The sequence below is a fragment of the Brevundimonas sp. GW460-12-10-14-LB2 genome (assembly GCF_001636925.1).
GTDB lineage: Bacteria > Pseudomonadota > Alphaproteobacteria > Caulobacterales > Caulobacteraceae > Brevundimonas > Brevundimonas vesicularis.
In genome coordinates, this window is record NZ_CP015511.1 from 2,186,685 (window position 1) to 2,631,579 (window position 444,895).

Annotated in this window: 443 protein-coding genes, 6 tRNA genes, 1 pseudogene and 1 riboswitch (2 of these 451 only partly in view); of the genes and pseudogenes, 223 read left to right on the plus strand and 227 right to left on the minus strand. The window is 66.5% G+C overall.

The window, feature by feature from the left end; translation table 11 throughout:
* Positions 1 to 705, plus strand: partial view of a TonB-dependent receptor plug domain-containing protein gene (locus A4249_RS10875; RefSeq protein WP_066552579.1) — the 3' end only. The gene continues 1,365 nt to the left of window position 1, outside the view; only the last 705 of its 2,070 coding nucleotides appear in the window; the start codon falls outside the window, past its left edge; it ends in the stop codon at positions 703 to 705.
* 70 nt (positions 706 to 775) lie between these two features.
* Here A4249_RS10875 and A4249_RS10880 read toward each other — a convergent pair whose 3' ends face one another.
* Positions 776 to 2,710 (minus strand): peptide MFS transporter, encoded by a 1,935-nt coding sequence (locus A4249_RS10880; protein ID WP_066552580.1) that lies wholly within the window; start codon positions 2,708 to 2,710, stop codon positions 776 to 778.
* A 281-nt stretch (positions 2,711 to 2,991) separates the two neighbouring features.
* Between A4249_RS10880 and A4249_RS10885 the strand changes: the two genes are divergently transcribed.
* Positions 2,992 to 4,143, plus strand: a complete 1,152-nt coding sequence (locus A4249_RS10885) for a hypothetical protein (protein WP_066552581.1) — start codon at positions 2,992 to 2,994, stop codon at positions 4,141 to 4,143.
* On the opposite strand, the gene mscL is transcribed toward A4249_RS10885, so the two are convergent.
* From mscL to aroA, 7 genes are all read right to left on the minus strand, one after another.
* The gene (gene mscL, locus A4249_RS10890; RefSeq protein ID WP_066552583.1) at positions 4,144 to 4,566 is read right to left on the minus strand and encodes a large-conductance mechanosensitive channel protein MscL; all 423 of its coding nucleotides are present in this window, start codon (positions 4,564 to 4,566) and stop codon (positions 4,144 to 4,146) included. It abuts the gene before it with no gap.
* Between the two features lie 23 nt (positions 4,567 to 4,589).
* On the minus strand, positions 4,590 to 4,880 hold the full coding sequence (locus A4249_RS10895; protein ID WP_039244165.1) for an integration host factor subunit beta: 291 nt from the start codon (positions 4,878 to 4,880) through the stop codon (positions 4,590 to 4,592).
* A gap of 328 nt (positions 4,881 to 5,208) precedes the next feature.
* Complete coding sequence (gene rpsA, locus A4249_RS10900) at positions 5,209 to 6,912, minus strand: 30S ribosomal protein S1 (protein WP_066552585.1); 1,704 nt, start codon at positions 6,910 to 6,912, stop codon at positions 5,209 to 5,211.
* Positions 6,913 to 7,110: 198 nt separating this feature from the next.
* Positions 7,111 to 7,755 (minus strand): (d)CMP kinase, encoded by a 645-nt coding sequence (cmk, locus tag A4249_RS10905; protein WP_066552586.1) that lies wholly within the window; start codon positions 7,753 to 7,755, stop codon positions 7,111 to 7,113.
* Positions 7,756 to 7,855: 100 nt separating this feature from the next.
* Positions 7,856 to 8,137 carry a hypothetical protein gene (locus A4249_RS10910; RefSeq protein ID WP_156494700.1) on the minus strand — a complete coding sequence of 94 codons (282 nt, stop codon included), beginning with the start codon at positions 8,135 to 8,137 and terminating at the stop codon, positions 7,856 to 7,858.
* A complete protein-coding gene (locus A4249_RS10915) occupies positions 8,134 to 8,403 on the minus strand; it encodes a hypothetical protein (protein WP_066552589.1) in 270 nt (89 codons plus the stop codon). Before A4249_RS10915 ends, A4249_RS10910 begins: the two co-directional genes overlap by 4 nt.
* On the minus strand, positions 8,400 to 9,722 hold the full coding sequence (gene aroA / locus A4249_RS10920; protein WP_442854499.1) for a 3-phosphoshikimate 1-carboxyvinyltransferase: 1,323 nt from the start codon (positions 9,720 to 9,722) through the stop codon (positions 8,400 to 8,402). The genes A4249_RS10915 and aroA overlap by 4 nt, the downstream gene beginning before the upstream one ends.
* A gap of 122 nt (positions 9,723 to 9,844) precedes the next feature.
* Here aroA and A4249_RS10925 point away from each other — a divergent pair, with 122 nt between their 5' ends.
* Positions 9,845 to 10,306 carry a TIGR02300 family protein gene (locus A4249_RS10925; protein WP_055752793.1) on the plus strand — a complete coding sequence of 154 codons (462 nt, stop codon included), beginning with the start codon at positions 9,845 to 9,847 and terminating at the stop codon, positions 10,304 to 10,306.
* A gap of 289 nt (positions 10,307 to 10,595) precedes the next feature.
* Positions 10,596 to 10,671, plus strand: a tRNA-Ala gene (locus tag A4249_RS10930).
* A gap of 164 nt (positions 10,672 to 10,835) precedes the next feature.
* Here the strand turns inward: A4249_RS10930 and A4249_RS10935 are convergent.
* Entirely contained in the window at positions 10,836 to 11,159 is a 324-nt protein-coding gene (locus tag A4249_RS10935) for a hypothetical protein (protein WP_055803275.1), read from the minus strand.
* A gap of 80 nt (positions 11,160 to 11,239) precedes the next feature.
* Positions 11,240 to 12,316, minus strand: a complete 1,077-nt coding sequence (rsgA, locus tag A4249_RS10940; protein WP_066552591.1) for a ribosome small subunit-dependent GTPase A — start codon at positions 12,314 to 12,316, stop codon at positions 11,240 to 11,242.
* Between the two features lie 175 nt (positions 12,317 to 12,491).
* On the opposite strand from rsgA, the gene A4249_RS10945 reads away from it, so the two are divergent.
* Positions 12,492 to 12,743: a DUF2171 domain-containing protein gene (locus tag A4249_RS10945; protein WP_055805252.1), complete on the plus strand. Its 252-nt coding sequence runs from the start codon at positions 12,492 to 12,494 to the stop codon at positions 12,741 to 12,743.
* 18 nt (positions 12,744 to 12,761) lie between these two features.
* Here A4249_RS10945 and A4249_RS10950 read toward each other — a convergent pair whose 3' ends face one another.
* Complete coding sequence (locus A4249_RS10950) at positions 12,762 to 13,433, minus strand: DUF1345 domain-containing protein (RefSeq protein WP_231868693.1); 672 nt, start codon at positions 13,431 to 13,433, stop codon at positions 12,762 to 12,764.
* Positions 13,434 to 13,562: 129 nt separating this feature from the next.
* On the opposite strand from A4249_RS10950, the gene A4249_RS16625 reads away from it, so the two are divergent.
* Positions 13,563 to 13,706: a hypothetical protein gene (locus tag A4249_RS16625; RefSeq protein ID WP_156494701.1), complete on the plus strand. Its 144-nt coding sequence runs from the start codon at positions 13,563 to 13,565 to the stop codon at positions 13,704 to 13,706.
* Between the two features lie 189 nt (positions 13,707 to 13,895).
* Positions 13,896 to 14,558 (plus strand): DNA polymerase III subunit epsilon, encoded by a 663-nt coding sequence (locus A4249_RS10955; RefSeq protein WP_231868694.1) that lies wholly within the window; start codon positions 13,896 to 13,898, stop codon positions 14,556 to 14,558.
* Between the two features lie 52 nt (positions 14,559 to 14,610).
* On the opposite strand, the gene A4249_RS10960 is transcribed toward A4249_RS10955, so the two are convergent.
* Both A4249_RS10960 and cpdR read right to left on the minus strand, forming a co-directional pair.
* A tRNA-Val gene (locus tag A4249_RS10960) sits at positions 14,611 to 14,685 on the minus strand.
* A gap of 134 nt (positions 14,686 to 14,819) precedes the next feature.
* The gene (cpdR, locus tag A4249_RS10965; protein ID WP_017506825.1) at positions 14,820 to 15,176 is read right to left on the minus strand and encodes a cell cycle two-component system response regulator CpdR; all 357 of its coding nucleotides are present in this window, start codon (positions 15,174 to 15,176) and stop codon (positions 14,820 to 14,822) included.
* A gap of 112 nt (positions 15,177 to 15,288) precedes the next feature.
* Here cpdR and A4249_RS10970 point away from each other — a divergent pair, with 112 nt between their 5' ends.
* Positions 15,289 to 16,113 (plus strand): N-formylglutamate amidohydrolase, encoded by an 825-nt coding sequence (locus tag A4249_RS10970; protein ID WP_066552594.1) that lies wholly within the window; start codon positions 15,289 to 15,291, stop codon positions 16,111 to 16,113.
* 259 nt (positions 16,114 to 16,372) lie between these two features.
* Here A4249_RS10970 and A4249_RS10975 read toward each other — a convergent pair whose 3' ends face one another.
* Positions 16,373 to 17,056 carry a DUF599 domain-containing protein gene (locus A4249_RS10975; protein ID WP_055803258.1) on the minus strand — a complete coding sequence of 228 codons (684 nt, stop codon included), beginning with the start codon at positions 17,054 to 17,056 and terminating at the stop codon, positions 16,373 to 16,375.
* Between the two features lie 139 nt (positions 17,057 to 17,195).
* Between A4249_RS10975 and ppa the strand changes: the two genes are divergently transcribed.
* Positions 17,196 to 17,756, plus strand: coding sequence for an inorganic diphosphatase (gene ppa, locus A4249_RS10980; protein WP_066552596.1), 561 nt, complete (start codon positions 17,196 to 17,198; stop codon positions 17,754 to 17,756).
* A 65-nt stretch (positions 17,757 to 17,821) separates the two neighbouring features.
* Here the strand turns inward: ppa and A4249_RS10985 are convergent, their stop codons facing one another.
* On the minus strand, positions 17,822 to 18,352 hold the full coding sequence (locus tag A4249_RS10985; RefSeq protein ID WP_066552597.1) for a GNAT family N-acetyltransferase: 531 nt from the start codon (positions 18,350 to 18,352) through the stop codon (positions 17,822 to 17,824).
* A gap of 136 nt (positions 18,353 to 18,488) precedes the next feature.
* On the opposite strand from A4249_RS10985, the gene hslU reads away from it, so the two are divergent.
* Complete coding sequence (hslU, locus tag A4249_RS10990; RefSeq protein ID WP_066555104.1) at positions 18,489 to 19,790, plus strand: ATP-dependent protease ATPase subunit HslU; 1,302 nt, start codon at positions 18,489 to 18,491, stop codon at positions 19,788 to 19,790.
* Here hslU and A4249_RS10995 read toward each other — a convergent pair.
* Positions 19,780 to 21,084, minus strand: coding sequence for a YihY/virulence factor BrkB family protein (locus A4249_RS10995; RefSeq protein WP_231868695.1), 1,305 nt, complete (start codon positions 21,082 to 21,084; stop codon positions 19,780 to 19,782). The two genes, hslU and A4249_RS10995, sit on opposite strands and share 11 nt — an antisense overlap.
* A gap of 62 nt (positions 21,085 to 21,146) precedes the next feature.
* Here A4249_RS10995 and prmC point away from each other — a divergent pair, with 62 nt between their 5' ends.
* A complete protein-coding gene (gene prmC, locus A4249_RS11000) occupies positions 21,147 to 22,058 on the plus strand; it encodes a peptide chain release factor N(5)-glutamine methyltransferase (protein WP_066552598.1) in 912 nt (303 codons plus the stop codon).
* A gap of 479 nt (positions 22,059 to 22,537) precedes the next feature.
* Here prmC and A4249_RS16350 read toward each other — a convergent pair whose 3' ends face one another.
* From A4249_RS16350 to A4249_RS11015, 4 genes are all read right to left on the minus strand, one after another.
* Positions 22,538 to 22,975: a DUF488 domain-containing protein gene (locus A4249_RS16350; protein WP_082854134.1), complete on the minus strand. Its 438-nt coding sequence runs from the start codon at positions 22,973 to 22,975 to the stop codon at positions 22,538 to 22,540.
* On the minus strand, positions 22,932 to 23,561 hold the full coding sequence (locus A4249_RS11005; protein WP_066552601.1) for a DUF488 domain-containing protein: 630 nt from the start codon (positions 23,559 to 23,561) through the stop codon (positions 22,932 to 22,934). The genes A4249_RS16350 and A4249_RS11005 overlap by 44 nt, the downstream gene beginning before the upstream one ends.
* Before the next feature lie 755 nt (positions 23,562 to 24,316).
* Positions 24,317 to 26,905 (minus strand): ATP-dependent chaperone ClpB, encoded by a 2,589-nt coding sequence (clpB, locus tag A4249_RS11010; RefSeq protein ID WP_066552603.1) that lies wholly within the window; start codon positions 26,903 to 26,905, stop codon positions 24,317 to 24,319.
* Positions 26,906 to 27,025: 120 nt separating this feature from the next.
* Entirely contained in the window at positions 27,026 to 29,317 is a 2,292-nt protein-coding gene (locus A4249_RS11015) for a TonB-dependent receptor domain-containing protein (protein WP_066552605.1), read from the minus strand.
* Between the two features lie 160 nt (positions 29,318 to 29,477).
* On the opposite strand from A4249_RS11015, the gene A4249_RS11020 reads away from it, so the two are divergent.
* The 3 genes from A4249_RS11020 (at position 29,478) to A4249_RS11030 (ending at position 33,630) form a co-directional block, all read left to right on the plus strand.
* Positions 29,478 to 31,379, plus strand: coding sequence for a BCCT family transporter (locus A4249_RS11020; protein WP_066552607.1), 1,902 nt, complete (start codon positions 29,478 to 29,480; stop codon positions 31,377 to 31,379).
* A 46-nt stretch (positions 31,380 to 31,425) separates the two neighbouring features.
* Complete coding sequence (locus A4249_RS11025) at positions 31,426 to 33,066, plus strand: serine hydrolase (RefSeq protein WP_066552608.1); 1,641 nt, start codon at positions 31,426 to 31,428, stop codon at positions 33,064 to 33,066.
* A 222-nt stretch (positions 33,067 to 33,288) separates the two neighbouring features.
* Entirely contained in the window at positions 33,289 to 33,630 is a 342-nt protein-coding gene (locus A4249_RS11030; RefSeq protein ID WP_231868696.1) for a hypothetical protein, read from the plus strand.
* Here A4249_RS11030 and A4249_RS11035 read toward each other — a convergent pair.
* The 4 genes from A4249_RS11035 to A4249_RS11050 all read right to left on the minus strand — a co-directional run bounded on the left by A4249_RS11035 (position 33,627) and on the right by A4249_RS11050 (position 37,534).
* A complete protein-coding gene (locus A4249_RS11035; RefSeq protein WP_197458380.1) occupies positions 33,627 to 34,370 on the minus strand; it encodes a DUF4893 domain-containing protein in 744 nt (247 codons plus the stop codon). The genes A4249_RS11030 and A4249_RS11035 overlap by 4 nt on opposite strands.
* Positions 34,371 to 34,430: 60 nt before the next feature.
* Entirely contained in the window at positions 34,431 to 35,105 is a 675-nt protein-coding gene (locus tag A4249_RS11040) for a DUF4893 domain-containing protein (RefSeq protein WP_066552611.1), read from the minus strand.
* Positions 35,106 to 35,144: 39 nt separating this feature from the next.
* Complete coding sequence (locus tag A4249_RS11045) at positions 35,145 to 36,443, minus strand: hybrid sensor histidine kinase/response regulator (RefSeq protein ID WP_066552612.1); 1,299 nt, start codon at positions 36,441 to 36,443, stop codon at positions 35,145 to 35,147.
* Between the two features lie 71 nt (positions 36,444 to 36,514).
* Complete coding sequence (locus A4249_RS11050; protein ID WP_066552613.1) at positions 36,515 to 37,534, minus strand: DUF4167 domain-containing protein; 1,020 nt, start codon at positions 37,532 to 37,534, stop codon at positions 36,515 to 36,517.
* Between the two features lie 353 nt (positions 37,535 to 37,887).
* On the opposite strand from A4249_RS11050, the gene A4249_RS11055 reads away from it, so the two are divergent.
* Together A4249_RS11055 and A4249_RS11060 are read left to right on the plus strand one after the other, a co-directional pair.
* Positions 37,888 to 39,120, plus strand: coding sequence for an NAD-dependent epimerase/dehydratase family protein (locus A4249_RS11055; protein WP_066552614.1), 1,233 nt, complete (start codon positions 37,888 to 37,890; stop codon positions 39,118 to 39,120).
* An 8-nt stretch (positions 39,121 to 39,128) separates the two neighbouring features.
* Positions 39,129 to 40,019: an NAD(P)-dependent oxidoreductase gene (locus A4249_RS11060; RefSeq protein WP_066552616.1), complete on the plus strand. Its 891-nt coding sequence runs from the start codon at positions 39,129 to 39,131 to the stop codon at positions 40,017 to 40,019.
* Between the two features lie 52 nt (positions 40,020 to 40,071).
* Here the strand turns inward: A4249_RS11060 and A4249_RS11065 are convergent, their stop codons facing one another.
* The 7 genes from A4249_RS11065 to A4249_RS11095 form a co-directional block, all read right to left on the minus strand.
* Positions 40,072 to 40,683, minus strand: a complete 612-nt coding sequence (locus A4249_RS11065) for a DUF1134 domain-containing protein (protein WP_017506335.1) — start codon at positions 40,681 to 40,683, stop codon at positions 40,072 to 40,074.
* Positions 40,684 to 40,807: 124 nt separating this feature from the next.
* Positions 40,808 to 42,148 carry an APC family permease gene (locus A4249_RS11070; protein WP_066552618.1) on the minus strand — a complete coding sequence of 447 codons (1,341 nt, stop codon included), beginning with the start codon at positions 42,146 to 42,148 and terminating at the stop codon, positions 40,808 to 40,810.
* Positions 42,149 to 42,192: 44 nt separating this feature from the next.
* Positions 42,193 to 44,616, minus strand: a complete 2,424-nt coding sequence (gene pheT / locus A4249_RS11075; RefSeq protein WP_066552619.1) for a phenylalanine--tRNA ligase subunit beta — start codon at positions 44,614 to 44,616, stop codon at positions 42,193 to 42,195.
* Positions 44,613 to 45,008: a hypothetical protein gene (locus A4249_RS11080; protein ID WP_052689542.1), complete on the minus strand. Its 396-nt coding sequence runs from the start codon at positions 45,006 to 45,008 to the stop codon at positions 44,613 to 44,615. The genes pheT and A4249_RS11080 overlap by 4 nt, the downstream gene beginning before the upstream one ends.
* Positions 45,005 to 45,418 carry a hypothetical protein gene (locus A4249_RS11085; RefSeq protein ID WP_066552620.1) on the minus strand — a complete coding sequence of 138 codons (414 nt, stop codon included), beginning with the start codon at positions 45,416 to 45,418 and terminating at the stop codon, positions 45,005 to 45,007. Before A4249_RS11085 ends, A4249_RS11080 begins: the two co-directional genes overlap by 4 nt.
* A 12-nt stretch (positions 45,419 to 45,430) precedes the next feature.
* Positions 45,431 to 46,507 (minus strand): phenylalanine--tRNA ligase subunit alpha, encoded by a 1,077-nt coding sequence (gene pheS, locus A4249_RS11090; protein ID WP_066552621.1) that lies wholly within the window; start codon positions 46,505 to 46,507, stop codon positions 45,431 to 45,433.
* 41 nt (positions 46,508 to 46,548) lie between these two features.
* Positions 46,549 to 47,523, minus strand: a complete 975-nt coding sequence (locus A4249_RS11095; protein ID WP_066552623.1) for a polysaccharide deacetylase family protein — start codon at positions 47,521 to 47,523, stop codon at positions 46,549 to 46,551.
* Positions 47,524 to 47,691: 168 nt separating this feature from the next.
* Here A4249_RS11095 and A4249_RS11100 point away from each other — a divergent pair, with 168 nt between their 5' ends.
* Complete coding sequence (locus A4249_RS11100; RefSeq protein WP_066552625.1) at positions 47,692 to 49,287, plus strand: ATP-binding protein; 1,596 nt, start codon at positions 47,692 to 47,694, stop codon at positions 49,285 to 49,287.
* Between the two features lie 91 nt (positions 49,288 to 49,378).
* Here the strand turns inward: A4249_RS11100 and rplT are convergent, their stop codons facing one another.
* From rplT to A4249_RS11125, 5 genes are all read right to left on the minus strand, one after another.
* Positions 49,379 to 49,732 (minus strand): 50S ribosomal protein L20, encoded by a 354-nt coding sequence (gene rplT / locus A4249_RS11105; RefSeq protein ID WP_017506327.1) that lies wholly within the window; start codon positions 49,730 to 49,732, stop codon positions 49,379 to 49,381.
* A gap of 55 nt (positions 49,733 to 49,787) precedes the next feature.
* Positions 49,788 to 49,985, minus strand: coding sequence for a 50S ribosomal protein L35 (gene rpmI, locus A4249_RS11110; protein ID WP_003166435.1), 198 nt, complete (start codon positions 49,983 to 49,985; stop codon positions 49,788 to 49,790).
* Positions 49,986 to 50,147: 162 nt separating this feature from the next.
* Positions 50,148 to 51,452, minus strand: coding sequence for an MFS transporter (locus A4249_RS11115; RefSeq protein WP_066552626.1), 1,305 nt, complete (start codon positions 51,450 to 51,452; stop codon positions 50,148 to 50,150).
* A gap of 84 nt (positions 51,453 to 51,536) precedes the next feature.
* Positions 51,537 to 52,058 (minus strand): translation initiation factor IF-3, encoded by a 522-nt coding sequence (infC, locus tag A4249_RS11120; RefSeq protein ID WP_055752751.1) that lies wholly within the window; start codon positions 52,056 to 52,058, stop codon positions 51,537 to 51,539.
* A 125-nt stretch (positions 52,059 to 52,183) separates the two neighbouring features.
* Entirely contained in the window at positions 52,184 to 53,146 is a 963-nt protein-coding gene (locus tag A4249_RS11125; RefSeq protein ID WP_066552627.1) for a glycosyltransferase family 9 protein, read from the minus strand.
* A gap of 71 nt (positions 53,147 to 53,217) precedes the next feature.
* Between A4249_RS11125 and A4249_RS11130 the strand changes: the two genes are divergently transcribed.
* The gene (locus A4249_RS11130; RefSeq protein ID WP_066552629.1) at positions 53,218 to 53,958 is read left to right on the plus strand and encodes an alpha/beta fold hydrolase; all 741 of its coding nucleotides are present in this window, start codon (positions 53,218 to 53,220) and stop codon (positions 53,956 to 53,958) included.
* Between the two features lies 1 nt (position 53,959).
* On the opposite strand, the gene aguB is transcribed toward A4249_RS11130, so the two are convergent.
* The 5 genes from aguB to A4249_RS11155 form a co-directional block, all read right to left on the minus strand.
* Positions 53,960 to 54,823 (minus strand): N-carbamoylputrescine amidase, encoded by an 864-nt coding sequence (gene aguB / locus A4249_RS11135; RefSeq protein WP_066552633.1) that lies wholly within the window; start codon positions 54,821 to 54,823, stop codon positions 53,960 to 53,962.
* Positions 54,820 to 55,839 (minus strand): agmatine deiminase family protein, encoded by a 1,020-nt coding sequence (locus A4249_RS11140; protein WP_082854137.1) that lies wholly within the window; start codon positions 55,837 to 55,839, stop codon positions 54,820 to 54,822. The genes aguB and A4249_RS11140 overlap by 4 nt, the downstream gene beginning before the upstream one ends.
* A 132-nt stretch (positions 55,840 to 55,971) precedes the next feature.
* On the minus strand, positions 55,972 to 59,283 hold the full coding sequence (locus A4249_RS11145; RefSeq protein ID WP_066552635.1) for a TonB-dependent receptor: 3,312 nt from the start codon (positions 59,281 to 59,283) through the stop codon (positions 55,972 to 55,974).
* Positions 59,284 to 59,450: 167 nt separating this feature from the next.
* On the minus strand, positions 59,451 to 60,581 hold the full coding sequence (locus A4249_RS11150; RefSeq protein WP_082854242.1) for a capsular biosynthesis protein: 1,131 nt from the start codon (positions 60,579 to 60,581) through the stop codon (positions 59,451 to 59,453).
* Positions 60,582 to 61,100: 519 nt separating this feature from the next.
* Entirely contained in the window at positions 61,101 to 62,255 is a 1,155-nt protein-coding gene (locus tag A4249_RS11155) for an OmpA family protein (RefSeq protein WP_066552637.1), read from the minus strand.
* 154 nt (positions 62,256 to 62,409) lie between these two features.
* On the opposite strand from A4249_RS11155, the gene A4249_RS11160 reads away from it, so the two are divergent.
* Together A4249_RS11160 and A4249_RS11165 are read left to right on the plus strand one after the other, a co-directional pair.
* Entirely contained in the window at positions 62,410 to 63,318 is a 909-nt protein-coding gene (locus A4249_RS11160; protein ID WP_066552639.1) for an SDR family NAD(P)-dependent oxidoreductase, read from the plus strand.
* 148 nt (positions 63,319 to 63,466) lie between these two features.
* Positions 63,467 to 64,669, plus strand: coding sequence for an acetyl-CoA C-acyltransferase (locus A4249_RS11165; RefSeq protein WP_066552641.1), 1,203 nt, complete (start codon positions 63,467 to 63,469; stop codon positions 64,667 to 64,669).
* Between the two features lie 160 nt (positions 64,670 to 64,829).
* Here the strand turns inward: A4249_RS11165 and A4249_RS11170 are convergent, their stop codons facing one another.
* Genes A4249_RS11170 through A4249_RS11180 form a run of 3 tightly spaced genes read right to left on the minus strand, consistent with a single transcriptional unit; the run spans position 64,830 to position 66,558 of the window.
* Positions 64,830 to 65,393: a demethoxyubiquinone hydroxylase family protein gene (locus A4249_RS11170; protein ID WP_066552642.1), complete on the minus strand. Its 564-nt coding sequence runs from the start codon at positions 65,391 to 65,393 to the stop codon at positions 64,830 to 64,832.
* 4 nt (positions 65,394 to 65,397) lie between these two features.
* Positions 65,398 to 65,943 carry a disulfide bond formation protein B gene (locus A4249_RS11175; RefSeq protein ID WP_039246047.1) on the minus strand — a complete coding sequence of 182 codons (546 nt, stop codon included), beginning with the start codon at positions 65,941 to 65,943 and terminating at the stop codon, positions 65,398 to 65,400.
* A 39-nt stretch (positions 65,944 to 65,982) separates the two neighbouring features.
* The gene (locus tag A4249_RS11180; protein WP_066552647.1) at positions 65,983 to 66,558 is read right to left on the minus strand and encodes a YqaA family protein; all 576 of its coding nucleotides are present in this window, start codon (positions 66,556 to 66,558) and stop codon (positions 65,983 to 65,985) included.
* An 87-nt stretch (positions 66,559 to 66,645) separates the two neighbouring features.
* Between A4249_RS11180 and A4249_RS11185 the strand changes: the two genes are divergently transcribed.
* The 11 genes from A4249_RS11185 to A4249_RS11235 all read left to right on the plus strand — a co-directional run bounded on the left by A4249_RS11185 (position 66,646) and on the right by A4249_RS11235 (position 75,413).
* The gene (locus A4249_RS11185) at positions 66,646 to 67,290 is read left to right on the plus strand and encodes an exopolysaccharide biosynthesis protein (protein ID WP_066552649.1); all 645 of its coding nucleotides are present in this window, start codon (positions 66,646 to 66,648) and stop codon (positions 67,288 to 67,290) included.
* Positions 67,291 to 67,372: 82 nt separating this feature from the next.
* Positions 67,373 to 68,965, plus strand: coding sequence for a hypothetical protein (locus A4249_RS11190; protein WP_066552651.1), 1,593 nt, complete (start codon positions 67,373 to 67,375; stop codon positions 68,963 to 68,965).
* A 115-nt stretch (positions 68,966 to 69,080) separates the two neighbouring features.
* Entirely contained in the window at positions 69,081 to 70,190 is a 1,110-nt protein-coding gene (locus tag A4249_RS11195) for a DUF5694 domain-containing protein (protein WP_066552653.1), read from the plus strand.
* A 141-nt stretch (positions 70,191 to 70,331) separates the two neighbouring features.
* Positions 70,332 to 71,456 (plus strand): 4-hydroxyphenylpyruvate dioxygenase, encoded by a 1,125-nt coding sequence (gene hppD, locus A4249_RS11200; RefSeq protein ID WP_156494702.1) that lies wholly within the window; start codon positions 70,332 to 70,334, stop codon positions 71,454 to 71,456.
* Positions 71,457 to 71,642: a hypothetical protein gene (locus A4249_RS11205; protein ID WP_066552655.1), complete on the plus strand. Its 186-nt coding sequence runs from the start codon at positions 71,457 to 71,459 to the stop codon at positions 71,640 to 71,642. It abuts the gene before it with no gap.
* 120 nt (positions 71,643 to 71,762) lie between these two features.
* Positions 71,763 to 71,960, plus strand: a complete 198-nt coding sequence (locus tag A4249_RS11210) for a hypothetical protein (RefSeq protein ID WP_066552657.1) — start codon at positions 71,763 to 71,765, stop codon at positions 71,958 to 71,960.
* 263 nt (positions 71,961 to 72,223) lie between these two features.
* The gene (locus A4249_RS11215) at positions 72,224 to 73,288 is read left to right on the plus strand and encodes an isoaspartyl peptidase/L-asparaginase family protein (RefSeq protein WP_066552659.1); all 1,065 of its coding nucleotides are present in this window, start codon (positions 72,224 to 72,226) and stop codon (positions 73,286 to 73,288) included.
* Positions 73,289 to 73,344: 56 nt separating this feature from the next.
* Positions 73,345 to 73,611: a hypothetical protein gene (locus A4249_RS11220; RefSeq protein WP_066552662.1), complete on the plus strand. Its 267-nt coding sequence runs from the start codon at positions 73,345 to 73,347 to the stop codon at positions 73,609 to 73,611.
* Positions 73,612 to 73,654: 43 nt separating this feature from the next.
* Positions 73,655 to 74,674, plus strand: coding sequence for a fumarylacetoacetate hydrolase family protein (locus A4249_RS11225; protein WP_066552664.1), 1,020 nt, complete (start codon positions 73,655 to 73,657; stop codon positions 74,672 to 74,674).
* 63 nt (positions 74,675 to 74,737) lie between these two features.
* Positions 74,738 to 75,274 (plus strand): CcdC protein domain-containing protein, encoded by a 537-nt coding sequence (locus A4249_RS11230; RefSeq protein WP_066552665.1) that lies wholly within the window; start codon positions 74,738 to 74,740, stop codon positions 75,272 to 75,274.
* Between the two features lie 54 nt (positions 75,275 to 75,328).
* Positions 75,329 to 75,413, plus strand: a tRNA-Leu gene (locus A4249_RS11235).
* A gap of 12 nt (positions 75,414 to 75,425) precedes the next feature.
* On the opposite strand, the gene A4249_RS11240 is transcribed toward A4249_RS11235, so the two are convergent.
* Positions 75,426 to 76,277, minus strand: coding sequence for an alpha/beta hydrolase (locus tag A4249_RS11240; RefSeq protein WP_066552667.1), 852 nt, complete (start codon positions 76,275 to 76,277; stop codon positions 75,426 to 75,428).
* A 61-nt stretch (positions 76,278 to 76,338) separates the two neighbouring features.
* Positions 76,339 to 78,309 (minus strand): AsmA family protein, encoded by a 1,971-nt coding sequence (locus A4249_RS11245; RefSeq protein ID WP_231868697.1) that lies wholly within the window; start codon positions 78,307 to 78,309, stop codon positions 76,339 to 76,341.
* Positions 78,310 to 78,551: 242 nt separating this feature from the next.
* On the opposite strand from A4249_RS11245, the gene A4249_RS11250 reads away from it, so the two are divergent.
* Complete coding sequence (locus A4249_RS11250) at positions 78,552 to 78,857, plus strand: hypothetical protein (RefSeq protein WP_066552669.1); 306 nt, start codon at positions 78,552 to 78,554, stop codon at positions 78,855 to 78,857.
* A gap of 76 nt (positions 78,858 to 78,933) precedes the next feature.
* On the opposite strand, the gene A4249_RS11255 is transcribed toward A4249_RS11250, so the two are convergent.
* Positions 78,934 to 81,045 (minus strand): S9 family peptidase, encoded by a 2,112-nt coding sequence (locus A4249_RS11255; protein ID WP_066552672.1) that lies wholly within the window; start codon positions 81,043 to 81,045, stop codon positions 78,934 to 78,936.
* Positions 81,046 to 81,114: 69 nt separating this feature from the next.
* Positions 81,115 to 83,214, minus strand: coding sequence for a S9 family peptidase (locus A4249_RS11260; protein ID WP_066552674.1), 2,100 nt, complete (start codon positions 83,212 to 83,214; stop codon positions 81,115 to 81,117).
* A 115-nt stretch (positions 83,215 to 83,329) separates the two neighbouring features.
* On the opposite strand from A4249_RS11260, the gene A4249_RS11265 reads away from it, so the two are divergent.
* The 8 genes from A4249_RS11265 (at position 83,330) to A4249_RS11300 (ending at position 93,642) form a co-directional block, all read left to right on the plus strand.
* Positions 83,330 to 84,184 carry a GNAT family N-acetyltransferase gene (locus tag A4249_RS11265; protein WP_066552676.1) on the plus strand — a complete coding sequence of 285 codons (855 nt, stop codon included), beginning with the start codon at positions 83,330 to 83,332 and terminating at the stop codon, positions 84,182 to 84,184.
* Positions 84,181 to 84,639, plus strand: a complete 459-nt coding sequence (gene tsaE, locus A4249_RS11270; RefSeq protein ID WP_066552678.1) for a tRNA (adenosine(37)-N6)-threonylcarbamoyltransferase complex ATPase subunit type 1 TsaE — start codon at positions 84,181 to 84,183, stop codon at positions 84,637 to 84,639. The genes A4249_RS11265 and tsaE overlap by 4 nt, the downstream gene beginning before the upstream one ends.
* The gene (gene amgK / locus A4249_RS11275; RefSeq protein ID WP_066552679.1) at positions 84,632 to 85,723 is read left to right on the plus strand and encodes an N-acetylmuramate/N-acetylglucosamine kinase AmgK; all 1,092 of its coding nucleotides are present in this window, start codon (positions 84,632 to 84,634) and stop codon (positions 85,721 to 85,723) included. The genes tsaE and amgK overlap by 8 nt, the downstream gene beginning before the upstream one ends.
* Positions 85,724 to 85,752: 29 nt before the next feature.
* Positions 85,753 to 86,463 carry an N-acetylmuramate alpha-1-phosphate uridylyltransferase MurU gene (gene murU / locus A4249_RS11280; RefSeq protein ID WP_066555115.1) on the plus strand — a complete coding sequence of 237 codons (711 nt, stop codon included), beginning with the start codon at positions 85,753 to 85,755 and terminating at the stop codon, positions 86,461 to 86,463.
* Positions 86,460 to 89,513 carry a double-strand break repair protein AddB gene (gene addB, locus A4249_RS11285; protein WP_066552681.1) on the plus strand — a complete coding sequence of 1,018 codons (3,054 nt, stop codon included), beginning with the start codon at positions 86,460 to 86,462 and terminating at the stop codon, positions 89,511 to 89,513. Before murU ends, addB begins: the two co-directional genes overlap by 4 nt.
* On the plus strand, positions 89,510 to 92,938 hold the full coding sequence (gene addA / locus A4249_RS11290) for a double-strand break repair helicase AddA (RefSeq protein ID WP_066552682.1): 3,429 nt from the start codon (positions 89,510 to 89,512) through the stop codon (positions 92,936 to 92,938). The genes addB and addA overlap by 4 nt, the downstream gene beginning before the upstream one ends.
* A gap of 116 nt (positions 92,939 to 93,054) precedes the next feature.
* A complete protein-coding gene (trxA, locus tag A4249_RS11295; RefSeq protein ID WP_017506226.1) occupies positions 93,055 to 93,384 on the plus strand; it encodes a thioredoxin in 330 nt (109 codons plus the stop codon).
* A gap of 72 nt (positions 93,385 to 93,456) precedes the next feature.
* On the plus strand, positions 93,457 to 93,642 hold the full coding sequence (locus A4249_RS11300) for a hypothetical protein (RefSeq protein ID WP_066552684.1): 186 nt from the start codon (positions 93,457 to 93,459) through the stop codon (positions 93,640 to 93,642).
* A gap of 124 nt (positions 93,643 to 93,766) precedes the next feature.
* On the opposite strand, the gene A4249_RS11305 is transcribed toward A4249_RS11300, so the two are convergent.
* Positions 93,767 to 95,053, minus strand: coding sequence for a bifunctional folylpolyglutamate synthase/dihydrofolate synthase (locus tag A4249_RS11305; RefSeq protein WP_066552687.1), 1,287 nt, complete (start codon positions 95,051 to 95,053; stop codon positions 93,767 to 93,769).
* A 36-nt stretch (positions 95,054 to 95,089) separates the two neighbouring features.
* On the opposite strand from A4249_RS11305, the gene A4249_RS11310 reads away from it, so the two are divergent.
* Complete coding sequence (locus A4249_RS11310; protein ID WP_066552688.1) at positions 95,090 to 95,533, plus strand: DoxX family protein; 444 nt, start codon at positions 95,090 to 95,092, stop codon at positions 95,531 to 95,533.
* On the opposite strand, the gene accD is transcribed toward A4249_RS11310, so the two are convergent.
* The 10 genes and pseudogenes from accD to A4249_RS11360 all read right to left on the minus strand — a co-directional run bounded on the left by accD (position 95,488) and on the right by A4249_RS11360 (position 102,771).
* Positions 95,488 to 96,378 carry an acetyl-CoA carboxylase, carboxyltransferase subunit beta gene (gene accD / locus A4249_RS11315; RefSeq protein ID WP_066552693.1) on the minus strand — a complete coding sequence of 297 codons (891 nt, stop codon included), beginning with the start codon at positions 96,376 to 96,378 and terminating at the stop codon, positions 95,488 to 95,490. The two genes, A4249_RS11310 and accD, sit on opposite strands and share 46 nt — an antisense overlap.
* Positions 96,379 to 96,388: 10 nt before the next feature.
* Positions 96,389 to 97,231 (minus strand): tryptophan synthase subunit alpha, encoded by an 843-nt coding sequence (gene trpA / locus A4249_RS11320; RefSeq protein WP_066555120.1) that lies wholly within the window; start codon positions 97,229 to 97,231, stop codon positions 96,389 to 96,391.
* Entirely contained in the window at positions 97,228 to 97,695 is a 468-nt protein-coding gene (locus tag A4249_RS11325) for a hypothetical protein (RefSeq protein WP_066552695.1), read from the minus strand. The genes trpA and A4249_RS11325 overlap by 4 nt, the downstream gene beginning before the upstream one ends.
* Positions 97,692 to 98,894 carry a tryptophan synthase subunit beta gene (gene trpB / locus A4249_RS11330; RefSeq protein ID WP_442854500.1) on the minus strand — a complete coding sequence of 401 codons (1,203 nt, stop codon included), beginning with the start codon at positions 98,892 to 98,894 and terminating at the stop codon, positions 97,692 to 97,694. The genes A4249_RS11325 and trpB overlap by 4 nt, the downstream gene beginning before the upstream one ends.
* 77 nt (positions 98,895 to 98,971) lie before the next feature.
* Positions 98,972 to 99,610, minus strand: coding sequence for a phosphoribosylanthranilate isomerase (locus A4249_RS11335; protein ID WP_066552698.1), 639 nt, complete (start codon positions 99,608 to 99,610; stop codon positions 98,972 to 98,974).
* Positions 99,607 to 100,020 carry a type II toxin-antitoxin system VapC family toxin gene (locus tag A4249_RS11340; RefSeq protein ID WP_066552706.1) on the minus strand — a complete coding sequence of 138 codons (414 nt, stop codon included), beginning with the start codon at positions 100,018 to 100,020 and terminating at the stop codon, positions 99,607 to 99,609. Before A4249_RS11340 ends, A4249_RS11335 begins: the two co-directional genes overlap by 4 nt.
* Entirely contained in the window at positions 100,017 to 100,280 is a 264-nt protein-coding gene (locus tag A4249_RS11345; protein WP_082854140.1) for a type II toxin-antitoxin system Phd/YefM family antitoxin, read from the minus strand. The genes A4249_RS11340 and A4249_RS11345 overlap by 4 nt, the downstream gene beginning before the upstream one ends.
* A gap of 18 nt (positions 100,281 to 100,298) precedes the next feature.
* On the minus strand, positions 100,299 to 101,033 hold the full coding sequence (locus A4249_RS11350) for a pseudouridine synthase (RefSeq protein ID WP_066552709.1): 735 nt from the start codon (positions 101,031 to 101,033) through the stop codon (positions 100,299 to 100,301).
* A gap of 32 nt (positions 101,034 to 101,065) precedes the next feature.
* Positions 101,066 to 101,965: a class I SAM-dependent methyltransferase gene (locus A4249_RS11355; RefSeq protein ID WP_066552717.1), complete on the minus strand. Its 900-nt coding sequence runs from the start codon at positions 101,963 to 101,965 to the stop codon at positions 101,066 to 101,068.
* Between the two features lie 4 nt (positions 101,966 to 101,969).
* Positions 101,970 to 102,771, minus strand: a pseudogene (locus A4249_RS11360) (undecaprenyl-diphosphate phosphatase).
* Positions 102,772 to 102,910: 139 nt separating this feature from the next.
* On the opposite strand from A4249_RS11360, the gene A4249_RS11365 reads away from it, so the two are divergent.
* The 3 genes from A4249_RS11365 (at position 102,911) to queG (ending at position 105,986) form a co-directional block, all read left to right on the plus strand.
* Positions 102,911 to 103,897, plus strand: coding sequence for a cation diffusion facilitator family transporter (locus tag A4249_RS11365; RefSeq protein WP_066552720.1), 987 nt, complete (start codon positions 102,911 to 102,913; stop codon positions 103,895 to 103,897).
* Positions 103,898 to 103,958: 61 nt separating this feature from the next.
* Positions 103,959 to 104,645, plus strand: coding sequence for an FtsZ-binding protein FzlA (gene fzlA / locus A4249_RS11370; RefSeq protein ID WP_066552722.1), 687 nt, complete (start codon positions 103,959 to 103,961; stop codon positions 104,643 to 104,645).
* Positions 104,646 to 104,876: 231 nt separating this feature from the next.
* On the plus strand, positions 104,877 to 105,986 hold the full coding sequence (gene queG, locus A4249_RS11375; protein WP_066552724.1) for a tRNA epoxyqueuosine(34) reductase QueG: 1,110 nt from the start codon (positions 104,877 to 104,879) through the stop codon (positions 105,984 to 105,986).
* Between the two features lie 44 nt (positions 105,987 to 106,030).
* Here the strand turns inward: queG and A4249_RS11380 are convergent, their stop codons facing one another.
* On the minus strand, positions 106,031 to 106,546 hold the full coding sequence (locus tag A4249_RS11380; RefSeq protein WP_066552726.1) for an FKBP-type peptidyl-prolyl cis-trans isomerase: 516 nt from the start codon (positions 106,544 to 106,546) through the stop codon (positions 106,031 to 106,033).
* Positions 106,527 to 107,729: a threonine ammonia-lyase gene (locus A4249_RS11385; RefSeq protein WP_066552728.1), complete on the minus strand. Its 1,203-nt coding sequence runs from the start codon at positions 107,727 to 107,729 to the stop codon at positions 106,527 to 106,529. The genes A4249_RS11380 and A4249_RS11385 overlap by 20 nt, the downstream gene beginning before the upstream one ends.
* Before the next feature lie 173 nt (positions 107,730 to 107,902).
* Between A4249_RS11385 and A4249_RS11390 the strand changes: the two genes are divergently transcribed.
* Both A4249_RS11390 and A4249_RS11395 read left to right on the plus strand, forming a co-directional pair.
* A complete protein-coding gene (locus tag A4249_RS11390; protein ID WP_066552729.1) occupies positions 107,903 to 108,418 on the plus strand; it encodes a hypothetical protein in 516 nt (171 codons plus the stop codon).
* Positions 108,419 to 108,534: 116 nt separating this feature from the next.
* The gene (locus A4249_RS11395; RefSeq protein WP_039244035.1) at positions 108,535 to 108,732 is read left to right on the plus strand and encodes a hypothetical protein; all 198 of its coding nucleotides are present in this window, start codon (positions 108,535 to 108,537) and stop codon (positions 108,730 to 108,732) included.
* 16 nt (positions 108,733 to 108,748) lie between these two features.
* Here A4249_RS11395 and A4249_RS11400 read toward each other — a convergent pair whose 3' ends face one another.
* The 5 genes from A4249_RS11400 to A4249_RS11420 form a co-directional block, all read right to left on the minus strand.
* Positions 108,749 to 109,282 carry a GNAT family N-acetyltransferase gene (locus tag A4249_RS11400; RefSeq protein WP_045810625.1) on the minus strand — a complete coding sequence of 178 codons (534 nt, stop codon included), beginning with the start codon at positions 109,280 to 109,282 and terminating at the stop codon, positions 108,749 to 108,751.
* Between the two features lie 167 nt (positions 109,283 to 109,449).
* Positions 109,450 to 109,737, minus strand: coding sequence for a 50S ribosomal protein L27 (gene rpmA, locus A4249_RS11405; RefSeq protein ID WP_066552731.1), 288 nt, complete (start codon positions 109,735 to 109,737; stop codon positions 109,450 to 109,452).
* 99 nt (positions 109,738 to 109,836) lie between these two features.
* Positions 109,837 to 110,391 (minus strand): 50S ribosomal protein L21, encoded by a 555-nt coding sequence (gene rplU, locus A4249_RS11410; RefSeq protein ID WP_066552734.1) that lies wholly within the window; start codon positions 110,389 to 110,391, stop codon positions 109,837 to 109,839.
* A gap of 160 nt (positions 110,392 to 110,551) precedes the next feature.
* Positions 110,552 to 111,085 (minus strand): phosphoribosyltransferase, encoded by a 534-nt coding sequence (locus A4249_RS11415; RefSeq protein ID WP_055754434.1) that lies wholly within the window; start codon positions 111,083 to 111,085, stop codon positions 110,552 to 110,554.
* Complete coding sequence (locus tag A4249_RS11420) at positions 111,078 to 112,016, minus strand: MJ0042-type zinc finger domain-containing protein (protein ID WP_066552737.1); 939 nt, start codon at positions 112,014 to 112,016, stop codon at positions 111,078 to 111,080. Before A4249_RS11420 ends, A4249_RS11415 begins: the two co-directional genes overlap by 8 nt.
* A gap of 71 nt (positions 112,017 to 112,087) precedes the next feature.
* Here A4249_RS11420 and A4249_RS11425 point away from each other — a divergent pair, with 71 nt between their 5' ends.
* Genes A4249_RS11425 through A4249_RS11445 form a run of 5 tightly spaced genes read left to right on the plus strand, consistent with a single transcriptional unit; the run spans position 112,088 to position 115,903 of the window.
* A complete protein-coding gene (locus A4249_RS11425; protein WP_066552740.1) occupies positions 112,088 to 112,798 on the plus strand; it encodes a cell division ATP-binding protein FtsE in 711 nt (236 codons plus the stop codon).
* Positions 112,795 to 113,709 carry a cell division protein FtsX gene (locus tag A4249_RS11430; protein ID WP_082854141.1) on the plus strand — a complete coding sequence of 305 codons (915 nt, stop codon included), beginning with the start codon at positions 112,795 to 112,797 and terminating at the stop codon, positions 113,707 to 113,709. The genes A4249_RS11425 and A4249_RS11430 overlap by 4 nt, the downstream gene beginning before the upstream one ends.
* Complete coding sequence (locus tag A4249_RS11435; RefSeq protein ID WP_066552742.1) at positions 113,706 to 114,350, plus strand: YdcF family protein; 645 nt, start codon at positions 113,706 to 113,708, stop codon at positions 114,348 to 114,350. The genes A4249_RS11430 and A4249_RS11435 overlap by 4 nt, the downstream gene beginning before the upstream one ends.
* Complete coding sequence (locus A4249_RS11440; RefSeq protein WP_066552743.1) at positions 114,351 to 115,088, plus strand: lysophospholipid acyltransferase family protein; 738 nt, start codon at positions 114,351 to 114,353, stop codon at positions 115,086 to 115,088.
* 35 nt (positions 115,089 to 115,123) lie between these two features.
* Positions 115,124 to 115,903, plus strand: coding sequence for a MipA/OmpV family protein (locus A4249_RS11445; RefSeq protein WP_066552744.1), 780 nt, complete (start codon positions 115,124 to 115,126; stop codon positions 115,901 to 115,903).
* 47 nt (positions 115,904 to 115,950) lie between these two features.
* On the opposite strand, the gene hisC is transcribed toward A4249_RS11445, so the two are convergent.
* The 5 genes from hisC to A4249_RS11470 are packed head-to-tail and all read right to left on the minus strand — an operon-like array spanning position 115,951 to position 122,176.
* On the minus strand, positions 115,951 to 117,054 hold the full coding sequence (gene hisC, locus A4249_RS11450; protein WP_066552746.1) for a histidinol-phosphate transaminase: 1,104 nt from the start codon (positions 117,052 to 117,054) through the stop codon (positions 115,951 to 115,953).
* Between the two features lie 14 nt (positions 117,055 to 117,068).
* On the minus strand, positions 117,069 to 117,755 hold the full coding sequence (locus tag A4249_RS11455) for a hypothetical protein (protein ID WP_066552749.1): 687 nt from the start codon (positions 117,753 to 117,755) through the stop codon (positions 117,069 to 117,071).
* On the minus strand, positions 117,755 to 118,813 hold the full coding sequence (locus A4249_RS11460) for a DUF2125 domain-containing protein (protein ID WP_066552752.1): 1,059 nt from the start codon (positions 118,811 to 118,813) through the stop codon (positions 117,755 to 117,757). The genes A4249_RS11455 and A4249_RS11460 overlap by 1 nt, the downstream gene beginning before the upstream one ends.
* Positions 118,814 to 118,845: 32 nt before the next feature.
* The gene (ybaK, locus tag A4249_RS11465; protein WP_066552755.1) at positions 118,846 to 119,319 is read right to left on the minus strand and encodes a Cys-tRNA(Pro) deacylase; all 474 of its coding nucleotides are present in this window, start codon (positions 119,317 to 119,319) and stop codon (positions 118,846 to 118,848) included.
* A gap of 1 nt (position 119,320) precedes the next feature.
* Positions 119,321 to 122,176, minus strand: a complete 2,856-nt coding sequence (locus A4249_RS11470; RefSeq protein ID WP_066552758.1) for an ATP-dependent DNA helicase — start codon at positions 122,174 to 122,176, stop codon at positions 119,321 to 119,323.
* A 151-nt stretch (positions 122,177 to 122,327) separates the two neighbouring features.
* Between A4249_RS11470 and A4249_RS11475 the strand changes: the two genes are divergently transcribed.
* From A4249_RS11475 to A4249_RS11485, 3 genes are all read left to right on the plus strand, one after another.
* The gene (locus tag A4249_RS11475; protein WP_231868813.1) at positions 122,328 to 124,742 is read left to right on the plus strand and encodes a ligase-associated DNA damage response DEXH box helicase; all 2,415 of its coding nucleotides are present in this window, start codon (positions 122,328 to 122,330) and stop codon (positions 124,740 to 124,742) included.
* A complete protein-coding gene (pdeM, locus tag A4249_RS11480; protein WP_066552764.1) occupies positions 124,739 to 125,491 on the plus strand; it encodes a ligase-associated DNA damage response endonuclease PdeM in 753 nt (250 codons plus the stop codon). The genes A4249_RS11475 and pdeM overlap by 4 nt, the downstream gene beginning before the upstream one ends.
* 93 nt (positions 125,492 to 125,584) lie before the next feature.
* Positions 125,585 to 126,046 (plus strand): hypothetical protein, encoded by a 462-nt coding sequence (locus tag A4249_RS11485; protein WP_066552773.1) that lies wholly within the window; start codon positions 125,585 to 125,587, stop codon positions 126,044 to 126,046.
* Between the two features lie 398 nt (positions 126,047 to 126,444).
* Here A4249_RS11485 and A4249_RS11490 read toward each other — a convergent pair whose 3' ends face one another.
* Complete coding sequence (locus A4249_RS11490) at positions 126,445 to 127,776, minus strand: ATP-binding protein (RefSeq protein WP_035308677.1); 1,332 nt, start codon at positions 127,774 to 127,776, stop codon at positions 126,445 to 126,447.
* Positions 127,773 to 128,426, minus strand: coding sequence for a response regulator (locus tag A4249_RS11495; RefSeq protein ID WP_035308676.1), 654 nt, complete (start codon positions 128,424 to 128,426; stop codon positions 127,773 to 127,775). Before A4249_RS11495 ends, A4249_RS11490 begins: the two co-directional genes overlap by 4 nt.
* A gap of 62 nt (positions 128,427 to 128,488) precedes the next feature.
* Between A4249_RS11495 and dsbD the strand changes: the two genes are divergently transcribed.
* The 10 genes from dsbD (at position 128,489) to A4249_RS11545 (ending at position 138,508) form a co-directional block, all read left to right on the plus strand.
* On the plus strand, positions 128,489 to 130,387 hold the full coding sequence (gene dsbD, locus A4249_RS11500; protein ID WP_231868698.1) for a protein-disulfide reductase DsbD: 1,899 nt from the start codon (positions 128,489 to 128,491) through the stop codon (positions 130,385 to 130,387).
* The gene (locus tag A4249_RS11505) at positions 130,384 to 131,178 is read left to right on the plus strand and encodes a TlpA disulfide reductase family protein (RefSeq protein WP_035308673.1); all 795 of its coding nucleotides are present in this window, start codon (positions 130,384 to 130,386) and stop codon (positions 131,176 to 131,178) included. Before dsbD ends, A4249_RS11505 begins: the two co-directional genes overlap by 4 nt.
* Before the next feature lie 23 nt (positions 131,179 to 131,201).
* Positions 131,202 to 131,876, plus strand: coding sequence for a DsbA family protein (locus tag A4249_RS11510; protein WP_035308672.1), 675 nt, complete (start codon positions 131,202 to 131,204; stop codon positions 131,874 to 131,876).
* A gap of 8 nt (positions 131,877 to 131,884) precedes the next feature.
* Positions 131,885 to 133,312 (plus strand): bifunctional metallophosphatase/5'-nucleotidase, encoded by a 1,428-nt coding sequence (locus A4249_RS11515; RefSeq protein ID WP_035308671.1) that lies wholly within the window; start codon positions 131,885 to 131,887, stop codon positions 133,310 to 133,312.
* Between the two features lie 11 nt (positions 133,313 to 133,323).
* On the plus strand, positions 133,324 to 133,941 hold the full coding sequence (locus A4249_RS11520; protein ID WP_035308670.1) for an SAM-dependent methyltransferase: 618 nt from the start codon (positions 133,324 to 133,326) through the stop codon (positions 133,939 to 133,941).
* Between the two features lie 29 nt (positions 133,942 to 133,970).
* Positions 133,971 to 134,495 carry a DsrE family protein gene (locus tag A4249_RS11525; protein ID WP_052005017.1) on the plus strand — a complete coding sequence of 175 codons (525 nt, stop codon included), beginning with the start codon at positions 133,971 to 133,973 and terminating at the stop codon, positions 134,493 to 134,495.
* A 99-nt stretch (positions 134,496 to 134,594) separates the two neighbouring features.
* The gene (locus A4249_RS11530) at positions 134,595 to 135,245 is read left to right on the plus strand and encodes a peroxiredoxin (protein WP_054764173.1); all 651 of its coding nucleotides are present in this window, start codon (positions 134,595 to 134,597) and stop codon (positions 135,243 to 135,245) included.
* A 64-nt stretch (positions 135,246 to 135,309) separates the two neighbouring features.
* Positions 135,310 to 136,209 carry an MBL fold metallo-hydrolase gene (locus tag A4249_RS11535; protein WP_052005015.1) on the plus strand — a complete coding sequence of 300 codons (900 nt, stop codon included), beginning with the start codon at positions 135,310 to 135,312 and terminating at the stop codon, positions 136,207 to 136,209.
* Complete coding sequence (locus tag A4249_RS11540; RefSeq protein WP_066552777.1) at positions 136,209 to 136,982, plus strand: substrate-binding domain-containing protein; 774 nt, start codon at positions 136,209 to 136,211, stop codon at positions 136,980 to 136,982. The genes A4249_RS11535 and A4249_RS11540 overlap by 1 nt, the downstream gene beginning before the upstream one ends.
* Before the next feature lie 35 nt (positions 136,983 to 137,017).
* The gene (locus A4249_RS11545) at positions 137,018 to 138,508 is read left to right on the plus strand and encodes a L,D-transpeptidase family protein (RefSeq protein WP_066552780.1); all 1,491 of its coding nucleotides are present in this window, start codon (positions 137,018 to 137,020) and stop codon (positions 138,506 to 138,508) included.
* A gap of 3 nt (positions 138,509 to 138,511) precedes the next feature.
* Here A4249_RS11545 and A4249_RS11550 read toward each other — a convergent pair whose 3' ends face one another.
* From A4249_RS11550 to A4249_RS11560, 3 genes are read right to left on the minus strand one after another with little or no spacing between them, the layout of a single operon-like run.
* A complete protein-coding gene (locus tag A4249_RS11550) occupies positions 138,512 to 138,907 on the minus strand; it encodes a cupin domain-containing protein (protein ID WP_054764176.1) in 396 nt (131 codons plus the stop codon).
* Positions 138,908 to 138,932: 25 nt separating this feature from the next.
* Positions 138,933 to 139,352, minus strand: a complete 420-nt coding sequence (locus A4249_RS11555) for an ArsR/SmtB family transcription factor (RefSeq protein WP_054764177.1) — start codon at positions 139,350 to 139,352, stop codon at positions 138,933 to 138,935.
* The gene (locus tag A4249_RS11560; RefSeq protein ID WP_054764178.1) at positions 139,349 to 140,008 is read right to left on the minus strand and encodes a peroxiredoxin; all 660 of its coding nucleotides are present in this window, start codon (positions 140,006 to 140,008) and stop codon (positions 139,349 to 139,351) included. Before A4249_RS11560 ends, A4249_RS11555 begins: the two co-directional genes overlap by 4 nt.
* Positions 140,009 to 140,112: 104 nt before the next feature.
* Here A4249_RS11560 and A4249_RS11565 point away from each other — a divergent pair, with 104 nt between their 5' ends.
* From A4249_RS11565 to A4249_RS11635, 14 genes are all read left to right on the plus strand, one after another.
* The gene (locus A4249_RS11565; protein ID WP_054764179.1) at positions 140,113 to 141,054 is read left to right on the plus strand and encodes an MBL fold metallo-hydrolase; all 942 of its coding nucleotides are present in this window, start codon (positions 140,113 to 140,115) and stop codon (positions 141,052 to 141,054) included.
* Between the two features lie 12 nt (positions 141,055 to 141,066).
* Entirely contained in the window at positions 141,067 to 141,501 is a 435-nt protein-coding gene (locus A4249_RS11570) for a YeeE/YedE family protein (RefSeq protein WP_054764180.1), read from the plus strand.
* A complete protein-coding gene (locus A4249_RS11575) occupies positions 141,498 to 141,917 on the plus strand; it encodes a DUF6691 family protein (RefSeq protein ID WP_197273334.1) in 420 nt (139 codons plus the stop codon). The genes A4249_RS11570 and A4249_RS11575 overlap by 4 nt, the downstream gene beginning before the upstream one ends.
* 29 nt (positions 141,918 to 141,946) lie before the next feature.
* Positions 141,947 to 142,369: a TIGR01244 family sulfur transferase gene (locus tag A4249_RS11580; RefSeq protein ID WP_054764181.1), complete on the plus strand. Its 423-nt coding sequence runs from the start codon at positions 141,947 to 141,949 to the stop codon at positions 142,367 to 142,369.
* On the plus strand, positions 142,366 to 143,643 hold the full coding sequence (locus tag A4249_RS11585) for an NAD(P)/FAD-dependent oxidoreductase (RefSeq protein ID WP_054764182.1): 1,278 nt from the start codon (positions 142,366 to 142,368) through the stop codon (positions 143,641 to 143,643). Before A4249_RS11580 ends, A4249_RS11585 begins: the two co-directional genes overlap by 4 nt.
* An 8-nt stretch (positions 143,644 to 143,651) precedes the next feature.
* Positions 143,652 to 144,446 carry a sulfite exporter TauE/SafE family protein gene (locus A4249_RS11590; RefSeq protein ID WP_054764183.1) on the plus strand — a complete coding sequence of 265 codons (795 nt, stop codon included), beginning with the start codon at positions 143,652 to 143,654 and terminating at the stop codon, positions 144,444 to 144,446.
* A gap of 9 nt (positions 144,447 to 144,455) precedes the next feature.
* Positions 144,456 to 145,883: a cytochrome ubiquinol oxidase subunit I gene (locus A4249_RS11595; RefSeq protein ID WP_054764184.1), complete on the plus strand. Its 1,428-nt coding sequence runs from the start codon at positions 144,456 to 144,458 to the stop codon at positions 145,881 to 145,883.
* Positions 145,873 to 146,874, plus strand: a complete 1,002-nt coding sequence (cydB, locus tag A4249_RS11600; protein ID WP_054764185.1) for a cytochrome d ubiquinol oxidase subunit II — start codon at positions 145,873 to 145,875, stop codon at positions 146,872 to 146,874. Before A4249_RS11595 ends, cydB begins: the two co-directional genes overlap by 11 nt.
* On the plus strand, positions 146,874 to 147,002 hold the full coding sequence (locus tag A4249_RS16630) for a DUF2474 family protein (protein ID WP_137721941.1): 129 nt from the start codon (positions 146,874 to 146,876) through the stop codon (positions 147,000 to 147,002). The genes cydB and A4249_RS16630 overlap by 1 nt, the downstream gene beginning before the upstream one ends.
* Positions 146,999 to 147,484, plus strand: coding sequence for a methyltransferase family protein (locus A4249_RS11605; protein ID WP_054764186.1), 486 nt, complete (start codon positions 146,999 to 147,001; stop codon positions 147,482 to 147,484). Before A4249_RS16630 ends, A4249_RS11605 begins: the two co-directional genes overlap by 4 nt.
* A gap of 315 nt (positions 147,485 to 147,799) precedes the next feature.
* A complete protein-coding gene (locus tag A4249_RS11610; protein ID WP_054764187.1) occupies positions 147,800 to 148,342 on the plus strand; it encodes an alginate export family protein in 543 nt (180 codons plus the stop codon).
* Between the two features lie 179 nt (positions 148,343 to 148,521).
* Entirely contained in the window at positions 148,522 to 149,163 is a 642-nt protein-coding gene (locus A4249_RS11615) for a TnsA endonuclease N-terminal domain-containing protein (RefSeq protein WP_066552783.1), read from the plus strand.
* Positions 149,150 to 150,721 carry a Mu transposase C-terminal domain-containing protein gene (locus A4249_RS11625; RefSeq protein WP_197458382.1) on the plus strand — a complete coding sequence of 524 codons (1,572 nt, stop codon included), beginning with the start codon at positions 149,150 to 149,152 and terminating at the stop codon, positions 150,719 to 150,721. The genes A4249_RS11615 and A4249_RS11625 overlap by 14 nt, the downstream gene beginning before the upstream one ends.
* A gap of 55 nt (positions 150,722 to 150,776) precedes the next feature.
* A protein-coding gene (locus tag A4249_RS11635) for an IS3 family transposase (RefSeq protein WP_165906610.1) occupies positions 150,777 to 151,966 on the plus strand; the annotation gives its coding sequence in 2 pieces (ribosomal slippage) (positions 150,777 to 151,029 and positions 151,029 to 151,966; 1,191 coding nt in all).
* A gap of 10 nt (positions 151,967 to 151,976) precedes the next feature.
* On the opposite strand, the gene A4249_RS11640 is transcribed toward A4249_RS11635, so the two are convergent.
* Positions 151,977 to 152,183, minus strand: a complete 207-nt coding sequence (locus A4249_RS11640; protein WP_066552787.1) for a hypothetical protein — start codon at positions 152,181 to 152,183, stop codon at positions 151,977 to 151,979.
* Positions 152,184 to 152,569: 386 nt separating this feature from the next.
* Positions 152,570 to 152,977 (minus strand): MerR family transcriptional regulator, encoded by a 408-nt coding sequence (locus A4249_RS11645; protein WP_045318677.1) that lies wholly within the window; start codon positions 152,975 to 152,977, stop codon positions 152,570 to 152,572.
* A 77-nt stretch (positions 152,978 to 153,054) separates the two neighbouring features.
* Between A4249_RS11645 and A4249_RS11650 the strand changes: the two genes are divergently transcribed.
* The 5 genes from A4249_RS11650 to merA all read left to right on the plus strand — a co-directional run bounded on the left by A4249_RS11650 (position 153,055) and on the right by merA (position 157,161).
* The gene (locus tag A4249_RS11650) at positions 153,055 to 153,450 is read left to right on the plus strand and encodes a mercuric transporter MerT family protein (RefSeq protein ID WP_021696242.1); all 396 of its coding nucleotides are present in this window, start codon (positions 153,055 to 153,057) and stop codon (positions 153,448 to 153,450) included.
* A gap of 12 nt (positions 153,451 to 153,462) precedes the next feature.
* Positions 153,463 to 153,792, plus strand: a complete 330-nt coding sequence (locus A4249_RS16355) for a cation transporter (RefSeq protein WP_021696243.1) — start codon at positions 153,463 to 153,465, stop codon at positions 153,790 to 153,792.
* A 153-nt stretch (positions 153,793 to 153,945) separates the two neighbouring features.
* On the plus strand, positions 153,946 to 154,188 hold the full coding sequence (gene merF / locus A4249_RS11660; RefSeq protein ID WP_021696244.1) for a mercury resistance system transport protein MerF: 243 nt from the start codon (positions 153,946 to 153,948) through the stop codon (positions 154,186 to 154,188).
* Between the two features lie 65 nt (positions 154,189 to 154,253).
* Complete coding sequence (locus A4249_RS11665; protein WP_021696245.1) at positions 154,254 to 155,609, plus strand: dihydrolipoyl dehydrogenase family protein; 1,356 nt, start codon at positions 154,254 to 154,256, stop codon at positions 155,607 to 155,609.
* Between the two features lie 67 nt (positions 155,610 to 155,676).
* The gene (merA, locus tag A4249_RS11670) at positions 155,677 to 157,161 is read left to right on the plus strand and encodes a mercury(II) reductase (RefSeq protein WP_066552789.1); all 1,485 of its coding nucleotides are present in this window, start codon (positions 155,677 to 155,679) and stop codon (positions 157,159 to 157,161) included.
* 544 nt (positions 157,162 to 157,705) lie between these two features.
* Here merA and A4249_RS11675 read toward each other — a convergent pair.
* From A4249_RS11675 to A4249_RS11690, 5 genes are all read right to left on the minus strand, one after another.
* Positions 157,706 to 157,930 (minus strand): hypothetical protein, encoded by a 225-nt coding sequence (locus tag A4249_RS11675; protein WP_156494703.1) that lies wholly within the window; start codon positions 157,928 to 157,930, stop codon positions 157,706 to 157,708.
* 433 nt (positions 157,931 to 158,363) lie between these two features.
* Complete coding sequence (locus tag A4249_RS11680) at positions 158,364 to 158,957, minus strand: 7-cyano-7-deazaguanine synthase (RefSeq protein ID WP_066552799.1); 594 nt, start codon at positions 158,955 to 158,957, stop codon at positions 158,364 to 158,366.
* Positions 158,957 to 160,150 (minus strand): PfkB family carbohydrate kinase, encoded by a 1,194-nt coding sequence (locus A4249_RS11685; protein WP_066552802.1) that lies wholly within the window; start codon positions 160,148 to 160,150, stop codon positions 158,957 to 158,959. Before A4249_RS11685 ends, A4249_RS11680 begins: the two co-directional genes overlap by 1 nt.
* Positions 160,147 to 160,413: a hypothetical protein gene (locus A4249_RS16635; RefSeq protein WP_156494705.1), complete on the minus strand. Its 267-nt coding sequence runs from the start codon at positions 160,411 to 160,413 to the stop codon at positions 160,147 to 160,149. Before A4249_RS16635 ends, A4249_RS11685 begins: the two co-directional genes overlap by 4 nt.
* Complete coding sequence (locus A4249_RS11690) at positions 160,410 to 161,318, minus strand: endonuclease III domain-containing protein (protein ID WP_174086660.1); 909 nt, start codon at positions 161,316 to 161,318, stop codon at positions 160,410 to 160,412. The genes A4249_RS16635 and A4249_RS11690 overlap by 4 nt, the downstream gene beginning before the upstream one ends.
* A 483-nt stretch (positions 161,319 to 161,801) precedes the next feature.
* Here A4249_RS11690 and A4249_RS16640 point away from each other — a divergent pair, with 483 nt between their 5' ends.
* The 3 genes from A4249_RS16640 (at position 161,802) to A4249_RS11715 (ending at position 164,957) form a co-directional block, all read left to right on the plus strand.
* The gene (locus A4249_RS16640) at positions 161,802 to 162,896 is read left to right on the plus strand and encodes a lasso peptide biosynthesis B2 protein (RefSeq protein ID WP_156494706.1); all 1,095 of its coding nucleotides are present in this window, start codon (positions 161,802 to 161,804) and stop codon (positions 162,894 to 162,896) included.
* A 64-nt stretch (positions 162,897 to 162,960) separates the two neighbouring features.
* Positions 162,961 to 163,917 (plus strand): hypothetical protein, encoded by a 957-nt coding sequence (locus tag A4249_RS11710; protein ID WP_156494707.1) that lies wholly within the window; start codon positions 162,961 to 162,963, stop codon positions 163,915 to 163,917.
* A 2-nt stretch (positions 163,918 to 163,919) separates the two neighbouring features.
* Complete coding sequence (locus tag A4249_RS11715; protein ID WP_054764192.1) at positions 163,920 to 164,957, plus strand: hypothetical protein; 1,038 nt, start codon at positions 163,920 to 163,922, stop codon at positions 164,955 to 164,957.
* 443 nt (positions 164,958 to 165,400) lie between these two features.
* On the opposite strand, the gene A4249_RS17125 is transcribed toward A4249_RS11715, so the two are convergent.
* Complete coding sequence (locus A4249_RS17125; protein ID WP_082854143.1) at positions 165,401 to 165,712, minus strand: HAD hydrolase-like protein; 312 nt, start codon at positions 165,710 to 165,712, stop codon at positions 165,401 to 165,403.
* On the opposite strand from A4249_RS17125, the gene A4249_RS11720 reads away from it, so the two are divergent.
* Entirely contained in the window at positions 165,621 to 166,940 is a 1,320-nt protein-coding gene (locus A4249_RS11720) for a strawberry notch C-terminal domain-containing protein (protein WP_066552810.1), read from the plus strand. The two genes, A4249_RS17125 and A4249_RS11720, sit on opposite strands and share 92 nt — an antisense overlap.
* Positions 166,941 to 167,110: 170 nt before the next feature.
* Here the strand turns inward: A4249_RS11720 and A4249_RS11725 are convergent, their stop codons facing one another.
* The 11 genes from A4249_RS11725 to A4249_RS11770 all read right to left on the minus strand — a co-directional run bounded on the left by A4249_RS11725 (position 167,111) and on the right by A4249_RS11770 (position 178,720).
* Complete coding sequence (locus A4249_RS11725; protein WP_035307824.1) at positions 167,111 to 167,416, minus strand: hypothetical protein; 306 nt, start codon at positions 167,414 to 167,416, stop codon at positions 167,111 to 167,113.
* Positions 167,417 to 167,531: 115 nt separating this feature from the next.
* Entirely contained in the window at positions 167,532 to 167,969 is a 438-nt protein-coding gene (gene copM, locus A4249_RS11730; RefSeq protein ID WP_035307825.1) for a CopM family metallochaperone, read from the minus strand.
* A 30-nt stretch (positions 167,970 to 167,999) separates the two neighbouring features.
* Positions 168,000 to 170,561, minus strand: coding sequence for a heavy metal translocating P-type ATPase (locus tag A4249_RS11735; protein WP_035307827.1), 2,562 nt, complete (start codon positions 170,559 to 170,561; stop codon positions 168,000 to 168,002).
* 11 nt (positions 170,562 to 170,572) lie between these two features.
* A complete protein-coding gene (locus A4249_RS17060) occupies positions 170,573 to 170,704 on the minus strand; it encodes a hypothetical protein (RefSeq protein WP_255347087.1) in 132 nt (43 codons plus the stop codon).
* A 7-nt stretch (positions 170,705 to 170,711) separates the two neighbouring features.
* Positions 170,712 to 171,323: a methyltransferase family protein gene (locus tag A4249_RS11740; protein WP_035307829.1), complete on the minus strand. Its 612-nt coding sequence runs from the start codon at positions 171,321 to 171,323 to the stop codon at positions 170,712 to 170,714.
* Positions 171,320 to 171,925: a cation transporter gene (locus A4249_RS11745; RefSeq protein WP_035307831.1), complete on the minus strand. Its 606-nt coding sequence runs from the start codon at positions 171,923 to 171,925 to the stop codon at positions 171,320 to 171,322. The genes A4249_RS11740 and A4249_RS11745 overlap by 4 nt, the downstream gene beginning before the upstream one ends.
* A complete protein-coding gene (locus tag A4249_RS11750; RefSeq protein ID WP_035307833.1) occupies positions 171,922 to 175,146 on the minus strand; it encodes an efflux RND transporter permease subunit in 3,225 nt (1,074 codons plus the stop codon). The genes A4249_RS11745 and A4249_RS11750 overlap by 4 nt, the downstream gene beginning before the upstream one ends.
* 8 nt (positions 175,147 to 175,154) lie before the next feature.
* Complete coding sequence (locus tag A4249_RS11755) at positions 175,155 to 176,357, minus strand: efflux RND transporter periplasmic adaptor subunit (protein ID WP_035307835.1); 1,203 nt, start codon at positions 176,355 to 176,357, stop codon at positions 175,155 to 175,157.
* The gene (locus A4249_RS11760) at positions 176,357 to 177,610 is read right to left on the minus strand and encodes a TolC family protein (RefSeq protein ID WP_035307836.1); all 1,254 of its coding nucleotides are present in this window, start codon (positions 177,608 to 177,610) and stop codon (positions 176,357 to 176,359) included. The genes A4249_RS11755 and A4249_RS11760 overlap by 1 nt, the downstream gene beginning before the upstream one ends.
* Positions 177,611 to 177,666: 56 nt before the next feature.
* Positions 177,667 to 178,023: a hypothetical protein gene (locus A4249_RS11765; RefSeq protein WP_197019742.1), complete on the minus strand. Its 357-nt coding sequence runs from the start codon at positions 178,021 to 178,023 to the stop codon at positions 177,667 to 177,669.
* A 28-nt stretch (positions 178,024 to 178,051) separates the two neighbouring features.
* A complete protein-coding gene (locus A4249_RS11770; RefSeq protein ID WP_054764212.1) occupies positions 178,052 to 178,720 on the minus strand; it encodes a cation transporter in 669 nt (222 codons plus the stop codon).
* A gap of 116 nt (positions 178,721 to 178,836) precedes the next feature.
* Between A4249_RS11770 and A4249_RS11775 the strand changes: the two genes are divergently transcribed.
* Positions 178,837 to 179,220 (plus strand): MerR family transcriptional regulator, encoded by a 384-nt coding sequence (locus tag A4249_RS11775; RefSeq protein WP_442854486.1) that lies wholly within the window; start codon positions 178,837 to 178,839, stop codon positions 179,218 to 179,220.
* Here A4249_RS11775 and A4249_RS17190 read toward each other — a convergent pair.
* A complete protein-coding gene (locus tag A4249_RS17190) occupies positions 179,117 to 179,536 on the minus strand; it encodes an NRDE family protein (protein ID WP_368664386.1) in 420 nt (139 codons plus the stop codon). The genes A4249_RS11775 and A4249_RS17190 overlap by 104 nt on opposite strands.
* 15 nt (positions 179,537 to 179,551) lie before the next feature.
* Here A4249_RS17190 and A4249_RS11780 point away from each other — a divergent pair, with 15 nt between their 5' ends.
* From A4249_RS11780 to A4249_RS11800, 5 genes are all read left to right on the plus strand, one after another.
* Positions 179,552 to 179,917: a single-stranded DNA-binding protein gene (locus tag A4249_RS11780; RefSeq protein ID WP_035307841.1), complete on the plus strand. Its 366-nt coding sequence runs from the start codon at positions 179,552 to 179,554 to the stop codon at positions 179,915 to 179,917.
* A gap of 37 nt (positions 179,918 to 179,954) precedes the next feature.
* Complete coding sequence (locus tag A4249_RS11785) at positions 179,955 to 180,380, plus strand: single-stranded DNA-binding protein (protein WP_066552814.1); 426 nt, start codon at positions 179,955 to 179,957, stop codon at positions 180,378 to 180,380.
* 125 nt (positions 180,381 to 180,505) lie between these two features.
* Entirely contained in the window at positions 180,506 to 180,913 is a 408-nt protein-coding gene (locus tag A4249_RS11790; protein WP_066555132.1) for a GcrA family cell cycle regulator, read from the plus strand.
* Positions 180,914 to 181,225: 312 nt separating this feature from the next.
* The gene (locus A4249_RS11795; protein WP_035307847.1) at positions 181,226 to 182,164 is read left to right on the plus strand and encodes a DUF2493 domain-containing protein; all 939 of its coding nucleotides are present in this window, start codon (positions 181,226 to 181,228) and stop codon (positions 182,162 to 182,164) included.
* 310 nt (positions 182,165 to 182,474) lie between these two features.
* Entirely contained in the window at positions 182,475 to 183,722 is a 1,248-nt protein-coding gene (locus tag A4249_RS11800; RefSeq protein ID WP_035307850.1) for a DUF3363 domain-containing protein, read from the plus strand.
* Between the two features lie 13 nt (positions 183,723 to 183,735).
* Here the strand turns inward: A4249_RS11800 and A4249_RS11805 are convergent, their stop codons facing one another.
* The gene (locus tag A4249_RS11805) at positions 183,736 to 184,314 is read right to left on the minus strand and encodes an SOS response-associated peptidase family protein (RefSeq protein WP_035307852.1); all 579 of its coding nucleotides are present in this window, start codon (positions 184,312 to 184,314) and stop codon (positions 183,736 to 183,738) included.
* A 198-nt stretch (positions 184,315 to 184,512) separates the two neighbouring features.
* Here A4249_RS11805 and A4249_RS11810 point away from each other — a divergent pair, with 198 nt between their 5' ends.
* Positions 184,513 to 185,271, plus strand: a complete 759-nt coding sequence (locus tag A4249_RS11810) for an ImuA family protein (protein ID WP_035307855.1) — start codon at positions 184,513 to 184,515, stop codon at positions 185,269 to 185,271.
* Complete coding sequence (locus A4249_RS11815) at positions 185,186 to 186,706, plus strand: Y-family DNA polymerase (RefSeq protein ID WP_054764214.1); 1,521 nt, start codon at positions 185,186 to 185,188, stop codon at positions 186,704 to 186,706. The genes A4249_RS11810 and A4249_RS11815 overlap by 86 nt, the downstream gene beginning before the upstream one ends.
* Before the next feature lie 12 nt (positions 186,707 to 186,718).
* On the opposite strand, the gene A4249_RS11820 is transcribed toward A4249_RS11815, so the two are convergent.
* From A4249_RS11820 to A4249_RS11830, 3 genes are read right to left on the minus strand one after another with little or no spacing between them, the layout of a single operon-like run.
* A complete protein-coding gene (locus tag A4249_RS11820) occupies positions 186,719 to 188,776 on the minus strand; it encodes a DUF3732 domain-containing protein (RefSeq protein WP_035307860.1) in 2,058 nt (685 codons plus the stop codon).
* Positions 188,777 to 188,779: 3 nt separating this feature from the next.
* On the minus strand, positions 188,780 to 189,274 hold the full coding sequence (locus A4249_RS11825; protein WP_035307862.1) for a three component ABC system middle component: 495 nt from the start codon (positions 189,272 to 189,274) through the stop codon (positions 188,780 to 188,782).
* Entirely contained in the window at positions 189,264 to 190,445 is a 1,182-nt protein-coding gene (locus tag A4249_RS11830; protein WP_035307863.1) for an ABC-three component system protein, read from the minus strand. Before A4249_RS11830 ends, A4249_RS11825 begins: the two co-directional genes overlap by 11 nt.
* A gap of 185 nt (positions 190,446 to 190,630) precedes the next feature.
* Here A4249_RS11830 and A4249_RS11835 point away from each other — a divergent pair, with 185 nt between their 5' ends.
* The 3 genes from A4249_RS11835 to A4249_RS11845 all read left to right on the plus strand — a co-directional run bounded on the left by A4249_RS11835 (position 190,631) and on the right by A4249_RS11845 (position 195,554).
* Positions 190,631 to 191,260 carry a hypothetical protein gene (locus A4249_RS11835; protein ID WP_035307865.1) on the plus strand — a complete coding sequence of 210 codons (630 nt, stop codon included), beginning with the start codon at positions 190,631 to 190,633 and terminating at the stop codon, positions 191,258 to 191,260.
* 68 nt (positions 191,261 to 191,328) lie between these two features.
* Positions 191,329 to 194,565 carry an error-prone DNA polymerase gene (locus tag A4249_RS11840; protein WP_054764215.1) on the plus strand — a complete coding sequence of 1,079 codons (3,237 nt, stop codon included), beginning with the start codon at positions 191,329 to 191,331 and terminating at the stop codon, positions 194,563 to 194,565.
* Between the two features lie 83 nt (positions 194,566 to 194,648).
* Positions 194,649 to 195,554, plus strand: a complete 906-nt coding sequence (locus A4249_RS11845; protein WP_052005029.1) for a hypothetical protein — start codon at positions 194,649 to 194,651, stop codon at positions 195,552 to 195,554.
* 18 nt (positions 195,555 to 195,572) lie between these two features.
* Here A4249_RS11845 and A4249_RS11850 read toward each other — a convergent pair whose 3' ends face one another.
* Both A4249_RS11850 and A4249_RS11855 read right to left on the minus strand, forming a co-directional pair.
* Positions 195,573 to 195,794: a hypothetical protein gene (locus A4249_RS11850; protein ID WP_035308709.1), complete on the minus strand. Its 222-nt coding sequence runs from the start codon at positions 195,792 to 195,794 to the stop codon at positions 195,573 to 195,575.
* Positions 195,795 to 195,892: 98 nt separating this feature from the next.
* Complete coding sequence (locus A4249_RS11855; protein ID WP_054764216.1) at positions 195,893 to 196,279, minus strand: hypothetical protein; 387 nt, start codon at positions 196,277 to 196,279, stop codon at positions 195,893 to 195,895.
* 359 nt (positions 196,280 to 196,638) lie between these two features.
* On the opposite strand from A4249_RS11855, the gene A4249_RS11860 reads away from it, so the two are divergent.
* A complete protein-coding gene (locus tag A4249_RS11860) occupies positions 196,639 to 196,923 on the plus strand; it encodes a hypothetical protein (protein WP_035308711.1) in 285 nt (94 codons plus the stop codon).
* Between the two features lie 57 nt (positions 196,924 to 196,980).
* Here A4249_RS11860 and A4249_RS11865 read toward each other — a convergent pair whose 3' ends face one another.
* The 4 genes from A4249_RS11865 to A4249_RS11880 form a co-directional block, all read right to left on the minus strand.
* Positions 196,981 to 198,216, minus strand: coding sequence for a tyrosine-type recombinase/integrase (locus A4249_RS11865; RefSeq protein ID WP_035308713.1), 1,236 nt, complete (start codon positions 198,214 to 198,216; stop codon positions 196,981 to 196,983).
* Between the two features lie 175 nt (positions 198,217 to 198,391).
* The gene (locus A4249_RS11870) at positions 198,392 to 198,952 is read right to left on the minus strand and encodes an HNH endonuclease (RefSeq protein WP_026108602.1); all 561 of its coding nucleotides are present in this window, start codon (positions 198,950 to 198,952) and stop codon (positions 198,392 to 198,394) included.
* A 141-nt stretch (positions 198,953 to 199,093) separates the two neighbouring features.
* Positions 199,094 to 199,753, minus strand: a complete 660-nt coding sequence (locus tag A4249_RS11875) for a trimeric intracellular cation channel family protein (protein ID WP_066552818.1) — start codon at positions 199,751 to 199,753, stop codon at positions 199,094 to 199,096.
* Positions 199,750 to 200,400, minus strand: coding sequence for a DNA-3-methyladenine glycosylase family protein (locus tag A4249_RS11880; RefSeq protein ID WP_066552820.1), 651 nt, complete (start codon positions 200,398 to 200,400; stop codon positions 199,750 to 199,752). Before A4249_RS11880 ends, A4249_RS11875 begins: the two co-directional genes overlap by 4 nt.
* A gap of 78 nt (positions 200,401 to 200,478) precedes the next feature.
* Between A4249_RS11880 and gluQRS the strand changes: the two genes are divergently transcribed.
* Positions 200,479 to 201,342: a tRNA glutamyl-Q(34) synthetase GluQRS gene (gene gluQRS, locus A4249_RS11885; protein WP_066552822.1), complete on the plus strand. Its 864-nt coding sequence runs from the start codon at positions 200,479 to 200,481 to the stop codon at positions 201,340 to 201,342.
* Here the strand turns inward: gluQRS and A4249_RS11890 are convergent.
* The 3 genes from A4249_RS11890 to A4249_RS11900 all read right to left on the minus strand — a co-directional run bounded on the left by A4249_RS11890 (position 201,326) and on the right by A4249_RS11900 (position 206,026).
* Positions 201,326 to 202,135, minus strand: a complete 810-nt coding sequence (locus A4249_RS11890; RefSeq protein WP_039244008.1) for a TIGR02186 family protein — start codon at positions 202,133 to 202,135, stop codon at positions 201,326 to 201,328. The genes gluQRS and A4249_RS11890 overlap by 17 nt on opposite strands.
* Positions 202,135 to 203,058 carry a sulfite exporter TauE/SafE family protein gene (locus A4249_RS11895; protein WP_066552824.1) on the minus strand — a complete coding sequence of 308 codons (924 nt, stop codon included), beginning with the start codon at positions 203,056 to 203,058 and terminating at the stop codon, positions 202,135 to 202,137. The genes A4249_RS11890 and A4249_RS11895 overlap by 1 nt, the downstream gene beginning before the upstream one ends.
* Before the next feature lie 97 nt (positions 203,059 to 203,155).
* Positions 203,156 to 206,026: an SEL1-like repeat protein gene (locus A4249_RS11900; RefSeq protein ID WP_231868700.1), complete on the minus strand. Its 2,871-nt coding sequence runs from the start codon at positions 206,024 to 206,026 to the stop codon at positions 203,156 to 203,158.
* Positions 206,027 to 206,242: 216 nt separating this feature from the next.
* Between A4249_RS11900 and A4249_RS11905 the strand changes: the two genes are divergently transcribed.
* The 3 genes from A4249_RS11905 (at position 206,243) to A4249_RS11915 (ending at position 207,790) form a co-directional block, all read left to right on the plus strand.
* The gene (locus tag A4249_RS11905) at positions 206,243 to 206,461 is read left to right on the plus strand and encodes a hypothetical protein (RefSeq protein ID WP_045810644.1); all 219 of its coding nucleotides are present in this window, start codon (positions 206,243 to 206,245) and stop codon (positions 206,459 to 206,461) included.
* 60 nt (positions 206,462 to 206,521) lie between these two features.
* The gene (locus tag A4249_RS11910; protein ID WP_066552826.1) at positions 206,522 to 207,019 is read left to right on the plus strand and encodes a pyridoxamine 5'-phosphate oxidase family protein; all 498 of its coding nucleotides are present in this window, start codon (positions 206,522 to 206,524) and stop codon (positions 207,017 to 207,019) included.
* Positions 207,020 to 207,112: 93 nt separating this feature from the next.
* Positions 207,113 to 207,790, plus strand: coding sequence for a hypothetical protein (locus A4249_RS11915; protein ID WP_066552828.1), 678 nt, complete (start codon positions 207,113 to 207,115; stop codon positions 207,788 to 207,790).
* A gap of 116 nt (positions 207,791 to 207,906) precedes the next feature.
* On the opposite strand, the gene argF is transcribed toward A4249_RS11915, so the two are convergent.
* From argF to A4249_RS11940, 5 genes are all read right to left on the minus strand, one after another.
* Positions 207,907 to 208,821 (minus strand): ornithine carbamoyltransferase, encoded by a 915-nt coding sequence (gene argF, locus A4249_RS11920; protein WP_017506612.1) that lies wholly within the window; start codon positions 208,819 to 208,821, stop codon positions 207,907 to 207,909.
* Positions 208,821 to 209,996 (minus strand): aspartate aminotransferase family protein, encoded by a 1,176-nt coding sequence (locus tag A4249_RS11925; RefSeq protein ID WP_055754412.1) that lies wholly within the window; start codon positions 209,994 to 209,996, stop codon positions 208,821 to 208,823. Before A4249_RS11925 ends, argF begins: the two co-directional genes overlap by 1 nt.
* 109 nt (positions 209,997 to 210,105) lie before the next feature.
* Positions 210,106 to 210,630 carry a YcxB family protein gene (locus A4249_RS11930; protein ID WP_066552831.1) on the minus strand — a complete coding sequence of 175 codons (525 nt, stop codon included), beginning with the start codon at positions 210,628 to 210,630 and terminating at the stop codon, positions 210,106 to 210,108.
* A complete protein-coding gene (locus tag A4249_RS11935) occupies positions 210,627 to 211,637 on the minus strand; it encodes a M28 family metallopeptidase (RefSeq protein ID WP_066552838.1) in 1,011 nt (336 codons plus the stop codon). Before A4249_RS11935 ends, A4249_RS11930 begins: the two co-directional genes overlap by 4 nt.
* Positions 211,638 to 211,679: 42 nt before the next feature.
* Positions 211,680 to 212,510, minus strand: coding sequence for an ABC transporter permease (locus tag A4249_RS11940; RefSeq protein WP_066552840.1), 831 nt, complete (start codon positions 212,508 to 212,510; stop codon positions 211,680 to 211,682).
* Positions 212,511 to 212,812: 302 nt separating this feature from the next.
* Between A4249_RS11940 and gcrA the strand changes: the two genes are divergently transcribed.
* Positions 212,813 to 213,349: a cell cycle sigma 70 cofactor GcrA gene (gene gcrA / locus A4249_RS11945; protein ID WP_017506617.1), complete on the plus strand. Its 537-nt coding sequence runs from the start codon at positions 212,813 to 212,815 to the stop codon at positions 213,347 to 213,349.
* 215 nt (positions 213,350 to 213,564) lie between these two features.
* On the opposite strand, the gene apaG is transcribed toward gcrA, so the two are convergent.
* Complete coding sequence (apaG, locus tag A4249_RS11950; protein ID WP_017506618.1) at positions 213,565 to 213,972, minus strand: Co2+/Mg2+ efflux protein ApaG; 408 nt, start codon at positions 213,970 to 213,972, stop codon at positions 213,565 to 213,567.
* A gap of 81 nt (positions 213,973 to 214,053) precedes the next feature.
* Here apaG and A4249_RS11955 point away from each other — a divergent pair, with 81 nt between their 5' ends.
* Positions 214,054 to 215,079, plus strand: coding sequence for a 2'-deoxycytidine 5'-triphosphate deaminase (locus A4249_RS11955; protein WP_055754408.1), 1,026 nt, complete (start codon positions 214,054 to 214,056; stop codon positions 215,077 to 215,079).
* A 162-nt stretch (positions 215,080 to 215,241) separates the two neighbouring features.
* Here the strand turns inward: A4249_RS11955 and A4249_RS11960 are convergent, their stop codons facing one another.
* Positions 215,242 to 216,450, minus strand: coding sequence for an MFS transporter (locus A4249_RS11960; protein WP_066555136.1), 1,209 nt, complete (start codon positions 216,448 to 216,450; stop codon positions 215,242 to 215,244).
* Positions 216,451 to 216,542: 92 nt separating this feature from the next.
* On the minus strand, positions 216,543 to 217,019 hold the full coding sequence (locus A4249_RS11965; RefSeq protein ID WP_066552842.1) for a cupin domain-containing protein: 477 nt from the start codon (positions 217,017 to 217,019) through the stop codon (positions 216,543 to 216,545).
* A 42-nt stretch (positions 217,020 to 217,061) separates the two neighbouring features.
* Here A4249_RS11965 and dapE point away from each other — a divergent pair, with 42 nt between their 5' ends.
* Positions 217,062 to 218,249, plus strand: coding sequence for a succinyl-diaminopimelate desuccinylase (dapE, locus tag A4249_RS11970; protein WP_066552844.1), 1,188 nt, complete (start codon positions 217,062 to 217,064; stop codon positions 218,247 to 218,249).
* Positions 218,250 to 218,443: 194 nt separating this feature from the next.
* Here the strand turns inward: dapE and A4249_RS11975 are convergent, their stop codons facing one another.
* Both A4249_RS11975 and A4249_RS11980 read right to left on the minus strand, forming a co-directional pair.
* Positions 218,444 to 219,313, minus strand: coding sequence for a DUF5677 domain-containing protein (locus tag A4249_RS11975; protein WP_156494709.1), 870 nt, complete (start codon positions 219,311 to 219,313; stop codon positions 218,444 to 218,446).
* Positions 219,314 to 219,376: 63 nt separating this feature from the next.
* Positions 219,377 to 220,678, minus strand: coding sequence for an amidohydrolase (locus A4249_RS11980; protein WP_066552846.1), 1,302 nt, complete (start codon positions 220,676 to 220,678; stop codon positions 219,377 to 219,379).
* 90 nt (positions 220,679 to 220,768) lie between these two features.
* Here A4249_RS11980 and A4249_RS11985 point away from each other — a divergent pair, with 90 nt between their 5' ends.
* Together A4249_RS11985 and A4249_RS11990 are read left to right on the plus strand one after the other, a co-directional pair.
* Positions 220,769 to 221,125 carry a hypothetical protein gene (locus A4249_RS11985; RefSeq protein ID WP_066552848.1) on the plus strand — a complete coding sequence of 119 codons (357 nt, stop codon included), beginning with the start codon at positions 220,769 to 220,771 and terminating at the stop codon, positions 221,123 to 221,125.
* A 46-nt stretch (positions 221,126 to 221,171) separates the two neighbouring features.
* Positions 221,172 to 221,612: an SRPBCC domain-containing protein gene (locus A4249_RS11990; protein ID WP_066552850.1), complete on the plus strand. Its 441-nt coding sequence runs from the start codon at positions 221,172 to 221,174 to the stop codon at positions 221,610 to 221,612.
* On the opposite strand, the gene A4249_RS11995 is transcribed toward A4249_RS11990, so the two are convergent.
* From A4249_RS11995 to A4249_RS12035, 9 genes are all read right to left on the minus strand, one after another.
* The gene (locus A4249_RS11995; RefSeq protein WP_066552852.1) at positions 221,609 to 222,586 is read right to left on the minus strand and encodes a type II secretion system F family protein; all 978 of its coding nucleotides are present in this window, start codon (positions 222,584 to 222,586) and stop codon (positions 221,609 to 221,611) included. The genes A4249_RS11990 and A4249_RS11995 overlap by 4 nt on opposite strands.
* A 10-nt stretch (positions 222,587 to 222,596) precedes the next feature.
* Positions 222,597 to 223,574: a type II secretion system F family protein gene (locus A4249_RS12000; RefSeq protein WP_066552854.1), complete on the minus strand. Its 978-nt coding sequence runs from the start codon at positions 223,572 to 223,574 to the stop codon at positions 222,597 to 222,599.
* A 4-nt stretch (positions 223,575 to 223,578) separates the two neighbouring features.
* The gene (locus tag A4249_RS12005) at positions 223,579 to 225,252 is read right to left on the minus strand and encodes a CpaF family protein (protein ID WP_231868702.1); all 1,674 of its coding nucleotides are present in this window, start codon (positions 225,250 to 225,252) and stop codon (positions 223,579 to 223,581) included.
* 3 nt (positions 225,253 to 225,255) lie between these two features.
* A complete protein-coding gene (locus tag A4249_RS12010; RefSeq protein WP_066552855.1) occupies positions 225,256 to 226,842 on the minus strand; it encodes an AAA family ATPase in 1,587 nt (528 codons plus the stop codon).
* A gap of 2 nt (positions 226,843 to 226,844) precedes the next feature.
* The gene (locus A4249_RS12015) at positions 226,845 to 227,522 is read right to left on the minus strand and encodes a CpaD family pilus assembly protein (protein ID WP_066552857.1); all 678 of its coding nucleotides are present in this window, start codon (positions 227,520 to 227,522) and stop codon (positions 226,845 to 226,847) included.
* A gap of 8 nt (positions 227,523 to 227,530) precedes the next feature.
* Positions 227,531 to 229,066: a type II and III secretion system protein family protein gene (locus A4249_RS12020; protein WP_045810662.1), complete on the minus strand. Its 1,536-nt coding sequence runs from the start codon at positions 229,064 to 229,066 to the stop codon at positions 227,531 to 227,533.
* Between the two features lie 11 nt (positions 229,067 to 229,077).
* The gene (cpaB, locus tag A4249_RS12025; RefSeq protein WP_066552859.1) at positions 229,078 to 229,995 is read right to left on the minus strand and encodes a Flp pilus assembly protein CpaB; all 918 of its coding nucleotides are present in this window, start codon (positions 229,993 to 229,995) and stop codon (positions 229,078 to 229,080) included.
* Positions 229,996 to 230,113: 118 nt separating this feature from the next.
* The gene (locus A4249_RS12030) at positions 230,114 to 230,632 is read right to left on the minus strand and encodes an A24 family peptidase (RefSeq protein ID WP_066555139.1); all 519 of its coding nucleotides are present in this window, start codon (positions 230,630 to 230,632) and stop codon (positions 230,114 to 230,116) included.
* 100 nt (positions 230,633 to 230,732) lie between these two features.
* A complete protein-coding gene (locus A4249_RS12035) occupies positions 230,733 to 230,909 on the minus strand; it encodes a Flp family type IVb pilin (RefSeq protein WP_066552864.1) in 177 nt (58 codons plus the stop codon).
* Positions 230,910 to 231,146: 237 nt separating this feature from the next.
* Between A4249_RS12035 and A4249_RS12040 the strand changes: the two genes are divergently transcribed.
* The 3 genes from A4249_RS12040 (at position 231,147) to A4249_RS12050 (ending at position 232,672) form a co-directional block, all read left to right on the plus strand.
* Entirely contained in the window at positions 231,147 to 231,572 is a 426-nt protein-coding gene (locus tag A4249_RS12040; RefSeq protein ID WP_066552867.1) for a pilus assembly protein N-terminal domain-containing protein, read from the plus strand.
* A gap of 78 nt (positions 231,573 to 231,650) precedes the next feature.
* On the plus strand, positions 231,651 to 232,121 hold the full coding sequence (locus A4249_RS12045; protein ID WP_231868703.1) for a TadE/TadG family type IV pilus assembly protein: 471 nt from the start codon (positions 231,651 to 231,653) through the stop codon (positions 232,119 to 232,121).
* The gene (locus A4249_RS12050; RefSeq protein WP_066552871.1) at positions 232,118 to 232,672 is read left to right on the plus strand and encodes a TadE/TadG family type IV pilus assembly protein; all 555 of its coding nucleotides are present in this window, start codon (positions 232,118 to 232,120) and stop codon (positions 232,670 to 232,672) included. The genes A4249_RS12045 and A4249_RS12050 overlap by 4 nt, the downstream gene beginning before the upstream one ends.
* Before the next feature lie 2 nt (positions 232,673 to 232,674).
* Here the strand turns inward: A4249_RS12050 and A4249_RS12055 are convergent, their stop codons facing one another.
* The 7 genes from A4249_RS12055 to A4249_RS12085 form a co-directional block, all read right to left on the minus strand.
* On the minus strand, positions 232,675 to 233,982 hold the full coding sequence (locus tag A4249_RS12055) for an anthranilate synthase component I family protein (protein ID WP_066552874.1): 1,308 nt from the start codon (positions 233,980 to 233,982) through the stop codon (positions 232,675 to 232,677).
* The gene (locus A4249_RS12060) at positions 233,979 to 234,758 is read right to left on the minus strand and encodes a tyrosine-protein phosphatase (RefSeq protein WP_066552875.1); all 780 of its coding nucleotides are present in this window, start codon (positions 234,756 to 234,758) and stop codon (positions 233,979 to 233,981) included. Before A4249_RS12060 ends, A4249_RS12055 begins: the two co-directional genes overlap by 4 nt.
* Positions 234,759 to 234,779: 21 nt before the next feature.
* Entirely contained in the window at positions 234,780 to 235,082 is a 303-nt protein-coding gene (locus A4249_RS12065) for a winged helix-turn-helix domain-containing protein (RefSeq protein WP_066552877.1), read from the minus strand.
* Positions 235,083 to 235,084: 2 nt separating this feature from the next.
* The gene (locus A4249_RS12070) at positions 235,085 to 235,708 is read right to left on the minus strand and encodes a hypothetical protein (RefSeq protein ID WP_231868704.1); all 624 of its coding nucleotides are present in this window, start codon (positions 235,706 to 235,708) and stop codon (positions 235,085 to 235,087) included.
* A gap of 140 nt (positions 235,709 to 235,848) precedes the next feature.
* Positions 235,849 to 236,028, minus strand: coding sequence for a DUF1328 domain-containing protein (locus A4249_RS12075; RefSeq protein ID WP_039243970.1), 180 nt, complete (start codon positions 236,026 to 236,028; stop codon positions 235,849 to 235,851).
* 97 nt (positions 236,029 to 236,125) lie between these two features.
* Positions 236,126 to 236,536, minus strand: coding sequence for a hypothetical protein (locus tag A4249_RS12080; protein WP_066552882.1), 411 nt, complete (start codon positions 236,534 to 236,536; stop codon positions 236,126 to 236,128).
* Entirely contained in the window at positions 236,536 to 236,880 is a 345-nt protein-coding gene (locus A4249_RS12085) for a DUF883 family protein (protein ID WP_017506144.1), read from the minus strand. The genes A4249_RS12080 and A4249_RS12085 overlap by 1 nt, the downstream gene beginning before the upstream one ends.
* Before the next feature lie 137 nt (positions 236,881 to 237,017).
* Between A4249_RS12085 and A4249_RS12090 the strand changes: the two genes are divergently transcribed.
* From A4249_RS12090 to A4249_RS12100, 3 genes are all read left to right on the plus strand, one after another.
* A complete protein-coding gene (locus tag A4249_RS12090; protein ID WP_066552884.1) occupies positions 237,018 to 237,686 on the plus strand; it encodes a fumarylacetoacetate hydrolase family protein in 669 nt (222 codons plus the stop codon).
* Positions 237,683 to 238,318 carry a maleylacetoacetate isomerase gene (maiA, locus tag A4249_RS12095; RefSeq protein ID WP_066552886.1) on the plus strand — a complete coding sequence of 212 codons (636 nt, stop codon included), beginning with the start codon at positions 237,683 to 237,685 and terminating at the stop codon, positions 238,316 to 238,318. Before A4249_RS12090 ends, maiA begins: the two co-directional genes overlap by 4 nt.
* 95 nt (positions 238,319 to 238,413) lie before the next feature.
* Positions 238,414 to 239,334 (plus strand): aldo/keto reductase, encoded by a 921-nt coding sequence (locus A4249_RS12100; protein ID WP_197458384.1) that lies wholly within the window; start codon positions 238,414 to 238,416, stop codon positions 239,332 to 239,334.
* On the opposite strand, the gene A4249_RS12105 is transcribed toward A4249_RS12100, so the two are convergent.
* On the minus strand, positions 239,318 to 241,141 hold the full coding sequence (locus A4249_RS12105; RefSeq protein ID WP_066552895.1) for a TonB-dependent receptor plug domain-containing protein: 1,824 nt from the start codon (positions 241,139 to 241,141) through the stop codon (positions 239,318 to 239,320). The genes A4249_RS12100 and A4249_RS12105 overlap by 17 nt on opposite strands.
* Positions 241,142 to 241,288: 147 nt before the next feature.
* A riboswitch (cobalamin riboswitch) is annotated at positions 241,289 to 241,470 on the minus strand.
* A gap of 154 nt (positions 241,471 to 241,624) precedes the next feature.
* Here A4249_RS12105 and mutS point away from each other — a divergent pair.
* Positions 241,625 to 244,243, plus strand: coding sequence for a DNA mismatch repair protein MutS (gene mutS / locus A4249_RS12110; RefSeq protein WP_442854501.1), 2,619 nt, complete (start codon positions 241,625 to 241,627; stop codon positions 244,241 to 244,243).
* A gap of 60 nt (positions 244,244 to 244,303) precedes the next feature.
* Here the strand turns inward: mutS and lpdA are convergent, their stop codons facing one another.
* Both lpdA and A4249_RS12120 read right to left on the minus strand, forming a co-directional pair.
* Positions 244,304 to 245,710 (minus strand): dihydrolipoyl dehydrogenase, encoded by a 1,407-nt coding sequence (lpdA, locus tag A4249_RS12115; RefSeq protein ID WP_066552900.1) that lies wholly within the window; start codon positions 245,708 to 245,710, stop codon positions 244,304 to 244,306.
* Between the two features lie 178 nt (positions 245,711 to 245,888).
* Positions 245,889 to 248,738, minus strand: a complete 2,850-nt coding sequence (locus A4249_RS12120; RefSeq protein WP_066552903.1) for a TonB-dependent receptor — start codon at positions 248,736 to 248,738, stop codon at positions 245,889 to 245,891.
* Between the two features lie 241 nt (positions 248,739 to 248,979).
* Here A4249_RS12120 and A4249_RS12125 point away from each other — a divergent pair, with 241 nt between their 5' ends.
* On the plus strand, positions 248,980 to 250,080 hold the full coding sequence (locus A4249_RS12125) for a phytase (protein WP_066552911.1): 1,101 nt from the start codon (positions 248,980 to 248,982) through the stop codon (positions 250,078 to 250,080).
* Positions 250,081 to 250,121: 41 nt separating this feature from the next.
* Here the strand turns inward: A4249_RS12125 and A4249_RS12130 are convergent, their stop codons facing one another.
* Positions 250,122 to 251,081 (minus strand): hypothetical protein, encoded by a 960-nt coding sequence (locus A4249_RS12130; protein WP_156494710.1) that lies wholly within the window; start codon positions 251,079 to 251,081, stop codon positions 250,122 to 250,124.
* 235 nt (positions 251,082 to 251,316) lie between these two features.
* Between A4249_RS12130 and A4249_RS12135 the strand changes: the two genes are divergently transcribed.
* Positions 251,317 to 252,006: a response regulator gene (locus A4249_RS12135; RefSeq protein WP_066552922.1), complete on the plus strand. Its 690-nt coding sequence runs from the start codon at positions 251,317 to 251,319 to the stop codon at positions 252,004 to 252,006.
* Entirely contained in the window at positions 252,003 to 253,058 is a 1,056-nt protein-coding gene (locus A4249_RS12140; RefSeq protein WP_066552924.1) for an ATP-binding protein, read from the plus strand. Before A4249_RS12135 ends, A4249_RS12140 begins: the two co-directional genes overlap by 4 nt.
* A 77-nt stretch (positions 253,059 to 253,135) precedes the next feature.
* Here the strand turns inward: A4249_RS12140 and A4249_RS12145 are convergent, their stop codons facing one another.
* The 5 genes from A4249_RS12145 to A4249_RS12165 all read right to left on the minus strand — a co-directional run bounded on the left by A4249_RS12145 (position 253,136) and on the right by A4249_RS12165 (position 256,638).
* Positions 253,136 to 253,408 carry an HPr family phosphocarrier protein gene (locus tag A4249_RS12145; RefSeq protein WP_017506134.1) on the minus strand — a complete coding sequence of 91 codons (273 nt, stop codon included), beginning with the start codon at positions 253,406 to 253,408 and terminating at the stop codon, positions 253,136 to 253,138.
* Positions 253,405 to 253,809 (minus strand): PTS sugar transporter subunit IIA, encoded by a 405-nt coding sequence (locus A4249_RS12150; protein ID WP_017506133.1) that lies wholly within the window; start codon positions 253,807 to 253,809, stop codon positions 253,405 to 253,407. The genes A4249_RS12145 and A4249_RS12150 overlap by 4 nt, the downstream gene beginning before the upstream one ends.
* Before the next feature lie 120 nt (positions 253,810 to 253,929).
* On the minus strand, positions 253,930 to 254,358 hold the full coding sequence (locus A4249_RS12155) for an HPr kinase/phosphorylase (RefSeq protein WP_082854144.1): 429 nt from the start codon (positions 254,356 to 254,358) through the stop codon (positions 253,930 to 253,932).
* Positions 254,355 to 255,965: an ATP-binding protein gene (locus A4249_RS12160; RefSeq protein ID WP_066552927.1), complete on the minus strand. Its 1,611-nt coding sequence runs from the start codon at positions 255,963 to 255,965 to the stop codon at positions 254,355 to 254,357. Before A4249_RS12160 ends, A4249_RS12155 begins: the two co-directional genes overlap by 4 nt.
* Complete coding sequence (locus tag A4249_RS12165) at positions 255,934 to 256,638, minus strand: response regulator transcription factor (RefSeq protein WP_039243953.1); 705 nt, start codon at positions 256,636 to 256,638, stop codon at positions 255,934 to 255,936. The genes A4249_RS12160 and A4249_RS12165 overlap by 32 nt, the downstream gene beginning before the upstream one ends.
* A gap of 255 nt (positions 256,639 to 256,893) precedes the next feature.
* Between A4249_RS12165 and A4249_RS12170 the strand changes: the two genes are divergently transcribed.
* Positions 256,894 to 258,612 carry a hypothetical protein gene (locus A4249_RS12170; protein ID WP_066555152.1) on the plus strand — a complete coding sequence of 573 codons (1,719 nt, stop codon included), beginning with the start codon at positions 256,894 to 256,896 and terminating at the stop codon, positions 258,610 to 258,612.
* 6 nt (positions 258,613 to 258,618) lie between these two features.
* Here A4249_RS12170 and A4249_RS12175 read toward each other — a convergent pair whose 3' ends face one another.
* The 3 genes from A4249_RS12175 to ahcY form a co-directional block, all read right to left on the minus strand.
* Positions 258,619 to 258,996, minus strand: coding sequence for a TFIIB-type zinc ribbon-containing protein (locus A4249_RS12175; RefSeq protein ID WP_066552933.1), 378 nt, complete (start codon positions 258,994 to 258,996; stop codon positions 258,619 to 258,621).
* Between the two features lie 456 nt (positions 258,997 to 259,452).
* The gene (locus tag A4249_RS12180) at positions 259,453 to 260,610 is read right to left on the minus strand and encodes an NAD(P)/FAD-dependent oxidoreductase (protein WP_066555155.1); all 1,158 of its coding nucleotides are present in this window, start codon (positions 260,608 to 260,610) and stop codon (positions 259,453 to 259,455) included.
* Positions 260,611 to 260,706: 96 nt separating this feature from the next.
* Positions 260,707 to 262,098: an adenosylhomocysteinase gene (ahcY, locus tag A4249_RS12185; RefSeq protein WP_017506126.1), complete on the minus strand. Its 1,392-nt coding sequence runs from the start codon at positions 262,096 to 262,098 to the stop codon at positions 260,707 to 260,709.
* Positions 262,099 to 262,233: 135 nt separating this feature from the next.
* Between ahcY and A4249_RS12190 the strand changes: the two genes are divergently transcribed.
* Positions 262,234 to 262,629, plus strand: a complete 396-nt coding sequence (locus A4249_RS12190) for a Tat pathway signal protein (protein ID WP_066552936.1) — start codon at positions 262,234 to 262,236, stop codon at positions 262,627 to 262,629.
* Positions 262,630 to 262,633: 4 nt separating this feature from the next.
* Here the strand turns inward: A4249_RS12190 and A4249_RS12195 are convergent, their stop codons facing one another.
* Complete coding sequence (locus tag A4249_RS12195) at positions 262,634 to 264,811, minus strand: primosomal protein N' (protein WP_066552939.1); 2,178 nt, start codon at positions 264,809 to 264,811, stop codon at positions 262,634 to 262,636.
* 30 nt (positions 264,812 to 264,841) lie between these two features.
* Between A4249_RS12195 and fsa the strand changes: the two genes are divergently transcribed.
* The 3 genes from fsa to A4249_RS12210 are packed head-to-tail and all read left to right on the plus strand — an operon-like array spanning position 264,842 to position 267,157.
* Positions 264,842 to 265,495 carry a fructose-6-phosphate aldolase gene (gene fsa / locus A4249_RS12200; protein WP_026108568.1) on the plus strand — a complete coding sequence of 218 codons (654 nt, stop codon included), beginning with the start codon at positions 264,842 to 264,844 and terminating at the stop codon, positions 265,493 to 265,495.
* Between the two features lie 37 nt (positions 265,496 to 265,532).
* A complete protein-coding gene (locus A4249_RS12205) occupies positions 265,533 to 266,246 on the plus strand; it encodes a DUF484 family protein (protein WP_045810688.1) in 714 nt (237 codons plus the stop codon).
* Positions 266,228 to 267,157, plus strand: a complete 930-nt coding sequence (locus A4249_RS12210) for a tyrosine recombinase XerC (RefSeq protein ID WP_066552941.1) — start codon at positions 266,228 to 266,230, stop codon at positions 267,155 to 267,157. Before A4249_RS12205 ends, A4249_RS12210 begins: the two co-directional genes overlap by 19 nt.
* Here A4249_RS12210 and A4249_RS12215 read toward each other — a convergent pair.
* Positions 267,154 to 267,498, minus strand: coding sequence for a hypothetical protein (locus A4249_RS12215; RefSeq protein ID WP_066552944.1), 345 nt, complete (start codon positions 267,496 to 267,498; stop codon positions 267,154 to 267,156). The two genes, A4249_RS12210 and A4249_RS12215, sit on opposite strands and share 4 nt — an antisense overlap.
* 202 nt (positions 267,499 to 267,700) lie before the next feature.
* Between A4249_RS12215 and A4249_RS12220 the strand changes: the two genes are divergently transcribed.
* Positions 267,701 to 268,648, plus strand: a complete 948-nt coding sequence (locus A4249_RS12220) for a retroviral-like aspartic protease family protein (protein WP_156494711.1) — start codon at positions 267,701 to 267,703, stop codon at positions 268,646 to 268,648.
* Here A4249_RS12220 and A4249_RS12225 read toward each other — a convergent pair whose 3' ends face one another.
* Complete coding sequence (locus A4249_RS12225; protein ID WP_055754369.1) at positions 268,649 to 269,440, minus strand: SDR family oxidoreductase; 792 nt, start codon at positions 269,438 to 269,440, stop codon at positions 268,649 to 268,651.
* 135 nt (positions 269,441 to 269,575) lie between these two features.
* Here A4249_RS12225 and A4249_RS12230 point away from each other — a divergent pair, with 135 nt between their 5' ends.
* Genes A4249_RS12230 through uraH form a run of 3 tightly spaced genes read left to right on the plus strand, consistent with a single transcriptional unit; the run spans position 269,576 to position 271,010 of the window.
* The gene (locus A4249_RS12230) at positions 269,576 to 269,953 is read left to right on the plus strand and encodes a hypothetical protein (protein WP_066552955.1); all 378 of its coding nucleotides are present in this window, start codon (positions 269,576 to 269,578) and stop codon (positions 269,951 to 269,953) included.
* A 53-nt stretch (positions 269,954 to 270,006) separates the two neighbouring features.
* A complete protein-coding gene (locus A4249_RS12235) occupies positions 270,007 to 270,561 on the plus strand; it encodes a lipocalin family protein (RefSeq protein ID WP_066552958.1) in 555 nt (184 codons plus the stop codon).
* 50 nt (positions 270,562 to 270,611) lie between these two features.
* Positions 270,612 to 271,010, plus strand: coding sequence for a hydroxyisourate hydrolase (uraH, locus tag A4249_RS12240; RefSeq protein WP_082854147.1), 399 nt, complete (start codon positions 270,612 to 270,614; stop codon positions 271,008 to 271,010).
* Positions 271,011 to 271,365: 355 nt separating this feature from the next.
* Here uraH and A4249_RS12245 read toward each other — a convergent pair whose 3' ends face one another.
* Together A4249_RS12245 and A4249_RS12250 are read right to left on the minus strand one after the other, a co-directional pair.
* Complete coding sequence (locus A4249_RS12245) at positions 271,366 to 272,550, minus strand: class I SAM-dependent methyltransferase (RefSeq protein ID WP_197458385.1); 1,185 nt, start codon at positions 272,548 to 272,550, stop codon at positions 271,366 to 271,368.
* A 273-nt stretch (positions 272,551 to 272,823) separates the two neighbouring features.
* Positions 272,824 to 272,899 (minus strand) — tRNA-Ala (locus A4249_RS12250).
* 163 nt (positions 272,900 to 273,062) lie between these two features.
* Between A4249_RS12250 and A4249_RS12255 the strand changes: the two genes are divergently transcribed.
* The 6 genes from A4249_RS12255 to A4249_RS12280 all read left to right on the plus strand — a co-directional run bounded on the left by A4249_RS12255 (position 273,063) and on the right by A4249_RS12280 (position 279,106).
* On the plus strand, positions 273,063 to 273,368 hold the full coding sequence (locus A4249_RS12255; protein WP_017504977.1) for a YggT family protein: 306 nt from the start codon (positions 273,063 to 273,065) through the stop codon (positions 273,366 to 273,368).
* Positions 273,369 to 273,472: 104 nt separating this feature from the next.
* On the plus strand, positions 273,473 to 274,354 hold the full coding sequence (locus A4249_RS12260) for a 3-hydroxybutyryl-CoA dehydrogenase (protein WP_045809911.1): 882 nt from the start codon (positions 273,473 to 273,475) through the stop codon (positions 274,352 to 274,354).
* Entirely contained in the window at positions 274,351 to 274,908 is a 558-nt protein-coding gene (locus tag A4249_RS12265; protein WP_066552963.1) for a phthalate transporter, read from the plus strand. Before A4249_RS12260 ends, A4249_RS12265 begins: the two co-directional genes overlap by 4 nt.
* Positions 274,909 to 274,965: 57 nt before the next feature.
* A complete protein-coding gene (locus A4249_RS12270; protein ID WP_066552965.1) occupies positions 274,966 to 276,210 on the plus strand; it encodes a DUF418 domain-containing protein in 1,245 nt (414 codons plus the stop codon).
* A 41-nt stretch (positions 276,211 to 276,251) separates the two neighbouring features.
* Positions 276,252 to 278,135, plus strand: a complete 1,884-nt coding sequence (gene cobT / locus A4249_RS12275; protein WP_066552974.1) for a cobaltochelatase subunit CobT — start codon at positions 276,252 to 276,254, stop codon at positions 278,133 to 278,135.
* Positions 278,132 to 279,106: an esterase-like activity of phytase family protein gene (locus A4249_RS12280; protein WP_066552977.1), complete on the plus strand. Its 975-nt coding sequence runs from the start codon at positions 278,132 to 278,134 to the stop codon at positions 279,104 to 279,106. The genes cobT and A4249_RS12280 overlap by 4 nt, the downstream gene beginning before the upstream one ends.
* Positions 279,107 to 279,109: 3 nt before the next feature.
* Here the strand turns inward: A4249_RS12280 and A4249_RS12285 are convergent, their stop codons facing one another.
* From A4249_RS12285 to otsB, 3 genes are read right to left on the minus strand one after another with little or no spacing between them, the layout of a single operon-like run.
* Positions 279,110 to 280,522 (minus strand): alpha,alpha-trehalose-phosphate synthase (UDP-forming), encoded by a 1,413-nt coding sequence (locus A4249_RS12285; RefSeq protein ID WP_066552980.1) that lies wholly within the window; start codon positions 280,520 to 280,522, stop codon positions 279,110 to 279,112.
* A gap of 42 nt (positions 280,523 to 280,564) precedes the next feature.
* Positions 280,565 to 282,349, minus strand: coding sequence for a glycoside hydrolase family 15 protein (locus A4249_RS12290; RefSeq protein WP_066552982.1), 1,785 nt, complete (start codon positions 282,347 to 282,349; stop codon positions 280,565 to 280,567).
* 4 nt (positions 282,350 to 282,353) lie between these two features.
* On the minus strand, positions 282,354 to 283,112 hold the full coding sequence (gene otsB / locus A4249_RS12295; protein WP_231868705.1) for a trehalose-phosphatase: 759 nt from the start codon (positions 283,110 to 283,112) through the stop codon (positions 282,354 to 282,356).
* Between the two features lie 168 nt (positions 283,113 to 283,280).
* Between otsB and A4249_RS12300 the strand changes: the two genes are divergently transcribed.
* The 9 genes from A4249_RS12300 to truA are packed head-to-tail and all read left to right on the plus strand — an operon-like array spanning position 283,281 to position 290,374.
* Positions 283,281 to 284,273 carry a KpsF/GutQ family sugar-phosphate isomerase gene (locus A4249_RS12300; protein WP_066552996.1) on the plus strand — a complete coding sequence of 331 codons (993 nt, stop codon included), beginning with the start codon at positions 283,281 to 283,283 and terminating at the stop codon, positions 284,271 to 284,273.
* Position 284,274: 1 nt separating this feature from the next.
* Entirely contained in the window at positions 284,275 to 285,558 is a 1,284-nt protein-coding gene (locus A4249_RS12305) for a glycosyltransferase family 4 protein (protein ID WP_066552999.1), read from the plus strand.
* Positions 285,559 to 285,588: 30 nt separating this feature from the next.
* Complete coding sequence (locus A4249_RS12310; protein ID WP_066553000.1) at positions 285,589 to 286,761, plus strand: polysaccharide biosynthesis/export family protein; 1,173 nt, start codon at positions 285,589 to 285,591, stop codon at positions 286,759 to 286,761.
* 4 nt (positions 286,762 to 286,765) lie between these two features.
* A complete protein-coding gene (locus tag A4249_RS12315) occupies positions 286,766 to 287,344 on the plus strand; it encodes a hypothetical protein (RefSeq protein WP_066553002.1) in 579 nt (192 codons plus the stop codon).
* A 32-nt stretch (positions 287,345 to 287,376) separates the two neighbouring features.
* Entirely contained in the window at positions 287,377 to 287,778 is a 402-nt protein-coding gene (locus A4249_RS12320) for an acyl-CoA thioesterase (RefSeq protein ID WP_066553004.1), read from the plus strand.
* Positions 287,779 to 287,835: 57 nt separating this feature from the next.
* Positions 287,836 to 288,411, plus strand: coding sequence for a peptide deformylase (def, locus tag A4249_RS12325; RefSeq protein ID WP_039243916.1), 576 nt, complete (start codon positions 287,836 to 287,838; stop codon positions 288,409 to 288,411).
* Complete coding sequence (locus A4249_RS12330; RefSeq protein ID WP_082854149.1) at positions 288,411 to 288,689, plus strand: hypothetical protein; 279 nt, start codon at positions 288,411 to 288,413, stop codon at positions 288,687 to 288,689. Before def ends, A4249_RS12330 begins: the two co-directional genes overlap by 1 nt.
* Before the next feature lie 18 nt (positions 288,690 to 288,707).
* On the plus strand, positions 288,708 to 289,631 hold the full coding sequence (gene fmt, locus A4249_RS12335) for a methionyl-tRNA formyltransferase (RefSeq protein WP_066553006.1): 924 nt from the start codon (positions 288,708 to 288,710) through the stop codon (positions 289,629 to 289,631).
* Entirely contained in the window at positions 289,631 to 290,374 is a 744-nt protein-coding gene (gene truA / locus A4249_RS12340; RefSeq protein WP_066553007.1) for a tRNA pseudouridine(38-40) synthase TruA, read from the plus strand. The genes fmt and truA overlap by 1 nt, the downstream gene beginning before the upstream one ends.
* A 9-nt stretch (positions 290,375 to 290,383) precedes the next feature.
* Here truA and A4249_RS12345 read toward each other — a convergent pair whose 3' ends face one another.
* The 4 genes from A4249_RS12345 to A4249_RS12360 all read right to left on the minus strand — a co-directional run bounded on the left by A4249_RS12345 (position 290,384) and on the right by A4249_RS12360 (position 294,220).
* On the minus strand, positions 290,384 to 291,427 hold the full coding sequence (locus A4249_RS12345; protein ID WP_066553012.1) for an aspartate-semialdehyde dehydrogenase: 1,044 nt from the start codon (positions 291,425 to 291,427) through the stop codon (positions 290,384 to 290,386).
* 333 nt (positions 291,428 to 291,760) lie between these two features.
* Positions 291,761 to 292,978 (minus strand): beta-ketoacyl-ACP synthase I, encoded by a 1,218-nt coding sequence (fabB, locus tag A4249_RS12350; protein ID WP_066553015.1) that lies wholly within the window; start codon positions 292,976 to 292,978, stop codon positions 291,761 to 291,763.
* 66 nt (positions 292,979 to 293,044) lie between these two features.
* Complete coding sequence (gene fabA / locus A4249_RS12355; RefSeq protein ID WP_055754351.1) at positions 293,045 to 293,578, minus strand: 3-hydroxyacyl-[acyl-carrier-protein] dehydratase FabA; 534 nt, start codon at positions 293,576 to 293,578, stop codon at positions 293,045 to 293,047.
* Between the two features lie 69 nt (positions 293,579 to 293,647).
* The gene (locus A4249_RS12360) at positions 293,648 to 294,220 is read right to left on the minus strand and encodes an SH3 domain-containing protein (protein ID WP_231868706.1); all 573 of its coding nucleotides are present in this window, start codon (positions 294,218 to 294,220) and stop codon (positions 293,648 to 293,650) included.
* A 67-nt stretch (positions 294,221 to 294,287) separates the two neighbouring features.
* On the opposite strand from A4249_RS12360, the gene A4249_RS12365 reads away from it, so the two are divergent.
* Positions 294,288 to 295,274 carry a 2-hydroxyacid dehydrogenase gene (locus A4249_RS12365; RefSeq protein ID WP_066553016.1) on the plus strand — a complete coding sequence of 329 codons (987 nt, stop codon included), beginning with the start codon at positions 294,288 to 294,290 and terminating at the stop codon, positions 295,272 to 295,274.
* On the opposite strand, the gene A4249_RS12370 is transcribed toward A4249_RS12365, so the two are convergent.
* Complete coding sequence (locus A4249_RS12370; protein ID WP_066553018.1) at positions 295,271 to 296,479, minus strand: DUF6880 family protein; 1,209 nt, start codon at positions 296,477 to 296,479, stop codon at positions 295,271 to 295,273. The two genes, A4249_RS12365 and A4249_RS12370, sit on opposite strands and share 4 nt — an antisense overlap.
* A 119-nt stretch (positions 296,480 to 296,598) precedes the next feature.
* Here A4249_RS12370 and A4249_RS12375 point away from each other — a divergent pair, with 119 nt between their 5' ends.
* Positions 296,599 to 296,850 carry a hypothetical protein gene (locus tag A4249_RS12375; protein ID WP_055754349.1) on the plus strand — a complete coding sequence of 84 codons (252 nt, stop codon included), beginning with the start codon at positions 296,599 to 296,601 and terminating at the stop codon, positions 296,848 to 296,850.
* A gap of 3 nt (positions 296,851 to 296,853) precedes the next feature.
* Here the strand turns inward: A4249_RS12375 and A4249_RS12380 are convergent, their stop codons facing one another.
* Together A4249_RS12380 and A4249_RS12385 are read right to left on the minus strand one after the other, a co-directional pair.
* Complete coding sequence (locus A4249_RS12380; RefSeq protein ID WP_066553020.1) at positions 296,854 to 297,588, minus strand: HesA/MoeB/ThiF family protein; 735 nt, start codon at positions 297,586 to 297,588, stop codon at positions 296,854 to 296,856.
* A 54-nt stretch (positions 297,589 to 297,642) separates the two neighbouring features.
* On the minus strand, positions 297,643 to 298,014 hold the full coding sequence (locus A4249_RS12385) for a BLUF domain-containing protein (protein ID WP_066555160.1): 372 nt from the start codon (positions 298,012 to 298,014) through the stop codon (positions 297,643 to 297,645).
* A 164-nt stretch (positions 298,015 to 298,178) separates the two neighbouring features.
* Between A4249_RS12385 and hslV the strand changes: the two genes are divergently transcribed.
* Positions 298,179 to 298,739 (plus strand): ATP-dependent protease subunit HslV, encoded by a 561-nt coding sequence (hslV, locus tag A4249_RS12390; RefSeq protein ID WP_017504950.1) that lies wholly within the window; start codon positions 298,179 to 298,181, stop codon positions 298,737 to 298,739.
* 13 nt (positions 298,740 to 298,752) lie between these two features.
* Here hslV and A4249_RS12395 read toward each other — a convergent pair whose 3' ends face one another.
* Together A4249_RS12395 and A4249_RS12400 are read right to left on the minus strand one after the other, a co-directional pair.
* Positions 298,753 to 299,334 (minus strand): ClpP family protease, encoded by a 582-nt coding sequence (locus A4249_RS12395; RefSeq protein ID WP_066553022.1) that lies wholly within the window; start codon positions 299,332 to 299,334, stop codon positions 298,753 to 298,755.
* Positions 299,334 to 299,540: a hypothetical protein gene (locus tag A4249_RS12400; RefSeq protein WP_055754345.1), complete on the minus strand. Its 207-nt coding sequence runs from the start codon at positions 299,538 to 299,540 to the stop codon at positions 299,334 to 299,336. The genes A4249_RS12395 and A4249_RS12400 overlap by 1 nt, the downstream gene beginning before the upstream one ends.
* A gap of 152 nt (positions 299,541 to 299,692) precedes the next feature.
* On the opposite strand from A4249_RS12400, the gene hisS reads away from it, so the two are divergent.
* Positions 299,693 to 301,183 (plus strand): histidine--tRNA ligase, encoded by a 1,491-nt coding sequence (gene hisS, locus A4249_RS12405; protein WP_066553024.1) that lies wholly within the window; start codon positions 299,693 to 299,695, stop codon positions 301,181 to 301,183.
* Between the two features lie 365 nt (positions 301,184 to 301,548).
* On the opposite strand, the gene A4249_RS12410 is transcribed toward hisS, so the two are convergent.
* Positions 301,549 to 303,672, minus strand: coding sequence for a M13 family metallopeptidase (locus A4249_RS12410; RefSeq protein WP_066553026.1), 2,124 nt, complete (start codon positions 303,670 to 303,672; stop codon positions 301,549 to 301,551).
* Between the two features lie 156 nt (positions 303,673 to 303,828).
* Between A4249_RS12410 and A4249_RS12415 the strand changes: the two genes are divergently transcribed.
* Together A4249_RS12415 and A4249_RS12420 are read left to right on the plus strand one after the other, a co-directional pair.
* Complete coding sequence (locus A4249_RS12415; protein WP_066553028.1) at positions 303,829 to 305,664, plus strand: cation:proton antiporter domain-containing protein; 1,836 nt, start codon at positions 303,829 to 303,831, stop codon at positions 305,662 to 305,664.
* Between the two features lie 191 nt (positions 305,665 to 305,855).
* Positions 305,856 to 306,497 carry a TetR/AcrR family transcriptional regulator gene (locus tag A4249_RS12420; protein ID WP_066553030.1) on the plus strand — a complete coding sequence of 214 codons (642 nt, stop codon included), beginning with the start codon at positions 305,856 to 305,858 and terminating at the stop codon, positions 306,495 to 306,497.
* Positions 306,498 to 306,563: 66 nt separating this feature from the next.
* Here A4249_RS12420 and A4249_RS12425 read toward each other — a convergent pair whose 3' ends face one another.
* Genes A4249_RS12425 through A4249_RS12435 form a run of 3 tightly spaced genes read right to left on the minus strand, consistent with a single transcriptional unit; the run spans position 306,564 to position 308,011 of the window.
* Positions 306,564 to 307,145 carry a Smr/MutS family protein gene (locus tag A4249_RS12425; RefSeq protein ID WP_066553033.1) on the minus strand — a complete coding sequence of 194 codons (582 nt, stop codon included), beginning with the start codon at positions 307,143 to 307,145 and terminating at the stop codon, positions 306,564 to 306,566.
* On the minus strand, positions 307,142 to 307,381 hold the full coding sequence (locus A4249_RS12430) for a helix-turn-helix domain-containing protein (protein WP_017504942.1): 240 nt from the start codon (positions 307,379 to 307,381) through the stop codon (positions 307,142 to 307,144). The genes A4249_RS12425 and A4249_RS12430 overlap by 4 nt, the downstream gene beginning before the upstream one ends.
* A gap of 24 nt (positions 307,382 to 307,405) precedes the next feature.
* Positions 307,406 to 308,011 (minus strand): DUF2975 domain-containing protein, encoded by a 606-nt coding sequence (locus A4249_RS12435; RefSeq protein ID WP_082854151.1) that lies wholly within the window; start codon positions 308,009 to 308,011, stop codon positions 307,406 to 307,408.
* A 453-nt stretch (positions 308,012 to 308,464) separates the two neighbouring features.
* Between A4249_RS12435 and rdgB the strand changes: the two genes are divergently transcribed.
* Both rdgB and hemW read left to right on the plus strand, forming a co-directional pair.
* Positions 308,465 to 309,067 carry an RdgB/HAM1 family non-canonical purine NTP pyrophosphatase gene (gene rdgB, locus A4249_RS12440; RefSeq protein WP_066553036.1) on the plus strand — a complete coding sequence of 201 codons (603 nt, stop codon included), beginning with the start codon at positions 308,465 to 308,467 and terminating at the stop codon, positions 309,065 to 309,067.
* Positions 309,060 to 310,220, plus strand: coding sequence for a radical SAM family heme chaperone HemW (hemW, locus tag A4249_RS12445; protein WP_066553043.1), 1,161 nt, complete (start codon positions 309,060 to 309,062; stop codon positions 310,218 to 310,220). Before rdgB ends, hemW begins: the two co-directional genes overlap by 8 nt.
* Here hemW and A4249_RS12450 read toward each other — a convergent pair.
* Positions 310,217 to 311,872 (minus strand): GNAT family N-acetyltransferase, encoded by a 1,656-nt coding sequence (locus tag A4249_RS12450; protein ID WP_082854152.1) that lies wholly within the window; start codon positions 311,870 to 311,872, stop codon positions 310,217 to 310,219. The genes hemW and A4249_RS12450 overlap by 4 nt on opposite strands.
* 153 nt (positions 311,873 to 312,025) lie before the next feature.
* Here A4249_RS12450 and A4249_RS12455 point away from each other — a divergent pair, with 153 nt between their 5' ends.
* Positions 312,026 to 312,514, plus strand: coding sequence for a hypothetical protein (locus tag A4249_RS12455; RefSeq protein ID WP_066553045.1), 489 nt, complete (start codon positions 312,026 to 312,028; stop codon positions 312,512 to 312,514).
* 143 nt (positions 312,515 to 312,657) lie between these two features.
* Here the strand turns inward: A4249_RS12455 and A4249_RS12460 are convergent, their stop codons facing one another.
* Positions 312,658 to 312,912 (minus strand): GlsB/YeaQ/YmgE family stress response membrane protein, encoded by a 255-nt coding sequence (locus A4249_RS12460; protein WP_039243891.1) that lies wholly within the window; start codon positions 312,910 to 312,912, stop codon positions 312,658 to 312,660.
* Positions 312,913 to 313,100: 188 nt separating this feature from the next.
* Here A4249_RS12460 and A4249_RS12465 point away from each other — a divergent pair, with 188 nt between their 5' ends.
* The 3 genes from A4249_RS12465 to A4249_RS12475 all read left to right on the plus strand — a co-directional run bounded on the left by A4249_RS12465 (position 313,101) and on the right by A4249_RS12475 (position 314,983).
* Positions 313,101 to 313,481 (plus strand): helix-turn-helix domain-containing protein, encoded by a 381-nt coding sequence (locus A4249_RS12465; RefSeq protein ID WP_066553047.1) that lies wholly within the window; start codon positions 313,101 to 313,103, stop codon positions 313,479 to 313,481.
* Positions 313,482 to 313,552: 71 nt separating this feature from the next.
* A complete protein-coding gene (gene hisN / locus A4249_RS12470; RefSeq protein WP_066553051.1) occupies positions 313,553 to 314,338 on the plus strand; it encodes a histidinol-phosphatase in 786 nt (261 codons plus the stop codon).
* Between the two features lie 75 nt (positions 314,339 to 314,413).
* Positions 314,414 to 314,983, plus strand: a complete 570-nt coding sequence (locus A4249_RS12475; protein ID WP_066553053.1) for a hypothetical protein — start codon at positions 314,414 to 314,416, stop codon at positions 314,981 to 314,983.
* Positions 314,984 to 314,987: 4 nt separating this feature from the next.
* Here A4249_RS12475 and A4249_RS12480 read toward each other — a convergent pair whose 3' ends face one another.
* From A4249_RS12480 to A4249_RS12490, 3 genes are all read right to left on the minus strand, one after another.
* Positions 314,988 to 316,022 (minus strand): alpha/beta fold hydrolase, encoded by a 1,035-nt coding sequence (locus A4249_RS12480; protein ID WP_066553056.1) that lies wholly within the window; start codon positions 316,020 to 316,022, stop codon positions 314,988 to 314,990.
* Positions 316,019 to 316,939 (minus strand): class I SAM-dependent methyltransferase, encoded by a 921-nt coding sequence (locus tag A4249_RS12485; RefSeq protein ID WP_066553058.1) that lies wholly within the window; start codon positions 316,937 to 316,939, stop codon positions 316,019 to 316,021. The genes A4249_RS12480 and A4249_RS12485 overlap by 4 nt, the downstream gene beginning before the upstream one ends.
* Before the next feature lie 95 nt (positions 316,940 to 317,034).
* Complete coding sequence (locus tag A4249_RS12490) at positions 317,035 to 317,841, minus strand: class I SAM-dependent methyltransferase (protein ID WP_197458386.1); 807 nt, start codon at positions 317,839 to 317,841, stop codon at positions 317,035 to 317,037.
* 271 nt (positions 317,842 to 318,112) lie between these two features.
* Between A4249_RS12490 and A4249_RS12495 the strand changes: the two genes are divergently transcribed.
* Positions 318,113 to 318,592 carry an Hsp20 family protein gene (locus A4249_RS12495; protein ID WP_026108379.1) on the plus strand — a complete coding sequence of 160 codons (480 nt, stop codon included), beginning with the start codon at positions 318,113 to 318,115 and terminating at the stop codon, positions 318,590 to 318,592.
* Positions 318,593 to 318,641: 49 nt separating this feature from the next.
* Here A4249_RS12495 and A4249_RS12500 read toward each other — a convergent pair whose 3' ends face one another.
* Together A4249_RS12500 and A4249_RS12505 are read right to left on the minus strand one after the other, a co-directional pair.
* Positions 318,642 to 319,118 carry an RNA pyrophosphohydrolase gene (locus tag A4249_RS12500; protein ID WP_066553060.1) on the minus strand — a complete coding sequence of 159 codons (477 nt, stop codon included), beginning with the start codon at positions 319,116 to 319,118 and terminating at the stop codon, positions 318,642 to 318,644.
* Complete coding sequence (locus A4249_RS12505) at positions 319,118 to 320,308, minus strand: divergent polysaccharide deacetylase family protein (protein WP_066553062.1); 1,191 nt, start codon at positions 320,306 to 320,308, stop codon at positions 319,118 to 319,120. The genes A4249_RS12500 and A4249_RS12505 overlap by 1 nt, the downstream gene beginning before the upstream one ends.
* 202 nt (positions 320,309 to 320,510) lie before the next feature.
* On the opposite strand from A4249_RS12505, the gene ppc reads away from it, so the two are divergent.
* On the plus strand, positions 320,511 to 323,210 hold the full coding sequence (gene ppc / locus A4249_RS12510) for a phosphoenolpyruvate carboxylase (RefSeq protein WP_066553066.1): 2,700 nt from the start codon (positions 320,511 to 320,513) through the stop codon (positions 323,208 to 323,210).
* On the opposite strand, the gene A4249_RS12515 is transcribed toward ppc, so the two are convergent.
* Positions 323,211 to 324,176: a magnesium and cobalt transport protein CorA gene (locus tag A4249_RS12515; protein ID WP_066553069.1), complete on the minus strand. Its 966-nt coding sequence runs from the start codon at positions 324,174 to 324,176 to the stop codon at positions 323,211 to 323,213. It abuts the gene before it with no gap.
* Positions 324,177 to 324,390: 214 nt separating this feature from the next.
* On the opposite strand from A4249_RS12515, the gene A4249_RS12520 reads away from it, so the two are divergent.
* The gene (locus tag A4249_RS12520) at positions 324,391 to 324,678 is read left to right on the plus strand and encodes a UrcA family protein (RefSeq protein WP_055754326.1); all 288 of its coding nucleotides are present in this window, start codon (positions 324,391 to 324,393) and stop codon (positions 324,676 to 324,678) included.
* Positions 324,679 to 324,779: 101 nt separating this feature from the next.
* On the opposite strand, the gene A4249_RS12525 is transcribed toward A4249_RS12520, so the two are convergent.
* Positions 324,780 to 326,966 (minus strand): M3 family metallopeptidase, encoded by a 2,187-nt coding sequence (locus A4249_RS12525; protein WP_066553076.1) that lies wholly within the window; start codon positions 326,964 to 326,966, stop codon positions 324,780 to 324,782.
* Between the two features lie 129 nt (positions 326,967 to 327,095).
* Here A4249_RS12525 and A4249_RS12530 point away from each other — a divergent pair, with 129 nt between their 5' ends.
* Complete coding sequence (locus A4249_RS12530; RefSeq protein WP_066553078.1) at positions 327,096 to 327,953, plus strand: glutamate racemase; 858 nt, start codon at positions 327,096 to 327,098, stop codon at positions 327,951 to 327,953.
* Positions 327,954 to 327,957: 4 nt separating this feature from the next.
* Here the strand turns inward: A4249_RS12530 and A4249_RS12535 are convergent, their stop codons facing one another.
* The 5 genes from A4249_RS12535 to argH all read right to left on the minus strand — a co-directional run bounded on the left by A4249_RS12535 (position 327,958) and on the right by argH (position 332,653).
* A complete protein-coding gene (locus A4249_RS12535; RefSeq protein ID WP_066553080.1) occupies positions 327,958 to 328,926 on the minus strand; it encodes a cation diffusion facilitator family transporter in 969 nt (322 codons plus the stop codon).
* Positions 328,927 to 329,004: 78 nt separating this feature from the next.
* Positions 329,005 to 329,661 carry a hypothetical protein gene (locus A4249_RS12540; protein ID WP_066553081.1) on the minus strand — a complete coding sequence of 219 codons (657 nt, stop codon included), beginning with the start codon at positions 329,659 to 329,661 and terminating at the stop codon, positions 329,005 to 329,007.
* Between the two features lie 49 nt (positions 329,662 to 329,710).
* On the minus strand, positions 329,711 to 330,985 hold the full coding sequence (lysA, locus tag A4249_RS12545; RefSeq protein WP_066553088.1) for a diaminopimelate decarboxylase: 1,275 nt from the start codon (positions 330,983 to 330,985) through the stop codon (positions 329,711 to 329,713).
* A 1-nt stretch (position 330,986) separates the two neighbouring features.
* Positions 330,987 to 331,217 (minus strand): hypothetical protein, encoded by a 231-nt coding sequence (locus A4249_RS12550; protein ID WP_055807399.1) that lies wholly within the window; start codon positions 331,215 to 331,217, stop codon positions 330,987 to 330,989.
* Positions 331,214 to 332,653 (minus strand): argininosuccinate lyase, encoded by a 1,440-nt coding sequence (gene argH / locus A4249_RS12555; protein ID WP_442854487.1) that lies wholly within the window; start codon positions 332,651 to 332,653, stop codon positions 331,214 to 331,216. The genes A4249_RS12550 and argH overlap by 4 nt, the downstream gene beginning before the upstream one ends.
* Between argH and A4249_RS12560 the strand changes: the two genes are divergently transcribed.
* A complete protein-coding gene (locus tag A4249_RS12560; protein WP_066553093.1) occupies positions 332,652 to 333,317 on the plus strand; it encodes a TlpA family protein disulfide reductase in 666 nt (221 codons plus the stop codon). The two genes, argH and A4249_RS12560, sit on opposite strands and share 2 nt — an antisense overlap.
* Before the next feature lie 6 nt (positions 333,318 to 333,323).
* On the opposite strand, the gene A4249_RS12565 is transcribed toward A4249_RS12560, so the two are convergent.
* Positions 333,324 to 333,635 (minus strand): 50S ribosomal protein L7/L12 domain protein, encoded by a 312-nt coding sequence (locus tag A4249_RS12565; protein ID WP_066553096.1) that lies wholly within the window; start codon positions 333,633 to 333,635, stop codon positions 333,324 to 333,326.
* Positions 333,636 to 333,770: 135 nt separating this feature from the next.
* Between A4249_RS12565 and A4249_RS12570 the strand changes: the two genes are divergently transcribed.
* The 3 genes from A4249_RS12570 (at position 333,771) to A4249_RS16655 (ending at position 335,244) form a co-directional block, all read left to right on the plus strand.
* On the plus strand, positions 333,771 to 334,238 hold the full coding sequence (locus A4249_RS12570) for a hypothetical protein (RefSeq protein ID WP_066553099.1): 468 nt from the start codon (positions 333,771 to 333,773) through the stop codon (positions 334,236 to 334,238).
* A gap of 77 nt (positions 334,239 to 334,315) precedes the next feature.
* Positions 334,316 to 334,624 (plus strand): hypothetical protein, encoded by a 309-nt coding sequence (locus tag A4249_RS16650; RefSeq protein WP_156494712.1) that lies wholly within the window; start codon positions 334,316 to 334,318, stop codon positions 334,622 to 334,624.
* Positions 334,625 to 334,887: 263 nt separating this feature from the next.
* Positions 334,888 to 335,244, plus strand: a complete 357-nt coding sequence (locus A4249_RS16655) for a hypothetical protein (RefSeq protein ID WP_156494713.1) — start codon at positions 334,888 to 334,890, stop codon at positions 335,242 to 335,244.
* A 186-nt stretch (positions 335,245 to 335,430) separates the two neighbouring features.
* On the opposite strand, the gene A4249_RS16660 is transcribed toward A4249_RS16655, so the two are convergent.
* From A4249_RS16660 to A4249_RS12590, 3 genes are all read right to left on the minus strand, one after another.
* On the minus strand, positions 335,431 to 336,243 hold the full coding sequence (locus tag A4249_RS16660) for a hypothetical protein (RefSeq protein WP_156494714.1): 813 nt from the start codon (positions 336,241 to 336,243) through the stop codon (positions 335,431 to 335,433).
* 434 nt (positions 336,244 to 336,677) lie between these two features.
* Positions 336,678 to 337,040 (minus strand): hypothetical protein, encoded by a 363-nt coding sequence (locus A4249_RS16665; RefSeq protein ID WP_156494715.1) that lies wholly within the window; start codon positions 337,038 to 337,040, stop codon positions 336,678 to 336,680.
* 769 nt (positions 337,041 to 337,809) lie between these two features.
* Positions 337,810 to 337,886: transfer RNA gene (locus A4249_RS12590), tRNA-Met, on the minus strand.
* Positions 337,887 to 338,074: 188 nt separating this feature from the next.
* On the opposite strand from A4249_RS12590, the gene A4249_RS12595 reads away from it, so the two are divergent.
* From A4249_RS12595 to A4249_RS12610, 4 genes are all read left to right on the plus strand, one after another.
* On the plus strand, positions 338,075 to 339,310 hold the full coding sequence (locus tag A4249_RS12595; RefSeq protein WP_066553110.1) for a PQQ-dependent sugar dehydrogenase: 1,236 nt from the start codon (positions 338,075 to 338,077) through the stop codon (positions 339,308 to 339,310).
* Positions 339,311 to 339,368: 58 nt separating this feature from the next.
* On the plus strand, positions 339,369 to 339,590 hold the full coding sequence (locus A4249_RS12600) for a hypothetical protein (protein ID WP_066553113.1): 222 nt from the start codon (positions 339,369 to 339,371) through the stop codon (positions 339,588 to 339,590).
* 204 nt (positions 339,591 to 339,794) lie between these two features.
* Positions 339,795 to 341,000: an acetyl-CoA C-acetyltransferase gene (locus A4249_RS12605; protein ID WP_066553116.1), complete on the plus strand. Its 1,206-nt coding sequence runs from the start codon at positions 339,795 to 339,797 to the stop codon at positions 340,998 to 341,000.
* Between the two features lie 17 nt (positions 341,001 to 341,017).
* On the plus strand, positions 341,018 to 343,210 hold the full coding sequence (locus tag A4249_RS12610; protein ID WP_066555169.1) for a 3-hydroxyacyl-CoA dehydrogenase NAD-binding domain-containing protein: 2,193 nt from the start codon (positions 341,018 to 341,020) through the stop codon (positions 343,208 to 343,210).
* Positions 343,211 to 343,615: 405 nt separating this feature from the next.
* On the opposite strand, the gene recA is transcribed toward A4249_RS12610, so the two are convergent.
* The 7 genes from recA to A4249_RS12645 form a co-directional block, all read right to left on the minus strand.
* Positions 343,616 to 344,698 (minus strand): recombinase RecA, encoded by a 1,083-nt coding sequence (gene recA / locus A4249_RS12615; protein ID WP_055807377.1) that lies wholly within the window; start codon positions 344,696 to 344,698, stop codon positions 343,616 to 343,618.
* Between the two features lie 169 nt (positions 344,699 to 344,867).
* Positions 344,868 to 346,508, minus strand: coding sequence for an MHYT domain-containing protein (locus A4249_RS12620; protein WP_066553118.1), 1,641 nt, complete (start codon positions 346,506 to 346,508; stop codon positions 344,868 to 344,870).
* Positions 346,509 to 346,587: 79 nt separating this feature from the next.
* Positions 346,588 to 348,438 carry a M20/M25/M40 family metallo-hydrolase gene (locus A4249_RS12625; RefSeq protein ID WP_066553120.1) on the minus strand — a complete coding sequence of 617 codons (1,851 nt, stop codon included), beginning with the start codon at positions 348,436 to 348,438 and terminating at the stop codon, positions 346,588 to 346,590.
* 66 nt (positions 348,439 to 348,504) lie between these two features.
* On the minus strand, positions 348,505 to 349,455 hold the full coding sequence (locus tag A4249_RS12630) for a right-handed parallel beta-helix repeat-containing protein (protein WP_066553125.1): 951 nt from the start codon (positions 349,453 to 349,455) through the stop codon (positions 348,505 to 348,507).
* A gap of 1 nt (position 349,456) precedes the next feature.
* Positions 349,457 to 350,254: a phosphatase PAP2 family protein gene (locus A4249_RS12635; RefSeq protein ID WP_066553128.1), complete on the minus strand. Its 798-nt coding sequence runs from the start codon at positions 350,252 to 350,254 to the stop codon at positions 349,457 to 349,459.
* Positions 350,251 to 350,748 (minus strand): hypothetical protein, encoded by a 498-nt coding sequence (locus A4249_RS12640; protein WP_066553131.1) that lies wholly within the window; start codon positions 350,746 to 350,748, stop codon positions 350,251 to 350,253. The genes A4249_RS12635 and A4249_RS12640 overlap by 4 nt, the downstream gene beginning before the upstream one ends.
* A gap of 93 nt (positions 350,749 to 350,841) precedes the next feature.
* A complete protein-coding gene (locus A4249_RS12645) occupies positions 350,842 to 351,102 on the minus strand; it encodes a ribonuclease (protein WP_066553134.1) in 261 nt (86 codons plus the stop codon).
* A 102-nt stretch (positions 351,103 to 351,204) separates the two neighbouring features.
* Between A4249_RS12645 and A4249_RS12650 the strand changes: the two genes are divergently transcribed.
* Positions 351,205 to 352,209, plus strand: a complete 1,005-nt coding sequence (locus tag A4249_RS12650) for an LLM class flavin-dependent oxidoreductase (RefSeq protein WP_066553136.1) — start codon at positions 351,205 to 351,207, stop codon at positions 352,207 to 352,209.
* On the opposite strand, the gene A4249_RS12655 is transcribed toward A4249_RS12650, so the two are convergent.
* On the minus strand, positions 352,206 to 353,177 hold the full coding sequence (locus A4249_RS12655) for an alpha/beta fold hydrolase (RefSeq protein ID WP_066553138.1): 972 nt from the start codon (positions 353,175 to 353,177) through the stop codon (positions 352,206 to 352,208). The genes A4249_RS12650 and A4249_RS12655 overlap by 4 nt on opposite strands.
* Positions 353,178 to 353,224: 47 nt before the next feature.
* Between A4249_RS12655 and A4249_RS12660 the strand changes: the two genes are divergently transcribed.
* The gene (locus A4249_RS12660; RefSeq protein WP_055754301.1) at positions 353,225 to 354,061 is read left to right on the plus strand and encodes an aldo/keto reductase; all 837 of its coding nucleotides are present in this window, start codon (positions 353,225 to 353,227) and stop codon (positions 354,059 to 354,061) included.
* Here the strand turns inward: A4249_RS12660 and A4249_RS12665 are convergent.
* On the minus strand, positions 354,058 to 354,459 hold the full coding sequence (locus A4249_RS12665; RefSeq protein WP_442854502.1) for an HIT domain-containing protein: 402 nt from the start codon (positions 354,457 to 354,459) through the stop codon (positions 354,058 to 354,060). The genes A4249_RS12660 and A4249_RS12665 overlap by 4 nt on opposite strands.
* A complete protein-coding gene (locus tag A4249_RS12670; RefSeq protein WP_066553142.1) occupies positions 354,456 to 355,358 on the minus strand; it encodes an SIMPL domain-containing protein in 903 nt (300 codons plus the stop codon). The genes A4249_RS12665 and A4249_RS12670 overlap by 4 nt, the downstream gene beginning before the upstream one ends.
* Before the next feature lie 139 nt (positions 355,359 to 355,497).
* Between A4249_RS12670 and mdh the strand changes: the two genes are divergently transcribed.
* On the plus strand, positions 355,498 to 356,460 hold the full coding sequence (gene mdh, locus A4249_RS12675) for a malate dehydrogenase (RefSeq protein WP_066553143.1): 963 nt from the start codon (positions 355,498 to 355,500) through the stop codon (positions 356,458 to 356,460).
* An 85-nt stretch (positions 356,461 to 356,545) separates the two neighbouring features.
* Here mdh and A4249_RS12680 read toward each other — a convergent pair whose 3' ends face one another.
* Together A4249_RS12680 and zapE are read right to left on the minus strand one after the other, a co-directional pair.
* Complete coding sequence (locus A4249_RS12680) at positions 356,546 to 357,046, minus strand: YbjN domain-containing protein (protein WP_066553144.1); 501 nt, start codon at positions 357,044 to 357,046, stop codon at positions 356,546 to 356,548.
* A gap of 35 nt (positions 357,047 to 357,081) precedes the next feature.
* Positions 357,082 to 358,173 carry a cell division protein ZapE gene (gene zapE / locus A4249_RS12685; RefSeq protein ID WP_066553146.1) on the minus strand — a complete coding sequence of 364 codons (1,092 nt, stop codon included), beginning with the start codon at positions 358,171 to 358,173 and terminating at the stop codon, positions 357,082 to 357,084.
* A 142-nt stretch (positions 358,174 to 358,315) separates the two neighbouring features.
* On the opposite strand from zapE, the gene A4249_RS12690 reads away from it, so the two are divergent.
* The 3 genes from A4249_RS12690 to A4249_RS12700 all read left to right on the plus strand — a co-directional run bounded on the left by A4249_RS12690 (position 358,316) and on the right by A4249_RS12700 (position 361,965).
* Positions 358,316 to 359,362, plus strand: coding sequence for an aspartate-semialdehyde dehydrogenase (locus A4249_RS12690; RefSeq protein WP_066553148.1), 1,047 nt, complete (start codon positions 358,316 to 358,318; stop codon positions 359,360 to 359,362).
* Positions 359,363 to 359,498: 136 nt separating this feature from the next.
* Entirely contained in the window at positions 359,499 to 360,425 is a 927-nt protein-coding gene (gene rarD, locus A4249_RS12695) for an EamA family transporter RarD (RefSeq protein WP_066555171.1), read from the plus strand.
* Positions 360,426 to 360,450: 25 nt separating this feature from the next.
* Positions 360,451 to 361,965, plus strand: coding sequence for an MFS transporter (locus A4249_RS12700; protein WP_066553151.1), 1,515 nt, complete (start codon positions 360,451 to 360,453; stop codon positions 361,963 to 361,965).
* Here the strand turns inward: A4249_RS12700 and A4249_RS12705 are convergent.
* From A4249_RS12705 to A4249_RS12735, 7 genes are all read right to left on the minus strand, one after another.
* Positions 361,950 to 363,083 (minus strand): serine hydrolase domain-containing protein, encoded by a 1,134-nt coding sequence (locus A4249_RS12705; protein WP_066553153.1) that lies wholly within the window; start codon positions 363,081 to 363,083, stop codon positions 361,950 to 361,952. The genes A4249_RS12700 and A4249_RS12705 overlap by 16 nt on opposite strands.
* Before the next feature lie 45 nt (positions 363,084 to 363,128).
* Positions 363,129 to 363,932, minus strand: a complete 804-nt coding sequence (locus tag A4249_RS12710) for a hypothetical protein (protein WP_066553154.1) — start codon at positions 363,930 to 363,932, stop codon at positions 363,129 to 363,131.
* Between the two features lie 76 nt (positions 363,933 to 364,008).
* The gene (locus tag A4249_RS12715; protein WP_039243854.1) at positions 364,009 to 364,278 is read right to left on the minus strand and encodes an ATP synthase F1 subunit epsilon; all 270 of its coding nucleotides are present in this window, start codon (positions 364,276 to 364,278) and stop codon (positions 364,009 to 364,011) included.
* Positions 364,279 to 364,280: 2 nt separating this feature from the next.
* On the minus strand, positions 364,281 to 365,816 hold the full coding sequence (atpD, locus tag A4249_RS12720; RefSeq protein ID WP_066553156.1) for a F0F1 ATP synthase subunit beta: 1,536 nt from the start codon (positions 365,814 to 365,816) through the stop codon (positions 364,281 to 364,283).
* 37 nt (positions 365,817 to 365,853) lie between these two features.
* Positions 365,854 to 366,732, minus strand: coding sequence for a F0F1 ATP synthase subunit gamma (locus A4249_RS12725; RefSeq protein WP_045809980.1), 879 nt, complete (start codon positions 366,730 to 366,732; stop codon positions 365,854 to 365,856).
* A gap of 32 nt (positions 366,733 to 366,764) precedes the next feature.
* Positions 366,765 to 368,297, minus strand: coding sequence for a F0F1 ATP synthase subunit alpha (gene atpA / locus A4249_RS12730; RefSeq protein ID WP_066553159.1), 1,533 nt, complete (start codon positions 368,295 to 368,297; stop codon positions 366,765 to 366,767).
* A 72-nt stretch (positions 368,298 to 368,369) separates the two neighbouring features.
* On the minus strand, positions 368,370 to 368,924 hold the full coding sequence (locus A4249_RS12735) for a F0F1 ATP synthase subunit delta (protein ID WP_066553163.1): 555 nt from the start codon (positions 368,922 to 368,924) through the stop codon (positions 368,370 to 368,372).
* A 344-nt stretch (positions 368,925 to 369,268) separates the two neighbouring features.
* Between A4249_RS12735 and A4249_RS12740 the strand changes: the two genes are divergently transcribed.
* Complete coding sequence (locus A4249_RS12740; RefSeq protein ID WP_055807309.1) at positions 369,269 to 370,096, plus strand: TerC family protein; 828 nt, start codon at positions 369,269 to 369,271, stop codon at positions 370,094 to 370,096.
* 5 nt (positions 370,097 to 370,101) lie between these two features.
* The gene (locus A4249_RS12745) at positions 370,102 to 370,875 is read left to right on the plus strand and encodes a glutaminyl-peptide cyclotransferase (protein ID WP_082854155.1); all 774 of its coding nucleotides are present in this window, start codon (positions 370,102 to 370,104) and stop codon (positions 370,873 to 370,875) included.
* A gap of 68 nt (positions 370,876 to 370,943) precedes the next feature.
* On the opposite strand, the gene katG is transcribed toward A4249_RS12745, so the two are convergent.
* Positions 370,944 to 373,214 carry a catalase/peroxidase HPI gene (katG, locus tag A4249_RS12750; RefSeq protein ID WP_066553169.1) on the minus strand — a complete coding sequence of 757 codons (2,271 nt, stop codon included), beginning with the start codon at positions 373,212 to 373,214 and terminating at the stop codon, positions 370,944 to 370,946.
* Positions 373,215 to 373,360: 146 nt separating this feature from the next.
* Between katG and A4249_RS12755 the strand changes: the two genes are divergently transcribed.
* The 3 genes from A4249_RS12755 (at position 373,361) to A4249_RS12765 (ending at position 376,051) form a co-directional block, all read left to right on the plus strand.
* Positions 373,361 to 374,260, plus strand: coding sequence for a hydrogen peroxide-inducible genes activator (locus A4249_RS12755; protein ID WP_066553170.1), 900 nt, complete (start codon positions 373,361 to 373,363; stop codon positions 374,258 to 374,260).
* Between the two features lie 72 nt (positions 374,261 to 374,332).
* Positions 374,333 to 374,584, plus strand: coding sequence for a hypothetical protein (locus A4249_RS12760; RefSeq protein WP_066553171.1), 252 nt, complete (start codon positions 374,333 to 374,335; stop codon positions 374,582 to 374,584).
* A gap of 93 nt (positions 374,585 to 374,677) precedes the next feature.
* On the plus strand, positions 374,678 to 376,051 hold the full coding sequence (locus tag A4249_RS12765) for an NAD-dependent succinate-semialdehyde dehydrogenase (protein ID WP_066553176.1): 1,374 nt from the start codon (positions 374,678 to 374,680) through the stop codon (positions 376,049 to 376,051).
* Between the two features lie 77 nt (positions 376,052 to 376,128).
* On the opposite strand, the gene acnA is transcribed toward A4249_RS12765, so the two are convergent.
* On the minus strand, positions 376,129 to 378,855 hold the full coding sequence (acnA, locus tag A4249_RS12770; protein ID WP_066553178.1) for an aconitate hydratase AcnA: 2,727 nt from the start codon (positions 378,853 to 378,855) through the stop codon (positions 376,129 to 376,131).
* A 208-nt stretch (positions 378,856 to 379,063) separates the two neighbouring features.
* On the opposite strand from acnA, the gene ccmA reads away from it, so the two are divergent.
* The 6 genes from ccmA to A4249_RS12800 are packed head-to-tail and all read left to right on the plus strand — an operon-like array spanning position 379,064 to position 382,257.
* Positions 379,064 to 379,687, plus strand: coding sequence for a heme ABC exporter ATP-binding protein CcmA (gene ccmA, locus A4249_RS12775; protein WP_066553181.1), 624 nt, complete (start codon positions 379,064 to 379,066; stop codon positions 379,685 to 379,687).
* Positions 379,684 to 380,394, plus strand: a complete 711-nt coding sequence (gene ccmB, locus A4249_RS12780) for a heme exporter protein CcmB (RefSeq protein WP_156494716.1) — start codon at positions 379,684 to 379,686, stop codon at positions 380,392 to 380,394. The genes ccmA and ccmB overlap by 4 nt, the downstream gene beginning before the upstream one ends.
* A 39-nt stretch (positions 380,395 to 380,433) precedes the next feature.
* A complete protein-coding gene (locus A4249_RS12785) occupies positions 380,434 to 381,153 on the plus strand; it encodes a heme ABC transporter permease (protein WP_066553183.1) in 720 nt (239 codons plus the stop codon).
* 4 nt (positions 381,154 to 381,157) lie between these two features.
* Entirely contained in the window at positions 381,158 to 381,376 is a 219-nt protein-coding gene (ccmD, locus tag A4249_RS12790) for a heme exporter protein CcmD (RefSeq protein WP_066553186.1), read from the plus strand.
* A complete protein-coding gene (locus A4249_RS12795) occupies positions 381,373 to 381,933 on the plus strand; it encodes a DsbE family thiol:disulfide interchange protein (RefSeq protein ID WP_066553188.1) in 561 nt (186 codons plus the stop codon). Before ccmD ends, A4249_RS12795 begins: the two co-directional genes overlap by 4 nt.
* A gap of 45 nt (positions 381,934 to 381,978) precedes the next feature.
* Positions 381,979 to 382,257: a hypothetical protein gene (locus tag A4249_RS12800; RefSeq protein WP_066553196.1), complete on the plus strand. Its 279-nt coding sequence runs from the start codon at positions 381,979 to 381,981 to the stop codon at positions 382,255 to 382,257.
* On the opposite strand, the gene A4249_RS12805 is transcribed toward A4249_RS12800, so the two are convergent.
* The 3 genes from A4249_RS12805 to A4249_RS16365 form a co-directional block, all read right to left on the minus strand.
* On the minus strand, positions 382,258 to 383,013 hold the full coding sequence (locus A4249_RS12805) for a M48 family metallopeptidase (RefSeq protein ID WP_066555174.1): 756 nt from the start codon (positions 383,011 to 383,013) through the stop codon (positions 382,258 to 382,260).
* A gap of 68 nt (positions 383,014 to 383,081) precedes the next feature.
* Positions 383,082 to 384,620 carry a cryptochrome/photolyase family protein gene (locus A4249_RS12810; RefSeq protein ID WP_066553198.1) on the minus strand — a complete coding sequence of 513 codons (1,539 nt, stop codon included), beginning with the start codon at positions 384,618 to 384,620 and terminating at the stop codon, positions 383,082 to 383,084.
* Complete coding sequence (locus A4249_RS16365; RefSeq protein ID WP_082854156.1) at positions 384,563 to 384,988, minus strand: thiol-disulfide oxidoreductase DCC family protein; 426 nt, start codon at positions 384,986 to 384,988, stop codon at positions 384,563 to 384,565. Before A4249_RS16365 ends, A4249_RS12810 begins: the two co-directional genes overlap by 58 nt.
* A 95-nt stretch (positions 384,989 to 385,083) precedes the next feature.
* Here A4249_RS16365 and A4249_RS12815 point away from each other — a divergent pair, with 95 nt between their 5' ends.
* Positions 385,084 to 385,548, plus strand: a complete 465-nt coding sequence (locus tag A4249_RS12815; protein ID WP_066553200.1) for a DUF3429 domain-containing protein — start codon at positions 385,084 to 385,086, stop codon at positions 385,546 to 385,548.
* Between the two features lie 74 nt (positions 385,549 to 385,622).
* Here A4249_RS12815 and A4249_RS12820 read toward each other — a convergent pair.
* Both A4249_RS12820 and A4249_RS12825 read right to left on the minus strand, forming a co-directional pair.
* Positions 385,623 to 385,697, minus strand: a tRNA-Gly gene (locus A4249_RS12820).
* Between the two features lie 118 nt (positions 385,698 to 385,815).
* The gene (locus tag A4249_RS12825) at positions 385,816 to 386,598 is read right to left on the minus strand and encodes an SDR family NAD(P)-dependent oxidoreductase (RefSeq protein ID WP_066553203.1); all 783 of its coding nucleotides are present in this window, start codon (positions 386,596 to 386,598) and stop codon (positions 385,816 to 385,818) included.
* A gap of 55 nt (positions 386,599 to 386,653) precedes the next feature.
* On the opposite strand from A4249_RS12825, the gene A4249_RS12830 reads away from it, so the two are divergent.
* On the plus strand, positions 386,654 to 387,052 hold the full coding sequence (locus A4249_RS12830; RefSeq protein ID WP_066553206.1) for a YkvA family protein: 399 nt from the start codon (positions 386,654 to 386,656) through the stop codon (positions 387,050 to 387,052).
* A gap of 1 nt (position 387,053) precedes the next feature.
* On the opposite strand, the gene A4249_RS12835 is transcribed toward A4249_RS12830, so the two are convergent.
* A complete protein-coding gene (locus tag A4249_RS12835; RefSeq protein WP_066553210.1) occupies positions 387,054 to 388,055 on the minus strand; it encodes an NADPH:quinone oxidoreductase family protein in 1,002 nt (333 codons plus the stop codon).
* A gap of 144 nt (positions 388,056 to 388,199) precedes the next feature.
* On the opposite strand from A4249_RS12835, the gene A4249_RS12840 reads away from it, so the two are divergent.
* Positions 388,200 to 389,069 (plus strand): isoaspartyl peptidase/L-asparaginase family protein, encoded by an 870-nt coding sequence (locus A4249_RS12840; protein ID WP_066553213.1) that lies wholly within the window; start codon positions 388,200 to 388,202, stop codon positions 389,067 to 389,069.
* Here the strand turns inward: A4249_RS12840 and A4249_RS12845 are convergent.
* Positions 389,066 to 390,787, minus strand: a complete 1,722-nt coding sequence (locus A4249_RS12845) for an ATP-binding protein (RefSeq protein WP_066553215.1) — start codon at positions 390,785 to 390,787, stop codon at positions 389,066 to 389,068. The two genes, A4249_RS12840 and A4249_RS12845, sit on opposite strands and share 4 nt — an antisense overlap.
* A gap of 247 nt (positions 390,788 to 391,034) precedes the next feature.
* On the opposite strand from A4249_RS12845, the gene A4249_RS12850 reads away from it, so the two are divergent.
* A complete protein-coding gene (locus tag A4249_RS12850; protein WP_066553217.1) occupies positions 391,035 to 393,899 on the plus strand; it encodes a M16 family metallopeptidase in 2,865 nt (954 codons plus the stop codon).
* Between the two features lie 333 nt (positions 393,900 to 394,232).
* Here A4249_RS12850 and A4249_RS12855 read toward each other — a convergent pair whose 3' ends face one another.
* From A4249_RS12855 to A4249_RS12870, 4 genes are all read right to left on the minus strand, one after another.
* A complete protein-coding gene (locus A4249_RS12855) occupies positions 394,233 to 395,066 on the minus strand; it encodes a S1 family peptidase (protein WP_066553224.1) in 834 nt (277 codons plus the stop codon).
* 12 nt (positions 395,067 to 395,078) lie between these two features.
* Complete coding sequence (locus A4249_RS12860; RefSeq protein WP_017506264.1) at positions 395,079 to 395,519, minus strand: DUF350 domain-containing protein; 441 nt, start codon at positions 395,517 to 395,519, stop codon at positions 395,079 to 395,081.
* 111 nt (positions 395,520 to 395,630) lie between these two features.
* Complete coding sequence (rlmN, locus tag A4249_RS12865; protein ID WP_066553234.1) at positions 395,631 to 396,791, minus strand: 23S rRNA (adenine(2503)-C(2))-methyltransferase RlmN; 1,161 nt, start codon at positions 396,789 to 396,791, stop codon at positions 395,631 to 395,633.
* A gap of 81 nt (positions 396,792 to 396,872) precedes the next feature.
* On the minus strand, positions 396,873 to 397,172 hold the full coding sequence (locus A4249_RS12870) for a DUF6356 family protein (RefSeq protein ID WP_055807241.1): 300 nt from the start codon (positions 397,170 to 397,172) through the stop codon (positions 396,873 to 396,875).
* A gap of 173 nt (positions 397,173 to 397,345) precedes the next feature.
* On the opposite strand from A4249_RS12870, the gene A4249_RS12875 reads away from it, so the two are divergent.
* Positions 397,346 to 398,677 (plus strand): trypsin-like peptidase domain-containing protein, encoded by a 1,332-nt coding sequence (locus A4249_RS12875; protein WP_197458387.1) that lies wholly within the window; start codon positions 397,346 to 397,348, stop codon positions 398,675 to 398,677.
* Positions 398,678 to 398,997: 320 nt separating this feature from the next.
* Positions 398,998 to 399,333 (plus strand): DUF2794 domain-containing protein, encoded by a 336-nt coding sequence (locus tag A4249_RS12880; protein WP_066553255.1) that lies wholly within the window; start codon positions 398,998 to 399,000, stop codon positions 399,331 to 399,333.
* Between the two features lie 53 nt (positions 399,334 to 399,386).
* On the opposite strand, the gene A4249_RS12885 is transcribed toward A4249_RS12880, so the two are convergent.
* The gene (locus A4249_RS12885; protein WP_066553258.1) at positions 399,387 to 400,136 is read right to left on the minus strand and encodes a Bax inhibitor-1/YccA family protein; all 750 of its coding nucleotides are present in this window, start codon (positions 400,134 to 400,136) and stop codon (positions 399,387 to 399,389) included.
* A gap of 130 nt (positions 400,137 to 400,266) precedes the next feature.
* Between A4249_RS12885 and thpR the strand changes: the two genes are divergently transcribed.
* From thpR to mmcB, 4 genes are read left to right on the plus strand one after another with little or no spacing between them, the layout of a single operon-like run.
* Complete coding sequence (gene thpR, locus A4249_RS12890) at positions 400,267 to 400,806, plus strand: RNA 2',3'-cyclic phosphodiesterase (RefSeq protein WP_066553261.1); 540 nt, start codon at positions 400,267 to 400,269, stop codon at positions 400,804 to 400,806.
* A complete protein-coding gene (locus tag A4249_RS12895) occupies positions 400,803 to 401,387 on the plus strand; it encodes a GNAT family N-acetyltransferase (protein ID WP_082854158.1) in 585 nt (194 codons plus the stop codon). Before thpR ends, A4249_RS12895 begins: the two co-directional genes overlap by 4 nt.
* 57 nt (positions 401,388 to 401,444) lie before the next feature.
* A complete protein-coding gene (locus A4249_RS12900; RefSeq protein WP_066553264.1) occupies positions 401,445 to 401,969 on the plus strand; it encodes a lipocalin family protein in 525 nt (174 codons plus the stop codon).
* A gap of 45 nt (positions 401,970 to 402,014) precedes the next feature.
* Positions 402,015 to 402,458: a DNA repair putative endonuclease MmcB gene (mmcB, locus tag A4249_RS12905; protein ID WP_066553266.1), complete on the plus strand. Its 444-nt coding sequence runs from the start codon at positions 402,015 to 402,017 to the stop codon at positions 402,456 to 402,458.
* Here mmcB and A4249_RS12910 read toward each other — a convergent pair.
* Positions 402,455 to 403,237 carry a C40 family peptidase gene (locus A4249_RS12910; RefSeq protein WP_066553269.1) on the minus strand — a complete coding sequence of 261 codons (783 nt, stop codon included), beginning with the start codon at positions 403,235 to 403,237 and terminating at the stop codon, positions 402,455 to 402,457. The genes mmcB and A4249_RS12910 overlap by 4 nt on opposite strands.
* Before the next feature lie 142 nt (positions 403,238 to 403,379).
* Here A4249_RS12910 and A4249_RS12915 point away from each other — a divergent pair, with 142 nt between their 5' ends.
* Positions 403,380 to 403,901, plus strand: coding sequence for a hypothetical protein (locus tag A4249_RS12915; RefSeq protein ID WP_066553271.1), 522 nt, complete (start codon positions 403,380 to 403,382; stop codon positions 403,899 to 403,901).
* A gap of 3 nt (positions 403,902 to 403,904) precedes the next feature.
* Here A4249_RS12915 and A4249_RS12920 read toward each other — a convergent pair whose 3' ends face one another.
* Positions 403,905 to 405,290: a leucyl aminopeptidase family protein gene (locus A4249_RS12920; protein ID WP_066553273.1), complete on the minus strand. Its 1,386-nt coding sequence runs from the start codon at positions 405,288 to 405,290 to the stop codon at positions 403,905 to 403,907.
* Positions 405,291 to 405,375: 85 nt separating this feature from the next.
* Here A4249_RS12920 and A4249_RS12925 point away from each other — a divergent pair, with 85 nt between their 5' ends.
* The 7 genes from A4249_RS12925 (at position 405,376) to A4249_RS12950 (ending at position 411,759) form a co-directional block, all read left to right on the plus strand.
* Positions 405,376 to 406,212 (plus strand): tetratricopeptide repeat protein, encoded by an 837-nt coding sequence (locus A4249_RS12925; RefSeq protein ID WP_066553275.1) that lies wholly within the window; start codon positions 405,376 to 405,378, stop codon positions 406,210 to 406,212.
* A 42-nt stretch (positions 406,213 to 406,254) separates the two neighbouring features.
* Positions 406,255 to 406,914: an HAD-IA family hydrolase gene (locus tag A4249_RS12930; RefSeq protein WP_066555178.1), complete on the plus strand. Its 660-nt coding sequence runs from the start codon at positions 406,255 to 406,257 to the stop codon at positions 406,912 to 406,914.
* A gap of 56 nt (positions 406,915 to 406,970) precedes the next feature.
* Positions 406,971 to 407,426 (plus strand): iron-sulfur cluster assembly scaffold protein, encoded by a 456-nt coding sequence (locus tag A4249_RS12935; protein ID WP_066555181.1) that lies wholly within the window; start codon positions 406,971 to 406,973, stop codon positions 407,424 to 407,426.
* 79 nt (positions 407,427 to 407,505) lie between these two features.
* The gene (gene yidD / locus A4249_RS16370; RefSeq protein WP_039243812.1) at positions 407,506 to 407,736 is read left to right on the plus strand and encodes a membrane protein insertion efficiency factor YidD; all 231 of its coding nucleotides are present in this window, start codon (positions 407,506 to 407,508) and stop codon (positions 407,734 to 407,736) included.
* Positions 407,737 to 407,739: 3 nt separating this feature from the next.
* Positions 407,740 to 409,668, plus strand: a complete 1,929-nt coding sequence (thrS, locus tag A4249_RS12940) for a threonine--tRNA ligase (RefSeq protein WP_066553277.1) — start codon at positions 407,740 to 407,742, stop codon at positions 409,666 to 409,668.
* 99 nt (positions 409,669 to 409,767) lie between these two features.
* Positions 409,768 to 410,268 carry a YciE/YciF ferroxidase family protein gene (locus A4249_RS12945; protein WP_066553279.1) on the plus strand — a complete coding sequence of 167 codons (501 nt, stop codon included), beginning with the start codon at positions 409,768 to 409,770 and terminating at the stop codon, positions 410,266 to 410,268.
* 153 nt (positions 410,269 to 410,421) lie between these two features.
* A complete protein-coding gene (locus A4249_RS12950; protein ID WP_082854160.1) occupies positions 410,422 to 411,759 on the plus strand; it encodes a sensor histidine kinase in 1,338 nt (445 codons plus the stop codon).
* Here A4249_RS12950 and dapD read toward each other — a convergent pair whose 3' ends face one another.
* From dapD to A4249_RS12975, 5 genes are all read right to left on the minus strand, one after another.
* The gene (gene dapD / locus A4249_RS12955) at positions 411,760 to 412,629 is read right to left on the minus strand and encodes a 2,3,4,5-tetrahydropyridine-2,6-dicarboxylate N-succinyltransferase (RefSeq protein ID WP_066553292.1); all 870 of its coding nucleotides are present in this window, start codon (positions 412,627 to 412,629) and stop codon (positions 411,760 to 411,762) included.
* A complete protein-coding gene (locus tag A4249_RS12960) occupies positions 412,626 to 413,246 on the minus strand; it encodes a pyrimidine 5'-nucleotidase (RefSeq protein WP_066555182.1) in 621 nt (206 codons plus the stop codon). The genes dapD and A4249_RS12960 overlap by 4 nt, the downstream gene beginning before the upstream one ends.
* Positions 413,247 to 413,296: 50 nt before the next feature.
* Positions 413,297 to 414,226, minus strand: coding sequence for an acetylglutamate kinase (gene argB / locus A4249_RS12965; RefSeq protein WP_066553295.1), 930 nt, complete (start codon positions 414,224 to 414,226; stop codon positions 413,297 to 413,299).
* Positions 414,227 to 414,513: 287 nt separating this feature from the next.
* Positions 414,514 to 416,475, minus strand: a complete 1,962-nt coding sequence (locus A4249_RS12970; protein ID WP_197458388.1) for a glycosyltransferase family 61 protein — start codon at positions 416,473 to 416,475, stop codon at positions 414,514 to 414,516.
* Between the two features lie 117 nt (positions 416,476 to 416,592).
* Positions 416,593 to 417,033 carry a hypothetical protein gene (locus tag A4249_RS12975; protein WP_066553308.1) on the minus strand — a complete coding sequence of 147 codons (441 nt, stop codon included), beginning with the start codon at positions 417,031 to 417,033 and terminating at the stop codon, positions 416,593 to 416,595.
* A 334-nt stretch (positions 417,034 to 417,367) separates the two neighbouring features.
* On the opposite strand from A4249_RS12975, the gene gmd reads away from it, so the two are divergent.
* From gmd to A4249_RS13045, 15 genes are all read left to right on the plus strand, one after another.
* A complete protein-coding gene (gene gmd / locus A4249_RS12980) occupies positions 417,368 to 418,351 on the plus strand; it encodes a GDP-mannose 4,6-dehydratase (protein WP_066553309.1) in 984 nt (327 codons plus the stop codon).
* Positions 418,352 to 418,390: 39 nt separating this feature from the next.
* Entirely contained in the window at positions 418,391 to 419,383 is a 993-nt protein-coding gene (locus A4249_RS12985; RefSeq protein WP_066553310.1) for an NAD-dependent epimerase/dehydratase family protein, read from the plus strand.
* Positions 419,376 to 420,194, plus strand: a complete 819-nt coding sequence (locus A4249_RS12990; protein ID WP_066553312.1) for an ABC transporter permease — start codon at positions 419,376 to 419,378, stop codon at positions 420,192 to 420,194. The genes A4249_RS12985 and A4249_RS12990 overlap by 8 nt, the downstream gene beginning before the upstream one ends.
* 42 nt (positions 420,195 to 420,236) lie before the next feature.
* A complete protein-coding gene (locus A4249_RS12995; protein WP_066553315.1) occupies positions 420,237 to 421,400 on the plus strand; it encodes a chain-length determining protein in 1,164 nt (387 codons plus the stop codon).
* Positions 421,397 to 422,077 (plus strand): ABC transporter ATP-binding protein, encoded by a 681-nt coding sequence (locus tag A4249_RS13000; protein WP_231868707.1) that lies wholly within the window; start codon positions 421,397 to 421,399, stop codon positions 422,075 to 422,077. The genes A4249_RS12995 and A4249_RS13000 overlap by 4 nt, the downstream gene beginning before the upstream one ends.
* On the plus strand, positions 422,059 to 422,979 hold the full coding sequence (locus A4249_RS13005; protein WP_066553318.1) for a hypothetical protein: 921 nt from the start codon (positions 422,059 to 422,061) through the stop codon (positions 422,977 to 422,979). The genes A4249_RS13000 and A4249_RS13005 overlap by 19 nt, the downstream gene beginning before the upstream one ends.
* A 65-nt stretch (positions 422,980 to 423,044) precedes the next feature.
* Positions 423,045 to 423,956: an FkbM family methyltransferase gene (locus A4249_RS13010; protein ID WP_082854164.1), complete on the plus strand. Its 912-nt coding sequence runs from the start codon at positions 423,045 to 423,047 to the stop codon at positions 423,954 to 423,956.
* A 56-nt stretch (positions 423,957 to 424,012) separates the two neighbouring features.
* Positions 424,013 to 424,411 (plus strand): hypothetical protein, encoded by a 399-nt coding sequence (locus A4249_RS16670; protein ID WP_156494717.1) that lies wholly within the window; start codon positions 424,013 to 424,015, stop codon positions 424,409 to 424,411.
* 202 nt (positions 424,412 to 424,613) lie between these two features.
* Entirely contained in the window at positions 424,614 to 427,508 is a 2,895-nt protein-coding gene (locus A4249_RS13015; RefSeq protein WP_066553324.1) for a glycosyltransferase family protein, read from the plus strand.
* Positions 427,505 to 428,416: an NAD-dependent epimerase/dehydratase family protein gene (locus A4249_RS13020; protein WP_066553327.1), complete on the plus strand. Its 912-nt coding sequence runs from the start codon at positions 427,505 to 427,507 to the stop codon at positions 428,414 to 428,416. The genes A4249_RS13015 and A4249_RS13020 overlap by 4 nt, the downstream gene beginning before the upstream one ends.
* Positions 428,417 to 428,472: 56 nt before the next feature.
* Positions 428,473 to 430,275, plus strand: coding sequence for a hypothetical protein (locus A4249_RS13025; RefSeq protein ID WP_066553330.1), 1,803 nt, complete (start codon positions 428,473 to 428,475; stop codon positions 430,273 to 430,275).
* A complete protein-coding gene (locus A4249_RS13030) occupies positions 430,272 to 431,387 on the plus strand; it encodes a glycosyltransferase family 4 protein (protein WP_066553333.1) in 1,116 nt (371 codons plus the stop codon). Before A4249_RS13025 ends, A4249_RS13030 begins: the two co-directional genes overlap by 4 nt.
* Positions 431,384 to 432,052 carry a hypothetical protein gene (locus A4249_RS13035; protein WP_156494718.1) on the plus strand — a complete coding sequence of 223 codons (669 nt, stop codon included), beginning with the start codon at positions 431,384 to 431,386 and terminating at the stop codon, positions 432,050 to 432,052. The genes A4249_RS13030 and A4249_RS13035 overlap by 4 nt, the downstream gene beginning before the upstream one ends.
* A 15-nt stretch (positions 432,053 to 432,067) precedes the next feature.
* Positions 432,068 to 432,910: an FkbM family methyltransferase gene (locus A4249_RS13040; protein ID WP_082854165.1), complete on the plus strand. Its 843-nt coding sequence runs from the start codon at positions 432,068 to 432,070 to the stop codon at positions 432,908 to 432,910.
* A 43-nt stretch (positions 432,911 to 432,953) separates the two neighbouring features.
* Complete coding sequence (locus A4249_RS13045) at positions 432,954 to 434,276, plus strand: glycosyltransferase family 4 protein (RefSeq protein WP_156494719.1); 1,323 nt, start codon at positions 432,954 to 432,956, stop codon at positions 434,274 to 434,276.
* Between the two features lie 145 nt (positions 434,277 to 434,421).
* Here the strand turns inward: A4249_RS13045 and putA are convergent, their stop codons facing one another.
* Complete coding sequence (gene putA, locus A4249_RS13050) at positions 434,422 to 437,553, minus strand: bifunctional proline dehydrogenase/L-glutamate gamma-semialdehyde dehydrogenase PutA (protein ID WP_066553345.1); 3,132 nt, start codon at positions 437,551 to 437,553, stop codon at positions 434,422 to 434,424.
* 109 nt (positions 437,554 to 437,662) lie between these two features.
* On the opposite strand from putA, the gene A4249_RS13055 reads away from it, so the two are divergent.
* The 7 genes from A4249_RS13055 to A4249_RS13085 form a co-directional block, all read left to right on the plus strand.
* Positions 437,663 to 438,124, plus strand: a complete 462-nt coding sequence (locus A4249_RS13055; protein WP_039243792.1) for an Lrp/AsnC ligand binding domain-containing protein — start codon at positions 437,663 to 437,665, stop codon at positions 438,122 to 438,124.
* Positions 438,125 to 438,238: 114 nt separating this feature from the next.
* Positions 438,239 to 440,455 (plus strand): AGE family epimerase/isomerase, encoded by a 2,217-nt coding sequence (locus A4249_RS13060; protein ID WP_231868708.1) that lies wholly within the window; start codon positions 438,239 to 438,241, stop codon positions 440,453 to 440,455.
* A gap of 92 nt (positions 440,456 to 440,547) precedes the next feature.
* Entirely contained in the window at positions 440,548 to 441,633 is a 1,086-nt protein-coding gene (locus tag A4249_RS13065; protein ID WP_066553348.1) for a glycosyltransferase family 4 protein, read from the plus strand.
* A 39-nt stretch (positions 441,634 to 441,672) separates the two neighbouring features.
* Positions 441,673 to 443,172: a phosphomannomutase/phosphoglucomutase gene (locus A4249_RS13070; protein ID WP_066553351.1), complete on the plus strand. Its 1,500-nt coding sequence runs from the start codon at positions 441,673 to 441,675 to the stop codon at positions 443,170 to 443,172.
* 69 nt (positions 443,173 to 443,241) lie between these two features.
* Entirely contained in the window at positions 443,242 to 443,502 is a 261-nt protein-coding gene (locus A4249_RS13075) for a DUF6894 family protein (protein ID WP_066553353.1), read from the plus strand.
* Complete coding sequence (locus tag A4249_RS13080) at positions 443,502 to 444,245, plus strand: Crp/Fnr family transcriptional regulator (protein WP_066553357.1); 744 nt, start codon at positions 443,502 to 443,504, stop codon at positions 444,243 to 444,245. Before A4249_RS13075 ends, A4249_RS13080 begins: the two co-directional genes overlap by 1 nt.
* 52 nt (positions 444,246 to 444,297) lie before the next feature.
* On the plus strand, positions 444,298 to 444,895 hold the 5' portion of the coding sequence (locus A4249_RS13085; protein ID WP_066553360.1) for a Crp/Fnr family transcriptional regulator. 71 nt of this gene lie beyond the right edge of the window; only the first 598 of its 669 coding nucleotides appear in the window; it begins with the start codon at positions 444,298 to 444,300; the stop codon falls past the right edge of the window.

Here is a 444,895-nt window from a genome sequence, read left to right on the forward strand (position 1 = left end):
CAGCTGGACTTCGGCGACTTCGCCGCCTCAGCTGAGCTGAGCGACGGCACGGTGTTCGGCGGCAACGTGGATCTGGAGCCGGAACAGCGCTGGATTTCCGAGCTGTCCTACGAACGCCGCTTCTGGGGCGAGGGCGTGGTCTCGATCGGCTATCGCCACGACCGCATCATCGACGTGATCGACCGCCTGCCCCTGCCCGGCGGCCTGTCGGCGACCGGCAACATCGGCGACGGAACGCTGGATCAGCTGTCGCTGAACGTGGTCGTGCCGCTGGACAAGGTCGGGATTTCCGGCGCCCGCTTCACCTTCAGGAACGACTGGAACAAGACCAGCGTCAACGACCCGACCACGGGCGAGGACCGCCGAATCTCGGGCGTGCGCCCCAGCCAGGCCAATGTCGGCTTCCAGCAAGACATCACCTCGTGGAAGACCCAGTGGGGGATCAACTGGCTGCCGCGTCTGGGCCAGGCGACCTACGATCCGGACCAGACCTTCGCCTGGCGCGGCGCGGACTATCTGGAGGCCTTCGTCGAATACAAGCCCAGCCCGACCCTGTCGCTGCGCGCCCAGCTGAACCTGTGGGACGACTTCACCCAGCAGCGCACGGTCTACGCCACACGCAATCCGCGCACCGTGGCCTTCGTCGAGGAGCGCTCCATCGACCCGCGCACCTTCGTCTCGTTGCGGGTCCGCAAGACCTTCTGAGGTCGCGCTTCACGCAGCAAAAAGCCCCGGCGGATCGCTCCGCCGGGGCTTTTCCATGATCAGGCGTCGATCAGTGGCTGGGCGTCGAGGCCGCAGGACGGGCGACGTTGCCGTCTTCCTGACCGCGATCGTTCAGCGCAGGGCCAGGGTGGTTGTCCCCGTCATTGGCGCCGTGCGACCAGCCCTTGATGAAGTGGCTGATGACAATGAAGGCCACGCCGATACCCATGCCCCACAGGCCCAGCAGCTTGAACACTTCAAGCGAGGTCTGAAGCGCAAGGCCCGGGTTCAGCACCTGGCCGCCGACCGTCTCCGTACCCGCCAGGCCGGCGATCCAGCCGCCGACATATTGGGCGATGGAGCTGGCCAGGAACCAGACGGCCATCATGAAGCTGACCACCTTGGCGACGGACAGTTTTGTGATTTCTGACAGGCCCACCGGCGACAGGAACAGCTCGCCGGTCGTGTGGAACAGATAGAGCAGACCCAGCAGGAGCAGCGGCATCTGGAAGGCCGAGTTGGCCATGCCGGCGCCCCACACCACGATCATGAAGCCCAGTCCGACTTGGAGAAGGCCGAGGCCGAACTTCAGCGTGGGGTTGGGGTCCAGGTTGCGCTTGCCCAGGAAGGACCAGAGCGCGGCCATGATCGGTGCGAAGATCAGGATGAAGCCCGCATTGAACGACTGGGTCTGGGCCGCCGTGATGGTGGCGTCGATCCAGGGACCCGACGTGCTCAGACCAGCGGCGGCGATCTGGGCCGGGGTGCCGACGGTGACGCCCAGAAGCTGGAACGCCTGCGGGGTGATGCTGAGATCGACGTTACGGTCGGCGAACAGGTTCAGCGAGGTGCCGGCCTGTTCGAACAGGGTGAAGAAGACGACCGACCCGAAGATCAGCACCAGGGCCAGCATCATCCGCTCACGCTGCGCCTTGTTCTCGCAAACCTTGATGATGACGTAGAGGATGAACAGCAGCGACGCGACGGTGGCGGCGCCCAGAACCCAACCCACCAGGGCGTTGCGCTGAACCATGAACCAGACGACGCCGACGCCCAGGATGCTGAGCAGGTAGATCGACCATTCGCGGTTGATCGGACCCAGCATGGGCTTGCTCAGATTGGCTTCGGCCGGAGGCTCGCCCTTGCCTTGCAGCAGGGGTTTGCCCAGTACGAAGACCACCCAGCCCAGCGCCATGCCGACGCCGGCCAGGCCAAAGCCTGCCCACCAGCCGACGGTCTGACCCAAAAGGCCGCACAGCACCGCCGCCCAGAAGGCGCCGAGGTTGATGCCGTAGTAGTAGAGGGTGAAGCCGGAATCACGCCGCGGGTCACCTTGCGGATAGAGCTGTCCGACGATGGTCGAGATGTTGGGCTTCAGGAAGCCGACGCCCATGATGATGAAGGACACCGCCAGATAGAAGACGTTCACGCCCGCCATATCGCGGGTCGCGTCGATCTTGTATTCGCCGGTCGGCAGAACGGCCGGCAGCGGCGAGGCGGCGGGCAGGTTCTCGATCGCCAGGCCGTTCTCGGCGGCCTCGAAGGCGTATTTCTGGCCGCTGACGACGATCGACACTTCACGCGCCGCGCCGCGGCCTTCGGCGTCGATCTGATAGGTCTGACCGGCATAAGTCAGGGTTTCGGTCGCGGGACGGCCCTCGAAAGCCATCATGCCGTGACCTGCGACCAGGAGCAGGGCGCCGAAGGCGACGGCCTTGCGCGTGCCGATGAAGCGGTCGGCCATGATGCCGCCCAGCAGGGGCAGCAGATAGACCAGCGAGGTGTAGGAGCCGTAGGTCGACCCCGCCATGGCGTCGTCGAACAGGAAGTGTTGCGTCAGGAAGAAGATCAGGATGCCGCGCATGCCGTAGTAGGAGAACCGCTCCCACATCTCGGCGAAGAACAGGATGATCAGTCCGCGCGGGTGGTTTTTGAGGATCTGCATCAGCACCGGCACGCCCGTGGCGAAGGTGATGATCAGTCCAAGGGCGACGACGATGTTCATGCGCGCGTCCCCCTAATCGTCTTCACGCGTCGTGTAAGTCGCGCCTTCCCCAAATCCGTCCTCAACGGCTCACTCCCAACTGCCGCGCCGCTTATCGGGCGCGCGAAAGGCGCATACCCAGCACAGCGGGCGAATCCGAACAAGTGTTAAGGCTGTCGCGGGGGCGGCCAGGCGACGCGTGAAGGAAGCGAAAGACAACCCTGAGTGATGTCTGGTGGCGTATATCCTGCTAGGTCGTTCGTCAGAAACGCCCACGGTTTCATAATGGGAAGGAGCGCCAGATGTCTGTCCGACCGATCGACGCTCCCGACCATGCGGCGCTGAACCGGCTGCATCGTCAGGTTGGCTGGCCCGAGCGGTCGCCGGCCGGATGGCGCTGGCTCGAGGCCAATCCTGCGCGATTGATGCTTGGCGCGCCGGCCGGCTGGGTGGTCGCCGACGAGAACGACAACGCCGTCGCCATGCTGGGCAACTTCATCCAGCGGTTTCGCTACGGCGCCCAGGACCACTTCGGCGCCACCGGCTTTTCGATCATCGTGCCGCCCAGCCAGAAGGGCGCCAGCCGCCCGCTGATCCGCACCTTTTTGAAACAGCCAGGGCTGTTCGCCCGCTACACCTTCAACGCCAATGCTCGCTCGGCGCCGCTGTACTGCCTGTTCGACATGAAGCCCTGGCCGGCCGAAAGTCATGGACTGAAGCTGTCATGGATCACCGACCGTCTGGCCTGCGCTCAGGGTCGAGGGCTGCGCCTGCTGCTGGGCCGCACCTCCGCCGAGACCGCCGCGCGACTGGGCGAACGGCTGATGAACGGGCGCGTGTTTCGCCAGACGCCGCTGGTGCTGCCGGCAGGGGTGACGGTGCTGCGCGATCTGTCGGACGTCTCGCCCTATGCGGACTTCTGGCGTCGGCTGTCGCAAGAAGATCGTCTGCTGGCGGATCGCAGTCCGGACATCCTGCGCTGGCGGTTGGCGGACCCCGACCTGACCCTGCCGCCGGTCATGCTGGCCTGCGTCAGGGATAGCCGCATCGTCGGGATGGCGATGGCGCAGATGACCAAGACCAGCCTGATCGAGCCGCCCTATCTGGATATTCTCGATCTGATCGCGCTGGAGACGGCGCACGAGGCGATTGGGCTTCTGACCCAGGCGCTAATCGACAACGCCCGCGCGTTGGGGGCCGCCAAGGTGCGGCTGCAGGTGGTGACGCCGCGCCTGCTGGCGCAGTTGGGCGATCTGGCGAAGACGGCGCGGCGCGAAGGCGGCTGGGGACACTGCCACGCCATCATCGACGATCCTGCGCTGGCGGCCGCCTGGGCGCCGACACCGTTCGACGGCGACTACGGCATCTGTTCGCGCACGCCGCCGATGCCTAAACCCTTGGCTGACGCCGCAATCACGCGCCCGACCTTGGGCGGGCGCGTGTCCAAGGCCTGATCAGGCGTTGGGGCGGGCCTTCAGCTCGTCGCGGATCTCGGCAAGCAGCGCTTCGGTCGCCGACGGCGCGGCGGGCGCCGGATCGGGCTTGGCGGCTTCCTGACGACGCAAGGCGTTGATGCCCTTGACCACAAGGAAGACGACCCAGGCGACGATCAGGAACTGGATCACAGTGTTCAGGAAGGCGCCGTATTGGATCGCCACCTTCTCGACGGCCTCGGTCGCAGGGTTCTCAGCCCTCAGCACCCATTCCAGTTCCGAGAAATCGATGCCGCCGGTGATCAGGCCGATGGGCGGCATCACCACCTGATCGACCAAGCTTTTGACGATGCCGTTGAAGGCGGCGCCGATGATCACGCCGACCGCCAGGTCCACGACATTGCCCTTGACCGCGAACTCGCGAAACTCCGACAGCAGGCTCATGAGATTTCCTTGAGAAAGTTAGATCAGGCGTCGCCCGAGGCGTTCAGCCGCTCGCGCAGCTCCTTGCCGCTCTTGAAGAAGGGGACGGCCTTGGCGGGCACCTCGACGGTTTCGCCAGTACGCGGATTGCGACCCGCGCGCGCCGGGCGCGAGCGCACAGACAGGGCGCCGAAACCGCGCAACTCGACCCGGCCGCCTTCGGACAAGGCCGAGGTCATGGTGTTGAGGATCACATTGACCAGCCGCTCGACCTCGGCGTGGGTCAGGTGGGTATTTTCCGCTGCAAGCTTCTCGATCAGTTCGGACTTGATCATCTGCGCCCCCGCGAGCTCGGAATGACGGGCTGTTTCGCCCGCCGTCGATCCAGAGCCCACACCCTAACCTTCGACAGGCTCTGTAAAAAGCCCTTATCCGACAATGATGCGCGCCATTCTCAGGAAAAATGTCCGGAAGTGCACACAGCAGTGTGCCAGACAGAGAAAAGGGCGACGGGATTGCTCCCGCCGCCCTCATTCGTTGTCGCTATCGCAGAGCGCGCGGCGCTCTGCTGCTTGAGCGAGATTGCCGCTATCGCAGAGCGCGCGGCGCTCTGCTGATTGAGCGAGGCGACCGAAGGACGCGATGCGCCCTTCGGCTTGAGCCTTACTCCTTGGTGCCGGCGTTCTTCAGCGCGGCACCCAGGATGTCGCCCAGCGAAGCGCCCGAATCGGACGATCCGAACTGTTCGATGGCTTCCTGCTCGTCCTTCATTTCCAGCGCCTTGATCGACACCGAGACGCGGCGCGAGGCCTTGTCCACGGCGGTGATCATGGCGTCGACGCGGTCGCCGACGGCGAAGCGTTCCGGACGTTGCTCGTTGCGGTCGCGCGACAGGTCCGACTTGCGAACGAAGGCCGTGACCGGCGCGTCGTCTTCACCGAACTTGACCTCGATGCCGCCCGACTCGATCGCCGTCACGGTGACGGTGATCTGCTGGCCGCGACGATAGGTGTCGCCCTCGCCGATCGGATCGCCGCCCAGCTGCTTGATGCCCAGCGAGACGCGTTCCTTCTCGACGTCGACATCCAGGACCTTGGCCTTGACCATCTCGCCCTTGCGGTAGCGCTGGATGGCTTCTTCACCCGACACCGACCAGTCGAGGTCGGACAGGTGCACCATGCCGTCGATGTCGTTGTCCAGGCCGATGAACAGGCCGAACTCGGTGGCGTTCTTGACTTCGCCCTCGACGGTCGAGCCGATCGGGTTGTTGGCGACGAAGGCGTCCCACGGATTGTCCTGAGCCTGCTTCAGGCCCAGCGAGATGCGGCGCTTGGAGGCGTCGACATCCAGAACCACGACGTCGACTTCCTGCGAGGTCGAGACGATCTTGCCGGGGTGGACGTTCTTCTTGGTCCAGGACATTTCCGAGACGTGCACCAGGCCCTCGACACCGGCTTCCAGCTCCACGAAGGCGCCGTAGTCGGTGATGTTGGTGATGCGGCCCGTGTACTTGGCGCCGACCGGATACTTGGCTTCCACGCCGTCCCAGGGGTCCGACTGCAGTTGCTTCATGCCCAGCGAGATACGCTGGGTGTCCGGGTTGATCTTGACGATCTGGACCTTGACGGTGTCGCCAACGGCCAGAACCTGGCTCGGGTGCGAAACGCGCTTCCACGACATGTCGGTGACGTGCAGCAGGCCGTCAATGCCGCCCAGGTCGACGAACGCGCCGTAGTCGGTGATGTTCTTGACGACGCCTTCGCGGACTTCACCCTCGGCCAGCTGACCGACCAGTTCCGTGCGCTGTTCGGCGCGGGCTTCTTCCAGGATGGCGCGACGCGACACGACGATGTTGCCGCGCGGACGGTCCATCTTCAGGATGGCGAAGGGCTGTTCCTTGCCCATCAGCGGGCCGACGTCGCGGACCGGACGGATGTCGACTTGCGAACCGGGCAGGAAGGCCGAGGCGCCGCCCAGGTCGACGGTGAAGCCGCCCTTGACGCGACCGACGATGGCGCCGTTGACCGGCTGGCCTTCGGCGAACACGACTTCCAGACGGGTCCAGGCTTCTTCGCGGCGCGCCTTGTCGCGGCTGATGACGGCTTCGCCCAGGGCGTTCTCGACGCGCTCCAGGTAAACCTCGACGTTGTCGCCGACCTTGGGCAGGGCGCCGTCGTCGCCTTGGCCGAACTCGCGCATGGCGATGCGGCCTTCGGTCTTCAGACCAACGTCGATGATGACGATGTCTTTTTCGATGCCGACGACGCGGCCGTGAACGACCTGGCCTTCGCCGAAGTCGCGACCCGACAGTTGTTCGTCGAGCAGCGCCGAGAAGTCGTCGCGCGTGGGGTTGAGAGTATCAGACATGAAGCTCTGGTGTTTCCAGTGGGGCTGTGGCGCGTGACCGAAGAACGATCCCACGCGAGGTGGACCCCTGACGCAGCGAAATGCGGCGCGCGGGGCGATAGGAAAAGATGGAATCAGGTCGTCGGGATGCGAGGCCGTTCAGAACGATCAAAACGCCCGCGGAAGCCGAGGATGGGAGCGTTGGATTTGCGAAGTTGGTCAGAAACCGTGTTTCGCGCGCGCCGCCTCGACGATACGGCGGGCCGCATCGAAGGCGGCCTCTATACCCATATCGGTCGTGTCCAGCAAGACCGCGTCGTCGGCCTGGACCATCGGCGCCGCGCCCCGCCCGGCGTCGCGCTCGTCGCGGCGCTGGATATCGGCCAGCATGGCCTCGAAGGCGATGTCCGATCCGCGCGCCGTCAGTTGCTTCCAGCGGCGCGTGGCCCGCACCTCGGGCGTCGCGGTGACGAACAGTTTGGCGTGAGCGTTCGGCGCAATCACCGTGCCGATATCGCGTCCGTCGAGAACCGCGCCGCCCGCCTGGGCCGCGAACGCCTGCTGCAGCTCCAGCAGAGCCGCCCGCACGCCGGCGAAGCTGGCGACACGGCTGGCGGCCTCGCCCGCCTCGCCTGTCGTCAGGCGCGGATCGTCCGACAGACCCGCCGCGTCGAGGCCCCGCGCCGCCTGCGTCGCCGCCGCCTCGTCATCCAGCGATCCGCCGTCCGCCAGCACCTTTGCGCCCACGGCCCGATACAGCAGCCCCGTATCCAGATGCGGCAGACCATAGGTCTGGGCCAGACGCGCGGCGATGGTCCCCTTGCCAGAGGCGGCCGGTCCGTCGACGGCGATGATCAGGGTCAAGCAGGTCTCCGCAGCGCGTGGCGCATTTCAATCTCGATCCCAAACGCACGGGAGGCCGAACCTGATAGCGAGGATCGCCCGACCAATCCAGCCGCAGGCCTCAGTCTCGGCGTCCGACCAAATCACGAATTGCAAGGCCGGCCAGCAGGACCGCCAGGCCCGCCCCGGCCGCAACCGACGCCACATAGAAGCCGACCACACTCCAAAACAGCAGAGGTCGGTCCGCCAACAGAACGTCCGGCCCCTTTCGGTTGTTCAGCACCCCGGCATCCAGGCTTTGGACGATCTCTCGGGCTCCGATCACGCAGAACCAGCCGATCAGGATCGCGATCGCCAGCGTCAGGATCGGCTTGATCCAGCCCGACTTCTCCGGCCGGTTCACGACCATGCCTTCCAACGCGCCAGAACCACGACCGCGAAGGCCGCCAAACCCAGCCAAACCAAACAGGCGACGCCGCTCAGCGCCACGGTCGAATAGAAGAAGGCGTCGCCCTCGGCCCTGAGATGCACTGCGCCATGCTTGCCCGAGACCCGGCCTGTCGTCACCCCTTGCCAGACGATCCAGGCCGTCCAGCCGGCTCCGCCCAGACAGGTCAGAAGACCGAGGACCGCGATGCCCCGACCGAGGACGTCGCGCGCGGGCTTCACGCGATCCGCCCGCCCAGCCCGTTCATCATCTCGACGAAGCCGGGGAAGCTGGTGGCGATCATCCCAGGCTCGTCGACCGAGACCGGCTGTTCGGCGGCCAGGCCCAGGACCAGATGGCTCATGGCGATGCGGTGGTCGTGGGCGGTGTGGACCAGGCCGCCTCCACGCACCGACCCGCCCTGGCCGGCGCCGGTGACGATGAAGCCTTCCGGCTCCTCCTCGACCTGAACGCCGCAGGCGCGCAGCCCCTCGACCATCAGCGAAATCCGGTCACTTTCCTTGACCCGCATTTCACCCACGCCGCGCATGACGGTGACGCCGTCCGCAAAGGCCGCCGTCGCCGCCAGGATCGGATATTCGTCGATCATGGAGGCGGCGCGATCCTCGGGCACGACCACGCCCTTCAGGGACGAGTGACGGGCGGTGATGTCGCCGACCTCTTCGCCCCCGGCCTCACGCCGGTTGGTGGTGGTCAGGTCGGCGCCCATCTCGATCCAGGTTTCGAACAGGCCGGTGCGAAGCGGGTTCAGCATCACGCCCTCGACCGTGACCTCCGACCCCGGCACGATCAGCCCCGCCGCAAGGGGAAACGCCGCCGAGGACGGATCGCCCGGCACGGCGACGAAGGTCCCGGTCAGGGCCTGACCGCCCTTCAGCGTCACCTTCCAGCCCTCGCCCCTCTCCTCTACGCTCACCTCGGCGCCAAAGGCCCGCAGCATCCGCTCGGTGTGATCACGGCTCTTTTCGGGCTCGACCACCGAGGTGACGCCCTCGGCGTTCAGCCCCGCCAGCAGGATGGCCGACTTCACCTGGGCCGAGGCCACCGTCTGCACATAGTCGATCGCCTTCAGCGCGCCGCCGGTCAGGGCCACAGGAAGCCGATCCTCGGCCGCCTGCCAGTCGAACGCCGCACCCATGTCCGCCAGGGGTCCCGTGACCCGCTTCATCGGCCGCTTTCTCAGCGAGCCGTCGCCATCGAAGGTCGCCGTCAGCGGATAGCCGGCCGCCGCGCCCATCAGCAGCCGCACCCCGGTTCCGGCGTTGCCGCAGTCGATCACCGACGCCGGCGTCTTAAAGCCCCCCGCCCCCTCGATCCGCCATCTGCCGTCGCCGGTCCGCTCGACCTTGGCGCCGAAGGCCTCGACCGCGCGGGCGGTGGCCAGGACGTCGTCGCCTTCCAGAAGACCCTCGACCTCAGTCACGCCCGACGCCATTCCGCCCAGGATCATCGACCGGTGCGACATCGACTTGTCGCCCGGTGCGCGGACCTTTCCGGTCAGGGCGGATGCGCGGCGCGAAGTCAGTTGGGACGGCATGATCACCCGCTTCAGGCTGTATTGTGCGAAGGGCCGCGCGGGCGGCGCGAAAGACAGCTTTTGACAGCGGGTCAAAGGGGTGGCAAGGGACCGCCCCGAATTCAACCCGTTGAAAGCATCCAAACGTGGCCAATCCCGAACTGGGCGCCAAACAGGTCTGCCCCAACTGCCAGGCGAAGTTTTACGACCTGAACCGTCGCCCTGCACACTGCCCCAAATGCGGAACCGACTTCGATCCCGAAGAGGCGATGAAGCTGCGCAGCCGCCGCGCCCGTCCCGGCTATCCGTCCGACGATGAGGACACGGAAGATCAGGTCAAGGACAAGAAGGTCGACGGCGACGAGGACGAGGAAGACGACGTCAAGACGCCGGAAATCGACGAGGAAGGCCACGAGCCGATCCTGACGCCGGACGACGAGGACGAAGACTCCCCGGCTGACGCCTCGGAAGAAGCCGGCATGGGCTCGACCGACGGCGACGACGATCTGCTGGCCGACGACGATGACGACTCCGTGCCGTTCATCGAGGACGAAGACGACGACTCGATCGATGACGAGATCGCCAAGCCGTCGCGCGACGACGACTAAATTCTTGAGCCCATCGCGCATCGCGCGACTTGAAGCCCAACTTGCTGTGGGCTTCTCGCGATCTGGCTCAGATTCTTGTTGCACCCGCCGCATTTCCCGTTAGGGAGACGCGGCGGACAGCAGGCCTTTCACACCTTTCGGTTTGAAAAATCTGCGTATTTTTACCTTTGGGAACGCGGTGAAAATAAATCTCGAAACGGGCTTGATCGCAGAAAAAGCCTGACCTAGTTTCCGCCGCCTCGCCGGGGGCCATCGCAAGATGAACCGGGCGATCCAGACCGACAGGTCCGGGGCTTTAGCTCAGTTGGTAGAGCGCTTGCATGGCATGCAAGAGGTCAGCGGTTCGACTCCGCTAAGCTCCACCATCGTCACCTCCGAGCACCGCAAGGTGTTCGGAGGGACGGCCATCCTCCCCCACATTTCGATCCGCAGAAGTCGCCAGTCGGCGCGCGACCAGGTGCCCGTCTCTCGTCCGATGACCGACGCGGCAGGCGGCTCGATCCGAACCTCCCGCCGCGATAGTCGCCGATCAGTTCTCGACTTCGGTCGATCCCTGGCGGAACTCTTCGGCCGGCACGAAGGCCGAGCCTTCTTCATCCAGCACCCAGACGCCGATCAGGGCGGGGTGATCCGGGGTGACGTCTTCGTCCAGCAGGTCGCCCTCATAGACGCCGACATTGCTGTAATCGAAATCCAGCAGCAGCTGATCGGCCATGTCGATCATTTCGTCGGCCATGCGGCGTGCATAGCCCACCGCCTCGCTGGCGTCGGAAAAGTCGTCCGTCAACGTGTTGACCTCTGCGGCCTCGCTGCCCTGAACGGCGCTGGTGGTGACGATGGTGAATGCGGACATGGTGATCTTTCTTAAGTCTAAGGACTTCACCTAGCCCGTTTGGCCCCGCAACACGTCGAAATTCGGTTGCGCCATCGACGCTATCGATCGGCCCCGCCCCGGTCGTTGCGCTTCGTCGCGCGATAGACCTTCTGCAGGCCGCCCAGCCGCCGACGTTCCGCAGCCTTGGCGATCCGTTCCGCCTTGTCCCCCGCCGCCGCCAGTTCCGACTTCAGCTTCTGGAAATGCGCCCAGCGCGATCCCTCCAGCGCGCCGTCCGCCAGGGCCGCCTGGACAGCGCATCCCGGCTCGCTCACATGGCCGCAGTTGGTGAAGCGGCACTCCTGCATCAGGTGTTCGATATCGTCGAAGACCGCTTCCACACCCTCTTCGGCGTCGATCAGGCCCACTTCGCGGATGCCGGGCGTGTCGATGATGAGACCGCCGCCGGGCAGCGGGATCAGCTGGCGGTGGCTGGTGGTATGGCGTCCCTGGTCGTCGGATGCGCGGATCGCCTGGGTCGCCATCCGATCCTCGTTCAGGAAGGCGTTGACCAGGGTGGACTTGCCGACACCCGACGAGCCGATCAGGACACAGGTCTCGCCCGGCTTCACCTGAAGACGCAGCGCCTCCAGGCCGACGCCTTCGCGCGCCGAGACGGTCAGGACCAGGGTCTGCGTCTCCAGCGCCGCCACCTGAGCGGCCTCGGCTTGGGGGTCGGCGCTGAGATCCGACTTCGTCAGAACGAGAACGGGCCGCGCTCCGCTGTCCATCGCGGCAGCCAGGAAACGCTGTATCCGGCGCGGATTCAGATCCGCATTCATTGAGGTGACGACGAAGGCCACGTCGATATTGGCCGCCAGGATCTGGGTTCGACGTACGCTGTCCGCCGCCCGCCGCACGAAGGCCGTGCGGCGAGGCAGGACGGCATGGATGGTGGCGGCGCCGTCCTGCGGGTTCGGCGACAGCGCCACCCAGTCGCCCACCGCAGGGGGCCCAGTCTCCTGGGCTTCGTGCCGCAGTCGGCCGGACGCCTTGGCCTGAAGCTCGCCCGCATCCGTGGCGACCAGATAGCCGTTGCGATGCTGGAGGATGACGCGGCCCGGCGTGTGACCGGCATGGGCATGCGGCGCAAACGCCATCGCCCAGACCTCGGACCATCCATACTGTTCGATCAAATCAACGGCATCCCTGTCGCTCGCGCTCCTCAGCCGGCTTGTGCTGAACACTGTCCCAAAGCCTTGCCAGTCGGCGGGGCCGCGAACAAGCATGCTCGCCGTCCCAGCGCCTCGGGAACGAAATGTCGGTCGGCGGCGCTCCGCTATCGAGACGATGTTCAGCGAGGAAACAGCGATGAGCGAGATCAAGGAAGGCATGGAAGTCATCGGAGCCGACGGCGTGCACGTCGGCGTCGTGGATCGGGTCGAGAGCGACCGAATCAAGCTGACTCGGCGCGAGAACACCGGCGCCCACGCCGATCACCACCATTATATCGAGAACGGCTTCGTCGCCGGCGTCGAGGGCGATAAGGTGCGCCTGTCGGCCAACGCCGATGTCGCCGTCACCCTTGAGGAAGAAGAGTCCGGCCGCCCGGTCGATCTCTGACCGAACGGCTGCGCGTGCCTAAAGCAGCGTGGCGGCCAGATTGACCGTCAGCGCCAGGATAACGGCGTTGAAGAACCAGGCGATCAGGCTGTGAAACGTCGCCAGGCCGCGCAGCTTGCGGCTGGAGATCTGCACATCGGCCGTCTGGTTCGCCACGCCGATGATCAGGGCGAAGTGTAGAAAGTCCCAGTAGTCCGCGTCCTCCTCACCCGGAAAGATCAGCCCGCCCTGATCACCCGTGCCGTCGTCACGCGGGGCGTAGAAGCCGTGGGCGTAATGCAGGGCGAAGATGATGTGCACGTACAGCCACGACAGGCCGACGGTGCACACTGAAAAGACCGCCTGCCCGACGGTCGGCTTGCCGTCGCTGGCCACCATGGCGAGGACGAGGACCACGACGCTGGCCACGGCCGCCGCCATGCTGAGCGGCAGGACCAGAACGCCCGCCTGATCCAGTTCCGCCGCGCGACGCCGCATCGCCTCCTGAGAACGCGCGCGGAAGATCCGCACAAAGGTGGCGACGAGAAAGGTCGCCACGCCCGCGTCCCAGCCGGCCGCCAGTCGCATCGGCCAGCCGACGCTGGCCGGCGCCAGCGCCGCCACGGCCGCCATGACCAGCAGCCCGAGCCATAGCGACAAATGCAGACGGAACAGGCGCGCGACAGATCCCATGCCTGCGAGATTGCGCATTCCTGACCGCACGTCCAGCGACCACGCGGCCGGCGAAGCGGCTACGACGAAATGGATTTCGTCTCATTGAGGGACACGTCTGTCGGCGACGTCATAGAAGTGTCGCTTATCGTTTCGGGGGAAACGCGAATGCTGGTGTCGATCGTGATCGGCGAGGTTCTTTATCTGGCGCATCGCTGTCGGCGGGCGCTGATCGCCTCGCCCGTGGTGCTGGTCGGTCTGTGGGCCGTGATGACCGTCATGCCGCACGGGTCGGTGCACTTGCCGAACTGACGACACGCCGTCGGCGGTCGTTCCAGGCGCCGGACCGAATCTGGCGTCCCAGGCGTTGTCAGGTGTGAACCCCACGCCGAGGACGCCCTGACCGACTTCACGCCATCACCCCAACGCATCCGCGTCATCGACCTGGAGACGGCCGGATCCGGCCCTCAGGACGTCTGCGAGATCGGCTGGCAGGACGTGGTGCGTGACGGGGCCGGCCCATGGCGTCTGGATGCGACGCGCGGCGCCCGTTTCGTAAATCCCGGCCGGCCGATTTCGCCCGACACCATGGCGGTCCACCACATTCTGGACGAGTGGCTTCAAGACGCCGGCTATTGGAAGGCCGTCGCGCCGCCCATCCTTCGTCCGGAAGCGGGCGTGATCGCCCTGGCGGCTCACCGGGCCAGCTTCGAGCAGCGGTATTGCACCCCTGCCCTGTCAGGCGGCGCAAAGTGGATCTGCACGTGGAAATGCGCCTTGCGGCTGTGGCCCGACCTGCCGCGCTTCTCCAACCAGATGCTGCGCTATCTGCGTCGACCCGAAGGTTTGGTGCATGAGCTCGGCCTGCCGGCGCATCGCGCCCTGCCCGACGCCTATGTCACCGCCCATCATCTGCGCGACATGCTGAACCAGACGACCGTCGAGCAGTTGCTGGCCTGGAGCCGCGAACCGGGACTGTTGCCCCGCGTGCCCGCGGGCCCCGAACGCGGCAAGGCGTGGAGCGCGGTCGATGCCGACCGCCTTCAGGTCCTGGCGTCGGGACGCGACATCGACATCGCCTTCACCGCCGCGACCGAGCTTCGCCGCCGCGGCCTGATGACGGAAACGACCGTCCGGACGTCGGATCAGAGACGGCTGCTCTAGCGCGCAAACACCAGCCAGAGCTGATGGCGACTGATCTGAAAAGAAAAGAAAATGGTGGACGCGACAGGGATTGAACCTGTGACCCCCTCGATGTCAACGAGGTGCTCTCCCGCTGAGCTACGCATCCGCCGTAGGGCTCCGAAAAACGTCTTCGGAGCGGGAAGAGCGGTCGTATAGCGGCGAGGCCGGTCGGCATCAAGCCGATTTAGCGGCAAGAATGCGATTTCTCGCCGAACGCCGCTCGGCCCACGCAGCGAAGGTTCAGGCGGCGACCATCCGCTCGACCTCATTGACCAGATCGCGCAGGTGGACGGGCTTGGACAACACCTTCGCGTCCGGCGTGGCCTGGGCGGCGGTCAGGGCCACGGCGGCGAAGCCGGTGATGAACATGATGCGCAGGCCGGGTTGGCGAGCGGCGGCAACGCGGGCGACCTCGATCCCGTCGGCGCCCGGCATGACGATGTCGGTCAGCAGCAGGTCGTAGGGACCGTGTTCCAGGGCGTCGATGGCGTCGTCGCCGTTCTCGCAGTCGATGACCTGGTGGCCTGCCCGCTCCAGCGCGCGCGTCAGAAATCCGCGCAACGAACCGTCATCTTCGGCCAGGAGAATACGCGCCATTCGAGAAACACCCTTGAAACAGATCGCAAACCTAGAGCCCGAACGGTAAACCGCCGATGAAATTCGCCGATCAGCCGACTTCCTTCCACAGCGAAACGCGCTAAGCGGAAGCATGACCGACGGCGGCGACAGCTTTTCGATCACCGCCCCGGCGGCGGACGCGCCCGCGACGGCGCTGGTGTTCGCCTCGCCTCACTCTGGCGACCTGTATCCCGACGACATGGGCGCCGCGCCGGGCCTGTCGCGCGCCAGCCTGAAAAGCGCCGAGGACGCCCTGGTCGGGCGCTTGGTCGCAGAGGGACCGCTCAGAGGCGCCGCGCTGATCGAAGGGCGGATCGGCCGGGCCTATGTCGATCTGAACCGTGATCCGTCCGAGCTTGACCCGGCCTTGATCGAGGATCTGGAGGGGCCGGTGGGAGCCAAGACGGCCGCCGGTTATGGCGTGATCCCCCGATTGGCCGGCGACGGGACGCCGCTTTACGCGCGCCGGCTGACGTTGGCGGAGGCCACGCACCGCATCGCCAGGGTCCACGCCCCCTATCACCAAGCCTTGGGCGAACGGATGCAGACGACGCGCGCGACGCACGGACGGGCGGTGCTGATCGACTGGCATTCGATGCCGGCGCGCGCCGTCGGGGCCGAAGTCGTGCTGGGCGATCGTTACGGCTCGGCGTGCAGTGCGCGGCTCAGCCGGCGGCTGCGCGAGTTGTTCGAGGGCTTGGGCTGGCGCGTTGCGCAGAACCATCCCTACGCCGGCGGTTGGTCCACCCAGCGCTGGGGACGGCCGGACGAGGGCTACGAGGCCATCCAGATCGAACTGAGCCGCAAACTCTATCTGGACGAGACGACGCTGGCCCCCAACGCGACCTACGCCAGGACGCAAAAGGCCCTATCCCGCGTGATCGCCGCCCTGTGCTCAGACGCGTGGTCGGCCTGACTGATCGCTGATCAGATCAAAAAAAAGCCGCACCCGAGGGTGCGGCATTAAAAGTCTATAGGGAGGAAACGCCCAGGAAGGGCAAGACGCCCGGAGGCGTCAGAGGTCAACTTAGGTTGCGATGCACAATGGGTCAAGACCCATGACCGCCCGCATGGTCACGCCTTGTTACGCACATATGGCGATTCGCCTGACAAGACGGCGCTCTTTCGACGAAAGTCGGACGGGCGCTCAATCTCGCAACTGCGAAAGGATCGGTTCAGTTGTCCAACAACCGCCGTGCGTTGCGAATGGCGCGGGCGGCGGGTGACGCCTCCTGGCGATAGATCAACAGACCGAACGAGGACGCCACGCCCAAGGCCAGCCACAGCGGTCCGAACAGCCAGGCCGCCGCCGCCAGGGCGAAGTAATAGCCGCGCACACCCTGACTGAAGGAACTGAGCGCCGGGTTCAAAAGCTGGCCCGCCGCCTCGCTGAAGGCCTTGCGGTCGGTCTTGGTGTGGATCTCCGGCGCCGCGCCGATCAGCGCCAGGGCGTAGTTCATCTGACGCAGCGCCCAGATGAAATCCAGAAAGCCGCGCGCCAGGCAGATCAGGACCAGCGCAAGCTTTGCCTCCAGAATCTTCATCGGCACGTTTTCGGCGCCGACGGCGGCGAACCCCTGAAGCGCGCTCTCGCCGCCGAACAGGATGCCTGCGACCGCCGCGATCAGCAGCAAGTTGGTGGAGGCGAAGAAGGAGGCGGAGTTGATCGAATGACCCATCAGCTGGCTGTCGATCAGCTTCATCTCGCGATGGGTCATGGACTGCATCCAGGCCGCGCGGACATGCTCCATGTCTTGGTTCAGCGAGCCGCCCCGTCGGCTGATGAAAGCCAGGATGGGGCTGTATCCCAGCCAGCAGATGAAGAAGAGGGCCAGCGCCGCCCAATCGGTCCAGGTCATGATCCAGATGTCCGCGATGATGCGCCGCGACGCAAGTCCGCCGGGCCCGTGTTCGCCACATGTCGCCCTTGCCGTGACGGGCCGGGGAGCCTATCACCCTTCGCCTTTCAAAGTTTCGCAGTCGCAGCAAAGACCCGCCATGAACCTCGACGCCATTCCCGTCGGCCCGAACGCTCCCTGGGACATCAACGTCATCATCGAAATTCCACAGGGCGGCCTGCCGGTGAAATACGAGATGGACAAGGCCTCGGGCGCCCTGTTCGTCGACCGCTTCCTGCACACCGCCATGTACTATCCGGGCAACTACGGCTTCGTGCCGCACACCCTGTCGGACGACGGCGACCCCTGCGACGTGATCGTGCTGAACCCGACCCCTGTCGTTCCGGGCTGCGTCATCCGTTCGCGTCCTATCGGCGTGCTGAAGATGACAGATGAGGCCGGCGGCGACGAAAAGATCCTGGCCGTGCCGGTCGACAAGCTGAACCCCTACTACACCGAGATCGCCAGCTATCGTCAGCTGCCCGCCATCCTGATCGAGCAGATCGAGCACTTCTTCACCCGCTACAAGGACCTGGAGAAGGGCAAGTCGGTCAAGGTCGAGGGCTGGGGCGACGCCGGCGAGGCCGCCGACCTGATCGCCAAAGGCATGCAGGCCCACCAGGACAAGCTGGCCAAGAACAAGGCCGCCAACGCCGCCTGATCCGGGCGACAAGCGCTTGAAGCCTCAAGGCGTCCTCCGATCAGGGGACGCCTTTTTGCTGACCGTCAGGCTCGCCACTCGTGTCGTAGAAGGGCGTACTGACACGTGTTGACGTAGATGGGCTGGCCCGCGGCGTCGTTCACGAACGAGATGAACTCGCAGAACAGCCCTTCGCGCCGCATGCCCAGCCGTTCGCAAAGCCTCTGTGACGCCAGATTGTCGTCCTCGACATAGGCGTACAGGCGACGAGCCGCCTTGTCCGCGAACAGATGGTCGACCAGGGCGCGGGCCGCCTCGGACGCATAGCCGGCGCCCGCATAGGCGCTGTTGAAGTTCCAGCCGATGGACCAGGTGTCCGGCGCCTCGAACATTGCGAAGACATCACCGATGACATGGCCGTTGGCCTTGGACTGGACGGCGATATATTCGCCCTCGGCTCCGCGCTTGAGCACTTCCGCCTCGGCCGCCGCCATGTCCTGAAGCGTCATCGCGGCGAAACAGGCGGCGCGCGGCTGGTGAAGGTAGGCGAACAGGTCTGCGGCGTCGCCGGCCTGAAAGCGTCGAAGGGTCAGACGATCCGTTTGCAAGGGGGTCATCGTTAAGCCTGTCGTGCAGCGTGCGCGGTTCTGACGATCGGCATGACGCCTTTTCGCCGATGACGATAGGATTTTGTGCGCGCTGCGACGCCCCGCCCCTCTCCCGCAACGGTTCGGCCTCTCCTATCTGCGTCGCATGACCGAACTGACCCCCCGCGAGATCGTCTCCGAACTGGATCGCTATATCGTCGGCCAGAACGACGCCAAGCGAGCTGTCGCCGTGGCCCTGAGGAACCGTTGGCGCAGGAAGCGCGTGCCGGCGGATCTGCGCGACGAGGTGACGCCCAAGAACATCCTGATGATCGGCCCCACCGGCGTCGGCAAGACCGAGATCGCGCGTCGCCTGGCGCGGCTGGCGGGCTCGCCTTTCCTGAAGGTCGAGGCGACCAAGTTCACCGAGGTCGGCTATGTCGGCCGAGACGTGGATCAGATCGTGCGCGACCTGGTCGAAAGCGCGCTGATCATGGTGCGCGAGCGCCGGCGCGGCGACGTGCGGGCCAAGGCCGAGGCCGCCGCCGAGGACCGGATCCTGGACGCCCTGGTCGGACCGGGCGCGGGGCCCGCGACGCGCGACAGTTTTCGAAAGAAGCTGCGCGCCGGAGGGCTGGACGACAAGGAGATCGAGATCTCGCTGGCGGACACCGCCTCGCCGATCCAGGGCCTGGACATTCCGGGCGGCGGCAACGTCGGCCTGCTGAACCTGTCCGAAATGCTGGGCAAGATAGGGGGCGGGCGCACCAAGACGGTCAAGCTGGCGGTGCGCGATGCGACAACACCCCTGATCGCCGAAGAGGGCGACAAGCTGCTGGATCAGGACAGCCTAACGCAGGAGGCGCTGAAACTGGCCGAGAACGAGGGCATCGTCTTCCTGGACGAGATCGACAAGGTGGCGGCTCGCCAAGGCGCGTCCAGCGCCGACGTGTCGCGTGAAGGGGTGCAGCGCGACCTGTTGCCTCTGATCGAGGGCACCACGGTCTCGACGAAATACGGGCCGGTGAAGACCGACCATGTGCTGTTCATCGCCTCGGGCGCCTTCCACGTCGCCAAGCCCAGCGACCTGCTGCCCGAGCTTCAGGGGCGGTTGCCGATCCGGGTCGAGCTGAAGGCCCTAACGCGCGACGACTTCAAGCGCATCCTGACCGAGCCGGAAGCCAATCTGATCCGTCAGAACCAGGCCCTGCTGGCGACCGAGGACGTGACCCTGACCTTCACCGACGATGCGGTCGAGGCGATGGCCGATGCGGCGGTGGCGGCCAACAGCGCGGTCGAGAACATCGGCGCGCGCCGGCTTCAGACCGTGATGGAGCGGGTGTTGGAGGAGACCAGCTTCAAGGCCTCGGACCTGTCGGGCCAGACCGTGACCTTCGACGGCGACGCGGTGCGCGAGAAGATGGACGCCCTGACCAAGGACGTCGATCTGAGCCGCTTCATTCTGTAGCGACGCGCTCGGCGGCCTTGCGGTTCTGGCGGCCGCGCAGGCGATCCGCCACCCGTTCTGCCTGGCGCTGGGTGAAGGCCAGGGCCGCGGGATTGCCGCGCCGGGCGCCGATGCTGTCGGCGACCTTGGCGCCGCGCTCGCCGATCGGCAGGGGCTTGCCGGTCGTGGTGTCCACGGCGGTCTGGTGCTCGATTTCGGCGTTCAGCTCGGCGCCCATCAGGATCACCTGCACCGACAGCCAGGTCCACAGCAGGAAGCCCATCATAGCCGCCAGCGGGCCATAGCTGTCGGTCCGCACGAAGTTGGACAGATACCAGCTGAACAGGAAGGAGACGGTCAGGCTGAGCACCGCCGCGAAGATCGCGCCCGGCGTGACCCAGCGCCAGCGCGCGCGCTGACGGCAGGGGCCATAGCGGTAGATGACGGTCAGGGCCGCGATATAACCCGCCAGCAGCAGCGGCCAGCGCAGCGGGGCGATCAGGCCCCATTCCTCCTCCAGCCCGAACAACCGCACCACCACCGGCACTCCGACGACCAGGACCGAGGTCAGCAACACGGCGATGATGGCCCCGACGGTGAAGGCCATGCAGATCAAATTGTAGCGCACGATGTTGCGGCGTTCGACCTCGTGGTAGGCGACGTTAAGGCCGTAGAACAGCACCTTGACCGCCCCGTTGGCCGTCCACAGCGACAGGGCCAGGGTCCAGGCCAGGGTGAAGGTCAGCTGGCTATTGGAGTTCTCGGCCAGCCGCTGCATCTCCCCGCCCAGGAACTCGGCGATGCTGTCGGGCAGCAGGGCGTAGAGGAACTGCAGCCGGCCCCAGGCGTCGGCCGGATCGGCGAACAGGCCGTAGAGGGTGACGAACGTCCCGAGGAGCGGGAACAGCGACAGCAGGGTGAAGAAGGTCACGCCGCCGGCGACGAAGCCGACCCGGTCGCCGAAATAGGAGCCGCCGGTGCGCCAGACGATGTCGGACCAGCCTCTGTGCGGAATGTGCTCGGGCCGTTTGGCCATGCGGCCGCGACCGGGCTCCTGGGCTTCATAGTCCTCGGGCGTGGGGACCTTGGGCGGCAGGGGCTCGGGGCGGGGGGCGCGCAGCTCGACCCCGACCTTGTGTCCCTGGCTGTAGAGCAGGTGGGCGGCGCCGGCCCCGGCGGCCAGACCCCCGGCGGCGGCGGCCAGGAACTTCCACACCCGACCCCGCTCAGACGGCGCGGGCGCGCGGGCGAACAGGTTGCGAAGCGGGGCGAGGCGGGAGGGGCGGCGCGCAGTCATCCCGACGCGAACGGTCAAGCTGGCCTCGCGTTCCTCCCGTCGCGCTTGAAATCGGCGCCGGGCCGGGCCAATCAACGCCCATGACCGACCCCATCACGCCCAAGTCCGACACCGACGCCCCGACCCTGCTGACCGCCTGGAAGGCGGCGCAGGCCCGGCTGAAGACCGGCCGCATCGACAGCCCCGCCATCGACGCCCGCCTGCTGCTGGAGGCCGCCGCCGGCGCCAGCCGCATGGACATCCTGACCGACCCCTATCGGCCCATCACCGCCGACCAGCTGAGCGCCTATGAGGCCATGGTCGAGCGCCGGCTGAAGCGCGAGCCCGTCTCGCGCATCGTCGGCAAGAAGGGCTTCTGGAAGATCATGCTGAACGTCACCCCCGACGTCCTCAGCCCCCGCCCCGACACCGAGACCCTGATGGACGTTTCCATGCTGGCCTTCGGCAAGACCGAAGCCTTCGACGCCATCGACCTGGGCACCGGCTCGGGCGCGATCCTGCTGGCGCTTCTGGCCGAGCGGCCGGCCGCGCGCGGGGTCGGCACTGACATCTCGTCCGAGGCCCTGGCGGTGGCCAAGGAGAACGCCGCCAACCTGGACCTGAACGACCGCGCGACCTTCCTGCGCACCGAATGGGCCGCGGGCTTCGGCGACGCCAGCTTCGACCTGGTCTTGTCCAACCCGCCCTATATCCCGACCGACCATATCGCGACCCTGGACCCGGAAGTGCGCGACCACGATCCGCACCTGGCCCTGGACGGCGGGCCCGACGGCTTGCAGGCCTATCGCGACCTGGCGCCCGAGGTGAAACGCATCCTGAAGCCGCTGGGCGTCTTCGCCGTCGAGATCGGCTTTGATCAGGGCGCGCAGGTCAAGGAACTGTTCGAGGCCGCGGGCTTCACCGACGTCAAGATCATCAAGGACCTGGGCGAACGCGACCGCGTCGTCACCAACGGCCCGGACCCACGCACCAATCCGATCCCGCAGGACTGACCGACTTCAGACGGTCGGCGGACAAAAACACCGTCTAATTCGTCTAATTCGTCTGAATTGCCCCTCCCCGGCCGTGCGACGCGTCCCCTGCGGACGAACCGAGACAGGATCGCACGGTTTGAGGGCGTGGGCAGGAGGATGACGCTGGCGGGCGGCAGGGTGTTGAAATCGTTCGCGATGTGCGTCGCAGATGCGCGGGTTGGCGGCCTTGATAAGGGTCTGTCAGCGGGGGCCGAGCGTGAGACCTGCCGTCTGACGCCACGCTCGCGCAGACCACGCCAAAGCGGCGGTCTGGCCGACGATCGATAGGGGCGCGGCTGCGCGGCGACGAGGAGACCGGAGGCCCCTGTGGAGACGAGGGAGTCTGCTCCTTTGCCTATCCGGGCGATGGGGTGAAGCGCCACCGACTCGTAACAAGGAATACGTTGGCGGCTTTCAATTCGGTAGCGCGGGGTCGAAGGTCCCACTGAACAAGAACACTAAAGGTGGAGCGCTCGGACTCCACCCCATTCTGAATCTAAATATTCGCATACTAGTCGACGGTGGCAACGATGAGGCTTGTCTTCAGAACAAAGTAGGCATGAATCAGCCATGCTGGATCTATCTAGCAACTTCTCCACTTTGCGGCCTCGAATGAGATCAATGTATCGCTTTTCATACTCATTCCACGACATTGATCCCTTTCGATATGCACTAAGTATTTCGTCTGTGGGAGATAGACCAGGAAGATGTTGATAGTCGACATCCAAAATTTCTCTAAGAAAGTACTTTAGATCAGCCGCCTTAGCGAATCCAGAAAGCTGAGAAGTGTTGTTGAGACGAACGTCAACAATCTTTCGAACTCCAGCTTTGCGGACTCGTTCAAAAAATCCTTCAGCCGAAGTTTTCGTAAAACCGATCGTATAAATCTTTGTCATTCGTTTCTCTCCGCTTTTCTCGATAAGCGACTTGCTCCGAACGCTTGCGATACGCAGTGGCAAGATCGCAGTCGCGGATAAACATATCTCGGTTGTTATCTTGGCATTTCGAGAGCAGTGTTTCAGCCAGCTCTGATTGGGTGGTGAGGCTGCCGTCGTGGCGAATGTGGTGAACCGCGTAACCGCTTTCACACATAGACCGACCGACCAAGAGGCAGCGGTGGCAATCTAGCGGATCACGTTCCGAGCATACGAGCGCAATCCTGTAGGCCTTCGCCCCTTCAACCAGGCGCCGGATGCCCTGCCGATAATTTGCTGTGACCGCCATCTTCTCGTAGTCAGCAACTCCGGCCGTTAACAGTCGCGTGTCGCGAGGCCGCCCGCCTAGTTCCTTCCCGAGAAACACGTAATGCATTCCAGCCTGCTTCAACGCCGCTTTCAGATCGGGCTGGTTGAAGTGTGGTGACCTTCCGCTGAAAGGCGAAGAGCGGACGTCTGCAACAGCCTCAATCTCGCAATCACGCAACAGATCGATGAACCGTGCGATTGGCAAGTTCGAGTGACCAAGGGAATAAATCGGGTTCATGGATTCTAGAGGATCGGAAACGCACCGTTGATTTGAGCATGGCACCTTCCTTGCGGAAATTCACGTGCCAAGCCGACTCTCAAGTGGATCCTGGTCGCATTCGCGAATTGAGCTCGAACTGCAGCCAACCCGCCAGCCCTGTGCAGAGCCCGCAGCTCTGAGCTTGTAATGCTGAGGTCATATGTTGCTAGGCCATCGACTACCATAGCTCGAAGCTTAGGCGGCTTGTCTCGATATTGATCCGTGTAGAAATTCACCGATTGGATTGGCAGCGTGACGCCGCCCAACGATGGGCATTGCGTGCCAGGTACCACGTAAGGCTTGGCACCAACTTGGAGGGCTCCGCCATAGGCTGCCCCGACCGACGGCGCTGAAATTTGCAAAGCAAGCTGCGAGAATTCGGCCGCAGGCATGACCCTGACTCGGTTGAGCGTATTCAAGCGCACTACCAAATCCTCGGTGAGATGCGGGAATTCTGTAGGGGGATTTGGACGGTCGGCCTCGAAAGACACCTCATGAGACGGCCAGAACACAGAGCCCGGACCCACGTAGGCTTTTTGCCAGAACGCAGCGGGACCTGGTTCTGGCCTAACCATCCTACCTGCATCCAAATCCCAACCCGCGACGCAGTGCAGTGAGGCTCCGAAATCGGTAACTTCCGTAATCACTACACGATATGGCATCTCAGTCCCCAGAAACTGCCGTCGCATCAACGTGCGGCTGCGAGTAGCATATATCTGGAATAGAATTCTCTGCTAGTGCACCCGCATCTTCCCGATCTCCAACCCGCCCTCGCCGGCGGTGACAGCGATCACGCCGCCGTCCTCGATCTCGCCGGCCAGGAGTTTGCGGGCGATCGGGTCGACCAGGTCCTTCTGGATGACGCGTTTCAGCGGCCGCGCGCCATAGGCGGGGTCGTAGCCGCGGTCGGCGAGCCAGGCCAGGGCGCTGTCATCCAGGTCCAGGGTCAGGCGGCGGTCGGCGAGCAGCTTCTCGAAGCGTGACAGCTGGATGCGGACGATTCCGCCCATCTGGTCGCGGCCCAGGCGGTGGAACAGGATGATCTCGTCGATCCGGTTCAGGAACTCCGGCCGGAAGTGGGCGCGCACGGCGTCCATGACGAAGGGGCGCACAGCCTCCACATCATCGCCCTCGCCCTGATCGGCCAGATACTGGCTGCCCAGGTTGGAGGTCATGATGATCAGGGTGTTCCTGAAATCGATTGTGCGGCCCTGGCCGTCCGTCAGGCGGCCGTCGTCCAGCACTTGCAGCAGCACGTTGAAGACGTCGGGGTGGGCCTTTTCGACCTCGTCGAACAGGACGACCTGATAGGGGCGACGACGCACGGCCTCGGTCAGGGCGCCGCCCTCGTCATAGCCGACATAGCCGGGAGGGGCGCCGATCAGGCGCGAGACGCTGTGTTTCTCCATATATTCCGACATATCCAGGCGGGTGATGGCCGCCTCGTCGTCGAACAGGAAGTCGGCCAGGGCCTTGGTCAGTTCGGTCTTGCCCACGCCGGTCGGGCCCAGGAACAGGAAGCTGCCCAGCGGACGGTTGGGGTCGTTCAGGCCGGCGCGGGCGCGGCGCACGGCGTCGGACACGGCGGCCAGCGCCTCGTCCTGACCCACCACACGACCGCCGAGCGCGGTCTCCATCTGGAGCAGTTTCTCGCGTTCGCCCTCCAGCATCTTGTCGACGGGCACGCCGGTCCAGCGGCTGACGACGGCGGCGATCTGTTCGGCGTCGACGACCTCCGGGGTCAGGGGGCCTTTCCCGCTGGTCTCGTTCGCCTCTGCTTCTTCGAGCTGCTTTTCGATCTGGGGGATCTGGCCGTAGGCGATCTCTGACGCCCGGCCCAGGTCGCCGGCGCGCTGGGCGTTGGCGAGTTCCAGGCGCAGGCGGTCCAGGGTTTCGCGCAGCTGGGCGCCCTGCCCCACCTTGTCCTTTTCGGCCTTCCACTGGGCGGTCAGGTCGTCGGACTGGCCTTCCAGATCGGCGATCTCGTCCTCCAGCTTTTCCAGACGGTGTTGGGAGGCCTGGTCGGTCTCCTTCTTCAGGGCCTCGCGCTCGATCTTGAGCTGGACCAGGCGGCGGTCGATCTCGTCCAGGGCCTCGGGCTTGGAGTCCACGGCCATGCGCACGCGGCTGGCGGCCTCGTCGATCAGGTCGATGGCCTTGTCCGGCAGGAAGCGGTCGGTGATGTAGCGGTTCGACAATGTGGCGGCGGCGACGATGGCGCTGTCGGAAATGCGCACGCCGTGGTGGACCTCGTACTTCTCCTTGAGGCCGCGCAGGATGGAGACGGTGTCCTCCACCGTCGGTTCGGCGACGAAGACCGGCTGGAAGCGGCGGGCGAGCGCGGCGTCCTTTTCGACGTGCTTGCGATATTCATCCAGGGTCGTGGCGCCGACGCAGTGCAGCTCGCCGCGCGCCAGGGCCGGCTTCAGCAGGTTGGAGGCGTCCATGGCGCCGTCGCCTTTGCCCGCGCCGACCAGGGTGTGCATCTCGTCGATGAACAGGATGATGCCGCCCTCGGCCGCCGTAACCTCGGACAGCACGGCCTTCAGCCTCTCCTCGAACTCACCGCGATATTTGGCGCCGGCGATCAGGCTGCCCATGTCCAGCGCCATCACGGTCTTGTCGCGCAGGCTCTCGGGCACGTCGCCGTTGACGATGCGCAGGGCCAGGCCCTCGACGATGGCGGTCTTGCCGACGCCGGGTTCGCCGATCAGGACGGGGTTGTTCTTGGTGCGGCGGGCCAGGACCTGGATGGTGCGGCGGATCTCTTCGTCACGGCCGATGACCGGGTCGATCTTGCCGTCGCGGGCGGCCAGGGTCAGGTCGCGGGCGTAGCGTTTCAGGGCGTCGTAGCCGTCCTCGGCGCCGGCGCTGTCGGCGGTCTTGCCCTTGCGCACCTCGGCGATGGCGGCCTCCAGCTTGTCGGCCGTGACGCCCGAAGCCTTAAGCACCTCGGCGGCGACCCCGCCTTCCTTGGCCAGGGCGGCCAGCAGGCGTTCGGTGGTGACGAAGGCGTCGCCGGCGGTCTTGGAGGCCTCCTCGGCAGTGGCGAAGACGCGGGCGGTGTCGCCGTCCAGATAGAGCTGGCCCGAGCCGCCCGAGACCTGGGCGCGCTTCTTCAATGCGGTTTCGACATCGGCCTCGGCGCGTCGGGCGTCGCCGCCGGCGGCGGTGATCAGGTTTCTGGCCAGGCCGTCGCGTTCCTCCAGAAGCACCTTGAGCAGATGCTCGGGCGCGAACTGCTGGTGACGGCGGGCGAGGGCCAGCGACTGGGCCGACTGGACGGCCTGTTTGGCGCGGTCGGAATAGAGTTCGAGATTCATAACGGTCCCCTCATCAGGCGGATTTCGCCCGCGACGCCCTTTCAGGAAGCGACGCCGCGGGTCTGTGAAACCGAGATGGTGTGGCCAATCAGGCACACAAGGGGTCGAGGACCGGAGTTTTCAGCCCCCGGTCGGGCCGGTCGAGAAGTCGAACTGTTCCGGCTGGCGGCGCGGACCGCCGAAGTTCCAGGTCAGGCCGATGTAGAAGGCCCGCAGCTTGATGTCCTGCTCCGAGCGTTCGCGGAACTGCGGCGTCTCGTAGATGGTCGTGGTGTTGAAGGTGTTGAACAGATCGCGCGCGGTGAAGTTGAACGACAGCTGCTCGCTCAGCTTCCGGCGGTAGCCCAGATTGACCATGCCGCCGGCCTCGCGCCGGCCCTGGGCCAGCAGGCTGTCGCCCTGCCAGAAGCTGGAAACCTGGACGAAGTCCTTGGCGGTCGGCTGCCAGTTCAGGCTGAGACGGCCGCTGGCCAGGGTCGCCTCGCGGTCGCCGCCGCCGACGACGGCGCCCGAGTCGATCTCCTGACGGAAGACGTTGACGCTGGCGCTGTAGCGCAGGGTCGGATGCAGACGCCCGTTCGCCGTCGCCTCCACGCCCAGGTCGCGACGCGAGCCCAGGTTTTCCGGACGGGTCAGGAAGACGCCGCCGCCGATGTCGGACGCCACATCGGTGAAGGCCTTATCGGTGTTCCGCAGATAGGCGGTGGCCTGATAGAAGCTCTGTCCCTTTCGCATCTGCCACATGGCCTCGAAGCTGTCGGTCTCCTGCGGCTCCAGATCCGGATTGCCCGAGCGGACGTTCAGCGGGTCCTGATAGACGACGAAGGGATTCAGCTGGCTGGGCTGGGGCCGCTGGATGCGGCGCGAATAGCTGGCGCGCAGGGTCTGTTCGGGCGTCAGCTGATACTGGACGTGGGCGGTCGGATAGGCGCGGAAATAGTCCTGGGACGCCGAGGCGCCGCTGGTCAGATCCTTGATCTCGATGTCCGCCTGCTCCAGCCGCAGACCCAGCTGGGCCGACAGCTTCTCGCCTAGCGGCCGCTCATAGGTGGTGTAGAGGGCATGCACCGTCTGGGTCGCTTCGAAGCGGTTGTTCAGGGCCGGGACCGGCGCCAAGGCCGCCTGCGAGGGACCGCGCAGGAACTCGGCGTCCTGCTCGGGACGCTGGGCGTTCAGCTCATAGCCCAGGCGCAGCTTGCCGCCGTCGGACATCGGGCGGGTGTAGGCGCTGGTGAAGCCCCAGGTCACCTGATCGACCGCAGTCCTGGTCCGCTCATACAAAGCCGCGCCCGCCGGGATCAGGAAGGTGGTCAGGGTCTGGCTGGTGGTGTCGTTGGCGTTGGAATCGTAGCGCAGCTCGTTAGACCACTCATGGCCGTCGCCGTCGAAGCGGCGCAGCACGCGCGCCGTGGCGCCCCAGTTGTTGAAGGTGAAGTCGGAATCGCCGACCCGGCGATAGGCGCTGGTCACCGCGCCGGCGGCGTTGCGGGTTTCATACAGGCCGTCGCCCGACCCGGTGCCGTCGAAGGCCACGCCGCGCAGTTCGCCGGTCAGCTGGGTCTTGTCGTCCAGTTTGTATTCGGCGGTGAAGCGGGCGAAGGCGCCGTTCTGCTCGGACTCCACCGGCTGTTCGACGGTCGTGGTGGAAACCACCGCGCCGGTGACCGGGTCCAGCTGTTCACGGACGCGGTTGAAGGTCAGTTCGGTCGGATCGGAGCGATAGCTGGCGTCGCCGGACAGGGTCAGGCGATCCTTCTGGTACGAACCGCTGAGGCCCGCGTTCCAGCGGCCGTTGTCGCCGACGTTGACGCGCAGCGAGCCGGTCGTCTGGGTCCCCGGCTTGGGCGCCGTGGGCTTGGTGATCAGGTTGATGACCCCGCCCGAACCCTCGGGGCTGTAGGCGGCGGATGGATTGGTCATGACCTCGATGCGGGCGTACTGGCTGGCCGGCAGCTGGATCAGGGCCTGACCGCGACCGGGGCCGGTCAGGATGCCGGACGGGCGGCCGTCGACCAGGATGGTGACATTGGCGTCGCCGCGAAGCGACACATTGCCCTCAGGGTCCACGTCCACCGACGGCACGTTGCGGAGCGCGTCGGCCAGGCTGCCCGTCGTCGCCTGAAGGTCATTGGCCAGGCTGTAGCTGACCGAGTCGATCGAGGTGCGCACGTCATTGGCGCGGGCGTTGACGACCACGTCGCCGACGCTGGCGGGCTGCTGTTGCTGGGCCGGTTCGGTCGTCTGAGTGCGCGGCGCGGGCGTCTGCGCCGTCGTCGCCGGGGTCTGAGCGGCCGGCTGGCTCGTCGTCGCCGGCGGCGGGGTCTGAGACGGCGTTTGAGTCTGGGCCAGAGCGGCGCCGGGCAGGGCGACGGCGGCCGCACCCAGCATGAGAACGAGTTTGGAAGAGGTCATGCCCCGGCGATCCTGAAAGAGTGCGCGGGCGTCTGTTTGCGCCCGTCGATAAGCCTGACTATCGACGTTACTTTGAATCGCAAAGTTACATCTTCTTCATCGAGACGGCGCGGTTGTGGCCAAGCTGGGAACTGTCAGCTTCGCCATACGCTTTGACCCGATGCTGACCACGAAGATGAACCCCCGCGTGTTCTGGGGCGCGAGCGCCATCATCGCGCTGCTGCTCCTCGTCGCCATCGTCGCGCCGGGCGAATCCGACCGCCTGTTCCAGAGTGTTCAGGCTTGGGTGATCGACACCTTCGGCTGGCTCTATATCGCCTCGGTCGCCGCCTTCGTGGGGCTGGTGCTGGTGCTGGCGATCGGCCCCACGGGTGCGCTGAAGCTGGGGCCGGACGACGCCGAGCCGGACTTTCCCTATCTGTCCTGGCTGGCCATGCTGTTCGCCGCCGGCATGGGGATCGGCCTGATGTATTTCGGCGTCGCCGAGCCGATCCAGCACTATATCAATCCGCCCGAGGGCGCCGGCCGCACCTTCGACGCCGCGCGTCAGGCCATGGGCATCACCTTCTTCCACTATGGGGCGCACGCCTGGTCGATCTATGCGCTGGTGGGCCTCAGCCTGGCCTTCTTCGCGCACCGCAAGGGTCTGCCGCTGACGCTGAGGTCGGGCCTGTCGCCCTTGCTGGGCAAGCGCGTCAACGGGCCCATCGGCGATGCGGTCGATATCTTCGCTATCTGGGGCACGGCGTTCGGCATCGCCACGTCTCTGGGTTTCGGCGTGTCGCAGATGAACAGCGGCCTGACCTATCTGCTGGGCATTCCCAACACCGCCTGGGTTCAGGTCGGGCTGATCGTCGTGGTCATGGCGGCGGCGACCGCCTCGGTCATGAGCGGGGTCGGCAAGGGGGTGCGCCGTCTGTCGGAGCTGAACCTGGTTCTGGCGGTGCTACTGATGCTGTTCGTGCTGGTGGTCGGGCCGACCGGCTTCCTGTTCAAGGCGCTGGTCCAGAACTTCGGCTTCTATCTCAGCCATTTCGTCGAGCGGACCTTCACCCTCTACGCCTATGAGCCGCGCGCCTGGATGGCGGACTGGACCCTGTTCTACTGGGCCTGGTGGATCGCTTGGTCGCCGTTCGTAGGGATGTTCATCGCGCGGATTTCGCGCGGGCGAACGGTGCGTGAGTTCCTGCTGAACGTGCTGCTGGTGCCGGCCGGCTTCACCTTCCTGTGGATGACCGTCTTCGGCAATACGGCGATCAGCCTGGACATGGGTCAGGCGGCGGGCGCGATTTCCAACGCCGTTTCGGCCGACCTGTCGACCGCCCTGTTCTACTTCCTGGAGCAACTGCCGGGCGCGGCCTTCACCTCGGGCCTGGCCATCCTGCTGGTGGCGGTCTTCTTCGTCACCTCGGCCGATTCCGGCGCCCTGGTGATCGACACCATCGCCTCCGGCGGCGCCGACGACACGCCGCGCTGGCAGCGGGTCTATTGGTGCCTGCTGCTGGGCCTGATCGCCGCGACCCTGTTGCTGGCGGGCGGGCTGGGCGCGCTGCAGGCCGCGACTTTAGCCGCCGCCCTGCCCTTCGTGCTGATCATGATCCTGCTGTCGATCGGCCTGGTGCGCCAAATGACCGCCGACGTCGCCGGCCGCAGCCTCGAGACCGAAGGCCCGCCCTTGGCGCAGCAGCTGAAACGCATCCTGGCCCCGGCCAGCCGCAGCGATATCAACGATGAGATCGAGCGCCACGGCCTGCCCGCGCTGGAAACGGTTCACGCGGCCCTGGAAGCCGAGGCGGCTGACTCCGAGATCGGGCGCGACGACGGCGTCGCCTGGCTGACGGTCAAACAGGGCGAACGCACCTTCATCTATCGCCTGGGCGCCCGCTCGCGTCCCCGTCCCGCCGTGACCCAGCGCGAGACGCCCGAAGGCCGCCGCCTTCTGGAATGGCGACTGACCGCCCAGACCGGCCAAGGCGAACGCCCCCACGACATCACCGGCTTCACCCGCGACCAAATCGTCGCCGACGTACTGGAAAAGCTTCAACGCTGGCGACTGGCCTAGACGACGAAGGGGCGCTAGCGTCCGGCGGTCTTCGCTGGAGTTCGCCATGTCCCTTCGTCTGTCGCGCCGCACCCTGTTCGCTTCCGGAGGCGCGGCGGCGCTGGCGGCGGGACCCGTGTTCGCCCAGACCGCGCCGGCGAACGACGATGCGTCGCTGGCGGCGGCCGTGGACGCCTATGTGGCCAAGTGCATGGCGGCCTGGCCGGATCAGCCGGCGCTGGGCGTCGCAGTGGTCAAGGACGGCGCGACCGTTCTGGCGCGCGGTTATGGCGTCAAGGTTCAGGGCAAGCCGGTGCGGGCCGATGAGCACACCCTGTTCGCCATCGCCTCCAACACCAAGAACGTCACCGCCGCCGCCCTGGCCATCCTGGTCGACGAGGGCAAGGTGAAGTGGGACGAGCCGGTTCGGACCTATCTGCCCGGCTTCACCCTGTCCGATCCCTATATCGGCGAACACATCACGGTGCGCGATACGCTGAGCCATCGGGCCGGGTTCGGCCTGGGCGCCGGCGACCTGCTCTTCTGGCCCAACTCGGACCGCACCCGCGCCGAGGTGCTGGCCCAGGCCGCCTTCGTGCCGATCGAGGACGGATTCCGGGCGCGCTATCACTACTGCAACCTGATGTTCGTGGTCGCGGGCGCGGTGCTAGAGGCCGTGTCTGGCATGAGCTGGGAGGCCTTCATCCAGACGCGCATCCTGGACAAGGTCGGGATGACCGAGACCGTGCCGCTGGCGCGTCTGGCGGATGCGTCCAAGTCCGCCCTGCCCCACGGCCGGGTCGGGCCGCCGCTGCGCTATCAGGGGGCGATGACGCCCATCGCCACGTCCATCGTCGAGGTGTGGAACTGGGATTCGGCGGCGGCTGCGGGGGGCATATGCACCACCCCGACCGACTGGGCCAAATGGATCGCCGTGCGGCTGAACGAAGGCAAGCTGCCCGACGGGACGCGGCTGTATTCCGAAGATGCGGCGCGCGAGATGTATCGCCCCAACATCATCGTAGGCTCGTCGGCCGGACCGACGGCCGAACTGCCCAACCGATCCATCGCCTCGACCTATGCGATGGGACTTCAGGTTCAGGACTATCGCGGCGAGCGGATCGCCAGCCACGGCGGCGGCTCGCCCGGCGGCATTTCCGCCACGGTGCTGATCCCCGGCCGCAAGACCGGCTTCAGCGTCTTCTCCAACGCCGAGGAGAGCTTCCTGCTGCGCGCCTTGCGGTCCGGCATCACGGACATCTGCATGGGCAAGGTCGATGTGGACTGGATCGCGGACTCCAAGAAGCTGGAGGCCGAGGGCAATGCGAAATCCATCGCCGCCGCCGCCGAAATCGACGCCAAACAGGCGGCCGGCGCGCCCCCGTCCATGCCGCTGGACGCCTACGCCGGCACCTGGCGCGATCCGTGGTACGGCGACATCGTCATTGCGCCCAAGACCGAGGGACGCGGCCGCAACCGCAAGAGCGGCCTGTGGCTGAGCTTCACCCACACGCCCGCCCTGCAAGGCTGGTTGGAGCCGTACGACGGCGAGACCTTCCGCACCCGTTTCCCGGACAAGCGCGAGGAGGACGCCTTCGTCACCTTCTCGATCCTGACGGCCAAACCGGCGACCGCGACGGTGAAGGGGGTCAGCCCCGACATCGACTTCAGCTACGACTATCAGGACCTGAGACTGACGCGCGTGTGACCTCGGACGACCCTGTGACCCAGGGTCGCAAACCGGAACGGCCCTGGCGTCCTGACGCTGTCTTCCCATCAATGGAAAGGGAGACCGTCATGTCCAAGACCCCAAACCCGCGCGCGCTGGATCGCGACGAGGCGGATATGGTCGAACAGACGAAGGCGCTGGCCGAGCGTTCGCCAGCGGAGCTGCGCGACCTGATCGGGCGGCTGCGCGCGGCGCGACCGGGTGCAGCGTCAGATCCGAGGACGCGTTCGTGCGGGAGAGAGCGGCCCGGATGCGGGCGCGCGCGAGAAAAAAGCGCTGCTGACGGACGCCATCGCTCGCGTCGCCGATGAGATGGACCGGCGTAAATCCGGCCCTAAATCCGGCGGCGCGTCCGCGGCCGCGACCGACAATCTGCGCGAGGCCGTTCGTCGCAAGGCCGAAAGCCCGACCTGGACCGGGCCGGACGATCGCACCGCCGATCTGGGGCCCAGCGAAACGCCGAACACCAAGATCGCCCCGTCAGGCGCGCTTCACGCCGAGGGCATGCGCGCCGCGATCGCCCGCTCGACCGGCGCGCGCTAGCCGGTGATCTCCAGCAGCTCCAGCTTGGCTTCCTGCTTGGGCCACGGCAGGACCAGGCGCCAGCGGTTCTGGCCTATGCGTTCGATGACGCCGACCTGATCGCGTTCTGCCTTGTCGCCATAAGCGGGGAAGGTCTTCTCGTCGGCGCCCCAAGCTTGGGCGCCGACATAGACGGCGCGGCGGTCGGTGTCGGGATAGATCAAGCCGCGCGTGCGCTGCGATCCCGTCGTCTTGGTCAGGACCAGGTCGCCGCCCGGCGTCAGCTCGACCGAGCAGGCGAACCAGGGATATTCGACATAGGCCAGTCCTTGGCCCTCGACACGGCGGCCCATCTTGATGGTGCGGCAGCGATAGGTTCCGGGGCCGGGTTGGATGCGGCCCGTCTGGGCGGCGTTTGGGTCGGCGAGCGGCCCCAGAGCCTCCACCTGACGCGAGAAGCCGCCGTCCTCCGCCTCGGCGCGGGCCATGCGCCAGGCCTGATCCAGCCGGCCAAGCAGGCTGGCGTCGGCGGCCTTGGCGATCTGACGCCAGGAGTCGGTTCCGCCCTGCATCCCCTCGGCGGGGGTCGTCTGAGGTTGCGGCGTCGCCGTCGCCTCAGATGCAGCCTGGGCCGGCACGCCGGGCGCGGGCGTCGTGACGGCGGGCGAGGCCTCGGTCGGGGCGGCGGGACTGTTGTCGCCACAGGCCGCCAGGGCTGTCGTGGTCATCAGGGCCAGAACGGCCAGAGGGGTGCGGCGCATCAGCGTCTCCATCGGTTGCCCTGACCGAACGTGACAGGGCGCCCGAGGTTCAGCCGAACCTTAGCCGCGCGGCGCCGGGACCAGCTCGATCAGGTCCAGATTGGATTCGGTGTTGGGCCACGGCAGGACCAGGCGCCAGCGCGCCTCGCCGATGCGTTGCAGGATGGCGACCAGATCGCGGTCGGGGTTGCGGCCATAGGTGTTGGCGGCGGACTCCTGCGCCAGGGCCAGCGAGCCGAGCATCACCATATGGCGGTCGTCTTCGGGAAAGAGCAGGCCGGAGGGGCGCTGCGAGCCGGTCAGCTTGGAGAACTTCAGGCCTTTCGGCGTCTGTTCGATGCGGCAGGCGAACCAGCCATAGACGACGTAACCGAGCCCGTCCTCACCGCCCTGGGTGCCCAGTTTGACGGTGCGGCAGCGATAGTCGCCGGGCGGCGGCGAGACGCCGGGCCGGTCGGCCTTGGGGTCGATCAGATCGCCCAGGCTGTTCAGGTCGCCGGAGCCGCGCTGACGCTTGGCCTGTTGCAGGGCCAGGGTCCAGGCGGCGTCGACGCGGCGGTAACGGTCCCGGTCGCCGGCCGTGATGACGCCGCGCCAGTCCATCAGCGCGCCCGATGCGCCGGACGGCGGCGGGGGCGGCGGCGGCGGGGTCGAGGCGCAGGCGGCGACGGCGCACAGGACGGCCAGCGGCGCCAGACGACGCGTGAGCGAGCGGAACGAGACGAACGGGGACATCGACGCTTCCCTTGGGGCGACCAGGCGAACTTAAGCCTCTTAGGCCCTCTCGCGACCGTCGGCGTCAACCTCCGGGCCGTCCAGCGCCGTATTCAGCGCCGCCGCCAGGGCCGCCAGATCCAGCGGCTTGGCCAGCCAAGCGTCGAAGCCGGCGGCGCGGCCGCGCGCCCGGTCCGGCGCCGATACGGCCGCCGTCAGCGCAAGGACCGGCACATGGCGCGTCAGGGGATCGACGTCCAGTCGCGCCTTGACCTCATAGCCGTCCATGTCCGGCAGGCCGACGTCGAGCAGGATGACGTCGGGTCTGAGCGCACGCGCCAGATCCAGCCCCTCCGGTCCCGTCGTCGCGGCGTGCAGCGTCAGGCCCAGTCCGCTCGCCGCCCGGCGCATCAGGGCGATGTTGGCGGGATTGTCCTCGATATAGAGCACCACCGCCTGACGCGATGACGCCAGACCCGGCGCGGGGGCTGCCGGCAGGCTGAGTGAGAAGATGGCGCCCGCGCCGGGGCCGCGCGCCATGGTCAGGGCGCCGCCCATCCGCTCGGTCAACCGCTGGACCGAGGCGACGCCGAGGGCGGTGCCGCCTCTGGCGTCGTGACCATCCAACGGGCGGAACGGTCGGTCGTCGCCCGCGCCGGCGGGGATCATGCTGGCGTCATGAATGGCGATGACGATCCGGTCCTCAGCGCGCGACATCTCCATGCGCACCGTGCTTCCGCCGGGTGAATGACGCAGGGCGTTCTCGACCAATCGGCGCAGGATCCGGCGGATCTGGCCCGGATCGGCCATGACGCACAGGCCGTGGGCAGGCGGCGGACAGGCCAGCGTTACCCCTGCCTCTCGCGCCTGCGCCTCCAGCCCATCGCAGACCTGGCGCAGCGCCAGACGCAGATCGACGCGGTGCAGCGAAGGCGAACCGCCGCCGTCACCGCCGGTCATGAAGGCTTCGGTTTCCTCGATCAGGGCCAGCAAGACACTGGCCGCGGCCTCGATCTGACGCACGGACTGTGCCTGGCGCGCCGTCAGGGGATTGGCCGGGTCGTCGGAGCGCAACAACTGGGAGAAACCCATGATCGTGGTCAGGGGGTTGCGCAGTTCGCGCCCCAGTGCGTGCATGACCTCGCCCCGCGTCCGAAGCTCGGCGGTCAGGCGGTCGACCTCGCCCTCGGCCGTCGTCAGGGCGCGGCGCAGGCCTTGGGTCTGCTGGGCGATGCGGGCTTCGAGCCGGGCGTTCTCTCGACGCAAGCCCTCGGTGACCCCGAGCGCTTGAAGCCAGAGCCAGATCCCCGCGCAGGTTCCCGCCAGCGCCAGGGACAAGACAAGCAAGACGAAATCCATGACGCCCCTCCGACGCGCCATATTGACGCGTTGGAGTTGCAGTCAAGTAAACGTACCCGCTTGGGTTGTTATCAGTCTTCGCTGGCTGCGGCGGCTTCGGGTTTGCGACGCGGCGCACGGCGACGCGGGGCCGCCTCGCCTTCGGCTTGCTCCGCCGGGGCCGACGACACCGGCGCACGGGTCAAGAAGCCCGGCAGGGCGGTGGGGGCGTCGCCCTCGTCAGCCGCAACAGCGGCGGCGGTGCGGCGCGGACGGCGTGCGGGACGCTCATCGGCAGCCGGCGCCTCGACGCTCGGGGCTTCAGCGACAGGCGCATTGACCGGCGTCTCGACGACGGACGCTTCGCTGACGGCTTCGGCGCGGTCGGCCTCGGCGTAGGCAGGGGCGGCGCCCTCAGCGCCATCTTGGGCGCCGTCCTGATTGTCGAAGCGGCGATTGCGTTCCTCGCGGCGACGCTCCCAGCGTTCGCGGCGGCTTTCGCGACGACCGCCGCCCTCGCCCTCGGCGCGGACCTCGTCGCCTTCGCGCGGCTCGCGCGGTTCGCGCGGCTGCTGGCCGTCGCGGTTCTGGTCACGGTCACGGTTCTGATCGCGGTCGCGGTCGCGGTTGTCACGGTCCCGGTCCCGGTCGCGATTGTAGTCGCGGTCGCGGTTCTGATCGCGGTTCTGGTTCTGCTCGGCGCGCTCTGCAGCCTCCGCGGCCTGACGGTCGGCGGCGTGCTGGGCGGCGACGAAGGCGGCGGCCTGGGCGCCGGATTCGTCCTCGAAATCGATGTCGAAGCCCTGGTTGGACTGTTCGCGCGCGGCGATGTCCGAGAAGGACCGCTGCGGCTGGAGCGCGCGCAGGACGCGATAATAGTGTTCGGCGTGCTGCTGATAGTTTTCGGCCAGCACCCGGTCGCCGCTGGAGGCCGCATCGCGGGCCAGCTGCTGATAGCGCTCATACACCGTCTGGGCGTTGCCCCGGACCTTGATGTTCTCGGGGCCTTGCGAATCCCACGAACGATTCGGATTGGCGTTGTTGGCGTTATTGGCGCCCGCCTTGTTCCGATTGCGTCCGCGCTGACGCTTCATGCCCTTGAAATCTCTCATTCGCGCTACCGTGTGCAGGGGCGGACCAAAGCCTGAAGGCCGGTTCCGTCCGTTTCGTGGTTCCGTCTCGCTCGGGGCCGATCCCCGATTGTCGAACTGTCGGAATGCCTTGTCGCCCGCATGGTGCGCCGGTCCTTTCGGGACCGACCGTCATGGCCGGCTCAAGCCGCGAACAGCCGGGTATGCGCCCGTAAAGCTGCGATTGAGTGGGAGACGGCAGAGACTTAACCCGAGTGGGCGGCCTTTCCAAGCGATATTCGTCAATGCGTCGCACCGAACCGTGCACAGCGCCGCTTTGCCAAGCGCGACGGCTGGGCTAGGCATGACCTTTGAGACGACGACGAGGCTATCCCATGCGCGTGCTGGTTCTGGGCGGCGACGGTTTTTGCGGCTGGCCCACGGCCCTGCATCTGTCGGCCGAAGGGTGGGACGTGACCATCGTCGACAACCTGAGCCGCCGCAACATCGACAACGAGCTGGAGGTTCAGTCCCTGACGCCGATCCGCACCATGGGCGAGCGGATCAAGGCGTGGAAAGAAGTCTCCGGCCGCGACATCGGCTTCGTCAACATGACGGTGGGCAAGGAATTCGACCGTCTGGTCGCCCTGGTCCGCGACTTCGCCCCCGACAGCGTGGTACATTTCGCCGAGCAGCGGGCGGCCCCCTATTCGATGAAGTCGGCGCGGCACAAGCTGTACACCGTCGACAACAACATCAACGCCACCAACCATCTGCTGGCCGCCATCGTCGAAAGCGGCCTGGACGTCCACCTGGCGCACCTGGGGACGATGGGGGTCTATGGCTACGGCACGGCGGGCCTGCGCATTCCCGAGGGCTATCTGAAGGTGACGGTGGATACCGACAACGGCCCCGCCGAGCAGGAAATCCTGTTCCCGCCCAATCCGGGCAGCATCTATCACATGACCAAGACGCAGGACGCCCTGCTGTTCCAGTTCTATGCCCGCAACGACAATCTGCGCATCACCGACCTGCACCAGGGCATCGTCTGGGGCACCCAGATCGAACAGACCAAACAGGACGAACGACTGATCAACCGCTTCGACTATGATGGCGATTACGGCACGGTGCTGAACCGCTTTCTGATGCAGGCGGCGGTCGGCTATCCGCTGACGGTGCATGGATCGGGCGGCCAGACGCGGGCCTTCATCCATATTCAGGACACGGTGCGCTGCGTCGAACTGGCGCTAAAGAACCCGCCCAAACGCGGCGACCGGGTCAAGATCCTGAACCAGATGACCGAGAGCCGCCGCGTGCGCGATCTGGCGACCATGATCGCCGACAAGACCGGCGCCGAGATTCATAACGTCGCCAACCCGCGCCAGGAGGCCGACGAGAACGACCTGGTCGTCGCCAACGACCAGTTCCGGGACCTAGGGTTGAAGCCGATCACCCTGGCGCAGGGTCTGATGGACGAGGTTACGGACATCGCCCGCCGCTATGCCGACCGGGCCGATCTGGGTCGGGTGCCGTGCGTCTCCGCCTGGAACCAACGCCGGGCGGAGGCGCTGGAAAATGAGGCGCGGCCGACAGTTGACGCGCCGCCTTCCCAAGTTCTGACGGCCTGAGTTTCGTAATGCCTATCGCCTCCCCTCCCCTCGATCTGCTGGTCTTCGGCGGCGGCTATCTGGGACGGGCGGCGGCGCTGGAGGCCATACGCCGCGGCGGACGGGCGACCGCCACATCGCGCGACCCCGAGCGACGCCGCGCCCTGGCGTCCGACGGGATCATGGCCATCGATCCCAGCGATACGGCGGCCGTGAGAACGGCGCTGGAGGCGGCGACGGCCGTGCTGATCACCGCCGCGCCGGACGCCCAAGGCTGTCCCGGTCTGCGGGCCCTGGGGCCTCTTGCGGGCGACGCTTGGCCCGACTGGATCGGTTATGTCTCCTCCACCTCCGTCTATGGCGACCGGGCCGGCGGATGGGTGTTCGAGGACGGGCCGCTGAACGCCGCCAATCTGGAGGGCGCACGCCGCGTCCGGGCCGAACGCGATTGGCTGGATGGGGCGCAGGGGATGGGGCTGACCGTCCAGATCTTCCGCCTGCCCGGTTTCTACGGGCTGGGGCGCAGCGTGGTCGAGCGGCTGAAGGAAGGCACGGCGAAGCTGGTCAGAAAGCCCGGCCAGGTCTTCAACCGCATCCATGTAGATGACATCGTCTCGGGCCTGTTCGCCTCGATGGCGCAGCCGCGACCGGGCGCCGCCTACAATCTGACTGACGACGAACCGTCGCCCGCCGATGTGGTGATGGAATGGGCGGCGGATCGGATGGGCCTGCCCCGCCCGCCAGAGGTGGACTGGACCGACGACAGCGTCAGCGAGGCGATGCGTCGCTTCTATCTGGATTCCAAGCGCGTCTCGAACGCCCTGGCCAAGGCCGAGCTCGGCTGGCGGCCCGCCTATCCCAGCTGGCGCGAGGGGCTGGCGACGCTGATGGACGCGCCGCCGCTGCGATTGGTGAGCTAGGGCGCAGTCACGCGCCCTAGCCGCGAGCGACCGCGTCGCGAGCCTAGCGCGCTTAGAAGGGCAGCAGATTGCGCTGGCGGCTATAGCTCATGGTGCCGACGTTGGCGCCCAGGCGCAGGCCGACGCCGGTGCGGATGGGGGCCAGGACGATGCCGTCGGCGCGCTGATAGTTCACGCCCAGGCCTGCGACCAGATAGGCCGAGCCCTCGATGCCGGGATAGCGGCGATAGATCATGTCGGGGTGGTACAGGCCATAGACCAGGGTGAAGACGCGGCTGGCGTTGCCGCCCCAGTCCCAACCCACCGACGCGCCCTGCCAGAACACTTCCTGGGAGGCCGACAGGTCCTTCATGTGCAGGGCGCCGCGGCCGTAGCGGGCGCCGACAACGACGGCGCCGGAGCCTTCCTCGCCCGCGATATAGGCGGTCGGGCGGTCGCCCTGGTCGGCGAAGACGCGCTCGATCGCGCCGCCCACGACCTCAGCCGCGATGCCCAGCTCGCGCGAGCCGGCCGAAACCAGTTCATCGAAGCTGTAGGCCTGGGCCGTCTGGTCCGAGCGGATCGGATAGTTGGGATCGCGCGGCGGCGCCGAGGCGCAGGCGCCCAGCGACGAGGCGCCGGCGGCGGTGGCGAGGCCCGAAAGGATCAGTTGGCGGCGATGCATGGAGGGCGCTCCGAAAGGCGACGAGAGGACGGCCGGCTGGCGCGCCGGTCTTGGCCTCACCGTCCCCGACCTTTGCGGCAGCCTTGCGGCTTCAAGGTTAACGGGGTCTTACCGGGCGCGCCGATCAGGCCGCAGCGCGCTTTCGCCGGACCAGCACCCAGGCGAGCCCGATCAGGACGGCGAGGGTTCCGAACGCCTTGGCGGCCGTCAGCGGGTCCTCGACCACGAAGATCACGAACAGGGTCGTATTGATCGCCAGGGCGATGATCGCCGGCAGGGGATAGAGCGGCATCTTCCACGGCCGTTCCAGATCCGGTTCGCGCACCCGCAGAACGATGACGGCGGCATTCACCAGAACGCTCATCAGCGCCAGCAGCGACGTCGAGAAGGTCAGCAGGGTCTCATAGACACCGATGGTCGCCAGCAGCCCGCCGGCCAGCACGGTCGCGATCAGGGCCAGACGCGGCGTGCCGTTGGCGGCGACCCGGGTCAGGGCCGAGATCTGATACTCGCGCGCCATGGCGAACAGGACGCGCGGAAACACCATGACCATCGCATTGATGATCGTCACCAGCGACACCAGCGAAATGGCCGTGACGATGGGGCCGGCGACATCGCCGAACACCCGACCGGCCGCATCCGCGGCGACGAGGTTCGAGCCGGCCATCTCGGCTGGCGTCAGGACGTTCAGATAGGCCAGGTTGGCCAGCACATAGATCACCGTCACCACGGCGATGCCCGAGAAAGTGGCCCGCGCGATCGTCCGGCCCGGATCCACCACCTCTTCGCAGAAGTAGGAGGCGCTGTTCCAGCCGTAATAGGTGCCCGAGATCGCCCGCAGGGCCATGACGATGCCGCCGAAGGTCAGGGCCGCCGCCGTCGCCGGCGCGATCTCGGTGGCCACAGGCGCGCCGCGCGGCGCCAGGAACAGGCCGATGATCAGCACGGTGAACAGGGCCGCCTTGACCGCGCTGCCGATCTCCTGCGAGCGGCCGCCGACCTTGGTGCCCAGCCATTGGACGCTGCCCACCACGACCACGATCAACAGGGCGAGGACGCCGATCGGCACGCTGGTCGCGACGCCCAAGCGATGCAGATATTCGCCGAAGACCACAGCGATGAAGGCGATGCCGCCCATATTGCCCAGCCAGTCGCAAACGCCGACGGCGAGGCCGGTCAAAGACCCGAAGGCGCGACGGGCGAAGATATAGGGGCCGCCCGTCTTGCGGATCGAGGCGGCCAGTTCGACAGTCGACATGGCGTCGATCCAGGCGACCAGACCGGCGACGCACCACAGGGTGATGATGATCGTGGGGTTCTGAACCCCCTCGGCGACCACGCCGGGGGTGCGCAGTATGCCCTGACCGATGACGCCGCCGACCACGACGGCGACGCCGAACGTCACGCCCAGGACGCGCAGCAGATGGCCGCGATCCGGTTGGGCCGCCTGAGGTTCCGTCGTCATCGCCTATGTCCCCCGCGCCGCCCGAAAGACGGCGCTGCGCTCCCTCAAGCCCGCAGCTTGCCGCCCTGCTTTTCGACTGCTCCAACGACCTTGGCGGTCAGGGCCTCGATCTCGGCTTCGGTCAGGGTGGCTTCGCGCGGCTGGATCATGACCTCCAGGGCGACGGACTTGAAGCCCTCGTCCACGCCCTTGCCGCGATAGACGTCGAAGACGTGCACGTCGGCGATCAGGGCCTTGTCGGCGCCCGTCGCGGCCCGGACCAGATCGCCGACCGGCTTGGCGTCCTCGACCACGAAGGCGAAGTCGCGCGTCAGGGGCATGAGGGCCGACAGATCGGCGGTTCCCCGCGCCTTGCCCGATTTTCCGCGTGGCTCGGGCACGTTGTCCAGCACGATTTCGAAGCCCAGCATGGGGCCGTCGGCGTCCAGCGCCTTCAACACGCGCGGATGGAGTTCGCCGAACTCGACCATCACATTCTTGGGGCCGAGTTGCAGCCGGGCCGAACGGCCAGGGTGCCACCAGTCGCGGTTCTGGCCCTGGACCAGTTGCAGGGAGGCGACCGGGGCGCCGATCTCTTCCAGCAGGGTGGTCAGGTCGCCCTTGAGCGTGAACAGGGCGTCCTCACCGGCGCCCGCCCAGTGACGGGCGGCGTGCGGGGCGACAAGGCCGGCGATGACCGTGCGCTGATCGGCCGGACCGTCGCCCAGATAGATGGGGCCGATCTCGAACAGGGCGGCGTCGGCGAAACCGCGCGCGGCGTTCCGCGCCGCCGCCTGGACCAGGTTCGGCAGGGCGGAGGGCCGCATGCAGTCCAGATCGGCCGCGATGGGATTCTCCAGCACCAGCCGATCATCCCCGCCGCCGAACAGGGCCGCGGTCGATTGTTTGGTGAAGGACCAGGTGACGGCCTCGGCGTAACCGAGGGCCGCCAGGGCGCGACGCGCGGTGCGGACGCGGGCCTGACGGGGGCTCAGCACGCCGCCGGCGGGGCGGGCGACCTCGGGCAGGGGCGTATCGGGCAGGCTGTCGAAGCCCTCGATCCGCGCCACCTCTTCCACCAGATCGGCCGGGCCTTCGACGTCGCGCCGCCACGAGGGCGGGGTGACGAGCCAGGCCTCGGCCTGACCGGCCGGCGCGGCCTGAACCAGGAAGCCGAGCTGGCCCAGGATGGTCCCGATCCGGTCGTCGGCCAGATCCATGCCGCTGAGACGCTTCACATAGGCGGGGTCAAAGGCGAAGGGCGCCGGGCTGGCAGGCGGTTCGCCGACGAAGACGATTTCCGACGGCTCGCCGCCGCACAGGTCCAGGATCAGGCGCGTCGCCAGTTCCAGCCCCGGCGTGACCGAGACCGGATCGACGCCACGCGCGAACCGGTACTGGGCGTCGGAATGGATGCCCAGGCTCCGCCCCGTCTGGGCGATCACAAGCGGGTCGAACCAGGCGCTTTCCAGAAAGACGTCGGTGGTGGTCTCGTCGCAGCCGGTCGATTCCCCGCCCATGACGCCGCCCAGGCCGATGGGGCGCTCGCCCCCGGCGTCGGCGATGACGCATTCGGCCGCGGACGCGGCGTAGGTCTTGCCGTCCAGGGCGATCAGATGTTCGTGCTCGCCGGTCGCGGCCGAAACCTGGCCTGCCCGCACCACGATCTCGGTCCCCGACAGCTTGGCGACGTCATAGACGTGCAGCGGGCGAGCGCGGTCATAGGCGATCAGGTTGGTTACATCGACCAGACGGTTGATCGAGCGCAGGCCGATGGCCGTCAGACGCTTCTGCAGCCAGGCCGGCGACGGGCCGTTCTTGACGCCGCGAATGACGCGACCGGCGAAGACCGGGCACATCTCGGGAGACTCCAGCCGCACGCTGATCGGCGAGGGGAAGGCCCCGCGCACCACGGCGATGTCGAAATGCTTCAGCTTGCCGACGCTGGCGGCCGCCAGATCGCGCGCGATGCCGGCGACGCCCAGCCAGTCGGGCCGGTTCGGCGTGACCTCGAAATCGATGACCGGCTCGGCGCCGAACAGGCCGGCGACCGGCGTGCCGACGGGGATCTCCGGCGGCAGTTCCTGAATGCCGTCGCTCTCGTCCGACAGCTCAAGCTCGGAGGCCGAGCACAGCATGCCGTTCGACACCACGCCGCGCACCGGCTTCTCGACCAGGGTCACGCCCAGACCCGGCACATAGGCGCCGATGGGGGCGTAGATGGTGGTCAGGCCCGCCCGCGCGTTCGGCGCGCCGCAGACAATCTCCTTCATCCCGTCGACCGTCTCGACCTGGCAGACCTGCAGCCGGTCGGCGTTGGGATGCCGCTCGGCCGAAACGATCTTGGCCACGGTGAAGGGCGCCAGTTTGGCGGCGGGGTCGAGCACCTCCTCGACCTCCAGCCCGGCCATGGTCATGGCCTCGGCGATCTGATGAACATCCGCCTCGGTTTCGAGGTGGTCCTTCAGCCAGGACAGGGTGAACTTCATGCCGTCGGCCCCGCCACCGTCGGAACGGCCGCCAGTTGCTCTAGAATCTCGGCAGCTCCGGTGAAGCCGACATTGTAGAACTCGCAGCCCACGAAGGTGCAGTCATGCATCGGGATGGTGCCCAGCGCCTTGTCCCCCATCGGCTGAAGCAGAAGGTTCTTCATGCCCCCGCGCGAGTCGCCGAAGTTCGTCTCATCGAACGTCGTGCCGGGTCCGACCAGAACGATCGCCGGGCCATCCAGCCGGCAACCGGTGAAGGTGCGCCCCACGACCGCACCCTTGTCACGGCAGTGCTGATAAAGATCGTGCAGGTTCAGATCGACGTTCTCGAACGTGGTCTGGGTCAGGTCGCGCGCAAGATTGACGGGACGGTTGATCGGAAGCCGGCTCATGCTTGGTTCTCCCGTGCGCTGAGGAGGTCGGCCTCGATCTGCTCAAGCAGATCCGGGGCGCCGGTGAAGCCCACCTGAACGAAGCGGCAGCGGACAAAGCGGCAGTTGGACATGCCCACGACGCCCGCGATCATATCGCCCATCGGCTGAAGCAGCAGCGTGCGCGGATTGGACGCCACGCCCATGTTGCAGCTGTCGAACGTCGTGCCGTTCATGACCGCCATGACCGCCGGTCCTTCGATCAGACAGTTCGTGAAGGTCTTGTCCTCGATGAACGTCTTGCCGGCGTTCATGTGATGAACGGCCAACGACGGCAGCCACACGGCCTCCTTTTCGAAGGTCGTGCGGGCCACCAGTTCTCGGCCGAATTTTTCTTCGGCCGACATCGGCGTTTCAGTTTGATCGGTCATCTTGAAACTCGTTCAGCTCAGGCCCGAGGCCGGGTTGGGGGCGGCGAAGGCCGAGAAGCCGTAGTGGGACAGCCAGCGGGTGTCGGCGTCGAACATGGGGCGCAGGTCGGGCACGCCGTATTTCAGCATGGCCAGCCGATCCACGCCCATGCCGAAGGCGAAGCCCTGATATTCGTCCGGGTCGATGCCGCAGTTCCCGAGCACATTGGGATGCACCATCCCGCAGCCCAGGATTTCCAGCCAGTCGTCGCCGGTGTTGAACACCAGTTTCCCGCCCGAACGGTCGCAGCGGATGTCCATTTCCGCCGAGGGTTCGGTGAAGGGGAAGTGGTGCGGACGGAACCGCGCCTGGATCGCGTCCAGTTCGAAGAAGCGGGCGATGAAGGTCTGAAGCGTGGTCTTCAGGTGGCCCATGTGGATGTCGCGGTCGATCACCAGGCCTTCGATCTGATGGAACATCGGCGTATGGGTGGCGTCCCAATCCTTGCGGAAGGTGCGGCCCGGCGCGACGATCCGGATCGGCGGCTTTTGCGATATCATGGTGCGGACCTGCACCGGCGACGTGTGGGTCCTCAGCACCTTGCGCTCGCCCGTCTCGGGGTCCGGCTTTAGGAAGAAGGTGTCGTGCATTTCCCGCGCCGGGTGTTTCGGCGGGAAGTTCAGGGCGGTGAAGTTGTGGAAGTCGTCCTCGATGTCCGGACCTTCGGCCACGGCGAAGCCCATCTCGGCGAACAGGGCGATCATCTCGTCCATCACCTGCATGGTCGGGTGGACCCCGCCCTTTCTGCGCGGACGCGCCGGCAGGGTCAGGTCGATGCGTTCCGACAGCAGCCGGGCGTCCAGTTCGGCGGCTTCCAGCGCGGTCTTCTTTGCGGCGATGGCGGCGGCGACGCGGTCGCGCAGGCCGTTGATCATCGGCCCCTGTTCACGGCGTTCGTCGGGGCTCATCGCCCCCATGCCCTTCAGCAGGCCGGAGACGGAGCCGGACTTGCCCAGGGCGGCGACGCGCACCTCCTCCAGGGCGGCGACGGTTTCCGCGCCGCCGATGGCGTTGATCAGGTCGAGTTCGAGTGTGGCGAGATCGGTCATTTGCCCCGTGCCTTAACGGGTGGAAGCCGTTTCGTCACCCTTCAAGGGGCCGATGCGATGGCCTGAAGTTCCGACGCCGGCGCCTTGTTGGCCGCAACGATCCAGGCGGGCGGTTCGGGCTCCCAGCGTATGGGCCGGCCGTCGGTCTGCATCCAGCGATGCAGCCACGAGATTCCGTTGGCGCGGACATAGGTGTCGGCATGGCCGTAGATCGGATCGGCCAGCGCCTCTTCCAGCGGCACGAAGCGATAGCCGCGCGCCAGATACAGGGCGTGGATCTGCGGATAATAGGCCTGGTTCAGGCTGTTGGCGTGCAGCAGTAGCACCTGCGCCGGTTCACGCCCGCCCGCCACCTCTGCGCTGTAGGGTTCGTAGAAGTCCAGCACCGTCGCCATATGCGCCACATAGGCCTGACCGATGCGCTGCATCAGCGCTTGGTCGCCGATCTGCTCGGCCTTGCGATAGACGTCGGCGAACATCCAGTCGTTGTTGTCGAGGGTCACAGGCGCGACCGTATAGCCGCGCTGGGCCAGGCCGGCGGCGATGGCGTCGTGCTTTTCCTGCGTCTCGCCGGTGAACAGATAGGGGTGGCGGAACCAGCGCAAGGACTGGCCCCGCGCCGCCAAAACGTCGCGCAAGATCGGCGCCCCGGCGTCCACATCGGCCAAATAGGCCTCAACCGTCGTCGAGTGGATGTTCAGATGGGTGTTGGTGTGGTTGCCCAGGTCCAGACCGGCGTCCAGCCAGATGTCCAGCACGCGCGGCAGGATCGTGGCGCGCTCGGCCTCGCAGACCTTGCCCGCATTGACGAAGGCGACGCCGTGCGTGTCCAGCGGCTTCAGCATGGCGACGAAATCCTGGGTGATCGTCATCAGCCGCGCCGGATCGCACAGGGTCGCTGCATCCGTCTGGAACGGCAGATCGTCGAAGGTCACGGCGACGCGTCGATCCTGCGCGGCGGCGGGAGTGACAAGAACGAGGGCGGCAGCCAGGCCGCAGATCAGGGTGCGCATCATGCGGCGAGGCTATCGAAGTCGCGTGCGCGAGGGAATATCGCGCGCAATACGGACTTTCCATCCGCCCACGGATCGACTGTCGAAAACCCGCCGCGAAAGGTTCATGAACGGCAAAGCTGGCGTTAAATATCAGCGTCTAATCAGGCCTCCGGACTTGCGAGGACCTTGATGCCGCTGATCGGTGATTTCGTCGACTTGATCGCGCCTGTGGCCCCGTCCACGCCGGGCGCCGATGTGTTCGAACGGTTCCAGACCGAGCCGAACACCCTGGCCCTGGCCATCGTCGATGACGATGGCCGCCCCCTCGGCATCATCGAACGCAACGCCTTCACCCTGAGGATGGCGGCCGAGTTCGGACGCGCCCTGTATGCCCGAAAGCCCGCCGAAAGCCTGATGGACCGCAATGCGCCGGTGGCGGAGGCGGCGACCAGCGCCGAGGCCTTCTTCCACGCCTATGGCGCGGCGGAACTGGGCGCCTTGCTGACGGGCTTCATCGTGGTGGCGGACGGCCGCTACGTCGGCGTCGGCACGGCGCTGCAGGTGGTGCAGGCCGGCGCGGCCCTGCACCGCCAGCGGGCGGAGGAAATGAGCGCCCTGGCCCGCGACCTGGCGCTGGCCGAGGCCGAGGCCGTCGCCTCCAGCCGGGCCAAGTCCGAGTTCCTCGCGGTGATGAGCCACGAGATCCGCACGCCCCTGAACGGCGTGCTGGGCGTCGCGGCCCTGATGGACAAGAAGCTGGAGCAGGAAGAACTGCGCCCCTACGTCCGCACCGTGATCGATTCGGGCCAGAGCCTGCTGCGGCTGCTGACCGACGCGCTGGACATGTCACGCGCCTCGGCCGGCATGATGACGCTGGAGGAGGAGCCGCTGGACCTGTCGGCGGTCGCCTTCGACATCGACGCCCTGTGGCGCGCGCGGGCCGAGGAGAAGGCCCTGGCCCTGACCGTCCGCATCGACCTGGCCGTTCCTTGCGTTCGGGCCGACGGGATGCGCTTGAAGCAGCTGCTGAACAACCTGATCGGCAATGCGCTGAAGTTCACCCTGACGGGCGAGGTCGTCGCCCTGATCGAAAGCCACTCTGACGGCGAGGTGATCTTCACCGTGGACGACAGCGGCCCCGGTGTGCCCGAGGCGGCGGCCGCGACCATCTTTGATCCGTTCAACACCGGAAAGGCCGGGCGCGAGGGCGCGGGCGCGGGCCTGGGCCTGGCCATCTGCCGACAGATCGCCGAACGGATGGGCGGCGCGATCTCGCTGGGCGCCTCGCCCCAGGGCGGCGCGCGCTTTCAGGTGCGCCTGCCGTTGCGCGTCGCGAGCGAGAGCGCTGCGCCCGCCCCCGCCATGGCTGAGCCGACCCCGCACGACACCCTGCATGTGCTGGTGGTGGACGACAACGCCACCAACCGCTTCGTCGCCGGCAAGCTGCTGGAGATGTTCGGCTGCACCTGCGAGATGGCCGAGAACGGGCACGAGGCGGTGGACGCCGTAATGGCCCGTCCATTCGACCTGGCCCTGATGGACATCAAGATGCCGGTGATGGACGGCGTCGCCGCGACGCGGGCTATCCGCGCCCTGCCTGGCCCGGCCCACGCCCTGCCGATTCTGGCCCTGACGGCGAACGCCGACGAGCGCGACGAGCTGGACTATATCGCCGCCGGCATGAACGGGGTGGCGCAAAAGCCCATCCAGCCCGACGCCCTTCTGAACGCCATCCGCATGGTGCTGGCGCAGAGCCAAGCATCGCATGTCCCCAAGGCGGCCTGAAACGAACAACGCCCGCCCCGGAAACCGGAGCGGGCGTCGTTCTTGTTGCGCTACACTCGCGACGCGGTCGCTCGCGGCTTGAGCACAGCTCTTACGCCAGGGCGGCGCGGACCTTGTCGGCGACAGCCTTGAAGCCGGTTGCGTCAGCGGCGATCGCGGCCAGAACCTTGCGGTCCAGTTCGATGCCGGCCTTGTTCAGGCCGTTGATGAACTGGCTGTAGGTGAAGCCTTCCAGACGGGCGGCGGCGTTGATGCGCTGGATCCACAGGGCGCGGAAGTTACGCTTCTTGGCGCGACGGTCGCGATAGGCGTATTGCCCGGCGCGGTCGACGGCGGCCTTGGCCGTACGGATGGTGTTCTTGCGGCGGCCGGAGAAGCCCTTGGCCTGCTCCAGAACCTTCTTGTGCTTGGCGTGCGAGGTTACGCCACGTTTAACGCGAGCCATGTCGCTATTCCTTCAAATTCTTTGGGATGGAGATCAGTCGTACAGCGCGCGCCGATCAGGCGTACGGCATGTAGGATTTGATCTTCTTGGCGTCGGCGTCGGCCATGACCGAGGTGCCGCGGTTCTGGCGGATGTATTTCGAGTTGTGGCTGATCAAGCGGTGACGCTTGCCCGCAACGCCGGCCTTAACCTTGCCAGTGGCCGTGAATTTGAAGCGCTTCTTGGCGCCCGACTTCGTCTTCAGTTTCGGCATTTCAGTCTCCTTTTTGGAGGGCTACCGTCCTTTGGACTACTTGAGCCCGTGGGGAGGTGTCTCTCCAGAGTTTAAGAACCGCCCAGGCATGCCTGTTCGCCTGGCGGTTCGGTACGCGAAGGCGCGGCTTCTACGTGAAGAGCGCCGCCATTGCAAGACGAGTCAGGCCGGGGCTTTGACGCCGCCCTCTCCGCTGCGAATGACGCGTCCGGCGTTGATCGCCATCAGGGCCGCCGGGATGGTCAGCAGCGCCCCGATCACGAAGGGCCAGTCATGCCCCAGCCCCGAGAACAGCGCGCCCGCGATCATCGGCCCGAAGATGCGCGCCACCGAGCTTGAAGCCATGTTCAGACCCAGCATGGCCCCCTGCCGATCAGGCGGCGAGGCGCGGCTGATCATGGCCGAGATGTTGGGCATGGCCAGCGACATGCCGCACGCGCCGATCGCCATCACGATCGGAATGATCCAGCCCTGGACGACCGGGATCGTCAGGGCGCCCAGCTCGAGCCGCGTCGCAGGGAACCACGCGACCGGCGCCAGCACCTGCAACACCAGCGAAGTTCCAAACAGCAGCATGCCGGTGGCCAGCACGCGCGATTCGCCGAACCGTCGCGCCAGCCGCCCGGCGAAGAACCCCTGGTTCAGCGTGGAGACGATGCCCACGATCATGAAGCTGAGCCCCACTTCGCGCGCGCCCCATTGATAGCGGCTCTCGGACCACAGGCCGAACACGCTCTCCATCGCCGAAAACCCGGCCATATAGATCAGGGTCACGACCAGCACGCGCGACACCACCGCGTTGTCGCGCGCATCCTTCAGGCCCGCCAGGAAGGCCGGACGCGGCGCGGCGGGATCGGCCTTGGCCCGGCTCTCGCGCAGAAAGACGACGACGCCGACCGCCGCGACCGCCGCCAGCGCCGCCGCCAGGAAGATCGGCAGCTGATAGCCCAGCCGTCCCAGCTGCGGCTGCGTCAGCAATCCACCCAAGCCCGGTCCGACGATGAAGCCCAGGCCGAACGCGGCGCCGATCAGACCCATCCGCCCGGCCCGCTGCTCGGGCGGGGTCACATCGGCCACATAACCCTGGACCGTCGAGATATTGCCTGCGCCCAGGCCGGTGAACAGCCTGACCGCGATCGCCAGCCAGATGTTGGGCACGAAGGCCAGCATCAGATAGCCCAGCGCATTGGCGATCAGGGTCATCAACAGCACGGGCTTTCGACCGATCCGATCCGACAGCCGCCCCCAGAACGGCTCGGCGAAGAACTGACCGAGCGAATAGGCCGAGAACATCAGCGTGATCTGCCACGCCTCTGCCTTCAGGCTCTGGGCGAAGAACGGCAGCAACGGCACCACCAGCCCAAACCCGACCAGATTGATGAACACCGTCGCAAACAACACAGCCAGCGCCGGTGTCTTAAGCTTGGGCGGCGGGGTGCGCGCAGCGACCGTATCGGCGTTCGTCATTCCCAACGCTTAGCCGTTTCTCCAGCAAAGAAAAACGCCCCGGTCGCGGGACCGAGGCGTTTCATATTCAGCGATGGATCGCGATCAGCGCGGGGCCAGGATCATAATCATCTGGCGGCCTTCCATCTTGGGCGAGAACTCGACCTTGGCGACCTCGTCGAAGTCGGCCTGGACCTTGTTCAGCAGCTTCATGCCCAGTTCGGGGTGGGCCATTTCACGACCGCGGAAGCGCAGGGTGACCTTGACCTTGTCGCCTTCCTCGAAGAAGCGGTGCATGGCCTTGGCCTTCACCTCATAGTCGTGGGTGTCGATGTTCGGACGGAGTTTGATCTCCTTCAACTCGACGACCTTCTGGCGCTTGCGCTGCTCGGCCTTCTTCTTCTGTTCCTGGAAACGGTGCTTGCCGTAATCGAGGATCTTGGCCACCGGCGGCTCGGAGGTGGAGACGATCTCGACCAGGTCCATCCCGGCTTCCTCGGCGGCTTCCAGAGCAGCGGAGGTGGGCATGACGCCCTGTTTTTCGCCGTTCTGGTCGATGAGCAGAACGCGAGGGGCGCGGATATCCTGGTTCATACGCGGCCCGTCTTTCACGGGTGGCGCTTGCATGGGACGGCGAATGGGCGTCGTTTCCTTATGTGGTCAGAGAAGGCGTATGTCGTGATGAGCGAATGCACGCGGCGATCGCCACGTTCCCCTCAAGGCCGGCAATATGCGCCGCGAGCCCCGATTTTTCAAGGGTTCGCAGGCGTTTCGACGATGTAGACGTCATGCAGCGCCAGCACCGCGTCGAAGACGTGATCCACCGTTAGGTCCTCGATCGGCGCGAACTGGCCGCGCGTCTCGTTGGACGCCGCCGTACGCGTCTTGGGTCCCCAAGGACCGTACAGCCACCACTCGGTCGGACCGAACAGACCCAGGGTCGGCCGGCCCAGCGCCGCCGACACGTGCATCAGACCCGAATCGTTGCCGACGAACAGATCGGCCCGGTCGATGGCGGCCGCCGAGGCCAGGATGTCGCCCTTGCCGACGAAGTCGATGCCGCGCGGCCCCGCCGACTCCAAGGCCGGGGTCGCCGGCGGCCGGTCGCCCGGTCCGCCCACCGGCATGAAGCGCCAGCCGTCGAAGCGCGGCTCGGCTTTCAGCTTCTCGACCAGCGCGCCCCAGCGATCGGCGGGCCAGCTCTTGCCCGGCTGATGCGCGATGGGGGCCAGGGCGATTATCGGGCCGGGACCCGCGCCGCCCGCCAGCTGCGGATCGATCACGGCGGCGGCCTCGGCCCGCGCCTGATCGTCCAGGAAGATTTCGGGATCCAGCGGCGTCGGCGAACCCATCAGCCGCGACACCATCTCGACCTTGCGCAGGCCCGTCTCCCACGAGCGGTTATAGACGATGCGCCGCTTCGCCGGGATCAGATAGCTGAGCGCCGAACCCCGGATGTCGATGACCAGGTCCCAGCGCGTGCCGACGACCTGTTTCCACAGATCGAGCCAGTGGCCGGACAGCTTCTTCTTGTCGAGCACGATGGTGCGCACCACGCCGGGCGCATTGCGGAAGAAGGGCGCGGGCGGCCGGCCGCAAGCGACGGTGATCTCGGCCCCCGGGACCTGACGCGCGATCTCGCGGATCACGCCGGACGAGATGACGCAGTCGCCGATGCGGTTGGAGGTGACGAACAGGACCTGGGGTGCGGACATGGGTCTGTGTTTCGCCATCGCGCGTCGCGGTCAAGGGTGACGACGGCGGAAAGTCGGGGCAGAACGGCGCCATGACCGACATCCAGCACCTGTGCCGCCCCGACGGCGAAACCCTGGCCTTCAAACGCGTCGAAGGCGGCGGCCCGACCGTGATCTGGGTGGGCGGCTTTCGTTCGGACATGGAGGGGACCAAGGCCCTAACCCTGGACGTCGCCGCGCGCGAACGCGGCTGGAACTTCGTCCGCTACGACCATTTCGCCCATGGCCAGTCCTCCGGCGACTGGAGAAAAGCCACCATCGGCCGCTGGCGCGAGGACGCCATCGCCCTGATCGACAGCCTGTCCGGCCCGGTCATTCCGGTGGGTTCCTCGATGGGCGGCTGGGTCTCGCTGCTGGCGACCCTGGCGCGGCCGGATCGGATCAAGGGCCTGGTTCTGGTCAATCCGGCCCAGGACTTCACCGAACGGCTGATGTGGCCCGGCCTGGCGGACCACGAGCGTCAGGCCATCCTGCGCGAGGGCGAAACCCTGATCGTCGAGGAGGGTCTGGGCGAATATGTCCTGACGCGGCGCATGTTCGAGGAGGCGCGCGACTGGCTGCTGCTGGACGGCGTGATCGACATCGCTGCGCCGGTTCATGTCCTGCAAGGCCGCGCCGACGACGTCGTGCCGTGGCGACATCAGGTCGAACTGGTCGAACGGCTGACGGGCGGCGACGTGCGGCTGGACCTGATCGAGGGCGGCGATCACCGGCTTTCGACGCCGGCGGACCTCGACCGACTGGTCGCGGCGGTCGAGGCGATGCGGGGCTAGATCAGCCCTTACCCGCCAGCGCCCCATACAGGTCCGTCCGCCGATCGCGGAAAAAGCCCCAGGCCGCGCGATATTTGTCCAACTCGTCCAGATCGAAGCGGTGCACCAGCACCCCCTCCTCCTCGGCGCCCAGTTGCTCGACCAGTTCGCCCTGCTGATCGGCGATGAAGGAATGGCCGTAGAAGGTCTGGCCGACCTCGGTCACGCGCTCATGCCCGATCCGGTTGGCGCCGACGACCGGCACGGCGTTGGACACCGCGTGTCCCTGCATGGCCCGCCGCCAGGGCTCGGCCGTGTGCAGGGTCGCATCATGCGGCTCGGTGCCGATGGCGGTCGGATACATCAGGACATCGGCGCCCATCAGCATCATCGCCCGCGCCGCTTCCGGGAACCACTGGTCCCAGCAGATGCCGACCCCGACCTTGCCGAAGCGCGTCTTCCAGACCTTGAAGCCCGTATCGCCCGGCCGGAAATAGTATTTCTCCTGATAGCCGGGGCCGTCGGGGATATGGCTCTTGCGATAGACGCCCAGAGCCTCGCCGTCGGCGTCCAGCATGACCAGCGAGTTGTAATACTGCGGCCCGTCCTTCTCGAAGATCGAGACTGGGATGGCCACGCCCAGCTCCTTGGCGACCGGCGAAAGGGCGGTGACGCACGGATGCTCGCGCCATTCATAGGCTTCTGTGAACCAGTGCTCCTCCTGCGAAACGCAGAAATACGGTCCCTGGAACAGCTCCGACGGCAGGATCACCTGCGCGCCCTTCGCCGCCGCGTCGCGCACCAAGGCGATGGTCTTGTCGATGTTCGCCTGCATGTCCTCGCCGTACGAGGTCTGGATGCCGGCGACGGTGATGTTGCGGGTCATGCTGGCTCCTGCTGGGAGATGCAGTGGAACGAGCCGCCGCCGGTCAGGATGGCGTTGGACGGCAGCGGAATGATCTCGCGATCGGGGAAGGCGTCCTTCAACGCCTGGCAGGCCATGTCGGCGGCGCGCACATCGCCATAGGTGGGCACGATCACCGCGCCGTTGGCGATCAGGAAGTTCATGTGGCTGGCCGGGATCGGGCGCTCGTCCTCGTCCAGCACCAGGCCCGGCGACGGGATGCGCACGACCTTCAGCCGACGACCCGCCGCATCGGTCACGGCGGCCAGATCACGCGCCGTCGCGTCATAGACGTCAGCGTTGACGTCGTTCGTCCCCCAGGCGACCGGGCAGGCGACCACGCCCGGCGCGACGAACCGCGCCAGGTTATCGACGTGCCCATCGGTGTGATCGTTCAGCAAACCGTCGCCCAGCCACACCACCACCTTGGCACCGACCGCCTTTTCCAGCGCCGCCGCCGCGACGGATTCATCCTGGTTCCAGGCGGGATTGCGGTTCGGGTTCAGCAGGCACTGGCGCGTGGTCAGGACGGTCCCCTCCCCGTCGTGATCCAGCGATCCGCCCTCCATGACGAAGTCGTTCCACGTCAGCGGCACGCCTGAATGTTCGCCGATCTGACCCGCGACCAGATCGTCGCCCGGCATGTCGTACTTCCCGCCCCAGCCGTTAAACTTGAAGGCGGCGGCCGTTTTGGACCCCGCGCCGAAGATCGGCCCGGTGTCGCGCAGCCAGACGTCGCCGAACTCGCCGGCCACGATCTCGACATTCGCCACGCCCGTAAAGCGCGCCTGGGCGTCGGCCAGAGCCTCGGCCTTGCCGACCATCAGCTTGACCTGCTCGCGGCCCGGGCCAGCCAGAGCCCGCACCAGACCCTCGACCTCGTCCTGCGCTTGATCCAGCGCTTCGAACCAATATTCCGCATGGCTGGGCCAACCCACCCACATGGCGCGGTGCGGCGCCCATTCTGCGGGGATAGCGGCAGCAGTCGGATCGGTCATGCGGGCATCCTCAAGAAGGGCCGAACTGGGAGCCGCGCCATATGGCCCCAAGCGCCCCCGACTTCAACGTCAGCCACGAAAAAGGGCGGCCCGCGAACGGACCGCCCTTCGTCGTTTCAGTCAGACGTACCCTTAGAAGGAGTAGCGGACGCCGACCTTGATCTGCCAGACCGAGTTCGTGCCGAAGGTTGCCGGCGTACGGTCCTGGAAGCTGTTGTAGGTATAGAACTGGTTGCCCGTGCGCGTCGCCGTGATGTTGTTCGACGTATAGGGGAACGGGATCTGTTGGATCACGCCCCATTCGTCGTTCAGCAGGTTGCCCAGGTTTTCGATGTCCATATAGCCGACCAGCTTGGCGCCGCCGGGGAAGAAGGCCGGCAGTTCCTGCTCGATGTGCATATCGACGGTGGTCACGTAGGGCGACTTGAAGGCGTTACGCGGGGCAATCGAGCCCGCATAGTCGATCAGACCCGTACGCTTCAGGAAGGCGTTGAACGCGGCAAGATCGAAGGGCACGCCGTTCGATGCGCCGAAGCGAACGAGAGGGTCGCTGGTCGCCGTCACGTTTCCGGTGGAGTCGACTTGCGGCACGTAGAGCAGCTGACGCTGGGTGGTGATGTACTCGCCAGTCAGCGACGCCGGGCTGGTGCCGAAGGTGTAGCTGAACGGCAGACCCGAACGGCGCTGTGCATACATGTTGATGCGGGTGCGGTAGTCGCCGAAGAAGGCGCGCGAATAGCTGACGTTTAGCTTCAGCGCGTGCTCGATCTCATAGTTCGAGGTCGTCAGGGCCGGGTCGTTCGGGTCCGACAGGGCGATGTTGCCGTAGTTGGAGCTGGCGGTCGACGACGTAGCCGGCGAACGGTCGGTTACATCCAGGTAGGTGTAGGACAGGTTGAAGCCCGCACCTTCCAGCAGACCGTCGTACCAGTCTTTGCCCAGAGCGACAGCGAACTGATCCGTCTTGCCGCCTTCGAAGTTGGTCATCATCAGGACCTGCTGACCGGTACGGACCGGGTTCGGACCGAAGACCGGGCGACCGTCAGGAGCCGTGCCGTTCTGGGTGCGCGCCAGCGACAGATCGACCCAACCAATCGCGTCCTGCAGTTCCGAGTGCACATATTCGGCCGTCAGGTTCCAGCCCTCGCCCATACGGAAGCGGCTGAGATCGAACGCCTTGGTCGCCCCGATCGAGGTCTTCCAGATCGAAGGCGTCTTGAAGGCCGGATCGATCAGATTGATGTTGCCGGTGCCCTGATTGGCGCTGGCGGTCACGGCAGTCTGGGCGACAGGCTTGACGGCCAGACCATCGACATTCGTCAGCGCCGCCTGTTGCGCCGCATTACAGACACTGAAACCGCCAGCGAACTGCGACTGATAGGTCGAGCTGATCTTGCACTGGAACGAGCCGATCAGGTTGCCGGGGTTCGAATAGGAGTTCGAAATCCAGACGTTCGGCGAACCGCCCTGGAAGCGACCGAAGCCGCCATACACGGTCACATCCCACGGCGCGCGCCAGTTGAAGGCGAAGCGCGGCTGCAGAATGCCGACGCCGTCCAGGTTCTTGTCGTTGCCAAAGCCGAAGCGCTGGACAAACCCGGGGTTCAGGAGCGGCTTGTCATCCGACGTATAGAGGTCGTAGCGCAGGCCGGCCGTGACCGTCAGGTTCGGCGTCGCCGTCCATTCGTCTTGGAAGTAGAAGCTGTTCTGAGCGTAGCTGAACGAGGCGGCGCCATCGGCCTTGTTGTTCGTGGCGGCGTTCGAATATCCGATCGAGGCGGCCTGACGCGCCTGGAAGCTGGCGATCGAGTCGAACTCGTATTCAGCGTTCGCGACCTGCACGAACAGGTTGAAGATATCCTGTTCTTCACGCTCAATGCCCGCCGTGAAGCGGTGGCCGAAGCCGGCGTCATACTTGCCTACGAAGCGGTATTGCGTCGTGTCGACCGTTAGGGCGTTGGCGTGGCGCGAGCGCTCCGGTCCGAAGCGGATCGAGCGACGAACGCCGGTCTGGGCGCCGTAGGGGGAGTCCAGATAGACCTGCATGGCGGCGAAGTCGTTGCCGGCCAGGCCCTGCGAGATGTTTTCGACTTCCTTGCGCGTGAAGGAGAACTCGGTCGAGAAACGGTCGGTCCAGTCGGAGAACAGCTGAGCCTTGTAGGCCTTCAGGTTCGTGACGATCTCATAGGCCGAGGACAGCAGACCGACCGAGATGTTGTTGCCGCTGGTCGTCGTATTGTTCAGGCGCAGGTCGCTGCCTTCGGTCTGCTGGTAGGAGACGACGGCGCGATGGCGATCGTTGATGTTCCAGTCCAGCTTGGCGAAGTACTTCTCGTCATAGGTTTCCAGCGCGCCCGCACGCCAGTCCAGCGGATCATAGCCATAGACGGTCGTGGCGATCTGACGAACCTGATCGATCTGAGCCTGGGTGATGCCCTGGGCCTCGTTGGGCAGGCCAGCGCCTTGCGGGCCGGACAGAACGGGCGTGGCGCTCTCGAACTTTTCGTAGTTCAGCAGGAAGAACAGGCGGTCCTTGATGATCGGACCGCTGAGCGTGGCGCCCCAGGTCTTTTCTTCGAACTCGCCGACAACCGAGCGGTTCTGACGTTGGCCGGTGACGAAGTCTTCGTAGCTGAAGGTCTCGCCGCGCAGGTCCTGGTCGGTCTTCTCGTAGAAGAGTTCACCGTGGAAGTCGTTGCCGCCGGACTTGGTGACCGAGTTGACCACGCCGCCGGTGAAGGAGCCGTATTGAACGCCGTAAGGCGCCACATCGACGCTGACCGCCTGGATGACCGAACGCGAGATCGGCGAACCCAGCGTGGGGTAGCCGTTCTGGTTCAGACCGAAATCGTCGTTCTGGCGCACGCCGTCGATCAGGATGGCGTTGAAACGCGTGTTCTGGCCGCCGATCGACAGGGCGTCGTTGTTGGTCGGATCGACCGTGGCGAACGGGGTGGTGCGAACAATGTCCTTGATGTCGCGACCGATCGACGGAAGCGTCTCGATGTCCGCCAGGTTCAGGTTGCTGCGCGGCGAGGTGCGCAGACCGCCAGAGCGGACGCCCGTAACCACGACATCAGCCACTTGGGCGGCGCTGTCCGCAGCGCCGGCGACAACCAGCTCAACCGATGCCGGAGTACCGATCCCGATGGTCGCGACCTGGGCGACCGCATCGCCCGCCGACGAGGTGCTGCGAACGGTGTAGGGGCCGCCGACGCGCAGACCGCGCGACGAGAACGAGCCGTTCTGATCCGTAACGGTCGTCGAAGTGGTGCCCGACGGCTCGTGTGTCACCGTCACGGTCGCGCCCGCGACCGGCGCGCCGGCCGCATCATAGACAGCGCCCGAGATGCCGCCCGTCGTTTCTTGGGCATACACCGCCGTCGAGGCGGACATCATGATGGCGACGGCCGAAGCGCCGTACGCCAGTTTGCGGAAGGTCATTAAGCTATCCCCAGCTGGTGGACCGAAAATGGTCGAGGACATGTTCCGGACATGTCGCAATCCAGCCCCTCTAGGGCGGATGTCAGAACCTAGGGCGACAGTTATGTAACGGTAATATGACAGCGACAGAGGGTGGTGTCGGCGCCACACTGCTTAGGGATTGCGCCCTAGTCCGTCGCGCGTTCGAACACGTCGGCGATCCCGTTGGCGGTCGGAATGATCGCATGGGGCTCGTGATAGTTGCCGTTCACCTGGCTTTGGGCGATCACGTGAGCGCGGAAGCGCGTGAAAAGCCGGCTGTCCGGAGCTTCGGGATCGGTCCAGAAGACATCCAGCGGCTTCTGATCGGTCAACCCCTCGAAATCGAAGAAGGCGTCACCCAGCACCTTGACCGGCGTGTGGAAACCCAGCGCCGACAAGGCGGCGCTGGAGTTGTTGACCACCATGCCCTGCGAGGCGCGGCACAGTGCCGCCAGATTGCCGCCATCGATGAAATCGACACGGCCGGCGACGCCATGCTGCTCAGCAAGACGCAAGGTGATGGCGCGCAGATTGACCAGGCCGGGATCAAGCGGATGGTTCTTCACGACCAGACGAGTCTTCGGCGGCGCCTTTGAGGCGAAACTGGCGATCACCGCCGTAAGGAAGGCGCGGTTGTCGCAATAGCGCGAATAGCGCAGCAGCTGCGCGTCGCCCTCGCGCTGCAGGCACGCGATGAAGAAGTCGCCCTTCGCCTTTATGACGTCGGCGTCACAGTTTTCAGCCCGTCTGAACGCCAGGCTCAAATAGCGCCGGATATGACCGAGGCATTGGTTCAGCGGCGAGAAAACGTAAGGCGCGGTGTAGTTCGGGAACAGGGCTTTTCCCGCCACCTGCACCGTATGGTAGGCGCTGATATTGGCGACGTGATGCGGCAGGATTTTTCCGACCGTAAAGGGTTCAGGTAGCAGTGGCGCAGGCTCGGGATAGCCGCCCTTGAACCGCGGCAGGGCGCTCGAGCCATTGACGCCGTTTCGCTCGACCGTGATCCAGTCGGGACGAAAATAGCCGTTCTCCAAAACCCAGACGCGCGCATTCAAACGGTCAGACGCCGCCAGGACCGCGCGGTTGTAGTCTCCGGCCTCGCCAAACAGGATGATGTCGGTGAACGCCGAGGCGAAATCGATCACCCCTTCGGTCCATGCCTTCGCCGTGTCCTTGAACACAATGCCCCCGGACCGACGCCAGTTCATCGCGTCGCCGGCATTGAAGATCATGCGATTCACAAGGGCGCCCCGCGCCTCAAGAACAGACGCCATCACCGGACCGAATCGCCCGAACGGTGCCGAAACGATCAGGAAGCGACGCCCCGACAAGGCGGTCGGGCCAAACTTTCTTTTGCCCGGGAAAGCGGAAATCGTCGCCGACTGCGAAGGCCGCGACGTCTGCAATCTCGGGCGGACCTCGGGCCGCACCGCATCGCCACGAAGCCGATATCTGCGCCGACGCCTTGCCGACAGAAGTCTGGAGGATGATCGCAAATCCACCATCACGCCCATCCTCTATCCGCCACCGAGGCGTGCATTGCTGCGCTCCGGCTGCGACCAAGATGTCTGTGATTACGGATCATCGCCATGCTTGTGTCCCGCAGTTTGGACGCGATCAATTGAAATCGCTCAAGTCCCGGGGATTTTGAAACGCAGGACGGTTGGCGTTGCTTTATGGCACCAAAACCGCCGCCGCCCAAAGGGCGACGGCGGCATGATGTTGTCATATCGACGACCTTCATGACCTTGAGAGCGCCGGGCCGGACGAACCGCACCGGCGCTCCGAAAGTCTTAGAAGTTGATGTCGATGGTCGCGCGGCGGTTGAGCGGTTCGCGCACACCGTCGGCGGTCGGCTTGGCCAGGTTGGTCTCGCCCTTGCCATCCAGGGCGATGACGCCGCCGTTGACGCCCGAGGCGACCAGGGCGTCCGCGACGGTGCGCGAACGACGGTTGGACAGGCCCAGGTTATAGGCGGCCGAACCCGAGGTGTCGGTGTAGCCGACGATCAGGACGCGCGTCGGACGACCCGACTTGGCGTAGTTGGCGGCCTGCGTCACCACCGAACGGGCTTCCGCGGTCAGGTCCGAGCGATCCCAGTCGAAGTAGACCACGAACTGGCGAGCGACCGGGGTCTGAGCGACCGGCGGCGGAGGCGGCGGGGGCGGCGGGGGCGGCGGGGGCGGAGGCGGCGGGGGAGGCGGCGGCGGGGGAGCGTCTTCCGCACCGAAGCTGTAGCGCAGACCCAGGGTCACGGTGTGCGACTGATCGTAGTCGCCGTCCCATTCGCCGAACTGCGTGGCGCCCACGCCCGTACCGGCCGTCGTCGAGGCGAAGTTGGCGTCGCCCGTCAGGTAGCGGTAGGTCAGGTCGATGTTGGCGCGGTCGCCGATGGCCCAGGCCAGACCCGCGATCGCCTGAGCGGCGAACTTGGTCGAGGTGTCGTCGGCGGCGAAGGTGGCCAGACGGTTGGCGCGCAGGGCGCCGATCGTGTTGGTGTCGACGCGGTTCACACCGGCGCCGAGACCGACGAACGGACGAACGCCCCAGTATTCGAAGCCGAAGTCATAGATGACGTTGGCCATCAGGGTGGCGGATTCGATGTCGCCTTCGGGCGAGAAGCAGCCGCCCGTCGCCGGGGTCAGGTTGCACAGGCCTTGCGTGCCGGTGACGGCGCGAACCTTGCCGATATCGCCCGAGCGGTAGCCGCCTTCCAGTTCAACGCGCCAGTTCGGGTTGAAGCGATAGCCGAGGCGAGCGAACGCCGCCCAGCCGTCGTTCACTTCCCAGTTCCAGTTGGCGCCGGTCGTGGACGATTCAGCGTTGATATCGTCGATCATGTGGTAGCCGGCGTCGATGGCGCCGTACCAGCCATTGGGTTCTGCCGATGCGGCGCCAGCTGCGAACAGCCCGGCTGCGGCGACAGAGGCGAGAAGTTTAAGCTTCATAGCTTCCTCACTGTGTGAATTGCGCGAAGCTGCGCACTGGCACAGCGTTCCCGAGCCGAACGGCGTGGCTGGCGCGCGGTTCCGCTCTGGGATTAGGATTGTGTCGACTGTGGCGCCGTTTCAACACATTGGGCGCCTGCGAAAGGAAACGATTATGGTGATGCGGTTTGACGGACAAGTGGCGATCGTGACGGGGGCCGGGGGCGGCTTAGGGCGCGAACACGCTCTGGCTCTGGCGGCGCGCGGGGCCAAGGTGGTGGTCAACGATCTGGGCGGAGCGCGCGACGGTTCAGGCGGATCCGCCAGCGCGGCCGACGCAGTCGTCGCGGAGATCGAGGCGGCGGGCGGCGAGGCCATCGCCAATGCCGCCTCCGTCACGGATTATGCGGCGGTCCAGGCCATGGTCGACCAGGCGATGACGAAATGGGGCCGGATCGACATCCTGGTGAACAACGCCGGCGTCCTGCGTGACAAGACCTTCGCCAAGATGGACATCGAGGACTTCCGCTTCGTCGTCGACGTCCACCTAATGGGGGCGGTCAACTGCACCAAGGCGGTGTGGGAGATCATGCGCGGGCAGAACTACGGCCGGATCGTGATGACGACCTCGTCGTCCGGCCTGTACGGCAACTTTGGACAGTCGAACTATGGCGCGGCCAAGATGGCGCTGGTCGGGCTGATGCAGACCCTGTCGATCGAGGGAGCCAAAAACGATGTCCGCGTCAACTGCCTGGCGCCCACCGCACACACCCGCATGACCGAGGATCTGGGCGCCGCCCTGCCGCTGGAGGCGCTGGCCCCGGCCCTGGTCACGCCCGGCCTGCTTTACCTGGTCAGCCAGGATGCGCCGAGCCGCGCCATCCTGGCCGCCGGCGCCGGCGGCTTCGAACGGGCCTATGTCACCCTGACGCAAGGCGACTTCGTCACCGGCGACGATGCGCCCGAACAGGTCGCCGCCCGCTTCGACGCCATCTCGGACCGCAGCGGCGAGATCGTGCCGGACATGGGCGCCGCCCAGGGCATGATCGAACTGACGAAAGCCCAGAAAGCCCACGGCGGTTGAACAACAAGGCGCCTTGCGTTGACGCGACGTGAGGCGCCTAACTTCGCGTCAGAGGAAACCGGCCTCAAGCAGCGCGAAAGCGCGGTAGGCCAAACAGGAACGGCCTCAAGCAGCCCGAAGGGCGATAGGCCAAGCGAAGAGAGCATCCATGCGCGAAGCCGTCATCGTCTCCACCGCCCGCACCCCCATCGGGCGCGCCTATCGCGGCGCCTTCAACGACACCCAGGCGCAGCAGCTCGGCGCCCATGCGGTCAAGCACGCGGTCCAGCGCGCCGGGGTCGATCCGGCCGAGATCGAGGACGTGATCATGGGCGCGGCCCTGCAGCAGGGTTCGACCGGCACCAACGTCGCGCGCCAGATCGCGCTCGCCGCCGGCCTGCCCTCTTCCGTTCCGGGCATGAGCCTGGATCGTCAGTGCGCGTCGGGCCTGATGGGCATCGCCACGGCGGCGAAACAGGTCGTCTTCGATCAGCAGAAGATGGCGGTCGGCGGCGGGCTCGAAAGCATCTCCCTGGTCCAGAACCAGAATATGAACCTGTACCGGATGAAGGATGAGGCGCTGCTGAAGCTGTCGCCCCACATCTATATGTCGATGCTGGAGACGGCCGAGGTGGTGTCGCGCCGCTACGGCGTCAGCCGCGACCGCCAGGACGAATATGCGCTGAAATCCCAGCAGCGCACGGCCGCCGCTCAAGACGCCGGTCGGTTCGACGCCGAGATCGTGCCCATGACCACCACGATGCTGGTCATGGACAAGGCCACCGGCCAGACCTCATCGAAAGAGATTACCCTGTCCAAGGACGACGGCAACCGTCCCGATACGACGCTGGAAGGCCTGAAGGCCTTGAAGCCCGTGTTCGGCGGCGGCGAGGAGATCCAGACGGGCGAGTTCATCACCGCCGGAAACGCCTCGCAGCTGTCGGACGGCGCCTCGGCCTGCGTCGTCATGGAGGCCGGTGAGGCGGTGAAGCGCAATCTGCAACCGCTCGGCGCCTATCGCGGCATGGCGGTCGCTGGCTGCGAGCCGGACGAAATGGGCATCGGCCCGGTCTATGCCGTGCCCAAACTGCTGAAGCGCCACGGCCTGACGATGGACGACATCGGCATCTGGGAACTCAACGAGGCCTTCGCGGCCCAGGTTCTGTATTGCCAAGACACGCTGGGCATTCCCGACGACCGCCTGAACGTCTCGGGCGGCGCCATCTCCATCGGCCACCCCTACGGCATGTCCGGCGCCCGCATGACCGGCCATGTCCTGATTGAAGGCAAGCGTCGCGGAGCCAAATACGGCGTCGTCACCATGTGCATCGGCGGCGGCATGGGCGCGGCCGGGCTGTTCGAGATTTACTGACATTCACGTCCCCTCCCTGGCGCGCAGCGACGGGGAGGTGGCGCGGCGCTCCTTTAGCGCCGCGCCGGAGGGGTTCTGCGACGCCTACAGGAGACAGTGGGACTTCAAGAGCCCCTCCCCGCTTCGCGGTCCCCCTCCCCACAGGTGGGGAGGAGACGCGTCAGACCCGCTCGCTGATCTTGATCGCCGCCTTGCAGCCCACCTTGATCACACCGGACAGTAGGCGATAGGCCGGCGCTTCGCGGCTGCCGTGTTCGATGGCGTGGTCGTGGTGGGCCAGCTCCTCGTCGCGGAACTGTTTCAGCTCGGCGGCCAGGGCCGGGTCGCGGTCGCCGATCTCGGCGATCTGGTCGGCATAGTGTTTCTCGATCACGCTCTCGACCGCCTCGGTGCAGGCGTGCGCCGCCTTTTCACCCATCAGGGCCGTGCCGGCGCCCAGGGCCGAGGCGGCGATGCGCCACAGGGGCGTCATGACCGTGGGGCGCACCTGCCGCTCGTTCAGCAGCCGTTCGAAGCGCGCCAGATGCACCGCCTCTTGGTCCTGCATCTCCGAGAGGTCGCGGGCGATGCCGTCACGCCCCTTGCGCCCCTCGAACACCGCCTTCTGGGCGCGATAGATCAGGACGGCCGCATATTCCCCGGCGTGGTCGACGCGCAGGATTTCTTCCATCCGCGCCTTGTCTGCGCCTTGGCCAGGACGAGGGAGAGGAATGGAATGGCTCATCGCATCAGGCCTTTTCGATCCGGGGCGCACGGGCGTCCTTGGGACGTTTCGCCGCCAACAGGCTGAACACCGCAAGCGCCGAGGCGATGATCGCGTTCCATCCTGCCATCGACAGACCCAGCCAACTCCAGGCCACATCGCCGCAGCCGATCACCTTGGTCACCGGCCCCGTGCCCATGGCGAGCGCCGTCAGGCTGTCCATATCGACCGAGCCGCCGACGGACGAACAGGTCGCAGGCAGCGCCCACCATTTGTATTCGCCGCCCATGTGGAAGATGGCCGTGATGGCGCCTGTGGCGAACACGGCCGCCAGCAGGAAGGCGGCGATGCGCGGCGTGCCCCGGCGTCCGCCGCTGAACAGGGTCCAACCCGTGGCCAGCACAGCGACGACGACCGCGCCCCAATAGACCTCGCGCTGCTTCAGACACAGGTTGCAGGGCGCAAGGCCGCCGAACCGTTCGAACGCATGGGCCGCGCCCAGCATGGCCAACGACGCGGCCAGGGCGAAGGCGGTCCACCAACGGGTCAGAAGGCGATAGACATCGATCATCTTGAAACGGTCTTACCCCGCCCCGAACGCGGCGTCGACTTACAGAAGCTTCAGGACGACGATCAACGCGACCAGCGCGACCAGGCCGATCACGCACCACATCGCCAGCCGCTTTTCCACCTGCGCCAGCATGGCCGGCCCCCAGCGCTTCAGGATCCACGCTTCCAGGAAGAACCGCCCGCCCCGCGTCACGACCGACGCGGCCATGAAGACCGGAAAGCTGAACGCCGCCAGGCCCGAAGCGATGGTCACCAGCTTGTAGGGGATGGGTGTCAGCCCCTTGATCAGAATGACCCACAGGCCCCACTGATCGAACCAGGCGCGGAACTGCTCCAGCCCGTCCGAATGGCCCAGCATCCGCATGATCGCCAGGCCCAGATCGGTCAGGAAATAGCCGATCGCATAACCGAGAATCCCGCCCAGCACCGACGCCACGGTGCAGACGGCGGCGTAGAAATATGCCTTCTGCGGCCGCGCCAGGATCATCGGCGCCAGCATCACATCGGGCGGGATCGGAAAGAACGAACTCTCGGCGAAGGAGACGACCGCCAGGGCCTTGGTCGCATGGCGGCTGCGCGCCAGGTCGAAGACGCGGTCATAGAGTTTGCGCAGCATGGCGATCCTTCAGGCGGCACGGCGCGTTAGCACCCCTGCGGCGTTGCGTCATCCTCGGCCGTCACGTCCACCTGCTAGAGCGCCTGCATGACGACCTCCGCCTCTTCCCCGTCCACGGTCCAGCAGGACGACGTCAGCCATAACGTCACCCGGCTGCTGCGGCGGCTGGCCGACGACGGCGGCGACGCCGGCCTGACCCTGCACGAAATCCGCGACCGGCTGGACGAGCGCGCCTATGGGCTGTTGATCCTGCTGCTCTCCATCCCCTGCCTGGTGCCGGGCCTTTACGGCGTGCCGCAGGTGGTCGGGCTGATCGTCATCCTGCTGGCCGGCCAGATGCTGGTCCGGCGCGAGGAGCCCTGGCTGCCGCGCTGGTTCCTGAACCTGCGGTGCAAGGGATCGTGGCTGAAGGCCATGGCCGATTTCGCCGAAACCAAACTGGGCTGGATCGACCGGCTGTCGCGCCCCCGCCTGCGCCGCTTCGCCGATGGACCGGGCGAGAAGTTGGCCGCCGTCTTCATGATCCTGGCGACCGTCACCATCGTCATGCCCCTGACCAACACCATCCCCTCCATCGCCCTGGCCCTGCTGTCAGTCGGCCTGATCCAACGCGACGGCCTGTTCGTCCTCGCCGGATGCGCCGTAACCGCCGTGTGGCTGACCATCCTGGGCGCGCTCGGGACCGGCCTTCTGATGGGCGCCGAATGGGCCACGCGCTGGCTGCCGGGCTGACACAACCGCAAGGTATTGGTCGTCAAATCGCCTCAGTTGTTTTAGTCAGTATGCTCACGCTTGGTGGTGGGAGCCCGAAGACTTGACCTCGAATCTGATCGGCCTCGTCGCCGCACTCGGCCTCGCTTTCGCAGCCGCCGCCCCCGCCTCGGCTCAACAGGCCGCGACGATCGAGGCGCGCGCCGCGCCGGGCGGCGTTCTGGTGACCTGGAAGCTCGCCCAGCCGACGACTGAGGTCGCGTTTTTGGATCAGGACATCGTTCGAACCCTGTGGACGGTCAGAACGCCGGGCCTGTCGATGTCGGACGGCGTGGTGAAATCCGACCAGCCGTTCGATACCTTCGACATTCTCATCGCGCCTGACGCGGCCGAGGTGGACCGCGTCTATATCAGCCTGGTGCGGGTCGGATCAGGCCAGAGCCTTTATGGACCCGCGCTGGCGCTGAAGGACATGGACGCCGAACTGACCGTGAGGGCCGCCGCAGGCGAAACCGTCACGCCCCAATCCAACGCGATCCAAAGCTATGTCTATGTCGGACCGACCTCGGCCGTGACACAGGATGACGGCGGCGTGGTCGTCGTCGGGGAAACCGTTCCCGCATCACTGCGCACCGCGATGAGCGAAGGCTTTCTGGCGGCCCAGGGATTCTATGGCGCTCGCCTCGGCCGCGATCTGCCCTATGCGCCGACCCTGATCGTCACTACCGACAGCCCCGGCCCGACGACATTTCGGGGCGATGTGACCGACAATGGCGTCATCTCCCTGCGCTTTCATGGTTCGGACTGGTCCGCACCCCCGCCCGATGTGACCGAACAGCTCTCGACCTTCGTCTGGCACGAGACCCTGCATCTGTGGAACAGCCATGCCGTGACGACCAAGGACGGAGCCAGCGCGCCTTGGCTGCATGAGGGCGGGGCCGAATACGGCGCATTGATCGCCGCCCTATCCACAGGAGCGATCGACGAGGCCCAGTTGAAGACCTCGCTAGCGCGACGGCTGAATGGTTGTCGCGCCGCCCTTGGCGACCGCCCTAACGCCGAAGAGCGCCTGCGCACCGGAAACGCCATCTACAACTGCGGCGTCGTCGTGCAGTGGATTGCGGACCTGGAGAGCCGCCGCGCCTCCGACGGCCGCGCCGACATCTTCGACATCTGGAAGGCCATGCTCCAGTCCGGTCGCGCGGGAGACGGCTATGGGGTGGCGGACTTCCGCAACCGCCTGACGCCCGACACCGCTGTCGCCGTGCTGCTGGACGGTCCGGGGCCGGACCGTTGGGCCGGCGTTCAGACCCGCTTTGCCGCGCTGGGCGTCACCTTGGTCAATCGGCCCAGCCCGCGCGACCTTCGTCAGGCCGCTCTGTTCCATATGGTTGATCAGAACTGCGGCGGCGAGGGCGGCTTTTCCATCGACAACGGCCGGATCAAGCTGGACTCCGGCGACCGGTGCGGCACCCTGTCCGGCGATCCCGTCGTCATCGCGATCGAAGATCTGGACCCGATGTCGAACGGTCAGGGCGTCTTCCAGGCCGTTCAGGCCCGTTGTGCCGAAAACCTGCCTATCCGTTACACACTGGCGGACGGCAAGACGGTCGAGGCGGTCTGCAGGGCCCCGCTTCGGGCCCCCGATCTCTGGGCTGTCGATGCGATGCCGGATCTCATGGCGCGACGCATTTGACGGGCAAGCGCCGCCCTAGATGTCCAAGATTTAACGGGCGCCGAGCCGATATCCAGTGGAAGGTGGCGTGACCGACCGACGGTCGATCCTTCTCAAATTCCTTTCACGGCGTGTCATGGCCTTACCTCTTCGTTCCTCCCGCATCCTGTTCGTCGCCGTCGGCGCGCTGCTGGCCGTCGCCCTGCCCGCAGCCGCGCAGGACTACCGCCAGCCTTTCCATCCCGATCAACTGAAGGGACCGCCCGCCGGCGCGCTGAACGAGGTTCTGGTCTTGGGCACGCCGCACCTGTCGAACATGGGCGACGGCTTCAAGGTCGAAAGCCTGTCGCCGCTGCTGGATCGGTTGGCGGCGTGGAGGCCGACCGCCATCGCGACGGAGGACCTGTCCGGCCTGCAATGCGACAGTCTGCGTCGCTATCCGTCGCGGTATGCCGAGACGGTCGAAACCTATTGCTGGGATCCCGCCCCCGCCGCCCTGGCGACCGGCCTGGACGTGCCGGCCGCCAACGCCGAGGCCGAGCGGCTGCTGGCAGAATGGCCCGATCAGCCCACGACGGCCCAGCGGCGTCATCTGGCGGCGGTCTTCCTGGCGGCCGGCGAGCGGGGATCGGCCTTGGTCCAATGGCTTCGCCTGCCCGCCCAGGACCGCACTGCGGGCGACGGCCTGAACGACGCCCTCGTCGCCGTACTGAACCGGATCAAGGACCGGGCCAACGAGACCTATCTGATCTCCGCGCCGCTCGCCGCACGGCTAGGGCTGGAGCGGCTGTGGAGCGTCGATGACCACTCCGCCGACACGCCCGACCCGACCGATCCCGTCGAGAAGAAAGCCTATGCCGACGCCATCATGGGCGCCTGGAACAATCCCGCCAGCCAAGCCCGCCGAACGCAAGATACGGAACTGGGCGCCGCCCTCGATCAGCCCGACGGCCTTCTTGAGATGTACCGCGCCTACAATGCACCGACCGTCCCGGCCATGGCCTATCAGTCCGACTTCGGCGCCACCCTGGTCGAGCCGTCGCCCCAGGCCTTCGGCCGCCGCTACCTCGGCTATTGGGAGACGCGCAATCTGCGCATGGTCGCCAATATGCGCGATGTTCTGGGCCGCTATCCGGGCACGCGGATGCTGACCATCGTCGGCGCCTCGCACAAGGGCTACTACGAGGCCTATTTGGATCAGATGCACGACGTCCGGCTGGTCGATCCCGAACCCGTCCTGCGCTGATCGCGTGATGCAAGCGCGCTCGCCCGTCATCACGACCCCGTGGCTTCGTCTTGGCTCCGTCGTCTTCTGTGACTAGGTTCCGCGCCAATCGGCGGCCCCTTTCGGTTAAGCCCGCCTCAAAAGCTACGCGGGAGACGCGCCATGAACGACATGACCCAGCCCCAGGATCTGGCTACGCCGGAACAGATGGACCTCGAAAACCCCCTCGGCGTCGACGGTTTCGAGTTCGTCGAATTCACCGGCCCCGAGCCCGAGGCGATGATTTCGCGCCTGGAGCTGATGGGCTTCACCCAGACGCACGTGAACCCCAAGACCGACGTGGTGCGCCTGAAACAGGGCGATATCAGCTTCTTGGTCCATCGCTCTCCTCGAGCTTATCCGGGGAGCCAAGCGGAAATCTTCGCCCGCGATCACGGCCCATCCGCCAACGGCATGGCCTTCCGCACCAACGATGCAAAGGTCGCCTATGAAGGCGCAGTCGCTCGTGGAGCCAAGCCGGCCGAGGGAGTGGACGGCGGCGCGCTGGGCGACGACTACCCCTACATCCTGCAAGGCATCGGCGGCTCGCTGCTGTATGTCATCGACCAGTACGGCGACGCCGGCTCGCTCTATGACGCCTGGGACGAGATCGAGGGCTGGGAAGAGGCCGAGCGCAAGAACTCGATGGGCCTGGAGATCCTGGACCACCTGACCCACAACGTTCGTCGCGGCCAGATGCGCACCTGGTCGGGCTTCTACAACTCGATCTTCAACTTCGAAGAGCAGAAGTATTTCGACATCAAGGGCAAGGCGACGGGCCTGTTCTCCCAGGCCATGATCGCGCCCGACCGCGCCATCCGCATCCCGCTGAACGAAAGCCAGGACGAAAACTCCCAGATCGAGGAGTTCATCCGTCGCTACAACGGCGAAGGCATCCAGCACATCGCCCTGACGACCGAGAACATCTTCGAGACGGTCGAGGCGATGAAGGAACGCGGCGTCGCCTTCCAGGACACGATCGAGACCTATTTCGAACTGATCGACAAACGCCTGCCCAACCATGGCGAGGACGTGGAGCGGATGCGCAAGAACCGCATCCTGATCGACGGTTCGGACGAGGAAGGCCTGCTGCTGCAAATCTTCACCCAGGACACCTTCGGCCCGATCTTCTTCGAGATCATCCAGCGCAAGGGCAACGAAGGCTTCGGCAACGGCAACTTTCAGGCCCTGTTCGACTCCATCGAGCTGGACCAGATCCGTCGCGGCGTCATCAAGGTCGACGCCTGAATGACGATGCGGCCGCCGACCTGGCTGCCCTGGCTCGGCCCGGTCCTGGCGGCCGGCGCCGGGGCCTTGGCCGGCGAATACTGGCTGGGCGGCGGCTTCTGGATGGTCTTGATCGCCGCCCTCCTCTGCGGCTTCGCCCCCATCGTCGGCTATCAGATATGGAAGCGGCTGCACCACAGGGGGTGAGGCGAGCCAGGCATGAGTCTTTTGCGGGAACAGAGTTTACTCCGCGCGGATAGCGCTCTTTGGGTGGACAACTTCAGGAAAGTTTGGTCAGACTTCAGGCGCAACCTTGGATAGCCTCAAATGACCCGCGATCCAGTTTTAATTGTCGCCTACGCCACTCTCTCGCTCTCGACGCTGGCGACAGTCATCGTCGCCTTGCTTGTCCATTTTGGGAGCAGCGGCGAACAGTATCAGCCGTGGATTGTGCCAATGTGCTTGTTGACGTCCAGCGGAGCGATGCTGGTGGACCGCTTGAAAAAGTCACGCAGCCGCCGCTGAGTCCCTCGGCCGGTGAGGCCCGAGCTTGTTTGATTAGCGCCCCATCCGTTTGGCCGAAAGCAGCCCTGCGGCACAGCAAGCTCCGTCCCTCAGCTGCAACCATCCTATCGCCGGCAACCAACCCACTGATCTCCCGATCTTTCCGATTTTCTTCGACCAATCGACCTGACACGCCCGAACACGGCGTTACACTGCGATCTACTAGCGTCGTTGGGTTGAAGTGCACCCATTGCACTCTGTTTTCGGCGCGGAGGAGTTTCACGATGCGCATCGCCTGTTCGGCACTGATTGCACTCTTTGCACTGTCTTTTTCCTCGGCGCACGCCCAGACCAACGCCCAGAACGCCGCGCCGCAATGGTCGCTGGCGATCCACGGCGGGGCGGGCGTGATCGAGCGGGCCAGCCTGACGCCTGAGCAGGACGCGGCCTATCGCGCGGCGCTGAAAGGCGCGCTGGACGCCGGTTCGGCCGTGCTGAACAGCGGCGGCACCGCGCTGGATGCGGTCCAGGCCGCCGTTCAGGTCATGGAGGACGATCCCCTGTTCAACGCCGGGCGCGGAGCGGTCTTCACCGCGGCCGGCCGTAACGAACTGGACGCCGCCGTCATGAACGGATCGGACCTGACCGCCGGGTCGGTCGCCGGCCTGACCACCACCCGCCACCCCATCGCCGCCGCCCGCGCCGTGATGGAACGGTCGCCCCACGTCATGCTGATCGGACCCGGCGCCGACGCCTTCGCCGCCTCGGCCGGGCTGGAACAGGTCGACCCGGCCTTCTTCTTCACCGAGCGCCGCTGGCAGGGGCTGGTCAAGGCCCTGACCGAAGCTGGACAGCCGATCCCCGAACGCCCCGTCGGCGCGCCTCTACCGGGCGCCCAAGCCGAAATCGCCCCGCCCCTGAACGAGAAGAAGTTCGGCACGGTCGGCGCCGTGGCGCTGGACAGCCAGGGTCGTCTCGCCGCCGCCACCTCGACCGGCGGCATGACCGCCAAACGCTGGGGACGGGTCGGCGACGTGCCGATCATCGGCGCCGGGACCTACGCCTCCAACGCCGACGGCTGCGCAGTGTCCGCCACCGGCGACGGCGAATATTTCATCCGCGCCACCGTCGCCCGCGACATCTGCGCCCGGATGGCGGCAGGCGCCGGGACGCAGGCCGCTGGTCAGTCCGAGATCGCCGACGCCGATCGTCTGGGCGGCAAAGGCGGCGTCATCGTCATGGGCCTGGATGGTCGCCCCGCCTTCGCCATGTCCACCTCGGGCATGTATCGCGGCGCGGCCTCCTCGACCGACCCCGCCCGCGTCGCCATCTACGCCGACGAACCCTGAGCGCCCGTTCAGACCAATTAGACGAATTAGACTCTCTTTTTCCCAGACCGAGACCCATGCCTGCATCCGATGACGAACTGACCGTGATGGCCAACGAGGAGCTGGACGCCGCCTGCGCCATGCCCTTCGTCGAGGTCAGGAAGATCACCCCTTGGGGCGACAGTTACGAAGGCTTCGCCCCGTCCGGCCGCACGGTCGAGGTCGAGCGTCGCTACCTGTGGGCCGTCGAGCCTGAGGGCGGCGTCATCGTCGAGGTCGAGGTCCGCGACCGCGCCGCCCGCACCGGCGCCGAGGCCCGCGCCCTGCTGACGACCGCCGACTGATTCCGCCGTTCCCAACATCGCAAATCCGGTCTAGGCCTTGGTCATGAAACTCGCCTCGCTCAAGCACGGCCGCGACGGCCGCCTCGTTGTCGTCTCGCAGGACCTGAACTGGTTCACCGACGCCTTCCTGATCGCCCCGACGCTGCAGGCGGCGCTGGATGACTGGGACCGCTGCGGTCCTCGCCTCGAGGCCTTGGCCGAAAGCCTGGAGCATGAGGCCGTGCCGCGCGGCCGCTTCCATGAGCGCGACGCCGCCTCCCCCCTGCCCCGCGCCTATCAATGGGCGGACGGCTCGGCCTATGTGAACCACGTCGAACTGGTTCGTAAGGCGCGCGGCGCCGACATGCCCGAGAGCTTCTGGACCGACCCGCTGATGTACCAGGGCGGCTCCGACAGCTTCCTGTCGCCGCGCGATCCGATCCCGCTGGCCGACGAGGCCTGGGGCTGCGACCTGGAGGCCGAGATCGTGGTCGTCGTCGGCGACGTGCCTCAGGGCGCGACGCGCGAACAGGCGCTCGACGCCATTCGCCTGGTCGGCCTGGTCAACGACGTGAGCCTGCGCAACCTGATCCCTCCCGAACTGGCCAAGGGGTTCGGCTTCGTCCAATCCAAGCCCGCCAGCGCCCTGTCGCCGGTTCTGGTCACGCCCGAGGCGCTGGGCGACCGCTGGAAAGACGGCAAGCTGCACGGCGCGCTGAACGTTCAACTGAATGGCCAAGACTTCGGCAAGGCCGACGCCGGCGTCGACATGACCTTCGACTTCGGAACCCTGATCGCCCACCTGGCCAAGACCCGGTCGCTGGGCGCCGGGACCATCATCGGTTCGGGCACGGTGTCGAACAAGGACGCTGACGGCGGCCCCGGCAAGCCGGTCGCGGAAGGCGGCCTGGGCTACTCCTGCATCGCCGAGGTCCGCACGGTCGAGACGATCCTGCGCGGCGCGGCCGAGACGCCCTTCCTGAAACACGGCGACACGGTGCGGATCGAAATGCTGGACGCGCGTCATCATTCGATCTTCGGCGCCATCGAACAGACGGTCGCGCCGCTATCCAGCGCGGATTGACGCCGCTAGGGTGCTGACAGCGGCCTCGGGGGAGGCCGCATCCGGTCTTTGGGGAGAGACGACGTGCCGCCTGAAAAACTGATCCCGCTGCTCATGATCCCGATCATGCTGGTGGTCGTGCTGCTGAAGAACCGCAGGAAGCGCGTGCTGAAGCCGCAACTGCTGTGGGTCATGCCGGCCATCGTCCTACCGCTGATCGGCCTGGGCCTGTGGGGCACAGCCCAGAACCCGAACATGGCCCATGCACCGTTCGGTCCTGACGCCTGGACGGTTCTGGCCATTGGCGGGATCCTGGGCGGCGTCGCCGGCTGGTATCGCGGCAAGACCGTCACCATCGAAAAGGAGCCGGACGGCTCCCTGATGGCCCAGGCCTCGCCTTTGGGCCTGATCCTGCTGGTCGTGCTGTTCGCCGGCCGGTCCCTGCTGCGCGACCTGATCGAAAGCCACGCCGCCGCCTGGCATCTGAACGCCCTGGCCGTCACCGACGCCTTCCTGGTCTTCGCCATGGGCCTGATCGTGATGCAGCGCGTCGAAATGTACATCCGCGCCCGCCGCATCCAGTCCGGCGGCACGGACAGCCATGTGGAAGTCGCGGCCTGACGCTTCGGGCTGGACGCGGCCTTCGCCTCTGTGGCATGAGGCGGTCCTTCCGCTGCGGGCGTGGTGGAATTGGTAGACGCGCTGGACTCAAAATCCAGTTCCGAAAGGAGTGCCGGTTCGACCCCGGCCGCCCGCACCACTCTTCGTCGGTTCAGCCCAGCTGCCGGTGGAAGAACCCCGTCACATCGGCCAGCACCGTCGCCTTCTTGCGGAACAGGGGCGAGAAGGTCGCGATCAGGTCGGCGTGGTCCAGGCCGGGATAAAGCTTGGCTTCCGAGCGCCCGCCCACCGCGCGCATCCGATCATCCAGAATGACCGTGTCCTCGTCGTGGACCACTGTGTCGGCCGTGCCGTGGCCCAGCCAGATCGGCGGGGCGTCGGCGCGCACGAAGGTGACGGGCTGGGTCAGGGTCGGATCCGGCGCGCGACCGAAGGCGTTCTGCGACGCCGCCACGTCGAACGGCAGGAAGTCGTAAGGGCCCGCGAGACCTGCGGCCGCCTTGATCAGATCGGGCCGGCCGACGGCGGCCATATAGCGTCGGTCCAAGGCGATCATCATCGCCAGATGCGCGCCCGCCGAATGGCCCAGCACGCCAAGCCGCGCGGGATCGCCGCCATATTGACCGACCACCTCGGCCGCCTTGGCCGTGGCGGCGGCGGCGTCCTCGATGAAAGCCGGGAAGACGACCTGGGGCACGACGCGGTAGTCCGGCAGCGCGACCACAAATCCGCGCGCCGCCAAGGCTTGCGCCGCCCAGCCATACTGGCTGCGTGAGCCCGAATCCCAGCCGCCGCCATAGAAGAAGACCAGTGTCGGATAGGGGCCAGGCGCCGTCGGCGCGTAGAGATCCATCTGCTGGCGCGGATCGTCGCCATAGGGAATATCGCGCGCGACGCGTCGCACGCCGCCGTCCCTCGGTCCCAGGGTGTTCAGCAGGCTCAGCGGCGAGCAGGCGGCGGCGAGAAGCCCAAGGGCAGGCGCGAACAGTCCACGGCAGGTCATGCAAAAGGCTCCATCACCCACAATACGCTCGGATCGCCGGATCGGTCGTCGTCATCAACTATCAGCGGGCGTTGGCGATCAGCCGGCCGCAATCGGCGTCCTCGGCCAGGCCGGGATCGACGAAGGCGAACAGGGCCGTCACCGGCGCCACGACCGCGCCCAGCAGGCCCGCCAGACCGCCCTGCGACACGACCGAACCGACATCGACCCCGACCTTGGGCGCGGTCAGGGGGCCGGACACGGTGATCGGCGCCCAAAGGCGCAACAGCCGCGGCTTCTTGGATTCGCCTTCGATCCGCAGGTTCATCGTCTCGGCGCCCAGATTGATGCTGCCCTTGCCTTGGGCCAGCACCACATCGGTGTCGATGACGAAGGTGCGGGCGGTCGCCGTGCCGCCGCTGACGTTGAAATCGGCGACGGCGCAGCGGATCTGGCTTTCGGACTTGTCTCCGCTCAACAGCTTCAGTAGCCCGGCGCTGGCGTTGATGCCCAGCAGTTCGGCGAAGGCCGCCCGCATCTTGCCATTCGGCACCACCAGACTGAGCGAGCCTTTCGACGCGGCGGCGAAATCGTGGATCGAGGCGCCTGGCCCGTCCAGCTTCGCCCGGCCCAGCGCCCTGCCGGTGACGGGCGCCGAGCCGTTGCGCGCCGGGATGATGGACTCCAGTGGATAGCCGGCCAGACGCAGATCGACCGTGCTGTAGGGGGTGTCCTTGGTCGCATCGATCCGCGCCGTGCCGTTCAGTGCGCCGCGATTGAAGTCGAAGCTGATCGGATCCAGCTTCAGGATGCCGTCCTTCAGGTCGGCGCCCAGGTTCACCTGACGCACGTCGAAGGCGTTAGCCTTCACCGATCCGGCCCGATAGGACAGGGTACCGTCCATGGTCTGCAGACGCTCGGTCTGCAGCTTGGCGTCCGGCAGCAGCTTGCCGCCGACCAAGACCGGCGCCTCGGTGTCGGTGCCCGCCGCATTGGTCCGGGTCCGCGCGCCCAAGACGGCGGCCAGGTCGTCGATGTCCAGACGACGCGAGGTCAGGTCGGCGTCGACGCGTAGACGCTGGCCCGACTGGACCTTCACCTCGCCCGACAGATCGGACGCGCCGACACGTCCGTCGAAATCCTTGAAGGTCCAGATCCGTCGATCGCGGTTCAGCGCGCCCGACAGCCGGTAGGGCGGCGTATTTGGCAGGGCGACGCCGGTCAGCAGATAGAGGTCCGACATGTTGCGTCCCTGGATCGTCATGGTCGCATCGAACCGCCCCAGATCGAACGGGCGAGTGATCGCCCCCTTGGCGACCAGGGACGAGTCCGCGCCGGTCACATCCGCCTCGAACCGATAGGGACGGTCGCGCCGGATGTTGATGAAGGGACCGCCCTCGATCCTGACGGTCATGGGTGCGCCGCGCACATCGCCGCGCCCGTCCAGCACGAAACCGGCCTGGCCGCTGGACGCCTCACGCGCATTGACCGCCGCCTCCAGCGTCAGTCCGCGCCGCTGTTCCTCGAAGGTCAGCTGCCCGTCCTTGATGACCAGTTGCTGGATGACCGGCAGGTTCAGCCCTTCGCCATTGTCAGGTTTGTTGGGATTCAACTGCCAGCTCTTGCGGCCGTCCTTGGTGGAGATCAGCACGACCCGGGGCCGGGTGAAGCTCAGCAGGGGCATCTCGACCTGACCGGCCAGCAGCTTTCGAAGGCGCACCGAAGCCTGGACCTCATCGACGTCGGCCGTGTCGCGATCGCGCGCCCAGTCGGGACCGCCGATCTTAAGCCCCCGCACCACGGCGGACGGCGTCCAGCTGAACAGATTGACGTCCAGATCGCCGGTCAGGGCGATTTCGCGATCGTATTTGACCGAGGCCCAGCGGCCGATCGGCCCGCGCAGCATGTTCCAATCGAACAGGGCCAGGAAAAGAACGATGGCCGCCACGACGACCAGCACCACGCCCGCTGCCCATTTTTCCGCCGTCCCCGGTCGTCGAGCCGCCGCATAGACGGGATCGTTGTCGCGCACCCAGTCGCGCCAGGTGCGCAAACGCGCCCCGGCCGGAGCCCACGCCCGCTGGTTCAGGTCGGCCCGAAAAGTGCGCCAATTCCGTGGGTTCGACAATCGCTCGTCTCCGTCAGCCAAAGGAAACGCACCAGCCCCGGTTTGGCGCCGCGGGGTCAGCTTGTCGTCGATTTGACGCGAAGTTGTCGCATAAACTTTACAAACTCCAGGATCGGCGCATAATTCGTCAGAGTCCTGATCTTAATTCAGGCCGTGGAGGACTGCCGATGACCCGTTTCCTGACCCCCGCCCTGATCGCTGCAGCGTGGGCGGCCGCAACGACGCCGGTGCTGGCGCAAAGTCCGCGCCCCGCCGAGCGCGCAGCCGTGCTGCAAACCGTCAAGGTTTGCGGCACCGACGTGGCCTCACGCACAGCCTATCAACGCGACCATGGCGCAACGCCCACCTTCGTCACGGCTCAACAGGCCGTCTCCGCCTATCAGTCGGGCCAGCGCTGGGCCGCGCCGCGCTGCATGACGGCGCATCAGTATGACCGCCTGGCCGGCGCGCCGATCCAGCGCGCCGCGCTCTGATCCCGACCAAACGCGCATAAAGAAGGGGCGCGGTCGTCGGACCGCGCCCCTTTTTTTTCGTCTGGACGGACGCCTCTTACTGCCTCGGCGTCAGATATTTGTTCAGCCAGCCGAACACTTCATTGTGCCATTGCAGGCTGTTGGCCGGCTTCAGCACCCAGTGGTTTTCGTTGGGGAAGACGATCAGACGGCTGTCGATGCCGCGCCGCTGCAGGGCGGTGAAGGTGGACAGGCCTTGGGCGGTCGGAATGCGGAAGTCACGGTCGCCCTGAACCACCAGCATCGGCGTCTTCCAGTTATCGACGTGGTTGGCCGGGTTGAACTTCTGATAGCCCTCAGGCTTGTCCCACGGCGTGCCGCCGTATTCCCATTCGGTGAACCACAACTCTTCGGTCGAATAGCCCATGCCGAAGGTGTCGAAGACGCCGTCGTGATTGACCAAGCACTTGAATTCGTTCGACCAGTTGCCGGCGATCCAATTGATCATATAGCCGCCGTAGGACGCGCCCAGCGCACAGGCGTTGTCGCCGTCCAGGAAGCTGTATTTCGCCTGAGCCGCCGCCCAGCCCTTCTGCAGGTCTTCCAGCGGGCGGTCGCCCCAGTGCTGGCTGATCGCATCGGTGAAGGCCTGGCCGTAGCCGGTCGAGCCGTGGAAATCGATCATCACCACCGCATAGCCCGCGCCCGCATAGGTCTCGGGGTTCCAGCGATAGGACCAGCCGTCCCCGAACGAACCTTGCGGCCCGCCGTGGATCAGGAAGGCGACCGGATATTTGCGGCCCTCGACATAGCCGGCCGGCTTGATGACATAGCCGTGGACCGTCTCGTTGTTCCAACCGGGGAAGCTGAACTGCTCATACTCGCCGAATTGCTTGGCGGCGAAGGCGGGGTTGGACTGTGTCAGGCGGCGCGGCATTTCGCGACCCAGATAGGTCTTGAAATACAGGTCGCCCGGCTCGCGCAGGGTGTCCTGGGCGAAGACGAAGCCCGAGGGCGTCTGCTGGAAGGCCGAGACGTGGCCCGCGCCCGTGATCGGCGTCACCACGCCGTTGCGCGTATCCACCGAAAACAGCTTGGTCGAGCCGACGTCGCCCGCCGTCGTGTACAGCGTCTGGCCATCGCGCGACCATTGCAGCGTGTCGGCCGAGCGATCCCAGTTCGAGGCGATCTCGCGCTTCTGGCCCGTTTCGACGTCCATCAGCACGATCTGATAGCGATCGGCCTCGAAGCCCGGCCGCGCCATAGCGCGATAGGCCAGGGTGCGGCCGTCCGGCGAGAAGACCGGCCCGGTGTCCCAGGCGTCGTTGCCGTCGGTCAGGTTGGTGAAGGTGCCGTCGCCCGACAGCCCGTTGGTCTTCCACAGGTCGAAGTTGGTGCTCCACGGCTCGGTCTGACCGGCGAGACGCGCAGAGAAGACCACGGCGTCGCCCGCCGGCGTGAAGACGAACTCGCTCTCGTCGCCGAAGGGCTTGGAGGGCGTATCGCCGTCAAAGCCCTTGGTGATCCAGGTCGGCGTGCCCGTGGCCTTGCCGTCGCGGCCGATCGACTGGACGAACAGGTGGTTCTGGGTGTGGTCGTTCCAGGTGTCCCAGTGACGCACGAACATGCGGTCATAGACCTGGCCTGTCGTCTTCTGCTCGGCGATGGCCTTGCCCTGTTGGACCGAGGCGTTCAGGTCGGCCACGTTCGGATAAACGGCAAGCGACACCGCCACCTTGTCGCCCGACGGGCTGATCCGATAGGCGTTCACGTCGGTGGGCAGGTTCGTCACCTGAACCGGCGCCGACGTCGGCGAGGCCACGCGCCAGACCTGGCTCGCGCCCGACTTGCCCGACAGGAAATACAGATTGCCGTCCCCGCCCCAGCGCGCGGTGTTGGCGCCCTGATCCGAGATGGCCAGGCGGCGCGGCGCCGTGTCCGGTGCGTTCAGGTCTAGGATCCACAGGCTGCCGGCGCGGCTGTTGGCCTGAACATCGGTGGTCGTGACCGAATAGACGACATAGCGGCCGTCCGGCGACACCTGCGGATCGCCCAGCCGATTGGCCGAGATCATGTCCTGATAGGTGAAGGCGTCAGGCGTCGCGGGCGCGGCCGGAACCGGCGCGGGCGGCACCTGGGCCAGGGCAGGCGCGGCGCTCATCAGCGCAACAGCCGCGCAGGCGGCGGACAGAAGGGAACGGTGACGCATCAAGATCTTCCTCGCGAAGCTTTCTGGCCGCGAGGCGTAGCACCCTGCCAAGGCGCGTCAATGGGTCGCTCAGCCCGCCGGCGCCGTATAGCGACCGACCCAATCCAGGATTTCCTGCTGCCAGTCGACCCAGGTCCGGGGTTTCAGCACCCAGTGGTTCTCGTCCGGCACATGGACGAAGCGGCTGGGCACGCCCTGACGCTGAAGCGCCGAGAAGGTCGCCAGCCCCTGCTCCATCGGCACGCGGAAGTCCTTGGAGCCATGCAGCACCAGCATCGGCGTCTTCCAATCACCGGCGTAGGTCTCAGGGTTGAAGGCGTCATAGACGGCCTTGCGCTCCCAGCTTGGTCCTCCGAACTCCCAGATGAAGTTGCCGATATCCATGGCGTTCATCAGCTGCGGCACGTCGAAAACCCCGGCGTGGTTGACCAGGCAGCGCCACGGCCCATTCCACTTTCCGGCGATCATATTGACCATATAGCCGCCGTAGGAGGCGCCCAGCGCACAGGCCCGGTCGCCGTCGATCCACGGATTGTTCGATAGCGCCGCCGCCCAGCCCTTCTGCAGATCCTCCAACGGCCGGTCGCCCCAGTGATCGTTGATCGCGTCGGTGAAGGCCTGGCCGTAACCGGGCGAGCCGTGGAAGTTGATCATCACCACCGCATAGCCCGCGGCCGTATAAACCTGCGGATTCCAGCGGTAGGACCAGTTTTCGGTCCAGGGCGATTTCGGCCCGCCGTGGATCAGATAGACCGCCGGATAGCGCCGACCCTCGACCGCGCCCGCCGGTTTGAACACCCAGCCCTGCACCGGCTCATTGTTCCAGCCGGCGAAGGTGAAGGCCTCGCCCTTGGGCAGGTCCATCTGCGCCAGCACCTCGGCATTCTGGCGGCTGATCTGGCGGGGTTCGCCGCGCGTCTGAACAAAGATCTGGGTCGGGGCGACGAAGCTTTCGTGGGCATAGGCCAGGACCCCGGCCTTCTCCTCATAGGCGCCGACCGTGCCGTTTCCGGTCAGGGGCGTGATCCGGCCGGTGCGGGCGTCGACCGAGAACAGCCGGTTCTGGCCCTCGTCCGCCGCCGAGACCAGCAGCGACCGGCCATCAGTTCGCCATTGCAGGCCGCCCGCGCCGCGATCCCAGTCGGTCAGTTTCCTGGCGCCGGAGCCGTCGGCCTCAGCCACCCAGACCGCCGCCTGATCCCCGCCGACATTCTCGCGCGGCGCCGACAGCCAGGCCAGCTGGCGACCGTTCGGAGAGAAGACCGGATTGCCGTCCGATCCCTTGTTCGCTTCGGTCAGATTGACCGGCGCGCCGCCGCCGAGCGTCACGCGGAAGACGTCGCTATTGTTGGTGAAGGCTTCGCCCGCCCCTTGCGTCTGCGTGCCGTAGACCAGGGTCCGGCCGTCCGGTGAAATGTCGAAGCTGGAATCGCCCGCCGAGACGTCGGCGTCCAGGCCCGCCATCAGATCGCGCGGTTCGCCGCCACTCAAACCCGACCCGTTCAGCGGCTGGACGAACAGATGCGTGCGGCGCGTATCGACCCAGTGGTCGAAGTCGCGCAGCGGCAGACGGTCATAGGACTGGAGCGTCGATTTACCCCGGGCATCCAGCCGCGTCTTGGTGCAGGCCAGGGTGTCGCAATCGATGAAGACCGAGACGGCCAGGACCAGCGACTTGCCGTCCGGCGCGATGCGGAAGCCCGAGACGTCGAAAGGCAGGGTCGTCACCTGGGCCGCCGCCATGCCGGCCGCATCCGTGCGCCAGACCTGGTTCGATCCGCCCCGCGACGACAGGAAATAGATGGCCCCGCCGTCCGGCGCCCAGCGCGCGCCCGAGGCGCCGCCTTCCGAGATCGCCAGCTTACGCGGCTCGCCGGAATGTTGACCGGGGGCGACGTCGGCCAGCCACAGGCTGTTGACGCCCTTGTTGCCGTCCCAGTCGGTGGTGCGCACGGCGTAGAGGATCTGGCGGCCGTTCGGCGAGATGCGCGGCTCGCTGACCCGCTCCATCATCGCCAGATCCTTCAGCGACAGGCCGCGCGGCTGAGCTTGGGGCTGGGCTGCCGGCGGCTCTGCAGCGGTAGGCGACGTCTGCTGGGCGAAGCTCGGCGCAGCGGCCAGGATCAGGCTTCCAAAGGCGACCGCCGCCATCCAGCGTGTACGCGTCATGTCTTCATTCCCCACAGCTTTTCGACAGTGATAGGGGCCGCCCGTCCGATCGCCAAGCGTCCACGACGCCGCGCATCTTGCCCCCTCCGACCGAACCGGCGACAAGCGATCTTTCATGACCGCCGCCACCCTTCCCGCCCGCCGTCAGCCCCACATCGTCGATGTGCTGATCGCCGAACGCGCGCCACGCCTGACCGCCTCGCCGCTGTGGCCGGTCGTGCGGCCAGCGCTCTACGGCGTGCTGGGCTATGGGGCGGCGGTGCGAATGGCCGACGCCATCCGCGACCTGTCTGGGACCGAGACCTTCGGCTACGTCTCGGACCTGCTGAGGCTGAAGGTGACAACGATGAACCTGGACCGTCTGCCGGCGAGCGGCCGCTGCGTCGTCGTCTGCAACCACCCCACCGGCATCGCCGACGGGGTCGCCGTGTTCGACGCGATCAAGCAGCGGCGCAGCGACATGATCTTCTTCGCCAACGCCGACGCCATCCGCGTCTCGCCCCGGCTGGACGAGACCATCATCCCCGTCGAATGGGTCCACGACAAACGCACCCGCGAAAAGACCCGCGCGACCCTGAATGCCGCCAAGGAGGCGTTCGAGGCCGAACGCTGCGTCGTCATGTTCCCCGCCGGCCGTCTGGCGCGCGAGAAAAACCGCGTCCTGACCGATCCCGAATGGGCCCCGACCGCCGCCTCTATGGCGCGTAAATACGATGCGCCCGTCGTGCCCATGCACGTCACCGGCCCCTACAGCCGCCTGTTCCATCTGTTCGACAAGGTCTCGCAGGAGCTGCGCGACGTGACCCTGTTCCACGAGTTGCTGAACAAGGAAGGCAAGCCGTTCGGCGTCGATGTCGGCCTGCCCATTCCCGCAGACCGGCTGGACGTGGACGCGGCCAAGGCCACCGAGGCGTTGAAAACCTTCACCGAACGCACCCTGGCCGCCGATCCTGACGCGGTGTTTCCATGAAGATCGCCCTACCTGACGCCGAGGCCACCACCGCCCTGGGCCAGGCCATCGCCCCCCTGCTGGCGGCGGGCGACAGTCTGCTGCTCTACGGTCCGCTGGGCATGGGCAAGTCGACCCTGGCGCGCGGCCTGATCCGCGCCCTGACCACGCCGGACGAGGACGTGCCCAGCCCGACCTTCACCCTGGTCCAGTTCTACGAAAGCGACCCGCCGGTCGCCCATTTCGACCTCTATCGCCTGACCCGACCGGAAGAGGCGTTCGAGATCGGCCTGGACGAGGCTCTGGACGAGGGGTGCGCCGTCATCGAATGGCCCGAGCGTCTTGGTGACGATCCCGGCCGGTTCCTGGGGCCGGATCAGCTGGTTATCGAAATCTCCGAACAGGGCGACGGCCGCCTTGCGACCGTTTCCGGCGTAGGCCGATGGGAAACGGGGCTGAAGGAACTGCATGTCTGACCGCGAAACCCTCCGTCTCGACTTCCTGAAGGCCGCCGGCCTGGCCGACGCCGTGCGCGCGCCCCTGCCCGGCGACGCCTCGACGCGGCGGTATGAGCGGCTGACGCCGACGACCGGTCCGACCTTGATGCTGATGGATCAGGCGCCCGCCGCCGAAAGCCAGCCGTGCGATCCGCGCTGGACGCCCGAGCAGCGTCACGCCGCCGGCTGGAACGCCGTCGCCCGCCTGTCCGCTGGCCGGATCGAGGCCTTCGCCGCCGTCGCCGCCCATCTGAAGTCCTTGGGCCTGTCCGCCCCCGAAATCCCGTCGCTGGACGCCGCCAACGGCCTGGCCGTGCTGGAGGATTTCGGCGACGACCTGTTCGCCCGCGTGATCGAAGACGGCGCCGACGAGACGCCGCTTTATCTGGCCGCCATCGAGGCCATGGCCGTTCTGCACGAGGCCGGCGCTCCGCCCGAAACCCTGCACGGTCCCGGCGGCGATTGGCCCCTGCTGACCTATGACGAGACGGCGCTTCAGGGCGGGGCCGATCTGTTCGTCGAATGGTTGCCGAAGCTCGACGATCGGGTCAGCTTCGACGCCGCCGCCATCGCCGACTGGCGCGCTTCCTGGGCTCCCATTGTCGCCTCCGGCGCGGCCGGGGCCTCGGTCATGGCCCACCGCGATTATCATGCGGAAAACCTGATCTGGCTGCCCCAGCGCGACGGCGCCGCCCGCGTCGGCATGATCGACTTCCAGGACGCGGTGCGCGCCCACCCTTCGTGGGACCTGCACTCTCTGTTGCAGGACGCTCGCCGCGACGTGTCGCCTACGCTGGAGGCCGAGGCTCTGGACCGCTATTTCGCCCTGCGTCCCGACGTGGACCGCGCTGCCTTCATGGCCGACTACGCCGGCCTCGCCGCCCTGAACGAGGCGCGGATCATCGGTATCTTCGCCCGGCTGATCGCGCGCGACGGCAAGCCGCGATACCGCCAGTTCCTGCCGCGCATGTGGCGACACCTGAACGCCAATCTGGACCAGCCGGCCCTGGCGCCCGTCGCCCGCTGGTTCGACCGTCACGTTCCTGCCGAGGTGCGCGCATGACCGCTCCGAAGACGGCCCCCAAGACCGCAATGGTGCTCGCCGCCGGCCTGGGCACGCGCATGCGCCCCCTGACCGACGACCGACCCAAGGCCTTGGTCGAGGTGCAGGGCCGCGCCTTGATCGACCATGTGCTGAACCGTCTAGCGGAGGCCGGCGTCGAAAAAGCGGTAGTGAATGTCCACTGGTTCGCCGACCGGCTGGAAGCGCATCTGGCGGCGCGCGGCCAAAATTCTAAAAATCGGGGCCCCGCAATCCTGATTTCCGACGAACGCGCCGAACTGCTGGAGACCGGCGGCGGGCTGAAGAAGGCTCACGCCCTGCTGGGCGAGGAGCCCGTCTTCGTCGCCAATATCGACAGTGTGTGGATCGACCGAGGCGACGCCCTCGCCGACCTCGTCCGCCTGTGGAACCCTGAGACGATGGACGCCGCCCTGCTGCTGGCCCGCCGCGAAGGCTCCATCGGCTTTGAGGGCGACGGCGATTTCTTCATGGCCGACGACGGAAAGCTGACCTTCCGTGGCGACGCCCCGTCCGCGCCGTTCGCCTATATGGGCGTCCACATCACCCGGCCGGGCTATGCAGATCGCGGCCCCGACGGCCCCTTCTCCCTCAGCCCCCTTTGGCGCAACTCCGCCGCTGAGGGACGTCTGTTCGGCTGTGTCCTGGACGGAGACTGGATGCACGTCGGCGACCCGCAGGCGCGGGATGAAGCCGAGGCGAAACTGGCGGGAGAGGCGTGAGCGTCTTCGATCCCTTCCTCGGCGACACGCCGCGCTGGTACGCCATCCCCGCGCACCGGCCGTTCCTTGAAGACCTGGCCGCCGGCGTCCTGGCCTGGCTGGGCGATCTGCCGCCCGAAACCCTGTCGGACGCCACCATCCTGTTGCCCAACCGCCGGGCGGCGCGCGCCTTCACCGGCGCCCTCTCCAAGCTGTCGCAGGGTCGCCCCGTTCTGCTGCCTCAGGTGCGGCCGCTAGGCGATCTGGAGGAGGACGAGCCGCCGTTTACGCCCGGCGCCCTGGGTCTGGACCTGCCGCCCGCCATCCCCGCCCTGACCCGCCGGTTCGAGATGGCGCGGATGATCGTCGAACAGTTCGATGCGTCCCTGAGCCCGATGCGCGCGCTGGACCTGGCCGACGCGCTGGGCGGCTTCCTCGATTCCTGCCAACTGGAAGAGATTCAGAACCCCGAGCGGATCGCGACCCTGGTCGACGGCGAAATGGCCGAACACTGGGAACGGTCGGCCGAGTTTCTGGGTCTGGCGGTCGAGGCCTGGCCGAAGCGTCTGGCCGAACTGGGTCTGGTCGATCCGGCCTGGCGTCGCGCGACCCTGCTGCGCCGCCTCGCCGAGCTGTGGGACCGCGAGCCGCCGCGCCAGCCCGTCATCGCCGCCGGCTCGACCGGCACGGTTCCCGCCGCCGGCGACGTGCTGAAGGCCGTGGCCAGGGCGCCGCTGGGCTGCGTCGTCCTGCCCGGCCTCGACCTGGATCTGGACGCCGGCGTCTGGGACCGGCTGGACGAACAACATCCGCAAAGCGCGATGAAGCGGCTGCTGGACCGCTGCGACATCGTGCGCGAAAGCGTCCGCCCCTGGTTTCGTCCCGCCGTTCCTGCGGCCGTCGAGGCGCGCGGATTGGCGCGCCAGCGGCTGGTCAACGAGGCGCTGCGACCCGCCGAGGCCACCGACGACTGGCGCCGCGCCATCCGCGACATCCGCTCGGCCGCCGCTGCGCGCAGCGAGGCGCGTGATCCGATCGCCGAGGGCTTGCAGGGCCTGTCCCTTCTGTCCGTCCGCGCGGAGGAAGAGGCCGCCGCCGCCATCGCCCTGATGATGCGCGAGACGTTGGGAACGCCGGGCAAGACCTGCGCCCTGGTCACGCCGGATCAGGCCCTGGGCCGCCGCGTCGCCGCCCGGCTGGAGCGTTGGGGGGTCATCCCCGATTCGTCCGCCGGCGCCCCCCTGTCGCGCCTGCCCGCCGGCGCCCTGGTCGATCTGTGCGCGCGCTGGATCGCCGATCCGGTCCAGCCCCATCTGCTGCTCGCCGTGGTCAAACATCCGCTGGTCCGGTTCGATCTGGGCGACGCTCCTCAGGCCGCCGCCGTCGCCGCGCTGGAGGAACACGCCCTGCGCGGTCCCCGCCCGCGCGACTTCGCCGCCATCCACCGCCGCCTGCTGGAGGCGGTCCAGCCCGACCGGCGCGGCAAGGCGCCGCCGGAATGGAAGCAGGCCAGGCTGTCGGGCGCGACCCGTTTGGTCGATCAGCTTCAGGCCGCAGTCGAAGCCGCGACCGCCGTTTTCACCCCCGACGCGGATCTGAACGTCGCCGCCTCGGCCCTGACCCGGCTGATCGAAACCCTGGCCGGCCAGAACGCCTGGGCCGGCCCCGACGGCGAGGCCGCCGCCGCCCTGTTGTCCGGCCTGATCGAGGGCGGGGCGTCGTTGGGCCGCATCCGCCGCGGGGAACTGGCCGAACTGGTTACATCCTTGATCAAGGAAAACGTCGTGCGGACCGGCGGGGCCACCCATCCGTCGCTGCGCATTCTAGGGGCCATCGAGGCGCGTCTGGTGCGCGCGGACCGGATGATCCTGGCCGGGCTGGAGGAGGGCGTCTGGCCCCAGGCGGCCCCGACCGATCCCTTCCTGTCGCGCCCGATGCGCAAGGCCCTGGGCCTGCCGCCGCCCGAACGTCGCCTGGGCCAGACGGCGCAGGATTTCGTCCAGGCCGCCTGCGCCGACGAGGTCATCCTGATCCACAGCGAGCGGCGCGGCGGACAGCCCGCCGTCCGCTCGCGCTGGCTGTGGCGGCTTGAGATGTTGACGCGCGGGGCCGGCGTGGCGTTGCCGCGTCCCACGACCGTGCTTGACTGGGCCCGCGCCCTGGACGCGCCCCCGCCCGGCCCGCCCCGGTTCGCCAAACGGCCGGAGCCGCGCCCGCCGGTGCATCGCCGTCCGCGCAGCCTGTATGTCACCCGCATCGAACGCTGGGTGCGCGACCCTTACGCCATCTACGCCCTGTGGGTGCTGGGGCTGGAGGCGATGGAGCGGCCCGGCGCATCCGCCGAAGCGCTGGCGCGGGGCAACGCCGTCCACGCCGCCATCGAGCGGCTGACGCTGGACTGGCCGAACGACCTGCCTGACGACTGCGAGGCCATCCTACATGACCATCTGCTGCGCGAACTGGGCGCACGCGGCTTCGAGGATGCGGCCATGGCCCGCGAGGCGCCGCTGGCCCGCAACTGCGCCCGCTGGCTGACCGAGTTCGAGCGCCGGCGTCGGGCGCGCGGCGTCGATATCCTGGTGGAACAGCAGGGGACGATGATCTTCGACGCCCCCGCTGGCCCCTTCACCGTCAAGGCCTTCGCCGACCGGATCGAACTGGCGTCCGACGGCGCGGCGGTCATGGACTTCAAGACCGGGGCGGCGCCGTCCGCCAAACAGGTCAAGTCCGGCTTCGCGCCGCAACTGACCCTGACCGCCGCCATCCTGGCCGACGGCGGGTTCAAGGACACCAACGGCCCGGTCACGCCCGACGAACTCACCTATGTCCGCGTGGTCGGGCGAAAAACGGCGGGCGAAGTCGTCACCCGCGCCTCGGGTCTTGAGGCCGCCGACCTGGCCCAGGCGGCGCTGGAGGGGCTGAAGCGCCGGGTCGCTCGTTTCGACGACGAGAACACGCCTTACGTCTCTTGGGCCGCGCCTCAGTTCATGGGCAATCAGGGCGGCAACTACGACCATCTGGCCCGCGTCTGGGAATGGTCGGTGATCGGCGACGGCGAGGACAGCGAATGACCGCCCCCTCCCCTCAGATCATCGCGGCCGATCCGCGCCTGACCGTCTTCGTCACCGCCAACGCCGGTTCGGGCAAGACCACCACACTGGTCAACCGGGTGGCGCGACTGCTCTTGGACCAGGTCGATCCCGGCGCCATCCTGTGCGTCACCTACACCAAGGCCGCCGCCGCCGAGATGCAGGCCCGGTTGTTCGACCAACTGGGCGGCTGGGCCGTGCTGGACGACGAAGAGCTGTCCAAAAAGGTCGCGAAACTGGACGACGGCGACCCAAAAACTCTCGACGGCCAAGCCCTGTCCCGCGCGCGCAAGCTGTTCGCCCGCGCGCTGGAGACGCCGGGCGGCCTGAAGATTCAGACCATCCACGCCTTCTGCGAAAAACTGCTGCGCCGGTTCCCGCTGGAGGCCGGGGTCTCGCCCCGCTTCACCGTGCTGGAAGACCAGGCCGCGACCGCCCTCAGCCACGCCGCGCGCGAGGACCTGGCCCGCGCCGCCGTCGCCGATCCGGACGGCCCCATCGGCCAGGCCTACAGCCATTTCGCCGTCGAACTGGACTGGCAGCGATTCCAGGCCCTGCTGTCGATGATCGAGGCCAAACGCGCCGACCTGCTGGACTATATCGACCGCGCCGAGGCCGGGACCGCGCCCGATCCCTGGGCCCTGACCGGCGCCGAGCGCGACCGCAGCCCGGAGGATCTTGAACAGGACTTTATCGCCTGGATCGACTGCGCCGAATGGAACCGCATGGCCGAGGCCATGGAAACCGGCTCGGCCAATGACAAGAAGATCGCCGACGCCATGAGCGTCGCCGCTCCGCCCTACGCCGGGTTCGCGGCCTTGGCCGGCGTCTTCTGCACCCAGGCGGGCGAACCGCGAAAGAGCATGGGCACCAAGTCGGCGCCGCAGGGCGCGGTCGGCTGGCTGCTGGACCTCCAGGCCAAGTTCCTCGCCACGCGCGAAGCCCTGCGCAAGGCCAAGGTCGCCGACGATACGGTCAAGGTCCTGACCCTGGCCCGCGCCCACGCCGCCTTTTACGAAGCGGCCAAGGCCCAGCGCGGGGCGTTGGACTTCCCCGATCTGGTCGCGCGGGCCGCCGCCCTGCTGACCCAAAGCGGGGCCGCCGCCTGGGTGCTGTACAAGCTGGACGGCGGGGTCGATCACGTCCTGATTGACGAGGCCCAGGACACCGCCCCCGAACAATGGGCCATCGTGCGCGCCCTGACCGGCGAGTTCTACTCCGGCGAAAAGTCCGGCCGCACCGTCTTCGCCGTCGGCGACGAGAAACAGTCGATCTACTCGTTCCAGGGCGCCCGACCCGAACGGCTGCGCCAGGAACGCGGCGCCTTCCTCGCTCTGGCCGAGGGCGCCGGCGAACCGTTCGCCGGGCCGGAACTGAACACCTCCTACCGCTCGACCGAAGAGGTGCTGGCTTTCGTGGACGCCGTCTTCGCCGACCCCGACCGCACTCGCGCCCTGACCGGCCCGCAGGGCGATATCGCCCGACACCTGCCCGCCCGCATCGGCCAGCACGGCGCCATCGACCTGTGGCCCCTGTTCCTTGACGAGCCCGCGCCAGAAACCGACGCCTGGGACGATCCGGTCGATCAGGAAGGGGCCGGCAGCGCCAGAAAACGCCTGGCCCGCGACCTGGCCCGCGAGATCCGCCGTCAGGTCGAAAGCGGCGTCGCCGTCTTCGATCGCAGCACCCGCGACCTGCGCCCCGCCGGCTATGGCGACTACATCGTCCTGGTCCGCCGCCGCGACGCGACCTTTGAAGAGATCATTCGGGCGCTGAAGACGGAAGGGCTGCCCGTCGCCGGGGCGGACCGGCTGAAGCTGTCCAGCCATATCGTCTTCGACGACCTGATCTCGCTGGCGCGTTTCGCCCTCTTCCCCGACGACGACCTGTCCCTGGCCGAGGTGCTGCGCAGCCCGCTGTGCGATGTGGACGAGGACGGCCTGTATGCGCTGGCCGGGCGCGAAAACCGCAAGGCCGGCCAGCTGTGGCGCGACCTGCGCGACCGGGCGCACGAACGCCCCGAATGGACCCGCGCGCGTGATGCGCTGCAGGCCGCCATCGGCGCGCGCGGCGGCGATCCCTTCGCCTTCTTCTCCCAGGCCCTGAACCGGGTGGACGCCACCGGCCGTTCCGGCCGCGCCCGCATCCTGGCCCGGCTGGGGCGCGAGGCGGAAGAAGCCATCGACGAAACCCTGAACCAGGTGCTGGCCGCCGAAAATCGGGGCGCGATCGATCTGGAGACCTGTCTGGCCCAGTTGGAGGCCGCAGACGTCGAGGTGAAGCGCGAACTGGAGGGCGCGCGCGGCGAGGTCCGCGTCATGACCGTCCACGGCGCCAAGGGTCTGGAGGCGCCCATCGTCATTCTGCCCGACACCACCATGAAGGCGAAGGCGCAAGGTCCGTCCCTGATGCCTGCGGTCACGCCGGAGGGCGAAGGCGGGGCCTGGCTGATGGCGCCCGGCTCGGCGAAGGACGACTGCCAGGCCTCGGCCGACGCCCGCGCCGCGCGCCAGGCCCGCACCGACGACGAGACCCTGCGCCTGCTCTATGTCGCCCTGACCCGCGCGCGCGACCGCGTCATCGTCATGGGTCGCGCCTCAAGCCGGGGGGCCGAGGCCGGCAGTTGGTGGTCGATCCTCGAGGAAACCTTCGACCGCTTGGGCGATCAGGTGCGCGAAGTCGAAAACGGCGTGCGTCGCTATGGCGTCGACCCCGAGCGTCGCCCGGTCGCCGTCGATGAAATCCGGCTCGCCGCCGCCCTGCCCTCTTGGGCCGCCTCGCCGCCGCCGGCCGACGCCGCCGCCCGCTTCGCCTCGCCGTCGCGGATGGAGGGCGGCGCGATCCGCATCCCCGCCCCCTCGCCTTTGGCCAACCGCGCGGCCGGCGGGGCATCGCTGGGGCGGTTCCGGCGCGGAGACCTGGTCCACCGGCTGCTGGAACGCTTGCCCGAGATCGCGCCCGCCGACCGCCCCGATGCCGCCCGACGCCTGCTGGCCCGCGAGACCGATCTGGACGAGGCCCAGCGCGCCGAGATGATCGCCGCCGCCTTCTCTGTGCTGGACGACGCCCGTTTCGCCCCCGTCTTCGGTCCCGGCTCCCGCGCCGAGGTGGCCCTGACGGGATCAGCGCCCGACCTGCCGCCCGGCGTCGCCATCAACGGCCGCATCGACCGGCTGGTGGTCACGCCCGAGAAGGTTCTGGTCGTCGATTACAAGACCAACCGCCCTGCGCCAGACGCCGTCGAGGCGGTCGATCCCGCCTATGTGCTGCAGGCCGCCGTCTATGTCGCCGTGCTGAAGCGCCTCTATCCCGATCGCTCGGTCGAGGCCGCCCTGGTCTGGACCGACGGACCCAAGCTGATGCCCATTCCGGAAACCCTGCTGGCGGCGGCGCTCGCCAGCAGTTGAATTGCCCGCGATTCGCTCCCACATCTGCGACCGAACCCGGACGCTCCGGCCAACATCAACCTGCGCTCAAGCAGCGAGGCGCCGCGCGCCGAGCGATAGCGCCCAAGGAGCCATTCATGGCGACTGTAAAAGTTACCGACGAAAGCTTTGACGCCGACGTCCTGAAATCCTCGACCCCGGTCCTGGTCGACTTCTGGGCCGAATGGTGCGGCCCCTGCAAACAGATCGGCCCGGCGCTGGAACAGATCGCAGACGAATTGGGCGGTCAGGTCACCGTGGCCAAGATCAACATCGACGACAGCCCCATGACTCCGTCCAAGCTGGGCGTGAAGGGCATTCCGACCCTTATGCTGTTCAAGGACGGCCAGATGGCTTCGATGAAGGTCGGCGCCATGCCCAAGGGCAAGATCGTCGAATGGCTGGCCGAGGCCGGCGTCAAGGCCTAAGCCTTTTCGGCCCTGTCAGATCAAGCGCCCGCCGGTCCGACCGGCGGGCGTTTTTCATGCTAGGATGGCGCCATGAGCGACGAAGACACCCCGAACCCGGCTGACGACATTCCCGGCGAGACCCCGGTCCAGAAGGCCCTGCGACTGAAGAACGCCCGGCTGGATGCGCGCGCCAAGCCGCCGCGCGGCGGTCGATTCCAGCGCGAACAGGCCGCCCGCATCGCCGCCGGCAAGTCCAAGCCCTGGATGACGCGCTAGACCGAACTCTGGGTTTGGTCGGACGCAGTCCATCCGAACCCAGAGTTCGGTCCAGCATGACTCTGGAGCCTGATTCACGGCATCGATGAAATCGCGAAGCGATTCCATCTCAACCGATCAGGCTCTAGACCGGCCAGGTTTCCTCGCTGGCGCCCAGGACCTCGCCGGCCAGATACAGCGATCCGCAGATGGCGACCCGGCCCGCGCCCAGGCGTAGCGCCAAATCCAGCGCCTCGCCCACCGATCCCGCCGGGGTCGCCGCCAGCCCATGCCCGCGCGCCACGGCCGCCAGGGCCGCAGGCTCTGCCGCCGCGCCGTCGAAGCCGACGGTGAATACCGTCGCCTGACTGTCCTTCAGCGCAGCGAAGAAACCGCCCGCGTCCTTGTTGTTCAACATGCCGCAGATCAGGGCCAGGGGACGCGGCGCCCGCGCCTGACGCTCAGCCAGAAACGCCGCCAGCGCCCGCGCCGCGTGAGGATTGTGCCCCCCGTCCAGCCACAGCTCCGCCTCCGCCGCCTTGGCCGCAGCGCCGTATGGACCCGCCGAAACCCTCTGAAGCCGGGCGGGCCAACGCACGCGCTTCAGCCCCTCGGCGATCGCAGCCTCGGGCAGGTCCAGTTCGACCGCCGCCGCCACGGCCAGGGCCGCATTGTCGATCTGGTGCGCGCCCGCCAGGGCCGGCGCCGGCAGGTCCATGAACAGTTCGGCCGTCTGGAACGCCAGGCCGCCCCGCTCTGCCCAGGCGTCGAAGTCGACCCCCAGCACGTTCAGCCGCGCGTGGACGTCGGCGGCGCGCCGTTCAATGGCGTCCATCGCCTCTTCCTTCTGTCGCGCGATCACGGCCGGCGCCCCGGCCTTCAGCACTCCCGCCTTTTCCGATGCGATGGCGGCCAGGTCCGTGCCCAGGAACTCCGCATGGTCGTAATCGACCGGGGCGATAACGCTGAGCAGCGGCAGCTCGATCACATTGGTCGCGTCCAGCACCCCGCCCAGACCCACTTCGATGATGGCCAGGTCGGCGGGCGTCTCGGACATGGCCAGAAAGGCGGCGGCGGTGGTGCTTTCGAATACCGTGGCCTCGCTGTCCGTCTCGGCCATGACCGCCTCGATCCGGTCCAGGATCGCGTTCAGATGATCGTCCTCGATCAGCGTTCCGGCTAGTCGGATCCGCTCGTTGAACCGGACCAGATGGGGCGAGGTGTAGGCGTGCACCTTCAGCCCCGCCGCCTCGGCGATGGCGCGGATCAGGGCCACGGTCGATCCCTTGCCGTTGGTGCCCGCCACATGGATCACCGGCGGAAGCTTGTGCTGCGGATCGCCAAGGGCCGCGCACAGCACGCGCATTCTTTCCAACGAAAGGTCGATCCGCTGGGGGTGGCGCGCGCGTAGTCGTTCGGAGACGGGATCCATCCGCCTCCTTTACCCCCTGATTTCGAGAACCGCGACATGACTTCCAGGCCGCAGATCAGAACCGCGGCGCGCCTCGTCCTCGCGGCCGTCTTCCTGGGCGCGGGCGTGCTGCATCTGATGGTCCCCGGCCCCTTCGCGCGGATCACGCCGGCGTGGATTCCGCAGCCGGCCCTGGTCGTGGCCCTGACGGGGATCGCCGAACTGCTGGGAGCGGCGGGTCTGACGATCCCGCGCCTACGGGTCGCCGCTGGCTGGGCGCTGGCCGCCTACGCCGTCTGCGTCTACCCGGCCAACATCCAGCATGCCGTGAACTTTATGACGTCGGGCGCAGGGTTAGGCTGGGCCTATCACGGCCCGCGCCTGCTGTTTCAGCCGGTCATCGTGTGGTGGTGCCTGTGGGCCTCGACCGCGATCGACTGGCCCTTCAGGCGGTCTCAGGCGGCGGCGCGCGTGCCGCCCATCAGAATGGACAGGATCTGACCCAGGGTGCGCGGCAGGTCGGCGCGGGTCACGACCCGGTCCACCATGCCCTTTTCCTGCAGATATTCGGCGCGCTGGAAGCCGGGCGGCAGCTTCTCGCGGATGGTCGCCTCGATCACACGCGGTCCGGCGAAGCCGATCAGGGCGCCCGGCTCGGCGATGTGGACGTCGCCCAGCATGGCGTAGGAGGCCGTCACCCCGCCCGTCGTCGGGTCCGTCAGGACCACGGCGTAAGGCAGTCTGGCATCCTTCAGCTCTTCAACGGCCAAGGTGGTGCGCGCCATCTGCATCAGCGACAGGGCGCCCTCCTGCATCCGCGCGCCGCCGGCGGCGGTGAAACAGACCAGCGGAACCTTGCGGCTCACCGCCTCGCGCGCCGCCTTGATGAAGGCCTCGCCCGCCGCCATGCCCAGCGACCCGCCCATGAAGGTGAAGTCCTGGACGATCACGACCGCGTCCTGACCGCCGACCGAACCATAGCCGATGGCCATGGTGTCCTTGCGGCCCGCCGCCTTGCGCGCCGCATTCAGGCGATCCTTGTAGGATTTGCCGTCCGAGAATTTCAGCGGATCTTCCGGCACGTCCGGCGTGTCGATGGACTGGAAGACGCCGCCGTCGAAGGTGGCCTTCAGGCGGGTCGGCGCATCGATGCGCATATGCCGGCCCGACGGCGTCACCCAAAGGGCGGCCTCCAGGTCCGAGCGATACAGCATCTCGCCGCTGTCGGGATCCTTGACCCAGAGATTGTCCGGGGTGTCGCGGCGCGACACGATCTTGCGGACGCCGGGCGCAAAGCGGCTCAGCCAGCCGCCGCGCTTTTCCTGAGGCTTGGTCTTGTCGTTCATCCGCGCGCTCTTAGACGGTTTCCGCCACGGAAGCACTAGCGGCGACGGATCGAACCGCATCGCCCAGCGCCTTCACCCGGGCCAAAACGCGCGCCGCGACGGGTTCGTTCGCCTCCAGCGCCGCCGCCACCTCGTCCACCAGGGCCGAGCCCACGACCACCGCATCGGCGACGCGGGCGATCTCGGCGGCCCGTTCCGGCGTCTTGACCCCGAAGCCGACCGCGACCGGCAGGCCCGAGGCCTTGCGCACCCGCTCTACGGCCGGCGCCACCACATCCGCGTTCGCTTCCTTGACGCCCGTCACGCCCGCGACGGCGACATAATAGACGAAGCCCGACGTGCCCTGGACCACGATCTTTAGCCGCTCGTCATCCGAGGTCGGCGTCGCCAGGCGGATCAGCGAGATCGAAACCTTGTCCAGCGCCTCGATCAGAGGCCCGGCCTCTTCCGGCGGGCAGTCCACCACGATCAGCCCGTCGATGCCGCAGTCGGCGGCATAGGCGGCGAAGGCGTCATAGCCCAGGCTCTCGATCGGGTTCAGATAGCCCATCAGCACGATGGGCGTGGCGTCGTCGCCCTTACGGAATTCCTTGGCCAGATCCATGGTCGAGCGCAGGCCGAAACCCGCCGCCATGCCCCGGATCGCCGCCCGCTGGATCGGCGGCCCCTCGGCCATCGGATCGCTGAACGGAAAGCCCAGTTCGATGATGTCCGCGCCCGCAGCCGGCAGGCCGTTCAAGATCGCCAGCGCCTCTTCGCGCGACGGATCGCCGCCCATCACATAGGGAATGAAGGCCGCACGGCCCTCGGCCTTTAGCGCCTTGAAGCGCGCGTCGATACGGGCGGTGGTCATTGTTGCGGCGATCCGGCGGCGGCCGGCGGTGTCGCGGCCGCAGAAGCCGCGCACACGTCGCCCGGAATGGTGGCGAAGCCCAGATAGCCGGGCAGTTCGGCGACGGCGGTCTTGGTGGTGTCGTAGAAGGCGACCATCTGCATGCCGTCGCAGCCGCCGGCCTCGCGGCGCTTGATGAAGACGACGCGGTTGTCGTCGCCGCCGGCGGCCAGCCAGTTCTTGGTTTCCAGATCGGCGATATAGGCGTCGGCCAGAGCGCCGATCTGGCCCAGTTGCGCGGTCACGCACCAGGCCCGCCCGGTCAGATTGTTCAGCCCGCCGCAATCGGGCGACAGCTCCGCGCCCGGCAACAGGCCGACGTCGGCCGGACCGCCTTGCGGCGCAGCGGGGGCCGGCGTTTGGGCCTGCGCAACGGCGGCGGACAGGCTCAGGACGGCGGTCGCCGCAACAAGAGTACGGATCACAGGTTCACTCCCAGATGTTTGGCGACCTGGAAGATGTCCTTGTCGCCGCGCCCCGACATCAGCAGGACGACGTCGCCGCCCTTGCCGACTTCGCGCGCCACTTCGCCCGTCCGCGCCAGAGCGTGGGCCGGCTCCAGCGCCGGAATGATGCCTTCCAACTTGGAGCACAGCTGGAACGCTTCCAGCGCCTCATTGTCTGTCGCCGAGCGGTATTCGGCCCGGCCGATGTCGTGCAACCAGGCGTGTTCTGGCCCGATGCCCGGATAATCCAGACCAGCCGAGATCGAGTGCCCCTCGACGATGTTGCCGTCTTCGTCCTGAAGCAAATAGGTCCGATTGCCGTGCAGCACGCCCGACCGCCCGCCCTTAAGCGAGGCCGCATGATCCGGTGTATCCAGCCCATGGCCGGCCGCTTCGACGCCGATCAGGCGCACGCCCTCGTCCTCGATGAAGGGGTGGAAGGCGCCGATGGCGTTCGAACCGCCGCCGATGCAGGCGACCACGGCGTCCGGCAGCCTGCCCATCCGGGCCATCGACTGGCTCTTGATCTCCTTGCCGATTACAGACTGGAAATCGCGCACCATGGCCGGATAGGGGTGCGGACCCGCCGCCGTGCCGATGATGTAATAGGTGTCCGAGACGTTGGTGACCCAGTCGCGCATCGCCTCGTTCATCGCGTCCTTCAGGGTCGCGGCCCCGGCCGTGACAGAGAAGACTTCCGAACCGAGCAGACGCATGCGGAACACGTTCGGCTGCTGCCGCTCCACGTCCACCGCGCCCATATAGACGGTGCAGGGCAGGCCGAAGCGCGCCGACACGGTCGCCGAGGCGACGCCGTGTTGCCCCGCGCCGGTCTCGGCGATGATGCGCGTCTTGCCCATGCGGCGCGCCAGCAGGATCTGGCCCATACAGTTATTGATCTTGTGCGCGCCCGTGTGGTTCAGGTCCTCGCGCTTCAACCAGATGTTGGCCCCGCCGAAATGTTCGGTCAGGCGCTCGGCGAAATACAGCGGGCTTTCGCGACCGACGTAATGCTCCAGATAACCGTCAAGCTCGGCCTGGAAACTGGGGTCCGCCTTGGCCGCCTTGTAGGCCGCGTCCAGCTCGTGGATCAGCGGCATCAGGGTCTCGGCCACAAACTGACCGCCATACGGACCGAAGCGACCCTGCGCGTCCGGCCAGGCGTAGGCGTTCGACAGCGGCTGGGTGGAAGCGGCGGCTTGAATGGGGGTCTGGGCGTTCACGGTTTCGACTTTCACGCGGAGAGGCGTCGCAATTACGACCGGCGCGCGTTTTGGATGAAGGTTGCGATCCGGTCGGCGTCCTTAACACCCGGCGCGCTTTCCACGCCAGAGGACACGTCGACCATGGGCGCGCCCGTAATCCTCAGCGCCTCGGCCACATTGTCCGGGTTCAGACCACCCGCCAGGAACCACGGACGGCGGACGGCGCGGCCGGACAGCAGGGTCCAGTCGAAAGCCACCCCATGCCCTCCACTGTAGAATGCCCCCTTGGGCGCTTTGGCGTCCAGCAGCAGGTGGTCTGCCGCTTCCATCGCTTCCAGTCCGACCAGGTCTTCTGCGCCGGACACCCCCACCGCCTTGATCACTGGAATTTTCCAGTCGGTCCGTGCGTTGCGAATCTGAAGCGGCGTTTCGCGACCATGTAGCTGAATCATGTCGGGCCGAAGATCATGAACCAGATCGTCCATCTCAGGACCGACCATGTCGGCAAACAACAATACGGTTTTCGCTCGGCCGCGCGCCCGATTTACCAGCCGCTTCGCCAAGGCCGGCCCGGCGTACCGCGGACTGGCCTTAACCATCACGAAGCCAACAAAGTCCGCCCCCGCATCCAGCGCGGCATCCAGCGTGTCCGGCGTGGTCAACCCACAAATCTTGATCTTCGTCGTCATGGCACGATCACCGACAGGCCGATGTCGCGCGCGACTGCGGCCATATCTTCATCAAGCGTCGCCAGAACACAGCCATGCCGCATGACGAGAGCTAGGTGGACGCCGTCCGGAGCACGCAGTCGAACGTCGTTTCTCACCAATCGACGCGCAGCAACTATATCGGCGTTTAGAACGTCAAGAACGACTCTCGTCGATAACCAATGATCGAGATCGAGTTCGAGCCTTCGTCGGTCACGATCGATCAGTCGTCTCATCCGCGACTGCACAGAGAGTGCGGATGTGAATTCGGTCGCGGTCCAAGCGCTCAAGACAATCGCATCGACACCTCCTGCCCAATCCAGGACACGGTTGGTGTGATTATCCTCGTGCAACAGCGACACCAGCACGCTGGTGTCCAGATAGACCGTCAAATCTCTTCGTCCCGCATCATCCGCACCAGCGTGACGGAATCCATTGGCACGGTCGGTTTCACGCGAACGCGCTTGAACCATTCGACGTCGATGGGTCCGGATGTCGGGACGATCTCCTGCGCTGGCTCCAGCCGTGCAATGGGCACGCCGCGCCGCGTGATGGTCACGGCCTCGCCCGCCAGCATGCGATCCAGCAGCTTGGGCAGGTTATTCTTGGCTTCGGCTACGGAATAGCTGGACATGGCCATCAAGATAGCCATCGGACCGCCCGATGTCCATCAGGCGAAGATCGAGGCGACCTCGTCCGCCGTCGCCAGCCGCCACTGACCGGGCGCCAGATCGGCGGGCAGCGCCAAGCCGCCCAGCCGTTCGCGATGCAGGGTCTCGACGTGGTTGCCGGCGGCGGCGAACATCCGGCGCACCTGATGATAGCGCCCCTCCGTTACCGTCAGCAGGGCCTCGGTCGGCGTCACGACCTCCAGCACCGCCGGCGCCAGCGGCTTGTCTTCGCCCTCCAGCACCAGTTCGCCCGAGGCGAACAGCGCGCCTTCCGTTCCGGTCAACGGCCGCGCCAGACCGGCCCGGTAAACCTTGGCCACATGGCGTTTGGGACTGATCACCCGGTGCAGCAGATCGCCGTCGTCGGTCAGCAGAAGCAGGCCCGTCGTCTGCTTGTCCAGCCGTCCGATGGTCGAGATGGCGGGATCGCGCGCCCGCCAGCGTCTCGGCAGGATGTCATAGACCAGCGCCCCTTCTTCCTTGTGCGAGCAGGTCATGCCCAGCGGCTTGTTCAGCAGGATCACCAGCCCTTGCACGGGGTCCAGCGGCTCGCCGTCGATCTCCATTCGCGTGGGCAGGTCCGGCGTCACCGCAATGCGTTTGGACACGTCCGTCAGGTCCGCCCCGTCCAGCACGATGCCGCCCGCCTTGGCCATCCGCGCCATTTCGGCGCGTGATCCATAGCCCATCGAGCCCAGCAGACGATCGACCCTCGACGTCGGGGTTTTCTTCATGCGCTACCGCCCTTCGGACTGCTTGAGCGCGGTCACTTCACCGCCTCAAACAGCTTGTAGCCGCCCGCCTCGGCGACAAGCCGCACCCGCTTGAACGCCGTGTTCAACTCGGCCTCATAGGGAAGGTGCCGGTTGGCGACGACCCAGGCGACGCCGCCCTTTTTGAGCAGCTCGGCCGCCTTGCGGATAAAGGCCTGACCCAACCGCCGGTCCTCGGCCCCGCCGTCGTGGAAGGGCGGATTGCTGACGACGAAATCCTTGTCGCCCTTGGCTTCCAGGGTGCGGGCGTCCGACCACCAGACCTTGGCGCGGTCGTCCTCGATATTGCGTCGAGCGGCCTGGATGGCGCGGCGATCCAGATCGACCATCTTCAGTTTGCTCACGGCGGGAGAGCGCAGCACCACGATCGACAGCGCGCCGTAGCCGCAGCCCAGATCGACCCCCTCGCCCTTCATCGCCGGCAGATGTTCGGCCAGCAGCGCCGAGCCCGGATCGATCCGGTCCCAGGCGAACACGCCGGGCTGCGACCAGGCCTCCAGCCCCGGCACGATCTGCGGCTCGCCCGCGGCGATGGCTTCGTCCAGCCCCTCGACCGTTTCGGGCCGAATGACGATGCAGCGGCGATGGTGCGCCTTGGCCGTCTCGGCGACCTCGACCCCAAACGCCTTCAACTCCTTGGCCAGGCGCGATCCGCCCTTGTCCTTGGGCGCCATGACGTCCAGCCGTCCGCCGACCTTCAGCGCCTTCAGCGCCAGGGCCAGCACATAGCGCCGCTCCAGCACGCCGGGCGGGGCGTAGATCATGACGCTGTCGGCCGAGCTCGGTTCCTGCGCCTCCAGCGCAGCCGAGTCCGGGATCAGGGGCGAGGTCTGGGTCGCGTCGCCGGGCGGATCGAAGACGACCGGCGGGCGGCCGTACAGAAGCGTGGTCATGGTCTCAGAACCCCGCCTGCAACAGCACCAGACCCACGACCCCGACCACGATCCGCCACCAGGCGAAGACGCCGAACCCGCGCTTGGACACGAAATCCAGCAAGAAGCGCACCACGGCCAGGGCCGAGATGAAGGCCACGACGAAGCCCACGACGATCAGGCCGACGTCGCTGAAATCCAGCGTCTTGTGGTTCTTCAACAGGTCATAGGCCACCGCCGCCCCCCATGGTGGGCAGGGCCAGGAAGAAGCTGAACTCAGCCGCCGACCGCTTGTCGGTCTTCAGCAGCAGTCCGCCGGCGATGGTGGCGCCGGACCGCGACACGCCGGGGATCATGGCCAGGCACTGGAACAGGCCGATCAGGAAATAGATGCGCATCGGATAGGCCTCGGCGTCCAGCCAGCGGGGCTTCTTGTCCATCCGGTCCAGCAGCAGCAGGATCACTCCACCGACGATCAGGGCGATGCACACCACCTGGGGCGTCTCGAACAGCACCGTCTTGATGAAGTCATAGGCCAGGAAACCGATCACGACGGCCGGCGCGAAGGCGACCAAAAGCCCGATCAGGAACCGGCGCGCCTCGGCGTCGAAGGGCCAGCGCGTCGCCAGGGTCCACAGCTTTTTGAAATAGACGCTGACGATGGCCAGCAATGCGCCCAGCTGGATCACGATCTCGAACGTCTTGCCCGCGCTCTCGAAGCCCATGAAATGGCCCAGCAGCAGCATATGGCCGGTCGACGAGACCGGAATGAACTCGGTCAGCCCCTCGACCAGACCCAGAATAATGGCGGCAAGCCAGTCCGACATGAGACCCTCGAAAACCAATGCGCCCGGAACGCGCCGCGCCCGGATGCCTTCCCCCCTAGAGCATGATCGTTTCTGACGAAACGACCCGTTTGGGCCAGCGGTTGGCTTTCAGCCACGATTGCGCGAGAAGAAGCCGACAATGACGACGCCCGCCCCCGCCCCCGCCTCGCTCGACGACGCCCATCTGGCCACCCGCCGCATCACCCGCCTGTCGGTCGGGGTCGCGGTGGTACTGATCGCCATGAAGGCCTTTGCGCTGGGCGCCTCAGGATCCGTCTCCATCCTGGCGACCCTGGCGGATTCGGTTCTGGATCTGGCGGCGTCACTAACCACGTTCTTCGCGGTGCGCTGGGCCGCCGCGCCGGCTGACGAGGACCATCGCTATGGCCATGGCAAGGGCGAGGCCCTGTCCGCCCTGGTCCAGGCCGGGCTGGTTTTCGCCTCGGCTATCTTCATCGCCTGGGAGGGGGTTCAGCGCATCTTCGACCCCCGTCCTGTGACCTCCGGCGTCTGGGCCACGGGCGTCATGGTCGCGGCCATCGCCATCACCGCCTGGCTGGTGTGGATGCAGACCCAGACGCTGAAGAAGACCGGCTCCCTTGCCGTCGCCGGCGACCGCGCCCATTACGCCGCCGACCTGGCCGCAAACGTCGTTGTGCTGATCGGGGTGATTTCGGGCGCCTTCCTCGGCGCGCCAGGGCTGGATGCAGCGGCGGGCATCGTCGTCGCCGTCTGGCTGTTCTGGGGCGCGACGGGCATGTTGAAGGCCGCCGCCGATCACCTGCTGGACCGCGCCGTGCCGGAGGCCGACCGCGCCGCCATCACCAAGGCCGTCCTCGCCGACCCACAGGTCTTCGGCGTGCACCAACTGCGCACCCGCATGTCCGGTCAGGTGATGATGGTCCAGATGCATGTCGACCTGGACGCGCACCAGACGCTGGACGCCGCCCACGCCATTGTCGTCGCCGCCGAGAACCGGGTGCTGGCCCAGTATCCCGCCGCCGACATCCTGATCCACGCCGACCCGCGCGGCCACGCCGGTCCGCAGCCCGCGATCCCGGCTGCGGCTCCCGCCGAGCCGCAAGCCGCCTCGACCGGCCCAGCGCCCAAGGGGCCGTGGTCCTGACCTTGCGTCCAATTTCAATGCAGTAAACGCGCATTAACGGGTCCGGGCGCATCACCCTTAGATGGCCGACCCTTGCGTTCTTTTCCACTTCGCCTTCCAGCCCGCCTCGCGCGCCGCGCGACTGGCGCTGGGAGAGGCGCGGATCGAATGGACCGACACCCCGGTTCGTCCGTGGGAGAACGATTGCCCGGTCAATGACTTCAATCCGTCCGGCCTGCCGCCGGTGATCCAGACGATGGATCGCGGCCGTCCGCTGGTGCTGTGCGAACTGCCCGCCATCCTGGGGTGGATCGAGGATCAGCAGAAGGGGCCGGTGCTGCTGCCCGCCGATCTGGCCGAACGGGCCGAGGCGCGCCGTCTGACCGGCTGGTTCGAGCGCCGCTTCATGGACGAGGTCGATGCCGTCCTGCTGCACGAGCGGATGGAAAAACCCCTGCTCAAGCTGGGCCCGCCTGAAGCCCGCGCCCTGCGCGACGGGCGCGACGCCCTGAAATCCCACCTCGCCATGCTGGAAGACCTCATCGCCGCGCGCGACTGGCTGGCCGGCCGCCGCCTGTCCCAAGCCGACCTGATCGCCGCCGCCCACCTGTCGGTGCTGGACTATTTCGGCGAGATCCAGTGGAAGACCTGGCCCGGACTGAAGACCTGGTACTCCAAGCTTAAATCCCGCCCCTGCTTCCGCCCCCTGCTCGCCGACCGCTTCGTCGGCGTGCCGCCCTCGGCCTGGTACGCAGATCTGGATTTTTGAGGCGATAGCGCAAATCTTTTCCCTCCCCGTCCGGGGAGGGTGGCCGAGCGCAGCGAGGTCGGGTGGGGGCGGCAAGGCGACGTCCCACGATATGTCTTCATTCCAAGTACGTGCGGCCCAGCCGGGCCGTCCCCACCCCGTCGCTGCGCGACGACCCTCCCCGGACGGGGAGGGAGAAGCGTTTGCCCTTTGCGTCGGGCGGTGAAGAAAATACGTGCTATCCCCCGCCCCGTGTCCGACCGCCTGAAAACCTTCATCCGCCAGCGCGCGGCCGAGCTGGGCTTCGATGTCTGCCGGTTCGCCTCGGCGGCCGACGCCTGGCCGGCGGGCGAGCGGCTGCGGCGTTTCGTGGACGAGGGCCGGCATGGCGCCATGGAATGGATGGAGACGACGCTGGATCGCCGCCAGCATCCGACCGCCATGTGGGACGAGGCTAGGACCGCCATCGTCCTGGGCATGAACTACGGCCCTGAGCAGAACCCGCTGGATCAGCTGGCTGACCGTTCGGCCGGCTACATCTCGGTCTATGCGCGCGGCGACGACTATCACGAGGTCATCAAGGGCCGGCTGAAACAGCTGGCCGGCCAGATCGCCGCCCGCAACGGCGCGGACATCAAGGTCTTCGTCGACACCGCCCCCCTGATGGAAAAGCCGTTGGCCCAGCGCGCCGGCCTGGGCTGGCAGGGCAAGCACACCAATCTGCTCAGCCGCACCCACGGCAACTGGCTGTTCCTCGGGACCATCCTGACCGCCGCCGAGATCGCGCCGGACGCGGCCGAGAGCGAACACTGCGGCCGCTGCACCGCCTGTCTAGACGCCTGCCCGACGAACGCCTTCCCCGCCCCGTTCCAGCTCGACGCCCGGCGCTGCCTGTCCTACCTGACCATCGAGTTCGCCGGTCCCTGGCCGGTCGAGTTCCGCACCCTGACCGGATCGCGCATCTATGGCTGCGATGACTGTCTGGCGGTCTGCCCGTGGAACAAGTTCGCCCAGGAAGCGCGTGAGATCAGGCTTTTGCCGCGTGAGGCTTTTGAAAGCCCGCACCTGCACGACCTGCTGGCGCTGGACGACGCCGCCTTCCGCGCCCTGTTCACCAAGAGCCCGGTCAAACGGATCGGCCGTGACCGCTTCCTGCGAAACGTCCTCTACGCCGTCGGCAACTCGGACGACGCCTCCCTGATCGCCCCGACGAAAGCCCTGCTGGCCGACCCCTCGCCCCTGGTGCGCGGCGCGGCGGTTTGGGCCCTGTCGCAACTCACGCCGCCCGACGACTTCGCGGCCCTGGCCAAGGCGACGACCGAGACCGATCCTAAGGTTCTAGGCGAATGGCGGCGCTCTTGAGGTCTAGGTCCCGCTTCGCAGCGAATCGACGAATTGCGTGAGGGTCACCCCATGGCCGTGCCGACGCCCGATCCGCCGCCGGGCACCTTGGCCACGTCGAGCAGCTTCAGGCGGAAGATCAGCACGGAGTTGGCGGGGATCTTGGGATTACCCTGCTCGCCATAACCCAGCTCGGGCGGGACATAGAGCAGCCATTCGTCGCCGACGCGCATCTTCTGCAGCGCCTCGGTCCAGCCCTTGACCACTTCCTCGGGCGTGAACACGGCCGGCGCCCCACGCGCGAAGGAGCTGTCGAATACGCTGTTGTCGACCAGCTTGCCTTCGTAGTCGACCTTGACCAGGTCGTTGCGGTCGGGGCTGACGCCGCCGGCCGGCCCCGCCTGCACCACCTTGTATTGCAGGCCGCTGGGCAGGGTCTGAACGCCCTCTTCCTTGGCGTTCTGGGCCATGAAGGCGGCCGCCTCGGCCTTGCCCGCGTTCGGATCGACCGGCTCGGCCTGGCCGCAGCCCGACAGCAAGAAGGCCGCGACGATCGCCGCCCTACCCCATCCGAAGTTCATAACCGCGTTCCTTCAAGGCCTCGCCGATCTCGTCGGCGTGGGCGCTATCGCGCGTTTCGACCATGATGTCGAACTCGGCGCCCTTGGCCGGCACGTCCAGCGCCAAGCGGTTGTGGACCACGTCGATGATGTTGCCGCCCAGGCCGCCGATCACCGCCGCCATGGCCGACAACATGCCCGGCCGGTCGTCGCCCAAGATGCGATAGACGATCAATCTCCGCTCACGGACCATCTCGCGGTTCAAGACGACCGCCAGCATCCGCGCATCGATGTTTCCGCCGCACAGCTCCAGCCCGACCTTCATCCCCTTGAACCGGTCGGGATAGGCCAGAAGGGCCGCCAGACCGCCGGCGCCCGCGCCTTCGGACACCGTCTTCTCATAGGTGACATAGGTGGCGACGGCCCGTTCGAAGTCGGCCTCCTCGCAGACGAAGACCTCGTCCACCAATGGGTCGGCCAAGGCGAAGGGAATGTCGCCAACCGCCTTGATGGCGATGCCCTCGGCGATGGTCTGGCCGGTGCAGACCGGCGGCTTACCCGCCCGTTTGGCGGTGAAGGAGGGATAGCGCGCGGCCTCGACGCCGAAGACCTTGATGTTCGGCTTCATCGCCTTGGCCGCGATGGCGCAGCCCGCAATCAGCCCGCCGCCGCCGATGGGGATGATCAGGGCCTCGACCTCGGGCGCATCCTCCAGAAGCTCGATCGCGCAGACGCCCTGGCCCGCCACGATGCCTTCGTCGTCGAAGGCCGATACGAAGACATAGCCCTTTTCGGCTTCCAGCCGCTTGGCCGCCTCGGTCGAACCGGTGAAGTCCAGCCCCTCGATCACCACGGTCGCCCCGTGCGAGCGGGTGCCGTTGATCTTGGCGAAGGGCGTGCCCTCGGGCATGACGATGGTCACCGGCACGCCCAGCCGTCCGCCGTGATAGGCCAGGGCCTGGGCGTGGTTGCCGGCGCTGGCGGCCACCACGCCGCGCTTCATCTCCTCGGGGCTCAGCATCAGCAGCCGGTTCAGGGCCCCGCGCTCCTTGAAGCTGCCGGTGAATTGCAGATTGTCGAACTTCACCCAGACCTCGGCTCCGGTCAGCTGCGACAGCTTTCTGGAATAGCGGGTCGGGGTGCGGTCGACCGCGCCGGCGATCCGGGTGCGCGCGGCTTGGATATCGGCGAAGGTGACGGTCATACGGGGCGTTTCCGAGCTGTCGCGCCTCGACGACTGGGCGCGTTGCCGGGCCTGTTTCGCGCGTTGTCGGGTCCGGGTCCAGAGGGGGAATCTTGAGCGTGGAAGTCGCCCGGCCTGTCGTGCGATAGTGAGGCCGTCGTCCCCCACGACCCCGAAATCCCGGAGGAAGCCCCATGTCGATCCGTTCGTTCGCCGCCCCTGGCCTGGCTCTCGCCCTGACCGCCGCAGCGCTCTCCGCCTGTGCGCCCACTGCCGGCGGCGGACTGCCGAACGGGGGCCCGGCCGCCTTCAACGAGGCCGATTTCGGCTGGTCCCAAATGCCCGGTCGCAACAGCATCCAGGGCCAGATCGCCTTCGCCCGGGACGGCAAGGCCTTCGATTGCGTCGCCAGTGTCGGCCTGACGCCGGACACCCCCTACACGCGCGCGCGCATTCGCACCCTGTACGGTTCGACCCAGCGCGCAGCCGTGCCTGCCGCCGTCGTCCGCGCCCGCACCGTCGCCGACGCCAACTCCGATTATCGCACCTATGTCCGCGACACGCGCTGCGAGAACGGTCGTTTCCGCTTTGACGGCCTACCGGACGGCGGCTGGTTCCTGATCGTGCCGGTCACCTCGGGCGATGCGCCTGTGGTGCTGATGCAGTCGGTGCAGACGCGCGGAGGCCGGGTCGTCTCCATCACCCTGTGACCCGCACGCCCCGTCTCACGAAGATGCGACCCCGGTAACGCGGATCGCCATCTTCTGACCACGAGCGCCCCGGACTGATCGCTGCTTCTGTGCGAGAGTTCGGGGAGCTTTTTTTCTTGTCCCAACACAACATCATAGGATCCGAGGCCTTTACGCGAGGGCCGTCGGTCATCATTCGCAAGTACAAGGCGGGCGGCATGCGGCGTCGCCGGTCCAAGACCATCGCCACCTTCATCGCCGGCGCAGGCGCCATGCTGGTGGTGGGCGCCGTCGCCGTCGCCGCCGTCTATGGCCCCGCCCTGGCGGGCGGCTGACATTGCGGGCTGGCCGTCAGGCCAGCCACACCATCATGCGCGTATCGGCCTCGGCCCGACGCGCCCGGCTCCACGCCCGGCGCGTCTCGCCGGTGTAGAGGAAGCCCGCCTTTTCCAGCACGCGGCCAGAGGCCGGATTGTCGGCGAAATGCCCGGCGACCAGCGCCCGGCGCTTCCACTTGCGGCTGGCCCAGACCAGGGCGGCGTCCAGCGCCTCGGTGGCGAAGCCCCGACCCCAGTATTCACGCCCGATCCAGTAGCCGGTTTCCGGCACCCGATCCTCGCCCTCGAACAGACCGATGACGCCGATGGGCCCCACGTCCTCATGGTCGATGACGAAGGTGTTGGCTCGCCTGGGATCCTGCGAGGCGACCTGCAGCACGAAGTCGTCGGCGTCGCGCATCTGAAACGGATGCGGCATCCGCTTGGTCATGCGCGCGATGTCCAGGTCATTGGCCAGGGCGGCGATGCGCGGCGCATCCTGGGGCGCGGGCGCGCGCAGGATCAGGCGCCGCGTTTCGACGACAGGAGAGGTTTCGATGACGCACATGGGCGTTGCCTCGGATTGTCGACTATCTCCTTGAAGGGCTCGGACGGTCTTCGAGGCGGGGAAACGCAAACGGGGAGCCTGGTGATCCAGACTCCCCGCGGATTATCATCCCTGGTCCGGATCGGCTGCTGGCAGGAGCAACGCGATCCGGGAAGGTCCAGACTGCGTTACTCGGCGGCCATCGCCTGAGCGGCGTCGTCATTGGCCGCGAGGATCGACACGTAACAACGGCCGCCACGTTTGGTGGTGAATTTCACAGCGCCGTTCGTCAGGGCGAACAGGGTGTGGTCGCGGCCCATGCCCATGTTCTCACCGGGGTGGAAGGTGGTGCCGCGCTGGCGCACGATGATATTGCCGGCCAGCACGCGCTCGCCGCCATACTTCTTCACACCAAGGCGCTTCGACTCGGAGTCGCGACCGTTACGCGACGAACCACCGGATTTCTTGTGAGCCATCTTGCCGCTCCGTACTTTCTTGAGGGTCCTACCGGCCTTTCGGCCTACTTGAGGACGTCTCTCTTAACTGGTCTGGCGCGGTGAGCGCCGGTGAATGTCTTAGGCTTCGTCGCCGGCGGCTTCAGCCTTGGGCGCAGCCTTCTTCTTGGCCGGGGCCTTCTTGGTGGGAGCCGAGCTCTCGACCACGACGCCCTTGACCTCGGCGCCGTCCACGTCGGTCACGACCGTCTCGGTCGAACCCAGCGAGGACGCAGCGTCACGAGCAGCCAGGTTGCGAGCGCGAAGGTTGATCTCGGCCTTGGTGGTCAGATCGACCTTGCCGTCCCACTTGGCGGTCTCGCCGGCACCTTCGATGCCGGTGATGCGCAGGACCGATTCCATCTGGCGATGGCCGTTCGTGCGGCGATAGCCCTGGCGACGGGTCTTCTTGAAGATCTTGATCTTCTCACCCTTGCGGGTCTCGACCAGGGTCGCGCCGACGAAGGCGCCGTCGATCAGGGGGGCGCCCAGGGTCACGCCCTTGTCGCCGCCCAGCATCAGGACGCTGTCGAACTTCAGCTCAGCGCCGGCGTCGCCGTCGAGCTTTTCGACGACGATGGTGTCGCCCGGTTGGACCCGGTACTGCTTGCCGCCGGTCTTGATCACCGCGTACATGTTGAAGCCTCAGCGCAAACGCAAAAAAAGATACGCCCCCGGAGAGGGCCCCGGCGGCGAAGAGCGGCGACATATACGGAAGGGTGTCGGAGAGTCAACGCCGAACCGGGCGGAAATTCAGCCCCGGACGGATTATCCCCGCTGTCGCCGCGCCTTGAACTCAGTCCAGGGCGCAGATGTCCGGCAAGCCCCTCAGCGTGCCGGCATGGTCCAGGCCATAGCCGACCAGGAAGCGGTTCGGCGCCTCCCAGCCGACGAAGTCCGGCTCGGGCGCGCGGGGCTTGGGCCAGGGCTTCCTGGCGAAGACGCAGGTCAGGACTTCGGACGCGCCGGCGTCCTTGGCGATGCGCACGGCCTCGGCCAGCGACAGGCCGGTGTCGAACACGTCGTCCAGGATCAGGACGCGGCGTCCCGCGATCGGGCGCTGGAACGGCGCATAGACGTCGATCCGGCCCCGGCTGGTCTGCTCGTCGCCATAGGAGGCTAGCCACAGGGCGTCGAAACGGACGTTGCGGCCGACGCGCGACAGGGCGCGGGTCAGGTCGGCGGCGAACCACAGGCCGCCGGTCAGCAGCACGGCGGCGACCGTGTCGTCGTCGATGACGGGCGCGATGCGCTGGGCCAGGTCGGCGACGATGCGCGCCACCTCGGCCTCGGACAGAAGAACGGTCGGCGTCGGGGAGGGATCAGCCATGATGCGAGGCCGATACCGCCTCACCATGCCCCTTGTCCACAGCCCCGACCGGTCGCGCGTCGATCGGCGCGGCCGTGTTCGGCGCCTCGGCGCCGGGCGCCGTCGCCGAGCGCAGCCCCTGCGAGGTTTCGGCGGCGGGCTGCGCTGCATGCGCGGGCGCGGCTTTCGCATCCTGTCCGCCGTGTTCAGCTGGGGGTTTGGCAGGCGCAGGGCTGGCCGGCGCGAAGTCGACGCCGATCCCGGCCCCGTGGCCGCCCGGATCGGGGATCAGGGCGGCGAAACCCTGGACCTTGCCCGGCAGGACCGGCGCCGCGTCGATCTTTACGATCTTGAACCCGACCTCGGCGCCGGCGGCGTCCAGCAGGGCCACGCGAATCGGCGGCGAGACGATCTCGACGTCGCGCACATTGCGGATGGCGCCGGACACCACGACCATGCCGGGATGGTTCGGCGCACCCTTGGCCGTCAGGGCCTCGAAATCCAGCCCGACCGGATTGACCGGCGCGCCGAAGAATTTGTAGGCCGAAGCCGCCCGAGGGAAGGCCTGGACGATCTCGACGCGGAACAGGAATGCCGAAACGATCAGGCCAATGAAGACGCTGGCCAGACCCGCCCAGATCACGCCCTGGGTGGCGGCGCGGCGCAGCTTCTTCTGGCGATCGGCGCGGGCGCGGAACGCCCGGGGCAACTCCGGCGCCGGCGTTTCGGCCAGGCTGGCCGCGGTCGGCGCGGGATCGGGTTCGGGCGGGGTTGCAGACGTGGCGGCGGCAGCGACCGCCGGGTCGGGCGTTAAGGTCAGTTCCAGCGGCTCGTCGGGTGTCGCGCGCCAGACTTCGCCGCACGATTGGCAGCGCACCTTGCGGCCTTCGGGGCCTATGGCTTCGTCACGAATGAAATAGCTGGTGGCGCAGGCGGGGCAGGTCAGTATCATGTGGCTGACTGCGAGGCTGTCGCCCCCTCCCGTAAGGCGCGACGCCGCGCCCTGTTCCTGAAACACATACCATGCCGTCCTCGTCCGCCGAACCCGCCGCTATGACCGAGACCGTTCGCCTGTCTGGCGTCGGCTTCGGCTATGTCGGCGCGCCCGACGTGCTGCGGGACGTTAACCTCATTTTGCCGCGCGGCTCTTTCCACTTTCTTACCGGGCCGTCCGGGGCCGGAAAGTCTTCATTACTGCGTCTGCTGACGCTGGCGGACCAACCCCGAACGGGAACCCTCCGCCTGTTCGGATCGGATGTCACGCGCATCGATCGTCGCGACATCCCGGCCTTTCGACGGCGGATGGGCGTGGTGTTCCAGGATTTCCGCCTGCTGGACCACCTGTCGGCCTTCGACAACGTCGCCCTGCCCTTGCGGCTCGCGGGCGGATCCGAGGCCGAGTACGCCGACGACGTGCGCGAGATGCTGAAATGGGTGGGCCTGGGTCGCCGGATGGAGGCCCGTCCCCCCGCCCTGTCCGGCGGTGAGAAGCAGCGGCTGGCCATCGCCCGCGCCGTCATCACCCGCCCCGGCCTGATCGTGGCGGACGAACCGACCGGCAGCGTGGACGCCGTGATGGCTGACAAGCTGCTGCGGCTGTTCCAGTCGCTGAACAAACTGGGCGCCACCGTCCTGATCGCCAGCCATGACGAGGCCCTGGCCCAGCGATCCGGCGCGCGCGTCTTGAGGCTGGAGGCCGGACGGCTCAGCGAATCCTCGCGGGCCACCGCATGATCCGTCTGTCCGATTTTAGTCTCTCCAGCCGCCGGCCCGGCCTGCTGCCGCCCGCCGCAGCCGGCGAGCCGTGGCTGATGACCGTCATCGCCGTCCTGTGCTTTTTGGCCTGCCTCGCCGCCGTCGCCGCCTCGGCCGCCGACCGCGCCGCGCACGGCTGGGCCCGACAGCTGGGCGCCGAGGCCACCGTCCAGGTCCGCCCCCGCGTCGGCGAAACCGGCGACACCGCCGCCGCCCGCGCGGCCGAGACCCTGTCCGGCGTCGATGGGGTGGAGGAGGCCGCCGCCCTCAGCCGCAAGGCGGCCGAGGATCTGCTGCGCCCCTGGCTCGGCGACGCAGTCCTGCCCGATCTGCCCCTGCCCCATCTGGTGACCGTGCGGCTGAACCGCGACGCCCCCGCCAGCGCCGTCACCCTGAGCCGCGCCCTGGCCGAGGCCGGACTGGACGCTACGGTGGACGATCACAGCCTGTGGCGCGGCGAGGTCGAGCGGTCCGCCGGCATGATCACGGTCCTGGCCGGCGCCGCCTTCCTGGCCGTCGCCTTCGCTGCGGCCGCCGCCATCGCCTATGCGACCCGGGCGGGGTTGGCGGCGGGTCAAGGCGTGATCGAGACCCTGAGCCTGAACGGCGCGACCGACGGGACCATCGCCTGGCTGTTCCAGCGACGGTTCGGCCTGATGGCGGCCGGCGCGGGTGCGATCGGTGCCGGACTGGCGGCGGTCCTTCTGATCCTCCTGCGGTTCATCGGCGGATCGGGCGGCCTGACGGCGGCCCTGCCCATCAGCTGGAGCGACCTGGCGTTGCTCTCGCCTTGCCCGCTGCTGGCGGCTACGGTTGCGGTTCTCGCGGCGAGATTCGCCGCCATGCGAATGCTGGCTTCAGGACGGCCGACAGAGGGAGGGGGCGCATGAGACTGTTGAGCGTCATCTTCATCGCCGGTCTGATCTGGCTAGTCGGCCTGTTCGCCTTCGCCCACCGGGTGCGCGAACTGACGCCGGCCGACGACCCCGCCCGCGCCGACGCCATCGTGGCCCTCACCGGTCCGTCGTCCGAGCGGGTCAACACCGCCATCCGCCTGCTGGAACAGGGCAAGGGCGAGCGGGTGCTGATCTCCGGCGTCAATCGCGAGGTGCGCCGTCAGGAGCTGCGCGAGCTGACCCCCGGCTCCAGCCGCCTGTTCAACTGCTGCGTCGATCTGGGTTTCGAGGCCGAGGACACCGTCGGCAACGCTCAGGAGATCGCCGCCTGGAGCCGCGCCAAGGGCTATCGCAGCCTGATCGTCGTGACCTCCGACTATCATATGCCGCGTTCGCTGGTCGAAATCCGGGGCCAGCTGCCGGGCGTGAAACTGACGCCCTACGCCATCTCCACCCCGTCGCTGGACAATGCGCGCTGGTGGCGGGCGGCGGTGACCGCGCGTCGGATGACGCTGGAATATATGAAATACCTCGCCGTCCTGGGCCGTGAGGGCGTGCGCCGCATCACCCTCGACCGGCCCGCCGCCGTACCGGCCGAGAGCGAAACCGCCCCTGACGAAAAGGCCGCGTCCTAAGTGAACACCCTGCGTTCCCTGATCTTCACCGCCTGGCTCTATTTGTCGATGCCGATCATCGCCATCGGCCTGTCGCCGGTCCTGCTGCTGCCGCACCGCTATGTGCAGGGCGTGTGCAAGCTGTGGGCGAAGATCGTCCTGTTCGGCCTGCGCTGGATCGCGGGGGTGAAGGTCGAGGTGCGCGGGTTGGAGCACGCCCCGTCCGGCGCCGCCCTAATCGCGTCCAAACACCAGGGGATGCTGGACATCGTGGCCCTGCTGGCCGTCCTGCCCGACGCCTGTTTCGTGATGAAGAAGGAGCTGATGCCCCTGCCTTTCTTCGGCTGGTTCGCCTGGAAGGCCAAGATGATCGCCGTGGATCGCGCGGGCCACGCCAAGGCGCTGAAAGACATGACGCGACAGGCGCGCGACCGCCTGTCCGAAGGCCGCCAGATCGTCATCTTCCCCGAGGGCACTCGCAACGATCCGGGCGTGCCGGGCGACTACAAGCCCGGCGTCGCCGCAATCTATCGCGATCTGGAAGGCCCCTGCTGGCCCGTCGCCACCAACTCCGGCGTCCACTGGCCGGCTCATGGTTTCCGCCGGTATCCCGGCACGGTCGTGTTCGAATTCCTTGAGCCGATCCCGGCCCAGCTGAAGCGCGGGGCCATGATGGCGTTGCTGGAAAGTCGCATAGAGACGGCGTCGTTGGCGCTGCTGGAGCCAAAGGCCCAGCTTGCGCATTCTGAACCGGCCTGACCTCCCCGCTCGGGCGCCACCCATGGAAACGCCCGATGCTTCGTCCCCTTCTGCTCTCCGTCGCCTTCGCCGCCGTCGCCGGCTCCGCTCTGGCCCAGTCGCAACCGTATGAGCAGATCCGGCCCGCCCCCCAGAACTGGACCGTCGATCTCGGCGCGGGCGTCCTTTATCGCAACGACTCCAACGGCGACACGGGCTCCAAGACAACGGTCGCCCCGTGGGTTTCGGCCAACTATCGCGACCTAGTCTATCTGAACCCGATCGACGGCCTGGGCTGGAACGCGATCAAGACCGACGACTTCCGCGCCGGCCTGCAACTGCGCCCGCGCTTTTCGGCCGATGATATCGAAGGCCTGACGCTGGATCGTCCGGGCTTCGGCGCCGACCTGGCCGCCTACGCCTACAAGCGTCTGCCCGGCAATGTGGTGGTCGGCGGTCGGATCAGCCGCGACGTGTCCGACGTCAGCGAGGGCACGGAATACTATGCCTCCGTCGGTCATCAGCGCGTGACGTCGGTCGGCCTGCTGAACGCCTCGGTCTATGTGCGCGGCGGCGATTCCAAACTGGCCGATGCCTACTATGGCGTCAGCACCGCCGAGGCGGCCGCCAACGGCATCAGCGCTTATTCCCCCGGCGGCGGCCTGCAGGGCGCGGGCGCCAGCCTGGTCCTGCTGGTCCCGATCGGCGACAAATGGGGTGCGGGCGGCCTGATCAACTACGAACGCCGCCTGGGCGACGTGGCCGACAGCCCCCTGTCGCAGACCGACGACGCCGTCCGCACCGGCGTCTTCATCGCCCGTCGCTTCGGCGGCTGATAGCAAGGCGGCGGCTGCGGATGCGGCCGCCGCTTCTTGCCCTTTGATCAGGTGGCCGCGAACTCACTCAGCGCGTCGATGACGGCGCGGTTCTGGTCTTCGGTGCCGATGGTGATGCGCAGGGCTTGCGGCAGGCCATAGCCGCCGACGGGGCGGACGATGATGCCCTTGGTGTTCAGATAGTCGTTGGCGGCGGCGGCGCGCTTGGCGCTGTCGAACAGCACCAGCACGAAATTGCCGGCGCTGGGCAGGACGTTCAGCCCAAAGCCGCGCAGGGCCTGGGTCAGGCGCGGCTTCCAGTTCGAGATCAGATCGCGCGACGCCGTCTGGTGCGCCTCGTCCGACAGCGCGGCCGTTGCGGCCTCAAGCCCCGGCACCGAGACGTTGAACGGCAGTCGAATCCGGTCGATGGCTTCGGCGACCTTCAGCGGCGCATAGCCGAAACCGATACGCAAACCGCCCAGGCCGTGGATCTTGGAGAAGGTGCGGGTGACGACGATGTTCTCGGCGTCCTTGGCCAGCGGGAAGGCGGTCTCCCAGTCGGCCTCGGTCACATATTCCGCATAGGCCTCGTCCACGACCAGGATGATGTGGGCCGGCAGGGCGGCGTGCAGGCGGCGGATTTCCTCGCCCGTATTGTAGCTGCCGGTCGGGTTCGACGGGTTGGAGACATAGACGATCTTGGTGCGTTCATCGATCTGGGCCAGGAGCGCATCGACCTCGGCCTTGAAGTTCGGCTCGGGCGCCAGCTTGACCTGGGCTTCGCAGCCCAGGGCGCTGATGCGGTAGGCGAGGAAACCGTACTGGCCGCAGACGATGTTGTCGCCCGCCGTCAGATAGGTCTGGTTCAACAGGGCGAAGACCTCGTCCGAGCCGTTGCCGAAGATCAGCCGGTCAGGCTTCAACCCGTGCAGTTCCGCCACCGCGTTCCGCAGCTTGGTCGCCCGGCCGTCGGGATAGATGTGGATATTCTTGATCGCCGCCTCATAGGCCGCACGCGCCTTTTCGCCCGCGCCCAGCATGTTCTCGTTGGACGACAGCTTCATCGGTTCGGCGACGCCGGCGATGGACGACTTGCCGCCAACATAGGGGGCGATGTCGAGGATGCCGGGCTTGGGGGCAGGGCCGTGTGGCGCGGTCGCGTCGGTCATGGAAAGCCTTGATCTCAGAAGATGGGGGCGGCGCCGATCACGCCGCTCATTCGTCCGGGCGCGCCCTTCAGCCGCCCGTCATCGACCTGCACATAGCCCGTCAGCATGAACAGCTTCAACCCGCCCGCCGCCGCCAGCGGGTCGGCGACCAGTCCCGCGTCGCTCAAAGCGTCCACGATCTTGGTCTCGGACCAGCCGCTGTCGGTGACCCAGAAGCTGCGGTCGTCGCCCGTGGGGCCGGACATCTCTTTGGACACCACGAAGGCCTGGGGCCGTCCGCGCCGGTCGTCCGGCAGGGCGGCGACGATCTTCAGTTCGGGCCGCGCCAGCAGGCGGCCCCACCACGGCCGGTCGGGCGACAGGTCGATCATGGCGCGAGAACCCGCCTCGGCCGCCTTCAACGCCTCGTCGGCAAACAGGGGCCGCGACCGCAGGCCATAGCGATCTGTGGCCAGGGCCTGGGCCACGCCGCCACACACGACCAGCGCGGGTCCGGTCGCCGCCTCGATCCGGCCCCACACCGCCTTGACCGCAGCAGCCTCATCGGCCGAGGCGCCGTCCAGCAGTTGACGCAGGGCGATGGCCGAGGCGTCGGCTCGGTCGCGCGGACCGGCGGCGACCCGCGCCCGCACCGCCTCGACCAGGGCGCGATCCAGCGCCAGCAAAGCGTCGTCGGCTTCGGGTTCGTCCAGCAGGGTCATCAGAACAGCTTTGGCGCCGGGGCCAGCGGGAAGGGGCCGAGCCAGGTTCGGCCGTCGCGGAAGACCAGCGTCAGCGGCAACTGCTCCTTGCCCGTCGCCTCGGCCGCGCCCGCTGCTGCGGCGGCCCCGGCCGCGCCGATGCGGTTCACCGGCCCCTGTCGGGTCGCCATCAAACCAGCCAGGGCGGGCAGAGGCTTTTGCGCCTGAAGCTGGACCTGGCCGGTCAGCCGGCCGTTCGCATCGGCTCGCAACACATCGCTGGAGAGGGTCGCGCGGCTGTCGCCGGCCTGCAGATCCCCGCGCACATTGCGGAACGTGCCGCCCGCCTTCGTCCACGCGGAGAAGACGCCCGCCGCGTCGCCGCCGGTCTTCAGCAGGCTGGCCTGGCCGATTTCGGCCTCCAGCTGGGTCGTCAGCCGGCCGTCCTGGGCGAAGCCTTCGACAGGGCCGTCCGCCCGCCCCTGTCCGTCCACCAGACGGAACATGACATCGACGTCGTCGGTCGGCGCGGTCGAGCCCTCCAGATGCGGACGGGCGTAGAATTCGATCCGCGCGGCCCGGGCGATGGGGAAGGGTTCGGCGCCGGTCTGGGCGGTGAAGACCGGATTGACCATTTCCAGCGCCAGGTTGGGCCAGCGTTGATCGATGCCGCTGGCGCTCATGCGGATGGCGTCGCCCTTGACCGCGACCTCGCCTTTGCCGGCGCGGGTCAGCATCAGGCCTTGCGGAGCCACCACCACCCATTTGGTCGGCTGATAGGCGTTGGCCTCTGCGGTCAGTTCGGTCGCCTTGATCGCATGGCCCGACGGCGCCTGAACGATCAGGTTCGTCAACGCCACATGTGTGCGAAACGGCCAGCCCTTAATGGATTTGTCGGCGAACCGGATGTCCCAGCCGTCCTGACGCAGGGTCTGGACCTGGGCCTCCAGCCGCGTATCGATCTGGCGCGTCAGAAAGATCCACCATCCCGTCCAGGCCGCCAGCGCGATCAGCACCAGCATGAAGGGCGCATACAGGCCCTTGCGGCTGTGTCGATTGGTCGTCGAGGCGTCGGTCATGCCGGACCTATAGCGCGCCGCACCTGGCGCTTCTAGGCGGTCAGATCGGCCAGCACCGCCTTGGCCGCCCGACGCGCATCCTCCGGCGCCAGGCCCAGCAGCAGCCCCCGCTGACCGCCGTTGATCAGGACCTGATCGAACAGGATGGCGGTTTCGTCCATCGCAGTAGGCACGGCCTTTCGCTGGCCGAACGGGCTGACCCCGCCGACCTTGTAGCCGGTCAGCCGTTCGGCGTCGGCCGGCCTCATCATCTGGGCCGACTTGGCCCCCAGCACCGCCGCCAGCTTCTTCATGCTGACCTCGCAGTCGGACGGCACGATGACGCAGGCCGGGGCCCCATCGACCAGGACCATCAGCGTCTTGAACACCTGCTCAGGCGCCACGCCCAGCGCCTCGGCGGCCTGCAACCCCACGCGCGGCGCGTCGGGATCATAGTCGTAGGGAAACAGAGCGAAGGCGACGCCGGCCTTGGTCAGGGCGACGGTGGCGGGCGTGGTCTTGGACATCCTACGTCGTCTCGGGGTTCAGGAAGCTGCGGGTCAGTTCGACCGCATCGGCCAGGCCCATGCGCTGGACCTCGGTCCCAGGCGGCAAACTGGCGAACAGGCGGGTGGGGGTGGCGGCGTCCAGCATTAGGAAGACACCCTTGTCGTCGCCGCGCCGGATCAGCCGGCCGAACGCCTGGGCGATGCGGGCGCGGGCCAGGGCATCGTCATAACCCTTGCCACCCAGCCGTTCGCGCCGCGCCTTGTGCAGCAGGTCCGGGCGAGGCCATGGCACACGTTCGAAGGCGAGCACCCGCAGCGACCGTCCCGGCACGTCCACCCCGTCGCGCACGGCGTCGGTGCCCAAAAGGCAGGAATTCTCCTCGACCCGGAACATGTCCACCAGCGCCCCGACCTCAAGCGGATCGACGTGCTGGGCATACAGAGGCACGCCCGACTTGGCCAAATCCGGCCCCAGCCGCTCATAGACCGCCTTCAATCGGCGAATGGCGGTGAACAGGCCCAAGCCCCCGCCGCCCGCCGCCAGGAACAGCTCCCGCATCGCCGCCGCCGTCTGGCGCGGATCGTCCTTGACCAGATCGTTGACGACGATGACCCGGCTGTTGGCCGCATAATCGAACGGGCTTTCAACCTTCAAAGTGCGGGGGGGCTCGATCAGACGTGCCGAGCCGGTCCGCATCCGCGCCAGGTCGAACGGGTCTTCCTGCAAGGGATCGGACAGGGTGGCCGATGTCACCAGCACCCCGTGCGACGGCACGATCACGGCGGCCTCCAGCGGGACGGTCGGGTCGATCCAGTGGCGACGCAGGGCCACGTCGTGGATGCGGCCGAACGCCGTCTCGGCCGACAGCCAATCGACGAAATCAGGATCGGGCTGATCGCCTCCGTCCTCCAGCGCCGCCAGCATCGACCGCCATCCGGGAAGCGTCATGCGCGCGCGCCTGTCCAGGCCACGCAACGCCCCCTCGATCCGTGATCGCTGCGACCCATCAAGCTCGGCCGCCTCGTCATCGAGGATGTCTTCCAGATGTCGCGACAGGGCCAGCAGCGGCGCCTCGATGGCGGCCAGGGCCTGGGCCGCCGCGCGGGCCGTCTCGGCAACCGGATCGGTCACCGGCTTCAGCGCGCACTCCATGCCGAACTCGGGACCGCCATAGGTGTTGGTCTCGGCGGTGCGCGCCCGAAGCTGATCCAGGGCGGCGGCCAGGAAAGCCTCGATCGGGCCGATGGGGTTGACCTCGCCCGAGGCTGGCGCGACGCGGCCCGACACGCCTTCGCCCGGCAGGGCGGCCGAGGCGCGGATGGCGTCCTGCAACGCCTTCGTCGCCGCCTCATTGTCGTTGACCATGTCGCCCAGCCGCTGTTCCAGCCCGCGACCGCGACGCCCCCGCCCCTCCGGACCCCGGATCCAGCGCCGCAGCTCAGCCGCCTCCTGGCCCGACAAGCAGGCGGAAAAGGCGCTGTCGGCGGCGTCGAACAGGTGGTGGCCCTCGTCGAAGACGATCCGCTTCAGCGCCGCCGTCTCACCATCCTGCTTCTGGCCCCGCGCCGAGCGCGCGCCGTCGAACGCCGCCTGGGTCAGGACCAGAGCGTGGTTGGCGATGACCAGATCCGCGCGGCGGCTGGCGCGGATCGTTTTTTCGACGAAACAGGTGCGGTAGTGCGGGCAGGCGGCGTGGACGCACTCGCCGCGCCGATCCACCAGATTGGCCGCCCCCGCCGCATGGGCGGCCGGCATGGCGAACAGGCCGGGCAGCCAACCGGGAAAGTCCCCGCCCGTCATGTCGCCGTCGCGCGTATGCAGGGCCCAACGCCCGGCCAGCGCCAGGCCGATCAGGTCGCCATTCCCCAGCTGGGCCGCCTGCACCATGTCCTGCAGGTTCAGGACGCACAGATAGTTCTCGCGCCCCTTGCGGATCACCGCCTTCTTCTTGCGCTCGGCCGGATCGGGCCACAGCGAATGGCTTTCACGGTCGATCTGGCGTTGCAGCGCGCGGGTATAGGTCGAGATCCACGCCGCTCCCTGGTTCCGCTCGGCCCATAGGGAGGCGGGCGCCAGATAGCCCAGGGTCTTGCCCGTGCCGGTCCCCGCCTCGGCCAGCAGCATGCGGGGCCGCCCCTCTTCATTCCTCGGCGAAAAGGCGAAGGCGGCTTCGGCGGCGTAGTCCGATTGGGTGGGCCGCGTCTCGTCCAGGCCTGAGGCCTGAAGCAGCTTCTCCAGCCGGATGCGGGCGCTCTCGCTGTCGACCGGCGTCGATCCCGCCTCGCCGCGCGGCGCCTCGTCTTCCCATTCGGTCAGCCGCGACCAGACATCCATCCCCGACCCGCGATGCTGGCGCGCCCGTACGCCGCCGGCCTCCAGCGCCTGAACCACCCGCTCGCCCCAGGCCCAGCCCGCCCGCTGCATCGTCAGCGCCAGGACATAGGCCGCCTCGCGCTCCGGATAGGCCGGATCGGTCAGTTCGCGCAGCAGCAGTCCCGCCGCCTCACGCAGGGCCGCCGCCTGTTCCTCCGCCGACTTCGGCTCGGCTGAGCCCAGCGAAAGCGCCAGCCCCGTCGGCGACGGCGCACAGAAGCGCGCCGGCCGCACGAAGGCGTAAAGCTCCAGCACGTCCATCAGATCAGTCGATCGCGGCGGCGGCGTCAGCCCCAGCCGGCGCGCCGTTAACGAGGCATGCGCCACCATCACCGGCCCGGTGCTGAAGAACCCCTCGGCCGCCCCGCGCCCGATCTTCCTGGCCCCCGCCTCGTCGCACACCGCACCTGCGCCCGGCGGCGTGGCGAGCGCCGGCGGCAAGTTCGCCCACGGCTGGGCGCCAGTCAGGCGGGTTTCGGAAAGGACGGATTCGTCGGACACGTCCGATAGATAGCGAGCCTGGGGCTGAAACGGAACGGGAACATGCTATATCCCGTCCGTGACGACCGCCGCCGCTCCCGCAACGCTTCCGCCCCTGTTCGCCGACTGGTTCGCGTCGCGCGGCTGGTCGCCCCGGCGGCATCAGCTGGAGATGGTCGCGGCGGGGGAGGCCGGCCACCACGCCCTGCTGGTCGCGCCCACCGGCGGGGGCAAGACGCTGGCGGGCTTTCTGCCCAGCCTGATCGACCTGGCCGAGCGCGGACCGAAGCCAACGACCGGGCCGGGGTCGGGGGTGCATACGCTTTATCTGTCGCCGCTGAAGGCGCTGACGACGGACGTCGAGCGCAATCTGATGACCCCGATCCGCGAGATCGGGCTGAACATCCACGTCGAGACGCGCACCGGCGACACCAAACAGTCCAAACGCCAGCGACAGCGCGACTTCCCGCCCGACATCCTGCTGACCACGCCCGAGCAGCTGGCCCTGTTCTGCGCCTGGGAAGGTGCCCGGTCCTATTTCGCAGATCTGAAATGCGTCGTTCTGGACGAGGTTCATGCGATCTGGAGCGGCAAGCGCGGAGACCTGTTGTCACTCGGGCTGGGCCGGTTGCAGAGCTTCGCTCCCGATATGCGCCGGGTGGGGCTGAGCGCGACCATCGAAGATCCCGATCTGATCCGGGGATGGCTCAGTCCCTCGCCCCGAGTGAAGGACGTGACGCTCGTCCGCGGCGACCCCGGCGCGCCCGCCGTCATCGAAGTCCTGATCTCCGAGGGCAAGGTGCCGTGGGCGGGCCATACGGGCCAGCACGCCATCCCGGAGGTCTATGCCGCCATCCAGCGTTCGACCCTGGCGCTGATCTTCGTCAACACCCGTTGGCAGTCGGAGTTCGTGTTCCAGCAGCTGTGGGCCATCAACGACGAGAACCTGCCCATCGGCCTGCACCACGGCTCGCTGGCCGCCGAGCAGCGGCGCAAGATCGAGGCGGCCATGGCGCGCGGCGACCTCAGGGCCGTGGTCTGCACCTCGACGCTGGATCTGGGCATCGACTGGGGCGACGTGGATTTGGTCATCCAGATGGCGGCGCCCAAGGGCTCCAGCCGCCTGGTCCAGCGCATCGGCCGCGCCAATCACCGGCTGGACGAACCGTCGCGCGCGCTTCTGGTGCCCGCCAGCCGGTTCGAGATGCTGGAGTGCCAGGCGGCGCGCGAGGCCGTCGCCGACAATGCCTTCGACTGGGAGCCGGTCCATATCGGCACGCTCGACACCCTGGCCCAGCACGTAATGGGCGTCGCCTGTTCCGGCCCGTTCGACTTGCAGGTCCTGTATGACGAGATCACCGGCTGCGGCCCCTATCGCGCCCTGACGTGGGAGCAGTTCGAGGAGGTGGTCGATTTCGTCGCCACCGGCGGCTATGCGCTGCGCACCTACGACCGGTTCGCCCGGATCGTGCGCACGCCGGATGGCCGCTGGAAGGTCCGCAACCAGCACATCGCCCAGCGGCACCGCATGAACGTCGGCGCCATCGTCTCGGCAGGAACGCTGAACGTTCGCGTCGCCAGCCGTCGCGGCGGCGCCTCGCGCCAGCTGATCGGCGGCCGCAAGGTGGGCGAGGCCGAGGAGTGGTATTTCGAACAGCTGACACCCGGCGACACCTTCCAGTTCGCCGGCCAGACCTGGGCGTTTCAGGGCATCACCGGGACCGACGCCCTGGTCACCCACGCCAATGACAGCGACCCCAAGATTCCGTCATGGGGCGGATCGAAGTTCCCGCTGTCGACCTCGCTGGCCGATCGGGTGCGCACCATGATCCACGACCGCGACCACTGGCGCGTCCTGCCGCCCGACGTGCAGGAGTGGCTGGAGTTGCAGGAAACCCGCTCGGTCATTCCCGACGCCGAATCCATGCTGGTCGAAACCTTCCCGCGCGGCAGCCGGCATTTCCTTGTGGCCTATCCGTTCGAGGGCAATCTGGCCCACACCACCCTGTGCATGCTGCTGACCCGGCGGCTGGACCGGATGGGCGTCGGGCCGCTGGGCTTTGTCGTCACCGACTATTCGCTGGCGATCTGGTCGATCAAGCCGATGGACACGATCGATCTGGACGCCCTGTTCCAGCCGGACATGCTGGGCGATGATCTGGAAGCCTGGCTGGAGGAAAGCTTCATGATGAAGCGGTCCTTCCGCAATTGCGCCCTGATCTCGGGCTTGATCGAACGCCGCCAGCCCGGCGCCGAAAAGACCGGCCGGCAGGTGACCTTCTCCACCGACCTGATCTACGACGTGCTGCGCCGCCACCAACCCGACCATCTGCTGCTGAAGACCGCCCGCGCCGACGCCGCATCCGGCCTGCTGGACGTGGCGCGCCTGGGCCAGATGCTGGCGCGTATCGAGGGACGCATCCGCCACCAACCCCTGAACCGCGCCTCGCCCTTCTGCGTGCCCGTTCTGGTCCAGATCGGACGCGAGCGGGTCAGCGGAGACGCCGCCGAAATGATCTTGGACGAAAGCGCCGACCTGCTGATCGCCGAGGTCATGGACGACGCCGAGCCAGAAGCCGCCGCATGAACGCCGCCCTGCGCCAAACCTTGTCCCCGGCCCGAAAGATCTGCGGTTCGCTGAGCGTACGGATCGCGGGCGAGGCCTGCGTATTGCGCTGTTCCGGAGCGATGTGGGTGCCGGCCCACGGCGCCCTGATCGTCGCGGACCTGCATCTGGAAAAGGGGTCAGCCTTCGCCGTGCGCGGCCAGCTTCTGCCGCCCTATGACAGCCGCGCCACGCTGGACAGGCTGGAAGCCGAGATTGTCGAACTGAACCCGTCCATGGTCGTGCTGCTGGGCGACAGCTTCCATGACACCAAGGCCATTCCCCGCATGGCGGCCGACGACCGGGCGCGGCTGGACCGTCTGGCGGCGGGGCGCGGCTGGCTGTGGCTGGAGGGCAATCACGACCGCGAGGCGCTCGCTCGCGATGCGGACACGGCGTCCCGCTTGCCCGGCCGGATCGTCGGCGATATGGCCTTGGGCGCGTTGCGCCTGACCCACGAGCCGGAGGCTCTGACCGCCGACGACGACCGGCATGGCGAGGTCGCAGGCCACCTTCACCCCGCCGCCAAGGTCGCCGCCTATGGGCGCGGCGTGCGCCGTCCTTGCTTCGTCACCGACGGATCGCGCATCGTCCTGCCCGCCTTCGGCGCCTTCACCGGCGGGCTGAACGTTCTCGATCCCGCCATCGCCGACCTTTTCGCCACCCCGCCGCTGGCCGCCGCCCTGGGACGAGACCGTGTCCACGCCCTGGATTGGGCGATCCTGCGATAGTCTGTTCGTAAAGCGTTCAGCACGTCGCTTCACCGCATCTTGGCGGAAGGCGATGCAGGATGACGGCGGATCAAGGTCACGGACACCCGCCTCATGCTCACGCCCCGCCGCATCGTCATGGCCGCCCGCCTCGGCTTCGCCCTGGCGGCTTTGGGCATGGCCGTCTTGATGCTGGGACCGTTCCAGGGTCTGGAACAGGTCTTCGGCCTGAACGACAAGGCCGCCCACGTCATCGCCTTCTATGGCTTGGCCAGCGGCCTGTTCCTGATCGCGCCGAACCAGCGCCGCGACGACCTGGCGCTGTATGTCATCGCCGCCGCTTTCGGGGCCGAACTGCTTCAGGCCCTGACCGGCCGCAGCGTCTCCGTCATCGATTTCCTGGCGGGCGCGGCCGGCGTCGCCGCCGCCTGGGCGCCCGGCCGGATCGAACAGTTGCGCCAAGCCTTCCGCCGCTATCCGGACATGACTCTGGCCGAGATCGACCGTCTGGATCGCCGACTGCGCCGTCGCCGCGTCGAAACCAGCCGCCCGAGCGTCGCCGTCCTGCGCCCTTAAGGTTCGAGCTCTATGTCCCAGTACAGGATATTCGATGCCGCGAACTCTCGTTCTATCCTATTGATAAAGCTGATTTTTCTAAGAACTTAGGAAATCTCAGCGACGATTGGTCACCATATGGTCACCAGAAGAGGGGAAGAGCCAGCAATCTGGATCAATACCCACTTCCTGAAATCCCATAGCAGAAACCCGGTCGGAAATCTCCCGACCAGCGGCCGCTGAGCCGCCGAAAGCCCTAGCCCAACTTAGTGAGCCAGCAGTGGGGTGCGTGCGGGCTATCCTCGCTGTGCGACCAGCAGCCGTTTGCATCAGCAGACGCTGGAGGTGAGAACATCTAATGTCCGCCTCCGATCCGCGATCGGCCCCGAGCTCACCCTTTCGGCGTGCCGAGATCGTTGTTAGTCGGTCAGCGTGCTAGGCTTATGCATCGACCCCGAAGCCTCAATAGCAACTATCACCTCGACACGGAGACCGCCTCCTGGTGAGCGCAAGAACTGCACCTGTCCCCCATGGGCCTTCACTGTGGCGAGGACGATAGAGAGGCCCAGACCGCTCCCTCCGGAAGGTGCATTGGCCGCACGGAAGAAGCGCCTACCCAGCCGATGCAGATCCGAGAAGGCCACGCCCGGGCCGTCGTCCTCGACGATTAAACGCCCGGAAGTCGGGTCGTAACTGATCACGACTGAGGATGCCGCATGCGCCTGCGCGTTGGCGAGGAGATTGGCAGCCGCTGCCTCGAAGCGATCTGGATCCACGTTAAGCAGCGCGTCACCTTCAACGATCGACACCCGATCATCGCCTTCCGCTCCTGCAAACAGCGACCGAAGCGTCACCCAGCGGCGATCTTCGTCGCTAACCGGCATCTCGTCCTCGCGCGCCAAGACGAGAAGACCTGTGACGAGGCGGGCAGTGCGATCGACAGAGGTCTGGATCTGCTCCAGCGCGCGTCTTCGAACGGCCGTATCCGAAGACGACGCCGCAATCTGCGCCTGGACGCGCAGGCCTGCCAGAGGCGTACGCAATTCGTGCGCGGCAGCGGCCGTGAACTCGGCCTCGCGACGTCGCGCTGCGCCAAGGCGTGACATCAAGTCGTTCAGCGCCAGGGCGAAGGGACGGAGTTCGCGGGCGTCCGGCGATACGTCCAACGCCGTCAGATCTTCCGCATCCCGTACCGCAAGGCTGCGGGTCATTTGTCGAATAGGGGTCAGCCCCCGCCCTACCGACCACCAGATCAATACGCCAAGCACCAGCAGACCAAGGACCGCCGGACCGATCAAAGCGGTGACGACATTGCCGACCAGGTGCTCGCGAACGGCCAGATTGTCCCCGACCATGACCCTGAAACCGGCATCACGATCATGCACCGTGTAGACGCGCCAGCGCTCGCCCCGGATCGTGCGTTCTGAAAAACCGTCGCCCCCTTCCGACAACCGCTCCGCAGGCGCGCTTTGGGACCGACCAATCAGATCGCCTTCCAGCGACCAGATCTGGCAGGAGAGCTGACGGTCGTAGACATCGGCGGCCCCGCTTTCCGGAGCCTGCATCGCCGGGCGCACGCTGCCGGCCTGCATCAGGGACGAGACCATGCGGGCCGACTCCATCAGGCGCCGGTCCAGCACCCGTTGCACCTCGGCCCGGGTCTGGATCTCGACCCAGACGACCGCGCCGCCCCAGACGAGGGCGGTCACGAGCGCGAGGGTGGCGAACAGACGCAGGCGGATCGAGCTCATTGCAGGGTGTATCCTACGCCGCGGACGGTGCGGATGAAGCCGGCTCCCAACTTGGCCCGGAGATAGTGGATGTGCACTTCCACCGCGTTAGAGCCGATCTCCTCCTGCCAACCGTACAGGCGTTCTTCTAGCTGACTGCGCGAGAGGACCTGTGCAGGCCGTTCCATCAGGGCCTCCAGGATGGCGAACTCACGTCTCGAAAGGGGCAGGTCCCCCTCTTCACGCCAAGCCAGACGCGACTGGGGATCAAGGGTCACCCCGCCGTGGCGCAAGGCGGGCGCCGAGCGCCCAAGCAGGCGACGCCGCACCGCGCGCAGTCGCGCCGCCAGTTCGTCGAGATCGAAAGGCTTGCCGACATAGTCGTCCGCGCCGGCGTCCAGACCCACAATGCGGTCCCGACTGTCATCGCGCGCCGACAAGACCACCACGCCGACATCCATGTCGCGCTCGCGAACGAAACGCAGCACCGAAAGGCCGTCGCCATCAGGAAGACCCAAATCCAGCACGACCGCATCGAACGCCGAGCTTTCCAGCGCCGCGAGGGCGTCCTCGACCCGCCCGACGACTTCGACCGTCCAGCCGCAGGCGCTGAGCCCGACCTGGAGGCCGTCGGCGAGAACGGGATCATCTTCTATGGCGAGCAGTCTCATGCGGCGTGAGGTGGAAGTTGCGGCTTAAGCCTGACTTAAGCTCGTTTGCCGACGAGATGGCCATGAGGTTTTTCCGCCGACTGTTGCCCGCCGCTCTCGCGATCCTGTCCTTCACCCTTCCGGGTTCGGCATTGGGTCAGGCTCCGCTATCGCCTGACAAGGCCTTCTCCCTGACGGTGACGCATGAGGCTGACGGCGACCTGGCCTTCGCCTGGGACATTGCGCCCGGCCATTATCTCTATCGTGACCACACCGTCGCCAGCACGCCGGGCGGGAAAGCATCGCTGCCTCTGGAGCTTGCGACCGGCGAAACCAAGGACGATCCGGGCTTTGGCGTCGTCGACGTCTGGCATGACGAGGGTCGCGCGACCCTATCGGCGCAGACCCTGACGCAGGTTGGCGGCCCGACGTCGGTCAACATCACCTACCAGGGGTGCCTCGAGGACTCGATCTGCTACCCGCCGATGACGCGGACAGTGGACGTGCCGACCCGGCCGCAGTCCGAGGTTGCCGCTCGGGAGGCCGATGCGCAGACCGCTCAGGCCGCCGCTCTGCTGGCGATCCAGGCGCCGGGCGCTGCACCCACACCCGCACTCGCGAGTGATGAGGGCGCGTTGGCGCCTCCGCCGGTCGCGCCATCGCCGGCGGTCATCCCGGACCCCAGCCCGGGCTTCGTCGATCGCTTGGCGCTGCAGGGCGGGGCCACCTGGGTCCTGCTCGCCTTCTTCGGTTTCGGCGTGCTTCTGGCCTTCACGCCCTGCGTCTTTCCCATGTACCCGATCCTGGCCGGCGTCATCGGACGCGGCGTGGACGGGCGCGGTACGCGCCGAGGCCTGATGCTCTCGGTCGCCTATGTGCTGGGCCTTTCCGTCGCCTTCGCCCTGCTGGGCGTCGCGGCCGCCTGGTCCGGACAGAACCTGCAGATGGCGCTCCAGTCGGTTTGGGCGATCGGCGCTCTGGTTGTCGTCTTCGTCGTTCTCGCCGCGTCCATGTTCGGCGGCTTCGAGTTGCAACTGCCCTCGGCCTGGACCAGCCGCCTGTCCCGCGACAGCGGTGACGGACGGCGGTCCCTGCCCTCAGCCGCAGGTCTGGGCTTCGTCTCCGCCCTCATCGTGGGCCCTTGCGTCACCGCGCCCTTGGCGGGCGCCCTGCTCTATATCGCACAGACCGGCGACGTTGGGCTGGGCGCGGCGGCCCTGTTCTTCCTGGGCCTGGGCAAGGGGGTGCCCTTGATCGTGTTCGGCACGGTCGGCGCGCGCTTCCTGCCCAAGGCTGGGCCGTGGATGGACCGGGTGAAGATGCTGTTCGGCTTCATCTTCCTGGGCATGGCCTGGTGGCTGGCCGGCCGCATCCTGCCGCCGAGCGCGACGCTGGCTTTCGGCGCGGCGCTGGCGCTCGGTCTGGCGGCGGCTCTCGGCCTGTTCCAGCCGCTGAGCCCGAATCTGAGAAACGGCGTCGCACGTGTCGCTGGCCTGGCGGCCGCGACCTGGGGCCTGTTGCTGCTGGTCGGCCTCAGTCTCGGGGCGGACGACCCGTGGCGTCCGCTTGAGCCCCTGGCGCGGCCCGCTGGAATCTCAGCCGCCGCGCCGGTCGAAACCGCAGCGGTCGTGCTGGATCAGACGGCGCTCGACCGCGCCGTCGCCGATGCCGCCGCGCGCGAACGTCCCGCCCTGGTCTATTTCACCGCCGACTGGTGCGTCAGCTGCAAGGTGATCGAGCGGACGGTGTTCGAGGACCCCGCGGTCATCGCCGGCCTTTCGAACACCGACCTCATCAAGGTCGACGTCACGCGCAGCACGCCCGAGGCGCGCGCGCTTCTTGAGCGGCACGGAGTGATCGGACCGCCGACGATGATCTTCCTGTCGCCCTCGGCGACCGAAGCGCCGGGCAGCCGACTGATCGGAGAGATGTCGGCCCAAGACGTCGCCTCCGCCCTGCAGAGCGCCGGAGCCGCCGCATGAACGCCATCACCCTGGGCCCGCTCGTCCTGTCGGGCGAGCGGTTCGCCATCATCGCCGGCGTGTTCGTCTTCATGATCGGCGTCGGGCTGTTGGCCAGCCGGGTCAGCCCGCGCTTCAACCTGTGGAGCACGGTCCTAGTCTTCGGCGGTCTGGCGGTCGCCCGCCTCGGTCACGTGGCGACGCACTGGGAGTATTTCGGGGCTGACCCGTGGCGGGCGCTCGCGGTCTGGCAGGGCGGATTCAGTTGGATCTGGGTCGCGCCGGTCGTGATCCTGGCCACCATTCTGCTGCTGCGCACGACGCGCGAACGCGCCTGGGCCATTGCGCCTGTGCTGGCCAGCGCCTTGGTTTGGACCACCGCCCATCAGTTGGCCTCGGCGACGCAGCCCATGGCGCCGCCCGCCCTGACGCTGGCCGCGATGGACGCACCGGCGATCGACCTTTCGGCGCCGATCGATCGGCCTACGGTGATCAATCTCTGGGCCACCTGGTGCCCGCCCTGCCGGCGCGAGATGCCGGCTTTGGCCCAGGCCGAAAAAGCCCATCCGAATGTGCGCTTCCTCTTCGTCAACCAGGGCGAGGGCGAAGCCGGCGTTCGGGCCTTTCTGCAGAGCCAGGGGCTGGCCCTCGACCATGTGCTGTTCGACGAGGCCATGGCGCTGCCCCGCCACTACGGTACGGCCGGCATTCCGGTGACCCTGTTCCTCCACGCCGACGGCCGTCTGGCCAAGGCCCACATGGGGGAAATCGCCCCCGAACAGATCGCGACCGAAATCGCGCGTCTGCACTGACCCCCTCGCCTCACGGAGCTTCCATGAACCGCACCTTCGCCCCTGCCTTCGCCGCCGTCCTGGCGCTCGCCGCCTGCGGCCCGGCCGACGCCGACAACGGCGCGGCGCCCGCCAGCCCTTCCGCCGCCTCCGGACAAGACATGCCGCCCATCGCCCAGGTCGGCTTCAATGACCTGCTGCGCGATCCCGCAGCGCCCTTCATCGGCGCCGAGAACGCCGATGTGACCATCATCGGCTTCGTCGATTACAACTGCCCCTACTGCAAGAAGATGCAGCCTGAGATCGACGGCCTGCTGAAGGCGGACACCAAGGTGCGCGTCCTGTACAAGGATTGGCCGATCTTCGGCGACGTCTCGGAGACCGCCGCCCGGACCGCCCTCGCCGCCGCCTATCAGGGCAAGTACGAGGCCGTCCATAACGCCTTCATGCTGTCGCCGTCGCGCATCGGCGACCAGGCGGACATCACCCGTCTGGTCCAGTCGGCCGGCGTGGACATGGCGCGCCTGAATCAGGACCTGGCCGAACACCGCGCAGACATCGACGCGGTGCTGGACCGAAATGGTCGAGAAGCGGCGGCCCTGGCCCTGCAGGGCACGCCCGCCTTTATCATCAACGGCAATCTGATCCCCGGCGGCATGCCCCAGGCGCAACTCGAAGCGGTGATCGGTCGTATCCGCTCCGGACAACCGCTGCGCTGAAGCCGACCATGACCACCCTGACCCTGCTCCAGCTGAACGACCTCCACGGCTATCTCGAGCCGCATCCCGAACTGGTGCGCACCGAAGGCGGCTGGCGGTTCGAACGGCTGGGCGGGGTCGCCCGCATCGCGCGCCTCTTCGAAGAGGCGCGCGCCGAAGGTGCATGCCTGACCCTGGACAACGGCGACACCTTCCATGGCACGCGGGTCGCCGTCGCCAGCCGGGGCGAGGCGCTGGTTCCGATCATGAACGCCCTGAAGATCGACGCCATGACGGCGCACTGGGAGTTCGCCTATGGCCCGGCGGGGTTCAAGGCGTTGGCGGCGGGACTGGATTATCCCGTCCTGGCCGCCAATGTCTTCCGCAAGGATGACGGCGCGCCGGAGTTCGACGGGCGGTGGGTGTTCGAGCGCGGCGGTCTGAGGATCGGCGTGATCGGCCTGGCCTGCCCCATCATCGACAAGACGATGCCCCCCGCCTTCTCTGAAGGCGTGCGGTTTGAAATGGGTGTGGCCGAAGCCCGCGAGCAGCTGCACCAGCTCCGCGAGGAAAAGGTCGATCTGGTCGTCCTGCTGTCGCACCTGGGCTTTCCGCAGGATCTGAAGCTGGCCGCCGAAACGCCGGGCATCGACGTGATCCTGAGCGGTCATACCCATAACCGCCTGCACGAACCGGCCCGCGTCGGCGACACCCTGATCATCCAGTCCGGCTGCCACGGCGCCTATATCGGCCGGCTGGATCTGGAGATTGCAGAGGGCCGCGTGTGCCTGCGGCGCCATCGGCTCATAGCCGTGGACGCTGGCCCCGAAGACGATCAAGTCGCCGGCTTGGTGGAGATGGCCCTGGCGCCCGAGCGCGAGCGTCTGGCGCGCATCGTCGGCCGCACCGCCATCCCCCTTCACCGCTACGCCATGGCCAGCGCGCCGATGGACGACGTCCTGCTGGCGGCGGCGGCGCAGGCGGCGGGCGTGGACATCGCCTTCTCCAACGGCTGGCGCTACGGCGCGCCCGTCGCGCCGGGTCCGGTCACTCTGGGCGACCTCTACAATATGGCGCCGATGAATCCGCCGATCTCACGCACGACGCTGACCGGGGCCGAGTTGCAAGCGATGCTGGAAGAAAATCTGGAGCGCACCTTCGCCGCCGACCCGTATGAGCAGATGGGCGGCTACATCAAACGTTGCCGGGGTCTCACGGCCTTCGTGAAGCTTGAGAATCCCAAGGGGCAGCGCCTCGACCGCCTGCTGGTCGGAGACCGCCCTGTCGAGCCGGAGGCGGACTATCTGGTGGCCTTCGTCACCGCCCAAGGGGTGCCCGAACATTACGGGCGAGACCGCCGGACGCTCGACATCGACACTGTGGGCGCGCTTGAATCCTGGTTCGCCGACCATACGCCTGGCGAGACCGATCTGCCCGTCAGCGTCCTCATCATCTGAAGGAACACCTTATGGACTCCGTCGCCGCCCGCGACTTCTGGAACAGCCGCTATGACCGCCAGGACTATCTGTTCGGCGAGACGCCCAACGCCTTCCTGGCCGCTCAGATCGCGCGGCTCCAGCCCGGCATGACCGCTCTGGCGGTCGCCGACGGCGAGGGCCGAAACGGCGTGTGGCTCGCCGAACAGGGCCTGGCCGTCACCACCACGGATATCGCCCCGCGCGCGGTCGAGAAGGCCCTCGCCCTGGCCGAGCGACGTGGCGTCACACTGGACGCCCAGGTGGCGGACTTCGAGACCTGGGGCTGGCCGCAGGGTGCGTTCGACGTCGTGGTCGCCGTCTTCATTCAGTTCGCCCCGCCTCCCCAGCGCGACCGACTTTTCGAGCGTATGAAGGCGGCCGTGAAGCCTGGCGGCCTGGTCCTGTTGCAGGGCTATCGGCCGGAACAGATCGCCTATGGCACCGGCGGTCCGGGGCAGGTCGAGAACCTCTACACCGAGGCGCTGCTCCGCGACGCCTTCGCCGACTTCGACATCCTGCATCTGAAAAGCCACGACAGCGACGTCTCCGAAGGCGCCGGCCACAGCGGCCGGTCCGCCCTGATCGATCTCATCGCCCGCCGTCCCTGACCCCCAGCGCCCGCACACCGGAACCCGCCATGAAAACCCTCGTGATCGCCCTGTCCTTGGCCGCCTCCCTGGCGGCCTCCCCGAGCTTCGCCCAGGCTGTCTCAGGCTTCGGCGGCTTCAAGCCCCTGCCCGAGGCCGGCGAACAGCCGGATCCGTCGCGCATCTATCGGGTCATCTTCGACGTGTCCCAGGGCGGTGCGGACGACAGGCCGCTGAAGGGATTGGATCGCGTCGCGCGGCTGGTGAATATGCTGGCGGCGGGCGGCGTGGACGCCGACCACCGTCAGATCGTGGTCGTCCTGCACGGCGCCGCCACCCCTGCAGTTCTCTCCGACGCCGCCTGGACCGCGCGCGGCAAGGGCGACGCCAACCCCAACAGCGCCCTGATCCGCGCCCTCATCGCCGCCGGCGTCCAGGTTCGACTGTGCGGCCAGGCCATGGCGGGGAACGGCATCGCGCAAGCCGATCTCGAAGCGGGCGTGAGCGTTGATCTCGCCGCCCTGATGACGGTCATCCACCTTCAACAGGCCGGATACGCCCTGGTTGTGAACTGACGGCTCGGCATAGGCGGAACCTTTCCTGAGCATAAGAACTATTAGTTTGCGTAAGTATGTATGTAATTGTTCATTGGGGCGTCTGAAGGAGATATCGACATGACCGGACTGCCCCGCCTCAACGAACCCGCCCCCGACTTTCACGCCCGCACCACGCACGGGGATCGCAGCTTGGCCGATTACCGCGGCAAATGGCTGATCCTCTTCTCGCACCCGTCGGACTTCACCCCGGTCTGCACGACCGAGTTCATCGGGTTCGCCAAGCATGCGAATGAGTTCGCCGCCATGAACTGCGAGCTCCTGGGCCTCTCGATAGACAGCATCTTCTCGCACCTAGCCTGGACCCGGAACATCAAGGAGAAGTTCGGCGTCGAAATCCCCTTCCCCATCATCGAGGATCTGAAGATGGAGGTGGCCCAGGCCTACGGAATGATCCACCCCGGGGCGGCCGACACCTCGGCTGTTCGCGCCACCTTCCTGATCGATCCGGAAGGCAAGCTGCGCGCCATGGTCTACTATCCCATGAGCAATGGCCGCAGCATCGAAGAGTTCGTTCGGCTGCTCACCGCGCTCCAGGCGTCCGACGCCAACGGGGTCGCGACGCCTGAGAACTGGCGCCCTGGCCAACCGGCCATCGTCCCCCCGCCCAAGGCCGCCGAGGCGGCCGAGGCTCGCGCTTCCGAGGGTTACGTCTACACCGACTGGTATTTCTCGACGCGCGACCTCCCCGACGCCCCGAAAGCCGCCTGATCGGATTCCGGCCGGACCTCGCAAGCGGTCCGGCCTTTTTCTTCGCAAACCAAACGGAGCCTTCATGCAGATCATCGACCACGGCGGAGCGCGCATCGCGGCGCTCCACGACAAGAAGACCGGCAGTTGGCAGTATGTCGTCTCCGACCCGGTCAGCCGCAAATGCGCGATCATCGATCCGGTCTGGGATTTCGACGAGAAGGCGGCGGCGACCTCGACCCGCAACGCCGACGCCATCCTGGACTACGTCAAGGCGGAGGGCCTGACCGTCGAGTGGCTGCTGGACACCCATCCCCACGCCGACCACTTCTCCGCCGCGCCCTTCCTCAACGAGAAACTGGGCGCGCCGACCGCCATCGGCGAAAAGGTCATCGGCGTCCAGAAGCTGTGGAAGGACATCTACGGCCTGGACGACGACTTTCCGGCCGATGGTCGCCAGTGGGACCGACTCTTCAAGGCTGGCGACACGTTCGCTGTTGGCGACCTGCCGGCGCGGGTGATGTTCTCACCGGGGCACACCATGGCCTCCATCACCTATGTGATTGGCGGCAACGCCTTCGTCCACGACACCCTGATGATGCCCTATGCCGGCACCTCGCGCGCCGACTTTCCGGGCGGCGACTCGAAGACTCTCTTCCGAAGCATCCAGGACATCCTGGCCCTGCCTGAAGAGACCGCCGTCTTCGTTGGCCACGACTATGGCCCGGATGGCCGCGAGCCCGCCTGCTTCAGCACCGTGAGAGAGCAGAAGGCGGACAACATCCATGTCGGCGGCGGACGCGGCGAGGCGGATTTCGTGCGGCTCCGCGACGATCGGGACGCCACCCTGCCCTTGCCGAATCTGATGCTCTACGCGCTTCAGGTGAACATCCGCGGCGGGGTGCTGCCGCCGGCCGCGCCGGACGGGCGCGTCTATTTCAAGATTCCCGCCAATCACTTCGCCCCACCCCAGGAGAATTCTTGATGCGCCCGTCCGCACTGACGCTGGCCGCCCTCCTGAGCGCAACGGCCCTGGCCGCCCACGCCCAGACGCCCGCCGATCCACTTCATGTCTACGGTCCCGGCGGCCCCTCCCCCGCCATGCGCGACGCCGCGAAGGCCTATGAGGCGCGCACCGGTCGCGCCGTGGCCGTCGTCGCCGGACCCACGCCCCAATGGCTGGACCAGGCCAAGGCGGATGGCGACCTGATCTTCTCAGGCTCCGAGACGATGATGACCGACTTCGTCAGCGCCCTGGAGGGCCGCATCCGCGCCGAGGCGGTCGAGCCGCTCTATCTGCGCACCGCCTCCATCCTCGTTCGGCCGGGAAATCCGGACGGCATCGGCGGCCTTGAGGATCTTTTCCAGCCCGATCGCCGGGTCTTGGTTGTCAACGGCGCGGGCCAGAACGGCCTGTGGGAGGACATGGCCGGTCGCACCGGCGACATCGCCAAGGTGCGCGCCCTGCGTCGCAACATCGTCGTCTACGCCCGCAACAGCGCCGAGGCCCGACAGGCCTGGATCGACGACCCGACGCTGGACGCCTGGATCATCTGGGGCATCTGGCAGGTCGCCAATCCGGACCTCGCTGATGTGGTCGAGGTCAAAGAGCCCTATCGCATCTACCGCGACGCCGGCGCCGTTGTGACCGAGACCGGCCGCCAGGACGCCGACGCCCAGCCCTCCCTAGACTTTTTGAAGTCCGACGAGGGGGCCGCCATCTTCGCGCGGTGGGGCTGGCGGACCGGCCAACCTTAAGCCTGCCTTAAGGTGAACCCTGCGGTGTCGGCGGCATGGCCAACCGTCGCTCCTTCACCCTGAACCGCCGACACCTGCTGGCGGCCGCGGCGCCGCTCTGGCTCTCGACGACCGCGCGAGCCGCGTCGGCGCCCGCGACATCGAACATCACCGCCCTGACCGCAGCCTTTTACGCCGCCCGCGGCGGACGCCCCGCCTGGGCGGGGCCAGCGCGCCGGCAAGCCATGGACGCCCTGGCTCTGGCGGACCGCCACGGCCTATCAGCGCCCGACGGCCTCGCCCTGGGCGAAGCCGAGCTGACACAGGCCGTCCTGACCCTGGCCGAGGCGCTCGCCCATGGCCGGGTCGACCCGGCAACGGTCGAGACCCTTTGGGAGATGGATCGCAACCAGGTCGACACGCCGCCGCTGTTGGCCAAGGCCGTCGAGGACGGAACGTTGGCCGAGACGATGGCGGGCCTTGCGCCCCAGGACCGCGGCTTTCAGGGCTTGTGCGACGGCTTCCTCCGCTATCGCGCCATCGCCGACCGCGGCGGCTGGCCGCCCTTCGCCATGGGCGCGACGATCGAACCGTTTGCGTCCGACCCCCGCCTTCCCGCCCTCCTGCCGCGCCTTCGGGTGGAAGGCGATCTCAGCGACGCCGCCGCCTCCATGATCGGCCCGTCTGGCGGTGACTACGGCTCTGTTCTGCAAGAGGCCGTTCGGGCGTTCCAGGTGCGCCACGGTCTGGAGGCGGACGCCCGCATCGGCCCGGCGACCCAGCGGGCGCTGTCGATTTCGGGCGAGGCCCGTGCTCGCCAGATCGCGCTCAATCTGGAACGCCGCCGTTGGCTAAAGAGAGACGTCGCCCCGGAGCGGATCGAGGTGAACACCGCCGCCTCCATCATGGTCTACTGGAAGGACGGCCGGCCCGTGCATTCGATGCGGGTCGTAACGGGTGACGCCGACAATGCGACGCCCAGCCTCGAACGGCCCTTCGCCTCGGTCGTCGCCAATCCGCCCTGGACGGTGCCGACCTCCATCGCCCAGCGCGAGATCCTGCCGCGCGGCGCCGCCTATATGCGGGCGAACAACATGACGATTCAGAATGGCATGGTGGTTCAGCGCGCCGGCCCGAACGCCGCCCTGGGCCAGGTCAAGTTCGAACTTCAGGACAGCTACGCCATCTTCCTGCACGACACCCCGTCGCGGGGTGCGTTCGAGCGGAGCTTCCGCCATCTCAGTCACGGCTGCGTGCGGGTGCAGGACGCGGTCGGCTTCGCTCGGCTACTGCTCGCGCCCGACCCCGCAAGGCTCGCCCGATTCGACGCCGCGCTGGACAGCGGCGAGACCGTCCGGGTGGCGACCGGTCGGCCGATCGACGTGCGCCTGCTGTATTGGACGGCCTTTCTGGACGGCCAGGGCCGCGTCGCCTTTCGCGATGACATCTATCGTCGCGACACCCGTCTGGCGGAGGCGTTGGGTATCGCCTTGCAGCTGCCGCGGCCCGACGACCGGCGCGCCGATGCGGACGACGTCGGCCCCTGACGGTTATTCGGTCGTGCGGCCGTCGAAATGCTCGTGGTCGGCGGAGGCCTCTTCCACCGTGGCGTGAACCGTACCGTCGCGATGCTCCGGCGGACCATAAAGGGTGTAGAGCCGAAGCGGTTCGGACCCCGTGCTGACCACATTGTGGCGGGCGCCCCGAGGGACGATGACCCCGTCGTCCGCCTTCACGGCATGACGAACGCCGTCGATCCAGATTTCGCCCTCGCCCGCCTCGATGCGGAAGAACTGGTCGCGGTCGTCGTGGACCTCTTCGCCGATCTCCTGGCCGTGCGGAATGGCCATGAGGACGAGCTGCAGATTGTGGCCGGTGTAGAGAACGCGGCGAAAGTCTGTGTTCTCTTCCGTCAGACGTTCGATATTGTCGATGAAGCCCTTCACGAGAGTCTCCTGTGCGGGTTTGCCGTCAGCGCCGTGCGACGGCGGTGATGCGGGCGAATTGCGCCGTGTCGCCGCGCGCCGGCGTCGATGTGCGGGGCGCCGGGGCGGCGGCTCGCGCGCCGACCGCCTTCGCATCGCCGCAGAAGATTTCGTAGAGCATGCCCATGACCGCCTGGGCCCGGTCGTCGGCGATCGAATAGAAGATCGAGCGGGACTGACGGCGGGTCTTGACCAGGCCATACTGGCGCAGCTCAGCCAGTTGTTGGGATAGCGCCGGCTGCTTGATGCCAAGGTCCGCCTCGAGCTGGCCCACCGAGCGCTCCTCTTCGGCGATGTGACACAGGATCAGCAGCCGGTTGGCGTTGGCCAGCTGGCGTAACAGCTCTGCGGCCTCCGGCGCCTTTTCCTTCAACCGCTCCATGGCGGCCGCTTGATCGTCGGTCATGCGCGGCGCTCGCGATAGTACCAGGGCGCATCGCCGTCACCGTCGGCGATGGCGGCGTCCAGAGTGGTGGCGGCCGGCTCCAGCAGGGCGTCGCCGGGCGTCCAGCCCGCCGGCGTGGAGGCCGCCTCACGGTCAGACGTCTGCAAGGCGGTGACGAGACGCAGCAGCTCATCAACCGAGCGGCCGATGTTCATCGGGTACCAGCTGATGGCGCGCACCACGCCTTCGGGATCGATCACGAAAGTGGCGCGCACCGTCGCGCTGTCGCTTGAGCCGGCGTCCACCATGCCGAAGGCGTGGCCGATGGCCATGGAGGGATCTTCGATGATCGGGAACGGCACCTTCACGCCGAAGCGGCGGTAGATGTCCTTCAGCCAGGCCAAGTGCGAATACAGACTGTCGACTGACAGGGCCATCAGATCGCAGTCGATCGCCGCGAAGGCGTCGGCCTGTCGGGCCAAAGCCACGAACTCGCTGGTGCAGACCGGGGTGAAGTCCGCCGGATGCGAGAACAGCACCAGCCAGCGTCCACGGTAGTCGCTGAGGCGCTTTTCGCCCTGGGTCGTGCGCGCGGTGAAATCCGGCGCCGTGTCGTTGATGCGCAGGGCGCGCATCGCGGCGGTGTCGACGGTCGGCGCAGTGTCTGTCGTTTCCATGGCGGCAAGCTAAGCGCTTCACGCCCTTTCCGCTACATTAAAATACATACTTGTATGAACTATGAATGGGTATATGTGTTGAGTCACCGAAACGGAGACACGCCATGTCCTCGCCCATCCCCGATCCCGCCCGCGACCACGCCGCCGACATCGTGCGCGCCGCGCTCGCCGATCCCGCTCAACGCCCCTTGGTCAAATCATTCTTCGACGAGGCCACCTTCACCGTCAGCCATGTCGTGCGCGATCCCGGCTCCGATGTCTGCGCCATCATTGACAGCGTGCTGGACTACGATCCGGCTTCGGGCCGCACCACGCACGCTTCGGCCGATGCGCTCATTGATTACGTAAAATCCGAAGGTCTCACGGTTCAGTGGCTGCTCGAGACGCACGCCCATGCCGATCACCTGTCGGCGGCGCCCTATCTTCAGGAAAAGCTCGGCGGTCAGCTCGCCATCGGCCATGAGATCCTCACCGTCCAGGCGGTCTTCGGCAAGATCTTCAACGAAGGAACCGACTTCCGCCGCGACGGCAGCCAGTTCGACCATCTGTTCAACGACGGCGACCGGTTCGAGATCGGCGGGTTGAAGGCCACGGTCCTGCATGTGCCCGGCCACACCCCGGCCTGTCTGGCCTATGTCATCGGCGACGCCGTCTTCCCCGGCGACACCATGTTCATGCCCGACTACGGCACGGCGCGCTGCGACTTCCCTGGCGGCGACGCCCGGACCCTGTATCGCTCGATCCATCGCCTGACCTCCCTGCCGGACGAGGCGCGGGTCTTCCTGTGTCACGATTACAAGGCGCCCCCGGGCCGGACCGAGTTCGCCTGGGAGACCACCATCGGCGCCCAACGCACCGGCAATATTCATATCCGCGACGACGTCAGCGAGGACGAGTTCGTGGCCATGCGCACCCAGCGCGACGCCACCCTTCCCATGCCCAAGCTGATCCTGCCGTCGGTTCAGGTGAACATGAACGGCGGCCGCCCGCCCGAGCCCGAGGACAATGGGGTGCGCTACCTCAAGGTCCCGCTCAACGCGCTGTGAGACGAGCCCCCGATGCTTGAGCCCCTCCCCTTCATCTGGCCGCTGGCCGGCGGTCTGCTGGTCGGCCTGTCGGCTGGCCTCTATCTGCTGCTCAACGGGCGCGTGGCCGGGATTTCCGGCCTGACCGCCGCAGCGACCGGCCTGTCAAAAGGCGCGCCGCGCATTCTGGGCCTGCTTTTCATCGCCGGCCTGCTGGGCGGCGCGGCCCTGGCCTCGGCGCTGATCCGCAGGCCCGAGGTGCAGATCACTTCGGAGGTCTGGCTGCTGGTGCTCGGCGGCCTGATCGTCGGCTTCGGCACCCGCTGGGGCTCGGGCTGCACCAGCGGCCACGGCGTCTGCGGCCTGGCCCGCCTGTCGCCCCGCTCCATCGTGGCCACCGGCGTCTTCATGGCGGTCGCGGCGCTCACCGTCTTCATCACCCGACACCTGTTGGGAGGCCTGGCGTGAACCGGCTGATCGTCGCAGTCCTGTGCGGCCTGCTGTTCGGCGCCGGCATGGTGGTGTCCGACATGATCAACCCGGCCCGCGTCCTGGCCTTCCTGGATGTGACGGGCGCCTGGGACCCCTCGCTGGCCTTCGTTATGGGCGGGGCGCTGATCCCCTCCGCCATCGCCTATCTGATCCGCCGGCGCATGGAGGCTCCGGTCGCGGCTGACACCTTCCATGTGCCTGAGAGCCGCAACATCGACACCCCCTTGGTCGGCGGGGCCGTCCTGTTCGGCCTGGGCTGGGGCCTGGTCGGTCTGTGCCCCGGCCCCGCGCTGGCGGCCCTGACGACCGGCGCCTGGCAGGCCTTCGTCTTCGTGGGCGCCCTCGTAGCCGGCATGGCGCTGTTCCGCCTGACGCTCGACCGAAACGCCTGAACCAGAAAAGACCCTAGGGAGACAAAGCCATGGATATCCGCCCCCTGGACGAGGCCCTGTCCGCCTCGCCCCAGATCGCCCCGGAAGACCTGCCCGCCATCGCGGCCCAGGGTTTCCGGTCGGTGATCTCCAACCGACCCGACGGCGAAGAGCCCGGCCAGCCCAGCGCCGAAGATCTGCGCCAGGCCGCCGAGGCTGCGGGACTGGCTTTCGCCCATGTCCCCGTGGTCGGCGGCGCCATCTCCGACCAGGACGTGGCGGACTTCCGCGAGGCTCTGGCCAACCTGCCCCAGCCTGTGTTCGGCTTCTGCCGCACCGGTACGCGCACGACCACCCTGTGGGCGCTGGCGAACGCCGGCGCACAAACTCCTGAAAATCTGATCGCCCGCGCCAAGAGCGCCGGCTACGACCTCGGCGCCCTGCGTCCCCGTCTTGAAGGAGCCGCATCATGAGCGCCCAGTACGCCCCCTTGGAGTCCTGCGATGTCCTGATCGTCGGCGGCGGATCCGCCGGCATCGCCACAGCCGCCAGCCTCCTGCGCCGTCGCCCGGGTCTCGACGTCCGCATCGTCGAGCCGTCCGAGCATCACTACTATCAGCCTGGCTGGACCATGGTCGGCGCCGGCGTCTTCACGCCCGAGCGGACCCGGCGCCGCACCGAGGACCTGATCCCCCGAGGCGCCCAGTGGGTGCGGGGTTCGGTCGCGGCTTTCGACCCCATCCACGATCGCGTCGAACTGACCGACGGCCGCTGGATCGGCTATCGCATGCTGGTCGCGGCGCCGGGACTGAAGCTGGACTGGGGCGCCATCCCGGGCCTGGCGGAAACGCTCGGGCGCAACAACGTCACTTCCAACTACGGCTATGAGACGGCGCCCTACACCTGGAAGCTGGTGCAGGCGATGAAGAGCGGCCGGGCGATCTTCACCCAGCCGCCCATGCCGATCAAATGCGCCGGCGCCCCGCAGAAGGCCATGTATCTGTCGGCCGATCACTGGCGCGACCACGGCCGAAACGACATCGAGATCGAATTCCACAACGCCGGGCCCGTGCTGTTCGGGGTCAAGGACTACGTCCCGGCCCTGATGGAATATGTTCGCAAATACCGCATCGACCTGAACTTCGGATCGAAACTGGTCGCGGTGGATGGTCCTGCCAGGACGGCGACCTTCGCCGTGACGAACGCGGAAGGCGAAGTCAGTCAGGTTCGGCGCGAGTTCGACTTCCTGCACGTCTGCCCGCCGCAGACCGCGCCGGACGTCATTCGCGAAAGTCCGCTGGCCGCCGAAAGCGGCTGGATCGAGGTGGATGACGCCACCTTGCGCCACAAGCGGTTCGAAAACGTCTTCGGTCTGGGCGACGCCTGTTCGGCGCCCAACGCCAAGACTGCTGCGGCCGCCCGCAAACAGGCGCCCGTGGTGGCCGAGAACATCCTGTCGCTGCTGGACGGCCAGCCGATGCGGGCGGTCTATGACGGCTATGGCTCATGTCCGCTCACGGTCGAGCGCGGCAAGATCGTGCTGGCCGAGTTCGGCTATGGCGGCAAGCTCCTGCCCAGCTTCCCGAAATGGATGCTCGACGGGACCAAGCCGACCCGTCTGGCCTGGCATCTGAAGGCCCAGGCCCTGCCCGAAATCTACTGGCTTGGGATGTTGCGCGGTCGCGAATGGCTGGCCGGCCCCCACCACATCGAACCCGCCCCCCAGCTTCGCCCTGCTGTCGCCTGAGCCTGATCATGGACCTGTCTCCGCTGCAGTACGGCCTCGGCGCCGGCGCCGGCTCGCTCGTCGGCTTCACCCTGGGCCTGGTCGGCGGCGGCGGGTCCATCCTGGCCGTGCCGCTGATCGTCTATCTGGTCGGGGTCAAGGAGCCGCATCTGGCGATCGGCACCAGCGCCTTCGCCGTGGCCGCCAACGCCTTCGCCAATGTGATCAATCATGCCCGCCACGGCACGGTGAAATGGAAAATCGCCAGTCTGTTCGCGGTCGCTGGGGTGCTCGGAGCCTTTCTGGGTTCGAGCCTGGGCAAGGCCGTGGACGGTCAGAAGCTGCTGGCCCTTTTCGCCGTCCTGATGCTTGTCGTCGGGGTGCTGATGTTGCGGGGCCGCTCCGCCGGCGGTGACCCGAACGTCCAGCTTGATCGCCGCAATGCACCCAAGCTCGTCGGCACGGGCCTGGCCACGGGCGTGATGTCGGGCTTCTTCGGCATCGGCGGCGGCTTCCTGATCGTGCCCAGCCTGATGTTCTCGACCCGGATGCCGATCTATTATGCGGTTGGCTCATCGCTTGTCGGCGTCACCGCCTTCGGCCTGACCACGGCCTTCAACTACGCTCTGGACGGCTGGGTCGACTGGCCCCTGGCGGCGGTGTTCATCGGCGGCGGCGTTTTGGGGGGCCTCGTCGGCGCGCGGTTGGCCAAGGCGCTGTCGGGACAAAAAGGCGTCTTGAACACCGTCTTCGCCGGGCTGATCTTCGTCGTCGCCTTCTATATGCTTTACCGCAGCGCCGGCGCGCTCGGCCTGATCGGGTGAGACCACACCATGGAACTTGACGCCCTGATCCTGGCGCGGATGCAGTTCGCCTTCACCGTCGCCTTCCACATCGTCTTCCCGGCCTTCTCCATTGGCCTCGCCAGCTATCTGGCCGTGCTGGAGGCCCTGTGGCTGAAGACGGGGCGAGACCTCTATCTGAACCTGTTCAAATATTGGCTGAAGATCTTCGCCGTCGCCTTCGGCATGGGCGTCGTCTCGGGCCTGGTCATGTCCTACCAGTTCGGCACCAATTGGTCGGTCTTTTCCGACAAGGCCGGTCCGGTCATCGGCCCCCTGATGGCCTATGAGGTGCTCAGCGCCTTCTTCCTGGAGGCGGGTTTCCTGGGCGTGATGCTCTTCGGCCTGAACCGCGTGGGCAAGAAACTGCACTTCCTGGCCACCCTGATGGTCGCAATCGGCACCTTCGCCTCGGCCTTCTGGATCCTGTCGGTGAACAGCTGGATGCAGACGCCGCAAGGCTACGCCATCAACGAGGTCGGCCAGTTCGTACCGGCCGACTGGTTCAAGATCGTCTTCAATCCCTCCTTCCCCTATCGCCTCGCCCACATGCTGCTGGCGGCCTATCTGACCACCGGCCTCGTGGTCGGCGCGGTCGGGGCCTGGCACCTGATGAAGGAGCGGACCAACAAGGGGGCGCGTAAGATGTTCGCCATGGCCATGGGCATGATCCTGGTCGCCGCCCCGGTCCAGATTTTCATCGGCGACATGCACGGGCTGAACACCCTGGAGCATCAGCCCGCCAAGGTCATGGCGATGGAAGGCCATTTCGAAAGCCACCCGGACGGGGCGCCGCTGATCCTGTTCGGCATTCCTGACCGAGAGGCGGCCACCGTCCACGGCGCGGTCGAGATCCCCAAGCTGTCGTCCCTGATCCTGAAGCACGATCCGAACGCGCCCCTGGCGGGTCTGGACACCATCGATCGTGCAGACTGGCCGCCGGTGGAGATCGTCTTCTGGTCCTTCCGCGTCATGGTTGGCCTCGGCATGGCCATGCTGATGCTGGGGCTGTGGGGGCTGTACGCCCGGCTGCGCAAACGCCTTTACGACGCCCCCTGGCTGCACCGCTTCGCCCTGATCATGGGACCGATGGGCTTCGTCGCCGTGCTGGCGGGCTGGATCACCACCGAGGTCGGCCGCCAGCCCTGGACCGTCTATGGGCTGCTGCGCACCGCCGACAGCGCTGCGCCCCTGGCGGCGCCCGCCGTCGCAACCTCCCTGGCCGCCTTCGCCGTGGTCTATTTCACCGTCTTCGGCGCCGGGGTCTTCTACATCCTGCGTCTGATGAGCCATGCGCCGCACCGGGACGAGCCGGGCGTGGCGGAAACCCCGATCCGCACGGCGGGCATCACCCCCGCCCCCGCCATCGACCCGGACCGCCCCATCCCGACCGGCGAGGAGACCGATCATGAGCGTTGATCTGACCCTGGTCTGGGCCGGCCTGCTGGCCTTCGCCGTCTTCGCCTATATCGTCATGGACGGGTTCGACCTGGGCGTCGGCATCCTGTTCCCGACACTGAAGGCCGGCGATCAGCGCGACAAGGCGATGAACTCGATCGCCCCGGTGTGGGACGGCAACGAAACCTGGCTGATCCTGGGCGGCGGCGGTCTGTTCGCCGCCTTCCCGCTCGCTTACGCCGTGTTGATGCCGGCGGTCTACACGCCGATCATCGCCATGCTTCTGGGGCTGGTCTTCCGGGGCGTCGCCTTCGAATATCGCTGGCGGACGGTGCGGGCCAAGCCCATCTGGGATGTCGCTTTCTTTGGCGGCTCCCTGCTGGCCGCCTTCTCCCAGGGCGTGACCCTCGGGGCCATTCTGCAAGGGGTCGAGGTGTCCGGTCGCGCCTACGGCGGCGGCTCGTGGGACTGGCTCAGCCCCTTCAGCCTGCTGACCGGCGCCGCCGTCGTCGTCGGCTACGCCCTATTGGGCGCCACCTGGCTGAACATGAAGACGGAAGGCGCGCTCCAGACCCACGCGCGCTCGCAGGCCTGGAAACTGGGTCCGGCGACCCTGCTGATGATCGGCGCGGTCAGCCTGGCCACCCCGTTCCTCGACGGCGAATACGCCCGCCGGTGGTTCGACTGGCCCGGCGTGCTTCTGACGGCCCAGGTGCCGTTGCTCGTCCTGATCGTCGCGGCCGCCTTCTTCTGGACCATGCGTCAGAAGCGTGAGGTCTGGCCCTTCCTGCTGTCGCTGGGCCTGTTCGCGGTGACCTTCGCCGGGCTGGGCGTCAGCGTCTTCCCTTACGCCGTACCCGACGAGATCACCCTCTGGCAGGCCGCAGCTCCCGCCTCCAGCCAGCTGTTCATGCTGGTCGGCGCCCTGATCCTGATCCCGATCATCCTAGCCTACACCGCCTACGCCTACTGGGTGTTCCGCGGCAAGGTCGGCGACGACGGTTACCACTGATGCGTCGCGGCTCCACAAACGGGCTCCGGCAGGGCCTCTGGTTCGTCGCGCTCTGGGCGCTGGGCGTGGGCGTCCTGGGCATCGTCGCCTATCTGCTGCGCGGCGTTCTCAAGCTGGCCGGGGGGTGAGCCCGCAGGCGCCGAACCGCTGGCCCTGGCCGCCGCTCATCACGGGCGGCGCCGTCCTTGTCGCGCTCATCACGGCGCGTCTGTGGTCCCCGCCCGCTCTCTTCCCCGGCGCCTTCGCCGCTGGCGGCCTCCTGGTCGGGCTCGCCCTTGGTTTGGACCTCTGGGCCATGCTGGTGATGCGGCGGTGGCGCGCCAACATCCTGCCGCACCGGGCGGCGACCGCTCTGGTCACGACCGGTCCGTTCGCCTGGAGCCGCAACCCGATCTATCTCGCCAACGGCCTGCTGCTGCTCGGCCTCGGCGGCCTGTTCGACAACGCCTGGTTCTTCGTGGCCGCCCCCGTCGCCGCCTTCGCCACCGACCGCCTCGCCATCCGGCGCGAGGAACGACACCTGACGGCCCTCTTCGGGCCAGCCTGGTCCGCCTACGCCGATCGCGTGGACCGCTGGTTTGGGCGGCGGATGCCGTCGCAATCACCTTAAGGCTGGCTTAAGCTTGGCCCGGCCTGTTGCGACAAAACGCAGCAGGAAACGACGATGGGAGACATCAAGAGGCCCGCGCCAACCACGGGAACGCTTGTCCGGTGCTGATGGGCCTCCTCATGAGCGGTGCGATCGCCGCCGCCGGGCAACCCACGGACGCCCAGGATAGCTGGCGCGTCTCCGGATCGGCGCGCGCGCGGGGAGAGACGCTGTCAGGCCAGTTTTGTCCGATGGCGGAGCCAAGCGACGCCGTCCTGACGACGCGGCTGACGCTGGCCGTCGAGCGGGATGTGGGTCACGTGACGTTCGGGCGAGGTGTTCGATTCGCGGGCGTTCGGGCAAGGTCCGCTGTCGTCGGTCGGCGTTGGCGAGGTCAATGCGCTGGAGTTGGTTCAGGCCTACGCCAAGATCCGTCTCGGCGCGCGACGTGAGCGGACACTGAAACTCGGCCGCTTCACCATGGATCTGGGTTCCAAGCGTTTCGTTTCTCGCCAGAATTTTCGCAACACCACCAACGCCTATACCGGCGCCCGTTTCGACACGCCCCTGGCCGACGGCGCGCTGACGGCCTTCTGGGTCATGCCGCAGGTGCGGTTGCCGGACGACAGGGCCGCCATCGAGGACAATCGGATCGCGTGGGATCGAGAGAGTTCCAACCTGCAGTTCGCCGGCCTGTTTTGGACTCGCGACCTCGGCCAGCGGCGGTCGCTCGACCTCTATGTCTACGGCCTGACCGAAAGCGATGACGCGGACCAGCAGACCCGAAACCGCCGGCTGGCGACGCCCGGCGTCCGTTGGCGCCATTCGCCGGCGGCCGGGGCGTGGGATGTCGAGGTCGAGGCGGCGGCCCAGGTGTGAGTTCCGGCACCCGGTGCGACAAACCAAGCCTGAAATGACCCGTTAGCGGTGCCCAAAGCTCCGATTTCATCCACCAAAAACTGCGACAAAATCTAGGACTTTGGCAAATAATGCGACAAGATACCGAAGTGCATAAGCGCCGACGCATTCCGCCGGGCCGCCGCTCAGTGACAGGGCAGATGCCCTCGCGCTATCCGAGCGGACCGCTTCTTTACGAGTCCAAACTGGAACGCGATTTCCTGATGTCGCTGGAGGTGGACGGCCACATCCGCGACGTGGTCACTCAGCCGATGACGATCAGTCTTACGGTCGATGGCCAGGCGCGTACCTATACGCCCGACATCATGGCGGTCTGGCAGACACGCTCGCCTTGGCCTCACGGCTTTCGACGCGTGGTCTTCGAGGTGAAACCGCTGGCGATCCTACGCTCGGGGTATGGAACACTGGCGCCGAAGTACCGCGCCGCTCGCCGGTATTTCGCCGAGAGAGATGTCGGCTACCGCGTGGTGACCGAACGCACCATTCGCACACAGCGTCAGGTGAACGCCGAGCTGATCGCCCCGACCCTGCGAGGCAGCGTAGATCAGGAAATGGTGCGTCGGGTGCAGGCGATTGTCCTCGCCAAGGGGACGCACCGACTAGGCGACATCCGTTTCCGGCTGGAGGAGGAAGGGGCCATTCGCGGCGTCGTTATGGAAGCCCTCTATTACATGCTGGGTGCGGAGCTTCTGATTGGCGACCTCAACAAGCCTCTCACCGACGATACGCCTCTGACGTGGTGGGTGAATGCGAAAATCGGAGCATTGCTTGAAGGGACTTAGGTTAGACGCCGGCGTCAATGTCACGATCGGCAAGCGCCCTGCCACTATCGTTCGCGTACTCGACCTGGACAGTTATCTGGTCCGCTTCGAGAGCGAGGAACATCGCCTCGTCGGGCGTAAGGACATCGACGATCCACGAAGCGTAAGCGCACCGATCCGCACTCTGGACGACTATAGCGCTAAAGAGACCGAGGAAGCTTACCGTTGGTGGGAAGTCCTCAAACCCCTTCTCACCGGCGCCATCTCGCGTGGTGAAAAGTCGGACTTCATAATCGAAGCCGGCAAGGTGCTCGGGGTTGATCGAGCGACCGTCTATCGCCGTGTGAAAGGCTACACCGGCTCGGTCATGAGCTTGCTTCCCAAGGGCGGGCAAGGCGCGCGCGGACAGCGGCGTATGAGCGCCGAGCGAGACGCCCTCCTCGATGCCATCATCAGGAAGCATTACCTGGTCAAAAATCAGCCCGCCCCTATGACGGTGTACAAGGAACACCTCGAAATCGAATTCGCAAAGGCCGGTTTACGCCCTCCGGTTCTCGCCACCTTCTACGCTCGCATCGCGGCGCTAGACCCGATCGAGGTCATCGAGGCGCGCCAGGGCAAGCGGGCATCGCACGACGCTAAGAAGCGCCTGATGGGCAGCTATCCTTTCGCTGAGGCGCCGCTCAGTTCAGTCCAGATCGATTATTGGGATTACGATCTCGAAGTGGTGGACAGCGTTGATCGCCTCCCCATCGGCCGACCTCGGCTGACGATGGTGATCGACACATTCAGCTTCATGCCCATCGGCTACTATCTCTCTCTGGATCCTACCGGCGCCTCCAGCGCCGGTCTCGCGATTTTCCATTCGATCACACGCAAAGAACGATGGCTCGCCGACCTGGGCGTGGAGATGGAGTGGCCCGTTTGGGGCTTCCCTAAGATGATCCATGCGGACAATGCCAAGGAGTTCAGGGGCTCCATGCTTCGACAGTTCATGGCCAACGTGGACGGGGAGCTGATGAACCGGAAGGTCAAGACGCCTCGATATGGCCCCCACATCGAACGCTACTTTGGCAAGCTAGCGTTCAGCGTGAAGCACCTCCCTGGCGCGACCGGATCGAATATTCGCGAGCGCGCAAAGCTTCCCGACCCGAGGAAGTCCGCCAGCCTCACGCTTGGGGAGCTTGAACTCTACCTCCTCAGCGTCATCAAGGAACACATCAACACCAAGCATTCCACGCTCGGCATGACCCCGCTGGAGAAATGGCGCTCGTACTTCTTCGAAGGGACCAGGCAGATCAACAAGCTGCCTGACGAAGTCGACAATCTCGATTTCTGGCGCAAGGAACTGATGCCGAAGACCGAGCGGACGCTACAAAGCTATGGTGTTCAGTGGGATCTCTTCCACTACGATTCCGACGGCTTGGTCGCCCTGCGTCAGCGACATGCGAAGACGCCAAGCAAGACCTTCACTGTCCGCCGCGACCCTCGCGATGTTTCGGAGGTGTACGTCTGGGATCCGGACAACAAGGTCTATCTGACCGTCCGCTACAGAAGCCCCATGAGCATCGTGACGTGACCCCCTGAAACTCCTCCAGGAATAGCTAGAGTCCGCCCAACGAAGGACGGACAGAATGAAGCGATCGAGGTTCACGGAAGAGCAGATCATCGGGATCCTGCGGGAGCAGGAGGCCGGTGTAGCGACGGCGGAGGTGTGCCGACGCCACGGGGTCAGCTCGGCGACCTTTTACAAATGGAAGGCCAAGTTTGGCGGGCTCGACGTGTCGGAGGCTCGGCGGCTCAAGGCGCTCGAGGATGAGAACGCCCGGCTGAAGCGGATGCTGGCGGACGCGATGCTGGACAACGTGGCCCTGAAGGACCTGCTGGGAAAAAAGTGGTGACGCCCGCCGGCTATCGCGAGGCGGCTGGCCATCTGCAGGCCGCCTACGAGATGAGCGAAAGGCGGGCGTGCCGTGTTCTGGGCGTCGATCGGACGAGCGTGCGCTATCAGGCGACGCGCCCGGACGACGGCGCTCTGCGCGACCGGCTGAAGGCCCTGGCCCAGGAACGTCGACGGTTCGGCTATCGTCGCCTGCACGTGCTGCTGCGGCGCGAGGGCCATGCGGTCAACAGGAAACGGGTCCAGCGGATCTATCGCGACGAGCAACTGACGGTGCGCCGGCGCGGCGGCCGGAAGCGAGCGATGGGCACGCGGCGACCGCTGGACCTGCCGCTGGCGCCCAACCAGCGCTGGTCGCTGGACTTCGTCGCAGACCAGCTGACGGACGGGCGGCGCTTCCGCATCCTGACGGTGATCGATAACTGTACGCGCGAGTGCCTGGCGCTGGTGGCCGACACCTCGCTGTCGGGCGCGCGGGTCGTGCGGGAGTTGGACGCCGTCATCCGGCAGCGAGGGCGGCCCGACACCATCGTCAGCGACAACGGCACGGAGTACACCTCGAACGCGGTCCTGGCCTGGGCCGACGACACCGGCGTCGGCTGGCACTACATCGCGCCGGGCAAGCCCCAGCAGAACGGCTTCAACGAAAGCTTCAACGGGCGGCTGCGTGACGAGCTGCTGAACGAGACGCTGTTCCGCTCGCTGCCGCACGCTCGCGCCGTGCTGGAGGCGTGGCGACGCGATTACAACGAGCAGCGTCCGCACTCGAAGCTCGGGTGGCTGACGCCGCAGGCTTATGCAGAAGCGCTCACCGGACACATCGGCCGGCCTGCTGCGCTGGTTGATGGCTGCGCAGACCGGCCTCTTGCCAACCCAGCCGATCACAGCTCAGATCAACCTAGGACTCTCGTTATGGCTGGATGAGAAACGGGGGTCACGTCACCCGGCGCAGCAGGCGCATCTGTGGCAAAGGCTGTGAGCCTTCTCTGAAGCGCCAGCGCCAATCCGCCAGCAGCACCTCACCCATCCAAGCGACAGGGGTGGAATCCACGGTGCCGTACATCACCACTTCCCAGACGGCGTCGTCCTCGGGGAAGTCATCGAACGCATAGGCGGGGCGCCTGCAGGGAGGCTGTGACAACGCTAAACTCGCACTAAGGCCTATTTTCGGAACGGCCGAACATCCAGGGACATCACAACCGGAAGCTTAACGGCTGTGCGATTTCCAGTGGCTGAAATGGGATTGGCCTCTGAAGTAGGGGGGGAGATGCCCCCGCCTTTTGGAAGACAATAGCGGACGAGGCGCCGCTGTCTGTGTGGAGCCAAACAATTGGGTGCCTCTGGTCAGTTCGTGTGGACGGCTTGCGCCAAGCTGGACACGGCATCGGTAAGAGTTGTGGGGCGACAGAGCTATTCAACCAAGCGCCGTCGCCCCACAACGGAACTGACCCGCAGCAATCGGTCTATCTAGAACTAACTGTCGGCTGATGACTCATTTCAGACCTTACCAGGGTCCGCTCTGCGCCCTCAGTCTGACGTAAGCGCCTCCAGAACCGGGCATTCCGGTACTTCCCCGCCCGAGCATTTCGCGGCGGCGTTGGCGAGGATCCGTTCCATCCGCCGCAGATCGGCAATCTTGGCGCGCACATCCTCCAGCTGCACTTCGGTCTTGTGTTTGACCTCGGCACAGGTCTGGGTCCCGGTGTCTGTCAGCGCCAGCAGCGAGCGGGTCTCCTCCATCGAGAAGCCGATATCCCGCGCACGCAGGATGAACCGTAACCGCTGCGTCAGGTCTGGCGAATAGACCCGGTAACCGTTGGCCGAACGAGGCGGCGGGGGCAGCAGTCCGACCTTCTCGTAATAGCGGATGGTTTCGAGGTTGCACCCGGTCAGCTTCGCCAATTGGGCCCGCAACAAGCCCGTCTGAAGCACCATGAAAAAAGCCCTTGTGTCTGTAGCAACTACAGGGATTACGCTGAAATCAGTCAGAAAGAAATCGAGAGAACTTATCGATGTTTTCAGCACCGGAGCCGGAGCCACCGGCATCAACGCCGGACGAGGGCGCGAAGCAGGGCCGATGGATCGCGGGCGGCGCGCTGATCGGCGCGGTGCTGGCGTCGGCCTGCTGCATCGTTCCGCTGGTGCTGGTCATGCTTGGCATTTCAGGGGCGTGGATCGCCAACCTGACGGCGCTTGAGCCGTACAAACCCTATGTCGCCGCCGTCACCCTGGCCCTGCTCGGCTACGGGTTCTGGCACGTCTATTTCAAGCCGAAGCCGCCCTGCGAGGACGGGACCTACTGCGCTCGCCCGCAATCGGCGCGGACCACGAAACTGGCCCTTTGGTTCGGGTTGGCCGTCGTCATCATCGCGCTCACCCTCAACTGGTGGGCTCCCTATTTTTACTGAGAGGAAAGACCCATGAAAAAGACATTTCTGATCGGCCTGGCCGTTGTGGCCGTGGCTGGCGTCGGTGCCGCCGTCGCGTTTGATGGACCGGCACAGAACCGTCCGGCGGCGACCGCCGCTGCCCAGCAGCAGACGACTTTCGCCATTGAGCACATGACCTGCGCCACCTGCCCGATCACGGTGCGCAGGGCGATGGAGAGCGTGCCGGGCGTCAACTCGGTCGAAGTGGACTTCGCCGCAAAGACGGCCCGCGCCACCTACGACCCGGCGCGCGCCACGGCCGCGCAGATCGCGGCCGCCTCGACCAATGCCGGCTATCCCGCCCGCGTCGTACAAAACTAGGCCCCGCAGGCAACAAGACGGCCTTCATCGGCGCCAGAGCTCCCGCCCCCCCGCATGGGGGTGGGACCAGGCCACCAACGCAATGCATCGCGTGCATCCCGGCCTCGGGCTGCAGCCGGGGAAGGCTGCGCGTCTTCAGGATCAAACGGCGTTATGGCTGACAAGGCTGACAAGACGGACGGGACCGACAGCCTGCTGCTGCGGATGGGGGTGATCGGCACCGTCATTGTGGCGCTGTGCTGCTTTGCTCCGGTGCTGGTGGTGCTGCTGGGCGTCGTCGGGCTTTCTGCGCTGACGGGCTGGCTCGATGTTGTGCTGCTGCCCGCGCTGGCCGTGTTCGCCGCGTTGACGGTCTATGCCGTCTGGCGGCGTCGGCGGCGGATGAAGACCACCTGATCGACGGCCCACCGGACAGCGCCGATCGTCAGAGGCTGCAGGCCCCCGAAATGGAGAAGACTGACATGACCGACACATATGACTACGACCTGATCGTGATCGGGGCCGGGACCGGCGGCAACGGCGTCGCCCGGATGACGGCGGCGGCGGGGTGGAAAGTCGCCAGCATCGACAGCCTGCCCTACGGCGGCACCTGTGCGCTGCGGGGCTGTGATCCCAAGAAAATGCTGATTGCCGTCACCGAAGGCGTGGACTGGGCCCACACCATGGCCGGCAAGGGCCTGGAGGCGCGGCCCTCGGTCAACTGGCCCGAGATGATGGCGTTCAAGCGCACCTTCACCGACGCCATGCCGTCGCGCATCGAAGCGGGCTTCCGCAAGGCCGGAATCACCCCGCTGCATGGCGAAGCACGCTTCATCGGGCGCGATACGATCACGCTAAACGGCGAGACCCTGCGCGCGAAGCATTTCCACATCGCCACCGGCGCACGGCCGATGACGCTGAACATTCCCGGCGAGGACCTGCTGACGACCAGCACGGAATTTCTGGAGTTGTCCGAGCGCCCCGACAGGATCGTCTTTGTCGGCGGGGGGTTCATCGCCATGGAGTTCGCCCATATCGCCCAACGCGCCGGAGCCAGCGCCGTCACGGTTCTGGAAATGGCCGGGCGGCCGCTCGGGCCCTTCGACGCCGATCTGGTGGCGATGCTGGTGGAGGCCTCGACCGAACTGGGCATCGACGTGCAGACCGAGGCGAAAGTCCTCAAGGTCGAGAAGCAGGGCGACGAATTCGCCGTGTCCTATGAAACGCCGTCCGGCATCCAGGTGCTGACCTGCGATCTGGTGGTCCATGCGACCGGTCGCGTGCCCAATATCGACCATCTGAACCTGCCGGCTGCAGGGGTGGACGCCGGGAAGCGCGGAATCAAGGTCGACGCCGCCATGCGTACCACCAATCCCGCCATTTTCGCCGCCGGGGATTGTGCCGACAGCGGGCTGAACCTGACCCCGGTCTCGGCCTATGAAGGGCGGATCGCGGGCAAGAACCTTCTGGCCGGGAAGGACGCACGGCTCGTGTCCTATCCGCCGATACCCAGCGTGGTCTTCACCCTGCCGCCGGTCGCGACCGTGGGGCTGTCCGAGACGGCGGCGACGGAAAAGGGTCTGGAGTTCGATACGCATTTCGAGAAGACCTCCGGCTGGTATTCGTCGATGCGGGTCGGGGCGACCACGAGCGGATTCAAGGTGCTGGTGGAACAGAAAACCGGCTTGATCCTCGGCGCGCATCTGATCGGGCCGGGGGCCGAGGAACAGATCAATCTGTTCGCCATGGCCATGGGCGCGGGGCTCACCGCCAACCAGATCAAGGCCATGATTTTTGCCTACCCCAGCTTCGCCTCGGACATCGGATCGATGGTCTGAGGCCACTCACGCGCGCGTCGGCTGAACCCATGACACTACTGGCCCACCCAACAGAACGGACTGCACGATGAACAAGCCCGCAAAGGACCTCGACTGCTGTTCGGGTACCGCGAAAAAATCCGGCCATGCGAGTTTCGACGTCGCCGTCATCGGCGCGGGGTCGGCGGGATTCTCCGCCGCGATCACCGCAGCCGATCTGGGTGCCCGGGTGGCGCTGGTCGGCCATGGGACGATCGGCGGCACCTGCGTCAATGTCGGCTGCGTCCCGTCCAAGACATTGATCCGGGCCGCTGAAGCGGTTCATGCCGGCCAGGCTTCCCGTCGGTTTCCCGGCCTGGGGGGCAGCCTCAAGCTGGAAGACTGGGCTGCGCTCGCGGCCTCGAAGGATGAGCTGGTCGCGGGTCTGCGGCAGAAGAAATATGTCGACCTGCTGCCGGCCTATCCGGGCGTGACCTATGTCGAAGGCCGGGCGCGCTTTGTCGACGGCAGGTTGCTCGTCGATGATGCACCGATGCCGGTCGGCAAGATTATTCTGGCGATGGGCGCGCGCGCCGCCGTTCCCGAAATTCCGGGGCTGGATAGCGTCCCGTGGCTCACTAGCACTTCGGCGCTGGCGCTTGAACGTTTGCCCCGGTCGCTGCTGGTGATCGGCGGTGGGGTAGTCGGTGTTGAACTGGGACAGATGTTCGCCCGGCTTGGCGTGGCCGTCACGATCTGTTGCCGCAGCCGGCTGTTGCCCGACATGGACCCGGAGTTCAGCGTCGCCCTTAAGACCTATCTGGAGGCGGAGGGTATCAGGGTGTGCACCGGGGTCGGCTACCAGCGGATTGTGCACGCGAAGCACGGGATCGAACTCACCTGCGACCGTCCGCCCGGCAAGGGCGCGGCGCGCGACCGGGATACGGCGGTCGAGGTCATCGCCGCAGAGCAGGTGCTGATCGCGACGGGCCGCCAGCCGAACAGTGACGGCATGGGACTGGAGTCACGGGGCGTCGCATTGTCCCGCCATGGCGGGATCGTCGTCGATGCCCATCTCGAGACCACGGCCCCAGGCGTCTACGCAGCCGGGGACGTCACCGGGCGTGACCAGTTCGTCTATATGGCGGCCTATGCCGCGAAGCTGGCCGCGCGCAACGCCGTCGGCGGCAATGACCATCGCTACGACAACAGCACCATGCCGGCGGTGGTATTCACCGACCCGCAGGTCGCGAGTGTCGGCCTTACTGAAACGGCGGCGAGGGCGCGCGGACTGGATATCAAGGTGTCCTTGCTCGCACTCAATCAGGTGCCCCGGGCACTGGCAGCGCGCGACACACGCGGGCTCATCAAACTGATCGCCGACAAGACGACGGACCGCCTTCTCGGCGGGCAGATCATGGCCCCCGAAGGCGCGGACGCAATTCAGACGATGGTGCTGGCGATCAAACACGGCATGACGGCCGCCGAGCTGGGGGCGACGATCTTCCCCTATCTGACCACGGTCGAAGGTCTGAAACTCGCCGCACAGACCTTCGACATGGATGTAGCAAAGCTCTCCTGCTGTGCGGGGTGAAGCGAGCAATTTGGGCCGCTGCCTCACCCCCGAGCATCAGGTGACGGTCGGGTAGTGCATCGCGGCGGAGAATGTTGTTGTCCGCAATAGAGCGGATTCCCGTGTTTGGCACTCGGAGAGGTCACAGGCATTCGATAGCCCGGAGCCTCGATTGGAATGTCGTCTTGTTGGCGGGCAGTTGGTGTCCGCTCTTGGCGCATCAGCGACGGCGCGCGAGTCGGGAACCTTGATCCGTCGGTCGCGCCGCTCGGCGCGGCGAGCCGCCTATGCCGCCTTATCTTGAGCGTCATTCACTGGCCGCGAGAACGTCGGCGCATGGCGATAGAGAACGGCCAGCCCGCCCGTCATGATAAGACCACCAGCCCCATGGCCCCGCCCCAACGCACGACATCGTCGGGACCCGTCGAGACGAGCGCCGCTGTTAGTGACAGCACCGAAAGCACCAGGAACGTGATGATCGCCGGCCAGTTCGTCCGCCTGCGGAGTCCGCCACTGACCGGCGCGCCTGTCATCGGGTGCCCAGAATTGTGGCCCCCTCTAGCTGTCAGGCTTGTTTGGCTGACAACTGAAAGCCGCCGGCTCCAATAAATCGCTCAGAAGGCAGGCCGATCACATTAAGGAAAGCGCCGCCCATGAACCCGAGAGGGCAGGCAAGCAGATCGAGCCATTCGGCCAGCATGCCCGCCACGGACAAGATCGCGCCCGCGTCGCGAAGAATGAGAGTTTCAGGATTGCGGTAGGCGGCGGAAACCTTGGCGGCGTCGATCACGACGCGAACCGTAACGCCAGGAGCGGAGCCCAAGATCTCCGACACCTCTCTATGATTCAGACCGTACAGGTCGTGATTAGAAACAGCCATCGGCATGAAGGCGTGGGTGGCCGGGTCGTAGAGGAGGGCGCGACGGTCCTCGTCTCCGATGCATAGGAAGCTATAGGGGTGAAGACCTCCGGCGGACGGTGTGATCCTCCGATGGACTGGAATACCCGCGCGGCCGACGAGCCTGTCGTCGGCATCTTTTGTCAGATGGTGAAGAAGGTTGCCGGCGGGGCCAAGGCCAATACTCTCGCCGACGGCTGAGCGGCGGGACCACGCCACATCGGCAAACAGCCGATCAGCGCCGGGCCAGGGCGCCGCGCATGGCTCCGACGGTCCAACGGGCCATTCGAATGGCGACCATTCTCCGGTCGCGTTCGGCTTCGGTTCAGTGGGGTGTCCAGCCAAGGGCTTCCCACGTCTCGAAATGTTTGACGCAGCCTCTGCACTGCCCGCAGGCAAGGTTGCCCGTATGGCATGAGTGAGCCCACGCTAGGACGCTTTGCGGAATCTGGGAGACCTCGACCAACTCAGGTGCGGAGTAGCCGATCGCTGGCGCGCTCACCCTTAGTCCGCCTTCCTGCATTTCCATTAGCGAAGAAATCTTCCCGATGAATTCTGGTCGTCCGTCCGCGTGGTGGCCGTCCGTCCTGAGCGCCCCGATCATGAGTTCGGTTTCACCGAACTGGAGCGCCGCCGTTCCCGCCAGCGTCAGGATCAGCTGGTTGCGGAACGGCCACCACTCGCTCGCCGGTGCCACGGCTGACGCCGGGCGCCCCGCCAAGTCGCCTGAGCCCAAGGCGGAGCAATCCGCCCGAACGACCTCACACCGCAGCCCCATCGCTTCGGCAGCGGCCCGACCAGCAGCCTCTTCGGCCTGGGCGGGCTTCTGTCCGTAATCGACGAAAATCGAGATCGTCGGTCGTTTCCACCAAGCGATGCTGACCGAGTCCATTCCGCCTGAAAGCAGAAGGGCGGCCATCAGGCGGGCAAGGCCCAGATGGCTCTATAGATGGCCGACGCGAAATCGCTGTGTATTTCACACCCGGTACCTTCCATCATTTTCAGGTCTTCGAGGCGGACGTTCTGGGCCAGGCCGACAACGGGGATGCCCTTCTTCACAGCGTACCCGACCTCGAAAATGGTGCCGGGATCCATGCCGTTGAGAATGGCAAACACCACGTCTGATCTCTCCAGGCCTTTAATGTCCTCCGGAGCGACGATGTCCGCCGGGCCAGGCCCCACCTCGTGAACAGGCGAAAACACGTTCGCCCCCATTTCCAAGAGATAGTCGTTTGCCTCTTCGACGAGCCACCGCTGGCCGATGTCGAAGAACGGTCCGGCGAGATAGACGGTGCCCTTGCCTGGCGTCAGAGGCTCGAAGCTCTGTTGACGCAACGCCTCCGGATCGGGCGGAGGCAGGCTGCGGTTTTCGCAATAATAGGCCGTTGCTCGGGAGGCGATGTCTGCTGCCTCGAAGGGGTCGAGCCCCTGAACGCCCCAGAGCGCAGCGAAAGTCGAAGAGAAGACATCCCCAGAACCGATCTTGAAGACGCTGGCTGATTTGTAGAGCGGAACCCGCTGAACCCTGTCGGCTGTCATCACCAGGGCGCCCAGGGGGCCCATCTTCAACACCACCACTTCGACGCCATCGCCGAGCAGCGATTTAGCGGCGATTTCGGGATCTTCGATCCCGGTCATCGACTTCGCTTCCGCCTTGTTGAGGACTATGGCCAGGCGCTCCGCCGTGGAACCGTTCGCGCCGAATGGCTGGGTTCCGAACGAGGATTGAGGGTCGTAGATGGCTTTCTTGGCGTGGACGACGGCGTCGCCTTCGAGCATCCCGTAGCGCAACACCACGTCACCGGAGACGGTGATGGGCTCGTTGGTCACGGTCCCTGGTTGAGGGTTGATCCGGGGCGCGGCCAACGGGTGCAGATAGTCGAAACACACGCTGGCGGGTGTTGGGTGACCTTCGAACGTGGCGCCGCAATCGTCAGCCAGGGCTTGAGCACCGGTCGCCGTGGCGGAATCGACATAGGAAACCAGACGAGCCCCAGGGGCGATTTGCGTGGTCGCGGCCAGCGCTCGGCCTGCCGAACCATATATGGCGTCCCACAGCGGCTCGACGCATCGTTCGCGGTACACGCCGCCGACAATCGTGAACGTGGTCATACGCGGGCAATCCGCACGTCGTAGATGCCGCCGTTGATGGTCATGATGGTGGCTTCATAGTCGAAGCCACGGTCGATGCAGGTGATGACGCTAAGGTAGTTGGCCATTGTCAAAGACCCGGCCCGAACACCAGGTGTTCTCTCCACGACCAGTACGGGGGCGGCGCCTGTCCTATCGACTGCGACCTGCAGGGTATTCCCCGGAACCATGCCTGCAAGAATGGCTGCTTGCGGGCTGTTAATCGGCCCGCGCAGCACGATCATGCATGAATCCGCCGCCCCCCCACCGGCTCCGCCCGCCTGCGCGCCGCCTGTTTGACCCGACCCATAGCTTCTGGAGTCGCTACGCGTTCCGCCACTACCTGACATTGATTCTCCCCCCATTCGAGTAGGGGCAGACGCTCGTCGATCGGCGTTTCACCGTCAATCAGTAGTTTCATCAGTGAGCGGTCCAGTCGCCGCATCGTCCCCCACATGATGGCGTCGATAAGCGATGCCTTGGCGCCGGCACCGATGCAGAAGTCCAGGAAGCGGCGCTCCAGATCCAGGTAATGACGGGCGGGATCGGCCTTGTCCGGGAACACGCCCATGTGGACGCAGGCCCGCACGATATGAACGTCGAGAATGGCGACCGCATCGCTACCGCGCCGGTTCCGAACAATCCACGATGCCGTCTTGGGGCCAATGCCTGGTAGCCCGCACAAGGCGTCTCGCAGCTCCAGATCGCCGAGGTCGTCCTCGTCGATCTCGTTCAGGCCGGCGAGTGTGCCAGCTAGATACTTCGCTCTTTGGGAGGCGAACCGATAGCGGATTTGACGGCCGTGTACGGTCAGGGGCTCTGTCAACAAGCGCTCCGCCCACGCCAGATCGTGCGCGCCTTCCGGATCGGCGTTCAACGCATCGATCACTCGCTCGGAGGCAGCAAGCCCAACTTCCGCCGGGGCGCCATGGCCGCCCAGCAAACACGTCACCACTTCTTCGACCAGCGTGTTGCAGAGCTGGAACCCTTCCGCCGGCGTTCCTTCGAGCCAAGCTTGGCTGACCCAGAACGCCGGGGTTAGGGCGTGTTCGAAAGCGCCCCAGCGGACCCCTGGCATGACCCACTCGTCAGCGTCTGGAAGATCCAGAAAGCGATAATTTCCGTCCGAGCCGCCGATGATGCGTTGCAAGGTCCGAAGCTCCATGTAATGCATACAATTTGTATGCATTACATGGTGTTTGGTCAACCGAAATATGCTCGATACGGACGCTATCAGGCGGAGGATTTCGGAGCTGGGCTTAAGCCAGGCGCAGGTCGCGATCGCCTGCGGAATGACCCAGCCACACCTCAGTAAAATCCTCTCGAACGCCGTCAAGCCGGGGAAGAAGGCCACGTCCGCATTGGAGGCGTGGCTCAGTGGGGAGAAGGCGACATCCACCGTCGATCAGCTCGGGAGGCTCGCTGCACGCCTAGAGGCGACCACGCCTGCAAAACGTATGCATGTCATGCAATTTCTAGCGACGCTTGAGCGCCTTCTCTAGGCGAAAGGCGCCTAGAGAAGGCGGGAGGCAAAGCGGCGGCTTGCCGGCTTCGTTGCCGATGGCGAGATCAGGCAAATACCTTCGACTTAAACCTTGGCGTGCCGATATCCGGGGGTCCTCGATGTTTGGCCATGGCCGAATCCGAAGGCGAGGTCGTCGGTCTGATCGACGAGGTCGTGGCATGGCTGGCTACGGAAGACCCCACGCCGCTGGCGATCCTCGGCGGTTACGGGGCCGGCAAATCGAGTTTCGCCAAACGCCTCGTGACGCAGCAGGCGGCGCAGGCTCTGACGGATCCCAGCGCTCGCCGTCCGATCCTGATCAAGCTCGGCGGGCTGTCCCGCTACAGCGATCTGGAGGGCTTCCTCGGCGCGATGCTGACGAGTCAGCACAATGTCCGGGGATACAGGCGACCATGTCCTCTACGGGATCGGCCCGCCCCTCGAACACGAGGAAATGCCGTACGACGGCGGGGCCTGACGGCCTCGGGGACGAACGCCTTTTGCGGCGCTCGTCCCCAGCCGCCGCGCGCGTGCCTCATGGAGAACCAGACCTTCGATTCCCCCACGCCCTTCGTCGCCGAGCCGGGGAGCGCTCTCGCCCACCTTTGGGAGCATCTGCATTTTGCTGTCGTCGATGAAGACGTCATTGTGCTCGATGAACGGACGGACGCTTACAGCTGCCTGCCCGGCGCCGGAACGGTGATACAAGTCCGTGGCGACCTTATCGTCGCCCCCGAACCCGTGCTGGAGCAACTTCGGGACGGCGGGTTTCTCGGCCCCTCGGGTGAGACCCGGGCCGTCGCGCCGCCGGCGCCGACCCGAGCCCTTCCCCTGCCGCCGTCGCCTGCGATCGATGTGGTTGCGACCACGCGGTTCTGGTGGTCCTGGTGGCGCGAGGGACGGAATTTCGAATCCCGATCCCTCGCGAGTCTGCTCGCCACGCACCGCCGGCGCTCCCCCTCCTCGAGCCTGTCCGAAGAGGAGGTCGCCCGTCTGACGGCGGCCTTCGTGCGCCTCCTGCCTTGGGCGCCGGGACAGGGCGCCTGCCTCTACCGGGCGCACCTGCTGAGGACCTTGATCCGGGACGCAGGCGGAGACGTGCGATGGGTGTTCGGGGTTCGCACCTGGCCATTTTCCGCCCACTGCTGGCTGCAGGTCGGCGACGCGGTGCTCGACGACGAGCCGGACCGGGTCGCCGTCTACACCCCGATCATGGTCGTCTGAGGTGGGGCATTTTCTGCATCTCGCCTGGTCCGACACCAGCAACCTTGCTCTCGCCGAAGGCCTTGTGGCTGAAGCCCAGGCCCGAGGGTTTGTCCCGGTCCAGGTCATGGAGCAGGCGTGGCTCGGCACGAAGGGGCCGAGGCCCCTGGCGGTCCACCATCCCGCCGGCGAGCATCTGCTCGTCCTCGGCGACCTGTTCGATGCCCTCGACGGGGATCGAACCCCTATCCCGACGCACGGCGACGACGCCGACCGCGCACGCGCCCTGATCCGGCGGTACTGGGGGCGGTACATCGGGATGTTCAGGACGCCGCGAGGCCAGGTCCGCCAGATCCTGCGGGACCCTTCCGGCGCCCATGAATGCGCGGCCTGGCGGTACGAAGGTGTCCAGGTCGTCACCTCCGAACTCTCCGACTGGCTGCTGGAAAGCGCCGCGCCGCCGGTCCAGATCGACTGGGACGTGGTGGGCGGTCTGCTGCGCGACCCCATCAATGCGACCGCGGCCAGTCCGTTGATCGGGATCAGGGTCGCCGAGGCCGGCGACCTGACCGATCTCAACGCCCGGCGAACGACTCCGCTGTGGCGTCCGGTAGACTTCACCGCCTCGGTCACCTCCGATCCCCGCGAAGCCGCAGCCTGGCTGAGAGGCCGGATCGACGGCTGCCTCGCCTTCTGTGTTCGGACCGAGGCCGGGGAAGTCGTCACCCTTCGTGTGACCTCGCCCTACGACTACAAACGCATCAAGGCCGGTGAAATGGTTCGGCCCGGCTTCCGCATCATCGCGGAAGAATATCGCAAGCCCGGTCTCGCCCTCGCTTCAGCCACCGTCCAGGACAAGCAGGCTTTGTGGCGACAGTTCCTCGCCTGGGCCCAGCAGGAGCAGCTCGACCCTGCGACCTTCCAGGCCGCCAAGAAAGACAGCAACGCCCTGGCCCGGTTCCTCGCCGCCCAGCCTTCGGACATTATCGGCCGCATCGTCATTCCGGCCGATATCGCAGAGATGCTTCTTCGGCGGAGCTAGGCGTGGCGGGGAAGGTCAAGACCAAGGCGAAGCCTGTTTCGCGAGCGAAGACACGCGGCGTCGCCGGCCGAGCGCCGCTGCTTGTGCTCGCGGGCTTGCCGCAAGCCAGCGCCGCCGCCGCCGCGAACACGATCAACAACGACGGAAGGACGCCGTGGCGGGCGACTACGGTCGCCTTCCCGGATCGCGACCCCGTTTACGACGTCGCAGCCGTCGAGGAGCTCGCTGCTCAGGTTCTCGCCTATGCCAGGGAGAACTATCAGGGCGAAGAGAACCCGGTGAACCCGACCCGCATCGTTCTCGCCTATGTCGACGATGAGTGGACCCAACCGTTATGGGAGGTCTTCGGCAGCGCCGTCTTCCCGATACGCATGGCGGACCCTGGCTGGGAGTGGCCGGACGGTCGCCCATGGCGTTTTGACGCTGATGCCGTGCATGCAGCCGTGAACCGCGCACGCGTCACCGCCGAAAGTGAGGAGGTGAACGGCACCCGGCGAAGGCTCGAAGCCCATCGTCGCGACGATCCGTTGCTTCTGCCGGCCCGAAACTTCGAGCTGGCCCGAAATGCGGTGTTTCATGACCGCTTCCTCGCCCTGCTGGAGAGCGGGATCGCACCTGCGGACATCGCCGCGATCGACGAGGACGTCGAGCGCCGCAAGTTCCCGTTCAAGCATCTGCCGAAATTCTACGCCAAGACAGGCGGGCAGAATAAGAGCTTCGCAATCGACCGACGCGACCTCGTCTTTGCGAAGGCTCATGTGGGCCAGGACGGAGGGGTCCACGATATCCCTGCGGACGCCGAAGAGGACCTGACCGCGGCCAGGCTGCGTCGGGAACTTGAAAGCCGCTTCCGGTTCGGGACCCCGCTTCAGCCCCCCGGCTTTCAGCACGATGTTCAGAGGGAGTTCGGCACCCCTCTGGTCCGGGAGCGCATGTTCTGCATCGATCGCGGCCCGGTGCATGTGTTTGGGGATCACGCCAACGTCTTCGGCAGCGACATGATCACCGCACACCGGATCGAAGACGCCCAGAATGAGTAAAGGGCGGGTGCTGGTGCACCCGCCCGATACATAGTCGCGTTATCTTCGTTTACCGCCGATTCAGTTGAGGTCTCAACTGCGTCGGCCCCAAAGCTCCAAGGCCCTATGTCCCCAGTGCCCGGTTTCAACGGATCCAAGATCCTCGGCGACGGCGAGAGAGGTGTTATCCCCTCGTCAGTCCCGTGCACTTCCACCAAAAATGGCTCAGGTGCGAATTAGGATAACGCAAAAACCTGCGTACTATTTAGGCGCAAACCGCCTTCACGACAAGCCGCACGCTTTAAAGCGCGCTGTGGAGGTGCGCCGGGCGTTGAGAACATGTGAGATTCGCATGCGCTCACGCCTTTAGCCGAAGCCTGTACATACGCGTGAGCCGCACCGGGCGGCGCCATTCTAACGTAGAGACAGGCCGACAGGTAGGTCGCGGCGATCGTGAACCGTCGTCAGGCCAAGAGCACAGCGGCAGCCTCGGCCGGCGTATGGACCATGTAGTCCGGCACGGCGGCGCTGAGAGCCGAGGCCGCTCCGTATCCCCAGGACACGGCCATGGCGGCCACATGAACGTGGTGCGCCGCTTCGATGTCCCGCACCTCGTCGCCGACGGCGCAGACGCGGGCCGGTTCGACATCCAGTTTACGGATCAGGGAAGAGAAGCGCGCCCCCTTGCCGAACAGCGACCTGATCGAGAAGATGGCGCTCCTGCCCGCCGTGCCCGGCGTTCTGGACGCCCTTCTGGACACCTTCACCTCGACCATCGCTCGACGGCTGGATTCGCTGGGAGCCCTGACGCGCGGCGAACGCCGAACGGCCGGGGCCGGTCTGTTCCGGGCCGAGGACAATCTGGAAAGCCCGTGGGCGCGACGCGCCTTGCTCGTCTTCTATGGCGCGCTCGGCTTTGGCGAGCTGTCGTCCATGACGCTGGAGGACTTCGAGACCAGGACCGGCCTGAAGCTGCGCGACGCCGACGGGGGGCTCAAGCTCTCCGACGACCTGCCGCCGATCCACACCTTCCTGAACCGGCTGCTGGCGTTGCGCATCGCCGACCAGAACGCCCTGTTCGCCGACTTCGACGGCATCCTTTCAGGCATTCTCGAAAGGGCCGCCGCCTCGGCCGACCTGGACCGCGGGCTGGAGGACATCGAGGCTGAGGAGTTGGCCGTGGTGGAGGAGGAGACCATCCGGACCGACGTCTCGACCGGGGCGGAAACCGCACTCGTCACCTTCGAACTCAAGGTGCGGCGTGAACTCGTCAGCTCGGACGCGGCGTTGGCAGGCGCTGAAGGCTCGGCCTTCCGCCTGGTCGTCAACGACCGTTCCGGCCGCGCCGCCCTGGCCGAGTTCGGGTTGACCACCACGACCGATGACGACCGGCTTGTTCCGGCGGTGCGCCTCTTGCGGCCTGACCAGCATCAGGTCACGCCGGAGAAGACGTTCGAGGAGTCGGCCTGGGCCCAGACCGATGAGGCGGCGTGGCGGGCGGTCTGGGACGCCGAAGTCGCCGCGACCGATCCGTGGCGGACGCGCCGCCTGACCCTGGCGACCGGCCTTCTGTTGCCAATCTGGGGAAGGCTGCCGTCCAAGGGCTGTTCGGTTCGCCGCGTACGCGCGCCGGACGGTCGGCGTTGGCTGGGCCGCGTGCTGGACGAGGTTCAGGCCGCCAGCCTGAAGACGGCGCTGGGCCTGACCGAGGTCGGCGACGCCTGGGCCGATGGCGGGCGCACCGCTGCGGCCGTACTCGACCGCAATGTCCAGCTCGCCCTTTCGGGCGGCCTGTGGCTCAAGCGATCGCGGGTCATGGACCGCTGGCGGCTGGAAGTGGTCGGGGGCCGCACCGACCGTGACGCCCTGGTCTCGCTCGGCTGCTTCGTCGAGATCATCGCCTATGCCCCACGGGTCTTCGTTCCGGTGGACCGGCCCGATGTCGTGGAGGGGGTGCTGCGCCGCCATCCGGTCCAGTCGATCCTGGAGGGTGCCGCAGCCTAGCGAAACAGCGACTTACGCTTGCCGGCTCACTGCGGGTCGCCGGGCGCGATACCGACAAGTCCGGCGACTGGAATCAACAGCGGCAGCGCGCCGACGATTACCAAATGGGAAGAGCGACACCGTCCCGCGAAACCCAGACCGGCTGCGGCCTGGCGGTCTGCGCTGCAGTCTCAAGGCCGTGCCGCTTCGGCCACTCCGGGGTGATCGTGATGACGCGGACCGAACTGCAACTGATCTCGCGTCAGAACAAGAAGGCCGAACCCCAAGAGACATACAGTCGCCATGGCGGCGGTCATGACCCGTCCAGCCTGCCCCTTCCGCCCGAGACGATAGGTCATGATCGCCAGGAGCGACATGAGAACGCCGAAGGACACGAACACCGGGATGCGGTAGGTCGCCGCCAGCGGTACGGCGAGACAGACGACGATCGCGCCGGCGACGAGGCTCGCGCCAATCGCGATCAGTGTGTCCTGCACCGGCCGGAACGGCTCTGGCCTCCCGTATAGCTTGGACCGGCCGCGCCCCTTGTAGCGCCCTGGACGCCATCGAGGAGCCTTGCTCCGGATCGGGGATCGCTTGCCCCCCATGGCTTCAGCCCTGCGCGTCCGCCGGGCGAGCCGCGCGGTTGGCCAGCCACACCCGCATACGGACAATTTCAGCTTCCTGAGTCCGAATGATCTCCTCCGCGAGGCCCTTGACCTCGGGATCCGAACCTTGGTCGAGCGCAATCCTTGCCATGGCGACCGCCCCCTCGTGGTGGGCGATCATCCCGCGCATGAAGTCGACATCGGCGTCGCCGCTGTAGTCGATGTTCATAGCGGCGTGCATCCGCTCGTTCGCCTCCTTGTAGGAACGGGTGGCGGGATTATCCGAGGCGGCATCGCCGTGCCCGGCATGCTGGTCGATCGGGCGTGCATCGACTGCCGTCGGCTCCGGCGCCGGGCGACCCTGCCGCGAGAGCATCCCGAAGCCGAAGACCGAGATCAGGAGAAAGGCGGCGATGACGCCAACCCAGCCGAGACGTTTCATTGGACTATCCTTTGCTTTCCTGAAGGCGGGTCATTCGACGCCGCGCGGACCGCGCCACGCCAGAAGGCGAAGCGCGTTGAAGACGACCAGCAGGGTGGAACCCTCGTGGAGGGCGACGGCAGGGCCGATGCCGAGACCGAGGATCGTCGCCGGGACGAGGAACGCCACGACCCCGAGGCTGACGAACAGGTTCTGGCGGATGATGCGGCGGGTTTGACGGCTGAGACCCACGGTGAAGGGCAACTTCGACAAATCATCCGCCATCAAGGCTACGTCGGCGGTCTCCAGGGCGACGTCCGATCCCGCCGCACCCATGGCGACGCCGACCGTCGCGGTGGCCATCGCCGGAGCATCGTTGACGCCATCGCCGACCATGGCGACCTTGGTCTCCGCCCGGAGTTTCTTGATGGCGTCGACCTTGTCCTCCGGCATCAGGTCGCCCCACGCCTCGGTCAGCCCGACCTGACCGGCCACCGCCTGGGCCGCCTTCTGGTGGTCGCCCGAGATCATGATCATGCGGCGAATGCCGAGCGCGCGGAGCGCGGTAAGGGTCTCGCGCGCCTTGGCCCGAGGCGTGTCGAGAAGGCCGATGACCCCGAGATCCTTTGTCCCGCGGCGAACCACCATGAGCGTCCGTCCCTGGTTTCGAAGGCCCGCGACGGCGATCTCGGTGTCCGGTGCGAGCGGAGCGATGGCGTCCGAACCGAACATCTCCGGTTTGCCGATCCAAACATCCTGGTCGTCCAGGCGTGCCGTGACGCCCTTGCCAGTCAGGCTACGCAAATCCGTTGCGGTTCGAACGGGGGCGGCGACCAACCGCTGGCTTCCGTCGCGGACGATCGCTTCCGCCAAGGGGTGATCGCTGAGCCGTTCGACCGCGACAGCAATCTCCAGGAGCTCGCTCTCTGTCGTCTGGCCGAACGGAACGACATCGGTGATCCGCGGCCGCCCCTCGGTCAGCGTCCCGGTCTTGTCAAACGCGATGGCGTCGAGCGCTCCCAGGTTTTCGAGCGGCGCGCCACCCTTGACGAGAACCCCGGCGCGGGCCGCCCGGGCGACCCCGGACAACACCGCGCTCGGCGTGGCGATCGCGAGAGCGCACGGACTGGCGGCCACCAGCACGGCCATCGCCCGATAGAAGCTGTCGCGGAACGGCTCGTCGACGACAACCCATGCAAACAGGAGGACGAAGGCCAGACCGAGCACGAGGGGCACGAAGACGCGCTCGAAGCGATCGGTGAAGCGCTGGGTCGGCGACTTTTGGGTCTCGGCCTCACTCACCATCCGGACGACCTTGGCCAAGGTGGTGTCGTTGGATCGACGCGTCGTTTCGATCTCGATGGCGCCGCCGCCGTTAATGGTGCCGGCGAAGACCACCGACGCCGCCGAGACATTCGCCGGCTTGGCGCGGGCCTCCTCGGGGTTCAGGACAGGCTGCTTGTCCACCGGAATGCTCTCCCCTGTCACGGGAGCCTGGTTCACGCTGGATGTTCCCTTCACGACGAAGCCGTCGGCCGGGAGACGCTCGTTCGGCCGGACGACGACGAGGTCGCCGACTTCCAGCTCTTCGACCGGAAGTTCGACGACGGCCTCTCCTCGCCGCACATGAGCGGTGCGCGGGGCCAAGGCGGCCAGAGCCTCGATCGCCTTCTTGGCGCGACCCATCGCGAAGTGTTCGAGGGCGTGCCCGAGGCTGAACAGGAACAGTAGCAGCGCCCCTTCCGCCCAGGCTCCGAGCGCCGCGGCGCCGGCTGCGGCCACCAGCATCAGGGTGTCGATCTCGAAACGCTTGCGCCGCAGATTCCCGACAGCCTCGCCGACCGTGAACCAGCCGCCCAAGGCATAGGCGATCAGGAAAAGGCCGAAGGGCAGCCATCCCGGCACGCCCGGAATGAATTTCTCGATCAGCCAACCAATCGTGAGCGCGACACCGCTGCCGACCGCGAAAATGAGCTCCGTGTTGGGTCCGAGGAAGCCGCCATGACCATGGTCGTGCCCGTCGCCTTCGGAATGTCCGTGGTCATGGCCATCGCCATCGAAGTGGCCATGGCCGTGACCGTCATCGGGCGTATGACTGGCCTCGTCATCGGATGGCGCAGTCGGCTGCGCATCAGGGCGCTTTGCAGTGGCTGAAGCAGCGTCCTCCGTCGCTCCGACCAGTGCGAGGCCGTGGCTCGCAAGGCGATCGACAAGCGTCTCACGGTTCGTGATCTGCCGGTCGAACTCCAGGCGCAGAGCGCCAGCCGGATCCAGCACCGCCTCGATCACGCCGGCTTCTTCGCCGAGCGCGGCCGCGAGCGTGCGGGCGTGCCGGGCGTGGCGGACACCCTCCACTCGCCCGACGAGATGCCCGAAACGCTCACTGACCTCGGCTCCGGCCTGACGCGCACGGCGACGGACCTGAGCCAGCGACAGCTGGTCGGGGTCGTAATGGATGCAAAGCTCTGGGCCTCCCTCGCCTTCGGCGACATGCGCCTCAGAGACGCCGGGTTCGGCCCGCAACAGCGCGATCAGCCGTCCAACGCAGCCGTCCTGCACATCGGGCGCATGAGGCAGGAGGACGGGAATGTTGAGGCGGAGGGTCTTGGGCATGATCGGGCTCCTCAGGAGACATCACGGGTAGGGATCGAGCGGTCAGGCACGAACATCCCGGCGCGCTGGGCGACGGCTCCAGCGACGAAGGCGGCGATCGCCAAAGCCGCACTCAGGAGGATGACCAGTCGCTTGCGGTTCATCTCGACCTCACGGTAGGGCGATGAGAGCGTCGAGCCAGCCGAGGTTCTGGAGGTGCTCCAGTCCCTCGAACACGGGCAACGCCAGAAGGAAGACAAGGCCGTCGCGGACAGTCCGGAGGAAGAAGGCCGGCCGGACGGACAGTTCCGCCTCATCACGCCAGAGGCGCAGGTTCGGAACGAAGCGGGGGGTGCGCACGACGTAGCTGCGGTAGGTGTCGCCGAAGGCCGACGTCAGGAAGCTTTCCTCTCGGCTCGCGACGATGCGGAACACGATCCAGCAGGCGACGGCGAAGGTGGCGCCGACGGTCAGGCTGCCCGTCTGTGCGCCGATCCCGAATGCGCCGATGAAGCTGAAAACATAAAGCGGGTTTCGACACAGCGAATAAGGCCCGCTGGTGACGATCTCCTGCTTCTTTCGGCCGCCGATGTAGAGCGAGCACCAGGCGCGCCCCAAGACGCAAACCATGATGGCGATCAGCCCGAGATGTTCGACGGGATGCTCGAGCTGTGGCTGGGCCTTCACGAGAGCGGTCCAGGCCAGCAGGGCGAACAACCCGGCGGCGATGAAGAGTTTGCGCCAGCGCTGGACGGAGGCGATGTCGATCAACGGCGGGCTCATGTCACCGAGCTCTCCGCGTCGCGTCGCGCAAGGCGCGCATCGCGTAGAATGTCGAAGCCGCCCTTGGCGGCTATGGCGGCGACCAGCACCCCCACCAGCAGGTCGGGCCACGACTGGTCCAACCACATCACCAGGCCGCCTGCGACGAGGATGCCGCCGTTCGAGGCGAAATCGTTCAGGCTGAATGTCTCGGCCGCCTTCATGTTGACGTCGCTGCTCTGCTGACGACGGATCAACAGCAGGCAGATCAGATTGATAACCGCCGCTACGACAGCGAGCACCATCATGGTCGGTCCGACCGGCTCGGTTCCCGTCAGCGTCCGGCGCAGGGCGTCGAGCAGGACGAGGACCGAGAAGATCAGCAGCATCACGCCGGAGACCTGAGCCGCCCGCGTCTTCCAGATCAGCGCGCGCCCGACGGCGAGGAAGCTGATCAGATAGACGGCCGCGTCGGAGCCGTTGTCGACGGCGTTCGCGAGCAGAGCGCTGGAGTCGGCGGCGAGGCCGCCGACTCCCAGGCCCACGAACAGCAGAGCGTTCAGGAACAGCACCACCAGGAGGGTGCGGCGCTGGACCTGCTCTGTTTCGTGGGCCCCGCTCATTCCTCGATCCCTTCCGCCTTCCGGTGTTTCACGGCCTTGGCCGCGAAGGTCGGAAGGACAAGGAGCGTCAGCGCGGTGGCCGTGAGCAGGCCTCCGATGACCACGGTGGCCAGCGGCTTCTGCACTTCGGCGCCGGCGCCGTGAGCGAATGCCATCGGGATAAACCCGACGATGGCGACGAGAGCCGTCGTCAGGACGGCGCGAAGCCGGCTTGTCGCGCCTTCGATGGCGGCAAGACGCGGCGCCGCTCCGCCCGTGAGACGCTCCCGAATGGCCTGCATCAGCACGAGACCGTTCAAGGTCGCGACGCCGGACACGGCGATGAAGCCGACCGCTGCGGAAACCGAGAACGGCATCCCCCTGAGGACAAGCGCCAGGGCGCCGCCGACCAGAGCCAACGGAACGCACGCGAACACCAGGCCCGCCTCGGCGAAGGATCCCAGAGCCATGAAAAGCAAGACCCCGATCAGGATGAAGACGATCGGAATGACCAGCCCCAGACGCTGTTCGGCCCGCTTCAGGTTCTCGAACTGGCCACCCCAGGTCAGGGAGTAGCCGGTCGGAAGATCGACGTCGGCCTCCACCTTGGCCTGGGCCTCGGTGACGAAGCCGCCCAGGTCGCGCCCGCGAACGTTGGCCTGCACCACCATCCGCCGGCTGCCGTCATTGCGGCTGATCTGGTTCTGTCCTTCCGCGACCTGAATCCGGGCGACGGAGGAGAGCGGCACGGTCACGCCTGTGGCGGTCGTTACCGGCAGAGCCGCAAGGGCCGCCGGATCATTCCGTGCATCATCCGCGAGACGGACGACGACGCTGAAGCGACGATCGCCTTCGAAGATTTGCCCGGCCTCGGCGCCGCCGACCGCGGCCGAAACCGCCTCGGAGACATCGGCGGCCGACAAGCCGTAGTTGGCGGCCGCGAAACGATCCACGCTGACGGTCAGGGTGGGCAGCCCGGACGCCTGTTCGACGCGAACGTCGGCAGATCCGGGCGTTGCGCGCAGGGCGGCGGCGACCCGGTCCGCAGTGGCCTGCAGCTGGGTGAAGTCGTCGCCATAGACCATCACGGCGAGGTCGGTCCGAACCCCCGAGATCAGCTCGTTGAAGCGCAGCTCGATGGGCTGGCTGAACTCGAAGCTGTTGCCGAGTTGTCCGGCGGCGAGCTCTTCGAACCGTTCGATCAGCTCCTCTTTCGGAAGGTTCGGATCGGGCCACTCCTTGCGGTCTTTCAGGACGATGACCGCGTCCGAAATGTTCGGCGGCATCGGGTCCACCGCCGCCTCCGCCGTCCCGGTCCGGGCGAAGACAGTCTTCACCTCGGGCTGGGCCTTGATGACGCGTTCGAGGGCCATCTGCATCGCCAGCGATTGTTCCAGCGAGGCGGACGGCACGCGCAACGCCTGCATGGCGATATCGCCTTCATCCAGGGTCGGAATGAACTCCCGCCCCAAAGAACTGAAGGCGATGCCGCCAATGACGAGGGCGCCGAGCGCGGACGCCAGGACGACTTTGGGCCGGTCGACGGCGGCGCGGATCGCCGGTTCGATCCAGCGCCGCGCGTATCGGAGGATGAAGGTCTCGTGCTCGTGGGCGTGGCCGTGCTCATCGACCTCGACCTTCTTCGGATCCCGGACCAGCAGGGCCGTCATCGCCGGCACGAAGGTGAAGGAGAAGATGAAGGCGCCGACGAGGGCCAGCATCACCGTTGCGCCCATGGGGATGAAGGTCTTGCCCTCCACGCCCTCAAGCATCAGCAGCGGCGTGAAGACCAGGAGGATGATCAGCTGGCCAAAAGCAGCCGGTTTGACCATCTGACGCGCCGCGGCTCCAGCAACCTCGAGCCGCTCCCGGCGTGTCAGCATTCGACCGGCTTCGGCCCGCCGCTGGCTGAGCATCAGCAGGGTATTCTCGACCACCACGACCGCGCCGTCGACCAGAAGGCCGAAGTCCAGCGCGCCGAGGCTCATCAGGTTTCCGCTGATGCCAAAGCGGTTCATGCCGATGACCGCGAACAGGAAGCTGATCGGGATCATCAGGGCGGTGATCGAGGCCGCACGGATGTTGCCGAGCAGCAGGAACAGCACCACGATCACCAGCAGAGCGCCTTCGATCAGGTTCTTGGCGACGGTTGAGATGGTCTTGTTGACCAGCGAGCTGCGGTTCAGGACCGGTTCGGCGACAACGCTCGGCGGCAGGCTCGCGGAAACCTCCTCGAGACGTTCGGCTGCGGCTTGGGCCACCGTCCGGCTGTTGCCGCCGGCCAGCATCAGCGCCGTACCAACCACGGCCTCGTGGCCGTCGCGGCTGGCGCCGCCGAGACGCGGCGCCTGGCCAATCTCGACGGTGGCGACGTCGGCGACCCGGACAACCAGTCCGTTGCGGTTGACGACGGGGGCCTGGGCGAGATCCGGGATGGTCTGCGCCAAGGCGTCGGTCCGCACGGTCAAGGCTTCGCCGGACCGCTGGACATAGCCAGCGCCAGCCTGGGTGTTAGCCCGTTCCAGCGCGACGACGAGATCGTTCAGGCTCAGACCGTAACCCGCCAGACGCGCGGCGTCGGGTCGGACCGCATACTCCTTCACATAGCCGCCGTTCACATCAACGCCGGCCAGTCCCTTCGCGGTCCGCATGCGCGGGGCGATGATCCAGTCCTGAACCGTGCGGAGATAGGTTGCGCGGGCCTGGGGCGTGGTCAGGAGTTCGCCTTCGGGCGTCAGATAGGCGCCGCCCGCCTGCCAGCCGGGCTCACCCGGTTTGGCGAGGTTGGCGCTGTTGAACGGCTTGAAGTCGACCGTCCACATCAGCACCTCGCCCAGTCCCGTGGTGATGGGCGCAAGCGCCGGCTCCACGCCTTCGGGCAACCGTTCGCGCGCCTGGGCCATCCGTTCGGCCACCTGCTGGCGGGCGAAGTAGATGTCCGTGTTGTCGGAGAAGATGACCGTGACCTGGCTGAAGCCGTTTCGGCTCAGCGACCGCGTGGTCTGGATGCCAGGAATACCCGCCATCGCGGTTTCGAGCGGATAGGTGACCTGACGTTCCATCTGCTCGGGCGCGAGCGCTGGCGCGATGGTGTTGATCTGAACCTGCCGGTTGGTGATGTCCGGCACGGCGTCGATGGGTAGCTGCGTCAGGTTGTAGAGGCCGAAGGCGGCGACGATCGCCGTCGCCAGGACCACGAACCATCGGAAGCGGACCGAGGCTTCGATAAGTGCTTTGAACATGACGCCCCCTAGTGCCCGTGCTCGGCTTCGCCCTTGGCCATTTCGGCCTTGAGCAGGAAGGCGTTGGCGGACGCCACGCGTTCAGATCCGGTGAGCCCGCGCAGGATCTCGGTGCGGCCCGCGGCCTGGCGGCCTGCGAGCACTTGCACGGCTTGGAAGCCGCCCTCGACCTGCACGAAGACCACGGTGTTTCCATCGACGGTCTGGACCGCCTCGGTGGGCACGGTCATCCCGCCAGTCGCCTCGCCGGTCACGATGGCGCCAGTGACGGCCGAACCGGCTGGCGGCAGAGACGCGCCAGAGGGTCGGGCCCGGATCACGGTCGCGCCGCTTTCGCTGAGACCGGCGTCGGCGGCGACGCCGGTGACGACGGCGTCGAACTCGCCGTTCGGCCCGGTCACGCGCATTGGCGCACCGGCACGCACATTGGCCGCAAGGGCAGGCGGTGCGTTGAAGACCATCTCGACACGAGCAGGATTGCTGACTTCCGCCACCACGCCGCCCTGGGCGACGAACCCGCCCGGACCGACCTGGACGCTGCTGACCACGCCCGAGATCGGACTGGTCACGCTGAGCCTGCCCGAAGCGTTCGGAGAGCCAGCGGCCGCCGAGCGGGCGCGAGCGGCGCGGGTCGCCGCCTCGGCGCTCAGGAACTGGGCGCGTGACGCTTCGACCTCCTGCCGCGCGACGATGCCCTGATCCGCCAGACTGCGATTTCGCTCATAGGCCTGGCGCGCCGCTTCAGCGGATGCCCCGGCCGCGTCGGCGTCCGCGCGGAAGGTCGCCGCCTCGCCGCTGACAAGGCTCACAAGCGGCTGACCGGCGCGGACCGACTGACCCGGCGCGACGAGAACGCGCTCGACGCGACCTCCGACGGCAGCGCCCACGGCAGCGCGAGAATCGACCATCGGCTCTACGCGGCCGGCGAGCCGGGTCTCCCCTCCTCCTCCGCCGCCGACGCCGACGACCGTGATGCCCGCTGCCTGGATCTCTGCTGTGGTGAGTTCAATCCGACCTTCGGTCTCTGCCCCGGCGGCCTCCCCCTCGGCGTGTCCCCCCTCTTCCTCGGCATGGCCGGCTTCGCCTTCGGCGGCAGCCGGCGCGGCGGGTTCGGAGGACCGGGTGGCCAACCAGAGGCCGCCGCCTCCGAGAATGACCAGGGCGGCGACGCCGCCGATCAGCAGGGTCTTGTTCGATGTGCGCTTGCGCATCACTGGGCTCCTTCGAAGGGGGCGCGGCCATCAAGGCGCGCGAGATCGATCTCGGCTCGGACGCGCGCGAGACGCGCGTCGACCGCTGCAGACCGGGCGTTGACGAGGGCGGTGCGGGTCACCCGCAGTTCGACCTGGGAAATGCGGCCGGACTCAAAGCCGATGCGGGACAGGCGATAGGCTTCCTCTGCGGCGGTGACGCCGCCGTCAGCAGCGTTGACGCGACTGACCGAGGCCGAAAGGCGAGCGACCGCGGCAGCGCGGTCCGCCTGGGCTTCCTGCCGCGCACTCATCAGCCGGGCGTCGGCAGCGCGAAACTCGGCTTGCGCCGCTTCGATGTTTCCCCGGTTCCGGTCGAACAACGGCAGCGGCATGCTGACGCCGAAAGTCAGCGCCGTCGCATCTTCCGCCTCGAAGCGGCGGATGCCGATACTGGCGTTGATGTCGGGGCGGGCCTGAACCCGTTGAACATCGATGCGTCGTTCGGCGGCGGACCGTTGGGCTTCGGCGACGCGGACCGTCGGCGCATCCTCGATCACGGATCCGATCGTCGTCGGCGCCTCGTCGAGAAGGCTGTCTTCGATCTGCGTGACCGGAACCGGGATCATGGCGACAGCCGTGAGACGGGCATAGGCCGCGTCGCGTTCCGCGACAGCTTCATCCCGCGTCGCGCGCGCCGAGGCAGCCTCGGCCTCCCCCTGAATGCCGCGGAGGAGAGGTTCGCGACCTTCCTCCACGAGGGTCAGGGCCGCGCGGGCATCCGCGACGGTCAGCGTGAGGGTTTCTTCCGCGAGCGTGGCTCGCCTCTGCGCGGCCTCCGCTTCGGCATAGATCAGGGCCAGGCGGCCTGCGGCGTCGATGACCGCAAGGTCTCGTTGAAGGCCCACTGCGCCGGCCTCGGCGCGAGCGGCGGCGATGCGCGTCGAACGACGTCCCCACAGCTCGAGATCCTGACTGATCGCCAGGGTCATGTCCGCGTTGTTCAGACCCGAATAGGGGCCTGAGCCATAGGCGTTCTCGACATCGAAGCCGAGGACAGGGTTGGGACGCACCCGTGCCTGACGGACACGGGCTTCCGCTGCGTCGTAGTTGGCGCCCGCCTCAAGGGTCGCAGGCGCATTCCCGAGTTGAGCGAGGAGTTGGGCATAGGTCGGAGCTGGGTCAGCCCATACGGGACTGGCCAGGGTCGCCGCGATCGCAGCGAGGGCGCAGCCGACCGCGTAACGCGGCCGCCTGCGAGATGTGGGAGACATGATTCATTTCCAGAGTTTCTGAGGACGAAGAGGCGCGCTAAGGCGCAGGTCTTCGGTCAGACTCTGGGAGGACGCTTCAGGCCGTCAGGCGTGATGGACGCCCGGAAGTCATCCTGTCGGCCGCTTTGCAGAGGAGGCTCGCCGAACGACGGAGCAAAGGCGTCCACGGCAGGACCGCGCGCCGTTGAGGTGTGGTGGCAGTGGCCGTGCGAGCAGATCCCGTGACCGCCGCTCTTGCCGCTGTGGTCGCCCTCGCTTTGATCATGATCGACGACCGCGTGAGCCGCAGGCGGTTCCGGCAGACAGGTCGCGGCGTCGACGGCGGGCGCAAAGAAGAAGGCGGCGAAGACAAGAGTCATCGCCACGATCAGCTTCGCCCATGTCGTCATCGACCAGGTCATCGCGCGCTGCATACTTTCGTTCTCGAAGTTAGGCAATGCGTTACAAAGTCCGAACAGCGGCGTGGGCTGCGCGGCTCTCCGCCCTAGCCTGCACCAAGATCGAAATGGCGGACTGGAGGAAGACGCCGCCCAGCAGAAGGCCCGCCAGCAAGTCCGGCCACCGGGATCCAGTCAGCCAGACCAGCCCGCCGGCCGCGGCGACGCCCAGGCTGTGGATCAGATCGTTCCGTGTGCAAAGCCAGACGGAGCGCACGTTGGCGTCACCGTCACGGAAACGCACGAGCAGCAGGGCGGCGATTAGATTCGCGGCGAAGCCGACCAGTCCCAGACCGGTGATGACGACGCCTTCGGGCGGCTGCCCCGTGACCGCTCTCCAGACGGCGTAGCCGAGAATGCTCACGGCCATGACGAGGAGGCTTGCGCTTTTGAAGACTGCGGCACCGGACCGCACCCGCACGGACTTGCCGATGGCCCAGAGGCTGACGGCGTAGGTGGCGCTGTCGGCCAGGAAGTCCATCGCATTGGCGGCGAGAGCCGCCGATCCCTGCATGAGACCGCCCGCGGCGACCGCGAAGAACCCACCCAGATTAAGGGCGATGACGGCCATCAGCACGCGCCGATAGGCGGGCGAGGCCCCGTCGAACCGGACCTGATGGCCGCAGCAGCCTCGGGCCGGGGCGCAGGATTCTGTCGGAGCGGGCGTCGTCATGCACCCTTCATGCATCCTCTAGCCACTAGAGGATCAAGCCCTATATTTCGAGCATGGCCAGAGACCCATCCCCTCCCCCGCTCCGGACGATCGGGCGCCTTTCGGCCGAGACCGGCGTGAAGGTTCCGACGATCCGGTTCTACGAGAAGATCGGACTGCTGGAGGAGCCGCCCCGCACCGCGAGCGACCGACGCCTTTACGACGGCGCTGCGACGCGGCGGCTCGCCTTCATTCGCCACGCGCGGCAGCTGGGGTTCGAGATCGACGACATCCGCGCCCTGCTGGCGCTGTCCAACGAACCCGACCAGCCCTGCACGGAGGTCAACCGGATCGCCGAACGCCAGCTTGCGGCGGTTGAGACTCGCATCGCCGGGCTTCAGGCGCTGCACGCCGAACTCACCCGTATTCAGGCGGCGAGTTGCTCAGGTGGGCGGATTTCCGACTGCCGAGTGATTGAGGCGCTTGGAAACCATGCGCACTGTGACGGTCTCCACGCATGACGACGGCCCTTCGCGTTCCGTCACTCCAAACAACCTTGGCCGTATCGGTCAGGTGAACGACCCGGCGGAGCACCAGTGGTTCCGAAAGTCGAGCGTACTCTTCGTCGCGGTTGCCGGCCGCCACGAGCGGCCAGTCCGGGTGGATATCCCAGGCGAGGGTGAGAACGCACATGCCCCAGCATCGCGCGAAAGCGGATCGATAGCGACAGTCCAGGCGGTCACGCCCGGGGCGAAAGCGCCCGGCCGGGAGCTGAGGAGGAAGGGAGGTCTCGGGCGAAGCGGGATTGGGGAGATCGGCTCCCCGGCGGCTTCGCATCAACAGGAGACTGATATGCAGACCATGGTGTTCACGGGCCGCCTCGCGGCCGACCCCCAGATCAGCGACGACTTCGGCAAGGCGGTCTTCCGCCTGCTCGAACAGCGCGGGACCGACAATGCCGGCAAGGCCCGGCTGGTCGGCGTCAACTGCGTCAGCTGGTCGAAGGGCCTCAACGAGAAGGTCATCGCGCGCGGGCTGGCGCAAGGGTGCGAGGCCGTCGTGATCGGCGCCTTCATCGACACCGCCTACACCGCCCGCGACGGGTCGGAGCGGACGGCCAAGGAGCTGGTGATCAATCGGCTCACCGTCCTCGACTGGGCGGAAGACCGCCAGGCCGATGCGAGCGCAGACGCGGCGGACGACCGCGCCGCCGCCTGATCCTCAACCGCTCATCCTGATTTCAAGGAGACTGACCATGCAAACCCTGACCCTCGAAGGCTACCTGGCCGCAGACCCTTCCATCCTGTCGGCGCAAGGCTCCGGCAAGAAGCGCGCGAGCTTCCGCGTGGTGGAAACCACCCGCTTCCGGCGCGCCAACGGTGAACCCGGCGAGCGGACCACCGGCTTCAACTGTATCTGCTTCAACGAGGCGACGGCTGAAAACTACATCCAGCCCTATGCCCGAAAGGGCAGCCGCGTCGTGATCCAGGGCCATGTCGAAAACGACACCTGGACCGGCAAGGACGGGGTGGAGCACTACGACCTTCGCCTCGTCGTCAGCGACATCCGGTTGAAGAACCGGCGCGTCGTCGGCGAACCGTCCGAAGACCGCTCCGGCGTCGCCGATCGCGGCCTCGAGGCGGGCGGCGGCTACGATCTCAACGACGACATCCCGTTCTGATCCGAAGGGGAGATTTGAAGGGCCCGGGCGCGCTGCGCCTCGGGCCCTTCTTCGTGCTGGCGACGGAAAGGCCGGAGGAAGGGCGCGGTCGGACGAGCCATCGGGGCTCGCCGAAGGAGACCGCCATGTCCGCATGGACCCAAGCCCGTATCAATCTGCTGAAGCGCCTGTGGCCCGAAGGGCGGAGCGCCGAGACCATCGCCCTGGAACTCGGCGGCGGCCTCACCCGCAACGCCGTCCTCGGCAAGGTCGCTCGCCTCGGCCTCTCGGAGGGGCGCACAGGCGCCCGGACTCGTCGCGAGGCGGCGCATCACGTGGCGCCCGAGCCGCCGCCCGATGGCGTTGCGACCATTCTGTCGGTGAGGCGGATGGATTGCCGTTGGCCGTATGGCGAACCGGGCGACGCCGCCTTCAGCCTCTGCGGTCGTCCGTCTGAACGCGGCGCCTTCTGCGCCGCCCATGCAGCGATCGCCTATCGGCCCACACCGCTGTCGGTGGAGGGCCTTATGCGCCTCGCGGGCGTGGCGCCTTGAGGACGGCTCGCTCGCCTGGAGATGCGCCGCCGGCCCGCCGGCGTCGAGGGACGAGAAGATCGACGCCTTCTCGTCCGTATCGGCGCGACGGCGCCGAATGGAGTCGTCGTCGCGAAGGGCGACGACGACTTGCCCCCACACAACGCCCTCCGACTTTGTCACGGCACCCCGGAAGTCAACGGCTGCGCCGTTCCCCTCCACGGAGGGCAAGCGGCCCTCCGCTCCGGTGACTGCCGAGGACCCCGCCGTGGCCAAAGCCGGGGTCGTTGCGCATGGGGCGCTTCGACAGTCTCTTTTCAAAGGAATGGTTCGATGACCCACTTCAACACCGCCTTCTCCGCCTCTTCGAAGACCGACTCCGCCTTCGACGACCTGACCGCGTCCTTGGGGGATGCGCGTCCGCACCCCACCGAGGACGCCCTGATCCAGCTGGGGCGCGCGCTCATGACCGAGCTCGTGGACGTGATCTCCGACACCGCTCTGGAGGACTATCAGACGATCCTCGGCGAAGCGCTTATCGGCGCCTTCCACTCGGCCGCGGGACGGATTGAACGGGACGCCGACCGCGCCCGTGACGCGATGCGCGCCCTGGATCGGGATTTCGACGGATCGGAAGCGGCCGATGTCGAACTTCAGGACGCAACGGCGAAAGCGAGATCCGGAGATGCGGCGACGCAGGCCTGCGAACTGATCCGGGATGCGGCCTCCGAAACCTGGACGATCGCGACCGGGGAGGTCTGGACCGCCTGGCGGGGATCACGGCGCGGCACCCATCTGACGGCGGCGCAGCTGGAGGCGAAACAGGCGATCCGGGCGATCCGGAATCGTCGGTCCGGAGAGGCCGATCCGGGCGGTCCGGTCGTCGCCTTCCGGGGCGCGCCGATGGCGGACACGGCCGAGGACGCCGGGCGGATCTTCGACGCCCTCAACTGGGCTAAGGGGGAGTGGCCGGACATGGCTCTGGCGACGACCGGGGCGAAAGGCTCCGAGAAGCTGGCGATCAAATGGGCCCAGCAGAAGGGGGTGAAGCTGATCCTCGCCCGGGCGGATTTCGACAGGAACGGAAAGGCGGCTCCCTTCCGGGCGAACGACGAGTTGATCGCGCTGGAGCCGGAGGTCTGCCTGACCCTGGTCCATTCGCTGGCCGGGGTGCGGGAGGATCAGCGGCCGTTCGGACCGGCGCTCAACCTCGGCCAGAAGGCGATGGAGAACGGGCTGCGGCACGTGCCCATCAAGGCCCGGGCCGCCTGAGACATCACGATCTGGATCAATGACCCGCTCGGCTTCGGCCGGGCGGGATTTTTCTTGTCATCCGGCGGACCCGAAGCGGTCTGAACGCCGGGGTCGCCTGGGTCTTGCCGAGGTTTGATCGGCTGTGTTCACTGTTGGAGAGGCTGGTTGGAAATCGTCAGATTGAGGGCTTAGGGCAAGATAAAAGAGGGGTTTTGGCCTTCTGTTTTCCTGAGCCCGGGCAGACACTTGCGAGGATTGCGGAGACCGACGTCGACTTGCGCTGAGTTGACGCCTGATTCCGCGACGACGACAGGCCGGAGCCCCGATCATGCAGGTCCGAACCGCCATTGAGGTACGCCTCGCCCAAGCGTCAAAGGATGACGTCTCGACCTTGAAAGTGCGCCTTCCGCAGAGGTTGAAGTCGGACAAGACCAGCGTCCGGATCGCCATGTTCCAGAGGCTCGCGGCCTCGCGCCTGTTCGCCTACGGGGACCGCGCCGGGTGTCTGCGCGCGGCCCAGAACCGCTCGGGTCGTCCCTTCCGTCTCGACGTCCGGCAGCGCGTCACGGTCAAGGCGCTGGTGTCCCGGCACATGGGCAAGGGGTTCGCCCGGGGCGCGGCGCTCGCCGCCCATATCGCCTATCTCGGCCGCATGGGCGCGGGCGAGGACGGCGAGCGCGCGGCCTTTTTCGGACCGGTGCGTGAGAGGGTCGATCCGACCGGCGCCACGGAGTGCTGGGCGAAGGACAGGCACCATTTTCGCTTCATCATTTCACCCGAGCACGGCGATCGGATTTCGGACCTCCAGGGCTTCGCCAGGGAGGTCATGTCGAGGGTCGCCGACGACCTTGGAGAACCGGGTCTGAACTGGATCGCCGTCTGCCATTTCGACACCGACCAGCCGCACGCCCATGTGCTTGTGCGCGGCCGGAGAAGCGACGGCCGGGACCTCGTGATTCCGCGCGACTACATCGGCTACGGCTTTCGCGCCCGGGCCCAGGAAGTGGCCCAGGAGCGGCTCGGCGACCTCAGCCGTCAGGACGCCGAACGGCGGGTCTGGCGTGAGACCGAGGCCGACCGGTTCACCGCCTTCGACCGCCGTCTCCTGGCAGCTGCGGACAACAACGGCTGTGTCGATGACGGGATCGGGGGCACTGACGCCTGGACGGCGCTGACCCGGGGACGGTTGCGCCATCTGGAGACCCTGGGCCTCGCCGAACGAACAGGGCGGCGCTTCCGGCTGGCCCCGGATATGGAAGCCCGACTTCGGAGGCTGCAGCTCTCGAAGGACGTCATTCGCACCCTCAACCAACGGCGTCTTGACGGCGCGCGGTCGGCGGAACAGCTGGGCAAGGCGCCGGTCCAGGGCAAGGTCGTGAAGACCGGCTTCCACGACGAACTGGGCGGCTCCGCCTATGTGGTGGTGCGCGCCGCTGACGGCTCCGAACACTATGGGCGGCTGGGTGTCGGCGAGACCCCGCCAACCGTGGGAAAAGCGGTCACGCTTTCGCTCGATGCGCGCGGCTTCGCCCAGGTCCTCAGCGGCAAGCATCTGGGTCAGGATCTGGGTCGGTGACGATTTGCCGAACTCATGCCGCTTCCGGGAAGACCTTCTCGACAGACAGGCTGCCTTCCGGCAGGGGGCGCAGCAGCTCGGCCTCGGGTTTGCGCAGGTCCAGCCAATCGAGGGCCGCATCGGGTCTCAGCAGGACGATCTGGCGGTCGTGGTAGGGGGCGATGTCCGGTCCCGGCTCGGTGGTCAGCATGGCGAAGGCGCCGTCTCGAACCAGGCCGGCGACCCAGAAGATCGGCGCGTCGGCCATGGTGAACCGCCACTTGGTCTTGCGCTTCTGACCCGGCTCGGCATCGGTGAACTCGAAGAAGCCGTCGGTGGGGATCAGGCAGCGGGTGACGCCGTCGAAGGATCGACCGTCGGATCGGAAGTTGAACACGGGTCTTCCCTGTGGCGACTTCCAGGCCCAGGGCGACACGATCAGCTGCGAGCCATCGGGGCCTCGCGTGATGATGGGCGCCCGGTCGCCGATACGGATCGAGGCCATGGGTCCGAAGTTGGGCATGCCGCCGGGAAAGACGAGACGGTCGCCGGTTCGGTTGAAGGTCTCGATCACCTCGTCGAACGGCAGGATGAGCTGATACTCGTTGCACATGCGGACCTCCGTCTACCGCCCCATTGATCGCCGACTTCGCTGAAAAAGCCAGCGGCGACCGTCCCTGGCCGTCCTGGCGCGCGGTCCACAGGTCGTCCGGCGAAGGGGATAAGAGATGAGCGAAGGTTGACTCTTCGCATCATACAGAACCAGAACATTACAGGAACATTCGTCAGCCTTGGGAACAGGAGGCTTCTCATGCGCGCCCGCCTGCCTGCCGGGCTCGACATCCTGCGCGATCGGATCCGCGCCCTTGAACAGGGCGGCCGGAACACCACCGGGGTGTTGCCCTTCGGCGTGAAAGATCTCGATCGCCATCTCCCCAGCGGCGGTCTTTCACTGGGCGCCGTTCATGAGATCGCAGGCGGCGGCGAGGAGGCCGTGGACGGCGCCGCAGCCGCCCTGTTCGCCGCAGGCATCGCCGCCCGGCGGCCCGGCCAGGTGTTGTGGTGCGTAACCCGCCCCGACCTCTTCGCACCGGCCCTGCGTCAGGCCGGTCTGGGGCCGGACCGGGTGATCTATGTCGAGGCCGGGGACGAGCCTTCCCTTCTCGCCTGTTTCGAGGAAGGCCTTCGTCATCCCGGTCTGGCCGCCGTCGTGGCCGAGACCGCCCGCCTCAGTCTCGTCGCGTCCCGACGGCTGCAACTGGCCGCCGAAGACTCGGGCGGCCTGGGTCTGGCGGTGCGCCGATGGCGACGGGCTTCGGAAGCCGCCGACTTCGGTCAGCACACCGCCTCCGCCACGCGCTGGCGCATCAGCCCGGCCCCCTCCTCGCCCTTGCCCGTGCCCGGCGTGGGGCGGGCGCGCTGGTTCGTCGAACTCATCCGTTGTCGCGGCGCCGAGGCCGCGGATTTCACCTTGGAAGCCTGTGATGAGACGGGTCGTCTCGCTCTACCTGCCGAACTGGTCCGTCGATCGTCTGCGACGCGGACTGGCGGACGTCGCGCCGCCGCCTGAGCTTCCCCTGATCCTCGCGGGTCGGTCCGGGCGCCGTCGGATCGTGCTCGCCGCCAACACGGCGGCGCTGGCCCAGGGCGCACGCGTCGGCATGGCGGCGACCCAGGCTCAGGCCCTCATCCCCGGCCTCGACGTTCGGGTGGCGGATCCGGCGGGCGACGAGGCCGCGCTCGGTCGTCTCGCCGTCTGGGCCATGCGCCGGTACGCCCCCGTCTGCCAGCCCGATCCGCCGGATGGCCTCGCCATCGACGCCACCGGGGCCGCCCACCTTCAGGGCGGGGAGGCCGCCATGCTGGCGGACATGATCCTACGCCTGAAGGAGGAAGGCATTGAAGCCGACGCCGCGATCGGTCCGACCTATGGCTCCGCCCATGCCGTGGTCCGCTTCCGACGCGCGCACCGTATGATCGCGCCCGACGCCGTCGACGCCGCCATCGCAGGATTGCCGCTGGCGGCGCTGCGGCTTCCGGAGGCGTTGATCGCGCATCTGCACCGGATGGGCTTCGACCGGATCGCCGACGTCGCACATCGGCCTCGCGCGCCTCTCACGCTCCGGTTCGGTCATGACCTCGGCCGTCGCATCGACCAGGCCTACGGGCGTGTGGACGAGCCGCTCGTCCCGGTCGAGGCGCCGGAGATCCCGACGGTGTCGCGGGTGTTCGGGGAGCCGATCGGCGCGCCGGAGACCCTCGAGCGCCATGTCACGGCGCTCGCCTCGGAACTGTGCGCGGCGTTGGAGATCCTGAGCCTGGGAGCCAGACGGCTGGACTGGTTGTGCGTCCGTGTCGACAACCGGGTCGAGGCGCAGAGGGTGGGCCTGGCCCGACCGACCCGGGATGCGGCCCGGCTGTCGCGCCTGCTGACCGACCGGATCGAAAAGATCGATCCGGGGTTCGGCATCGAGCGCATGACCCTGTCCGCAGTCCAGGCCGAACCCCTCGATTGGCGGTGGGGCAAGAGCGCCTTGGGCGAGACCGAGGGGCCAGACCTGTCGGATCTCGTCGATATGCTGTCCAACCGCATCGGCGCCCAGCGCCTGTATCGACTGGTCCCGGTCGAGAGCGACGTGCCCGAGCGCTCCGTCGGCAAGGCGCCGCCCCTTTCTGTCGCTCCGGTTCTGGACTGGACGCCGGATTGGCCGCGTCCCGCACGCCTGTTGAAGCGGCCCGAGCCCGTCGAGACCATGGCCCTGCTGCCCGACAATCCCCCGACCCACTTCACATGGCGAGGCGTACGGCGTCGGGTAGTCCGCGCGGACGGCCCTGAAAGGATATTCGGAGAATGGCGACGGCGGGACGCCGAGGTCTGGGCCGTTCGTGACTACTTCCAGGTTGAGGATGAGGTGGGGCGGCGGTTCTGGTTGTTCCGGGCTGGCGACGGCGAAGATGGTCGGACGGGGTCGCAAGCCTGGTTTATCCATGGACTGTTCGGGTGATCGATTGTCGCGTCAATCCGGGGTCACCTCGTTGGGCGCGTCGGGAGCGGCCTCGTCGGCCAACCAGTGCGAGGGGATGAGGAAATCGGCCTCGCCGCGCCAGTTGGCCACCTCTTTGACGCCCTCGATGTCGCCCCATGCATGATGGTCCGCATGATCCAGCACGATGATCTGCAGGCGGGAGTTGAACGACCCGTGCGCGCGAGCGAGGCTCGCGAAAATCTTGCGCGTACTCTCCAGATCGCCGAGCCGACCTTTGCGCCCACGAGCGGCGCCAATCGACTCTCCAGGCTCGTCAAGATCGGCTTCGCCGGTGACGATCTGTTCGAAGGTGTCGCTCGGGAAATAGACCTGGCTCGGCTGATCTATGACGAGGAAGGTCGGCACCGGATTGTTCTGGAGACGATTGAGGAAGACCCCGTGAAGCGCGAGCAGGGCGGCGAGATGGTAGGCCATCCAGTTCTCGCCGCTGCCGATTTCCCAGAGAAAATCCGCGCCCTTGGCGCCCTCGCGTTCGAACCGGAGATTCAGCTCGCGCTCATCGAGCATGGGCCGGCCTTCGGCGCCTTCGATCCCGAGATGCTCGATGAAGCGGACGATGTAGCTTGAGATACGGGCATGGACGTCCGAAGCGCGGCGGCGGCGTTCTTCGTCGTTGCCTTGCCGCTCGATATCCCGGATGTCGCCGCGAAGTTTGGCGACCTGGGCCTCCAGACCCTCGTCACCCTGGATATCCCCGAGCATGCGCAAGGCCTGTTCGGTCGATCCGATAAATCTGAAGATGTTCTCCAGGCTCTGCGACTGGCCGCGTTCCTTATCGACCTGCGCCTCGAACTCGCGTCGGGTGCGTTGCAGGGCCTGAAGATCGTTTTCCGCCTGAAGCAGGGAGCCCTGAACAGCGATAAGGTCACGATCAACCATAGGCCGAGCGGTCGTCGCGCCAGTCGAGAGGCTCTGCAGCTCAGCGATCGGGTCGTTCAGTTCCTCCAGGGCGTCTTTCGCCGCTTCGGTGTCCGATCCACACAGAACGCAGGACTCTCCCGCGACATGAGCCTTGAACCAGCCGACACCTTTCACGCTCGCCGACTGCTCAGCCAGCACATCGGCATAGTCGACCACCGCTCGGGAAAGGCTGCGCAGCTTGCGTAGGCGACGCCGTTCGGCGCCGATCTTCTGGTCGAGCGCCTGCTCCTGACGACGAATGTCGTCCAGCCGGGTCACCGCAGCCGTGACCCGGCCAGGAGCGGCGACAGATTGACCGCCGGCGGCGACCACCTCGGCGAGCACCGAGAGCAGCCCGCGCAGGTCTCCGGGCGGCTCTCCGGGCGGCACGAGACTGAGCTCCTGGGCGCGGAAGAAGGCGCCGCGTGCGTTTGCGCTCCAGTTGTCGATGGCGTTGCGCCGGGTCCGCAGCTCTGTCTCGACCTTGCGTAATTCGTCACGCAGCAGCCGAAGGCGATGGAGTCTCACCAAGTCTTCGTTGGTCACGATCCCCAAAGCGAGAGGCAGCACGTGGCGCAAGGTCTCGCGATGCTCCGAAGAGTCCGCCTTGAAGAAGAGCGTGTAGGGATTGGCCACGACATGTTGTGGCAGAAGGTTGAAGGCCGCCAGATCGCGGAAACTCGCCCGCCCGCCGAAGCCTTTGTCCTTCTCCGGATCGAGCGCCAGATTGGACAGGCCGGAATAGATGTCGAGCAGCGCTTTAAGACGCGCGACGTTGGAGTTCGCCGCCGGGCGCATGGGCAGGGGCTGCTCCACCTCAGGCCCCTGTTGCAGCCATATCTCCTCGGACACCTGACGCGCCGCCGGCTTAGGGCGGGCGATCCTCATAAGGCCGGCGTCGGTTTCGATGGTTAGTCCGAACCAAGAAACCGCGTTGCGGATCACACCGACAGCGATCGAGCAGGAGCCCGACCCGAGCACATAGTCGATGATGTTGACGATCGAGGATTTGCCAGTGCCGCTCCATCCGGTCACCACCGACACCGCGCCCGGGTCGAAGGTCAGCGTCCGGGGTTCGAAGCGAACGTCTTCCGGCCAGATGATGATTTCGCGGATGAAGAGCTTCATGGGTCAGAACTCGATGTTCAGCTGTCGCTGGGCGGCTTCAAAGCCGTCCATGGCGAACCAGGTCCCGAGCCGCTTGGCGGCGCTCAGGACGTGAGAGACCGGGGGGTCGAGATCCCGGATAGCTTGCGGAAGATCGGCGCCGCTCATCGCCCTGAAGCGAGGAAAGCCTTCTCCGCCTTCGCGGATCAGAAGGCCCGAGGCGACACCCACCTGCAGCGCCTTGAGCGCGGTGTCGGCATGCGCCTCCACACGGCGTTGCAGGCCGGCGAGCAAGTCGGGCCGCTCCACGACGGCTTTGAGGAACCCGCTGTCGAAATTCATGCCGTGGACCTTGTCCACCGTCGCGCGGTGAAGAAGCAGGGCGGCGCTGACCACAAAGATGGGCAGGATCGGCGGCGCGCCATGGGCTTTGCCGGCGTGGCGCTGGGCGACATGCCAGAAGGCGCTGGCCATCAGAGCCGGGTTTCTGGCCAGCAGTTCCTCGTGATCAATCTTCACCGGAGGGCTCCGGGGAATAGTTAGGGTCCCACCAGACCTGATTCTCGTCTGCCAGGCGGTGGTAGTGGCCGGACGTCATGTAGAGCTCGCCGCAGGGCTGACCATCCAGCGGTTCCTGGTGATCATAAGTGGCGTCGGCGAGCACGGCTTGTCCGATCTCCGTCGGCGGCTTGGGCTTCATCTCCCGGGTTCGGCGCCGCATCAAATTCTGCCATCGGGTGCGCAGGCGGTCACCCCGATCGCGCCATTCCCCGTCGGCGACCTCGCCCTCGATGACGAGCCGGTGCTTTTCGGCATTGAACTTCAGGAAATGATCGACGGCGTCGACAACATCCTCATCCTGGGCTTCGATCCGGCCGAGGTGCTCGACAAACGTCCGCGACAAGGCGCCGGCACGATCGGCGTCGGACACCCGTACATCCGAGGCCGCCCTCGGAAGAAGGCGGCTCCGCGCCTGGCGAGCCTGGAGGGCATCCTTCTGGAGTAGAATCGCGGCACGCGACACCATTCCGGGACGCCCGGCATTCCATTCCTCACGCACCAGCCGCGTCAGCCATCCGAGCAGGCCGTCCAGAATGTCCTCCGCATTCGCCCTGGGGCTCAAACCGAGGCCGTTCGCCATGGCGGCGCGATCCTCTGCCGGGTCGCCGGCCTCGACGATCTCGATGCGTCCGATCAGGTCGAGCAGTTCGTCGTCGGAGCGTTGTAGCACCCGGTCGATCAAGGCCTGCGCCTGTGTGACCTTGGTCGTTTTCTTGGACGGCGCCGTGCCTTCGGCTCGCAGGGCGACCAACACCTGCGCCGCGCTCGCCTCGCCAAGCTTGCGCTTCTTCAAGAGGGTGGAAATGGCCGTCTCCACAGGCCGATTGACGAAGAAGAGATATCGCTCGCAGGCGATCGCCTCAGGCGTCTCCTGCTGGAGCAACCAGATTTCCAGCGTGCGCCAGATCGCCTTGCTGCGGTCAGAGAGCAATCGGGCGCTGGGCGTCGCCGTGCTCTTGTCCTGTTCCTGAACGACGGCCTTACCATCCTTGAGGACGACCACGTCGTCCAGATGTTCCACGGCGATCACGGCCCCCACACCGGCATGGGCCAGATGGTGAAGCGCCCTTTCGAGTTGAAGGATGTAGCCGGCCGCCTGCGGCGCCGCCGTGTTGTTTATCGCCGCCAACCCCGACCCTAACTTCAACGGCGTTCCGCTTCGCCGGACAGCGGTTAGTTGTACGGATTCCTGCAAGAACGCCAATAGCTGGCTGGAACGAAGACTTTTTAATCCCGGCAGCCTCGACAGTTGGGATAGCGTCGGTCTGCGTTGCACGTCTAGATTATCGATCGGGCCGGAAGGGAGCGAGGGACGTGGAGCATTACACCAGCCGGGTGCGCGACAGCATCCTGCCCCTGTCCATCGCCAAAACCCTGCCTGCGGCGTTCCGCGAATGGCGGTTCACCGAGCGGACCGAGGACCACGGCGCGCCGGTCGAGACCTGTCGCCTCTGCGGTCAGGAAGGGCTCCGCTACCACTTCGAGATCGGCAACGAGCGGACCGACGAGACCCTTTGGGTCGGGTCACACTGCATTCTGAAGTTCGACGTCGCCATCGTCCAGGAAGGACGCCGACTGACGCCACAGGAGGCCAAGCGGCGACTGACCGAACTGACCAATGAGATGCAGCTCAAGGCCTGCATCGCCGCGCTGGAGAAGCTGGCTGCTGCGGAGAACAACGCGATCCTTGAAGGCGCGTTGGAATACTACAAGCGGCACGGGACATTGACGCCGAAATACGCAAACGTGGTCTTCTGGCGTCTGAAGACCAATGGGATCGACCACCAGCCCAGCTTCTTCAAGGTCGAGCTCAAACGTCAGCAGCACATCGACGATTTACAGTCGATGCCCACTGGACGCGTGCACAGGTTCTGGGCAGCGCTTAGTCCTGCCCAGCGAAAGAAGGCCATCGCCCTCGGTCACACGCCACCGCCCCCTGAATAAGAAAGTGATCTCGCTTTCCTGGCGTCGAAGAATGTGAACATAACGGGAACAAACCTCCCGTTGGGCCCATGTCGTACGTCGAACTCCAATGCGCGTCCCACTTCTCGTTCCTGAGAGGGGCGAGTTCTTGCGAGGAGCTGTTTGCCCAGGCGGCCGCCTGTGGGCTCGACGCGCTGGCGGTGACGGACCGGAACAGTCTGGCGGGCATCGTCCGGGCGCACGAGGCAGCGCGGGCGACCGGGGTTCGGCTGATCGTGGGCTGCCGTCTCGTGCTGGAGGATGGGGCGGAGATTCTCGTCTATCCCCGGGACCGGGCGGGCTACGCCCGGCTCTGTCGCCTGCTGACGGTGGGCAAGCGGCGGGCGGGCAAGGGCGGATGCCGGCTCGGGTGGGACGACCTGGAGACTTGGGGCGAAGGATGGATCGCCGTGCTGGTCCCCGACGGCCTGACGGCGGCGCGTCGGAACCTGGTGCATCTGGTCGAAGTCTTCGGCGACGACGCCCATCTGGCCCTGACCCTGCATCGGCGGCCGCGCGACCAGATGAGACTGCATCAGCTCTGCGAAGCCGCGAGGGCCGCGGCGGTGCGGACGGTGGTGACCAACGACGTTCTGTTCCACCATCCCGACCGCAGGATCCTGCAGGATGTCGTCACCTGTATCCGGGAAGGCTGCACCATCGACGACGTGGGCTTTCGCCGGAGCCGGACGGCCGACCGGCACCTGAAGCCGGTGGGCGAGATGCACCGACTGTTCGCGCGCTATCCGGAGGCCCTAGCGCGCACGGTCGAGATCGCCGATCTCTGCCGCTTCAGCCTGGACGAGCTGGCCTACCAGTATCCGCGCGAGGCGGCGGCGGGACAGACCCCGCAGGAGGCGCTGGAGGCCCTGACCTGGGCGGGGGCGGCGGACCGGTATCCGGAAGGCTTGCCTGACAAGGTGCGGGCGGCGCTGAAACACGAGCTCGGACTGATCGAGACCCTGGGCTATGCGCCCTACTTCCTGACCGTTCACTCCATCGTCCGCTTCGCCCGCAGCCGGGACATCCTGTGTCAGGGGCGAGGGTCGGCCGCCAACTCGGCGGTCTGCTTCGTGCTGGGCGTCACCTCCATCGATCCGGGGCGCAACGACCTCCTGTTCGAACGCTTCGTCAGTCAGGAGCGCAAGGAGCCGCCGGACATCGACGTCGACTTCGAGCACGAGCGCCGCGAGGAGGTGATCCAGTGGATCTATGACACCTATGGGCGGGACCGGTCCGCCCTGTGCGCCACCGTCATCCGCTACCGCTCGCGCGGCGCCCTGCGCGATGTCGGCAAGGCGCTGGGCCTGACCGAAGACCTGATCAAGACCCTCTCGTCCCAGGTCTGGAGCTATTCGTCGGAGGGGGTCGAGGATCGGCACGCCGAGGAGCTGAACCTCAATCTGGAGGACCGGCGTCTGAGGTTGGCGCTGGACCTGTCACGACAGCTGATCGGGTTTCCGCGCCACCTGTCCCAGCATCCCGGCGGGTTCGTCCTGACCGACGACCGGCTGGACGATCTCGTGCCCATCGAGCCGGCGGCGATGAAGGATCGTCAGGTGATCGAATGGGACAAGGACGACATCGACGCCTTGAAGTTCATGAAGGTCGATGTCCTGGCGCTGGGCATGCTCAGCTGCATGCGGCGCGGTCTCGACCTGTTGCGCGATCACAAGGGCATGGATCTGGACCTGGCCTCCATCCCGGCCGAGGATCCCAAGACCTACGCCATGATCCGCAAGGCCGACACGCTCGGGGTCTTCCAGATCGAAAGCCGCGCGCAGATGGCCATGCTGCCGCGCATCAAGCCGCGCACCTTCTATGACCTGGTGATCGAGGTCGCCATCGTGCGACCGGGCCCCATTCAGGGCGACATGGTCCATCCTTACCTGCGGCGCCGCGAGGGGAAGGAGCCGGTCGTCTTTCCCAAGCCGGAACTGGAGGAGGTTCTGGGCAAGACGCTCGGCGTGCCCCTGTTCCAGGAGCAGGCGATGCGGGTGGCGATCGAATGCGCCGGATTCACCGCGTCGGAAGCCGATCAGCTGCGCCGCGCCATGGCGACCTTCAAATTCACCGGCGGGGTCAGCCACTTCAAGGACAAGCTGGTCGGAGGGATGGTCGAGCGGGGCTATACGGCCGAGTTCGCGGAGAAGACCTTCAGCCAGCTGGAAGGCTTCGGATCCTACGGCTTCCCGGAAAGCCATGCGGCGTCGTTCGCCCTGATCGCCTACGCCTCCTCCTGGCTCAAGTGCTGGCATCCCGATGTCTTCTGCGCCGCCCTGCTCAACGCCCAGCCGATGGGGTTCTACGCGCCGGCCCAGATCGTGCGGGACGCCCGCGAGCACGGGGTCGAGGTGCGGCCGGTCTGCGTCAATGCCAGTCGCTGGGACTGCACCCTGGAGCCCACGGAGCGGGAGGACCGGTTCGCGGTGCGGCTGGGACTGCGCATGGTGCGGGGCCTGGCCAACGGGGACGCGGCCCGGCTGGTGACGAACCGCGGGGATCGGCCCTTCGCCGGCATCGACGATCTGTGGCGACGGGCCATGACGCCCGTCGGGGCCCTGACGCGACTGGCCGAGGCCGACGCCTTTCTGGAGGGGCTCCGCCTGTCCCGCCGCGACGCCCTGTGGTCGATCAAGGCGCTCCGCGACGATCCCCTGCCGCTGTTCGCGGCGGCCTCGGCGGAGGCCGGCGAACTCGTGCCGGAGGTGGATGAGCCTGATGCTGCCCTGCCGGCCATGCCCGCCGGTCAGGAGGTGGTGGAGGACTACACCCATGTGGGCGTGACGCTGCGGGACCACCCGCTGGCCTTCCTGCGCGACGAACTCCAGGTCCGGCATGTGATGACCTGCGCCGACGGGACGGCCATGCGCGACCGCCGCCTGACCCGGGTCGCCGGCCTCGTTCTGGTCCGTCAGAAGCCGGGATCGGCCAAGGGGGTGATGTTCATCACCATCGAGGACGAGACCGGTGTGGCCAATCTAGTGATCTGGCCGAGCCTCTACGAGCAGCAGCGGCGGGTGGTGCTGGGCGCCAGCCTGCTGGTGGTCGACGGCAGGGTGCAGCGCGAAGGCGAGGTGGTGCACATCGTCGCCGAGCGGCTGCACGACGGCTCGGACCTCTTGGCGTCGCTGGGCCGGAGGGGCGAGTTCCGGTTGCCGCATGGGCGGGGCGACGAGGTCTATCGGGGCAGTAAGCCGGACGCCCGGACACCCAAGGCCCGGGACATCTACATTCCGGACCTGTCGCTCGAGGGCATTCGAGTCAGGACGCGGGACTTTCGGTAGGCATGAGATCGCACCACTTTCCCAGCCGCCTACGGCATCCTAAAGCTCCGCATTAAGGACGAGACCAACCCCGGGGCTATTTGATGGACAAGATGGAGTGGGCAGTCGAGAGCCTGGAGTATCTTCGTAAAGCCCGCATCGCGATCGACGATGAGTTTCGCGGCGCCATGCAAGATGCGAAGGGCTACCCAGGGTCCTGGAAGGATCCATGGCATGGCACATCGCGCGATATCATTTCCAATCTCTACCACTACTCCGAGGAGTTTGTGGCGGACGTCCGGATCCCAAATGAGATGTTCGCCTCACCTGAGCGATTTGAGCAGGGGCTCGTAGCGTACCGGGCTTTCGTGCAGGCAATGGTCGACGACCTCGACGAGGAGCAGGCCGCCTACGAACTCAAGCACAAGATCGTCGGCGCACCACACATCGTCGACGTCGCCCGCCGGCAGGTTTTCCACGTTCTCGGAGCCATTGATTACACCTTGGCACGCAAACCCTCGCCACCCGCTGCCACAGTCAGTTCCGAAACCGCGGATCTGGACCTGATCGTCACACTTGCCCGCCGTTTCCACGAGAGTGTCCTTGCTTTGAAGACCCACCCGCACGGTGGAGCGGTTTATGCCATCAAGGACGAGTGGGACTGCCAATACCTGTTCCGCTCGATCCTCGCCGCCTACTTCCCGGATGTGCGTGAAGAGGAATGGAGCCCATCCGTCGCCGGCAGCGCGTCGAGGTGCGAGTTCTTTCTCAAACCGCTGCGGGCGATGGTGGAACTCAAATACGTCCGCAAGTCCGACACGACCAAGATCAAGAAAGAACTCGCCAACGACTTTGTCGATTACGGCGGTAACAGCGAAGTCGACCGGCTCATCTGCCTCGTTTACGATCCCGACAACCACCTGAAAAACCCTGCAGGCTTCCAGTCCGATCTGTCTAAACCACGGACCGGCCTGATTGACGTGAAGGTCATCGTCTCTCCACCGCGATGAGGGGTGATGCCGCAGGCGTCAGTGCATTTCGGACCGATGCATGGGCGGTGGCGGCTCGGTCATATCCAGGCTGTCGATCATGATGTCGATTTCCGCCTGCACAACATCGAGGTCACGCCCTTCGAACATCTGTTCGGCGGCCTCACGCCAAGCCGCTCGGAGCAACTCTCGGGCATCGTCGGGTAACATATCCTCGAGATAGTGGAGGCCGCGCTCCGCGAGCAGGCGCTGGGCGACCACGCCGGCGCGCGTCGCAATATCTCCTGCGGGGGCCGCGTCGCCGGCCGCACCTCGCTTCAGTGACTTTGTGCGCCTTGGCATGACGAAGGATGTCCCGGCTAGGCGTGTCCGCGCACAGCCGCGTCGGCCAGCACGCGCGCGCGGAAAGACTCGAGATCGAATCCGACTGTGTGATCATCGATCGCCAGAAGCGGCTCAACTGCCGCGGCAGCCACTACGTCGGCATGTATGTAGTCAGCGCCTTCGGCGTCCCCCGGAAGCGTCCAGGCTCGCAGACCACGATCATCATGCAACCGCGCGAGCGCCTCCAGCCGAAGCTGAATGGCAAAGGCATTAAGCGCTGCCTCATCCGCTTCGTCACGCTCCTCGAGTAGTCTGAACAGGCGGAAGGCGCGACCTTCGAACGAACCACGTTGATCCGCAGGCAGTTCGCCGATGGCTTCCAACGACGCCGCAAAAAGCTCGGGCGATACCTCGGCGCTCATGGCTCGATCCGTGAAGCTAGACATGCAGTTCCCCTGAACGGCTGTGGTTCACCAGTATGGGCGTAAAAGCCCGCTCGACTATGTCCGCACTCGAGGGCAACGCCAAGGCCACCTTCATTCACCACCGCTTGATGTCTTGCTTCTCCGCGGGATCCAAGAAAAACCGAAGTTCATAAGCGACCCATCTCACAAGGCTGTGATCGATTTCCTTACTCAGAACCAGATCGGAACAGGCCGAAACAGATCGAACAGGTCACCTATTCATTCCGTCCATCAGTTCTCTACGTCCGCCGGTTGCGGTTTATTTCCGTCGATGCTTGCTTGGTTGCAGTTCTGGTTCAGACGGAAAGGAGCGCCACATGGCCGGTCTACATCTTCACGGAACTGAGGAAATGCTGCTGACCCGCAAGGAAGCGTCCACCGAGCTTCTACGTATGGGCATCCGCCGGTCACCGTCGACACTGGCGAAGGTGTTCTGCACCCGGTCTGACGGACCGCCCTGCACCCACCTCGGGCGGACCCCCTACTACCCCAAGAGCCTGCTGCACGAGTGGGCGCGCAGCCAGCTCTCGGGCCTCCGGTCTTCGTCGAGCCAGCCTCGCCAGGCCGGACATTGGGGCGAGGCCGCTCACGAGGGCGCCTAGCTCCCCAGTCCATCGCGACAACTTCGGCCGCCCGGCGACCCGCCGGGCGGCCGTCTTTCAATGGGCCGTCTGTCCGTCTTCAACCGACCAGCCCGCGAGAGAGGCGGCGACGCTCTCGCTGATCCTGTCGGCGGCGGCACGGACCGGGTCGTCCGCCAGGTGGGCGTATCGACTTGTGGTGCTGACGTGACTGTGGCCGAGCAGCTTGCCGATGAGCTGAAGCCCTTCGCCGCCGGCCAGCCCGGCGCTCGCGAAGCTGTGCCGAAGGTCATGGATCCGCAGGTCTTCCATCCCGGCGCGTTTGCGGATGCCGACCCAGGCCCAGTCGAGATTGGCGATCGGACGCTTGGGATCCTTCCGATCCGGGAACACGTAGATGCTCCCGTTCGAGAGCAGGCCCTCGATCAGCTTCAGCGCCGCGCTCCCGAGACGGATCACCTTCGCCCCGGTCTTGGAATCCTCCAGCCGGAGCATCCCCATGGTGCGGTCGATCTCCGACCACTTGAGCCTGGCGATCTCGTTCTTGCGGGCGCCGGTCAGCGCCAGCAGGCGGATGATGTTGATGTGGCGCGGATCGCCCCCATGCTTCTCGAGCTCCGCCAGGACATCGCCGAGCCGGGCCAGTTCGGCCGGGGAAAGGAAGCGGTCCCGACGGTTGTCCTTGTAGCGTTTCACCCCTCGCGTGGGGTTGGTCTTCACGAACTCCCGCTCAACGGCGAACGTGAAGATACCGCCCAGCAGTCCGACCGTGCGCGAGGCGGCATGAATACCGCCGCGAGTGTGCGGCGTCGCCTCTCCACGAATGCGTCCCGACCCGACATCGACCATCAGCCGCTCGATGTCCGCTCGGCCGATATCGGTGACCTTCATCTTGCCCAGGCGGGGTTTGATGTGGCGGGCGATGCGGATGCGATCGATCCGAAGGGTCGTCGCTTTCTTCATCGTCACGCCCTCCTTCATGTAGAGGTCGCAGAGCTCCGACATGGTCAGTTCTTCGCGTCGTTCGACTTTGGTCCCCTGAGGGTCACCACCTGACGCGACTTCGGCCAGTACAGCGGCCGCTCGTTCGCGGGCTTCCTCGGCGGTCACGACGCCATGGCGAGCGATGTGAAGGAGGCGGTCAGCGCCGCCGATCGTCCTGTATCGAACGACGTAGGTTTTGGTATCGCTGACGGCGACGCGCACCCCGAAACCCTTGAGCTGCGTGTCCCAGAGGGTGAAGCGCACCCCTTCAGACGTCAGGGCGTCGACCAGGCGTTTGGTGATCTTTCCGGACCTCGGGTTCTGAACCATTCGATCTCTCCTCGGGCCCACGAGGGGTCCCGTTTCTGGTCCCGGTTTTGGTCACCACATGGTCACCAGCCGGGAGGATTTCGGAGGATAATCGAGAAATCAGCGGTAAAAGAACGAACCCTGAACCTGCCCACCACAAGGGTGTTTGAGCCATTTCGAGCAACTGAAAAGAACCCTAAGGTTCGAGCTCTATGTCCCAATAAAGGTAGTCCAGCCAGCTCTGGTGCAGATAGTGCGGCGGGAAGCGTCGGCCGGCGTCCTGAAGCTGCCAGGCGTTGGGGCGATAGGGTTCGCGGCGGATCGGCATCATGGCCTGGCGCGGCGTTCGCCCGCCCTTGGCCAGATTGCAGGGGCTGCAGGCCGCGACGATATTGTCCCAGGTCGTGCGTCCGCCCTGTGAGCGCGGGATGACGTGGTCAAAGGTCAATTCAGCCGACTGACCGCAGTACTGACAGGCGAAGCCGTCTCGCAGGAAGACGTTGAAGCGGGTGAAGGCGGGGCTGCGGTCCTGATCCACATAGCTGCGCAGCGCAATCACGCTGGGAAGCTGCATCTCCATCGACGGGGAGCGGACGACCTTGTCATACAGGGACACCACGTCCACGCGGTCCTGATAGACCGCCTTTACCGCCTCCTCCCACGGCCACAGCGACAGCGGATAGTACGACAGCGGCCGGAAGTCGGCGTTCAACACTAACGCGGGAAAACCGGAGGGCGGTCGATGGAGAACCTGCATCAGGCCCTCCCGCGCGGACGGGGGGATTTTGAGGCGACAGAGGTGAGGACACGTCTCCTTCCCTAGTCTTGTGAGATCAGCCTACCCCTGATTCCCGCTCATCGCCATGACCAGTGTGCAGCGTTTTCGTGACGTCCTGCCTCAGACCCGGCGCGCGTGGGTCGGAAACCCCGGCAGGGTCCAGCCCCAGCGCAAGGCGGCCGCGCGCAGTAGGAAGCCCGACAGCGCCGCAACGATGGCGGCGGGCCAGACGCCGACGCCCGGCGCCCTCAAGACCATATAGACCGTCGCCGCCAGGATCGCGGCCGTGACGTTGATCTCTCGCCGCAGCAGGATCGACGGCTGACCCGCCAGGGTGTCGCGCACCACCCCGCCGAAACAGGCCGTCAACGTGCCCATGACGATGCAGATCAGGGCCGGCGCCCCGGCCGCCTCGGCCTTGGCCGCCCCCATCACGCCATAGGCCGCAAGACCCACCGCATCCAGCCACAGCAGGGCGCGGAAACGCCAGTCGCGCTGCCCCACCAGCCACAGGGCCGTCGAGGCGAAAAGGCAGACCGCCAGATAGCGCCAGTCCTGCACCCAGAAGACCGGCAGGCCGAGCAACAGGTCACGCAGCGTCCCGCCGCCCACGCCGGTGATGGCGCCGAAGAAGGCGAAGGTGACGACGTCGTGCTTCTCGCGCGCGGCGGCCAGGGCGCCGGTGGCGGCGAAAACCGCCACGCCGGCGAAATCCAGCGCGGTCAACACGGTCTGCGGATTGCGCAGCGGTTCGGTCAGAGCGGGATCGAGCGGGGTCATGCCGGCGCATCCAGCGCGATCTCGCCGCGCTTCACGCCCGTGTACCAGGCCCACAGCATATGGGTGGCGACCGCACGATAGGGCCGCCAGATCTCGGCGCGGGCATAGGCCCCCTTCTGATCGGGCCGCACCTCTGCGCCGTCCGCCCAACGGATCGCCTCCTGCAAGGCCACGTCGCCGCCGGGGAAGACATCCAGCCGCCCCTCGCACATCATCAGATAGGCCTCGGCCGTCCACAGGCCCACGCCCTTCAGCGCCGTCAGGGACGCGATCGCCGCCTCGTCATCCAGGTTGGCCAAATGCTCCAGATCGATCTCGCCCGCGATCTGCGCCCGCGCGATCCCCTGACCATAGGTCGCCTTCTGTCGCGACAGGCCCATGCCGCGCAGCTGCTCCAGATCGTGCGCCAGCAACAGCTCGGGCGTGATGTCGCCCATGCCTTCACGCAGCCGCGCCCAGACCGAAGCGGCCGAGGCCACCGACACCTGCTGCTCCACGATCATGCGGAACAAGCCTTCGAACCCGCCCACTCTCAACCGCCATTCCAGCGGCGGCGTCTGGGCGTCCACGCGCACGAGCGCCGGATCGGCGGCGACCAGCGCGCGACGCGCGGCGGCGATATCATCAGGCGTGGGTGCGAGCGGCATACGCCATGCTTACGGCCCGTCGCGCTTGTCGGAAAGAGCGGGGGCGCCGTTGAGGGCCGCAAACCGCTAAGGAGCGTCGTGATGTTCACGACCCGCTTCGCTCCATCGCCTACCGGCCGCCTGCACAAGGGCCACGCCTTTTCCGCCCTGACCGCCTGGACGGCGGCGAAGGCGGCGGGCGGGCGGTTCGTGCTGCGTATCGAGGATATCGATCCGACGCGATGCCGGCCGGAGTATGAGGCCGACATTCTACAGGACCTGGCCTGGCTGGGTCTGGACTGGGAAACGCCGGTCCGGCGCCAGTCCGATCATCTGGGTGACTACGCCTCCGCGATCGAGAATCTGCGGGCGCGCGGCCTGCTTTACCGGTGTTTCCGCACGCGCAAGGACATCCTGAACGCCATCGGCGACGCGCCGCACGGGGCGATGGAGGCGGCGAGGCCCGGTCCGCATTCAGCGGACGAGGAGGCGCACCTTCTGGCCTCGGGTGCTGCTTTCGCTTGGCGGCTGTCGCTGGACAGGGCGCGGGAAACTCTGGGCGAGCCGGCCTGGAACGGCCTGAGTTTCATCGAGCAAGGCGAGGGTCCGAACGGCGAAACCGGCGTCGTCACCGTCGATCCCCAGGGGGCGGGCGATGTCGTCCTGGCGCGCAAGGATACGGGCGTCGCCTATCATCTGGCCGTGACGCATGACGACGCCTTGCAGGGGATCACCCATGTGATCCGGGGCCGGGACCTGTTCGAAGCTACGCACGTGCAGCGGCTGATCCAGACCCTGATGGGCTGGCCGGCGCCGACCTATCGCCATCACCTGCTGCTGGCGGGGCCGGACGGGCGGCGTTACGCCAAGCGCGATCGCTCGATCACCCTGGCCGAGCTGAGGGCCGGCGGATTGACGGCCGAGGGCCTGCGCGCCGAGCTGGGCTTCAGCTCCGCCGGCTGAAGATGCGCGAGGCGCCATAGCCGGTCAGGGCGGCCAGCACGACGCACAGCACGCCGTACAGCCATGGCCGACGGTGGGCGAACTCATAGATGTCGCGCTCCAGCCCGACCTTTTCGACCGTCAGCGTCAGGTTCGACACCGACTGCGGCTCGCCGTCCTGAAACAGCCAGACCTCGGCGTAGTATTTTCCGGTGGGCGCGACGGTCGGCAGTTTGACCTCGGCGCGGAACAGGCCCCGGTCCACGAACTCGACCCCTTCGGAATCGGTGTCGTAGAGGGCGGCGGCTTCCTTCAGCCGGATCACCGCGCGGCGCCAGTCCAGATAGTCGTCGCCCAGACGACTGACCACCACATCGCGCACGCCGTAGCGGGTGACGGTGCGGCTTTCCTCGGGCGCGTCGATGCGCAGGTGATCGACGCCGACGCCCAGCCGGCGCAGCTGGCCGAAGTCCGCGATGTCGCTGAGCGGGCGCGTCGAGGCGGTCATGTAGAAGCCGGGCGCACCCTCGAACAGCACCGGCCGGCTGTTCAGCCAGACACCGGACGTGCGGGTCTTCTTGACCAGGCGGATCGGCGCGTCCGGCCCCCGCACCACCACCACGACGTCCGCCGGCTCTGGCGTCGGATTGAACACCGCGCCGTAGAGGACGATGGACGCGCCCCGGAAACTGCTGTCGACCCGGACCTGGGCGTCGGTCAGGGCGGCGGCGACACGCAGGTCGCCGGTCGTCGCTTCGGACCGATCGAGCGGCGGGGCCGCGACAGCGGGCGGAGGGGGAGGAAGCGCCTGCATCAGTCGGCGATCCCCGGCGCGATCATGAAGATGTCATTGGGCCGCACGAACAGATCCAGCCCCATCTGTATCCCGACCAGCAGAACGATCAGGCCTAGCGCCGCCCGCAGTTCCTCGGCGCGGAACCGCCCGGCGAAGCGCGCGCCGATCTGGGCGCCCACCACGCCGCCCAGCAGCAGGATGGTGGACAGGACGATGTCGACCGTCTGGTTGCGCCCGGCCTGAAGAATGGTGGTGATGGCGGTGGTGATGATGATCTGGAACAGGCTGGTGCCCACCACCGCGCCCGCCCGTATGCGCAGGATATAGAGCATGGCCGGCACCAGGATGAAGCCGCCGCCCACCCCCATGATGGCCGACAGGACGCCTGCGAAGACGCCCAGGCCGAACGGCGGCAAGGCGCTGATATAGAGGCCCGACTTGGGGAACTTCATCTTCAGCGGCAGACCATACAGCCACATCGGCCGCCGACGCTGCTTGTGCGGCGCAGGCAGCCCCCGGCGGCGGCGCAGGATCTCGGTCAGGCTCTCGTTCAGCATCAGAATGCCGATCGCGCCCAGGAAGACGAGATAGGACAGGGCCACGACCAGATCGGCCTGGCCCAGCAGGCGCAGGTAGCGAAACAGCTCGACCCCCGCCAGGGCGCCGGCCGCGCCGCCTGCCGCCATCACCGACCCCATCTTGAAATCGACCGAACCCGCCCCGGCATAGCGGATGACGCCCGACGTCGAGGAGGCAACCACGTGGCTGGCCTGGCTGGCGACGGCGACGGTCGGTGGGATGCCCAGGAACACCAGGATCGGCGCCATCAGGAAGCCGCCGCCGATGCCGAACAGGCCGGACACGAATCCGACCACCGCCCCCAGGATCACCAGGGTCGGCCAGTTCACCGAAACCTCGGCGATCGGCAGATAGATGTCCAAAGGACGCGCCTTCGGCTGGAGCGGACACAAGAATCGCCGTCAGGCGGGCGAGGTCGGGGACGACCGGGCGACCGATAGCCGCCCGGCGCCTAGGAATCTAGCCTGTCGCCTGGGTTTGGGCCTGAGACTGACCCTGCGACTGGGCCACGAAGGCGTCGGCGGCGGTGCGGGCCGCGCGCTGGGCCGTGGCGCTGGCCGTCGGACGCAGGCGCGTCACGGCGGCCTGGGCCTCCGCATCCCCGCCGCGCGCGGCGATCATGTACCATTTCAGCGCTTCGGTCGGATTCTTGGCCACGCCGTCGGCGCCGGTCTCATAGATGCGCGCGACATTGTACTGGCTGTCCGGCAGACCGCGCTCGGCCGCGTTCAGCAGCCAGGTCAGGGCCTCGGCCTGATTGGTCGCGCCACCGTCGCCTTCATAGAGCTGCATCCCATACAGATGCATCCCGCGCGGATCGCCGCCCTCGGCCGCGCGACGGCCCCACTGACGGCTTTGGGCCGGATCGGCGGGCACGCCATTGGCGCCGTCCAGATACAGCTGACCCAGATAGGTCTGGGCGGGGGCGTAACCCAGGTTAGCGGCGCGCTTCATGCCGTCCAAGCCAGAGTTGTCGCCGGCCTCCAGCTTGCCGATCGCCGCCTCATAGTCCGCCGCGCCGGGGCCGCCGATGTCGAAGGTCGCTTTCGGACCGGTCGGCGTCACCGCCGACGCGGCCAGCGGCATGGCGCCGTTTGTCGTCGAGCCGCCGCCGAAGCTGGGCATCTCGAAGTCCGGGGCGTCGCCGTCGGTCAGGGACAGATAGCCATATACGCCGCCGGTCAGGGCGACCGCCGTAACCGAAGCCAGAAACGCCTTCTTGACCGTCGATCCGTCCTTGGACGCCTGTCGGTCCAGCCGTTCCTGCAGCTTGGACTTGCCGCCGCGCTTCAGGCCGAAGCCTGACCGGGGCGCAGGTTCCGGTTCAGCCGGCGCGGTGATTGCAGCCCGGGCGGCGTCGATGGTGCTGCGGGTCGAGGCGGCGCGGCCGGCGGCGGCGGCGGCTTCCATGCTGGAGCGCAGCCGGCGCGGATCCACGAACTCGGTCTCGCCGCCGAAATCGTCGTCGTCCGCGTCCAGGGCGGCCGCGTCACGCTTTTCGGCCGGTGCGGTCGAGAAGCCCGGCGACGTCGCCTCCAGCGCATCCTCGACATCGGCGCCGCCGAAACCGCTGAAGGGCTGGATGATGGGTTCGACGCCGTCGGGATCGACCTGGCGCATCGGCATGTCGTCGGCCAGCGCCTCGACGGGCTCGGCCTCGGTCTGGACGACGGGCGCCGACGGGAAGGGCGCAGCGGTCGCGACTTCGGGCGTCACCGGATCGCTGGACCAGGCGTCATGGTCGGTGAAGGTCTCATCGGGGAAGGCGGCGGCGCGCCAGTCGCCTTCGATGGATGCGGACTGGATCGGCGCCTGTATGGTCGCCGAGGCGGCGCGTTCCAGCACCTGTCGCGCCGGGGTCCACGCGGGCTCATTGTCCAGCGGCTTGTCGCGGATCGGCGTCGGCGCGCGGGCGTCGATGCTTTCGCGGGCCTCGGCCAGCAGACGGGCGGTGCGCTCCTCGCTCAGACGCATCCGCTCGGCCAGTTCGCCCGAGGCGCGATCGTAGCGCTGCTCGATCTTGTCCGAGCTTTCCGACAGGCGTCGGCCGATGTCTTCGAGCGCCTGCTGCGAGCGGCGCTCGGACTGGGCGATGCGATCGCTGAGTTGGTCCGAGATGCGGGTGATCTCACCGCCCAGCTTCTCCAGCGCGATGGCGTGGCGATCGTCGCTGGCGGTCAGGCGTTGGTCGACGCGGTCGACGTGGCGGGCGAACTCCTGATCCAGACGCCCTGCGCGGCGGGCGACCTCGGTTTCAATGGTCTGGCTGACGACGTCGGCGGCGGCGCGGGCGACGGCTTCGGTGCGACCGTCGTTGTCCGTCTCGACCTTCTTGACCCGCGCATTCAGGTTGCGGGCGATGCGCAGGACCTCGCGGCCCATGGCTTCAAGACCGATGGCGCCCTTCTCTTCGGACGCCTTCAACTGATCGCCGACGGCCTGGACGGCGCGTTCGATGCGGTCGATGCGCGCGCCGGTTTCGGCGGCGTCCAGACGCTGCATCATTTCGGCGCGATTGTTGTCGATCTGACGCGACAGGCTTTCGGCCAGCTTCTCGAAACGGGCCAGGTCGCGCGCGCTTTCCGGCTCGACGCGGCTTTCGGCCGTCCGCATCCGCTGGTCCAGTGCGGCGAACGAGCGTTCCAGCGTCTTCAGGGCTTCGGTCGTGCGGTTCTGGGCCTCGTCCAGACGCGCGCTGACCTGGGCCAGCATTTCCGTGCCGACGCCGGGGCCGGCGGCCTTCTCGACCGCCTCCATCCGCTCGCGCAGATCGCTGACCCCCAGACGCTGGCGTTCCTCGATGTCGTACAGGCGCCCGGTCAGCGCGCCCAGGGAGGTCTCGATCTTGCCGAAGGCTTCCTGGGTCGACGGGCCGGTGTCGCGTTCGAAGGCGCGCAGGCGGCGATGCCCTTCGCGCAGTTCCTCGGCGATGTCGTCGATGCGGCGGGCGGCGCCCTGGGCCTCGGCCTCCTGGCCGTCCAGCCGGCGCATCAGGCCCGCGACGGCCTGATCCACGCCCTGAATGGCGACGGTCGAGCGACGTTCGGCGGCTTCCAGCCGTGCGGCGATCACATCGATGGAGGCGCTGATCCGCTGCTGGCTGTCTTCGACCTCATAGGCGTCGTCCAGACGACGGCTGCGGTTGCGGCGTTCGTATTCGGCGGCCTGGGAGCGACGCGGCAGGGTGGCGTAACCCTCCTCCTCGTCTTCCATGATCATGGAGTTGAGCCATTCGCCCAGCGTCATGCCGGACCGGCGCGCCAGATCCTTGGCGACCTCGCGTGCTTTGGGATCGATTCCCTTAACGCTCCACGGCGCTGCAGCGCTCACTGATTCGTCTCCCGGCCCATGCGACGAAGGCTATACCGTCAATATCGAGGGTGTAAACTGATGGTTAACCGCAATATCTAGCAGCGATATCCCAATCCTGTGGACATCACGCCAGACAGCCGGATTTGTGAATCATCTCGGTTAACGCGGCATGAAGATTAACCTCCCAGCAAGGGTTCGCTTGCCAAGCGGCGCGGCTTTCGTCACCTGCGGCGCATGAGCCTGACCACCACCCTCGTCCTGCTGGGCGTCGCCCTCGCCGTCATGGTCTTTTGCGGATGGCGCGGCGCCCGGCCGCCAGATCCGTTCAAGGGACCGCGCCTGATGCCGTGGCGGTTCCTGATGGTCGGCGCGGCGGCGATCGCCATGCTGCTACTGATCCACCTGGCGACGCTGTTCGGCGCCGAGCGTGCGCCTTGGATACCCGGCGCCTAGAGCGGGAACCCGATTACGGCCGGTCGGTTGAACCTTGCGAACCACTCAAGGAGAGACCACGTGTCCGACAAACTGACCCCCGCCGAGGCCGAGAAGGAATTCTGGAAGAGCCTGAAGGAGTCCAACACCGGCATGCTGGGCATCGATCGCCCCGGCTATCACCACCAGCCCATGACCGGTTTCGGCGAGGACGAGACGGGTACCATCTGGTTCTTCACCCGCGACGACACCGATTTCGCCCGCGACGTCGCCGGCGGCGGCCAGAACGGCATGTTCTGCTATCAGGCCAAGGACGGCAAGGTTCAGGCCTGCATCCACGGCCGCCTGGCTATCGATCAGGACCGCAGCCGCATCGAGAAATACTGGAACCCCGTCGTCGCCGCTTGGTACCCCGACGGCAAGGACGACGCCCACCTGACCCTCGTCCGCTTCGACGCCGACGACGGCCGCGTCTGGGTGTCCGACAAGGGCGCTCTCGGCTTCGGCTATGAAGTTCTCAAGGCCAACCTGACCAAGAGCGTCCCGCATGTCGGCGGCGTGTCGGACGTGAAGCTGTAAGAAGACTGACGCCAATAAGCAGTCCCAGCGCACCACAATTCCGCCCTCAAGGTTGCGTCTTTCGCAACTCGATAGCTTCAGGGGGATGTGAGAATGCTGGGACTGCTGAGTGCGGCCATCATGGCCTGTTCGCCGCCGGATGGGACGACCGCGCTCTTGGAAAGGCCCGAACGGGTCATCATGATCGGCGAGTTACACGGTACGGAAGAGGCGCCGCGCGCCGTCGGCGAAATCGCCTGCGCTGCTGCGGAGCAAGGGCCCGTGGTTGTCGCACTGGAACTTGAAGACACGCTCCAACCCACTCTGGATGCGTTCATTTCACAGCCGGACGAGGCGAGTGCACTGGCCACGTTGAGCGGCAGCTCTCTTCTGAACCGCGCGCGTCAGGATGGACGCACCAGCAAGGCTCTTCTGGCTCTGTTGCAAAAGGTGCGGATGCTCAAGGCGTCGGGACGCGATATCTCGGTCCACCTTTTCCAGCCCAGCATGACCCGAGGGCAAGAACTCGATCAGGCGTGGTATGAGCTGAATATGGGCCAGCTTCTCAGCGAGGCGCGTCAGAACAGACCCGATGCGCGCGTGATCGGACTGGCGGGCAATATCCACGCCCGCAAGACGCCTCTCGCCAGATATCCGGACATAGGCATGCCCGCAGCCGGACATTTGCCCCACGAGAGAGACGTTAAGCTTGAGGATCGCCCAGCAGGGCGGCTTTGCTTGGAACTGCGGGCGGGATGCCTGCGGCGTGAATCCTTCGTTCGTCAGCGATGACGACCAGATGAAAGGCGTCGTTCTGACCCCAGTAGAGGACGGCGCCTACGACGGCCTGCTAGCGCTGGGACCATCAACAGCCTCGCCGCCGATCAGCGACGAGGATTGAGCGTAGATCATCCCCCGAAGCACCAGGCCAGAACGGCCTTCTGGGCGTGGATGCGGTTTTCGGCCTCGTCCCAGACCAGAGAGCGCGGCCCGTCGATGACGGCGTCGGTGACTTCCTCGCCACGGTGGGCGGGAAGGCAATGCAGGAAGACCGCTTCGGGATCGGCGAGATCCATCAGGGCTTCATCGACGCCGTAATGTTCGAACGCCGCCAGCCGCGCCTCATAGTCCTGATCCCCCATGGAGACCCAGGTGTCGGTGACGACGACGTCGGCGCCCTTGACCGCCTCGCGCGGATCGCTGGTCAGGGTGACGGCGTCGCCGCCCTTGGCCAGGTCGCGAAGGTCCGGGTGGTATTCCGCCGGGCAGGCGACGTTCAGATGAAAGCCGAACTTGGGCGCCGCGTGCATGAAGCTGTGGCAGACGTTGTTGCCGTCGCCGATCCAAGCGATCGTCTTGCCGGCGATCGGCCCACGATGCTCCTCGATCGTCTGCAGGTCGGCCAGGATCTGGCACGGGTGCGACCTGTCGGTCAGGCCGTTGACCACCGGCACGGTCGAGACGCGGGCGAACCGCTCGACATCCTCGTGATCGTTGGCGCGGATCATCACCGCATCGACCATGCGCGACAGGACGCGGGCGGTGTCCTCCACCGGCTCGCCGCGCCCCAGCTGCATGTCCGAGGCCGTAGCGATGATGGACGAGCCGCCCAGCTGGCGGATCGCCGCGTCGAAGCTGAACCGCGTGCGGGTAGAGTTCTTCTCGAAGATCATCGCCAGAACGCGGTCCTTGCCCGGCGCATCGGCGTCGGCGCGCCCCTGGGGCCAGCCCTTGCGGGCGGCCTTGCGGGCATGGGCGTCGTCCAGGATGGCGCGCAGATCCGCCGCGTCCAGCCGGTGGATGTCGAGGAAGTGCCGGACCATCAGGCCGCCAGCTTTTCGCGGGCGACCTCGCAGGCCGCCTCGAAACGGGCCACGGCTTCGCGGGCCTCGTCCAGCGTCAGGTTCAACGGCGGCAACAGCCGCACGCAGTTGTCGCCGCCGCCGGCGATCAGCAGCTGCTGCGTATCGCGCGCCAGGGCCATGAACTCGCGATTGTTCGGCACCATCTTGATGCCGATCAGAAGGCCCTTGCCGCGCACGTCGGCGATCACATCGGGGAAGCGTTCCTGAAGGCCCGCGAACTGCTGCTTCAGATAGCCGGCGACCTCGTTGACGTTGTTCAGCGTCTCGGGGCTGTTGATCAGGCTCAGCGCCTTCTGGCCCACGGCCATGGCGAGGGGGTTGCCGCCGAAGGTCGAGCCGTGAACGCCGACCGTCATCCCCTTGGCCGCCTTGGCCGAGGCCAGGCAGGCGCCGATGGGGAAGCCGCCGCCCAGGGCCTTGGCCACAGCCATGATGTCCGGCGCCATGCCCGCCCATTCGTGGGCCCACAGCTTGCCGGTCCGGCCCATGCCGCACTGGACCTCGTCGAAGATGATCAGGACGCCGTGTTCGTCGCACAGGTCGCGCAGGCCCCGCAGGCATTGTTCGGGCATGGCGCGGCAGCCGCCCTCGCCCTGCACGGGCTCGACGATGATGGCGGCGGTCGTGGGGTTGGCGATGGCGGCCTTGATCGCCTCGTGGTCGCCCCACTTCAGCTGGTGGAAGCCCTGCATCGGCGGGCCGAAGCCCTCGGTGTAGCTGGGGTTGGCGGCGGCGTTGATCGCGCCATAGGTCCGACCGTGGAACGAGCCGTCGAAGCCGTAGATGTCGATCCGCTCAGGCGCGCCGTTGGCCGAGTGGTATTTGCGCGCCGTCTTCAGCGCGCACTCGACGGCTTCAGTGCCCGAGTTGGTGAAGAACACCACATCGGCGAAGCTGGATTCGCACAGGGCGTCAGCCAGCGCTTCCTGTCCTGGAATGCGGAAGATGTTGGAGACGTGCCACAACTTCTCGGCCTGATCCTTGACCGCCTGGACCAGTTCGGGGTGGGCGTGGCCCAGGCCGTTGGTCGAGATGCCGGCGACGCAGTCGAGATATTCGGTCCCGTCCGTCGCCCACAGACGCGCGCCTCGGCCGCGTTCCACTTCCAGCGGCGCGCGATTGTAGACACCCATCAGATGTTCAGTGGACACGGGACCAAGACCTCCAAAAGCGAGACGGCCCCGGCGCGAGCGCGACGGAGCCGGATCAATACGGTCAGGCGTTGTCGGCCGCGCGCGGGTCTTAGTCAACACCGGCGCCGAGGACGCCTCGCGCTCGCACATCGGCGATCAAGACGCGCAACGCCTGCCGTTGATCCGTCTCCATCACGTGCAGGGGCAAAATGAAGTTGGTGTTGGGCGAGGCCGCGAAGATCAGGCGATCCCTCTCCTCCACCACCGCGACCAGATTGCGCCAGCCGATGCGGGTTTCGAAATCCGCCCCCGACAGGGCCAGACCGCTGTCATCGATGCGCCAGTCGGTTGGCTTCTGCGCGATCGGGGACCGGCGCGCCGCCGCCATGACCCTGTAATGCGCCAGGGCCGACAGCCCGATAAAGCCGTACAGCCCGACCAACTGCAGGCCGACGATCCAGCCCGTCCGCTCCAGGGGCAAACCAACGCAGATGGCGATGGTCGCCAGCATGGCGCCGCCGAGAAACAACACGGGCAGATTCGCCCAGCGCCGGACGACGGGCCACGCCTTGACGGCCGCCCGACCTTCCTTCGGCGTCGGCTGGACGCCGCGAACCTCGATGACCGCCGTCACTCGCCGCCGGGCGTCGTCGCCGGGGCCGCCGGAGCGGTTTCAGCGGCGACGGCCGCGTCCTTGGCCTGGATTTCGACCAGCTTCTTGTCCAGCGCCAGGCCCAGGTCGGCGATGAACAGGCCGAAACGGGCGACGTCGACGCCCTTCAGATACGACAGCTTATCTTCGGTCGAGTGGATGCGCTGGAAGACGGGCGGGACGAAGCCTTCCTTCAGGCCGTTGTCGTTGCCGCCGTTGAAGGCCAGCCACATCTGGTGGGCGCCGACCGCATCTTGAGTACCCATCGACACCACCGGAACGCCCGCGGCCGAGAAGGCGCGGTCGTCGCTGGGCGGATAGGTCGGATAGGGCATGCAGTCGAAGCCGCGTTCGGCGCACAGGCCGCGAAGCGTCTCCAGCACGAAGGCCGACTGCGGCCCATTGTTCTCGCCATACATGACCATCTGACCATAGGCGGCGACATCGGCGTTGATGACAGCGGCGATCCGATCCTTGCCGTGTTTCTCAAGGAAGGCCTTGGCGCCCAGAAGGCCCAGCTCTTCCTGGTCGGTGAAGACGAAGACGAAGCGGTGGGCGACCGGCTGGCCTTCCAGCGCCATGTCCAGCGTCTTGGCCGCCTCCATCATCGCCATGACCGAGCCGACGTTGTCGACGATGCCCTGCGACAGCGTCCCATCGCGCAGCTTCACCGCGTCATAGTGGGCGGTCAGGACGATGTCCTTGTCGCCCTGACCGACCGTCACGACGACATTGGCGCCTTCCATCGGGCCGGTGGCCTGGTTGCCGCCTTCGAAGGTCTGGATTTCGGGCGTGAAACCCAGCGTCGTCAGGAAGCCGACCAGAACCTGGGTCCGCTCGGCGTTGGTGGGCTTGATGAACTGGGCGGCGCCGGCAGCGATATCGGGGCGATCGCCGGCCTGGGGCGTCGCTTCCTGAGCAAAGGCGGGCCCAAAAGCGGATGTGGCGGCGAACAGGGCCGTGGCGGCGACGAGCGAACGAAACAGCATGAAGCGGACCTCTCGGGGGAGCGATCCGCAACAGGTAGCGATCTAGCTCTTAAGACGCCAGCCCGAGCGGAACACCAGCCAGCAGACCACGCCCATGACGGCCATCAGCACGGCCGACCCTATGACGCCGACCGTCAGATTGCTTTCGGCATGGCCGATGAAGCCGTAGCGGAAGCCGTCGATCAGATAGAAGAAGGGGTTGTAGCGGCTCAGCGCCCGGAACGGCTCGGGCAGGTTCTCGACCAGATAGAAGGTGCCTGACAGGAAGGTCATCGGCATGACGATGAAGTTCTGGACCGCCGACAGGTGGTCGAACTTCTCGCTCCACAGCCCCGCCAGCACCCCGGTCATGCCCATGATGAAACAGGCGGCCAGGGCGAACCAGACGATGGCGAGGATGTTGGCGATCCCCAGCGGCGCGAACGGCAGCACGCAGATCGCCGTCACCAGACCGACCGCCAGGCCGCGCGTCGCGGCGCCCAGCGTAAAGCCCAGCGTCAGCTCCAGCGGGCTGAGCGGCGGGGTCAGGAAGTCGGTGGCCGTGCCCATGATCTTGGCCTGGATCAGGCTGGACGAGGCGTTGGCGAAGGCGTTGTTCAACATGGCCATCATGATCAGGCCGGGCGCGACGAACAGGGCGAACGGCGTGCCGTGCAGCGGCGGCCGCGCGTTCTGAAGCGCCACCACGAACACCAGCATATAGAGCAGCGTCGTCACCACCGGCGCCGCCACCGTCTGGGCGCCTACCTTCCAGAAGCGCCGCACCTCGCGCAGATACAGGGTCTGCACCCCGATCCAGTTGATCCCCGGATAGCGACGCGGCTGCGGCAGGCCGGCAGGCCGGGTGGAGATCAGATCGGGCGTATCGGTCATGGCCCGCCAGATGCGCTTTGAAGCCTTGCTACGCAAGGTGTGGCGAGTGGTTAGTGGCGAGTGACGAGAAGGAAACCATCAGCCCGCCGCATCAGGCGTCGCCACTCGCCACTCGCCACTCGCCACTCGCCACTCGCCACTCTCTCGCTAACCTTAACGATGATTCAATATCTGGTTTCTGTGGACAGGATGATTCGCACATCTTGCGTCTCTTAACGGCTGGTTTACGATTAGTTGTAGGTCAAGACCCCGGAGGGGGAGCCTGGACCTAGATATTGAATCCAAACTCGCTGGAGGGTGGCATGACCGCAGGCTGGACCGACGACCGCGTAGGCGCGCTAAAGAAGCTCTGGCTTGAGGGCCAGTCCGCGAGCCAGATCGCCAAACAACTGGGCGGCGGGGTCACCCGCAACGCCGTGATCGGCAAGGTGCACCGTCTGGGCCTGTCGGGCCGGGCCGCCCCATCGCAACCGGCGCGCACTGTCGCCGCGACCTTCCGCACCGCACGTCCGCGCCCGGCGCCGGCCGCTCCGGCGCAGCAACCTTCGGCCCCGCGCCGCCTCGAAGCCGTCCAGCCCAAGCCGGTCGAACCCGCCGCCCCCGTCCCCGCGCCGATCCCGGACCTGCCGGGCACGGCGACCGTGATGACCCTGGGCGCCCACATGTGCAAATGGCCGATCGGCGACCCGTCGTCGCGCGAGTTCAGCTTCTGCGGCCGCCGCTCTTCGGAAGGCGTCTATTGCGTCGAACACGCCCGCGTCGCCTACCAGCCGCAAGTCCGTCGCGGCTCCAAGGAAAGCGGCTCCGACCTGGCCCGCAGCCTGCGGCGTTACATTTAGGGGCGCTACCGCGCTTCGCGCTGCTTGAGCGCGGCGCTTCGCGCAGGGCGCACGACTGCGCTCAAGTCGTGCGCGACCGCGTCGCGAACGTAGCGCCAAAAAGATGCTCCTTAGGGAGCCGCCTTCCCCCTCGCCGGTGCGCGCAAGCGGCCGGCGAGACTTCAGGGGCGGGGCTGCGGTTCATCCGGGTTGACGCAGCCCCATCCGCCCTTCGATCAGTTCAGCACCCGCCGCGCATCCGGCGTATCAAGCGAAAACGCCGGAATCTGCGCCTCGAAACTGCGCCCGTCCGCATCCGTCATATAATAGGCGCCCACCATCGAACCGCTGTCGGTGCCCAGCGGACAGCCCGAGGCGTAGGCGTAGCTGCCGCCCGGTTCTATCACCGGCTGTTCGCCGACGACGCCCGGCCCGCGCACCTCTTCCACATGGCCGTGGCCGTCGGTGATGGTCCAGCGACGCGCCATTAGTTGCACCGTCGAGCCCGTCAGGTTCACGATCTCGATCTGGTAGGCCCAGACCCAGCGGCCTTCGTCGGGATCGGACTGGCCCGCCAGATAGCTGGGGCGCACCCGGATCAGGATGCCGTTCGTCTCGGCGGTATAGGCAGGACCATCGTGCATGGGCTATATGCTCGCCCCGCCGCGCGCGGGCTGCAAGCGCGACTTGGAGACAAGTCGTGAAAACCGTGTGAGACAGACGCCATGAGCTCCTTCCAAGCGCCCCGTCCCGGCATCCTGCCCGCCCAGTCCATCGAGACGTTGATCGCCGCCGGCGCCGTCACCTCCGACACGCCCTTCGACCACGACCAGGTCCAGCCGGCCAGCCTGGATCTGCGGCTGTCGGATCAGGCCTGGCGCGTGCGCGCCTCCTTCCTGCCCGGCCGGCGCAAGGTCGAGGACCGCATCGCCGACGTGGCCATGCACGCCATCGAGATCACCGAGGCCGGCGTCGTGCTGGAAAAGGGCTGCGTCTATATCGTGCGCCTTCAGGAGCGGCTGAAACTGCCCCAAGGCCTGATCGCCCGCGCCAATCCGAAAAGCTCGACCGGCCGCGTCGATGTCTTCGTGCGCCTGCTGACCGATCAGGGCGCCAGCTTCGATGACGTCGCCGAAGGCTATGACGGCCCCCTCTATATGGAGGTCGCGCCCCAGACCTTCTCCATCCTGGTCCGTCCCGGCACGCGCCTGAACCAGCTGCGGCTCAAAGCCGGCGATCCGCCCAAGCTGGAGACCCGCTCGGTCGGCGTCGATCTGCAGGGCGGCGACATCGTCGGCTTCCGCGGGCGTCGCCATGCGGGCGTGGTCGATCTGGACCACATCGACGGCCACGATCCGCGCGACTTCTGGGAGCCGCTGAGCCTGCGCCGTGGCGAACTGCTGCTGGATCCGGGCGAGTTCTACATCCTGGCCTCGTCCGACGACGTCGAAATCCCGGTCGACCAGGCCGCCGAGATGACTCCGATCGATCCGTCGGTCGGCGAGTTCCGCGTCCACTACGCCGGCTTCTTCGATCCCGGCTTCGGCACCGACGAGGCGCACGGCGCGGGCTCTAAAGGCGTGCTGGAAGTCCGCACCCACGATACGCCGTTCCTGTTGGAACACGGCCAGATCGTCGCCCGCCTGGTCTATGAACCCCTAACAGAACGCCCCAGCCGCCTGTATGGCGAAAGCGGCAGCCACTACCAGAACCAGGGCCTGAAGCTGTCGAAGCATTTCAAGGCGTGGTGAGCAGTCCTGACCGTCTCCTCCCCATCTGATGGGGAGGTGGCTCGTAGCGCAGCGGAGAGACGGAGGGGCTTTTTACCGCATCGCTAGAGCCTGCGGGACTTTAAGAGCCCCTCCACCGCTGCGCGATCCCCCTCCCCACTTTGTGGGGAGGGGACGCGATCGTCACGTCAGCTTGTCCGCCTTCCTCAGCCCCGGGAACATCGTCGCCCAGGCCCCGGTCGCGGCCAGGGCGCCGAATCCGCCGAACACCGCCGCGCCGACCGCGCCCAGCAGCCGGACCATGACGCCGGAATAGGCCTCGCCCAGTTCATTCGAGGCGCCGATGAACAGCATGGACACCGACGACACCCGGCCGCGCATGTGATCGGGCGTGGCCAGCTGGATCAGGGTCTGGCGCACATTGACGCTGATCATGTCCGCCGCCCCGCCAATGAACAGGGCCGGGCCCGACAGCCAGACGATGCGCGACAGGCCGAAGGTGATGGTGCACAGGCCGAACACCGCCACCGCCGCGAACATCCAGCGCCCGCCGTTCTGACGGATCGGATAGCGGCTCAGATAGATGGCCATGACCATGGCCCCCACGCCGAACGACGCCCGCAACAGGCCGAACCCTTGCGGTCCGACATGCAGGATGTCGCGCGCGAAGATCGGCGTCAGCAGCGCCACGCCCGCCAGCAGCACCACCACCAGATCCAACGAAATGGCGCCCAGCACGATCTTGGTCTTCCACACATAGGCCAGCCCCTCTTTCACCGAGTCGACCGGCGACAGCGGATTGGCCTGGGGCGCAGGTCTCCCGCTGGTGCGGATCAGGATGAAGGCCGCGACGGCCAGAAGGAACATCCCCAGCGACACCGCATAGGCCAAGGGCACGTTCACCCCCACGATCACCCCGCCCAGGGCCGGGCCGGCGATGGCGCCGGTCTGAAACGCGATGGACTGGGCCGCGATGGCCGGCGGCAGGGCCTTTCGACCCACCACCATCGGCAGAAACGCCTGGCTGGCCGGCGCCAGAAACGCCCGCGCCGCGCCGAACAGGGCCGCGACCACCAACAGACCCCACAGCGGCGGATTCCCATGCAAGGCCATGGCCAGGAACGATCCCGCGCAGGCCGCCTCGACCAGGATCGAGATCCACACCGTGCGCTTTCTGTCGCGCCGATCCGCCATCGCCCCGGCGGGCAGGGTGAAGGCCAGCAGCGGCAGGAACTGACACAGCCCCACCAGCCCCAGATACAGGCTGGCCTCCTCGATCGGATGATCGCGCCGGGCGATCTCATAGACCTGCCACAACAGGGCCGACGACTGGATCTGGATCGCCAGCACCGCCACCACACGCCCGAACCACAACAGGCGGAAGTCGCGAATGCCCCACGGGCTGGACGGGCCTTCTGGCCCCCCAGATGATGGAGACGGCGGAACGGATGGGGCGGCGGGGCCGGCAGCGATGGATTCTGTGGTCACGTTCTTCTTGGGTATTTCGGATAGGGCGAGCCGTCGCGGTGGAAATAGCCGTCGACGCCGGCGTGCAGCACCATGTCGATGTCGGGATAGTCGGCGGGGGTGATCGTCGGGCTGCGCGTGCCGACTTCCAGCAGAACCGCCTCGCGGCCGGATCGGTTCTCCAGCTTATGGCCGTTCGGCACGCCAGCCTTGAACCCGGCGCAGTCGCCGGCGCACAGGATCGTTTCGCCATCGTCCTCGATCAGCACCACCTCGCCCTCGAGCACCATGACGAACTCGTCCTCTTCGGCGTGCCAGTGGCGCTGGCTGGACCAGGCGCCGTCGGGCAGGCGCAGCAGGTTGACGCCGAACTGGCTCAGCCCCGCCGCATCGCCCAGCCGCCAGCGGCGGCGCGGCTTGCACGGCTCCGCGAACTCTTCGGGATAGGTGGTGCCGAAGCTTGTCGGCGCGCTGTCGATGTCGATCTTGGGCATGGGCCTTCTCGCCTTCGCGCGATTTCCGTAAAGCATAGCCGCATGAACCGCGCATCAACTCCCGTTATCGATCCTGTCGAACTGACCCGCGACCTGATCCGCATCCCCTCCGTCACGCCCGCCGACGAAGGGGCGATGGATGTGCTGGAACGGCATCTGACGGCGCTGGGCTTCACCTGCCGCCGGCTGGCCTTCGAGGGACCGGGGGGCGAGGGCGTCCATGCGCGGATCGAGAACCTGTACGCCCGGCGCGGGACCGCTTCGCCCAACCTCTGTTTCGCCGGCCATACGGACGTGGTCCCGACCGGCCCGTCGGATCAGTGGTCGTCGCAACCCTTCAACGCCGAGGTCAAGGACGGCGTCCTGTACGGTCGCGGCGCGGTGGACATGAAGGGCGGGATCGCCGCCTGGGTCGCCGCCGTGTCCCAGGTCATCGCGGACGGTGAACCCGCAGGCTCCCTCTCCTTCCTGATCACCGGCGACGAGGAAGGTCCGGCGCTGCACGGCACAAAACGGGTGGTCGAAGCGCTGGCCGCCGAGGGCGAAATCATCGACGCCTGCGTCGTCGGCGAACCCTCCTCGTCGCAGCAGCTGGGCGACATGATCAAGGTCGGACGGCGCGGCTCTTTGAACACCTGGATCACCGTCCACGGCAAACAGGGCCACGTCGCCTATCCCGAGCGCGCCGCCAACCCGGCCCCGGTGATCGCGAAGCTGATGGCCCGCCTGAACGATCACGTTCTGGATGAAGGCTACGAGAATTTCCCCCCGTCGAACCTCGAAATCACCACCATCGACATCGGCAATCCGGCCACCAACATCATCCCGGCCCAGGCGACGGCGCGGCTGAACATCCGCTTCAACCCCAGCCATACGGGCGACGCCCTGATCGACTGGCTAAACCGCGAGGCCGGCGCAGTCCAGGCCGAGACCGGGCTGCAGATCACGCTGGAGCATCTGTGCTCGGGCGAGGCCTTCCTGACCGAGCCGGGCGCCTTCGTGGAGGCGGTTCAGGACGCTGTCGAGGCCGTGGCGGGCCGTCGCCCCGAGGCCTCGACCACCGGCGGCACCTCCGACGCCCGCTTCATCCGCGCGCTTTGCCCGGTGCTGGAACTGGGCCTGGTCGGCCAGACCATGCACCAGATCGACGAACGCGTGCCGACGGCGGAGTTGGAAACCCTGACGGCTGTGTATCGCCGGGTGATCGAGACGGTGTTCGAGCGGCTTTAGGCCGGCTTTCGATGGTCGTGTCAGGCTAGAAGGTCACTGTACTCGGTGCGCTCTAAACGCGACATCCCTAGAGTCCGATGAGAGTGGCTATCAGACATCGCCGCAGCCAACCGCCTCTCACTGTAAGAGTGCGAAGGTTCTGTCGGGCGGCGGCTAGATCGGCCGCGTTCGCGATCTCTCGCACCTCAACTGGTCTAAACCATCGCCATCAATAGTCGGTCGCGTTCGGCGCGGATCCCATTCAGATGCTCTTCTGTGTCGTCCATGTCGTTGACGATGGCGAAGAAACCGAGCCCCCAGAGGTGGGCGTTGACGGTGTTCATGAGCGCGAACGGAATGCCGTCTTCATCTGGGCCGACATTGAAACTAAGAAGGCCGTCTTCGTTGACCTTTATGAACCTGTCCAAAGACGAAATCGACGGGTGCGCCGACACTGCACAAAGGGTCCGATAGTAGACGTATTGATCGGCAAGATTCGCGCGTTCGGCCAGCTCTTTGATCCGGATTTTGTTCGGTCCCTTCGCATAAGCCGCGTCGGCTTCGGCCGCGATCTTGACGAAGTGCGCCGCCGCCTCGGGTTCCATGAGCTTGGCCAGCATCTTGGCGCGCTCGGAACTCGACTTGTGTTCTTCGGCCATGAACAGAGCCGCTGCTTCTTCCGGTTTCTTCGCGAGGTAGCCAAGCCAGAATGTGATCTCCAGGCATGTCCGCGCCAGCGTTTCGGCTTCGGCTGTCATTCCGCGTTGGGAGAGCAAGACGGCGCCTTGGAGCGACTGGTTGCTTTTCAACATAAGCCGGACCGAGATTGGCTTCGGATCGTCGCGCTTCCCATCGATGATGGCGTTGTTGACGATCTTCTGCGCCAGCCGGTTCAAGCGGTCACATAGGGCGAACCACTCAGCGTTGTTTGGGACCAGATGGTTGATCAACACCGTGGACATCGGGGAGAGAAACCCCTCTTCCAAGAGCCCACGATCGACCGTCTTGTTGGCGATGTCCTGCGCTACGTCGGGCGGAAGCATATGGAGGACGCTTTCGAAGTCATTAGTCATGGCGAAGCTCACTCAGTTATCGATGGTGTGGTTGGACGTCAGGACCATCGCCTCACGCGCCATCGCTCGCCTCTTCTAGCTCCGCTCCAGGAACCGCAGCACTGTCAGCACATGCGTCTTCACCCCCAGCGGCAGAACGTTCTCGTTCGGTGAGAACTCCGGCGAGTGATTGGGCGCGGAGGTCGCGGGATCGACGCCGTCGGGACTGGCCCCGAGATGGTAGAAGACGCCGGGGATGACCTGCTGGAAATAGCTGAAGTCCTCGGCCACCGTGGTGGGGGGCGTGGCGGGGTTCACGTTCCCCTCGCCCGCCGCCTCGGTCAGGACCGGGGCCAGCCAGGCGGACAGATCAGGGTCGTTGAACACTAGGGCGGCGTTCTGTTTGACGCCGAACTCGGCGGTGGCGCCGTAGGCCTCTGCGACATGGTCGATGGCAGTCTCGGCGCGGGCGACCAGGGCGTCGCGCTGGGCCGTATCGAAGGTGCGCAGCGTACCCGACAGCGTCGCGCTGTTGGGGATGATGTTGTAGCGGACGCCGGCGTTGATCGTGGCGATGGTGAAGACGGTCGGGGTCGTGGTCGGATCGACCGTCCGGGCAGTCAGGGTGTTGACCGTCTCGACCACCTGACCCGCCACCGCGATCACATCGACCCCGCGCCAGGGCCAGGCGCCGTGCGTCTGCTTGCCCTTCAGGCGGATATCCACGCGGTCCGAGGCCGCCATAAACCCCTCGGGCCGATAGAAGACGCTGCCCGGACGGCCCGGCACGACGTGCAGGCCGAAGATGGCCTCGGGCTTGGGATCGTTCAGCGCCCCTTCGGCGATCATCAGGGCCGCCCCGCCCTTGGGCTCTCCCGGAGGCGCGCCCTCCTCGGCCGGCTGGAAGACGAAGACCACCGTGCCGGCGATCCGGTCCTTCATCCCCGCCAGCACCTCGGCCGCGCCCATCAGCATGGCCATATGCATGTCGTGGCCGCAGGCGTGGGCCACCGGCACCGTATTGCCCATATAGGTCCCGGTCGCGCTCGAGGCGAAGTCGAGGCCCGTCGCCTCCTGCACCGGCAGGGCGTCCATATCGGCGCGCAGGGCCACCGTCCGGCCCGGCCGTGCGCCGCGCAGCACGCCGATCACCCCGGTCTTGCCGACCCCGGGGCGCACCTCCAGCCCCAGCGATCGCAGATGCTCGGCGATCACCCCGGCGGAGCGGGTCTCGGCGAAGCCCAGTTCCGGATGCTGGTGGAAGTCGCGCCGCCAGGCGACGACCTCGGGCATGACGCGCTGCACGGCGGCGTCCACGCTGGCCGTATCGACCTGAGCCTGAGCGGCGCCGGCGGCAAGCAGCAGCGCCATTGTGGAGGCGGCGAACAATCGGCGCATGTGAAGGTCCCGTGAAATTTTCAGCCCGACGACAGGTGATGGCGCCGCACTCGCTTGTGCAAGCCGTCGCGAACGGCGATTTCTGTCCGCATGGGTGAGAAGGCCTTCAAGAGCGCAAAGACCGAATGGCGCGACGTCGTTCTGGTCTGCCGCAAATGTTCGAAAAAGCTGGACGGCGGCTTCGGTCCCGGCGGGGATCTGACGCTGAAAAAGGCGCTGCGAAAATATCTGCACCTCAAGAAGGGCAAGCAGGGTCGCAAGGGCGAGCTGACAGTCGTCGGCGCCGACTGTTTCGACATCTGTCCCAAAGGGGCCGTCGTCGCCGTCAACACGGCCCAGCCCAAGAAGCTGCTGATCATTCCGGCCGGCGCCGATCTGTTCGAGGTCAAGACGCGGCTGGGGCTGGATGACGGACGGCGGTTGAAGCGGGTCGACGCCGCCCACTGAGGCTCGGCGCCTTTCTTCCGGCGGCCAGCCGTGTCAGAGCGAAACCATGGATGACACTCGCATCGAAAAACGCGTCGGCGTTCAAGCGACCTCGGACCGCATCTGGGATCTGGTCGCGGACCTGTCCGGCTGGGGCGTCTGGAACCCGATCGACAGGGACGTCTCGGGCGCCATCGCCTATGGCGGCCGTCTGACCATGACCGAGGCCTGGCCCGACATGGCCGAACGCCAGTCGGCGGCCCAAGTGGTGGAATGGCAGCCGCGCGCGCGGCTGGTCTGGGCCGAACGGCGCGGCTTCCTGTTCCAGAGCCTGCGCTATATCCAGATCGAGGAGCTGGCGCCCGGCAACTGCATCGTCGCCATCGGCATTCGCTTTTCGGGCATTCGCGGCGAGCTGTTCCACGACAAGCACCGCCCGGCGATGAAGAAGGCGCTGGAAAGCGCCGCCGAGGGTCTGAAGGCGGCGGCGGAAGCTGGAGCGGCTTAACCGCCCTTCATCATGTCCATGACGTTCAGGATCGCCGGTCCCAGAATGACGACGAACAGCACCGGCAGGAAGAACAGGATCATCGGCACGGTCAGTTTGGCAGGTAGGGCCGAGGCCTTCTTCTCTGCGGCGGACATCCGCAAATCGCGATTTTCCTTGGCCATCACGCGCAGAGCGGTCGCCAGCGGCGTGCCGTAGGTTTCGGCCTGGGTCATGGCGGTGGCCACGGACTTCACGCCCGGATGATTGGTGCGCTTGCTCAGGTTTTCATAGGCCATGCGACGGTCAGGAAGATACGACAGCTCGGCCGAGAGCAGCGACAGCTCCTCCGCCAGATCGATCGACGACGGACCCATCTCCTGGCTGACCTTGGCGATCGCCGCCTCAATGGACATGCCCGCTTCGACACAGATCAGCAACAGGTCCAGTGCGTCGGGAAACGCCTGCATGATCGAGGTGCGGCGCTTGTCGATCCTGTTCTTGAGATAGAGGTTCGGCGCATAGAAGCCGGCCACCGCCGCCGCCATCGTGGCCGTCAACTTATTCATCGTGGGCCAGTCCACGACCTTGAGAATGAACAGGTAGAAGGCCGCCACCACCATGAAGATGAAGGGCGAGGCGAAGCGGAAGAAGTAGAAGGTCGTCAGCGGACGCGGCCCGCGATAACCGGCCTGCACCATCTGACCCGCGACCTTGGGATCCTCCAGCAGCTTGCTGAGGTTCAGCCGATCCACGATCCGCTTCTTGAAACCGTCATCGGTGTGACGCAGCGCGCCCTGACCGCCGGCCATGTTCGCCCGCGACCGGCGTTTCAGGTCGTCGCGGCGTTCCGCGACGGCCTTCATCCTCTTGTCCAGCGCAACCCCGCCCGTCATCGACGACATCAGGGTGAGGACGGTGGCGAAGACCAGCACGCCCACGCCGATGCTGAGCAGGTTCTGCGGATCGGTGATGAAACGGATGAAGCTTTCCATGATCCCGGCCTCAGAACTTGAACGAGATCATGCGTTTCATCACGAAGATGCCGGTCGACATCAGCACAGCCGCGATGAGCAGGAGGAAGTTGCCGCGGAAGTCATTGAATAACGGCATCATATAGCCGGGCGTCGTGAACATGACCATCGTCATCACCGCCGGCGGCAGGGACGCGATGATTCCCGCCGAGGCCAGCGCTTCGGACGACAGCGCCTTGATCTTCTCGCCCATCATCCGACGGGCGCGCAGAACGGCCGACAGATTGCCCAGCGCCTCGGCCAGATTGCCGCCGGTTTTCTGCTGAATGGCGATGACGATGGTGAAGAAGCGCAGTTCGGACGTCGGCATCCGGCCGTACATCTTCTCCAGCGCCTGCTCCAGGGTCAGGCCGACGCCCAGGCCCTCGACCAGCGTCTGAAACTCCGGCCCGAGCGGAGCCGGGCTCTCGCGGGCGATGATCTTGAAACATTCGTGGACCGGCAGGCCCGACTTGATGCCGCGCACGATCACATCGACGGCGTTGGGGAACTCCAGCGAGAACTTCTTCATCCGCGACTTGCCGAGGAAGCCCACGATCCAGCGCGGCAGTCCCAGACCGAAGATCAGCGCGATGCCTACAACCACCAGGATCGGCAAACCGAAGATCAGCGCGCCTAGGCCGGTCGCGAGCCCGACCACAGCTGAGATGATGTAGAAGGTCGTCACGCTCAGGCTCAGCCCCGCCTGTTTCAGGCGCGACGCCAGGGTCGTGCGCGCCTTGCGCTCGCGCCGGTCGGCGTCCTGCAACTGAACCAGGATCTGCTTGCGGCGCGCCTCGGGCGTATTGGCGGCGGCCGCCTTGCGGGCGAGCGCAGGGTTCTTCTTGCTCTCGCCCATGCTCTGGGCGCGCTTGACGGCCTGGGCCGAGGAATCGTCTCCGCCGACGAAGACCCAACCCAGGCCGCCGATGGTGATGAAGGCCAAAACGGCGGCGAGAATCGGAAGCATCGTCCTACTCCGCCGCGTCCAGGGCGTCGGCCAGCTCGCGCTCCAGCCCGTAGTATCGAGCGCGGTCCCAGAAGCGGGGACGGGCGATGCCGGTCGAGCGGTGCCGGCCGATGATCTTGCCGTTCTCGTCCTCGCCGGTGATGTCGTAGACGAACAGGTCCTGCGTCACGATCACATCGCCTTCCAGGCCCACGACTTCGGTGATGTGGGTGATGCGGCGCGAACCGTCGCGCAGGCGGGCGGCCTGGATGATGACATCGACCGAGCCGACGATCATCTCGCGGATCGTCTTGGACGGCAGGCCGTATCCGCCCATGGTGATCATGGACTCCATCCGGCTGATGGCCTCGCGCGGACTGTTGGCGTGCAGCGTTCCCATCGAGCCGTCGTGGCCCGTGTTCATGGCCTGCAACAGGTCGAACGCCTCAGGTCCGCGCACCTCGCCGACGATGATCCGCTCGGGACGCATCCGCAGACAGTTCTTGACCAGATCCCGCATCGTGATCGTGCCCTGGCCTTCCAGGTTCGGCGGACGGGTTTCCAGACGCACGACGTGCGGCTGCTGCAGTTGCAGCTCGGCGGCGTCCTCGCAGGTGATGACGCGTTCGGTCGGGTCGATGAATGCCGTCAGGGTGTTCAGCAGGGTCGTCTTGCCCGAGCCGGTGCCGCCCGAGATGACCAGATTGCATCGCGAGGCGCCGATGACGCCCAAGACGCGCGCGCCTTCGGGACTGATGGAGGCGTACTCCACCAGATTCTTCATCGTCAGCTTGTCTTTCTTGAACTTCCGGATCGTCAGCGTCGGGCCGTCGATCGCAAGCGGCGGAGCGATGACGTTGACGCGCGAGCCGTCCGGTAAGCGGGCGTCGCAGATGGGGCTCGATTCGTCCACGCGGCGGCCGACCTGGCTCACGATCCGCTGGCAGATGTTCATCAGCTGGGTGTTGTCGCGGAAACGGACATTGGTCAGCTGGACCTTGCCCGCGACCTCGATGAAGACGCGGCCTGCGCCATTGACCATGATGTCGGCGATGTCGTCGCGGCTCAGCAGCGGCTCAAGCGGACCATAGCCCAGAACGTCGTTGACGATGTCCTGGACCAGATGCTCCTGCTCGGCGACCGACATGGAGACGTTCTTGATCGCCACCAGTTCGGCGACGATGTCGCGGATCTCTTCCGACGCCGCCTTCTGGTCCAGATGCGCCAGTTGGGCCAAGTCGATGGTGTTCATCAACGCGTTGAAGATCGTCGTCTTCGTGGCGTGATAGTAGTCGCTCTGTTCCCGGACGATCTCGGCGACCGCCTGGGCCTTCTTTAGCTGTTCAAGACCCGCCGTGGCCTTCGGGCCCGTGCCGGCGACATTGCCGGTAGGACGCGGAGCCTCAGGCGCCGGCTTGGGTTTGGGACGCGAGGCTAGGGCGTCCAACCGATCGGCCGGCGCGGGCTGGGTCGGGGCAGACGCTCGGTCGAAGGCGTCGGCCGCCGGCTCCAGATCCTCGTCGGCATAGGCATAGGCCGGCGTCTTGGCCGCCGCCGCCATCGGCGCGGCGGTCGCCTGCATGCTGAACACGGACACAGGTTCGCCGCCGGGCGCGGATGCCGGAGCGGGGGCCGGGGCCGGAGCCGGCCGCAGGGGCGCAGGGGCGGCGCCCGGTTGACCTGTGCGTTTGCCGAACATGCGTCAGCGCTTCTTGAACATATTGGCGAACAAGGATTTCGACGCCCCATCGGCCGGCTTGGCCTTCTCCGCCTTGCCGGCCTTTGCCGGCTTGGCCTTGGGTCCCGCCACCATCGGCAGTTCGCGCCGCGACACGATTTGGGCCAGGGTCTGGAAGGCTTCGGCCGATTTGGTCTTCGCGCCTGCGTCCAGAATCATCTGGCCATTGTTGGCGGCCGCGCCGAAGGTCTTGGCGTCAAACGGAATGATCAGGCTGGGGTGAACGCCGAGCGCCGCGCCGAAGTCCTTGGCCGGGATCTCGGGGCGTCCCGGCACGCCGACCTGGTTCAGCACCAGGCGCGGCGGCGCGTCATTGGGGCGGCCCTGACGGATCAGGTCGATCATGTTCTTGGCGTTGCGCAGGGACGCCAGATCCGGCGTCGCAACGACCACCACCTCGTCGGCGCTGATCAGGGTGCGGCGCATCCACGGCGACCACAGGTGCGGAAGGTCCAGCACGACGAAGGGCGCCGTGGCGCGGATCTGGTTGGTGACCTCCTCGAACGCCTCGGTCGAGATGTCCCAGTCCGTGTCCAGGCTGGCGGGCGCCGCAAACAGGCTCAGCTTGTCGGTGCAGCGGACCATCATCCGGTCCAGCAGGGTCGAATCCAGCCGGTCGGGTTGGCCCAGCGCGTCGGCGACGCCGTTCAGCGGGTCCTGATTGAAATCCAGACCGGCGGTGCCGAACGGCAGGTCGTAATCGACGATCACCGTATTGGCGCCGATCCGCTCGGAAATCGCATAGGCGGTGTTGTGCGCCACGGCCGAGGCCCCCGCCCCGCCCCGCGCGCCGACGAAGGCGATGGTGCGACCGACGAAGGGCTGGGCCGGGTCGTTGAACAGGCCGCCGATGGCCGCGATCAGCTGCAGCGGCTGCAAGGGCGCGACCAGATACTCACTGACCCCGCGCCGCATCAGTTCGCGGAACAGGATGATGTCGTTCGTCGCGCCGATCACCACAACCTTGGTGCCGGCGTCGCAGACCTCAGCCAGCTGATCGACTTCCCACAGCAGGGTCTGGGGGTCTTTCAGGCACTCGACGATCATCAGCGGCGGTGTCGGCTCGTGCTGATAGGTCTCGACGGCCGCAGCGACGCCGCCGACACGAATCTGGGTCGTGGCGCGCGACAGGCGGCGGTCCTGGGCCGCCCGCTCGGCCGAGGCCAGGGTGTCCTGCCGTTCGGCGAAAACATGGATGGCGATGCGCGGCACCGACACTTCGCCGATGTTGCTGGCGGGGGCCAGACCGGTGAACGCCAGACCCGTATCCATCAGGCTGGCTTGCGCCTGGGCGACCACGTCACCGACCGGATTGAAGCCGGCGGCGTCGGGCGCATAGGCCGGGGCGGCCGGGACCGGCGCTAGAGGCGCGGCCTGAAGCGGCGATTGGGGCTGAGGCGCCGCGCTGGCCGGCATCGCCGACGCCGCAGGCGTGAACTGAAGCGGGCTGCGCGGCGCGGCGACGTCGTCAACCGGAGGCGCGAACTCCATATCGACATCGAACGCGTCGTCGAAGGTGTCGAACTCGCGAGGGGCTGGGGCTGTGCTCATGATCAGTTCACCGCACGGGACACGGCGGTATCCCGGATCAGGTCTTCACGATCCGCCGACGTCGGCTTGCCGCCGCGATAGGCATCGAACACTACGGTTCGCCGCCCGGCGTCCGCTGGCGTCATGGCGCGTGGCCGCTGGATGTCGCGTGGATCCTCAATCTGGGCCGCCAGATTGGCCGTCACGGCGCATCCAAAGTTCGATGCCGACTGATTGTCGCCGGTCCGGCTCAGATTGCCCCAGGCGGTTCCGCACTGCGGCACGGCGGCGCGGATCGTCTGATAGCCGACGACCACGGGCGCACGCGGATCCGGCGCGGCGTAGCTGACCAAGGTGATGCGCTCCGGCGCGACGCCGTAGGCCGCCAATGCCGATTGAACGTCATAGGCGATCTTCAGGGCCACCGGATCGTTTCCGGCGGGGGCTTCGATGACCATCGGCACGGCGTCGACGTAGCGATAGCGCCTGACCAACTCTTGCAGCGCGCCGTTTTGCGTTGGTGACAGGCCGCTGTCGTGAACCGCGAGGGCGATCCGATCCAGATTCGGCTCGACCTGGAGTTGATAACGCGAGGTCGGCGTCAGCGGCGGCTCGCCGCCCAAGCTGGCGGGGCCGCCGACACAGGCGCCCAGCGCCAGGGCCGTGGTCGTCAGAAGTGTAGCAATCAGGGTGCGAGTCATGGATGTGCTCACTCGATCACATAGCCGACCGAACCGGCCGGGGGCGCATTCGGCAGCCCATAGACCTGGTTCAACTGGCCAAAGAGGATGGTCTGGCTATCCTCGGCGATCCGCAGGCCGTCCGCCGGCGTCTGCATTCGCGACGGCGACGTCGGGCTGACGATATAGGGCTCGACGATGACGACCAGTTCGGTTTCGCCCATCAGATAGTCGCGCGACCGGAACAGCGATCCCAGCACCGGCAGGTTCGTGACGCCCGGCAAAGAGTCCACCGTCTGGCGGCTGTTTTCCTGAAGCAGTCCGGCGATCATCATCGACCCGCCCGAGGGGATCTCGATCGTGTTCTCGCTGCGGCGGACCGTCAGACCCGGCAGGGTGATCGACGAAGGCGTCCCGGCGCCGATCGTCAGGCCGCCTTGCGACGACAGTTCGGACACCTCGACCTTGACCTGCAGGCTGATGCGCCCTCCGGACAGAACCACCGGGCGGAAAGAAAGGCCGACCCCATAGGGTTTGTACTGGACGGTGATCTGACCTTGCGAATCCCGGCTGGCCGGCACGGGGAACTCGCCCCCGGCCAGGAAGCTGGCGGCTTCGCCGTTGACGGAAGTAAGGTTTGGCTCGGCCAGGGTGCGCAGCAGGCCCACACGCTCAAACGCCTTGAGGGTAGCCTCGCCCTTGTTCAGGCCATCCGATCCAGGCCCCGTGCCGGGTTGGGCGGTATCCCAGTTCACAGAATCCTCCGGGCCTCTGACCGTGAACGGGCACAGGGCTCCGGGCTGCCAGCCCGCTCCAACGCATGGACGCTGCATCTGATAGTTTTTCGTCGTATCGATCGACGTTCCAGCGCTGATACCGCCTAGCAGGGCGCCATTGACGCCCCAGGTCGCGGCATTGCCCAGCAGCCACTGCGCGTCGCCCAACTGCCCCAGCACCGCCGAGGTATTAAAGCCCAGTTGCTTGATGACGTTGCGTTGAACCTCGACAACACGAACCTTCAGCGTCACCTGATCCGAGCCCGGTACGGTGATCAGGTTCAGAACCTTCTCGGGCGCCGAAACGAAGGCGGCGGCGATGCGGCTGGCCTGCGTCGATTGCGCAGGGTTTTCGGCGACCCCGCTCAGGATGATGCTGTCGTTGACAGCCTCGGCCCTAACGCCGCCCCCTGGGATCATGCGATCCAGCGTGTCCTGAAGCGCGCTGGTGCCGGCGTCCACGCGGACCCGCAGGCTCAGGATGGTGCGGCCGGCTGCATCCAGAAACACGGCGTCGGTCTCACCCGGCGCGATACCGATGACGGTGATGCGGCGCGGCGAGTGCAGCATGGCCTCGGCCACCTGCGGATTGGAGACAATCACGTCGCGGGCATCGGCCGGCAGATCGACCGCGAACGAAGTGCCGCGCGGCAGGTTGATCAGTCTCTGCGCCGCACCCGTCGAGACGGCGGCGCGGGTCTGGGCGACGCCGGCCGGCGCGGCGGCCAGGGTGGCCAGAAGGGCGCAGGCTGCGGCGGCGGCGGCTTTGCGCATCGTGGGTCGGCGCATCGGTTGAGTTCTCATGGCACGGCCACCACTTCGGGCGCGCCGCCGCGATAGATGCGCACGGCCTGGGGTTGGGAAACGGCTGCAACGGGGCGGCGCGTGGCGCCGGACGGCCCGGCGGTGTCGGCGTAGGATCGCAGCGACAGCGACAGTTCGCCCTCGGACTTGGCCTGTGCCAGCAGAACCGAGTCCTGGGGTCTGACCTCGAGGGTGGCTGTCGCGCCGACCACCGCTTGGGCGTCGTCGCCGACGCGGGTCGCCTGGTCAATGGCCAGGACCTTGATGTTCTGCAGCACGACGCCCGAGGCGAACTTTGACTTGGTCGCGCCCTCGACGGCGCCGTCGCGGTTTGTTTCGGCGGTCAGCACCACATCGACGCGATCGCCCGGCAGGATAAAGCCGCCGGCGGCGGATTCGACCGTCACAGCGATGGCCATGGCCCGCATGCCGGGCTCCAGATAGGCGGCCAGATAGCCGCTGTCGCCGGCGCGCACGATTTTGCGCGACACGATGGGCTCTCCGGCCAGAATGGGTTCGCGGACCACCGAGCCGATGTAGTCGGACTTGGCGCCGGTCGTGGCCAGTTCCGTCGCCGCCTTGGCGACGCGGTTCACGGCGTCCGTCGCCTTCGCCGCTGCGCTTTCCGCAGCGGGCTTGGCGGGCACCGGCGTGGAACCGTCAGTGATGAAGACGGGATTGACCTCATCGACGGGCCAATCTTTCCATTCAAGGTCAGCCTCCACCAGACGCTTGCCGGGTTCGAGGTCCTTGGCGGCGACCAGCACCTTGGCCATCGGGCGGACTTCGACGGGAGCGGCAGCGGCGGGTGTCGTGGGTTCGTTCGACGACGACCCCATGGCCCGGACCACCAGGGCCAGGCCGATGGCCGAGACGGCGGCGATACAGATGACGACGATGCGGGCGGGCTTCATCCAGGATGTCTCCAGCAGGCGCTGTGTTTCGGATTCATCCCCCGACGCCTACCGTTAACGATCATGGGCCTTGCGGGTTAACGCTTCCTAAGCGCCGCGAACGCCGGTCAACGGGGTGTCAGCGACCGGAGGCGAAGGTCAGCAGCAGCCCGCTCTCCGGGAGGGCCAGCAGGGCGCCGATGGCGATGGCGACGCCGTAGGGAATGTCGCCCTTGGGCTGCATCAGATTGATGACCCAGCCTTGCGACACCGAAGGGGCGACCATCGGAAAATACTGACGCGCGGTCATCAGCAGCAGGCAGAAGGCGCCGCCCGCGATGCCAGTGTAGATCAAAAAGGGCGCGACGCCGCTCATCCCCATCCACAGACAGCTGGCGGCCAGCAGCTTGGCGTCGCCTCCACCGATCCAGCCGGCGGCGAACATGCCCATGCCGACCAGCAAGGCCGCGAACCCGATGCCGACATGGATAGCGACATCCATCGGCGCGGCGCCGATCAGAAAGGCGATGGGGAAGAAGGCGCCGACAAGGGCCAGGGAGATCCAGTTCGGGATCTTCATGGTGATTAGGTCGTGCAGACCCCCAATGATGACCAAGGCCGGAAAGACGCCGAGCAGGGTGAGCAGCAGAGTATCCATGACGTCCATTTTCTTCGGCAGGGCTTAAGTTTGGGTTGCCAACAGAAAAGGGCCGGAGCTTTTCAGCTCCGGCCCCGTCCCTGCGTCGATTACTCGATGATTAGGCGTTCGCTTTATTAAGTTCGGTGGAAACCTTGGTGAAGGTCGCCTTCAGGCTGCCGCTCATCGTGGTCAGAACAGTGATCAGGGCGACGGCGACCAGGGCGGCGATCAGGCCGTATTCGATGGCGGTGGCGCCCGATTCGTCTTTGGCGAAGCGCGAGATGAACTTGGTCATGGGTAATTCCTCTTTCAAATGGTCTAGCGAGCAACTTGGCGGGGGGAGCCGGTAGCCCGCTTGACCCCCAAACGCAGGATCAAAATGCACCAGGGCCGTTAAATCGGAGTCACGAGGTTTGGTTACGCGCAGATTTACCAAAGAAAATTCTCATACCAGCGCTTCAGCCTTTGTTGAGGATCACGGCTGCATTATGCGCGCGTCCGCGTTTGCACGCGCCACTATCAAGAGCCGCCGATGTCCCGCATCCCGTCCTTCCTGATCGCCGCCGCCCTCTTCGCGGTCCCCTTGGCCGCCCCCGTGGCCGCTGACGCCCAGGACGGTGCGCTGAACGTCGAGATCGATCGCTCGGCGCGCGTTCAGCTTCGTGGCGCCGCGGCCTCCATCATCGTCGGCAACCCTCAGATCGCCGACGTCTCGCTGGTGGACGCCAACACCATGTTCATTGTCGGCAAAGGGTATGGCGTTACAGAGGTTGTCGCCGTCGACGGCGTGGGCCGCACCCTATTCAAACGCGAAATCGTGGTGACCGGCGGCTCTACCGGCTCGGTTCGAGTGTGGCGGGGCGCCCAGGCGACCGAAATGGCCTGCGGCGCCTCCTGCATCCCCAGCGTCCGATCCTCATCCTCGTCGGCGGCCGCCGCAGCGCCCACCGCACCCTGATTTCGGCCGATGCCCGCCCTGAGATCATCGCCGTCACGAACGGCGCGCTCGAAGCGCAGGCGTGAAGGCGCGGCCGCCGTGGAATTCGCCATGGTCGCCATCCCCTTCTTCCTGATGATCTTCTCCATCCTGGAGCTGGGCGTCGTCTTCGTGCTGGACTCGGTCCTGGAGACGGCGACGATGGAAAGCGGCCGCTTGATCCGCACGGGTCAGGCCAAGGAACAGAACTTCGACAAGGAGAAGTTCAGGACCCAGGTCTGCGACAAGATGGTGGTCTTCAAGTCCGACTGCGCGAACCGAATGACGGTAGACGTGCGCGTCATACCGAAGTTTTCATCTCCGAACGTACCGGACCCCATCACCAACAACGCCATGGACCCCTCCAAGACCACCTATGACGGCGGTCAGGCAGGGTCGTTGATCCTCGTTCGCGTCTGGTACACCCACCCTCTGGTCACGCCCTTGCTGAGCCAGGCCGTTTCGCGTGTCGGTCCAGGCAAGGTGTTGATGACCGCGACGACCGCCTTCCGCAACGAGCCGTGGCAATGATGCGCGGGCTGGATCGCTTCTGCCCGCATCTTCGGGCGCTCCGGCACGATGTCCGCGGTGTCGCCGCGGTCGAGTTCGCCTTCCTCGCGCCGATCCTGATCCTGTTCTACTTCGGCATGGTGGAGTTCTGTCAGGGCTATATGGCCCTGAAGCGCACGGGCCACGTCTCGTCCATGGTCGCCGACCTGGTGTCTCAAAGCGACAGCGTGACCAAGACCGATCTGACGGATGTCTTCGCCATCGGCGACCTGATCATGGCGCCCTTCGCCGCCACGCCTCTGACCCAGCGCGTCAGCAGCGTCACGCGCGTCAACGCCACGACCTACAAGGTGGATTGGAGCGTTGGTAAGGGCGTCGCGTCCAAACTGACCGTCGCCGAAGCGAAAATTCCTTCGGACATGCTGCAAGATGGTGAGTCCGTTATCGTCGCCGAAGCCTTCTACGACTACAGTTCGCCTTTCGATCAAGTCGCGCCGTATGTGACCAAGTTCAGCCGCATGTCCTATCTGCGACCACGCACCGTGGACAGCATCACCTGCAGCAACTGTTGAGCTCAGACACCGGCCAGCGCCTGTCGCATCGCTGAAATCTTGACGTTCGTTTCGGCCTCCTCGGCGGCCGGATCGCTGTCCGCGACGATGCCTGCGCCGGCGAGCGTGCGATAGTTCCAGACGCCGTCGTTCAGTTCGAAACCGGCCGTGCGGATCAAGACCGATGCGGTCAGGGCGCCGCCGTCCGCGATCAGGAACAACGACCCGCACCAAGGACCGCGCGGCGGCTCGTGCGCGGCGATCACCTTCATCGCCTGGTGTTTGGGCGCGCCGGTGATCGAACCGGGCGGAAAGGTCGCCTCCAGCAAGTCGGCCGGACCGACCGCAGACATGGCTTCGCCCGTCACGGTCGAGACCAGATGATGCACCGTCGGATGGTGTTCAACCTCGAAAAGCGCCTCGACCTTGACCGACCCCGGCTGCGACACGCGGGCCAGGTCGTTACGCATGAGGTCCACGATCATCAGGTTCTCGGCGCGATCCTTGGCGCTGCCGCTGAGTTCGTCCGCCATGGCCGCATCCTCTCGAGGCTCTTCCGCCCGCGCGCGCGTGCCCTTGATCGGACGCGCCTCGATGCGGCGACTGGCGGGATCGAAGGCGAGGAACAGTTCGGGGGAGTTCGACACCAGCGCCCGATCCCCGACCCGCCAATAAGCCCCGAACGGTGACGCCCGCTCCTTTTGCAGCCGCAGGAAGACCTCGAACGGATCGCGGCCAGGCTTCAGCTCGCCGGACCAGGCCCGGGCGATATTGGCCTGGAACAGCTCCCCCGCGCCGATGCGCTCCACCACATTCGCGACCGCGTCTCGGTAGGCGCTCGCCGGCGCCTCGGCCTCGAACCGCTCGGCCGGCGCGGAGGGCGTCACGACCGGCGCGGCCGTCGCCAGCCAAGTCAGAGCGCGGTCGGCCGCCGCGCTCGCCTTCTCCGCCGTCGCGCCTCTTCCCGTAGCGCACACTGCGCGCTCAAGATGATCGAAACTCAGCATGGCGGGATAGCGAGCCAGCATCAGATCGGGCCAAACCGTCTCGCGCGGTCCGGTGGCCGGCCGGGCGCCTGCGTCATAGGCGGCCAGACCCACCACCCCGGCGGCAAATACCGGATCACGCAGCGCCTCGAACGGCGCGGCGTCATCCACCGGGCCGACCTGCACAACGTCCGGCGCCTGGGCGACGTGAGACCAGCGACCGCCCGGCCCGCCGTCCGACAGCAGGGCCAGCGCGCCGTCGCAACCGCCGAGACCCGCCGCCACCTCGACCGGATCGACCCAAGGCGCGTGGCGCGTGACGGTGTGGCTGAAAAATTCGCTCACGCGGTCAGCCGCTCCAGGATCCGATCACGGCGCGCCGCATCGACGCCCAGCGCCTCCTTCAGATAGGCATCCACCGATCCATGCCGCGCCTCGACCTCGGCAAGGGCGGCCTCCAGATAGGCGGCCTCGACCCCCAGAAAGGCCACGATCGCGTCGTCCGAGGCCACCCGACCCGTCATCTTGTGCAGTTGTTTGGCGATGCCGGGCGCCCGGCCCGCCAGATCGACGGCGGTGTTGGTCAGCAGATAGTCCTCGACCATGTCGTCGCGCGACACGCCCAGCAGATGGTGGGTCAGGGCGGCGAGAAAACCCGTCCGGTCCTTGCCCGCCGCGCAATGGATCACCACCGTCCGGTCCTGATCCGCCAGCGCCTGGAAATATCGGCCGAACACGTCCTGATGCGAGGCGTCGAACGGCAGGCTGCGATAGGTCTGGGTCATGAAGCGACGCCCGGAGTCCGGCGTCAGGTCGGCGGTCTTCAGAAAGGTGAGGTGCGGCGCCTCGGCCCCGTCGTCCACGCCGCCCTCAATGACCTCCCCGCTGAAGCCTTCAGGCCGACGCGACGGCTGATCGCGGCGCTCGCCCGGTCGCCGCAGATCAACCACGGCTCCGATGTCCAGCGCCTTCAGCCGCTCCAGATCGGCCTCGCTGGCCCGGGCGTGGTGGGCAGAACGTAGCAGACGGCCGGGCTTCACGCGCCGCCCGGCCGCCGTGGCGTAGTCGCCATAGTCCCGAAAGTTGTCGATGGCCTCGAAGGCGTGAAGGCGGTCGGTCATGACCGCGCTTCTAGCCTATGTTCACCGCTCTGGCAGCAGGCCCGCCATTGCATCCAGATAGGCGACGAAGGCGTCGCGTCCCTGATCGGTCAAACTGGCCTCAGTCAGCGGCTTGCGACCGTTGAAACTCTTGGAGACGGCGACGAACCCCGCCTCTTCCAGCTTTCGCAGATGGACCGACAGATTGCCGTCCGTGGTCTGCAACCGGGTCTTCAGGGTGGTGAAGTCGGCCGATCCGGCCCCGGACAGAAAAGCCATGATCCCCAGCCGGATGCGCCCGTGAATGACGTCGTCGATCCGGCTGATGTCGAAGTCGTCGGCCATGCTCAGACGACCTCCGACGGTTCCTGACGCATCAGGACGATGCCCGGGACCAGCGCCACGGCCAACAGGATCACGGCGAAGACCGGATAGATCGTAGCGCTGCCCATGAACCAGGCGACGGCGACCGCACCAACGTAGGCGGCCAAGGCCGTGTAGGACATCCAACGTGTGCGCGTCATCGCCGCCCCGATCATCCAGGCGGAGCCATAGGCGACCAGGACCACTGTCGGCATCACCGCCATCCAGGACCACTGTCCGGTCTTCAGGGACAAGGCCACCAGCGCCAACCAGGTGACGAAGATGCCGTAACCCACGCCTTCCCAGGCCGCGCTGACCGCCTTGTTGCCGGCGGAGTTGACGCCGGGCTTGGTCTTGATGCGGCCGATCAGGACGGTCAGGGCGACGGCGAACACGACGGCTGCGACGATCCACACCCACAGCTGGGACCAAGGGTTCAGCCGAACGAGGCCCGACTGGATGGCCCATTGGATCAGACTGGTGGTTCCGAACACGATGCCGGCTGTCACCAGAATCGGGCCGGCCAGAAGCGGCGCATGCCGCCCCTCGTGGGCCAGGCTGCGCATATAGGCGATGTCGTCCTGAATGGCTTGGGTCTCGCGGGTCATGATGCTCTCCTCCTCGAACCGTTGAGACAACATCACCCATTTGCTTTGTGTTGTAAAGTTCTTTCTTATTGGGCCGCGTTGCGCATGAAAAAGGGGCGAAGCCTTCGGCTCCGCCCCTCGTTCGACTTTATGTATTTAGCCTAAAGTCGTGGCGCGCCGCGTCCACGCAGTCCGCCGGCCACCAGGGCGATGACGAACAGGATAATGGCCACGACGGCGACGAACTTCGCGATCTCGAACGAGAAGTTCGCAATGCCGCCGAAGCCGAGAACGGCCGCGACGAGGGCCACGACGAGGAAGATAATTGCCCAGCGCATCATGGGTTTAGCTCTCCTGAGTTGATGTTGCCGTCGGCGACCCGGGAGCCGTTCGTCGGTCTGCATCATCAACGCCAGGGTCGCCTCGCCGTTCCATCGCCTATCGACGGCGACGACGCGAATAGCCGCCCTGATCCATCTTGCGATCCGCGACCATGCTGGCGACGATCGCCGCCAGAGCCGGGTTGCGCAGCAGCAGGAAGGCCGCGCCCAAACCGCCCACGGCGCCCACGACCGGACGCTCGCGCACGATGTGGATGATCTTGCCCAGCAAGCCTTCCGGCTCGTCCTCTTCGTCCGCCTCGTCGTGCTTGTCGCCCTTCAGGAAGACCAGCGCCACGATTAGGGCGACCAGGGCGAACAGACCAAAGGTCACGGCCGCCGCGCCGAGCGGCGTCAGCGTCAGGCTGAGCGCATAGAATATGGCCACGCCAAGGAAGACGACGGCCAGGAAAGCACTGGCGGCGACGACAGCCGTCGCCACCAGTTTTTTGACGATGCCCTTGAACATCAGCGACGGCGGCCGGCCAGCAGCATGCCGAGGATGACGCCGACGCCGAGCGCCACGGCGGTCGATTGCAGCGGACGCTCCTGCACGCGCTCGACGACATAGCGTTGCGCCTCATCGAAGCGTTCGGCCGCGTCGTCGTAATATTCGCGACCCTTCACGCGGGCCTCGTCGTAATAGCTGCGGGCCTGCTCGCGAACTTCGTCGCTCTTGGCGCGCAGCTTGGCCTCGGCCTCGGCGGCCTTGTCGCGCAGGCGTTGGGTCTCTTCGCGGGCGCCGGTCTTCAGATCCTCCTTGAGGGTCTTCAGGTCGGCCTTGATATCTTCTCGAGCCTTGGTGGTGGCCATGGTGCGCGCTCCGTTGAAAGCTTGGCGGTAGAATAGAGAACCCCGTGTTGCAACGCCACATGCGCAACGAGGTTCCTTTAGTTGGGAAGGGCGCGCGCCTCTCGCCACGGGCTATTCGCCGCACTAGAACGGTCGCCATGACTCAATGGCTGTTCGCGCCCCGCCCCGTCCCGTCCTTGCCGATCGTCGGATCGGACCAGCGGTTCCCCGTTCGCCGCATCCTGTGCGTGGGCCAGAACTACGCCGCCCATGCGCGCGAAATGGGGTCGGACCCCGACAAACAGACGCCCTTCTTCTTCACCAAGCCAGGCGACGCCATCGTCTCGGACGGCGCAAACCCATCCTACCCGTCGGCGACCGCAAACCTGCACTACGAGGCAGAACTGGTCGCCGCGATCGGGCCGGGCAAGGATGGCGGCGTCGCCATCGTCGGCTGGGCCGTCGGCTGCGACCTGACCCGCCGCGACCTTCAGGCCGAGGCCAAGAAGGCCGGCCGTCCCTGGGACGCCGCAAAGGGGTTCGATCAGTCCGCGCCGTGCGGCCGCCTCACCCTGGGCGATTTGCCATCGCCCGACGGCGCCATCCGCCTGAGCGTCAACGGCGAAACGAAACAGGACAGCGTCCTCAACGACATGATCCTGAACCCCGACCGCATCGTCGAGGCCGCCGCCGCCCTGTGGTCGCTGCAACCCGGCGACCTGATCTTCACCGGCACGCCGTCCGGCGTCGGCCCGGTCAAGCCCGGCGACCGCGTGGTCGTGACCATCGACGGGCTTGAGAAGCTGTCGTTCGAGATCCAGCCATGATCCTGCACGGCTATTGGCGTTCGGGCGCCAGCTACCGCGTCCGCATCGCCCTGAACCTGAAAGGGCTCAGCTACGAAAACGCCGCTCACGACCTGCGCAAGGGCGAACAGAAGACGCCCGACTATGTGGCGCTGAACCCGCAGGGCATGGTCCCCGCGCTTCAGGACGGCGATCTGGTCCTGACCCAGAGCCCGGCCATTCTGGAATGGCTGGAGGAAACCCACCCCGAACCGGCCCTGCTGCCGAAGGGGGCGAACGAGCGGGCGACCGTGCGCGCCATGGCCGCGCTGATCGGCTGCGACATTCACCCGCTCAACAATCTGCGCGTGTTGAAGGCCATCCGGTCTGAGTTCAACGCCGATCAGGCCGCCGTGGATGCCTGGGCGGCCCGGTGGATCGCACCGGGCTTCGACGCGCTGGAGGCTTTGGTCGCCCGCCACGGCGCCGGCTGGAGCTTCGGCGACGCCCCGACCCTGGTCGATTTTTATTTGATTCCGCAGATGTATTCGGCGCGGCGCTTCAACATGGACCTATCGCCCTGGCCGCGTCTGCTGGCGGTCGAACAGACCGCCTTGGCTCACCCCGCCTTCGCCTCGGCCCACCCGGACTTGCAGCCTGACGCCGACGCCTGATTTTCGCCTCAGTGCGCATATCAGCGGTGGATAAGTAGGGTTCGCTTAAGGTCTCGCTCAGCGTCCCTTAAGCATTGGCGATCATAGTGTCGGGCGTGTCGTATTCCCCCGCCACACCTTCGGCGTCGTCGCCCATCCATCGCCTGGCCCTCGCCGTGGTGACCGAGCCCGAGCGCGCGCCCGGCGCCTTCATGAGCGCGCCGTCCGGCGCCCGCGAAGAAGCCATGCGTTTTCTGCTGCAAACCGGAGCCGACGCCGGGGTCAAGCTGATCGCCACCCGGCCCGAGGGCGACGGCGAACGCCTGCTGGGTCAGGCCTGGCCCTTCCCCTCGCCTTTCCAGGTTACGGTCCGCACCGTGCCGCTCAGCGAAGGTCTGGACCGGGTCGAGGCCCGCGCTCGTCGCTCGCTGGAACGGATGGGCCTGCCGCGCGGCGATGTTCTGCTGATTTCCAACGCCGCCGATCTGGCCGGCGCCGAGGGCCGCGCTCTGTGGGATCGCGCCCGCAGCCTCAAGGATCGCGGCTTGTTCCGCCGCATCGGTTTCTGCGCCACGATCGAGGATGGTCCCGCGCTTCTGGCCCGCCGTCTGGAAGCCGACGTGGTCCAGGTGCCGTGCAGCCTCTTGGACCAGCGCGCGGCGCAGGACGGCGTGCTGGAAGCCATCGCCGACACAGGCGCCTCGGTTCATCTGTCTTCGGTCTTCGCCGGCGGCCTGCTGTTTGCAGGCGGCGACGATCTTCCGGCCGAACTGGCCAGTCATGCCCAGGCCCTGTCGCGCACGCGCCGGCGTCTGGCCGAGCAGCGCTGCGATCCGATGCAGGCGGCGTTGGGTTACGCCCTCGCCCTGCCCGGCGTCGACAAGGTCGTGGCCAGCGTCGCCTCCGCCGCCGAACTGCGCGCCATCCTGGCCGCCGCCCACGCCCCCTGTCCCAATCTGGACTGGTCGGCCCTGGCGCTCGAGGCGCCGGCGGCCTTCACCGCCGACGCCCGCGCCCGGATCAGTAGCGCAGCCTGATCCCGACATAGCCGGACCGTCCCGGCTCGCCGTATCCGAACACCTGCTGATAGTGTTCGTCGCCCAGGTTCTCGATCCGCGCCGTCAGGGTGACCTTGTCGGTCAGTTCATAGGCCGCGTTCAGATTGGCGGTGACGAAGCCGTCGCGCGCCACCGTCGAGAAGCCACCCGAATCGTCCTGATCGCCTTCCGCCCGCACCGTCAGCGCGCCGGACAGACGGTCGCCCGTCCAGCCCAGGGTCGCCGAACCGGCGTGTTCCGGCACGCGCAGCAGGCGCGCGCCCGTCGTGCGGTCCGTCGCGTCGGTCCAGGCATAGGCCAGCGTCAGGTCGAAGCCGCCGCCCAGCAGGGCGCGGCCTTCCAGCTCGAACCCGTCCGAACGCGTCTTGGCGACGTTGATATAGCGACCGGCCGAATAGGTGATCTGGTCCTCGACGTTCAGGCGATAGAGGGTCGCCCGCCCATCGAACCGACCGTCGGCCGAGGCCCAGCCCAGGGCGATCTCGACGCTGTCGGCCGTTTCCGGCTTCAGCTCGGGATAGGGCCGAGGCGCAAAGCAGAAGTCGCAGACCGCCTGGCTGACCGTCGGCGACTTGAAGCCCGTGCCGTAGGCGCCCGACAGGATGAAACCCCCGGCCAGATCATAGGCCGCCGACACCCGCCCCGTCGTCTTGGAGCCGAAATCGTCGGTGTCGTCGTAACGCAATCCGCCGGTCAGGTTCAGCGCGCCGACATCGTACTGGGCCACGCCGAACACCGAGGTGATCGACAGGTCGCGCGACAGGCCCGACGACAGGGCCGCCGAGGCCTCGTTCCGCTCGACGCCGAACGCATAGTCGATGTCCTGCGCCTGGCCGTTCGCCTGCCAGCGATAAGCCTGACGGTCGCCGGTGAAGGTGGAGCCGAAGCCGCCGCTGACCGAGCTGCGATCCAGGTCCGACGCCGAGACGCTGAACTGATGCGTCAGGCCGAACGCCTTGGCCGTCACGCGGCCAAAGCCCGACCATTGCTCGCTTTCCTGGGTGTCGGCGGTGTCGGCCAGAATAAAGTTCGGCGCCGGGAAGCCGTCGATATCGGCCTTGGACTTGTTCCAGCGCACCGATCCATCGACCTTGACCGCATCGGACAGGACATATCGCCCCTTGGCGCCGAGCGTCGTGCTGCGGAAGCCGTCGGCTTCCGTGTTGCCGTCCGCCTCGTCCGCCGCCGAAATCCCGTCGGTGTCGAAGCGCGAGGCATAGGCGCTGAAGGCGTAGGTCTCGTTGGCGACGCCCGTCGACACGCGGCCCCGCACGGTGTGGAAGCTGCCGGCCTCGGCCTCGGCGCGCAGGCCGTCGATCTCTTGCGTCGTGAAGGAAATCACCCCGCCGATGGCGTCGGATCCCCACAGCGACGACTGCGGCCCGCTGAGCACTTCGATCCGCGCAATATCGGCCAGTTCGAAGCTGGAGAAGTCATAGGCTCCGTTCGGCTCGGCCGCATCGTTGACCGGCGCGCCGTCGACCAGGACCAGGGTCTTACCCGGCGTCGCGCCGCGCATCCGCACCTGGGCTACACCGCCAAAGGCGCCCGAACGCGTCACCGACAGACCCGGCACATCGGCCAGGATGTCGGCGGCGAAGATCGCGCCGCGCTGTTCGATGGTCTTGGCGTCGATGACGCGGGCGCCGGGCGTGTCGGCGACGATGGCCGGGATGCGGGTGGCGGTGACGATCACCTCGTCCAGCTGGGTCGCGTCCTCGGCAAAGGCAGGCGCGGCGAAGGTGACCGCAATCGCGGCCGTCGAGAGAAGAATGGAACGCTTCATTGAGCGATACCCCCGTGTTCGGTCCCGCGAATGCGCGCGAGAGACCGTCATGAGCGAACCGACCCGCCAGACCGCTTAGGGGTCTGGACGGCGCAAGGTCGGGTCGCTTCCACGGAGAAACCGCGCTGCTGTCTGGTCCCGGACAGAAGCGAGCGACGTCGGCGGCCAGGTCTCCTGGCTTGCGGGTCGTAAACCGCCGTCCTCGCCTTCCCAGTTTCCCAGTGGCGCCGGGATCGAAACCCCGGACGGACGACGCTCTCGCCGCCTACAGTTGCGGGCACAGCCACGGCGTCACACCGTGTTCCCTTAACCGCCTGGCGCTGTCTATCGCAATGGCGACAAGACTGTGCAAGGGCCGTTCAACGGCCTTGAGCCGCCGGGCGCGATCCGTCACCCTGTGGCCACATGAACGCGCCCGCCAAATTCCCCGATAATGGGCATCCCCCGGAAATCGCCGCCTCGCTGGAAGGCGCGACGCCGTTCATGGCGCAATATCTGACGGCCAAGGCGGGCCAGCCGGACGCCATCCTGTTCTTCCGCATGGGTGACTTCTACGAGCTGTTCTTCAAGGACGCCGAGGTCGCGGCGGCGGCGCTCGGCATCACCCTGACCAAGCGGGGCAAGCATCAGGGCGAGGACATTCCGATGGCCGGCGTGCCGGTCCATGCGATGGAGGGCTATCTCGCCCGCCTGATCCGCATCGGCCACAAGGTCGCCATCTGCGAACAGCTGGAAGACCCGGCGGAGGCCAAGAAGCGCGGCGGCAAGGCCGTGGTGCATCGCGGCGTGGTCCGGGTTGTCACCCCCGGCACCCTGACCGAAGACAGCCTGCTGGACGCGCGCGGCGCCAATCGTCTGGCGGCGGTCGCGGTGCGTAAAGGTCGGGCGGCCGTCGCCGTGGTCGAACTGTCGTCGGGCGCGGTCGACAGCGTCGCCTGCGCCATCGAGGATCTGGGCGCGGCCCTGGCCGCCTTCCGCCCGTCCGAAGTCCTGGTCACCGACCGGATGTATTCGGACGAGGCGACGCGTGACGCCCTGGACGGATCGGGCGGCGTGGTCCAGGCGCTGGCCGGCGCCATCGCCGAACCCCAGGCCGCGCGCGCCCGCGTCGAACGGCTGTACGGCGTCTCGGCGCTCGACGGCTTCGGCGCCTTCGAAGAGGCCGAGGTCTCGGCGCTGGGTCTGATCGCCGCCTATCTGGAGACGACCCAGGCCGGCAAGGTACCTGCCCTGGCCCCGCCGCGCCGTCTGGGCGAAAGCGGCTTCCTGGCCATCGATCCGGCGACCCGTGCCAGCCTTGAGATCGATCGCACCCAGCGCGGCGAGCGTGAGGGCAGCCTGCTCGCCTGCATCGACCGCACCGTCACCTCGGGCGGCGCCCGGGCCCTGGCCGAACGCATCGCCCGGCCCTTGCGCGATCCCTTGGCCATCAATGAGCAACTCGACGCTGTCGAATGGCTGCTGGAGCGTCGCGACCTACGCCGCGACCTGCGCGACGCGTTGAAGGCCTCCTCCGACATCGCCCGCGCCGTCGGGCGATTGGCGCTGGGTCGCGGCGGCCCGCGCGACCTGGCGGCCGTGCGCACCGGCCTGTCGATCGCCGAGGGCGTCGCCGGCCTCTTCGTCGGGCAAGTCGATCCTCTGACCGGCCAGCCGCGCCGCATCGCCTCGGCGCTGGACCGCCTAACCCTGTCGCCCGACGTTTCGCGGCTCAAGGCCGACCTGATCGACGGCCTGGTGGACGAGCCGTCCCATCTGGCGCGCGACGGCGGCTATGTGCGCCCCGACTATCGCCCCGAACTGGACGCCGCCCGCACCCTGCGCGACGACAGCCGTCGCGTCGTCGCCGATCTGGAGGCCCGCGCCGTCGCCGAGTCCGGCGTGCCGTTCAAGATCAAGCACAACGCCGTCCTGGGCTATTTCCTCGAAACCAGCGCCAAGGCCGCCGAGGGCCTGCTACGCGCCGGGCCCGACAGCCCCTTCATCCACCGCCAGACCCTGGCTGCCCAGGTCCGCTTCACCACCGTCGAACTGTCGGAGCTGGACGCCAAGATCAGCCAGGCCGGCCACCGGGCTCTCGCCATCGAAGGCGAGACCTTCGAGGGCTGGCGACGCGAGGCCGCCCGCCTGGCCCAGCCGCTGCAGGCCGTCGCCGAGGCCCTGGCCGAACTGGACGCCCACGCCGCCCTGTCGGAATGGGCGCAGGAGGTCGGCGCGACCCGGCCCGTGGTGGACGACACCCTGACCTTCTGGGTCGAGGCCGGCCGCCATCCCGTCGTCGAGGCGGCGGTCAAGGCGGGCGGGGATCCCTACACCCCCAACAACGCCCGGCTGGACGGATCGGGCCAGGACGGATCGCGCCTCGCCATCGTCACTGGCCCGAACATGGCCGGTAAATCGACCTTCCTGCGCCAAAACGCGCTTCTGGTGATCCTGGCCCAGGCCGGCGCCTTCGTGCCCGCTCGGTCCATGCGGCTGGGCGTGGTGGACCGTCTGTTCAGTCGCGTCGGCGCCGGCGACGACCTGGCGCGCGGCCGCTCCACCTTCATGATGGAGATGGTCGAGACCGCCGCCATCCTGACCCAGGCCACGCCGCAAAGCTTCGTCGTTCTGGACGAGATCGGGCGCGGCACCGCCACCTACGATGGTCTGGCCATCGCCTGGGCCACGGCCGAGGCCCTGCACGAGACCAATCGCGCCCGCACCTTGTTCGCCACCCATTATCACGAGTTGGCCCAGCTGGAGACGCGGCTGGACCACGTCTGCAACCTGTCCATGGTCGCGCGCGAATGGAACGGCGAACTGGTCTTCCTGCACGAGGCGGCGCCCGGCGCCGCCGATCGTTCCTACGGCGTTCAGGTCGCCAAACTAGCCGGCGTCCCAGCCTCCGTCGTCGCCCGCGCTCGCTCGGTGCTGAACCGGCTGGAAGGCGAAAAGGCCGCCGCCGCCCGACTGGACGACCTGCCCCTGTTCGCCGTCGCCGAGCCGGAACCGATACGCGGCCCCTCCCCCGTGGAACTGGCCCTGCGTGACGTGGACCCCGACGACCTTACCCCGCGCGAGGCGCTGGAGGCGCTTTATCGGCTGAAGGGTCTGGCCTGATGTGACGAAGGCCCGGACGTCGCCATCCGGGCCTTGCTTGGAGTCTCGAGCCGTTTCGGATCAGGCCTGCATCATCCAGCCTTCGACATCCATGGCCGCCTGACGGACGGCTTCCGAACGGGTCGGGTGGGCGTGGCAGGTACGGGCGATGTCTTCCGACGCGCCGCCGAAGCTCATGGTGATGGCCGCCTCGTGGATCATCTCGCCGGCCTGCGGGCCCATGATGTGGACGCCCAGCACCTTGTCAGTCGCCGCGTCGGCCAGAACCTTCACGAAGCCGTCGGTCTCGTGATTGATCTTGGCGCGGCTGTTGGCGGTGAAGGGGAATTTGCCCTTCTTGTACTGAACGCCGGCCGCCTTCAGCTGGTCCTCGGTCTGACCGACCCAGGCCACTTCGGGGAAGGTGTAGACGACGCTGGGCACCAGGGCATAGTCGACGTGGCCGTATTTGCCGGCGATGGTGTCGATCACGGCGACCGCGTCTTCTTCCGCCTTGTGGGCGAGCATCGGACCGTGGGTCACGTCGCCGATCACCCAGACGCCATCGGCGACTTTGAAGTGGTCATGGTCGATGAAGCCGCGCTTGTCCGGCGTCACGCCGACGCTCTCCAGGCCCAGACCGTCCGTGTACGGACGACGGCCGATGGCGACCAGCACCACATCGCCCTTGATCGTCTCGGCGGCGCCGCCGGCCGACGGCTCGACGGTCAGCTCCACCCCGTCCTTGCCCGATTTGGCGCCGGTGACCTTGGCGCCCAGTTTGAAGCTCATGCCCTGTTTGGTCAGGGTGCGCTGGAAGGCGGTGGCGACCTCGGTGTCCATGCCGGGCGTGATCCGGTCCAGGAACTCGACCACCGTGACCTCGGCGCCCAGACGGCGCCAGACCGAACCCAGCTCCAGGCCGATGATGCCGGCGCCGACCACGATCAGCTTCCTGGGCACGGCCGGCAGCGACAGGGCGCCGGTGGAATCGATGACCTTGCCGTCCTCGAAGGCGACGCCCGGCAGCGGGGTCGGCTCCGAGCCGGTGGCGATGACGATGTTCTTGGCGTCCAGCGTCTGGACCGAGCCGTCGGCGGCGGTCACCTCGACCTTGCCTTTGCCGACGATCTTGCCCTTGCCCTTGATCCAGTCGGCCTTGTTCTTCTTGAACAGGAACTCGATCCCCTTGGTCAGGGCGGTGACGCTGTCGTCCTTGGCCTTGTGCATCTGGTCTAGGTGCAGCTTGGGCTGGACCTCGATGCCGATCTTGGCGAATTCGGTATTGGCGGCGTTCCACAGTTCCGAGGCATGCAGCAGAGCCTTGGATGGCATGCAGCCCACGTTCAGGCAGGTGCCACCCAGCGTCGAACGCATTTCCACGCAGGCGACCTTCAGGCCCAGCTGGCCCGCCCGGATCGCGGCGTTATAGCCGCCAGGGCCTCCGCCGATAATGACGACGTCGTAGGCGGCGGTGGCTTCGGCCATGGTATCCTCTGGTCTTCTGGCGCGCGGGGAAAGGCGCGCGGACACTAGCGCCGACCCCGCACGGGTCAACCGCTGGACCCCATATGGGGCCGCGTTTCGAGCAATTGCAGAGGCGGAAACCATGAAAAAGGGCCGGACGTCACCGCCCGGCCCCTTCGATCATGTCTGAACCGCGCGCTCAGAGCTTGAAGCGCACGCCCAGGAAGACGTTGTAGCCGAACTTCTCGTACTCGTAGGTCCGCTCTTTGACGCCGTAGTAGCGGACGCCCGCGCTGTCGGTCAGGTTCTTGGCCTCGCCGAACACTTCCACCCCATTGCCGAAGTCATAGCTGGCGGTGAAGTCCAGCTGGCCGCGACCCTCGACATAGAGGTCTTTGCCGGGGTTGGTCGCGTCGATCGCCTCCAGGAAGTCGCTGCGATGCGTGTAGGAGACGCGGGCGCTGAAGCCGTACTGCTCGTAGAACAGGGCCGCGTTGTAGGTCTCGTCCGACTGACCCGGCAGAACGAAGGTGTCGCGACCGGCGAAGGCGCGGTTGGTTTTGATCTCCGCATCCGTGAGGGTGTAGTTGGCGAAGACGCCGAAGCCCGAAGCCCAGCCCGGCAGGAAGTCGAACGTCTGCTGCCAGTTGAACTCGATGCCGGCGATATGGCCGTCAGGGGCGTTGCGGGCCTCGGTGACCTGGGCGACCGTGGTGGTCGGGGTGACATAGGGCACGCCATCCGTCACCAGAGTGAAGCGGTAGTTCGACAGGTCCTTGTAGAAGGCGTTGGCCGAAATCACGCCCAGCGGACGCAGATAGTATTCCAGTCCCGCATCGATGTTGTTCGACAGGGTCGGCTTCAGATCGGGATTGCCGCGCGTGACCGTCGTGCGGCCGCTGTCGGTGGTTTCCAGAACGCGCGGAACGATGTCGGTATAGTCCGGGCGCGAAATGGCGCGGGTCAGGGCGAAACGACCGACCAGCTGATCGCTGAAGCTGTGGCGCAGCGTCAGGTTCGGGAAGAAATCGGTTTGGTCGCGATCAACCTTGACCAGACTCTGGGCGCCCGACAGAGCCACACTGGTCGCCGAGCCTTCGAAGTCGGTCTTCTCGACACGCAGGCCGACCAGCACATTGGTCGCGCCGACATCAAACCGGGCCTGGCCGTAACCCGCCAGAATGTCTTCCTGGGCGGTATAGTCGGCTGTGATCGACTGAGGAATACGACGCACGCCGGCGGCCGGATCAGGGTTGGTCGAGCCGGTCCGCACGCGGTCGAAATAGTCCGTCACCAGACCCGCATCGAACTTGAAGCCGAGGTTGTAGTCGTAGTTTTCCGAGCGACGGTCGCTGAGCAGCGGCGCCAGCGCGCCGGAGTTGGCGGCCGCCGTCCGGTCGCGGAACCGCTCTTCGTCCGCCGTCACGTCGCGGGTGCTGTATTTGGCGCCGAACTTCAGCTCGACTTCGCGACCGCCGATGACCGTCGGCAGTTCGAAGTTGGTCTTGAAGGCGACATCGTCCTGCTCGGTCGTGTTCGAGCGGAAGGTGTTTTCGCGGAAGCTGTAGTTGTTGGCGTTCAGATAGAAGCCCGTCGGCTCGCTGAAGGCCGAATAGGTCGGCTGATAATGGTCGGCCGTGTTGTAGGACAGGGTCGTCGCGCTGGAGCGATAGACCAGCTCGTCGCGGTGCGGATAGGTCTGTTTGCTGTTGGCGAACGACAGGGCGCCGTCCCAGACCGCTCCATTGCCGAACGTCTGCTCGCCCCCCAGCACCAGGGTGGAGATGTCGTTCTCCTGAGTGCGGTGACGCAGCTGCTTGTAGATGCGGGCGTTGTTGAAGGTCGCGCTGGTGTCGGTCGAGCCCGGCTGCAGCGTGCCGTCGCTGTAGGTGAAGTTCAGCGTGTTGCGGAACTCGTCGTCCCGGAACTGGGCGTAGGAGCCCTTGACCCACAATCGGATGGCGTCGCTGGGCCGCCATTCCAGCGCGCCGGTCACGGCCTTGCGGGTCCGTTCGGTCTCGTAGTCCTTGAACAGGGTGTTCTCTAGACCCCAGATCTGGCCGCCGCCTTGCGCGGCGTTGCGGTTGATCAGAACCCAGCCGTTTTCGACGTTGTCCGGCCGGCGGTTGGTCTCGGAATAGCTGACGGACACCAGGGCGCCGAAGGTCTCGTTGGGGCCGAAGACGTTGGACGCCGTGGCGCCCGCGCGTGTGTCCGAACCGCCGTAGTCGTTGTAGCTGCCGCCCGCATAGCCGCTGACGGCCAGGCGGCGCTTGTCGAAGGGCGAGCGGGTCTTGATGTCCACGGCCCCGGCGATGGAATCGGCGTCCTGGGCCGGCGTCAGGGTCTTGGACACCTCGACGCTGGAGACGATGTCCGAAGGCAGGGTGTCCAGATCGACCGCGCGGGTCGTGGGCGACACGGCCGGAATGGCGACCCCGTCCACGGACACGGCGGTGAAGGCGGCCGGCGCGCCGCGCACATTGATGTAGCGCCCTTCGCCCTGGTCGCGCTGGATGGCGATGCCCTGAACGCGTTGAAGCGATTCCGCCACATTGGGGTCGGGATAACGACCGATGGCGTCGGCCGACAGGACGTTGACCGTGCCGTCGGCGTTCTTCTGCTGGTTCAGCGAGCGGGCGACGCCGTCGGTGATGACGCCGGTCACGATCACATCGGCCACGTCCGTCGCAGACTGGGCGCCCAGGACGATGGCGACATTGGCGTCTTCGCCCGGCGTCGTCACGACCGTCTGGCTGGTCGAGGGCAGGCCCAGATAGTTGACCTCCAACACCATGGCGCCGCTGGCGGTCGGCAGGGTGAACTCGCCCTGGGTGTTGGTCACGGCCCGCTGGCTTGTGCCGCGCACCAGAACCTCGGCGCCCGGCAGGGGCGCGCCGGCGGCGTTGGTCACCTGGCCGTAGATCACGTCGCCGGCGACCGCAGCTGATGCCGAGGCCACGGCGTCCACATCGGCGTAGGCGGGCATGGCCAGCGGCGCCAGGATCATCGGCGCCAAGGCAGCGCCCATCAGCAGGTTCAGTTTCATGTCAAATCCCCTTCGGCGAGCGACGTTTCGCTTCAGCCGATGGAGGGGCCGCTTAACCTTTGGGGGCGACGCGACCGCGACGATTCCACGACGCCCAGTTCGCGGTTTTCCGACGGAACGGCGACGCTTGATCCCTTGACGGCACATCAGTCATCGAACCGACGCTGAACCGTCACGCCCGCGCCGTTGACCCACACGCGGCTTGGCCACAGGGACGCGTCCAGATCGTCCGGAGACCGACATGCGCCCTTCCCTCGCCCCCTCGCTGAGCGCCTGCGCCGCCTTGGCTCTGCTCGCGGCCTGCGCCACGCACGAGGTCGATTATCAGGGCGAGGGCGCGGGCTTCGTCGGTCCGGGCGCCCCGGTTATGGCCGTGCTGGAAACCCCGTCGGTCGGCACGGCGGGTCAGGACGCCGCCGACGACCCCGCCGTATGGGCCAGCGCGGTGCCCGTCACGATCATGGGCCAATCGACCCCGGGCTTCGTCGCCGGCACGGACAAGAAGTCCGGCCTCTACATTTACGGCTTCGACGGCAAGATTTTGCAGTTCCTGCCCGAGGGCCTGCTGAACAATGTCGATGTGGTCGAGGGCCTGTCGGTCGGCGGCCGTCCGCAGGTGGTGCTGGGCGCCAGCGACCGCACGCCGGGCAAGACCGGCATCTCCCTCTACACTTTCGACCCGGCCGGGACCGGCCAGAATGGCGTGCGCTATTGGGGCGCGGTCGCCACCGACGTGGTCGAACCCTACGGCTTCTGCTTTGCGCGGCGCGGAGCCGAGGTTCACGCCATCCTGGTCGGGCACGAGGGCGAGCTTCGCCAGTTCATCCTGGGCGTGGACGCCGCCGGCCAGCCCACGGCGCGTCTGGTCCGCACCGCCGAGATCGGAACCATCTCCGAAGGCTGCGCCGCCGACGAGGCCACCGACGCCCTCTATATCAATGAGGAGAATGTCGGCCTGTGGCGCTATAGCCTGAACCCGGCCTCGGGCGCGGCCCGCACCCTGATCCAGCCCATCGCCAAGGACATCCTGGTCGCCGACGCCGAAGGCCTGACCACCATCACCGACGCCTCGGGCCGCTACCTGATCGCCTCCAGCCAGGGCGACTCCACCTTCCCCGTCTGGCGCATCGACGGCCCGGCGCCCGAGTACAAGGGCCGGTTCAAGGTCGTTGACGGCGCGGTCGACGGCGTCACTGGCACCGACGGTCTGGCGGCCGCCAGCGGTCAGGTCGGCCCCTTCCCCGAAGGCCTCGTCGTCATCCAGGACGACGTCAACGATGTCGGCACCCAGAACTTCAAATATGTTGACTGGCGCGACATCCGACGGGCGCTGGGGCTGTAGCGGCCCCTCGGCGGCGGCCGCCCTCGATCACGTCTCTTTCATCAAGATCCTACGGCATTCAGCGCCGTGCGGGTGCAGTCGGCCATGTCCCTGACGACGTGTCGGCCGATGCAGAACATGTCTTCATAGCTGGGCTTGGCGGCGGCCAGACACTGGAACAGGTTCAGCTTGGACATCTGCAGACAGAAGGTGGCGTTCGGATCCTGCAGGACACCGTCATTTCCATCGTCCTTGACGCTTTCGCCCAGAAGCGCCCGCGCGGCGACGGACAAGGATCGGGCCACCGCCGGTTTATAGGGAGCCGCCAGAGGCGACGTCGGGATCCGAGAGGGTTCGGCGTGGGCAACCTTCAGCAGCGTCTCGCTCTCGACGTCCGACGCCAGCTGCATTGCAGCCGAGGCGGCCTTCGCACGCTCCAGTCGCCCCTGTCGGTCCGCGATGGGCTGGCCCGCCCATCGACGGCGCGGATCGCTACGCGCCTGGATCGTATAGGCATCCGCCTCCACCCGATCCGCTTTGGCTTCGATGGCTGCGGCGCCCTCCTCCATGACCTCGGCGATCAGCCCGGCCGCGACGTCTGCGCCAGGCAAGGTCACGGCATAGGCGGGGTCGGCCGTCAGACGGTCCAGGATTTCGCGGCGCTGCGTAGGATCGGCGGCATAGGACCGCACCCCCGCAACGAAGTCCGGCGACTGCATCGCCAGCACCGCTCCATAGGCTACCAGCCCCCGCGCCAACTGCTCGGCGTTGGAAGTCGCTCCGCGCTGCAACGCCGCCTGCACCGCCTCCGCATCGACGAAGCCGCCCTCGAATGTGGCGACATCCCGCATGAAGACCAGATAGACCGACGCCGTCTGCGCCACGCTGTCGTCCAGCTGAATCGAAGGCGGCGGAGGCGGGGGCGGCGCAGGCGGTTCGACCGGCTTGGCGCACCCCGCGATGAGCGCGATCAGGCTCGCGGCCGCCGCAACCCGCGCCCAATGCCAATCCATGCGCTTCACAGCATCGCCAGGATGAACACGCCACAGGCGGCCAGCACGGCGACGTTCACGGCGGTCATGGCGGCGACGAAGATCTGGTGGGCGCTGAACTTCATTGGATCCCGGAGGCAGTTTCGGTTTGGGGCCGCTTCGCATGGGACCATGGGGCCTGGGTGTGGACTTGATGGAGAAATCGTGGAGACACCCCATCTGGTCTGGATCGCCGTCCATCGCTGGGCGATGTCGTGGAGACACCATGAGCGCCTTGGTCATCATCGCCGAAGACGAACCCGAGATCGCCGCCGTGCTTGACGCCTATCTCGTGCGCGAGGGGTTTCGCACGGTCCGCGCCATGGATGGCCAGATCGCGCTGGACCTGCACGCCGCCCTTCGGCCCGATCTGGTCCTGCTGGACGTACGCATGCCGCGCGTCGATGGGTGGAGCGTGCTGGGCGAACTGAGGCATAGAGGCGAGACGCCCGTCATCATGCTCACTGCGCTGGATCAGGACATCGACAAGCTTCAGGCGTTGCGCATCGGCGCGGACGACTATGTCGTCAAACCGTTCAATCCGGTCGAGGTCGTGGCGCGCGCCCACGCCATACTGCGACGCAGCGGCGGCTCGGGCCAAGGCGGCGTAATCCGCCTGGGTCCGCTCGAGATCGATCTGGAGGCGCACATCGTCCAGTGGTGCGGACTGGACAAACCGCAGCGCCTGCCCCTGACCCTGACCGAGTTCCGCATGCTGGCCCACATGGCGCGCTATCCAATGCGGGTCTTCTCTCGCGCCGAGCTGGCCGACGCCTGCTTGAAAGGCGATGAGGTGCTTGATCGCACGGTGGACAGCCATCTCAGCAAGCTGCGGCTCAAGTTACGAAACGCAGGCGCCGACGGCGTTCTCGTTGGCGTTCGTGGCGTGGGTTATCGCCTCGAGGTCCTGACGTGAGGGCCGCCCGCGTCCTCGGCCGTCGCATCGCCGTGCGTACGGCTCTGGTCATCCTGGGGGTGCTTGGACTTAGCGCCGCCGGCGCATTCGCCCTGTACGGGTGGGTCTTCGAAAATTATCCCGATGCGGTGGCCTCGCCCCAGGCCTGGCGACCGCAGTCCGTGGATTATGTCGCTCTGGCGTCAGCCGCCGTCGTGGCCCTGATCGGCGCGACCGTGGCCGGGCTGCAGTTGGCCCGCCGCCTTGTCATGCCTCTCACCTCCTTGTCCGGCGCCGCGCGTGCGATCGCCGATGGCGACCTGTCGGCGCGCGCCATGGCTGGCGATCGGTCTTTTTCCGAGACAGCCGACCTTGTGGACGACTTCAACCTGATGGCTGCGCGGCTGGAGACGCTCGCCGCCGACATGACGACTTGGAACGCCTCGATCGCGCACGAACTGCGAACGCCCGTCACGATCGTCAAAGGCCGCCTGCAAGCGGCCGCCGACGGCGTCCTGCCGCTGGACCGCGAGATGATCCTGACTTTGCTCAAGCCGGTCGACGCCTTGGGCCGCCTGATCGAGGATCTGCGTGTCGTCAGCCTGGCCGATAGCGGCCGTTTGCAACTGCGCCTGACGCCCCAGGACCTGGGTAAGCGATTGGACGATGTCCGCGCCTTGGTCGATGTGGAAGCCGAGGCGGAGGGCTATCCAATCGGCTGGACGACGCCGGCCACTGTGGTCGTTTGCGACGGCGACCGCATTCAGCAGGCTGTCCTGGCTCTGCTCGACAACGTGCGCCGCCACGCCGATCCCGGCCCTGTCTCGGTCAGCTTGAGGGCCGATGAACGCTTCGCGGTCATCGCCGTGGAGGACAGCGGTCCAGGCCTGCCCGACGCCATGACGCGATCCGTTTTCACCGCCTTCAAACACGGTTCAGGCGAGAATGGCGGGACCGGCCTGGGCTTGGCCGCGGTCCGCGCAATCGCCGAGGCCCATGGCGGATCGGCGCGTTACTTGACCGGCGCTCGCCTGGGATCCCGCATCGAGATCTGTATCCCCGTCGTCTTATAGATTCGTTTTGAAATCAGCCGCCTGGCAATGGACCTCTCAAAAATCGAAGCGGTTCAATATCCGGGGATGACGACGCCCTACTGATCCTCGTCGAACTTGCGCGCCACCAGGTCGGTCAGGGCTTCCATGGCCTCTTCGGCGTCCGGGCCTTCGGCGGAGACGTCGATGCTGCAGCCGATGCCGGCGCCCAGCATCAGCAGGCCCATGATCGAGCGGGCGTCCACCGTCACGCCGTCGCGGGTGACGTGGATCTCGCTTTCGAAGCTGGAGGCCAGTTTGACGAACTTGGCCGAGGCGCGGGCGTGCAGGCCGCGCGTATTGCAGATGTTCAGGGTCGCGGTGACGGTCATTTTTCGCCTGCGAGCACCCAGGACGCCACAGAGATGTATTTGCGCCCGGCGTCCTGCGCATGGGCCACGCAGGATTCCAATGTCTCGCGCCCACGCACGCTGGCCAGTTTGATCAACATGGGCAGGTTCAGCCCGGCGATGACCTCGGCGCGGGTCTGTTCCATTACCGAGATGGCCAGGTTCGACGGCGTGCCGCCGAACATGTCGGTCAGCAGGATGACCCCTTCGCCGTCGTCCACGGCCGCGGCCGCATCGACGATGTCGCGACGCCGACGCTCCATGTCGTCGTCGGGGCCGATGCAGATGGCCGCGACGCCGCGCTGCGGGCCGACCACATGCTCCATGGCGGAGAGAAACTCGGACGCCAACCCGCCATGGGTGACGATCACCAGACCGATCATGAGGACTTCACTCGCATCCCGCCCCGAACCGTCCCAGGCATTCCCCCGCCCGGCAAGGGAGGCCGGACGCCGCCCTCTATGGACCGCAAGGGGCGTGTCATAGACCCGTCTTTCGGGGTTTCAAAGCGTCTCCAACGCCGCTGCGACCACATCGACGGCCGAAGCCGGTCGGGGATCAAGCGCCAGCAGGGGCAGATCGACTCCCGCGAAAGCCCGTGTTCGCGGCTCCGGAAGCCGTTCGACCCCTTCCGCCACACAGGCGACGGCCAGCGCCACGCGACAGACCGGGCGTGTTCTGGCGGCCACGATTCCCAGGCCGCGCACCTCGATCCGACCCGCGATGGAGGCCGGCGCCGAGGCATGAACGGCTCCGTCCGAGGCCCAGACCTGGGTGTAATCGTCGCTGACCAGCCGCCAACCCCGCCCGATCAGCCGCAGCGCCAGATCGCTCTTGCCCGCGCCCGGCGGCCCCAGGATCATCACACCTTGCCAGACCCCGCCCCGGCGCACGGCGACGGTGGTGGCGTGGACCGGCTGGCCAGGGCTCACGACCAGCGGCCGACCGACGGGAAGACGATCTCGAACCGCGCGCCGCCTTCGGATTTGTTTTCGGCGTGGACGCGGCCCCCGTGCGCCTCGACGATCTGACGCACGATGGACAGCCCGAGGCCCGAGTTGGAACCGAAAACCGCCCCCTTGGGCCGCGAGGTGTAGAACCGCTCGAACACCGTCTCCAGGTTCTCGGCCGGAATGCCCGGCCCCTGGTCTTCGACCCGCACGCGGATCGGCAGATCGTCCCCGATGTCCTCCAGCGCCACCCGCACCACGCCGCCTGGGGGGCTGAACGAGCGGGCGTTATCGATCAGGTTGCGGAACACCTGCCCCAACGGCCCGTCGCGCCCCATGACCCGCAGGGCCTGTTCGGGCGCCGTAAGCACAACCGGAATGTCGCCGGGCTTGGCGGTCGCCTCATAGACGCCGACGATATCGACCAGCAGACGGTTCAGATCGACCGGCCGCGGACGATCCCGCGACAACTCCGCATCCAGCCGCGAGGCGTTGGAGATGTCGGTGATCAGCCGGTCCAGCCGACGCACGTCCTGCTGCAACAGCGCCGTCAGCTTCTCGCGGTGCGCATCGGTCTTGACCAGCGGCAGGGTCTCCAGCGCCGAACGGATCGAGGTCAGGGGGTTCTTGATCTCGTGCGACACATCGGCCGCGAACCGTTCGATGGCGTCCATCCGCGTCGACAGGGTGTCGGTCATGGATTCCAGAGACCGCGCCAGATCGCCGATCTCGTCCTTGCGATCCTCCAGATCCGGCAGGGAGATGGCCCGCGCGCGTTGCAGCTTCACCTGATCCGCCGCCGCCGACAGCCGCATGATCGGTCGCGCCACGAACAGATGCAGCAGCAGCGATCCCAAGAGATTGACCCCCAGCGCCACCAGGGCGAACGGGAACAGCGCCTGCCGCTGAGCGCCCAGGATTTCGTCCACGTCCCCGGACTCGACGGTCAGCACGCCCAGCACCTGGCGCACATGGCGCACCGGAATGGAGACGGAGACGACGCGGTCGCCGGACTCGTTGCGACGCAGGGTCGATTGGGGCGAGCCGTCCAGCGCCGCCGCCACCTCGGCCGCCAATTCGCTGTCGGCGCGGGCGACCCGGCGCTCGGACAGCAGATTGGCCCTGGCGGCGTCCTCGGTCGCCGTCCCCGCCGGCTGCGCGTCGGGCAGGGGCCGCCCGCCGATGGCCTCGGTCACCTGATAGCTGTCGACCAGCAACAGGCCGTTCACATCATACAGCCTCACCCGTTGGCCCGCCGGGATGAACCGGTCGGTCAGCCAGATCGACGCGCGGATGGGGTCTAGTTCGGGCGTCGGCTCCCCCCGCGTCACGCCTTCTTCGCGCAACACATTGGCCAGCAGCTCGGCCTGGACCGTCAGCGATTCCTGACGCGCCTCGATCAGGCCCGGACGCCATTCGTTGATCGCCAGCGCCCCGCCGAACAGGATCAGCAGGCTGAGCAGATTGAGCACCAGGATGAAGCCGCCCAGCCGCGATCCGCCGAAGCGGAACAACGGCCGGCGCTGGGGCTCCTCGTCGGGCTCGCGCCCGCCCGGTTCAGCTCTCGCGGTAGCGGTAGCCGACGCCATACAGGGTCTCGATCGCGTCGAACTCATTGTCCACGGCGCGGAACTTCTTGCGCATCCGCTTCACGTGGCTGTCGATGGTGCGGTCGTCGACATAGACCTGATCGTCGTAGGCGGCGTCCATCAGGTTGTCGCGGCTCTTCACGAAGCCCGGACGCTGCGCCAGGGCCTGCAGCAGCAAGAACTCGGTCACGGTCAGCTTGACGGGCTTGCCGTCCCAGGTCGACTCGTGGCGCGCCGGGTCCATCGACAGCTTGCCGCGCTTGATCGCCCGGCCCGAGACTTCGGCGGCCGATTCCGGTTCGCCGCCATCGGCGCCCGTGCGGCGCAGCAGCGCCTTGACCCGCTCGATCAGCAGACGCTGGCTGAATGGTTTGTGGATATAGTCGTCGGCGCCCAGGTTGAAGCCCAGGATCTCGTCGATCTCCTCGTCCTTGGACGTCAGCATGATGACGGGGATCTGCGAGGTCTGGCGCAGACGACGCAGCACCTCCATCCCGTCCATGCGGGGCATCTTCACGTCCAGGATCGCCAGATCGGGCGGCGAGGATTCCAGCGCGGCCAGACCCGAGGCCCCGTCGTGATAGGCGGTGATCTTGTGGCCATGGCTTTCCAGCGCCAGCGAAACGGACGCCACGATGTTCTCGTCGTCATCGACCAGAGTGATATTGGCCAAGGGTGTCTTCTCCTGAACTTTACGTTCCCGCGAGCAAGAACGCACAGCAAGCGTAACCGTTCGATCTCGGTCACATTAGGGCTAGAGCGTTTCGGGCCGAATGAAAATCGCCTGCAACCCGAAAGCGGTTTGGTGACAGTCAGATGGTCACGGCGCCGCCTCGATTCAACGCGCTCGCACCGTCGCTCCGGCGTGCGCATAAACATTCCGGCTTCGAAAACCTCGCCTTAAAGGCTTGGGATGCAGGATCGGCCCATGGCGGGTCCGATCCATTACGAAGTCTATGTCCGCAAGAGCGCTCCGTCGTCGTGGACGCTGCTGATCGCGACCGAAGACCGCAAACACGCCATCGAGACCGCCGAGGAACAGCTTCGAGACCGTCTCGCCATCGCCTCGCGCGTGACCAAGGAGACGCTGGACCCAGAGACCATGGAGTTCAGCTCCCTGACCATCCTGACGCTGGGCGCGCCGGAGGAGCGAAAGAAGAAGGTCGCCGACAAGGCGGTCCCGCCGGCCTGCAGCAGTCCGGCCGAACTCTATTCGCCCCATGCCCGCGCCCTGATCGGCCGGGTGCTGGAAGACTGGCTGAAACGCGAGGGCGTGACCGCCTTCGAACTGCTGCATCGTCCCGATGTGGCCGAACGGCTGGAGGCGGCCGGGGTCGAGCTCCAGCACGCCATCCAGAAGGTCGCGGTCCCCGAAAGCCAGGCCACGGGCCAGGAGGTGCACGGGGTCGTGCGCCACTATCAAAAGCTGATCGAACAGGCGATGGCCCGCCTGCGCAAGGCCGGACGCGACGGCCTGTTCCCCGCTCTGGACGACCGCTCCATCGCCGATCTGGCGCATCGGCTGACCGGCGCGCCGGATCGGGCGCTGCGCATGGGCGGGGTGGTCGCCGGCGCGCTGAAGGATCGGCGCGGCGCCCGCGATCGCCTGACCGTCCTGATGGATTTGATGGACGCCGCGCCCGCCGACGGCCCGCCGCGCGCCCTGGTCGTGGTGGTGGTCGAGCAGATTGTCGCCGAAATGCTGGCCGTGCGCACCAACCTGACCGAGATTTTGGGCCCGTCGCTGGATCAGGGCGCCAATCTGGCGGCCATCGTGCGCATGGTCGCGCCGGACGAGATGGACGCCCTGTTACGGATGGACCCGCGCCTCGCCCTGATGATGCCCCAGGTCGAGGGACCGGCCGCGCGCCTGGGCCTGCATCTGGCCTCGGGTGAGTTTCCGCTTCTCGCCGCGTCCTTGGCTCGCCTTGTCACCCGCGAACTGACCAGCCAGCGCCGCCTCCGCCCCCAAGATCCGGTCGGAGAGATCGACATCCTGCGTCTGCTGGCCATGGCCCTGACGGCCTCGGCCGGGCGACTGCTGACGCTGGAAGAGGTTCAGACCGCCTTCGTCGAACGCTCCAAGAGCCTGGTCACGGCCGATTTCGTCGGCGCCTACGTCAACCCCTGCCCGACGGTCTTGGCCGAGGCCGAGCAGCTGACCCGCCTTTGCGAGAACGTGACCGGCGGGGCCAACAAACGCGCCGCCGCGCGGTGGCTCAGCGCCTGCATCGGCTCGCTGCGTTTCGAAACCGAGATCCGCCAGTCCGTCCCGGGCGGCCCCAGCGCCTCGCACAAACTCGCGACCCTGGCCCGGCTTCAACGCTCGGTTCAGGCCGCGCATCTGGCCGATCACGACCAGGCCCAGATCATGGACGCCATAGGAGCGGTCGGGGCCAATCTGGAGGCCGACGCCCATCTGGTCGCCCAGATCGTCCGCGCCCAGGCGGCTGCGCCTCAAAAGCTGACGGCCCTGCTGAAACTGGCCACCGGTGAAGCCGGCCCGCTGGGCCCCGTGGCCGACCGCGCCCGCGCCGAGGCCATCAAGCTGCTGCGTTCGCCCGACGTCCGCACCGCCCTGACCGCCGCGCCGCAAAACGTGGCGGCGTTGAGAGGCCTGATGCAGCAGGCGGGCCTGGCGGCCTAGCCGACCTCAGTCGAAGATGTCGAAGATGCTGTCGCGCTTCTTTTTCTTGTAGCGATAGTCGTCGTCGCGATGCCGGTCGTCGCGATATTTGTCGCTTCGGTAGCCTCGATCGTCGCCGCGATACGGCTGTGACGCCCCGCCGCCCCAGGGTTGGGCTGGGGGCTGGGCATAGGGCTGAGGCTGCGGCGGCGGCGCATAGGCCTGCGGCGCGGGCGCGACCGGGGCTGTGGCGCGGCCCTCCTCGACGGCGGCGGCCATCAGCTTTTCCAGCTCGCCGCGATCCAGCCAGACGCCCCGGCAGTCGGGGCACATGTCGAACTGGACGCCATTGCGCTCCAGCGTCTGCATGGCGGCGTTGTCGTTGGGGCACATCAGAAGGGGCATGTCGGGCTCCGATCGAAAAAGAATGGGCGGTCGATGCGACAGGCCAGGAGGGGAAAGCTTCGCCGCATCGACACGCCCGTGCGGTCCGACATCGCGTCGCACGATCCGGCGCAAGGAAGGGGGACGCCGGACCGCGAGAACGCCAGAGGGGCCCGTTCCGCCTCTTCAAGCTAGGCGCCGTCGCCGCCCGCCGCCATGCGTCGCGGGGCCGCAGGGGGCTTGGGCCGCTCCTGCCATCCTATCGGCGACGACGATTGCGCGCCTTTACCGTGCCTTACGACCGACCAGCGACCCTTCGCCTGTCATGGCCCTGAACCGTGTTAGAATGGCGCCCCGGTCTTTGACATCTTCACGCCCCGCCAGAACGCGCGCCGAATTAGACAGATTAGACGAATTAGACGGTGTTTTTTGTCAGCGGACCCGCCGGCTGAAGTGCACGGACTGCACTCGAAAATTCTAGCAGACCTGCCCGGCGGCCCAGCCCGACGACCAGGCCCACTGGAAATTATAGCCGCCCAGCCAGCCGGTCACGTCCACCGCCTCGCCGATGAAATACAGACCCGGGATCGCCTTGGCCTGCATCGTTTGCTGGTCGAGCGCGGCCGTATCGACCCCGCCCAGCGTCACCTCGGCGGTCCGATAACCCTCTGTCCCCACAGGCTTGACCGCCCAGGCGTTGACCGCCTGATCCAGCCGCCGCAGCACCTTGTCCGACAGGTCCGCCAGATTGCCCGACGCCCCTTCGCGCTGGCACAGGCTCTCGGCCAGACGGCGCGGCACGATATGGCCCAGCGCGGTGTGCACCGCCTGTTTGCCGTTCGACGCCTTGGCAGCCTTCAACTCCTCGAACACGTCGCGGCCCGGCGCCATCGAGGCCACCACCGCCTCGCCCTCGCGCCAGTAGGAGCTGATCTGAAGAATGGCCGGACCCGACAGGCCCCGGTGGGTGAACAGCATGGCCTCGTGGAAGCTGGCCTTGCGCGCCTTGGCCCCTTCGGGCGCCGAGGCGACCGAGGCGTCGACCGCCACCCCCGCCAGCGGCGTCAGCGTCTCCAGCAGCCCGGCCTCGAACGTCAGCGGGACCAGCGCCGGCCGGGTCTCGGTGACGCGAATGTCGAACTGGCGCGCGACCTCATAGGCCCAGCCGGTGGCCCCCATCTTGGGGATCGACTTGCCGCCCGTCGCCACGACCAGCGACGCCGCCGTGACCTGCGACCCGTCCGACAGGATCGCCGTGAAGCCGTCGCCGGATCGTTCGATCCGCGTCACGCCGGTTTTCAGGCTCAGGGTCACGCCCGCCGCCGACATGTCGTCGGTCAGCATACGGACGATCTGCTTGGCGCTGTCGTCGCAGAACAGCTGACCCAGCGTCTTCTCGTGCCAGGCGATTCCGGCCCTATCGATCCGCTTGACGAAGTCGTGCTGGGTGTAGCGGCGCAGGGCCGAGGTCGCGAACCTGGGGTTCTCGCCCAGGAAGTTCGCCGGCCCGCAGCCCAGATTGGTGAAGTTGCAGCGTCCGCCACCCGAGATGCGGATCTTCTCGCCCGGCCGGTCGGCATGGTCCACGACCCTGACCCGCCGCCCGCGTCGCCCGGCCTCGATGGCGGCCATCATCCCGGCCGCGCCGGCCCCGACCACAAGGACGTCGACGAGGGCGTCCGAAGACGCCCTCGTCACTTGGAACCTCGCGGTTCCAGCCTCGGGGAGAGCTTAGTAACGGTAGTGATCCGCCTTGAACGGGCCTTCGACCGGCACGTTGATGTAGTCGGCCTGGTCCTTGGTCAGGACGGTCAGCTTGGCGCCCAGCTTGGCCAGGTGCAGCATGGCGACCTTCTCGTCCAGGTGCTTGGGCAGGGTGTAGACCTTGTTCTCGTACTTGTCGGCGTTGGTCCACAGTTCGATCTGGGCCAGCGTCTGGTTGGTGAAGGACGCCGACATCACGAAGGACGGGTGGCCCGTGGCGTTGCCCAGGTTCACCAGGCGGCCTTCCGACAGCAGGATGATCTTCTTGCCGTCCGGGAACTCCACGTGGTGGACCTGCGGCTTGATCTCGTCCCACTTGAAGTTCTTCAGGCCGGCGACCTGAATCTCCGAGTCGAAGTGGCCGATGTTGCAGACGATGGCGTTGTTCTTCATCTGCCGCATGTGGTCGACGGTGATGACGTCCTTGTTGCCGGTCGTCGTCACATAGATGTCGGCGCGGCCGGCGGTGTCGTCCAGCGTCTGGACCTCATAGCCTTCCATCGCGGCCTGCAGGGCGCAGATCGGGTCGATCTCGGTCACGATCACGCGGGCGCCGCCCTGGCGCAGCGAAGCGGCCGAGCCCTTGCCCACGTCGCCGTAGCCGCAGACCACCGCGACCTTGCCCGACAGCATGACGTCGGTGCCGCGACGGATCGCGTCGACCAGCGATTCCCGGCAGCCGTACAGGTTGTCGAACTTGGACTTGGTGACGCTGTCGTTGACGTTGATGGCGGGGAAGGGCAGCTCGCCCTTTTCGGCCATCTGATACAGGCGGTGCACGCCCGTGGTCGTCTCTTCCGACACGCCGCCGATGGCGTCGCGGATGGCCGAATAGAAGCCCGGCTTCTCAGCCAGATAGCGCTTCATGACCTTGAAGAGGGCCTCTTCTTCTTCGTTCTGCGGGTTCGCCAGGACCGAGATGTCCTTCTCGGCCTTCGGACCCAGCACGCACAGCAGGGTCGCATCGCCGCCGTCGTCCAGAATCAGGTTTGGATAGCCGCCGTCGGCCCATTCGAAGATCTTGTGGGCGTAGTCCCAGTACTCTTCCAGCGTCTCGCCCTTGGTGGCGAAGACCGGCGTGCCGTTGGCGGCGATGGCGGCGGCGGCGTGGTCCTGGGTCGAGAAGATGTTGCACGAGGCCCAGCGCACTTCGGCGCCCAGGGCTTCCAGCGTCTGGATCAGGACCGCCGTCTGGATGGTCATGTGCAGGCTGCCGGCGATGCGGGCGCCCTTCAGCGGCTGGCTGGCGCCGAACTCGTCACGCAGGGACATCAGGCCCGGCATTTCGGTTTCAGCGATCTCGATTTCCTTGTTGCCCCAATCGGCCAGGGTGATGTCGCGAACGATGTAGTCGGTCATGGCTTGGGCTCCCGGCCGCAATGAGTTTGGGCCCTCATAGCCCGGCGCGCGTCGAGTATCAACAAACACATAAAGATATCCTTATGCGATCCAGGCTCAGCAGTTTCTTAAATCCTGGCCGGTAGAGACCTCATCATGGAACGCCGCGCTCTTCTCGGTCTCGCCGTCGTCGCGACGGCCGCCTCAACCTCCGCCCGCGCTTCGAGCGGCGGCGCGGCGCCGTCGGCCGACACCTATATCCGGCTGCCAGTCATCACCGCCTCGATCCTTCAGGCGAACGGTCGTCGGGGCGTGCTGACCATCGAAACCGGCGTCGATGTGCCCGATGCGAACCTTCGCACCCGCGCCCAGCAGTCCGCGCCGCGCCTCCGCGCCGCCTACAACACCGCCGCCCAGCGCTTTGCCAACGGCTTGCGTCCCGGCGTCGTGCCCGACATCGACCAGCTGTCGGCCCAGCTTCAGGCGGCGACCAACGCCACCTTGGGCCGCCCCGGCGCCCGCCTGCTGCTCGGCACAGTGATGGCCGTCTGAGGCTTCATAAGAACGAATAAGGATCGACGTCGACCGTCAGGCGGACGGAGCCCGGCACCTTCACCCGCTGAAGCCAGGCCCGCAGGAAGGCCTGGAGGTTCACGTCCCGATCGGCTCGCACCAGCAGCCGTTTGCGCCGGCGTCCCCGCACCAGGGCGAGCGGCGCATCGGCGGGGCCATAGACCTCCAGCCGTTCGGCGTTGGGAATGGCCTGGGCCAGGTCGTTCGCCGTCTTCTCGACTGCGGCCGCATTCTCGCTGGACAGAATGATCGCCGCGAGCCGGCCATAGGGCGGCAGGGAAGCGGCCTCGCGCTCGGCCATCTCCGCCTCGACGAAGGCGTCGCGGTCGCCGGCCGCCAGCGCCATCAGCACCGGATGCTCGGGGGTCCAGGTCTGAAGCAGCGCCCGCCCCGGCCGATCCGCCCGCCCCGCTCGCCCCGTCGCCTGGGCCAAGAGCTGATAGGTCCGCTCGGCCGCGCGCAGGTCGCCCCCGCGCAGGCCCAGGTCCGCATCCACCACGCCCACGAGCGTCAGGCGCGGAAAGTTGTGGCCCTTGGCCGCGGCCTGCGTCGCCACCAGAATGTCGATCTCGCCGTCGGTCATCCGCTGGATCAAAGCGCGGGCTGATCGGGCGTCGGGCGCGGTGTCCGAGCTGAACACCGCCGTGCGCGCCTCGGGGAACAGCTGGCGCACCTCCTCCTCGACCCGCTCCACGCCCGGCCCGACCGACACCAGCGAATCCTCGGCCCCGCACGACGGGCACAGTTTCGGGCGCGCCATGGAAAAGCCCGTGAGGTGACAGACCAGCCGCCCGGTATAGCGATGCTCGACCAGCCAGCTGTCGGTGTCCGGCGCGGTCAGCCGATGGCCGCAGGCCCGGCACAGGACGACGGGCGCGTATCCGCGCCGGTTCAGGAACAGCAGGGTCTGTTCGCCCCGCAGCAAGGTCTCGCCGATGGCCAGACGCAGCGGCTGCGACAGCCAGGTCTGGGGGTCGGGTGTATTCTGGCGAAGGTCCAGCAGGGCGATGTCCGGCAGGACCGCCGTCCCGTGCCGCGCGCCCAGCTTCAGCCAGTCGTAGCGCCCGCTCTGGGCGTTCCATAACGTCTCCAGCGACGGCGTCGCCGAGGCCAGGACCACCGCCGCCCCCTCGATCCGCGCCCGCGCCACCGCCAGGTCGCGGCCATGATAGACTAGGCCTTCCTCCTGTTTGAACGAACCGTCGTGCTCCTCGTCCACCACGATCAGGCGCAGGTTCGTAAAGGGCAGGAACAGGGCCGAGCGCGCCCCGACCACGATGTTGCAGCGCCCGGCGACGACCGCCTCCCACACCTGGCGGCGGCGCGGCGGGGCGACGCCGGAATGCCATTCGGCCGGGGCGGCGCCGAACCGGGCCGCGATCCGCTCGATCAGGGCCTGGGTCAGGGCGATCTCGGGCAGCAGGATGAGGATTTGCGCCGCCGCATCGGCCCGCAGCACCCGCGCGATCGCCTCCAGATAGGCCTCGGTCTTGCCCGACCCCGTCACCCCATCCAGCAGGAAGGGGCGGAAGCCGCCGCCCGCCACGCCCTCCGCCATCGCCGTCGCCGACGCCGCCTGGTCGCCGTTCAACGCGGCGGGCGCATGGTCGGGGTCGGGCCGGTCGAACGCCGCCTCGGCCGCGATCTCGATGATCTCCAGCACGCCCTCATCGATCAGGCCCTTGACCACGCCCGACGACACGCCCGCCGCCCGCGCCAGGTCGGCCGGCGGCATGGCGCGATCGCAAAGGGTCTCCAGCACGCCCGTCCGCGCCGGGGTGGCGCGCGACGGCGACCGCTCGCCCACGCGTCGCACCCGGCGTTCCGGCCGGGGCCGGGGCGCGCGCAAGCCCTTCAGCGCCGTCGCCGCCATCTCACCCGGCGCCGACAGGGTCCAGCGTCCGGCCCATTCGACGAAATCCATGACGCCCGCAGGCAGCGGCGGATCGTCCAGCACGCTGTCGATCGCCTTCAGTCGCCGGTTTGAGCCTGTGGTTTCGAACACCTCGGACACCACGCCCCGGATCAGGCGCGGCCCCAGCGGCACGGCGACCTGATCGCCCCGCGCCAAATCTCCGTGGGCCAGGCTCAGCGCCTCGGGAACCTCGTAGTCGAAGGCCTCCGGCACCGGCAGGGGAATGAGGACCGAGGCGACTTTCACCGAACTGCGCCCTCGGCTATGAAGCCGCCCATGAAACTCTTTCTCGATACCGCCGACGTCGCCGTCATCAAGGACATGGTCCCCACCGGAATGGTGGATGGCGTCACCACCAATCCGTCGCTGATCGCCAAGTCGGGTCGGAACATCGCCGAGGTCATCGCCGAAATCTGCGCCCTGGTCGAGGGGCCGATTTCCGCCGAGGCCGTCTCGCTCGATTTCGAGACCATGGTCAAGGAAGGCGACAAGCTGGCCGCCATCGCGCCGAACGTGGTGGTGAAACTGCCCCTGACCTGGGATGGCCTGCGCGCCTGCCGCGTCTTCACCGACAAGGGCATCAAGACCAACGTCACCCTGTGCTTCTCGGCCGCCCAGGCGCTGCTGGCCGCCAAGGCCGGCGCCACCTTCGTCTCGCCGTTCGTCGGACGTCTAGAAGACAACGGCGCCGACGGCATCGGCCTTCTGGAAGAAATCCGCGTCCTGTATGACGTGCACGGTTTCGAGACCCAGATTCTGGCCGCGTCCCTCCGCAATGTCGGCCATGTCGCCGCCGCCGCCGTCGCAGGATCGGACGCCGCCACCTTCGGCGCCGACACATTCAAGGCCTTGGTGAACCACCCGTTAACCGACAAGGGTCTTGATGCCTTCGTGGCGGACTGGGCCAAGACGGGTCAGTCTATTCTGTAGCATTGCGGTTTCCGGAGAGGTCTGTTTGAGCGGCTCATTGGACCTTTTCGAAACGTCGGAATCGGACGCAACGCCCCATATCGGCGACGGCTTGCATTGGCCCGACGTGCGCGGCTGGCTGCAGACCCACCCTCAGACCCTGCTGGACGACCGCTCTCTGCTTGAAGAGATCGGTCTGCGGCCGCACGGCCGCAACGTGGTCGAGTTCGGCGCCGCCGCCCTGACGCGACTGGAAGCCGTGGTCGAGCGCGAGACCGGCGCCCGGCGCGAGATCGAACTGATCGCCCGCGCCAACTTCGCCGCCCAGACCCAGACGCATGTCGCGACCCTGGACCTGATGGAGGCCAAGAACCATTCCGACCTGGCACGGCGGCTGGATGCGGCGGCGCAGGGGCGGTTCGGCTTGGCCGGCGCCGCCATCGCTCTGGAAAAACCCGGCGGCGTGCCCTTCGGCTGGCGCGCGCTGGAAGAAGGCGACGTCGACAACCTGCTGGGCGAGCATGGCCTGACCTGGCTCGGCCCGATGATATCGGGACTGAATTTCTTCGGCGCGGCCGAGGATCAGGTGCGGTCCATCGCCCTGGTCCGCATGGCCCCGCACCTGACACCGGGCGGCCCGCCGCGCCCCTGCATTTGCGCCTTCGGCTCGCCCGAGCCCGAGGGCTTCACGCCCAACATGGGCTGCGAACTGGCCGCCTTCCTGGCGCGGGTGACGGAGCGGATGGCCGAGCGATGGCCGGTACTGAACTGACCGCCTCCGACGCCCTGCGCGCCTGGCTCGATCACTTGGCGCACGAACGTCGGCTGTCGCCCCGCACGCTGGAGGCCTATGGCCACATCGGGCGGCTCTATGTCGCCTTCCTCGAACGCCATCGCGGCGAGGCGCTATCACTGAAAGACATGGGCACGATCACCGCCGCCGAGGTCCGCGCCCACATGGCCGAGCGACGCTCAGGCGAGCACCCGCTGGCAGCCCGGTCACTGAGCCAGAGCCTGTCGGCCATTCGCGGTTTTCACGCCTTCCTCGACCGGCGGTTGGACACGCCCTCCCCGCAGCTGGCCCTGGTGCGCGGTCCCAAGGTCAAGCCGTCCCTGCCCCGGCCGGTGACCGAGGATCAGGCGCGCGGCCTGCTGGCCGAACCGGACGCCGATCCCGACGCCGAACCGTGGGAGGCCGCGCGCGATCGGGCGGTGCTGACCCTGCTCTACGGCTGCGGCCTGCGGATCTCCGAGGCCATGTCCCTGACCCGCGCCGATGCGCCGCTGGGCGAGACGTTGCGCATCGTGGGCAAGGGGTCCAAGACGCGGATCGCGCCGATCCTGCCCGCCGTGCGCGCGGCGGTGGACGCCTATCTGGCCCTGCTGCCCTTCCCGCTCCAGCCCGCCGACGCTCTTTTCCGCGCGCGACGCGGCGGCCCCTTAAGCCCCCGTCACGTCCAGGCCTCGGTGCAGAAGTTGCGCGGCCGCCTGGGCCTGCCCGAGCGCACGACGCCCCACGCCCTGCGCCACAGTTTCGCGACCCACCTGCTGGGCGCCGGCGCCGATCTGCGGTCGATCCAGGAACTGCTGGGCCACGCCAGCCTGTCGACGACCCAGAAATACACCGGCGTCGATGCCGATCGCCTTTTGAGCGCCTATGCGGCCGCCCATCCCCGCGCCTAGCGACGTGGCGCGGGCGGAGCGGGTGGCGCGCCGACTTCGGGCTGGGCCGGCATCAGGTTTCGACCCAGCGCCCGTTGATCCGGCACGGCGTAGCTGATCGGCAGGGGGCAGTTGTTCTGATCGCGCCGGTCCAGCAGCAGATAGCGCCGGACCTGTCCGTCATCGAGCGATCGATCCAGCGTCATGGCGCCGACGCCGCTTTGCCGAGCCTGGATCAGCGGATCGCCGCAACGCTGCGTGTCCTCCCTTGGTGCGGAAACAACGACAGGATCACGGCCGGTGATCGCGCTGGAAGACGCCGCCGTAGGGTCGGACAAGGCCAGCATAAGCAAGGTCAGCATCGCATCCTCCTGTTTCGGCTAGGACGATACGCCGACAACCCCCGATTGGCTAGACGGCGCCGAACGCCGGGCGCGCAGGCGCAGCCGCTATGAGACACGACGGACAAGAATATGTCTCAGGCTCTTCGCCAAATGCGCGTAGCGTGCCCTGCCCTGGCGGAGGCCCGAGGAGGACAGGCGGGTGGGTGTCGAAGGATCGAGCGTGAAGACGTCGCGGCGCAAGACGCTGGGCCTGCTGGCGGCTGCGCCGTTCGTGTCCGCCCAGACTGACGTCCCGGCAGACCCGCCCGATCAGGTCCGGCTGGTGCAAAATCTGCTGACGCGAATGGGCGTCGGCGTGCGTCTGAACGGAAGCGTCCAGCAGGTCTTCGTCATTGACACCGGCGCCGAGCGCAGCGCGGTTTCGGCCGAGTTGGCCCAGGCCTTGGCCCTGCCGCCCGGCCGCCCGGTCGTGGTGCACGGGATCACGGCGGCCGAGGTCACGCCGACCGTCGAACTGGCGCAGATCGAGATCGGACGCCGACGCTTCACCGATCTGACCCTGCCGGTCTTTCCACGCGACGCCCTGGGCGCTGGCGGCCTGTTGGGGCTGGACCTGCTGTCGCGCTTTCGCCTGACGCTGGACGTCAATGCCCGCCAGGTCGCCCTGTCGCCATCGGGTACGACCGGCATCGCTTTGACGACCAGCGCTGACGCCACGCGGCTTCGTCAGCAGGACGTGCTGGTTGCCGGTCGTCGCGGCCGATTTGGTCAGTTACTCCTGACCCGGATCAATGTCGCCGGCGTGGAGGTCGCCGCCTTCATCGACAGCGGCGCGCAATATTCGATCGGCAATCTGGTCCTGATGCAGGCGGTCGAGATGGGCCAGCCCCCCGCCTCATCCGAGCCCGTGCGCATGATCGGCATCGTCGGCGGCGCGGTGACGGCCCGCACCGGCACGACGCCCGCCCTGCATATCGCGGGACGATCGCTGGGACCGACCCCGCTGCTGTTCGCTGACCTGCATGTGTTTCAGGTCATGGACCTGATCGACAAACCGACCCTGCTGCTGGGCGCCGATATCCTGAGCCGGTTCAGCCGCATCACTCTGGATTACGGGCGCAGCCGCGTGGCCTTCGGCGGCGTGCTGCGCCGTCGTGCGCCCGGCTGATCAGATCGCCTTGATCGCTCCGCCGTCCAGTCGGATCAGCGAGCCGGTGACATAGGCCGCCAGCGGACTGGCCAGGAAGGCGGCGGTGGCGCCGAACTCCTCGGTCGTGCCGATCCGGCCGACCGGGATCGATTTGACGGATTCAGCTCGCGCCTCTTGCGGCGTCGTGCCGGTGCGCTCAGCGGTCGCCTGGTCCAGCCTTTCGATCCGCGGCGTATCGATCCGCCCCGGCAGCAGGGTGTTGACCGTCACCCCGTCTGGTCCGACCTCATTGGCCAGGGTCTTGGCCCAGGCCGCGACCGAGGCCCGCAGGGTGTTGGACACGCCCAGCGCCGCCGACGGCTCGACCACCGTGATCGAGGCGACGTTCAGGATGCGCCCCCAGCCGGCCGCCCGCATGGCCGGCAGCACCCGGTCCGTCAGGCGGAAGATCGACAGCACCATCGACTCGAAATGATCGCGCCACACCGCCGGCTCAAGCCCCGACACGCCCGACGGCGGCGGCCCCCCGGTGTTGTTCAACAGGATTTCGATGTGCCCGCCCAGCAGATCCTCGGCCCGGTCCGTCGCCTTCAACAGCGCCTCATGGTCCGCCAGGTCCGCCGTCACTACGACCGCCTTGCCCGGCCCGGATGCGTTCAGTGTGTCCGCCACGGCCTGAAGCCTGCCTTCGTCGCGCGACAGCAGGGCGACGTGCGCGCCCTCCGCGACCAGGGCCGTCGCCACGGCGCGGCCAAGGCCGGATGAGCCGCCGCAAATCAGGGCGCGCTTGCCGTTGAGTTTCAGGTCCATGGTCTTCTCCGATCCCGTGTGGCCCCGATATCGGATGCGCGGGTCCCCAACGCAACGCGGCGTTAACCGAGACGGCGCACCTTCTTTGTCGAGCGGCCGCCTAGACCGCCAGGACAGGCCGGGGAGGGCTCGCCCATGTCGACCAAGATGACGTCCAGCACCCGCCGCCACAGCGATCATTTCGAACCGCAGGACACCGATCCGCACGAACAGCGTCGCCTGCGCGGGCAGTTGGAGCAGATCGACTACGCCGCCTACGTCGCCAACAAGGAGGTGATCGGTCACGCCCTGACCGGCGTGGACGCCGCATCGCTGCAAAAGCTGGCGGTCATGACGGCCACGGCGCGCGCCAAATGGGTGGCGGAATCGCTGCGCCTCGCTCACTCCGGCTCGGCCGTCACGCCGGACCAGGTCGCCCGCCTGACCGCCGCCCGCACGGCCTACGACGAACTGGCCGAAGCCTACGAGGCTCTGCGCCGAGTCATCGAACGGGGCTACGTCGCCCTGCGGTGATCTGACGAGACCGAGTGTCCGGAACCGGGCGTCCTCATCATCGTTCTGCGGCCATGAAAATCGCTCGCACCGCTTCCATCGCCCTGATCGCCGGCGCCGCCCTGGCGCTGGGCGCCTGCGCCACTCTGCAACGCGGTCCCGTCGGCAACGCCGCCGTGCCTCAACCCGCCAAGCCGATCGACCTGAACCGCTACGCCGGCCTGTGGTATGAGATCGGGCGCTACGAGAACGGGTTCGAGCGCGGCTGCGAAGGCGTGACCGCCCAATATACGGTGCGCGACGACGGTCTGGTCGGGGTGCTGAACACCTGCCGCCGGGGCGCGGTCGATGGTCCGGCGAAGACCTCCGAGGGTAAGGCGAAGATCGTCGAGGGCAGCGAAAACGCCAAGCTGAAGGTGTCCTTCTTCGGCCCCTTCTACGTCGGCGACTATTGGGTGCTGGACCACGCCGACGACTATTCCTGGTCCATCGTCGGCGAGCCGTCGGGCCGTTACCTCTGGCTGCTCAGCCGCACCGCGCAACCCGCGCCGTCCGTCCGCGACACGATCCTGACCCGCGCCCGCGCCCTGGGCTATGACCTGACGCTGGTCCGGCCGACCCAGCACTGATCGCTCGCCTCGCGCCGCGCCGACGCCAACCCGCCTTCAAGGATTATTCCATGCGTATCGCAGCGCTTGCCGCCCTGTCCGCCTTCCTGATCTCCGCAGGATCGGCCTCGGCCGAGACCATTTCGACCCACGTCCTGGATTTGGCGCGCGGCGTCGGCGGCCGTGACGTGCCGGTCACCCTTGCGATCAAGGACAGCGACGGCGGCTGGCGACAACTGGCGACCGCGCGCACCGACGACAACGGCCGCGTCCGCTCGTTCGGCGATCAGGTCACGACCCAGGCGGCGACCTACAAGCTGACGTTCGACATGTCGCAATACGGCGACAAGGACGCCCAGCCCTTCTTCCCCGAGATCGACGTGGTGTTCCAGGTCCGCGACCCCAGCATCCACTACCACGTCCCCGTCGTCGTCAGCCCCTACGGCTACAGCACCTACCGCGGCAACTGAGCCGGAGATTGAACGGGCTGACCCCATTTCCATCAGGTCTTGGAAGCCCGACAGAAAACAGCACTAGCAAACGACAGGTTAGATCAAGCTCCCTAAGACCCGCCATCTTGCCCTGAACCCCCTGTTTCAAACTTATTCGGGGAAATAACTGAGCTACGGCTTGGCGGGTGACGCAGACGATCAAGAGCGTGGCGCTGCTGAAAGCGTGCTAGGCCATTGCCTATCAGTGCGCGGTCTGCGTGAGCAGATCGTAGAAAGCTGTGATGGCTTGTATGTTATCTACCTAATAATCGCTGGCATTCCTGCCAAAGTACAGACCGACAAGGGTGTCCAACCGACGCAGTTGCAATAGTTCTTAGCTCGCCAACAGCCGCAATCTCCGATTACCCTCGTCGAAGGCCAGCAGTAATGCTGAGATGCGATCTAGCTGATTCAGACGCAAAACTTCGCGGCTAACTTCGGGTCGGGGCTTTTCGAGGCTTAAGAAAAATTCGAACTCATCCTCAGTTGTGGGATGAAAATCTTTGATCATAAAATCGAACAGACGGAGGTCGCAAAGACCTCGCAAGAGTAGAAGGAATGCGCGTGGCGTGAAGGCCCAGCAGTGGCTGTCATAATAGTCGCCAGAAAGCGACCTAACAGCCTGATCGTAAGCCAACTGACTTGCAATCTCACCTGAGAATGATGGCGTGGAAGCCAAATCTACATCTCGCCGCCACGGCTCGCCCGGATCAACTGCCTTACCATAATAGCAGCTGTCGAAAATCTGGCGTGGGCTTGGCCGCGAATAACTCAGCAAGTCAGCCTCAATCAGTTCACCGAGGCTGCTCGGCGGACAGGCAATGTCGAATGTGAACCGCTGATCTGGAATGGCGAGGTTAAACACGCCACCAGGTCTAACGACCTCCGCAATGCCGCGAAACCACCCAATAGGATTCGGGACATGCTCAATGACGTGGCTTGCGATCACGTAGTCGAACCGCTGATCCCCCACGATCGGTTTCAATGGGCCAGAGCCAGCCCATACGTAATCAATAGCCACAAGGCTGTTGACGCCATGATATTCAGAAGCGGCGAGCCTTCCCGCCAGCCCCTTCTCTTTCGCCATCCTCGAAGCAGCGAGAGGCGACAGCTTTGGGAACTTCTTCTCGGCATTGGCGGGTAACCAGAGCAGCACATCGAGAAGCTCGCGCGATGCCTCACGGTCGATGGAGCGGATCGTGCGGTTTTCGCCCCAAAGCCCGACCGTCAACTCGATGAGGTTCAGATAGTGGAGGTCCGTCTTACGAGTGCGCTGTTTCGCGGGATCGGTTCGAAACAGTTCGAACGCTTGTCGAAGCGTCTTATCCGCTGGCAACGCCGGGGGCGTCGGCGTGAACTTCGGACGCTCGGGTGCAGTCGGGTTAGTAGGCTGAATGCCGTGGGCTTCGATTTCTTGCCGTTGCTGCTCGAACTCTGCCGCGACGATCCGAGCCTCACGAATAGCATCCGCTCGATAGCCGGTCCCAAGAGACTTCACGACGTGGGTCTTGCCGATCACCCCAGCCAATGAGCGCGGAACACGAAGTCGAAGGTAGTAGGTCGATCCTCGAACGATCAGGCCAGACGATTGCCGACGACGAGCATCAGTTGACCGAGGAGACGGTTGAGGTGGCCGTTTGGACGGCGTGTGCGACGAGGTGGTGCTACAGTCTCGCGACGGTGAACTGACTGTTTGAGAACGCTTTTTCAACGGCCTCTTAGAAGCCGTGTGTAGCAGCGTGGTGTCAGATTTATCGCCTGTTTCCGACCAACCCCTTGAAATAACAGGGATTGGTGGAGCCGAGGGGAGTCGAACCCCTGACCTCGTCATTGCGAACGACGCGCTCTACCAACTGAGCTACGGCCCCGTTTCCAGCGTGGGATCGGGTTTCACAGGCGTGGCGGACATAGAAGGCGGGCGGGCGTGGTGTCAACGGGCTTGTGCGCGCAAAGCGCGCAGGTCGGATACGGCCGTTGTCGGAGCAGGGGCGAACAGGCTAGAAGCGCCGATCCAAGCAGGAGTTACCGTTCATGGGCTATGCGCTCGTCTGGTTGATCAACACCATCATCAGTCTGATGATCTGGTTCATCATCGCCCAGGCCATTCTGAGCTGGTTGGTGGCGTTCGACGTCGTCAACTATCGCAACCGCTTCGTCTATTCGGTCGGGACCTTCCTGGACCGGGTCACCGCGCCCCTGCTGGAGCCGTTCCGCCGCATCATTCCGAACCTTGGCGGCATCGACATCTCGCCCATCGTGGTGATCCTGCTGCTGCAGTTCATCAGCGTGCTGTTCAACCGCACGGCGGCGCCGGCCCTGATCCAGTTGCTCGGCTGAGGCGACACGGCGGGCGGAAATCTGATGCGAGAGGGTTGATCCGCTCTTGCGCCGCGCGCCTTCCTTTCTAAAGGTGCCCGCCCGACCACTTTCGACCACGGTTCATGACCACGATCACCACAGTCGCCATTCTGGGCGCCGGACAGATGGGCGCAGGCATCGCGCAGGCGGTCGCGCTCGGGGGCTATTCGGTTCGCCTTTATGACGTCGTCGCCGACCGGTTGCCGATGGCGCAGGGCGAGATCGCGGCCAGCCTGGCGCGTCACGTCGGCCGCGGCCTGGTCGATCAGGCCGCCGCCGATGCGGCCCTGACCCGCATCACGACCAGCGACGGAATGGCCGAGGCCGTCGCCGGCGCCGATCTGGTCATCGAGGCGGCGCTGGAAGACGAGGCCGTCAAGAAGGCCATCTATGCCGAGGTCGTGCCGCACCTGGGGCCGCAGACCCTGTTGGCGTCCAACACCTCGTCGATCTCGATCACGCGCCTTGCGTCTTCGACAGACCGGCCGGACCGGTTTGTTGGCCTGCACTTCATGAAGCCGGCGCCGGTGATGAAGCTGGTTGAGATCATCCGCGGCATCGCCACCTCGGCCGAGACCCATTCCGCCGCCGTCGCCTTCGCCGAGAGCCTGGGCAAGACGACTACGGACGCCGAGGATTTTCCCGCCTTCATCGTCAACCGTATCCTGGTGCCGATGATGAACGAGGCGATCTTCGCCCTGTACGAAGGCGTCGGCAACGTCGCCTCGATCGACAAGGCGCTGCGCCTGGGCGCCAATCATCCGATGGGCCCGCTGGAGCTGGCCGATTTCATGGGTCTGGACGTCGTCCTGGCCATCATGAACGTGCTGTATGACGGCCTGGCCGACAGCAAATACCGCCCTTGCCCCCTGCTGGTGAAATATGTCGAGGCCGGCTGGCTGGGCAGGAAGAGCGGCCGCGGCTTCTATGACTATTCCGGCGCTGCGCCGGCGCCGACGCGATGAGCCGGTTCGAGAGCTATTCCGACCTGCCCGGTCAGGCGACCATCGCTGCGCGGCCTGGGCGGAAGCCTCGGATTCTGGCCTGCCTGGCCGGCGCGGCCTGGCCCCCCCTTTGGTTGACCCTGCCCTTCTGGCGGCCGCACGCCTATCTGCCGGGTCGCGACATGGACTGGCGGCTGGTGGTGATGCTGATCGGCCTGATCACCGTGCCGCTGGCGCTGTATCGCGTGCTGAACGAGCGCAAGCTCGACGGGCGACCCGGCACACGACTGGGCGTCGTCTGGCGCTTCATGATGTACGGCGGCCTGGCGGCGGCCCTGGTCCAGATCGTCGTCGCCCTGGCCATGAGCGTGATGGGCTGGTTCGAGGCCGGCGATGTGATGCAGGCCCTGGGTGCGACCGAGACCACCCTGCTGATCTTCGGCGTCGGCGGCCTGCCCATCGCCATGATCGTGGGCGTAAGCTACGCCCTGTGGGCCGGGTTGTGCGCCGCCTTCATCGCCTTCGAGGCTCGACCGGCGGTCAAGGACAGACTGGGCCTGATGCCCAAAAGCTGAGAAGCAGGGTTGGCATTCGCGCCTGACGCCTGAGTTCGAGGATTGGGGGATCCGAGAATGACCATTGACGACACGGACAAGGATGCGGCGGAGATCCTGTCGCCTGTAGCGGCGACCTCGCGCATCGCCAGCCTGGACGTCATGCGGGGCCTAGCGGTGCTGGGCATCCTGGCGGTCAATGTCGTCTCGTTCGGCCTGCCGGTCATGGTCTATCAGGATGCGAGCCTGAGCCCGTTTCCAGTCACCGGCGCGAACGCCGTGGCGCGCTGGACGATGGACGTCTTCTTCCATCAGAAGTTCATCACCCTGTTTTCGATGCTGTTCGGGGCCTCGATCTATCTGGTCGGGGGCGAGCGGGACGATGCGGCGCGTGGCAAACTGCTGCGGCGCCGCCTGTTCTGGCTGGCCGTCATCGCCCTGATCCACGGCCTGGCCTTCTGGTATGGCGACGTGCTGCTGCTCTACGCCTGGTCCGGCCTGTTCGTGATGCTGATGCGGTCGATGCGGGCCGGAACGCTGATCGGGATCGGCCTGGGCGTGACCCTGTTGCTGGGCGCGATGCAGGCGGGCGCGACCTGGCTGATGGTCGCCGGGCCGCCGGCGATCACCGAGGCGATGAACCAGGGCGGGCCGCATTACACCGCCGGCATGGTGACGGAGTCGATCGCCGCCTATCGCAGCGGCTGGACCGGGGCGATGGGCCAGAACCTGCAGAACTGGCTGCTGCTGCAGGGCGCCAGCCTGACCATGTTCGTCTTCTCGACCGTGGCCCTGATGATGCTGGGTCTGGGCCTGTTCAAGGCCGGCGTATTCAGCGGCCGGGCGCCCAACGGGGTCTATGTCGCCTTGATCGCTGTCGGCGGCGCCGTACTGGCCCTGCTGGGCGTGCTGGAGTGGCGCGAGGCCATGGCCCCGGCCGGAACCCACCCGACGCGCGGCCTTGCGGAGGTCGTCGCCTCCTTCCCCGTCTTCGTCACCTTGGCCTATGTCAGCCTGATCGTGCTGGCGACGACCCGGGGGCTGGCGTGGATCACGGCGGCGCTGCGGCCGGTGGGACAGATGGCCTTCACCAACTATCTGACCCAGACCCTGATCATGACGTCGATCTTCTACATGCCGTGGGGGCCGCGCCTGTTCGGACGGGCCGACTATGTGCAGATGTGGGGCCTGGTCGTGGCGGTCTGGGCGCTGCAACTGATCTGGTCGCCACTGTGGTTGTCGCGGTTCAGCATGGGGCCGCTGGAGTGGGTTTGGCGCTGTCTGACCTACGGCCGTCGGGTGCCGATTTCAAAAGGCGGCTGACGGCGCTTTTATCGCAGGCGCGAAGCGATTAACTGAGGGCCATGGCCGCCCCGGATACTCCCGCCGAAACCTTCAAGCGCGCGCTGGGTCATGCCGCGCGGGCGCTGGCCGAGCAGCCCGAGCTTGAGGTTGTGTTCGGGTCCGACGGGCCCAAACTGTCGAACGGCGTCCTGACTCTGCCCCATCCGCCGCGCGATCCGTCCGGGCCCGAGAGCGCGTCCTTGCGCGGCCAGGCCGACCGGCTGGCGCTGCGTCTAGCCAATCACGATGCGGCGGTGAACAGCCGGATGCGGCCAGCGGACGCCAAGGCGGCTGAGGTGTTCGATGCGGTCGAACAGGCGCGCGTTGAGGCCTTCGGTTCTGAACATCTTGCCGGAGTGCGCGACAATCTGGGCGCCGCCCTGATCACGCGACTGGAAAAGACCGGCGCCCTGCGGATCAGCGACGCCGACCGCGTGCCCGTGTCCGAGGCCGTGGCCCTGCTGGTGCGCGAGCGGCTGACCGGGCGCCCCGCCCCCGACGGCGCCCGGGCCATGCTGGATCTGGTGCGCGCCAACATCGAGGCCAAGGCGGGCGCCAAGCTGGACGCCCTGGCCGGAACGGCGGGCGATCAGGAAGGCTTTGCACTGAAGATGCGCGAGGTGCTGCGCGCGCTGGACCTCGATCCCGGCGACGGGCGCGGCGAAGATACGTCCGAAGATCCCGGCGACGAGGAGCCCGATCCTCAGGACCCTGCGGCCGACGACGATCAGGACGAGCAGGAAGAGCAGGACGGCGGCGAAGGCTCCCAGTCGATGGAGGGCGACGCCGACGATCAGTCTTCCGAGCAAGAGCGCGAAAGTCGCCCCGAAGGCGCGCCGGCCGATCCCGACGGCGAAGGCGCCGACGATGGCCCGGAACTTCAGGAAGGCCAGCAGCCGAACCGTCAGCAGACGGCCGACGACGGTCGCGCGGTCGATTTCTACCGCGTCTTCACCACCGCCTTCGACGAGGTGGTGGACGCCGCCGACCTGTGCGACCCGGTCGAGCTGGACCGGCTGCGCGCCCTGCTGGACGGCCAGCTGGCCATCCTGTCCAGCGTCGTGTCGCGCCTGGCCAACAAGCTGCAACGGCGCCTGCTGGCGCAGCAGAACCGCTCCTGGGTCTTCGATCTGGAAGAGGGAATGCTGGACACGGCGCGGCTGACCCGGATCGTCACCGACCCGACCGCCCCCCTGTCGTTCAAGGCCGAGAGCGAAAGCGCGTTCCGCGATACGGTCGTGACCCTGCTGCTGGACAACTCCGGCTCGATGCGCGGGCGGCCGATCATGGTGGCGGCGGTCTGCGCCGACATCCTGGCGCGAACGCTGGAACGTTGTGGGGTGAAGGTCGAAATTCTGGGCTTCACCACCCGCGCCTGGAAGGGCGGACAAAGTCGCGAGGCCTGGATCACCGCCGGCAAGCCGCAAAATCCGGGCCGCCTGAACGACCTGCGCCACATCATCTACAAGGCCGCCGACGCGCCTTGGCGCCGGGCCAAGAAGAACCTGGGCCTGATGATGCGCGAAGGTCTTCTGAAGGAAAACATCGACGGCGAGGCCCTGCAATGGGCCCACGGTCGCCTGCTGGCCCGCACCGAACAGCGCCGCATCCTGATGGTCATTTCCGACGGTTCGCCGGTCGACGATTCGACCCAGTCGGCGAATGCGGCCCTCTATCTGGACAAGCACCTGCGCCAGGTGATCGCAGAGATCGAGGATCGCTCGCCGGTCGAACTGCTGGCGATCGGCATCGGCCACGACGTGACCCGCTGGTATCGCAAGGCCCTGACCATCGTGGACGTGGAGCAGTTGGCGGGCGCCATGACCGAGAAGCTGGCCGAATTGTTCGAGAACGAGGGGGCGGCGGGTCCCACCCGTCGCGCCAAGCGAAGGCTGGCGGCATGAGCCGTTTCGGCCGGCTGGCCAGTGTCTGGATCGCCCTGTCGCTGTCGGCCTGCGCCGCCTCGCTGGGTGCGCCGCGTCCCTATCCGTTGTCGTCGGACGGCTGGACGCCCCAGGTCGCGGAACTGCGAAGCGTCAGTCTGGGCTTGCCCGGCGGCACGCAGTTGGCTGACGGCGTGACGTTCGCCGGCGGCCTGCAGATCAGCGCCGCCTCGACCTCCCCGCTGCACAGCCTGTCGGACCTGAAACTGACCGGCGACGGCGGTTTCGTCACGGTGTCAGACACCGGTGATCTGGTGCGCGGCGACATTCGCCTGGATGCCGGGGGGCGGCTGGCTGGCCTGGATCACTTCCGCTCGCGCCGGCTGACGCTTCAAGACGGCGCCGCGATTTCTGACAAGTCGGACGGCGACGCCGAGGGCCTGACCATCACCCCCTCCGGCGATCTGCTGGTCAGTTTCGAGCGGCGTCACCGGATCTGGAACTACGGCCCCCCGTCGGCGCTGAAGACTCAGCCGTCGCCGGTGCGGTCGCCAGACTTCGCCTTCACCGAGAACGACGGGATGGAGGGGTTGGCCATTGCGCCGGGCGGCTGGCGCGTCTCTGGCGAGGCGGGCGGCGTCTGGGACTGCGCAGCGGCGAGATGCACGGTCGTCAGCGCGCCGCCTGCAACCCCCATCCCCGACAGCGAATACCGCATCACCGGCCTGGATCGCGATCCGTCCGGCGCCGGATGGTTCGTGGTCCAGCGCCTGTACCGGGCGCCCATCGACATGCGCGCGCGCGTGCGCCGCATGACCCCTGACGGAACGCTGGGGCCGGTGCTGATCGAGCTGAAACTGCCCGGCACGACCGACAATTTCGAGGGTATCGCCGCAGAGATGCGAAACGGCAGGACCCGGCTCTACATCCTGTCCGACGACAACTTCAATCCGGCCCAGCGCACCCTGATGCTGGCCTTCGACCTCCACTAGGCGTCAGGCCGCGCCGGCCCACTGCGTCGGTTGCGAGGTCGATTCATCGGCTTGCAGGGCGCGCACGAAATCATCGCGCCAGATGCCGACATCGGTCGCGCGAACCACATCCATCAGGGCTTCCCATTTCCGGATACGCTCGGCCAGCGGCATGGTCAGCGCCTTCTGGATGGCGTCCGACAGCTCTTCGCGACTGTAGGGATTGACCAGCAGCGCCTCACCCATCTGTTCGGCCGCGCCGGCGAAGCGCGACAGGATCAGCACGCCGGGATCGTCCGGGTTCTGGGCGCAGACATATTCCTTGGCCACCAGATTCATGCCGTCACGCAACGGCGTCACCAGCCCCACCCGCGCCGCGCGGTAGATGCCCGCCAGTTGATCCCGGCGATAGGTGCGGTTCAGATAACGGATCGGCTGCCAGTCCATGTCGGCAAAGGCGCCGTTGATCCGTCCCGCCAGGGCGTCCAGCCGCGAACGAATATCCTGATAGCTGTCCACGTCGTCGCGCGAGATCGGCGTGACCTGCAACAGGAAGACCTCGCCCCGCATTGACGCGTTGTCGTGCAGGAACTGCTCGTAACCCAGCAGCCGCTCTTCCAGCCCTTTGGAATAGTCCAGCCGGTCCACCCCCACGATCATCGAGCGGAAGGCCGACGACGCCGCCATCCGGTCATAGGTTCGCGCCCCAAGCGCCGAGTTTCGCGCCGCCAGGAAACCGTCGACATCAATGCCGATGGGGAAGACGCCGGTCTGGACCTTGCGACCGAAACACTCCAGCCCGCCGGTCCCGTCCAACTCGCCCTGGGCCTCGGACACCACATAGTCGGTGAACAGATCGCTCCATTCCTGGGTGTGGAAACCGATCAGGTCGAAGTCGAACATCGATTCCACCAGCCGCCGGTGATGCGGCAGGGTCACCAGCAACTGTCGCGCCGGCCACGGCGTATGCAGGAAGAAGCCGATCCGGTTGCGCACGCCCAGGCGGCGCAGATCCCGCGCCATCGGGATCATGTGATAATCGTGAATCCAGATCATGTCGTCGGACTGGATCAACGGCGCCAGCGCCTCGGCGAAACGCCGGTTCACCCGCTCATAGCCCTCGCCATAGGACCGCTCATACTGGGCCAGGTCGATGCGGTGGTGGAAAAGCGGCCACAGCGTCTTGTTGGCGTAGCCGTTGTAGTATTCATCGACGTCCTGCCCCTCCAGATCGACGAGCCCCACAGTGACGCCGGCCCGGTCTTCGATCTTCACCTCGCCGGTGTAGTGGTCCACCCGCTCGCCGGACCAGCCGAACCACAGGCCGTCGTATTTTCTAAGGGCGGCGGACAGGGCCATCGCCAGACCGCCGGCGGACCCGGCGGCGGGGTCGGTCGGGGCCGAAACCCGGTTCGAAACAACGATCAGGCGGCTCATGACTTCACTTCACACGGCGACCCCAGCCCCGGGGTCCAGACATTAACGCACATCGGTCCACGAACGGCTCAACAGCACGGCGCAATTGATGATGCCGACCAAGGAATAGGTCTGCGGATAGTTGCCCCACAGCTCGCCATCGTCGATGGAGATGTCCTCACTCAACAACCCTGCAGCCGTCCGCCGGCTCAGCATCTCCTGGAAGATGGTGCGGGCTTCCTCGATGCGGCCGTTCTGGTGCAGGGCTTCGATGAACCAGAAGGTGCAGAAGTTGAAGGCGGTCTCCGGCTCGCCGAAGTCGTCCGGCTCCACATAGCGGAACAGGTGGCTGCCCTTCTTCAGATCGCGCTCGATGGCGTCGAAGGTGGCGACCTGACGCGGATCGTGCGCCTCCAGGAAGCCCAGATCGGTCATCTGCAGCAGAGAAGCGTCCAGCTCGCGGCCGCCGAAGCTGGCGGCGAATCGACCCTCGTCGGGCAGATAGGCCTCGGCTTCGATCCGCTGACGGATGATCTGCGCGCGCTCACGCCAGAAGGCGGCCCGATCCGGCAGGTTCAGATGTTCCGCCGCCTTGGCCAGACGATCGCAGGCGGCCCAGCACATGACGGACGAATAGGTGTGGACCCTCGCAATGGTGCGGAACTCCCACAGCCCCGCGTCGGTCTGATCGTGCATGGCGAAGGCTCGCTCGCCGATCGCCTCCAGCGCGTGGAAATCCTCCAGCGTGCCGGGACGCAGCAGCCGTGCGTCATAGAAGGCCTGAACCAGAGGCAGCACGATCTGTCCGTAGACGTCGTGTTGCAGATGTTCGTGCGCCTGATTGCCGATCCGCACCGGCTTCATGCCGCGGTAGCCCTCGACGCTGTCGATGATGCTCTCGCCGATTCCGGGCTCTAGGCCAACGCCGTAAACCGGCTGGACATGTCCGCCGGCGGAATCGTCGACCAGGTTTCTCAGATAGACGAGGTAGTTCTCGAGGATGTCGACCGCGCCCAACCGGTTCAGCGCCCGCACCGTGTAATAGGCGTCGCGGATCCAGCAGTAGCGATAGTCCCAGTTGCGCCCGCTCTCCTTGAACTCGGGCACCGAGGTCGTCATGGCGGCGACAATGGCGCCGGTCTCTTCATAGGCGCACAGCTTCAGCGTGATCGCCGCGCGGATCACTGCCTCCTGATAGTCGAGCGGCAGATAGAGTTTGCGCACCCAGTCCTGCCAATAGGCCACCGTGCGATCCAGCGCGCCCTGAACGCCGTGGCCGACATCCTGGTCGTAGCCCTCGTCTGGACCCAGGAAGAAGGCGTGCGACCGCTCCAGCCGGAACACGCGCTCCTCCAGCACATGCGACACGGGACAATCGGTCGTCAGGCGGAAGGTGACGTCGGCGCACATATAGCGGATGTGGTTGGATCCGGAGGTGTGCGGCGCCCGGCGCGCGCCCCAGTCCGTCGATGGCCGCAACCGCACACGGATGCGCGGCGTGCCCGACAGCGGCCGCACGATGCGGGCGAAAGCCAGCGGCCGATAGGTGCGCGAGTGCTTCGGATGACGCGGGGCGAAATCTATGATCTCGGCTGACGATCCGTCCTCGGCCGTCATCACCGTGCGCAGAACCGGCGTGTTGCGGACATAGGCCTGATCGATCGACTTCACATCCTCCATCTCGATGGCCCAGAAGCCATGCTCGGGCGCCATGCCATCCATCAGGGCGGAAAACACCGGGTCGCCGTCCACCCGCGGCGCGCAGGCCCAGACGAAACGCCCCTGACGGTCGATCAGGGCGCTGACGCCGCAGTTGCCGATGGGAAACAGATCCAGATTGGGCTTCATCGGTTCAGGCCTTCGCTACGGCTTCAAGCCAGGTGAGCACAGTATCCACATCGTCCAGCCGGTATCGGGCCGCCGTCTCGCGCTCGGGGCCGACCAGCACGCCGTATCCGCCCAGCGCCGACGCAGCCTCGAACCCGTATTCGTCGGTCAGGTCGTCGCCCAGCATGACCGGGACCGCACCCTTGAACGGCGCCTCCTGCATGAAGGCCGTGACGGCCGTGCCCTTATCGGCGCCGGGCGTCTTCAGCTCCAGCACCATATGACCGGGTTGGAGCGTCAGTCCCGTTTCGGACTGAAGCTCGGCCGCAATATCCTTGGCGGCGCGCGCTTCGTCCGGGGCCTGACGATAGTGCAGGCCGACAGACACGCCCTTGTCCTCGACGATCACGCCCGGCCGGTCGGCTGCGAACGCCTCGAAGGCGCCCAGCGCCTGGGCGACGCCCGCATCGGCGACCTTGCGCTCGATCGAGCCGTCCTTCAGACGCCGCTCCAGGCCATGCACGCCCGAGCCCGAAACAAGGGCATGATCGGAAATGCGGTCGATCTCGGCGAGGGTGCGGCCGCTTACGATAGCGACGCGGCCCGCAAGTCGCGCCTCGACAGCCTTCAGCGCCGCCGTACGACGGGCGGTCGGCACCACCGCATCGGGGGTCGGCGCCATAGGGGCCAACACGCCGTCCATGTCCAGGAACAGCGCGATCCCGTCGGCGACCACGGGCGGTGTCGGGAGCAATAGCGAAGCGGCTCCGGCATGAGACGGCATTGACGATCAAACTCTTTGTTTTAGTTCCCCGGTCGGCGTAACGCGCCAGAGCGGCAAAGGTTGACCAGAAACCGACAAAGTCGTCTGAAAGGGAGGCGGCGCGCGAAACGCACTCATGGCGGATCGCGCTCGTCAAAGAAGGAGAGCCCGGCTGCGGGCCAGAACACTATGACCGAGATCGCTCACTCGACCCCCGACGACATCGCCGTGATGACCGACCGCGCCCGTGAGGTCGTGCGCCTGAACATCGAAGCGCTGGAGGCGCTGGAACGCTCGATCGACGTTTCGCTGGCCCGCGCGGTGGATGTCATCATGAGCCGGCCGGGCTATGTCGTCGTCACCGGCATGGGCAAGTCGGGCCATATCGGCGGCAAGATCGCCGCCACACTGGCCTCCACCGGCACCAACGCCTTTTTCGTCCACCCGGCCGAGATGAGCCACGGCGATCTGGGGATGCTTCGTCCCGACGTGACGGTGCTGGCCATCTCCAATTCGGGCGAGAGCCGCGAGCTGCGCGATCCGCTGATCTATTGCCAGCGCAACGGCATTCCCGTGATCGCCATCACGCAGCGGCCGGCTAGCTTCCTAGGTCGAAACGCGGCTGTCTGCCTGACCATGCCGAAGGTGGCCGAGGCCTGCCCCAACGGCTTGGCGCCCACCACCTCTACCCTGATGACCCTGGCCCTGGGCGACGCCCTGGCCATGGTGCTGATGGATCGCCGCGAGTTCACGGCCATGGACTTTGGCTTGCACCACCCCGGCGGCGCCCTGGGCATGAGCTTGCAAAGCGTGCGCGAATGGATGGGCGACAATGCCGCCGTCCCGGCCAGCGTCCCGTTGAACGCCAGCTTCGGCGATGTGGTCTCGGCGATCACCGAAGGTCGAAAGGGCGCGGTGGCCGTTCTGAACGCCGATGGCGCGCTGGCTGGCATTGTCACCGACGGCGACCTGCGCCGTGCGTTCCAGCGCGACACCACCCATCTTACGGCGGCCGATATCATGGGCGCCAACCCCATCACCGTGGACCCGGATGCGCGCATGAGCGACGTCGTCGATCTGTTGACCGCCAACAAGATCGCCAATCTGTTCGTCGTCGAGGACGGCAAGCCCACGGCCATCGTCCATATCGCCGAACTGATGCAGGCCGGCTACGTCGCCTAGTATGCGCATTCTCTACGACGCCAGCCGGCTGATGAGCCGGGCCGAACGGTCAGCGCCGACAGGCGTGGACCGGGTGTGTCTGGCCTATGCCGAATGGCTGCTGGCCTCGCCCGATATCACGACCATCCCGGTGCGTGGCCGCAAGAACCGGCTGGTCGCGGTCGAGATCGGCTGGTTCCGGCGGTTCGTGGCCGACCTGCGCGCCAAGTGGAACGGCGCCGCCAGCTCGGCGGCCGATTTGGCGCACGAACAGCGGCTGATCGCCGCCCTGACAGCGGAACGACGGCCGACCGCCTCGGTGCTGTGCCCTGCGCCCCCCCCCGAGAAGGAGAAGCCCGCCGACAAGACGCGGGTGTTCAAACAGTTCTTCCGTTCACGCCACGTCGCCCCGCTCCCGCAGGCCAACCTGTATCTGACCGTCGGCCACACCACCCTGCATGAGCCGACGGCGTTGGAAGAATTGAAGGCCGCCGGGATCGAACGCGTCGTGCTGTTGCACGATCTGATCCCCGTCACCCACCCTGAGTTCTGCCGACCCGGCGATGGCGACAAACACCATGCGCGGGTCTCCAACACCCTGCGCCTGGCCAGCCGGATCATCGTCAACTCCGCCTACACGGGCGATGAACTCCGCGCCTTCGCCGAGCGCGAGGGCCTGCCTCTGCCGCCGGTCCACGTCGCCCACCTCGGGCTCGAGCCGGCCTTCGTCGCCGGCGACGCGATTGAGGCGCCGCGTCCCTATTTCGTCCACGTCGGCACGATCGAGGCGCGCAAGAATCTGGCTCTGCTGCTGACCCTATGGCGGCGACTGGAAGAACGGATGGGCGATCAGACGCCGTGCCTGGTGCTGGTCGGTCGCTATGGCTGGGAGAATGAGGCGGTGCTGGATCATCTGCAGCGCTCGCCCAATCTGCAAGGGGTCGTCCACCAGGCCTCCAACCTGTCCGACGCCATGTTGGCGCGGCTGATGCGCGGGGCCCGCGCCATACTCGCCCCCTCGTCCGTCGAAGGCTTCGACCTGCCCGCCGTAGAGGCGTGCGCCATGGGCCTGTCGCTGATCGCCTCCGACATCCCGCCGCACCGCGAATTGACGCCGAACGCCGAACTGATCGATCCGCTCGATGGCCTCGGCTGGCTGGCCGCCATCGAGCGGACGACCAAGGCGGCGCCGATACCGCCCCCCTCCTACCAGGCGCCGTCTTGGACAGAGCATTTCCGCATCGTCGCCGACGCCATCGGCCTTCAGCCCGTTTCGCCACTGGCGAGCGCGCCCAAAGGCTTGTAATCAATCCGCGAACGAGGGCTATCCAGCTTCATGACGCGCACCATTCTGCCGCTTGCAATTGTCGCCATTCTCGGCGGCTGCTCCACACTGCCTCGCGACGGGCCCTCGGGCGCCTCGGTCAACGCCGGGGCTACGACCGCCTCGGCTCTGGGCAGCTATGCGTTGGTGCCGCTGACCTTCGAAGCGACTGAGCGGATGAAGCAGGTTCCGCCGCAGTTCTTCGGCACCCTCGCCGCAGGATCGAGCGATCAGCCTGCAGACGTGATCGGCGAGGGCGACACCCTGGCGATCTCGATCTTCGACCCGTCGGGTGCCCTGTTCGGAGGAACCCTGGGCGCCGGATCCTCGTCAAGCCGCACGAACACAACGTTGTCGGGCGGCAACCAGGCCCTTCCCGGCGCGACTGTCGATCGCAGCGGCTCAGTGACCATTCCTTTCGGCGGCCAGGTTCGTGTTCAGGGCCTGACATCGACCCAGGCGGCCGCCGCGATCCGGCGCGCTTTGGTCGGCAAGGTCGCCAATCCGCAGGTGCTGGTGTCCATCGCCGGCAATGCCTCCAACACGGTCAACGTGCTGGGCGACGTGCGCCAGCCGGGTCGTGCGCCGCTGGGCGTCAACAGCGACCGTATCCTGGACGTGATCGCTGCGGCCGGCGGCTCGGCCCGCACCACCGACGACCTGACCATCTCGATCCAGCGCGAGGGCCGCACCTACACCGCGCCCCTGTCGGCGGTGACAACCGAGTTCGGCGAGAACGTGCGTCTGCAGCGCGGCGACGTGGTCAATGTTCAGTACAAGCCCCGTCGTTTCTCGACCTTCGGCGGCCTGAACGCCGTGGCCCAGGTCGATATGCCGGCCGGTCCCGTGACCCTGACCGGCGCCCTGTCCAAGGTCGGCGGCCTGAACACCAATACGGCCAATGCACGTCGCGTTCTGATCTTCCGCTTCGAACGTCCCGAGGTGGCCCAGGCGCTGGGGATCAATCAGCCGGCCACCCCGCGCGGCGTGCCGGTCGTCTATGAGCTGGATTTCAGCGACGCCGCCAATGTCTTCGCCGCCACCAACATGGAGGTCATGCCCGAGGACGTGATCTATGTGCCCCTGGCCGGCGCCGCGGAGATGCGCAAGTTCTTCGAGGTCGTTCAGAGCCTGACCCGCGTCGTCTATGACGTGTCGGTGACCAGCACGCTCAACAACAACTGACGTCATGGCCAGACGGCGGGCGCTGCTTTCGGGACTGTTTTCACGCAAGTCACCGGCTGCACCCGCCGAGGACACGATCGACCCGTTCGATCGGCCGACCGAGCTTAAGCCGGAAGAACGTGACGCCTTGAGCCTGGCCTTGGCGGAAATCGAAGCCGGGGCGCTGGAAATCTACGCCCAGGCCGGCCTTCCAACGCAGCCGGGCCATTATCGCCGCGATCCCGACACGGCGGACTGGGTTTTCATAGCCCGCCAAATCGAGCCGTCAGAACGCTTCGCCCTGGCCCTGCGCTATCCGCCCGAACAGGGCTGGCGTTTCGCCCGCCTCGAGGATTTGGGCGCGAGGTCGGACCGCGACGATGTGCAGGCCGCTGCGCGTCTGATGGCCGATGTCGCGACCTTGCGGGCGTCTCGGCGCACCGTCCTCACCCAAGAACATCTGCTGACCGCCATGGAACTGGGTGCCGCCTGGCGCGCCTTGCGCGATGCGCAGGCTTTTCGCACATCGCGTCTGACCCTGTCCGTGCCACAGGCCACACGTCCCAAGGCGCTTAAGGGCGACAAGCCGCCGAAGCCGCGCTAGAGAGCCCGCCTCCCCGAACTGCAGGCCCTTCCATGTCCGACGCCCCCGAGTATCCGCCCGAAGATCAGCCCGTCGGTCGCATCATCGCCATGCCCGCCGACACCAACCCCGAGGGCGACATCTTCGGCGGCTGGCTGCTGGCGCAGATGGACCTTGCAGGCGCGACTCCGGCGTTCGAACTGGCCTGCGGGCGCTGCGCCACCGTGGCGTTGGACGGCATGGTGTTTCACCAGCCCGTCTCGGTCGGCGACGAGGTCAGCATCTACGCCCATGTCATCGGCTCGGGCCGCACCTCCATCCGCGTCCAGGTCGAGGCGTGGAAGCGGGCGCGGGGCCAGCCCCAGGCCGCTTCGGTGCGCGTGACCCAGGGCGTCTTCACCTATGTCGCCATCGACGAGCACCGCAAACCGCGCGCCCTACCAGGCAAGGCGTAAAGCGCGGCAAGAGGCGCAAATCTTGACCTTGCGCCGGGGCAGGCCTACGTCCCGGCCATGGCCATTCGACGTATCCTCACCATCGACAACGCCGCCGACCTGGCGATCCTGAAGCAGGTGTCCAAGCCCGTCGCGGCCGTGGACGACGCCGTCCGCGCCCTGATGGATGATATGCTGGAGACGATGTATGACGCGCCGGGCATTGGCCTGGCCGCCGTGCAGATCGGCGCGCTGGACCGCGTGATCGTCATGGACCTGGGCGACAAGGACGGCGTGGTCTGCGAAACCGAGGAAGAGGCGGCCGAGAACGCCGAGGCGCGCAAGAACCCGCGTTTCTTCGCCAACCCGGAAATCCTGTGGACCTCGGACGAGCTCTACACCTACGAAGAGGGCTGCCTGTCTATCCCTGAGTATTTCGACAAGGTGGAACGCCCGGCCCGCGTCCGCATTCGCTATCTGAACCGTGACGGTCAGTCGGTGGAGGAAGAGGCCGAGGGTCTCTACGCCGTATGCATCCAACACGAGATGGACCACCTTAACGGCGTGCTCTTCATCGACCATCTGTCGCGTCTCAAGCGGGACCGCGCTGTGACCAAGGTCAAGAAGGCCGCCCGCGACAGGATCGCCGCCTGATGACCAAGATCGTCCGCCCAGAACGTATAGAACGCGCCGCACGTCGCATCGCGCCGTCCATTCCACGCGGCCGCTCGCTGATCATCGACTCCTCGGGCCGTCGTCGCCTGACGCGCAGCCAGAAGGTCGGCGTCGCCGGCGTCGCCACCCTGGCCGGCGTGGCCTTGCTGGGCGTCGTGGCGGGCCTTCTGCTGGACCGGCTGCTTGATTTCGACGACGCTCTGGACGCAGGCGGCGAATGGGACGAGGGCGGCGGCGTCTTCACCCGCTGGCAGTAATTCTCTAAAGGCGTGCCCATGCGCCTTGCCTTCATGGGAACTCCCGACTTCGCCGTGCCGTCCCTGGCCGAGCTGATCGCCTCGGGTCACGAGATCGTCGCCGTCTATTCACAGCCGCCACGCCCCAAGGGCCGGGGACAGAAGCTCACGCCGTCGCCCGTCCACGCCTTCGCCGAGACCATGGGTCTGCCCGTCTTCACGCCCGAAAGCATGAAGGACGCCGAGGCGATCGACACCTTCAGAAGTCTGGATCTCGATGCGGCCTGCGTCGTGGCCTACGGCCAGATCCTGAAGACCGAGGTGCTGGAAGCGCCACGCCTGGGCTGTCTGAACCTGCATGGCTCGCTGCTGCCGCGGTGGCGCGGCGCCGCCCCAATCCAGCGCGCCATCATGGCCGGCGACAAGCAGACCGGCGTCCAGATCATGCAGATGAGCTTGGGTCTGGACGAAGGCCCCATCCTGCTCAGCGAACTGATGGACATTCTGCCCGACGACACGGCCGCCAGCCTGTCCGAACGGATGGCTCATGTCGGCGCGGGCCTGTGGCCCCGCGCGCTGGCCGCCATCGACCGGGGCGGGGTCACGCCGTCCGAACAGGTCGGAGAGCCGACCTACGCCAGGAAGATCACCCCGGCCGAGGCTCGGATCGTCTGGAGCCGCCCCGCCACCGAGGTGGACGCCCACATCCGCGGCCTGTCGCCCTTCCCCGGCGCCTGGTTCGAGGCCCCGTCAGACGCTGGCCCCGTGCGGATCAAGGCCCTGCTGTCGGGTCTGGCGGACGGATCGGGCGCGCCCGGAACCGTGCTGGATGACGCCCTGGCGGTGGCCTGCGGCGACGACGCGGTGCGTCTGATCCGCGTCCAGCGCGAAGGCAAGTCGGCGCAATCGGCCGAGGAGATGCTGCGCGGCTTCGCCCTGCCGGCCGGGACCGTGCTCGGCTGATGCCGCGCTACAAGCTGACGATCGAATACGACGGCACGGCCTACAACGGCTTCCAGGCGCAGGATGGCCAACCGACGGTGCAGGGCGCGCTGGAGGCGGCCATTCACGCCTTCTCCGGCGAACGAATCCGCATCGCCGCCGCCGGCCGCACCGACACCGGGGTCCATGCGACGGCCCAGGTCATTCATGCCGATCTGGACCGCGACTGGCCCGTCGATACGGTGCTGAATGCCATGAACGCCCATCTCGTGCGCCAGGACGTCTGTGTCCTGGCGTCCGAATACGCGCCCGATCCCGACTGGCACGCCCGGTTCTCGGCGACTGGCCGAGGCTATCTGTACCGCATCCTGAACCGCCGCCCCCAGCCCGTGCTGGAACGCGACCGGGTCTGGCACGTCAAGAAGACCCTGGACGCGGAGGCCATGCACCACGCGGCCCAGGTCCTGGTCGGCCATCACGACTTCACCACCTTCCGCGATGTCGGTTGCCAGTCCAAATCGCCGGTCAAGTCACTGGACGTGGCGCGCGTCACCCGCTTCGGCGAGGAGGTGCATCTGGTGTTTCAGGCGCGCAGCTTCCTGCACCGCCAGGTTCGGTCCATGGCCGGCACCCTGGTCGAGGTGGGGCTGGGTCGCTGGAGCGCCCACGACGTCAAGGCCGCGCTGGAGGCGAAGGACCGCGCCCGGTGCGGCCCCGTCGCCCCGTCGGCAGGGCTCTATCTCAGCGGCGTGCGCTACGACTGAATCCGCCAGTCAGCCGCGCTGCTGGACCAGCACCTCGGCGATCTGGACCGCGTTCAGGGCCGCGCCCTTCCTCAGATTGTCGTTCGAGATGAATAGGGCGAGACCATGCTCGACCGTCGGATCGGGACGCACGCGCCCGACGAAGACCGGGTCCTGACCTGACGCTTCCAGCGGGTTCGGCACGGCCGTCACCACCACGCCGGGCGCCTGTGCCAGCAGATCCAGCGCCTGAGCCGCCGACAGCGGGCGCTCGAACTCGACATTGATCGACAGCGAATGGCCGGTGAAGACCGGCACCCGCACGCAGGTACCCGAGACCGGCAGGCCGGGGATTTCCAGGATCTTGCGGCTTTCGTCGCGCAGCTTCAGCTCCTCGTCGGTATACCCGTCTTCGCCGAGCGTATAGTTCAGGGCCACCACGTTCGCGGCGATCGGCACGACCCACTTCTCTGGCGCGCCGAAGTCCACGGCCCCGCCGTCGCGGGCCAGGGCCGCGCCCTGCCCCACGGCAGCACGCGACTGATCCTCCAGCACGCGAATGCCCTCGATCCCGCCGCCCGAGACGGCCTGATAGGTCGAGACCGTCAGACGCTTCAGCCCCGCCGCGTCGTGCAGGGGCTTCAAAACCGGCATCGCGGCCATGGTGGTGCAGTTGGGGTTGGCGATGATGCCCTTGGGCAGGTTGGCCAGGGCATGGGGGTTCACCTCGGCGACCACCAGCGGCACCTGGGGGTCAGACCGCCAGGCCGAAGAGTTGTCGATCACCACCGCCCCGGCGGCCGCCACCTTGGGCGCTAGGGCCCTGGACGTCTCGCCGCCGGCCGAGAAGAAAACAATGTCCAGACCGGCGTAGTCGGCGCTCGCCGCATCCTCGACCACGATCTCGGTCTCGCCGAAGCGGATCGTCGTGCCCGCCGACCGGGCCGAGGCGAACAGGCGCAGCGAGGCCAGCGGGAAGTTCCGCTCGGCCAACAGCCCACGTATCATCTCGCCGACGAGGCCGGTGGCGCCGACGATTCCCACGTTGGGCGGGCTGGACGGGGAAAAGGACATTCGAGCGTCTCCTGAAGGATGGAGGCGCGGGGTTCAGCCGGATCGACCGCCCCGCGCATCGGCGGGGCTTGGGATCGGGGTTGTCGCTAGACCGTGCGCGCACCCGAAACCGCCCCGCCGAAGCCGGTGGTTTTCGAGGTCATCGCTTTAATCGGGCGTTGCGTCACGGCGACGCTCTCTACGGGTGAGAAACGGTCGTGTAAACGGCCGATCGCGACAAAATCGACGCAGCGAGCTCGGAAGCTAACTTTCCTGCGCAATAAAGCCGTCGATTTCTGTTCCGTCCCGTCATCCTCGGGTGACCCAAGAATGACGGGGCCGAACGGTCGCGTATCAGACCTTCGACAGGATCAGCGTGCCGTTGGTGCCGCCGAAGCCGAAGCTGTTAGACATGACGTGGGTCAGTTCGCCGTCGTAGCGCTGGCGCAGAATCGGCATGCCTTCGAACGCCGGATCGAGATTTTCGATATGAGCGCTTTCGGCGGCGAAGCCGTTCTGCATCATCAACAGGCAGTAGATGGCTTCCTGGGCGCCGGCCGCGCCGAGCGAGTGGCCGGTCAGCGACTTGGTCGAGGAGATCATCGGCATCTGGTCGCCGAAGACGGCGCGCACGGCCTCCATCTCCTTGGCGTCGCCCACGGGCGTCGAGGTGCCGTGCGGGTTCAGATAGTCGATCTTCGGATTGCCGGCCTGTTCCAGCGCGATCTTCATGCAGCGCTGGGCGCCCTCGCCCGAGGGGGCGACCATGTCGTAGCCGTCCGCGTTGGCGCCATAGCCGGTGACTTCGGCGTAGATGGTCGCGCCGCGCGCCTTGGCCCGCTCGTATTCTTCCAGCACCACGATGCCGGCGCCGCCGGCGATGACGAAACCGTCGCGGTTGGCGTCATAGGCTCTGGAGGCGACCGACGGATTGTCGTTGAAGTCCGACGACATGGCGCCCATGGCGTCGAACATGTTGGACATGGACCAGTCGATGTCCTCGCAACCGCCGGCGAAGACCACGTCCTGCTTGCCCCACTGGATCTGTTCGACCCCGGCGCCGATGCAATGGGCCGACGTCGCGCAGGCCGAGCTGATCGAATAGTTGATGCCGCGCATCTGGAACCAGGTCGACAGCACCGCCGACGGGCCCGACGCCATCGCCTTGGGCACCGCGAACGGGCCGATGCGCTTGGGCGCGCCCTTTTCGACCGTGGTCGCGGCCGCCTGCAGGATCACCTGCGTCGAGGGGCCGCCCTCGCCGACGATCAGGCCGATCCGGTCATCCTTGATCTCGTCCGCCGTCATGCCCGACGACTTCAGCGCCTCTTCGAAGGCGATGTGGCCCCAGGCGGTGCCGTTGGCCAGGAAGCGGGCGGCGCGACGGTCGACCAGCTCTTCCCACGGACCGATCTTGGGCGGCGCCCAGACCTGGCTGCGGAAGCCGTATTTGGCGTGGTCGGGAGCATGAACGACGCCCGAACGGGCTTCGCGCAGGGACTGGGTCACCTCCTCGGCGCCATGGCCGATGGAAGAGACGATGCCCAGGCCGGTGACGACGACACGACGCATGGTGTTTCCTTCTTGATGCTTCCTGGTCCGAGGACCGTCCGCCTTGTTCGCGGTTATATAGGGGCGTTAACCGCCCGCCGCCTCATCCTTGGCGCCGAACAGGCCGACCCGCATGTCGTTGCAGGTGTAGATGACCTGGCCGTCGGCCTCCAGCACGCCGTCGGCGATGCCCATGACCAGCTTGCGGTTGATGACCCGCTTCAGGTTGATCTTGTAGACCACCTTCTTGATGTCTGGGGTGACTTGGCCGGTGAACTTGACCTCGCCGACGCCCAGGGCGCGGCCGCGACCGGGACCGCCGATCCAGCCCAGATAGAAGCCGACCAGCTGCCACATGGCGTCCAGGCCGAGGCAGCCCGGCATAACGGGGTCGCCGATGAAGTGGCACTGGAAGAACCAGAGGTCGGGATGGATGTCGAGTTCGGCCTCGACATAGCCCTTGCCATGCTCTCCGCCGTCCGCATTGATCGTGGTGATGCGGTCGAACATCAGCATCGGCGGGGCGGGCAGCTGGGCGTTGCCGGGACCGAACAGCTCGCCGCGGCCCGAGGCCAGCAGGGCCTCATGATCGAAGGACGAAGGATATTGGGACTGGGTCAAGGCGCTTCCGTTTCTTGAGACGTTGCGCGCGGGTTACACGACCGCGCCGCTTCGCTCAACAGCGTGCGGTCAGTTGCGACCCGTGCCTGCGGGGCGATTGGCGTTGCACAGCGCCCGCTCTTGGGTGCCGAACACGGCCCGCTGGGCCACAAAACCCTCCAGCCGTCGCGCCCGGACCTTGCACCAGCCCTCTTCGCATTCGTCCAGCATCACCAGGGCGCGCGGCGACAGGCGCGCGCGCACCGACGCGGTCTCGGATCGGCCCGAGCGGATCGGCACTTCCTCGGCGGTCGTGTTGAAGACATAGCGCCGGCCCGACGACACCGTGCGGTGGATCCAGGCCACGGCCCCGTCCGGGTCGCAGATCTTGCGCCATTCGGTCGTCTCGGCGATCACCTGAACCGGCAGGCCGGCGGCGCGGTATTCCCACAGGATCGGATAATCCAGGCCCGGCCCCTGGCGCGCGCGGACGTGCGAGGACTTCAGCGAAATCCAGCGCGGCACCTCAAGCCCGGTCGGCGTCGGGCGGCCGTCGGGCATGGTCGCGCCGGCGCTGGCCATCACGCCGAGGCCGAGAATGGCTCCAACGAGGGCGATGCGGCGTCGCAGGCTTTGGAAGATGGCGGCGGCTTTGCTAGACACTGATTGGAACGACCCGTCGCGCGGGCTTTGATCCGTCTGAATCGCCGCCCGCTAACCAAGGCCGAGAATGTCCCCCCGCAAGCTTAAGGTCGTATTAACCAGACGCCTGCCCGACGCGGTCGAAACGCGCATGCGCGAGCTGTTCGACGCCGAGCTGAACCTCAAGGATCAGCCGATGGACCGCGCCGCGTTGCAGGCCGCCGTCCAGCGCGCCGAGGTTCTGGTGCCCACGATCACCGACGTCATCGACGCCGACCTGATCAATGGCGCAGGCGAGCAGTTGAAGATGATCGCCAACTTCGGCGCCGGGGTGGACCATATCGACGTCGAGGCGGCCGTGGCGCGCGGCATCATCGTGACCAACACGCCCGGCGTCCTGACCGAGGACACCGCCGACCTGGCCATGAGTCTGATCCTGGCCGTCAGCCGCCGCATCGTCGAGGGCGCCCAGGTGGTGGCCGAAGGCCGGTTCGAGGGCTGGACCCCGACCTGGATGTGCGGACGCAAGCTTTGGGGCAAGCGGCTGGGTATCGTCGGCATGGGCCGGATCGGCCAGGCCTTGGCCCGCCGCGCCAAGGCATTCGGGCTTCAGGTCCACTATCACAATCGCAAGCCCGTCCCGGCCTTGATCGAGGAAGAACTGGGCGCGACCTACTGGGACGATCTGGACCAGATGCTGGCGCGGATGGACATCGTCTCGCTGAACTGTCCGGCGACGAAGGACACCCACCACCTGCTGTCAGCCGAACGACTGGCCCGGCTCCAGCCCCACGCCATCCTGATCAACACCGCGCGCGGCGAACTGATCGACGAAGCCGCCTTGGCCCAGGCGGTGGCCATGCGCGCTCTGTCCGGCGTCGGCCTGGATGTGTTCGAGAACGAGCCTGCGATCCATCATGGCCTGTTGGGCCAGTCCAATGTCGTGCTGTTGCCCCACCTGGGTTCCGCCACCTTGGAAGCGCGCCAGGACATGGGCGACCGCGTCATCGCCAACGTCATGACCTATCAGAACGGCCACCGCCCGCCTGACCGCGTCATCCCGGCAATGCTCTAGCCTGCCGCCAGCAGCCGCTCGGCCGCGTTGGGATATTTCTGCGCCAGCCGCGCCGCCCAGTCGGCCTTGAGCGGCAGCGGCGCGCGCACCTCGCGGATGCGGCGTTCGACCAGGGCGGCGGCCTCGCGGTGCGCGGGCCAGTCCATCAGAAACCCCAGCGCCGTCTCAAAATCGGCGTAGGTCGCGGCGTGAGCCAGGGCGCGGTCCAGCGCCTCCACATCGTCGAAGTCGGGTAGGCGCGCCAGATAGGCCCGCAGCACCGGCGCGGACAGGTCGCGCTCGAACATCGCCCAGCGCAGATCCTGCGCCTCTTCCTTGCGGCCCTCGGCTTCCAAGAGGTCGATCGAGGTCGCCTCCCACGCCGGCGTCAGGACCGGCGGCCCGGCCTGCGGGGATCGCCCGAAGGTCCAACGCCGGTTGCCTGCCGACGGTTTGAGCGCCGCCTCCAGCGCCTGACGCGCTTCGGGAATGCGATCAGCGACCAGCAGCCGCTTGGCCATCACCGCCGCAAAATCCGGCGAGCCCCGTTCCTCCGGCGTCGTCATCGACAGCCACAGGTCCAGATCGCTCGCCCGGTCGGCCAGCCGTCGCACGACCGTCCGCATACCGCGCGCGGTGGATGCAGTATCGAGACGATGCAGCAGCCTCTTTGCCATGTCCGCCGTCAGATCGTCGCCGCCGGCCCCAATCCACCGGGCGTATTCGAGCGGTTGCCGCGCCACCGCCTCCGCCAGTAGACCGACTGAGCTTTCGTCCGTCCGAAGCGCAGCCTCGGCGATCCGCCACAGGTCCGAGGCCGCCGTTTCGAACGCGTTGGCCAGTTCGCCCTTCTGATCCTTGACCCGCGACGCCAGGCCGCGAAACAGGTCGAACCAGCCGATCAATCGCTCCAACCCCGTCGCCGGCGCGGCCTCGGCCAAATCCTCGACGATTGCAGCCCGCAGAATCTCCAGATCGCGCAGCAGGTCCGGCCGCTTTCGCCACGACACGCGCGCGCGGCTGGCCGCGATGGTCGTCAAGCGCTTGTCGATTTCCAGGGCAAGCAGATCCGGCCCCGTCTCGGCCGCCATCACCAGCCTGAGCCGCCGCTTCAGGATCGCATCCGCATCCGCCGCCTGCATCAGCAGTTCGCCCAGACGCTCAGCCCCCAAGCCGCTGAGATTTGCGGCGTTCAGGCGTTTGGGCGAGGCGGGACGTCGGGCCATCAGGCCTCCTTTTCACAAGTCTGTCGGACCGAACTCACACGGCTGTCGAAAACCGCTGGCAGGGGAGGAACCGTCGTAAACGCGCTTCGTTTCCGGCGTCCTGATCGAGGAAGTGTGCGTTGGACTCCTACTACTGCATCGTCAACCTGCCCGGCGTTCCGGTGCGGGACATCTGCGTCCTCGACGCGATTAACGACACGGCGGCCAATCAGGCGCTTGAGGCGATCGCCCGCAACTGGGTCGGGTTCGAGACCCTTTATCTCTATTGCGGCGAGCGTCTGGTGACAGTGCTCAGCAACCCGGCGCTGGGCTTCGCTCCGCCGCTGCCTGACTTGGATCTGGCCGACATCCGTTTCGCGACGGCCGCCTGAGCGTCAGCCGCAGACCGGGCATTCCGGATCAGCGGCGACCCGCACGGTCCGCGCCGAGCCCGCCAGACCGTCATACAGCATCAGCCGTCCCGTCAGGGCCTCGCCCGCGCCGGTGATCAGCTTGACGACCTCAAGCGCCGCCATCGACCCGATCACGCCGGTCAGAGCGCCCACGACGCCGACGCGCGCACAGGTCTCCGCATCCGGCGGGATCTCGGGCACCAGGCATTGATAGCAGGGCTGGCCCGAAAACACCCCGACCTGCCCGTTCCAGCGGCCAAGCGCGCCCGACACCAGCGGCTTGCCCGCCGCAACGCAGGCCGCATTGACCCACAGCCGGGTCTGAAAATCGTCGGTCCCGTCCAACACGATGTCGAAGGCTTCGATCCGCGCCGCCGCATTCTCGGCGGTGATCCGCTCGGCGAAGGTTTCGATCGCGACATGCGGATTGAGGCCGACCAGCCGTTCCGCCGCCGCCTCGACCTTTGACCGGCCGACCTGCGCCGTCGAAAAGGCGATCTGCCGCTGAAGGTTGGACAGGCCCACCACGTCGTCGTCAATCAGGCCCAGCGCCCCGACACCCGCCGCCGCTAGATAGAGCGCCGCCGGCGACCCCACGCCGCCCGCGCCGACGATCAGCACCCGCGCGCGCTTCAGCGCCTGCTGCCCCGGCCCGCCGACTTCGGACAGGACCAGATGGCGCGCATAGCGTTCGACTTCGTCTTCGGAAAAGATCACCGCCCTATCTAGCGCCGCAGAGGTTCCGGCGCGAGGGGCCTGTCGCCTGTCGCCCTAAGCGGCCATCCGGACGTGTTCGCACGACAGCAGCTTTTCCAGACCCGCGCTGGACAGATCGCTCAGGCGCCGTCCGCGCAGAATGTCGGCGGCCTGCCGGTCGCTGAGGGCGCAAAGCCGTGCGGGCTCGCGCATCCGCCGCTGCATGACGGGCCGATCATCCAGGACGCGGATATTGTGATGACGCGGGTCTTTCCAGAGGCGCGACATCAAGCGGTCCAGGTCCGCACGGGCGCCCTCGATCACCTGGGCCGCCTCGCCCTCGTGGAACAGCATGGCGCTGCCGATCTCGTCGCGGCGGTTGTTTCGCTCCGACGCGCCGAGGATTTCGGCAAGCGATTGGGTCGTGTTGTTCGCACCACCGATCATTTCACTCACGAAAACGACGCGATAAAGCAAAACCTGTCCCTCGATTTCAAAGAACCGCGAAAGCGGATTGCGCCTTCTAGCCAATATTGGGGTCAAAATAAGACAGCATTATACCGAGGCGCGACAGACTTGATGCCGATGCCCGGTCGCGCCATCTGATTGCCATGACCCAGACCGCATCCAACTTCCCCGACTGGCACGGCACCACCATTCTGGCGGTGCGCAAGAACGGACGCACCGTGATCGCCGGCGACGGCCAGGTCTCGATGGGCCCGACCATCGTCAAGGGCGCCGCCCGCAAGGTGCGCACCCTGGCCGGCGGCAAGGTGCTGGCCGGCTTTGCCGGCGCCACGGCCGACGCCTTCACCCTGATCGAGCGGCTTGAGGCCAAGCTGGAGCAATATCCTGACCAGCTGGCGCGCGCCTGCGTCGACCTCGCCAAGGACTGGCGCACCGACCGTTATTTGCGCCGGCTGGAGGCCATGCTGCTGGTGGCGGACAAGTCGTCCATCTTCACCGTGACGGGCGTCGGCGATGTGCTGGAGCCGGAATATGGCGTCGCCGCCGTGGGTTCGGGCGGCAACTACGCCCTGTCGGCCGCCCGCGCCCTGATCGAGGAAACCGATCTGGACGCCGAACAGGTCGCCCGTAAGGCCATGAAGATCGCGGCCGAAATCTGCGTCTACACCAACGGAAATTTGACCGTGGAAACGCTCCAGGCCTGATCCGGTGGGCGGGTCAGATCACTTCGGCGATCAGACCGCGAGCCTTTGCCTCCTGGGCCTCAATGTACCAGTTGGCAGGGGCGCGTTTCAGCACTTCCGCCATCGTCACCGACGATCCGCGCACCAGGTTCTCGAAACCCTCGTTCTGGATGGCGATGGAGTGTTCCAGCTCGTTCAGCATGGCGCGAACCGAGGCGATGCAGGTCGTCAGCGGCCCCGTGACGTGCAGTTGCGTGTCCATCTTGCGCTCGTGGATCATCACCCGGGCGCCGCGCGTCAGATAGCGGTTTTCCACCGCAAAGAAGCTCATGAAGGTGGCGCCGGCGGAATAGATCGCCGCCTTGCCCAGAAAGACCAGCCGGCGGGACGGATTGATGTCGCTTTGAAAGCGCACATCCTCGCCCATCATGCGCGCCACCTCCGGATCACCGCCCAGGGTCGACAGTTCGATGACGGTCAGCCCGGTGTCGGGCGCCTCCGCCATCTGCTGGCGAAAGCGCTCGTACATGGCGTAATCGACCGCGCCCGCGAGCAGGATGCGCGGCGTATCGAAAGCTTCGGCGGTCAGAATGCCGCTCGGCGCCGCCTCGGACATCAAAGCTCTGCCGCAGCGGCGGCATCGTCGCTGACGGGATAGCCCTGCGCCGACGCCCAGGACCGGGCTTCACGGATCGAGAAGAAGGCCTGGTTCTGCAAGCGGCGCGATCCGGCGTCATCGATCAGTTCGCACTCCCACCACCGGATCGTGCGGCGATCGGAGGTGTTGCAGGTGCGCGGAACAAGAAGGGCGTGGGGCGTCATGCGCCATCAACGAAAAATCCGCACAGCGGTTCCGCCGAGATCAGGATTTCGTCTTTAGGAACAGACCATTGCATGGCGCCGACGGACGCTGTCTTTACATGAGCCGCCGTGCAAAATTTGCGATCAAGGGCGCCTTGGCTTAAGCGCGCGCCATGACCGACGCCGCGCCTCCCCGCCCCCTCGCCCGCAATCCGCGCGGCTTCGCCGACAAGCGCGGCCGTGACCTGACAGCCGAGCGGCGCATCGTCGCGCGCGTGTCCGAGGTTTACGAGCGCTGGGGCTTTGAGCCGCTGGAGACGCCAGCCTTCGAATACGCCGATGCACTGGGCAAGTTCCTGCCCGACGCCGACCGGCCGAATGAGGGCGTCTTCGCACTACAGGACGACGCCGGATCGGACGAGCCGGGCGAATGGATGGCCTTGCGCTACGACCACACCGCGCCCCTGGCCCGGTTCGCGGCCCAGACCTGGGAAACCCTGCCCAAGCCGTTCCGCCGCTATGCCTATGGTCCGGTCTGGCGGAACGAGAAGCCCGGCCCCGGTCGCTTCCGCGAGTTCTGGCAGTGCGACGCCGACACCGTCGGCTCGGACCGGCCTGAGGCCGACGCCGAGATCATCGCCATGGGCTGCGAAGGCCTGCGCGCCGCCGGTCTGGACGCCGGCCAGGCCCAAATCCGCGTTTCGAACCGCAAGCTTTTCGACGGCCTGTTCGACGCCGGCGGCGTGACCGAGGCCGGTCAGCGACTGACCGCCCTGCGCGCTATCGACAAGTTCGACCGCCTGGGCTGGGAGGGCGTGGTCCAACTGCTGGGCGAAGGGCGTCTGGACGACTCGGGCGACTACACCAAGGGCGCCCAACTGCCCGCCAAGGTCACGGCCGCCATCGAGGCCTTCCTGGCTTCGGCCAATACCCCTGGCCTGTCGCGGGCCGAGACGCTGGACGCGGTCGCACGCTCCGGCGACCTCGGCGCGGCGGGCGAGGCGGCGCTGAATGAACTGGCCGCCATCGACCGGGCGCTGGCCGCCATGTCGGTCGGTCAGGACGCCGTGAAGTTCGATCCGACCATCGTGCGCGGCCTGGAATATTACACCGGCGCCGTGTTCGAGGCCGAGCTGCTGCTGGACACCGTGGACGACAAGAGTCGGCCGGTCCGCTTCGGCTCCATCGGCGGCGGCGGCCGTTATGACGATCTGGTCGCCCGCTTCACCGGCCAGAGCACGCCGGCGACCGGCTTCTCCTTCGGCGTCTCGCGCCTCGCCTCGGCCCTGCGCGCCGCCGGACGCGGCGCAGAGGACGCCGTTCGCGGACCAGTCGTGGTCATCGTCTTCTCCGAAGACGACATGGCCCACTATCTGACCGCCGTCGCCGAACTGCGCGCCGCCGGGATCGCCGCCGAGCTCTATCTGGGTCGCGCCGGCATGAAGGCGCAGATGAAATACGCAGACCGGCGCGGAGCCCCGGCTGTCGTCATCCTGGGCGGCGATGAGATCGCCGCCGGCGAGGTCACGATCAAGGATCTGGACGCCGGCCGCGCCGCCGCCGCCGCCATCACGGACAACGACGCCTGGAAGGCGGAACGCCCCGGCCAGATGAAAGTCCCCCGCGAAGGCCTGGTCGCCGCCATCAGGTCCATTATCGAATAAGCTTCGATAATGACTGGTTCCTGAAATGGGTTATCAGTGATAAGTCGAAGAAAGTTCGACTCTTGCCAAACCGGCCGTTGACGACCGACCGGCCCTTGCGTCAAATGACCTCACTCGAGGGCAAGCGTTGCTCAAGCGCGCAGCACTCGAAGGCGTTTCGGGGAGGAAACGTCCGCTCTTTAAAGAGCGCGAAAGCCCGCTGCGATGTATCCCCCGCAGCGGGCTTTTTCGCGTCTGAAGCCCAGAAAAACTCCTCTGAAACCTCGACAAATTCTTGATACGGCGTCGAGATCGAGCAGCCCGGTCTCGATATGAAAAAAGGCCGGGGCGAACCCCGGCCTTTCGATTCTCGAACAAGCGTCGCCTTACCAGAGACGGACGCGCTCCTCGGGCGTCAGATAGTATTTCGTGCCCGGTTGGACGTCGAAGGCGTCGTACCAGGCGTCGACGTTGCGCAGCGGGCCGATGACGCGGAACTGTGCGGCCGAGTGCGGGTCGGTGGCGACCTGCTGCTTCAGCGCCTCGTCGCGATACTTCGACTGCCAGACCTGGGCCCAGCCATAGAAGAAGCGCTGGTCGCCGGTCGCGCCGTCCAGAACCGGCGCCGGCTGGCCGTTCAGCGACAAGTGATAGGCCTCGAGACCGACGGCCACGCCAGACGCGTCACCGATGTTCTCGCCCATCGTCAGGCCAGGGTTGATGTGATAGCCGGCGATCGGTTCGTAGGTCGCATATTGCGCGCCCAGACGCGCCGTCAGGGCCTCGAAGTTGGCCTTGTCTTCCGGCGTCCACCAGTTGCGCAGCACGCCGTCGCCATCGGACTTGGAGCCCTGATCGTCGAAGCCGTGGCCGATCTCGTGCCCGATCACGCCGCCGATGCCGCCATAGTTGACCGCCGCATCGCCATTCGGATCGAAGAAGGGCGGCTGCAGGATTGCGGCTGGGAAGACGATCTCGTTGTTGGCCGAGTTGTAGTAGGCGTTGACGGTCTGCGGGGTCATGCCCCACTCCGACTTGTCGACCGGCTCGTTCAGACGGGCCAGATCATAGTTCCACTCGAACAGGCCGCGGCGCTCGGCGTTGCCGACCAGGTCGTTCGCGCGGATGTCCAGACCGGAGTAGTCGCGCCACTTGTCGGGATAGCCGATCTTGACGGTGAACTTGCGCAGCTTCTCCTGCGCCGCCGCCTTGGTCTCGGTCCCCATCCAGGTCAGGTTGTCGATCCGGTGCGACAGGGCGGTGCGCAAATTGGCGACCAGTTCTTCCATTTTGGCCTTGGATTCGGCCGGGAAATACTGGGCGACGTAGAGCCGGCCCGTGGCCTCGCCCAGCGACCCTTCGGCGAAGGAGATGGCGCGCTTTTCGCGGGTGCGCTGCTCAGGCTGACCCGACAGATCGCGCGAACGGAACTCCCATTGGGCGTCGGCGAAGCGTTTTGACATGAGGGGCGCCATGTCGTCGGCGGTGTGGAAAGCCTGCCAGGCCTGCAGCAGTTCGACCGGCGTCTCGGCGTAGATGGCCGCGATCTTGGGCATGGCCGTGTCCTGGCGCACAATCAGGCGCGGCACGCCACCCAGCTTGGCCGCATCGTAGTAGGCCTGCCAGGCGAAGCCCGGCGCGTCCTCGGCCAGTTTGGCGATGGTGAACTCGTTGTAGGTCCGGTCGCGGTTGCGGTTCTCCACCGGGGTCCAGTGGGCCTCGGCGATCTTGGTTTCCAGCGCGACGATCTGGGCGGCGGTCTCGGTCGGGTTGGTCCAGCCGATCATCTCCAGCATCCGGCCGACATAGGCCTGATACTTCTCTTTCTTGTCGGCGAAACGGGCGTCCAGATAATAGTCGCGGTTCGGCAGGCCGATGCCCGACTGGCCCGTCGAGACGACGTAGCGGGTCGGTTGCTTGGAATCGATCGTGATGCCGGTGCCGAAGAAGGACGAGCCGAAGCGGCCGGCCGTCTGGCCCATATAAACGGCCATCTTGTCGTGGCTGTCGACGGCGCGGATCGCGGCCAGATAGGGTTGCAGCGGCTGGGCGTCCAACTGCTCGATGCGCGCCTCGTCGATGTAGGAGCGATAGGCGTCGGCGACCTTGGCCTCGTCCGATCCGGGCGCCAGGTCGGTGCGGTTGGCCAGGCCCAGCACCAGTTCCTTCATGCGGTTGTCCGACAGTTCGCGCAGCAGGGCGAACGAGCCGTAGCTGGTGCGGTCCGACGGAATGACCAGCTTTTCCAGCGCCTTGCCGTTGGCGTATTGGAAGAAGTCGTCGCCCGGCTTCACCGAGGTGTCGCGGCCGGCCATGTCGAAGCCCCAGGTTCCGTAGCGGGGCGCCTCGGTGCCCTGCCAGCCGGCTGCCGTCTCTTCGCCCGAGAACAGCGAAACGATGGTGCAGGCGTCGTCGATGCAGGCGTGGTCGTGACCGATATCCTGAGCCAGAACCGTGCTGGCGGGCAGAAGAAGGGCGCCGACGGCGGCCCCGATAAGCAGACGTTTCATCACTATGTCCCTGTTCCCACCCGGCATTTGGATGGTTCGGCGCCGACCCTAGTCCGGCGAGGGGGGGTGTCGCCTTAAAAAAAGTTCATGATTCCGATGCGGCCTCTCGCCACAGCGCCGGGATCAGGGTCAGATACGCCGACGCGAGGAGGGCGGATGCACGGTCAGGGCGGCGACTATAAGGATCTGGTGGTCTTTCTGGCGGCCGCCGGCGTCATCGTGCCCCTGGTCAATCGGCTCAAGGTCAGCCCCGTCCTGGGCTTCCTCGCTGCGGGCGTTTTGCTGGGGCCGGACGGCCTGGGTCGGTTCGCGCAAAGCCTGCCCTGGCTGTCGTGGCTGACCATCGGCGATCCGCGCCAACTGGCGCAGCTGTCGGAACTGGGCGTCGCCTTCCTGTTGTTCATGATCGGTCTGGAGCTGTCGTGGGAGCGGCTGCGCGCCATGCGTCGGCTCGTGTTCGGCCTGGGGCTGATGCAGGTCGTCGTCTGCACCGCCGTGCTGGCGGGCGGCTTCATGCTGATGGGGCAGACCTTGGCCAGCGCCGTGGTGCTGGGCATGGGCCTTGCCCTGTCCTCGACGGCTGTGGTCATGCCCGTCCTGGCCGAGCGAGGGCGGTTGAAGGGGACGGTCGGCCGTTCCACCTTCGCCATCCTGCTGGCTCAGGATCTGTCGGTCGCCCCGATCCTGATCACCGTCACCGTCCTGGCGGCCCTGGCCCAGCAGGGCGGCGCGCTGGATCCGGCGATTCTGGGTCGCGCCCTGTTCACCCTGGTTCCGGCCGCCATCGGCCTGGGTCTGATGGTGCTGCTGGGACGCGTGGTGCTGCGGCCGATGTTCCGATCGGTGGCCAAGGCGCGCAAGGCCGACCAAGGCGGCGAACTGTTCGTCGCTGCCTCCCTGCTGGTGGTGGTCGGGGCCGGTCTCGCCGCCCAGGCCAGCGGCCTGTCGATGAGCATCGGCGCGCTTCTGGCCGGCGTGCTGCTGGCCGAGACAGAGTTCCGGCGCGAAGTCGAGGTTTCCATCGAACCGTTCAAGGGGCTTCTGCTGGGCGTCTTCTTCGTCGGCGTCGGCCTGGGTCTGGACCTGGACGCCATCGCCGCCGATCCGGTCGGCGTCTTCGGCCTGGCCCTGGCCCTCACGGTCCTGAAGACCGGCGTCATTTTCAGCCTGGCGCGTTTCTGGGGCCTGGGCGCCCGCCCGGCGCTGGAGACGGCGCTCGTTCTGGCGCCGGCGGGCGAGTTCGCCTTCGTGGTCTTCGCCACCGGCCTGGTCGAAGGCCTCGCGCCGCCGCAGCTGACCAACACCGTGGCCCTGTCGGCGACCGTCAGCATCTTTTCGATCCCCCTGCTCGCCCTGCTGGGTCAGAAGCTGGCGCGCAAGTCGTCCGCCGCAGGCCAGCCTGTCGAGCTTCCAAAGCTGGAGGCGGCCGACGGCGCGGTCATCATCGTCGGCTTCGGGCGCGTCGGCCGGTTGATCGGGGAAATGCTGAAGGCGCACGATCAGCCCTTCATCGCCCTGGACACAGATGCGGGCGCCGTCGCTAAGGGCCGACGTGACGGATTCGATGTCTTCTATGGCGATGCGGGGCGGCGCGAGATGCTCCAGCACTGCGGCGTCCAGTCCACCCGCGCCCTGATCGTCACCATGGACGCGCCGACCAAGGTGGACGAAGTCGTCACCACGGCGCGGTCGATGCGCGACGACCTGATCCTGATCGCCCGCGCTCGCGACGATCAGCACGCCATTCGGCTGTATGGACTGGGCGTCACCGACGCCGTGCCGGAGACGACCGAGGCCAGTCTGCAGCTCGCCGAAAACACCCTGGTCGATCTGGGTGTGCCCATGGGGCTGGTGCTCGCCTCGGTCCACGAACGTCGCGATCAGTTTCGCAAGGCCTTCCAGTCGGCCATCCCGATCGAGCGTCGCAATCGCCCCAGCCGCGCGCTGCGCCGCACGCTACGCCCGGCGCGCGTCGACCCAGCGCCGGAGTAAGGGAAGCCCCTTACAGAACGTCGCCGGACCCATTTTCGTCATGGTTCCGTGATGCAAGCGCCGCTCTCCATGACTGCATCTGCGGAGCAGAAGCGCCCTTTCGGTTCGATCCAAGGGCTCAGATATTCATTCGAGGTCGCTGCCGGGCCCGCCCCGACCAGAGACCGAAAGTAGAGTAAAAGCCTGATTATATGACAGATACCGTCGCCTCCCTCGCTGTCGAGCCCCGCTTGAACCGCCGTCAGGCCGCCAAGATCCGCACGCGACAAAAGGTTCTGGACGCCGCCCGCTCGCTCTTCGCCGAGCGCGGCTATGAGCCGGCCACGATCCGCGACATCGCCAAGGGCGCGGGCATGTCCACCGGCGCCGTCTTCGCCAACTTCCAGGACAAGGCCGAACTGTTCGAAGCGGTCCTGACCGAGGATATGACGCGTCTGGCCGAGGTGGTCGAGGCCGCAGCGCCCGAAGGCGAGCCCGTCCGCCAGCGCCTGGTCAGCGCGCTGAGCGCCGGCTACCACTCGTCGCTGGACCAACTGCCCCTGTTCCAAGCCATCGTCGCCCGCTCGTGGTTCCAGCCCCTGGCCGCCGAAATGCGCGCCCGCGCCGCAACCAAGAACCTGCTGCTCGCCATCAGCAACATCCTTCAGGATGCGGTGGCCAAGGGCGAGCTGTCCAAGAACGCCGACAGCCGCCTGCTGGTCGAGCTGATCTGGGACGCCTATCTGTCGAACTATCGCCGCGCCGCCTATGACGAATGGGACGCGCAGGCTTTGTCCGACCATATGGGCAAGCAGATCGACGTGATCCTGGCCGGCGCCATCACCGCCAAATAATCCAGAGCAAAGCCGCTTTTCGAAAGGCCGGGTCCGCCAACGCGGGTCCGGCCTTTTTCGTGAGCGTTAGGTCCGGCGTTTCAGGGTGACGTAGAAGGCGCCGTTTCCGCCGTGCTTCTGGTGGGCGATGGTGAAGCCCGACACCACGCCGCGCAGTGCCGGCGAGTGCATCCATTCCGCAAAGGCCGAACGGATCACCCCGCCGCCCATCCGACCCTGGCCGGTGATGACCAGCACCGCCCGCATTCCACGCGCCTGGCACGATGTCAGGAATCCTCGAAGCTGATCCTCGGCCTCGAACCGGCCGAAGCCATGCAGGTCGATGCGCGCCTCGATGGGGTCGCGCTCGCGCGACAGCCGCTGCTTGCGGCGCGGCTCCAGATCCTCGGGCGCGGGCTTGGGCTTGTTCGGCGAGGGTCGCTTTTCCGCCGGCGGCGCGACAGCGGTGCGTTTGGGAGACGCCTTGATCAGGGGGCGCGGGCGCTCGACCGGCGTCACTACGATCTCGGGAGGCGTTTCGGCGCCGGGCGTGACTCGGGCGGCCTTGCGCGTCCTCGGCGTCACGACCGATCCGGCCACGCGGGTCCAGATGCGACGGTCTTCGGGCGTCAGTCCGTTTTCGTCACGGCTTGGGCCCTTTCGCCTCATGCCTCGCCGTCGTCCTCGATGGTGTCGCCGGGCCCTGGCTCGTGCGCCAGCAAGTCACCGGGCTGGCAGTCCAACTCGCGGCACAGGGCGTCCAGAGTCGAGAACCGAACCGCGCGCGCCTTGCCCGTCTTCAGGATCGACAGGTTCGCCACCGTCACCCCGACCCGGTCGGCGAGTTCGGTCAACGACATGCGGCGTTCCACGAGGACGCGGTCGAGCTGGACGCGGATGGCCATGCGGAAATCCTACTTCGAAACGGCTCAGATCGTCAGTTCGGATTCGCGACGCAGGCGCGCGCCCTCGCGGAACACCTCCGCCAGCACGAAGACGATAAGTACGGAAAAGATGGGGGTCAGCAGTTCGCCGAAGCCCTGCGGATCCATGACGCCGGGCGCCAGCCGCTTGGCGACGAAGCCTTGGGCCACCCAGACGCCGCCGGTCACGACCGCCAGGGTCAGGCCGATCTGGCGCAGGCGACGGACGTTATCGGGCTGGAACGGGTCGCCCATGGTCAGGGTGCGGATGATGCGGCGCAGGCTGCGCAGGATCAGCATGAAACCGCCGAAATAGGCCGTCGCGGCGCCCAGGCCGAACAGCAGCAGGGTGCGCGTCAGCGGCAGTTGCTTGCCGCCGAAATCCCCGCTGACGGTGATGTTCACATTGTCCAAGGGAATGAAGATCGCGGCGATGACCAGCAGCAGCAGCACGCCGGTGATCAACCAGAGAAGGATATAGGCGACGTCCAGAACCACCTTCAATACGCTGGACACCGACCCTGGGCCTAGCGCCTTGATCGGCGCGCCCAGCCAGTTCGGAACGCTTGCCTCGCCTCGCTTCAGCGGATTTGGCGGCAGGGGCAGGCGCATGGTCTTTTTGATCTCAAGCCGGGGAAGGCGGGGCGATGGCCACGCGGGGTCCGGCGAACCCGCGCGCGGCTCTATACATCGCGGTCTTCATGCAGGTCGTCAAAGCTCCAGTGATCGAAAAGAGAGGGATCAAAGGGCTTGGAACAGGGTGACGACCAGGGCGGTGGGCAGGGCGGCGATCAGAACGGTGCTGACAAAAGCAGCGCCGACCTTGTCGAGCCACATCGAGGTGTTCATCGTATGCATTGTGGTTCTCCGTCTTTCTAGTTTAGGCGATTATCGCCGTTTGGATTTGTTAGCCGCACGATCGTTCCCGGTTTTCCGGAGGTCACGAACGCTGCGACCTCGTTCCTGACGATCAATAGATAGGCCGTGCGGGCGAAAAAGGCACGTTACATATCGTTTAACGATATTAAACTTTGGCAATAGACTGTTTCAGGAGCGTGATCGACGATGAATCTCAAGCTTATCAAGGGGATGCGGATCGTCGTGGCGACGCACAACGCCGGTAAGGTTCCCGAAATCTCGGCGCTGCTCGGCGGAATTTACGAACTCGTCACCGCCGGCCAGCTGAACCTGCCCGAACCCGACGAAACGGAGAGCACCTTTACCGGCAACGCCATGCTGAAGGCGCGCCACGCGGCCGAACTGTCGGGAGAGGTTTCGCTGGCCGACGATTCCGGCCTGTCGGTCGCCGCGCTGGATGGCGCGCCGGGCATCTTCTCTGCGCGCTGGGCCGGGCCGGGCAAGGATTTCGCCGTCGCCATGAAGAAGGTCGAGGAGCGGCTGGAAGAGATCGGCGCGACGGACCGCACCGCCTGGTTCACCTCGGCCCTGGCGGTCGCCTGGCCGGACGGCCCCTGCGTCGTCGTCCAGGGCGAGGTTCACGGCCAGCTGACCTTCCCCCCACGCGGCGATCGCGGGTTCGGCTATGACCCGCTCTTCATTCCGAATGGGGGCGATCAGACCTTCGGCGAGATGGAGCCGGCGGCCAAGGACGCCATCAGCCACCGCACCGTCGCCTTCGCCAAGCTGAGAGCCGCCCTAATTGACTGATCCGCTTGATCCGGGATCGGACGTCGGCCTCTACGTCCACTGGCCCTATTGCGCGCGCATCTGCCCCTACTGCGACTTCAACGTCGTGCGCGATCGCGGGCGCACCGAGGAACAGGCCGGGCTGGTCGAGGCGATCCTGGCGGATCTGCACGCCCAGAGAGATCTGACAGGTCCGCGACGACTGGCCTCGGTCTTCTTCGGAGGCGGCACGCCGTCGCTGATGGCGCCCGACGCCGTCGCACGCATCGTGGCGGCGGCCCGCGACCTGTTCCCGCCCGCCGACGACATCGAGATCACGCTGGAGGCCAATCCCACGGACGCCGAGGCCGGCCGGTTCGCCGCCCTGGCCGACGCCGGAATCAACCGCCTGTCGATGGGCGTTCAGGCGCTGGACGACGCCGCCCTGCGTTTTCTGGGTCGCGACCATTCGGCGGCCGAGGCCCTGCGCGCGGTCGATCTGGCCCGCCGCGCCTTCGACCGTCTGTCCATCGACCTGATCTACGCCCGACCGGACCAGACGCCTGAAGATTGGGCCGCCGAACTGACGGCGGCGCTGGCGCTCGGGTTCGAACACGTCTCGCCCTACCAGCTGACCATAGAGCCGACGACGGCCTTTGGCCGGGCCTTCGCACGGGGAACCCTGACCCCGCCGGACGAGGACCGGGCCGCCTCCCTTTACGAAACCACCCAGGAGGTCCTCTCGGTCGCCGGCTTCGAAGCCTATGAAGTGTCCAACCACGCGCGCGGTCCCGCCGCCCGGTCGTCGCACAATCTGCATGTCTGGCGCGGCGGCGACTATCTGGGACTTGGCCCCGGCGCCCATGGCCGGCTGACGCTGGACGGCGTCAGGACCGCGACCGTCGCCCACCGCCGCATCGCCGACTATGTGGCAGGCGTCTCGGACCGTACGCCCTGGTCCGAGCGCGACGCCCAGACTGCGCCCGACGCCGCCGAAGAACGGCTGCTGCTGGCCCTGCGCACCACCGAAGGCGCGCCTGCAACCCTGCTGTCAGCGCTCGGCCTGTCGGCAGAACGCGCGCCGGTCGCGGACCTGATCGCCGACGGATTCCTGATGCTGAAGGCCGAGCGACTGATCGCCACCGAGCGCGGCCGCCCTGTGCTGGATGGCGTCCTGAAGGCGCTGCTGACCTAGGCCTTCTTCAGCCCCAGCATTCCCAACCAGCCGCCGCTGGTCAGCAGAGCGACATCCAGCAGGGCCAGCGGCAGGGGCGTCGAAACCGGCGCGGCGATGAAGCGCGAGCGCCAGTCCGGGCCGAACTTGGCCTTGTAGCTGCGCAAACCCTGGAAGCCGTAGAGCGCCCCGCCCTCTTCGAACACAAGGGCGCCGACACGGGCGAAGACCGGCGCGATGCGACGATCCTCCAGCCCAGCCAGCGGCGCCATACCCAGGTCGAAGCTGGCCAGGCCTTCCGCCTTGGCCCACTGGGCGCAGCGAATGAACAGATAGTCCATCACCCCATGCGGCGCGTCCGGCCGATGGCGCATCAGATCCACCGCCGCTTCGTCCGGCGAGGTCAGCAGATTGGCGAAGGCGACGACGCGGCCGCCCTCCTTGACCACCGCCAGCGGCGTCAGGTCCAGATAGTCGACGTCGAAGCGCCCCAAGGAGAAGGATTTCTCCGAGCCCTCGTGCATGGCCAGCCAGGCGTCCGAAATCTCGCGCAGCTCGTCTGCGATCGCTGCGGCCGACCCGGGCGGCAGAACCTCGAACGAGGAGCCTTCACGCTCGGCGCGATTGATGGCTGTGCGAAGGTTCTGCTTGCCCTTGCCCTCGATGGAGAAGCGGTGGGCGTCGATCACGGCCGTCTCGCCGACCTTGCGCACCGCCAGCCCCATGGTCGCCAGGTCGCCCAGCACCTCTTCGCTGACCGAATAGAAGACCGCCGCCCCGCCGTAGCTGTCGGCCATCTCGGCGAAGGACCACAGCAACTCCAGCCGTTCGCTCTTGAGCCCTGCCGGTTCGCCCATGGCGATCCAGCGCCGCCCCCGCACGCGATAGGCCAGGAAGCTGGAACCCGACGGGCTGAACATCAGCGCCTTATCGCCCAGCATGGCCAGCCAGGCCTCGGGCGTGGCCGTATCGGCGGTCTGCAGCGCCTGGAGCGCGCGATCGATGTCGGCCTTGCTGGCCGGGCCGTGACTGTGGGCGCCGGGTGAGCTCAACAGCGAGCGGCCGGCCACCACCAGCGTCAGGATCGCCAGAACCAGCCCGGCCCGCAGGAAGCCGGACGCCTGGCGATCACTCAGGAAGCGCCACCACAGCTCGTCATTATAGGCGACGTCGCGATAGGCGAAGAAGCCCAGCCACAGCATGGCCGCCACCACCGCCGTCAGCAGCAATAGCCAGCTGGGCCGCAGCGGCTCGCTGAGCCGCGAGCGCCGATTGAAGGCCGTGCGGCACGGCGCCAGAAGCGCGGCGACGACCAGCAGATCCGTCGCCTGTTCCCAATCCAGACCCTTCAGCACCGAAAACACTGCCCCGACCGCCAAGACCAGCAGGGCCGCCCAATAGGCGCCGCGCCGACGCCGCCACAGACCGGCTGACAAGAGCAAAAGAAGGAAACCGGCGATACTGCCGACGAAGTGCGACAGGTCGATCAGGATGGGAGAGACGACGCCTGTCAGCTGGCGCAGCCGACTGTCGAACTCGGGCGTCACCGCAGAGGCTAGCATCAGCGCGCCTGCGCCGAAGGCCAGCACCGCAAAGATCTGAGGCGTCAGCTCGAAGGCCAGACCCGCCAGTCGGCGGATCAGACCGGATGTGTGCCGGGGGCGGCTGGACAAACGTGGCCTCTCGAATCGCGGATCGCCCGAACATAGACCAAGAATCGTCCAACCGGGGCGCTGCCAAGGTCATTTCGGGGCATACGAAACAATCCGTAACAGAGCGAGTATATAGGGGTGCGGGCGTCGGGCCCGTGCAACTGGGGATGACCCATGACCATCAAGACCGCTCTTCTGGCTGGCGCCGCCGCCTTCATGACCGCCGCGCCGGCTCTGGCTCAAGAAACCACGCCCGCTCCCGCCGCCGCGCCTGCCGCCGCTGCGTCCTCGCAGCAATCGCTGTCGCTGAACCCCGGATCGAGCGTTTCCGGTCCTGATGGCGAGCTCGGCAAGCTGGAAGGCGTTCAGAACAACGCCGAAGGCAAGCAGGAGCTTACCGTTCGCGGCGCCGACGGCCAACTTCGCGCCGTGCCGCTGAGCGGGATCCGCCAGGAAGGAACCGGCGTCGTGGTGGCCTACACGAAGGCCGAGTTCGACGCCGCCGCTCCTATCGCCGGCGCCCCGGCGGCCCCCGCCGCTGATCCAGCCGCCGCGCCCGCGCCGACCGCGGAACCTGCGGCCGAACCGACTGATCCGGCGACCACAGAACCGGCGACCCCGGCTCCGGACAGCGCCTCGCCGGCTCCGACAGAGCCGCAGTAAGCCAGTCTTCCAAGGCTGGATGATCAAGGGCGGTCGGGTCTCCCGGCCGCCCTTTCGTCTGTCCGCAACTCAGCGGCGACAGTGGCGCAGCAAAAAGGGCGGCTCGTAAGAGCCGCCCTTCTCTCTATCGACCGACTGTCGGATCAAGCGCGACGCTTGACCAGTCCCAGAAGGAACAGCAGCAGGCAGGCGCCTAGGAACGCCACGATCAGGGTGACGAAGTTGAAGCCGCCAACCGGCGTGCCGAAGACGTTGTTTGAGATGAAGCCGCCGAGCAGAGCGCCGATGACGCCGACGATCAGGTTTGTCAGCAGGCCGTGATTGCGACCCATGACCTTTTCAGCCAGCCAGCCGGCGACGATGCCGATGACGAGCCAACCAATGATTCCGAGACCCATGCTGTGGTTCCTTCCTTTAAAAGCCAAGCTGTTGCAGTAAATGCGGCTCGGGCCATACGGTTGCGTCCTGGTTCCAACCTCGCCGCAATAAGGCCGAATTCGCGTCAGGCGCGATCCGGCACGGCGATTGCCGTGATCGACGTGTGTCGTCCCGCATCGGGACAGACGTTGAGACGAGGATCACCGTCATGGCCGACGACATCGACCTTCATCTGGGCCGCCGCCTGCGCCGCCGTCGCCGCCTGCTGGGCCTGACCCAGCAGCAGTTGGCCGTCCAGGTCGGCATCCGCTTTCAGCAGATCCAGAAGTACGAATGCGGCGCCAACCGCATCTCCGCCGCGCGCCTGTGGCAGTTGGCCGAGGCGCTGGAAACGCCCGTCGCCTATTTCTACGATGGCCTGGCCGAGGCGATGGAGGCCGACGCACCGACTCCCAAGGCCGGCGAAGTCTTTTCGCGCAAGGAAACGCTGGATCTGATCCAAGCCTACTATCAGCTGGACGAACGGCCCCGCCGGCGTTTGCTGGATCTGGCCAAGTCCCTGCATGCGGGCGACGCGGCCGCCGCCTGATCTGCGCGTCTCCCTGATCTGCGCGTCTCCAAGGGGCGCCCATGCCGGCGAAAGCGCGGTAAGGGAATCCCATGACCGAATACGAAGCCTTCGCCATCGAACTGGCGCGCGAAGCCGCGCGCGTGTCCCTGCCCTTCTTCCGCTCGGACATAGGGCATGAGGACAAGGGCGGCGCGGCCGGCTTCGATCCCGTCACAGAGGCGGACAAACAGGCTGAGGCCGCCATCCGCCGCCTGATCGCCGCCCGCTATCCCGACCACGGCGTCATCGGCGAGGAGTATGGCGAGGATCGGCCGGACGCCGAGCACGTCTGGGTGCTGGATCCCATCGACGGCACGCGCGCCTTCATTTCGGGCCTGCCGCTGTGGACAACGCTGATCGCCCTTCGCACGGCCGGCAAGCCGACCGTCGGCGTCATCGCCCAGCCCTATCTGGATGAAATCTTCATCGGGGGTCCGTCCGGCGCGCGCCTGTTGCGCGGCGATGTCGAGACGCCGCTGGCCGTGCGGTCCTGCGAGACGCTGACCGACGCCGTCATCTCGACCACGGACCCCGACATCTTCAACGGCGCCGAACTGGGCGCCTGGACCCAGGTGCGTGCGACCGCCCGCCTGGCGCGCCTGGGCTGCGACGCCTACGCCTACGCCATGGTGGCGGCGGGCAAGATGGATCTGGTCGCCGAGACCAGCCTGAAGCCCTGGGACTGGTCCGCCCTTGTGCCCGTCATCGAGGCGGCGGGCGGCAAGGTCGTCAACTGGCGCGGCGCAGCGCCGGACGACAGGGGCCAGGTCCTCGCCGTCGGCGACGCGCGCCTGATCGACCAGGCGCTGGTGACGCTGAAACGCGCGGCCGCGTGACGCCCTCAACTGGCGCATATTGACGCAGGTCGCGAGACGGCGTCAGGGTGCGGACGGTTGTGGGGACGGATTTCGATGGCTGGGCAGTCCAAACTGGTTGTCGGCGTCGATGTGCCCTGGGTCACGAGTTGGAGCGGCGAGGAGATCACGGGCGCCGCGCCTTGCCGAACCGTCGGCGGCCGTCTCGCCCTGATGCAGGCCATCGCGCCCGGCAGTGGCAAGCCGCAATATTCGAAGAACCATCTGGTCCGACAGCGCCTCACGGTCGCGCGCATGCTGTGCCCGATGTGCGGCGAGCCGACTGAGGAGGGCGATCGCTGGACCCAGATCGCGACGCGCCGTTGCGCCGGTCAGCTCAGAGCGCGCGGCGGTCAGGTTCGCACCGACATCGCCGACGACCGGGTCATGATCGACGCCGGCTCGATCGCGCCCCTGCACCGCCGCTGCGTCGACCGCTCGATGAAATACTGCCCGCACCTGCGCGCCAGCGACGACGTAATGGTCATGCGCTTCCCGCGCGAGTGGATCGTTTTGCCCCTGCTGGTCAAGGCCGAGACCGGCCCCAGCGTCGCCGTCGCCTTCCTGCAGCTATGCGGCGTCACCCAGACGATCGACCGACGCTGGCGCGCCGAAACCGCCGCCTGAACGATCAGCCCGCCGTCACGTCCGCAGTCCTCGCCGATGAAACGGTGACCGCGTCGGCCGCAGGGGCGACCAGATCGGCCATAGCGTCGAATTCGTTCAGGAAGACGGCGCGCAGGTCGTCGGCCTCCATGATGACCTCGTGCTTGGCGCCGGCGACCTCGACGTAGCGGCCGCGCGGGATGCGTTTGGCGGCCCATTGGTTGGTCTGTTTCCACACCACGTCGTCGGCGCTGGCCTGGACGATCACGACCGGCGCCTTGACCGCCTTCAGGGCCTTGGGCTTCAGCGCCCGCTCGCCGGCGTCCAGCGCAAAGGCCAGCCAGCCATAGGTGGGACCGCCGATGGCCAGGTGCGGACAGGCGTAGAGCTGCTGACGCCACATCTCATAGCGGGTCTCGTCCGAGGTCAGGGCGTCTTCGGCGAAGTTGTGGTCGAACGGATCGTCGGGGTCGCCCAGGATATAGTCGCCGGCCTGGCCATGGCGGATGTTCCAGCGCACCACCAGCTTGACCGACCACATCGACCGTTTGCCGGTCTTGATGCGCAGCATGGGGCTGGACAGCACCGCGCCGGCGAACCGGTCCTCGCCGCTTTCCAGCGACAACAGATTCAGGCACGCGCCCATCGAGTGCCCGACCATGATCCAGGGCTTGGGGCACTGGTCTTCATAGGCGTTCAGCAGGCGGTTGTAGTCGTCCAGAAACTCCTCCACCGCACGGGCGTGACCCTTCAGCCGGTCGGGCAGCAGGCGGGCCGACAGCCCTTGGCCGCGCCAGTCGTGGGTCAGCACGCACCAGCCGCGCGCCAGGAAGTTGCCGATCACCTCATAGTATTTTTCGATCGGCTCGGTGCGGCCGGGGCTGAGCACCACGGTGCCGCGCACCTTGTCCGCAGCGAGATGAGACGGCTTCCACAGCCCGGCGCGCAGGCGCATTCCGCCCGCGCCGCGAAACCAGTCGCCCTTTCCGCCGGGCGGCGAGGCGGCGCCGGGAACCCCCATCAACGGGGCGTTGGCGGCGAAGGCTTGGGCGCGGTTCACTCGGGCTTCCTGAACTTCAAGGTCATGCGATCGCTCTCGCCGATCGCGTCATATTTGGATCGGTCGAAGGCGGGGTCCGCCGGTTCGCCGCGCGGCGCCGTCAGGCGCGTAGGCGCCAGGGTGTCGACGCCGAACGGGTGGTCCTTGGTGTCTTCCGGATTGGCGTTGATCTCGGACGCCTCGACGAAGACGAAGCCCGCCTCGGCCGCCAACTGGCGCACGAAGGCTTCCTGGACATAGCCATTGGCCGCGACCGGATCCTGATCCTCCGCCGGGGACAGTCGATGTTGCTCGACGCCCAGGATGCCGCCGGGGCGCAGGGCGGCGAAGGCGTCGGCGAAGGCCTTTTCCGCAATGCCCGCCGCCATCCAGCCATGCAGGGTTCGCATGAACAGGCACATCTCGGCCGTGTCCGCCGCGATCACCGGGCCGGACCCCGCGCCGAAGACCGAAAACTGCGGTTCCCCATAGAGCTTCTTGTCGCTGGAGAACCGGGTGCGGAAGGCGGTGTTCAGCACGGCCTGCGCCGGATCGGCGGTCGGTCCTTCGGGGAACAGGGCGGCGACATAGGTTCCCGCCCCCTTGGCCAGATAGGGGGCCAGGATTTCGGTGTACCAGCCGCTGCCGGGCCAGAACTCCACCACCGTCATCTTGGGTTGAAGACCAAAGAACCGCAGCGTCTCCATCGGGTGACGGAAGGCGTCGCGCGCCTTGTCCTGGGCCGAGCGCCAAGATCCCTCGACCGCCCATTCCAGCGAGCCTTCCGGCGGCCCCGCGGGTGTGGGCGGCGCGGCGGGCGCCTTTGCGGCCTCGTCCTTGCGCCCGCAAGCCGCCACGCCGGTCAGCCCCAGCGCCGCAGCGCCGCTCAGCAGAAACCGACGCGACAATCCGCTCGCGCTCGCCAGACGATCAGCCATTCAAAACCTCCGCAGGACGCCGGGACCCGCGTCCGACACACCCTGACGCCTTGGGCTTAATCGGGTTCGCAGGTCCGGTCAAAACGCAAGACAGCCTATTCGGGCTTGCGGAAACGCAGGGTCATCCGATCGCTCTCGCCGATGGCGTCGAAGGCGGCGCGTTCCTCGGGCGTCAGGGTGCGGCCGGACGGATCGTTGCGCGCGGCCGACTGGCGGATCGGCGGCAGGGTCCAGACCCCGAACGGGTGATTGTGGTCGTCCTTGGGATTGGCGTTCAGTTCGCTGCGCGCCTCCAGCACGAAGCCGGCGTTGCGCGCCTCATGGATCACATAGCTTTCTGGCACATAGCCGGTGGAGGCGACGTCAGCGACATTCAGACCCTCCGCGCTGCGGTGCTGTTCGACGGCCAGCACGCCGCCGGGCTTCAAGGCCTTGAAGAAGGCCTGCAGATACGGCTGGGTCCGGTCGTTACGCGACCAGTTGTGGAAGGCGCGAGCCACCAGAATGAAGTCGGCGGTTCCGTCCGCCACGCCCATGCTTTCCAGCGGGCGATTGACCGGCACATAACGACCGCCGGTCGCCGCCGCATAGGGTTCAAGGATGTGCCGCCACCAGCTGGCGCCGCCCGGCTCGATCTCCACCACCGTCATGCCCGGCGTCAGGCCCCAGAAGGTCAGGGATTCATACGGATGACGATAGACGTCGCGCGCCCGGTCGGCGGCGGGCCGGGTCTCGGCGGCGATGGCGGTCTGCAAGGCCGTGTCGTCGGAGAAGGTCGGCATGGCGCTGGACAGGGCCGAGCGCGGCGGCGTCCACGCGCCCTGGGTCTGGGGCGACTGTTGGGCCAGGGCGGGGGCGGCGGATAGCAGGACGGCGGCGAGGCCGTAGACGGCAAGGCGCATGATCGAGGGCTCCAGGTTCAGGTCGTTCTCCATAGGCAGGCGGGCCGCCCGCGCAAATGAACTTCGCGAGACACAGGCGGATTTGACGCAAGCAAAATCGTGCGAGCGGCGCCCTTGACGCCGTTTCGCCGGTTCCCATCTTTGCTTCCGAGAGCGCCGATTTCGGGTTCTCCAGACTGACGGCGCCGGTTTCGGGTCGTCGATCTGATCTCCCACCGTCCGGGCCAAAACGCCGGGCGGCTCAACCTTGCTGATCCTCAGGAGGATGCTGATGCGTACCTATGATTTCACCCCGCTGTACCGTTCGGCCGTCGGCTTCGACCGTCTGGCCAATCTGCTGGAAAACGCCTCGCGCGCGACCAGCCAGGACACGGGTTACCCACCCTACAACATCGAGACCACGGGCGAGAACGCCTATCGCATCGAGATCGCCGTCGCCGGCTTCAGCCCCGACGAGCTGAACATCGAGGTGAAGGAAAACCTGCTCACCGTGACCGGCCGCAAGACCGCCAACGACGATACGGCGACGCAGAAGACCTATCTGCATCGCGGTCTGGCCGAGCGCGATTTCGAGCGCCGCTTCCAGCTAGCCGACTATGTCGTCGTCAACGACGCCAATCTGGTCAACGGTCTGCTGTCGATCTCGTTGAAGCGCGAGCTGCCCGAGGCGCTGAAGCCCCGCCGTATCGAGATCGGCGCCGGCCAGCCGCTGATCGAAGGCCAGGCCGAGAAGAAGGCTGAAGCGGCCTAAGCCGTTTCAAGGCGAACTATGAAAGGGCGGCGTTCGCGCCGCCCTTTTTCTATTCCGCCAAGTGCGAGAAGGCGGCGACGACCTGTTCATAGGCGGGGCGTTTGAACGGCACGATCAGGTCGCAGGCGTCCGACAGCGGCCCCCAGCGCCAGGCGTCGAACTCGATCTCGTCGTCGGCCGCCAGATCGATCTCGGCTTCGTCGCCGGTGAAGCGGAAGGCGAACCACTGCTGCTTCTGACCCTTGAAACCGCGCCAGGCCTTGGCGTTGTTCATGGCTTCGGGCGGGAAGTCGTACAGGATCCAGTCGTCCGTCCGCGCCAGCAGTTCGATCGAGGTGACGCCGGTCTCCTCGTGCAGTTCGCGGCGGGCGGCCGCTTCCAGATCCTCGCCCGCATCGACGCCGCCTTGCGGGAACTGCCAGTTATGCGGGCCGGGCGTAGCGTGCCGCTGGCCGTACCAGACCAGACCCTCGCGGTTGAACAGCACGACCCCGACATTGGGGCGGTAGGCGTCGAGACCGGACACTAGCGCCCCGGCCGCATCGACATGGACGAGGCCGGGGCCAGTTGCAGGCCGCGCTGTTCCAGACCGGCGGTCCAGCGGGCGGCGGCCTCGACCGTCACCGGATAGCTGAAGCCGGCCCCCAGGGCCGAACCGCGCAGCTTGGCCTGAGCTTCCAGACCATTCAGGGCGGCGACGATGGCGGCGGGCGACTGGGTCCGGTCGATGACGCGATCCGCGCTGGCTCGCGCCCAGGCGCCCGGCCGACGCTGGAACGAGCCGTCGTCAAGGAAGGCGACGCCGCGCTGGCGCAGGACGCTCAGGAAGGCGTTCATGCCCGTGTCCGAGCCGGCGAACCGGTCGCCCAGATAGTTGGTCACGCCGAAATAGCCGGTGGCGCGGCTCAGCAGCCAGTCCATCTTGGCGGTCACGTCGTCGGCGCCGCCGTCGGCCAGCAGCGTATAGGGGCCGGGGTCGTTGTCGGGATAGCCGGTCGGCTCCATCGGCATTTCCAGCATGACCTCATGGCCCTGGGCGCGCGCCTGGTCGATCCAGCCCTGCAGATTGTCGGCATAGGGCACGAAGCTGAGCGTGACCTCCGGCGGCAGGCGTTCGATCGCCGCGCGGGTGGTGACGGCGTTCAGGCCCAGCCCGCCGACGATCAGCGACACTCGCGGCTTGCCGTTCGGACGGAACGGGCGAGCATAGGCCTGGGCCGGCACGCGGCCGTCGGGCGCGATCATCGGCAGGGGACCGTTCGATCCGGGCTGCGACAGGCCGGCGATGGGCGCCTTGGCCAAGGGCGAGGCCGCGCGGACCGGCGCCATGATCGGCGCGCCCTGACCCGAGACGCTGCCGCCGTCTGGCAGGGTTATGACGGCGTCGCCGCCTGCGGCCGGATCGGCGCCGCCCGCCAGATTCTGATACAGCCCCATCGCGCCCATGGAGAAGGCCTCGAAGCCCGTCGGGGCCGGCGCTTGCGCTGCGGCCGCCTCGCGTTCCAGCGCGACATGGGCCGAAGGTGTTCCCGCCTTGGGATCACCCAGCACCGTCAGGAACAGGGCGCTGGTGCTGAGCAGCAGCAAGCCTGCCAGACCGGCCGCGACCGGCGGCCTCTTCAGGGCGTCGATGACAGGTTTCAGGCTCGGGCCGTCCTTGGCGCGCGGGGCGGTCCCGGCGGTGGCGGCGAGTGCGGATTGGCGTTTGGCGAACATGGGCAAGAGTGGAACCGATCTGGAATCCTACGCCCGCATCATCGGGCGCCGTCGGTTAAGAAACCCTAACGGGCGGTTCACCATGATCGACGCGGTGATTTCTGGGAGCGGCTGTCACGGATCGTGCGTTGACGCGGGCGACTTCGCCCTTCCAGATGCCGACCTCCCCGCGCCAACCCCAAGCCGTCCCAGGATATTTGAGATGATGAGTCCCGCCGCCGACGACGCCCTGCGTGACGAGGTCCGACTGCTCGGCGGCATTCTGGGCGACATCATCCGCGACGAGGGTGGTCAGGCCCTGTTCGACCATGTCGAGGCGGTGCGACAGGCTTCGATCGCCTATCACCGCGACCCGGCCTCGCACCCCGCCAAGCGGCTGGAGAAGCTGCTGACCGCCATGTCGGTGGATCAGGCGGCCGGCTTGGCGCACGGCTTTGCCCTATTCTCTCTGCTGGCCAATATCGCCGAAGACCGCTCGACCCGCCGCCGCGCCCAGAGCCAGGCCGAGGCCGGCGCCCGGCCCGACACGCCGGAAGGCGCGCTGAAGCGTCTGGCCGATCAAGGCGTGGATCGCGAGGCCGTGCGCGCCCTGCTGGATCAGTCGCTGATCTCGCCCGTCCTGACCGCCCACCCGTCCGAGGTCCGGCGCAAGAGCGTCATCGACCGCATCGCCGCCATCACCGACCTGCTGGACGCCTGCGACAAGGCCGGCGACGCCTGCACCCTGGACGCCATCGCCGAACCGCTGCGCCGCCAGATCGTCATCCTGTGGGCCACGCGTCTGGTCCGCACCCAGGGGCTGGTGGTGCAGGACGAGATCGACACCGTGGTCTCCTTCCTGGACCGCATCTTCCTGCACGTCGCGCCAAAGCAGTTGTCGGCCTGGCGGCGATTGCTGGAGGCGCCCGGGCTGAAGCCCTTCATGCGCGTCGGCACCTGGGTCGGCGGCGACCGCGACGGCAATCCCAACGTGGACGCCACGGTGATGGCCGCCGCCTTCCGCACCCAGGCGCGGGCCGTGGTGACCTTCTATCTGGACGAGGTGCACGCCCTGGGCGCCGAACTCAGCCTCGCGGCCGAACTGGCCCAGGTGTCGCCCGAGCTTCAGGCCCTGGCCGACGCCGCCCACGACCCCTCGCCACACCGCGCGGACGAGCCCTATCGCCGCGCCCTGACCGGCGTCTATGCCCGCCTCGCCACCACGCACGAAAAGCTCGGCGACGCCCCCCCGCCCCGTCGCCCCGCGGTCCAGGCCGAACCCTATCCCGGCCCCGACGCCTTCGAGTCTGATCTGAAGACGCTTCACGACAGCCTGGTGTCGCACCACGGCGGCGTCTTCGCCGACGATCGGCTCAGCGACCTGATCACGGCGGTCGAGGTGTTCGGCTTCCATATGGCGACCCTGGACATGCGCCAGAACGCCGACGTCCATGAACGCGTCGTCGCCGACCTGCTCAAGGTCGCGGGCGTCCAGTCCGACTATCTGGCGCTGGACGAGGAAGGCCGCCTGAAGGTGCTCGCCGCCGAACTGGCCTCGCCGCGCCTGCTGTTCAGCCCCTATGCCGACTATGAGCCGGAAACCCTGAAGGAGCGCGCCATCCTTCAGGCGGCGGCGACCGCGCTCGCCGCCTTCGGCTCCCAGGCGATCCGCACCCATATCGTGTCCAAGACGGATGCGGCGTCCGACCTGCTGGAAGTCTATCTGCTGCTCAAGGAGGTCGGTCTCTACCGACCCGAGGACCCCGCCGCCTGCCCTATCCAGGCCGCCCCCCTGTTCGAGACCATAGAGGATCTGCGCGCCGCCCGCCCCACCCTGGAGCGGCTGTTGCAGGAACCTTCCGCCCTCGCCGTCGCCCAGGCGCGCGGGGTGCAGGAGGTGATGATCGGCTATTCGGATTCGAACAAGGACGGCTCCTACCTGACCTCCGGCTGGGAGTTGCACGAGGCTTCGCGCGCCTTGGTCGAGGTGACGCAGAAGCACGGGCTGAAGCTGCAACTGTTCCATGGGCGCGGCGGCACGGTCGGGCGCGGCGGCGGCTCGTCCTTCGCCGGCGTCCTGGCCCAGCCGGAAGGCACTGTCCAGGGCCGCATCCGCACCACCGAACAGGGCGAGGTCATCGCCAACAAATACGGCGAGCCGGAGATCGCGCTTCGCAATCTGGACGCCCTGACCTGCGGCGCCATGCTGGCCTCGCTGGGCAAGGGCACGGATCACGCCTTCACCGCCGAACACGGCGCGACCCTGTCGGACCTGTCGGCGCGTTCAATGGCCGCCTATCGCAAGCTGGTCTATGAGACCGACGGCTTCGTCGACTACTACCGCGCCGCCACCCCCATCGCCGAGATCGCCGATCTGAAGATCGGCTCGCGCCCGTCGTCGCGGACGGCCTCGACGCGGATCGAGGATCTGCGCGCCATTCCCTGGGTGTTCAGCTGGTCGCAGAGCCGGGTCATGCTGCCCGGCTGGTTCGGCTTCGGTTCGGCGGTGCAGGGCAAGGACATGGGCGAGCTGAAGGCGATGGCCGAGGCCTGGCCCTTCTTCAAGACCCTGGTCCAGAACATGGAGATGGTCATGGCCAAGTCCGACATGACCATCGCCCGCCGCTACGCCACCCTGGTCCCCGACGCCTCTCTGGCCTCGCGCATCTATGGTGAAATCCGCGAGGAGTGGCAGCGCACCCACGACGCCATCCTGGCCATCACCGGCCATGACGCCCTGCTGGGCGGCCAGCCCGAGCTGGACCGGCTGATCCGGCTGCGCATGCCCTATGTCGAGCCGCTGAACCACGTCCAGATCGAACTGATCCGCCGCCGCCGCGCAGGCGACGACGACCCCCGCGTCCGCGAGGGCATCCTTCTGGCCATCAACGGCGTAGCGGCCGGCTTGCGAAACAGCGGCTGACTACAGCCACTTCGTCCGTTTGAACGTCACATACAGCGCCGCGCAGATGGCCGCGATCACGCCCAGGACCGCATAGTATCCGTATTCCCAGCGCAGCTCGGGCATGTGTTCGAAGTTCATACCGTAGATGCCGGCGATGGCGGTCGGCACGGCCAGAATGGCGGCCCAGGCGGCCAGCTTGCGCGTGATCAGGCCCTGACGCTGCTGCTCCAGCAGGTTGGCCACTTCGAACACCGACGACAGGATGTCGTTCAAGCCCCCCAGCCGGCTGTTCACCCGCCGCACGTGGTCGCCGACGTCGCGGAAATAGGGCCGAACGTCCGGATCGATACAGGGCAGGTCCAGCGACTGGAGCCGTCCCAGCACCTCTTCCATCGGCCCCAGGATGCGCCGAAACTTCAGCAGCTCGCGGCGAAGGGTGAAGAGCCGGCGGATTTCCAGGCGTGACAGAAAGGCGTCCAGCGTCCGCTGCTCCATCTCCAGAACGCTGTCCTCGACATCGTCCACGATGGGGGCATAGGCGTCGACGATGAAATCCAGAATGCCGTGCAGGACGAAGTCGGGACCCTTCTTGAGCTGCAAGGGCGAGGCTTCCAGCTGTGTGCGCAAATGGTTGTGGGCGCGGGCCGAGCCGTGACGGATGCTGACCACATGGTCGTTGCCGACGAAGACGTGCGTTTCGCCATAGGCCAGCCGATCATCGATCTTCATGGCCGTGCGCGCCACGACGAACAGTTCGCGGCCATAGACCTCGACCTTGGGCATCTGGTGCGCCGCCAGGGCGTCCTCGACCGCCAGCGGATGCAGCTTGAACCGTTCCACCAGAACGTCGATCTCGGCGTCCGTCGGATCGTACAGCCCCACCCAGACGAACTCGCCCGGCTCCAGCGCCAACCCCTCGGGCGTAAGCGGCGCCTCTCGCACGCGCTGGCCGTCGCGATAAACGTAGGAGGCGACGACGGTCATGAAATCTCCAGCAGATGCCTGCCCTGACTTAGAGGGTGAGAAGCCTCAGTAGAAGCATCGGATGCGCAGACGGTTCGATCCTGACCGAAATGTCATGACGTCGAATTATTCAAGCGGCGCCATTCGGCCGTAGAAGCTTCGCCGTTTCGATCGGATCCAGCTTCACCGTTAGCCACCCCGGACAACAAGGGGTTGGAAAACGGAACTCAGGATCATGCTCAAAATCGTCTCTATCACGGCCGCCGCGGTCCTCTCGGCCGGTTCAGCAAACGCCGCGCAGTTCGAAGCCCACATCCCCTATGGCGATCTCGATCTGTCGACCCGACATGGAGCGGCTGCATTCGATGCACGCGTCAACGGCGCCGCGGATCGCTTTTGCCGTAGTGTCCGATCGATTGAGCGCCCGGTCTGTCGCAATAGTTTCAGGCAGGAAGCGTTGTCTCTGTTGCCCGACCATCGCCGAGCCGAATATGCGCGCGGGCGCTTCGCCTTCGACGCTTGAAACGCAAGACGCCGCCGGACAGATCGTCCGGCGGCATCCGACTTATAGATAGGCGGCTTTCACCAAGGCCTCATCCGTCCCAAAGAACGGAATGCCCTTGATCAGGAAACCGGGAAGCCTCGGACCTTCAGCAGGGCCGCCACGTCCGGGTCGCGGCCGCGGAAGGCGCGATAGGCTTCGGCGCGATCGGTGGTGTTGCCGGGGGCCAGCATGATCGACTTGAAGCGGCCGGCGATGTCCGGATTGAACACGTCGCCCGACTCTTCGAAATAGGCCCAGGTGTCGGCGTCCATCGTCTCGGACCACAGATAGCTGTAGTAGCCCGCCGAATAGGCATCTGACGTGAACAGGTGATTGAACTGCGGCAGGCGGTGCCGCATCACGATCTCCTTGGGCATGCCGATCCGCGCCAGGCTGGCCTTCTCAAACGCATCGATATCGGTTGGCGGCACGGCCTGCGTGTGCAGGTCCATGTCGACGATGGCCGAGGACAGATAGCTGACCGTCGCATAGCCCTGGTTGAAGGTGGCGGCGGCCTCGATCTTGTTGACCAGTTCGGCCGGCATGGCCGCGCCCGTCTGATAGTGCTTCAGATAACCGTCCAGAATCGGGCGGCTCAGCACCCAGTGCTCGTGCACCTGCGACGGATATTCGACGAAGTCGCGCGGCGTATTGCCGTACGACGGATAGGTCACCACCGACGACAGATAGTGCAGGGCGTGGCCGAACTCGTGGAACAACGTCTCGGCGTCGTCCAGCGAGATCAGCACGGGCTCGCCCGGCTCCGGCTTGGTGAAGTTGTTGTTGTTCGACGCCAGGATGACCTTGGAGCCGTCCAGCTGCGAGAACGACCGATAGGTGGTCATCCAGGCGCCCGAACGCTTGCCCGGACGGGCGTAGTCGTCGGTGTAGTACAAACCGATCAGGCGGCCGTCGCGGCTCTTGTCATAGACCTCATAGGCCTCGACGTCCGGCTCGAAGGTCGGCACCGAACCCTTGGGCAGCTTCTTGAACTGGAAGCCGTACAGGCGCTCGGCCATGGCGAAGGAGCCGGCGCGGACCGCGTTCAGCTCGAAGTAGGGCTTCAGCTGGTTCTGATCCAGGTCGTACTTGGCCTTACGCACCTTCTCGGCGAAGTAGAGGTAGTCCCACGGCTCGATGTCGAAGCCGGCGATCGCCTTCATGTCGGCGACTTCCTCGGCGACGCGGGCCTTGGCCGGCGCCCAGACGCGGTCCATCAGGGCCTGAGCATTGGCCGGGGTCTTGGCCATCGTGTCCTGCATGCGCAGTTCGGCGTGGTTGCGATAGCCCAGCAGCTTGGCGCGTTGGTCGCGCAGCTTCACGATCTCGGCGATGGTCGCGTTGGTGTCGTTGGCGTCGCCGTTGTCGCCGCGATTGACGAACTTCTTCCAGACCTGCTCACGCAGGGCCCGATCGTCGGCGAAGGTCAGGAAGGGATCGACCGCCGATCGCGTGTTCAGGATCGCCCAGCCCTCCAGATTGCGGCTGCGTGCCGCGCTGGCGGCGGCCGCCTTGTTGGAGTCCGGCAGGCCCCGCACGCCGGCCTCGTTGGGGATCAGCGTCCAGGAATTCTCATCGGCGACGACCTTCTGGCCGAAGCGGGTGAAGGCGTTGGACAGGGCGGTGTTGATCCGGCCCAGTTCGGCCTTGCCGGCCGCGTCCAGATTGGCGCCCGAACGGATGAAGGCGTCGCGGCGACGTTCGGCCAGACGCTTCTGCTGGGCGCTGAGACCCGCCGCGTCCGCGGTGTCGGCGACGGCCTTGACCCGCTGGAACAGCTTCTCGTTGAAGGTGATCTCGTCAGCAGCCGCGGACAGCAGCGGCGACAGCTCGGTGTCGACCGCGTCATAGGCTTCGCCGCCGATGTTGGAGGTCATCACGCCATAGACATTGGACGCGCGGTCCAGCGGCTCGCCGGCCAGCTCCAGCGCCGCCATGGTGTTGGCGAAGGTCGGGGCCTCGGGGTTGTTGGCGATGGCGGCGATATCGGCGCGTTGCAGTTCGATGCCTTCCAGCATGGCTTCGCGCAGCTTGGCCGGCGTTACCTTGTCGAAGGGCGGAACGCCGTCATACTTCCCGGTCCAGGCCTGCAGCAGCTCGGCGCGCGGCGTCTGGCGGGGCAGGACGGCGCGGGCAATGCGCGCTTCCTCGGCGACGCTGGCGGCGGACGGCGCCGCAGCGGACCCGCCCGAGGTCGCGCCCGTGGAAGCGCAGGCCGACAGGGCCATCAGGCTGCCGCCCGCGATGAGAAGCTGGCGTCTATGCATGGAATGCTCCGAAACAAGATCATGGTTGCGATACACTTAGGCGCACGCATCGCCCCCGTCACCTGACGCGGGGATAAACTTGTCGCCAATCCGGTTGGATACGTCGTCGCACTGTTCTAAAGCCGGGCCATGGCTATTGGCGTTTTCGACTCCGGCGTGGGCGGCCTGACCGTCCACCGCGAACTGACCCGACGCTTCCCCCAGCGGGACTTCGTCTATCTGGCCGATCAGGCCCACGCCCCTTATGGCGGGCGCGGCGGCGAAGACATCGTCGAACTGACGAAAACCGGTTGCGAGCGTCTGTTCGCGGCCGGCGCCTCCGTCGTCGTCCTGGCCTGCAACACCGCCAGCGCCATTGCGCTTCGCCGCCTGCAACAGACCTGGCTGCCGGGTCTGCGCGAGCGTTTGGGCCGCCCGGTCAACATCCTGGGCATCATCGTCCCGACCATCGAGGCGGCGACCGGCAAGCCTTGGAGTTTCGAGGCCGAGCGCCCGCAGGAGGGCGAAAAGGTCGCCTCCATCGACATCACCGGCGTATTCTGCACCGCCGCCACCGCCATCAGCCGCGTCTATGAGATCGAGATCGACAAGCGGCGCGAGGACATCGCCGTCTTCTCTGAACCCTGCCCCGGCCTGGCGGGCCTGATCGAACTGGGCGCGCCGCCGGAGGAGCTGAAGGTGGTGATCGACGACCACGTCGATGCGCTGCGTCGCCGCATCGGCCGCCACCCGGACAAGGCCATCCTGGGCTGCACCCACTATGAGATCGTCGCCGAACTGTTCGCCCAGGCCCTGCCGGCCGGGACCGTTCTGATCGAACAGCCGACGGCGGTGGCGGATGCGCTGGAGCGCTATTTCAAGGCGCACCCCGAATACGATCTGGGCGACAGCGGGCGTCGCGACTTCCTGACCACCGGCCAGGCCGGGCCGCAGTCGGCACTGGTGTCCCAGTTCTGGGGCGCGCCGGTGACGTTCGAACAGGCCTAAGGGCTCAGCAGCCCGGACAATCGGGCAGCGGCTCGGTCTCCAACTGCAATGTCGTATGGCCAATGGCGTAGCGCTTCGCCACGGCCTGGGCCTCGCAGATCAGGGCCGCCGTGTCGGTGCGGTCGTGGACCAGGTGGGCGGTCAGGGCCGTCTCGGTCGTCGACAATCCCCAGACGTGCAGATCATGCACGGCTCGCACGCCCGGCAAGCCGATCAGCGCCTGTTCCAGAGCCGGCACGTCCACGCCCGTCGGGGCGCCGTCCATGGCCAGATTGACCGAGTCCTTCAGCAGGCCCCAGGTCGACCACAGGATCACGACCACGATCGCCAGGCTGACCAGCGGATCGACCACCGACCAGCCGGTCATCATGATCAGCCCGCCCGCCAGCACCACGCCCAGCGACACGCCTGCGTCGGCCATCATGTGCAGATAGGCGCCGCGCGCATTCAGGTCGTGCTGCGACTTCATGAACAGCAGCGCGGTGCCCAGGTTGATGACGAAGCCGATGCCGGCGACCGCCATGATGACGCCCGAGCCGACCGGGGCGGGCTCGTTGAACCGCCGCACGGCCTCGAACGCGATGGCCCCGCAGGCGAAGATCAGCAGCAGCGCATTGCCCAGCGCCGCCAGCACCGTCGCCTTGCCGAACCCATAGGTCCGCCGACCGCCCGCCGCCCCATGTGCGCCGCGTCGCGCCAGCCAGGCCGCCCCGCCCGCCATGGCCAGGCCCAGCACGTCCGACAGATTATGCCCGGCGTCGGCCAACAGGGCGGTCGAATCCGCGATCAGCCCCGCGCCGAACTCGCACGCTACGAACAGCAGATTGACCACCAGGCCAACGGCATAGCGCCAGTCGCCGATGTCCACCGGGCCGTGGCTATGTCCGTGATGGCTGTGAGAATGCCCATGGCCGTGATCCGCATGATCGTGGTCATGCCGGTGGCTGGGGCTGTGGTCGTGCGCGGCGTTCATGGCTCGCCTATACGCCCTCTGGCGCAACAGCCAAGCCGCTACATGATAACGCATTGAATGTTATCATGTAATATTGCGTCAGTGCTGGTGCATGGCGACAATGAGGCCGAGAGCGATCAGGGCCACGCCCAGCACTGCTCCCTCATATCGCGCCCATCGCTCCAGCCGCAGGATCGAGGCCCCAGCGCTGGCCAGGGCCGTGAAGACCGCCATGCCGGCGATGGTCCCCGCCGCGAACACCACCGTCAGCAGCGCCAGGGCCCCAAGGCCCGCCGAGGCCGAAGACAGATAGATGGGCAGCAGCACTTCGCCAGGCGAAACCGCCATCATGGCGACCAGACCGAGGAAGGCGGCCTTGTCGGACACGGCCGGCTCGGGCGTCTCGACCGCGGGACCACCGGCTATGGCCGGGCGCTTCAGGGTCGCGCGCGCCAGATAGAAGGCGCCGAACAGAAACAGCAGCACCGCCGCCAGGTGAGGCAGCACGCCCTCGATCCACTGATCCAGCGCCAGACCCGCCGCCACGATCAGACCGCCGACCACCGCCGTCGTGGCGATATGGGCCAGGCCCGCCGCCGTCACCGCCATCAGGATCCGCGACGGTCGCCAGCCTTGCGCCCGCCCGACCAGGGTGAAGGGCAGCCAGTGGGTCGGCAGGGCCGCATGCAGGAAGGCCGCAACGAAGCCGCCGCCCAGCAGGGAAAGCATGACGGACTGTTCGGGACCGGGGGACATGACCGGCCCTATAGCGTGTTACTTTATAACGGTCGAGAAGAATCGGCGATCAGAGCCAATCGGCAAACGGCTCGCGGTCCAGCATCTCTTCATAGGTCGGGCGCGGCCGGATCACGGCCCACTGATCGCCATCCACCAGCACCTCGGGAATCAGGGGCCGGCTGTTGTATTCGCTGGACATCACCGCGCCGTAAGCCCCCGCGCCGGTGAAGACGATCAGGTCCTCGGCCTCCAGCGGCGGCAGCGCGCGGTCACGCGCGAAGGTGTCGCCCGTCTCGCACACCGGCCCAACCACGTCATAGGACGTCGCCCCGCCCTCGCGCGGATTGACCGGCTGGATGTCGTGGAAGGCGTCGTACAGCGCAGGCCGCATCAGGTCGTTCATCGCCGCGTCCAGCACCAGAAAGCGCCGTCCGTCCGAGCGTTCGTTGACCTGGATCACTTGGCTCAGCAACACCCCGGCGTTGGCGGCCAGCAGCCGGCCCGGCTCGAACGCCGCCTCAACGTCCAGCCCGTTCAGAACCCGCGCGGCCATGGCGACATACTCAGCCGGCGACGGCGGCTCGGTCCCACCGGAATAGGGCACGCCCAGCCCGCCGCCCAGATCCAGCCGGGTCACGGCATGACCCTGAGCCCGCAGTTTGCGCGTCATGTCCGCCAAGACCTCGAAGGCGGCCTCCAGCGGCGTCAGGTCGGTGATCTGGCTGCCGATATGGCAGGCCAAGCCCACCGGCGTGACATGGGGCGAGGCCGAGGCGTGGGCATAGAGGTCCATCGCCTCCTCGACCGGCACGCCGAACTTGTCGCCCTTGCCGCCCGTAGTGATCTTGGCGTGACCGCCCGCGCCCACGTTCGGATTGACCCGGACGGCGATGGCCGGCGATGCATCCATCATGGCCGCAACGGCGATCAGCCGATCCAGCTCGGCGCCGGATTCGACGTTGATCTGACGCACGCCGACGCTGATGGCGAAGGCCATTTCCACATCAGTCTTACCCACGCCGGAGAAGATGATCCGGTCGGACGGCACGCCGGCAGCAAGAGCCCGACGGATTTCACCCTCCGACACCGTGTCGGCGCCGGATCCCAGTTTCGCCAGAGTCGCCAGCACCGACAGGTTGGAGTTGGCCTTGACCGCAAAGGCGATCAGGGCCTCGCCTAGCGCATCCCGATGCGCATCGGCGGCAGCGCGCAGCAGGCCGTAATGCCGCTTCAGGGTCGCGGTCGAATAGACATAGGTCGGCGTGCCGACCTCGTCCGCGATCAGCTCCAGCGGCACGCCCTCGGCATGGAGGGCGCCGTCCTTCAGGTCGAAATGGTGCAACTTACCGCGGGTCGTTCTGGGCGGCGCCGGCGCCGATCGGGTTGGATGGGCCGCCGTCGATCGGCACGCTGCTGGACGGACGGTTCATGGTCGCCGGCTCGGGCAGGCCCGGCGCTCGGCTGCTGCGCGGCGCACGCTCGGTCTCGCGCACCGGCGATTCCAGATCGGCCATCCGGCCGCAGGCGGAGGTCAGGAGGGCGAGCGCGCCCGCGAGGATCAGAGATTTTTTCACAGGCGGGCTCTCCAGTCGGCGATGCGCGCACGGACCTGTTCCGGCGCGGTTCCCCCATAGCTTTGGCGGCTTTGGCACGAAGCCTCGGCGGTCAGCACCTTGTAAACCGCTTCGGTGATCCCTGGCTCCAGTTTCTGCATTTCTTCCAGCGGCAGTTGCGACAGATCCACGCCCAACCCCTCCGCCCGTTTGACCGCCGCGCCGGTCACGTGGTGCGCCTTCCTGAACGGCAGGTTCAGTTCACGCACCAGCCAGTCGGCCAGATCCGTCGCGGTCGAAAAGCCCGCGCCCGCCGCCTGGGCCATCCGCTCGGTATTCGGTTGCAGCGCCGACACCATTGCCGTCATGGCGACCAGGGCCAGGTCCAGGGCGTCGAACGCCTCAAACACCGGCGGCTTGTCCTCCTGCATATCCTTGGAATAGGCCAGCGGCAGACCCTTCATCACCGTGGACAGGGCGACCAGCGACCCCATGATCCGGCCCGTCTTGGCCCGCACCAGTTCGGCGGCGTCGGGGTTACGCTTCTGCGGCATGATCGACGAGCCGGTGGTCAGGTCGTCGGGCAGGCTGGCGAAACCGAACATCGGCGTCATCCACACCACGATCTCTTCGGCCAAGCGCGACAGATGCCCCGCCGTGATCGAGGCGGCGGCCAGGCTCTCCAGGGCGAAGTCCCGGTCCGACACCGCATCCAGCGAGTTCGCCATCGGCCGGTCGAAGCCCAGCTCAGCCGCCGTCATCTGTCGGTCGATGGGGAAGGGCGAACCGGCAAGGGCCGCGGCGCCCAGCGGGCTTTCATTCATCCGGGCGCGGGCGTCGGCGAAACGTCCGGCATCACGGCCAAACATCTCGACATAGGCCATCAGATGGTGACCCAGGGTCACGGGCTGGGCGGTCTGCAAATGGGTGAAGCCGGGCATCAGGTCGCCGGCATGTTGTTCGGCGCGCGTCAGCAGCGCAGCCTGCAAGGCCTTCAACTGCGCGACCGAGCGATCGCAGGCGTCGCGCACCCACAGGCGGAAATCGACGGCGACCTGATCGTTGCGGCTGCGCGCCGTGTGCAGGCGGCCGGACGGCTCGCCGATCAGTTCATTGAGGCGCGCCTCCACATTCATGTGGATGTCCTCGAACTGGTCGCGGAACGGGAAGGTCCCGGCCTCGATCTCGGACTGGATGACCTCCAGCCCGCCCAGGATCGCGTCCGCATCGGCCTGCGCGATGATGCCCTGCTTGGCCAGCATGCGGCAGTGGGCCCGCGATCCGGCCAGATCCTGACGCCAAAGGCGCTGGTCGACGCCGATGGAGACGTTGATCGCCTGCATGATCTCGGCGGGGCGCGACGAAAAGCGTCCGCCCCACATGTCTTGACCCGCGGGCTTCACCGGCGCAGTCGAACCGCCGGATGGATTGGCGTCGGAAGAAGGTGTTTCGGTCATGAGCGGCTCAAGAAAGGCGATCTGGGCGGTCGTCGGCGCGGTCGTCGTCGTCAGCACCATCGCCGGCGCCGGCGGCATGGCGATGTCGCTATACGCCAATCATCGCCAGAAGGCGCAAGTCGAACAGACCACAACCGCCGCTGCGGCGCCAAAAAGCGATCTGGCGCGCTTCGCGGTCGGATCCCTGGCCGCGCTGTCGACCCCGGCCGAATCAACCTCGGCGCCCGAATACGCGTTCCGCGATCGCACGGGCACAGCCGTCCGCTTCTCGGCCTTCCAGGGCAAGGTCGTGGTCGTCAACCTTTGGGCGATGTGGTGCGCACCCTGCAAGGCGGAAATGCCCACGCTCCAGGCGCTGGCGAAGGCTTATGAGACGAAGGAGGATCTGGTTGTCCTGCCGATCAACGTCGACGCCACGCCCGACGCCGCAGCCGAGGCGAAACGCTTCTTGGCCGACCACGCGCCCCTGCCGTTCTACAGTGACGCCAAATTCCAGCTGCCGTTCGAGTTCCCCGGCAAAGGCGCCATGCCGCAGACCATCGTCCTGGATCGTCAGGGCCGCATCCGCGCCGTCATGAAGGGCGAGGCGGACTGGTCCAGCCCGGAAGCGCGCGCCCTGATCGATGCAATCTTGGCGGAAGGCGGCGCACCGCCTCTCACCTGATCGTCTTTAGTTGCTGTTCGCCGGAACGCGCTGGTCGGTCGCGGGATTGATCGCGCCGGGCTTGCCCTCGGCCGCCGCCTCGGCCTGTTCGGTTTCGAGCTTGTCAGCGACCTTGCCGGCCCCGCTCTCGACCGCCTGCGCCGCCTTCATCGCGCCGCCCTCGATCACTTCGCCGGCCTGAGACGCGACATCGGCCGTCTTGTCGGCCGCAGCCTCGGCATGCGCCTCGGTCTTTTCCTGCTCGGCCTGGGTGCAGGCGGCAGCACCCAGCGTCATTGCGGCGACGGCCGCCATCAGGGCTTTGGTTCGGATCGTCACGACGAAACTCCGGTCAAGGTTGAAAGCTCGACCGAAAAACGCAGCACAACGGCGCAGGTTGCAGTCAGGCCAGAGCAAGCGGAACCATAGAACCCGACATTGGGTTTGGCTCCGAAAGTGGAGGAGGAGACGGCAATGGACGAGTTTCGCAGAGACGACCCGAATGTGATCATTCCGATCGCCAGCACGCTCCCGCGTGTGGAGGAAACAATTATCGTCGAGCGCGAAAGCAGCACAGGCTGGTGGTTGGCCGCTCTGCTGGGCGCGATCGTAATCGCCGTCGCACTATGGTTGTTCACCAGGCCCTCCGATCGTGATCCATCGGCAGAGCTTCGCCTGGCCCAGGCCGAAGCCGCTGCCGCCGACGCCCAAGCCACCGCGCAAAGCGCCCTTGTCAGGAACAGTGAGGCCGACGCCCGCGACAGTATCGCGCTGGCCCAGGCTCAGGCCATGGCGGCTCGGGCGGAAGCAGACAGGGCGATCCAACAAGCGCGCGCAGCACAGGCCCGAGCCGCCGAACCGGTGGTGATCGAACGCCAGACGGTGGTTCGGCCGGCCTCGAGCGGAGACGTGGTCATCGCACCGACCTCACCTCAACCTTAAGTCTTTCTGAGACAAACTCTTGGATTGCCAAGAAGGGATAGACGTGGGAGCTTGTCTGGTCCGAAAAGGAGACAGCCGTGTTCCCAGTTTCTCTGCTCTTCGCCGCTACTCTCGCCGCTCAGGCTTCTGGTCAGACGTCGCCGGCTGGCGAGGTCGCAACGCCTCAGACTGGACCAGTCGCTCAGACCACAGCGCAGGAACGGCCTCGGCGTGTCTGCGAACGGCGAGCTCTGACGGGACGCCGGCTTGAGCAGACCATCTGCTACACGCCTGAGCAATATGCCGCTCTGGTCGAGGCAAAGCGCAAGGAACTTCGTGAAATCCAGAGCCGCGATGCGGTGCAGTACGACCGCTCGATCGTCGGCATCCCGCCCGGACCGCTTTGATCTGTCAGTCTTTACACCTTGGGCTGCTGGCAGCGACGCAGACCCAGGCGTTGCCGATTGCGGGGTGACTCGACAAGAACTCCGCACCGGATGCGCTCTCAGCAGCGCGCAAATGGCCTTGTTTGAACGATCATCCAGTGCCGGCCCGAGATAGCCAGCGAGCTTTGCTCTATATCTGAACCAGAGCGGAACAACCACTCACTGGTCTTCAGGGGACATTGGAGATGCGGTCTGTAGCATTCCTGGTCATCGGGACAGCTGTGTTGTCCGCGCCCGCATTTGCGCAAGACGCAGAGACACCAAAATACGTCGTGGCGGTCGCCTTGTCCCAGGCAGGTCAAATCGTCGATGCTCCGTCCCTGACCATGTCTCCTGGCTCCTCCGCCTATGCGCAGGTCGATGGACGTTATCGTATCGACACAAGTCTGACGGAAGGCGCAGGTCAGCGGCTGACGTTGAAAGCAACGATTGCTCGTCCTGAAGCTGAGCAATGGATCGTCGTTGCTCGACCGATGCTCACCCTCAACGGAGGGGGACGCGCGACAGTTCGATTGCTTGGCATAGGCGGGAACACGGTCGAACTGACCATCCAACCTGCACCAAGTCCGCCAACCCTGTAATCTTTAGGTTCTGTCAGCGGTTGGCGCCCTGGCTGGCTTCAGCGAAACGTCGCAGACGTCCGCATCGTCCCGAACATATCCGATACAAAGCGGAGTTCAGCGGTGTCGACCGCTGACGAACTTGGACCCTGGTTCTTAGGCTTGCAGGCCTTCCGACCACGCCGCACTGCGTCGCTGTTCCAATTGTCAGTTCTGCACATGGGAGCGCCGAACCTTCGCCCCTTCGACGGCCCAGATCGTGTCGTTGCCCACGGTGACCACGTAGATGGGCAGGCGATACAACAGCGATGCAAAGACATGGGTCTCCACCGGCAACGGGGAGACGATGTGGCTCACGACAAGCGCGTTCAACTGACCGTCGCGGGCGGCCTCACGTCGGTCAGATGTGATACAGGTCGCGGAAAGCTGGTCGCGCCGCAGCAGCGAATGGCCGTCCGCCGAGATACGAAAACGGTAGTGGCCGGTGAGGATCAGGCTGTTCGGATCCGTGGTGGAGGCAAGCAGCCAGACCAGCCAATCATCGCTGTCCGGATCCTTGAGGACAACGGCATTATAGCGCTGAGCACAACGCAGCTCGCCGATCTGATTTGCAGCCGTCATGCGAGCCTCGAACCGTGCGAGTTGGTCTGCTGGCAGCACAGGATCGACAGCCGCTTCCACCGGCCCCGCTCCTCCACTGGTGACCAGCACATCCCATGCGGCGCGCCGCTGGCCATTCTCCTGGCTCAAAAAGCGGACTCGCTGGTTCTCCCCCTCATCGACCACGATCCAGCCGATCAAGCCCGCGGGAGGACGGTTGCGGAAATGTCGCGTGAGCGCGTCGCTAGCTACAGCCGCAGCAGCATCCTGGCGATACAGGGCCGCTCCGATGACCTGGACCTTTTCAAGCGACCAATCTTCGACAGGCGTGGGCGGCGCATCCTCACGCGCGACCGCAGGCTGCCCTCCTATAAACAAGACAGCTACGGCAAAGACGAAATGTTTCAATAGGCTGCGCATGCAGAAAGCTCCCCAAGCCGAAGGCGTACCACCTCCGCGAGAGGAAAACACCCGCTAAGCACCCGGTCAAATGCTGATCAGCTATTCGCAGACTGCCGCTTAAAGATCCGCCGGACCCGAGACCCGAAACTCGACATAGGCCAAGCTCGATTTCACTACGGGCATTCGCTGCCGAAGCAGACATCAGGCGTACAGGGCGCTCAAGAAGTGGACTGCAGAGGGCCTTGCACACTCCAGACCTCATAGCGGACGACATTAGTCGATCATACGCAGTGGGAAAGTGATGACTGGAGGCGGGACCACGCACAGATCCACATCGCCAGCAATGCGCATTGCGGGCTGAAGCAGGCCCGATCCTAGGGGAATGACCAAATGCTGAGGGGCCGAGAACGCGCAGTCTACCAGCGGACATTTTGAAGTTCCGCCAAGGTTCGCTAGGAGACCTTTGAATCGCAGTCAGGCTGTCGATTGGGAGAGAGGTTTCGCCATAATCTGAGGCGCGCCTGAACCTCCATATACTCAGCCAGTGGAACATCAGGAGACTTCGTCCAGCCGCCAACGCGTTCGAGGTCTTGTTTCAGAGAGCTTTCGATCACTGCCGCATTTTCATCGTCGAGCCGGGCGATAACGTTGAGGGCCTGATTTGCCTTACGCCTGACTCTGCGGTTCTCACCGGCCTTCCTTGCCGGAATGGCCTTCCGTGATGCCTTGTCGTTTTCGCCATAGGTATTGCGGCGGTCGTTCGCATAGCTGAGCGACTTTTTTTCCTGCGGGTTTCTGGGTCGCTTTTCGTCCATCTATGAAAACTGCACCCTGTGCCCCCCGTTAGGCAACCAGACGCCAACGTCCGCTATGGGTCGATTGCGGTCTTGGGTTCCCCTGTTGAAAGCGGACGTGGGCCCGCTGGCCGGAAGCGGTCGCGGCAGATGTCAGCGAAGGGTGGTTAGCGGAACTGAGCCGAAACCCTCAGAGGCGGCCCTTTAGCCGTTCTGCGGCTGCCTGCATCCTAGAGTTTGCTGCCTGCTCCAGGTCTCGACATTCAGCAGCAGTTTTGTCGGGGCGGCTAGGGTCTGCGAGACCTTGCTCATACCCCTGCCTGAAACTCGAGACTAGCCAAGTCGGCACGCCCGGAGGCGCCTGATCGGACGTAAGGCCCTCCAGCCGCGCCTTGGCGCCGGCGGGTAGGTGAGCGGCGCACGTACCGGCGTATCTTCCTAAACCCATGAATGCGGCGACGGCTTCGGCGGCGTCAGGGTTCGCGGGAGTGATGATCGGAGGTCGTGCATCCTGCCCCATGAGGCTGGCACTCAGAAATGCAGCAATGATCATCTTCTTCCCCGTATCTGAGGACGGCCGACGGACAATCCCCGGATGATCCTTGCATATCGTCAGGTCGTTGGGGAGAGCCGTGACGACGACCATCCGAAAGACCGCCATGGGTCGACTTCGGCCTTAAACTTCCACCCGAAAAATGGACGTTCGGCTGCATAGCGCGAAGCTGATGGGCCCAAGCGTGAAACAACCCAAGCCAAGGACGCTTTAAGTTATTGCTAACCAACAACAAAATGGTGACTGGAGGCGGGATCGAACCGCCGACCTGTGGGTTATGAATCCACCGCTCTAACCATCTGAGCTACCCAGTCCCGGGCCCTGCGCGAGGCCGGGGCCAGCGCGAAAGAGGCGTGCCTATATCGCCGTCGGGCGCGCGGTTCAAGTCGTCTCGAACCAGAACCTGCGGCGATAGAGCGCAAGACGGTCAGAGCCAGGAACGGTAACGCTGGCCTCGCCGTTTCGTAACGACTGCCCACAGCCCAGCCGGAGCTCGCCCTTCATGCGCCTGATCGTCGCCGCCGCCTCGACATCCCTGCTCGTTCTCGCCGCCGCCTGTGGCGCAAATAGCGAGAGCGCCGGTGCTGCGCCTCAGGCCGGGGCCCCGCTGGAAACCCGTCCGGCGAACAATCCCGATCAGCAACCGGCCTTCGCCGGCCAGACCCGCGCGCCGGGCGTCAAGACCGAACAGGCCATGACCCACACGGTGGTCGCCTCGGGCCTTGTCCACCCCTGGGGTCTGGCGGCCCTGCCCGACGGCCGCTGGCTGGTCACCGAAAAGCCGGGTCGTCTGCGCATCATCACCGTCCAGGGCCAGGTCGGCGAACCGGTCGCGGGCTTGCCCGCCGTCGACGCGCGCGGTCAAGGCGGCCTGCTGGATGTGATCGTCGGGCCGAGCTTTGCGCAGGATCGCATGATCTATTGGAGCTATGCCGAACCGCGCGAGGGCGGCAACGCCACCTCGGTCGCGCGCGGTCGACTGTTGGACGACGGATCGCGCGTCGAGAATGTTCAGGTCATCTTCCGCGCCCTGCCCGTCTATGACGGCGACAAGCATTTCGGGTCGTCCCTGGCCTTCGCGCCGGACGGCAAGTTGTTCATCACCCTGGGCGAGCGCTCGGACAAGCCCATGCGGCCCCAGGCGCAGGATCTAGGCTCGCACATGGGCAAGACCATCCGCATCAACGCCGACGGCACGGTCCCGCAAGACAATCCCTTCGTTGGCCGCGCCGGAGCCCTGCCGGAAATCTGGAGCCTGGGACACCGCAACGTCCAGGGCGTTGCCGTTCAGCCGGGAACGGGCGCCATCTGGACCATCGAACATGGCACGCGCGGCGGCGACGAGGTCAATCTGGACAAGGCCGGCGCCAACTACGGCTGGCCGGATGCGGCCTACGGCGTCGAATATGCGGGCGGTCAGATCAACAGCGGCGCGACGCAAAAGGATGGCACCGAACAGCCCGTCTATTACTGGGATCCGGTGATCGCACCCGGCGGCGCAACCTTCTATCAGGGCGCCATGTTCCCCGGCTGGGACGGCAACCTCCTGGTCGCGGGCCTGAAGGAAAAACATATTGCGCGTCTGGTCATCCAGAATGACCGGGTGGTGGGCGAGGAACGCCTGCTGACAGACTTGGGCGAGCGCATCCGCGACGTGGCGGTCGGCGCCGACGGGTCGGTCTGGGCCATCACCGACGAGCAGAACGGCAAGCTGGTCAGGCTGTCGGCGACGCAGTAGTCTTCGAGGGCCGGGGGGCTATGCGGAGCGGTTGACGCTCCAAAGGGAGCAGCGAACCATGCGTATCCTCATCCTTTCCGCCGCCGTTGTCCTGCCGCTGCTTTCGGGCTGCGGCTCGATGGGCGCGACCAATAGCTATCAGCAGGACCTGAACGCTCTGGAGGCCGCCTGCACGCGTGACCAAGGCATTTTGACGCCGACTGGCGTTCAGACCGGCCGTCCCCAGACCGAATACGCCTGCAAGATCACTGGTGGCGCCACCCGTATTCCGCCGCGCTGACAGCGGGCGCTCGGCCGGCGTTCCCACGCTCTCATACCTTCAGTCAGTCAAAGCATCCGCCGCAAGCGGCCGCGATCACGCGGCTTATTACTTGACGTTGACGTAAACGTAGGGTTCTTGGCGTCCACGCTTGGAACCGCCTTGTCCGTCGTGCCGCGACCTGCCGCACGTTGAGGATGGGCCCAAAGATGGAGACGCACTTCCATGGCTGACGCCTATATCTACGACGCCGTCCGCACGCCGCGCGGCAAGGGCAAGAAGGACGGGTCGCTGCACGAGATCACCGGCCTCAGCCTGGCGACCCAGGTGCTGGAAGCGCTGCGTGACCGCAACGACCTGGACACCTCCAAGGTTGACGACGTCATCCTGGGCTGCGTCACGCCCGTGGGCGAACTCGGCGCCGACATCGCGCGTACGGCCGTGCTCTCGGCCGGTTGGTCGCAATATACTGCGGGTGTCCAGATCAACCGCTTCTGCGCCTCGGGCCTGGAAGCCGTGAACATGGCGACGGCCAAGGTGAAGTCCGGCGAGGCCGACTTCGCCGTCGGCGGCGGCGTCGAGGTCATGAGCCGTGTGCCGATGGGTTCGGATATGGGCGCCTGGCCGACCGACCCCTCTTCGGCCTTCCCGACCTATTTCGTGCCGCAAGGCGTGTCGGCGGACATGATCGCCACCAAATACGGCTTCAGCCGCGACGACGTGGACGCCTATTCGGTGGAGAGCCACAAGCGCGCCGCCAAGGCTTGGGCCGAGGGTCGGTTCAAGAACTCGGTCATCGGCGTCAAGGACCAGCTGGGCCTGACCATCCTGGATCATGACGAGACGATCCGTCCGAACACGGACATGCAGGCGCTCGGGGGCCTGAACCCCTCCTTCGCCATGATGGGCGAGATGGCCTTCGACGGCGTGATCAACCAGCGCTACCCCGAGGTCGAGCGCGTCAATCACGTCCACACGCCGGGCAACTCGTCCGGCATCGTCGATGGTTCGGCCGGCGTGCTGATCGGTTCGCTGGAAGCTGGCCAGGCCCTGGGCCTGAAGCCGCGCGCCAAGATCCTGGGCGGCGCCTCGATCGGTTCGGAGCCGTCGATCATGTTGACCGGCCCGGAATATGTGACCCGCAAACTGCTGGGCAAGCTGGGTATGACGCCCGACGACATCGACGTCTGGGAGCTGAACGAGGCCTTCGCCGCCGTCGTCCTGCGCTACATGCAGGCGCTGGACATCGACCACGCCAAGATGAATGTGAACGGCGGCGGCATCTCGATGGGCCACCCGCTCGGCGCCACCGGCGCCATGATCACCGGCATCGCGCTGGACGAGCTGGAGCGCTCGAACAAGTCGACCGCTCTGGTCACCCTGTGCATCGGCGGCGGCATGGGCACCGCCACCGTCATCGAACGCGTCTGATCCAGGAGCAAATGGATATGGAAAACTTCAAGATCGACGTCGACGCCGACGGCATCGCCCTGATCACCTTCGACGTTCCGGGCCGTTCGATGAACACCCTGACCTCCTCGGTGATGAAGGAAATCCCCGAACTGGTCGAACGCATCAAGACCGACGACGCCATCAAGGGCGCCGTCATCACCTCGGGCAAGGCCTCGGGCTTCTGCGCCGGCGCGGACCTGGGCGACATGGCCGGCGGCGTGCTGTCGGGCGGCGGCGACCTGCAGAAGGCGTTCGACGCCGGCTGGAAGCTGAACGGCGCGTTCCGTGCGCTGGAGACCTCGGGCAAGCCGATCGCGGCCGCGATCAACGGCCTCGCTTTGGGCGGCGGGCTGGAGTTCACCCTGGCGGCCCACTACCGCGTGGTCGAGAACGACAACAAGATCCAGCTGGGCCTGCCCGAGATCAAGGTGGGTCTGTTCCCCGGCGGCGGCGGCACCCAGCGCCTGACCCGCCTGGTCGGCGTCCAGAACGCCATGATGGCGATGAGCGAGGGCAAGTCCTTCCGCCCGAACGACGCAAAGAGCGCAGGGATCGTCCACGAGGTGGTCGAGAAAGGCCAGTCGGTCGAGGCCGCCAAGGCCTGGATCAAGAACGGCGGCAAGGCCGTCCAGCCCTGGGACGAGAAGTCGTTCAAACTGCCCGGCGGAGGCCCCTATCACCCGGCCGGCATCCAGAACTTCATGGTCGGCAACGCCATGCTGCGCAAGCAGTCCTACGGCAACTATCCGGCCGTCGTGAACCTGATGAAGGCCGTTTACGAAGGCGCCCAGGTGCCGATGGACGCGGCCCTGCGCATCGAGACCCGCTACTTCATCAAGACCCTGATGACGCCGCAGGCGCAGGCCATGATCCGTTCGCTGTTCCTGTCCAAGCAGGAGCTGGACAAGGGCGCCGTTCGCCCGGCCGGCGTGCCCAAGTCCGATCCGAAGAAGGTCACGGTCATCGGCGCCGGCATGATGGGCGCGGGCATCGCCTATGTGCAGGCGCTGGCCGGCATCGAAACCATCCTGATCGACCAGACGCAGGAAGCCGCCGACAAGGGCAAGGCCCACGTCGAGGAGCTGCTGAAGAAGCGCTTGTCACGCGGTCAGCTGACGCAGGAGAAGTATGACGCCCTGCTGGGTTCGGTCACGGCGACGACCGACTATGAGCTGATCAAGGGCTCGGACCTGGTCGTCGAGGCCGTGTTCGAAAACCGCGAGATCAAGGCCGATGTGACCAAGCGCGCCGAGGCGCAACTGGCCGAGGGCGCCGTCTTCGGCTCCAACACCTCGACCCTGCCGATCACCGGTCTGGCCGAGGCCTCGGTGCGGCCCAAGGACTTTATCGGCATCCACTTCTTCTCGCCCGTCGACAAAATGATGCTGGTCGAGATCATCCTGGGCGAAAAGACGGGTCAGGCCGCCATCGCCAAGGCGCTGGACTATGTGCTGAAGATCAAGAAGACGCCGATCGTCGTCAACGACAGCCGCGGTTTCTACACCTCGCGCTGCTTCTCCACCTTCCTGATGGAGGGTATGGCGATGCTGGAAGAGGGCTACGGCCCCGCGCTGATCGACAATGTCGGTCGCATGACCGGCATGCCGCGCGGCCCGCTGGAGATGCACGACGACGTCGCCCTGGACCTGTCCTACAAGATCGCCAAACAGACGGCGCTGGATCTCGGCGACAAATACGTCCCGTCGGAAGGCGCCGACATCGTCGCCAAGATGGTCGAGGGCGGTCGCTTCGGGCGCAAGAACGGCAAGGGCTTCTACGACTATGACAGCAAGCCCAAGACGATCTGGAAGGGTCTGGGCGAACTGGCCCCCACCACCAAGGGCATCGATCAGCCGGAAGAGCCGACCGCCTTCGCCCAGATCGACGAGCTGAAGACGCGCCTTCTGTATCGTCAGGCCGTCGAAGTGGCACGTTGCTGGGAAGAGGGCGTCATCGACGATCCGCGCGAAGCCGATCTGGGCGCCATTCTGGGCTGGGGCTTCGCGCCCTGGACCGGCGGCCCGATCAGCATGATCGACGGCATCGGCCTGGCCAAATTCGTCGAAACCGCAGACCGTCTGGCCGCGACCTATGGCGACCGCTTCAAGGTCCCGCAGTTGCTGCGCGACATGGCGGCGAAGAACGAAACCTTCTATGGCAAGTTCGCCCCGGAGAAGGCCGCCGCCTGATCGGTCGCGGACATCCACAGACGGAACGGGCGGCCTTCGGGTCGCCCGTTTTCGTTTGGCGTTTGACTTTCGTCATCCTCCGGCGCGCGATGCGCGACCGGGGGACCCAGCGGCGCCGGCGGCGATCGTTCCATCGCAGGATCTCGGGGCGTCGAGTCCGCGACAGCTTCGCGCTCACGCGCGCCGCTGGGTCCTGGTTCTGCGCTACGCTTCGCCCGGAATGACGAAAAAAAGATCAGCACCGCTCACAAAAGAAAAAGACCCGCTCGACACGAGGTCGAGCGGGTCGCTCCGCCGCCCTTCGCGGGGTCGGTGGCGGGTCGCTAGGGGCGACGGAGTAGCGGTGAAAAGACCGGACCGAGACAGGACGAACTCTGACAGTCCGCCCAGCCTCGGAGGCTGGCGTCAGCCTTCCAGGTCCTGGCCTTCGTCCGGCTCGGGCGTGCCCAGCAGTTCGTCGGCGATCTTGTTGGTCGAGGCGCGCACAGCCTTTTCGATCGAGGCCGCGATGTCGGGGTTCTGCTTCAGGAACTCGCGCACATTCTCGCGGCCCTGACCGATCCGGGTGGAGTCATAGCTGAACCAGCTGCCCGACTTCTCGATGATGCCAGCCTTGACGCCCAAGTCGATGACTTCGCCCAGCTTGGAGATGCCTTCGCCGTACATGATGTCGAAGATGACCTCGCGGAATGGCGGGGCGACCTTGTTCTTGACCACCTTGACCCGGGTGGTGTTGCCGACCACCTCGTCACGGTTCTTGATCGCGCCGGTGCGGCGGATATCCAGACGCACCGAGGCGTAGAACTTCAGCGCATTGCCGCCCGTCGTCGTCTCGGGCGAGCCGTACATGACACCGATCTTGTGGCGGATCTGGTTGATGAACAGCACAATGCATTTCGACTTGGAGATCGAGGCGGTCAGCTTGCGCAGCGCCTGGCTCATCAGGCGCGCCTGAAGGCCCGGGAGGCTGTCGCCCATCTCGCCCTCGATCTCGGCGCGCGGCGTCAAGGCTGCGACGGAATCGACGACCACAATATCGACGGCGCCCGACCGAACCAGCGTATCCACGATCTCCAGCGCCTGCTCGCCAGTGTCCGGCTGCGACACCAGAAGATCATCCAGATTGACGCCCAGCTTCTGGGCGTAGACCGGGTCCAGCGCATGTTCGGCGTCGACGAAGGCGGCGACCCCGCCCTTCTTCTGCACTTCCGCGACGGTGTGCAGAGCCAAGGTCGTCTTGCCCGAGGATTCCGGGCCGAACACCTCGATCACCCGCCCGACCGGCAGGCCGCCGATGCCCAGCGCCATGTCCAGGCCCAGCGAGCCGGTCGAGACGCTGTCGATCTCGGCGACCACGCCCGCCTTGCCCAGTTTCATCACCGAGCCCTTGCCGAAGGCGCGATCAATCTGCGCGATCGCCGCCTCCAGGGCGCGTTGCTTGTCGCCGTCGTCCTTGCCCACCAATTTGAGTGCCGCCTGTGAAGCCATTGCCTTCGTCTCCCTTGCCATGATTCCCGTCATTCAGCTTGGGAGAGACCCGCCTGGACCCGCCCCCGTTTCGTGAGGCAGACTATGTGCATGGTTTGTTCTGGTTCACAAGATGTTCTCATTGATCAAAACGAGAACACCCAAAACCTACGACCGTTTTTGACGCCGGCTAAAGCGGAAGGCGCAGGCTGAAGCTGGCGCCCTCGGGGTCGTAAGTCATGACCGCCGAGCCGTGCAGCGAGCGGTTGATCGTCGAGTCGATCAGCACCGAACCGAAGCCCTTGCGCTGAGGCGGCGACACCGCCGGCCCGCCACTTTCCACCCAATCCAACAGCAGATGGCCTTCCGCCACGGACCAGTCGATCCGCACACAGCCCGAGGCGTTCGACAGGGCGCCGTATTTGGCGGCGTTCACCGCCAGCTCGTGAAAGACCATCCCCATCCCCAACGTCTGTTGCGCGTTCAGATCGACGGCCGGACCGGTCAGGCGAACCTGTTCCTCGGCATAGGGGGCCAGTTCCTGAGCCAGCATGGCGCGCAGATCGACATGCTCCCAGTTCGCGGCTGTCAGCAGATTCTGAGTATTGGACAGAGCCACCAGCCGCGCCTCGAAAAGGGCGGTGAAGGTGGCGACATCCGGCGTACGCCGTGCGGTCTGGTGGGCGATGGATTGCACTGTGGCCAGAGTGTTCTTCACCCGGTGGTTCAATTCGTTGATCAGCAATCGCTGCAAGCGTTCGCTGTCGGCCAAGGCGGCGAAGGCCTCGCGACGATCGGTGATGTCGGTGATGACGCCCGACATCTTGATCGGCCGGCCCGAACGACTGCGGATAAGGCGTCCTCGCAGATGGATCCACCGGCCAGAGGCCGGCAGACGCCATTCCTGATCGTATTCGCCCTCCCCCGCCAGGGCGCGCTCCAGCGCCTGACGATGCAACGGCAGATCCTCGGGCGACAGACGGTCGCCGACCTCGCTCGGGCCAAGGCGGCAGGACGGATCGATGGACAGGATTTCGCGCGCGCGGCCTGACATCATCGTCGTCTTCATCGGCAGGGTCGCTTCCCAGAAGCCAACGCCGCCGGCGTCCACGGCCGCCAGAACATTGGCCCGCTGATCCATGATCGAGGCGCCCAGCGCGAGAAACAGCAGCGTGACCGCGCCGGTCGTCACCGCGACCGCCAATACGACCGGCGACGCCCCACCCTGCAACGGCCCCGCGTCGGCGATCGGGGTCAGGATCAGGGCCGCCATGCCGATATGGTGCATGGAGACGATGGCCAGACCCAGGATCACGGCGGCGACCGCGCGCCAGGCCAGACCCCGCTCCTGACGGGCCGCGATCAGGGCGGCGTAGGCGGCGGCGACCGCCACCACGACCGACAGGGCGACCAGCACGGGCTGATAACTCAGGACGGCGTTCATCCGCATCGCCGCCATCCCGACATAGTGCATGGCGACGATGGACCCGCCCATCAGCAGGGCCGCCGGCGCCAGTCGCAAGGGGCTGGCCTGCGCCGTCCCCGCCGTCAGGAAGGCCGCGGACGTGCCGGCCGTCGCCAGCAGGAAGGAGACCAGCGTCAGGCCGGGATCATAGAAGACGGGGCCTTCGGCCTCGAACCCCAGCATGGCGATGAAATGCATCGACCAGATGCTGACGCCCAGCGCCAGGGCGGCCACGCCCAACCAACGCAATCGCGTCGCGCCGATCTGGTCGCGGGTGCGGTTGAACAAATCCAGAGCCGTCCACGCGCCCAGGATCGCGATCGCCAGCGACAGGACGGTGAACGGATTGACGTGAAGATGGTGCAAACGCGCCGAGGCCCCGAGAAACAGCAGCGGTATGCTTAGCCCGGTTTGATCGCGCGGACGACTGCCAAACGCATCCGGATCAAGCGACCAACCTGGCCCCCACGGCGACCGCGACGGCCAGCGCCAGGCTGGCGGCGGCGAAGATCGGCAAGGCCCGCCCCGAGCGCGGCGCCAGCGGGCGGACCAGCATCGCGATCATCAGGGCGATCGGCCCCACCGCGCCAGGCATGTCCATGCCGACGCCCAGGAAAACGCCGTGCCCCTGAACCAGCAACCACCCGCCGACCAGGGCTGTGGCGACGACGGCGGGCGCCAAGGACGCCCACGAGCCGAAGCGGGCGCCGATCACCGCCGTCGACGCGGCCGCCAGGGCGGCGATCAGACCGGGCCACAGCAGCAGGAAAGCGGCTTCAGGCGCCGCCGCCTGCACCCCGCCGCCCAGGATCAAAACCAGGACGATCAGCCCCAGCCAGCCGCCCCAGACGGCGTCTGCGTCCTGCGGTTTCGGCCGCCCCAGGCTGAGCGCCAGCGCGATCACCGTCGCCCCCAGGACCGGCAGGCTGAAACCGCCCAGCGCCGCTGCAAGTGCGAATGCGGCCAGTATCACTCCAGCTGCGCCCCATCGGCCCAGCAGCCGTCGCCCCGCGGTCAGCATCAGAATCAGGGCCAGCATGGCCAGGGCCACGGCGATTTCCAGAACCGGCAGGCGACGCAGCAAGGTGTAATAGAGGTCGGCTGAATCCACGCGACGACCGATCGGCCCGGCCAGGGCGCGCACCGCCTGTCCCACCACCACCGCACTGGCCAACAGCCACAGGCCATCCGCCGCGCCCCGCACGACCGACGTCGCCCGCAAGCCCGTGGCGTGGCGTGCGCCCCATGCGGCGAAGGCCGTCGCGAGACCCCCCACAATCAGCAGGACCCAACCGATCGCCGGAGAATGCTGCACGACGAACAGGCCGAAGACGTCGGCATAGACCGCATTCTGTGTCGCCTGCGGCAGGGCAGGCGCCCGCAAAAGGTCATCGGCCATTTCCAACGCCTGGGAACCGATATGCTGCACGCTGCCCTGATCCAGCGCCTGCGGCGTCGAGGACGGTGAATGATACTGCGCCGGACGGCCGATGAAGGCCAGGTTGATCCCCGCCAACCTCCGATCCGCCGCCACGGTGAAGTCCGTGCCATTGGGCATCAGCCGATAGACGAAGATGGCCAGGGCGTTGCTGGACGGCCCGCCCGTCGCCCTCCGGGTCGCCTGCGCATAGCGGGCGATGGTCTGGGCGTTGCCGGGTCCGGTCTCAAACATCATGGCGCGCCCGCCGCCGCCCCGCGCCTCCAGATTGATCACCGCGCCGATGTCGTCGCGCAGCGGATGTTCGCTGAAGAAGGCCCGCGCCCCGTCCAGATTCAGCTCCTCGGCGTCGGTGAACAGGACCACCAGCGTGCGCTCGGCGCCGCCCCGCGCCTTGATCGCGCGCACGGCCTCCAAAATGGCGGCGACGCCGGTCGCATCGTCGGCGGCGCCGGGCGAGTTCGGCACGCTGTCGTAGTGGGCCATCAGGGCGACAGCGGGCAGGCCGGGGTCACGCCCCGGCAGGACCCCGACGATATTGACCGCCTGAACGCCGCCCGCGTTTCCGCCCTCCCGCTCGATTCGCGCGACGGCGGCGGGCGACAGGGAGCCGGTCTGCAAGCTGGGCTGAAGCCCCAGCGCCGTCAGCCTTTGGCCGAGATAGGTCTGAACCTGCCGATGTTCAGCAGAGCCGACGGGATGCGGCGCTCGTGCGATCCGGTTCACGTCCATCATGGCGCGCGCGGCCGAGAACTGAACCGCAGGCGTCGAAGCGGGCAGGGGTTTGGGCGTCTGCGCGGTCAGCACCGCCAAGCCGAGGGCCGCCACAAGGGACGCCAGAAACAACACCCACCGCATATCCAATCCCCCGATCGCTCTGTCCCGCAATCAGCCCCGAACCACCGCTCTGCGCAAGGCGTCCGATCAGCGCCGCACGATGTTCCGAGCCGTCAGATTGCCCGTAGCCCCGTCGCCGTCGTCCGCGCTGGACCCGAACGGCCAGCCGCGGTCGTCGCCGCAGTAGCGTCGTCCGCCCTCGCGCGACCCGATCACAACCGCGCGTGGCCTCAGCCAGCCCGCGCCGGTGAACAGATTGTCCGTAATCTGATTATACGACGGCGTCTGGTGGCGGATCACGCCGTCCTCGCCGCAATTGCGGTACAGAAACACCCCGCCCTTGCCGTGCAACGCCAGCCGGTTGCCGACGATGCGGTTGGCGCCCGACCCGTCCACCGCGATCTGCTCGCGTCCGGTGCGGATATCGAAATCGTTGTCCTGGATCAGCGCGCCTGCGCTCTCGGCGTCCAGATAGACGGCGGTCGAGGTCGAACGGCCCACAAAACGGGATCGCGTCACTGTGGTGCGCGTCACTCCGGGTCCGACATACAGGGGAATGGTCCCCACGCCCTCGAACCGAACCCGATCCAGGGTAACGCGGATCGGCGCGGCGGACTGGGCGGCTTGCGTATGTCCGGCGGTGCGTGATGAGGCCAGCAGATCGCGCATCGATCCGCCCGCCCCCATGCCCCAGATCCGCACATTGCCGACGACGGTGCAGTTTCGGATCGTCACATCAATGGGCCGCGACCACCGATCGCCCTCGCGGCGAGACCAGACGGCGATGGTCGGCGCGGCGGTCGTCGCCGGGCCCGGCGCGCGGATCGTCCCGCCCCCGCAATCCAGTGACGCCCCTGAGCCTTCCGCGCCCTCAATCAGCACGCGGCGGCGGATATCGACGCCCGACAGATCGGCTTGGCACGTCAGGCGATACGGCTGCGTCGATGGCGCCGTCAGCGCCGCCACCTCTTGCGGCGTGCACGGCCGGTCGGCCGGCGCCTGAAAGGTCAGCAAGGCCAGGGCCAGCGCCGCCGTCATATCAGGGCAGAGGGATCGCCAGGGCCGCGCGCTCGGCCGCGCAGCCGGGATTGGTCAGGCCGCTGCGGCGCGCGGCCGCCAGCTCGGCCCTCGCCGCCGCCATGTCCGCCTGGAAGGCCGGGGTGGCGACGACCCTGGCCGCAACATCCCGCCCGATCCGTTCGCCGACCGCGACATCGGTCGGATAGTGCATAGCGCAAATCAGGCGGCTGACCCCGATCTCGTAGCCGATCCGGCGCACGGCCTCGGCCCGGTCCGGCTCCAGCGCCGCAAAGGCCTCGCCATAGGCCGTCGCGACCGCTGCGCTGCCGGACGGATAGGAGGCGCTGCGTCTCGCCGCCGGCGTCAGGGTCTGGCAGGCGCGCCGGTTGGGATCTTCGCCGACCGGCCGCAGCCGCGCCTGGCGCGCCTTGACGCGTTCGGCCGCACTGTTCGCATCATGGAAGATCCGCGCCATCACGCGGTCCAGCGCCGGCGTCTCGGCCGACCCCAGCCGCACGCCCAAGGCGCAGTCGAAATGTTGTAAGGCCAGGGGCGGGCGCAGCTCGGCATGGGCGGTCGCCAGCAGCCATCGGTCGCCGTCTTCCAGCGCTGCAAACCGCGCCGAGGTCGCCTTATCCGCCAGGTCCGCAACGGATTCCGGGGCCGGAGCTGGCGGGACCGCATCCGTCAGTTGGGCGATCGTTTCATCGCCCAGGAAACCCGCCGTCGGTATCGCGCCATCCGGCTTGGGAGCCCCGGCGCACCCCACGGCCAGCAGAATCGCCGTCGCCGCGCCCAGGGCGGCGACCCGCTTCACTGACCTGCGCTCCAGCCCAGCTGGACCGAGGTTTCGCCGGTTTCGGTCGGCGTGGCGACGACCTGCAACGAGGCGCCGTTCGTGGCGTCCGCCGCCGCGCCATAGGCGCGCGTGTCACCCTGGTTCATTCCGGCGACGGAGCGCAGGCCCGCCTTCTCGGCGCGCTCGCGATAGAAGGCGACGACATCGTCCGGCGAGGCGGTGGTGGTGAAGGTGATCAGGCCGCCCGGCCCGGCCTCGCCGCCAGCGGCCAGCGGCTGCCCGTCCACCTGTGCGCCGGGATAAAGGACCGCAAAGGACGGCGCGCCGTCGGCGCCGGCGGGCGCAGCCCCTCCTACGACGGCGGGCGCTTCGGCTGCTGGAGGCGTCGCATCAGCGACGGCCGGCGCCGACGCTTCAGGCGCAGCCTTGGCCTCGACCGGTTGGGCCGAGCGATCACATCCTGCGAGGCAAAACAGAACCACGACGGCGGAGACCGCCAAGCGAAGCGTCATCGAGAGATCGTCCTTGGACCGAGAGGGTCAGAGCGCCACCGTGGCGCATGGTTGCGGCGGCGACAAGGCGCCCGCTCAGTCTGCGTCGTCGTCCTAGTCAGCCGCGCTTTTATCGGCCGAGCCTTCTTCGGCCAAATGTGCATTGATCTTGGCCGAATCCGGGTCGTCATCCGTGCCTGCTGCCGACCCGCCGCGCAGCGAGCCTGCCCGCGTGTCCGATCCCGAATCGCTGCCGTCCAGCGCGTCGATCAGCGTATCCGCCTTGTGACCCAGATCCGGCTTTTCGCCCATGTCGGCGGCTTCGCGGGCGTCGTCGCAATCCGCTTCGGGCTTGGTGGGATCGGTGTCGGTCATGACGCAGTCTCCGTTCGTCGAGATGAGTTTAAAGCGCCTGATCCGGTTGCGGTTCCAGACCCTCGCCCTTGAACCCCGAGGGACAGACCCGATCTAGGCGTCATGATCCCGTTTTCAGTTCTCGACCTCTCCCCCATCGTCGAAGGCGGCGACGCCCGACGCGGCCTGGACGAAACCCTGGCCCTGGCCCAGGCCGCCGACCGGCTCGGCTATGAGCGGTTCTGGCTGGCCGAACACCACAATATGCCCGGCATCGCCAGCGCCGCCACCGCCCTTGTCATCGGCCATGTCGCGGCGGGGACCGAGCGCATCCGTGTCGGCTCCGGCGGCGTCATGCTGCCCAACCACGCGCCCCTGGTCGTCGCCGAACAGTTCGGCACACTGGAGACCCTGTTCCCTGGCCGCATCGACCTCGGCCTGGGCCGCGCGCCCGGCACGGACGGCGCCACCGCCCGTGCGCTGCGGCGCTATTTCGAAGGCGCCGATCAGTTTCCGCGCGACGTCGTCGAACTGATCCAGTGGTTCGAACCGGCGTCTGAGAACCAGCCCGTCCACGCCGTGCCCGGCGCCGGCCTGCGCGTGCCGATCTGGCTTCTGGGCTCGAGCCTGTTCAGCGCCCAGCTCGCCGGTCAGCTCGGCCTGCCCTACGCCTTCGCCAGCCATTTCGCGCCCGAACTGCTGCTGGAGGCCCTGGCCCTGTATCGCCGCGAGTTCGTCCCCTCGGACCGCCTGGCCAAGCCCCACGCCATGGCCGCGATCAACGTTTTCGCAGCCGACACGGACGCCGAGGGCGTGCGCCTGTCCACGTCGGTGCAGCAGAGCTTCGCCCGCCTCTCGACCGGCAAGCCGGGCAAGCTGCCGCCGCCCGTCGGCGACATCACCACGATCCTGACGCCGCAGCAGATCGCCGGCGCCAAGGGCCGCCTGCTCTATTCCGCCATCGGCGGTCCGGAGACCGTCAAGCGCCAGCTTGCCGACTTCATCGCCCTGACCGGCGTGGACGAGCTGATGGTCACCGGCATGATGTTCGACAACGCCGCCCGCATCCGCAGCCTGGAGATCGTGGCCGAGGTGCGTGAGCAGATGGCGACGAAGCAGGCGGCCTAGAGGCCCTTCACGAAATCCAGCAGCAAGCGGTTGATCTCGCCCGCCCGTTCCTGCTGGATCCAGTGACCCGCGTCCAGCACGACGACCGAGCGGATCAGGTTGGGCGCCCAGTCCTTCAGGCCCGCCTCGTGCCCTCCGGCGTAATGGCGCACCGGGTCGTCCTCGCCGACGATGAACAGGGCCGGCGGGGTGATCTTGTGGTCCTGAACGAAGGCCGTCAGCGACCAGTTCAGGTCCATCGCCCGATACCAGTTCAGCGGCCCTTCGAACCCGCCCGCCGAAAAGGCCTGCACATATTCGTCGAAATGCGCCTCGCTCATCCATGGCGGCAGGGTGGCGTCGTCGGCGATGGTGTCGAGCAGGGCCACGCCTTCGGGCATGAAGCCGGTCGATCTGCGATCGGCGGGGGTCGCGCCGTCATAGGCGTAAAACAGTTTTCTCAGCGCCATCGCCGGATCGGCGTCCAGCGCGCGGTGGGCGTCCGGCGCCTGGAACCGGCTGATGTAGAGGTCGCCTAGCCCGGCCCGTTTCGAGATGGCGGCCATGGCGGCCGTGGGCGGTCCCTTGGGTCGGCGCGGCTGGAACGGCACCGACAGGCCCGCCACCGCCGTGAACAGATCCGGCCGCAACAGGGCGCAATGCCAGGCCACCGGCGCGCCCCAGTCATGCCCGACGACGAAGCAAGACGCCTTGCCCAGCGCGCGGACCAGATCGACCATGTCGCCGACCAGGTGCAGAATGGAGTAGGCCTCAATCCCCTCCGGCTTGTCCGTCCCGCCATAGCCCCGCATGTCCGGGGCGACGACATGATAGCCCGCCTGCGAGATCGCCTCGACCTGGGCGCGCCAGCTGATCCCCAGTTCGGGAAAGCCGTGGATCAGCAGGACCAGCGGCGCGTTGTCATCCTCGAACCCGGCCTCCAGAACCTGTTGGACCAGACCGTCGGTCTTGATATGCCGGGTTCGCATCGCTTCCTCCGACGGCGTCTTCGCCGCTCATTATCGTCAGGACGGACATGACCCGCCTCGTCACCTTTGCGGACGGTACGACCGTTCCCGCCCTTGGCCAAGGCACCTGGGAGCTGGGCGACGACCCGGCCTGGCGCGATGAGGAGCAGCAGGCTCTGGCGCGCGGCATCGACCTGGGCATGACCCTGATCGACACGGCTGAACTCTATGGCGACGGTCGCTCGGAACGTCTGGTGGGCGAGGTCATCGCCGGACGCCGCGACGAGGTCTTTCTGGTCTCCAAGGTCCGGCCCGAGAATGCGTCGGAGATGAAGATGATGCTGGCCTGCGAGAAGTCGCTGGAACGGCTCGGCGTTGAGCGGCTGGACCTCTACTTACTGCACTGGGAAGGCCACGTACCCTTAGAAGAGACCGTCGAGGCCTTCCGCGATCTGGTCGACGAAGGGATGATCGCCCGCTGGGGCGTGTCGAACCTGGATCTGCGCGCCATGGAGCAGCTGATGGAGATCGAGGGGGGCGAGGACTGCGCCGCCAACCAGCTGCTCTACAATCTCGCCTCGCGCGGGGTGGAGTTCGACCTCTTCCCGTGGATGCAGGCGCGCGACATGCCGATGATGGCCTATTCGCCGCTTGGGCGAGGCGAACTGCTGGAGCAGCCCCTGATCCGCGACATCGCCAATCGCCATTCCGCCAGCCCGGCCCAGGTGGCGCTGGCCGCCGTCCTGCGCCACGACGGCGTCATCGCCATCCCCAAAGCCAGTTCCGTCGAACACGTCGAGGCCAACGCCGACGCGCTGGACATCCAGTTCGACCTGGAGGATCTGGAACGGCTGGATGCAGCCTTCCCGCCCCCGAAACACGCCGTGCCGCTGGATATCATCTAGCTTCCGGCGACGATCGCCAGCCGCCGCGCCCGCTCATCGTCTGTATACGGAATAACTGGCCCGCGACCCCAGACCGGATCGGGCCACAGACCGTCGTCGCGGCGGCGGCCGACCACATGGACATGCAGTTGCGCCGTCACATTGCCGATGGCGCCGACGTTCAGCTTTTCGACCGCGCCCAGCCGCCGAACCAGCGCCCCGGCCCGCACCGTCTCCTCCATCAACATAGTCCGCTGTTCGACACTGAGGTCTTCCAGCTCCACCGCCCCCTCGACGCGCGGGATCAGGATCAGCCAGGGAAAGCGGGCGTCGTCCTGAAGCCGCACATGGCACAGCGGCCATTCGGCAGCGGCCACCGATCCTGCCTCGAAGGCCGGAGCGACCTCGAACCCCATCAGTTCAATCCGTAAATGACGCAGGCGCTGTCGAATAAGGTCTGCAACGGCGGCTGCAGCGCCAGTCGCGCCGCCTCGATCTGGGCCTCGCTCGGCCCCCCGTCGCTCGGCGGAGGCGGCGGCGGCGCGGGCGGTGGCGGCGGCGGGGCCGAACCATTGGCCCTGATCCGCGAACCCGTCACAACGACGTCGTCTACCGTCGTCGCCTGTCCACCCCCGGCGGCGTAGGAGGGCCATCCTGCGAGCACATCGGTTTGGCAGACTCGGCCCGTCGGATCGATAATCTTAACCCCGCCCAGAGCGGCGCCAGCATTGGCCGCCGCCGCCTCGGCGCGACGTCTGGCGTCCTTAATCGCCTCGGCCTGAAGATTGGCCTTCCAAATATTGTCGGGCTCGAGCCTGAAGGACACACGGCCGATCGCGGTCGGGCGCGCGGCGACGATCGTCGCGTAGACCCGTTCGATCAGGGCTACGTCCCGAACCGTCACGGCGACGGAGGCGTCGGCCTGATAGCGGGCCACGCGGTCGGCGCGGGTGTTGTCGCGCATCACCCCGTTTTCGTCGCGATACTGGTCATACAGCGGCTGGGTGGTGACGCTGGTCTCGACCCGGACCTTGTCCGCGCCATAGGCCGACAGCGCCCGGCTGAGCGCTCGGACCTGTTCAGCGGCGGCGCGCGACGCCTCCGTCACGCTGCGATCCACCGATTGAAAACTGGCGGTGACGGAGGCGCGGTTGGCCGGAATTTCCACCCGCACCTGACCGACCGAGGCGATGACCGGATCGCGCATCCACCAAGGTGCGGGAATATAGCGGTCGCCGATCGTCGCAGGCGGCGTCTGGGCCAGCACAGGCGTGGCGACCGACGCCAGCAGCAAGGCGAAAGCGAATGAACGGCGCATCGAAATCCTCCGGTTGTCGCCGGACCTTCGCAAGCCTGACCAAGGCCGTAAAGCGAGGTTCTTGCGACAGCCGCGCGAGGGGTCTAGACCGCCCGCACGATTAATCCCCATTTCGCACACGCAATAAACGGAGACATCCATGGCTCGCGCGAAGATCGCCCTTATCGGCGCCGGCATGATCGGCGGAACCCTGGCCCACGTGGCCGCGCGCGAAGCCCTGGGCGACGTGATCCTGTTCGACATCGCCGAAGGCACCCCGCAGGGCAAGGCGCTGGACATCGCCGAGGCCTCGGCCGTCTTCGGCCAGGACGTGGCCCTGAAGGGCGCCAACGACTATGCCGACATCGCGGGCGCAGACGTCTGCATCGTCACCGCCGGCGTGCCGCGCAAGCCGGGCATGAGCCGCGACGACCTGATCGGCATCAACCTGAAGGTCATGAAGGCCGTCGGCGAGGGCATCAAGGCCCACGCCCCCAACGCCTTCGTCATCTGCATCACCAACCCGCTCGACGCCATGGTCTGGGCCCTGCAGAAGTTCTCGGGCCTGCCGAAGGAGAAGGTGGTCGGCATGGCCGGCGTGCTGGACTCGGCTCGCTTCGCCTACTTCCTGGCTGAAAAGACCGGCGTGTCGGTGCAGGACATCCACGCCTGGACCCTGGGCGGTCACGGCGACGACATGGTGCCGATGGTGCGCCACTCGACCGTCGGCGGCCTGCCCCTGCCGGACGCCGTCGCCGCCGGCTTCCTGTCGCAGGACGAACTGGACGCTATCGTCGAGCGCACCCGCAAGGGCGGCGGCGAGATCGTGGCCCTGCTGAAGACCGGCTCGGCCTTCTACGCCCCGGCGGAATCCGCCATCGCCATGGCCAAGTCCTACCTGCTGGACCAGAAGCGCGTCCTGCCCTGCGCCGTCTGGCTGTCGGGCGAATACGGCCTGTCGGACCTCTACGTCGGCGTCCCCGCCCTGATCGGCGCCGGCGGCGTCGAGAAGATCGTCGAGTTCACCACCAACGACGAAGAAAAGGCGATGTTTGAAAAGTCCGTCGCCTCGGTCCAGGGCCTGCTGCAGGCCTGTAAAGATATCGACGGCTCGCTGGCGTAAGCCACGCGACGATCGAATGACGAAGGGCCTGCGGAGCGATCCGCAGGCCCTTTTTGCTTTCACTTCTCCCATCGGGAGAGGGACATCATTGCGGCGGGACGTAGCCCATGCCTGCCGCAAACTTGGGCAGCAGTTGCAGCCAAACCGTCAGCGGGTCCGCCAGTTGCGTCACGCCTTCGCCCGACAGCACGACGACATCGTACTGCACCGTCGCCGTCGGCGTTTCGGCGGCGGTGTGGAAGGCCTTCAGATAGCGATTGTCGCGGTTCCAGGCGTTGACCTTGTCCAGCGTGGCCCCGGCGCCCGGCACAACGGCGCTGAACTGAACCTCGCCGCAGCCAGACGCCTCGCAGCCATAGAAGAAGACCGCCCAGGTCAGGCCCGCATTGGTCACGGTGAAGAAGGTCAGGCCGTTCTCGGTCTGCACAGGCCCGACCCGCCCGCCCAGCCCGGTGATCCACGTCCCGACCTCGCCCGGCGTCAGACCGCGACTGGCCGCAGCCGGCGCCGTCTGGGCGAACGCTCCTCCCGCCGTCAGCGGCGATAAGGTCAAAGAAATGGCGGCGGCGAGGGCGAGACGGCGCATGGAAACACTCCGGGGGTCAGCCCTTACCCTAACCGTCAGTCGCGGACGTGCGCCAGCCAGTCCTTGCTCTGCATTTCATTGAAGCGCGACACGGTGCGCTCGAACTCGAACGCCCCCACTCCTTCGGTATAGAGGGCCTCCGGCTTGGCTGCCGCCAGCACGATCAACTTGGTCTTGGCCTCATAGAGGGCGTCCACCAGCGTCACCAGACGCCGCGCCTCGTGGTGGTTGGCCGAACCCAGGATCGGCACGTCTTCCAGAAACAGGGTGTGGAACCGCTGGGCGATGGCCAGATAGTCCTGCGGCCCCAGCGGCTTGGCGCACAGGTCATTAAACGTCGCCCGCGCCATCGACCCGACGGTGCGCTCCACCACCACATCGCGGCCCAACACGCTCAGGTGCGCCGGCTCTTCTGGTTCGCCCCCCTTCAGCTCGCGCCATAACGCCTCGAACGCCGCGCGGTCGTCCGGCGTGTGCCAGACCTGGGCCGACGTCATCCGGTCCAGCCGCCAGTCCCGCGCCCCGGCCGTCTCCACGACCACGCAGCGCTCGCGGATGATGTCGATGAAGGGCAGGAAGAGCTGGCGGTTGATGCCGTTCTTGTAGAGCTCCTCCGGCGCGCGGTTCGAGGTGATGGCCAGCACCACCCGATCCTCGAACAGGGCTTCGAACAACCGGCCCAGGATCATGGCGTCGGCGATGTCGGTGACCTGCAGTTCGTCGAAACACAGCAGCCGGGCTTCCGACGCGATCAGCTTCGCGATCGGCGGGATGGGGTCGTCGCCCTTATGCGTGCCGAACACGGCCTTGCGGGTCTTCGCATCCCCTTCGCGCCACTGTTTCACCAGGTCGTGGATACGGGCCATGAAGGCGTGAAAGTGGGCGCGCGTCTTTCGCGGCTCCGGCGTCGCCGAATAGAACAGGTCCATCAGCATCGACTTGCCGCGTCCGGGCGGGCCGTAGAGATAAATGCCCCGGACCTCCGGCGCCTTGCCGAACAGGCCGCGTTTGGCCAGATCGACCTCCAGCCGCTCCAGCGCCGTGATCACGCTCTCCTGCGCCGGATCGGGCGTCAGCACGCCCTCTTCCACGCGGATGTCGTAGGCGTTGCGAATACGGGAGGTCATGGGAGCGGTGCTTAACGCTCCCTCCAGCGAAAAGCGATTGCTTCACGGCCCTGAACGCCTATTTGCAAGGCCATCACTACAATGCGCTCAAGCAGCGAGGCCCCGTGGGCCGAGCGGTAGCGCGTCCGAAGGACAAGAAGAAATGGGTTATCGCGTCGCCATCGTCGGAGCCACGGGCAATGTGGGCCGCGAAATGCTGAACATCCTCGAGGAGCTGGAATTCCCCGTCGATGAAATCCACGCCATCGCCTCGCGCAAGTCCAAGGGCGTCGAGGTCTCCTTCGGCGACAAGACCATCAAATGCCAGGACATCGAGCAGTTCGACTTCTCCAAGGTCGATATCGTCCTGATGTCCGCCGGCGGCGCGGTGTCCAAGGAATGGTCCGAGAAGATCGGCAAGGCCGGTCCTATCGTGATCGACAACTCCTCGGCCTTCCGCAAGGACCCCGACGTGCCGCTGATCGTGCCCGAGGTGAATCCGGACGCCATCAAGGACGCGACCAAGAAGAACATCATCGCCAACCCCAATTGCTCGACCATCCAGCTGGTGACGGCGCTGAAGCCGCTGCACGATGCCGCCAAGATCAAGCGGGTGGTCGTCTCGACCTATCAGTCGGTGTCCGGCGCCGGCAAGGAAGGCATGGACGAGCTGTGGAACCAGACCAAGGCCATCTACGGCCTGGGCGACGCCACGCCCAAGAAGTTCCCCAAGCAGATCGCCTTCAACGTCATCCCCTACATCGGTTCCTTCCTCGAGGACGGCTCCACCGACGAGGAGAAGAAGATGTCGGACGAGACGCACAAGATGCTGGACCCCGACATCCAGGTCACAGTCACCTGCGTGCGCGTGCCGGTCTTCGTGGGTCACTCCGAGGCCGTGAACGTCCAGTTCGACCGCCCCATCGAACCCGACGAGGCCCGCGCCATCCTGCGCGAGGCGCCCGGCGTGCTGGTCATCGATAAGCAGGAGCACGACGGCTATATCACCCCCGTCGACGCCGCCAGCGAACACGCCGTCTATGTCAGCCGCATCCGCAAGGATCCGACCGTCGAGAACGGCCTGAACCTTTGGGTCGTGTCCGACAACCTGCGCAAGGGCGCCGCCTTGAACGCCGTCCAGATCGCCCAGCTTCTGGACGAGACGGGCGTGATCAAGTCGTCGTCGGGATATCGTTCGATCACGGTCTGACGCTCCACCCCGTCATCCTCGGGCTTGACCCGAGGACCGGATGTTCCGCCGCTGGTGCGAACGAGCGACGCACAGGCGCCCGCCGCGCCCGATCCTCGGGTCAAGCCCGAGGATGACGGCGGGGATGAAGGACCCCATGACCGCCTCCCCCTCTCCCAACGACCCCCGCGCCGTCGGCACGGCTATCGCCTGCTACACCCTGTGGGGGTTGCTGCCGCTGCTGTTCATGGCGATGGCGGCGCACGGCTTTGGCGCGCCCGAAATCTTGGCGCACCGAGCGGTCTGGTCGGTCTTCGTGGCGGGCCTGGTCCTGCTGCTGGCCGGGCAATGGGGCGAGGCGCGCCGCGTGCTGGCCACGCCGCGCACCCTGGCCTGGCTGGCCCTGTCCGCGCTGCTGATCGGCACCAACTGGAGCCTCTACGTCTTCGCCACCACGCATCACGCGACGCTGGAGGCCAGCCTCGGCTACTATATCAATCCCCTGCTCAACATGGCGGCCGGCGCCGTGCTGTTCCGCGAGAAGATCGACCGCTGGAGCGCACTCGCCATCGGTCTCGCCGCCGTCGGGGTCGTGATCCAGACCATCGCCCTGGGCCACGTGCCGATCATCGGCCTGACCTTGGCCGTCACCTTCTGCGCCTATGCGGTGATCCGAAAGCGCGTGCCCGCCTCGGCCCAGACCGGTCTGTTCGTGGAATGTCTTGTGCTGCTGCCCATCGGCGCGGTCTTCCTGGCCTGGTTGACCACCCACGGTCAGGCGGTCGGGTTCGCCTCGCCGTCCGGCCTGATCTGGGCGCTGGTGAACGGCCCGGCGACCGTGATCCCGCTGGCGCTGTTCGCCTGGTCGGCGCGCCGCCTGCCCCTATCCACGGTCGGTTTCATCCAGTTCCTGGCCCCAACGCTGCAGTTCGCCTGCGGCGTCGCGACCGGCGAGCCTCTGACCCTGCTGCGGATCGTCTCCTTCGTCTTCATCTGGGCCGGCGCCGGCGTCTTCGCCCTGGCCGCCTTCAATCGCAGCCGCGCCGCACGCGAGGCGTTGAAGACCACGGCGGAACCGGCGTAGCCTTCGCCCACACGGAGGCGAGGCCATGACGACCGCCCAACCGGGCCCCTGCGAAGGCGGACAGGTCCACGCCGCCGCCGAACCGGCCCATCCGCTGTCAGCGTCGCGCAAACGCTGGGTGCTGGCCGCGACGGTGCTGGGCTCCAGCCTGACCTTCATCGACGGCTCGGCCCTGGGCGTCGCCCTACCCGCCGTACAGCGGGATCTCGCGGCCGCCACGGCGGCGGTCCAGTGGGTTTCGAACGCCTATCTGCTGACCCTGGGCGCCCTCGTTCTGATCGGCGGCGCGGCCGGCGATCGGTTCGGACGGCGGCGGGTCTTTCTGATTGGGGTCGCGATCTTCGCCCTGGCCTCCATCGGCTGCGCCCTGGCGCCCACCGTCCAAGCCCTGGTCGCCGGCCGAGCGATCCAGGGGATCGGCGCGGCCCTGCTGACGCCCGGCGCCCTGGCGGTGATCGGCGCCACCTTCCCGCCCGAGGAGCGCGGCAAGGCCTTTGGGACCTGGGCCGGGTTCGGGGCCCTGACCGGCATGGTCGGGCCGCTGATCGGGGGATGGCTGGCCGACGCTGCCGACTGGCGCGCCATCTTCTGGATCAATGTCCCGCTGGCGATCCTGACCGCTGTGGTGACCCTGGCCGCCACGCCCGAGAGCCGGGATCCCGACGCGAGCGGTTTGGACGGTCTGGGCGCGGTTCTGGCCGTCGCCGGACTGGGCGCCCTGACTTGGGCCCTGACCGCCGCGCCCGATCTGGGGTTCGCATCGCCCGTCATCCTGGCCGGACTTGTCGTGGGCGCGGCGTTGCTGCACGCCTTCGTCTGGGCCGAGGCGCGCCAGAGCCACCCGATGATGCCGCTGGGCCTGTTTTCGTCTTCGGTGTTCAGCGGGATCAATCTGCTGACCCTGCTGCTCTACTTCGCCTTGGGCGGGGCGATGTTCTTCCTGCCCTTCGATCTGATCCGGGTGCACGGCTGGAGCGCGACCGAGGCCGGCGCCGCCATGCTGCCCTTCGCCGCCGTCATGGGCCTGTTTTCCGGCCTCGCTGGACGGGTCGCCGATCGGTTCGGCGCGCGTCTGTCGCTCAGCGTCGGGCCGGCCCTGGCCGGGATCGGACTGGCGCTCCTCGCCGTGCCTGCGCCGGGCGCGGGCTATGTCGACGGACCTCTGGCGGGGATGACGGTGCTGGCGATCGGCATGACCCTGGCGGTCGGGCCGCTGACGGCGACAGTGATGGGGGCCGCCAAGGCGGGCCACACCGGCGTGGCCTCGGGCGTCAACAATGCGGTGGCGCGCGTGGCCAGCCTTCTGGCCGTCGCCCTCTTGGGCCTGGTGCTGTCTGCGGTCTTCGCCGGGGTCGCCGACCTGCCTGACGCGCGCGCCCAGCTGGCCCAGGTCATGTCGGGCGCCGAGATCACGCCCGTCGTCCGCGACGCCTTCCACGCGGCGTTTCGGGCCGTGATCCTGACCTGCGCCGGCTGCGCGGGCTTGGCCGGCCTGATCGGCCTGCTGACCGCGCCCGGCCCGGTTCAGAAGGCGGCGTAAAGCGCGTCCAGCAACCGCTTGGGCCGAGGGTCGCCGATCAGGTGCGGCGACTGGCGCGTCATGACATAGGCTGCGGACAGTTTCCGCGAGGGATCGGCCATGGCCATAGACCCGCCCCAGCCATAATGGCCGAAGGCTTCGTTGGGCCCGAACACCTTCAGCCCGTCGTTGCGCATCAGACCGGCCGCCCAGCTGATCGTATAGGGCAGCACCTTGTCCGGCCCGTGGATGCGCTCGCGCGTCAGCTGATCCAGCGTTCCCGCCGACAGCACCGACCGGCCGTCCAGCACGCCGCCATTGGCGACCACGCCCAGCATCTTCGCCAGCCCCAAGGCCGTGCCGTGCAGATTGGCCGACGGAATCTCCATCTCGCGCCAGGCCGCCGAGCCGCGCCCGCCCGGCGCCGAGCCGCGATCCAGGAAGGCCGCCTGTTTGATCGGATCGATGGCCCCCAGGCTCGGCGCCGCCGTGGGTTTGCGCATCTGCGCCACCCTCCCGTGTTCGCTTTCGGGCAGGCCGATCCACAGGTCCAGCTCCGGGAAGTCCTGGCGCAGCGCTTGGCCCATCGTCCGTCCGGTCGCGCGGCGATAGACCTCATTGGCCAGATAGCCGACGGTGATCGGGTGATAGCCCGAGGCCGAGCCCGGCGCCCACATCGGCGCCTGCGCCGCCAGACGCGACAGAACCGCGGACACGTCGAACCAGATCGTCGCATCGACCGCCTCTGAAAAGCCCGGCAGCCCCGACTGGTGGCTCATCAACTGGGCGACGGTGACCTCCGCCTTGCCCGCCGCGCCGAACTCGGGCCACAGCGAGGCGACCGGCTGGTCATAGTCGATCTGACCCGTCTCGACCGCGCTCGCCATCAGGATGGCCATCACCGCCTTCCCGGTCGAAAACACCGAGGTCAGGGTGGCGTCGGTGAACGGCGTCGTCCTGGCCGTATCCGCATGGCCCGCCCACAGATCGACGACCGTTTCGCCCTCGACCAGCACGCTGAACCGCGCCGCCTGCTCATTCAGCCCCTCGGGCGCGGCGGTGAAGTTGGCGGCGAACGCCTCGCGCACGGCCTCGAAACCGGGTGCGCAGACGCCGTGGATGTCGATGAGATCGGTCATGGGCCGGTCTTAGCCGTCCGCCGTCGATCTGTCAGCCGACCGCGCCTAATCCAGCAGTCCCCGCGTGGAGGTTTCGCCGGGCGTCAGGTTCAGGATCAGCTCAAGCCGTGCGCCCTCGGCCGGCGCGCTGGGGCTGTGCGCCGTCAGGGTCATGCCGTGGCCGCGATATCGTTGCGCCGTCATCTCCGGCAGGGCGATCGGCCCGCCGTCCTTGCGCCACCCTTCGTTCTCCAGCCGCGTCAGCGCGGTTTGCGCCGCCTCGGCATAGCCATAAACCAGCACCTGACACGCCGGGTCGTGGAAGGTCACGAAGGCGGCCATGCCGTGCCCGTCGCTGGGCGGATTGGCGATGACGGCGGTGAAACCCATCGTGCTGTAGGACAGCGCCTCGCGCATTTCCGGCAGCGGGATCATCTGCACAGGCGCTCCGCGACCGTAGCCGGCGTCGAAGGCCGCCTGACGCAGGCCCTCCAGCGAATAGGGCTTATCGCCCAGGAACCAGCCGCAGAACGCGTCGACGCCGTTCAGAATGGCGGCGACAGGCTCGACCGAAGGCGGCGGCGCGGGCCGGGCTGCGGCTGCGGCCGCAGCGGGCGCGCTGACCGGCGTCTGCGCCGTGACGATCTGGGCGTCGGCCCGCGCGATCCGTGCCTGCAACATCGAGTCGGAGGGACAGGACGCTGGAATATTGATCACCTGGCCTGCGCCGCCCATACGCACCGGCGGTTGATAGATCACCATGGCCGGCCGGCACCCATTGGCGTCCAGATTCGGCTCGACCAGGGCCGCGCAGCCGGACGTGGCGCCGAGCAGCACCGGAATAGCGATGAGTGTCAGGACGCGCTTCATGATCGCCAATGCTGAAATGAAAACGACCCCGACGCGATCACGGCGGGGTCGTTTGCGTCAACTGAAATAATCAGGATCAGGCCGCGACAACCTCGGTGGCCTGTTCGGCCAGGATGGTCAGGCCTTCGCCGTTCACGTCGGCGAAGCCGCCGTGAACGTCGTACTGGGTCTTCGAGCCGTTGTTATAGACGGTCACCAGACCCTCGCGCAGGGCGGTCATGAAGGGCGCGTGGTCCGGCAGAACGCCGAAGTCGCCCTCGACGCCCGGTGCATCGACCTGGTCCACGAGGCCCGAAAAGACCTCGCGTTCCGGCGAGACGAGGGAGAAGTTCAGCTTGCCGGCCATGATCAGGCTTCCGAAGCCATCTTCTCGGCCTTGGCGACGGCCTCTTCGATGGAGCCGACCATGTAGAAGGCGGCTTCCGGCAGGTGGTCGTATTCACCGGCGACGATGCCCTTGAACGAGCGGATCGTGTCGGCCAGCTCGACGAACTTGCCGGGCGAGTTGGTGAACTGTTCGGCCACGAAGAAGGGCTGCGACAGGAAGCGCTGGATCTTGCGGGCGCGCGAAACGACCAGCTTGTCCTCTTCCGACAGCTCGTCCATGCCCAGGATGGCGATGATGTCCTTCAGGCCCTTGTACTGCTGCAGCACTTCCTGAACCGAACGGGCGACGTTGTAATGTTCGTCGCCGATAACCAGCGGGTCCATGATCCGCGAGGTCGAGTCCAGCGGGTCGACGGCCGGGAAGATGGCCTGGGCGGCGATGTCGCGGCTCAGAACCGTCGTTGCGTCCAGGTGGGCGAACGAGGCGGCGGGCGCCGGGTCGGTCAGGTCGTCGGCGGGCACGTAGATGGCCTGAACCGAGGTGATCGAACCCTTCTTGGTCGAGGTGATGCGCTCTTGCAGGTTGCCCATCTCGGTGGCCAGCGTCGGCTGATAGCCCACGGCCGAGGGGATGCGGCCCAGCAGAGCCGACACTTCCGAACCGGCTTGCGTGAAGCGGAAGATGTTGTCGACGAACAGCAGCACGTCCTTGCCTTCTTCGTCACGGAAGTATTCCGCGATCGACAGGCCGGTCAGGGCCACGCGAGCGCGGGCGCCGGGGGGCTCGTTCATCTGGCCGTACACCAGGGCGCACTTGGAGCCCTCGGTCGAGCCGCCGTTCTTGGACGGGTCCACGTTCACGTTGGACTCGATCATCTCGTGATACAGGTCGTTGCCTTCGCGGGTGCGCTCGCCCACGCCGGCCAGAACCGAATAACCGCCGTACGCCTTGGCGATGTTGTTGATCAGCTCCTGCATGGTGACGGTCTTGCCCACGCCGGCGCCGCCGAACAGGCCGATCTTGCCGCCCTTGGTGTAGGGGCACATCAGGTCGATGACCTTGATGCCCGTGACCAGGATTTCAGAAGAGGTCGACTGCTCTTCGAAGCTGGGCGCTTCCTTGTGGATCGGGCGGTATTCGGCGGTGGCGATCGGGCCGGCTTCGTCGATCGGTTGGCCGACGACGTTCATGATGCGGCCCAGGGTGCCCGGGCCGACCGGCGCCTGGATCGACGAACCGGTGTCAGTCACGGGCTGGCCGCGCGTCAGGCCTTCGGTCGTGTCCATCGAGATGGCGCGGACCATGTTCTCACCCAGGTGCTGGGCGACTTCCAGAACCAGGGTGAAGGGCTCGCCCGTCTTCTGGTCGACGTTCTGGGTGTGCAGGGCGTTCAGGATCGCCGGCAGGTGGCCGTCGAACTCGACGTCGACGACGGCGCCGATGACCTGGGCGATCTTGCCCGTGCCGGCGGCGTTGACGGGAGCGGCGTCCGGAGCGGCCTTCTTGGCGGCGGGCTTGCGGGCTGTGGGTTTCTTGGCGGCGACGGTGTCGGTCATGGTTGGGGTCCGTATCGGAATGTCTGTTCGGTCGGGATCAGAGGGCTTCGGCGCCGGCGATGATCTCGATCAGCTCGGTGGTGATCTGGGCTTGGCGCTTGCGGTTGTATTGCAGCGTCAGGGCGTTGATGAGGTCGCCCGCGTTGCGCGTCGCGTTGTCCATCGCCGCCATCTGCGAGCCGAAGAAGCCGGCCTGGTTCTCGTACAGCGCGGCCAGGATCTGGGTCGTCAGCGCGCGCGGCAACAGGGTTTCCAGGATTTCCTCTTCCGAGGGCTCGTACTCATAGACCGCGCCGTTCAGGTCGATCGGCGCCGCATCTCCCTCGACCACGGCCGGGATGAGCTGCTTGGCCGTCGGGACCTGTTGGATCACCGACTTGAACTGGCTGTAGAACAGGGTGACCACATCGGCCTGCCCCTCTTCGAACGCCGTGGCGATCATTTCGGCGACCGGCTGGGCCGACGGCAGGCCGATCGTCTTGTGGTCCGACAGTTCGAAAGTGTGAACCACCTTGTCGCCGTACAGACGCGCCAGCTGATCGCGCGACTTCTTGCCGACGGCGATGATCTTCACATCCTTGCCGGCGTTGATCAGGCTGTTGATCCGCTCGCGCGCAGCGCGGATGACGTTGGTCGAGAAACCGCCCGCCAGACCCTTGTCCGCTGTCGCCACGACGATCAGGTGACGCTGGTCCTGGCCCGTGCCCGACAGCATCTTGGGCGCGTCGGCGCCCGAGACGCCGGCGGCCAGATTGGCGATGACCGAGGCCATCTTCTGCGCATAGGGCCGGGCGCTCTCGGCCTGGTCCTGGGCGCGCTTCAGCTTGGCCGCGGCGACCATCTGCATGGCTTTCGTGATCTTCTGCGTGGCTTTCACGCTTCCGATCCGATTGCGCATTTCCTTAAGGCTGGCCATCCGGCGCTACTCTCTCAGCTGTCCGGAGGGGCTCAGGCGAAGGTCTTGACGAAGGCGGCCAGGATGTCCTTCAGCTCGGCTTCGAGGTCCGAGGTCAGGTCCTTCTTGGTGCGGATGCCTTCCAGCAGCGACGCGTGGTTCGCATGGATGCGCGCCAGCAGCTCTTTCTCGAAGCGGCCGACGTCGCCGACGGCGATGCCGTCGATGTAACCGCGCGTGCCGGCGTAGACCGAGACGACCTGCTCTTCCATCGCCAGCGGCGAATACTGCGGCTGCTTCAGCAGTTCCGTCAGACGGGCGCCGCGCGCCAGCAGCTTCTGGGTCGAGGCGTCCAGGTCCGAGCCGAACTTGGCGAAGGCGGCCATCTCGCGATACTGGGCCAGTTCGCCCTTGATGGAGCCGGCGACCTTCTTCATCGCCTTGGTCTGGGCCGACGAGCCGACGCGCGACACCGAGATGCCGACGTTCACGGCCGGACGGATGCCCTGATAGAACAGGTCCGATTCCAGGAAGATCTGGCCGTCGGTGATCGAGATCACGTTGGTGGGGATGTAGGCCGAAACGTCGTTGGCCTGGGTTTCGATGATCGGCAGGGCGGTCATCGAGCCCGAACCGTAATCCTCGTTCAGCTTGGCCGAGCGCTCCAGCAGGCGGCTGTGCAGATAGAAGACGTCGCCCGGATAGGCTTCACGACCGGGCGGACGGCGCAGCAGCAGCGACATCTGGCGATACGCAACAGCCTGCTTGGACAGGTCGTCATAGACGATCAGGGCGTGCATGCCGTTGTCGCGGAAGAACTCGCCCATGGCGGTGCCGGCGAACGGGGCCAGGAACTGCAGCGGGGCCGGCTCCGAAGCGGTGCAGGCCACGACGATGGTGTATTCCAGCGCGCCGGCCTCTTCGAGGGTCTTGACGATCTGGGCGACGGTCGAACGCTTCTGGCCGATGGCGACGTAGATGCAGTAGAGCTTGGCGCTCTCGTCGTCGGTCTTGTTGACGTTCTTCTGGTTCAGGATGGTGTCGATGGCGACGGCGGTCTTGCCGACCTGACGGTCGCCGATGATCAGTTCGCGCTGGCCGCGGCCGACGGGGATCAGGGTGTCGATGGCCTTCAGGCCGGTCTGCATCGGCTCGTGAACCGACTTGCGCGGGATGATGCCGGGCGCCTTGACGTCTACGCGGCGGCGCTCGGTGAACTCGATGGGGCCCTTGCCGTCGATCGGCTCGCCCAGCGGGTTGACGACGCGGCCCAGCAGGCCGCGGCCGACCGGCACGTCCACGATCTCGCCCAGGCGGCGCACGTCGTCGCCCTCGGCGATGGCGGCGTCGGCGCCGAAGATCACGGCTCCCACGTTGTCGCGCTCGAGGTTCAGGGCCATGCCCTTCACGCCGGCCTTGGTGAACTCGACCATTTCACCGGCCTGGACATTGTCCAGACCGTGGATGCGGGCGATGCCGTCGCCGACCGACAGCACGCTGCCGACGTCGGAGACATCGGCTTCGACGCCGAAGTTGGCGATCTGCGACTTGAGGATGGCCGAGATTTCAGCGGCGCGGATGTCCATGACGGGCTCTCTGTTCTTCAGTCTTCTGCGGGTGCGCCGTTCAGGCGCGCATTCTTGGTGGCGGGAGCGCGTTTAGGCGCGCTTGAGGGCGAACTTCATCTGGTCGAGCTTGGTCTTCAGCGAGGCGTCGAACAGTTTCGAACCGACCTTGACCTTCAGGCCGCCCAGGATCGACGGATCGACGCGTGCGGTCAGTTCCGGCGCCTTGCCCAGGCTGTTGGACAGGGCGGCGGTGATGGCGGCGACCTGTTTGGCGTCCAGCGGCTGAGCCGAGACGACCTCGGCGGCGACGACGCCGGCGTGTTTGGCGTAGCGCGCTTCGAACCCGGCGATCACGGCCGGCAGGTCCTTGGCGCGATGGTTCTGACCCAGCAGACCCAGGAAGTTGGTCGTGGTCTGCTCGAACCTGGCCTTGGCGGCGATGGCCACCAGACCCTTGGCCTGGTCCGGCGCGGCGATGACGGGCGAGACAGCCAGACGACGCAGGTCGGCGCTTTCGGTCCAGGCCGCCCTCAGCGACTTCAGGTCGGCGCGGACGGCGTCCAGGCGGCCGGTTTCCAGCGCCAGGTCAAACAGCGCCTGTGCGTAGCGATCGCCGACTTCCGTCGTTCTGAAATCATCAGCCACTGATTAGGGTCCGAGGTCGTTGTGTCAGGGTCGCAACCGACTGCGAGGCTCGCAACGGTCAAAAGCTTGAAATGCTTACGGAAAGCACGACGGAGGCCGTATCCGTAAATACGCCCCCTTCAAGCCGGGCGCCTGATAGCACGGGGTTTCGCCGCTCGCAACATTGCGTGAAGGCGCGCCGTTGCCGCAGGGCGAGAGCGCGCCGCCGTTTCCTTCCACACAGCGGAGGAAGGGCGACCGCGCCCAGGGGGGTGCGACCATGACGCCGCACCCCATCGCTTGATCGGAACCTGCGTCGGCCCTAGCGCTTTCCGCTCAAGCTTTATCCTCCACCAGGAAACCCCATGCTCGACAGCATAACCCCCCTGCTCTCCGATCCGGCCGCCTGGGCCGCATTGGTGACCCTCATCGTGATGGAGGTCGTGCTCGGCATCGACAACCTGATCTTCATCTCAATTCTGTCGAACAAACTGCCCGAGCATCAGCGGCAGAAGGTGCGGCGCATCGGTATCGGCCTGGCGCTGATCATGCGTTTGGCCCTGCTGTCGATCATCGCCTGGCTGGTCGGTCTGGTGCAGCCGGTCTTCACCGTCATGGGCAATGAATTCTCTTGGAAGGACCTGATCCTGATCGCGGGTGGTCTGTTCCTGGTCTGGAAGGCGACCAAGGAAATCCACCACACGGTCGATCCCACGCCCAGCCACGATGTCATGGACAAGAAGGACGTGGTCATCGCCAATGCCGGCGCGGCCATCTTCCAGATCATCCTGTTGGACATCGTCTTCTCGATCGACTCGATCCTGACGGCCGTCGGCATGACCGAGCACCTGCCGATCATGGTCGTCGCCGTCCTGGTCGCTGTGACCGTCATGCTGCTGGCCGCCGACCCCCTGGCCAACTTCATCAACAAGAACCCCAGCGTCGTCATGCTGGCGCTCGGCTTCCTCCTGATGATCGGCATGGTGTTGATCGCCGACGGCTTCGGCTATCATGTGCCCAAGGGCTACATCTATGCGGCCATGGCCTTCTCGGCCGGTGTTGAGGCGTTGAACATGCTGGGTCGCAAATCCGCATCCAAGAAGGAAAAGGCCGAACTGGCCCGCAGCGAGGCGAACGCCGCCGAGGCCCGCGCCCAGAAGGCCGAGGCCGAAGCCGCCGCCGAGCGGGGCTGAGGCTCATGATGCGCCTGTCGTCCCGGCTCGCCGGCCTTGTCGCCGGTCTGCTGTTGACGACAGGCGTCGCCCTGCCGGTCAGGGCCGAAGTCCCGGTCCAGCCCTACGAGGTGGTGCGGGCCTATCCGCACGACACAGGGGCCTTCACCGAAGGCCTCTTCTTCCACGACGGCGACCTTTACGAGAGCACAGGCCTTTATCCGTCTTTCATCCGTAAGGTCGATCTGGAGACCGGACGCGTGGAGCGTCAGCGCGACCTGCCGACCATCTACTTCGGCGAGGGCATGACCACGCTGAACGGCAAACTCTACAGCCTGACCTGGCGCAACCACATCGGCTTCATCTGGAAGCTGGACGACTTCTCGCCCCTGGGCGGCTTCTCCTATCCGGGCGAGGGCTGGGCCCTGACCACCGACGGTCACCGCCTGATCATGAGCGACGGCACCGACCAGCTGCGCTTTCTCGATCCCGAGACGCTCGCCGAGACCGGCCGCGTCTCCGTCACCGCCGACGGCCGGCCGCTGGATCAGATCAACGAGCTGGAATGGATCGACGGCGAGGTCTTCGCCAACCTCTGGCAGGACAACCGCATCGCCCGCATCGATCCCGAGACCGGCGTGGTCAAGGCCTTCATCGACCTGACCGCCCTGGTCCCCAAGGGCGCGAACCTCGACCCCAACGACGACGTCCTGAACGGCATCGCCTGGGACGCGGCGGGAAAACGCCTGTTCGTCACCGGCAAACGCTGGCCGCAGCTGTTCGAGATCAGGCTGCGCTGATCCGCACGAAGAAGAAGGCCGGACGCTGCGACGCGCCCGGCCCTCTTCTTTCCACCCTCTGCCCCGGCTCAGCCGTGCAGGTCGAACCGGTCCAGCTCCATCACCTTGGTCCAGGCCGCCACGAAGTCAGAGACGAACTTTCCTTCGGCATCAGCCCCGGCATAGACCTCGGCCAGTGCGCGCAGTACGGCGTTGGAGCCGAACACCAGATCGACACGCGTGCCGGTCCACTTCGCTTCGCCCGTCTTGCGATCGCGGCCCTCGAACACGTCCTTGGCGTCCGTGGTCGCCGTCCACTTCACGTCCATGTCCAGCAGGTTGACGAACACGTCGTTGGACAGCACGCCCGGCCGCTCGGTCAGCACGCCGTGCGTCGCTCCGCCCGTATTGATGTTGATGGCCCGCAGGCCGCCGATCAGCACCGTCATCTCCGGCGCCGTCAGCGTCAGCCGCTGCGCCTGATCGATCAGCAGCGACTCGGCTGGCACCGCGTAGCGGGCCTTCTGGAAGTTGCGGAAGCCGTCGGCGACCGGCTCCAGATAGCCGAAGGATTCGACATCCGTCTGCGCCTGGCTGGCGTCGGTCCGGCCGGGCGTGAACGGCACGCTGGCGTCGTGGCCCGCCGCCTTGGCCGCCTGCTCGACGCCGGCATTGCCGGCCAGCACGATCAGGTCGGCCAAAGAGACCTTCTTGCCGCCCGTCTGCGCCTCATTGAACTCGGTCTGGATGCGCTCCAGCGTCTTCAGCACCTGGTCCAGTTGTTCGGGCTGATTGACGGCCCAATCCTTCTGCGGCGCCAGGCGGATGCGCGCGCCGTTGGCCCCGCCCCGCTTGTCCCCGCCCCGGAAGGTCGAGGCCGAGGCCCAGGCCGTGCCCACCAATTCGGCGGCGCTCAGGCCCGAGTCCAGCACCTTGGCCTTCAGACCCGCCGCGTCCGTCGCATCGATCAGTGGATGATCGACCTCCGGCACGGGATCCTGCCACAGCAGGACTTCGCTCGGGACTTCCGGCCCGATGTAGCGCGAACGCGGCCCCAGATCGCGGTGGGTCAGCTTGAACCAGGCCCGCGCAAAGGCGTCCGCAAAGGCCTGCGGATCGTTCAGGAACCGGCGCGAGATTTTCTCGTATTCCGGGTCGAACCGCATCGACAGGTCGGTCGTCAGCATGGTCGGCCGCTTCTTCTTCGACGGATCGTGGGCGTCGGGGATGATCTCGCCCGCGTCTTTGGCCACCCACTGATGCGCCCCCGCCGGAGACTTCTCCAGCTCCCATTCGAAGCCGAACAGGTTTTCGAAATAGAAGTTGCTCCACTGGGCCGGCGTCTGGGTCCAGGTGACTTCCAGGCCGCTGGTGATCGCGTCGCCTCCGTGGCCGCTGCCGAAGCTGGACGCCCAGCCCAGGCCCTGCGCCTCAAGCCCGTCGGCCTCGGGCTCGGCCCCGACATGGTCGGCCGGACCGGCGCCGTGCGTCTTGCCGAAGGTATGGCCGCCCGCGATCAGGGCGACCGTCTCCTCGTCGTTCATCGCCATCCGGGCGAAGGTGTCGCGGATGTCGCGCGCCGCCGCGATCGGATCGGGATTGCCGTCCGGCCCCTCCGGATTGACGTAGATCAGGCCCATCTGCACGGCGGCCAGCGGGTTCTCCAGATCGCGGGAATGCTTGTCGCCGTCCGCATTGTCATCGCTGACCAGCACGGCCTCGTCGCCGGGCTTCACCACACCGTCCGAGCCGTGGGCATAGCGTTCGTCGCCGCCCAGCCAGGTCGTTTCGCGACCCCAATAGACGTCCTGATCCGGCTCCCAGGTATCAGCGCGGCCGCCCGAGAAGCCGAAGGTGCGGAAACCCATCGTCTCCAGCGCGACGTTTCCGGTCAGGATCATCAGGTCGGCCCACGAGATGGCCTGGCCGTATTTCTGCTTGATGGGCCACAGCAGGCGGCGCGACTTGTCGATATTGACGTTGTCGGGCCAGGAGTTCAGCGGGGCGAACCGCTGCTGGCCCCGCCCGCCGCCGCCGCGACCATCGCCGACGCGATAGGTGCCGGCGCTGTGCCAGGCCATGCGGACGAATTGCGGGCCATAATGGCCGAAGTCCGCCGGCCACCAGTCTTTGGAGTCCGTCATCAGCGCGCGCAGATCCGCCTTCAGCGCCTCATAGTCCAGCTTGGAAAAGGCCTCGCGGTAGTCGAACGACTCGCCCAGCGGATCGGACTTGGTCGAATGCTGGTTCAGCAGATCGACACGTAGCTGGTTGGGCCACCAATCGCGGTTCTGAACGCCGCCGCCTGCGACCGATCGGGGCGTCCGGCCGGAAAAGGGGCATTTGGCTTCGTCGGTCATGGTGTTTTCTCCCTGCTGCACTGGCGCACGACGGCGAGCGATTTTTGCATCGCCCTGTAGATGATGGGGTCATACGACACGGGTCAAACGGATAAAGCCAATCGATTATCCTTGGCGTCAGCATAGGACAGGCCTATTTTCCTTCCATGCTTCCCACGTTGCGTCAGCTCCAGTATCTCAAGCTCCTGGCCGAACACGGCAGCTTCTCGCGCGCCGCCGAGGCCGCCCACGTCAGCCAGCCCGCCCTCAGCGCCGGTGTGCAGGAGCTTGAGCGCATCCTGGGCGCGCCGGTGGTCGAACGCGCGCGCGGCGCCGTGATCATGACCGCCGTTGGAGCCGAGGCCGTTCGCCGCGCCGAGGACGTTCTGGCCCGCACCGAGGATCTGGTCGAGGCGGCCAAAAACGCCGGGCGTCTGCTGTCCGGCCGATTCCGCCTCGGCGTGATTCCGACCGTGGCCCCCTTCCTGCTGCCCGCCAAGCTCCCGTCGGTGAAGGCCGCCTATCCCAGCCTGAAGCTGTTCATCCGCGAGGATCTGACGCCCCGGCTGATCGCGGCGCTGAAGGCGGGTCAGATCGACGCCGCCGTCATCGCCCTGCCCTATGATGCGCCAGGCATCGCCCACGCCCGCATCGGCGATGATGAGATCATGGCTGCCGCCCCCGCCGACCATGCCTTGGCCGCGCCCGGCCCCATCCGTCCCGGCTCGCTGCGGGCCGAGGATCTGATCCTGCTGGAAGACGGCCATTGCCTGCGCGACCATGCCCTGGCGGCCTTGGACATCGAGGCCCCGCGCGGCGACGACGTCTTTGCGGCCACCAGCCTGCACACCCTGGTTCAGATGGTCGGCTCGGGCCTCGGCGTCTCCTTCCTGCCGAAGATGGCGGTGCAGGCCGGTCTGGCCGACAACCCCTCTGTCGCCATCCGCGCCTTCGAAAACCAGGCCGACGGCGCCCCGCCCCATCGCGAGATCGTCGTCGCCTGGCGCGCCGGCTCCAGCCGCGCCGCCGAGGCCCGGCTGCTGGCCGAGGCCCTGAAGTTAGAGTGAAGTTAGAGCGAAAACGGACTGAGGCTCGATTGATCGATTGACCTGAGCGCCGAACAGGCCGCTTGGAAGCGGATGGCAACCGAAACCGTCTATATCGTCCAGGCCTATGTCCAGGGCCGGGGCAAGGCCCTGCGCGCAGAACCCCAGGTCGGCTGCAAAGACGCCGAGGAGGCGCGTCGCAAGGCCGAACGTCTGGCGCCGTTGCGTCTGGGCGTCGTCGCCTTCGCCGTCTCGGCGGACACCGAAATGGGCGATTACGACGAAGAGCCCAACATCCTCTTCAAGTCCGGCCAACTCCCGCCGCCGTTCAGCGATCCGGACTGACGGCCAGGCAACTCGCCCCGACAGGTCGCGTTTGCTTTCCTGACAACGGATCGGCGCCGCCCCGGGCGTCCGACCGAAGCTTCAGGACGCCCCATGGCCTACCGCACCCTCAATCCCTTCACCGAACAGCTGGTCGAGGACTATCCGGAACACACCGACGACGCCGTCGAGGCCGCCCTGGCAAAAGCCGACGGGCTGTTCCATTCGGATTGGTCCAAGGGCGACATCCAGCCGCGCCTGGCCGTGCTGAAATCCCTGTCGGGCCTTCTGACCGAAAACCGAGACGACCTGGCCCGCACCATGGCCGAGGAGATGGGCAAGCCCCTGGCTCAGGGGCAGGGCGAGATCGATCTGTGCGCCGGCATCGCCGCCTACTACGCCGAGAAGGCCGCCGACTTTCTCAAGCCCGAAAAGATCGACAGCGAACTGGGCGAGGCCTGGGTCGAGTTTCACCCGATCGGCGTGCTGCTGGCGGTCGAGCCGTGGAACTTCCCGATCTATCAGCTGATCCGCGTCGTCGCGCCAGCCATCGCGGTCGGCAATCCCGTACTCTACAAGCACGCGGGCATCGTGCCCCGCTGCGCCGCCCGGTTCGCCGAACTGGTGCGCGAGGCCGGCGCCCCTGAAGGCTTTGTCGCCAACCTCTACATCTCATCCGAAAAGGTCGCCGAACTGATCGGCGACGACCGCATCCAGGGCGTAGCCCTGACGGGTTCCGAGGGCGCCGGCGCCAAGGTCTCGGCCCGCGCCTCCGAAATGCTGAAGAAGTCCACGCTGGAATTGGGCGGCAGCGATGTCTTCGTGGTGCTGGACGACGCCGACATCGAAAAGGCGGTCGCGGCGGGCGTCGAAGGCCGCCTCTCTAACGCCGGACAGGTCTGCACCGGCTCCAAACGCTTCATAGTCCAGAAGTCGGTCTCCGACGCCTTCATCACCGGCTTCGTCGAGGGCATGAAGACCGCCGTCATGGGCGACCCGCTGGACGAGGCCACCGACCTAGGTCCGCTGTCGTCCGAGGATGCGCTGAAGACCCTGACCAAACAGGTGGACGAGGCGATCCAGCACGGCGCCAAGGCGGTGACCGGCGGCAAGCCCGCCGATCGCACCGGCTTCTTCTACGAGCCGACCGTCCTGACGGACGTCGCGCGCGACAACCCGGCCTTCTATCAGGAGTTCTTCGGCCCCGTAGCCCAGGTCTTCGTGGTCGAGGACGACGACGCGGTCGTGGCCCTGGCCAACGATTCCCACTTCGGCCTGGGCGGCTCGATCTTCTCGGGCGACACCGACCGCGCCCGCAAACTGGCCTCTCGCATCGAGACCGGCATGGTCTTCATCAACACCACCACGACCTCCATGCCCGAACTGCCGTTCGGCGGCGTCAAACGCTCGGGCTTCGGCCGCGAGCTGGGCGATGTGGGCATCAAGGAGTTCGTGAACCGCAAGCTGGTGGTCGTCAGCGCCGACTGACCACCGCCTTTCGGCAAACGGAAAAGGGCCGGCGGATCGCTCCGCCGGCCCTCTTTCTTGTCTGGACGAACCGCGACCTATTCGGCGGCGATCGGCGCTTCGGTTTCCGGGCCGCGCGCCAGGTTGCGCAGCACATAGGGCATGACGCCGCCGGCCAGCAGATAGTCCAGCTCGGTCTGGTTATCGATCCGGCAGCGGACCGGGAAGCGGGCCATCTTGCCGTCCGACGGGCGGAACAGCTCGACCCACAGGTCCTGACGCGGCTTCAGCTTGCCGATGTTGGCGTCCGACAGGCCGCGGATCGTGACGATCTCTTCGCCCGTCAGCCCCAGCTTCAGCCAGCCGTCCTGCTTGAACTGCAGCGGCACGACGCCCATCCCGACCAGATTCGAACGGTGGATGCGCTCGAAGCTTTCGGCGATGACGGCGCGAACGCCCAGCAGACGCGTGCCCTTCGCCGCCCAGTCGCGCGACGAGCCGGTGCCGTATTCCTTGCCGGCGAAGACGACCAGCGGGCGACCTTCCGACTGATACCGCATGGCCGCGTCGTAGATCGACATGGTGTCGCCCGACGGGAAGTGCTTGGTCACGCCGCCTTCGATCTCGGGCGTGATGCGGTTCTTGATGCGGATGTTGGCGAAGGTGCCGCGCATCATGACTTCGTGGTTGCCGCGACGGGCGCCGTAGCTGTTGAACTCGGCCGCCTCGACGCCGTGGTTGGTCAGATAGACGCCGGCGGGCGAGGTCTTCTTGATCGAACCGGCCGGGCTGATGTGGTCGGTGGTGATCGAGTCGCCGAAGATGGCCAGAACGCGGGCCTCGACCACGTCCTGAACCGGGGTCAGGTCCATCGACAGACCGTCGAAATAGGGCGGGTTGGCGACGTAGGTCGAGCTGTCGTCCCACTCATAGGTCTGACCGCCGGTGACCTTGATGGCCTGCCAGTGCTTGTCGCCCTTGAACACGTCCTTGTAGCGCTTGGCGAACATGGCCGGGGTGACGGACTTGCGCTGGATGTCGGCGATTTCCTGCGTGGTCGGCCAGACGTCCTTCAGGAAGACGTCGTTGCCCTTCTTGTCCTGACCGATCGGGTCCTTGGTGATGTCGATCCGCATCGAGCCGGCGATGGCGTAGGCCACGACCAGCGGCGGCGAGGCCAGATAGTTGGCCTGGACGTCGGGGTTCACGCGACCTTCGAAGTTGCGGTTGCCCGACAGGACCGAGGTCGCGACAAGGGCGTTGTCGTTGATTGCCTTGGAGATGGCCGGATCCAGCGGACCCGAGTTGCCGATGCAGGTGGTGCAGCCATAGCCGACCAGGTTGAAGCCCAGGGCGTCCAGATCCTTCTGCAGACCGGCGTCGGTCAGATAGTCGGTCACGACCTGCGAGCCGGGGGCCAGCGAGGTCTTGACCCAGGGCTTGGCCTTCAGGCCCAGCGCATTGGCCTTGCGCGCCACCAGACCCGCGGCGATCAGCACCGACGGGTTGGAGGTGTTGGTGCAAGAGGTGATGGCCGCGATGACCACATCGCCGTCGCCGACGGTGAACTTCTGGCCATCCACCGAGACACGCTCGGCGTCGGACGGACGGGCGAAGACGTCGGTTAGGGCGGTTTCGAACGCCGGAGCGGCGGTGGTCAGTTCGACGCGGTCCTGCGGACGCTTCGGACCCGCCAGCGACGGCACGACGGTCGAGATGTCCAGTTCCAGCACGTCGGTGAAGACCGGGTCTTCCGAATTCTCGTCGATCCACAGGCCCTGGGCCTTGGCGTAGGCTTCGACCAGGGCGACGCGCGCCTTGTCGCGGCCCGTGGCGGTCAGATAGCCGATGGTGGCGGCCGAGACGGGGAAGAAGCCGCAGGTGGCGCCGTATTCCGGAGCCATGTTGGCGATGGTTGCTTGGTCCTCGATGGTCATGTTCGGCAGGGCGTCGCCGAAGAACTCGACGAACTTGCCGACCACGCCCTTCTTGCGCAGCATCTGGGTGACGGTCAGCACCAGGTCGGTCGCCGTCGTGCCTTCGGGCATCGCGCCCGTCAGCTTGAAGCCGATGACCTCGGGGATCAGCATCGGGATCGGCTGGCCCAGCATGGCCGCCTCGGCCTCGATGCCGCCGACGCCCCAGCCCAAGACGGCCAGGCCGTTGATCATGGTGGTGTGGCTGTCGGTGCCGACGACGGTGTCGGGATAGGCGACGGTCTTCTTGCCTTCGTCCAGGGTCCAGACGGTCTGGGCCAGGTTCTCCAGGTTCACCTGGTGGCAGATGCCGGTACCGGGCGGCACGACGCGGAAGTTGTTGAAGGCCGACGAACCCCAGCGCAGGAAGTTGTAGCGTTCGATGTTGCGCTCGTATTCGCGCTCGACGTTCTGGCCGAAGGCTTTCGACGTGCCGAAGTTGTCGACCATGACGGAGTGGTCGATGACCAGATCGACCGGCACCAGCGGGTTGATCTTGGCGGCGTCGGCGCCCAGGGCGCTCATGGCGTCGCGCATGGCGGCCAGATCGACCACGGCGGGAACGCCGGTGAAGTCCTGCATCAGAACGCGGGCCGGACGGAAGGCGATCTCGTGCTCGACCGAGCCCTTGTTCTCGACCCAGGCGGCGACGGCCTTCAGGTCGTCTTCGGTGACGGAAACGCCGTCCTCGTTACGCAGCAGGTTCTCCAGCAGCACCTTCATCGAGCGCGGCAGGCGGGAAATCCCGGTCAGACCGGCTTCCTCGGCGGCGGGAAGGCTGTAATAGGCGTATTTCTTACGCCCGACGGAAAGGTCCTGGCGGGTCTTGAAGCTGTCGATCGACGGCATGGAGAGTTCCTCTGGTCAGCGCCGCCCGACAATCCGGTTGCGCCTTCGCGCGGCAGACGCAGCGGCTCACAGGGCCCCTGCGCGCGCGGCGAAAGCCTGCTGCGGCGACCGTGCCTATAGCCCCGCCACGCCGCACCGTCCATGTGTCCACACCCCTGACGTGGACATTGAGAAGGGTTCGCAGATTTGGCGCGGCGGGTGAAACGCGATGATCCACACCCTCACCCTCGCCGGCCTGACCGTCTCACGCGGCGAGCGCAGACTGTTCGACGGCCTCGACCTGACCTTGCGCGCCGGCGAGGTGCTGGCCCTGACGGGCGCAAACGGGGCGGGCAAGACCAGCTTGCTGCGCGCGATCGCGGGCCTGTTGCGGCCAGACGCCGGGACGGTCGCCTTCCAGGACGGCGACGGCAATCGGCTTGACGAGCGGCAGGCGCGTGGACGCGAAACCCATTTTCTCGGCCATCTGGACGGGCTGAAAGGCGGCCGCACGGCGCGCGAAGAGCTGAGGTTTCAATGTGACTGGCTGGGCCACACCCAGTACGGCGTCGACCACGCCGTGGAGGCCTTCGGCCTGAAGCCCCTGCTGGACCTGGAGGTCCGGCGTCTTTCGGCCGGTCAGCGCCGTCGCCTGGCCATGGGCCGGCTGGTTGGATCGCCGCGCGCCCTGTGGCTGCTGGACGAGCCGATGGCGCCGCTGGACGCCCGCTGGCGCGAAGCCTTCGCGGAGCAGATGCAGCGTCATCTGGACGCCGACGGCCTGATCGTCGCCGCCGTCCACGACCCCCTGCCGCTGGCGACCCGCTCTCTCGATCTGGGGGCGCTGAAGTGAGCCGCCGCGATGTCGATCAGGAACCCCGTCCGCCCGGCCTGCGCGGCGCGACGCGCGTTCTGCTGGAGCGCGAACTGGATCTGGCCTGGGGCGGGGGCGGCGGCCCCTTACTGGCCTGCGGCTTCTTCGCCTGTCTGACCGCCATACTGCCGCTGGCGGCCGGCGGCGATCCGCGCACGCTCGGCCCTGTCGCCGGCGGCGTCGCCTGGTTGGCGCTCGCCCTGGCGTCCCTGCTGTCGCTGGAGCGGCTGTTTGAGCGCGACATGGAGGACGGGGCGCTGGATCTGCTGGCTCTCGGCCATCTGGCGCTGGAGCAGGTCGTCTTGATCAAGGCCCTGGCCCAGTGGATCGCCGTCGGTCTGCCGCTTGCCCTGACCGCCCCCGTCGCCGCCCTGGCGCTTGGCCTGCCCGCGTCGCTGACGCCTCTGGTCGCACTGACCGCCCTGATCGGCGGCGCAGGCTTCGCCTTCACCGGGGCGCTGGGCGCCGCCCTTGCGCTGGGCGCCAAGCGTGGCGGGCTGCTGATCGCCGTCGTCGTCCTGCCGCTCTTTATTCCCCCCGTCGTCTTCGGCGCCGGCGCCCTGGAGCGCGCGGGATCAGGCCAGCCGGTCGGCCCGGCATTGGCGTTGCTGTGCGCCTACGTGCTGTTCGCCGCCATCGTCGCCCCCTTCGCCGGGGCCGCCGCCGTTCGCAACGCGCAAGGGTGAGCTTGCCCGCCGTCCATTCGTTGCGTAAGCGCTGAACCGATGTTCGGCCTGTCCAATCCGCAGCGCTTCATGGCCTTCACCGGCCCGTTGACGCCCGTTCTGTGGGGGCTCGCCGCCGTGCTGCTGGGCGTCGGCGCCTGGCTCAGCTTCACCGTTCCGGCCGATTATCAGCAGGGCGACACGGTGCGGATCATGTTCGTCCATGTCCCCGCCGCCACCCTGGGCCTGGGCGCCTATGCGGCGCTGGGCGTGTCCAGCTTCTTTGCGCTGATCTTCCGTCACGCCCTGGCCGACGCCGCCGCCCGCGCCGCCGCCCTGCCGGGCGCCGCCTTCACGGCCCTGGCCCTGTTCACCGGCTCGCTGTGGGGCCAGCCGATGTGGGGGACCTGGTGGGTGTGGGACGCGCGCCTGACCAGCGTGCTGGTGCTGTTTCTCTTCTATCTCGGCTATATGGCGCTGAGAGCCTCGATCGACGACGAGCAGAAGGCCGGGCGCGCCGCCGCCGTCTTGGGTTTGGTCGGCCTGATCAATCTGCCGATCGTGAAGTTTTCGGTCGACTGGTGGAACACTCTGCACCAGCCCGCCAGCTTCCTGACGCCTGGCTCCTCGGGCCTCGACCCCGTCTATCTGCCGCCCTTCCTGACCATGCTGGCGGCCTACGGGATGCTGTTCGCGGCCCTGTGGCTGACCGCCATTCGCACCGAGATCCGCCGCCGCCGCGTCATGACCCTGCGCGCTCGGCTGGCTCAGGAGGCCTGAAGCCATGCTCGACCTCGACATGACCCCCTACGCCACCTTCGTCTGGCCCGCCTGGGGCGTCAGCGCCCTGGTCCTGACCGCCCTGACCGTCCGCGCCGTCGTCGCCTCCCGCAGATGGAAGCGCGAACTGGCCCGGCTTGAGGCAGACCAAGGCACACACCCAGAAGCAGCGGACACCAACCGCCCTCAAGCAGCGCGAAGCGCGTTAGGACAAGAGAAATGAACCGCTGGCTGGCCCTGATCCCGCTGGCGGTCCTCGCGGCGCTGGCGGCCTTGTTCGTCGGGTGGTCGCTGAAGCGCGATCCGGCTTTCAAGCCCGACGCCCTGGTCGGCCAGACCATCCCCGAGACGGTCCTGCCCCTGCTGTCAGGCGACCAGGCGGGACCGGGCAATCTGGACCTGAAGACCGCCGGCGTCGGCCGGCCCATGCTGGTCAATGTGTTCGCCTCCTGGTGCGCGCCGTGCCGGATCGAACACCCCAAGCTGCTGGCGCTGAAGGCGCGCGGCGTCGCCGTGGTCGGCATCGCCTACAAGGACGAGCCGGTCGCCACTCGCGCCTTCCTCGACGAACTGGGCGATCCCTATTCGATGGTGCTGGTGGACCGCGAGGGTCGCGCGGGCCTCGACCTCGGCATCTCCGGCGTGCCCGAGACCTTCGCCGTCGACGCCATGGGGCGCATCACGGCCAAACAGTCCGGCCCCCTGCTAGACGACGCCGACATCGACCGGCTGGTCGCCTCCATGCAGGCCTCGCCCCGTCCCGCGCCGACCAAGCGCTGAGGCCGCGTTAACCCTTTTTCGAGGGTTTCCGTTAACCATGTCGGCATGAGCGCGATTCGTCCCGGCCTGCCGCTGAACACGCCCGCCCAGGGCCTTGATCTGCCGAGCGCCCGCAGCGCTCAGGCCGCCTTCTTCCGCGCTGCCCTGAACCAGAACGCGGTGGAGCAGACTGCTGCGCCCAAGCCGCCTGTCCCGGCCGCCGCCGTCATGTCCACGATCCGAACCGCCAACCCGGCCCGGCCGGTGGAGGCGCCCCCCGCCCCGGCCCAGCGCGAGGAGCCGCGGATCATGCGCCCCGGCTCCTACCTCGACATCCGGGTCTGATCAGTTCCAGCCGCGACTGGCGATATATTGCTGCAACGCCTCGATCCGGGTCGCATCCGACGGGTGGGTCGAAGCGAACTGCGGCGTCTGCGTCTGACGCTGCGCCGCCATAAGTCGCCATAGCGCCACCGCCTGCGACGGCTTGAACCCGGCGACGGCCATATAGTCCACGCCCAGACGGTCGGCCTCCAGCTCGTCGCGCCGCGAATAGGGCAGCAGCAGCCCGTATTGGGCGGCCAAACCGCCATAAGCGTTGACCGCATCGCCATAGCGACCCGCCGCCCCGCCGACAGCCGCCAGACCGACGCTGGTCACCGTCTGGTTCGAGGCGCGCTCGGCCGCATGGTTGGCGACGACGTGCCCGATTTCGTGACCGATCACGCTGGCCAGCTGGTCGTCATTCTGTACCAGGGCCAACAGGCTGGTCGTCACGCCGATCTGGCCGGACGGCAGGACGAAGGCGTTGGGGCTGGCCTCCGTGAACACCGCATAGTCCCATGTCCGACCGCCCAGACCCGCCGCCTGGACCAGACGGTCGCCGACGCGCCGGATTCGGTCGACCTGGGCGCCGGTCGTCATCACGCCTGGCTTGGCGATAGCCTCTCGCCAGGCCGCGGTCGATTGCTGCGACAGGGCGGCGTTGTCCACTAACAGCAACTGATTGCGGCCCAGGGCTTCGTTATAGGCGCAGGCGGACAGGGCCGAGGCCGCGACGGCGGCGGCCAGGACAAGGGCGGAACGGCGGGGCAGGATCACGGGGGCGGCCTCCTCGAGCAGGACGAAACAGCAAGGCAAATGGTCGCGCTGCGCCTGTGGTTCCACGGTCAATTGATCGGCGTCGCGCCCAACAGGGTCCGGCACGCCTCCGCCTCGGCCGCCAAGGCCTTGCGCTTGGCCTCTCCGAACTTCTCCAGCGTGCGGTAGGGCATGGCCAGCCGCACATTGTCCCGCAGCCGGCCGCGATTGCGCTCCAGAAAGCCCCAGTACAGCCGGTTGAACGGACAGGCCGCGTCGCCGCTTTTGCTCTTCACGTCATAGCGACACGCCCCGCAATAGTCGCTCATCCGGTCGATATAGGCCCCCGACGCGGCATACGGCTTGGACCCCACGATGCCGCCATCGGCGAACAGGGCCATGCCGCGCGTATTGGGCATCTCGACCCATTCATAGGCGTCGGCATAGACGCACATGTACCAGTCATCGACCTGATCGGGATGCACGCCCAGCAGCAAGGCCAGATTGCCGGTCACCATCAGCCGCTGGATATGGTGGGCGTAGGCGTTGTCGCGCGTGGTCTCCACCACCTCGGCGACACAGGCCATGTCGGTCTCACCGGACCAGTAGAACCAGGGCAGCTTGCGGTCCGCATCCAGAAAGTTGCGCGCCCGATACTCCGGCGCCTTCAGCCAGTAGATGCCGCGCACGAACTCGCGCCATCCCAGGATTTGCCGGATGAAGCCTTCGACCGCATTCATCGGCGCCTTGCCCGCCCGATAGACCGCCTCGGCGCGCTTGCAGACGTCTAGCGGGTCCAGCAGGCCCAGGTTGATCGACGTCGAGATCAGCCCATGCCACATCCAGGGCTGATTCTCCGCCATCGCGTCCTGCCAGTCCCCGAACGACGGCAGGACGTCCTTCAGGAAATGCTTCAGCGAGGCTTCCGCCTCCTGCGCCGTCGTGGCCCAGCCGAACCCGTCCAGCGATCCGAAATGGTCGCCGAACAGCCGCTCGACATCCGCCATCGCCTCGCGCGCCACGGCGTTGGGCGGAATGCGCAGGCGATCGGGCGGCGTCACGCCCTTGGCCAGCTTCTTGCGGTTCTCGGCGTCATAGTTCCAACGCCCGCCCTCCGGCTGATCGCCGTCCATCAGTATGCCCGTCGCGCGGCGCATCTCGCGATAGAAGAACTCCATGCGCAGCTGCGACTTGCCCGAGGCCCAGCGGCGAAAACGGTCGTGGCTGCTGATGAAGCGGCGATCCTCGCGAATCTCGACCGGCAGCTCCGCCCCTTCCGCAAAGGCGGCCAGATGCTCGGCCAGCCGCCACTCGCCGCATTCGGTCATCACCACCGTTTCATAAGCGCCGTCGTCCAGAGCCCGGGCCAGTTCGCCGGTGATGGAGCCGCTGTTGTCCGAATCGTCAATCCGCACATAGCGCACCTTGACGCCCCGCCCCTTCAGCCGCTCGGCGTGATTGCGCATGGCGGCGAACACCAGGGCCAGCTTCTGCTTGTGATGCCGGACATAGGTCGCCTCGTCGCGAACCTCGGCCATCAGAACCGTGTCGACGTCCGGGTTCAGATCCTTCAGCGCCGACAGGTCGTCCGACAACTGATCGCCCAGCACCAGCCTAAGCACGGACATGCGTTATTTCCATCACGGGCCCATTTGCGAGCGAGAGACTGAAATCGAGGACGCAGGCGCAGAAACACCCGATACCCACCCTCCAACGCCGCAAGGACCCAGGGGATGCGTGCGGCCAGGCCCAGGGGGCGCAACAGCGGTATGGCCCGCCACATCGCCGCAAAGGCCGCCGCGCCCGACAGCAGTCTTCCATTCTCCGTCGTGTGGAACCGCGCCAGCAGCGTCTCGCGATCCAGCGGGCAGCTTGTCTGTCCGTCCGACACATCCACGAATCGGATCACGCCGCGTCGATCCAGCCGCCGCATCAGGGCGATCTCGCGTCGGCACAAAGGACAGCCGCCATCGTACCAGACAAGCAAGGGAGTCATGACGATCGAAGGCTCTCGGCGACGGCGAACGGGCTCGCCATCCTATACGGCCGTCCTCTACAGTCTGGATCGCAACCCGCCTCGACAGGTGTCCGATGACGATTGAACCCACCGGCCGACATCGCTTGCCGCCGCTCGCCCGCATACTGGGTTTCGCCGGCCTGCTGCCCCAGGCGGCGGCGGTTGTCGTCCTTCTTGTAGGCGATGCCGACCAGCAGACCGCCGCCCTCGGCCTGGCCTACGCCTACGCCGCCCTGATCTTTAGCTTTCTGGGCGGCGTCTGGTGGGGACTGGCGGCCGCGACGGGCGTGAAGGCGCCCAAATGGGTCTGGACCGCCTCTGTGGCGCCCTCGCTTCTCGCGTTGGCGACCAGCGTCGTTTGGGCGGCGGGCCTCGACCCGGCCGTGTCGCTGGTCGTGCTGGGCGTCTTCATCGCCGCCAGCGTCCTGGTCGATCTGAAGCTGAAGGCGGCCGGTCTGACGCCCGAGGGCTGGCTGGCGCTGCGGGCGCCGCTGTCAATCGGTCTGGGCGTGCTGACGCTCGTCGCCGGACTGATCTGAAAATATCTTAGGCATCGGGCAAAAAATCGGGGCCTGCCGCAACCGACAGGCCCCTGATTTTACTCGTCTCGACTTGGAGCGGGCGAAGAGATTCGAACTCTCGACCCCAACCTTGGCAAGGTTGTGCTCTACCACTGAGCTACGCCCGCACTCCGTAGGAGCTAGGTGCGCTCCCCGTCGAGGAGGGGGCGTATAGCGGAGGGTTGATCGGTCCTGCAAGAGAGAATTTGCAAAAAGCGATCAAGTCCCGCTCACACCCCCCGCGCCTCAGCGCGGCGCCAGCCTGATGGCGCCGTCCAGACGGATGCATTCGCCGTTGATGTAGACGTTTCGCGCCAGTTCCAGCACCAGCGACGCATAGTCGGCCGGCGTGCCCAGGCGGCTGGGGAAGGGGATGGCGGCGGCCAGGGCGTCCTGGATCTTCTGATCCATGCCGGCCATCATCGGCGTCCACATGATGCCGGGCAGGATCGTGTTGCAGCGCACCCCTTCCTGAGCCAGATCACGCGCGATCGGCAGGGTCATCGCATAGACGCCGCCCTTGGACGCCGAATAGGCCGCCTGGCCGATCTGGCCGTCCTGCGCCGCTACCGAGGCTGTGTTGACGATCAGGCCGCGCTCGCCGTCCGCCATCGGCTCCAGCGTCACCATGCCCGCCGCCGACTGCGACAAAACGCGGAAGGTGCCGAACAGATTGACCCGCACGGTGCGCTCGAACTGGGCCATGTCGTGGGCCTTGATCTCGCCGGTGTCCTTCTTGCGCGAGACGGTCTTCTGGCCCGTGGCGATGCCGGCGCAGTTGACGGTCAAACGTTCCTGGCCATGGGCGGCGCGGGCCTTTTCAAAGGCGGCGGCGACCGAGGCGTCGTCGGTCACGTCCACCTGGCAGAAGACGCCCCCGATCTCAGCCGCGACAGCCTCGCCCTTTTCGGCGTTCAGGTCGAACAGGGCGACCTTGGCCCCCGTCGCCGCGATGGCGCGCGCGGTGCCTTCGCCCAGGCCCGAGGCGCCGCCGGTGACCACTGCGGCGATGGTGTTGTCGAGTTTCATCCTGATCGTTCCTATATTGTCGTGAACCTGAGTTTCGTTTGAGGATTTAGCGGCCATGACCGCCAAAGCCAAACCTGCCGATCCATCGGATGTCCTGGACCCGAAAAAGGCGCTCGTGCCGTCGGTGGTGAAGATCAACGAGGCGCGCGTGACCAAGGGCTTCTGGCCCAAGATTCAGCGCACGGCCGCCCGCATCCCCTTTGCGGACCAGGCCCTGGCCGCCTGGTACGCCGCGCGCGATCCGCAGACGCCGATGGCGGCCAAGGGCATGATCTTCGCGGGCCTGGCCTATTTCGTCATGCCGGTGGACGCCATTCCCGACATCTTCGCCGGCATCGGCTATACCGACGACGCGGCCGTCATCACCGCCCTGCTGGCCCTGGTCGGCGCCAACATCAAACGCCGCCACCGCGACAAGGCCGAGGACGCGGTGCAGCGGCTGAAGTCGAAATAACTCAGCTCTCGACCGTCACCACGATCTTGCCCAGAGCCTGACGGTCGCCCAAAGCCTTGATCGCCTCGCCGGCCTTTTCCAGCGGGAAGGTCTTTGACACGCGCGGCCTGATCTTGCCGTCCGCATACATCTGCATCAGTTCGGCCATGTTGGCGGCGTGGGCCTTGGGATCGCGCATCACCGCCGCGCCCCAGAAGACGCCGATCACCGACACCGACTTCAGCAGCGTCAGGTTCAGCGGCAGGGACGGAATGCCCGCCGGGAAGCCGACCACCAGATAGCGCCCGTTCCAGTCCATGGCCCGCAGCGCCGGATCGGCGTAATCGCCGCCGACCGCATCATAGACGACGTCCGCGCCGTCGCGGCCGGTCGCCAGCTTGAACTCACCCGACAACGCCTTCTGCGCCGCCTTGTCCATCGATCCCGACGGATAGATCAGGCCATTGTCGGCGCCCAGTTCAAGCGCGAACTCGACCTTGTCGTTGGTCGAGGCGGCGGCGACCACGCGCGCGCCCATAGCCTTGCCCAGTTCGACGGCGGCGGCGCCGACGCCCCCGGCCGCGCCCAGCACCAAGAGGGTTTCGCCCGCCTTCAGCTGCGCCCGGTCCTTCAGCGCATAGTAGCTTGTGCCATAGGTCATGATCAGGGCCGCCGCTTCTTGGAAGCTCATGGCGTCGGGGATGGAGATGACGGTCTCGGCCCGCACCGCCAGCCGTTCGACCAGCCCGCCCCAGCCCGGCACGGCGATGACGCGGTCGCCCTTGCGCACGCCCTTGACGCCCTCGCCCACCGCCTCGACCACGCCGGCGACCTCGGCGCCCGGCGAGAAGGGTCGCTCGGGCCGGAACTGGTATTTGTCCTCGATGATCAGGGTGTCGGGATAGTTGATCCCAACCGCCTTGACCTCAATGATTACCTCGCCCGTTTTGGGCGTCGGGTCGAGCACATCCTCCACGACCAGGGTTTCGGGGCCACCAAGCGTCTTGGACAGAACAGCGCGCATCAAAGTTTCCTTTCTTGGCCTATCGCGCTTTGCGCTGCTTGAGGCCGTTTTCCCTGGACCGACATGGCGCGGCCTTCATCGCGACGCTAAAGAGCGCCACGCCCGTTTGAAAGAGGCGATAAAGACAAGGCTCAGGAAGACGACATGACCGCCCTCATCCTCCACGGCGGCGCCGGCGCCCGGCGCGAACGCAACTACGACGCCGAGGTCGTGCATATGCGCGAGGTGGTCGAGGCCATGAAGGTTCGGCTGGAGTCGGGCGACAGCGCCCTGGACGTGGCCACCGCTGCCGTCGTCATGCTGGAGGATTCCGGTCTTTACGTCGCGGGCAAGGGCGCCTCGCCCAATCTGGCCGGCGCCTATGAGCTGGACGCCAGCATCATGGACGGATCGACCAAACGCGCAGGCGCCGTCGCCGCCCTGCAAGGCTTCCGCAACCCCGTCGTCGCCGCGCGCGCGGTGATGGAGAAGACGCCGCATATCATGCTGGCGGGCGACGGCGCGGCCCTGTTCGCCCACGACCAGGGGCTGGAGCTCATCGCCGACGAGGCCGCCTGGTTCACCGGCGCGGGCAAGGGTGAGGACAACCATCCACCCGGCACGCTCAGCCACGGCACTGTCGGCGCCTGCGTGCTGGACAGCCAGGGCCGTCTCGCCGCTGCCACCTCGACCGCCGGCGTCTTCGGCAAGATGCCAGGCCGCGTCGGCGACACTCCGATCCCCGCCGCCGGAACCTGGGCGGACGCCTACGCCGCGACCTCCTGCACCGGCCAGGGCGAATATTTCATCCGCGTCGCCGCCTCCGCCCAGGTCGCTTGGCGCGTCGCCGCCGGCCAGTCGCTGGCCGAGGCGACCCAGGCCGTCATCGATGAGATCGGTCAGATGGGCGGCGACGGCGGCATGATCGCCCTGGACGCCGCCGGAAACATCGCCGCCCCCTTCAACAGCCAGGGCATGAAGCACGCTTGGCTGACCCCCGCCGGCGAGATCGGCGTCCAGGTCTTCCGCGACTAGGTCTTTGCGGACATCACGTCGGAAATGGCGGTCAGCAGAACCTTTAGATCGACAGGCTTGCTGACCACCGCATCCATGCCCGCCGCCAGATAGCTCTCGACCTGCTCCACCATCGCATTGGCCGTCAGGGCGATGATCGGCGTGCGGACCAGCCCCTGGTCGGCCTCGCGTTGCCGGATCGTCCGTGTCGCCGTCGGACCGTCCATGTTCGGCATCTGCACATCCATCAGGATCAGATCCCAGTCGCGCGTTTGCGTCGCTTCGACCGCCTGAACTCCATCATCGACGATCTCGACCTCGATCCCGACCTGACCCAGAAGGCCTCGGATCACCTGCTGATTGACCGGGTGGTCCTCGGCGACCAGCACCCGCAGCGCCCGCTCCGGCTGGGCGTCCGGCGCATCCTCACCGGCCTGCACGGGCTGCGCTGGCGTCAGCGGCAGCGTGACGACGAAGGTCGCCCCTTCGCCCGCCTCGCTCTCCACCTTGATCCGGCCGCCCATCAGGTCCACCAGGGTCGCCACGATCGACAGGCCCAGCCCGGCCCCGTCGCGCCGGTCGACGGCCGCTGCCTCGATCTGGGCGAAGCGCGTAAAGAGCTGACCGATCTGGTCCGCCGGTATGCCCCGCCCGGTGTCCGACACGCGGAACACCGCCCCGGCGTCCGTCAGCGCGACCTCCAGCGCCACCTGCCCCTCGGCCGTGAACTTGATGGCGTTGGATAGCAGGTTGAAAAGGATCTGGCGCAGCCGGACCGCGTCGGCGCTGACCCAGCCCAGGCCCGGTGACACGACGTGGAAGGCCAGGCCCTTGCTTTCGGCCAAAGGCCTCAAGGTCTCTGTGACCTCGTGGACAAGAGCGTCCGCATCGATGGGCTGCGGCACGATCTCCAGCCGCCCCTCCTCGATCCGCGACAGGTCCAGAATCTGGTTGATCAGGTCCAGCAGGGTGTGGGCCGACCGGTCCAGGATCTCCAGTCGCGTCTTCTGCCGATCCTCCAGCGCGTCGCCCGCCATGATCTGCGCCATGCCGATGACGCCGTTCAGAGGGGTGCGAATTTCATGGCTCATATTGGCCAGGAAGCGGGACTTGGCGGCATTGGCCTCGTCCGCCTCCTGACGCGCGCATCGGGCGGCGTCGCGGTCCCGCACGGCCGCCTCATGCGCCGCCTGCACGTCCATCAGCAACGCCTTGTTGCGCTGGTCCGCCGCGAACAGATCGCACCACAAGGCGTGGGTCGCGCGCGAGATGATGAACAGGATCGTCGCCAGCATGACGAAGGCCGCCGCCACCGCCAGGCCGTGCGGCCCGATCAGCGAGGGATAGATGACCACCAGCACGGTCGCACAAATCGGCGCCGCCGCCAGCGCCAACAGCCGTGGCGCCGCGCTGAACTGAACGAAGGCCACACCGATCGACCAGACCTGGATCAGCACCACCACCAGCATCACATCGGCGCGGGGGTTCATCAGCCAGGCGACCAGCGGCCCCGACACCCCCAGGGCGAACCGGATCGCCACGATGGCTATCAGCAGCGGGGGCCAGCCCGCAACGGGCGCCTCAGCCTTCTGGTATCGTCTGACCCGCCCCTGCGCCCAGGCGTCGAACGCCATGCCGACGAGGGCGAACCCCAGCCCCACCCACGGCTGGCCGAGGGCCGCCAGGATCAGTCCGGCGGCCGCCCAGCTGCCGTAGAGCACGGCGGGCGGAGTAACCATATTTTGCAGGACAAAGGCCCAGACCGCGATCTTTTCGTCGGAGACAGAAGTCGCTTTCGCTCGTCTCGGCACGCGTCCTCGGCTTGGGTGGTCGCTGAGATGCGACCTATTGGCGAATAGAGCGCCGTCGGGGGTTTGTCCATGAACGACCCGCGCCTTATCCGGTTCATTACAGCTCGGTAAGGTGCAAGACGCCCAATCGCTGATACGGTCTCGGCGCCCGGCGTTCCGGGCTTCGGAGCCTCTCATGAAATCCCGCCTGATCGCCACAGCTGCCGCCTCGGCCCTCCTTCTCGGCCTCGCCGCCCCCGCCTTTGCAGAGGGCACCGCGCCCGCCGCAGCCGCCGTTCAATCGACCGGTCAGGCGCCGCAGGGCGTGACCGTGCCGCCGCTGGGCTTCACCAAGCGCGTTCTGTCGAACGGCCTGGAAGTCTATTCGGCGCGTGACGCCGACACCTCGAACGTCACGGTCCAGGTCTGGTACAAGGTGGGCTCCAAGGATGATCCGGCCGGCCGTTCGGGCTTCGCCCACCTGTTCGAACACCTGATGTTCAAATCGACCACCAACCTGCCGCCCGAGACCTTCGACCGGCTGACCGAGGACGTGGGCGGTTCCAACAACGCCTTCACCGCCGACGACACCACCGCCTATTTCGAGACTGTGCCCGCCAACCATCTGGAGCGGATGCTGTTCGCCGAGGCCGACCGCATGGGCTCGCTGGTCGTGGACGAACCGACGTTCGTCGCCGAGCGCGACGTGGTGAAGGAGGAATACCGCCAGCGGATTCTCGCAAACCCCTACGGCCGCCTGTTCGGCCTGTTCGTGCCCGAGACCATCTATCAGGACAGCCCCTATCGCCGTCCGGGCATCGGCTCGATCGAGGAGCTGGAGGCCTCGTCGCTGGAAGACGTTCGCCGCTTCCACGCCACCTATTATCGTCCCGACGCCGCCTATCTTATCGTGGCCGGCAACTTCGACCAGGCTCAACTGGACCGCTGGGTGGATCAGTATTTCGGCCCGCTGAAAAATCCGACCACGCCGATCCCGACCAACAATGTCGTCGAGCCCGAGCCGACGGGTCCGCGCAACGTTACCTACTATGCGCCGAACGTGCCGCTGCCGGCCGCCGTCGTCGCCTGGCCGACGGTGAAATACGCTGACGCCGACCGCGCCGCCCTGACCGTTCTGGACGGCATCCTGTCCACCGGCGAATCCAGCCGCCTGTATCGCTCGCTGGTCTATGACAAGCAGATCGCGGCCCAGATCGGCTCGACCCCCGACTTCTCGCAGCAGGCCGGCAATCTGTCCGCCCTGGCGATCATGGCCCAAGGTCACACGGCCGAGGAAGGCATCGCCGCCCTGAACGAAGAAATCGGCAAGCTGCGCGACACGCCTGTCAGCGCCGCTGAACTGGACGAGGCCAAGAACGAGATCGTCGCCAATACGCTGCGCAGCCGCGAAACGGTGGACGACCGCGCGACCGCCCTGGGCTTCTCGCTGATCAACACCGGCTCGGCCGCCGCCGCGGACGAAGAGGTCGCCCAGATCCAGGCCGTCACCGTCGCCGACATTCAGCGCGTCGCCCGCAAATATCTGACGCCGCAGCGCCAGTCGACGATCACCTTCCTGGCCGCCGACGATCAGAACCCCGCCTCGGTCCAGAAGATGAACGTGGACGCCCCCGTGAAGGTCGCCGACCTGGCCCCCGCCGGCCCGCCCGCCGTCCTCCTGCCCGAGGCGGAGCGCAAGCCCCTGCCTCAGCCGGGCGCCGAGGTCGCACCCGTGACGCCGACCGTCGCCGACTTCCGCCTGGACAACGGCCTGCGCGTCCTGGTCGCCCCGACCGACGGCGTGCCGCTGGTCTCGGCCCGCCTCAGCTTCGACGCCGGTTCGTCGGATGATCCGACGGGCAAGGCCGGCGTCGCCGCCATGACCGCCGCCCTTCTGACCCAGGGCACCAAGACCAAAACCGCGCCCGAAATCGCCACCCAGATCGAACAGCTGGGCGCCAGCGTGGGCGCATCAGCCGGGGTCGATTTCTCGAACGTCTACGCCAACGCGCCGTCGAACGCCTTCCCGGCGACCGTCGCCCTGATGGCCGATCTGGTGAAGAACCCGACCTTCGCCGGCGAAGAGCTTGAACGTCAGCAGGCCCAGACCCTGGACGGCCTGCGCGTCGCCCTCAGCCAGCCGGCGTCCATCGCCGGCATGACGGTCGGCCGCGTCATCTACGGCGACGCCCCCTATGGCGCGACGATCACTCAGCAGACGGTTCCGGCCATCACGGCGGCCGACGTCGCCGCCTTCCACGCCGCCCGCTATCGGCCGTCGGACGCGACCCTGGTCTTCTCGGGCGACATCACGCCGGCCGCCGCCCGCGCCCTGGCGCAACAGGCGTTCGGCGACTGGCGCCCAGCCGGCGCGGCCCCGGCCGCTGCGACCAATCCGGCCGGTCAACCCCTGGCGCCGCGCATCGTCGTGGTGAACCAGCCCGGCGCCGGTCAGGCCGCGGTCGTCGCCGCCGTTCGCGGCGTGTCGCGCACCGATGCGGACTTCTTCCCCCTGACGGTCGGCAACACCCTGCTGGGCGGCGGCTTCTCGTCGCGCCTGAACCAGGAAATCCGCATCAAGCGCGGTCTGTCCTACGGCGCCTCGTCGTCGCTGGGCGCACGGGCGGATGCGGGCCTGTTCACCGCCTCGACCCAGACCAAGAACGAGACCGCCGACGAGGTCGCCGATCTGATCCTGGCCGAGATCGCCAAGCTGGGAACCGAGACCCCGACCCAGGCCGATCTGGCCCCGCGCCGCGCCACCCTGATCGGCGGCTTCGGCCGCTCGCTGGAGACGGTGGACGGCCTGGGCGCCCTGGTCGCCAACCTGGCGCTCTATGATCTGCCGATGAGCGACCTCGCCGACTACGCCGGCCGGGTTCGCGCCGTCACGCCGGAACAGGTCGAGGCCGCCTTCGCCGAACACCTCCCGGTCAATCGCGCCAGTCTGGTCATCGTCGGCGACGGCTCGAAGTTCCTGGACGATCTGCGCGCCAAACACCCCAACCTCGAAGTCATCGAGGCCGGCGCCCTGAACCTGAACAGCGGATCGCTGGAGTAAGGCCGGATCGGCAAGCCTCCTCCTTCCCCTGGCGGCGAAGGAGGGGGTCGGCCGCCAGCCGTCCTAGTTTCAGGATCGAAGTCGTCTCTTTTCAGGGACTTTCGGGCCGCCGTCGACAATCATCCATACGGGCTTCGATTGGGGATATGATCCATCCCCGATCTTTGACATCGCGATCTGCCCACGACGCGACCTTGGGTCTCAAGGCCGGGCCGACCTGCCTCGACAATTGCACCCGTGCAATGCGAGCGCAGATTTATCCCTGCGATTTCCGTCTCTTGGCGCCGAATTGCACGCCATTGCACGCTTTTCGTCGGGTGCAATTTCCGTCCGCTAGGCCGACAGACACACCACCTGGGCCACACGCAGGTCGCGCCTCAGGCGGTTGGACACCTGGCCGTAGTCTTCGGTCGTGATGGCCTGGCCGCGCGCGTCGTCGGCTGGCGTCTGTTCGCCGCGGATCGCCGGACCGAAGGTCTCCGGCGCCGTCGTATAGATCCGGCCCCGCCTCGGCGCCTCGGCGATGGTGACGCCCACGACGCGGCCCTGCGCATCCAGGGCCGGCGCGCCGGACAGGCCTGACAATGTGCCCTCAAGCCCGTTGGTGCGCCCGACCTCGGCCCAGGACAGCACCGGCTCGTCGCGCGCGCCGCGCCCGAAGACCTTCAAGGTCTCGCGCCCCAGCAGGCGAGACGTCACCTCGCCGGGACGCCCTTGAGGAAAGCCTGGATGAAAGGCGCGCTGGCCCTTGCGCAGGGGCGCCTCGACCGCGACCGGCAGGGCCGCCGGCCCGCCGTCGGTGATCAGCAAGGCGACGTCGGCGCGCGGCGCCAGACGGACGTCGGCCGCGACCGCCCGCCCCTCGCCGACCACCAGCGCCGGCTTGCGGCACCCCTCGACGACATGGCGGGCCGTCACCCAGCGCCCCCGTCCTGCGATGGAGAAGGCCGTGCCCGACGACGGCTTGAACGGCGCCTCGCCCGCATCGACGGTGACGGCGGCGTCAAAGGGGGTGATGGGACCTAGCAGGGCGCCCTCGGCGCCATCGGACCCCGCCTCCGCGACCGGCGGCGCATCGGCGTTCTCGCGTCGCCCCAGAGACACCGCCAGAAACACGGCCGCCACCGCTCCATAGATGGCCCAGTCCGGCAGGCGGGGAAACTGCATCGCTCCGGCCGATCAGCCGGTCAGCGCGGCGGACAGGATGACGGCCGTCGCCAGCTTAGCGCCCAGCAGCACCACCGCCGCCGAAATCTCGCCGTGGCGGATCCGCTCTGGCAGGCCCGTCAGCAGCAGGTCCACGACCCGGAAGGCCAGAAGCTGCAGCACCACGGTCGCCACGCCCCAGATGGCGATGTCGCGCACCGAGGTCGACACCGACAGCGACACCGCCAGCGGCACCGCCAATCCCACCAGAATGCCGGCGAAGGCTATGGCGGCGGCGACATTGCCTTGACGGATTAGGGCGACCTCCTTCCACGGCGTCAGCAGCGCATAGACCGTCGCCCCCGCCGCGAGCAGCAGCAGGGTCACGATCAGGTGCATCACCATGACCGGGAAGCCCGAGGCGAAAGCCTGCACCTCGGCGCTGGAAAGGACGTTCGACAAGGACGGGTCCATACCCAGACGCCTTGCCCGATTGTCGCCCCAATCCGCAAGCGCGCCGGGGACACACTGCGTGACATTATGTGTCCGAAGGTTGTGCCCTCTCATCAAGAGAGGACACGAGGATCAAGCCGCCGCCTGTTCCGCCTTACGCAGAGCAGAAGCCCTGACCTTTTCGCTTTCGGACTTCAGCTGGCCGCAGGCGGCCAGGATGTCGCGGCCGCGGGGGGTGCGGATGGGCGAGGCGTAGCCGGCCTTGTTCAGGATGGCGGCGAAGCGCTCGATCGTCTTCCAGTCCGAGCATTCGTATTCGACGCCGGGCCAAGGGTTGAACGGGATCAGGTTGATCTTGGCCGGAATGCCCTCGATCAGCTTCAGCAGGGCGCGCGCCTCTTCGGGGCTGTCGTTGACGCCCTTCAGCATGACGTATTCGAACGTCACCCGCCGCGCGTTCGACAGGCCCGGATAGGCCCGGATCGCCGCCATCAGCTGGTCCAGCGGGTACTTCTTGTTCAGCGGCACCAGCACGTCGCGAAGCGCGTCATTGGTGGCGTGCAGGCTGATGGCCAGCATGGCCGCCGTTCGGTCGCCCAAGGCCTGAAGCTGCGGCACCACGCCCGAGGTCGAGACCGTGATCCGACGACGCGACAGGGCGATGCCCTCATTGTCCGAGATGATGTCGATGGCGTCGGCGACGTGGTCCAGATTGTAGAGCGGCTCGCCCATGCCCATGAAGACGATGTTGGACAGGCGCCGGTCTTCCTTGGGCGACGGCCATTCCTCAAGGTCGTCGCGCGCCACCTGGACCTGGGCCACGATCTCGGCGGCGGTCAGGTTGCGCACCAGCTTCTGCGTGCCGGTGTGGCAGAAGGTGCAGTTCAGGGTGCAGCCGACCTGGCTGGACACGCACAGGGCGCCGGCCCGGCCCACGTCGGGAATATAGACGGTCTCGATCTCGATGCCCGGCGCGGTGCGGATCAGCCATTTGCGCGTGCCGTCCTTGGACACCTGGCGTTCGACGACCTCGGGGCGCGCCAGGGTGAAATGCTCGGCCAGCTTGGCCTGCATGTCCTTGGCGACATTGCTCATGGCCGAAAACTCGGTCACGCCATAGTGGTGGATCCAGCTCCACACCTGGCTGGCGCGCATCTTGGCCTTCTCGGGCGGACAGACGTTCGCGTCGATCAGGGCCTGTCGCAGGCCGGCGCGCGTCAGACCGCTGAGGTTGACGGGGGCCTTGACGGCGGGCGCGTTAGAGACGCGCGAAAGATCGAGCGTGATGCTCAAGGCGGCGATCCTGCGTGAGGTTGAGCCGGGCTATATAGCACGGATCCCGGCGATTGCATGGCCGCGGCGGATTCGACCGCCCTAGAGCCCCACGTCCCAGACGCCGGCGTCGCGCATCCGCGTCTCACGCGCCTCCTCGGCCCGACCGCCCATGTCCTTGGCCATGCTGCGGATCGCGGTCGAGACGGTGGCCTTGTGCACGCCCGGCACGATCGCGTGGGCGAAGGCGGCGCCCGCCAGACCCAGCAGCTTGAAGCCGAAACCGGCCGAGGCGACCATGTGCTGGAGATAGGTCTCGTCGACCTCGCGCGGATGGTCGCGGAACAGGCGGTCGAAGGCGGTCGAACCCGAACGGCGGCGGTCGATCGTCGTCTGACTCATGGCGGCGGCCTTCCCTGTTTTCTCAACATCCATGGTCACGCCGGACGGCCGACGACGCAACCCCCATCGTGATCTGTTCATTGGACGTGACCGACACGCCACCTGCCCGCTTCAGACCCATCGTCAGAAACGAAAACTCGGTCTAGGGTCGGCGTCCGATCAAGGAAATGCCCATGCCGATCCGCCTTTCGCCCGCCTCTTCCATGGCCGTCGCCCTGGCCCTGATGGCCTCGGCGACGCCGGTGCTGGCGCAATCCGGCGCGGCAGGCCTGCCCTATGACGCCCGGCGCGGCGTCTTCAGCTTCTCGTCGGGGCTCGAGGGCTCGCTTCCGGCGGTGGTTCAGGTCACGACCCTGGGCCAATCGCGTGGTCCAAGTTCGGACGCGGCCGATCCCAAACCCTACGCCTCCGGCTCCGGCGTCATCGTCGATGCGGCCGAGGGGCTGGTGATCACCAACAATCACGTGGTCGAGGGCGGGCGTAAGTTCACCGTCGATCTGACGGACGGCCGCCTGTTCGACGCCGTGCTCGTGGGGGCGGACAAGGCGACCGACATCGCCGTGCTGCGCATCACGCCCGACGGTCGACCGCTGAACCTCAAACAGGTCCAAACGGTGGATTCCGACACCCTGCGCACCGGCGATCTGGCCTTCGCGGTCGGCTATCCGCTGGGCCTGGACCAGACCCTGACCATGGGCGTCATCTCGGGCCTGAACCGCTCAGGGCTAGGCGATGCGGTCGAGGACTATATCCAGACCGACGCGGCCGTGAACTCGGGCAACTCCGGCGGGCCGCTGCTGGACAGCCGGGGCCGGCTGATCGGCATCAACACCTCGATCCTGTCGGGCGGTCTGGGCGGGGGCAATGACGGCATCGCCTTCGCCGTGCCGACGCGGATCATGCTCTACGTCGCCGACCAGTTGAAGAAGAACGGCGAGGTCAAGCGCGGCGCGACCGGGGCCATCTTCGGCTCGCTGAACGCCGAGCGCGCGCGCGAACTACATCTGGGCATCGTGCGTGGGGCCGTCGTCGCCGATGTCGCGCCAGGATCGCCGGCCGAACGCGCGGGCCTGCGCCATAACGACGTGATCACCCGGATCCAGGGCCGCCCCGTCGCCAACGCCGGTTCGGTTAACGCCACCATCGGCATCGCCGCGCCGGGCTCGGACCTCAGCGTCTCCTATCTGCGCGCAGGACGCGAAGCGACCACGTCGCTGGCGGTCGAGACGCCCGCTGATCAGCCCGTGATCGTTGGGGCCCAGTCGGTGCTGGCCTATGGGGCGACGCTGCGAGACCAGGACGGCGGCGCCCAGGTCACGGCCGTCGCGGCCGGCTCGCCCGCCGCCCAGGCCGAACTGACGGCCGGCGATGTGATCACCGCCATCGCCGGCGCGCCCGTCGCCGATGCTCGCGCGGCCGCGATCGCGCTACAGGGCGCCTCGGGATCGGTCGAGGCGACCGTGCTCAGAAATGGAGAGGCCCTGAACCTGACCCTGTCGCTCTAAGGCAGGGTCAGACGCCGACGGGCGCTGTCTGGCAAGCTCCAGACAGCGAAACGCCCGCCTTGCCAGGGAGGGGGAGGGGAAAGGCAGGGCGGGCGCTCGCTTGGAGGAAGCATCGGCCGCCGGAGCCCGTAACTGGAAACATCCAGGGGGGGCTGGGGGGGCTGTTCAGGATCCGGGACGCTTCCGAACTCCGACGAGCCGATGATCGATATTTCGTTGCGCATACGGGCGGGCGAAGGACCGAAACGGGGCCATTTCGTGTCTGCGTCGATTTCCTGGCCGCCTCTGGCGTGGGGCCGCCAGCGGCCTAAGTTGAGCCTATGAGCCTGAACCCTCACGACACGACGCCGGCGCCCGGCCCCGTCTTCTTCGACCGCCGCGAACTGGACCCGATCCTCAGGGTTTATGGCCGCATGGTCGCGCTGGGCGAATGGCGCGACTACGCCATGGTCGGGCACAAGGATTTCGCCGAGTTCGCCGTTTTTCGCCGCAGCGGCGACGCCCCGCTCTACCGCATCGAAAAGCGCCCCGCCCTCCAGACCCGCCAGGGCCAGTGGGCCGTCATCGGCGAAGGCGGCCAGATCCTGAAACGCGGCCGCGAGCTGACCCAGGTGCTGCGCGTCTTCGACGGCCGCCGGTTTCAGGTGGTAGAGTAGAAACAAAAAGGGCCCCGCGAGGGGCCCTTTCCGTATCCGTCTTTCGACCGATTTCAGTTCCGGTTGCCGCCCATGAAGGCCAGCAGGAATTGGAACAAGTTCACGAAGTTGATGAACAGGCTCAGAGCGCCGAAGCCGGTCGCCACGCCCATCGCGTTCTGGTCGCCGCCCAAGGCGTAGTAGGTCATCTTCAGACGCTGGGTGTCGTAGGCGATCAGGCCCGAGAAGATCAGCACGCCCAGGCCCGAGATGATCAGGTAGAAGGTCCCGGACTGCAGGAACATGTTCAAGATAGAGGCGATGATCAGGCCGATCACGCCCATGATCAGGAAGGTGCCCATGCCGGTCAGGTCCTTCTTGGTCGTATAGCCCACCAGGCTCAGACCGCCGAAGGCCGCCGCCGTCACCAGGAAGGTGGTGGCCAGCGAACCGCCCGTATAGCGCAGGAACAGGATGCCCAGACCCGCGCCGATCGTGGCGACCACGGCCCAGTAGAGCATGTTCACGCCCTTGGCCGTCGGGTTCTTCATGAAGAACATCGAGCCGAACAGCATCACCAGCGGCGAAAACTGGACGATCATGCCCAGGATCGTCAGGCCGATCCGGCCGTCCGCCGTCTGGACGAACAGCAGTTGCTGCACCGCCGGCACATTGCCGGTGACATAGGCCAGGGCGCCGGCGACCACGAGGCCCAGGGCCAGCTTGTTGTAGACGCCCAGCATGAAGCTGCGCAGGCCGGCGTCGACCGACATGTCGGCCGTCTGCGGCAGAGGACGGGCGTAACCGTTGTTGAAATCGCTCATGGCGACGAACTTTCTCCGATTGGCCGGAGAGGCTTCTCCGGTCACAGGCTTTGAATATCGTGAGCCTAGGCCCGCGCTGCAAGGAAAACCGGACTTGGAGGCTTGTGTTCCGGCCGCTACTTTCGGTCGCATGCTTCGTCTGTTCACCGCCCTGACCCTGCCGCCCGACGTCGCAGAGACGCTGAGACGACGGCAATCGGGCCTGCCCGGCGCACGGTGGCGGCCGTTGGACGCCCTGCACGTCACGCTCGCCTTCTATGGCGAGATCGACGAACGCCGCGCCGACGACCTGGCGTCGGAGCTGACGCGCGTGACGGGCGGTCCGTTCGAAATCGCGCTGAAGGGCGTCGGCTGTTTTGGCGACGACCACCGCAGCCATACGCTGTGGGCCGGGGTCGAAACGCCCAATGAGCGCCTGTCGGTTCTCGCCGGGCGCTGCAAGGCCGCCGGAGAACGCGCCGGGATCGGCATGGAGGCGCGCACCTACAAACCGCATGTGACCCTGGCCTATCTGAAAACCCAGACCAATCCCGACCGGCTCGGCGCCTGGGTGTCAGGGCACAATCTGCTGCATTCGCCGCCGATCCGCGTCGACCGCTTCGGCCTGTATTCCAGCGCCCTGACCGACAGCGGCAGCCATTACGAACTGAAACGGGAGTATCTGCTGTGACCACTGACGCATACACCGTGCCGCCCCATGTGACCTTGGGGCCGACGTTGGAGACCGAGCGGCTGATCCTGCGTCCGCCGGCGGTTGAGGACTTTCCCCGCTGGGCCGCGTTCATGGCCGATCCCGAGACCGCCCGCTTCATCGGCGGGGTCCAGCCCGCACCCCAGGTCTGGCGCCTGATCTGCACCGTCGCGGGCATGTGGGCCCTGACCGGAGAGGGGATGTTCTCCATCCTGGAAAAGGAGACCGGCCAGTGGATCGGCCGTATCGGGCCGCTGCACCCCTATGGCTGGCCCGGCCGCGAGGTGGGCTGGAGCCTGCATCGCGACGCCACCGGCAAGGGCTATGCCGTCGAAGCGGCCGCGGCCACGATGGACTACGCCTTCGAGGTGCTGGGCTGGCACGACGTGATCCACTGCATCGCGCCCGAGAACCTGCCCTCGGCGGCGGTCGCGACACGGCTGGGATCACGCAATCGCGGGCCGGGCGCCCTGCCCGAACCTCTCCAGGACATCGCCATCGATCTGTGGGGCCAGACGCGCGACGAATGGGCGATCAATCGGACGCCCCTGAAGCGCTGATCACAACCGAACGCGTCGGCGCGTCGTATCCCTTCCAAACCGAACGAGGATACGCCCATGTTCCGCGCCAGCCTGATCGCCGCCTCCGCCGCCCTCGCCGTCCTGCCGGCGACGGCATTCGCCCAGGCGTCGAACGTCGATCTGAACCGCTTCGACGGCCGATGGTTCGAGATCGAGCGCAATCACAACAACGTCCAGAAGGACTGCAGCCGGGCGCAGATCGACTTCACGCCGCAGGGCGCCGCCGACCGCTACGCCATTGCCGTGACCTGCGTCCGGCGCGTCGATGGCAAGGTCGAGACGCTGCGCGCCAACGCCCGCGTCACCGACACCACGACCAATGCGAAGTTCCGGTTCAGCCTGACCGGCCTGCTCAGCTTCGGCGGCTTGGCGGGCCAGAACTACTGGGTCTATGATCATGCCCCGGACTACAGCTGGGCCATCATGGGTCTGCCGGACAAGTCGAACTGGTGGATCTGGCACCGCAACCAGAATGCCTCGCAGGCTGAGCGCGACCGTATTCTGAGCCGCGTGCGCGCCCTGGGCTTCAGCACCGGCCGCTTGGTCCACACCGGCCTCTAAGGCGCCGCTTGCGATAGGAACGTAGGCGGAACATAAGCTGTCGGCATGTCCGCCGTCGCCCACCTCGAACTCGTCTTCAGCCGTCCCGAGACCACCCTTTCGGTCACGCGCGGCGCGGCGCGGCTGATGATGGACATGGGCTATGCACCGCTTTTGGAAGTCTGCCTGCCCAACGGTCGCCGCGCCGATGTCATGGCGATCGGGCGCAAGGGCGACATCGTCATCTGCGAGGTGAAATCGGGCGTCGAGGACTATCGCGTCGATCGCAAATGGCACGAGTACGAACCGTTCTGCGACGCCTTCTTCTTCGCCGTGGCGCCCGAGTTTCCCCAGGACATCCTGCCCGACGAACCGGGCCTGATCGTTGCAGACGGTTTCGGCGGGGCGGTCGTGCGAGACGCGCCGGTGATCAGCTTGGCGCCCGCCCGCCGCAAGGCGCTGACGCTGGCCTTCGCCCGGTTGGGGGCGATGCGGACCTTGCGGGACTAGAGCCGACGGAAGACGGCGGATGCGAAACCCTCGGCGACCAGACGCGCCTCGACCTCGGCCAGGCTCTCGATCACCACGCCCTTGCCGCCTGTCGCGTGGATGATGCGTTCGCCATCCAGCATCAACGCCGAATGACCGGTCCAGTCCTGATCGTCGTTCGGCGCCAGCCAGACGACGATGTCGCCGCGCTGGAGATCCGATGAAGACGCCGCTCGACCCATCTGGGCCTGTGCGTCCGACCGGCGGGGACCGGGCAGGCCGCATGCCAGCAGGGCCTGCTGCACCAGGCCGGAACAGTCGGTGGAGATCGAAGACCGCGCGCCAGGTTCATGCGGCCTCCCGAGCAACCGCTCGGCCACCGCGACCAGATCCGCCTCGAATGCGCCGATCGGCTTCAGATCGGCCTCGGCCACATCCGTCGCCTCGACCACCAGAGCGTTCAGCGGCAGGGCGGCATCCACGCCGGCGATCCAGTGGGTCGCCAACGGCGCGCCGGCCGCCAAACTGTCCAACACGACCCAGCCGACGACGCCGTCGCGACGCGCCCGGCCCCAGACCCGTCCGTTCGACCGATCCAGGACGTCGAAGACCTCGCCATGCAGAAGCTGGTCGATCCGACCGTCAACGTCGGACAGGATGTCGGCCACGGCGACACGACAATGCATGGCCTCGGTCGCCCGATAGGCGTCTGCGCGCACCAGCCCTTCCAGCGCCTGTTCGGCGAGGTTAGGGCGAGCGAGGCGGTCGCCGGGCGGAAGAAGGTCGAGGACGTCGGTCAACGTGAACTCGCATTGCTGAACCCACAGCCTTATCCCCCGATGGCTTAGGGGCCGTTAACGCGAGACGCTTTTGCGAAAGAAAATCAACAGAACCGCGTTCTCGAAATCACGAAGCCGCCTTGAAGCGTCGCCTGGTCACGCCATGTCGCAGAGCGAACATCATGTCGACGCGTTGGAGGTTCTGGTGCTTTTGTGGCTGTTCTTGCTGATCGTGCTGGTCCTGACGATTGCTGACCAGGGACCTGTCGGGATCGCTCTGAAACGATGGCTCGTGGAAGCGCCGGCGCGCCATCTCTCGCGTCTGACCGCAGGACAGAGGGTGGGCCTTTGTCTGGTCTTGACGCTGGGCGTCGCCGCAATTGTTCTGTTCGAGGCGGATGGCGCCCGAATGTTCGCTTTGGCAGCGCCAGACATGATCGCCTGGGCGCTGATGTTTGACGTGACCGTGATTTTCGATCTGGTCGTGCTAGCCATCAGCCTACGCGCTGTCGCCGGATGGCGTGGCCTGATGCGGCAGCGGGAATTGGCGACCCGCGTTGTCAGCACCGTGTTGGGTCGCATCAGACGCCGCGCACGGTCGCGGGGCGGACGCCTCGGAAAGCCCAGGCCGCCGCGATCCTCGTCCGACGACGCCGAGCCGGAGCCGGGGTTCGCCTTCGCCTGATCGTCAGTCGACGTAGCGCGCCCTGAGCATGGCGTAGCACGCCCTTAGCGCTTGGGCCTCGCCGCCTTCCGGATAGCCGGGGCGGGCGCGGGGGTTCCAGGCGAAGATGTCCATGTGCGCCCAGGCCCCCGTGGTCGGGGCGAACTTTTGCAGGAACAGGGCGGCCGTCACTGATCCGGCCTGGGCCCAGCCGGCCGGGTCGTTCCGGAGATCCGCGATCTCGGCGTCCAGCGCGCCGCGATAGCCGGGCCACAGCGGCATCCGCCACAGGGGATCGCGCACCTGACCCGCCGCCGCCAGCAGCCCGGCGGCCAGGGCTTCGTCGTCTGTATAAAGAGGCGGCAGCTCCGGACCCAGGGCGATCCGCGCGGCGCCGGTCAGCGTCGCAAAGTCCAGCGTCAGGTCGGGTTGGTGCTCGGCCGCCCGTGTCAGGGCGTCGGCCAGGATCAGCCGGCCTTCTGCGTCGGTGTTGCCGATCTCGATGGTCAGACCCTTGCGGCTGTTCAGGATGTCGCCAGGCCGGAAGGCGTCGGCCGACACGGCGTTCTCGACCGCCGCGACGATGACCACCAACCGCACCGGCAGGTCGGCCTGCATCATCAGACGCCCGAGCGCCAGGGCATGGGCCGAGCCGCCCATATCCTTCTTCATATTGCGCATGCCGGCGGCGGGCTTCAGGTCCAGACCGCCGGTGTCGAACACCACCCCCTTGCCGACAAGGGCGACCAGCGGCAGGTCGGTCCGGTCCAGCTTCCAGCCGATCTCGATCAGACGCGGCGCCCGGTGCGGGACGGCGGCGCGCCCCACCGCGTGGACGGCCGGATAGTTGTTTTCCAGCAGGGCGTCGCCTGTGGTGACGGCGATCTGAGCGCCGGCGCTCTCTGCGATCTCGCGGGCGATGGTCTCGATCTGCAACGGCCCCATGTCGGCGGCGGGCGTATCGACCATTTCTCGCGCCAGGGCGCAGGCGGCGGCGATGCGCGAGACCTCTGTGACATCCACCCCGTCCGACGCGACCAGACGCACTGGCGTCCGGTCCGGCCGGGCCTTGTAGCGGTCGAAGACATAGGCCCCTAGCAGGAAGGCCAGGGTCGCCAGTTCCGCGTCCTGGGCGGCGACCTCAAGCCGATACAGACCGCCCGGGAGTCGCGCCGACAGCGCTCGCACGCTCATCGGGTCGAAGGTCGCGCCCGCGCCGACGACCACCTGGCCGATCTCACCGTCCGCGTCCGGCACGACCAACAGCTGGCCCGGCTTGCCTTCGAACCCGTGCAGGGCGCCCCAGCGGCGGGCCGGATCGTTCAGCACGCCGCCCGCCTGAACGAAGCGGATCGGGACGGCGCCGTCGCCGTCTTGGGCGGTAACCAACAGGGGATGCGAGACGGACATGAGGCCCTCGAAACGAAGTTAACCATCGGTTGACGCGAACCGGCGATTCTAGGGCGAGACCTCTAGGACCGTCTGGACCTGACCCATGTCGCGCATGCCCGCCCTTCTCGCAACCGTCGCCCTGATCGCACTGTCCGGCACTCCGGCGCTGGCCGCTGATCCGACGGCGGCGACCGCGGCCCAGGCCCGCGCGCCGTCGTCCGCTGCGGTGCGGGCCACCTATGATCGGATGGACGCCCTGTCGCGCTCGGTCTTCTGGGCCTCGGAGCAGCAGGCCGATCCGACCGACGCCGTGGCGGGCGTGAAACTGGCCCAGGCCCTGCGTGAGCTGGGCCGCTACGATCAGGCGGCCGAGGCCGCGCAGGCGACCCTGACGATCCAGCCCAACAATCTGGACGCCCTGCTGGAGCTGGGTCGCGCCCACATCGCGCGCGGACAGGCCTTTTATGGCGTGGCGCCGCTGGAGCAGGCGCGCGACCTGGCTCCGCGCGATTGGCGCCCCTACTCCCTTCTGGGCGTGGCCTATGAACAGGTGCGTCGCACCGACGACGCCCGCGCCGCCTGGAACCAGGCTCTGGCCCTGTCGCCCGACAATCCCGACGTCCTGACCAATGCGGCCACCGCCGCCTTGACGCATGGCGATGCGCCGGGCGCCGAGACCCTGCTGCGCCGCGCCGTAGCCCAGCCGACCGCTTCGGCCAAGGTGCGCCAGAACCTGGCCATGGTGCTGGGCCTTCAGGGCAAGATGGGCGAGGCCGAACAGATCCTGCGCCGCGAACTGCCGCCCGAACAGGCCGAGCAGAACCTGCAATGGCTGCGTTCGCGCAGCACTGGCGGCGCGGCGACGTCCGGCGGCGGCGCGGCGAGTCCTTCGCCCGCGACCGACACCGCCCGCACGTGGAATTCGCTGCAAGGCGGCTGATCCGCCCGTTGCGGTCTGACCGCCCGCATGGTGGATGAGGCCATGACCGCCCTCCCCGCGTCCCGCGCCTATCAGGCCTTCCTGTTCGACATGGACGGCACCCTGATCACCTCGACCCCGGCCGCCGAGCGCGTCTGGACCCGCTGGGCCGCGCGCCACGGGCTGGATGCCGCCGCCTTCGTTCCCACGATCCACGGCGTGCGCGCCATCGACACCATTCGTCGTCAGAACCTGCCCCATATCGACCTGGATGCCGAGGTCGCCTGGGTCGAACGCGGCGAGATCGAGGACGTGGACGGCGTCGCCCCCATCCCCGGCGCCATCGACTTCGTCAGACGCCTGCCGCCCGACCGCTGGGCCGTGGTCACCTCCGCCTCGATCCCCTTGGCGCGCGCCCGTCTTGAGGCCGCAGGCGTCACCCCGCCAGCCGTCATGGTCACCGCCGAGGACGTCGAACGCGGAAAGCCCGACCCCGCCGGCTATCTGAAGGCCGCCGCGACCTTGGGCTTCGACATCGACGACTGCCTGGTGTTCGAGGACGCCGAGGCCGGCATCAAGGCGGGCGAAGCGGCCGGCGCCGACGTGCTGGTCGTCACCGCCGCCTGGACCCATCCGCTGGAGACCGATCATCCCACTCTGGCGGACTATGCGGATGCGACTTTGGAAGTCCGATCCGATGGGCGTCTCGTCCTGACGCTGTAATCCTCCCTCTTCACGCCGCGCTTCACTGGGGAGGATTGAGCGCCTATCTTCGCCCCATGATCGACGACCTCTACAGCGCCCGCATCCTGTCGCTGGCGGCCAACCTGCCGCATGCGGGGCGTCTGCCAACTCCACAGGGCACTGGCGAGCGGGTAGCCAAACTGTGCGGGTCGCGCGCGACGGTCGATGTGTCTCTGGACGACGCGGGCCGCATCGCCGACTTCGCCCAGGACGTGAAGGCCTGCGCCCTCGGCCAGGCCGCCGCCGGGGTGCTGGGTCAGTTTGTGATCGGCGCATCGGTCGATGATCTCAAGGACGCCCGCGACGCCATGATCGCCATGTTGAAATCCGGCGGCGACGGCCCCGTCGGTCGGTTCGAGGATCTGCGTCTGCTGAAACAGGTCGCCGACTACCCCGCCCGCCACGCCTCGACCCTGGTCTCGCTGGAGGCGACTCTGGAGGCGGTGAACAATGCCCTCGCCGCCCGAACGCGTCTCGCCGGCGCGGCCTGACCGGCACGACCGGTTGATCCTCCTGCGATGACGGGGGATAAGCGCGGCGAACCTCTCAAGCCCCCGGCGAAGGGACGTGATGTCTCTCTATGAACGCGGCGTGCGCGCGGCCCATCGGGGCTACAAGCTGACGCTGTCTCCCCTGATCGGCCAGCAGTGCCGGTTCCTGCCGACCTGTTCGGATTACGGGCGCGACGCCCTGATCCAGCATGGCCCGGTAAAGGGGGGGTGGCTCACCGTGCGCCGCCTCTGTAAATGCCATCCTTTCGGGGGATCGGGATACGACCCGGTCCCGCCAGTTAAAGACTGACACATGATCGACCTGAAATTCCCCGACGGCGCGGTGCGCCAATACCCGGCCGGTTCGACGGCGCGCGACGTCGCGACCTCGATCTCGCCTTCGCTGGCCAAGAAGGCCGTGCTGGCCGAACTGAACGGCGAACAACGCGACATGGACCGGGTGCTGGAGACGGGCGGCGACTTCCGCCTGATCATGCGCGACGACCCCGCCGCCCTCTATACGATCCGCCACGACACCGCCCACGTCCTGGCCGAGGCGGTCCAGACCCTGTTCCCCGGCACCCAGGTCACGATCGGCCCGGCGATCGAGGACGGCTTCTACTACGATTTCTACCGGGAAGAGCCCTTCTCGACCGACGACTTCGCCGCCATCGAAAAGGAGATGGGCCGGATCGTGGATCGCGACGCCAAGTTCGAGCGCGAGGTGTGGGAGCGGGACGAGGCCATCCAATTCTTCGAGGCGCGCGGCGAGAAGTTCAAGGCCGAGCTGATCCGCGACCTGCCCGGGACCGAGACCATCACCCTGTACAAACAGGGGGACTGGATCGACCTGTGCCGGGGCCCGCACTTCCCCTCGACGCGCCACGTCGGCAAGGCGTTCAAACTGACCAAGCTGGCCGGCGCCTATTGGCGGGGCGATTCCAAACGCGAGCAGCTGCAACGCATCTACGGCACCGCTTGGGCTACTAAGGAAGACCTGGACGCCCATCTGCAGCGTCTGGAAGAGGCCGAGAAGCGCGACCACCGCAAGGTCGGCAAGGCGATGGAGCTCTTCCATATGCAGGAAGAGGGCCGGGGCATGGTCTTCTGGCACCCCAAGGGCTGGGTCCTGTGGCGCGTGCTGGAGGCCTATATGCGCCGCCGCCTGGACGCCGCCGGCTATGTCGAGGTCAAGACGCCCCAGGTGCTGGACCGCAAATTCTGGGAGCAGAGCGGTCACTGGGACAAGTACCGTCCGAACATGTTCGTCTGCGAGACGGTCGAGGGCGAGGAGTTGTCCCTCAAGCCGATGAACTGTCCCGGCCACGTGCAGATCTTCGACCAGGGCCAGCGGTCCTATCGCGAACTGCCGCTGCGCATGGCCGAGTTCGGCGCCTGCCACCGCTACGAGCCGTCCGGATCGCTGCACGGCCTGATGCGCGTGCGCGGCTTCACCCAGGACGACGCCCACATCTTCTGCCGCGAAGACCAGATCGTCGAAGAGACGGCCGAGTTCATCAAACTGGCCCGCAGCGTCCATGCTGACCTGGGCATGGAGACGGCCTACATCAGCCTGGGCACCCGCCCCGAGAACCGCGCCGGCACGGACGAGTTCTGGGACAAGGCCGAAACCCTGATGGCCGAGGCCGCCCGCGCCGCTGGCACCGAGCCGGTCGTGACCGAGGGCGACGGCGCCTTCTATGCGCCCAAGCTGGACTTCATCGTCAAGGACGCCATCGGCCGCGAATGGACCTGCGGCACGATCCAGCTGGACTACGTCCTGCCCGAACGTCTGAACGCCACCTACATCGCCGAGGACGGCCAGAAGCACCGCCCGGTCATGTTGCACCGGGCGATCCTGGGCTCGTTCGAGCGCTTCATCGGCATCATGATCGAGAACTACGCCGGCGCCTTCCCGCTGTGGCTGGCCCCGACCCAGGCTGTCGTGGCCACCATCACCTCGGACGCCGACGATTACGCCCGCGATGTGATGGCCAAGTTCAAGGCCGCCGGCCTGCGCACCGAGATCGATCTGCGCAACGAAAAGGTCGGCTACAAGGTGCGTGAACACTCGGTCGGCAAGGTCCCGGTCATCGCCGTGGTTGGCAGGAAGGAAGCCGAAGACGGCATGGTCGCCATCCGCCGCCTCGGCTCCCAAGCCCAGACCTTGGTCACGGTCGAGGAGGCCATTCGCATCCTGACCGACGAAGCGACCCCGCCGGATCTGAAGCGCGCGGGCTGATCCGCTGCGCGCGCGAATTCGCGCATAGGAACACTAACGGGATGGATCGCTTGTGATGGGGCGCGCGCCTGCGCTCCATCACAGATGCGAGACCTCACCATGGCCGACAAGACCCTGGACACCCTGTTCCACGACACGCTCAAAGACATCTATTACGCTGAGCGCAAAATCCTGAAATCCCTGCCCAAGATGGCCCGTGCGGCTCAGTCGCCAGAGCTGAAGGCCGCCTTAGAGAAGCATAAGGGTCAGACCGAAGGCCAGATTGAACGCCTGCAACAGGTCTTCGAGCTGATCGGCAAGCCCGCGCGTGGCAAGACCTGCGACGCCATTGAGGGCATCCTCGCCGAAGGCGACGAGATCATGGAAGAATACAAGGACACCCCGGCTTTGGACGCCGGCCTGCTGGCCGCCGCCCAGGCGGTCGAACACTATGAGATCACCCGCTACGGCACACTGAAACGCTGGGCGCTGGTGTTGGGTTTGAAGGACGCCGCCGCCCTTCTGGACGAGACGCTTCAGGAGGAAGCCCAGACGGACGAAGACCTGACCGGCATCGCCGACGCGGCTGTCAATGCGGACGCCATGAAGACGGCCGCCTGATACAGGGATGGGAGGCGGCTGACGACCGCTTCCTGCCTTTCCGCTCATTCCGCGCTATGTCCGACGCCGGACACTTCACGCATAAAGCTTAGCGTTCATAGTCTCTTAGTCGGATTTGGGCGACGATGCGTCATCGAACCCCGAGATCCGACGATGACGAACCACACGCCAGGCCAAGATCGCTCAGTGCTGCAGCATCTGATCGCCAACGGTCATATGCGGTATCTGATCATCGCCAGTTGGGCGGTCGCCTTGTTTACCGTCACCGATTGGGCGACCGCAGTGTTGTGGTTTGCAGCCGCGACCGCGTCAGGTCTGCTTCGGACGTTCGCCGAACGTGTGCTGGTATTGCGGGATCAGGGGCTTCACAGCCGGATCAAGCTGATGGCCGCCACCATTTCCTGCATCGCCTGGTCAGCGGCGCCGCTGCTCGCATTCATCTACGGCGGCGCCTATGGCGTGCCGCTGGGCGTCGCCCTTCTCATGGCCGGCTATGTGCTGGTCTTCACCCAGATGCGCGCCGCGCCCCGTGAGGCCCTGATCGTGTCGGCGCCCTATTCGGTTGTCGTGGTGCTGCTGTTCGCGAAACTGTGGGGCACGCCAGGCTTTTGGGTGGTGCTCAGCATGATTCCGGTTCTGGCGCTGGCCTTGTTGATCAAGGTGGCCATCACCCAGATGAAGGACAGCGATCTGGAAGCCGTCAACCGCCGCCAGGCCGAACTGATCGCCGAGTTGGAAACCGCCCGTGACACGGCCAACGCCGCCAGCGCCGCCAAATCCAACTTCCTGGGCGTCATCTCTCATGAGCTGCGCACGCCCATGAACGGGGTTCTGGGGGCCGCGCAACTGTTGCAGATGTCCGAGCTCAGCGACCGCCAGAAAGAATTCGTCGGGGTCATCCGCGACTCCGGCGAAGGGCTTATGGTGCTGCTGAACGACATCCTCGACATCACCAAGATCGAGTCCGGCAAGATGGAACTGGACTTCGTCGATGTCGAAGCCGAGACCCTCGCCGCCCGCCTGACGGGCCCGTTCAAGGCCCAAGCCGAGGCGCGCGGCCTGACCTTCACGACCGACATCCGCGGCCCGTTGCCGCCGCTTCTCAGAATGGACCCGCTGCGCTTGGCGCAGGTGACGCATAACCTGCTGGCCAACGCCATCAAGTTCACGCCGCAAGGCGAGGTTCGCCTGATTATTGACAGCGAGCCGGCAGGCGAGGGTCGCACGACCTTGCGACTTGGTGTGGTCGATTCCGGCATCGGCATCGCCGCCGACGATCTGACGCGCCTGTTCCAACCCTTCTCTCAGGTGGACGGGTCGTCCACCCGCAAGTTCGGCGGCACCGGCCTGGGCCTCAGCATCTGTCAGCGTCTGGCCGCCCTGATGGACGGCGAGATCACGGTGACGTCGACCCCCGGCAAGGGATCGACCTTCACCCTGCACGCGACCTTCGACACGCCTCAGATCGAGGCTGTTCGCGTCGCCGCCTAATCAGTCGCGCAGCAGTTCGTTGACGCCGGTCTTGGCCCGCGTCTGCGCGTCCACACGCTTGACGATGACGGCGCAGTACAACGACGGCCCGCCATTCGGATCCGGCAGCGAACCCGGCACGACCACCGAATAGGCCGGCACCTCGCCCCGGAACACTTCGCCGGTCGCCCGGTCCACGATCTTGGTCGAGCCCGACAGATAGACGCCCATGGCCAGAACCGCGCCTTCGCGCACGATCACGCCCTCGGCGACCTCGGCGCGGGCGCCGATGAAACAGCCGTCCTCGATGATGGTCGGATTGGCCTGAAGCGGCTCCAGCACACCGCCGATGCCTGCGCCGCCCGACAGGTGCACATTCTTGCCGATCTGGGCGCAGGAGCCGACGGTGGCCCAGGCATCGACCATCGAGCCCTCGTCGACGAAGGCGCCGATGTTCACGAACGACGGCATCAACACGACGTTCCTGGCGATATGCGCGCCGTGACGGACGATGGCGCCGGGCACAGAGCGGAAGCCGGCCGACTGATAATCCGACGCGGTCCAGTCGCCAAACTTATTGGGCACCTTATCCCAGAAGGGACCGACGGCGACGGGATGATCCACCGACAGCGGCATGACGGACGGCGCGCCCGCCCGCATGATCTGGTTGTCGTTCAGACGGAAGGACAGCAGCACCGCCTTCTTCAGCCACTGATGCGTGGTCCAGACGCCATCCTCGCCGCGCGAGGCGACGCGCGCCTGCCCCGAATCCAGCAGGGCCAGGGCGGTTTCAACGGCGTCGCGCACCTCGCCATGCGTGGCGGCGGACACCTCGGCGCGCTGTTCCCAAGCGGCCTCGACGACGGATTCGAGATGCGACAGATCGGTCATGCGGCGTCCTTGAAGGTCAGGTCGGAGAGGAATTCGAGAAGGTCCGGGGCCACATGGTCGATATGCGGCCCGATCGGCTTGCCATGGCCGTCGCCGATCAGGACCGTCGCCATGCCCAGCGCCTTGGCCGGCTCAAGGTTTTTGGGCGTGTCCTCGAAGAAGGCGGAGCGGTGCGGATCGATGCCGAACTGCTCCAGCATCCGGCGAAAGGTCGCGGGATTGGGCTTGGGCGTCAGATCCCCATCCTCGATGGCGAAGACGCCTTCGAAACAGTCGGCGACGCCGATCCGCTCCAGAACACGATGGGCGTATTCACGTGCGCCGTTGGTGAAGACATAGCAACGACCGGGCAGAGCCTTCAGCCGCTCGGCCAGACGCGGATTGGGCTCGACCCCGTCCAGCGGCACGTCGTGCACCTCGCGCAGGAATCGTTCGGTATCGACGGCATAGTTTGCCATCAGCCCGGCCAGGGTCGTGCCGTGCTCGTCCAGGAACTGGCGCTGCATCGCGGCGGCGGCCTCGGGCTCCAGTCCGACGGCCTCTACCACGAAGGCGTTGATGCGCGCCTGGACCAGCCGCATCAGACCCTGCTCGCGCGGATACAGGGTGTCGTCCATGTCGAACACCCAGGCGCGCACTTGCCCAAGGGATGTGGAATGGGGGTCGCTCAAGACGCCTTCACCAGGGTGCCGGCGCCGAACTCGGTGAACAACTCGACCAGCATGGCGTGCGGTCGGCGCCCATCCAGAATGACCACGGCCTCGACACCCGCGCGGACGGCGGCCATCGCGGTCTCCAGCTTGGGGATCATGCCGCCGGTGGCCACGCCCGTGTCGATCAGGCTCTGCGCTTCTTCCAGCGTCATCTGGCGGATGATGTCGCCGTCCGCGCCCTTGACCCCCGGCACGTCGGTCAGCAGCAGCATCCGCTTGGCGTTCAGCGACCCCGCCACGGCGCCCGCCACCGTGTCCGCGTTGACGTTGTAGGTCTGGCCATCCTCGGCCACGCCGATTGGGGCGATGACCGGGACCCAGTCCTCGGTCTCGGACGCGATCAGGCCCGCGATCAGTTTGGGGTCCACCTTTGTCGGCTCGCCGACATAGCCCAGGTCGACTTCGTGCTCGATCATGCTGTCGGGGTCGCGCTTGGTGCGGCGCGTCTTCTCGACGGTCAGCAGACCGGCGTCCTTACCGGACAGACCGACGCCGCGCACGTCCGCCTCCTTGCCCGCCATGGTGATCCAGTGAGCGATCTCCTTGTTCACTGCGCCCGACAGCACCATCTCGGCGACTTCCATGGTCGCCGGATCGGTGACCCGAAGCCCGTCGACGAAGCTGGATTTCACCCCCGCCTTGTCCAGCATGGCGCTGATCTGAGGCCCGCCGCCATGCACCACCACCGGGTTCACGCCCATCAGCTTCAGCAACACCACATCGGCCGCAAACTGCCGCGCCACAGCGCTCTCGCCCATGGCGTGACCGCCGTATTTGATGACCACAGTCTCGCGGTCATAGACCTGAATATACGGCAAGGCCTCGGCGAGCGTCTTCGCCGTCTCCCAGCTGCGTTCCTCGGACTGGCGTTCTATTTCGTTCATCACGCGCGCGAGATAGACCTACGCAGCCCCACTGTCACGGCCTTAACATACTCATGCAGCCCCTATTGATAGGGACGGGACACCTGATCAGAAACGAGTTCCAGCGAAGCGTCCCAGGTTGTCGGCCAAGGCAATCCCCGCTGCAGGCGTCCGGCCAGCGCGTTTGTTGTTTGAACGGAACGCAAGGGCTATGCGCCGCTTGCCGGGTTCGGGCCGGTAGCGGAACCGGCTAAATGGGCGGCGTAGAAGTTTCCGAATGAACCTGACGGGTTTATGTATTCGTCCAGTCAACGCTCGCTGGTACGGGCGATAGCGGCGATGACGGCATCCTCGACCTTAGCCAGGTCGATCACGAAATCCGCGTGACCGAAAGGGAGGCGACGCAGGACATCGTCGTCGCTTCGGAAGCTTTCGCCGAACACATAGCCAAGGTCGATGCCGCGCCTCTCAGCGATCGTGGCGAGGATCACCATGACATAGTCCTCGTCGCAGATTGTCAGATAGGCGCTGCCGGGCTTGCTGAAGACGGCCCCATACATGCCGGCGCCCTCTGCGCCGATCACGATTTCAGCATTGGCATAAGTCGCCACCTCTTCTGTCAGCGACAAACGTTCAGGCGCAACGACTTCGAAGCCGTAATCTTTCACGAGCAACGACTGCAGGCTCTCGTAATTGAGCATGTTCCGCCAAGATTTTCTGGATTCCCGGCTTATAAGTATCCGCTTCGGAGACTCGATAGATTTGAAGTCGAGCTTGTCAGCGATTTCCTCGTAAATCCGAAGAGTCGAGGCTGTAAAAGCCAGACGCCAGGCACGGGGGACGATCAGTTTGTCCGCCTGAACCAGACAGTTGGGCGGCATCGTGACGAGGCGATCGGGACCGAACCCCAAGACCTGCAGCATCTCAAGCTGCTTTGCACGCAGGTCGTGCGGAACAAGGATCTTTACGTCCTCCGCATAGGCACGCGCGATATTCACGCGCGGGAGGCACTGGATCATAAAATGAGAGTGCCATTTGTGCAGCATGGGCGTGAACATCAGCGGCATGGCGGCACCGCGGACCCTTATGACGCGGTTTGCCGACAACACACCTTTGCGAACGCCGTCTTCATCGACCACGCCGTTCTGGAAGATCGGCGAACTGGTACTGTTTCTCCCTTCGTCCCCGTAGTCGAGAAGGATTTCTCCGTTGCCTGTCGCATGAAGGTAGGTCGAGTGCGCGTGGTCTTGTGAACCGATCAGAATCCCGTTTTCCAGCACTGCGGCCGTATGGAAAATTTCCGTGTTGTCGGAAATCCGCTCCCTGCCCTCCTCGGGGATAGGCGCGCTCGATTTTACGATAAAAGGCGTGCGTCGCGGCGCGCGCTCCCATCGACCGATCTCCAGCCGGTCGTACTCCGGCACATCCCGATATTCCGTCCAACTCAGGGGCGCCTCGGGATCGAGGTACGAAAAGATCTCCACGCCGGGATGGATCTGTGCGCCCTTGGGCGCGGCTTCGATGAAGCTGCAGCCGCGTGTCACCCCCGGGACTACTAAAATGGCAGGGATCGACGAAAGGCCTGTGGCGACCAGCACACCTCGATGCTCCACCGCGTTGCCGACGTCATGGTTATACAGCCGCAGATCGAATTTGGCGTGACCGAGCCCTTCGAACTGGGCGGCGATCGAAAGGATCATTTCCGCCGAACCAGCGAAGGCATACATGGTGTGGCGTGACACCATGTGCGCAACAGGCTGGTAACGCTCCGCCAGATTTATACCGCCGACGCGCTGGGGGAAGGCGACGATAACGGCGCCGATGCGATCCTTGCCCCGTCTGGCCAACTCGGTTGGAAGGTCCTCGATCGAAGCCTTTACGGCGTTGTCCCGGTTGATTTCGATGGAGGGGTGGATCGTCGCCCATTCCGGCGGCCAGTTCTCATTCGCGCCATCGACATGAAAGCCGACCACGACGTTAGCGTGCGTCATGGCGACGGGGAAGAGACCCTCATCACCCTCATAGAGCGCCGCTTCGGTCGAGCCGATCACGCCGTCGATGGATAGCCGAGTCTGAAAATTCAGATCCAGCAAGACCGAGTTGATGACGGCGCCGGCGAAGGTGTCGATGCCGCGATCATAGAATTTCGCGACAGAGAGGAAGGCAGTGAAATAGGAATCCGCAGCGCCGCCGCCAAACTGCATCTCGGCGATATCGGATACGACATCAACGAACTGGTCGGTGGAGATGTCGTGTCCAGCGTCGGTCAAGACAGAATAGGCGGACCTCAAGCTTAATGTCTTGGACGCCACATTTGGCTCAGACAGCGGCCGGTATCCGTACAGAAGCGATGCAATATCCATAACAACCTGAACCTAACTCAAGCGTCAGCGAACAACGACGGCGAAGGCGGGGCAGACCAGACGACCGGGCTCGATCCAGGCGTCATCAATGCCGGAAAGGATGCAGGCGTCGCCGTCGAAGGCGAGGTCCCCGGTTCCGTACTGCACCAGAGGTTTTTCGATACCGATGACGAAACAGGGGCCGGCTTTTGGATGGGAACCTTGCCGTTTGAACCGGATCACGTTTCCGTCCTCCAGCGCCTCATAGACCGCGTTTGCATAGCTGGGAGGCTCGGTCATGGCGGCCCAAGGCACGTCGAGGCCCCGCGCCTGAGCGATCCGCGCGGCCGCGAAGACGACCGCCGGCGTGACGTGGGCGTTCCTCAGAAACTCAGCCAATGCGACGTTCCAGTCCTCCAGGGCGCCGATCGCATCAGCGAGAGCTTCAACCACTGCAGGCGTTGGCTCGACCGCGATCAGGGACATGAGCACCTTGGCGCGGACTCTTTTCGGGATCGGGCCTGACCACGATTCCAAAGCGGCGAGACTGCGGGTTTCGAATGGGGTGGGATAAGTAGAGTGTGAGATGCGACGTTCCAAGTCTGCAGAAATCTTGTCTCGTACGGTGGAGGGCATTTGGGAACGAGCTCATATTCTGGAACAGGCTCCTGCCTAGACCGTCAGATGTCTATGATGTCAAGAAATTGCGCCCTGGCGTCCCAGCGCCCGAGTAAAAGCGTTGAAGCGACGTTTTTTATGTTGGAGGCTCGAAATCAACGCTCTATCAGGGCCCTGCCTTTCTTATCAGCAGGGGATTTTCATGACGAAGAAGTGCGCGGTCATCACCGGTATCACCGGCCAGGATGGAGCATATCTTTCACAGCTTCTGCTGGAAAAGGGCTATCGCGTTGTCGGTGTTGTCCGCCGTTCAAGCCACTACGGCGTCGCCACCCACCGTCTGGATTGGCTCGGCATCACGGACCAAGTCGAACTGGTCGATGGTGACCTTCTGGATCTTGGCGGGTTGATTCGGACCATTTCCGAGGTCAAGCCGGACGAGGTCTACAACCTCGCGGCCCAGTCCTTCGTCAAAACCTCTTGGGATCAACCGGTTCTGACGGCACAGGCGACCGGGGTCGGCGTCGTGAACGTTCTTGAGGCGGTGCGGATCGCCGCGCCAGAAGCTCGCTTCTATCAAGCCTCATCGTCCGAGATGTATGGGCTGATCCAGGAGCCTATCCAGAGCGAGGACACGCCGTTCTATCCCCGCTCGCCCTATGCCGTAGCAAAGCTGATGGGGCACTGGATGACGATCAACTATCGCGAGAGTTTCAATCTGTTCGCCTGCTCGGGCATCCTGTTCAATCACGAGTCTCCGTTGAGAGGCTTGGAATTTGTGACCCGCAAGGTCACAAACGCCGCCGCGATGATCGCTCTGGGCAAGGCCGACGAACTTCGCATGGGTAATCTGGACGCCACGCGCGACTGGGGGCACGCCAAGGACTATGTTCATGCGATGTGGCTGATGCTCCAGCAGGACGTGGCTGACGACTATGTCGTCGCCACCGGGGTGACGACCAGCGTCAGGGATTTGATCACCTCGGCCTTCGGCCGCGTGGGTCTGGATCCGGACAAATATGTCAAGATCGATCCCAGCTTCATGCGCCCGGCCGAGGTCGATATCCTCCTTGGCAATCCGGCCAAGGCGAAAGCCAAGCTGGGTTGGGAGCCCAAGATCAGCCTCGACGAAATGATCAGCGAAATGGTCGATGCCGATCTGGCCCGACATAAGGCGCAGTCCTGACTTGATTGATCGTCCGAGATGTCTGGTCTAAAGCCGGCCATGACTGCTGACGATGTCGAAGAACGAGTGTTGCTCACGGGCGCTTCCGGCTTTGTAGGGGAGCGTCTGGCGACACGGTTGAGGGAGCTTGGGTCCCGGATATCGCTTCTGGCGGTTCGGGGGCCGAGCTCCTCCAGTAAAGCGTTTCGGGATATCCCCTCAGTTGACCTGGCCGACTCCGAAGTTGCGAGCCGGCTGGTCGATGACTTTCGTCCGACCACAATCGTGCATCTCGCTGCGCGCTCTTCGATCAGGGAGGGCGCGCAAGAGCCTCTGGAGATGTGGAAGAGCAATTTTGACGCGACGCGAAACTTGGCCGAAGCCGCAAGGCGTTTGATTGCGCGGGACGGGTCGCACGTCCGTATGATTTTTGCGTCCAGCGCCGAAGTATACGGCGCCGCCTTCTCTGGCGGCCCCTGCGATGAGACCTCGCCTATCGCGCCGATCACCAATTACGGCCGCGCCAAGGCTGCAAGCGAGTTCATGCTTCGCGATCTGGCCAGCGACTTCCTCTCGGTTACGGTATTGCGTCTGTTCAACCATAGCGGCCCGGGACAAGACGGTCGGTTTGTGGTGCCGTCCCTGATAAAGCAGGTTGCAGCCTTGGAGCTGGGCGCCTCCGGCACGATCGCGGTGGGCGATCTGGAGTCTGAACGCGACTTCACGGATGTGCGGGACGTGGTAGAAGCCTATCTGCGGGTCATTGTACAGCGTGAGGGCGCCAAGGCCTTTGCAATCTACAACGTCGGATCAGGTCGAACTCGCAGCGTGCGATCAATACTGGATGAAATCGCAGTCCTGCACGGCGCCCCTATCGCGGCTGAACCTCATCCCGATTTGCGGCGCTCTGCTGACCTGCGGCGTACGGAAGGGATCTTTGACCAGTTCAGAAACACCTTCGCATGGCGCCCTCGCTATGACTTCAGCTCGACGATCGCCGAGATGATGGAATATGAAAGAAACGCGCTTTCAAGGAGCTTAAAGGATGTCTGAGCTTACGGTCGCGCATCCCAAAAGGCGCAGACGGGGAGTGCTCGGCTTTCTGTCAGAACAGTTTCGGATCATAGGCGCCCTGTTCCTGCGTGAAATGGCGACGAGGTTCGGGCGCGAAGGAATCGGATTTGTATGGCTGATTGTAGAGCCTCTGGCTTTCTGCGTGGGCGTCCTGATTATGTGGAGCCTGACCAAGCCGGCTTATGAACACGGCGTAAAGCTTCAAGCTTTTGTGATGACAGGTTATATTTCCCTGATCGTCCTGCGCCACATGGTGGCTTATTCGCTGGGCGCGCTACAGGCCAACATTGGGCTTCTCCATCATCGGAAGGTGAAGCCGATGCACGTTTTCCTGACCCGAAACCTTCTCGAATTCGGAGGAGCGACCTGCGCGTTCATAGTCGTGTATGTCGCGCTGATCATGATCGGGCAGGTGGACCCGCCCCACGACCTTCTCATAATCTATCTCGGCTGGTTGCTTCTGGCTTGGATAGGCATGGGGTTTGCCCTGACCTTGGCGGGGCTGTCGATTCGGTTCGAAATGCTTGAGCGTATCGTGCCTCTGCTGACCTATCTCCTCATACCCCTATCCGGCGCCTTCTTCATGGTCGATTGGCTGCCGCCGCGCATCCAGGAGCCCTTCCTCCTCATGCCCTTCGCCCACCCGATCGAGATGATCCGCGCCGGGGTCTTCAGCGAGTTCGTGAAGACCCACTACAACCCTCCATACGCCTTGGCTGTTGGAACCGGCATGAACATCTTTGGAATGCTGCTGATCGCGGGCTCGCGTGATCGGATCGATGTGGAATAGCTCGCCGTCTCGCGCTAGTGAGAGCTGTACATTGGATAGATCATGACCGAACCTAAACTGAGCTATGTCGGGCCTTATCCCGATCTTCTGACCGGACCATCCCAGAGCAAGGCTTGGTGGGAAAAGCTCCCCGTGGCGTTTCTGGTCGTCGTCGTCCTGCCGACCTTTGTAGCCGCGGTATATTTTCTTCTCATCGCCTCACCGATGTATATATCGGAGGCGCGCTTCATCGTCCGTTCTCCAAACCAGGCGCAGCCTTCTTCGATCGGCGTTGCACTGCAGGGCGTCGGCCTCTCGAGCAATCAGACCGACGCGTTCGCAGTCCATGAATATATAGACTCGCGTGACGGCCTGGCTACAGTTCGTCAGCGATACGATGTGCGAGCGTTGCTGGGGCCGGCTAGCGCCGACCTCTTCTCAAAATATCCGCGATTCTGGGAGTCTGAGTCCGATGAAGGCCTGTACAAAGCTTTCAAGCGGTTCGTGACGGTCGGTTACGATTCCACCTCCGGCATCAGCACATTGAGGGTTAAGGCGTTCTCGGCCGCCCAGGCACAGGGCGTCGCAGAGACACTTTTGACGGGAGGCGAGGGCCTCGTGAACCGTCTGAACGAAAGGTCGGCTTCCAACGCCGTTGCAGAGGCCGAGGCTGCCTTGGCGCGCGCGACCGCCAAGGTATCGCAAAGCCAGCAGGCGCTGACGAGCTTCCGCAATCGCGAGCGCATGATAGACCCTTCGCTGAGCGCCCGGGAATCGGCCGAACTGATTTCGTCGCTTCGGGCCAACCTCGCCAATCTTCAGGCCGAGCGTTCGCAGGTCGCAGCCCAAGCCCCGAACAGCCCGCAACTCCCCTCTATCGACAGTCGTATCGCTGCCTACGAGCGTCAGATCGAGGCTGAGCGGGTCAAGATCGTCGGATCGTCCGAATCTCTCGCGCCGAAGGTGGGAGCCTATGAGGATCTCGTCATGGACCGCGAATTGGCTGACAAGCAGTTGGCGGCAGCCACGGCGGCCCTGACCTCGGCGGAACAGGAGGTGCGCCGCCAGCAGCTTTACCTGGAACGGGTTGTAAGCCCCAGCCGACCCGACAAGGCGGCGGAACCCCGTCGACTTATGTCGATCTTCACCGTTTTCCTGACGACTATGTTGGCCTACGGCGTAGGTTGGCTGATCTATGCAGGGGTGCGCGAACACAGGCAGGCATGATGACCGCCGATAGCCCCGCGGATATCGGCTTGCGCGTCTCCAATCTGACCATGCGCTACCGAACAACTCACAAAGATCTGTTCACAAACCTGAATTTCGAAGTTGGTCGCAGCGGGCGCCTGGCCATAATGGGGCGCAACGGTCAGGGAAAATCGACCCTCATCAAAATTCTTGGCGGCGTTCTTCCGCCGACAGGGGGGGAAGTGGATTGGCGAATGACATCGTCCTGGCCGATCGGGTTCGGCGGTGGCTTCCAAGGCAGCACCACTGGACTGGATAACATCAAGTTCCTTGCACGGCTCTATAACAGGGATTTAAAGAGCACTTTGGCCCGCGTTGATGATTTCGCGGAGTTGGGTCCGGCATTGAAGATGCAGGTGAAACACTATTCTTCGGGCATGAGGGCGCGGCTTGCTTTCGGTCTCTCGATCGCTATCGAGTTCGATTGCTATCTTATCGATGAGCTCGTCGCGGTGGGCGATGCAAGGTTCCAGGAGAAGTGCCAGACAGAGCTCTTCGAGCGGCGAGCGAAACGCGCTTTCATGATGGCGTCGCACGACACGGCGATGATCGCGGAGCATTGCGACCGGGCGTTGATCGTTGAAGGTGGCCGCGCCAAGATTTTCGACGACATCGAAGAAGCCGTCGATACCTACAAATGGCTGCGATCCGCATGATCGGGACAGATGCAAACGCGTTTGCCGACAAAAATGCGTCGATCGAATCCCGGGTGCTCGCCTGGGTCGTTCTACTGCCCACGCCAGAAGCTCGGGCCTGGGAAATCGTCATTCGGGACGCCGCCGCCGCGATCGGTCTGCCCGTAGTTGTGTTTAACGACGCTGCGGCACCCCCTGAGGTTCCCTCGGGGGACTATGTAGTACTTTCCGTCGATCCGTCCCTCGTCGCACGATTCTCCAAGGCTTATGGGGTGATCGTATGTGTCGGGCTTGACCAACGCGTAGGGGGCTTGTCTGGACCTGAGTTTGCCCAAGCGCTCGCCCGAACGTCCGGCTTGCTGGAGACAGCCTCTCGCCTGGACGCGCTCTGGCTTACAGAACGCGACGCCGGGCGTCACGACATAGAACTTTGGCCTGGCTTCAGAATCGGCGCGCCCCTTCAGGCCGCGCCCATGGAAGAAAGCGCCCGAGACGCGGCGGTTCGAGAGGCTCTACGGCTCTACCAGAACCCGGGCGAGCAGGACGTCCGGTGGAGCGAGGAACTCTTTCTCTACGACATGCGACGCGTTGAACAAAGGTCACTGATATCCCAGATGGATATCATGGGACCCGCGCGGGCGCTGGTTTTCGGGCCATACCTCCTTCTTCCGGAAGGGCGATGGACGGCGTTCGTGCGCTTTTCCTTTGATGCCGAAGCCGCTAAACACCGCTATCGGGTGGAATGGGGCACCACCACCAACTACGCGAGCGAAACCGTTATGCCCGGGAACGCTGGTGTTTTCGAACTCAAGCTCGACTACGAATGGTCCGAGGCTGAGGAAGCGGAAATGCGCGTTATCCTGACACAAGGCACTCTGGGCGGTTGCTTCAACTTTCTGGGGATGCGCGTCCAGCGCGCTTGAGATCGGCCAGTTTTCGTATTGAGCCCCTTTGCGGGCAAGGGGGCGGCGGCGCGCCGTGAGATGGAATGAGTCTGGCCAGCAATGCGGTCAAATGGGCGAACGCCCTTTTGCCGGCCGAATGGAAGATATTCCGTGTGTCCAGGAACACCGGAATGCCGATCGTAAAATGGCGATGGGCGCTCAATGAGCCGCAAGTCAATGATACGCGCTATCTCTATCTGGGGCCAGATCTTGCGCTTTGTTTGCTCAAGAACGGTATGTATATATATATCGACCCACAGGATTACAGCATTGCGTCCCACCTCATTACCCGCGGGTACTGGGAGAACTGGGTCTATGCCGTCACCTGTAATATCGTGAAGCCCGGCGACCATATTGTCGAGGTCGGCGCCAACTTTGGATACTACACCCTAGCGATGGCGAGGGACGTTGGGCCCTCGGGATCGATCGTGTCTTTTGAGGCTAACCCGGATCTCACCCCGCTGCTCAGCCGGTCGCTGATCTTCAACGAACTCCAGTCCCGCGTTACACTGTTGACCAAGGCTGCTTCCAATCAGAACGGCGTCACAACCTTCGCCATTTCGCGCCGGAATGCCGGCGGTGGCGCAACAGCGGTCAACGCCCAGCAGGATGATCAACGGTTGATCGAAGTGGAGACGGTCAGACTTGACGACGCCGTCGCTATCTCACCGCGCATTCTGCGTTTGGACGCCGAGGGGTCCGAAATCCTGATTCTGCGGGGGGCGGAACGTATGCTGCACAGGCCCGACGTAGTGGTCTGCATGGAATGGGACGTGTTGCAAATGGCGTCCCGAGGCGACGTGCCGGAACTGGTGGACTGGCTCAACGCCATGGGCTTTAAGTTTTGGCGGATTGGGTACGATTCCGATTTGATACCTGTCGACCATATCGAGATGGCCAGCTTGGCGCACTGCGACGTAGTGATGGCGAGAAACCACCCTTATCTGGCAGGCTGACCGCCCATCCGTCCATATAGACGGATCGTTCAACACAGAACAGCAAGGCGAGTGTCGTGTTTTTGAAGGCCCTGCGGAAGCGCATCAAACGTTTGATCAAGGCAGCGCGAAATCGTCCCGTCGGGAGCGAGGCGCTCTCCTGCGCTTCCTTCTCAAGGACGTCGGAAATCCGGAACGGCCATGGTGAAAGTGCTGCAGATGTCGATTTTGTAAAAAATGCAGTCGAGAAGGGAAATTATAGTGTCATCGAGGACGCCTCAGATTTCCTGATATTGGAGATCAACACAGGCGCCATAATAGCATTGGCATGCCTGAAACCTAAAGCTGACCAAAAATCGATCTTTCTGGTTCTGTCGGTTCATTGCGTCGATATAGCTGGCCGTGACGCCATCATAAGGTCGCTGCGCACTTTCTGGGCCAGCGCGCGCACTTTCTCTAAAGTGGGCACCGCTTAAAAGTTTTATGAGGCCTTCAGCGCTCATATGACAGAGATATTCTATTTACACAGCGCTGACCCCGTCTATAACCGCGTCACCCAGGCCAATGTTTGGGTGAGGATTATTTGACCCGGCGATGTTTCTGAGCCGACACCAAGGCCCCGCTTGGTGCCAGCTCCTAATTTTCCAGCATCAGCGGCGAATTCAGAATGCTTGAGGGATGATCGTCTTGAAGAACGCCTTTGCCATCATCCACACTTGGCCCGACCTGCATAACGCTGAATACGAAGTATTGCAGAGAATTCTTGCTGCGGCGGCCAATGTTGGAATCGAGGTCGTGGTAATCGATGACAATGCGCAGGTCCTCTGGGCGACCGAAGGTCTTTCTATTCCTCACAAATCTCGCCTCTCAGAAGACGCGGTCGACTTCGCCATATCCCTCCATTTTCTATCGCCGCGCGTCGTAGACCTTCATACTTACTATGCGATCTGGCAACCGATTGAATTTTATCACGATTTCGGATATCTAAGCAGCATCGAAAAGCTCAGCAGCCATATCGACCTGATATCCTGTGACTCCGATCTGGCGGATGCTCACGCCCTGAACATCTTCTCCGGGCTCGGGCGTGAACCTCAGCTGCCTCTGCCGCGTATGTTCCACACGCTTCCCGAGCCTTTCCTGAAGCCGAATATCAGCTCGGACTCCCGACTATTCTATATCGGGATCAATTGGGAGCGCCTGGGTCGTCCCAAGGGACGCTTCCACGACCTGCTGGTCGCGTTGGATGACAAGGACCTCCTTGATATTTATGGCCCCGAGCTGGTTCACGGGGTGGCCCCCTGGGCCGGATTTGAAAGCTATCGGGGCGAGCTCCCATTCGATGGGAACAGCGTCAAGCACGCCATTAATCACTCGGGGATCTGCCTCGCGTTCTCCTCGGTGCCCCACAAAAATGCAGGCATCATGAGTAATCGCCTGTTTGAGGGACTGGCAGGCGGCGCCGCGATCATTGCCACCCCGAACGCCCTGATCGACAAGTACTTTTCAGATGTCGTCTATCTGGTCGACGACTCCCGCGGCGAAGCGGCTCTTGGCCAGCAGGTGCTGACGATGATGCGCCGCATTCGTGACAATCCGGAAGAGGCCAAACGAAGGGTGCTCGAAGGTCAGAGGATTCTGCGCGAGACCTGTTCGCTTGAGCGCAGCCTCCTGGCGCTGTGCCAGCAGACTCCGACGCGCAAGGCGCACTTTGAGGACCAGTTTCTGGCGCCATGCGAAGTCACGGTAGTTCTTGACGCCCGAGGAGGCACGCTATCCGGTGTCCTTGCCGCCTATGATGTGCTCAAGGCCCAGACACGTGCGAAAATCGATCTGCATCTTATCTGTGACGAGCGTTTCGCGAATCAGCACCGCGCGACGTTGGCGCCCGGCGAGCCGTCCGGAGCGCTTCGCAGCGTGGTCCTTTGTCCCGGCCAATTTCAGGGCGCCCCGAGCACGTTTGATGGCCCCCCTCCCCGCAATCAGCGCTCAGGGCCTCTGACCCGGGACGCCCTCAAGAGTGTGAATACGAAGTATTTCGCTCTCATGGATCTTCAGGATCAGCTGTTCCGCGACCATTTCGCGTCGCTGGCCAAGGCGTTTGAGTTGAACGCTGAAGCCCGGCTGGCGTGCTCGGGGATTGTGATCCAAACCCAGGACACTCACGGGCTGGAAGCGCGGCGTTTCGAAGGTCTGAAGTTTACTGATCGCGCCTCGCTCATTGCGGTCACGGGAGAGGGGCGCCGGGGGCGCTTCATGTTCCGATCGGAGTTGGCTGCGGATCTTCCCCCGCATCTGTTCGACATGCTCGACGGCGAAGAACACAACTATTTCAGGCTGGCAGGAGCCTTGAGCGGTCCTCTCGCGGAGTCCGACTACGTAAGTTACAGCTTCAGGGAGAGCGGCAACTGGGCGCAGTTCCGAGGCACCGATGCTGCCGAATATCAGCGGCAGTATATTCGTGACACCTTCGCGCGAGATTCGCGCATGTCTGAACGCTCGGCGCTCTACCAGCCTGGAGCCTTGACCGCATCAAACGCTCATCAGGGTCCCGCTGTCCGATGGACCGACTTCACTGTGCCCTTCGAAATCACGCATCGGATGCCGGTCAGCCGCACCTTGAGCGCGGGTCTGGATGGGCCGGCTCTACGTTATCTCACCTCAGGATTCGCCCCAGCTGAGCCCGAATTCAGTTGGCTGACCGCCGAGCGTGGCACGATCGACTTTGTGCTACCCGAACGCACATCTCGTTTCGAGTCCTATGAACTAGTTCTGAGTGGAAGCGGGAGACGCTCCGCCATCACTGGTCTGGAGCAGAGATGCGCCGTGGCGTTGAACGGCAAGCTTATCTCGTACGTACGAGTGCCGGAACACTATTCTGACATTGTGATCGCTCTTCCGACCAGCCTGACTGAACAGGTCCGATCGTGCCACGTCGAACTGATTCCCGATCATGCTGAACAGGTATTCGGTAGTGCTGGCGAAATCGTCGATGAGCGACGTCTGAGCTTGCGGCTAACCGGAGTGACGCTGGTGTCGCGAACGCAGCCTGTCCCGGTGTTTGCGCCCGGAGAGGTTTACGAATGCACGACGCTTGGACGGGGCTCCGAGGCGCTGGTCCGGGGTTTCTACGCGCCGGAAGCGGAGTTGACTTGGGTGGCCGGGCTTCAGGGAGACCTGCGTTTTGCTTTGAGCAGCGAGCCCAATAATCCAGTGTTAAATCTGGATTTGATCGCGCGCACTTCAGCGCTCACGGACAAGCTGCAGGAGGTCACAATCAGCGTCAATGAACGCTTGCTCGGCGTCTTTGAACTCCAGGATGGGCGTCAGGCGCTCAACATCAAATTACTGCCTGAAGATCTGGCCGGTTCCTCAATTAAGGTCCGGTTGAATGCGGCCCACGCCGAAGCTGTATTCGATGACGCGCATGAGATAGTCGATGGTAGGCTGTTGGGAGTAGCGGTCTGCGCTATTGCAGTGCTAGAAGACGTGCAGGATGGGGCGTCCCCTATCGGGGACTCGACGAAAGCCGGTTCAAGAGAAGAATCCGGCAAGCTGGTTGAGGGCAAGCAATGATTCTGGTCACGGGTGGAAGCGGCGTCCTCGGGCGCGCGTTGCAGGAAGAACTTGACCGGCGCGAAGAAGAATATGTCACCATTTCTAGCAACGAGCTGGATCTTCGGGATGCCGACGCCACCACGGCACGAGTGAAGGACATCAGTCCGCGCGTGATTTATCACGTCGCAGGTCGTGTCCATGGCTTGGGAGGGAACAGCAAGTATCCGGCGGAAATGTATACGGACAACGTTCGTATCAACACGAATATCGTTGACGCCGCTTGTGCGGCAAAGTGCGAGAAGATCGTCGCTATCAGCACCATCGCGACCTATTCTTCAGATGCTCCCCGCCCCGTGAAGGAGACGTCCATCTGGGATGGACCGCCGCACGCTTCCGAGGCTGCTTACGCTCATGCCAAGCGCGGAATGCTAGCGCAACTGGAAGCCTACAGCGCCCAGCACGGCCTGCGCTTCGCCTACCCCATCATGACAAACATCTACGGTCCCCACGATCGGTTCGATCCAGTCTACGGCCACGTCATCCCCTCGCTGGTCGCCAAGTTTCACAAGGCCAAGCAGACCGGCGAAGTGGTGGAGATCTGGGGTACCGGCAAGGCGGAACGTGATTTCATCTTCTCGCGGGATGCCGCCCGGGCGCTGGTGGCCATTGGCGAAAGCTTCGAGGGACCGATCAATGTCGCGACCGGCGCCACGGTTCGCATCCGTGAGGTTGTCGACATCCTCCAGGCGCATTCCGGCGTCAGCAACGTGGAGTGGGACGCGAACAAGCCCGACGGCCAACTGCTGCGCAACTACGACGTCTCGAGACTAGCGGGCATAGGGTTTATGCCGGAAGTCTCGCTGGAGCAGGGCCTCATGGAGACTTTCGACTGGTATGAATCTGCGTATCCGGACGTTCGTTCCTAGTATGAAAGCTCGAGAGGCGCTGAATTACCAGCAGCGTCTCGCTGATTGAGATTCTAATGAACAACAGGCGTCACCTCACCCGCGCCCTGCTTCGGCGCCTGAGTCCGCCCAGCGTCAATCTGGGCGACGGCAGCGGCAACAAGAGGCCGGAAGAGCTCCGCCAACTGGCGGACACCGCCCGCACACGGCGCGATTTTGACGCGGACGCCTTCTATCGTCGTCGCCTTTGCGAGATCGAACCGGAACGGGCCGGCAACTGGATTCAACTGGGCCATGCCCTGAAGGAAGCCGGGTTCCACAAGCGCGCGCTCGACGCTTATCGCATGGCTGAAGAAATTCGTCCCGACGACGGGGATCTACAGGTCCATCTGGGGCACCTCTCCAAGCTCATGGGCGATTTCGCTGCCGCCGAAACGCATTTCGAAAAGGCGTTGCAACTCGGGGTCCAGGCGCCCGATGCCGTGACGTTCGAACTTAGCATCCTCAAGAAGATCGACAATTCTGTCGTTTATCAGAAGTATGGGGAACCTGAAAACGCATCGGCGGTTCGCTTTTTCCTGTCCGCTCCTGCGGGCCGCATCCAGGAATCGAGCAAGGCCAGCATGCAGGCGGGCCTAGGCCACGGCGACTACTCCTACGCATTCGCCATGCAGGCTTTCGCTGCCGGCCTCGAAGCCATCGGCGCAGATTTCGTTGTCCTGCAGCATCCCGAGTATGTTTCGACCATTACGGACCGGTCAGACGCCGCCACCAACGTTCATCTGGGGTTTTATCCGCCAGAAAGGCTTCGACTCCTTAAAGGCGCCTACAACATCAACTGCTTCGCGTGGGAGTTTGATCGGCTACGGTCGCCTGAAGAAGTCTTGTCCGCCCACGCCTTCGCCGATCAAGCGGTCATGCTCGACTTGGCGGACGAGATTTGGATGCCTTCGGAGCATGGAGCTGTGGCGACGCGGCCCTCTCTGTCGCGCCCGGTTCATGTCGTGCCCGCGCCACTTATCGACAATGTGGCGGCGGCGCCTCGCGACCAAACTCCAACGTCGCGTCCGAAGGCAAAGGCTGTCCGCCAGCTTGCGGACGTAGCTTGGCAGCCTTTGGCGATCGTCCCCCGAATTCAGCCCGAGGTGAACGGCGCCACCAAGGCTCGGGAGGCCCGCCTCCAAACCATTCTCGATGTACATTTCGAGGCCTCGCCGGCCATTTTCGTCACGGTTTTCAACGCGCACGATTATCGCAAACAGATCGCTCCCATGATCCGGGGATTCGTCGAATTCCTCCGGACCAATCCCAATGCCCTGCTGCTTTGCAAGATGACCAGCGTGGATCGGGTGCATTCGATCAACGACATTCTTTCGCGCGAACAGTTTGCGGAAGTGGGACGCCTGTTACCTCCAATAATCAATGAAAAGATCTGGATCACCAAACAGGTGCTGACACGCGAGGAGATGACGGCCCTCTACGACGTCTCGGATCATTATCTCTGCACCTCGCATGCGGAAGGACAGAATCTGCCGTTGCTTGAGGCCATGGGACGTGGCGTCGTTCCCGTATCGGTCGCCGGGACGGCCATGGATGACTACATTTCGGAAGAGACTGCGGTCGTCGTCCCGACCGAGGTGCGTCCCTTCGGAAAACGCCTGACGGCGCGCTACGGGCTTTATGGCCTGAACACGCACTTCACCACGGCTGACTGGGTCGCTGACGCGCTCAGGGCTGCGGTGCGGCTACCTTCAGAAATCTATGCGGCGAAGTCTTCCGCCGGGCTTGACACCGTTCGGCGACGCTATGGCGTCGCGGCCTTCGCGGCGGCCATAAAGGGTTTGGAGCAACGCCTGGCCGTGCCGGGAGCCGACCAATGAAGCGCGCCTTCTTAGAGATAGGCGGTCTGTTCGAGGACACCTGGACAGGTATTGGCAATGTAATCGCTGCGATCGCGTCGCGGGCCATGGCCGATAAGGAGATCGACTGGTCATTCTGCTACGAAAACCTTCTGCTTCCCCGCGAGCGTGTGAACGCGTTGCTGGATCAGCGGTCCGGCCTGGGCGCACTGGGCCTGCTGAGCGCCCGGATATGGCAGTCTGCCGAGTTGACGCGCGAGGATGTCATCGATGCCGCGGGGATCTACCCCAACATAAAGCCGATGCGCCGCTTCTTCCCGCGGGAAGCCTCAGTCGTTTATGATCTCAGCCCGCTTCTGACGCCGGAATACCACGCTGGAGCCAATATCGATCATTTCGCGATGAACTTCCGGTCCGACATGGAGACGTCCGATCACGTCTTTTGCATCTCGGAAGCGACTCGACGAGACGTCAGCGCCTATTTCCAAGTGCCTGAAAAGCAAATGTCCCTGATCGAGATGGGCGTGGCCTTTGACCCGGCTGATGTTTCGGCGGGACTCCTGGGGCTCTCGGGTCAGTTCGCGGAGCCTTATGTCGCGATCGTGGGAACGCTGGAGCCTCGCAAGAACGGCGGGCTCATGTTCGACTATCTGCTTCAGAACCCGTCTTTCGCCTCGCGATTCAGAATTGTGTTCATCGGCCGGGACGGCTGGTTGGACCAGAAGTCCCGCTTGCTCGCGCGCCTGGAGGAAAGCGGGATCGATCCATCGCGCGTGATGTTCACTGGTTACGTCAACGAGGCCGAAAAGCTGGCCTTGATGATCAACAGCGCCTTCTGTGTCTACCCCTCGCGATTCGAAGGTTACGGGCTGCCGGTGCTGGAGGCCTCAGCCCTCGGGAAAGTCACGGTCTGCTCGAACAGTTCGAGCATGCCCGAAGTCGCGCCGGAATCCTGCGTATTCTTCGATCCCCTGGACATCTTCGAGTTTGGACAAGCTCTTCGCGTCGCCGAGCTTCGCGCCGCACAGACACGATCGGCCGCACAATCACTTGAAGACATCATGACCCGGGCGCGTCGTCTGTCTTGGGACGGGGCCTATCAACCGATCCGCGAATGGGTGCTGTCGCAATGACACAGTCCGATCTCGTCGCCCACGCGCCTGTAACCCTCTTCAAAGTCCTATCGCGTTCGGACCGCCTTGTCGGATACGCGACGCCCAAGGCCGGTCTGCGTCCATCCGTTATCAATCTCGTCGCTGCCGGAGAGGTCATCTGTTCAGCCAAGGCGTCCCGGTTCAATGACGCCGCCGCCGCCGCCGGCATCCGCTACGGCTGGTGCGGCTTTGAGCTGGCGGGCCTTCCGCGCGCCTTGGCGCTGTCGTCGGACTGCGCCGTGACCTGCGCAGCGTCAGGAGCCGTGCTCGAGCGGATCAACCTCACACCGGAAGTATTAGCGTCCCGGCCGCAGGGGCGGCAGGCGCTGACGGCGACGGATGTGTTCGACTTCGCTGGGAGCGAGCGATGTCAGGACATCCGTTGGATCATGCCTTTCGCCATCGATCATCGAAATCGGCGGGGTATCCACTCGGTCATTGAGGCCACCTGGCAAATGCTTCTGGATCGATTGCCCGATGCGGAGGAAATCGAACTTTGGCACAGCATCCTGCAGACCGATGCGGGCCTAGGTGAGTTGCTGGAAACCCTGATTAAGGAGATCGCGGAAGCGGCTCCCGCAGCGGTCCGGCTGCCTGGGCCTTTTCATCCATTGTTCCGCTACGATCGCACGCTGCTCAGCTAGCGGGCGTTCACGGGGTTGGTCGCATTATCCGGTGCGGTCACCGAATCTTATAGGTGTCTCGTGGATTTCTCGGAACTGATATCAGCGCTCTACCGGCATGTGCTGGGACGTGAGCCGGACGCGGACGGTCTGTCCGACAAATGCGCACGGCTTGCTAGCGGCCAAGCCACCGTCGATGCGATGGTGAAAGAGTTTATCGACTCCGACGAGTATCGCGTGGCGAGCGAAAAGCGCCTGATGTGGGGATATACACAGTTCGGCGAGCTGGGCATGCTGCTGAACCGGATGTGCCTTCGGGCCTCCCCTAATCCCGTCGTGGTGGATGTCGGCGCCCGCGGCAGGGAGCGCTCCAACTCCTTCGATCTCATGCGCCGGTTTTCTTGGCGTGGAGTCCTGATCGAGGCTAATCCTAGCCTGATCCCTGAAATTCGCCGTGACTTCGAGGGACTGGACATCACCCTCGTTGAGGGCGCGGTGTCTGATTATGAAGGCGAGGCCGACTTCCATATCGGCATCAACGACGATGTCTCCTCGCTCAACTTCGAAAATGCTCATGCTTGGGGAGATACGACGGCGACGATACGCGTCGTCGTTCGTCGGCTGGCCTCGATCCTTGAGGAAAACAACGTGCCGTCCGATTTCGGCCTGTTGTCCATCGACCTGGAAGGCGAAGATGTCCGGGTTCTGAACGACATGATTCGAAACTCGGAATTTCGCCCTAGATGGATCGTCATCGAGGCCTCCAACAACTTCCTGACACGCTCTCTGCATCAGATTGGTGTCGATCCTCTTGTCGCGGCGCAGTATGAGATCGTCGGACAGACGGTCGCAAACCTGATTCTGGAACGGCGCGCCTAGGCCGGCCCGCTAAGACCGCCGCGAAAACACCAGAGGTATATCCGTGCCGACCATTTGCGTTGACGGTTTCAATATAGCTTTGACCAACGGCTCGGGGATCGCGACCTATGGGCGAAATCTCCTGTCCAATCTTCGCGAGATAGGCCTGGGGACCCAGGTTTTATATGGTCCACCCCGCAAAAGGGGCAAGAACGACGTTTTGAACGAAACGGCCCTTGTCGAAGCTGGCGGTCCGCCGACCAAATTCAGGAAGAGCGAGCGTTTCAAGCGCACTTTCATGAGCCGTTTCGGGGTGGAGGCATGGCCTATCCTGCCCAGCGGCGAAGTGATCTGGCCGACAAGGGCTGGCGGTCGTCCCGACGCGGATGCTTACTGGGCCGCGCAGGATTTGTTCACCCTCGCAAATCGGGCCTTTCAGGCGTACGGCAAGGCGACACCGGTGACGTTCGAGCGTAACGAGCGCCTGCCTCTTCCGGACGTCATGCATTGGACGGCCACCGTGCCGCTCCATGCCAAATCGGTCCCGAATATCTACACCATTCACGATCTGATCCCGCTGCGCCTTCCGCATTCCACGGAAGACGACAAGGCGCGATACCTTCAGCAATGCCAGTTCATCGCTGACCGCGCTGACCATATCGCCGTGGTCTCCGAGACTACGCGTCAGGATGTGATCCGACTTCTGGGGGTCCCAGAGGGGCGAATTACGACGACCTATCAGGCCGTCAACATTCCGCCTGCCCTTACGGGACGGCCCCAGAGAGATGTGGCGTTGGAACTCGAGGGTATATTCTCGTTGGGTTGGAAGGAGTATTTCCTCTACTTCGGCGCTATCGAACCGAAGAAGAACCTGGGCCGGATCGTCGAAGCCTATCTTGCATCCGGTCTCACGACGCCTCTAGTCATCGTGGGCGGGCGCGCGTGGCTGGATGGCCCGGAAGTTGCGTTACTAGATCAGGTGAAGGCCGATGGAGGCCCGGTGGCGGCCCGGATCCGGCGCTATCAGTATATGTCGTTCTCGATGTTGGTCTCGCTGATCCGCGGCGCGCGCGCGACCTTGTTCCCCTCGCTCTATGAAGGGTTCGGTCTTCCGGTTCTGGAATCCATGGCGCTTGGAACGGCGGTTCTGACCTCGACGGCCGGCGCGCTGCCCGAAGTCGCCGGAGACGCCGCCGTCAGTGTCGATCCCTACGACGTGCCGGCCATGACGCGGGCTCTCCAGGCGCTGGATGCGGATGAAGGACTTCGGAATGAGCTGGTCGTCAAAGGGCTCGTCCAGGCCAGGAAGTTCACCCCGGACAACTATCAGCAACGCCTGATCGAGCTTTATCGTCATGTCGGCGTCCAGTCAGGAGCGTCCGTTTAGACTCAGGACCTGTTGATGTGAGGCGCTGAAATTTAATTCAGGCCCCTGAATAGTTGGGTGTGAGCGACCGGTAATGCCTGACGGACGAACAGATGGCACGGCTTCAGCCAAGCAGACGACTAAGGAATTAGGCGGCCGAATATACTCATAGGTTCAACAACGCCGGGTCCCCGCCCTGCGCGGCGATGTTCACGCTGATCGCCTTCTCGGCCGCGTAGCGGATCAGGCTGTTCGGCCCACCGGCCTTGGGACCGGTACCCGACAGCCCCTCGCCGCCAAAGGGTTGAACGCCGACGACCGCGCCGGTGATCGAGCGGTTGACGTAGACGTTGCCGGCGGGGACCAGATCGACGACTTCGGCGGCGAAGGCTTCGATGCGGCTGTGGACGCCCAAAGTCAGCCCGTAGCCGCGGGCGGCCAGTTTGCCAGCGACCGACTTCAGGTCGGACGGGGCGTAGCGGTAGATGTGCAGGATGGGGCCGAAGACCTCACGCCGCAGGAAGTCGGGCGTGGGGATTTCGGCGATGGTAGGGGCGAACAGGTCGCCCTTTTCGGAGCCCATCGGCAGGGCGGCGCGGGCGATGATCTTCGCTTCCTTCGACAGGCGCTCGACATGGGCCTCGAGGGCGCAACGGGATTCAGGGTCGATGACGGGGCCGATGTCGGTCTTTGGATCGGCCGGGTCCGCGACGGTCTGGACAGCCAAGGCGCCCTTCAGGCCCTCGATGAGGGCGTCGGCCGAATCTTTGGGCACATATAGGACGCGAAGGGCCGAGCAGCGCTGACCGGCCGAGCCGAAGGCCGACTGGATCACGTCGTCGATGACCTGCTCCTTGAGCGCCGTCGTGTCGATGAACATGCCGTTCAGGCCACCGGTCTCGGCGATGAAGGGGATGATCGGGCCGGGGCGGGCGGCGATGGAGCGGTTGATGGCGGCGGCCGTGTCGGTGCCGCCGGTGAAGGCGACGCCGTCGATCCCTGGGTGGGTGACCAGGGCCGCGCCGACCGTCTCGCCACGTCCTGGGACCAGGGCCAGCAGGTGGGGGTTCAGGCCGGCCTTGTGATACAGGCGCACGGCCTCGGCGGCGATCAGCGGCGTCTGCTCTGCGGGCTTGGCCAGCACGGCGTTGCCGGCGGCGAGTGCGGCGGCGATCTGGCCGGTGAAGATGGCCAGGGGGAAGTTCCACGGCGAGATGCACGCGAAGACGCCGCGTCCGTGCAGGAACAGCTGGTTGGTCTCGCCGGTCGGGCCCTTCAGGGTCTCGGGGGCGGTGAATGCGCGCTCGGCCAGCAGGGCGTAATAGCGGCAGAAGTCGGCGGCCTCCCGCACCTCGGCGACGCCGTCGTTCAGGGTCTTGCCCGCCTCGCGGCTGAGCAGCGCGACCAGACGGTCCAGATCGGCCTCCAGCGCGTCTGCCATGGCGCGCAGGACGATAGCGCGCTTGGCGCCGCCCTGCCGGTCCCATTGAACCTGGGCCTCAGCGGCAGCCTGAACGGCGGCGTCGATGTCAGCCGTCTCGGCTTCCGAGACATGGCCCAGCACCTGTGATCGATCGAAGGGATTGGTCACGTCCTGAGCGTTGAGGCCGGCGCGCAGCTTGCCGCCGATGATCGGGCCGCTGGTCAACTTCTCGCGGTCGACCAGTTCCAGCGCCCTGGCGTGGGCTTCACGGTCGGCGGCCTGAGAATAATCGCGGCCGAGGGAGTTCTGACGATCGCCGTACATGTCTTTCGGAACCGAAATCTTGGGGTGACGGTCGGGCGCCTGCTCGACCAGGGAAATGGGATCGGCCGCGACGGCCGAGGCCGGCACGCGCTCGTCCAGAAGGGCGTGGACGAAGGAGGAGTTGGCGCCGTTTTCAAGCAGGCGCCGCACCAGATAGGGCAGCAACTCCTCGTGCCCGCCGACAGGGGCATAGGCGCGGACGATGACGGTTTCATCGGCCCAGGCTTCTTGAGCGGCGTCATAAAGCGCCTCGCCCATGCCGTGCAGCCGCTGGTGTTCGACCGTGACGCCGTGATCACGCGCCATACGCCGCACGGCCGCCAGGGTGTGGGCGTTATGGCTGGCGAACTGGGAATAGATGGCCGGCGCGGCCTCGATCATTGCCTTGGCGCAGACCAGATAGTTCAGATCAGTCGCCGCCTTTGTCGTATAGACGGGATAGTCGGTGCGGCCGAACACCTGGGCGCGCTTGATCTCGGTGTCCCAATAGGCGCCCTTGACCAGGCGCACCATCAGACGACGGCCGGAGCGGCGGGCTAGGTCGGCGACGCGTTCGATCGTCTCCAGACCGCGCTTCTGATAGGCCTGAACCGCCAGACCCAGGCCCGTCCAGCCGCCAAGCGACGGCTCGTGCGCCAGCCGGTCCAGCAGCTTGAGCGACAGGGCCAAACGGTCCGCCTCCTCGGCGTCCATTGTGTAGTTGATGTCGTATTTCGCCGCGATCTGGGCCAGGCGCAGGATGCGGGCATACAGGGTCGCCCAGACGTCATCCTCATGCGTCGCCTCATAGCGGGGCGACAGGGCCGACAGTTTCACCGAGACGCCGTGGCCGTGCTCCGGCCCCTGACCTTTTGACGTGCTGCCGACAGCCTCGATGGCGTCGGCGTAGATTTTCTCGTAGCGGTCTGCGTCGGCCATGGTCCGGGCGCCCTCGCCCAGCATGTCGAAGCTGCACAGCCAGCCTTCCTTGTTCGACCGCTTCAGCGCGCCCTGGATGGTGCGGCCGACGACGAACTGCTCGCCCATGATCTTGACGGCGGTGGCCACGGCCTGACGGATGACCGGCTCGCCCAGACGACCGGCGATCCGCTTGAGGAAGCCAGGCAGATCGGTGCGCGCCTCGTCGTCCACATCGACCAGCTTGCCGGTCAGCATCAGGCCCCAGGTCGAGGCGTTGACGAACAGGCTGTCGGACTGGCCCAGATGGCTGGCCCAGTCGGCGGATCCGATCTTCTCGGCGATCAGACGATCGCGCGTCTCCTCGTCCGGCACGCGCAGCAGGGCCTCGGCCAGACACATCAGGGCCAGGCCCTCGCGAGTGCCCAGGCTGAACTGCTGAAGGAAGCTTTCGACCACCCCCTGCTTCTTCTGGCTGCGCCGGGCGTGTTCGACCAGGGCGGTGGCCTCCGCGACGACATCCGCGCGTTCGTTCGCATCCAGAGGCATGCGCGCCAGATTGGCGGCGACGGCCTCACGCTCGTCGCGGAACTTGTGCGTATCCAGACCGTCCCAGGCGGCCAGGCTCGAAGGCAGGAAGGCGGGCGTGGTCATTGGCGACAGATCCTGTGGATTTCAGCCGTATATGCCGGAGTTCATTGAAGGTGCTTCGTATGATACAAGACTGGACCGAAGATCGTTCTGTGTGAGGCCGTGATTTCCGATGATCGATATCGACGCCGTCGACCGCCGCATCCTGCGGGTGCTTCAGACCGACGCCCGCATCTCCAACGCCGAACTGGCGCGGCGCTGCAACCTGTCGCCCGCCGCCTGTTTCGAACGGGTCAAACGGCTGCGCGAAAAGAAGATCATCACCGGCTACGCCGCCATGATCGACCCGGCTCAGGTTGGCCGGGACCTGCTGATCTTTGTCGAGGTCCTGCTGGACCGCACCACCGGCGACGTCTTCGAAGCCTTCGCCGCCGCCGTCCGCAGCCAGCCGGAGGTGCTGGAATGCCACATGGTCGCCGGCGGCTTCGACTATCTGATCAAGGCCCGCGTCGGCGACATGGACGCCTACCGCGCCTTTCTGGGCGACGTCCTGGTGCGGATGCCGGGCGTGCGGGAAACACGGACTTATGCTGTGCTGGAAGAGGTGAAGTCGACGACAGTTCTGCCGCTGTAACTGGAAGCGTCAAAACAAGTGACGGGTCGCGCAACGCTGGCGCATTCAACACGTGACGCGACAGCAACGCTCGCGTAGTAGGCGGTTCGGTCTAGAAATGGCAGATTTGAGAATATGGCAACGCTTTACCCGGTCATCATGTGCGGCGGTTCAGGTACGCGTTTGTGGCCTGCGTCACGGCCTTCCCTGCCGAAGCAATTCATCCCGCTGGCAGGAAACCGGTCACTATTTCAAGAGACGGCCGAACGCGTGGTGTCTTTGGCGGCGGGAGCTGATCTCATCGTCGTCGCCGGGCTATCGCATCGCGATGCCATTCAGTCCCAGCTTGACGAGATCGGGATATCGGCAACCATAATCTTGGAACCTGAAGGTCGGGATTCTGCAGCCGCCATGGCCGCTGCCGCCCTGTGGACGACCCGCAGGGATCCTGACGCGGTCAATCTGTTTGTCGCTTCTGATCACCACATCCCGCACGGAGAAGAGTTCAGGGACGCGGTTCGCGAAGCCGTTGTCGGCGCTGAAGCTGGACGTATCGTCACCTTGGGCGTCGTGCCGACCGAACCGTCGTCGGCCTACGGATATATTGCGCCTGAAGGCCCTGGCTTGTCGGCAGTCGCCGCTTTTGTTGAAAAGCCCGACGCTACGACGGCGCAGCGCTATATCTCCGAGGGGTACCTCTGGAACAGCGGCAACTTCATCGTCCAGTCCACGGTCCTCGTTCAAGAGATAACAGAGCGTGCCGCCGCTGTGGCGGAAGCTGTAGAGAGCGCATTGAAGAGCGCCGTGCAGAATGACGCCTACATCTTGCTGGGCTCGGAGTTCAAACTGGCTCCGAAAATCTCGATAGATTACGCGGTGATGGAGAAAACCAGTCTTGCCGCAGTGCTTCCGGTACGTTTCACTTGGACCGACCTCGGCGCGTGGGACTCCGTGCACGCGTCGGGCGAGGGCAATGTCGGCCTGCATGTTTTGGAGGACTCAGAGGGCTGCCTGATCAGGGCCTGCGATGGCGTAATGGTCGCCGCAATCGGCTTGCGGGATGTCGGCATTGTCGTAGAACGCGACGCGGTCTTGGTGACCGATCTGAGAAAAAGCCAAGATGTGAAGAAGGTTGTGGATCGCCTTCGAAACCTCTCTCCTCAACATTTGGATTTTCCGCCCCTTCCGGAACCGGAAGGGTTGAAGGACGGTGCGGTCAGGTTGACGAACTGGTTGCGGCAGGCCGCGCTGCCGGTTTGGTCCGGCTTGGGCCAGGACGCTACGGGGGCTTTTGAAGAAGTTCTGGCGCTCGACGGCCGCCACGTCTCGGCGCCGCGCCGCGCCCGTGTCCAGGCGAGGCAGTTGCAGGTCTATGCGGAAGCAGGATTGCAGGACTGGCAGGGCCCGTGGAAGCGGGTGATTTCAAAGGGTCTTGAGCGGCTTAGGTCACTCTACATGCGTCCTGACGGGCTGATGCGGACGCTTCTTGCAGCCGACGGCTCGCCGATGGACGAGACCGCGATGGTTTATGATCAAGCGTTCCTGATCTTCGCTCTCGCCCGCGCGTCGGTCGCAACCGGCGACCCTGCGCTGGAAATCGATGCAGCTGCCGTCAGAGAGGAAATACTTAAGCGGGCGGATGCTGTCGGCGGCATAATGGAAAGCGGAGGCCACCCCTATCAATCAAACGCGCACATGCATCTGTTGGAGTCGGCACTCGCCTGGGAAGAGGCAAACGGCGACGCGGCATGGGGGCGTCTCGCTGACCGCCTCGTAGACCTCGCTCGAACCCGATTCATTGATCCCGAGTCCGGATACCTGCTGGAATTCTTCCAAAAAGACTGGTCTGCGGCTGCTGGAGAAGACGGGCGCTTGGTCGAACCCGGACATCAGTTTGAGTGGGCTTGGCTATTTGCACGGCATGGCCGCAACAGGCGCGATCAATCCGTCGTTGCGGACGCCTGGAGACTGTATGAGGCGGGCCTGAAGGGTATCGACAGGAAGCGCAATATCGCCATAGACGCCATGAACACCGACGGAAGCGTGAGGAGCGGCAGATCCAGGCTGTGGCCCCAAACCGAATGGCTCAAGGCCTCTCTTATACTGGCGTCGTTAAGTGACGACGGTAGACGCGCTCAATGTTTGGAACAGGCCGCCAATGCGCAGCGTGCGCTTTGGAAATATCTCACGCCGCAAGGACTTTGGCACGACAAGCTCCTTGCCACTGGCGAGTTCATCGACGAGCCAGCTCCTGCCAGTTCCTTCTATCACATCATGGCCGCTTACGTTCAGGCGAAAGAAACCCTGACCGTAATGGAGCCTGATATAGCTCCGCCCTTGCGGCTGCTATAGGAGCCTTCGACATCGGAGACTGTCTCGCCTTCGTCATTCGAACCGTCTAGAAGTTCCGCCCTTACTCAACGGCTCAGGGTCCGCCCGCCTCAATGCGCATCGTTCTGGCCACCGACGCCTGGGAACCTCAGGTCAATGGCGTCGTCCGCACCTTGACGCGCACGGTCGCGGAATGCCGCGGCATGGGTCATGAGGTCGAGGTCATCGAACCTAGTCTGTTCAAGACCATCCCCTGCCCCACCTATCCGGAGATCCGGCTGGCGCTCGGGGCGGAAGAAGAGATCCGCGAGATGCTGCGGGCCTTCGAACCCGAGGCTGTCCATATCGCCACCGAAGGTCCGATCGGCATCGCCACGCGTCGTATCTGCGTGGAGTGGAAACTGCCGTTCACGACCAGCTACCACACCAAATTTCCCGAATATGTCTCGGCCCGTTTCCCGATCCCGGTCCAGGTCGGCTATGCCTATATGAAGTGGTTCCACAAGCCGTCGGGCCGGCTGATGGTGGCGACCCCGACCCTGCGCGACGAACTGGTCGAGCATGGGTTCAAGAACGTCTCTCCCTGGTCGCGCGGCGTGGACACGGACATGTTCAACCCGAACCTGGAACGCATCTACGATGAGCTCGGGGGCAAGGACTGGCCCCGGCCTTTCTTCCTGAATGTCGGTCGCGTGGCGGTCGAGAAGAACATCGAATCCTTCCTTCAGCTCGACCTGCCCGGCACCAAGATCCTGGTCGGCGACGGCCCCGCCCGCGCGGAGCTGCAGGAGAAATATCCCGAGGCGAAGTTTCTGGGCGCCCGGTTCGGCGACGATCTGGCCCGCTGCTTCCGCGACGCCGACGTCTTCGTCTTCCCTAGCTGGACCGACACCTTTGGCCTAGTGATCCTGGAAGCCATGGCTGCCGGCACGCCGGTCGCCGCCTATCCGGCCCACGGCCCGATCGACATCATTCCTGGATCGAACGCCGGGGCGATCAACAGGGATCTCAGGACCGCCTGCCTGGAGTGTCTCGACCTCGACCGCAAAGCCGTCCGAGCCTATGCGGAAAAGTTCAGCTGGCGTGCCTCAGCCGAGCAGTTCGTCGAAAACCTGCAACCCTATCCCGAACCCGAACGCGGTCGCTTCTGGCGCCGCCTGCGCCGCATCGCCCGCATCCGCAAGCGCGCCGCAGCCTGATCGGCCGGCAATCCAACCGAGACAACCAGGACTACAACCATGCTCAAGCCCCGTCAGGACCTGAAGCCGAATACGGCTGCTTATGAAACTGAGGCCTTGGTCAAGCCAACAGGCTTCCGCGAATACGACGCGCGCTGGATCCTGGAAAAAGAGATCAACCTTCTCGGCATTCAGGCTCTGGGCCTTGGGCTAGCCACCTATATCCACGAGATCGGTGTCGCGCCGAAGATCGTCACCGGTCACGACTTCCGCGGGTATAGCCTCAGCGTCAAACAGGCGTTGATCCTCGGGCTGCTGGAAGGCGGGATGGAGGTTCTGGACGTGGGCCTGGCCTTGTCGCCCATGGCCTATTTCGGCCAGTTCGAACTGGATGCGCCGTGCGTCGCCATGGTCACCGCCAGCCACAACGAGAATGGCTGGACCGGGGTGAAAATGGGGGCGAACAAGCCCCTGACCTTCGGCCCCGACGAGATGGGCCGCCTGAAAGAGATCGTTCTGAACGGCGAGGGCGTGGCCCGCCCCGGCGGCAACCTGGTGCGGGTCGATGACTTCGCCGAAACCTATGTCGCCGATGTGGCCTCCAAGGTGCAGATCAAGCGTCCCCTGAAGGTCGTCTGCGCCTGCGGCAACGGCACGGCCGGCGCTTTCGCCCCCGATGCTTTGCGCCGCATGGGCGTCGAGGTGATCGAGATGGACACCGACCTCGACTACACCTTCCCCAAATACAATCCGAACCCGGAAGATCACGTCATGCTGGTGCAGATGGCTGAGCGGGTGAAGGAGACCGGCGCTGACCTGGCGCTGGGTTTCGACGGCGACGGCGACCGTTGCGGCGTGGTGGACGACACGGGCGAAGAAATCTTCGCCGACAAGATCGGCCTGATGCTGGCCCGCGACCTGTCCAAGGTCTATCCGGACAGCACCTTCGTCGTCGATGTGAAGTCGACCGGCCTCTACAAGACCGATGAAATCCTCAAGGCCAATGGCGCCGAGGTGGTCTATTGGAAGACGGGCCACTCCTACATCAAGCGCAAGACCGCCGAACTGGGGGCCCTGGCCGGGTTCGAGAAGTCGGGGCACTTCTTCATGGCTGGCGATCTGGGCCACGGCTACGACGACGGTCTGGTCGCGGCCGGCGCCGTCCTGGCCATGCTGGATCGCAATCCGGACAAGAAACTCAGTGAGCTGAAGACCGCCCTGCCGGACGCCTGGACCAGCCTGACCATGTCGCCCCATTGCGACGACGAGCTGAAATACGGCGTGCTGGAGCGGATCGTGAAGGAATACTCCGACCTGGCCGACGCTGGCGGCGAAATCCTTGGCCGCAAGATCGTCGAGGCCATCACCGTCAATGGCGTCCGCGTGCACTTGGACGACGGGTCTTGGGTCCTGGTCCGCGCGTCGTCCAACAAACCAGAGCTGGTCGTGGTGGTCGAGAGCATGCGGTCCGAAGACGACATGCGCGACCTCTTCCGCAAGGAGATCAAGCCGCGCCTCGCCGCCTATCCAGAAATCGGCGCCTTCAATCAGGAAATCTGAAAGATCACAGCGGACTGAACCAATCGCGCCCGTGACCGCTTCCCTCTCGGCTGAAGCTAGGAGGGAAGATTGCCGCGCTACTTTTTCCATACCCAGAACGGAGATTGCATCCGTGACGAACAGGGCGAGGAACTGAGGAGCGTTGACGCGGCCCGCGAGGAGGCCGTCGCCGTGCTGGGCGAAATCCTTCGCTACCGGGGCGCATCGTTCTGGACGACCCGCGCCTTCAGCGTCATCGTCACGGACACCGAGGGTCGAACGGTCGTCAGCGTCACGGCGTCCGCATCCGATCAGGCGCCCGAGGGCTGGACATTGACGGGGGACGCGTGATGACCAAGGCTGGCAGCGCCTCAAAGATCACCACGCTGGTCGATAAGTTGTCGCTCCGGGACCGGCTCAATCGCGAAGAAATAGAGGCGTTAAGCGCAGTCCTCGATGCGCCCAAAACCGTCTCTGCCGGATCCGATATCGTGCGCGAGCACACCCGCCCGCTTCACAGCACCCTTCTGATTTCGGGCTTTTCCGCGCGTTACTCCACGCTGGAGGACGGGTCGCGTCAGATCACGGAAATCAATGTGTCCGGCGACTTCATCGACCTGCACAGCCTGTTGATGAAGCAGATGGATCACGGCGTCGTCGCCCTGACCGACTGCGTGATCGCAGAGGCGCCGCACAGCGGCTTGATCGACATCACCGAGCGACATCCACACCTGGGCCGACTGCTTTGGCTGGACACCATCATCGACGCCGCCATCCATCGACAGTGGCTGGTGGCCATGGGACGGCGCAGCGGCCTGGGCCATCTGGCGCATCTGGTATGCGAGCTTTACCTGCGCCTCCAGGCCGTCGGCCAAACAGGTGATTTGACCTTCGAACTCCCGCTGACGCAAACGACCTTGGGTGATGCGCTGGGCCTCTCGACCGTCCATGTCAGCCGCCTGATTTCCGAGCTTCGCAGTGAGGGGGTCGTCGCTTGGGCGGGCGGGCGCATCGATATTCTCGACTGGCGTCGCTTGGCCGAGATCGCCGAGTTCGACCCCACCTATTTGCGCCTGCAATCCGAGCCCGTCTGATCACTTAACGCATGTTATCGCACCGAACGGCGATCGGCCGTCTAGACGGGGCATGTCTCAGTCAAACCTCGCGCACGCTCTGTTGTCTGCCCTTGCAGTTCAGGGCCTGGACGAAGGCGATGCTTTCTTCGCCGAGGCTGGCGCACGAACCTCAACCACACAGAATGGCGAAGCTGTCGTCACGCTGATTTTGTCAGGCGTCCTGGCGCGTATCGGGCTCGACGGCACTCTGTCGCATGGGCTGGCGTCCAGCGACGACGTGATCAACTTCGACGCTGTGTTGGGCGGGGGTGGGCCAGAGTCGGCCGTTTGGTTGACGGCCGGACGATACCTGACCGTCTCCGCTCGCAAGCTGGCGCAAAAGATCGATCGCGACAGTCTGGTCGAGATGGCGCTGATTGATCTTCGCCGTCGCAACATCGCCCTTCAGGCTGAGCTTTCGCGCCACGCCACATTAAAAGTCAGCCAGCGCCTGGCCGCCCTATTGCTCGACGTCCACGACCGAAAGGGAGGCGACGTCCTCGCTCTGCGTCAAACCGAGCTGTCGCATCTAATGGCTGTGCGGCGCGCCAGCATATCGACCGCCTGCACCGAACTGTGCGCCGCCGGCGCCGTGCGGCTGCGGCGCGGCGCGATCCAGATCACCGATG

What these genes read in the sequence shown, in the direction of transcription:
- A4249_RS10880 (WP_066552580.1), bottom strand. Translation starts at nt 2,710, where the DNA reads ATGAACATCGTCGTCGCCCTTGGACTGATCATCACCTTCGCCACGGGC.
- A4249_RS10885 (WP_066552581.1), top strand. Translation starts at nt 2,992, where the DNA reads ATGTCTGTCCGACCGATCGACGCTCCCGACCATGCGGCGCTGAACCGG.
- mscL (WP_066552583.1), bottom strand. Translation starts at nt 4,566, where the DNA reads ATGAGCCTGCTGTCGGAGTTTCGCGAGTTCGCGGTCAAGGGCAATGTC.
- A4249_RS10895 (WP_039244165.1), bottom strand. Translation starts at nt 4,880, where the DNA reads ATGATCAAGTCCGAACTGATCGAGAAGCTTGCAGCGGAAAATACCCAC.
- rpsA (WP_066552585.1), bottom strand. Translation starts at nt 6,912, where the DNA reads ATGTCTGATACTCTCAACCCCACGCGCGACGACTTCTCGGCGCTGCTC.
- A4249_RS10935 (WP_055803275.1), bottom strand. Translation starts at nt 11,159, where the DNA reads ATGTCCGCATTCACCATCGTCACCACCAGCGCCGTTCAGGGCAGCGAG.
- A4249_RS10945 (WP_055805252.1), top strand. Translation starts at nt 12,492, where the DNA reads ATGAGCGAGATCAAGGAAGGCATGGAAGTCATCGGAGCCGACGGCGTG.
- A4249_RS10950 (WP_231868693.1), bottom strand. Translation starts at nt 13,433, where the DNA reads ATGCGCAATCTCGCAGGCATGGGATCTGTCGCGCGCCTGTTCCGTCTG.
- A4249_RS16625 (WP_156494701.1), top strand. Translation starts at nt 13,563, where the DNA reads ATGCTGGTGTCGATCGTGATCGGCGAGGTTCTTTATCTGGCGCATCGC.
- cpdR (WP_017506825.1), bottom strand. Translation starts at nt 15,176, where the DNA reads ATGGCGCGTATTCTCCTGGCCGAAGATGACGGTTCGTTGCGCGGATTT.
- A4249_RS10970 (WP_066552594.1), top strand. Translation starts at nt 15,289, where the DNA reads ATGACCGACGGCGGCGACAGCTTTTCGATCACCGCCCCGGCGGCGGAC.
- A4249_RS10975 (WP_055803258.1), bottom strand. Translation starts at nt 17,056, where the DNA reads ATGACCTGGACCGATTGGGCGGCGCTGGCCCTCTTCTTCATCTGCTGG.
- ppa (WP_066552596.1), top strand. Translation starts at nt 17,196, where the DNA reads ATGAACCTCGACGCCATTCCCGTCGGCCCGAACGCTCCCTGGGACATC.
- A4249_RS10985 (WP_066552597.1), bottom strand. Translation starts at nt 18,352, where the DNA reads ATGACCCCCTTGCAAACGGATCGTCTGACCCTTCGACGCTTTCAGGCC.
- hslU (WP_066555104.1), top strand. Translation starts at nt 18,489, where the DNA reads ATGACCGAACTGACCCCCCGCGAGATCGTCTCCGAACTGGATCGCTAT.
- prmC (WP_066552598.1), top strand. Translation starts at nt 21,147, where the DNA reads ATGACCGACCCCATCACGCCCAAGTCCGACACCGACGCCCCGACCCTG.
- A4249_RS16350 (WP_082854134.1), bottom strand. Translation starts at nt 22,975, where the DNA reads ATGACAAAGATTTATACGATCGGTTTTACGAAAACTTCGGCTGAAGGA.
- A4249_RS11005 (WP_066552601.1), bottom strand. Translation starts at nt 23,561, where the DNA reads ATGAACCCGATTTATTCCCTTGGTCACTCGAACTTGCCAATCGCACGG.
- clpB (WP_066552603.1), bottom strand. Translation starts at nt 26,905, where the DNA reads ATGAATCTCGAACTCTATTCCGACCGCGCCAAACAGGCCGTCCAGTCG.
- A4249_RS11015 (WP_066552605.1), bottom strand. Translation starts at nt 29,317, where the DNA reads ATGACCTCTTCCAAACTCGTTCTCATGCTGGGTGCGGCCGCCGTCGCC.
- A4249_RS11020 (WP_066552607.1), top strand. Translation starts at nt 29,478, where the DNA reads ATGCTGACCACGAAGATGAACCCCCGCGTGTTCTGGGGCGCGAGCGCC.
- A4249_RS11025 (WP_066552608.1), top strand. Translation starts at nt 31,426, where the DNA reads ATGTCCCTTCGTCTGTCGCGCCGCACCCTGTTCGCTTCCGGAGGCGCG.
- A4249_RS11035 (WP_197458380.1), bottom strand. Translation starts at nt 34,370, where the DNA reads ATGCGCCGCACCCCTCTGGCCGTTCTGGCCCTGATGACCACGACAGCC.
- A4249_RS11040 (WP_066552611.1), bottom strand. Translation starts at nt 35,105, where the DNA reads ATGTCCCCGTTCGTCTCGTTCCGCTCGCTCACGCGTCGTCTGGCGCCG.
- A4249_RS11045 (WP_066552612.1), bottom strand. Translation starts at nt 36,443, where the DNA reads ATGGATTTCGTCTTGCTTGTCTTGTCCCTGGCGCTGGCGGGAACCTGC.
- A4249_RS11050 (WP_066552613.1), bottom strand. Translation starts at nt 37,534, where the DNA reads ATGAGAGATTTCAAGGGCATGAAGCGTCAGCGCGGACGCAATCGGAAC.
- A4249_RS11055 (WP_066552614.1), top strand. Translation starts at nt 37,888, where the DNA reads ATGCGCGTGCTGGTTCTGGGCGGCGACGGTTTTTGCGGCTGGCCCACG.
- A4249_RS11060 (WP_066552616.1), top strand. Translation starts at nt 39,129, where the DNA reads ATGCCTATCGCCTCCCCTCCCCTCGATCTGCTGGTCTTCGGCGGCGGC.
- A4249_RS11065 (WP_017506335.1), bottom strand. Translation starts at nt 40,683, where the DNA reads ATGCATCGCCGCCAACTGATCCTTTCGGGCCTCGCCACCGCCGCCGGC.
- A4249_RS11070 (WP_066552618.1), bottom strand. Translation starts at nt 42,148, where the DNA reads ATGACGACGGAACCTCAGGCGGCCCAACCGGATCGCGGCCATCTGCTG.
- pheT (WP_066552619.1), bottom strand. Translation starts at nt 44,616, where the DNA reads ATGAAGTTCACCCTGTCCTGGCTGAAGGACCACCTCGAAACCGAGGCG.
- A4249_RS11080 (WP_052689542.1), bottom strand. Translation starts at nt 45,008, where the DNA reads ATGAGCCGGCTTCCGATCAACCGTCCCGTCAATCTTGCGCGCGACCTG.
- A4249_RS11085 (WP_066552620.1), bottom strand. Translation starts at nt 45,418, where the DNA reads ATGACCGATCAAACTGAAACGCCGATGTCGGCCGAAGAAAAATTCGGC.
- pheS (WP_066552621.1), bottom strand. Translation starts at nt 46,507, where the DNA reads ATGACCGATCTCGCCACACTCGAACTCGACCTGATCAACGCCATCGGC.
- A4249_RS11095 (WP_066552623.1), bottom strand. Translation starts at nt 47,523, where the DNA reads ATGATGCGCACCCTGATCTGCGGCCTGGCTGCCGCCCTCGTTCTTGTC.
- A4249_RS11100 (WP_066552625.1), top strand. Translation starts at nt 47,692, where the DNA reads ATGCCGCTGATCGGTGATTTCGTCGACTTGATCGCGCCTGTGGCCCCG.
- rplT (WP_017506327.1), bottom strand. Translation starts at nt 49,732, where the DNA reads ATGGCTCGCGTTAAACGTGGCGTAACCTCGCACGCCAAGCACAAGAAG.
- rpmI (WP_003166435.1), bottom strand. Translation starts at nt 49,985, where the DNA reads ATGCCGAAACTGAAGACGAAGTCGGGCGCCAAGAAGCGCTTCAAATTC.
- A4249_RS11115 (WP_066552626.1), bottom strand. Translation starts at nt 51,452, where the DNA reads ATGACGAACGCCGATACGGTCGCTGCGCGCACCCCGCCGCCCAAGCTT.
- infC (WP_055752751.1), bottom strand. Translation starts at nt 52,058, where the DNA reads ATGCAAGCGCCACCCGTGAAAGACGGGCCGCGTATGAACCAGGATATC.
- A4249_RS11125 (WP_066552627.1), bottom strand. Translation starts at nt 53,146, where the DNA reads ATGTCCGCACCCCAGGTCCTGTTCGTCACCTCCAACCGCATCGGCGAC.
- A4249_RS11130 (WP_066552629.1), top strand. Translation starts at nt 53,218, where the DNA reads ATGACCGACATCCAGCACCTGTGCCGCCCCGACGGCGAAACCCTGGCC.
- aguB (WP_066552633.1), bottom strand. Translation starts at nt 54,823, where the DNA reads ATGACCCGCAACATCACCGTCGCCGGCATCCAGACCTCGTACGGCGAG.
- A4249_RS11140 (WP_082854137.1), bottom strand. Translation starts at nt 55,839, where the DNA reads ATGACCGATCCGACTGCTGCCGCTATCCCCGCAGAATGGGCGCCGCAC.
- A4249_RS11145 (WP_066552635.1), bottom strand. Translation starts at nt 59,283, where the DNA reads ATGACCTTCCGCAAACTGGCGTACGGCGCTTCGGCCGTCGCCATCATG.
- A4249_RS11150 (WP_082854242.1), bottom strand. Translation starts at nt 60,581, where the DNA reads ATGGCGTCTGTTCTTGAGGCGCGGGGCGCCCTTGTGAATCGCATGATC.
- A4249_RS11155 (WP_066552637.1), bottom strand. Translation starts at nt 62,255, where the DNA reads ATGAAGCTTAAACTTCTCGCCTCTGTCGCCGCAGCCGGGCTGTTCGCA.
- A4249_RS11160 (WP_066552639.1), top strand. Translation starts at nt 62,410, where the DNA reads ATGGTGATGCGGTTTGACGGACAAGTGGCGATCGTGACGGGGGCCGGG.
- A4249_RS11165 (WP_066552641.1), top strand. Translation starts at nt 63,467, where the DNA reads ATGCGCGAAGCCGTCATCGTCTCCACCGCCCGCACCCCCATCGGGCGC.
- A4249_RS11170 (WP_066552642.1), bottom strand. Translation starts at nt 65,393, where the DNA reads ATGAGCCATTCCATTCCTCTCCCTCGTCCTGGCCAAGGCGCAGACAAG.
- A4249_RS11175 (WP_039246047.1), bottom strand. Translation starts at nt 65,943, where the DNA reads ATGATCGATGTCTATCGCCTTCTGACCCGTTGGTGGACCGCCTTCGCC.
- A4249_RS11180 (WP_066552647.1), bottom strand. Translation starts at nt 66,558, where the DNA reads ATGCTGCGCAAACTCTATGACCGCGTCTTCGACCTGGCGCGCAGCCGC.
- A4249_RS11185 (WP_066552649.1), top strand. Translation starts at nt 66,646, where the DNA reads ATGACGACCTCCGCCTCTTCCCCGTCCACGGTCCAGCAGGACGACGTC.
- A4249_RS11195 (WP_066552653.1), top strand. Translation starts at nt 69,081, where the DNA reads ATGGCCTTACCTCTTCGTTCCTCCCGCATCCTGTTCGTCGCCGTCGGC.
- hppD (WP_156494702.1), top strand. Translation starts at nt 70,332, where the DNA reads ATGAACGACATGACCCAGCCCCAGGATCTGGCTACGCCGGAACAGATG.
- A4249_RS11205 (WP_066552655.1), top strand. Translation starts at nt 71,457, where the DNA reads ATGACGATGCGGCCGCCGACCTGGCTGCCCTGGCTCGGCCCGGTCCTG.
- A4249_RS11210 (WP_066552657.1), top strand. Translation starts at nt 71,763, where the DNA reads ATGACCCGCGATCCAGTTTTAATTGTCGCCTACGCCACTCTCTCGCTC.
- A4249_RS11215 (WP_066552659.1), top strand. Translation starts at nt 72,224, where the DNA reads ATGCGCATCGCCTGTTCGGCACTGATTGCACTCTTTGCACTGTCTTTT.
- A4249_RS11220 (WP_066552662.1), top strand. Translation starts at nt 73,345, where the DNA reads ATGCCTGCATCCGATGACGAACTGACCGTGATGGCCAACGAGGAGCTG.
- A4249_RS11225 (WP_066552664.1), top strand. Translation starts at nt 73,655, where the DNA reads ATGAAACTCGCCTCGCTCAAGCACGGCCGCGACGGCCGCCTCGTTGTC.
- A4249_RS11240 (WP_066552667.1), bottom strand. Translation starts at nt 76,277, where the DNA reads ATGACCTGCCGTGGACTGTTCGCGCCTGCCCTTGGGCTTCTCGCCGCC.
- A4249_RS11250 (WP_066552669.1), top strand. Translation starts at nt 78,552, where the DNA reads ATGACCCGTTTCCTGACCCCCGCCCTGATCGCTGCAGCGTGGGCGGCC.
- A4249_RS11255 (WP_066552672.1), bottom strand. Translation starts at nt 81,045, where the DNA reads ATGCGTCACCGTTCCCTTCTGTCCGCCGCCTGCGCGGCTGTTGCGCTG.
- A4249_RS11260 (WP_066552674.1), bottom strand. Translation starts at nt 83,214, where the DNA reads ATGACGCGTACACGCTGGATGGCGGCGGTCGCCTTTGGAAGCCTGATC.
- A4249_RS11265 (WP_066552676.1), top strand. Translation starts at nt 83,330, where the DNA reads ATGACCGCCGCCACCCTTCCCGCCCGCCGTCAGCCCCACATCGTCGAT.
- tsaE (WP_066552678.1), top strand. Translation starts at nt 84,181, where the DNA reads ATGAAGATCGCCCTACCTGACGCCGAGGCCACCACCGCCCTGGGCCAG.
- amgK (WP_066552679.1), top strand. Translation starts at nt 84,632, where the DNA reads ATGTCTGACCGCGAAACCCTCCGTCTCGACTTCCTGAAGGCCGCCGGC.
- murU (WP_066555115.1), top strand. Translation starts at nt 85,753, where the DNA reads ATGGTGCTCGCCGCCGGCCTGGGCACGCGCATGCGCCCCCTGACCGAC.
- addA (WP_066552682.1), top strand. Translation starts at nt 89,510, where the DNA reads ATGACCGCCCCCTCCCCTCAGATCATCGCGGCCGATCCGCGCCTGACC.
- trxA (WP_017506226.1), top strand. Translation starts at nt 93,055, where the DNA reads ATGGCGACTGTAAAAGTTACCGACGAAAGCTTTGACGCCGACGTCCTG.
- A4249_RS11300 (WP_066552684.1), top strand. Translation starts at nt 93,457, where the DNA reads ATGAGCGACGAAGACACCCCGAACCCGGCTGACGACATTCCCGGCGAG.
- A4249_RS11305 (WP_066552687.1), bottom strand. Translation starts at nt 95,053, where the DNA reads ATGGATCCCGTCTCCGAACGACTACGCGCGCGCCACCCCCAGCGGATC.
- A4249_RS11310 (WP_066552688.1), top strand. Translation starts at nt 95,090, where the DNA reads ATGACTTCCAGGCCGCAGATCAGAACCGCGGCGCGCCTCGTCCTCGCG.
- accD (WP_066552693.1), bottom strand. Translation starts at nt 96,378, where the DNA reads ATGAACGACAAGACCAAGCCTCAGGAAAAGCGCGGCGGCTGGCTGAGC.
- trpA (WP_066555120.1), bottom strand. Translation starts at nt 97,231, where the DNA reads ATGACCACCGCCCGTATCGACGCGCGCTTCAAGGCGCTAAAGGCCGAG.
- A4249_RS11335 (WP_066552698.1), bottom strand. Translation starts at nt 99,610, where the DNA reads ATGACGACGAAGATCAAGATTTGTGGGTTGACCACGCCGGACACGCTG.
- A4249_RS11345 (WP_082854140.1), bottom strand. Translation starts at nt 100,280, where the DNA reads ATGGCTATCTTGATGGCCATGTCCAGCTATTCCGTAGCCGAAGCCAAG.
- A4249_RS11350 (WP_066552709.1), bottom strand. Translation starts at nt 101,033, where the DNA reads ATGAAGAAAACCCCGACGTCGAGGGTCGATCGTCTGCTGGGCTCGATG.
- A4249_RS11355 (WP_066552717.1), bottom strand. Translation starts at nt 101,965, where the DNA reads ATGACCACGCTTCTGTACGGCCGCCCGCCGGTCGTCTTCGATCCGCCC.
- A4249_RS11365 (WP_066552720.1), top strand. Translation starts at nt 102,911, where the DNA reads ATGACGACGCCCGCCCCCGCCCCCGCCTCGCTCGACGACGCCCATCTG.
- fzlA (WP_066552722.1), top strand. Translation starts at nt 103,959, where the DNA reads ATGGCCGACCCTTGCGTTCTTTTCCACTTCGCCTTCCAGCCCGCCTCG.
- A4249_RS11380 (WP_066552726.1), bottom strand. Translation starts at nt 106,546, where the DNA reads ATGAACTTCGGATGGGGTAGGGCGGCGATCGTCGCGGCCTTCTTGCTG.
- A4249_RS11385 (WP_066552728.1), bottom strand. Translation starts at nt 107,729, where the DNA reads ATGACCGTCACCTTCGCCGATATCCAAGCCGCGCGCACCCGGATCGCC.
- A4249_RS11390 (WP_066552729.1), top strand. Translation starts at nt 107,903, where the DNA reads ATGTCGATCCGTTCGTTCGCCGCCCCTGGCCTGGCTCTCGCCCTGACC.
- A4249_RS11400 (WP_045810625.1), bottom strand. Translation starts at nt 109,282, where the DNA reads ATGTGCGTCATCGAAACCTCTCCTGTCGTCGAAACGCGGCGCCTGATC.
- rpmA (WP_066552731.1), bottom strand. Translation starts at nt 109,737, where the DNA reads ATGGCTCACAAGAAATCCGGTGGTTCGTCGCGTAACGGTCGCGACTCC.
- rplU (WP_066552734.1), bottom strand. Translation starts at nt 110,391, where the DNA reads ATGTACGCGGTGATCAAGACCGGCGGCAAGCAGTACCGGGTCCAACCG.
- A4249_RS11415 (WP_055754434.1), bottom strand. Translation starts at nt 111,085, where the DNA reads ATGGCTGATCCCTCCCCGACGCCGACCGTTCTTCTGTCCGAGGCCGAG.
- A4249_RS11420 (WP_066552737.1), bottom strand. Translation starts at nt 112,016, where the DNA reads ATGATACTGACCTGCCCCGCCTGCGCCACCAGCTATTTCATTCGTGAC.
- A4249_RS11425 (WP_066552740.1), top strand. Translation starts at nt 112,088, where the DNA reads ATGCCGTCCTCGTCCGCCGAACCCGCCGCTATGACCGAGACCGTTCGC.
- A4249_RS11430 (WP_082854141.1), top strand. Translation starts at nt 112,795, where the DNA reads ATGATCCGTCTGTCCGATTTTAGTCTCTCCAGCCGCCGGCCCGGCCTG.
- A4249_RS11435 (WP_066552742.1), top strand. Translation starts at nt 113,706, where the DNA reads ATGAGACTGTTGAGCGTCATCTTCATCGCCGGTCTGATCTGGCTAGTC.
- A4249_RS11445 (WP_066552744.1), top strand. Translation starts at nt 115,124, where the DNA reads ATGCTTCGTCCCCTTCTGCTCTCCGTCGCCTTCGCCGCCGTCGCCGGC.
- hisC (WP_066552746.1), bottom strand. Translation starts at nt 117,054, where the DNA reads ATGACCGACGCGACCGCGCCACACGGCCCTGCCCCCAAGCCCGGCATC.
- A4249_RS11455 (WP_066552749.1), bottom strand. Translation starts at nt 117,755, where the DNA reads ATGACCCTGCTGGACGAACCCGAAGCCGACGACGCTTTGCTGGCGCTG.
- A4249_RS11460 (WP_066552752.1), bottom strand. Translation starts at nt 118,813, where the DNA reads ATGACCGACGCCTCGACGACCAATCGACACAGCCGCAAGGGCCTGTAT.
- ybaK (WP_066552755.1), bottom strand. Translation starts at nt 119,319, where the DNA reads ATGTCCAAGACCACGCCCGCCACCGTCGCCCTGACCAAGGCCGGCGTC.
- A4249_RS11475 (WP_231868813.1), top strand. Translation starts at nt 122,328, where the DNA reads ATGGTCGCGGCGGGGGAGGCCGGCCACCACGCCCTGCTGGTCGCGCCC.
- pdeM (WP_066552764.1), top strand. Translation starts at nt 124,739, where the DNA reads ATGAACGCCGCCCTGCGCCAAACCTTGTCCCCGGCCCGAAAGATCTGC.
- A4249_RS11485 (WP_066552773.1), top strand. Translation starts at nt 125,585, where the DNA reads ATGCTCACGCCCCGCCGCATCGTCATGGCCGCCCGCCTCGGCTTCGCC.
- A4249_RS11490 (WP_035308677.1), bottom strand. Translation starts at nt 127,776, where the DNA reads ATGAGCTCGATCCGCCTGCGTCTGTTCGCCACCCTCGCGCTCGTGACC.
- A4249_RS11495 (WP_035308676.1), bottom strand. Translation starts at nt 128,426, where the DNA reads ATGAGACTGCTCGCCATAGAAGATGATCCCGTTCTCGCCGACGGCCTC.
- dsbD (WP_231868698.1), top strand. Translation starts at nt 128,489, where the DNA reads ATGAGGTTTTTCCGCCGACTGTTGCCCGCCGCTCTCGCGATCCTGTCC.
- A4249_RS11505 (WP_035308673.1), top strand. Translation starts at nt 130,384, where the DNA reads ATGAACGCCATCACCCTGGGCCCGCTCGTCCTGTCGGGCGAGCGGTTC.
- A4249_RS11510 (WP_035308672.1), top strand. Translation starts at nt 131,202, where the DNA reads ATGAACCGCACCTTCGCCCCTGCCTTCGCCGCCGTCCTGGCGCTCGCC.
- A4249_RS11515 (WP_035308671.1), top strand. Translation starts at nt 131,885, where the DNA reads ATGACCACCCTGACCCTGCTCCAGCTGAACGACCTCCACGGCTATCTC.
- A4249_RS11520 (WP_035308670.1), top strand. Translation starts at nt 133,324, where the DNA reads ATGGACTCCGTCGCCGCCCGCGACTTCTGGAACAGCCGCTATGACCGC.
- A4249_RS11525 (WP_052005017.1), top strand. Translation starts at nt 133,971, where the DNA reads ATGAAAACCCTCGTGATCGCCCTGTCCTTGGCCGCCTCCCTGGCGGCC.
- A4249_RS11530 (WP_054764173.1), top strand. Translation starts at nt 134,595, where the DNA reads ATGACCGGACTGCCCCGCCTCAACGAACCCGCCCCCGACTTTCACGCC.
- A4249_RS11535 (WP_052005015.1), top strand. Translation starts at nt 135,310, where the DNA reads ATGCAGATCATCGACCACGGCGGAGCGCGCATCGCGGCGCTCCACGAC.
- A4249_RS11540 (WP_066552777.1), top strand. Translation starts at nt 136,209, where the DNA reads ATGCGCCCGTCCGCACTGACGCTGGCCGCCCTCCTGAGCGCAACGGCC.
- A4249_RS11545 (WP_066552780.1), top strand. Translation starts at nt 137,018, where the DNA reads ATGGCCAACCGTCGCTCCTTCACCCTGAACCGCCGACACCTGCTGGCG.
- A4249_RS11555 (WP_054764177.1), bottom strand. Translation starts at nt 139,352, where the DNA reads ATGACCGACGATCAAGCGGCCGCCATGGAGCGGTTGAAGGAAAAGGCG.
- A4249_RS11560 (WP_054764178.1), bottom strand. Translation starts at nt 140,008, where the DNA reads ATGGAAACGACAGACACTGCGCCGACCGTCGACACCGCCGCGATGCGC.
- A4249_RS11565 (WP_054764179.1), top strand. Translation starts at nt 140,113, where the DNA reads ATGTCCTCGCCCATCCCCGATCCCGCCCGCGACCACGCCGCCGACATC.
- A4249_RS11570 (WP_054764180.1), top strand. Translation starts at nt 141,067, where the DNA reads ATGCTTGAGCCCCTCCCCTTCATCTGGCCGCTGGCCGGCGGTCTGCTG.
- A4249_RS11580 (WP_054764181.1), top strand. Translation starts at nt 141,947, where the DNA reads ATGGATATCCGCCCCCTGGACGAGGCCCTGTCCGCCTCGCCCCAGATC.
- A4249_RS11585 (WP_054764182.1), top strand. Translation starts at nt 142,366, where the DNA reads ATGAGCGCCCAGTACGCCCCCTTGGAGTCCTGCGATGTCCTGATCGTC.
- A4249_RS11590 (WP_054764183.1), top strand. Translation starts at nt 143,652, where the DNA reads ATGGACCTGTCTCCGCTGCAGTACGGCCTCGGCGCCGGCGCCGGCTCG.
- A4249_RS11595 (WP_054764184.1), top strand. Translation starts at nt 144,456, where the DNA reads ATGGAACTTGACGCCCTGATCCTGGCGCGGATGCAGTTCGCCTTCACC.
- cydB (WP_054764185.1), top strand. Translation starts at nt 145,873, where the DNA reads ATGAGCGTTGATCTGACCCTGGTCTGGGCCGGCCTGCTGGCCTTCGCC.
- A4249_RS16630 (WP_137721941.1), top strand. Translation starts at nt 146,874, where the DNA reads ATGCGTCGCGGCTCCACAAACGGGCTCCGGCAGGGCCTCTGGTTCGTC.
- A4249_RS11615 (WP_066552783.1), top strand. Translation starts at nt 148,522, where the DNA reads ATGCCCTCGCGCTATCCGAGCGGACCGCTTCTTTACGAGTCCAAACTG.
- A4249_RS11645 (WP_045318677.1), bottom strand. Translation starts at nt 152,977, where the DNA reads ATGGTGCTTCAGACGGGCTTGTTGCGGGCCCAATTGGCGAAGCTGACC.
- A4249_RS11650 (WP_021696242.1), top strand. Translation starts at nt 153,055, where the DNA reads ATGTTTTCAGCACCGGAGCCGGAGCCACCGGCATCAACGCCGGACGAG.
- A4249_RS16355 (WP_021696243.1), top strand. Translation starts at nt 153,463, where the DNA reads ATGAAAAAGACATTTCTGATCGGCCTGGCCGTTGTGGCCGTGGCTGGC.
- merF (WP_021696244.1), top strand. Translation starts at nt 153,946, where the DNA reads ATGGCTGACAAGGCTGACAAGACGGACGGGACCGACAGCCTGCTGCTG.
- A4249_RS11665 (WP_021696245.1), top strand. Translation starts at nt 154,254, where the DNA reads ATGACCGACACATATGACTACGACCTGATCGTGATCGGGGCCGGGACC.
- merA (WP_066552789.1), top strand. Translation starts at nt 155,677, where the DNA reads ATGAACAAGCCCGCAAAGGACCTCGACTGCTGTTCGGGTACCGCGAAA.
- A4249_RS11680 (WP_066552799.1), bottom strand. Translation starts at nt 158,957, where the DNA reads ATGGCCGCCCTTCTGCTTTCAGGCGGAATGGACTCGGTCAGCATCGCT.
- A4249_RS11685 (WP_066552802.1), bottom strand. Translation starts at nt 160,150, where the DNA reads ATGACCACGTTCACGATTGTCGGCGGCGTGTACCGCGAACGATGCGTC.
- A4249_RS16635 (WP_156494705.1), bottom strand. Translation starts at nt 160,413, where the DNA reads ATGATCGTGCTGCGCGGGCCGATTAACAGCCCGCAAGCAGCCATTCTT.
- A4249_RS16640 (WP_156494706.1), top strand. Translation starts at nt 161,802, where the DNA reads ATGGCCGAATCCGAAGGCGAGGTCGTCGGTCTGATCGACGAGGTCGTG.
- A4249_RS17125 (WP_082854143.1), bottom strand. Translation starts at nt 165,712, where the DNA reads ATGGTCGAGGTGAAGGTGTCCAGAAGGGCGTCCAGAACGCCGGGCACG.
- copM (WP_035307825.1), bottom strand. Translation starts at nt 167,969, where the DNA reads ATGAAACGTCTCGGCTGGGTTGGCGTCATCGCCGCCTTTCTCCTGATC.
- A4249_RS11735 (WP_035307827.1), bottom strand. Translation starts at nt 170,561, where the DNA reads ATGCCCAAGACCCTCCGCCTCAACATTCCCGTCCTCCTGCCTCATGCG.
- A4249_RS17060 (WP_255347087.1), bottom strand. Translation starts at nt 170,704, where the DNA reads ATGAACCGCAAGCGACTGGTCATCCTCCTGAGTGCGGCTTTGGCGATC.
- A4249_RS11740 (WP_035307829.1), bottom strand. Translation starts at nt 171,323, where the DNA reads ATGAGCCCGCCGTTGATCGACATCGCCTCCGTCCAGCGCTGGCGCAAA.
- A4249_RS11745 (WP_035307831.1), bottom strand. Translation starts at nt 171,925, where the DNA reads ATGAGCGGGGCCCACGAAACAGAGCAGGTCCAGCGCCGCACCCTCCTG.
- A4249_RS11750 (WP_035307833.1), bottom strand. Translation starts at nt 175,146, where the DNA reads ATGTTCAAAGCACTTATCGAAGCCTCGGTCCGCTTCCGATGGTTCGTG.
- A4249_RS11755 (WP_035307835.1), bottom strand. Translation starts at nt 176,357, where the DNA reads ATGCGCAAGCGCACATCGAACAAGACCCTGCTGATCGGCGGCGTCGCC.
- A4249_RS11760 (WP_035307836.1), bottom strand. Translation starts at nt 177,610, where the DNA reads ATGTCTCCCACATCTCGCAGGCGGCCGCGTTACGCGGTCGGCTGCGCC.
- A4249_RS11765 (WP_197019742.1), bottom strand. Translation starts at nt 178,023, where the DNA reads ATGCAGCGCGCGATGACCTGGTCGATGACGACATGGGCGAAGCTGATC.
- A4249_RS11770 (WP_054764212.1), bottom strand. Translation starts at nt 178,720, where the DNA reads ATGACGACGCCCGCTCCGACAGAATCCTGCGCCCCGGCCCGAGGCTGC.
- A4249_RS17190 (WP_368664386.1), bottom strand. Translation starts at nt 179,536, where the DNA reads ATGCGAAGCCGCCGGGGAGCCGATCTCCCCAATCCCGCTTCGCCCGAG.
- A4249_RS11780 (WP_035307841.1), top strand. Translation starts at nt 179,552, where the DNA reads ATGCAGACCATGGTGTTCACGGGCCGCCTCGCGGCCGACCCCCAGATC.
- A4249_RS11785 (WP_066552814.1), top strand. Translation starts at nt 179,955, where the DNA reads ATGCAAACCCTGACCCTCGAAGGCTACCTGGCCGCAGACCCTTCCATC.
- A4249_RS11790 (WP_066555132.1), top strand. Translation starts at nt 180,506, where the DNA reads ATGTCCGCATGGACCCAAGCCCGTATCAATCTGCTGAAGCGCCTGTGG.
- A4249_RS11795 (WP_035307847.1), top strand. Translation starts at nt 181,226, where the DNA reads ATGACCCACTTCAACACCGCCTTCTCCGCCTCTTCGAAGACCGACTCC.
- A4249_RS11800 (WP_035307850.1), top strand. Translation starts at nt 182,475, where the DNA reads ATGCAGGTCCGAACCGCCATTGAGGTACGCCTCGCCCAAGCGTCAAAG.
- A4249_RS11805 (WP_035307852.1), bottom strand. Translation starts at nt 184,314, where the DNA reads ATGTGCAACGAGTATCAGCTCATCCTGCCGTTCGACGAGGTGATCGAG.
- A4249_RS11810 (WP_035307855.1), top strand. Translation starts at nt 184,513, where the DNA reads ATGCGCGCCCGCCTGCCTGCCGGGCTCGACATCCTGCGCGATCGGATC.
- A4249_RS11815 (WP_054764214.1), top strand. Translation starts at nt 185,186, where the DNA reads ATGAGACGGGTCGTCTCGCTCTACCTGCCGAACTGGTCCGTCGATCGT.
- A4249_RS11820 (WP_035307860.1), bottom strand. Translation starts at nt 188,776, where the DNA reads ATGAAGCTCTTCATCCGCGAAATCATCATCTGGCCGGAAGACGTTCGC.
- A4249_RS11840 (WP_054764215.1), top strand. Translation starts at nt 191,329, where the DNA reads ATGTCGTACGTCGAACTCCAATGCGCGTCCCACTTCTCGTTCCTGAGA.
- A4249_RS11845 (WP_052005029.1), top strand. Translation starts at nt 194,649, where the DNA reads ATGGACAAGATGGAGTGGGCAGTCGAGAGCCTGGAGTATCTTCGTAAA.
- A4249_RS11855 (WP_054764216.1), bottom strand. Translation starts at nt 196,279, where the DNA reads ATGAGCGCCGAGGTATCGCCCGAGCTTTTTGCGGCGTCGTTGGAAGCC.
- A4249_RS11860 (WP_035308711.1), top strand. Translation starts at nt 196,639, where the DNA reads ATGGCCGGTCTACATCTTCACGGAACTGAGGAAATGCTGCTGACCCGC.
- A4249_RS11865 (WP_035308713.1), bottom strand. Translation starts at nt 198,216, where the DNA reads ATGGTTCAGAACCCGAGGTCCGGAAAGATCACCAAACGCCTGGTCGAC.
- A4249_RS11870 (WP_026108602.1), bottom strand. Translation starts at nt 198,952, where the DNA reads ATGCAGGTTCTCCATCGACCGCCCTCCGGTTTTCCCGCGTTAGTGTTG.
- A4249_RS11875 (WP_066552818.1), bottom strand. Translation starts at nt 199,753, where the DNA reads ATGACCCCGCTCGATCCCGCTCTGACCGAACCGCTGCGCAATCCGCAG.
- A4249_RS11880 (WP_066552820.1), bottom strand. Translation starts at nt 200,400, where the DNA reads ATGCCGCTCGCACCCACGCCTGATGATATCGCCGCCGCGCGTCGCGCG.
- A4249_RS11890 (WP_039244008.1), bottom strand. Translation starts at nt 202,135, where the DNA reads ATGCAGGCGCTTCCTCCCCCTCCGCCCGCTGTCGCGGCCCCGCCGCTC.
- A4249_RS11905 (WP_045810644.1), top strand. Translation starts at nt 206,243, where the DNA reads ATGAGCCTGACCACCACCCTCGTCCTGCTGGGCGTCGCCCTCGCCGTC.
- A4249_RS11915 (WP_066552828.1), top strand. Translation starts at nt 207,113, where the DNA reads ATGCTGGGACTGCTGAGTGCGGCCATCATGGCCTGTTCGCCGCCGGAT.
- argF (WP_017506612.1), bottom strand. Translation starts at nt 208,821, where the DNA reads ATGGTCCGGCACTTCCTCGACATCCACCGGCTGGACGCGGCGGATCTG.
- A4249_RS11925 (WP_055754412.1), bottom strand. Translation starts at nt 209,996, where the DNA reads ATGGGTGTCTACAATCGCGCGCCGCTGGAAGTGGAACGCGGCCGAGGC.
- A4249_RS11935 (WP_066552838.1), bottom strand. Translation starts at nt 211,637, where the DNA reads ATGCTGTTTCGTTCGCTCGTCGCCGCCACGGCCCTGTTCGCCGCCACA.
- A4249_RS11940 (WP_066552840.1), bottom strand. Translation starts at nt 212,510, where the DNA reads ATGACCGATACGCCCGATCTGATCTCCACCCGGCCTGCCGGCCTGCCG.
- gcrA (WP_017506617.1), top strand. Translation starts at nt 212,813, where the DNA reads ATGACCGCAGGCTGGACCGACGACCGCGTAGGCGCGCTAAAGAAGCTC.
- apaG (WP_017506618.1), bottom strand. Translation starts at nt 213,972, where the DNA reads ATGCACGATGGTCCTGCCTATACCGCCGAGACGAACGGCATCCTGATC.
- A4249_RS11955 (WP_055754408.1), top strand. Translation starts at nt 214,054, where the DNA reads ATGAGCTCCTTCCAAGCGCCCCGTCCCGGCATCCTGCCCGCCCAGTCC.
- A4249_RS11965 (WP_066552842.1), bottom strand. Translation starts at nt 217,019, where the DNA reads ATGCCCAAGATCGACATCGACAGCGCGCCGACAAGCTTCGGCACCACC.
- dapE (WP_066552844.1), top strand. Translation starts at nt 217,062, where the DNA reads ATGAACCGCGCATCAACTCCCGTTATCGATCCTGTCGAACTGACCCGC.
- A4249_RS11980 (WP_066552846.1), bottom strand. Translation starts at nt 220,678, where the DNA reads ATGCGCCGATTGTTCGCCGCCTCCACAATGGCGCTGCTGCTTGCCGCC.
- A4249_RS11985 (WP_066552848.1), top strand. Translation starts at nt 220,769, where the DNA reads ATGGGTGAGAAGGCCTTCAAGAGCGCAAAGACCGAATGGCGCGACGTC.
- A4249_RS11990 (WP_066552850.1), top strand. Translation starts at nt 221,172, where the DNA reads ATGGATGACACTCGCATCGAAAAACGCGTCGGCGTTCAAGCGACCTCG.
- A4249_RS11995 (WP_066552852.1), bottom strand. Translation starts at nt 222,586, where the DNA reads ATGGAAAGCTTCATCCGTTTCATCACCGATCCGCAGAACCTGCTCAGC.
- A4249_RS12000 (WP_066552854.1), bottom strand. Translation starts at nt 223,574, where the DNA reads ATGCTTCCGATTCTCGCCGCCGTTTTGGCCTTCATCACCATCGGCGGC.
- A4249_RS12005 (WP_231868702.1), bottom strand. Translation starts at nt 225,252, where the DNA reads ATGTTCGGCAAACGCACAGGTCAACCGGGCGCCGCCCCTGCGCCCCTG.
- A4249_RS12010 (WP_066552855.1), bottom strand. Translation starts at nt 226,842, where the DNA reads ATGAGCACAGCCCCAGCCCCTCGCGAGTTCGACACCTTCGACGACGCG.
- A4249_RS12015 (WP_066552857.1), bottom strand. Translation starts at nt 227,522, where the DNA reads ATGACTCGCACCCTGATTGCTACACTTCTGACGACCACGGCCCTGGCG.
- A4249_RS12020 (WP_045810662.1), bottom strand. Translation starts at nt 229,066, where the DNA reads ATGCGCCGACCCACGATGCGCAAAGCCGCCGCCGCCGCAGCCTGCGCC.
- cpaB (WP_066552859.1), bottom strand. Translation starts at nt 229,995, where the DNA reads ATGAAGCCCGCCCGCATCGTCGTCATCTGTATCGCCGCCGTCTCGGCC.
- A4249_RS12030 (WP_066555139.1), bottom strand. Translation starts at nt 230,632, where the DNA reads ATGGATACTCTGCTGCTCACCCTGCTCGGCGTCTTTCCGGCCTTGGTC.
- A4249_RS12035 (WP_066552864.1), bottom strand. Translation starts at nt 230,909, where the DNA reads ATGACCAAGTTCATCTCGCGCTTCGCCAAAGACGAATCGGGCGCCACC.
- A4249_RS12040 (WP_066552867.1), top strand. Translation starts at nt 231,147, where the DNA reads ATGTCCCGCATCCCGTCCTTCCTGATCGCCGCCGCCCTCTTCGCGGTC.
- A4249_RS12050 (WP_066552871.1), top strand. Translation starts at nt 232,118, where the DNA reads ATGATGCGCGGGCTGGATCGCTTCTGCCCGCATCTTCGGGCGCTCCGG.
- A4249_RS12060 (WP_066552875.1), bottom strand. Translation starts at nt 234,758, where the DNA reads ATGACCGACCGCCTTCACGCCTTCGAGGCCATCGACAACTTTCGGGAC.
- A4249_RS12065 (WP_066552877.1), bottom strand. Translation starts at nt 235,082, where the DNA reads ATGGCCGACGACTTCGACATCAGCCGGATCGACGACGTCATTCACGGG.
- A4249_RS12070 (WP_231868704.1), bottom strand. Translation starts at nt 235,708, where the DNA reads ATGACCCGCGAGACCCAAGCCATTCAGGACGACATCGCCTATATGCGC.
- A4249_RS12075 (WP_039243970.1), bottom strand. Translation starts at nt 236,028, where the DNA reads ATGATGCGCTGGGCAATTATCTTCCTCGTCGTGGCCCTCGTCGCGGCC.
- A4249_RS12080 (WP_066552882.1), bottom strand. Translation starts at nt 236,536, where the DNA reads ATGTTCAAGGGCATCGTCAAAAAACTGGTGGCGACGGCTGTCGTCGCC.
- A4249_RS12085 (WP_017506144.1), bottom strand. Translation starts at nt 236,880, where the DNA reads ATGGCCACCACCAAGGCTCGAGAAGATATCAAGGCCGACCTGAAGACC.
- A4249_RS12090 (WP_066552884.1), top strand. Translation starts at nt 237,018, where the DNA reads ATGACTCAATGGCTGTTCGCGCCCCGCCCCGTCCCGTCCTTGCCGATC.
- maiA (WP_066552886.1), top strand. Translation starts at nt 237,683, where the DNA reads ATGATCCTGCACGGCTATTGGCGTTCGGGCGCCAGCTACCGCGTCCGC.
- A4249_RS12105 (WP_066552895.1), bottom strand. Translation starts at nt 241,141, where the DNA reads ATGAAGCGTTCCATTCTTCTCTCGACGGCCGCGATTGCGGTCACCTTC.
- mutS (WP_442854501.1), top strand. Translation starts at nt 241,625, where the DNA reads ATGGCGCAATATCTGACGGCCAAGGCGGGCCAGCCGGACGCCATCCTG.
- lpdA (WP_066552900.1), bottom strand. Translation starts at nt 245,710, where the DNA reads ATGGCCGAAGCCACCGCCGCCTACGACGTCGTCATTATCGGCGGAGGC.
- A4249_RS12120 (WP_066552903.1), bottom strand. Translation starts at nt 248,738, where the DNA reads ATGAAACTGAACCTGCTGATGGGCGCTGCCTTGGCGCCGATGATCCTG.
- A4249_RS12125 (WP_066552911.1), top strand. Translation starts at nt 248,980, where the DNA reads ATGCGCCCTTCCCTCGCCCCCTCGCTGAGCGCCTGCGCCGCCTTGGCT.
- A4249_RS12135 (WP_066552922.1), top strand. Translation starts at nt 251,317, where the DNA reads ATGAGCGCCTTGGTCATCATCGCCGAAGACGAACCCGAGATCGCCGCC.
- A4249_RS12145 (WP_017506134.1), bottom strand. Translation starts at nt 253,408, where the DNA reads ATGACCGTCACCGCGACCCTGAACATCTGCAATACGCGCGGCCTGCAC.
- A4249_RS12150 (WP_017506133.1), bottom strand. Translation starts at nt 253,809, where the DNA reads ATGATCGGTCTGGTGATCGTCACCCATGGCGGGTTGGCGTCCGAGTTT.
- A4249_RS12160 (WP_066552927.1), bottom strand. Translation starts at nt 255,965, where the DNA reads ATGGCGTCGGCTACCGCTACCGCGAGAGCTGAACCGGGCGGGCGCGAG.
- A4249_RS12170 (WP_066555152.1), top strand. Translation starts at nt 256,894, where the DNA reads ATGGCGGGTCCGATCCATTACGAAGTCTATGTCCGCAAGAGCGCTCCG.
- A4249_RS12175 (WP_066552933.1), bottom strand. Translation starts at nt 258,996, where the DNA reads ATGCCCCTTCTGATGTGCCCCAACGACAACGCCGCCATGCAGACGCTG.
- A4249_RS12180 (WP_066555155.1), bottom strand. Translation starts at nt 260,610, where the DNA reads ATGATGGCCGCCATCGAGGCCGGGCGACGCGGGCGGCGGGTCAGGGTC.
- ahcY (WP_017506126.1), bottom strand. Translation starts at nt 262,098, where the DNA reads ATGACCGACTACATCGTTCGCGACATCACCCTGGCCGATTGGGGCAAC.
- A4249_RS12190 (WP_066552936.1), top strand. Translation starts at nt 262,234, where the DNA reads ATGGAACGCCGCGCTCTTCTCGGTCTCGCCGTCGTCGCGACGGCCGCC.
- fsa (WP_026108568.1), top strand. Translation starts at nt 264,842, where the DNA reads ATGAAACTCTTTCTCGATACCGCCGACGTCGCCGTCATCAAGGACATG.
- A4249_RS12210 (WP_066552941.1), top strand. Translation starts at nt 266,228, where the DNA reads ATGGCCGGTACTGAACTGACCGCCTCCGACGCCCTGCGCGCCTGGCTC.
- A4249_RS12215 (WP_066552944.1), bottom strand. Translation starts at nt 267,498, where the DNA reads ATGCTGACCTTGCTTATGCTGGCCTTGTCCGACCCTACGGCGGCGTCT.
- A4249_RS12225 (WP_055754369.1), bottom strand. Translation starts at nt 269,440, where the DNA reads ATGGACCTGAAACTCAACGGCAAGCGCGCCCTGATTTGCGGCGGCTCA.
- A4249_RS12230 (WP_066552955.1), top strand. Translation starts at nt 269,576, where the DNA reads ATGTCGACCAAGATGACGTCCAGCACCCGCCGCCACAGCGATCATTTC.
- A4249_RS12235 (WP_066552958.1), top strand. Translation starts at nt 270,007, where the DNA reads ATGAAAATCGCTCGCACCGCTTCCATCGCCCTGATCGCCGGCGCCGCC.
- uraH (WP_082854147.1), top strand. Translation starts at nt 270,612, where the DNA reads ATGCGTATCGCAGCGCTTGCCGCCCTGTCCGCCTTCCTGATCTCCGCA.
- A4249_RS12255 (WP_017504977.1), top strand. Translation starts at nt 273,063, where the DNA reads ATGGGCTATGCGCTCGTCTGGTTGATCAACACCATCATCAGTCTGATG.
- A4249_RS12260 (WP_045809911.1), top strand. Translation starts at nt 273,473, where the DNA reads ATGACCACGATCACCACAGTCGCCATTCTGGGCGCCGGACAGATGGGC.
- A4249_RS12265 (WP_066552963.1), top strand. Translation starts at nt 274,351, where the DNA reads ATGAGCCGGTTCGAGAGCTATTCCGACCTGCCCGGTCAGGCGACCATC.
- A4249_RS12270 (WP_066552965.1), top strand. Translation starts at nt 274,966, where the DNA reads ATGACCATTGACGACACGGACAAGGATGCGGCGGAGATCCTGTCGCCT.
- cobT (WP_066552974.1), top strand. Translation starts at nt 276,252, where the DNA reads ATGGCCGCCCCGGATACTCCCGCCGAAACCTTCAAGCGCGCGCTGGGT.
- A4249_RS12280 (WP_066552977.1), top strand. Translation starts at nt 278,132, where the DNA reads ATGAGCCGTTTCGGCCGGCTGGCCAGTGTCTGGATCGCCCTGTCGCTG.
- A4249_RS12285 (WP_066552980.1), bottom strand. Translation starts at nt 280,522, where the DNA reads ATGAGCCGCCTGATCGTTGTTTCGAACCGGGTTTCGGCCCCGACCGAC.
- A4249_RS12290 (WP_066552982.1), bottom strand. Translation starts at nt 282,349, where the DNA reads ATGAAGCCCAATCTGGATCTGTTTCCCATCGGCAACTGCGGCGTCAGC.
- otsB (WP_231868705.1), bottom strand. Translation starts at nt 283,112, where the DNA reads ATGCCGTCTCATGCCGGAGCCGCTTCGCTATTGCTCCCGACACCGCCC.
- A4249_RS12300 (WP_066552996.1), top strand. Translation starts at nt 283,281, where the DNA reads ATGACCGAGATCGCTCACTCGACCCCCGACGACATCGCCGTGATGACC.
- A4249_RS12305 (WP_066552999.1), top strand. Translation starts at nt 284,275, where the DNA reads ATGCGCATTCTCTACGACGCCAGCCGGCTGATGAGCCGGGCCGAACGG.
- A4249_RS12310 (WP_066553000.1), top strand. Translation starts at nt 285,589, where the DNA reads ATGACGCGCACCATTCTGCCGCTTGCAATTGTCGCCATTCTCGGCGGC.
- A4249_RS12315 (WP_066553002.1), top strand. Translation starts at nt 286,766, where the DNA reads ATGGCCAGACGGCGGGCGCTGCTTTCGGGACTGTTTTCACGCAAGTCA.
- A4249_RS12320 (WP_066553004.1), top strand. Translation starts at nt 287,377, where the DNA reads ATGTCCGACGCCCCCGAGTATCCGCCCGAAGATCAGCCCGTCGGTCGC.
- def (WP_039243916.1), top strand. Translation starts at nt 287,836, where the DNA reads ATGGCCATTCGACGTATCCTCACCATCGACAACGCCGCCGACCTGGCG.
- A4249_RS12330 (WP_082854149.1), top strand. Translation starts at nt 288,411, where the DNA reads ATGACCAAGATCGTCCGCCCAGAACGTATAGAACGCGCCGCACGTCGC.
- fmt (WP_066553006.1), top strand. Translation starts at nt 288,708, where the DNA reads ATGCGCCTTGCCTTCATGGGAACTCCCGACTTCGCCGTGCCGTCCCTG.
- truA (WP_066553007.1), top strand. Translation starts at nt 289,631, where the DNA reads ATGCCGCGCTACAAGCTGACGATCGAATACGACGGCACGGCCTACAAC.
- A4249_RS12345 (WP_066553012.1), bottom strand. Translation starts at nt 291,427, where the DNA reads ATGTCCTTTTCCCCGTCCAGCCCGCCCAACGTGGGAATCGTCGGCGCC.
- fabB (WP_066553015.1), bottom strand. Translation starts at nt 292,978, where the DNA reads ATGCGTCGTGTCGTCGTCACCGGCCTGGGCATCGTCTCTTCCATCGGC.
- A4249_RS12365 (WP_066553016.1), top strand. Translation starts at nt 294,288, where the DNA reads ATGTCCCCCCGCAAGCTTAAGGTCGTATTAACCAGACGCCTGCCCGAC.
- A4249_RS12370 (WP_066553018.1), bottom strand. Translation starts at nt 296,479, where the DNA reads ATGGCCCGACGTCCCGCCTCGCCCAAACGCCTGAACGCCGCAAATCTC.
- A4249_RS12385 (WP_066555160.1), bottom strand. Translation starts at nt 298,014, where the DNA reads ATGATCGGTGGTGCGAACAACACGACCCAATCGCTTGCCGAAATCCTC.
- hslV (WP_017504950.1), top strand. Translation starts at nt 298,179, where the DNA reads ATGACCCAGACCGCATCCAACTTCCCCGACTGGCACGGCACCACCATT.
- A4249_RS12395 (WP_066553022.1), bottom strand. Translation starts at nt 299,334, where the DNA reads ATGTCCGAGGCGGCGCCGAGCGGCATTCTGACCGCCGAAGCTTTCGAT.
- A4249_RS12400 (WP_055754345.1), bottom strand. Translation starts at nt 299,540, where the DNA reads ATGACGCCCCACGCCCTTCTTGTTCCGCGCACCTGCAACACCTCCGAT.
- hisS (WP_066553024.1), top strand. Translation starts at nt 299,693, where the DNA reads ATGACCGACGCCGCGCCTCCCCGCCCCCTCGCCCGCAATCCGCGCGGC.
- A4249_RS12410 (WP_066553026.1), bottom strand. Translation starts at nt 303,672, where the DNA reads ATGAAACGTCTGCTTATCGGGGCCGCCGTCGGCGCCCTTCTTCTGCCC.
- A4249_RS12415 (WP_066553028.1), top strand. Translation starts at nt 303,829, where the DNA reads ATGCACGGTCAGGGCGGCGACTATAAGGATCTGGTGGTCTTTCTGGCG.
- A4249_RS12420 (WP_066553030.1), top strand. Translation starts at nt 305,856, where the DNA reads ATGACAGATACCGTCGCCTCCCTCGCTGTCGAGCCCCGCTTGAACCGC.
- A4249_RS12425 (WP_066553033.1), bottom strand. Translation starts at nt 307,145, where the DNA reads ATGAGGCGAAAGGGCCCAAGCCGTGACGAAAACGGACTGACGCCCGAA.
- A4249_RS12430 (WP_017504942.1), bottom strand. Translation starts at nt 307,381, where the DNA reads ATGGCCATCCGCGTCCAGCTCGACCGCGTCCTCGTGGAACGCCGCATG.
- A4249_RS12435 (WP_082854151.1), bottom strand. Translation starts at nt 308,011, where the DNA reads ATGCGCCTGCCCCTGCCGCCAAATCCGCTGAAGCGAGGCGAGGCAAGC.
- rdgB (WP_066553036.1), top strand. Translation starts at nt 308,465, where the DNA reads ATGAATCTCAAGCTTATCAAGGGGATGCGGATCGTCGTGGCGACGCAC.
- A4249_RS12455 (WP_066553045.1), top strand. Translation starts at nt 312,026, where the DNA reads ATGACCATCAAGACCGCTCTTCTGGCTGGCGCCGCCGCCTTCATGACC.
- A4249_RS12460 (WP_039243891.1), bottom strand. Translation starts at nt 312,912, where the DNA reads ATGGGTCTCGGAATCATTGGTTGGCTCGTCATCGGCATCGTCGCCGGC.
- A4249_RS12465 (WP_066553047.1), top strand. Translation starts at nt 313,101, where the DNA reads ATGGCCGACGACATCGACCTTCATCTGGGCCGCCGCCTGCGCCGCCGT.
- hisN (WP_066553051.1), top strand. Translation starts at nt 313,553, where the DNA reads ATGACCGAATACGAAGCCTTCGCCATCGAACTGGCGCGCGAAGCCGCG.
- A4249_RS12475 (WP_066553053.1), top strand. Translation starts at nt 314,414, where the DNA reads ATGGCTGGGCAGTCCAAACTGGTTGTCGGCGTCGATGTGCCCTGGGTC.
- A4249_RS12485 (WP_066553058.1), bottom strand. Translation starts at nt 316,939, where the DNA reads ATGGCTGATCGTCTGGCGAGCGCGAGCGGATTGTCGCGTCGGTTTCTG.
- A4249_RS12490 (WP_197458386.1), bottom strand. Translation starts at nt 317,841, where the DNA reads ATGCGCCTTGCCGTCTACGGCCTCGCCGCCGTCCTGCTATCCGCCGCC.
- A4249_RS12495 (WP_026108379.1), top strand. Translation starts at nt 318,113, where the DNA reads ATGCGTACCTATGATTTCACCCCGCTGTACCGTTCGGCCGTCGGCTTC.
- A4249_RS12505 (WP_066553062.1), bottom strand. Translation starts at nt 320,308, where the DNA reads ATGTTCGCCAAACGCCAATCCGCACTCGCCGCCACCGCCGGGACCGCC.
- ppc (WP_066553066.1), top strand. Translation starts at nt 320,511, where the DNA reads ATGATGAGTCCCGCCGCCGACGACGCCCTGCGTGACGAGGTCCGACTG.
- A4249_RS12515 (WP_066553069.1), bottom strand. Translation starts at nt 324,176, where the DNA reads ATGACCGTCGTCGCCTCCTACGTTTATCGCGACGGCCAGCGCGTGCGA.
- A4249_RS12520 (WP_055754326.1), top strand. Translation starts at nt 324,391, where the DNA reads ATGCTCAAAATCGTCTCTATCACGGCCGCCGCGGTCCTCTCGGCCGGT.
- A4249_RS12525 (WP_066553076.1), bottom strand. Translation starts at nt 326,966, where the DNA reads ATGCATAGACGCCAGCTTCTCATCGCGGGCGGCAGCCTGATGGCCCTG.
- A4249_RS12530 (WP_066553078.1), top strand. Translation starts at nt 327,096, where the DNA reads ATGGCTATTGGCGTTTTCGACTCCGGCGTGGGCGGCCTGACCGTCCAC.
- A4249_RS12535 (WP_066553080.1), bottom strand. Translation starts at nt 328,926, where the DNA reads ATGAACGCCGCGCACGACCACAGCCCCAGCCACCGGCATGACCACGAT.
- A4249_RS12540 (WP_066553081.1), bottom strand. Translation starts at nt 329,661, where the DNA reads ATGTCCCCCGGTCCCGAACAGTCCGTCATGCTTTCCCTGCTGGGCGGC.
- A4249_RS12560 (WP_066553093.1), top strand. Translation starts at nt 332,652, where the DNA reads ATGAGCGGCTCAAGAAAGGCGATCTGGGCGGTCGTCGGCGCGGTCGTC.
- argH (WP_442854487.1), bottom strand. Translation starts at nt 332,653, where the DNA reads ATGACCGAAACACCTTCTTCCGACGCCAATCCATCCGGCGGTTCGACT.
- A4249_RS12570 (WP_066553099.1), top strand. Translation starts at nt 333,771, where the DNA reads ATGGACGAGTTTCGCAGAGACGACCCGAATGTGATCATTCCGATCGCC.
- A4249_RS16660 (WP_156494714.1), bottom strand. Translation starts at nt 336,243, where the DNA reads ATGCGCAGCCTATTGAAACATTTCGTCTTTGCCGTAGCTGTCTTGTTT.
- A4249_RS16665 (WP_156494715.1), bottom strand. Translation starts at nt 337,040, where the DNA reads ATGGACGAAAAGCGACCCAGAAACCCGCAGGAAAAAAAGTCGCTCAGC.
- A4249_RS12595 (WP_066553110.1), top strand. Translation starts at nt 338,075, where the DNA reads ATGCGCCTGATCGTCGCCGCCGCCTCGACATCCCTGCTCGTTCTCGCC.
- A4249_RS12600 (WP_066553113.1), top strand. Translation starts at nt 339,369, where the DNA reads ATGCGTATCCTCATCCTTTCCGCCGCCGTTGTCCTGCCGCTGCTTTCG.
- A4249_RS12605 (WP_066553116.1), top strand. Translation starts at nt 339,795, where the DNA reads ATGGCTGACGCCTATATCTACGACGCCGTCCGCACGCCGCGCGGCAAG.
- A4249_RS12610 (WP_066555169.1), top strand. Translation starts at nt 341,018, where the DNA reads ATGGAAAACTTCAAGATCGACGTCGACGCCGACGGCATCGCCCTGATC.
- recA (WP_055807377.1), bottom strand. Translation starts at nt 344,698, where the DNA reads ATGGCTTCACAGGCGGCACTCAAATTGGTGGGCAAGGACGACGGCGAC.
- A4249_RS12625 (WP_066553120.1), bottom strand. Translation starts at nt 348,438, where the DNA reads ATGCGGTGGGTGTTGTTTCTGGCGTCCCTTGTGGCGGCCCTCGGCTTG.
- A4249_RS12630 (WP_066553125.1), bottom strand. Translation starts at nt 349,455, where the DNA reads ATGACGGCGGCGCTGGCCCTGGCCTTGCTGACCTTTCAGGCGCCGGCC.
- A4249_RS12640 (WP_066553131.1), bottom strand. Translation starts at nt 350,748, where the DNA reads ATGACGCTTCGCTTGGCGGTCTCCGCCGTCGTGGTTCTGTTTTGCCTC.
- A4249_RS12645 (WP_066553134.1), bottom strand. Translation starts at nt 351,102, where the DNA reads ATGACCGACACCGATCCCACCAAGCCCGAAGCGGATTGCGACGACGCC.
- A4249_RS12650 (WP_066553136.1), top strand. Translation starts at nt 351,205, where the DNA reads ATGATCCCGTTTTCAGTTCTCGACCTCTCCCCCATCGTCGAAGGCGGC.
- A4249_RS12655 (WP_066553138.1), bottom strand. Translation starts at nt 353,177, where the DNA reads ATGCGAACCCGGCATATCAAGACCGACGGTCTGGTCCAACAGGTTCTG.
- A4249_RS12660 (WP_055754301.1), top strand. Translation starts at nt 353,225, where the DNA reads ATGACCCGCCTCGTCACCTTTGCGGACGGTACGACCGTTCCCGCCCTT.
- A4249_RS12670 (WP_066553142.1), bottom strand. Translation starts at nt 355,358, where the DNA reads ATGCGCCGTTCATTCGCTTTCGCCTTGCTGCTGGCGTCGGTCGCCACG.
- mdh (WP_066553143.1), top strand. Translation starts at nt 355,498, where the DNA reads ATGGCTCGCGCGAAGATCGCCCTTATCGGCGCCGGCATGATCGGCGGA.
- A4249_RS12680 (WP_066553144.1), bottom strand. Translation starts at nt 357,046, where the DNA reads ATGCGCCGTCTCGCCCTCGCCGCCGCCATTTCTTTGACCTTATCGCCG.
- zapE (WP_066553146.1), bottom strand. Translation starts at nt 358,173, where the DNA reads ATGACCTCCCGTATTCGCAACGCCTACGACATCCGCGTGGAAGAGGGC.
- A4249_RS12690 (WP_066553148.1), top strand. Translation starts at nt 358,316, where the DNA reads ATGGGTTATCGCGTCGCCATCGTCGGAGCCACGGGCAATGTGGGCCGC.
- rarD (WP_066555171.1), top strand. Translation starts at nt 359,499, where the DNA reads ATGACCGCCTCCCCCTCTCCCAACGACCCCCGCGCCGTCGGCACGGCT.
- A4249_RS12700 (WP_066553151.1), top strand. Translation starts at nt 360,451, where the DNA reads ATGACGACCGCCCAACCGGGCCCCTGCGAAGGCGGACAGGTCCACGCC.
- A4249_RS12705 (WP_066553153.1), bottom strand. Translation starts at nt 363,083, where the DNA reads ATGACCGATCTCATCGACATCCACGGCGTCTGCGCACCCGGTTTCGAG.
- A4249_RS12710 (WP_066553154.1), bottom strand. Translation starts at nt 363,932, where the DNA reads ATGAAGCGCGTCCTGACACTCATCGCTATTCCGGTGCTGCTCGGCGCC.
- A4249_RS12715 (WP_039243854.1), bottom strand. Translation starts at nt 364,278, where the DNA reads ATGGCCGGCAAGCTGAACTTCTCCCTCGTCTCGCCGGAACGCGAGGTC.
- atpD (WP_066553156.1), bottom strand. Translation starts at nt 365,816, where the DNA reads ATGACCGACACCGTCGCCGCCAAGAAACCCACAGCCCGCAAGCCCGCC.
- A4249_RS12725 (WP_045809980.1), bottom strand. Translation starts at nt 366,732, where the DNA reads ATGGCCAGCCTTAAGGAAATGCGCAATCGGATCGGAAGCGTGAAAGCC.
- atpA (WP_066553159.1), bottom strand. Translation starts at nt 368,297, where the DNA reads ATGGACATCCGCGCCGCTGAAATCTCGGCCATCCTCAAGTCGCAGATC.
- A4249_RS12740 (WP_055807309.1), top strand. Translation starts at nt 369,269, where the DNA reads ATGCTCGACAGCATAACCCCCCTGCTCTCCGATCCGGCCGCCTGGGCC.
- A4249_RS12745 (WP_082854155.1), top strand. Translation starts at nt 370,102, where the DNA reads ATGATGCGCCTGTCGTCCCGGCTCGCCGGCCTTGTCGCCGGTCTGCTG.
- katG (WP_066553169.1), bottom strand. Translation starts at nt 373,214, where the DNA reads ATGACCGACGAAGCCAAATGCCCCTTTTCCGGCCGGACGCCCCGATCG.
- A4249_RS12755 (WP_066553170.1), top strand. Translation starts at nt 373,361, where the DNA reads ATGCTTCCCACGTTGCGTCAGCTCCAGTATCTCAAGCTCCTGGCCGAA.
- A4249_RS12760 (WP_066553171.1), top strand. Translation starts at nt 374,333, where the DNA reads ATGGCAACCGAAACCGTCTATATCGTCCAGGCCTATGTCCAGGGCCGG.
- A4249_RS12765 (WP_066553176.1), top strand. Translation starts at nt 374,678, where the DNA reads ATGGCCTACCGCACCCTCAATCCCTTCACCGAACAGCTGGTCGAGGAC.
- acnA (WP_066553178.1), bottom strand. Translation starts at nt 378,855, where the DNA reads ATGCCGTCGATCGACAGCTTCAAGACCCGCCAGGACCTTTCCGTCGGG.
- ccmA (WP_066553181.1), top strand. Translation starts at nt 379,064, where the DNA reads ATGATCCACACCCTCACCCTCGCCGGCCTGACCGTCTCACGCGGCGAG.
- A4249_RS12785 (WP_066553183.1), top strand. Translation starts at nt 380,434, where the DNA reads ATGTTCGGCCTGTCCAATCCGCAGCGCTTCATGGCCTTCACCGGCCCG.
- ccmD (WP_066553186.1), top strand. Translation starts at nt 381,158, where the DNA reads ATGCTCGACCTCGACATGACCCCCTACGCCACCTTCGTCTGGCCCGCC.
- A4249_RS12795 (WP_066553188.1), top strand. Translation starts at nt 381,373, where the DNA reads ATGAACCGCTGGCTGGCCCTGATCCCGCTGGCGGTCCTCGCGGCGCTG.
- A4249_RS12800 (WP_066553196.1), top strand. Translation starts at nt 381,979, where the DNA reads ATGAGCGCGATTCGTCCCGGCCTGCCGCTGAACACGCCCGCCCAGGGC.
- A4249_RS12810 (WP_066553198.1), bottom strand. Translation starts at nt 384,620, where the DNA reads ATGTCCGTGCTTAGGCTGGTGCTGGGCGATCAGTTGTCGGACGACCTG.
- A4249_RS16365 (WP_082854156.1), bottom strand. Translation starts at nt 384,988, where the DNA reads ATGACTCCCTTGCTTGTCTGGTACGATGGCGGCTGTCCTTTGTGCCGA.
- A4249_RS12815 (WP_066553200.1), top strand. Translation starts at nt 385,084, where the DNA reads ATGACGATTGAACCCACCGGCCGACATCGCTTGCCGCCGCTCGCCCGC.
- A4249_RS12825 (WP_066553203.1), bottom strand. Translation starts at nt 386,598, where the DNA reads ATGAAACTCGACAACACCATCGCCGCAGTGGTCACCGGCGGCGCCTCG.
- A4249_RS12830 (WP_066553206.1), top strand. Translation starts at nt 386,654, where the DNA reads ATGACCGCCAAAGCCAAACCTGCCGATCCATCGGATGTCCTGGACCCG.
- A4249_RS12835 (WP_066553210.1), bottom strand. Translation starts at nt 388,055, where the DNA reads ATGCGCGCTGTTCTGTCCAAGACGCTTGGTGGCCCCGAAACCCTGGTC.
- A4249_RS12840 (WP_066553213.1), top strand. Translation starts at nt 388,200, where the DNA reads ATGACCGCCCTCATCCTCCACGGCGGCGCCGGCGCCCGGCGCGAACGC.
- A4249_RS12845 (WP_066553215.1), bottom strand. Translation starts at nt 390,787, where the DNA reads ATGGTTACTCCGCCCGCCGTGCTCTACGGCAGCTGGGCGGCCGCCGGA.
- A4249_RS12850 (WP_066553217.1), top strand. Translation starts at nt 391,035, where the DNA reads ATGAAATCCCGCCTGATCGCCACAGCTGCCGCCTCGGCCCTCCTTCTC.
- A4249_RS12855 (WP_066553224.1), bottom strand. Translation starts at nt 395,066, where the DNA reads ATGCAGTTTCCCCGCCTGCCGGACTGGGCCATCTATGGAGCGGTGGCG.
- A4249_RS12860 (WP_017506264.1), bottom strand. Translation starts at nt 395,519, where the DNA reads ATGGACCCGTCCTTGTCGAACGTCCTTTCCAGCGCCGAGGTGCAGGCT.
- A4249_RS12870 (WP_055807241.1), bottom strand. Translation starts at nt 397,172, where the DNA reads ATGAGTCAGACGACGATCGACCGCCGCCGTTCGGGTTCGACCGCCTTC.
- A4249_RS12875 (WP_197458387.1), top strand. Translation starts at nt 397,346, where the DNA reads ATGCCGATCCGCCTTTCGCCCGCCTCTTCCATGGCCGTCGCCCTGGCC.
- A4249_RS12880 (WP_066553255.1), top strand. Translation starts at nt 398,998, where the DNA reads ATGAGCCTGAACCCTCACGACACGACGCCGGCGCCCGGCCCCGTCTTC.
- A4249_RS12885 (WP_066553258.1), bottom strand. Translation starts at nt 400,136, where the DNA reads ATGAGCGATTTCAACAACGGTTACGCCCGTCCTCTGCCGCAGACGGCC.
- thpR (WP_066553261.1), top strand. Translation starts at nt 400,267, where the DNA reads ATGCTTCGTCTGTTCACCGCCCTGACCCTGCCGCCCGACGTCGCAGAG.
- A4249_RS12900 (WP_066553264.1), top strand. Translation starts at nt 401,445, where the DNA reads ATGTTCCGCGCCAGCCTGATCGCCGCCTCCGCCGCCCTCGCCGTCCTG.
- mmcB (WP_066553266.1), top strand. Translation starts at nt 402,015, where the DNA reads ATGTCCGCCGTCGCCCACCTCGAACTCGTCTTCAGCCGTCCCGAGACC.
- A4249_RS12915 (WP_066553271.1), top strand. Translation starts at nt 403,380, where the DNA reads ATGTCGCAGAGCGAACATCATGTCGACGCGTTGGAGGTTCTGGTGCTT.
- A4249_RS12920 (WP_066553273.1), bottom strand. Translation starts at nt 405,290, where the DNA reads ATGTCCGTCTCGCATCCCCTGTTGGTTACCGCCCAAGACGGCGACGGC.
- A4249_RS12925 (WP_066553275.1), top strand. Translation starts at nt 405,376, where the DNA reads ATGTCGCGCATGCCCGCCCTTCTCGCAACCGTCGCCCTGATCGCACTG.
- A4249_RS12930 (WP_066555178.1), top strand. Translation starts at nt 406,255, where the DNA reads ATGACCGCCCTCCCCGCGTCCCGCGCCTATCAGGCCTTCCTGTTCGAC.
- A4249_RS12935 (WP_066555181.1), top strand. Translation starts at nt 406,971, where the DNA reads ATGATCGACGACCTCTACAGCGCCCGCATCCTGTCGCTGGCGGCCAAC.
- yidD (WP_039243812.1), top strand. Translation starts at nt 407,506, where the DNA reads ATGTCTCTCTATGAACGCGGCGTGCGCGCGGCCCATCGGGGCTACAAG.
- thrS (WP_066553277.1), top strand. Translation starts at nt 407,740, where the DNA reads ATGATCGACCTGAAATTCCCCGACGGCGCGGTGCGCCAATACCCGGCC.
- A4249_RS12945 (WP_066553279.1), top strand. Translation starts at nt 409,768, where the DNA reads ATGGCCGACAAGACCCTGGACACCCTGTTCCACGACACGCTCAAAGAC.
- A4249_RS12950 (WP_082854160.1), top strand. Translation starts at nt 410,422, where the DNA reads ATGACGAACCACACGCCAGGCCAAGATCGCTCAGTGCTGCAGCATCTG.
- dapD (WP_066553292.1), bottom strand. Translation starts at nt 412,629, where the DNA reads ATGACCGATCTGTCGCATCTCGAATCCGTCGTCGAGGCCGCTTGGGAA.
- A4249_RS12960 (WP_066555182.1), bottom strand. Translation starts at nt 413,246, where the DNA reads ATGGACGACACCCTGTATCCGCGCGAGCAGGGTCTGATGCGGCTGGTC.
- argB (WP_066553295.1), bottom strand. Translation starts at nt 414,226, where the DNA reads ATGAACGAAATAGAACGCCAGTCCGAGGAACGCAGCTGGGAGACGGCG.
- A4249_RS12975 (WP_066553308.1), bottom strand. Translation starts at nt 417,033, where the DNA reads ATGTCCCTGATCGCGGTCGAGCCAACGCCTGCAGTGGTTGAAGCTCTC.
- gmd (WP_066553309.1), top strand. Translation starts at nt 417,368, where the DNA reads ATGACGAAGAAGTGCGCGGTCATCACCGGTATCACCGGCCAGGATGGA.
- A4249_RS12985 (WP_066553310.1), top strand. Translation starts at nt 418,391, where the DNA reads ATGACTGCTGACGATGTCGAAGAACGAGTGTTGCTCACGGGCGCTTCC.
- A4249_RS12990 (WP_066553312.1), top strand. Translation starts at nt 419,376, where the DNA reads ATGTCTGAGCTTACGGTCGCGCATCCCAAAAGGCGCAGACGGGGAGTG.
- A4249_RS12995 (WP_066553315.1), top strand. Translation starts at nt 420,237, where the DNA reads ATGACCGAACCTAAACTGAGCTATGTCGGGCCTTATCCCGATCTTCTG.
- A4249_RS13000 (WP_231868707.1), top strand. Translation starts at nt 421,397, where the DNA reads ATGATGACCGCCGATAGCCCCGCGGATATCGGCTTGCGCGTCTCCAAT.
- A4249_RS13005 (WP_066553318.1), top strand. Translation starts at nt 422,059, where the DNA reads ATGGCTGCGATCCGCATGATCGGGACAGATGCAAACGCGTTTGCCGAC.
- A4249_RS13010 (WP_082854164.1), top strand. Translation starts at nt 423,045, where the DNA reads ATGAGTCTGGCCAGCAATGCGGTCAAATGGGCGAACGCCCTTTTGCCG.
- A4249_RS13015 (WP_066553324.1), top strand. Translation starts at nt 424,614, where the DNA reads ATGATCGTCTTGAAGAACGCCTTTGCCATCATCCACACTTGGCCCGAC.
- A4249_RS13020 (WP_066553327.1), top strand. Translation starts at nt 427,505, where the DNA reads ATGATTCTGGTCACGGGTGGAAGCGGCGTCCTCGGGCGCGCGTTGCAG.
- A4249_RS13025 (WP_066553330.1), top strand. Translation starts at nt 428,473, where the DNA reads ATGAACAACAGGCGTCACCTCACCCGCGCCCTGCTTCGGCGCCTGAGT.
- A4249_RS13030 (WP_066553333.1), top strand. Translation starts at nt 430,272, where the DNA reads ATGAAGCGCGCCTTCTTAGAGATAGGCGGTCTGTTCGAGGACACCTGG.
- A4249_RS13035 (WP_156494718.1), top strand. Translation starts at nt 431,384, where the DNA reads ATGACACAGTCCGATCTCGTCGCCCACGCGCCTGTAACCCTCTTCAAA.
- putA (WP_066553345.1), bottom strand. Translation starts at nt 437,553, where the DNA reads ATGACCACGCCCGCCTTCCTGCCTTCGAGCCTGGCCGCCTGGGACGGT.
- A4249_RS13055 (WP_039243792.1), top strand. Translation starts at nt 437,663, where the DNA reads ATGATCGATATCGACGCCGTCGACCGCCGCATCCTGCGGGTGCTTCAG.
- A4249_RS13060 (WP_231868708.1), top strand. Translation starts at nt 438,239, where the DNA reads ATGGCAACGCTTTACCCGGTCATCATGTGCGGCGGTTCAGGTACGCGT.
- A4249_RS13065 (WP_066553348.1), top strand. Translation starts at nt 440,548, where the DNA reads ATGCGCATCGTTCTGGCCACCGACGCCTGGGAACCTCAGGTCAATGGC.
- A4249_RS13070 (WP_066553351.1), top strand. Translation starts at nt 441,673, where the DNA reads ATGCTCAAGCCCCGTCAGGACCTGAAGCCGAATACGGCTGCTTATGAA.
- A4249_RS13080 (WP_066553357.1), top strand. Translation starts at nt 443,502, where the DNA reads ATGACCAAGGCTGGCAGCGCCTCAAAGATCACCACGCTGGTCGATAAG.